This is a genomic window from Variovorax boronicumulans (genome assembly GCF_030812215.1).
In the GTDB taxonomy this organism is placed as follows: domain Bacteria; phylum Pseudomonadota; class Gammaproteobacteria; order Burkholderiales; family Burkholderiaceae_C; genus Variovorax; species Variovorax boronicumulans_C.
Window position 1 is genome coordinate 55,276 of record NZ_JAUSSG010000005.1, and the last position, 407,885, is coordinate 463,160.

The following is a 407,885-nucleotide window of genomic DNA, read 5'->3' on the forward strand; positions in this document are numbered from 1 at the left end:
GCCATGCACCTTCGAAATTGACCTCGCGCAGGTCCAGCCCCGAGAGGTCGGCACCGGTGAAGTCGATGCGCGCGAACATGCGGATGCCCGCCGGCACCGCGCGCGCCATTTCGCTGCGCAGCGTGGCGGCCTCGGCAGCGGGCATCGGATCGACCGGCGCCTGCATGTGGGCTGTGTCGAGATAGCCCTTGCGATGCGCGTCCTCCAGCGCATAGAGCTTGGGCAGCACCGGTGAGAGATCGATCGGCCGGGTGCCCGAGGCGGCGAGCGCGTGCATGTCCGCGAGATGCTTTTCCGCGCGGTAGACCGGCGGCCCGCGGTGCTGCAGCTTGGCGATGTTCATCTTCTCGGGCGGCACCGCGGCGATCTTCTCGAGCACGGCAACGGCGTCCTCGACGGCCGCCCACTGCTGCGCCTCGGCCAGCTTCATCTGCTTTTCCAGGTACGGCGGCAACGCGTCGCCAGTGGGCACCTTCTCCCGCGGCGGCATGCGGATGCCGAGCGCGTCGGGGTCCAGCCCCGCCTGCACGGCCTTCTGCCGCGCGATGGCGACGTCGGACTGCGCGCGGCGGTACTGGCCTTCGGCCTGCAGCCCCTCGATGGCGAAGGGCGCCTTCGCGGCCTCGACCTCGGGATCGACGGTGCTCACGCCCTCGGGCAGCAGGTCGTTGTCGACCAGCGCGTAGATCGCACCGGTCTTCGGATCGGCGCGCCTGGCAGCCGCATCGAGGTAGTGCCGGTCGGAGCGGGCCTCGCCCAGCCGCTCGACCGCACCCATCAGGCTCACCACGTCGGAGCCGTCGTCGGTGCTCACCTCCGCGAGGCCCTGGAAGATCGCGATGCAGCGCTCGGCATGGGGGAAGAACCACACGGTGGTCAGGCGCAGCGGTACTTCGCGGATCTTCGGTTCGGCGTCCGGCATCCGGTAGCCGACGAAGACCCGGGCCCGCATTCCGGGCAAGCGGCCTTCGACCAGCGGCTTGCCCGGGTGCATGTTGTCGAACGAGAAGGCCTCGTTGCCGGCGAGCGCACCGCTCATCCATTGGTCTGGCTGCGCGAGGTTGAAGCAGCGCCAGTCGGTATCGGGCGGGAAGCCGGGCGCATGCTGCTTGAGATAGTCGGCGTCGTAGGTGCCGCGGTACTGCGCGCGCTGCGGATGCATCAGGTCCAGAGCGCCGAAGCCGGCAGGCACGATGGCCTGGTCCGGACGCAACAGCCGGTCGTTCGGCAGTTCGATGTTGGGCAGCCAGGTGACACCGGACTTGGCGGCACGGCCCCGCCCCTGCGGATTCGCCGCGAAGTCGGCACCGCCGTAGGCGGCGGACCCATCGATCGGCATGGATTCGAAAGGTTGCGGCGCGCTCGGTCTGTCGCCGTCCCAGTAGCGGTCGCCGAACACGAGCAATGTCTTCTCGCGGTCGCCGAAACGTGCGCGCACCGCGCAGGCGGAAGGTCGATCCTTCGGCGGAAACGCCTTGCCGTGGACGAGGAATTCGGGCGTGAGCTTGGCAACGCCCTCGTCGATCAGCGGCTGCGCCATCTCTTGAGAAAGAAAGCGCCACATCGACTGCTCTGCCCAGAGGCAGCCGCGCTCGCCCTGGGCGAACGGCAGGTGCAGGTACGCGCTGACGTTGAGGCCGAAGCGCTTGCGGAACTCGATGGGCCTGGTCGACAGGCCCAGCGCCTGGGGTTTGAGGACTTGCATGTCGCGCTTGTGTCCTTGTTACCGGCCGCCGCCGGCACCGCCGCCGCCGGCACCGCCACCGCCACCGCCGCCACCGCCACCGCCGCCACCGCCACCGCCGCTACCGCCACCACCGCTGCCGGATGGCGGCGGCTGCCACGCCTGTGTCGGCTCGATTTCGTCCTCGGGCGGCGGCGGCGCAGCCGGTGTGTTGTCGGCGTTGCGCGACTGGTCCTTGGCGAGCGCGTCGGCGCCGATCGAGTCGCCACCGGAAGCCATCTCCAGGAGGACCTCGAGCCCCGTGCCGACCACGGGCACCGCCGCCATGATCCCCTGGTTGTGCCGCATGCGGGTCATGCCCTGCAGGGCGGACAGGCGCCCGGCCAGTCCGGGCAGTCCCGCCGCCTCGGCTTCCTTGGCCGCAATCTTCAACTGCTTCTCGGCCGCGGCGTACTGGTCGAACGTGGCACCGATGTCCACGAAGGCGCTGCCCGCACCGGCCACCGCACCCAGCGCGCCGCCCACCGCGGCCGCTCCCGCACCGGCACCGCCGGCGCCGGGCGTGAAGGTCTTGAGCACATGCGCTTCCACCGACTGGGGCGAGGCCTCGTATTCCATGGCGGCGACGCCGACGAGCTTCAGGGCCAGCGTGTTCTCGATCTGCACGCCGATGAAGTTGGACATGCTCAGCGCGAGGGCGCTCTCCACGCTCATGCCCATGAAGGTGGAGCGCGCGATGCCCAGGTTGGCCTCGCTGTTGATGCCGATATAGCCGCTGGAGTTCGGGCCGAGCACCGTGGTGTTGGAGCCGATCGAGGTCGCGTCGATGTTGCCCACGGCCATCATCTCGATGCCGGTGTTGCTCATCAGCTTGATCTTGTTTGCCATCAGGTGCAGCGGCCCGGTCGGCACGGTGATGTACTTGGAGCTTGCGCCCGTCACCAGCCAGTCGATGTGCGCGGCCTCGAAGCTCATCTTCGCCGCCTTGTAGGTGAGGTTGCCGCTCACCGAGATGGTCTGGTTGCCCGTCACGGTGCGGGTCTCTCCGGCGCGCGAGATGTCGCTGCGCGCGCCGATCACCTCGTGCGTGCTCGTGCCTTTCACCTTCAGCATGTCGTTGCTGTCGACGAAGGTGTCGCGGTTGCCCACCACCTGGTTGTTCTGCTTGCCCTTGACCGTGTTCTTCTGGTCGACCACCACCATGGTGGTCTCGTTGCGCGTCACCGTGCTCTTGCGGTCGCGGTCCACGTGCTGGGTCTGGTCGCGCTTGACGGTCACCGACTGGTCGCGGTCCACCGTCGTGGAGTCGTCGCGCTCCACGCTGCGGCTCATGTCCAGCTCGGCGTGGATGTTGATGTTCTCCTCGCCCTTCTTGTCCTCGAACATGATCTCGTTGTAGTTCGCGGGACCGCCGCCGGGCGTGGAGCGGGTCTTGAAGCCGCTCTGCGTGGGCGACTTGTACGGGATCGGCTGGTCGTCGTTGTAGACGCGGCCCATGATGATCGGCCGGTCGGGGTCGCCGTTCAAAAAGTCGACGATCACCTCCTGGCCGATCCGCGGAATGAAATACCCGCCCCAGCCCTTGCCGCCCCAGGGCTGCGACACGCGCACCCAGCAGGTCGACTTCTCGTTGCTCTCGTCGTAGCGGTCCCAGTGGAAGTGCACCTTCACGCGGCCGTGGTCGTCCACGTGCAGCTCGTCGCCGGCCGGGCCGACCACGATGGCCGTCTGCGGGCCGGGCATGGTCACGCGCGGCGTGAGGCGCGGCGGGCGGTAGGCGCGCTCCAGCGGAATCGCGGTGATGAGGAACGCGCTCGCGCCCGGCTGCGAGGTGTTGAGCATCGGCGTGCTGGCGATCAGGTCTTCCATCACCTGCAGCGTGTCGGCGTTCACCGCGTCGCCCTGCAGCACCTCGGCCAGGGCCGTGTGCACCTGCTGGGGCACCGCCGCGCTCGCGCTCACGCTTTCATAGCCGGGGTGGCTGGCCATGAAGGTGCAGGCCGCGATCACGTAGTCGCCGTTGCGCGTGCCGTCGGGATCGCCCTCGAACTTGAAGCTGCGCCCCGCCGTCACATCGGGCCAGGTGGTCAGCGCCCAGTGGCGGTCGCGGCGTGCATTGAGTTCGTCGCCGCGCAGCTTGGTGCGGTTGTCGGCGTCGTCGCCGGTGAAGTAGCCGCCCGGGAATTCGAACGCTTCGAAATCGGCCAGCTCGTGGTCATCCTTCACGTCGATGGTGGCGCCCAGCTTCTTCTTGATCGCCTTGAAGTCGCTGTCGCGCGAGGCCTGCTTGCCGGTGTCGAACTGGCGCGAACTCACCCAGCGCGAGATCTCGTTGTGCCGCGCCTCGGTCGCATCGCTGGGCATGTAGCGCAAGGTGCCTTCGACCGGCAGCTTCTCGTGCGCGAGATCGCTCGCGTCCGACAGGTGCATGGTGCCCGGCGCATCGTGCGCGTCGAACCAGTAGTAGATGCCCTCGTCCTCCAGAAGGCGCGAGAGGAACTGGTAGTCGTTCTCCTGGTGCTGCACGCAGTAGCGCCGCGGATTGTGCGTGCCGATCACGTTGCCGGCCTTGGTCTTCTTGAAGCGCTTGATCGGGCTGTCCTCGAACACCGCGTCGAGCACCTCGAGCACCTTCTTGTCCTGCAGGATGCGCGAGTTGGTGCGCTTGGTGAGCAGCCAGAACCACGAGCGCAGCGTGATGCGGTATTCGAAGTGCCTCCCCACATGCCCCGCGCGCACGAAACGCACCGCATGGCCCTGGCAGTGCCGCTCGTGCCTGGCGCCGTCCTTGTCCTGGAACTCGATGACCACGTCGAACGCGCGGCCCAGGATGTCCTTGGCATCGAGCGCCTTGTTCTTCGAGAGCACGGTGAGCTCGTAGGCCGAAGGCCGCGCCAGCGCCTCGTGACCCACGATGCGCCAGAACATCAGGTCGTTCTTGGCGGGTGAATCGGTCTCGATGCGGAACTCGTGGTCGGCCATGTCTTGGTCTCTTGCGTAAGTGCGGTGTCAGTCGTCGCGGCCAGTTCGCGGAACACCGCGGAACCGGCTTTGCCGGGCCGCTGGTGTTGCCCCCTGCAAGGGGGTTGGCGAAGCGACACGAAGTGCGCGAAGACTGGGGGTGTGCTTCATGTCAATCGAACGCGTAGGTGAAATCGGCGTCCTTCACGTCCAGCGCGACGCGGCGGATTTCTCCACCGGACGCCAGGCGTTGCAGGTACTCGACGGAAATCGTGGGCAGCACCGTGTTGGTCAGGATCGCGTCGATCACGCGGCCGCCCGACTCCGGGTCCTGGCAGCGCGCGACCACCTGGTCGACCACCGCGTCGCTGTATTCGAAAGGCACGCCGTGGTTGGTTTCCACGCGCTTCTTGATGCGTCCCAGCTGCAGCCGCACGATCTTCTTCATCATGTCCGGCGACAGCGGGTAATAGGGAATCGTCACGATGCGGCCCAGCAGCGCGGGCGGGAACACCTTCATGAGCGGTGCCTTCAGCGCATCGGCCAGCGCATTCGAATCGGGCAAGAGCTCGGGGTCGCGGCACATGCTCATCACGAGCTCGCTGCCGGCGTTGGTGGTGAGCAGGATGATCGTGTTCTTGAAATCGATCATGCGGCCCTCGCCGTCTTCCATCCAGCCCTTGTCGAACACCTGGAAGAAGATCTCGTGCACGTCGGGGTGGGCCTTCTCCACTTCGTCGAGCAGCACCACGCTGTACGGCCGGCGGCGCACCGCCTCGGTCAGGATGCCGCCCTCGCCATAGCCGACGTAGCCGGGCGGCGCGCCCTTGAGCGTGGAGACGGTGTGCGCCTCCTGGAACTCGCTCATGTTGATGGTGATGATGTTCTGCTCGCCGCCGTAGAGCGCTTCGGCCAGCGCCAACGCGGTCTCTGTCTTGCCGACGCCCGAGGTGCCGCAGAGCATGAAGACGCCGATGGGCTTTTGCGGGTTGTCCAGCCGCGCGCGCGAAGTCTGGATGCGGCGCGCGATCATCTCCAGGCCGTGCTTCTGGCCGATGACGCGCTGGTTGAGCGTGTCGGCGAGCTTGAGCACCGCCTCGACTTCGTTCTTGACCATGCGGCCGACCGGAATGCCGGTCCAGTCCGCGACCACCGAGGCCACGGCCTGCTCATCGACCGAAGGAAGGATGAGTGGCGACTCGCCCTGCACCGAATGGATCTTGGCCTGCAGCTCGTGCAGTTCGGCAAGCAGCGCAGCGCGGTCGTGCGCGGGGACTGCTGCTGCAGCGGTGGCTGGATCTGCCGGCGCGGCGGCGGCCGTTGCATCGGCGGCGGTTGCAGGCGCATCCACCGGCCTGTTCCCCGCGCGCAATTTGCTGCGCAGTTCCAGCAGCCGGTCGACCAGCCCCTTCTCTTCCTGCCAGCGCGCATTCAGCCCCTCGAGCTGCTGCTTCGATTCGACCAGCAGCGCCTCCACCTGCGCCGAGCGCTTGGTCACGTCGATGCCGATGGTGGCCTCGCGGCCGATGATTTCCTGCTCGACCGTGAGGCCTTCGATGCGGCGCATGCAGTCTTCCACCTCGGGCGGCGTCGCGTGCTGCGACACGGCCACGCGGGCGCATGCGGTGTCGAGCAGGCTCACCGCCTTGTCGGGCAACTGGCGCGCGGGAATGTAGCGGTGCGAGAGCTTGACCGCGGCCTCGATGGCCTCGTCGAGCAGCTGCACGCGGTGGTGCTTTTCCAGCACGCTGGCCACGCCGCGCAGCATCAATATCGCCTTCACCTCGTCGGGCTCGGGCACCTGCACGACCTGGAAGCGGCGGGTGAGCGCCGGGTCTTTCTCGATGTACTTCTTGTACTCGGCCCAGGTGGTCGCGCCGATGGTGCGCAGGTTGCCGCGTGCGAGCGCGGGCTTGAGCAGGTTGGCCGCATCGCCGGTGCCGGCCGCGCCGCCCGCGCCCACGAGCGTGTGGATCTCGTCGATGAACAAGATGATCGGCGTCGGCGAGCTCTGCACCTCGTCGATCACCTGGCGCAGCCGCTGCTCGAACTCGCCCTTCATGCTCGCACCGGCCTGCAACAGGCCGATGTCGAGCGTGAGCAGCTTCACGTCTTTCAGTTGCGGCGGCACGTCGCCGCGCGCGAGGCGCTGCGCAAAACCTTCCACCACCGCGGTCTTGCCAACGCCGGCCTCCCCGGTCAGCAGCGGATTGTTCTGGCGGCGGCGCATGAGGATGTCGACGATCTGGCGAATCTCTTCGTCGCGCCCGGTCACCGGGTCCATCTCTCCCTTCTTGGCTTTCTCCGTGAGGTCGACAGCAAATTTCTTGAGCGCATCGCCCTTGCCCATGGCGGCCGGCGCCATCGCGCCGGAGTCTTCGCCGGGGGCGCCGCTGCCCATGCCGGTGCCGTCCTGCGCGCGCATCTGCGATTCGGGCGAGGCGTCGCAGATCTTCGGAAAGTTGTCGGCCAGGTCCTCGACCTTGATCTTCTCGAACTGTTTCGAAAGACCGAAGAGCGGGTTGCGCAGGCTCTGCGTCTTCAGCATGCCCACCAGGATGTAGCCGGTGCGCACCTGCGCTTCGCCGAACTGCAGCGTGGCGTAGGTCCATGCACGCTCGATGGCGTTCTCGATGTGCGGCGAGAAGTCGCTGATCGCGGTAGCGCCGCGCGGCAGGCGGTCCAGTGCGGTCGTCATGTCCTTGGCGATCACCGACACATCGAGGCCGTAGTGCTGGATCACGCGGTGCAGGTCGGAGTCCTGCGCCTGCAGCAGCTGGGCGAACCAGTGCTCCAGCTCCACATACGGATTGCCCCGCATCTTACAGAACACCGTGGCGCCTTCGATGGCCTTGTAGGCCAGCGAGTTGAGCTTGCCGAAGAGGGCGGTGCGACTGATTTCACTCATGGAAGACTCCGTATCTGTTGAAGACGATTCACGCCGGGAAATTTGAATGACGGACGTTCGGCGATGGGTGGGCGAATTCAGGGCGGGGCCGCGAGCCTTGCGCTGGCCAGCCAGCCCTGCACGTTCCGCCCCGCCTCACGGCGCGGAACGATCGGCTCGATGCGAACGGCGCCGAAACCGGCGGCCGCAAGGCAGGCCTCGACGTGGGCTGCCGCATGGCGGTAGCGGCCGCTGCCCTCGATCCTGAAATCGTCCCGCCCCCCGTCCATGGCCTCGACCGTGAACACCACGCCGCCTTGCGGACGCAGCGCACGCGCGGCCGCCGCCAGCACCTCGTGCAGGTCGCCGAAGTAGCACAGCGTGTCGGCCGATGCCACCAGGTCGAAGCGGGCGGGCTGGGTGTTCAGGTAGTGGGTGAGCTCCGCCTTGTGCAGCACGTCGTAGCCGCCGCGCTGCTCCGCGCGCTGCAGCATGCCGACCGACAGGTCGCAGCCGGCCATGTGCGAGGCCCAGGGCCGCAGCAGCGGGGCGCACAGGCCGGTGCCGCAGCCGGCATCGACCACCGCCAGACGCGCGGCGGGCGGGCCATACATGTCCTGCACCGCGCGCGCCACGAGGTCGGGTGCGCGGTAGTGCAGCTTCTCCAGGCTCGCATCGAAGCTGCCGGCGTAGCTGTCGAACAAGGTCTCCACATAGCCGTCGCTGGCGCGCGCGGGCGCATGCCCCTCGCAGGCGGCCAGCAGATGCGCGACCACGGGGTTGCCCGGGTCTTCGGCCAGCCACTCCCGGTACATGCGGATGGCCTGTTCGTTCTCGCGGAGCAGCTCCAGCGCGCGAATCACCTTCGAGCGCGCGCTCAGATTGCGCGGCTGCAGCAGCACCGCACGGCTGTTGGCGATGACGCTCTCCTGGATGCGCCCCTGCTCCATCAACGCGATCGACAGGTTGTACCAGGCCTCGCTGGACGTCGACCGCAGTGCGATGGCACGGCGGCTGACGCGCTCGGCGGCCTGCCAGTGGCCCTTGCCGCATTCGAGCGCCGCGATGTTGCTCAGCGCGTCGGCGCCTTCGTCGCCCTTGGCAAAGGACACGCTGTTTTCATAGGCACGCATCGCATCGTCGACGCGGCCGGCCTCGACCAGCAGATTGCCCAGGTTGTTCCAGGCGCCGCCTTGCGCGGGTTGCAGCGTGAGCGAGCGCCCGATCAACGCGATGCTCTCGGCGTCGCGCCCCTGCGCATGGCGCAGCAAGCCCTGGTAGTGCAGCGCATCGGGGTCGCCGGGCGTGGCTTCCAGAATGCGGGCGAGCAGTTCGTCGGCCGCCTCCAGATTCCCCGCCTTCGTCAGGTCCGCCGCCTGCGCCAGCGCGGCCGCGCGCGCCGCCGTGTCTGCACGCCCGAGCGCCGTCGTCGTCATGCGGCAGCTCCTGCAGCGGTGCGGACGGTCATCGAGCTGTTGCCGATGCGCACGTCCGCCGCGTCCTTCGCACGCGTGCGCTGGCCGAGCCACGAGACCCAGCCCAGCCGCGGCGCATTGCCTTCCTTCTGTCCGAGGCGCGTGACCGGCACCTCGGCCTTCTCGAGCACCAGCTCGGCATCCCATTCGAGTTCGTCGCCCAGCAGTTGCTGCATCCAGCGCTGCAGCACCGGCCGCGCGGTGCCGATGGGCAGGAACATGCGGTACTGGTCGAGCGTAAGCGGCCCCATGTGCAGGCGCACGCGGTGCTGCCGGTCCCACGCGCGGGTGCCGAGCATCGCGCCCATGCCCATCGCGCGCGAGCTCTCGCCCTGCCCCAGCCGCGTGACTTCGTCCGCGGGCAGGCGCATCCAGTGGCCGACCCAGCGCTCCAGCGTCACCGGCACGCCGAAGTAGCTGCACAGCACCGACTCCACGCTCTCGGCGTTGTGCACACGCCGCGCGAGCCAGCCCGAGAAATGCAGGCGCGCATCGTCGTGCACCTCGTCGCGCCCGATGCGCCCCGGCGTGCCCATGCCGACGAACGCGCCGACCTGCAGCCTGAAGCGGTCTTCACCCGGCCGGTCGAGCGCCACCGCGGGCCGCGCCTGCGCCCATGCGCGGTAGAAGTGCAGCGAGAAGCGATGCAGGAAGCTGTCGAGAAACGCGAGCCAGGTCGGGTCGCCATGGTTCAGGCTGCGCTCGCGGATGAAGTCGCTCAGGTGAACCGGCAGCGGGCCGTTGGGGCCCACGTAGCTGAAGAAGTGCTGGCGCAGGCGCGGCGGCGAATGCGCGGTCGCGGGCTCGAAGCGGCTGAAGCTCGCGGGCGCGAACGACAGCGAAGGCTCCTGCCCCACGCGCACCGGCTCGGCACTCGGCAGCAATGCGCGGCCCCAGCGCGGCGAAGTCGCGGCAACGGACTCCAGCCGGCGCATCACCGCGAAGTAATCGAACGACCACGGCTGCGCCGACCATCCGCGCAGCGCGTTGTCGACACGCGTAGACACTGACTCCCCCGGGCTCGCCACTGCGTGGACTTCGCCTCCCCCCTCGCTCGCGAGGGGGCGCGCGCCTTCGGCCGGCCGGGCGGCGCGCTCTACAGAATCTGCCGGGTCCCGCACAGCGGCCTCCATCGCATGGTCTCGCCCTTGCCCGCCACGCGCAGCACGGTCTCGACGAAGTGATTGACCTCCACATGGCGCGCGAGAAAGCGCGACATCACGGCACCGAAGAGGAACACGCTGTGGCCGTGGAAGGCGTCCTTGTCGACCTCCAGCGTCACTTCGAGCCCGCGCCCGAAAGCGATCGGCCCCTTGAGCGGAAGGCGGCGTGCCACCGGCTTGCTCTTGACCGACAGCAGACCGCGCACCTGGCCCTGGCGCATCTCGTCGGCATGCGTTGCATAGAGCATCAGCGTCTCGCGCAAGGCGGCCGCGCCCTGCTCCGGCGTGCTGTCGGAAATCGAGAGGTAATTGAGCGCGAGGTGATCGACCACCCGCCAGCCCAGCCCCTGGCTCACCACCGGCGACACCGGCCGCGAGGGCCCGCGCACCATGCGCACGCGCTGCACCGGAAAGGAGTCGACGCAATCGAAGTCGTTGTCGCGGCCGAGCGGCATCAGGAGCGGCAGGTCGCGGTTGGTGCACATCGCGCTCACCGCCAGCTGCCGCAGCGTGGCCGCATACGGCGCCTGCTGCGGATCGACGATCTGCATGTAGACCTCGGAGCCGATGTGGCTGCTGCGGTGGCCTTCGGTGCGCTGCCTCACCGACAGCATGCGCGGCTCGCGCGTGGTCGTGAAGTAGGCGGGGTGGCTGTGCCGCGTGCCGTGGAAGGCCGAGTAGAACGGCCGGAACACCTGCTCCGCCGCCGACGCATCGGCACCGGGCGCGCCGTGGCCGATCACCTCGGTGACGGTGTGCACCTCGAAGTCCTGCGGCCGCGTGCGGTCGGGCACCAGGTGGAACTGGCTCACGCCTTCGGTCAGCGGCACGCGGTCGAGCCGCTTGTTGAAGAGGTTGACCACCGGCACGCAATGGAGCTGGATGTTCTCCGCGCTCACCAATTTTTCGAGCGCCGCATCGCCGCGCGAGAACAGCAGCACCAGCTCGATCTCGGCGACCGGCATCGTGGCGAGCAGCGCCTGCAGCCCCGCGATGCGCAGGAACTGGAAGCGCTGCGGAAACGCGAAGTACTCCTGCAGCAGCCGAAAGCCCGAGAAGCCCGTGGCCGTGACCGGCAGCAGTGCTTCATCGTCATCGAAGCCGACCGGCTGGATCGCGCTGGCCGGCAGGCTCTGCGCCGCACCCTGCAGTGCGCCCGTGGGCGACAACGGCCGCACCATCACGCCGATGGGCTGGCCGAGCGCGCACTCCTGCAGTTGCCACGCCACGTCTTCGGCGCCACCCAGGTGCAGCACCAGGTCGTCGAGCGCGATCTGGTTGAACTTGAGCCCCGCCGTCGCACGCAGCGCGATGCGCAGGCCGCCGCGGATGGCGCGCGATTGCGGGTGCGTGGCCAGCGGCAGGTCGGGCGCGTAGGTGAAGTACTGCGCGCGCTGCACCTCCATCGGCCAGATGCGCAGCGCGCTCGATGTGCGGAACTCGCAGTGCGTGTTCTGTCCCACGGCCTGGCGTGCGCGCAGGCCCGCGCCGCGCGGCAGCCTGGGGCCGGTCGCGAGGTTGGCGTCGTCGAGGTCGGGCGCAAAGGACACCACCGCCATCGCGGGCGTGGGTGCGAGGAAGTTCGGATAGACGATGTCCAGCAGGTGCCCCGTGAAGCGCGGGTACTCGGCATCGAGCTTGAGATTGACGCGCGCCGACAGGAACGCCGTGGCCTCGATCAGCCGCTCGACGTAGGGATCGGCGACCTCCTGGCCCTCGATGCCCAGCCGGTGCGCGATCTTCGGAAAGGCGCGCGCGAACTCCGAAGAGCTCTCGCGAAAGTAGCGCAGTTCCTGTTCATACAGGTTCAGCAGCCGAGGGTCCATGTCGGACTTACCTTGGGTTTTGCGCCATGTCCACGATCTCGATGCGTCCTTCTTCCAGGTCTACACGGCTTCGCATCAGGAACTCCAGAGGCACGGGCTGCGCCCACAGCATGCCGCGGATCTGCAGCCCGATGCTGTTGTGCGAGTCCAGTGCCGAGCCTTCCATGACGAGTTCCACTTCGAGAGTGCGGGACAAAATGCGCGGCTCGAACTGCAGGATTGCGTTCTTCAAAGCCTGTTCCATGCTGACACGCTGCACCGACGAGGTGAACTGGCCAGACAGCATAGGCAATCCGTAGTTGATGACCGAGCGCGCCGCATTCGGGTACTGCTTGTCGTCCATCGCAAGGCCGAAGCCGGTGGCGTTGAAGAGCCAGCTCAGGTCGCGCAGCACGGCCGCGCGCAGCGCCTGCTTGGTGAGCGTGCGCTTGTCGTCGCTCTCGCGCTTTTCGGTCGGCGCGTTGTCGACCAGGCGGTCGAGCAGCGAGGGCTGCAGGCGCTCCTGGGCGGTGAGCTCGGCCACGTCAGCCGCCGCTGTCGCTGGTGCCGTCTTCCGAAGCCGGCGGCGTGAAGAGGATCTCGCGCACGTCCATCAGCGCGTACTCGCCGGCATCGCTGCCGAGCACGCGCTGGCCGGTGCCGGCCCAGACCTCGGGGCGCAGTTCGCGCCACTCGGTCTTGCGCGCAAGGCGCAGTTCGCCGTCTTCGCTCTTTTCGGTGCCTTCGTAGCGCGTGGGAATGAGCGCGAGGGTCTCGCCGCCGTTCTCGAACTGCAGATGCGCAGGCATCCAGACGCAGTCGCGCAGGTCTTCGGGCGGATCGATCTTGATGTGCGCGAGCCGCGCATACGGAATCCAGTAGTACTTGCCGTTGACGAAGGCCTCGAGCACCGGGCCCAGGCGCATGTCGGCATCGGCCAGCCATTCGAACGGCACGCCGTCGATGGTGCCCGCGATGGCGGGCGCGCCGTCGAAGGCGCGCTGGCGAAGATCTTCGGCCAGTTCGGACTCGCCGCGCCCTTGCCGCAGCAGCGACTCGATGAGCAGCGCCAGCCATTCGTCGGGCTGGCCGAAGATCATGGGCGTGCGGGTGCCGGCGAACACCTCGGCGCGCAGGCCCTCGCAGCGCACGGCGTCGCCATACACCTGCTTCATGGGAACGGCGAGCGCATCGAGCTCGGCCGCGACGGTCAGCTGGTTGAGCGCGCGCTCCCACTGACCCAGCACGCAGAGCAACTGCGCCATGAACACGCGGTGCTTGCTGTCCGAGGGCTTGGCACGCACCTCGTCGCTCAGGGCCTTGAGCGCGGCCACCGGGTCGGCGGACTTCAGTAGTTCGGCGGAGGAGGTGGTCATGTCAGTTGCCCGTGAAGGTGCAGGTGCGCACAGCCCCGCGCGCGCCGGTCTTTTGCTGCGGTGCCGAGCGGATCTCCAGCTTCGTGTAGTCGAAGAAGATGATGTCGCAGGGCCGCTTGGGCGTGCCGCCGGTCACGATGGCGTGGCAGTTCACGCGCGCGCCTTCGAGCACGAACTCCAGGTGCGACTGCAGGTCCTTGGAGCTGTCGCCGCCGGCCTTGAAGACCGACACCGTCACCTTGAGGTCGGCGTCCTGGCTCTTGAGCAGGCTCGCGATGGAGGCCGTGGCCGCATCGCAGTCGCGGATGACGATGAAGGAGTAGTTGCGCAGCTTCCCCTTGCTGGAGCCGGGCGGGATGACCACGTCGGACTTGTACGAGTAGCCGCCGATGTCCATGCGCTGCTTGCCGTCTTCGTACGTGCGCACCGACTCGCCCTCGATCGGCGAGCCCTTGCTCTCGATCATCATCGAGAAGTCGTTGCCCGATTCGCCCGACAGGTAGTCGAGCAGGCGGAGCGCCTCGTCGGGGTCCAGTTTTCCATCGTAGGTCCAGCTCATGTCGATCTCCTGAGAAAAATTCGGTGGTGGTCGGTTGTCGTTCGTGGTCGTTACTTGGCGGCCGAAACCTCGCCCGCCCAATGAACCATCGCGGCGAAGGTCTGCCGCTCGCTCTCGGGTTGCAGCGCGCCGCGCACCCGCACTTCGGCCACTGCATCACCCGCGCCGGTGCCGAACAGGCGCGGCGCGCTGTAGGGCGCCGCGGGCGTGGCCAGCACCAGCAGCCGGCCGCCCTCGGCGTTGAACCAGGGCAGCTCGAAGCGCTTGGTGGCGGGCGCCTCGCGCGTGCCGCGCTTGAAGCGGTTGGTCTCGCCCGGGTCCTCGGGGTAGACCTGGCGCGCGCCGCCCTGCGGGTCGATGCCGACGATGACCAGGTCCACCGAGCGCGCGCTGGTGTTGCGCACATTGAGCACGGCGCGCTCGCCGCTGCGCAGCGGCAGGAGCTTCGCGTCGACCTGCTGCGCGGGGCCGCTGCGCACGAGCCGGTCGCCGCTCCAGACTTCGAACGCCGCGTCGAAGCCTTCGAACTGCGCGTCCCTCGCGATGGTGTAGAGCTGGTTGAGCCACTTGAGGCGGGCCAGCACTTCGAGGCGGCGGCGGGCCGCGGCCGCATCGGCCGGTGCCGCCTTCGCGCCGGCGCCGAGCATCGGCGAGAGCACTTCGAGCCGGCCGGCGGACCAGCGCACATCGGCGCCGTCCCCCTCGTTCACCGCGACGACGGAGGCGGGGTATTCGAGGCTGAGGCCGGGCGGCAAGCCCTGCTCCGCGCGCACGCGCAGCGCGACAGGGGCCGGTTCGCCGAGCGGCGTGATGTTCCAGAGCGCGGCGCCGGGCAGTTCGCGCAGCGCGGTCGGCACCGCCATGCGCGCCTTGTCGTTGAAGGCCTGCGCGAGCGTGCCTTCGGCGCTGCGCATGGTGCCGTCGTCCATCGTGGCCAGCACGCGCAGCGGCTGCTGCACCACCAGGCCATCGAGCTGGCCGGCCTGCAGCGTGAGCGTGTCGCCCGAGCGCTGCGCGCGCCAGACGGGGCGCGTCGTCACGGCCTGCGCGCGGTTGGCGAAGATCGGCGCGTCGAGGTTGCCCTCGGCGACCGGCGAGGGCAATTCCCGCGTCGGGAAGCGCTGCGCGAGTTCGTCGATCACCGGCGGATAGACGGCCAGCACGCCATCGAACAGGTCGCGCCAGGTGGCGGGCTTGCGCGAGAGCGCCTCCACCACCGCCCAGGTCAGGAGGCCCTGCGGACGCGCGTTGCGGTTCTTGCGCGGCAGGCGCAGCTCGGGCGTGATCTGGTGGCTCTCCGAGGCGAAGAGCGCGACGTAGCGGGCGCGCGGCACCGGGTCGGCGACGGTGGGGCGCGTCATGGCAACGCGCGCCGCGGGGCCGGGCGCGCCGATCAACTGTGCGGTGCGCAGGCCGCGCCAGCGCACCTCGTCGTCCGGCGGGCCTTCGGCGATGACCGATGCGGCGGTCGTGCTGCGGGTCATCGAGTTCGCCGAACAGGTGTCGAAGACGGAGGCGACGAACACGTTGCGCGCGAGAAAGGCCTGGATCCACGCGTCGAAATCGGCATCGCGCAGGTCGCCGGTCAGGGCGTTGTCGGCGCCGAGCGTGCCGCGCACGTCGCGCGCGAGGAAGTTCTCGGAAAGGCCGTCGGGCTCCTGGTAGCGCTTGTTGCTGTCGCGCAGCCGCGTGCCGTGGCCGGAGAAATAGAGCAGCACGAAATCGCCGCTCTTCGACTGCGCAAGCAGCCGGCCGAGGGCTTCGTGGATGGCTTGCGATTCGGGCAGCACGGAGCCACTCACGCCATCGGCGAGCACAGTGATGTCGGCGGGCGCGAAACCTTGCTTCAGGAGCGCGTCGCGCATGAGCATCACGTCGTTGCGCGGTGCCTGCAGCCACAGGGCCTGGGGCTGGTTGACGAGTTCGGAGACGCCGACGAGCAGCGCGCGTTGGGTGGCCCAGGCGGCGGCGCCGGATGCAAGGAGCACCAGCGCCAGCAGCAGCCGCAGGCAACGCGCTACACACGTCATGGCCGCTCCGAGGCCGGCCCGGCCGACTCGACCAGCGGCGAGGCCGCGAGCATCGACAGCCCGCCGACCGGATCGTCCACCCGCAGGCGCCAGACGCCGTTCGTGCCCGGCCCGCCGACCACTTCGGCCGACATCGTGCGCAGCAGCCGGTCGGCCTCGTCCACGCGCACGCCATCTTTCCAGCGCACGACCAGGTTCGCTTGCGCCGCGGCCGGCGCAGTGGGCACATTGCGAAAGCGCACCTCGTCCTCTTCCGACCCGCGCCCGCCGAGCAGCCCGACGTTCTGCACCACCACGCACAGCGCGAGCACCGCGAACGCGGGGCGCATCCATCCGTCGGCGCCGAACCAGCGGCGGATGCTGCCCCACCAGCCGCCCTCGGGCCGCTCTTGCGGACGGGCGCGCGGGGAAACAGGTGCGGCCGGCGCGGCGCCGGACGATGGCGTCAGCGCCGAGCCCAGTTGCAGCCCGACCGTGCGGTACAGCGCCTGGTAGTCGGCGCGCGGGTCCCGCACACCGAGCGGCGTGCCCGAGAGCACCGAGAACACGCCGCCCACGGTGCGCAGCGCGATGCGGCCGGGCTCCGGCGCGATGGGCAGCGCCTTCTGCGCGGCCCATTCGTCGTGTACCGCGCGGATCGCCGCGAGCCGCGTGGCCGAGACCTCGCCGAGCACGCGGGCGCACAGCTGGGGGCCGGGCTCGAGGGTCAGCACGTTCCAGGCTTGAATGAGGCCGAACGCCGGCTCGAAGGGTTCGTCGTCGGGTTCGAGCAGCACGTCGAAAGCAGAAGCCCAGTCAGCTTCGCCCGCGGCCATCCAGCCCTGCCAGAGGTCGCCGTGAATGCAGCGGTCCAGCAGCACGCCGAGCAACCGCCCTTCGTGCAGCACGCTCAAGAGGCGGCCCGGCGCCCAGCGTGCGGTAAAGCCGCGCTGGGCGACAGCCTCGCGGCGCCGGGCCAATTCGGTCAGAGGGAGCAGCAGGTCCTGCAGCGCGGGCGCTGCCGCGGGTGCGGCTTGCGGCGTGGCCGGGGGCGTGGTGCCCGGCATGGCCACCGTGGCCACGCCAGCGGCTGCTTCAGGCGCAGATGCATCGGGCACGGCGGCGCCGCCGGTTTCGAACGCGTTGCGGATCACGCTGAGGGGGGGCCAGAGTTCGGTGTTCATGGCGGTCTGTTCCTGAATGGCTATGTCTTCAGGCATAAGACGCTTCAGCACCGAGGATTTTGAAAACCTGCAGGATCGCCGCCATGTTTTCCGCCTCGATGGCGATGCCCAGGGTCTGCTGGATCCAGCCGCCCAGCCGGGTCTTGGCGTAGTCGGCGGTGAGCCCCTCGCGCTTGTGCACCAGGCCCAGGCGCCCCGCGCGGTAGTGGTACGAGGCGATGGCGTGGCGCGAGGCGATGCCCGAGAGCCCGCCTTCGGCCTCCTTGCCGAAGCCCTCGCACAAGAGGATGCGCTCTGGCTCGGGCAACTCGGCGATGAAGGCGCGCGCGGCCAGTTGCACCGCCTGTGCGCTCAACCCGTGTTCGGCGAGGCAGCCGTCCAGGTCGTCGCCGGCGCCGATCTCGTCTTCGAGCTGCGCCTCGGTGATCTGGTCGCCGATGGAGAGCTTGCGGCGGAAAGAACTCGCGCGCGTGCAGTCGATCAGGTAGCGACGGAAGTACGCGCAGAGCGCGAAGGCGGTCGACGGCGCGCTGTGGCTCGCGCGCTCGTCGGCCTCATCGGGATCGGCATCGAGCCGCAGCACCTTCACATAGATGAACTGCGCCACCAGCTCCTGCCGGCCTTCGCCCAGGATCTGCAGCTCGGGCGGATTGCAGGCCACGAGCGCATCGCCGACGATGCGGTACATGGTGCCCATGTCGTTCGAGGACAGCGTCTGCCTGCGCCGCCAGAGGCGGACAAGCTCCGTACTTTCCGCGGACGAGAGGGTTTCCTGCATGAAGGGACAAGCGTTAGGCCAAGGTCGAGGTCAGTCGTCCACGCACACGCCTTCGCTCGGCACCAGGCATTGCGGCAAGCCGGCCCCCACCGGGCCGCCGCGCGTGCGGATCGCGGACGACACCGCGGCCTGCGCCACGGCGAGGCCGCGCGGCAGAAGAATCCACAGCTGGCCGCGTTCCTTCATGCGGCGCGCGTTGGTTGCGGCGGCCTGGCCGTTGCCGAAGAAATAGTCGGCGCGCACCGCGCCGCGGATCGCGCCGCCGGTGTCCTGCGCGATGGTCAGGCGCTGCATCGGCGCGCCGCTGCCGGGCGTGCGGGTCGAGACGAACACCGGATAGCCGAGCGGCGTGCTGCGCGGATCGACCGCGATGGAGCGCCCCGCCGACAGCGGCACGCCGAAGGCGCCGACCGGTCCGCCCGCAGGCGAGGTCGATTCCTTGAAGAACACATAGCTCGGGTCCTTGATGCCCGACCCCGTGACCGCGCCGGCCGTGCGGCGCCCCGGCACCACGACCGCGCCGCTGGCGGTGGGCCGTGCGAGCGTGAAGCCGCGGGTGCGGATGACGCTGCTGTCGACGCCGCCGACATCGTCGTCGTCGCCATCGTCCAGCTGCAGTTCGATCGACGAGCCGCGCACCTTCACCGCGCTGCGCGGCTTGCCGTTGGCGGCCTGCGCGATGGTGGGGCGGAAGGGCTGGCCGTTCTGCTCGGCATACGCCACGCGGATGACATCGCCGTTGGCCAGCTTGATGCGGCCCGAGCCCTGGATCTGCATCTCGTAGAGCGCGGTGGCGCTGCTCACGAAGGCCAGCACCTTGGCATTCGGCGCGCCCTTGGTCTCGATCTCTTCACGCGTGTAGTACGGCAGGAGCTGCTTGCCCTCGATGCGCATGCGCACCTTGCGGTCGAGCGTGTCGCGGGTGATGGCCGAGAGGTCGAGCGCATAGAGGCCGGGCGCGCCCATGTCGCGCGTGCTCAGGCCCGTCTGCACGATCACGTTGCGGCCCTCGACCTTCGCGGCCACCGTGCCGTTGCCGGCCGGGAGCTTGCGCGCATCGGCGAACAGCATGTCTTCCGGCTGGCCGTACACGGGGTAGATGAAGGGCGCGCCGTAGGTGCGGCTGCCCGCGATCTCCGGCTCGAAGTAGCCGGTGACCACGCCATCGGGCTTGCGGTCGTCGTCGCGGATCTGATAGGCCGAGAACTCGCTCTCGAAGAAGCCGCGGATGGCGTTGCGGTTCTTGCCGTCGATCTTGCCGGCGCGGTCGCACACCTCTTTCCATTCGGCGCCGCGGCCGGTGAGCACCTTGCAGCTGCCGAGGAACGCGGGCCAGGTCTCGGAGAAATCGTCGCGCGACCAGCCCGGCATCGCATCGAAGCTCACCGCGGTGTAGGTGGCCAACTGGGTCGAGAAGGTGCGCGCCTGGCCTGCCACGCTGGCGCCGGTCGAGGCCGGGCGCGAACTGGTGGTCGACGACGTGTCGGTCGCGGCCGCCGTCGTGTCGGTGGTGGCGGCCGGCGGCGGATTGGCGCAGCCCGCCAGCGATGCCACGGCCGCAAAGGCGGCCCAGCGAAGCAGCGTGGAGGTGAAGCGTGGCGACTGTGAGGTATGCATGAAAGTCTCCTTGTCCGGAAAAAGCGGCCATCGAGCCGATGGGCCAACGTCTACAGACGATTACTTCTCGACGATTTTGAAATTCGCGACGCCATAGACGTCGTTGCATGGGGCGCCGGGCGCGCAGGTCGGCTTGCCCAGCAGCGGCGACGGGCCGGTGCCGCGCGTGGCCTCGAGCGCCGAGAGCACCGGCAGCGGAAATTGCGGAAACACGCCGTCGTTCTGCACGCCGGAAGCACTGAAGTCGCGCTCGTGTTCGCTGACGAGCACCGCGAACTGGTTGGTGCCGGCGGGCCCGCCCGCGTCCATCGGCCATGACGCGCGCGGCAGCGCGAGCGCGCTGTTGGCGGTGATCTTGTTGTACTTGTCCAGCAGGTTCGGGAACAAGAGGAACATCTCGCCGCCGCTGGAGAGCAGGAACACGTAGACGAAACCGTCTCGCTTGCTGCGCACCTCGAAGGCGAGCTTGTCCTTGCCGATGGCGACCTCCGCCTTCTTCGCGGAAGCCGTGACCTCGAAGCCGGGCGTGGCGCCGGCCGCAAGCGACTGCAGCGATTCGAGCGGCGTGCGCGGCGCCGCCGGTGGAGGCGGCGGTGGGGGTGGAGGCGGTGGCGGGGTCGGTGTCTGGGCGACCTTGGTGTCGATGGGCGGTGGCGGTGCTGTGGTGGTGACGTCCGTCTTGCCCGAACCCTCGCCGCGCCCCTGGTACCACCACCAGCCGCCGCCTGCGACGGCTGCGACCACGGCCACCGAAGCCAGTGCGGCGGCGGTCTTGCCCTTGCTGCTGCTGCCACCGCCGGTGCTGCCGGCACCCGGCGCCGGTGCCGGTGGCGGGGCCTTCTTGCCTGCGGCGATCACCGTGGCGGCATTCGCGTTGGAGCCGGTGTTGCCGTTGCCACCCGTGCGCGCGCCCGAAGGCGGCTGCGTGCGCGGCGTCGGCGCGATGCTGTGGCCGACTTCCAGGTCGAGCGCCGCGCGCAACTCGGCCATCGACTGCGGCCGCTGCTCGGGCCGCACGCCCAGGCCCGCATCGATCGCCTGCAGCAGCTTGAGGCTGTAGCGCTGGCGCAGGATGTCGTTGCCCGCGAGCGGCACATAACTGTCGGACAGGAGCCGCGCCACCGACGGCGGCGGCGCGCGGCCGCACACGGCCACGTGCATCACGGCCGCGAGCGCGTAGACGTCGGTCCACGCGCCCTGAGACATGTCGGGCATCTCGGCGTACTGCTCGATGGGCGCGTAGCCGGGCTTGAGGATGACGGTGATCGCCTGCGTCTTGTCGGTGATCACGCGGCGCGCGGCGCCGAAGTCGAGCACCACCGGTCGGCCGGAGCCTTCGAGCAGGATGATGTTGTCGGGCGCGATGTCGCGGTGGTAGCAGTTGGCGTTGTGCATCACGCCGAGTGCCTGGGTCACGCCGTCCATGATGCGGATGAGCCAGGCTTCGTCCACGCCTGCGGGGATGGCGACCAATGCCTCTCTCAGTGTGTCGCCCCGGTAGAAGGGCATCACCATGTACGTGGTGCCGCGCTCTTGCCAGAACCTGTAGACCTTCAGCAGCGAAGGGTGGTCGAACTGGGCGAGCAGGCGGGCTTCGTTGATGAAGCTGCGCATGCCGAGGTCGAAGGTTTCTCGGTGTCGCTCCGAGAGGGGAGCGACCGTGCCGTCGTGCTGTCTGGTCGACAAGGAGGTCGGCAGGTACTCCTTGATAGCGACTACGCGTTCGAGGGCGTGGTCCCAGGCTTCGTAGACGACGCCGAAGCCGCCCTGGCCTATGACTCTTGTGATTTCGAATTCTGCGAGGCGGCTGCCTACAGGAAGCAAGCCTGCCTCATGCGTTGCTGATGCGGGGCTTGTTACCGGGACGTTGGACAGGCTTGTCGTGCCGGATGTGATGACGGTTGTGGTTGTGTCGCCGCCTGTGGTTGGCTGCTGGGGCTGGCGAGGGACGACCCTTGTGCGGTCGTCTTCCGGCTGTGGGGTTGTTGGAGAGTCGGTCATCGACCTGCTCCTGCGGGTTGAACGCTTTTTTGGATTTGTTTTCCGAGGCCGGGTCTCGCCCCGGCAGGCGACCTACTTTTCTTTGCTTCGCCAAAGAAAGGTAGGCAAAAGAAAGGCGACCCCACTGTCTGCGACCCCTGCGCTTCGCTACGGGGCAACCTGCGGTGCTCGCGTTTCGCGGGGTCCGCAGAACTCGCTTCGCTCAAACAGCTGCGGCCCTGATCCGCGAAACGCTCCGCTCCTCGGCGCAGCCAGAGGGGGGTGGAGACAACACGCGCCATCGCTTCGCTCGGCCCGAAGGGCAGACACGCTGGGCGTGTCTGCCTTGAGTTGGTTGTTGGGTGCTGTTGGCAATTCCCGCGCCGAACGAAGCGACGACCGGGGGTGTCTTGAGCGCCAAGCGAAGTGAAGGCCCGTGCGCTGGCCGAGCGCAGCGATGGCGCGTTCGGTATCCACTCCCTTCTGGCTGCGCCGAGGAGCGCAGCGTTTCGCGGATCAGGGCTCGCAGCTGTTTGAGCGAAGCGAGTTCTGCGAGACCCCGCGAAACGCGAGCACCGCAGGTTGCCCGCAGCGAAGCGGAGGGACGCAGACAGCAGGGTCGCCTTTTCTTTGCTTACTTTCTTTTGGCGAAGCAAAAGAAAGTGAGTCGCCCGCCGGGGCGAGACCCGGCCTCGGGAAAGAAAAGAAAGCAAAGCCTTCATTCCCCACCCCCAAGAAACAACGCCTCGAACTGCGCATCACGAGGCAACCCGGTAGCCAACATCCGAACCCCACCTTCAACAGCAGGATCCCCAAGCCACAAAGAAGCCCCCGCCGCAGGCAGTTCCAACGACTCGACGCCAACAACAGCATCTCCAGCAGCAGCGGCAACGAACAGCCGCCCAAGAACGGCATCGAACCTCAACGCATCCAGATCCCCATCCAGCCCCTCAAGCGCAGCCTGAGTCCCCAACGCCCACCACTGCAGCGCGGCAACCAGCGCCTCCCCCTGAAGCGAATCCGAAACATCGCCAGCCAGTTCAACAGCCAGGGTGAACGGAAAGTACCGTCCAACGCCATCGACAGAAGGCATCAACACCCCGATCCACCCCCGCTCCCCCGCCACCTGCGGCCCGAGCGCAAAACACCAGATCGGCGCCTCGAGGTAGTAGGTGGTCCAGTCCGCATGCCGATCCCGCAGCCGCGCAAGACCCCGCTGCAGCCACTGATCCCACACCGTGCGAAACGACTCCGGCAACCGCCGATGCGCAAAGTCCCCCATCCCCGGCAACTTGCCAAACCACCCAGGCAGTTCTGTCGAGGCAAAGAGAGAAGAAGCAGAAGAAGAGGCAGCCAAGCTCACAACCCCTCCGGACAGGAAAACTCCCGCAGCTCGCGCAAGCGGATCGGATGCTGCACGCTGTTCGTCGTCACCTCGAAACGCGTCTTGCGCGCGCCGATCTGGAAGGTGATGAAAAACTTCTCCGGCGCATCACCGGCTTCGAGCTGCCCATCGTCCAGCGCACGGAACAGCGCCCACGGCCCATCGACCGCCGAGCCCGAGCTGCCGGTCGTCGACGGCGGGCTCACCTGGATGCGCACCTGGTTGCTGCCCTTGGGCCCCGGCCACTGCACCGCCATCGGCACCACGGGACCGTGCGCGTACTTCACGAGCTGGCCATCGACGTCGAGGATGAACTGGGTGATGCCCGCATCCATCTCCACCGGCTTGAAGTCCAGCCGCATCGAAGGCCCGCGGCCACCGGCGCGGAAGAAGATGTCCTTGATGCGCGCGGCACGTTCGAACTGCGCGAGCGCCTGCGTGGTGACCGCGCCGCGCTCGGCCACCGGCTTGTAGCGCCACGGGCGGGTGCTGGTGTCGACCAGTGCAGCGAGGCGCTTCTGGAAGAAATCGTCCATCAACCCACCGGCACCGAACATCTGGCCGAAGTCCTCGGGCAGCACGTCGCGCTTGCTGGTGGGCGAGAACGGGTAGCGGCCCGCAATCGCGCGCTGGCAGAACTCGGTCACGGGGCGCAGGTCCTGGCTCAGGTTGCCGCGCTCGGCCACCTGGGCTTGCGCAGCGCCGGACTGGCTCAGGTTCTCGACCATCGAGCGCACCGGCTCGGGCAGGCGGCCGGCATCGGCCTTGAGCTTGCCGGCCACGTCGCCGGGCGGCGGCGAGGTGCGGCCCTTCACGGCCGTGTCGACCGCGTTCAGGTACACATACACCTCGTTGAAGAGCTTCAGCGCATCGTCGATGGGTGCGGGCTGGCCGGGCGCAGCGGCGGTGACCAATCGGCGCAGCGGCTCGAAGCGGTCGTCCACGATGCTCTCGATGCGCTTGCCGCTCGCGACCGGCTTGTTGGGATCGCCGCCAAACAGATCTTCCAGGCCCTTGCGGGTGTTGGCGACGGTGGCGGTGGCCTTGCTCACCACGTCCTTGGGTTGATCCGCGGGGATCAGCGTGGTCTCCTTCACCACGGCGCGCAGGAAGTTCGCGAGCGGCGAACTCACGCCCGAGAGGATGCGCGCGGCCTCGATGTTCTTGTCCAGGCCCGTGGCACGAATCAGGCGCACGTCGGCGAGCAATGCTTCCCACTGCTTCACGTATTCGGCGAGATACAGGCGGCGCACACGATCGGTGAGCGCTCCCAACGCGGCCACGTCGCGCAGGCGGTCGGCGGCGCCCTTGTCCTGGCCGAGCACCCACGGGTCCTCGGCGGCGAGCAAACCGGTGAGCACCGTCACCTCGTTCTGGAAGCGCTTGTGATAGCCGTCGTAGGTGAACATGCCCGGCACGCCTTCGGTCAGCGGCTTGCCGCTGATGCGCTCGAACACGAGCGGTGCCGAGGGGCCGGCCGCCGTCGCCACGCTGAAGCCCGGAATGTCCTTGGTCGCGCGCTGGCGCTTCAGGCGGCTGAACACGCGCTGCTCCAGCGGATAGCTCGCGAGCACTGCGCGCACGCTGCGCACCAGGTTCTCGTCCATCTTGAGCGGCGAGCGCGGGGGGCCTTGGGCGATGAGCACGTCCAGCTGGTCTTCGAGTGCCAGGCGTTGCTCCTCGGGAATGCCGCGGTCGAGGCTGCGCGCCCAGTCGAGCGTGATCCAGGCCTTCAGCGCCTCGGCGTCGAAGTGCTCGGGCTGGTAGAGCATCAAATAGCTCTTGAGCGCTTCGTAGGTGTACTCGAGGTTGTCCTTCTGCGCGGTGCGCAGCTGGTCCTCGATGCGCTTGGCGATCTGCGGCAGGAACACGTCGTTGAGCGCGCGCTGGTGCGCAAGCCGCGCGGCGGCGTCCAGCTTGTCGCCCTGATAGAGGCCCAGCGTCATGCTCAACGGCTCGTCGCCCTGGCGGTTCTCGGGGGTCTTCCAGATGTCGCGTATGCCCTGCATCACGGGTGCGACCTCGACCAGGTTCTGCAGTTGCACCGGCAGGCTGGCCAAGGTCTTCTGCGCAGGCACGGCGCGCGCCTCGACCGACTTCAGGTAGTTCGTGTTCTGCCAGGTGCTGTAGCCCCAGCCCGCGATGAGGCCGATGGTCACCAGCGTCATTGCGGCCACGCCCGTCATGCGCAGCAGGTGGCGGCGGCGCTCCAGCTTCACGTCGGCGCCCGCGAGGCGCTGCTCGGGGAACACCACGTCGCGCAGCAGCGAAGTGAGGAAGTAGCTGCGCCCGCTCGACTTCTGCGGCGCGAGCATCGCGCGCTCGATGCCGAAGCTGCGCGACAGGCTGCCCATCACGCGGTCGATGGGGCTCCCCTCCTGCGTGCCGCTGGTGAAGTACACGCCCCGCACCCACGGCGGCTGCGCGAAGCGCGAGCCGGTGAACACCTGGTCGAGCAGGTCCGACAGCAGCGAGCCGATGGAACCGAACTGCGCGGGAAAGCCGAAGATCGCGGCGCGCCGCGCACCATCGGTCTCGCGCTGCATGCGCGGAATGAGGCCGTCGTTCACGCGGTTGTGCAGCAGCGCGAACTCGCGGTGGAAGGCGGTGGAGAGGCCCTTCTCCTCGGTCTGCACGTTCTCGTCGGCCGGCAGCGTGAAGCCGAAGACCTGCGCGCGCTGCTCCTTGCCGAGGTCGTCGAAGTAATCGGTGAAGCCGTAGAGCAAGTCGCTCTTGGTGACCAGCACGTACACCGGCAGGCGCGTGGTGAGCTTGCTGTCGAGTTCGAGCAGGCGCGCGCGGATCGATGCGGCGAGCTGCGTGCGCTGCTCGGGGCCCTGGCTCAGCAGGTCGGCCACGCTCACCGTGAGGAACACGCCGTTCAGCGGCCGACGCGGGCGCGCCTTCTTGAGCAGGCCGAGAAAGCCTTCCCACGCGTTCTTGTCTTCGGACTGGTGGCTGTCCTGCGTGGTGTAGCGGCCGGCGGTGTCGATGAGCACCGCCTCGTCGGTGAACCACCAGTCGCAGTTGCGCGTGCCGCCCACGCCGCGGATCGCGCCGGGGCCGAACTTCTCGGCGAGCGGGAACGAGAGGCCCGAGTTCACGAGCGCCGTCGTCTTGCCCGCACCCGGTGCGCCGATGAAGACGTACCACGGCAGGTCATACAGATAGCTGCCGCCGGAGATCGACATCCAGTCGCGCCAGCCGGGCTTCTTGCCCGCGGCGTGCAGGCGCATCTGCTTCAAGGTGGCGACGGCTTCGCTGAAGCGCGTGTCCAGGATCTTTTGCTCGCCGTTGGCCGGTGCGTCGGTCTTGACCGTCGGCGCTTTCATCAGGCCGTCGGTCAGGTGCTGGCTCGCACGGCGCGCGCGCCAGCGCCGCCACGCCATGCGCAGCACCACGATGAGCACGATGGCGCCGATCAGCAGCCAGCGCGCCATTTCGCTTTCGAGCGGCGCGAGCGCGCCGATCTTCACCAGCGGACCGATCCACCAGATCAACAGGCCGAGGACGATGAGCGCGAGCAGCGTCAGCAGCAGCGGGCTGAACAGGAAGCCGAAGATTTTCTTGATCATTTCGTCGCTCCTGGAACGGGAGCAGCCGGGGCCGGTGCCGGTGCGGCGGAAGCGACCCGCTCGGGCTCGGTCAGCAGCACGATGTCCACGCGCCGGTTGCGCGCCCGGTTGGCGGGCGTGTCGTTGGCGGCCACCGGTTCGGCGTCGGCCTTGCCGTCGGAGCGCATGCGCGCGGGGTCGACCAGCGTGGAGAGCGCGCCCTTCACCGCATCGGCCCGCGCGGCCGAGAGATGCCAGTTCGACGGATAGCGCAGCGACCGGATCGGCTGGTTGTCGGAATGTCCGGTGATGAGCACATCGCCCTTCACCTCGGCCAGCGCCTGCCCGATGCGGCGCAGCACCGGCAGCGACGCGGCCATCGGCTCGGCGCTGCCGGAGCCGAAGAAGGAATCGCCGCGCAGGCGCACGACGCTGCGGTCGGCCTCGTCGGTCACGGTCACGAGCCCTTGCTTCACTTCGGGTTCGAGGAAGCGCGCGAGGCGCGGCGTCTTCGCGGGCGGTGCCGGCGGCGCGATCTGGATGTTGGGCACGCGCAGGCCAGAGACGGCCGCGTACGTGGTGTCGGAGCGGTTGTTCAGCATGAGCCGCATGCCGACCCATGCGAGCGCGAGCAGGAACGCGAAGCCCGCCGCGAACACCCACAGCGGCAGCGATTCGCGCAGCCGCACCGTGCCCGCGCCCTGCCCGCGCCAGTGCGGCGAGAGTTCGGGTTCGACTGGCGGGCGGTCCTTGGCGATCAGGTCGGCCAGGCGCTGGCGCACCGAATCGAGTTGCGCGCGGCCGTTGTCGACCACGCGGTAGCGGCCTTCGAAGCCGAGCGCGAGCACGCTGTAGATGAGTTCGAGCAACTGGCGGTGCGTGGGCACGTCCTGCGCGAGCTTGGCGAGCAGCTGGAACACCTTTTCGCCGCCCCAGGTCTCGTTGTGGAACTGGACCAGCAGGCTCTGCTTGTTCCAGCCGGCCTGCACGCCCCAGGGCGTGTTGGCCACGGCCTCGTCGAGCGCGGTGCACAGCACGTAGCGCGCGGCAAGCACCGATTCGTTGCTCACGCCCGCGCGGCGCGCGCTGGCATCGAACTGGTTCACCGCATCGGCGGTGGAGGCGCGCAGCGCCGGCACGTTGGGCGGTTGCGCGAGGTTTCGCAGCTTGCCGATCAGCACCAAGAGCTTGCCCGCGGCGGAGACCAGCGGATTGAGCAGGCCGATCTCGCCGACCTCCACGGCCGGCGTCGGATCGGTGCCGCCGAAGAACGGCACGGGCGCCGCGGCCGGCGGCGTGCCGGCCGGCGTGCGCGGCTTGGGCTTGATGACCGTGCGCTCCGACTCGAAGGCGGCAAAGGGATCGGGAGGTGTGCTCATGATGGTGTTCCGTTTCCGTCAGCCGGTGCGGCTAGGAACGAATGGCCCAGAAGGCGAGATCGAGGCCCGGGAAGTCGCCGGCGATGTGCATCGCGATGCCGCCGGATTGCTCGAGCTGGCGCCACAGGTCGCTGTTGCGCGTTTCGAGTTCGAAGTAGTTGGCGCCTGTGTGGAACGGAATCTGGCGCGGCGCGACCGGCATCGGCGTGAGCGTGACGCCAGGCAGCGCGAGGTTCACGAGGTCGCGGATGCGCTCGACCGGGCCGATCTTCACCTGCGTGGGGAAACGCGCGCGCAGTGCCTCGCTCGGCATGTTGGCGTTCACCGCGAGCACGAAGGTCGCTTTGCGCTGCAGCTCCACATCGGTCACCACGGCCACGCGCACGCCGTGCTTGCGGTCGTGCAGGTCGATGCGGATGGCCGACTGCTCGAACACCATCGAGAGGCTGCGGCGCAGGTCGTCCATCACCGGGCGGAAACTCAGCGCGAGGTCGTCATGAATATAGGGACCGAAGCGCGCCACGCGGCGCGAATCGCGAAAGCTCGAGAGGTCGCCGGCGAGGCCGAGCGCGTGTTCGAAGAAGTGCTGCGGATGCAGCATCGCGCTCTTGGCCAGGTGCGCGAAGATGGCCTCGTTGCGATTGACCGCCTGCAGCAGCATGAAGTCGGCGATCTCGGCCACGCCGCCGGTGCCGCCCTGCGTCATGCGGCCGGCCAGCGCCTCGCCGCGCTGGCGCAGCAGGCCCAGCAGTTCGTCGAGCCAGGCGCGGATCACCGCATGGCCGGCCACGTCGAGCAGCGGCGGCAGCATCGCGCGATCGAGCTGCACCTGGTTGTCGGTGCGCCGCTCGACCACGCGAGCCACGCCCAGGGTGGTCCAGGCGTCGGTGGCTTCGCTGGCGCGCATGAGCCGCGTGTGGAGCTGGCCCAGCTGAAGCATGGCGGTGCGCTCGCCGGCGGTGTTGGAATCGGGCACTTCGGATTCGAGCACCCGGTGGCGCACCAGCTCTTCATAGTCTTCCGCGTCGGCCTCGCGCGCACCGGCGCGGCGCAGCGGCAGAGCGAGCACCACCGGCTCGTCGCGCATGGTGGAAGGAATGTCGATGGGTTCGGGCAGCGGATCGACCGCCGGCATGTCGAACACCGTGCCGTCGCCGAACACGCCGACCGCGCGCACCAGCGCGAGCTTGCCCAGCGTGAGCGCGGCCTGATCGATTTCGAGTTCGGCAAAGCCCCAGGCGTAGGGCGTGGTCGAACGCAAGAGCACATGCCTCGCATGGTCGGCATGACGCTCGCTCTGCTGCAGGTGCTGAGGCTGCAACAGCATCCCCTCGCTCCAGACCACTTTTGTTCGCCAACTCATCCGCACTCCGTCAACGGCAAGGGTTGCCTGAAAGAAACACGAAGTTTCCGGCGCGGAGGGCGGCGGGCAAATCCGCCTAATGGCCTAGATGGCGCGGTTTGGAGCTACGGCGAAGGGACTAGGGCCTGCCGATTGCGGATGGACTTCAGCGCCCGCCGGCGCGCAGGGTCTGAATCTGCTCGGCGTACGCCTTCTCGATGCGTTGCAGCCGCTGCGTGCGCGCCGCCTCGTTCACCCAGGAGGCCGCCATGGCGCGCTGCTTGCCGAGTTCGTACTCCAGCCGCGCCTCGGGCAGGAGCGCGCTGTCGTCGGCCGCGACGTAGCCGTAGGCGGCGCGCAGGCTCTTGAGCACTTCGCGCTCGGCGTCGGCGCGCGGGCCCTTGCCCTGCCCGTAGGTGATGAGGAAGTTCTGCAGCTTCGCCTGGAACTCGGGCGGGTAGTTGCGGCGCACCACCATCGGCGCGCCGGGCGGCGTCGTGGACTCCCAGATCACCTGAAGCCGTTCGGCCTCGACGGGGAACTGCTCGCGGAAGCGTTCGAAGTCGGTGGTGTTGTTGGTGGCCACATCGGCGTCGCCGTTGGCCACGGCGAGCGCGGTGGCCTGGTGGGTGCCGACGAACTCGCTGCGAAAGCGGGTTTCCATCTCGATGTTGTTCGGCAGGAACAACTGGCTCTGCGGCACGACGAAGCCGGTGACCGAACGGCTGTCGCCGCGCGCGAGGCGCCAGCGCTCTGGCTGGGCGAGCATGCCCTCCAGGGTGTTGAGCGGGCCGGCCTTGCGCGTGAGCAGCACCGCGCGGTGCTCGGGCATGCCGGGGCGGCGCGCGATCTGCGCCACGACCTTCATCCGGCGCTGCATCACGGCATCGAGCGCCATCTTGGCGGAGAGGAAGGCCATGTCGATCTCGTCGCGGCCGATGGCACGGTCCAACTCTTCGTACGACGGCACCGAGTACGCATTGACCGGGATGCCGAGGGAGCGGCTCATGTCGGCCATGAAGGGCGTCCACAGCGCGCGCGACTCGACGGTGCCGCCGAGCGGAAGCACGCCGAAGCGGATGGACTGGATGGGCTTCTCGTGCACGACCTGCGCCAGGGCGAGCGACGGCGGGAGCAGCGCGGTGGCTGCAATGAAGGCGGTTGCCAGCAGGTGCCTGAGTGCGGGAAGCATCACGCGCCGTGGCTTGGGGGATGCTGCTGTTCGGATCACATGCACAGGCCGGCCGTTGCGCGGATCGATCAAGGTGCCACGTCCCTGAGCACGCTGGACTGCTCGGCATAGCTGTTCTCGATGCGTTGCAGCCGGGCCTGCCGCGCGGCGTCGTTCACCCACTGGGCCGTCACGGCGTTCTGCCTGGCCAGCTGGTAGGCGAGCTTGGCCGCGGGTTGCAGCGAGCTGTTGTCGGCGGCCACGAAGCCGGCCAGGTCGTGCAGCGACTTGAGCACCAGGCGCTCGGCGTCGCCGCGCGGGCCCTTGCCGCGACCGTAGGCGATCAGGAATGCCTGCACGCGGCTGCGCAGCTCGGCGGGGTATTCGCGCCGCACCACGATCTGCGCATGCGGGATGAGCTCCGACTCCCACAGCACCTGCAGCCGCTCGGCCTCGGCCGGAAAACGCAGCTTGAAGCGTTCGAAATCGGCCGAGTTGTTGGTGGCCACGTCGGCCTCGCTGTTGGCCACGGCGAGCGCGTTGGTCTGGTGGGTGCCGACGATCTCGCTCAGGAAGCGCGTCTCCATCACGATGTGGTTCGGCAGGAAAAGCTGCAGCTGCGGCACGATGAAACCCGACACCGACTGCTTCTCGCCGCGCGCGAGACGCCAGCGGTCGGGCTGGTCGAGCAAGTTCCTGAGCGTGTTCAGGGGCGGCGTCTTGCGCGCCAGCAGCAGCGCGCGATAGCCGGGCAGGCCGTCGTGCCGCACGACCTGCGCCACCACCTTCATGCGGCGCTGGGTCACGGCGTCCAGCGCCATCTTTCCGGAGAGAAAGGCCATGTCGACCTCGTCGCGCTGGATCGCCTGCTCCAGCGCCTCGTACGAATTGACCGAGAGCACGCTCACCGGCCGGCCGATGGCGCGGCTCAGTTCGGCCAGCAGCGGGTCCCAGTCGCTGCGCGACTCGAAGGCGCCGCCCAGCGGCAGGATGCCGAAGCGCACGGGGGCCTTGTCCGGCAGCGTCGCCTGTGCCGCCGCGGCCATCGGCAGGCCGACAAGAAACGCCAGCGCCGCTGCCCGGAAAGCAGCGGGAACAGCAGCGAGATGACGGAGGGAAGCCAGCATTTTCAGGACCGAAAGGCGTAGGGCCGCTGCGGACCAGCGGGTCTAACATGGCAACGCGGACGCCATTAAATATCAAATACAAGTTAATTTCGTGATGTTTTTCCTGTCTTCCATGTTTGGCGCTGGGCTCCTAAGCTCGTCTGTCATGCACTCAAAGCCTCGATGAACTGGAACTTCCGCGTCCTGCGCAGGCTTGCCCGCCTCACCTTCGCCCAGCAGCTGATCCTGCTGGCGCTGGTGCCGGCGACCGCCGCCACGCTGACGGCCATCGCCGTGCTGACGCGCCAGCACCTGGGCAACCTCACCGAGCTGATGCGCGCCAATGCGCAGACAGTGGCGCTGCAGGTGGCCACGGTGGCGCAGGCGCCGCTCTCGCGCATGGACAAGCGCGCCCTGCAGCGCACGGCCCAGTCGGGCACCTTCCAGCCGCATGTGCAGCAGGTGCAGATCTGGACGGAAGACGGCGAGATCGTGGCCAATTCCGAAACCGTCGACCGCGCGCGCGGCGAGGGCCTGCAGGTGGTGGTGCCCATCGTGGCCGACGACGGCCGCCACAACGGCAAGGTGATGGTCGAGATCGGCCTTTCCGCGGTGCAGAGCGCCCGGCGCTCGGTATGGCTCAACGTGGCGGTGGTGCTGGCGATCAGCCTGGTGGGCGTCGGGCTGGCCGGCTGGTGGGCGGCGCGGCGCATCAGCGAGCCGATCCGCGCGCTCGGCAAGGCGGTCGACCGCCTGGGCGCGGGCGAAGACGCCAGCGTGGCGATCGAGGGCACCTCCGAGGTGCAGCACCTGCAGCTGGGCTTCAACCAGGCGGCGCGTGCGCTCGCCGAGAGCCGCCGGCTGCTGCAAAGCCGCATCAACGAGGCCACGGCCGAGCTGGCGCGCAAGAACGCGCTGCTCGAGGTGGCGAGCCAGGCCAAGACGCGCCTCCTGGCGGCCGCGAGCCACGACCTGCGCCAGCCGCTGCATGCGCTCACGCTTTTCTCGGACGGGCTGGCCAACGGCGAGACCGATCCGGTGAAGCTGCAGCGCATCGGCCACATCCGCGAATGCGTCGAGTCGCTGGACCGCCTTTTCTCGGAACTGCTCAATCTGTCGCAACTCGATGCGGGCGTCCTGCAGCCGCAGTGGGCCGACTTTCCGCTGGACCGCCTGTTCGACGAGATCAGCCGCAACTTCCGCCCGGTGGCCGAGCAGCAGGGCCTCAGGCTGGTGGCGCGCAAGACCGAGCTGTGGGTGCGGTGCGACTACGTGATGCTCTCGCGCATCCTGAACAACCTGGTGTCGAACTCGCTGCGCCACACGCTCGAAGGCGGCGTGCTCATCGGCGCGCGGCGCCGCGGCAAGGGCGTGCGCATCGACGTGGTCGACACCGGCGTGGGCATCGCGGCGCAGCACCAGACGCGGGTGTTCGAGGAGTTCTACCAGGTGGAGCCGGCCGGCCGCCAGTCGGCGCGCGGCGCGCGCGGCATGGGCCTGGGCCTGGCGACAGTGCAGCGGCTGACCGAGCTGCTGAACACGCGGGTAGAGCTCAGCTCGCGGCTGCACAAGGGCACCTGCGTGCGGGTGCTGGTGCGCTCGGCGCCGGCCGCGCTGCCGTCCCCCGCGCCGTCGCCGGTGGCCGCCGGCATCGAGGATTCGGAAGCGAGCCTTGCGAACCTGCGCATCCTGGTGATCGACGACGAGCGCACGATCCTCGAAGGGCTCTCCGTGGTGCTCGCCAACTGGGGCGCCGAGGTGCTGGTCGCGCAGACCCGCGCCGAGGTGCTGGCGCTGGCCGACGCCTGGGAGCAGCCGCCCGACGTGGTGGTGAGCGACCTCTTGCTGCAGGGCGGCGACAACGGGCTCGATGTGATCGCCGCGCTGGAGCGCCATCCGCGCGGCATCGGGCCCGGCACGGCGCGCCTGCTGGTTACCGGCGAGACCAAGCCGGATCGCCTGCGCGAAGTGGCGAGCGCCGGCATCACGGTGCTCTACAAGCCGGTCTCGCCGCGGGTGCTGCGCCAGTCGATCCACGCTCAGCGGGCCGCTGCGCTGCTGAATATCGATACATAGTCCATCGGACATAGACCGTGCGGCTGCCATCGTGTGCGGTTCGTCACGCTGGCACGGGGTCCCACGGACTGACATAGCCCCTCCGCCTTATCGCGCGAAGCAGAGCGCATCCTTACATTGGGTGATGCACCCTCGCTGCAAAAGCAGTTATATGTCCGTCGTCGCGAAACACCTCTCCCACCCCTTCTTCGGACGGCTGCGCGGCGCCGCGCGCGCGGCGCTGGCCTTCGGCCTGACCGCGGGCGTCGCGGTCGGCCTCCTCGGCCTGTCGATGACCAGCCGCGCGGCGGCGGCGCCCAGCCTCACCGTGCTGATGAGCGACGACAACCCGGCGCATTCGGAATTCGTGCAGCAGCTGCGTGCGGGCCAGGAGCCCGGCGGCCGCTTCGAGCTGGTGCGCCTCTCGCCGACCGGCGAGATGCCGCAGACCATCGAGACCGCCGGCGCCGATGCCGAGCCCCGCGCCAATGCGGGCGTTCGCACGCGCAGCATGCGGCCCTCGGCCGCCGACGCGAACCTCACCATGGCGGTGGGCGTCGCGGCCGCGCGCGCCGCCGTCGAACGCCCCGGACAGGAGCCGCTGGTGCTCGCGATGCTGAGCCGGCTCGACTACGAGGCCCTGAAGGCCGCGAGCCCGGCCTTGAAGCGCGGCGACCGCCGCGTGGGCGTGCTGCTGCGCGATCCGGCCATGGCCGACCAGCTCGCGCTCATCGGCGCGGTGCTGCCGCAGAAGCACCGCATCGGCGTGGTCGCCACGCCAGAGTCGGAGCCGCTGGTGCGCGAGTTGCAGCGCGCCGCGCAGGGCGCCAATCCGGCGTGGGATGTGCGCGTGGAATACGCGCCCGATGCCCGGTCGCTCGCCGCGGCGCTGCGCACCGTGGTGCCGGTGAGCGATGCATTGATGGTGCTGCCCGACCTGATCGGCGACAGCCAGGCGGCCACGCTGTCGGTGCTGCGCGCGGGGGCGGGAGCGGGCCTCGCGGTGTTCGGCGCCAGCGAAGGGCTGGTGCGCTCGGGCGGCCTCGCGGCGGCGGTCTCGACGCCGTCGCAGCTCGCGCAGCAGGCGCGCCTGCTCGGCCAGAAAGTGGCGAGCGCCGGCAACAACAACAGCCCGCTGGTGGAGGCCGCAACGCCCGCCACCGTGCGCGTCAACGCCACCGTGGCACGCGGACTCGGCCTGCGCCTGCCGGAGGAACGGGAACTGACCGACCGTCTCGCGGCCACGCGATGAACGCCGCGCCACCCCGCCAAGGTCCGGCGCCCGCCGGCGACGATGCGGTGCAGCCTCGTGCCGCGCCCGCGCTGGTCGTGCGCGGCAACCTGCAGGGCGACCTGTTCCGCCTGGGCGTGGTGCCGTGCGCGGCGGTGGCGCTCGCGCTCACCGGCTGGTTCACCCACAACCGGCTGCAGACGCTCGAAGCCCAGTTCGATGCCGAAGGCCAGGCCGTGGCGCGCCAGGTGGCGGCCATGTCCGACCTGAGCCTGTACGCGGGCGACGTGCCGGCGCTGCAGAACGTGGCCAACGCGGCGCTGCGCGGCGGGCAGGTGATGCGGGTGGAGATCAGCAACAGCGCGGGCGTCTACGTCACGGCCGGGCCCAAGACCGAATCGCTCGCGCAGCTGCGCATGTTCACCTCGCCGGTCACGCTGCGCGAGGCCTCGCGCGCCAGCGCCTTCGCGCCCGCGGGCTCCACTGCGGCGGGCGAAACGCCCATCGGCCTGGTGCAGACCTTCCGCGACACCACCGCCTATGCACGCGAGCGCAGCCGCTCGCTGATGGCGGGCATCGGCATCGCGCTGGTGGCGCTGCTGGCGGCGTGGGCTTCGGTGCGCCACATGGCGCGCACGGTGGCGCGGCCGCTCAGGCGGGTGTCGCGCACCGTGGCCGCGCTGGAGGCGGGCCACTTCGACATGCGCTGCGAAGTGGTCGAGGGCGGCACCCGCGGCACGCACGAGCTGGCCGTGCTCGCGCACGACATCGACCGCCTCGCCGAACGCCTGCAGCACAACCGCCAGGTGAGCGAGGAGCGGGTGCGCGAAGCCACCGCCGTCGCGCTGCAGCGCATGGCCGAGGCCGAGCAGGCGGCGCTTTCGCGCGCGCGTTTTCTCGCGGCCGCGAGCCACGACCTGCGCCAGCCGCTGCATGCGATGGGTCTCTTCATCGACGGCCTGCTGCCCAGCGCCACGCCGGCGCAGCGACCGGCCGTGCTGCGGCTGCAGGAGAGCACCGAGTTCATGGGCGTGCTGCTGGACGACCTGCTGGAGATTTCGCGGCTCGATGCGCAGGTGCTCACGCCTTCGATCACCCGCATCTCGCTGGCCGCCCTCTTCGACCAGCTCGATGCGCAACACGCCGCCGCCGCGATCGAGGCGCGCGTGCGGCTGCGCTGGAGCGACCGGGGCCTGGCGGTGCGCACCGACGCGGCGATGCTGCAGCGCATCGTCAACAACCTGGTGGCCAATGCGCTGCGCCATGCGCCCGAGGGCGGCACCGTGCTGGTGGCCGCGCGGCGCAGCGGCACCAGCGTGCGCATCGAGGTGCGAGACAACGGCGTGGGCATCGCGCCGATCCACCAGGGGCGGATCTTCGAGGAGTTCTACCAGGTGGCGAACACCGAGCGCGACCGGCGCCGCGGCTTCGGCCTGGGCCTGGCGATCTGCGCGCGCATCGCGACGCTGCTGGGCACCCGCATCACCGTGCGCTCGGCGCTGCAGGCCGGCAGCACCTTCGCCTTCACGCTGCCGGCCGCGCGCGCCGCCGACGTCGTGCTGCCCGAGCCCGCGCCGGTGACGCCCGCGCCGCTCGCGGGCCTGCGCTGCCTGGTGGTGGACGATGACCCCGCCATCCTCGACGGCAGCCGCGCGCTGCTGGAGCAATGGGGCTGCGAGGTCGAATGCGTGGCCACCGGCGCCGAGGCCATCGCGCGGCTGGGCACCGGCGACATCCATTTCGATGCGGTGCTGTGCGACCTGCAACTGGCCGGCGATGGCGACGGCGTGGACGTGATCGAAGCCGCCAAGCGCCTGCAGCCCGATGCGCTCGCGGTGCTGGTGTCGGGGGCGACCGGGCCCGAGGTGCTGCAGCGGCTGCGGCATGGCGGCGTGATGCTGCTGACCAAGCCGGTGCCACCGGCCAAGCTGCGCGCGCTGCTGACGACGCGGCGGCACGCGCACGTGGCCTGAGGTTCAGGCCGTTTCCGCGGTGCGCGAGAACTGCCGGCGATACACCGTCGGCGACACCTTGAATGCCGAGGTGAAGTGCTTGCGCAGCGACACCGCGGAGCCGAAGCCCGCGCCGGTGGCCACGCGCTCGACCGGATGGTCGGTGGTCTCCAGCAACCGCTGGGCCAGTGCGAGGCGCTGGTTCTGTATCCACTGCCCCACCGTCGTGCCCGTCGATTCGCGAAAGCGCCGCGTGAAGGTGCGGCGGCTCATCAACGCGCGGCGCGCGAGGTTGTCGAGCTCGTGCGGCACATCGAGATGCTTGCCCAGCCATTCGAGCAGCGGCGCGAGCCGGTCGCGCTCGGCCGTCGCGGGCACGGGCTGCTGGATGTACTGCGCCTGCCCGCCCTGCCGGTGCGGCGCCACCACCATGCGGCGCGCGGCGCGGTTCGCGGTCTCGGCGCCGTAGCGCACGCGCAGGAGGTGCAGGCAGCAGTCGATGCCGGCGGCCGTGCCGGCGGAGGTGAGCACGTCGCCATCGTCGACATACAGCACCTCGGGCTGCAGGCTCACCTTCGGGTACTGCTTGGCGAACGTGGCCGCGAGGTTCCAGTGCGTGGTGGCGGGCCGGCCATCGAGCAGCCCGGCCTCGGCCAGCACGAAGGCACCGAGGCAGAGGCCCACCACCGTGGCGCCGCGCCGGTGCGCGGCCTGCAGCGCGCGGATCAACGCAGGCGGCGCGGGCCGTCCGTCGTCGCGCCACGAGGGCACCACCACGATCTGCGCGCGGCGGATCGCCTCCAGTCCATGCGGCACCACGAGTTCGAAGCCCGCATTGGTCTGCAGCGGCCCCGGCTCCGGCGCGCACACGCGCATGCGAAAGCGCGGCGCGCCCGTCTCGGTGCGGTCTTCGCCGAACACCATGCAAGGCACGGACAGGTGAAAGGGGCTGATGCCGTCGAAGGCGACGACGGCGATGGTTTCGGTGGTGGGGCGGGCCATGGCCCGATCTTATCGATGATTGGCTATCGGGCCACTTTCGGCGAGAGGGCGAAAGGCGAAGAATCGAGCCCATCCCCACCACACAAGCCAAGAGAAGGAGCCAGACCATGAGCAACGCCACCGCCCCGCGCCGTGCCCTCGTCGTCATCGACGTGCAGAACGAATACTTCGAAGGCGGCGGCCTCCCGATCGAGTACCCGCCCATCCTGGACACGCTGCCCAACGTCACCAAGGCCATGGACGCCGCACACGCCGCCGGCATCCCGGTCGTCGTGGTGCGCCACCACGCCCCCAAGGGCGCGCCGGTGTTCCAGGCCGACACCCACAACGGCCAGCTGCACCCCGAGGTTGCGAACCGGCCGCGCGATCACCTGATCACCAAGACCTTCCCGAGCGTGTTCACCGGCACCGACTTCGCCGAGTGGCTCGCCCGCCACGAGATCGACACGCTGAGCGTGGCAGGCTACATGACGCAGAACTGCGACGCATCGACGGTGTTCGAGGCCATGCACCGCGGCCTGAACGTGGAGTTCCTCGCCGACGCGAGCGGCGCGCTGCCGTATGAAAATGCGGCGGGCAAGGTCACCGCGGAAGAGATCCACCGCGTCTTCAGCGTCGTGTTCCACAGCAACTTCGCGGCCGTGACGACGACCGCGGCGTGGATCGCCGCGATGCAGGAAGGCCAGGCCATCGCGAAGGACAACGTGGTCATGTCCAACCGCCGCGCACGCGGCGTCTGAAACGGGCGAGGCCGAGGGCAATCGGGGTAGGCGCATGCGCGGCGCGGGTGCTATGGTGGCCCCCGCAGCCGCCCGCACGACCCGTGCAGACCGCCCCGAGGACATCCCGCCATGCTCGATCTCTCTGCCCTGAAAGACATCCGGCCTTTCGTCGCGACCCCGAGCTACGGCGGCACGATGACCAGCCTCTACGTGCGCAGCCTCCTGGGCCTGGTCAACCTGGCGTGGATGCACGGGTTCCCGATGCAGACGCGCTTTCTGGATGGCGACAGCCTGATCACGCGGGCACGCAACCGCCTCGTCGCGGAGTTCATGGCCGACCCGCAATGGACGCACCTGTTCTGGATCGATGCAGACATCGGCTTCGAACCTGACGCGGCCCTCCGATTGCTGTGCGCGGGGCGCGACGTGGTGGCGGGCATCTATCCGCACAAGACCGACGGCTGGCCCGCCGGCGGGCTTCGCGAGCCGCTGCCGGCCGGCGCCACCCGCGAGGATTTCGAGGCACGGCATGCCAGCTTTCCAGCCCATGCGCTCGACACCCATCAGTCGGCAGACGCAGAGGGATTCATCGAGGTGCTGGATGCGCCCACGGGTTTCATGCTGATCGCGCGCAGCGTGTTCGAGCGCCTCGCCGCGGCCTATCCGCAGTTGCGCTACACACCCGAGCGCGCCGCCGACCCCGCGGTGCGCGACCTGCCGCACTACCGCTTCTTCGACGTGCTCGCCGAGCCCGACAACGGCGCCTACCTGGCGGAGGACTTCGCCTTCTGCCGCCGCTGGCAATCGATCGGCGGCCGGGTCTTCATCGATGCCCGCTCCAACCTGTCGCACCAGGGCACGCGCACCTACACCGGCCACTTCGGCCGCGCGCTGGCCGTGCGCGAAGGCCGGTGAGCACGGCGATGACGCCGGCCGCACGCACTGCCATGGACCTGCGGGACATCCTCGCGCCGCAGCGGCTGACCGAGGTGGTCGATGTGGGGGCCAACCCGATCGACGGCGACCCGCCCTATCTCGCGATGCTGCGGGCCGGGCTGTGCCGGGTCACGGGCTTCGATCCGCAGCCGCGGGCGCTGCACGAACTGACGCAGGCCCAGGGCCCGCTCGAGCGCTACCTGCCATGGGCGCTCGGTGACGGCGGCATGCACACGCTGCACATCTGCGCCGCGCCGGGCATGACCAGCCTGCTCGCGCCCGATGCGCGATCGCTCGCGCTCTTCGAGGCATTGCAGCCGCTGGCCGAGGTTCGCGAACAGGTCGCGGTGCAGACGCGGCGGCTCGACGACATCGCCGAAATCGCGCATCTCGATTTCCTGAAGATCGATGCACAGGGCAGCGAGCTCGCGGTGTTCCGCGCGGGCCGCGCCAGGCTGGCGCAGGCCGTGATGGTGCAGGCGGAGGTGTCCTTCGTCACCCTCTACAAGGACCAGCCGACCCAGGGCGAGATCGACCAGGAGCTGCGCAGCCAGGGCTTCGTGCCGCATTGCTTTGCCGCGGTGAAGCAGTGGCCGATCGCGCCGTGCGTGGTGGATGGCGATCCGCGCCGGCCCCTGCGCCAGTTGCTGGAAGCCGACCTCGTCTACATGCGCGACATCCGCCGCCCCGAAGCGATGGACGACGAGCAGCTGCGGCACTTGGCCCTGCTCGCGCATCACTGCCACGGCTCCTTCGATCTCGCGCTGCGCTGCCTGCTGCTGCTCGAAGAGCGCGGCGCGGTCGAGGGCGGCGCGCAGCAGCGCTACCTGCAGCTGCTTGCCGCGCGCGGCGCCTCTGCCTGAGCTTCTTCCCTGAGCGCCGCCGTCAGAAATCGGCGCAGCCGTTGCGCTTCTCGGTGTCCACGCAGCTCGAGAGGTTGGGGCGCGACCGCACGCGCGACCATTCGCGCGCCAGCACATCGCCGCCCTGCGATGCACGGTCGCCTTCGAGCGCGCCGGTCGCAAAGCAGATCGGCGGCGGGCCGATGTTGCGGTCGTAGAGCCAGGTGGAAGGCGGGTCGCGCAGCAGGTCGGGCTTGGGGAAGTCCGGCAACCGGAGCACGGGCGGGGGCGCCGTCGTGACCGTCAGGTCGCCCGGCCGCACATTGACCGCATAGCCCGCGGCGGAGGTGAAGCTGCCGTTGATCGCATAGACGCCCGGCGGGCTGGCCTGCGTCGCCGACGTGCCGGGCGTGCCGCTGAAGCTCGAATCCGTGTCGCCCAGGATCAGGCCGTCGACGCTGTACGTGAAGGGCGGATTGGCCTGTCCCTCGGGGCGGATCGCATTGCCGATCACCACCGTGGCCACGGGTTGCTGCGCATAGATGAAGTGGTTGTCGCCCGGCGACACCGTGACGGTGCACAACCCCAGGTACGCGCAGTGGTACAGGTTGGGCAGCGGGCCCGAGCCGAACAGGCCGCCGCGCGTCTCGCCGACCCAGGTGTCGGCCCACACGCGCCAGGGCGCGCCGGTGATCGTGTAGGCACCCAGGTTCTGGAAGCGCGAGGCCGCCACGAGATCGGTGCCGCTCGTGCTGCTGACGTTGGTGCCCAGCAGCAGGTCGCCGGACAGCGTGCGCACGAACACCGTGTCGGCCGCCATCGAGGTGGCCGACTGGAGTTGCGGCGCATTGCCCGCGGCATCGAAGCCCGTGACGGACACCGATCCCAACTGCACCGTGTCGACATCGACGTAGCGGAAGGCGCCGGCCGCGCCGCCGCCCACCGTGGCCGCACTGACGTTGTTCGGCGCCGTGTCCAGCAGCACGCTGCCGCCGGTGGAGCGCGCCATCAGCGTGCCCGCGGTGATGGGCGCGCCCGCGGCCTGCGTGATGTTGCCGGCGCTGAGCAGCCCGAGCTGCGTCGCCGTGATGGCGCCGCCCAGCTGGATGTTGCCGCCACCGCCGTTCTGCAGGGTCAGTGCGGATGGCAGGGCCAGCGGTCCCACGACATCGATGTTCGCGGCATGCGCGTTGCTCCCCGCCACGATGACGGGGGCCGTGAGCCGCCCGAACTCGGCGGCGGAAACCGCGAAGCCGGTGGCTGCCGTGCCGCCGAGGGTGATCGGCGTGGCCGTCTGGTCCACGCCGTTGCCCGCGGCATCGACACCGCCCGGCCGCAGGTTGATCACGTTGCCGGCGCTGACCTTGCCGTCGATCACCAGCGCATCGGTGCTGCCGTCGTTGCCGGCCCGCAGCACCGTGTTGCCGCCCGCGGACACGATGACGTCCGCAAGGACGGGCGGGACCGCGCCGCCCAGCGGCGCCTGCGGGCCGACCCGCACGCCCGCGCCGTTGCCGACCGACTGGCCGCTCAGCTCGATGTCGCCGGTGCCGGTGGTCACGACCTGCGCGCCCGTGGTCAATCGCACGCCGTCGCCCACGAGGTTGCCGCCGGCCTGACGCAGCCCGCGCACCGTGATGTCGCCGTCGATCGAGCGCAGCGCCGACTGGTCGATGATCACGCCGTGGCCCGGCGACGTGCCCGCGCTGGTGACGCTGTTGCCCACGCCCAGCACGGTGATGTTGCCCGTGGTGGTCGATATCTCGGTCTGCCGGTTCGCAATGCCGGTCGCGACGAAGCGCGACCCCAGGCGCACGCCCGACGCGGCGTCGGCCGTGCCGGTGATGTTCACGTTGCCGGTCGAGGTCGAGATGTGCACGCCATCGGTGCTGACGGCGGCGTCGCCGATGCCGGCCGGCCCGATGCTCCGGCCGACGATCGTGACCGATCCGCCCGCTCCCGCGTCGCTGCGGCCCACGCGGGTGTCGATCTCGTTGCCGTCCAGGTGCACGCTGACGCCCTGGTTGCTGGGGTTGGCCCAGCTGCCGTTCATCACGACGTTGCCGCCGTTGGTGTAGATGTCGCCGCTGTAGCTGATCTGCCCGCCGCCAGTGGCCGTGCCGCCGTTGTTGACGTCGGCGTTGAACACCACGTTGAGGGCACCGCCCCCGGTGGACTGGATCACCGTGCCCGCGTCGCCGCGCACGCTGCGATTGGCATCGAGCTGGAAGGTGACCGCACCCTTGTTGGTGCTGTAGTTGATGTTGACCGCCCCCTTCGCGTTCGACATGTGGATGTCGCCGAGCAAAGGAGAGCCGGTGCTGCCGGTGCCGATCGTCACGCTGGTGCCCGCGTTGAGCGCGGCATTGATGTCGCCGTCCTGGATGGTCGAGGTGGCGATCGGATCGAAGGGGTTGCCGGTCAGGGAGCCCGTGGCAACGCCACTCACGATATCGACGTCGAACGGATCGATCAGCCACGAGCCCACGCTGCCCACCGGCGCCGAGGCATCGACGCGAACGCCGGCCAGGTCGAACTGCGCGCCCGAGGTCTCGACGAAGCCGCCGTTGCCGCCCGCCGCGCCGCCGCGCGCCGAGAACGTTCCGTAGGCGCGCAGTGCGTCGCCCGCGACCACCTTCACGCTGCCCCCGTTGCCGGTGTTCGTGGCGCTCGCGTCCAGACTGGCGCTCGCGCCGATCGCGATGGCGCCGGTGGCCGCGATGTCGATGCTGCCGCCGCCGGTGGCGCCGCTGGCATCGAGGCGCGCGACGAGCTTGTCGCCTCCGCCGAAGTCGACGCCATCGACCACCACGTTGCGCCCGCGCACCGAGATGCTGCCGCCCTTGCCGGTGCTGCTCGCCACCGAGACAAGAGCGTCGGTGGGCGGTGCTGCATTGGCGGACGGCGCGGCATCGAGCGCCTGGAAGTCCGAAAACGAGTTCACGCGCAGCGAGACGTCGGTGCCCTGCGCATCGATGGCCACGGTGCCGCCGTCGGTCCGCAGCGCGTTGGGCTGCCCCGCGTCGGTGCTCACCTGCACACCCCAGGCCGAACTGCCGTCGGGTGTGATGACGATGCCGCCACCGGCGTCGAGGTTGGCGGTGAAGCCTGCGCCGCCCGCCTTGCCCGTGATGTCGATGCGCCGGCCGTCGCCGGCCGTGACGTTGCCGCCGATGAACACGCCGTTGGACCTGCCCGCGGAGCGCCCTTCCTCGGCGAAATCCGCGCTCTGGCGCATCGCGTCGAGGTTGCCGCCGGTGCCCGTGATGCGCACGTCGCCGCCCGCGGCGACGCTGGCATTGCTGCTGATGTCGACGCCGGTCTGGCTGAAGATGCTGGCCACCGGCATCTCTGCCGTCCAGTCGGTGCCGCGACCGGTGAGCGTCACGTCGCCGCCGGTCGAAGCGACGGTGCTGCCGTAGCCCACGTTGACGCCGTTCCCGCCGACGCCGCCCACGCCATCGACGCTCACCGTGCCGGTGCCGTCGGCCTTCACCGTGCTGAACCAGAGCGCGACGCCCTCGCTCGACGAGAAGCGCGGGTTGCCGCCGTCGTCCGTCGCCACCCACGCGCGCCCCTGACCGCGCAGGCTGACGATGCCGCCGGCGTTGGTGGCCAGCGTGCTTTCGCTCAAGTAGATGCCGGCGAGCCACTGCTCGTCGGAATGAGACGAGGAGCCGCCCACCGCGCGGCCGTTGAGCGCATCGCCCTGGCCGAAGAATCGGATGTTGCCGCCGTTGGCGTCGATGGTCGCGCCCACGAGGCGGATCGCGCCCGCATAGTCGGCCTCGAAGTTCGGATCGCCGCCGGTCACGGATATCTGCGCGGGGTCCGCCGCACGGGCCGCGATGGCGCCCGTCGAGTCGGCGTTGAAGTCCACGTTGAGCGCACCCTGCTTGGAGGTGATCGCGGAGCCGTTGTCCATGCGGATGCTGCCGGCGGAATCCACCCGCAGCGTGGAGGTGCCGCCTTCCTGCTTGACCACCTGCACGTTCTCGCCGAAGCGCACGCCGCGCTGGTCGCCGATGGCGCCGCTCGCGAGCGTGACGTCGGTGCCGCGGCCCAATGCGTTGCCGACGCTGCCTGCATCGACGGTCGCGCCTGCTGCGATGCTCGGATAGTCGGCCTGGTACGCCGGCACATCGGCGCTGTTGACCACCTCGAGGTTGCCCGTCGGCGTGTCGATGCGCCAGCTTCCGTTGCCGCCGCCGTTCGCGCCGCCGCCGGCATCCACGCGCGCATCGCCGATGCGCAGGCCGTCGGCCTTGGTGATGATGGTGCCGCCCTTGCCGCTGCCCGCGCCGCGCGCGCTCAGTTCGCCGAACACCTGTGCGTGCGATTCGCGCGCCGGTGCGGTGCTGCCGTCCGGCAGGACCTGGCCCTCGGCCGTGCCCACGTCGATGGTGCCGCCCGCGCCCTGTCCGGTCGCATTGGCGCGCAGCGCCGAGCCCGACGACAGCGCGACGTCGTAGCCCCGCACGGTCACCGTGCCGCCGCCGGCCTGCCCGCTGGCATCGACCACCGCCTGCTGGCCTTCGCTCGTGGCCTGCAGTTGCACCTGCCCCGCCGCGATGCGGATGCTGCCGCCGCGCTCGCCGGCCGCGGCACCCGTGGCATCGAGCGTGCCGCCGGTCATCGCGACCTGGTTGTCCTGCCCGCCGCCGAGGAAGATCTCGCCGTTGCGCGTGCCGATGGTGCGCGCGCGCACCGTGCCGGTCTGGTTGACCACCAGCTCGCCCACCGTGGTGGAGCTGCCGACGAGCGCCACGCGCCCGCCGTCGGCCTGGATCGTTCCGCTGTTGCCCACGCTCGCGCTGGTGGCCATGGCATCGGGCGCGATCACGAGGTTGGTGAGCCCGTCGCCCACGAGGTCCAGCGTGATCTTGCGGCCCGAGGCCAGCGCGACCGTGCCGCCGTCGGCCGTGATGGTGCCGGTGCTGCCGTTGCCCACTGCCGCGCCCATCAACACCACGGGCCCGCCGCCGGTGGCGGTGATGCTGCCGAGGTTGCGCACCGAGGCTGAGTTGGCATCGGCGCGCTCGAAGGTGAGCTTGGTGGCGCCGTCCATGAAGCTCTGGTTGGAGGTCGTCAGCGCCAGCGTGGAGGCGATGAGGCCGCCCACGTTCACCGTCGCGCCCTGGCTGAACATCACGCCATTGGGGTTGACCAGGATCACGCGCCCGTTGGCATTGAGCTGGCCCGCGATGGTCGAGAGTTCGTTGCCGGTGACACGGTTGAGCAGCACGCTGCTGGCGCTCGGCTGCACGATGTCGACGACGCCGCCTGCACCGATCGAGAAGGTCTGCCAGTTGGCGATGCCGCGTGCGAGCGGCTGGTTGATGCTCATCACGCTGCCGCTCTGCGTCATCGTGACGCCGCCGGCGATGGGGAGAAAGCCCGTGGGCAGCACCTGCGCGATGGCCGGCGAGAGGCCCGCGCACAGGAGCGAGATTGCCAGGGGCCGCAGTTGCAGGCCGCGATGGTGGCGGGGCCGTTGGCGGGAGGGATTGCGTTGCTTCATGGTCAGAACGCCTTGATGAGCTGCACGTAGAGGCGCGGATTGCGCCCACCGCCGTCGGTCTGCGCCGGCGGCGTGCCGGCACGCCAGGCGAGCGTGGCGTTGATCGAGAAATTGCCCGGCCGCGACCAGCTCACCCCGACGCCGTAGCCGCGCAGGCTGTGGCTGTTGGGGCCGTCGAAGACCGTGGGGTTGCGCACGATCTTTCCGCGTGCGGCGTCGTAGAACACGAAGGGCGTGAGCTCATCGTTGAACGACCAGCGCCACTCGACCGTGCCGATCACGCCCTGGTCGACCAGCAGTTCGCCCGAGGGGTACGCACGCACCGCGCGCGCGCCGCCGAGCGCGAGCTTTTCCGAACCGTCGAGGTTCTTGCTCGCCCATTGCCCGCCGACCGAGAGGTACAGCGAGTGGCGCGGCACGATGGCCTGCAGCCGCGAGAGCTGGAAGCTCAGCTTGGTGAAGCCGCCTTCGGTGCGGTGGCCGCCGAGGCTCTGGTCGGCCAGGCGGCTTTCCGGATCGCGGATCGTGAGGTTGCCGTGGTAGAGCGTGCCCGAGCTCGCCCAGTAGCCGCCACCCAGCACCTCGTCGCGGCGCTCCCAGGTCCAGCCCATGCTCAGGCCATGGATGCGCTTGCGCGAATTGGTGTTGGCGATGCCGACCTCGTCGGTCAGGTCCTTGATGTCGGCGCCCAGGCGCAGGAACAGGTTCTGCTGGCGCTGGCGGATCAGCGGGTAGTTGAGCGAGAAGTCCAGCACGTTGGCGCGGCCGCGCGCCTCGTAGTCGGCGAACTGGCCGCCCAGCTCGTAGTTCACGCGTGCCAGGCCCACCCCGGCGCGCAGGCCGCTGGTGCCGATGGGCGCCTCGTACGCGATGCGGCCGAACTGCAGGTCGTTGCTGTCGGACACCATCAGGCGCATGTCCAGGTTGTCGCCGATGCCGAAGGGGCTGAGCCAGCGCGCGGTGCCGCCGACACGGTAGCGCCCCGATTCCTTGGTGCCGTGGTTGTCGGCCTCGGCCGTGAAGGCCCAGCGCGGCGCGGCGGCCACTTCGACCGCGAGGTCGGTGGTGCCGGGCGACGTACCTTCCTGCAGGCCCGACGACACCTTGACGCCGGGCTGGTCCGAAAGCAGCAGCATCGAGCGCTCGTAGCTCTGCGCGCTGACCGCTTCGCCCGGTTGCAGCGGCGCGAGGAAGCCGCGCACGCGTGCCTCGCTGATCGGCGCATCGGGCGCCACCACCACATCGACCTTGCCCAGCCGCCCTTCGATCACGCTGATCTCGACGATGCCGTCGCGCACGGTCTGCACCGGCACGATGGCCTGCGCGAGGAAGTAGCCGCGCTCCTTGTAGCGCGCGGTGATCGCCTGCGCGAGCCCTTCGAGATCGCCCAGCGTGACATCGCGGCCGATGTAGGGCGTGGTGATCGACTGCAGCTCTTCGTTGGTCAGCGCCTTGACGCCGTTCAGGCGCAGGTCGTTGAGCTTGAACGTCGTGCCGGCGGGGCGCGGCGGTGCGGGCAGGCTTTGCGGCGCGACGGCACCTGTGGCTTGCGCGAGCGGACGGTCGCAGGTGCCGCACGGGTCCTTGGTGGGGAGCAGTTCGGTGGTGTCGCCCGCATCGTTGGCCGACGCGGCTTGCGATTCGGCTTGTGCCTGTTCTGCGGCGTGCGCGCGATCGGCCGCCATGAAAAGCATGGCCGATACCAGGGCGCCCGTGGCCCAGGCGACGGGACGCAGTGCATTACGCGGAACAAGGGCGATGGAGCGGTTGCTGTTCATGGCATTGCGCATGGTTCAGCTCCCTACCGTCAAGCGCCAGTTGCCGATCAGGTTGAACGGCGCCCAGAAGAAGGGATGAGACATCTTGGGGTCCTTCAGCACGGCGAGTTGTCCGGCCTGCATGGCTTTCTGCAGGTCGCGGCCCTTGGAGAGCTCGCCGTAGAGCGTGCCCATGAGCACCGCGGTCGCGTCGTCCGACACGGGCCACAGCGAGGCGATCAGGCTGGAGCTGCCGGCCGAGAGGAACGAGCGCGTGAAGCCCAGCACCTCGTCGCCCTGCGCGATGCGACCGAGCCCCGATTCGCAGGCCGACAGCGTGACCAGCGCGGTGCCGTCCATCGGCAGGCCGAGGATCTCGTGCGCTTCGAGAAAGTTCTGCTTGCCGCCTTCGTTGGCCAACAGGATGCGCGAGTACAGCGGATCGACCGCATCGGCCTCGGCGTGCGCGGCCACGTGCATCAGCGGCGAGCGCGCGGCCACGTCGCGGAACTGCGTCTTGGTGGCGGCCGCACCCATGAACACGGTGTTGCGCGGGAAGAGCTGCGCGAGCTGCTTCACCTCGGTCTCGGCGCCGGGCAGGTCGTACTTGTCCTCGATGCGTGGATTGCCGAACGCGGTGAGCGACGCGTTCACACGCGGCGTGCGCTGCGCGAGCTGCACCGCGATGCTCATCGACGGCGCGACCGACACCGGGTGCGTCTCGATGAGGTAGCGGCCGTCCAGCCGCAGCGCCTGGAACGGCAGGTAGTGCAGCGGGCCGTGCGGCACGATGACGAGGCGCTGCCCCGGCGCGAGGCCCAGCGGCCCGAGCAGCGCGGCGCCGAGCTTGTCGGCGTTGGTGATGGCGGTGCGGCGTCCACGCACGATGGAGTTGCGGAAGGTCTCGACCAGCTCGTTGAGCTCGTCGCGCTTCACGGCCACCGTCTTCTCCTGGATGGCACTCGGGCTCACCACCCACACCACCAGCCGGTCGGGCAGCGAATGGAACTGCACCACGCGCTCGTCGGCCGCCAGCGTGCGCTGCAGCGTGGCGAGGTCGACGGTGTTGGATGCCTGCTCGCTGACCTTCGCGCGGCCGCGCACCGCATCGAGCAGCGCACGCGAGCGGCTGTGCTCACTGACCTCGAAGGCGGCCCGCGCATCGCCCGCATCGCTGTAGACCGACACGCCGCGCTCGAACACCGATTGCAGGTCCGAGAACAGGCCCATCTTGAATTCTTCGCTGCGGAATCTGGCGCGCACCTTGTCCACGCCGCCCAGCGCCTGGCCCACGGCTTCGGCCGCGGCCTGCTTCTGGCCCAGCGCGATCTCGCTGCGCGCCACGCCGTCCCAGGCCCAGAGGCGGTAGTACTCGGTGTCGGCGCCGACCTGGCGCGCGGTGAGCGCGCGGTACATGTCGCGCGCCTCGGCCGGCTTGTTCTCGGCCAGCAAGAGGCGGGCGCGGGTGCGGTCGAGTTGCGCGGTGAGCGGTGCGTCCTTGGGCGGCGCCATGGTGCCGAGCACTTCGCGCGCCCGCACGGCATCGCCCGATTCGATGAGCGCGTTGACCAGCGAGGCCTGCACCAGCGGCGCATAGCGCGGCGAGCTGTTGGCGAGCGCCTCGTCGTAGCTGAGCACGGCGCCCGCGAAGTCGCCGCGGCGCGTGCGCACGTCGCCGATCACCTTCTGCACCGGGCCGACCACCAGCTTGGGATCGCGCGCCGGGTGCTTGAGCGCTTCGCGTGCGAACTCCTCGGCCTTTTCGAGCTGGCCCGAGTAGCTGTAGACGATGGCCAGGTCGCGATTGGCCATGGCCATGAGGTTGGGATCGCGCGTGGCGTTGGCCAGGTGCAGCGCCTTGCTCGCGGCACGGATGCTCTGGCGGAACTCACCGGCCTCCGCCAGCGCGACGGCCTGGCTGCAGTACTGGTAGCCCGAGAGCTTGACCGCGTCCTGCCCGTAGAGCACGGCGCCTTCGCTGGTGAGGGCCAGCAAGGTGTCGGTGTCTGCAAGCCGCGCTTGCTCCGCCTTGTTGGCCGCGGCTTCGGCGTTCGGTGCTTGCGGCTGTGCCGGCACCGAAGGACCGTAGCCCAGGAGAAGAATGCCGGCCAGGCCGAACGCCCATGCGATTCCCGCACGGCCACGTGCGGGGCGCTCCCATCCCCATCTTGAAAACCACGCCATTGGACCCCCGCACGCGGCCGGTGCACCTGCTGCTGGTGTTGCAACAGATGCTCGACGCCGCGGAAGTGCGCGCCGTTCAGGCCTCGTGGAGAAAGTCTAGGAGGGGGTACTCTCCGCGGCTATTCGCAATACGGTCTAGCGCAAAAGGACTAAGTCATGAAGGCGAAACAGGCCCGAGGACCGATTTCGCCGGTTCGCCGTGCGCTCAATTCACCGCGTGCGCGCCGAGGCCCGCGGAGGTGTCGATGGGAAAGCTGTCCCATTCCACCGACGGATCGAAGGCGAGGCCCGGGTTGCGGTCCCCGGCCTTGATGGTCGGCTTGCGGCGCAGCGTCTGGTTCAGCGTGCTGACGCCGCCGACGCCGGTCCATTCGGTGCCGGGGTCGGTGCCGACCTGGCCGAGGCGGTCGATGACCACGCCCGATTTTTCCAGCGTCAGCGCATCGTCGCCATTGAAGTTGATGACGCTGCTGTTGATGACCGTGCCCGGCGGCTTGAAGGCCGCCGTGGCGGCGTTGTTCGCGAGCACCAGCACGGCGCCGGCGGGCAGGGTGCCGGTCAGCGGCGCGAAGCTGCTCGGCGCGGCCGCGCCGTTGGAATACAGGTTCAGCGTGTAGAGGCTCAGGTCCACGGCCGCTGCGGTCGGGTTGTAGATCTCCAGCGCCTTGTTGGTCGCCGAACCTTCCACGTACTCGCTGAAGAAGAGATCCGGCGCGCCCGGTGGCGTGACCACCACCACGGTGCTCACGTTCACGCTGCCCGATTGCACGGCGATCTGGCCCGCGGAGTTGGTCAGCGTGACCACCACGTTGAAGGTGCCCGCGGCCGCGTAGGTGTGCGTGACCACGCCCGTGCCCGGCGCTGTCGTGGCAGCGGTGCCGTCGCCCCAGTCGACCGACAGCGAAGCCAGCGTGGCCGAGCCGCCCGGCGTGGCTTCCGAGATGTTCACGCTGTAGGTCTCGCCGACCTTCACCGCGGCCGGGATCGATGCGGTGACGATGGGTTGCGCTACGGCGGCATCGGCCGTGAGCGTGAGGCCGACCAGCACGGGGTCGTGGTCCGACGCGCGGAAGGGCGTGGGGGCGTAGCGGTCGTCGGTGGTGAAGTCGGTGTTGTAGTCCAGCGCCGTGGGCTCATCGGAATTGATGTGCCACACGCCCACGCCGGTGACCTGCGTCTTCAGCGAAGCCGAGGCGTAGGAGTGGTCCAGCGCGCCGGTCTCGCCGCCGAAGACATAGGTGTAGCGGTCGTTGGCGGGCATGCGCTTGAGCAGGCTCTCGTTGCCGGCAGCTTCCAGCTCCTTGGTCGGGTCTTCGAGCAGGTAGCTGTTGAAGTCGCCCATCATCAGCACGTCGTTCTCGGGCGTGCCCATGAGCTTGAGCTTGCCGACGAAGCTGTTGAGCGCCTTCGCCTGCTCGATGCGCGCGAGGTTGAAGCAACCCTGGCCCGCGTCGATGTCGCCCGTGGTGGGGCAGCTGCCCTTGCTCTTGAAATGGTTGACCACGAACCAGAAGCCGCCGTTGTTGCCCACCGTGCTGAACCGCTGCGCGAGCGGCGGCCGGCCGCTCGCGGCGGTGTAGTTCGCGAGGTCCGCGCCCGTCGGCAGCACGACGTTGCCCACGCGCTGCACCTTCGCGGGCTTGTAGAGGATGTCCACCTTGATGGCGTCGGTGCCGAACACGCCGCTGTGCACGGCGGCATAGGTGCCCGCGCCGACCTTGGCGTTGAGGGCGGCCAGCAGGTCGTTCGTTGCCACGTCGGTGTTCTGGATTTCCATCAACCCGACCACATCGGCATCGAGCCCCGCGATGGCGGCCACGATCTTGGCTTGCTGGCGCTGGAACTCGACAAGGTTGTTGGCGCCGCGGCAGTTGCCCGCGGCTGCGGGACCGGTGCCGAACGAACAGCCCTGGCCGGTCTGGCCCGAGGCCGTTTCTCCGTTCAGGAACGTGGTGAAGTAGTTCAGCACGTTGAAGCTCGCCACCTTGAGCGTGCCGCTCACCGCCGGTGCGGTGGGCTGGCGCGCATTGGTCTGCGCGAACACCGGCGCCACCGTCGGCTGGATGCGGTAGGCGCCGAAGTTGTGGCTCAGGATGCCGGTGACCTTCTGCGTCGTGTCGCCCATGCGCCGGGTGCCGTCGGTGCCGGGCGCGCTCATGTAGGGAATGGGATTCGGGTTCTGGGGCGAGGCGCCGTCGTCCAGCACGATGCGCGAGAGCAGGTTCTCTGCATGCGTGGCCGCCGCGTTGCCGTTGGTGGGGTTGAACTGCCGCCCGTTGAGCGACAGCACCATCTGGCCGTAGCGGCCCAGCTCGAAGAGTTCGGTCACGGCCAGCGGCTGCGCGATCTCGACCAGCATGCCTTCGTAGCGCTCCAGCGTTTGCTCGTTCGCCACCGGCAGCGTGATCTTCGTGGGCGCGATGACAACGCCGCTGCCGCAGACGCTGATGGCCAGCGGGTCGCCGCTGGTGCCCGCGATCTGCGTGATGGCATCGGGCTTGGCGCCGGCGCCCGCGGTCTGGCCGAACTCGGTCACCGCGCCCGAGACCTGGACGTAGTCGCCCACGGCCACGCGCGTGGCGTTGCCCGGCGCGTAGACGAAGATGCCTTCGGAGGTCGCGGGGTCGGCGTCGGGCACGAGTTGCTGCACGAAGAAGCCGTTGAGCTTCACGCTGGTGGTGCCGGTGTTCTGGAAGTCGCCGACGACCACGCCGCGCACGGTCACGGCCTGTGCCGCCATGGGGCTCAGGTCGCCCGTGCCCTGAATCGCCGAGATGGCCGTGAGCGGCGCATGGGCCGGCACGGCGGCGGCGCAGGTGGGCGGTGTGACCGGCGGATTCTCCGGCGGTGTTCCGGGGGGCGTTTCCGGCAGTGTGGTGGGTGGCGTCGTGGCCGGCGGCGCATTGCCCGAAGGCGGAGGGATCAGCGGGAACGAAGCGTCGCCATTGCCGCCGCCACCGCAGGCGGTCAGCACGAGGACCAGTGTCAGCGCCAGGAATTTGAGTTGCCGGATGGACCTCGATGCCGGATGCGTCATGTGGGAACTTTTTGAATGAAATAAGAAACCGCGGGCGAGCAGCGGCTGTTCTAAGTTTCTTGTGTGTCATCCCCGAGTAACCCCGATTGCACTTGGATGACTGCGCAAGCGCGGCCCTGTCGTGGGCAACCCGCACACAGCGCAGCACGACGCCGTCAACGCGCGCCGGCGCGAAGTTCAAGCATGGGAGTGGTGTGCGTGTGGTGAGTGGTGCGCGAGACGCGGCTCGCGCACGCCGGGCACGAGGAGCGCCCGGCGGATCGGCCTGGATGGCCTGTACTGCTTGCTAGGCAGGCACCGCGTCGATGTTCACGCGATCCCAGTGCCGATGCTTCGCGATCGCCGCGACGAAGTCCTGCGCGATCTGCAGCGCCGCCGTGCTGTCGCCCAGGTTGGTGACCGGCGTGGCGGCCACGACCACGCCCGCGGGCGCATCGCTGTCCGCGCCGATGCCCAGCGTCGAGAGCAGTTGCACGCCCTCGCCCACCGTGCAGATCGCCTTGCAGTGCTTGTAGGCCTCCAGCACGAAGTGCACCGCATCGCCGGTCGCCGACATCGCAGCCGCGCTGTCGGCGCCGGCCGGCACCAGCACCGCATCGAACATCACCGAGGGCGTGTTCGCGAACGTCATGTCCACATCGATCTGCCGCTTGGATGCACTGGCCACGGTGCCCAGGCGCGGGCCGACGATCTTGCATTGCGCGCCCGCCTGCTCGAGCGCGTCGCGGATCGGCTTGAGTGACGCCGAATCGACACCGTCCGCCACGAGGATCGCGATCTTGCGGGTGCGGATCGAACCGTCGCCGGTATCCGCCATGCTGAGCGCGGGCGACTCGTCGATGGGCAGCGCGATGCGATGGTCGCGAAAGCCCGAGCGGCCCGCCGCCGCCTTGGCATCGGGCTCGCCGATGCCCAGCGGTTCGGCCACGCGGCGCGCGAGCTTCTCGTCCACGTGCGCGAGGTTGTCGACCATGCGCTGGCGGATCGCCGGCACCTCCAGCTTGGAAAGCTCGAAGCGGAAGGCCGCGATGATGTGTTCCTTCTCGGCCGCGCTCTGGCTGTTGAAGAACAGGCGCGCCTGCGTGAAGTGGTCGTCGAACGAAGGGCTGCGGCGGCGCACCTTGGGCGCATCGATCTCTTCGGGGAACGACTGGAAGCCGTTGCTGCCGCCATCGACGCGGAACTCCGTGCCGCTGCCCAGCGTGTTGGGCTCGTAGGCCACCTGGCCGCGCGCGATGGTCTGGCGGTGCATGCCGTCGCGCTGGAAGTTGTGGAACGGGCACACGGCCTTGTTGATCGGTAGTTCGTGGAAGTTCGCTCCGCCCAGGCGCGAGATCTGCGTGTCGGTGTACGAGAACAAGCGCCCCTGCAGCAGCGGGTCGTTGCTGAAATCGATGCCGGGCACCACGTGGCCGGGGTGGAAAGCCACCTGTTCGGTCTCGGCAAAGAAGTTGTCGGGGTTGCGGTCGAGCACCAGCCTGCCGATGCGCTGCACGGGCACCATTTCCTCCGGAATCAGCTTGGTGGGGTCGAGCAGGTCGAAGCCCAGCGAGTGCTCCTTGTCGGCCGGGATGATCTGCACGCCCAGCTCCCATTCGGGGAAGTCGCCGTTCTCGATGGCTTCCCAGAGGTCGCGGCGGTGGAAGTCGGCGTCCTTGCCGGCGATCTTCTGTGCCTCGTCCCACACCAGGCCGTGGATGCCCAGCTTGGGCTTCCAGTGGAACTTCACGAAGTGGCTCTCGCCGTGGCTGTTGACGAAGCGGAAGGTGTGTACGCCAAAGCCTTCCATCATCCGGTAGCTGCGCGGAATGGCCCGGTCGCTCATCGCCCACATCAGCATGTGGGTGGTCTCGGGCATGAGCGAGGCGAAGTCCCAGAAGGTGTCGTGTGCGCTCGCGGCCTGCGGCATCGCGTGATGCGGCTCGGGCTTCACTGCGTGCACGAGGTCGGGAAACTTCATCGCGTCCTGGATGAAGAACACCGGGATGTTGTTGCCCACGAGGTCGTAGTTGCCTTCGCGGGTGTAGAACTTGACGGCGAAGCCGCGCACGTCGCGCACCGTATCGGCCGATCCGCGTTCGCCTGCCACCGTCGAGAAGCGCACGAAAACGGGCGTCTTCACATCCGGGTCCTGCAGAAAGTCCGCCGAGGTGAACTGCGACATCGACTTGTAGACCTGGAAATAGCCGTGCGCCGCCGAGCCCCGCGCATGCACCGCGCGCTCTGGAATGCGCTCGTGGTCGAAGTGCGTGATCTTCTCGCGCAGGATGAAGTCTTCCAGCAGCGTGGGTCCCCGCACCCCCGCCTTCAGCGAGTTGTGGTTGTCCGGAATCTGCAGCCCCTGGTTGGTGGTCAGGTGCGCGGGATGCTCGGTGGTGAAGCCATCGAGCTGCAACTGCTTGGTGTTGCGGCCATCACCGGACTTGGCGGTCTTGGCGGCATTGGCGCGGCGACCTGCGGCGGCCTTGTTCTGTGGCGTCATCGGGGACCTGGAATCTTTCATGGAGAGAAGGGAGAAAGGGAGGCGGTCAGCCCATTTCGTTGGGGTTGTCCATGAACATGTCGAGCACATTCACCACGGCGATCAGGCAGATGCAGCCTGCGACCGCGGCAACGGCCCAAACCAGGATCTCGTCGCCCAACGGACCGCCGAGCGCGCTGAACAGCGAAGAAAGCTCCATGATTTCCCTCCAAGGAATATCTGAATGAACAGGCTGTCGAGGTTAGGTTTCGACGCGACTGTTACCCGTAGTGGCGCCCCTCCCTCGCTTGTGGGAGAGCGTGCGCCCCGGCGGTAGGAGCGCGACTACAGCGCATTGCGGCGGACTACGACGCATCGCGGCATGTCGCCGGGCTGCCCGCGGCGCCCTGTCGCATAGCATGGGTCAAAGGCGGCACCGATCGTGCTTGTCTTGTCCTCTCCGACTCACTCAGGGAAGAAATCCAAATGCAGATCAGGATCGGCTACGACATCGAGCTGGGCGTCACCGCCCCCACCGCGCTGATCTACATGCTGCAGGTGCATCCATCGCGCGCCGGCGACATCCAGGGCAGCGAGCACATCACCATCAGCCCGCCGCTGGTCACCGACCATTACCGCGACAGCTTCGACAACCAGTGCGCGCGCGTGCACGTGCCCCCGGGGGTCACCAGCGTGCGGCTGCGCAACCACGCGACCGTGTTCGACACCGGCGCACCCGATCCGGTCGACCTGGGCGCCATCGAGCACGCGGCGGCCGACCTGCCGGTGGGCACATTGCCTTTCGTGCTGCCCAGCCGCTACTGCGAGGTCGACAGCGAGCTGCTGCAGTTCGCATGGGCCAACTTCGCGAACGTGGCACCGGGCTGGCGCCGCGTGCAGGCGATCTGCGACTTCGTGCACAGCCACCTGCGCTTCGACTACCAGAACGCCCGCGCCACGCGCACCGCGCTCGAGGGCTTTCGCGAAGGCACGGGCGTGTGCCGCGACTTCGCGCACCTGGCGGTCACGCTGTGCCGCTGCATGAACATTCCGGCGCGCTACGTGACCGGCTACCTGGGCGACATCGGCATTCCGCCGGTGCGCTATCCGATGGACTTCAGCGCGTGGTTCGAGGTGTACCTGGGCGACCGCTGGCACACCTTCGATGCGCGCCACAACACGCCGCGCATCGGCCGCATCGTGATGGCGCGCGGGCGCGACGCGGCGGACGTGCCGATCACGATGGTGTTCGGCGCGAACACGCTGGAGCGCTTCAATGTGACGACGGAGGAAGTGCTGCAGTAGCGCTCCCTCGCCGGTCGCTACGCCGGCTTGTAGTCGAGCATCTTCATCGCCGCGGCAATGCCCCTCCGGCTGCGCTCCATCGCCGCCCATGGCTTGTTGCCGATGGCGAATCGCTCGGCCACATTGGCGATGGTCCATTGCGCGGCACCTGTCAGCGCGGGCAACTCGTCCCACGCCACCGGCACCGACACGCCCAGCCCCGGGCGCGATCGCGCCGACCACGCGCTGACCGTCGTCGCGCCGAAGCCGTTGCGCAGGTAATCGACGAACACCTTTCCCACGCGGTTGCGCGGCCCGCTCTTGGCGACGAAGCGGTCCGGAATCGTCTGCGCCAGATGCACCACCACGGCCTGCGAAAACCCCTTGACCTCGTCCCAGCCGTACTGCCGTCGGATCGGCACCACCACGTGCATGCCCTTGCCGCCGCTGGTCTTGAGAAACGACGGCAGGCCCAGTTCGTCGAGCAGCGTGCGCACCAGCATCGTCGCCTCCTGGATCTGCGGCCAGGCCACGCCTTCGCCGGGGTCCAGGTCGAAGGTCATGCGGTCGGGCCGGTCGATGGCGCGCGAGGTGGCGTTCCAGGTATGCAGCTCGATGACGTTCATCTGCGCGGCGCCGACGAGCCCGGCCTTGCTGTCGATCTGCAGCAGCGGCTCGTGGCCCGGATCGAGCGCGGGGTCCAGCAGCTTGACGCCGGGTATCTCGCGGTTCTGGATGTGCTTCTGGAAGAACAGCTCGCCGCCCACGCCCTCGGGCGCGCGCACCAGCGACACCGGCCGCCCGCGCAGATGCGGCAGCATGAGCGTGCCCACCGCGTCGTAATAGGCGGCGAGTTCGCCCTTGGTGATGCCGCTCTTCGCATCGATCACGCGGTCGGCGTGGGAGATCTTCAGCGCCATGGGTTTTCTTGCTCCTTGCTTCTTCGCGTGCGGTGTGCCCGGTGTTGCTTCGGGAGGCGCCGCCCGTTCGCGCACGATGCCGCGCGCGGGCTTGTCGGCGCGCAGCCCCTGGAACACCGCCTGGCGCACGCGGTCTTCGCGCGTCCATTCGCCGAAGGAGACTTCGGCCACCAGCGTGGGCCTGACCCATTGCGCTTTCGCGTTCACGCCGTCAGGCACGGGCGTGAAGGGGCAGTCTTCGGTGGCAAGCTTGTCCAGCCGCGCCTTGATGTCGGCGAGACGATCCGCGTTGAAGCCGGTGCCCACGTTGCCGCAATAGCGCAGCCGCCCCTTGTCGTCGTGCACACCCAGCAGCAGCGCGCCGAACCCCGAGCGCGCGCCCTTGGGCGCGGTGTAGCCGCCGATCACGAATTCCTGGCGCTGCTGGTTCTTGAGCTTGATCCAGTCTGCCGAACGGCGCGACACATACGGCGAGCCCTTCCGCTTGCCGACGATGCCCTCGAAGCCGATGTGCGCGGACGACGCGAGCAGGTCGCGCGGCGATGCATCGAAGGCCTCGCTCAGGCGCAGCGGCGCCGGCGGCCGCTTGCCGAGCAGGCGGGCCAGTTGCGCGCGCCGCGCTTCGACCGGCTCGTCACGCAGGTCTTGGCCATCGAGAAAGGGCGCGTCGAACAGCCAGTAGACGATGGACGAGGTCGCGCCGCGGTCGAAGGCGTTCTGCAGCGCCTGGAAATCGGGCGCGCCGTTGTCGCCCTCGACGGTGATCTCGCCGTCGAGCCAGGCCGAATCGGTCGGCAGCTTGGCGAGGGCCTTGGCGAGCGCGGGCAGCTTGTCCGTCCAGTCGTGGCCGTTGCGGGTGAAGCAGCGCACCTTGCCCTTCTCGATGCGCGCGAGCAGGCGGTAGCCGTCGAACTTGAGTTCGTAGAGCCAGTCGTCGGGCGACGACGGAGGCGAAGCTGCAAGGGTCGCGAGCTGCGGTTCAAAGGTGGCGGGCAGCGTCGCCTTTTTCGGGGTCGCCTTCTTCGCGGCTTTCTTCTTCCCGGGCTTCTTCACCGCGGCCTTCCTGGCGGGCGCCACCTTCTTCGGCGGACTGTCCACTTCGTCCACGCCGCGGCCGGTCAGCACGCTCGCGGGCTGGTCTTCGAGCACGTCGTAATCGGCAAGATCGCGCGCCGCGTCGTCGCGCTCCTTGATGAGCAGCCACGGCTCGTGCTTCTCGTCGCCCTTGCCGTGCATGCGCACCAGCGTCCAGTGGCCTTTGAGTTTTTCGCCGCGGAGTTCGAACTTGAGCTTGCCGGCCGCGAGCGCCTTGCGCGCGTCGCCCTCTGTGCCCCCTTCCGGCAGCCAGTCGCCGCGGTCCCACACGATGACGGTGCCTGCGCCGTACTGCTTCGGCGGGATCGTGCCTTCGAAATCCGCATACGAGATCGGATGGTCCTCGACATGCACCGCCATGCGCTTGACCGTCGGATCGAGGCACGGCCCCTTCGGCACCGCCCAGCTCTTGAGCGTGCCGTCGAGTTCGAGCCGGAAGTCGTAGTGCAGGTGGCTCGCGTGGTGCTTCTGGACGACGAAGGAGAGCACGCCCTTGCCCGTAAGGCCGCCCTCCCTGGGCTCCGGCGTGCGCGAGAAATCGCGCTTGCCGTGGTAGCGGGAAAGCGCCTTGCGCGCGGTCGAGGCGGTGCGGGTCGCCATGGCGAAGGCGCCTCAGGCCGCGCGGCGATGGCGGGGGGTGGTCTTCGATGCTGTTTTCGAAGCGGCCTTTGCGGCGGGCTTGCGCTTCTTTGCAGCGGGCTTCGCGCGAGGCGCGGGCTCGTCGTCTTCTGCCTCGTCCTCGTCATTGGCCGCGGCCTTCGTCTTTCCGCCCTTGTTGCGCAGGCTGCGCTGCAGCAGTTCGGTGAGGTCGATGATCTTGGCGCCCTTGCCCTCGGTCGACTGGCCCTCTTCGGGCTCGGGCTGCGTCACCGTCTCGGTCTGGCCGGCCTTCACCTTGCGGTCGACCAGGCGCAGGATCTCGTCCTTGAACTCGTCCTTGAATTCCATCGGGTCCCAGTCGCCGCTCATGTCCTCGACGAGTTGCTTGGCCATCTTGAGCTCGCGCTCGGTGAGGCCCGCCTTCTTCGCGTCTTCGGACGGCAGCGGCAGGTCGTTCCACGGGCGGATGTCGGCGCCCCAGCGCAGCAGGTTCAGCACGAGGCCGGGGCCCACAGGCACCAGCACCGCCAGGTGCTGCTTGGTCTGGATCACCACGCGCGCCACGCCCACACGCTCGCTGCGCTGCAAGGTTTCGCGCAGCAGCGCATAGACCTTGGCGCCCTTGTTGATCGGCGCCACGTAGTAGGGCCGCTCCAGGTACACGAACGGAATGCCGTTCGCGGGCACGAAGGTCTCGATCTCGATGGTCTGCGTCGTCTTGGGGTAGGCGGCCGCGATTTCCTTGTCGCTGAGCACCACGTACTCGCCGTCTTCGTATTCCACGCCCTTGACGATGTTCTCGCGCGTGATTTCCCTGCCGGTCTTCTTGTTGATGCGCTTGTAGCCGACCGGGTCCATGCTGCGCTTGTCGAGCCAGTCGAAGTCAATGCCGTGGTCGGTGGTGGCCGAATAGAGCGCCACCGGAATGTGGACGAGGCCGAAACTGATGGCGCCCTTCCACAGGACGCGCGGCGCGGGGGCTTTTTTCGAGACGGGCATGGGCACACTCCTTCAGTTTCGGAATGTGTGCCGCGCCCCGGGCCGCGCGGTGTAGGAACGCGGCCTCAGGCCGTGCCGGTCGCCGGCCCGAGCATTCGCTCGCTCGGGTGCGCGAAGTAGAACCATTCGGTGCCCGGCAGCGCGAGCGCGTTGGGGAACACGATGAAGCCGTCGCCGGGCGCGGTCACCAGCGTGCCGTCGTGGCGCATGCCGACTGGCTCGCCGCGCTGCACCGCGTCGAAGGTGGCCCAGTCGCGCACGAAGCTGTCTTCTTCATGCAGGCGGTCGGTCACGCTGGCCAGGCGCAGCAGCTTGGGCTGTACCGATGCTGCAGGCAGCGCGGCCGGCAGCGGCGCCATGCCCAGCAGCGCGAGCGTGCGGCGGATGGCGCGCCACGCCACCTCGGGCGCCTCGGGGTCCTGGTGCTGGCCGCATTCGAGCGTGACGCCGTAGCCGCCGCAGCTGCGGATGTATTCGTTGGTGCCCCGGCCGAAGTCGAGCGCGGCCTCGTCGGCCGGTGCGCCGCCCGCGCGCTGCGCGAGGCCGGCGGCGTAGATGTCGAGCCAGCCTTCCACCACGATGGGCGTGCCGATGTGCAGCGCAAGCTGGCCCTCTTCATAGGAACGCGCAAAGGGCTCCAGCGTGCCGGTGTTGTCGCGCGGGCCGATCATCGCGAAGGCCTCGCCCTCGCTCTGGAAGGAATGCAGGTCGAGCAGCACCTCGTGGCGCGCGATGACGGGCGCGAGGCGGTTGGTGATGCGGGCTTCGTAGTCGACGGGCTCGTCGGTCGGGCGGAACAGGCGGTTGAGGTTGCGCTCGCCTTCGCGCTGCAGGCGCCGGCGCGCCAGCGGGTTGGCCACGGGCACCAGCGTCAGCTCGCCGCGCTGCAGCTGCAGCGTGCCGGCATCGAACTCGGCCAGGACGCGCTCGATGCCCGCGGTGCCGCAGGTCTCGTCGCCGTGCACGCCGCCGATCACGAGCAGGCGCGGACCGGGATGGAGCGAGGCGAAGGTGTGGATGCGCAGGCTGTCGGTCGCCACGCCGGCAAAAGGATCGGAAGACATGCGGGGGATTATTGCGGAGGCCCTTTCGTCGGCGCAAAGCCGCTATCTGTTTCATAGCACCCGAGCGGCCACCTACAGGGCCTGCCTTGCATGTCCTACCGCCGAGGCCGGCCTTGCGGGGCACGCTGCCAGGCAACGCCACGAAGGAGCCATCGCATGACCCGAGCCAAGACCAGCCAGAACCCGCCCACCGATCCGAAAGACCCGTCGAAGGACGCGGGCGGCGGCAAGACCAATGTCGAACAGGGCGGCGAATCGGCGCCGCGCCTGCCGCACGAGCACGACCAGTCGTCGGACAGCCAGCAGACCCCGGACGGCAAGCCCACCAGGGTGGGCCGCCAGGCGCATGACGACGTGGAACGCGGCGTGGTCGACACCGACCGCGGGCCGGAGGCCGACCGCGTCTACAACGACAAGGTCAGGCGCTGACGCCGGCTAGGTTCTTGCGCATCTCGCCGATCACCGCGCCGTAGTCCTTGGCATTGAAGATCGCGCTGCCGGCCACGAAGGTGTCGGCGCCGGCCGAGGCCACGCGCGCGATGTTGTCGGCCTTGATGCCGCCGTCCACTTCGAGGCGGATGTCGCGCCCGCTTTGCTCGATGCGCTTGCGCGCGAGTTCGATCTTGCGCAGGGCCGAGTCGATGAAGCTCTGGCCGCCGAAGCCGGGGTTCACGCTCATGATGAGGATGAGATCGATGTCGTCGATGGCCCAGTCCAGCGCCTCCAGGCCCAGCCCCGGGTTGAACACCAGCCCCGCCTTGCAGCCCGCGGCCTTGATGGCCTGGATGCTGCGGTGCACATGGGGCGATGCGTCGGGGTGGAAGCTGATGTAGTCGGCGCCCGCTTGCGCAAAAGAGGCCGCCAGGGCGTCGACCGGCTGGATCATCAGGTGCACGTCGACCGGCACCGGCGTGCCGTCGGCCTTCTTGGCGTAGGGCTTGAGCGCCTGGCAGATCATCGGGCCGAAGGTCAGGTTCGGCACGTAGTGGTTGTCCATCACGTCGAAATGGATCCAGTCGGCGCCGGCGGCGATCACGTCGGTCAGTTCCTGGCCGAGGTGGGCGAAGTCGGCCGAGAGGATGGAGGGGGCGATGCGGAACGGGGTGCTCATAACCCCGGATTCTCGCAGCGAGCGGAAGTCCGAGGAAAGGCCTCCGTTACCATCCGCCCCATGTCACACAGCCCCTTCAGCGTCCAGGTCGAGCCACGCTACCTGGCCGACCAGTCCTCCCCGAAGGACAACATCTACACCTTCTCCTACACGATCACCATCACCAACGTGGGCTCGGTGGGTGCGCAACTGATCGCGCGTCACTGGCTCATCAACGACGCTTCGGGCCATCCGCAGGAAGTGAAGGGCCTGGGCGTGATCGGCCAGCAGCCGCTGCTGGCGCCGGGCGAATCGTTCCGCTACACCAGCGGGTGCCGGCTGCAGGCGGCGAGCGGCACGATGCATGGCAGCTTCTTCGTGGTGACCGAGGAAGGCGAGCGTTTCGATGTGCCCGTGCCGATGTTCGTGCTCGAGGCCGACATCGGCGGTGCACCCGTATCCCGCGTGCTGCACTAGGCGCTCCCCCAGGCTTCGCGCACTTCGTGTCGCTTCTCCTTCCCCCTCGCCGGGGGCAACACCGGCGGCCCGGCGAAGCCGGTTCGGCGGTGTTCCTTGTATTGAATTGAACTCCTGACTCCCATGGCTGCCGCATCGCGCGACTTGCAGGGGCTGCTTGCCGGCCTCGACCCCACGGCCGATGTGGCGCAGCGCCACATCTGGCTCATCAATCTCTTCGACTGGCTGCGCGGCGACCGCGCATCGCCCCAGGCGGCGATCGGCCGCGTCTCCTTGCTGCTGGACGCCGTCGAGGCGCGGCCCGAGCTGCGCGAGCGCCTGCGCGCCTGGTGGCGCGTGTTCACGCAGTCGGTCGACCTGACCACGCTGCTGGCCGACTACGGCTTCGCGCCGCGCACCGCGTTCGTGAGCGAACTGAGCGAACGGCTGCGCCGCAAGATCCTGCCCGGCACGCCCGAGACCACCGATGCGTCGGACCTGTTCCGCATGGTGCTGCCCGGCGTGTTCGACGCCGGCTGGATCGCGCTGCTCGACGAAACCCAGCTCGCCCGCATCGGCGCGCTGCTGGCCGACGCGACGGTGGACGCCGGCGGCGCGCCGCGCTGGCGCCATACCGTGATGGATGCAGTCACCTACTGCGCCAGCCAGGTGGTGGCGGCCGGTTTCTCGCCCGAGCTGCGCCTGCGCATGAACCCGGAACACCACGAGGCGCGCTCCTTCCACGCGCTGATGGCCGACCTCGACGAACTGCGCGAGCAGATGTTCGAGCAGCCCGCGGGCGCAGAAAGCGAAGAAGCGCTGCAGGCCGCCTTCGTCGCCTTCCGTGACCGGCTCGATGCCTGCCGCGCCAGCGCTGCATCGGTCTACACGCACCTGGAAGACAACGGCATCTCGGTCGGCCTGGTGTTCCGGCTGCGCCAGTTGCGCGAGCGTGTGCTGCGCATCCGCGAGCTGCTCGACTGCCTGATGTCGCCCGTGCCCGCGCCCAGCGTGGCGCGGCTCATCGGCAAGCTGGTGCTGGCGGGCGGGGAGCGCAACAGCATCCGGGCACTGGTCGCCTCGAACTCGTCGATGCTCGCGGCCAAGGTGACCGAGCGCAGCGCCGAGACCGGCGAGCACTACATCACCCGCGACCGCACCAGCTACCTGCAGATGGTGAAAAAGGCTGCGGGCGGCGGCGCGCTCACGGCCGTGACGGTGCTGCTGAAATTCGGCATCTACGCGCTGGCACTGTCGGCCTTCTGGGCCGGCCTCGCCTCGGGCCTGATGTATGCGGCGAGCTTCGTCGCGATCCAGCTGCTGCACCTGACGCTCGCCACCAAGCAGCCCGCGATGACGGCACCGGCGCTCGCGGCGCGGCTGCGCGACATCAAGGCGGATGGAGCGGTGGACCACTTCGTCGACGAAGTGGCCAACCTCGTGCGCTCGCAGGTGGCGGCGGTGCTGGGCAACGTGCTGGTGGTGGTGCCGGCGATGGTCGCGCTCGCGCTCCTGGTGCAGTACGCGCTCGGGCGGCCGCTGCTGGATGCGGCGCATGCCGCAGCCACGCTGAATTCGCTCTCGCTCGCCGGGCCGACCGCGCTTTTCGCGGCAATCACCGGCATCCTGCTGTTTTCGGCCAGCATCGTCGCCGGATGGACAGAAAACGCCTTTGTCCTGCATCGCCTGGACTCCGCCATGCGTTACAACCCACGCATCGGTGCCTTTCTGGGTGCCGCCCGGGCTCGCCGCTGGGCCACCTTCATGCGCACACACATCTCAGGCTTCGCCTCCAACATCTCGCTGGGACTCATGCTCGGACTGCTGCCCGCGTTCGCGGGTTTCTTCGGGCTTGGGCTGGATGTGCGCCACGTGACACTCTCAGCCGGGCAGATTGCCGCGGCCGCGGCATCCACGGGGCTGTCGGTGCTGCAGCACCCCGCCCTCTGGTGGGCGGTGGCGGCGATCCCTGTGATCGGTGCGCTCAATGTGAGCGTGAGTTTCTATTTCGCATTCCGCCTCGCGCTGCGTGCGCACAGCGTGAGCCTCGGTGATCGCGCCCGCATTCGCAGCGCCATCTGGGCGCGCTGGCGCAGCCGGCCTGTGAGCTTCTTTCTACCTGCATGAATTTGACAAGCCTCCTCAACGATCTGCTGGGCTTCTGGTCCGAATGGGCCCGCCCTTCGGCCGGCCTGCCCATCGTGCTCTGGTCGCTGCTGCTGGCCGCGGCCGCCGCCTCCGGCCACCTGGTCCAACGCTATCTGGGGCTGCCCAAGGTGATCGGCTACTCGCTGGTGGGCGCGGTCGTCGGCTTTGCCGGCTTCGAGGGGGCGATCTGGCCGCTTCGCGGCATCAGCCTGTTCCTGCTCGAGCTGGGCGTGGCGGTGGTGCTGTTCGAAGCCGGCGGCCGGCTGCCGCTGCGCTGGTTCCGTCACAACCCGATGGTGCTGGTGCAGAGCTTGCTCGAAGCCACGCTGACGTATTTCGGCGTGTTCTGGACGCTGCAGCTGCTCGGCCTGCCCGACCCGGTAGCCAACCCGATCGCGTTGATGGCCATCATCGCCTCGCCCGCGGTGTTGAGCCGCGTGATCATCGACACCCGCGCCGCGGGGCCCGTCACCGAGCGCGCGATGACGCTGGCCACGCTCAACACCTTCTATGCGCTCGCGCTCGGCTACGCGCAGGCCGGCCTCATCGAGCGCGCGCCGCAGACCCTGCTGCAGAAGCTCTACCCGGTGGCGGTGGTGCTCGGCCTCTCGTTCGTGGTCGGCGCGATCATGGCGCTGGCCCTGCGCACCGCGCTGCGCGTGATGAGCCCGACGAGCGAGAACACCTCGATCCTGCTGCTCGCGCTCATCGCGGCCGGCGCGGCGCTCACCGCGCACGTCGGCGGCTCGGCGCCGCTGGCGGCGCTGATCGGCGGCGTGCTGCTGAAAACCCTCAACCCCAAGCCCTGGGCATGGCAACGGCAGCTCGGCACCGCGGCGTCGCTTCTCACCATGCTGATGTTCGTGCTGGTCTCCATCGTGGCGGCGCAGGCCGACTGGACATTGCCGGTGGCCAGCGTGGTGCTGGCCGTGATCGGCGTGCGCATGGTCGCCAAGATTTCCGGCGTGGCCATTGCCAACCCCGGCAGCGGCGCGAGCTGGAAGCAGGCCTTCTGGGTCGGCTGCGCGATGTCGCCGCTGTCGTCGATCGCCCTTCTGATCGCATCGAATTTCGCCACCGCGTCGCCACTGCTCGGCACCATGATCACGCAGGTCGCCCTGCCGTCGATCCTGCTGATGGAAGTGGTGGGCGCCGTGCTCGCCACCGTGGCCATCCATGCGGTCGGCGAGAGCTCGGTGCCCTGGGCGCCCCAGGCCTTCAGCACCACCGAGGACACGCAGCGATGAGCACCGCCCTCCAGACCCCCATCGATCCGGACAGTGACGACGTGCGCTCGGCACCGCTTGCGGCCGCCCCCGACAGCCGCGCGGTCAAACTCGAACCGTTCAACAAGTCCGAGGCGCTGTCGCTCGGCGTGGAGCTCGAGCTGCAGCTCGTGAACACCCACGACTACGACCTCGCGCCCTACGCCGAGGACATGCTGCGCCTGATGGCGCAGACGCCCCTGCCCGGCAGCGTGGTGCCCGAGATGACCTCGAGCATGATCGAGATCTCCACCGACATCTGCCACTCGGCGGCGGACGTGATCAAGCAGCTCTCGCCGATCCGCGAGGCGCTCATCAGGAACGCCGACAAGCTCAACATCGCGGTGGTCGGCGGCGGCACGCATGCGTTCCAGCAATGGCACGAGCGGCGCATCTACGACAAGCCGCGCTTTCGCGAACTGTCGGAGCTGTACGGCTACCTCTCCAAGCAGTTCACCATCTTCGGCCAGCATGTGCACATCGGCTGCCCCGATGCCGATGCAGCTCTGCTGATGCTGCACCGCATGTCGCGCTACATCCCGCACTTCATCGCGCTGTCGGCCTCGTCGCCATTCGTGCAGGGGCAGGACACGCAGTTCGACTCGGCGCGGCTGAATTCGGTGTTCGCGTTCCCGCTTTCGGGCCGCGCGCCGTTCACGCTGAGCTGGAAAGAGTTCGAGGCGTACTTCGAGCGCATGACCCGCACCGGCGTCGTGCGCAGCATGAAGGACTTCTATTGGGACATTCGCCCCAAGCCCGAATTCGGCACCATCGAGATCCGCGTGTTCGACACGCCCCTCACGGTGGAGCGCGCCGCCGCGCTCGCGGGCTATGTGCAATCGCTCGCCGCCTGGTTCCTGCAGGAGCAGCCTTTCGAGCCGACGGAGGACGACTACCTCGTCTACACCTACAACCGCTTCCAGGCCTGCCGCTTCGGGCTCGACGCGGTGTACGTCGATCCGGCCAGCGGCCAGCACATGCCGCTGCGCGACCACATCCTGATGACGATGACACAGCTCGAATGGCACAGCGAGGCGCTCAACGCCACGCAGGCGCTGGGCGAACTGCGCACCAGCGTGGAGGCCAACCGCAACGATGCGCGGTGGCTGCGGGAGAAGCAGGGGAAGGAGCGGTTGCTGGCGGAGGTGGTGCGGCAGGCGGCGTTGAGGTTCAGGGGCGCCGCCTGAGCACCCCTTATGCTCCACCCCCATGGGTGAATTCGACCTGATCACACGCTACTTCAAACGCCCCGCCAAGCGCTCCCCGCTGGGCGTCGGCGACGACTGCGCCTTGCTCGCACCCGCGCCGGGCATGCAGCTCGCCGTGTCCTCCGACATGCTGGTCGAGGGCCGGCACTTTCTCTCGACCGTCGAGCCGGCGCGCCTCGGCCACAAGGCGCTGGCGGTGAACCTCAGCGACCTCGCGGCCTGCGGCGCGAAGCCGCTGGCCTTCACGCTCGCGCTCGCATTGCCTGGCGTGGACGAGCACTGGCTCGAAGGCTTTTCGCGCGGCCTCTTCGCGCTTGCGGACGAACACGGCTGCGAACTCGTGGGCGGCGACACCACGCGCGGCCCGCTCAACATCTGCATCACGGTGTTCGGCGAAGTGCCCGCCGGCGCGGCGCTGCTGCGCTCGGGCGCGCGGGCCGGCGACGATATCTGGGTCAGCGGCACGCTGGGCGATGCGCGGCTGGCGCTCGAGGTGTTTCGCGGCACGATGGCATTGCCTGCCGATGTGTTCGCGCAAGCCCGCATGCGGATGGAACAACCCACGCCGCGCGTGGCGCTGGGGCAGGCCCTGCGCGGCATCGCATCGTCGGCAGTGGATGTGAGCGATGGCTTGGTCGGCGACCTGGGCCACATTCTCGGATCGAGCAACGTGGGCGCCACGCTCGATGCCGATGCGGCCGTGAGCACGGTGGTTGCGGCCGCCACGCCCGGCGTGGGCGTCGAGATGCTGCGCACCTGCGCGTTGTCAGGCGGCGACGACTACGAGTTGGTGTTCACCGCACAGCCCTCGGCGCGCGCGGCGGTCGAGCAAGCCGGCAAGAACAGCGCCACACGCTTGACGCGCATCGGCCGCATCGATGCCGAAGCAGGCCTGCGCATCGTCGACGCGAGCGGCGCGCCGGTGTCGCAGCGCTTCGGCTCGTTCGACCACTTCAACTGACCGACTGAGGCTTTTTCGTGAAACACCGCGGAACCGGCTTTGCCGGGCCGCTGGTGTTGCCCCCGGTAGGGGGTTGGAGAAGCGACACGAAGTGCGCGAAGCCTGGGGGCGAGCCTCATCCTCCGCGGACCACCGCCTGCATCTTGCGCTGCGCGGCGTTGATCGCCGCGGACTGGCCGTTCAAGTTCTGCAGCATCTTGTTGAGTTCCGCCTGCAGGGCCGGATCGGTCACCGTCACCGACGCGCCGGAGATCTGGATCTTCGACTTGTTCTGCTGCAGGAACTCGCCCACGGCCAGCGCGCCGTCGAAGGTGGTGTCGAGCGCGGGGAATACTTCCTTGAAGGTGGCGGCCGGCGTCGAGACGGTCTTCTCGTAAGCCTTGTCGTAGACCTGCTTCAGGTCGTCGGGCTGCTTGAGCTGCGCGCGTGCCGCATCGGCCTTGGCCAGTTGCTGGTCGAGCGCGGTGCGAAGACCCGCAAGCCCCTCCTTTGCCGCCTTGAGGTCGTCGCGGCGCGTTGCCAGGTCGCCGATGGAGCGCAGCGCGCCCTTGGCCATGACCTCGCCCATCGGCTGGCTCACCGACTTGTTCATGCCCTCGGTGAAGTCGGTGATCACCGCGTAGTGCTTGGCGTAGTCGCCGAAGGACGCCTTCTGCTCTTCGCTCGGAGACGGCACGCGGAGGCCCGGCTTGTCGAGCACGCGGGTCTGGAGGAATTCGATGAAGGCGGTGCGCTGCTCGGCCTCCTTGTTGCCGCAGGCCGCAAGCATGAGGCCGAAGGCCAGGACGAGCGACAGGGCGCCCATGCGTTGAATGAAAGCTTTCATGGGACGGGCCCTCCCCGATTTGTGTGGATCGAAAAATTATAGAGAGCGCTTGATGGCGTCGATCAGCGCGCGCGCCGCGACCGACAGCGAGTGGCCGCGCTTGGTGACCACCGAGATGTCGCGCGAGACACGCGGCGCGCTGAGCACCTTGATCACCAAGGACGGCTCGTTCGCATCGCGCGCGAAGGCCGAGGGCATGATCGATGCGCCCATGCCGCTGGCCGTCATCCAGAGTGCCGTGGAGAGAAAGGACACCTCGTTCACGACGTCCAGCGCCACGCCGGCGTCCGCGGCGGTGCCGTCGATGAGCGGGCGCACGCCGTAGCCGGGACGCACGGTGATGACGGGGTGGCCGGCCAGGTCGGTCCATCGCACCACGCGCGCCTTGGCCAGGGGATGGTCGTTCCGGCACACGAGCGCGAGGTGGTCGCGCATGAGCCGCTGCACCTCGACCTCGGCACCGGGCCGCTCGGGCGTGCCGATGCCGAAGTCCACATGCTCGCCGAGGATGCGCGAGATGAACTGGTCGGGCGCGCAGTCGTTGACCATCACGCGAACTTTCGGGTGCTCTTCGCTGAAGCTGCGGATCGCCGCAGGCAGCAGGAAGGTGGCGAGCGTGGGCGTGATGGCCAGGGAAACACGCCCGCGCTCGAGCGTGCTGAGCTCGCGAAACCCGGTCGAGAGCGAATCGATGTCGCGCAGGATGCGCTCGGCCATCGGCAGCATTTCGTTGGCCGCCGCGGTCGGCTTGAGCGAGCGCGTGGTGCGGTCGAACAGGCGCGTGCCCAGGCCCTCTTCGAGCTGGCGGATCAGCATGCTCACCGCGGACTGGGTCACGAAGAGCTTCTGCGCGGCCGCACTGAGCTTGCGCAGTTGGTGCACCGCGAGGAACGCACGCAGCTGGCGAATCGTCGGGCTGAACGTAGGACCGAAGTTTTCATTCATAAGGCGATCTGATATTTGATACGAAATTTCTGGATTTACGAATGAATTTCCGTATCGTTCAATGGCTCCAAACAAAGTAAAAAGAGAAATCAAGGAGTTCAAATGACAGCACCGATCGCCAGCAAGGCGCAGCGGCTTCGCAGGCAATTGCTGCTGGCCACGGCCTGTACCTTCTTCGGTGCCCCGTCCTTCGCGCAGGCGCCCGCCCCCGATTTCCCCTCTCATCCCATTCGCATGGTGGTGACTTTCCCGCCCGGCGGGAGCGCGGACGCGGTGGTGCGCATGCTGGTGCCGCGGCTCAACGAGAAGCTGGGCCAGCAGGTGGTGGTGGACAACCGGCCCGGCGCCGGTGGCAACGTCGGCCTCACGCTGGTGGCGAAGGCGCCGGCCGACGGCTACACGCTCGGGCTGGGCGCGGCGGGGGCGCTCACCGCCAATGTGAACTTGTATCCGCAGATGCCCTTCGACCCGGTGAAGGACTTCAAGCCGGTCGGCATGGTCGCTGCCACGCCGTTCGTGATCGTCGGGCATCCCTCGGTGGGCGCGCGCACGCTGCGCGAGCTGATCGCGCTGGCCAAGGCGAAGCCGGGCACGCTCTCGATGGGCCACGGCGGCAACGGCACCGCGATGCACCTGTCGACCGCGCTCTTCGCGCAGATGGCCGATGTGAAGCTGATCGAGGTGCCCTACCGCGGCTCCGGCCCGGCGGCGCTCGACGCGATGGCGGGCCAGGTGCAGCTCGCGCTGGTCGACCTGCCTGCCTCGCTGCAGCAGATCCGGGCCGGCAAGCTGATCGCCTTTGGCGTAACGAGCGCGCAGCGCGTGCCGATGCTGCCCGACGTGCCCACGGTGGCCGAAGCGGGCCTGCCGGGCTACAACTCGACCGGCTGGTTCGGCGTGGTGGCGCCGGCCGGCACGCCCGCGCCCATCGTGGCGCGGCTCAACGCCGAGATCAACGCCGCGCTCGGCGACGAACAGATCAAGGCCTCGATGCGCAACCTCGGCGCGGAGCCCGCACCGGCATCGACCGAGGCCTTCGAGGCCTACATCCGCAGCGAAACGAAGAAGTGGGCCAAGGTGATCCAGGTCGCCAACATCAAGCTCGACTGACAGAACAAGACAGACAGAGACAACAGGCAGGAAAGAACCATGAGCGACACCACACTCAAGGCCGACGTTCTCATCATCGGTGCAGGCCCCGTGGGCCTCACGCTGGCGATGGACCTCGCATCGCGTGGCATCTCGGTGATCATCTGCGAGACCCGCCGCTTCGCCGAACCGCCGAACGTGAAGTGCAACCACGTGGCCTCGCGCACCATGGAGCAGTTCCGGCGCCTGGGCGTGGCGCAGAAGCTGCGCGATGCCGGCCTGCCCGCCGACTACCCGAACGACGTGGTGTTCCGCACCACGGTGACGGGCACCGAGCTCACGCGCATTCCGATCCCTTGCCGGCGCGACCGCTACACCGAAACCGAGGGGCCCGACGCCTGGTGGCCCACGCCCGAGCCGCCGCACCGCATCAACCAGATCTACCTGGAGCCCATCCTCCTGAAGCACACGGCGGCGCTGCCGGGCGTGCAGTTGCTCAACCGCACGCAGTTCGCGGGCTTCACGCAGGACCGGGAAGGCGTGACCGCCATCGCCACCGAGATGGACAGCGGCGTCACGCGCAGCATCCGCTGCCGCTACATGGTCGGCTGCGACGGCGGCAGCTCGGCGGTGCGCAAGCAGATCGGCGCCAAGCTCGAGGGCACGGCAGTCATCCAGCGCGTGCAGTCCACCTTCATCCGCGCGCCGCAGCTGCGCGCCATGATTCCCGGCAAGCCGGCGTGGTCGTACTACGCGATGAACCCGCGCCGCTGCGGCACGATGTTCGCCATCGACGGACACGAGACCTGGCTGGTGCACAACCACCTCAATGCCGAGGAGCCCGAGTTCGATTCGGTCGACCGCGACCAGGCGCTGCGCGACATCCTGGGCGTGGGCCCCGACTTCCGGTACGAGATCATCAGCAAGGAAGACTGGATCGGCCGGCGTCTCGTGGCCAACCGTTTTCGCGACGGCCACGTGTTTCTCGCAGGCGACGCGGCGCACCTGTGGGTGCCGTACGCGGGCTACGGCATGAACGCGGGCATCGCCGATGCGCTGAACCTCTCGTGGCTGCTCGGTGCCTGCGTGCAGGGCTGGGGCGACGAGGCGATGCTGGACGCCTACGAGGCCGAGCGCCAGCCGATCACCGAGCAGGTCTCGAACTTCGCGATGGACCATGCACAGAAGATGATCCGCGCGCGCCGCGCCGTGCCGCAGAACATCGAGGCGCCCGGCGCCGAAGGCGATGCGCTGCGCGCCGACATCGGCAGCGAGGCCTATGCGCTCAACGTGCAGCAGTTCTGCTGCGCCGGACTGAACTTCGGCTACTTCTACACGGGCTCGCCGATCATCATCGCGGACGGCGAGCACACCGCGCCGCCCTACTCGATGGGCGACTTCACGCCCTCCACCGTGCCGGGTTGCCGCGCGCCGCACTTCTGGCTGGCCGACGGCCGCTCGCTGTACGACGCGTTCGGCCCCGGCTACACGCTGCTGCGCTTCGACCGCAGCGTGGATGTGCGCCCCCTGGAGCGCGCCGCGCAGACCTACAACATGCCGCTCACGGTGCTCGACATCGAGACCGAGGAAGTGCCCAAGGCCTACGCCCACCGCCTGGTGCTCTGCCGCGCGGACCAGCACGTCGCCTGGCGCGGTGCGCACCTGCCATTCGATGTGTACGACCTGGTGGCCATCCTGCGCGGCGATGCCAAGCGGGTGCGCGAGCGCAAGCGGGCGCTGGCGTGGGAAGGCGTCGTCGCCGCCGCCTGAGTTCGTTGCCCTCGCGGCTCACCAACCGCGCGGTGCGACCACCCGGTACGCCAGCAGTGCGGCCAGCGCGGGAGCGAGCGCGAAGCTCGCGAAGAGCCACACGGCCGCCGACTGCGCACCCACCACGCCACCCGGCAGCATGAGCCCCGCCGCATTGGCCACCAGCCCCGCCACCGCGGCGCCCACGGCCATGCCGTAGAGCTGGATCGTGGTGATCGAGGCGGAGGCCAGCCCCTCTTCTCCCTTGGGCGCCAGCGACAGCACCCGCGTCACGAGGTGCGGCCAACCAATGCCCACGCCCGCGCCCACGACGGCGAGCGCCACGGCAACCAGCACGGTCTCGAAGCCCGCGCCCAGATGCCCGGGGAACGGCAGCAGCAGCGCCAACGCCACGAGCCCCAGCGTGCAGGCCACGGGACCGGCGCGCAGCATGCGGTCGGCGCCCGCACCGGTGCGCCCCGACGACAGCAGCGAGCCCGCGCTCCAGCCGCCGGCCATGGCGGCCGTGAGGTAGCCCGCCGCGAGTGGCGAATGGCCATGGAGCAATTGCAGGAAGTACGGCACGAAGATCTCGGTGGTCGTGCCGATCAGCAGCAGCGCGACGCTCGCGTAGATGGCGCCCAGCGGCGCGCCCAACATGTACGCGCCGGTCGGCAGGAGCCGCACCGTGGCCTGGCGATCGACGCGCGTGGCGACGATGCCGATGCCCAGGCCGAGCACCACGCCCGCCGCCTGCAAGGCCAGGTCGGACAGGAGTCCGCCCGCCGCGATCACCAGCACCGAGGTGGCCAGCAAGCCGATCTGCGGGGCCGGAATGCGCGGCATGTTCGACGGCCTGGCGTGATGCACGCCGGCACCTGGCCGCAACTGCACCCCCACCAGCAACGCCTGCGCGGCGGCCACCGGCAGCAGGAACCAGAAAGCCCAGCGCCAGTGCCCCGATTGCGCGAACAGCCCGCCCACCGCCGGCCCGCACAGCGTGGCGACGCCCCACATGCCCGACACCAGCGCCACCGCGCGCGGCCACAGCCGCTGCGCGAACACCAGCTGGATCAACGCGTAGCTCAGCGCCGCGAGCATGCCGCCGCCCAGCCCCTGCACCGTGCGGCCGGCGAGCATCCAGTGCATCGCCGGCGCGAGCGCGCAGCCCATCGAGCCGGCGGTGAACACGGCCAGCGCGGCGAGGCACGCGCCGCGCGGGCCGAGCACCGCGAGCAGCCGCACCGACAGCGTCGCCCCGAGGATCGAGCCCACCACGAAGAGCGTGGTGCTCCATGCGTACCAGTCGAGCCCGCCGATCTCGCGCACCACCGAGGGCAGCACCGTGGTCACGATGTGGACGTTGACCGCATGCAGCGCGACGCCCCCGGTGAGCGCCAGCGCGCGCCAGCCGTTGCGGCCGGTGAAGAGCTCGCCCCATCCGGCCGTAGCCGGCGGCGAAATCAAGGAAGGATCGGCGGTGGAGGAAGAAGAAGCGGCAGGCGGCATGGCGAACCCGAAAGGCTGGAAAGGAGCCCGGATCCTAGGCGCCGACGGCCAATTAAACAAGCTATTGCTTTGATAAATAAAGCCAAGCCCTGAATCGCCCGACGCCCGGATGCGCGACACTTCGGGCCTGATGCAAGCCGCTTCTCCTTCTTCTTCCTCTCACGCCACCGCTTCCGGCGCCATGCCCCAACCCTCGATCCGCCGCCCCACCGTGCGCTTTCTGTTCGGGCACCCGGCGCACGCCATCGCGCTGGGCTTCGGCTCGGGGCTGCCGCGCTTCGCGCCCGGCACCGTGGGCACGCTCTGGGCCTGGGTCGCCTTCGCGGTGATGCAGCTGTGGTTCACGCCGGCCACCATCGGCTGGATCATCCTGGCGTCGCTTCCCATCGGCTGGTGGGCCTGCACGGTGACCGCGCGCGACATGAACCTTGCCGACCCCGGCGCCGTGGTGTGGGACGAGGTCGTCGCCTTCTGGATCGTGCTCTGGCTGGTCACGCCGGCCGGCCTTTTCGCGCAGGCCATCGCCTTCGGCCTGTTCCGCTTCTTCGACGCCGCCAAGCCCGGCCCCGTCGCCTGGGCCGATGCGCTGTTCAAGCAGCGCGATGCCACCCAGGTGCGCTGGTGGCGCGCAGGCTTCGGCATCATCCTCGACGACCTGGTGGCGGCCTTCTGCACGCTCCTGGTCATTGCACTCTGGCGCGCCTGGTGAACACCATGGATTCTTCTTTTCCTTCGACGTTGTCGTCGCCGCTCCCCGACCAGGACACGCCCGCGCTGGTCGCGGCGGTGGCCGAACGGCTGCTGCAAAAAGGCTGGATGCTCTCCACCGCCGAGAGCTGCACCGGCGGCCTGATCGCCGCGGCCTGCACCGAACTGGCGGGTTCGAGCGCATGGTTCGAGCGCGGCTTCATCACCTATTCCAACGCGGCGAAGACCGAGCTGCTGGGCGTCGATGCGGCGTTGATCGATGCCCACGGCGCGGTCAGCGAGCCGGTGGCGCGCGCCATGGCCTTGGGCGCCATCGCGCGCTCGGCCCCGTCGCGCGCTGCCATCGCGGTGACCGGCATTGCCGGCCCCACGGGCGGCACGCCCGAAAAGCCGGTCGGCACGGTGTGGTTCGGCTGGTGCGTTGACGGGCAGATCCGCACCGAGCGCCGCCGCTTCGACGGCGACCGCGCCACGGTGCGCGCGGCCACGGTGCACTACGCGCTCCAGACGCTGGTGACGCTGCTGGGCGAATAAGCCCGCAGCGCCCTCAAGTCATCATGAAATCGCCGATGGCCCGGCGCGGTGCCGCGGGCACCGGCGACATCGGGTAGCCGAGGCGGCACATCATCTGCAGCGTCGGGCTGCGCGCATTGCGCGGCGGCTCCGTACCCAGCAGCAGGTCGTGCGCCGCCGCGTGGTGCGGTGCCATCTCCGCGAATTCCTCGAGCGACTGGCTCATCGGGTGCAGGCCCACGCCCAGGTCGGTGGCGCGCAGCTGCTGGCGCACATAGGCGCGGCCTGCGGCGATCTGGTCGGTGCGGCTGTTGCCGCGCGTGCTGAGCCAGACAAAGCCCATGGCCGTGTTGGCCTGGTCCTCGAACACCTGGAGGGTCTGCTTGAACGACTCGCTGTCTTCCGGCGCGGGCACGTCGCGGTCGAACTGCCCCAGCGCGATCGCCAGGCGCAGCGCCGGGTCGTTGCGCGAGAAGCCGTCGCGGTGCTCCAGGATCTCCTGCGGCCCGACGCGCAGCATCCGCAGGTTCTCCAGGGCGGTGGCGGGCGTGGCGATCTCCACGCGCGCGGCCGCCGCGCAAAGCTTGCGCAGCACCCGCACGCGGGCCATGTCGACCGTGCCGTCGGCCTGCACCGTGCCGCCCGCGGGCGCGATGGCGGTGAGCCCCTGCAGCATGTCGGCAGACACCGGCCGGCCGGTGTCGAAGCGCTGCTTCGGCGTGCGGCGCCGCAGCACCTGCGCGAACAGCGGATCGGGCGCGCCGCCGCCCGACAGCCGCAGCCGCGCCACCGGCACGTGCGGCCAGTGCCGCGGCTCCAGGGGCAATTCCCCCTGCGGCCACAGCTGCACGCTGGCCAGGATGCCCTGCTGGGCCAGCGCCATCACCAGCAGTTCGATGAAGGCGCCATGGCCGATGAGGGCCTGTCGGCCGTAGGGATCGGTCTCGGGCAGCAGGCGCTCGCGGTCGCAATAGAGAACGATGGCGTCGGGCTCGCGCAGGTCCACCAGCCACGGCTGGCAGTTGTAGGCGGTGGGCGCGGTAACCGCATAGGCCACGGCGCGCCTGCGCACATCGGGCTCGTTGCCCGGCCCGTTCCATATCTCGAGTGCGGCAGCCGGGATGTCGGAGTGCAGCCACCAGGTTGCCAGAGCAACCGCGCCTGCAGCCACCACCACACCGCCTCCCAGCAGCCGGACAAAATTTCTTCGTTCGTCCATTGCCGCATTATCGAAAGTCGCCTTTCAATTCACAATGCGTCAACTTTTGATACCTGCTATGCGGAACTGAATACGTGGGCCTGGACAGCAACCTCGATTTCGACTGGCGACTGGTGCGCGCCTTCCTCGCCGCGTTGGATCACGGGAGCCTGCTGGCCGCCTCGCGCGCGCTGGGGTCGAGCCAGCCGACGCTGGGGCGGCACATCGCCGAGCTCGAAACCCAACTGGGCGTGGTGTTGTTCGAGCGCACCGGCAGGGGCCTGCGGCCGACGGCCATGGCCGCGCGCCTGGCCGAATCGGCGCGGGCCATGGAAAGCGGCGCGGTCTCGCTGTCGCGCAGTGTGTCGGGCGCCAACGCCACCACCGCGGGCACGGTGCGCATCTCGGCAAGCCAGGCCACGGCGCGCCAGATGCTGCCGGCGCTGCTGGTGCGCATGCGGCAGGAACTGCCGGAGATCCAGGTCGAGCTGGTGTCGACCAACGAGGTCAGCAACCTGCTGCGGCGCGAGGCCGACATCGCGATCCGCATGACGCAGCCCACCACCGCCACGGTGGTGGCGCGGCGCATCGGGCGCTTCGCGCTCGGCGCTTTCGCGCATGTCGATTACCTGCGCCGACGCGGCACGCCGCGCCAGACGGCCGAACTGCTGCGGCACGACGTGCTGGGCTACGACCGCATCGACACCATCGTGCGTATGTCTGCACAGCTCGGAACGCCGCTGCAGCGCGAGGACTTCTGCTTTCGCACCGACGACATGGGCGCCTACTGGGAGGCGCTGCGCCAGGGCATGGGCATCGGCTTCGTGAGCGAATCGCTCGCACGCACCGACAGCCAGGTGCAGCGCGTGCTGCCGCAACTGAAGATCCCGTCGCTGCCGGTGTGGCTCGCGGTGCACCGCGAGATCCGCACCGACCGGCGCATCCGCGCCGTCTATGATTTCCTCGCGCGCAACATCCCGGCGTCGATCTGACTTCTCCTGCGAATCCCCCCCAAAACTCCAAGAGGCCTCATGACAGCAGCCACCAATGCCCAGACCATCGAGCGCTTCTACAGCGCGTTCGCCAAGCTCGACGCCGCCACCATGGAGGCCTGCTACGCGCCCGATGCGGTGTTCGACGACGAGGCCTTTTCCCTGCGCGGGCGGCGCGAGGTGGGCGGCATGTGGCGCATGCTGGCCACCGCCACCAAGGCCAAGGGTGCGGACGTCTGGCGCATGACCTTTCGCGACGTGCAGGCCGACGACACCACGGGCAGCGCCCACTGGGACGCGCACTACCGCTTCAGCGCCACCGGCCGGCTGGTGGACAACAGCATCGACGCGCGCTTCACCTTCACGCCCGAGGGGCTGATCGCCACGCACCGCGACACCTTCCCGTTCTGGACCTGGTCGCGCCAGGCGCTCGGCACGCCGGGCCTTTTGCTAGGCTGGACGCCGATGCTGCGCAAGAAGGTGCGCGCCACAGCGGCCAGCAATCTTTCCAAATTTCTTTCGAGCCAACCCTCATGAGCAACAACGACATCGTTTTCACCTCCAACGAAGCAGCCCACCGCTACGAAGCCGCCATCGACGGCAAGCTCGCGGGCTACGCCGAATACAACTTGCTGACCGACGCGATCATGTTCACCCACACCGAGGTGCTGCCTGAATTCGAAGGCAAGGGCGTGGGCTCGGGCATTGCGAAGCACGTGCTCGGCGAGGCGCGCACGAAGGGGCTGCATGTGATTCCGGTGTGCCAGTTCATTGCGGGCTACATCCGCAAGCACCGCGAATACGCCGACCTCGTGCGGCCCGATATTCAGCGCGCCTTCAAGATCTGACGGCGACGGCCTTCGGCGCGGGCAGCCACGCGAAGGCCGCGATGCCGATCACCAGCAGCGTGGCGATGGTGGCCAGCACCGCCGTGAGCGGATCGCCGCCATGCGCCGCGGCAATGGACGCTGCAACGCCGGTGCCCCATTGCATCAGCGCGACGCCGAGGAACATCGCCATCGTGAAGACGGCCATCGCGCGGCCGGTGAGCGTGACCGGATAGGCCACGCGCACGTCGGCGTACTGCCATACGATGAAGCCCGAGAGCACGCCGATCAGCACCATGCCGAAGATGTCGAGCCACGCCGAATGCAGCACGGCGATGAGCGCGAAGAGCGCGGCGTAGACCAGCCCGCAGATCACGATCCAGCGGCGGCGCGATGCACCGTCGCGGTCGAGGCGTCCGAACAGCGGCGCACCGACCAGCGAGATCACCGACACCGCGAGCGCGACATTGCCGCTCTGCACCAGCGAGTAGCCGTGGCGCTCCATCATCAGCGGCCCGAGCCAGAGACCCCGCAGCGAGATGAAGGCGGCATACGTCACCGCGCCGAGCACCATGATGCCGAGCGTGTGCGGCATCGCGAACAGTGCGCCGAACTGGCGGATCGCCTCGGGAATCGACTCTTTCACCTGCGGCACGGCGGACGCGGGCTCGTGCACCCAGTACCAGATCGCGAGCCACGCGAGCGCAGCCGCGACGGCCAGCACGAGAAAACCCGCGCGCCACGAATACGCCTGCACCAGCCACGCGAGCGGCGTGCCGGTGGCCAGCATGCCGATGCCGCCGATGGCGAGCACCATGCCCGACACGGTGGCGAAGCGCGCCGCCGGAAAGTGCCGCGCGATGAAGACGGTGCACACCAGAAAGGCCGGCGCGCAGCCCACGCCGATCAGCGCCTGTCCCGCGACCAACACAAGGTAGCTGGACGACGCGGCCGAGAGCAGCGCGCCCGCGATGGCGATGGGAAAAGCCACGAGCACCGTGCGGCGCACACCGTGCAGGTCGATGCCGATGCCCATGAAGAGCTGCATCGCGCCGAAGGCGAAATGAAAAGCCCCCGAGAAGATTCCGAGGGCTTGGGCGGAGAGTTTGAAATCAGTCTGCAGCGGACTGGCCATGATCGCGCCGACTGTGCGAAAGGCCTGGCTCAGTGCGACCCCGGCGCAGAGTGCCAGGACCATGATCCAGGCGGTGCGGGGTGTCAGGGGTTCTGCTGCGGGGGTCATTGGGGGCGCTCTTGTCCCCCAGTCACTCACCGTGGCACTTCTTGTATTTTTTCCCGCTGCCGCAAGGGCACGGATCGTTGCGTCCCGGGGTCGCCTCCTTGCGGATCGTCTCGACCTTCGGTCCCAGGCTCTTCCAGAGCTGGCGCAGGTCGTACACCGCCCAGATGGCGGCGCCGAAGTCGTCCAGCCGCTGCTGGCTCACGCTGGGCGGCGCGTCGTCGCTGTACATCGAGAGCGTGGGCTTGGCGGTGTCGTCCTCGGTGAGCGCGACGATGTTGTCGAGTGCGTCGTCCAGCATCTGCGCGGCATCCTTGTCGCGCGGGGTGGCCCAGTCGTCGGGCCAGTTCTCGACCGCGTACATGAAGCCGAGCGCCCACACCTGCGCGAACGAGGGGATCTCCTCGCCGGCCACTTCGGCGCGCTCTTCCTCGGGCAGCGAGGCGATGGCGCCGCGGGTGTCGAGCACCTCGGGCTGCCAGCTGCGTTCGTCGTCCAGCGACTCGACGGGGGCGTCCAGGCCCTCTTCGATCTCGCGCCAGCGGCGCTTCCAGTTCCAGACGAACTCCATGTGCCGGGCCGGCACGAAGTTGTCGCCCAGCAGCACGGGCCAGTATTCGGTGGGCTCGATGGGCCGGCGGGTGCAGATCAGCGCGGCCATGAAGCCCTCGCAGAACTCCCACTGGGGGATTTCCTCGTCGTGCTCGCGCATGGCGTCGAGCGCGGTGTCCAGGGCATCGAAATCGTCGGGGCCGAGGGGTTCCTGGGCGGGCGCGGCGGGGGGCTGTGGGGTCTCGGGGGTAGGGGGGGAAGTCGTCATGGCAGGTTCGGGGCAGCCCTCTATGATGCAGCAGGCTCCCGGAGTCATCTATTTCTATGCCCACGATTATTCCGTTTCCGGCGCGCTACAGCGCCTTTGCCTTGTGTGTGGTCGGCCTGGTCGCCTGCCTGGCCTTCGTGCTGGTGTCGCCGCATCTGTGGCTCGCGTGGATCGGCTTGGCGGTGTTCGCGGTACTTTCAGGTACCGGCATCCACGACCTGCGGCAGGCGCGGCACGCGATCCTGCGCAACTACCCGGTCATCGGCCACCTGCGCTTTCTGCTGGAATTCATCCGGCCCGAGATGCGGCAGTACTTCATCGAAAGCGACTCCGAAGCAGCACCCTTCTCGCGCGCGCAGCGATCGCTGGTCTACCAGCGCGCCAAGGGTGATCCAGACAACCGGCCGTTCGGCACGCAACTGAACGTGACGATTGCGGGCTACGAGTGGATCAACCATTCGATGCAGCCCACCAAGCTCGCGAACCACGATTTCCGCATCGTGATCGGCGGCACGCCGCAGCCGGCCGATGCGAACCCGGCACAGGTCTGTACCCAGCCGTACAGCGCGAGCGTGTTCAACATCTCGGCCATGAGCTTCGGTGCGCTGTCGGCCAACGCGATCCTCGCGCTCAACCAGGGCGCCAAGATGGGCGGCTTCGCGCACGACACCGGCGAGGGCTCGATCTCGCAGCATCACCGGGTGCACGGCGGCGACCTGATCTGGGAAATCGGCTCGGGCTACTTCGGCTGCCGCAACGACGACGGCAGCTTCAACGCCGAGCGCTTCGCCGCCAACGCGCGCGACCCGCAGGTGAAGATGATCGAGATCAAGCTGAGCCAGGGCGCCAAGCCCGGCCACGGCGGCGTGCTTCCGGCCCCCAAGGTCACGCCCGAGATCGCCGCGGCGCGCGGCGTGCCGGTGGGCGTGGACTGCATCTCGCCCGCCTCGCACAGTGCGTTCTCCACGCCGACGGAGATGATGCATTTCATCGCGAAGCTGCGCGAGCTCTCGGGCGGCAAGCCGACGGGTTTCAAGTTCTGCCTCGGCCATCCATGGGAATGGTTCGGCATCGTCAAGGCGATGCAGGCGACGGGCATCACGCCCGACTTCATCGTGGTCGACGGTGCCGAGGGCGGCACGGGCGCGGCGCCGGTCGAATTCAGCGACCACGTGGGCGCACCGCTGCAAGAAGGTTTGCTGCTCGTGCACAACACGCTCATCGGCGTGAACCTGCGCCACCGCATCAAGATCGGCTGCGCGGCCAAGGTGATCACCGCCTTCGACGTGGCCCGCATGATGGCGCTGGGCGCCGACTGGTGCAACGCGGCACGCGGTTTCATGATGGCGCTGGGCTGCATCCAGGCGCAGAGCTGCCACACCGGCCACTGCCCCACGGGCGTGACCACGCAGGACCCGCTGCGCCAGCAGGCGCTGGTGGTGCCGACCAAGGCCGACCGGGTGCGCAACTTCCACCGCAGCACGCTGCATGCGCTGCAGGAACTGGTGCAGGCCGCGGGCCTCGACCACCCGCAGCAGATCACCGCGCACCACATCGTGCGCCGCATCTCCGACACCGAGGTGCGCCTGTTGAGCAACCTGGTGATGCAGGTGCAGCCGGGCGCACTGCTCGGCCCGCTCGACGCGCAGCACAATGTCTTTCGTACCTACTGGCCGCTGGCCAGTGCAGAGAGTTTCCAGCCCGTGACGCAGGGGCCTTATGGCTTCGCCCCGGGCTTTGCAATGGCCGCATGAGCGCAGCGCCGGGCCGCCCCAAGCAAGCTTGTACCGCAGCACGACGTGCGGAGGTACCGACCTGATGAATCCACTGAGACGAGGCGCTTCGACGCGCCTGCACAGCGCGAAAGGCGCGGCTTCGGCGCCGGCGCCGCTCGATGCGCTGCCCAACCCGCCGGCACCCGGCGACTACGCCGAGTTCCTGCGCATCACCCTGCCCAAGCAAGAGAAGAACGTCGCCAGCCATCGGCTCGGCAGCGAGCGCGTGTGGCTGAAGAAAGCCGGGCCGCGCCACGGCAAGTGGGGCTACCGCGTGATGGCGGCGGTCGCGCGCATGGTGCGGCTGGACATCATCAAGCCGGTGCCCAACCCGGGCGGCGAAGCCGCCATCGCCACCGAGGCGCGGCGCCTGAAGCAGCTTGCGGCTGCGGGCCTGCGCGTGCCCACGGTGCTCGCGCAGCAACCCGACGGCATCTTGATCTCCGACCTCGGCGAGAGCGGCCGTGCCACCGTCGTGCTGCAGGAGCGCCTGGACCAGGCCGCCGCAGCCGGCCCCGCCGCGCTGCTCGCCGTGTGGCGCGAAGGACTCGCGGCCATTGCAGCCGTGCACATGCGCGGCCAGCACCTGAGCCAGGCCTTCGACCGCAACCTCGTGCAGTGCCCCGACGGCGTGATCGGCTACATCGATTTCGAAGATGACCCCGCCGAGGTCATGACGCTGGCCGAATGCCAGGCGCGCGACTGGCTCAGCTACCTGCACTCGACGGCCATGATGCTCGAGGCCGCAGCGCCGCAGGCGGCGGGCCAGCACTGGCATGCCGCGCTCGCCACGGTGAACGAGGAAGTGCGCGAGCGCATCGCGAATGCGGCGCGCCGCATGAAGTGGGCGCGCAGGCTGCCCGCGAGCCGCCGCTGGGGGCGCGACACGCAGCGCGTGCGTGCGGTGGCGCGGCTGCTCGGGCGCTGGCACGACGCGGCGGCCTGACCCTTTCTTCGTCCTTCAGCTCAGGGCTTGACCGTCCACCGCAGCGCGGCCAACAGGTTGCTGTGGTCGTCGGTCCAGGTCGTCACACCCGCGGCATCGATGGCCTCGCCGCGCTCGCGGATCACAGGGTCATTCAGGAAGCGCTGGTCGCGCGTGAGCAGCACGTATTCCGACGAATGTTCGAGCGTGAGGTTGCCCGGCACGGGCTCGAAATGAACGCGCAGCGCCTGCATGCCCGCATCCTCGGCCAGGCGCTTGACCACCGGCGCGAGCAAGAGGTGCCGGTTGCTGATGTGGAAAGCGATCACGCCCGTGGGCAGCAGGTGCCTGCTGTAGAGCGCCAGCGCCTCGCGCGTCATCAGGTGCATCGGGATCGCATCGCCGGAGAAGGCATCGACCACGATCACATCGAAGCGCTGCGAACCCTGCGCATCGAGCTCCTGCTGCATCAAGAGGCGCGCATCGCCCTGCGCGACTTCGACCGTTGCGGGCGAATCGGCGAGGTAGGTGAAATGCGAGCGCGCCGCCGCCGTCACGCGCGGGTTGATCTCGTAGAAGCGCACCGTGTCGCCGGCGCGCCCGTAGGCCGCCAGCGTGCCCACGCCGAGGCCGATCACGCCCACGCGCTGTGTCTCGCTGCGGTTCGTGAGCAGCGCCAGGCCGGCGCCGGACTTCGGTCCGTAGTAGGTGCTCGGCAGGCGCCGCTGCACCGCGCCCTGCAGTTGCTCGCCATGCGAGATGACTCCGTGCATCAACCGGCGCGACGCGGTCAGCGCGCCCGGAATGCCGAACTGCTCCACGCGCAGCGCACCGTAGAAATTGCGCACGCGCAGCATCGTGCGGTTGTCGGCTTCGAGCACGCTGTACACCGAGAGCCAGACCACCGCCACCGAGGCCAGTGCGCCGGCAAGACCCGCGGCCGCCGGCCATGAGCGTGCACGCCACGCGGTGTAGCCCACCGCGAAGAGCGCCAGCGCGCTCACCGTCGCATACAGCACGTTGAGCGACACGGCCACCGCGTCCATTCGCAGGAACGCTGCAAAGCCCACCACGATGGCGAACGCGAACACCGCCCACACCCATTGCTGGCGCCCGCGCGTGAGCCACAGCACGATCAGCCCCGGCACCGCCAGGCTCATCGGCAGCTCCCAGTAGCCGTTGAAGAAGTGCGGCGCGACCACGCCCGCGAAGATGCCGCCCACCGCACCGCCCAGCGCCAGCAGCAGGTAGAAGCGCGTGAGGCGTTCGGGCCCGGGCCGCGCGCGTGCGAGTTCGCCGTTCGCGAACATGCAGATCGCGAAAAGGCCCGCGCAGTAGAGCCCGATGGCCGCGGCGATCGGCAGCGAACGCTGCGGCGTGTTCAGGTACCAGCCCATCACCGGCGTGAGCAGCAGCACCGCGGGCCAGAAGAGCCAGCGCCGATACCAGAAGTCGCTGTCGAAGCACAGCACGAAGCTCAGCAGGTACAGCGCGAGCGGCACGATCCACAGCATCGGCACCGAGGCGATGTCCTGCGTGATGAACGCCGACACCGCCAGCAGCGCGACCGTGCCGAGCGCAGCCAACACCAGCCACAGCAACTGGTCGGACCACGACAGCGGTGCCGGCGGCACAGCCGCCGTGGGTGCCGCCGCTTCGTCGCCCGTTCGCGCCCGTCGCATCGGCTGCGCCTTCCCCACGGCCATCACCGACACGATTGCCAGCACCGCGAACAACCCGAAGCCCACCGACCACGCGATGGCCTGCGCGCGCAGCGCGAACACCGGCTCCAGCACGAAGGGATACACGACGAGCGCCGCCAGCGCCGCGAGGTTCGACAGCGCAAAGAGCCGGTAGACCTTCGCCTGCCGCGGCGCATCGCCCGCATGCAGCCGCGCGACCCAGCTCTGCACCAGCGGCCCGGTGGTGCACACCGCGAGGTACGGCAGCCCGATGGTGGCTGCCAGCACCGCGAGCACGCCCGCCGAGGGGTCGCCCTGCCCGGTCGGCTTCCACGCCGCATCGGGAATCACCGGCAGCATCGCGCAGGCCGCGAGCAAGAGGAGCGCATGCACGATGGCCTGCGTGCGCAGCGGCCGGCGCGAGAGCCGGTCGGCATAGAAGTACCCGACGAGCAGCACGACCTGGAAGAACACCAGGCACAGCGTCCACACGGCCGCCGAGCCGCCGAACCACGGCAGGATCTGCCGCGCGATCAGCGGCTGCACCAGGAAGAGCAGGAATGCCGAAACGAAGATCGTCGATGCGCAGAGCGCCAATGCGCCCGCCCCGCGCGCAACTTGCACGCCCTGCGCGGCACCCGCGCCGTCCCCCTCGTGCACTGCTGCTTCTTGCATCAGGGCGCTTTGCCCGGGTTCGGCACCTTGTCCAACTGGCCCTTGACCGAGGCGTCCCAGATGGCCGGGCAGAAGGAGTTGCCGTCGCCCACCTTGTCGGCCAGCGCATCGACGCCGCTGGCCAGGAGCTGCGAGGCCCACTCGGTGCTGTTGTTGCGCACGAAGGCGAAGATGTTGGTCATGGCGTCCTGCGGTTTCTCCAGCACGTTGATGCCCAGATTGTTGCTCCATGCCGGGTCCCACTGCAGCTCGATGCTGCGGTCGCCCCGGGGGCCGAACGAATAGAACGGGTGCCAGAACATCGGCGACTCCATGCCCGCCACGCCCTCGGCCGACAACGGGATCTTGCCGTTGGCGATGTAGTAGGCGTCCAGCTGGTTGAGGCGGAAATCGGTGCCGGGTGCGGTGGCGCCGTCGGTGGACATGAGCTTGAACCACGCCTCGCCCACGAACTGGTAGCCCTTGAGCGCGGTGAGGATGATCTTGTTGGCCACCGGAATCCCGAGGCGGTAGCCGTAGTGCACGCGCAGGTGCAGCACGCTGGCCTCGCCCAGCGTCTTGTTCGACACGTTGCCGCGCAGCTCGGCATCGGGCGGCAGCGGATCGCCGATGCCCACGGTGGTGCTCATGGCCTTGGCCTTGAAGTCGTAGGGCAGCGGCTTCCGGTAACGCATGGTGTCGTTGGGAATCTGCATGATCCAGCGGTTCTGGCCGAAGTTCTCGATGAAGGCCCAGTCGATGAAGGTGGTCTGCGTCGGGTTCAGGTACTCGATGCAGGCCGACTGGATCAGGTCGGTGTTGGTGTCGATCCAGCCCTTGAACATGCCGCCCACGCTGGCCTCCCGCACGTTCAGCGGCATCATGCCCTTGACCAATCCTTGCCACACGCTTCCGCGCGTGAGTGCGTTGGTGGTGAGCTCCAGTGCCGCGCTGTTGAGCGTGGAGAGGCCCGGCACGGTCGAGTTGCCCATGCGAAAGATGAAGGGCAGCGGCATGCCGTTGTTGAGCGAGCCCGCGCGCGCGGCTTCGTGCGCGGCATATTCCAGCGTGAGGCGCGCGCGGTAGATGAGGCCGAACTGCACCACGCACATCACGAACAGGATCAGCACCGGCAGCGCGATCATGGTCTCGGTCATGGAGACGCCACGCTGCGGCCGCGCAAGGCGGCGATTGTGAAGAGAGGATCGCATTGCCTGGATCTCCTTGAGTGTGTTTACCAGCCCGACAACTTCAACCCCGGACGCAGCGCGAGCCGCCTCGCCTGGCCCGCCGCCAGTTCGAGCACGCTGGCCGCACCCAGGCACATGGCCATGCGCATCGGGCGCAGGCTCTCGACCACGCGCGCGATGCCGCCGTGCCGGTCGAGAAAGACGACGTCGATCGGATAGCGCATGCCCACCGTGTGCACCGAGCTGCAGCGCATGATCAGCAAACCCTCGCTTGCGGCCAGGCGCGGCCGCCCGAGCAGCCCGCGCGTGCGGTCCCACCCGCGCTCGGCCACGCGCACGGGACCGAAGGGCTGGGCCTGGGGGGAGCGGAGGGAGACGATGCGCATCGGTGGTGTCGCGGTTGCGGTGAGGTCAGTGGTTCTGCGTTTCGAGGAACTGCATCACCAGCGGGAAGAAGATGATGATGAAGGTCACCGGGAAGATGAAGATCACCAGCGGCCCGATCATCTTCACGGGCGCTTCCATCGCGAGCTTCTCGGCCATCTGGAAGCGCTCGGTGCGGCGCTGGTCCGAAATGGCCGAAAGCGTGTCGGCCAGGCTCGCGCCCAGCGACTCGGCCTGCGTGAGGTTCGACACCAGGCTCTTGATGTGCTTGTTGTCCAGGCGATCGGCCAGCGCGTTGAGCGCGTCCATGCGGCTTGCGCCGGTGCGCATCTCGCGCATCATCCGGTCGAACTCCTGGCCGAGCGCGCCGCCCGGTCCCTTCTGCACCGCCTGCGCGATGGCGCCGGTGAGGCTCAGGCCGGCCTGGCAGCACAGCGTGATCATGTCCAGGTAGCCGGGCAGCGTGCGCAGGATGTCCTTCTCGCGGCGCTTGCGGCGGTCGCGCATCCACATCACCGGGTAGAGCCATCCCGTCACGCAGGATGCGAGCGTGACCCAGACCTTGGTGCCGGCGGTGGCGTCGAGCAGGCCCGCGGTCCAGAGGCCGAGTGCGGCGACGATGAGCATCGACACGCACTGCACCGCGATGAACTCCTCGGCCTTGAGCACGAACTCCAGGCCCGCGAGCTGCAGCTGGCGCTTGCGCTTGACCAGCATCGAGGTCGGCGCGATCTCCGACACATGGAACTGCAGGATGTTCACCACCGGCCACACCAGCCGCAGCATGCGCGGCAGCGGGTCCATGTGCGTGCGCTCCGAAGGCCGGGCCTTGCGGATCAGCGAGATCATGTAGAGCAGCAGGATCACACCCGTGGTCGCGCACAGGAAGATGATGGCCAGGAGGATCAGCGAGCGCATGGCGGCGATTTCCTCAAATGTCGATCGCCACGATCTTGCGGATCATCGCGTAGCCCAGCATCAGCATGATGGCGATCACGGTCAGCACGACCCAGCCGATCGTCGTGGTGAACAGGAGCGACATGGTCGGCTGCATCAGGTAGAGCACGCCCATCAGCAACAGCGGAAAGAGCGTCATCACCAGGCCCTGGATGCGGCCCTGCGCCGTCAGCGCCTTGATGCGGCCTTCGAGAATGGCCTTCCTGCGCAGCGTCTCGGCCAGCACCTGCAGCGGCTCCGAGAGATTGCCGCCCACTTCCTTGGAGACGCGCAGCGCCACCACCACCAGCACGAAGTCGGGAATGCCCAGGCGCTGCGACATCTTCTGGATCGCATCGTCGAAGCTCACGCCCAGGCGCTGCTCCTTGAGCACCAGGCCGAACTCCTGGCCGAGCGGCCCGACCTGGTCGCGCACCAGCACCTGGATCGCGACCGAGAGCGCGCTGCCGGCGCGCAATGCGCTCGCAATGAAGAGCAGCGCATCGGGCAGCTCCGATTCGATCTGCTGGCGGCGCTTCTTGCGCTGCCATGCGAACCAACGCGCGGGCAACAGATACAGCACCACCGCCGCCACCACGCCACCGATGAGGTTGCCCGAGATGAGCCAGCCGATCGCGCCGCACAGCGCCACCAGGAACGCATGGCCCGAGGCGAAGGCCACCGCGTGCTGCGCCTGGAACTCCGACAGGTTCAGCGTGCGGCGGCCGCTCGCCTGCAGCTTGGACATCATCTTGCCGACCAGCTCCGGCGAGCGCTGCAAAAGCAGGTAGCCGCACAGCGTGATGAAGCCCATGCCGCAGAGCACGGAGGCCAGCAGGATCATTCCCTTCATGGCACGGTCTCCCCGAAGAGGTATTCCAGGTCGAGCTTCAGGCCGTGCTCCTGCAGGCGCGTGAAGAACTCGGGCACGGTGCCCGCGGCGGTGAAGTGGCCGATGGTCTTGAAGCTGTCGTCGACCCCGGTCTTGCGGAAGGCATACACGTCCTGCATCTGGATCATGCCGTCGGCAAAGCCGGTGATCTCGGTGATCTGCGTGACCTTGCGGCTGCCGCACGGAAAGCGCGTGAGCTGCACGATCAGGTCGACCGCCGAGGCGATCTGCTCGCGGATCGCCGCCACCGGGATGTTCATGCCCGCCATGGTCACCAGCACCTCCAGCCGCGACATCGCATCGCGCGGCGAGTTGCTGTGCAGCGTGGTGAGCGAGCCGTCGTGGCCGGTGTTCATGGCCTGCAGCATGTCCAGCGCCTCGCCGCCGCGGCACTCGCCCACCACGATGCGGTCGGGCCGCATCCGCAGCGAGTTGCGCACCAGGTCGCGAATCGCGATGGCGCCCTTGCCTTCGATGTTGGCCGGCCGCGATTCGAGCGACACCAGGTTGGGCTGCCCCAGCGAGAGTTCGGCCGCATCCTCGATGGTCACGATGCGCTCGTTGGGCGGGATGAAGTTCGACACCATGTTCAAGAGCGTCGTCTTGCCGGTGCCCGTGCCGCCCGAGACGATGATGTTGAGCTTCTCCTCCACCGCGATGCGCATGAACTCCACCATCTGCGCGGTGATGGAGCCGGTGCGGATCATCCCCTCGTGGCCCATGCGGTTCTTCGGAAATTTCCGGATCGTGACGCTGGGCCCGCGCAGCGCGAGCGGCGGAATGATCGCGTTCACGCGCGAGCCATCTTTCAGCCGCGCATCCACCATCGGCGAGCTCTCGTCGATGCGGCGGCCCAGCGGTGTCACGATGCGCTCGATGGCGCCGAGCACCGCGATGTTGCTGGTGAAGGCGACGTTGGTGCGCTCCAGCCGGCCGGCGCGCTCGATCCAGATCTCGTCGAAGCGGTTGACCATCACTTCGGTCACGCTCTCGTCCTTGAGCAGCACCTCGAGCGGGCCGAGGCCGATGGCTTCGTCCAGCAGCTGCTGGCTGAGCAGCGCGCGATCGATGTCGACCGGCAACTCGCGCGTGTCGCGGATGATCTCGGCGATCAGCGCGCGGATGTTGGAGCGCAGCTCCTCGTCCTTCATCTGCGCGGTGTCGATGCGGCGGTTGTCCAGTTGCTGCAGCAGCGTGCGGTGCAGCGAGCGGCGCCATTGCAGCAGCGGGTCCTCGATGGCGAGCGCCGCCTCGGCGTACTGCGCGGCCTCGGCCGCGTCTTGCGGATCGGCGCCCGCGGGCTTGAGCGCCGTGTCCAGCGACACCACCAGCGTGTGGCCGCCGATGATGATTTCCTCGCCGCCCTTCATCGGGCCGAAGCGCGTCACGCGGTTGCCGTCGACCCAGGTGCCGAAGAGGCTGCCCAGGTCCTGCACGAACACCTCCTCGTCGTGCAGCACGAACTGGGCGTGCAGCTTGGCGACGTTCCAGCCCGACAGCACGATGTGGTTGCCGGCGTCCTTGCCGACCTGGAGCTCCGCGACATCGATCGGGACCTCGCGCACGACCTGCTGCGGGGAATTGACGAAGACCTTGTGCATGGTGGCGCTATCTCAAGGGGCGACGGGCTGGCCGGGCGTGCCGGCCGGAATGCCGCCGATGTCCGCGGCCGCCGCCGGCGGGCGCGAGCCGTTGGGGTCCGACTTGTCCTCGGTCAACGTGCCGAAGTTGCTCCCCACGTCCTGCTCGAGCTGACGCGAGCGCTCGATGCGCTGCCGGCTGTCCGCCGGGCCGACCACGCGCGGCGTGATGAACACCACCACCTCCTGCTCCTTGTCGGTGTCGTTGTCGGCACGGAAGGCGCGGCCGATGATCGGCGTCTTGCGCAGGCCGGGCACGCCGTCGCTGGAGCGCGTCGATTCGCGGCTCAGGAGGCCCGACAGCACGATGGTCTCGCCGGCCTTCACGTTGAACTCGGTGTCGGTGCGCCGGATCAGCAGGCCCGGAATGCCCTGCACCGCCACGCTGCGGTCGATGCTGCTCACTTCGGTAAGGATGCTGCCCGACACGTTGCCCTCGCCATCGGCGATGGGCTTGATGTTCAGGCGCACGCCGTAGGGCTTGAATTCGACCGAGCCCGCCCCCTGCGTGCTGAGCGCAGGCAGCGGAATCTCGCCGCCGGCCAGGAACTTGGCCTCGCCGCCGCTGCGCGTGGAGAGGTTGGGCGAGGCGAGCAGAAAGGCGTTGCCGCGCTGCACCAGCAGGTTGATGCGCGAGGTGAGGCTCAGGCCGATGCCGAAGTAGGCCTCGGGCATGCGCCGGTTCTGCCCCAGCAGCGCCGTGCCCTGCGGCGTGGAGGTGTTGAAGGCCGAGCCCTCTGGCAGGATGCGGTAGCTGCCACTGGAGGCGATGTCCGAGAACAGGCCGAAGTTGAAGCCGTCGCCCGAGCTCTGCCAGCGCACGCCCAGGTCGTCCAGTGCGGTCTTGCTGAACTCGACGATGCGCACCTGGATGTCCACCATGCGGTCCACCCGGATGCGGTCGGCCGTGGCCAGCGATACCACCGCGGGCGCATAGAGCTGCGCCACCGTGTTCAGGCGCTCGACCGCGGCCGGATCGAGGCTGTTGCCGTCCATGATGATGCGCTCGCCGATGCGGCGGATGTTCACGCCCGAGATGCCGCGCGTGATCTCGCGCAATTCGTCGGCGATGCGTTCCAGGTCCACCACGTTCACCCGCACCTTGAGCTTGCGCACGGTGCCGTTCTTGTCCCAGACATGCAGCGTGCTGTCGCCCGCGTCCTGCGCGGTGATGAGCATGTTCGCGCCATCGAGCACGCGCGCCTCCAGCACCTTGCCGTTGCCGATGGCCACGCGCGAGACGCCCGGCATCTTGACCAGCGCCATCTGGCCGACATAGAGCGTGAGCAGATCGGGCAGGCGCTGCAGCACGGTGGCGCGCGCGGCGATGCGCTGCAGCTCGGCCTCGGTGATGGAGGCCTGCGAGGGCGGTGGCGCGGGCGGGCGGATGCCCGGCGAGCTTTCAGCGCGGGCCGCCGCCGGCGAGCCCGGCGACGAGAACGCCGGCGGCGCGGGTGCCACGGTGCCCAGGGGCACAGGCGATGCTGCCGGCGCGCCGGGGTACGGACCCTGCGCCTCGGCCTGGAAAACAAGACACAGCGCCGTCGCTGCCAAAGTGCATCGCTTGAGGTTCATCGAACTTTTCTGGAGATCAGTAAATCGGGCCCGCCCCGCGGGGCGACATTCAGGGCGATGGGGCTTCAGCGCGGCAGCGCGGCGCCGGTCGGCAATGCGGCACCCAGGCCGGGCGCAGGGGGTGCGCCGCGGTTGCCGGTGCCGCCGACGATGTATTCGACGCTCGGGCCCGAGGGTCCGCTGGCCACGGCCGTCGCATGCGAGCGCTGCGGCCTGAAGCCGGCCACGATGGCATCGAGGTCGACCGCATCGACGCCGCTGGTCATGGTGGCCCGGTCCTCGGGGTTGCGCAGCGTGGCGATGATCTTTCCGAGGCGCTGGGCCAGGATGAGCTTCTGCGCATCCTGCGGCTGGATCGCCACGGTCACGGTCGAGTAGCGCTGCTGCGCGTAGGGGTCGGTGTCGGCCGAGACGTCGGAGCGCTTCCTCATCGCGGCGAACTGCTCCGAGGTGATCTGGCCGGTGGCGCGCACCTCCACGTCCTGCAGGAGCGGGATCACCACCGAGGGATCGTTGGCCGCGGACTTCTCGACCATGTACATGAAGTCGATGCGGTCGCCGGCGCGCAGCATGCCCGAGATGGAGCTGATCTCGTCCACCGGAATGGTGATGGCGCGCACGCCCTGCTCGATCTCCTGCGCGAACACCTTGCGCGGCGCCGAGAAGAACGATGCGAGCAGCGGCTTGCCCGCGGCCACCGGCACCGAGAGCTGGCGGCCCGCGAACTGCGAGAAGGTCTCGGGCGTGATCGCGTCGTTGTGCACGTACTCGTTGGGCACCGAGCGCTTGGCCACCATGGTGGGCAGCACGGTGGTGCCGTCGCCCAGCGCACGGTTCGCCACGACCACGTCGCGGCGCTGGCTGTCGGCATCCTTCTCCAGGCTGGCGGCGATTTCGCGCTCGCTGGCCCGCAGGTAATACCAGCCCAGGCCCGCGGCCAGAAGGCCCAGCATCAGGGCACCGATCAGGGGGGACAGCCGTTTGACGCTTTGCTTGAACTTGAGGAGTCCCGGAGATGATTTCATGCCTGGCTACAAAGGATAGGAAAGGGTGTACGAGTAGGTCGACCAGGCATCGCGGAAGGCCTTGATGAGCAGCGCGACCACCGAGCGGTCGGCGCCCGGGAAGGTGGCGAACAGCATCACGGCCAGGATGCCGGCGACGATCACGTATTCGGTGATGACCTGGCCGCGCTGGGCGCGGCGGGCGAACGAAGAAGCAGGACGGCGGTGGCGCGGGCGCATGGCGGTCGCTCTCATTCCGGCGTGGTCTGGCTGGCGACGATGAAGTAGCCGTCGTCGCGCCTGGAGATGCTCACGGCCATCTCCTCGCTGTTGCGGCGGAACACCAGCGACGAGCGCGTGCCGCCTTCCAGGGTGCGGTCCTGCACCAGCGTCCAGCCCAGGCGGATCATCTGTTCGCGCAGGTAGAGCGCGTTGGTCTCCACGCTCACGTTGTTGGTGACGACGATGGTGCGATTGCGCTGGCCCTCGTCGAACGAGAGCGTGTCCGAGACCACCTGCGAGCCGGCCGGGCGCGGAAAGCCCTTGCCGATGCGCTCGGCGCGCTCGCGCAGCGCCTGCTCGCTCTTGACCTCGTCGTAGACCACCGCCGCCACGAGCCGGCCCGCCGTGCCCGAGGGAACCGCGCGCAGCTGCACCGTGACCTGGTAGAGGCCGAAGCGCGCGCCGAGCACGCGCATGGGGCCGAGGGTGGTCACGCCGTAGCCGGTCTTGTCGGAGAGCCACTTCTCGTAGAAGCGGGAAACCACCTCCAGCGAATCGGTGGACTCGATGCCGCGGATCTGCATGGGGATGGTGTTCTGCTCGATGTACTCGGCGATCCAGAAGGTCTTGGCGCCCGCGGGCGATGGAATCGCGGGCCAGTCGCGCTGCGGCGGCGCCGCAACCGCCGCTGCGCACAGGCAAAGCCATGCGGCGGCGAGGATCCATCGCAGAAACGGCGCGGCGAGCCTCATCAGGGCAGCGTGTTGACCACGGGGGTCGGCGGGAAGGCGCGGTAGTAGCGGAAGTGGTCCTTCACGCTGCCGCCGTTCGCCTCGCCGTCGCCGCCGGTCTCGCCGGTGGCGCCGGGCGGGATGCGCTCGAAGCGGTCCAGAGGCGTCTTCTCGAGCGCGTCGCCCGGCGTGAAGCCCATGGTGAGGTTGTTCATGTCGAAGGCCGGAAAGATCTGCTTGATCTGGTAGGCCGTCTGGTGCATGCCGCCGCGCAGCTGCTGGTAGAAGGGCGCGTCCAGCAGCTTCATCGGCACCAGGCCCTGGATCTTGGTTTCCTCGCGGTTCGTGCCGCCGGCGTTCCAGGCTTCGGTGAGCATGGTGACCTGCTCGCTCATGTCCAGCGCGGGAACGTCCTTGAACCGGGTGTAGGTCTGGCTCACCTTCACCTCGTGGCGCAGGTACCCGCTGCTCACCATCTGGAACTTGCCCAGCGGACCGGTGATCGCGTTGGAGCCGAGCGCGGCCTGCGCCACCCGGATGCCGTCGAACACCACGTCGCTGGCATTGAGCAGCGAAGGCAACGGCGCGGCCGTGCTCGATGCGGTGACCGCGGTGGTGCGCTGGTCGATGGCCGGCAGCATCGGCTCGAACTCCGCGATGTCGGCGGCGTGGATGGAGATGCCGGGCGCCGAGCGGTCGCGAAAGATGTGGCGGCGCAGGTCGCGCGTGACCTCCGCATCGGTCTTCTTGATGGCGCCCGATGCGCCCTTGGCTTCCGCGGCGGTGATGCCCTGCTCCTCCGGCATCCACACGGTGCGCTGCCAGGCCACCAGCTTGGCGGCGGCCACGGTCTGCATGCGCTTGGTGCCGTACTCGGCAATGGCCGGAATCGCGGCCAGCGTGACCGCAGCGAAGCTCACGATGAGCAGCGTCTCGACCATCGCGTGGCCGGTGCTCGCGTGTGTCGGGCGTCCGGGCAGGCGTCGATGCGGGCGGGTCATGCGCGGGCGTCCTTCATCAGTTGCCGTTGTCTTCGTCGGCCGAGCCGCCGACCGCCGCACCGCCCATGGCGATGGCACGCGCCCACAGGGACGGCTCCACGTTGTGCACGTGCCAGTAGGGGCTGAACAGGCTGCGGTGCTCGATGTAGCCGCCGGCGAAGCCCACGTTGTATTTGCCGATCGTCGAGGGATCGGCCACCGCGTTGTCGCGGCGCGCCCAGCGGTCCTGCGGCCGGCGGAAGTAGACCTGCGAGGTCGACAGCGCCTTGATCTCGCGACCCTGGAAGTTGTCGCGCAGGCCCGCCTTGCCGTCGGCCGCGGAGTTGCCGAAGCCGGCGACCTCGCCCGTGCGCACCTTGTCGCCGCCCTTCTGCACCACGAGCGTGAAGGCCGGGCCCTTGTCGGTGTTCTTGCCCCACTTGAGCGGGTTGGCACCGCTGAAGCCGTTTTCCTTGAGCCAGTTGTCCGACTCGTTGGCCACCATCGGCGGGTGGTCCTTGATCTCGGTGAAGCGGGGCATCGCCCAGTTCTTGGTGACCATGCCGATGTCGGTGCGCGGGCTGTAGTGCAGCTTGGCGTTGAACACCAGCACCGCCATCGGGGCCAGCAGCAGCTCGCCGTTGCGGTCGCGGGCGGCGCGCTCGAAGGATTCGCGCTCCATGTACGCGGTGTCGCCGACCTCGCCGTTCAGGCCGCCGTAGGTGCGCCCCTCGCGGGCGTAGCTGCGGAGGGTAAGGCGCTGGCCTTCCCAGCTTTTCATGTAGTTGGGGCCGCCCGCGGCGGCCGCGCCCGCGCCCAGGCCGAAGCGGCCGCGCACGATGTCGTCCCAGCCGCCGATGAGGTCGGTGTAGAGCACGCCGATGGGCAGCTTGATCTCGATCGAATCGGCCGACTGCCAGCGAATGCGCCCGGTCTCGTCGCCCACGATGCCTTCGGTCGCGACCAGTTCGGTGCCGCCCTTCCACTCGAGGAGCCCGCCCATCATGGCGCCGGTGATGCCGCCGAATCCCGGTGGCGCATTCGGACTGCTGGAGACCATGCCCTGCAGCGCGCCGGACATGCCCGAGGCGACCCAGCCGAGCACGTTGGGCAGGAAGCGGCGGTTCTTGGTCCAGTCGTCGCGCGTGGCCTGCGCGGCGTGCGCGAAGCGCAGCACCTCGTTGAACTCCTCGTCGTCGAAGCCGAGGCTGCCCGACTGGTGATAGGTCTTCAGGTAGGTCCCCACGTCGGCCACGAACTTGATGACGAAGATCGTGGTCTCGGCCGCCGGGACCGACGCATCGGGGTCGTTGGCGTTGACGACATCCTTCACCAGCTGCGGCAACTGCGCCGTCGTGCCCAGCAGCATCACGGCCTGGCTGGCCGAGATGCCCTGGTTGAACGCGCGAAGGATGTCGGCCCCGATCTGCAGCGGCTTGGCCGAAGGCTCGACGAAGCCGGCAATGCGGTCGGCCGTGCGCTGCAGCCTATGCGCACGCGGCACGTTGATGAGCGCCCATTGCAGCAAGAAGAGCGGGCCCACGAACGGGAGCCGGCTGCGCTCCAGGTTGCGTATGCCCTTCATGGCCTCGGCGACGACCAGGCCCTCCTGGATGTTGGCCGCGCTCGTGATGAGCATGGCCATCGAGGTCTGCACGCTCGCCAGCGTCGCGATGCTCGCCTCGTTGGCGGCCATCGCGCGGTTGGTGTAGGCCAGGTAGTTGAGGGTGCGCGCCGTGAGCACGTTGGCGCTGTAGGTGGCCGCGTCGGCCGTGTTCTGCAGCTTCATCTTCTCGCGCGCCGCGGTGGCGGTGTTGTAGACCACCAGCACACTCAGGAAGATGACCGGCAGCATCGCCACCAGGTACACGATCGCCTGGCCCGACTGGCGCCGCCGGCGCGCGGATGCGCCGGCAGGGGCCAGGGGGAGCGAAGTGGCGGCTGGAGGCATCACGCGATGTCGATCAGGCCGTCAGAGAAAGCCTTACTTCGTGGCCTCGGCACCGCCCTTGGTGTAGGTGCTCATGTTCATGTTGACCTGGGCATTGGTCGAAGCCTTGCCGGCGGCGGTCTGCGCGTTCGTGACTTCGGTGGCGCCCGACTGGCCGCCCACTTCCTTGGCCATGCCGGCAACCTGGTTGCGCATGGTCTGGCCGAAGAAGCTGAACACGGCGATCGCGGCAATGGCGATCAGGCCCAGGATCACGAGGTACTCGGTCATGCCTTGCCCGCGGATCTTGATCTTCGAGGCAAGTTGGCGGCTCAGCTGGGTCAGACGATGGATTTGCATGAGAGAAGTTCCTGAAAGGTGGCTGAAAGAACAGGCGGATCGTAGGGACGCATCCGTCGCGTGTTCGATACAGTTTTTGCGAATCCCGATACAAATTAACATTCGTAAAAAGATCGCAAAACGCTCGGAATCCTTTAGTTCTCCAAACTGCCCGCGCCTTCGAAACGCAGCTGGCTTTGCCTGCGAAATTCGGTCGGCGTCACACCTTTGATCTCGAGAAATCGGCGATTGAAATTCGAGACGTTATTGAAACCAACTTCGTAACAGATCGAGGTGACGTAGCGCTCGCTCTGCATCAGGAGAAGGCACGCCTTGTTCACCCGCACCTCGTTCACATAGCCCAGAAAACTGTGGCCGGTGGCACGCCGGAAGAGCCGGCTGAAGCGCCCTGCGTTCATGCCGAGCTCGGCCGCGATGTCGGCCGCGCTGATGTCCTTCGCGGGGTCGTTGGCGATGCGCGTGACCACGTCGTCGATGGCCTCGATGCCGTGGTCGCCATCGGTCTGCATGCCTGACAGGAGGCGGTAGTCGGTGCACATCGCCATGTCGGCGAGAAAGTCGCAGAACAGGCTGAAGCGCTTGAGGCCCCGCGCATCCTTCACGCGGTGCCAGTGCGCCTCGGCAGAAGCGGCCATGCCGAAGAACTCGATGCCGTAGCGCGCGCGCTCCAGCATGCGCACCGCCTCCTGCAGTTCGGGAATGCGCTCGGCCGCCTCGAAGATCGGATCGTGCAGGAACTGGATCACCAGGTCGCGCTGCGGCACGCCTTCGGGCGGCGCATCGAGCGAGATCCAGTTGTGCGGCAGCTTGGGGCCGCACAGCACGAGGTGGCCCGGTTCGAAGGCGCCGATCCAGTCGCCCACGAAGGCCTGGCCCGAGGTGGCGACGATCAGGTGCAGCTCGTACTCCTCATGGCAATGCCAGCGCGCGAGCGGTGTCGGAAAGCCGTGTTCGAGGCAGCGCACCAGCCCCACCTCGGTCGATGGCTCGTAGCCGAGCTCGGTCGAGCGGCTGCGCTCGACCTCCAGTTCGGGGAGCAGTTGACGCGGGGATCGTTGGCTGGAACTCGTCATGGCTTTGGGTTGGGCTGACAGGAGACAACACGCCTGCGATCCTGGGATTCGCGGGCGACGCGGCGATGAAACGGCATCTTCGGGGGCAAACAGGCCTGTGGCGCGCTGGCACGTCACGGTGAGCGCAGGGACCGGGTTCGCGGGGCGGAAGATATTGTTTGGGCCTTGCAATTGCCAGACCCTATGCGGACTACGAAGATTCGTATGCGCGCACGGCAAGCGGCGGATTCGCGCCGCCAGCATTGTCTAGACAACCGCTTTCCACGCTGGCGCGCCTGTGCAGCCATCGGCGAGGCCATCGATGGGAGATGCTTGTCTAGACGACCCCGCGCGGACCGGTTTCCAGCCCCTCAAGCCGGGACCAGCACCGTCGCCACGACCACGCCCTGCGCAGCCAAACGTTTGCGCATCGTCAGCACCGCCTGGTCCTTGCTGAAGAGCCGTGCGCGCTGCGCCACCGCGAGGTCGATGAAGACCTGGTCGTCGGGGTCCTTGCACACGCAGGGCGCGCGCGGCGGCTTGTCAGTCAAAAGGCTCACGCGCGCGTCGAAGGCCTCCAGCACGCTGGCCGCCGCCATCTCCCGCTGGGCCAGCCGCCGCGCAATCAGCGGATAGCCGAGCACCCGCGCGAGTTCGGTGCGCATCGGCGCGGTGGCGATCCAGCGCAGTGCGCCGGACGCGAGCGCCGCCGCGAGCGGCAGGCAATCGGGGTTGTCGAACACGAGCAGGTCGAGCGCGATGTTGGTGTCGATGACGACGAGGCCGGTTTCAGGAAGGGTCATGGCGGCGAAGAAAGGAGCGCCGATGTTGCACCATGTGCACCCCTGGTCAGCCGCGGGTCGGGCGCTACGCCCCACAATGCTGCGGCGCGCACCGCGCGTGCTTCCGGACACGCAGCCCTCCTTCCTCATGAAACGACTCCCGCTGTTCTGCCTCGCCCTGCTCGCCTGCGCGCTCGCGCAGGCCGAATGGCTGACCCTGAGCGGCACGCCCGGCGATGCGACCAGCAGCTATGTGCAGGTCGACCCGACCCGCATCGAGGTCGACGGCGCGCGCCGCGGCGTGACCCTGCGCATGAGCCTCGCGAAGGACTTCACCGGCAAGGACGGCTTCAAGCTGCGCTCCTTCGAGGCCCGCGCGAGCGTCGATTGCGAAGCGCGCACCGCCCGCTATGTGAGCGCCACCTACTACAGCCTGCCCAACTTCGTCGGAGAGCCCGTGGCGGTCAAGCAGTTCGAGGACGACGACATCCGCCCGATGACGCTGCCCGGCGCCCCGCCCGAGCTGGCCGCGCGCACGGTCAACGCAGCCTGCAACGTCGGCGGCGGCAAGCAGCCGGATGCCGCGCCGCGCTGAACGCGCCTACTTCCGCGCGGAGCCGGCGACCATGTCGAAGCGGAACAGGCGGCATTCGATAGGACCGTTCCACATGGGTACGCGGCGCGATTCCTTCAGGCGCATCTGCTTGGGCAGCTTCAGGTCCGGCGTGAGGACCCAGGCCGTCCACCCGGCATAGTTCTTCTTCCAGTGGGTGGCCAGTTGCGGGAAGAACTCGCTGCCATCGCCCTCTTCGGTCTGCGCGGATTCGCGCGCGCCTGCACGTCCCGAGCCTGCCACGCCACCGACTTCGATCCGCTCGCCATAGGGCGGATTGAGCATGACCACGCCGCCTTCGGCCGGCGGCATGCGCTGCAGCGCGTCGCCGCCGCGGAACTCGATGGCATCGGCCACGCCGGCGCGCTCCGCGTTGCGCTCGGCAAAGTCGACCATGCGGTGCGACACGTCCGAGCCGAAGATCGCGACGCTGCTCGATCTCACGGCCGCTTGCGCTTCCTTCTTGATCGCGTCCCACACGTGCGCCTGGAACGGCAGCAGCTTCTCGAAACCGAAGCGCCTGAGCGATCCGGCCGCGATGCCGCGCGCAATCTGCGCCGCCTCGATGGGGATGGTGCCGCTGCCGCAGCACGGGTCGTACAGCGGCGCATCGGCGACGTCGCCCGTCTCGGGGTTCCACCAGCCGCTGGCGGCCAGCATGGCGGCGGCCAGGGTTTCCTTCAGCGGGGCATCGCCCTTGTCCTGGCGCCAGCCGCGCTTGAAGAGCGGCTCGCCGGAGGTGTCGATGTAGAGCGTGCAGCTGTCGGTGGTGAGGTGCGCGAACACCCGGGTGTCGGGCCACTGGGTCTCGATGCTGGGGCGCACGCCGTTGGCCTTGGCGCGGAAGCGGTCGGCAATGGCGTCCTTGATGCGCAGGGTGGCGAAGTTCAGGCTCTGCAGCGGGCTGTGCTGGGCGGTGGTCTCGATCTTGAAGGTCTGCTTGGGCGTGAACCAGATCTCCCAGGCCACGCCGCTCGCGATGGCGTAGAGGTCGTTCTCGTTGCGGTAGGGCGCATGGGCCAGCTCCACAAGCACGCGCTGCGCAAGCCGGCTGTGCAGGTTGAGCTTCAGGGCGTCGCGCCAGTCGGCACGCACCCGCACGCCGCCACGCAGCGTGAGCAGGTCTTGCCCGACGCGGCCGGTCAGGGCATGCACCTCTTGAGCGAGGAATTCCTCGACGCCGGCGGCGCAAGGCAGGAAAAAGGAAAGATCGTTCACGGAAAGTTGGCCATCGGGAAGCCCGACTAGGGGACTCCATTGTCGCCGCGTCATGAACCTTCTCTATATAGTCGATTTGCCGATGACTCCCACCCCCGCTCCCACGGTTGCCCCGGCCGCCGACGCCAGCGACCGCTTCGCGATCCAGTGCGAGGTGCTGCGGCTCTCGATCCGGCCCATCGGCCCGGTGCTGCTGGTGCAATACCTGCTCAATTGCGGCGTGGCGGCGCTCTTCGCCTGGCAATACTCGCTCGCGCGCGCCCTGGTGTGGATCGCGCTCATCACCGGGGTGACGGTGATGCGCGGCTTCTTTCCCCAGCGCCTGCCCGAGCCCTTCACGCCCGAAAGCCTGCGCCACGCCCAGCGCGTGCACACGCTGCGCACCGCTGTCTGGGAACTGGCGCACGGGCTGGCCGGCGTGCTGCTCTTCAACCCCGGGCGACCCGACCAGCAACTGCTGCTCGGACTGATGCTGATGGGCATGACGCTGTCGTCGGCGTTTTCGGTGTCGTTCTACACGCCGGCCACGCAACTGGCGATCACGCTGCTGCTCGCGCCGGTGATCGTCACCGGCCTCACGCTCGGCGCGCCGACGATGATGGCCGTCTCGGTGATCGGCATCGGCCTCACCGCCATGATGTGGAAGCTGGTGGCCGAGCGCTCGCGCCAGCTCGAGGAGAACATCGGCCTGCGCCTGAACGAGCGCACGCTGCGCGAACAGGCGCTTGCGGGCCTGCGCGCCTCCGAGCAGGCGCAGGCCGAGCGCTTGCGCTTCTTCTCGGCCGCCAACCACGACCTGCGCCAGCCGGTGATGGCCATCGGCCTGCAGGCCGAGGTGCTGCGCCAGCAACTGGACACCGGCGCGGACGCCGGTGCGGTGCAGCACACCGTGGTCTCGCTCGCGCGGGCGCAGCAGGCGCTGGAAGGGCTCACCAACCAGCTGCTCGAAATCGGCCGCATCGAGGCCGCCGTCGATCCGCTGCGGCCCGTGGCAGTGGCGCTGGCACCGCTGCTGCAGGACCTGGCGCGCCAGGCCGGCGACGGCCGCGTGACCGTGCGCTGCCCGGCCGCCGCGGTGGCATGGACCGATGCGGTCTCCCTGCGCCGCGTGCTGGCCAACCTGGTCGACAACGCGGTCAAGTTCACGCCGCGCGGCCGCGTGCTGCTGGCGGTGCGGGCGCGCCGCCGGGGCGCCGGGCGGGCCTGGCGCGTCGAGGTGCGCGACAGCGGCATCGGCATCGCGGCGGACGCGCAGGAGCGGGTGTTCAACGACTTCGAGCAGATCGGCAACGTCGAGCGCAACCTGCAGCACGGGCACGGCCTGGGCCTCGCGATCGTGCGGCGGCTGGCGGCGCAGTTGGGCATCGAGGTCTCGCTGCGCTCCGCGCCGGGCCGGGGTTCCGTGTTCGGCTTCGAGCTGCCCGCGGCGCCGGGCTATGGCGCAGCGGCGTTGCAGCCGGCGCCCCCACCGCAGCCCGGCCCCGAGGCTGCACCCGCGCTGCGCCCCGGCCTTGCCGTGCTGGTGGTGGAAGACAACGCCGTGGTGGCCGACAGCCTTTTTGCGCTGCTGCGGCAGTGGGAGGTGGAACCGCGCGTCTACGCCAGTGCCGCCGAAGCGCTGGCGCTGGCCGACCTGCGCGCGCTCGATGCAGCGCTGTGCGACATCCGCCTGCCGGGCGCACTCGACGGCATCGCGCTGGCCGAGCGGCTGCAGGCGCAGAACCCCGCGCTCACCATCGCGCTGATTTCCGCCGACATCAACGAGGCCACCCAGCGCCTGGCCACCGAGCGCGGCTGGCATGCGCTGCGCAAGCCCGTGCAGCCGGAGGAGCTGCGCGGCGTGCTGCTGCGGGCCCGGCAGCGGCCTTGACGGCCCGAGCGGCAGGCCTGGCACGCCCCATGCAACACCGAAGGCCACGCCTTCCGGGATATGCTCCGCGCACAGGCCGCCCGCCCTGCCCCCGATGTCTGCCGAGACCCCTCTTCATCCCCTTGCCGCCGTCCCGCGCGGCCAGCGCTATGGCACCGTGGCCATCGCGCTGCACTGGCTGCTCGCGGCCATGATCGTCGGCTCGCTCGGCGTGGGGCTCTACATGACGGGGCTGCCGTTCTCGCCGCAGCGCATCAAGCTCTACAACTGGCACAAATGGGCCGGCGTCACGATCCTTCTGTTGTCGGCGGTGCGGCTCCTGTGGCGGCTTGCGCACCACCCGCCCGCGATGCCGGCGCAGATGCTGGCCGCCATGCCACGCTGGCAGATTGCGGGCTACCGGGCGAGCCACGCGGCGATGTACCTGCTGTTCTTCGCGGTGCCGCTGTTCGGCTGGGCCTACACCTCGGCGCTGGGCATTCCTGTCGTGTGGTTCGGCGTGCTGCCGCTGCCCGACTTCGTGCCGCTCGACAAGGACCTCGCCGAGGCCATACTCAAGCCGCTGCACAAGGGCAGCGCCTTCACGCTGGCAGCGGTTTCGCTGCTGCACGTGGCGGCGGCCCTCAAGCACCACTGGATCGACCGCGACGGTCTCTTGAAACGCATGTGGCCTGAACCTCGCCACCCACGCAACTGAAGGAACCTGCCGGATGACGCGCCTCTTTCTTCCGATCCTGCTGACCCTCGCCGCGGCAATGCCCGCCGCCGCCGAGCCGGGCGCGAGGCTGGTGGCCGACAAGAGCCAGATCGCCTTCGTCAGCAAGCAGATGGGCGTGCCGATGGAAGGCACCTTCAGGAAGTTCGATGCGCAGATCGCCTTCGACCCCAAGAAGCCCGAGGGCGGCAGCGTCGCGCTGCAGATAGCTACCGCCGGCGCCGGCTTCGGCGTGCCGATGAGCGATGCCGAGCTGCCCAAGGCGCCATGGTTCGACGCCGAGAAATTTCCCCAGGCCACGTTCCAGTCGAGCGCCATCAAGGCGCTGGGCGATGGCAGGTTCGAGGTGGCGGGCAAGCTCACCATCAAGGGCACGTCCAGGCAGATCACGGTGCCCTTCACGATCGCCCCGGCCGGCGGCAACTACGCGGTGGCCAGCGGGTATTTCACGATCCAGCGGCTGGACTACAAGGTGGGCGACGGCGAATGGACCGACACCTCGGTGGTCGGCAACGACGTGCAGGTGCGCTTCAAGCTCACGCTCGCAGGCCTCGGGCCGCTCTGATATTCACCTTTCCGATTGCACATCCCATGTCCCTCATTCCCACTGCCATGAAGAAGCTCGTCCTCGCCTCGGTGCTGTCGGCCACGGCGCTGCCGTTCGCCGCCATCGCGCAGGAATACACGGCCCCCGCCGTGGCCGCCAAGCCCGCGGGCGGCCCCGTGAAGAACGGCAACTACGTGATCGACCCCACGCACACCTTCGTGATGTACGAGATGGGCCACTACGGCACCACCACCAACCGCGGCCGCTTCAGCACCAAGGACGGCTCGGTGCAGATCGACGGCACGGGCACGAGCGGCAAGGTCGACATCACCATGGACATCGGCACCATCAACACCGGCGTCGACCTGCTCAACCGCCATGTGCAGAGCAAGGATTTCTTCAACGTCGCCGAATTCCCGACCGGCCGCTTCGTTGCCGACCGCATCGACTTCGCCGGCGACAAGGTGGTCGACGTGCCGGGCACCCTCACGCTCATGGGCCAGACCCGGCCGGTGACGCTGAAGGCCGTGCGCTTCAACTGCTACCTGAACCCGCTGATCAACCGCCAGGTGTGCGGCGGCGACTTCGAGACCACCGTGCAGCGCAGCGACTGGGGCATCAACTGGGGGCTGAACTTCGGCTTCGAGAACAAGGTGAAGCTGCTGGTGCAGGTGGAAGCGGTGAACGTGCAGCAATGACGGTGAAAGGAACCAGGACATGATGGACACCACACTCGCCCTGCTCGGCATCGCCGGCGCCATGACGGTGGGCGCCATGAGCCCCGGCCCGAGCTTCGTCATGGTCGCGCGCACGGCCGTGGCTTCGCGCAGCGATGGGCTCGCGGCGGCGCTGGGCATGGGCGCGGGCGGCCTCGTCTTCGCGATTGCCGCGCTGGCCGGGCTGCAGGCGGCGTTCCTCGCGGTGCCGGGGCTTTACCTCGCGATCAAGGGCTTCGGCGGCGCGTACCTGATCTACCTGGGCTTTCGCATCTGGCGCGGTGCGCGGCAGCCGCTGGCGATGACGCAGGATTCGGACGCTTCGCCGCGACAGCAAAGCCGCGGCAAGCGCACCTTCCTGCTCGGGCTCGCCACACAGGTCAGCAATCCGAAGACGGCCGTGGTGTACGCGAGCATCTTCGCGGCCTTCCTGCCGCGCGAGGTGCCGCTGGTGCTGGCGCTCGCGGTGCCGGCGGTGATCTTCTGCATCGAGACGGGGTGGTACGCGATCGTCGCGCTCGCCCTCTCCTCGGCCGCGCCGCGTTCGGCCTACCTGCGCTACAAGGCCTGGATCGATCGCGCGGCCGGCGGCGTGATGGGCCTGCTGGGCCTGCGGCTCGTGTGGTCGGCCGTGCGCGGCAACTGAAGCCCACCCGTTCGGGCTGAGCTTGCCGAAGCCTCGCGCAGCGCTTCGACACGCTCAGCGTGAACGGTTTTTCGAGTGCAGGTTGCCGGGGATCACAGCAAGCTCTCGGGCGTCAACGGCGCCAGCAGTTCGAGCATCGTGCGGTCCCAGAAACCGGAGTCGGGCTCTTCGGTCAACACCGTGGTCTTGCCCGCGTCTTCGCTGATCCACTCGATGTGCGATTCGCCGCTGCCTTCGACAAAGCGCAGCCGGTAGGCGCCCTGCTGCTTCAGCACATCGATGAGCTTGAGCGCCTGCTGCGCCATTTCGGCGCTGCGAATGAAGAGACCGATCTCGGTGTTGTGCGTCTCCGAGCGCGGATCGAAATTCATCGAGCCGACGAAGAGGATGCTGCGGTCGATCACCGCCGACTTCGCATGCAGCCGGCCCACCGAGGTGCCGAACAAGCCGAGCCGCACGCTGCGCCGCGTGCGGTTGGTGCTCAGCTCGTAGAGGTCGGCGCCGAGCTTGAGCATCTCGGGCCGATAGCGGCGGTAGGCGGTGTGCACCAGCGGCTCGTCGGTGGCGGCGAGCGAGTTGGTGACCACGCTGATCTTCACGTTGCGCCCGCGGATCTCCTTCATCACCTCGATCCCCGCGGCGCCCGGGATCAGGTAGGGCGAGACGATGGTCACTTCGCTGCGCGCGCGGCGCATCTGCTCGACGACGTTGTAGCGCACGCTGTCGACATCGAGCAGCGGCACGCCGCCGTACGACGCGGTCTTGCCGATCACGCGGTCGGGCGAATCGGCATACGCCTCGGCGAGGGTCCAGATCAGGCCGAGCTTGCCCGCGTTCAGGTCGTCGGCCATCGGGCTGTAGCCGAGCAGGTCGTTGGGCGCGGGCTTCGGCGGCGGGGGCGTGGTGTCGGGGCCGGTGGCGGCGTCGAAGCGCTTCTGCAATTCTTCGCGCGAGAGGTCGCTCGCGATGATCGACTGGACCGGCCGCACGTAGACGCTGTTCCAGTACTGGTCGAACAGCGCACCAAGGCGCGGGATCAGCGCGCCGGCAACGAAGGTGTCGAGGTCGATGAAGTTCTCGCCCGAAGTGCGCGTGAAGTACTGGTTGCCGATGTTGCGGCCGCCCGCCACCGCCATCGCGCCGTCGGCGATGAAGAGCTTGTTGTGCATGCGGCGGTTGACGCGGCTGAAGTCGAAGAGCGAGGCGGTGAAGCGCTTCAGGAGACTGCCGCGCCCGGCCGGGAACGGATTGAAAAGCCGCAGCTCGACGTTCGGCGTGGCGGCCAGGCCGAGCAGCAGTTCGTCTTCGCCGGACGTGTACAGGTCGTCCATCAGGAGGCGCACGCGCACGCCGCGCTGCGCCGCATCGCGCAGGGTACGCAGCAGGTAGCGGCCGGTCTCGTCGTTCTCGATCTGGTAGTACTGCACGTCGAGCGTGCGCTGGGCGCGGCGCGCGAGCTGGATGCGGGTGTCGAAGGCGAAGTCGCCGCCGGGCATCAGGCGGAAACCGCTCAGGTCGGGGTCGGGCTGCGAGGCCAGCGCGATCTTGCCAAGCGCGGTGTCGGCCGAGACGGCGATGGCCTTGGTGGGCGGGCGCGGCGGCTCGTCGGGCAAGGCGGCGCAACCCGCGAACAGCGATGCGGCCACGATGGCGAAGACCCAATGCCCACAGCGCGACAGCAGGCGACGGGTCATCGGCGGCTTTCTACAGGGCCTTGCGGAGGTTGGCAGGAGCGATGCGCAGCGCTTCGCGGTACTTGGCCACGGTGCGGCGCGCGCACTCGATGCCCTGCTCTTTCAGCATCTCGGAAATCTGGCTGTCCGACAGCGGTTTCTTGATGCTCTCGGAACTCACGAACTGCTTGATGAGCGCGCGCACCGCGGTGCTCGATGCGTTGCCGCCGGTCTCGGTGCCGAGTGCCGAGCCGAAGAAGTACTTGAGTTCGACCGTGCCGAACGGCGTGGCCATGTACTTGGCGGTGGTCACGCGCGAGATGGTCGATTCGTGCAGGCCCAGTTCGTCGGCGATCTCGCGCAGCACCAGCGGGCGCATCGCGAGCTCGCCGTGCACGAAGTAGCTCTTCTGCCGCTCGACGATGGCGTTGCTCACGCGCAGGATGGTGTCGAAGCGCTGCTGGATGTTCTTGATGAACCAGCGCGCCTCCTGCAGCCGCTGCGACAGCGCCTGGCTGCCTTCGCCCTTGTGCGACTTGAGTGCGCCGGCGTAGATGTCATGCACGCGCAGGCGCGGCATCACCTCGGGATTGAGCATGACCCGGAACTTCACGTTGGTGCCGCGGCCGGTCTTGGTGACGATCACATCGGGAATGACGATGTTGCGTTCGACGTCGACAAAGCGGCGGCCCGGCTTGGGTTCGAGCCGCGCAATGATCTGCAGCGCCGAGCGCACGAGTTCTTCGTTGGTGCGCGTGAGCGTGGCCAGGCGCTTGAAGTCGCGCCGCGCGAGCAGCTCCATCGGCTGCTTGCAGATCGCGATGGCGGTCTTGCGGATGAGTTCTTCGTCTTCGGTCTCGTCTTCGCTCGCGAGCGCGCGCAGCTGGATGCCCAGGCACTCGCCCAGGTCGCGCGCGCCGACACCGGCGGGCTCCAGGCTCTGCAGCAGGCCGAGCGCCACCTGGAAGTGGTGCACGAGCTCGTCGAACTGGTCGTTGTCGTCGCCCGCGAGGCCCGAGGCCAGTGCGGGAAGCGAGTCTTCGAGGTAGCCGTCGTCGTTGAGCGATTCGATGAGGAAGCGCAGCGCTGCGCTGTCGTTCTCGTTCAGGCGCAGGCTCAGCGCCTGGCGGTGCAGGAACGACTGCAGCGACTCCTGGCTGCGCGCGAGCTCGGTGGCGTCGGCGCGCTCGTCGTCGCCCAGGTTGTTCTGGCGCGCGGGCGCGTCGCTGCCCCACTCGCTGTCGTCGGGCGCCATGTCGACGGTGCCGTCGCCTTCCCAGTCGGGCTCGCGCTCGGCGATTTCGGCGGCGGGGCCGTCGGTGTCGGGGGTCGAGGTGGTTTCAGTCGCGGTCGTCGCGCTGCTGGTCGGGACCGGGGCGAAATCGCCTTCGCCTGTTTCGCCGCCGTCGTCGCGCGGCACCGGCGTGTCGACGGCATCGAGTCCGAATTCCTCGCGCGCCGCTTCTTCAGCGGTGCGCTCGAGGAACGGGTTCTCGTCCAGCATCTGCTCGACCTCCTGGCTCAGCTCGAGCGTGGAAAGCTGCAGCAGGCGAATCGACTGCTGCAGCTGTGGCGTGAGCGCCAGATGCTGCGAGACGCGAAGGGACAGCCCTTGCTTCATGAAGAACTCGACCCTCCCTTACATGCGGAAGTGTTCGCCCAGGTACACCCTGCGTACCTCGGCGTTGTCGACGATCTCCGAGGGTGTGCCTTGTGCCAGCACGTGCCCGTCGCTGATGATGAAAGCGTGATCGCAGATGCCCAGCGTTTCACGCACGTTGTGGTCGGTGATGAGCACGCCGATGCCACGCTCCTTCAGGAAACTGATGATCCGCTGGATCTCGATCACAGCGATCGGGTCGATGCCGGCGAAGGGCTCGTCCAGCAGGATGAAGCGAGGTTGCGTTGCCAGCGCGCGTGCAATTTCGACGCGGCGGCGTTCGCCGCCCGAGAGCGCCAGCGCAGGCGAATCGCGCAGGTGATCGACGCGCAGGTCGGTCAGCAATTCGGACAGGCGCTCCTCGATGTGCTTCTTGGACAGCGCCACCACCTTGCCGCTCTCGTTGGGTTCGCGCTGCAGCTCGAGCACGGCGCGCACGTTTTCCTCGACGGTGAGCTTGCGGAAGATCGACGCTTCCTGCGGCAGGTAGCTCAGGCCCATGCGCGCGCGGCGGTGGATCGGCATGTGGGCGATCGGCTCGCCGTCGATGGTGATCTCGCCCGCGTCGGCGCGCACGAGCCCGACGATCATGTAGAACGACGTGGTCTTGCCGGCGCCGTTGGGGCCGAGCAGTCCGACGACTTCGCCCTTCTGCACGTCGAGTGAGACGTCCTTCACGACGGTGCGGCTGCCATAGCTTTTCTGCAGGCCGCGCGCGACGAGGCGGCTGCCCGGGACGTTGTTGGCTTCCTGGATTCCGGCGGTTTCGATCACTTGCGCCCTTCTCCCTCTCCACTCAGCGTGGTGGTCGGGCGCAGGCCGGAGCCGGGCGCGGGGGTGGGAGCCGGCGGCGCGGGCTTCGCGCCGGCCGGGGCCGAGGCGCCGGGCTTGGGCGCAGTGGCGGCCTTGGGCGTGAGGATGGTCTTGACGCGGCCGGTGGGGGTCGATGCGTTCACTGCCGTGTTCGGCGGCACGGTCGAGCCGTTGACGGTGTAGGTGTCGTTGCTCTGGTCGTAGACGATCAGCGCGCCCTGGCTCTCGTCGTTCGGCGTGGCACCGAGCAAGCGGCGCATGGTGGCGTTGCGGATGAACTTGACGTTGTCGGCGCGGCTGTCGTACTCGATGACTTCGGATTCGCCCTCGATCCACTCGTCGGGCGCATTGCGCTTCTGCTTGTAATAGGCGCGCTTGCCGGGCGCCGCGGTGACCACGCCGTACTGGTAGCCCTCAGCATCCTGGCGCACATCCAGGCGCGCGCCGCGGATGATGATCGTGCCCTTCGTGACGAGCACGTTGCCGGTGAACACGCTGGTCTGCTTCAGGTCGTCGTAGCGCATGGCGTCCGACTCGATGTTCATCGGCTTGCTGCGGTCTGCGGTCTCTGCCAGGACGCCCGAGGCGAGGCCGGCCAGCAACAGCGCGCCGATGGCCAGGCGGCCGATGCGACGAACGAGGGGGGTGTTGTTTGGGTAGGAGGGCAATGTCATAGAGGCACGAAACTTGCTCCGAACCATTGTATGCGGCGCGGTAACACCTGTTATCAACGCCGATGAAAAAGGCCCGCCAAAGCGGGCCGGTGTTCCGTCAGGGAGACACCGCGAAACCGGCTCCGCCGGGCCGCGGGTGTTGCCCCAGTAAGGGGGGAGGCGCAGCGGACACGAAGCGCCGCGCAGCCCGGGGGTCAGCCCTTCTTCGCTTCGCCGACCAGGAAGTTGACGACCTGCAGCACGTTGGTCATGTTGCCGGCGGTTTCGCCATCCACATACCAGCGGCCGGCCACGGCCATCGCCGGCACGCCGGCCACCTTGTAGGCGTCGGTCATCTGCGAGGCGCGCTTGGCCTTGCTGGCCACGCCGAACGAGGTGAAGACTTCCTTGAACTTGGTGCCGTCGATGCCGTTGGCGGCAACCCAGGCAATGATGTTGGCATCGCCGTTCACGTTCTGGCGCTGCTTGTGGATCGCGTTGAAGACCTTCGGCTGGAATTCGTCGACCTTGCCCAACGCCTCGAGCGCGTAGTACAGGCGCTGCTTGGCTTCGACGTCGTTCCCCACGAAGGGCACCGGGATGCGGCGCAGGACCACGTCCTTCGGTGCCGTCTTGGCCCAGGCTTCGAGCGACGGCTCGAAGTCGTTGCAATGGGGGCAGTTGTACGAGAAGAACTCGACCACCTCGATCTTGCCGGCCGGTGCATCGACCGGCACGCGCTTGTCGAGCACGAGGTACTGGGAGCCGGCCTTGGGCACCTTGGCCTGAGCGTGGGCCGGATTGGCGGCCAGCGAAAGCAGCCCGAGCGAAGTGGCGGCCAGCGAAAAGTCACGACGTTTCATTGAAAGGGTTCTCCTGTTGGTACGGCAGACTGAGCCGGCGCGCCGCGAGGAGTTCCCTCGCACGGGGCGCGCCCGGGGCGCTGAATGGTGGCGGCAAATGCCGGGCGGCGAAGCTTAAGGGCTATTTATGGCAGCAGCAGCCACCGGTCAGCGCTGCACGCGGACCAGGGCCGATTCGAGGCCGCCGCCGTCGAGCCGCTCCTTGAGGCGGTCGGCGTCGTCCTTCTTGTTGAACGGACCGGCGCGCACGCGGTAGACGGTGCGGCCGGCCTGCTCGCGCTCGGTGACCCGGGCCTCGACGCCCATCAGCGACAGCTTGGCGCGCTGCGCCTCGGCGTCGTCGGTGGTGCGGAAGGCGCCGGCCTGCACGAAATACATGAACGGGTCGGCACCCGAGGATGCTGCGGCGGCGGTGTTGGCATTGCTGCTTGGCGCGGCGGACGCCACGGTCGTGCTGCCTGAGCCGGTACCCGCACGGGCACGGGCCAGGTCGCCCAGCGGATCGTTCGACGGCGGCAGCGCGTTGGCCTCGGCCGGCACGGGTGCCGCGCGCGTCGGCTTGGGCGCGACCACCACGGGCACCGGTGCGGTGGCCGGGGGCGGCGTGCCGGGCGCGACGGCGGTGGTGCTGGTAGCGGGTTCGCCGGTGATCGGGTTGACCGGACCGGCGGCGGCCGGCGGCGTCGGCCTGGCGGCACCGGCCTTGCCGGCCAGCGGTGCGTTGGGGTCCCAGTCGCGGTTCTTGCGGGCTTCGGCTTCGTCCTGCTCGGCGCCGCCCTTTTGCGTCTTGGTCACGAACGGGATCGGCACCTTGGTCACGTAGACCGCGATGCCCAGCGCCACGCCCAGGCCGATCACCAGCCCGATGATCAGGCCGATGACGATGTTGCCGCGTTGTCTGGTTGTCTTCTTCATGGTGAGGTTCACATCTTGCTCGGCGCACTGACGCCGAGAATCGCGAGGCCATTGTGCAGCACCTGCGCGGTTGCGGCGACCAGTGCCAGGCGGGCCAGCTTGACCTTTTCGTCGTCCACCAGGATGCGCTCGGCGTCGTAGTAGCTGTGGTAATTGGCGGCCAATTCGCGCAGGTAGAAAGTGACGTCGTGCGGGGCGAAATCCTTCGAGGCCGCGGTGAGCATGGCGGGGTACTTGGCCAGCAGCAGCATCAGCGCCTGCGCCGGAGGGCTCTCGAGCGGCGACAGGTCCACATCCTTGAGCGTGGCGGCATCGCCACCCCAGCCGGCCAACACCGAGCAGATGCGCGCATGCGCGTACTGCACGTAGTAGACCGGGTTGTCGTTGTTCTTCGTCACCGCGAGGTCGACGTCGAAGGTGTACTCGGTGTCGGGCTTGCGGCTCAGGAGGAAGAAGCGCACGGCGTCCGTGCTGGTCCATTCGATCAGGTCGCGCAGCGTGACGTAGCTGCCGGCGCGCTTGCTGATCTTGACCTCTTCGCCGCCCTTCATCACGCGCACCATGGTGTGCAGCACGTAGTCGGGATAGCCCTCGGGAATGCCTTCGCCCGCCGCCTGCAGCCCGGCGCGCACCCGCGCGATCGTGCCGTGGTGGTCGGTGCCCTGGATGTTCACGACCTTGTGAAAACCGCGCTCCCACTTGGCGATGTGATAGGCGACGTCGGGCACGAAGTACGTGTACGTGCCGTCCTTCTTCTTCATCACCCGGTCCTTGTCGTCGCCGTAGTCGGTCGACTTGAGCCAGAGCGCGCCGTCTTTCTCATAGGTCTTGCCGGCGGCCACGAGCTTGCCCACGGCGGCTTCGACGCGGCCGCTGGTGTACAGGCTCGACTCGAGGTAGTAGTTGTCGAAGCGCACGCGGAAGGCCTGCAGGTCCAGGTCCTGCTCGCGGCGCAGGTACGCCACGGCGAATTCGCGGATGGAATCGATGTCGTCGATGTCGCCGCTCGCGGTGTATTCGCGGTCGTCCGACTTGACGGTCTTCTTTGCCTTGAAGTCCTCGGCGATGTCGGCGATGTAGTCGCCGTTGTAGGCCGGAGCCTTTTCGCCGCTCGGCCACTCGGCGTCGCCGGGCTTGAAGCCGCGGGCGCGCAGTTGGGTGCTGTTGGCCAGCGTCTGGATCTGTACGCCGGCGTCGTTGTAATAGAACTCGCGCCAGACGCTGTCGCCCTGGGACGCGCGCAGGTTGCAGATGGCGTCGCCCAGCGCGGCCTGGCGGCCGTGGCCCACGTGCAGCGGGCCGGTCGGGTTGGCCGAGACGAACTCGACCAGCACCTTCTCGCCAGTGGCGGGCTGCTGGCCGAAAGTGTTACCTGCGGACAGCACCTCGCGCACGATCTGCTGCTTGGCAGCGGTCTTCAGGCGGATGTTGAGGAAGCCGGGGCCGGCGATCTCGATCGCTTCCACCCATTGGGAGAAAGCGGGGGTGGCGAGCAGCGCGGCGCTCAGTTGCTCGGCCAGTTCGCGCGGCTTCTTCCCGAGCGGTTTGGCCAGTTGCATGGCGGCGGTGCTGGCGAAATCGCCATGCGCGGCCACCTTGGGCGATTCGAACGCGGCTTTGGCGCCAGCGCCGGGGGAGAGGGATTCGAGCGTGTTCGCGAGCGCCGCGAGCAGCTCCTGTTTGACCAATAGCATCTGTGAATTTTACCGGGGGCAAACCCGGGCGCTGTTGACGATCGTCATCCGATCGTTGCCTCCGGCCGTTAGGATGGGCGGCCCCGGGGCGGGGCACCTGTCACAACTCAACCTTGCAAGGACATATCACCATGAAGAAGTTCCTTTCCCTGGTCGCCCTGGGCGCCTGCCTTTCCTTCGGCGCCGCACAGGCACAAGACAAGGCCCCCGCGCCCGCTGTCGCCCCGGCCGCCGCCGCGCCTGCTGCCGCAGCACCCGCCGCCGGCGCCACCTGCGACGCCAAGGCCATCGACAAGAACGGCAAGCCGCTGGCCGGCGCCGCCAAGGCCAGCTCCATCAAGAAGTGCGAGAAGGAAGCCAAGGCCGCCGCAGCACCCGCTTGCGCCGCCAAGGCCATCGACAAGAACGGCAAGCCGCTGGCCGGTGCCGCCAAGAACAGCTTCATCAAGAAGTGCGAGAAAGACGCCAAGGCCTGATGAGGTCCGCGTTGCGCTGACGAAGATCAGCGCCTGAAAGAAGAAAGAGCCCGCCCCGTGCGGGCTTTTTCATTACTTGCCGAAGCCGCGTGCGAGGAACACGGCGACCAGCGGAATCAGCGCGATCAGGTGGGCCTGCACCATCACCAGCTTGCGCGTCTTCTTGATGTCGTCTTCGGCCGGCAGCTTGCCGGTGGAACGCAGCGTCTTGCGCCAGCGGAAATAAGTGAGCGTCGGAAAGATCGACAGCACGCCCACGATGATGAAGAGTCCCAGCTTCACGTGCAGCAGCGGATTGGTCCAGTACCAGGCCGTGCCCTTCACGCCCCACCAGGTGCGCGCAATACCGGTGACAAGCACCGCGATGGCGGCGATGCCGTAGACCATGTCGACCTTGGCGAGCCGCTCGACGACCGCGGCGTTGAGCCACTGCACGCGGCAAAGAGCTGCTTCACTGGAAATGAACACGACCATCGTGAGGATGGCAAGCAAGTGCACGTAGGCGAGGATGGCTTCGAGGGTCATCGATGGCTTTCTTCCGGAACAGGTTGCAAATGCAAACAGATTGTGACGCCGCTCCCGCCGCTTCAGGCCGTTCGTCCCCAGAATTCCGGTTGTCCGTACTGCTCCTTGAGGAAATCAAGCCACAGGCGCACCCGCAGCGGCAGGTGCTTGGCGCCCGCGAACACCGCGTAGATGCCGTTGGGCGGCGCGGCGAATTCGTCGAGCACCGGCACCAGCAGCCCCGCGTCGATCTCGGCCTCGACTTCCCAGGTGCTGCGCCAGGCGATGCCGTGGCCCGCCAGGCACCAGTCGTGCAGCACCTGGCCGTCGGAACAATCGAGCGGGCCGCTCGGGCGCAGGTGGATCAGCTCTTCCACGCCGGCCTCGGCGGTGACGCGAAACGCCCAGCCGCGCGTCTGCGATGCATCGCTCGACAGCGCGAGGCAGGCAAAGCGCGACAGGTCGCCGGGATGCTTGGGCGTGCCGTGGCGACGCAGGAAATCGGGCGTCGCCACGCAGCGGCGGCGGTTGTCGGCCAGGCGCACGCTCACGAGCGAGGAGTCGGGCAGATCACCCACGCGTACCGCGCAATCGAAGCTCTCGCCGGTCACGTCGACCACGCGGTCGCTGAGGTTGAGCGAGATCGTCACCTCGGGATGCATTGCATGAAAGCGCGGCACCAGCGGCGCGACGTGCCGTCGCCCGAAGCCGGCCGGCGCCGTCACCCGCAGATGCCCGCTGGCCTTGACGCCACCGGCGCTCACGCTGGCCTCGGCGTTCTGGAATTCGGTGAGCAGGCGCTGGCAGTCTTCGAGAAACGCGCTGCCCTCGTGCGTGAGCGTGATGCGCCGCGTGGTACGCACCAGGAGCTTGACGCCCAGCCGCTCCTCCAGCGCATCGAGCCGGCGCCCCATGATCGCGGGCGCCACGCCCTCGGCCTTGGCCGCGGCGGTGAGGCTGCCGCGGGTCGCCACCGAGACGAAGGATTCGAGTTGCTTCAGGCGGTCCATGGGGCGGGAACTATATAGATAACGCCCGCGAGCCGGCCTCAGCCGCCGGAGGTCGCGCCAGCGGCCCGAAGCGCGGCGATTTCCGGTTCGCTGTAGCCCACCTCCCTCAGCAGCTCGTCGCCGTGCTCGCCGATGCGCGGCGGCTGCAGGCGGATGCCGGGGCGCTCGCCGCCCAGCGTGAAGGGCGCGAGCGGCACCTTGGCCATGTGCCCGTCGTTCATGCGCACGGGCGCCAGGCCGCCGGTGGCGTTCAGGTGCGGATCGTCGAACAGTTCCTCCGGCTTGGTGATCGGCGCGAAGGGCAGCTCGTTCTGCTCGAACACCGCGGCCAACTCGGCCGCGCTGCGGTCGGCCAGGTGCGAGCGCAGGATCGGCATCATCCAGTCGCGCGCGAGCACGCGGTCGTTGTTGGTCGCGAGGCGCGGGTCGGCCAGCATGTCTTCGAGGCCGAAGGCCTTGCAGAAGATCGCCCACTGCTTGTCGCTGACGGCCGCCAGGAAGATCTGCTCGCCGTCCTTCACGGTGAAGACGTCATACACCGCCCAGGCCGAGATGCGGCTGGGCATCGGGTCGGCGGCCTTGCCGGTGGCGGCGAACTGCATCATGTGCTGCGCGACCAGGAACACGTTGTTCTCGAACAGCGCGGCCTGCACCTCGCAGCCCTTGCCCGTTGCGTCGCGCTGGCGCAGCGCAGCCATCGCGCCGATGGCGCCGAACATCCCGCCCATGATGTCGTTCACGCTGGTGCCCGCGCGCAGCGGATCGCCCGAGCGCCCGGTCATGTAGGCGAGGCCGCCCATCATCTGCACCACTTCGTCGAGCGCGGTGCGGTGGTCGTAGGGACCGGGCAGGAAACCCTTGTGGCTCACGTAGATGAGGCGCGGGTTGAGCTTGCCGAGCGTTTCGTAGTCGAGCCCCAGCTTCTTCATCGTGCCGGGCTTGAAGTTCTCGCTCACGATGTCGGCGGTGGCGATCAGGCGCAGCGCGGCCTCCACCCCTTCGGGCTTCTTCAGGTCGAGCGCGATGCTTTTCTTGTTGCGGTTGAAGGTCGGAAAGAAGCCTGAGCCCGAGCCGAGCAGGCGGCGCGTGTTGTCGCCCTCGATGGGTTCGACCTTGATGACTTCGGCACCGAGGTCGGCCAGCAGCAGGCCGCAGGTCGGGCCCATGACCATGTGGGTGAATTCGACGACGCGAACGCCGGCGTAAGGAAGAGGATTGGCTTCAGACATGTGCGTTGTGTTCCTGGACGAAGCCCTTGGGCAAACCGGCTTCGGGCGTCATGCCATAGACCGGCTCGCCGGGCAGGCCGGCCATGAGCGGCGCGCGCGCCGCGATGAGTTTTTCGATGTCGATGCCAGTACGAACGCCCATGGCCTCGAACATGAAGACGAGGTCTTCGGTCACGGCGTTGCCCGAGGCACCGGGTGCGTAGGGGCAGCCGCCGAGACCGCCGAGCGAGGCGTCGAAGGTGCGCACGCCTTCGTCCCACGCCGCGAGGCAGTTCGCGATGCCGAGGCCGCGTGTGTTGTGCATGTGGGCCGCGCCGGCGTGCACGCCAATCTCGGCGCGCAGGCGCCTGAAGAGCCGCCGCACCTGCGCGGGATTGGCGTAGCCCACGGTGTCGGAGAGGCCCGCCTCTTCGGCGCCAGCCTCGATGCACTGCGCGGCGAGGCGGATCACGTCGTCTTCCGGCACCACCCCCTGCAGCGTGCAGCCGAAGGCGGTGGAGATGCCGGCTTCGAGCCTCACCTGCGGTGCGACCCCGCGGCGCAGGTCGGAGATGGCGCGCACCTCCTCGACCATTTCAGTCGGCGTCTTGCGCACGTTGGCGAGCGAATGCGCCACGCTCGCCGACACCGGCATCGTGAGCTTGTGCACGCCCGCTTCGAGCGCGGCCTCTGCGCCCTTGCGGTTGGGCACCAGCGCCATCACGGTGAGGCCGGGCAACGTGACGGCGTGGCGCACCACGTCGGCGGCATCGGCCATCTGCGGCAGCAGCTTCGCGGGAACGAAGGAAGCGACCTCGATCTCGCGCACGCCCGCGGCGTAGAGCGCGTCGATCCAGCGCAGCTTGTCGGCCGTGGGCATGGTGGCCTTGACCGATTGAAGGCCGTCGCGCGGGCCGACCTCGCTGATGAGGACGTCGGGGGGGTTCATCGACTTCGTCTCCTTGATCGATTCGTGGTGGATCGCTTGACTGTTCTATCAGACAGAACTAAATTCCGCTAAACAGAATTAGACCGTCGATCGACTTTTCCTGTCAAGTCACGCCCATGCCCCGCAAAGCCCAGACCGAATCGGTTTCCGACCTCAATGCCGCTCCCGGGGGAGCGGCCGCAGTCGATCGCGCGCTGAGCCTGCTGTCGGCGTTCCAGCCGGGGGACGAAGCGCTGTCGCTCGCGCAGTTCGCCGAGCGCACGCAGCTCTACAAGAGCACGGTGCTGCGGCTCCTGGCATCCCTCGAACACGCGCGGCTCGTCCGCCGGCAGGACGACGGGCGCTACGCGCTGGGCATGGAGATCGCGCGGCTGCACGGGCTCTACGCCGCGTCGCAGTCGCTCGACCGCATCGTGCTGCCGGTGCTGCGTGCCCTCGCAGCCGCCACGGGCGAGAGCGCGGCGTACCACGTGCGGCAGGACCAGGGCAAGAGCTGGGTGCGCCTGTGCCAGTTCCGCGTCGACTCATCGCATGTGGTGCGCGACCACGTGCGCGCGGGCGACTTGTTGCCCAACGACCGCGGCGCCGGTGCGCGCGTGCTGATCGCCTTCGGGCCCGAAGCCGAGCGGCCGCGCGGCGCGAAGGAGCGCATGCTCTGCGACGCGATCCGTGCGCAGGGTTTCTGCGCATTGGTAGGCGACCGCACCGCCGAGCTCGCGGGCATCTCGGCACCGGTGTTCCATGCGGACGGCCGCCTCGCGGCGGCAATCACGTTGACGATGCCGACGCACCGCTACGACGAGGGCTACATCGAGCCCGTTCGCGCGGCGGCGAAGGAGCTCAGCAGGCAGGTGTGACGGTCTTGCTCCTTCCCCTTCCGGGGGAAGGTTGGGATGGGGGCACGCGGCCATCGATGGTCCGCTGGTCCTTGATACGCCGCCTGCCCCCACCCCAGCCCTCCCCAGCGGAGGAGGGAGAAGTGCGGACTCAGCGCAGCGCGGCGAGCACGGCCTTGTTCTGCTCGGGCAGGCCGACGCTCACGCGCAGCCACTGCTGCAGGCCGTAGGGGCCAAGCAGCGAGACCTCGATGCCGGCGGCCAGGAGGCGCGCATGCACGGCCTGCGCATCGCCGACCTGGACCATGAGGAAGTTGCCGGACGAGGGGATGTGCGCGAGGCCCGACTCGGTGAAGCCCGCGGCGAGCTGCTCGCGTCCGGCGGTGTTGAGTTCGTAGGTGCGCGCGAGGAATTCCGTGTCGCCGAGCGCGGCCACCGCCGCCGCCTGGGCCGGCGTCGTCACGTTGAAACGCGGACGCTGCGCGTTCATGCGCGAAGTCAGCGGCGGCTGGGACACGCCGTAGCCGATGCGCATCCCCGCGAGGCCGAAGGCCTTGGAGAAGGTCCGCGCGACGATCAGGTTCGGCAGGCGCCGCACCCATTCGATGCTGTCGTAGCGCTGCGCAGGCGAGAGGTACTCGGTGTAGGCCTCGTCGAGCAACACCGTCACATGCGCGGGCACCGATTGCAGGAAGGCCAGCAGCGGCGCGGCATCGATGAAGGTGCCGGTCGGGTTGTTCGGGTTGGCGACGAAGACCAGCTTCGTGTCGCCGTCAATCGCGGCACGCATCGCGTCGAGGTCGTGGCCGAAATCTTGCGAGGGCACGACGGTGGCGCGCGCATGGGCGTGCGCCGTGGCCTGCGCATAGACGATGAAGCCGTACTGCGAATAGACGACGTTCTCGCCCGGCTGGAGGCTCACCTGCGCGGCGAGTTCGAGGATTTCGCTCGATCCGCTGCCGAGCGTGAGCCACTCGGGCGGCACATCGAGCCGGGCCGCCAGTGCATTCTTGAGCGCGGTGCCGTTGCTGTCGGGGTAGTTGCCCGCCCCTTCAAGGGCGGCGGCTGCGGCGCGGCGGGCCGACTCGGGCATGCCGAGCGGGTTTTCGTTGGAAGCCAGAAGGATCATTTCGGCGCGTGCTGGATTATTTAAGAAATTAAATATATCCCGCACCCACAGCGCCTCTATCAGTGCCTACCCTTTGAGCAAAAAGCAGTGCTGAACAGCCATTACCCTCATTTTTGTCATTGATAAATCCCGCTTTCGGCTCTTACTCCTTCGTAAAGTATCGAATAAAGTTGACCTACGTCATTGCGACACCCACGTCTTTCGATTCCGTATTCCGATCTCCAGGAGAGAAAAATGACCGCCCGCACCACCGCCCACGGACTCCAGGTCGCGACCGAGCTCCACCGCTTCATCGAGGAAAAAGTCGTGCCCGCCACCGGCGTGGCCAGCGACGTCTTCTGGAAGGGCTTCGACGCCATCGTGAGCGACCTCGCGCCGAAGAACATCGCACTGCTCGCCGAGCGCGACCGCCTGCAGAGCGAGCTCGACGCCTGGCACAAGAAGAACCCCGGCCCGATCGCCGACATGCCGGCCTACCGCGCCTTCCTCGAGAAGATCGGCTACCTGCTGCCGCAGCCCAAGGGCGCGAAGGCCACGACCGCGAACGTCGACTCCGAACTCGCGCTGCAAGCCGGCCCGCAACTCGTGGTACCGATCCTGAATGCGCGCTACGCGCTCAACGCCGCCAACGCGCGCTGGGGCTCGCTGTACGACGCGCTCTACGGCACCGATGCCATCCCTGAAACCGACGGCGCCGAAAAGGGCAAGGGCTACAACCCGGTGCGCGGCGCCAAGGTCATCGAATTCGCGCGCAACGTGCTCGACCAGGCCGCGCCGCTGGCCAACGGCTCGCACAAGAACGCGACCGGCTACAGCGTGAAGGACGGCAAGCTCGTCGTTGCGCTGCAGAGCAGCAGCACCGGCTTGGCCGACCCCGCGCAGTTCATCGGTTACCAGGGCGATGCCGCGGCGCCGTCGTCGGTGCTGCTCAAGCACAACGGCATTCACCTGGACATCCGCATCGACCGCAGCACCGCCATCGGCAAGAGCGACGCGGCCGGCGTGAGCGACCTGGTGCTCGAAGCCGCGCTCTCGACCATCCTCGACCTGGAAGACTCGGTGGCCGTGGTCGATGCGGCCGACAAGGTCGTCGCGTACTCGAACTGGCTCGGCATCGTCGAAGGCACGCTGACGGAAGAAGTCGCCAAGGGCGGCAAGACCTTCACGCGCGGCCTGAACGCCGACCGCGAATACACCGGCGCCGACGGCCAACCCGTGAAGCTGCACGGCCGCTCGCTGATGTTCCTGCGCAATGTGGGCCACCTGATGACCAACCCGGCCATCCTGTACGCAGGCGGCAAGGAGATTCCGGAAGGCATCCTCGATGCCGTGGTGACCACCACCATCGCCACCATCGACTTGAAGCGCAAGGGCAACTCGCGCACCGGCAGCATCTACATCGTCAAGCCCAAGATGCACGGCCCGGCCGAAGTGGCCTTCGCGAGCGAACTGTTCGGCCGCGTCGAGCAACTGCTGGGCCTGCCCGCCAACACCGTCAAGCTCGGCATCATGGACGAGGAGCGCCGCACCAGCGTGAACCTCAAGGCCTGCATCGCCGAGGCCGCCGCGCGCGTGGCCTTCATCAACACCGGCTTCCTCGATCGCACCGGCGACGAGATGCACACCGCCATGCAGGGCGGCCCGATGATCCGCAAGGGCGACATGAAGTCCAGCGCGTGGATCGGCGCCTATGAAAAGAACAACGTGCTGGTCGGCCTGTCGTGCGGCCTGCGCGGCAAGGCGCAGATCGGCAAGGGCATGTGGGCCATGCCCGACCTCATGGCCGCGATGCTCGAGCAGAAGATCGGCCACCCCAAGGCCGGCGCCAACACCGCCTGGGTGCCCTCGCCCACCGCCGCCACGCTGCACGCGCTGCACTACCACCAGGTGAGCGTGACCGCGGTGCAGCAGGAGCTGGAGAAGATCGACGCGGATGCCGAGCGCGACAACATCCTGAACGCACTGCTGCAGGTGCCGATCGCGGCCGAAGCCAAGTGGACCGCCGAAGAGCGCCAGCAGGAAATCGACAACAACGTGCAGGGCATCCTCGGCTACGTGGTGCGCTGGATCGACCAGGGCGTGGGCTGCTCCAAGGTGCCCGACATCCACAACGTGGGCCTCATGGAAGACCGCGCGACATTGCGCATCTCGAGCCAGCACATCGCCAACTGGCTGCTGCACGGCGTGGTGACCAAGGCGCAGGTCGACGAGACCTTCCAGCGCATGGCCAAGGTGGTCGACGAGCAGAACGCGGGCGACGCGCTCTACCAGCCGATGGCCGGCAACTTCACGACGTCGGCGGCCTACAAGGCGGCGCAGGACCTGGTGTTCAAGGGCATCGAACAGCCGAGCGGCTACACCGAGCCGCTGCTGCATGCATGGCGTTTGAAGGTCAAGGGCGAGGCTTGATCCGCACCTTCCCGGCACCGCGCCGGGCTTGAGCGAACGAACGGCGCCCTCGGGCGCCGTTCTGCATGGCGGGCGGCATGCCATTAGCATTCGTGCCGCTCCCTTCTTCTTTCAGCGTCCTTCCCTCCCCGATGAACACGAACGCGGCATCGCCGTCCCCGCCGCGCTGGTCGACCTCCGCGGCGGCCATGCTCGTGGCCCTCGCCAGTGCCTTCGCGCTGAGCCAGGCTTTCCGCACCGTCGGCGCCATGATGGCCACGCCGCTCAGCAGCCACTTCGGCCTCACGCCCCAGCAACTGGGCACATGGGCGGGCACCTTTCACTTCATGTTCGGGATCATGCAGCTCGCGATGGGCGTGTCGATCGACATGTTCGGCGTGCGGCGCACGGTGCTCACCGCGTTTCCGCTCGCCATCGCAGGCGCCGCGTTGTGCGCGGTGGCGTCGAGCTTTCACATGCTGCTGCTCGGGCAGGCGCTGATCGGCGTCGGCTGCGCGCCGGCGTTCCTCGCCTGCACGGTGTTCATCGCAAGGCACTTCGATGCCTCGCGCTTCACCGCGATGTCGGGGCTGGTGATGAGCCTCGCGGGCATGGGCATTCTCTTCACCGGCACGCCGCTCGCGCTGCTGATCGAGGCCGCGTCATGGCGCGCCGGCTACACGGTGCTGGCCGCGTTCGCGGTGCTGTCGTGGATCGTCATCTTCTGGCGCGTGCGCGAACCCGCGCGCGCGGTGGACCTTGCGATGCAGCCCGCACCGGCGGAGCGGCAATCGCTGCGCAAGGCCGTGCGCGAACTGCTGCCGCTGTTCGCGATGCCGCACACGCTCGGCCTGCTGTGCTTTGCCTGCGTGTCGTACGCGGCCTTCATCACGCTGCGCGGCCTGTGGCTCGGGCCGGTGCTGCACGAGCGGCACGGCCTCTCGCTCGTCGCCAGTGGCAACGTGGCACTGGTGATGACGGTCACCGGCATGATCAGCCCGGCGCTCTTCGGCCGCCTCGACCCGGGGCCCGCGCGACGCACCCGTTGGATGATGGGCTGCGCCTCGGCCGGCGCATTGATGTTCGGCGCGATGGCATTCACGCATTCGGCCGCGATCGACATCGGCCTGCCGATCGTCTACGGGCTCATCTCGGGCTACAGCGTGCTGCAGTACGCGTACACAAAGAACGGCTACCCGGCGGCAATGACAGGGCGCGCGATGGCGCTGATGAACATGGCGATGTTCCTCGGCGTGTCGCTCATGCAATGGACGACCGGCGTGGCCGCGTCGTGGGGCGTGGCGCATGGCATCGAGCCGTTCCGCGCGGTGTTCCTTACCGTGGCGGGGATGCTGGCTGCAGGCACGCTCGCGTTCGCGCTACTGCCGCGTGCGCCGGTGCCTGCACGCTCGCACTGAGCGCACGAGAGGCTACGGGCCCATCGCTCAGGCATCGTCGCCAAGACGCGCCCGCACTTCGCGCCGGCCCAGTTGCCGCTTGGTGGCTGCATAGACATCGTTGCGTCCGTAGAGGCCGCAGTGGGTGGGCATGCCGGGGGCGGGGCGCCGTGCGGCGCCGCTGCGGGTGACGAGGCAACGACGCAGCACGTCGTAGCACTTCTCCTCCGGCTGCGTCGCGCCAGCCCTTGCAGGAAACTTCGCCAGCGTGATCTCGAACCAGCATCCATCGACGCGGTGCCATTGCGTGCTCTCGTCGATCACGTGATAGACCGCGTAGGGCTTGTCGCCACTCTGCTCGGCCCAGTTGCCATACCGCGCCCGTTGCGCCGCACGCGCCTCGCGCAGCCGCCGGTTGGGCAGCAGGATGCCGGTGAGCGGGTGCACGAACAGCTCGACATGCGAGGCTTCCTCGAGCGGCGCGCGGCCACCGCGTCCCCACCAGGATGCGCTGACCCATACCTGGCCATCGCGCATCACCGCGTCGCGCACGACGAACTGGTCGATGTGCTCGAAGATGTGCGCCTGCACCGTGCTGCGGCGGTCGATGCCGCTGCAGAGTTCCGTATACACCTTGTCCCATGGCCGGTGCACCTGCTTGTGCAGCCAGCGCTTGAGCGGCGCGAGGTTCTCGTTGAGCCACTTCGGGCGGTCGTAGCCGCGCTTCATGCCCAGGTGCGAACCGCGCTCGCGGCTGTTGCGAAAGCCGCGCCCGTCGCCCTGCACGCCGCCGCCGCGGCGGGGCCGCTCGACGATGACCTTGTCCATGTCGTCACGCATCGTCGCCTCCGCGTCCCACGCTGCGCGCAGCCTTCTGCAACGCCACCTTCTGCGCACGCCGCTCCGCGCGGTGCGTGCGCAGGTGGCGCCCCGCGCCCTGGCTGGATTCGCGGCGCGCCATCGCGGCCACCACGGGATTGCGAGGTGCCGCATTCGGCACCGAAAAATAGAACCGGCCCAGGCGCTTCTCGTCGTCGCGGGCCTTTCGTTGAGCACTCATGTGCGCACACTCCAAAAAAAAAGGCCCCGGCGAATGGCTGCGCGGGGCCTTTGTCGACAAGGCCTCGGCGGATGCATGGATGCACATCCGGCCGGGGCGGTCGGTGTGCGGGTCAGGTGTTCAGGAAACGGTTCATTGAATTGGTTGGTCGCCCGGGAGGTAGCAAGTCGCCAGGCGCGGTGAAAAGAAACTGTCGCTGAAAAACGAAGGGGGGATTCTGTCGAGCCCCTGCGCGACGCGCAAGCACCGCCTGCGACGCTGTGGCGCAAAGCCGACGCAAGGCCGACGCGATATCGCGCGGTGAATCCAGTTGCATCCGCCCTTCGTATTGATCTCAAGCGCATCGCGCCTCCGAGCTGTTGGCGGTTTCCACAGAGAACCTCGACAACCCTTTCTTTCCAGGAGACTTCCATGAAAAAACTCGTGATCGCAGTCGGCGTTTCGGTCCTGCTCGGCGCTTGCGCGGGCGGCATGGGCATGAGCGGCAGCGGCGCGTCGAACCCGATGGTCGGCGGCGCCGCGATGTACCCGACCAAGGACATCGTCGACAACGCCGTGAATTCGAAGGACCACACGACGCTGGTGGCCGCCGTGAAGGCCGCGGATCTGGTCGGCACGCTCAAGAGCACGGGTCCGTTCACCGTGTTCGCACCGACCAACGCGGCCTTTGCCGGGCTGCCGGCCGGCACGGTCGACACGCTGCTCAAGCCCGAGAACAAGCCCACGCTGACCAAGGTGCTGACCTACCACGTGGTGCCCGGCAAGATGGATGGCCCCGCGCTCATGAGCGCGATCAACGCGGGTGGCGGCAAGGCCGTGCTGAAGACCGCGAGCGGCGGCACGCTCACGGCCACGATGAGCGGCAGCAATGTGCTGGTGACCGATGCCAAGGGCGGCACGGCGACGGTGACGATCGCCAACGTGTACCAGTCGAACGGCGTGATCCACGTCGTGAACAAGGTGCTGCTGCCGGGTTGATCGCCCTCCCCTCGATGCAGCGGCGGAGCTTCGTCAGGCGCGCTGCGCAGCCTCGGCTTCGTCGCGCAGCCACTGCGCGAAGTCCTGCGCGTCGCGGTTGCCCGCGGCGCGCCTGGACATCTCGATGAAATAGCCGCGATGCGATGCCGCGCCCTCGCCGAGCGGCGCCACGAGACGTCCGTCGCGCACCAGTTCGCGCAGCAACGGCAAGCGCCCGATCACCACGCCCTGCCCCGCCACCGCGGCGGCCACCGCATCGGCGTACTGCGAGAAGCGCAGCGTGCTCTTCATGCGCAAGTCTTCCAGCCCCATCACCTTGAGCCACGGCTCCCAGTCGGTGGTCGGGGCTTCGCTGTGATCCGGGTATTCGATAGTGAGCAGCGTGAGCCTGGAAAAGTCCGACAGCTCCCGCAGCGACGCGGCGACTTGCGGCGCGCACAGCGGGACCACCGACTCTTCGAACAGCGCCGGCCCGACACCGCGGGCGATGGGGGCGAAGCGCACCGCGAGGTCGAGGCGGCCCACGTCCAGGTCGAGCACGTCGAGCGTGGCCGACAGGCGCACGTCGACCTGCGGATGCGTGCCGGTGAAGCGCGCCAGTTTCGGAATGAGCCAGAGCGACGCGAAACCCGGCGTGCAGGTGATCGCCACCTGCCGCGGCGCGGCGCTGGCGCGCACGCGGGCCGTGGCATCGCGCAGCCGCTCCAGGCTGTCGGTGACGGCGCGCTGCAGCACGCCGCCGGCCTCGGTGAGCGCCAGCGCGCGGTGGCGGCGCTCGAACAGCAGCACGCCCAGGCTGGCTTCCAGCTGCTGGATCTGCCGGCTCACCGCCGACTGGGTGAGGTGCAGTTCGCCGGCCGCCAGCGTGAAGCTGAGCTGGCGCGCGGCGGCCTCGAAACTGCGCAGCAGATCCAGCGGCGGGAGTTCGCCGCTCGGCGTTTTTGAGGGCTTCGCATTCTCTGAAGGCATGCAACGAGTTCCGAATGACCGCGTGTAAGTGGGAGGCCAACTCACTATATTCATTCGTATCCCGAATGCAATGGAGCTTGCCATGAGCACCCACCCGACCACCTCTTCCCGCTTCCACATCACCCTGCCGACACGCACCGTCTTTGCCGTGCCCGATGGCGCGGGCGTGGGCATCGAATGCCGCAGCGGCACCGTCTGGATCACGCTCGACCGCGATCCGCGCGACATCGTGCTGGAGGCCGGCGAGCGGTTCGACGGCACCGAGCACCGGCGCATTCTGGTGTCGGCGCTGACCGCGTCGTGCATCACGGTGTCGGATGCGCAGCCCGCCGCGATGCCCCTCGCAAAGCCGGCCCGTGCATGGTCGCCTTGGCGACTTCGCCCCCACGGGTTGTCCCCGGCTTGACCGGCGTGCCATCGGCATCGACCCTCGATGCCATGGACTCCCAAGCACTGATCCTCTACGAGCTGGCCGACGGCATCGCCACGCTCACGCTGAACCTGCCGGCCAAGCTGAACCCCATCGCGCGCGACCTGCAGATCGAGTTGCGCGACACGCTGGAGCGCATCCGTGACGACCGCGCAGTGCGCGCCGTGATCCTCACGGGCGCGGGCAAGGCGTTCTGCGTCGGCGCCGACCTGAGCGCGATGGCGCCCGGCGAAGAAGGCAAGTCGCTCGGCACGCAGACGGCCGAGTGGATGCAGGCGCTGAGCAATCCGCTGATCGAGACGTTGCGCACGCTGCCTGTTCCTGTTGTCGCTGCGGTGAACGGTCCGGCGGCCGGTGCGGGCGTCGGCCTTGCGCTGGCGGCGGACGTGACCATCGCCGCGCGCAGTGCGTACTTCTACCTCCCCTTCCTGCCCAAGCTCGGCATCGTGCCGGACCTCGGATGCACCTGGGCCATTCCGCGGCGTGCCGGCAAGGCGCGCGCGATGGGCATGGCGCTGCTCGACGAGCGCCTGAGCGCAGGCCGCGCGGTGCAGTGGGGCCTGATCTGGGCCTGCGCCGACGACGAGCAACTGATGGACGATGCGCGTGCGATCGCGCAGCGCCTCGCACGCCTGCCCACGCACGCGGTGATCGAGGCACGCGAAGCCTTCGAGGCCTCCGAACGCCACACGCTGAAGGAACAGCTGCACTACGAAAGCGAACGCCAGCGCGAGCTGATCGATCGCCCCAGCTTCCGCGAGGGCGTGAGCGCCTTCCTGCAGAAGCGGCCGCCCGCGTTCGAGAGCCGCTGACATCCTGACACCCGGCCACTGGCGCCTGTCATGGGGCTGCGGGAGAATGCCCGCATGCCCATCCTCAACGCCTTCTACGCCCAGTCGGGCGGCGTCACTTCGGTCATCAATGCGTCGGCCTGCGGCGTGATCGAGACGGCACGAAAACACCCCGACCGCATCGGCAAGCTCTATGCCGGACGCAACGGCATCATCGGCGCGCTGACAGAGGAGTTGATCGACACGGGTGCTGAATCCGCCAAAGCCATCGCGGCGCTGCGCACCACGCCTTCGGGCGCCTTCGGCTCGTGCCGCTACAAGCTCAAGTCGCTCGAGAAGAACCGCCGCGAATACGAGCGGCTGATCGAGGTGTTCAAGGCGCACGGCATCGGCTATTTCTTCTACAACGGCGGCGGCGATTCGGCCGACACCTGCTTCAAGGTGAGCCAGCTGTCGCAATCGCTCGGCTATCCGCTGCAGGCGATCCACGTGCCCAAGACCATCGACAACGACCTGCCGCTGACCGACTGCTGCCCTGGCTTCGGCTCGGTCGCGAAGTACGTGGCGGTGTCCACGATCGAGGCCTCGTTCGACGTGCGCTCGATGGCCGCCACCTCGACCAAGGTGTTCGTGCTCGAGGTGATGGGGCGGCATGCGGGGTGGATCGCCGCGGCGGGCGGGCTTGCCGCGGACCAGGGCATTCCGGTGGTGGTGCTGTTCCCCGAGATCGAGTTCGACAAGCCGCGCTTTCTCGCGCGTGTCGATGAATTGGTGAAGCAGCACGGCTACTGCTCGGTCGTGGTGTCCGAGGGCTGCCATTACCCCGACGGCACCTTCCTCGCGGAGCAAGGCACGCGCGATGCGTTCGGGCATGCGCAACTCGGTGGCGCGGCGCCCGTGGTGGCGCAGATGATCAAGGACGCGCACGGCCACAAGTTCCACTGGGCCGTGGCCGACTACCTGCAACGCGCGGCGCGGCACATCGCCTCGGCCACCGACGTGAAGCAGGCCTACGAGCTGGGGCAGCGCGCGGTCGAGCTTGCGCTCGAAGGCCGCAACGCGGTGATGCCGACGATCGAGCGCACCTCCGACGCGCCCTATGCGTACACCCTCGGCAGCGCGCCGCTCGAATCGGTGGCCAATGTCGAGAAGCCGATGCCGCGCGATTTCATCTCGGACGACGGCTACGGCATCACCGAGAAATGCCGGCGCTACCTGTTGCCGCTGATCGAGGGCGAGGACTACCCCGTCTACCGCGACGGGCTGCCGGTCTACGTCACGCTGCAGAACCTCGCGGTGACGAAGAAGCTGCCGGCTTTCGAACTCGCATGACGACCACCCCTGCGGTCATCGACGCCTCGCGCTGCCCGCTGTGCGGCGAGTCGAACCGCTGCGCAATGGAAGTCGAACGCGAGACGGGCCAGGCGCAGCCGCCCTGCTGGTGCATGCAGGCCGACTTCAGCAAAGCGCCGCTTGCCGCGCTGCCGGAGTCGATGCGCGGCCTCGCCTGTATCTGCGCGCGCTGCGCCGCGGGGACACCGCCTCAGGACTGAACGCCGCCCTGGGATTGCGACTGCGACTGCGACTGCACCTGCTCGGGTGCAGTCTCGACGGACTCGGGCGCCGCCACATCGCTGGCCACCACCATCGTCGGCGCTGACCCGGCCCGCTGCTCGGTGATCACGCGGTGGATGAACTGCAGCTTGCCCACCGCCGCGCGCGGCAGCACGAAGGGGTAGTAGTCGGGCTGTCCCATGCTGCGCGACAGCTCGTTGAGCACGTTGGTCAGCAGCACCCAGCCGTTGATGAAATCGAGGAAGGTCGCGGCATCGGGATGGTCGGGCTGCCAGAGGTCGGCGGCGGTGAAGAGGTCGCTCGTCAGTTCGACGTTGGTCGCATCGACGCCGAAGCTCATCGCGGTGTCCGCGGTGTCGGCCATGTGCAGGTAGTGGGCCCAGGTCTCGGCCCAGTCTTCCCATGGGTGGGTGCTCGCGTAGCTGCTCACGAAGCGGTCGGCCCAGTCGGGTGGCGGGCCCTGCTCGTAGTGCGTCTGCAGCGCGGCAGCGTAGTCGGCGCGGTCGTCGCCGAAGAGCGCGCGGAAGTCGTCGATCCACGGCGTGGGCAGCACCAGCAGGTCCCAGTAGTAGTGGCCGATCTCGTGGCGGAAGTGGCCGAGCAGCGTGCGATAGGGCTCGCGCATCTCGGCGCGGATGCGTTCGCGCACCGCGTCTTCGGCCTCCTCGGCGTTGAGGGTGATCACGCCGTGCTCGTGACCGGTCATGACATGCGGACCGCCGGGCATGTTGCTGAGGAAGTCGAACGCGAGGCCGTGCACCGGATCGGCATGCCGGCTCACCACCGGCAGGCCGAGCGCGAGCAGTTGCGAAATGAGCCGGCGCTTTGCTTGTTCGAGCTTGCGCCAGAGCTCACCGTTGGTCTCCACCGAGAGATCGGGAATGGTGCGGGTGACGCTGCACGCGAGGCAGTAGCCGGGCGCGAGGCCCTGCGTGTCGGCGGGAATGGTCTCGCCTTCGCGCGGCACCGCCACCATCCAGCTGCAGGCGGCCGGCGTCATGAGGTTCGCGCAGCGGTGGTAGGTCTTGCCGTGCGGATCGCCGAACACGGTGAAGGTGTCGGGCAGCGCGCCCCCGCCTTCGGCCGGCGCCAGCGGCATCACGCCGAGGCGGTCGATCACGTAGCCGAGCGGCGTGTGGCAGGCCAGGCATTCGCTGTTGCGCAGGAAGACGGGACGGCCGCACTGGCAGCGGTAGGCGCGGCTGACGGTGGGCGCGGCGAGCTCGGTCGCGAGCGTGGGGGCGGCCTGTTCGTTGACGGGGTCGTTGATCGGGGAATCCATGGAGTGCTCTTCTTCTTGCGCATGACGCGGAGGGGACAGCCGCTGCATTGTGCGACCGCCTGCCACGGCCTTCGCCGAGCAAACACCGATATGCTTGTAGGACGACGGACCCCCGAGACATTCCGCCGCCCCATGACCTCCCCACCCCCGCCCGAAGCCGCGCCCACGCCGGCTCCGCCCTCCATGGGCACCCTGCGCGAACGCTATGGCGAGCGCTACCGCTGGTATCTGCTGCTGTCGGTGATGGTGGGGACGATGGCATCGATCATGTCGTCGACCATCGTCAACGTGGCCATCCCCGGCATGAGCCATCACTTCTCGCTCGGCCAGGAGCGTGCGCAATGGGTGAGCTCAGGCTTCATGGTGGCGATGACGGTCTCGATGCTCACCACGCCGTGGCTGCTGTCGCGCTACGGCTACCGGCGCACTTATGTCGGCACGATGGTGCTGCTGCTCGTGGGCGGCATCGTGGGCGGGCTGGCCAACAACTTCTCGCTGGTGCTGTTCGCGCGCGTGGCCGAAGGGCTCGCGGCGGGCGTGGTGCAGCCCATTCCGGCCATCATCATCCTGCGCGCCTTCGAGCCGCATGAGCAGGGACGCGCGAGCGGCATCTTCGGCATGGGCGTGGTGCTCGCGCCGGCCATCGGGCCGAGCATCGGCGGGGTGCTGGTCGACCTGTTCGGCTGGCGCTCGATCTTCTTCATGGTGGTGCCGTTCTGCCTCGCCTCGATCTGGCTGGCCTACAAGTTCGTGCCGAAGACAGCGCCGGGCGGCGTGGCCGCGGTGCGCGGCGGCGGGCTCGATGCGCGCGGCCTCGCGTTGGGCACGGTCGGCACGCTGTGCCTCTTGAACGGGCTGGTCGAGCTGCGCGGCGATTCGCCGCTGCAGGCCGCGCTGCTGCTGGCCGGTGCGCTGGTTTCTTTCGTTGCCTTCATCTGGTGGCAGCGCCGGCTCGCCGCCTCGGGCGGCACGCCGCTGATGAACCTCGCGCTCTTCCAGTACCGGCAGTTCGCGATGGGCAGCGTGGTCGCCTTCATCTACGGCACGGCACTGTTCGGCTCGACCTATCTGCTGCCGGTGTACATGCAGGTGGGGCTGAGCCTGTCGGCCTCGCACGTCGGCACCATTCTTCTGCCGGCCGGCATCGTGCTGGCCGTGACCATCGCGGGCGTGGGCCGGCTGGCCGACCGGCATCCGACCTGGGTGCTGGTGACCATCGGCCTCGCGCTGCTTGCTGCCTCGTTCGCGCTGATGATGGTGCTCAGGCTCGACAGCGCGCTGTGGCTCCTGGTGGCGTTCGCGATCATCGGGCGCATCGGGCTGGGGTTCATCCTGCCCTCGCTCAACCTGGGTTCGATGCGGCCGCTGGCCAAGCCGCTGATTCCGCAGGGCGCGAGCGCCATCAACTTCGTGCGCATGCTGGGCGGCGCGGCCGGCGTGAGCCTGTGCGCGATCGTGCTGGAGTGGCGTCTTGCCGCGCATGGCGATTCGCTGACGAACCCGGTGAGCAGCCCGGCGCGGCTGGCTGCCTTCGACGAGGTCTTTGCCATGTTGGCGGGGCTGTGCGCATTGGCCATCTGCGCGGCGTGGCAACTGCGCGAGGGTCCGAAGCAGCCAGACGGGACAGCACGCAACACGGGGTAAACACCGGCGGACCTGGAAGGCGCTTTCGCTTTCAATTGTTATCAGTTGTATCTGATAACGAAACGGTTCCATGCATCGCAGAAATTTCATTGCCGCCTCGGCTGCGGCAGCGGCCGGACTCGGCCCTCTTTCCTTTCCGGCCCATGCCGCCGAGAGCGGCGTCACCGACAGCGAGATCGTCCTCGGCCACACCGGCATCCTGAGCGGCCCGCTCGGCGTGCCGGTCAAGGTGGTGATGGCCGGCGCCGGGCTGGCCTTCGATGCGGTCAATGCGCAGGGCGGGCTGTCGGGTCGCAAGATCCGGGTCGTGTCGCTCGACGACGAGCTCAAGCCCGAGAAGGCCCTCGCCAACTACGAGAAGCTGCTGGCCGAGCACCGTGTCTTCGCGTTCTTCGGCTGCGTGGGCTCGGGCACCACCGCCGCGGGCGCCAAGGTGGTCAACCAGAGCGGCGCACCGACGGTGGGCGGCTATGCGGTGTCGGATTCGGCCCGCGAGAAGATGGGCGGCGCCGGCTACTTCGTGCGCGCCACCTTCGCGCGCGAGGCCCAGGCGCTGGTGCAGCACCTGACGACGATCGGTGTCTCGCGGATCGCGGTGGCGTACCTGGACAACCCCGGCGGCGCGGAAGTGGCCAAGCTGGTCGAAGCCGCGCTGGACACGCTCAAGCTGAAGCCTGAGGCGGCGGTGGCGGTCAAGGGCGACGGCACGACCAACGAGGCGTCCGGCAAGGCGCTGGCCGACAGCAAGGCGCAGGCCGTGGTCATGTACCTGGGCGGCGGCATCGGCGGCGAGGTGATGAAAGCCGCCTGGGCCGCTGGCGGGCGCCAGATGTTCTACGGCATGTCGATCGTGCCGGGCGACGTCACCGCCAGGCTCGTGGGCGACAAGACCAGCGGGTTGGCCATCTCGCAGATCGTGCCGTACCCCTGGAGCGAGGTCGACGCCACCGCGCGCGAATTCCGCCAGCTGGCCGAGCGCGCCAAGGTGGACCTGGGCTACCTGAGCTACGAGGGTTATGTGAACGCGCTCGTGATGATCGAAGGCCTGCGCCGCACCGGCCGCGACCTGACGCGCGCGAAGCTGCACACGGCGCTGAAGGCGATGAAGCTGCGCATCGGCGGCATGGAGATCGACTTCACCGGCGCGAGCAACACGGGCTCGCGCTTCATCGAGATGGTGCGCGTGACGAAGGAAGGCAAGTTCATCCGCTAGCTGCAACAACAGCCGCACGGTCGGGTAAGCGGCGCGGCGGGCGAAGGCCGGCGGGAATCGCGGTCTAATCGCCCCTATGTGTCAATTGCTAGGGATGAACTGCAACACGCCGACCGACGTGACCTTCAGCTTCACGGGGTTCGCGCAGCGCGGTGGTCGCACCGACCACCACGCCGACGGCTGGGGCATCGCGTTCTTCGAGGACCGGGGCCTGCGCCATTTCGTCGATCACCAGCCGGCCTGTGAATCGCCGGTGGCGGAGCTGATCAGGCGCTACCCGATCCAGAGCCGCAACGTCATCGCACACATCCGCAAGGCCACGCAGGGCGAGGTCAACCTGCAGAACTGCCACCCGTTCGTGCGCGAGCTGTGGGGGCGCTACTGGGTGTTCGCCCACAACGGCGACCTGAAGGACTTTCGGCCGCGCCTGCATGGCAACTTCCATCCCGTGGGCAACACCGACAGCGAGCACGCCTTCTGCTGGCTGATGCAGGAGCTGGCGAAGTCGCATGCGGGCGTGCCGAGCATCGAAGAGCTGACGCTCACCCTGCGTGAACTGGCGCCGCAGCTCGCGAACCACGGCACCTTCAACTTCATGCTGTCGAACGGGCAGGCGCTGTGGGCGCATGCGTCGACCAACCTCTGGTACGTGGAGCGGCGGCATCCGTTCGTGACGGCGCAGCTGTCCGACGAAGACCTGGAGATCGACTTCGCCCAGCACACCACGCCGACCGACCGCGTGGCCGTGGTGGTGACCACGCCACTCACGACGAACGAAACCTGGACACAGTTCGCACCGGGCGAACTGCATGTGTTCGTGGACGGGCAGCGCTCGGTCGGCTGAGGTTTCAACGAAACCTTTTGACTGACACTTTTTTGCAACAGCGCAAGAAAGTATCGATGGCGGGCATTCTCGGGAGAATAATAACGGTTCTCATTTGCACCCCATCGGACCGTTCATGCCCGCAGCCTTCTCCCTTCGCCTTCGCCCGACCGTGGCGGCCTCGCTCCTTGCCCTCCACGCTCTAGGCGCCATGGCGCAGACCCCGGCTGCAGAGCCCGCCGCATCGAGCGGCACGCTGGCCACCGTCAACGTCGAGGCCAGCGCCGACGCCTCCGCCGAAGGCCTGACCAAGCCCTACGCCGGCGGCCAGGTGGCACGCGGCGGGCGGGTCGGCATCCTGGGCAACCAGGACATGATGAGCACGCCGTTCTCGAGCACCAACTACACCAACGAACTGATCCAGGACCAGCAGGCCAAGAGCGTCGCCGACGTGCTGCTCAACGATCCGTCGGTGCGCCAGGCGCGCGGCTTCGGCAACTTCCAGGAGCTCTACGTGGTGCGCGGCTTCCCCGTGTACTCCGACGACGTGGCGTACAACGGTCTCTACGGCATGCTGCCGCGCCAGTACATCGCCTCCGAATTCTTCGAGCGCGTGGAAGTGTTCCGCGGTGCCAACTCTTTCCTGAACGGTGCCGCGCCCGGCGGCAGCGGCATCGGCGGCGCGATCAACCTGCTGCCCAAGCGCGCGCCCAACGAGCCGCTCACCCGCGTCGGCTTCGGCGTGCAGAGCGGCGGCCAGGGCTTCGTGAACCTCGACCTGGCACGCCGCTTCGGCCCCGACGACAGCCTGGGCGTTCGCGTGAACGCCGTGCGCCGCGAAGGCGGCACGGGCGTGTTCAAAGAGAGCCAGCAGCTGAGCGCCTTCGGCGTCGGCCTCGACTGGCACAGCCGCAACGTGCGCCTGTCGGCCGACTTCGGCTACCAGGACTACGACCTGAAGGACGGCCGCCCGAGCCTCACGCCCTCCTCGAGCCTGCCGATCCCGCGCGTGCCCGACGCCAAGTCCAACTTCGCCCAGTCCTGGACCTATTCGAAGGAAAAGGACAAGTTCGCCACCTTCCGCGGCGAAGTCGACATCACCGACAACATCACGGCCTGGGCCGCCGGCGGCGTGCGTCGCAGCGACGAAGACAACGTGCTGTCGAACCCGGCCCTCGTCAATTCGTTTGGCAACACAAGCAACACGCGCTTCAGCAACACCCGCAAGGACCGCATCGGCACCGCCGAGATCGGCGTGCGCGGCAACTTCACCACCGGGCCCGTGAAGCACACCGTGGTGGCCTCGGCCACCACTTACAGCAACGACCGCGACAACGCCTACGCGATCTCTTCGGGCAGCGTGCGCAACAACATCTATGCGCCCTTCTTTTCGCCCTATCCTGTCGCCAACGGCACCGGCGGCTTCGTGGGCAACCGGCTGGAAGACCCGCGCCTGACCGACAAGATCGACACCTCGAGCGTCGCTGTCGCCGACACCATGTCCTTCATGGAAGACCGCCTGCTGGTCACGCTCGGCGCGCGCCGCCAGACCATCAAGCAGACCAGCTTCGCCTACAACACGCTCAAGGAAACCAGCGCCTACGACAAGAGCAAGACCACGCCGGTGGCGGGTGTCGTGTTCAAGATCACGCCGACCGTGTCGGCCTATGCCAACTACATCGAAGCCCTCGTCCAGGGCAAGGTGGCCCCCGCCACGGCGAACAATCGCCCGGTCGCCAATGGCGGCGAAGTCTTCGCGCCCTACCAGGCCAAGCAGAAGGAAATCGGCATCAAGTACGACGGGGGCTCGCTGGGCGCGAGCGCGGCGTTCTTCACGATCGACCAGCCCGTCTACCAATACGCGGACCAGTCCGCGGGCCAGGTCTACGGCCTGTACGGCAAGCAGCGCAACCAGGGCCTCGAGTTCTCGGTGTTCGGCGAGCCCATGAAGGGCCTGCGCATCCTCGGCGGCCTGACGCTGCTCGATGCCAAGCAGAAGAACACCCAAGGCGGCGCCACCGACGGCCTCACCGCCATCGGCGTGGCCAAGCAGCAGGCCAACCTCGGCGCCGAGTGGGATGTGCCGGGTGTGCGCAACCTGTCGCTGAATGCGCGCCTGCTGTACACCTCCAAGCAGTACGCCAACGCCACCAACACCCAGCAGATCCCGGGCTGGACCCGCTTCGACCTCGGCGCGCGCTACCTGGTGGACCTGGGCAACGGCCGTGCGCTCACGCTGCGCGCGCGCATCGACAACCTTTTCAACAAGTCGTACTGGGCTTCGGTGGGCGGCACGCAGGGCTCCAACTACCTGGTGATGGGCGCACCGCGCACCTTCGCGGTGAGCGGCACCATCGACTTCTGATGGGCGCCTTCGCGACCGCCATCCACCGTTGGGCGGGCCTGGCGGTCGCGCTGTTCCTCAGCGTCTCGGGCCTGACCGGTGCCGTCATCTCGTGGGACCACGAGATCGACGGCTGGCTCAACCGCAAGCTCCACGACACGCCAAGCCGCGGTCCCTTCAAGGACCCGTTCGAGCTGGCCGCCGCGGTCGAGGCACACGACCCGCGCGCACGGGTTCAGGCAGGACGCAGGGTTTTCTCCAGCGCGTCGATGAACATCTTCGGCACGTCGAAGCCGGTCTGTTCGGTGATTTCCTGAAAGCAGGTCGGGCTGGTCACGTTGATCTCGGTGACCGAGTCGCCGATCACGTCGAGCCCGATCAACAGCAGCCCGCGCGGCGCGAGCACCTTGCCGATCGCCTCGGCGATCTCGCGGTTGCGCGCGGTCAGCGGCTGCGCCACGCCCTTGCCGCCCGCCGCCAGGTTGCCGCGCACCTCGGTGCCCTGCGGAATGCGCGCCAGCACGAAGGGCGCCGGCTCGCCCGCGATGATCAGGATGCGCTTGTCGCCCTGCACGACCTCGGGCACGAAGCGCTGCACCATGATCGTCTCGGTGCCGTCCTTGTTGAGCGTCTCGACGATGGAACCCAGGTTCAGCGCGTCCTGCTTCACGCGGAAGATGCCCATGCCGCCCATGCCGTCGAGCGGCTTGAGGATGATGTCGCCGTGCTCCGCATGGAAGTCGCGCACGGCCTGCGCGCTGCGGGTAACCAGCGTGGGCGTCACGAACTGCGGAAACTCCATGATCGCGAGCTTCTCGGGGTGATCGCGCAGCGCGCGCGGCGAATTGACCACCTGCGCGCCCTCGCGCTCGGCCTGCTGCAAGAGGTGCGTCGAATAGATGTACTCGGCGTCGAAGGGCGGGTCCTTGCGCATCAGCACCGCGTCGAAGTCCTTGAGCGCCTTCGATTCGGTGATGTCGACCGTGTACCAATCCTTGGCGTCGCCCGTCAGCGTGATCTGCTGCACCGTCGCGGTGACCAGCCCGCCCGACTTCCACTGGATGTCCTGCGGCAGGCACGCCGCGATGCGATGGCCGCGCCGCTGGGCCTCGCGCATCATCGAGAAGGTGGTGTCCTTGTAGATCTTGAAGTGATCGAGCGGGTCGGCGACGAAGAGGATGTTTTTCACGAGACGTTCTTTCCGGCGCCGGATGCGGCGGCCACGTTGGTTTCTGGGGCGATGTTGCCGGAAGCGGCCATCTCCTTGCCGACAGGGGCTTTTTGCTTCCACCCCACCTGCTGCACGGCCAACGCCACCGCCCCGGCCACCACGCCCCAGAAGGCCGAGCCGATGCCCGCCAGCGTGACGCCCGAGAGCGTGACCAGGAAGGTGATCAGCGCCGCCTCGCGGTGCGATTCGTCGCGCACCGCGGCCGCGAGCCCGCCGCCGATGGTGCCCAGCAGGGCAAGGCCCGCGATGGCCGCGACCAGCTCCTTCGGAAATGCAGTGAGCAGCCCCGTGACCGCCGCGCCGAAGAGCCCGATCACCACGTAGATCGCGCCGCAGCTCACGGTCGCGGTGTAGCGCCGCGCCGGGTCTTCATGGGCTTCGCGGCCCATGCACATGGCGGCCGTGATGGCGCTCAGGTTCAGCGCGAAGGCGCCGAAGGGCGCGAGCACCAGCGTCGCGATGCCGCTGATGGTGATGAGCTTGCTCACCGGCAGGTCGCTGTAGCCGCTCGCGCGGATCGCCGCCACGCCGGGGAGGTTCTGCGAAGCCATCGTCACGACGAAGAGCGGCAGCGCCAGGCTCACGACGGCCTGCCAGCTGAAGACCGGCATCGTGAACACCGGCCAGGTGAGCGAAAAATGCACCGACGACCACGCCAGCTCGCCGCGCGCCGCCACGAAGACGATGGCCACGAGCAGCGTGAGCGGCACCGCGTAGCGCGGCAGCATCCGCTTGGCGATGAGATAGGTGACGAGCATCAGCAGCACCAGCGGCAGGGCGGTCTGCGCCGCGACGAAAGCCGAAATGCCGAAGCGCGCCAGCACGCCGGCCAGCAGCGCCGAGGCGATGGCCATCGGAATTTTGTTCATCACGCGCTCGAACCAGCCGGTGGCACCGGCCAGCACGATCAGCACCGCGCAGACGATGAAGGCGCCCACCGCCTCGCCCATGCTGTAGCCCACGCCCGCGACCGCCAGCACCGCGGCGCCCGGCGTGCTCCAGGCAATCATCACCGGCTTCTTCCACCAGAGCGACGGCAGCACCGAGGCCAGCCCCATGCCGATGCCCAGCGCCCACATCCACGAGGCTGCCATTTCGGGCGTGGCGCCGAAAGCCTGCGCGGCCTGGAACACGATGGCCACGGAACTCGTGAAACCCACGAGCACGGCGACGAAACCCGCGGTGAAAGCCGAAAGGCTCAGGTCCTTGAAAAATGACATCGGGCGATTGTGCCGGGAGCCCAAGCGCCCCGTTGGGGCCCGTTCGGCACAGGAATTGCGGAGATTTCGGGCCACGCACCGCCGTGGCCCAACGATGGAGACCCCCATGAACACTTCAGCCCCACTCGACCCCGCCGCGGTCGTCGACGAATTCCTCCGGCTCGTGATGATCCCCGACCCGCAATCGGCCTCGCGCTTCACCGCGCCCGACATCCGCATCCGCTTCACCGGCAACCGCGCGATGCACGCGCCCGGCGACACCTCGGCCTTCAATGCCAAGCGCTACGCCTGGGTCAAGAAGAAGATCGAGCGCACCGAAACGGTGGCCGGCGGCACGCCCGAAGCGACCGTGGTCTACAGCCTGGGCACGCTCTACGGCGCCTGGCCCGACGGCACAGCCTTCGAAGGCAACCGGTACGTCGACCGCTATGTGGTGAGCCACGGCCTCATCGTGCAGATGGACGTGTGGAACGACAGCGCCGAGTGGCTGCTGGTGCGCGCCGGCCTCGCGGTGCTGTGAGGCGAGGCGCATGACGACACGCTGGCCCGACCTGCTGCCCTCGCACGATCGCTTCGACTACCGGCCGATCACGCGGCGCCCCGACTACGCTTGGCCGAACGGCGCGCGGCTGGCGGTGTACCTCGGTTTCAACATCGAGCACTTCGCCTTCGGCGACGGCCTGGGCGCCTGCATCGGCCCGGCCTCGCCGCAGCCCGATGTGCTGAACCATGGTTGGCGCGAGTACGGCAACCGCGTGGGCGCGTGGCGCTGTCTCGAACTGTTCGATGCGCTGGCGCTGCCGACCGGCGCGCTCATCAACACCGCGCTCTACGACCACTGCCCGGAGCTGGTCGAGGCTTGCGTGGCGCGCGGCGACGAACTGATCGGGCACGGCCACAGCAATGCGGAACGCCAGGGTGCGTTCGACGAAGAACACGAGCGCGCCTTGCTCTTGCGCTGCCGCGAACGCATGCTGCGCGAAAGCGGAAAGGCGCCCGCAGGCTGGCTGTCGCCGTGGATCTCGGAGAGTGCCGTCACGCCCGACCTGTTGGGCGAAACCGGCTACGGCTACACGCTCAACTGGTGCCACGACGACCAGCCGGTGCGCATGCGCACACGCAATGACGGCTCGATCTGGTCGGTGCCGTATCCGCAGGAGCTCAACGACATCCCGATGATCGTGGGCCGCCTGATGGACGCAAAGGATTTCAGCGCGATGGTGGTCGACAACTTCGAGGAGATGCGGGAGCAGTCGCGTGCGCAACCGTTGGTGATGGGGCTGGCGCTGCATCCGTACATCGTGGGCCAGCCGTACCGGCTGCGGCACCTGCGCACGGCGCTCGCGCACTTGGCACGTGCGCGGGACCGGGGGGAGATCTGGTTCACGACGCCCGGGGCGATCGCGGCGCACATGACGCAGCTTGCGGCGGAGCGGGCCGGAGACTTCGATTGAGTGAATGAAGGAGCCATCGCTCCTTCATCCGCTTCAGATCTCGATCTTCGACCCCAGCTCCACCACCGCGTTGTTCGGCAGCCCCAGGAACGCCGCCGCCCCGCTCGCGTTGTGGTGCATCTGCGCGAACAGCTTCTCGCGCCAGGGCGCCATGCCGCTGCCCAGCGTGGGGATCACTACGTCGCGCGAGAGGAAGTAGCTCGTCGCCATCGGCTCCAGCTGGCAGCCGCGCAGGCGCGCATGCTCCAGCGCGCGCGGCAGGTCGATGTCGTTCTTGAAGCCGTAGTGCACGATGACCTGCCAGCAGTGATGGCCCAGCGCCTCGATCTCGATGCGCTTGTCCATCGGGATCCAGGGCACCTCGTGGTTGCGCACGGTGACGAACATGTTCTGCTCGTGCAGCACCTTGTTGTGCTTCAAGTTGTGCAAGAGCGCGTTGGGCACGACGCCCGGCTCGGCGGTGAGGAACACGGCCGTGCCGTCCACCCGCGCCGGCGGGCTCACGAACACGGAATCAAGAAAAGACTTGAGGTCGATCGCATCCGCGTGCTGTGCCTCGCCCATCAGGCGACGGCCTTCCTTCCAGGTGATCATCAGCGTGAACACGAAGCCGCCGATCAACAGCGGGAACCAGCCGCCCTCGAACAGCTTGAGCAGGTTTGAGGCGAAGAACAGGAAGTCGACCACGAAGAAGACCGCGGTCGATGCGATGCACAGTGCCAGCGGCAGCTTCCACGCATAGCGGATCACGAAGAAGGTCAGGATCGTGGTGATCAGCATGTCGGTGGTCACCGCGATGCCGTAGGCCGCGGCCAGGCTGCTCGAGGTGCGGAACATCACCACCGCCAGCACGATGGCCACGAACAGGCCCCAGTTGACCAGCGGAATGTAGATCTGCCCCGCAGTGCGCACGCTGGTGTGCTCGATGTTCAGGCGCGGCAGGTAGCCCAGCTGGATCACCTGGCGCGTCACGCTGAACGCGCCGGTGATGAGCGCCTGCGAGGCGATCACCGTCGACAGCGTCGCCAGCAGCACCAGCGGAATCAGCGCCCACTCGGGCGCCATCATGAAGAAGGGGTTCTTCACCGCCTCGGGGTTCTCCAGCAGCAGCGCGCCCTGGCCGAGGTAGTTGAGCGTGAGTGCCGGCATGACGACCGAGAACCAAGCGATGCGGATCGGCTTCTTGCCGAAATGCCCCAGGTCGGCATACAGCGCTTCGGCGCCGGTCACGCACAGCACCATCGCGCCCAGCAGGATGAAGCTGGTGCCCGGGTTGTCCCAGATGAACTTCAGCGCGTACCAGGGGTTGAGCGCCTTCACGATTTCGGGGTGGTGCAGGATCTGCCACACGCCCAGCACCGCGATGGCCGCGAACCACGCCAGCGTGATCGGGCCGAAGAACTTGCCGATGCCCGCGGTGCCGCGCTTTTGCACGGCGAAGAGGCAGAACAGCACGACCAGGGTGATCGGGATCACGTAGTGCTTGAAGTGCGGCGACACCACCTCCAGGCCCTCGACCGCCGACAGCACCGAGATGGCCGGCGTGATGACGCCGTCGCCATAGAAAAGCGAGGTGCCGAAGATGCCGATGACCAGAAGCACATGGCGAAGGCGCGGCCTGTCGGCCACCGCGCGGGACGCCAGCGCGAGCATGGCGACGAGGCCGCCCTCGCCTTCGTTGTCGGCGCGCAGCACCAGCACCACGTACTTGATCGAGACGATGACGGTGAGGGTCCAGAAGAACATCGACAGGATGCCGTAGACGTTCTGGACGGTGAACGGCACATGGCCGTGGCCGAACACTTCCTTGACGGCATACAGCACGCTGGTGCCGATGTCGCCATAGACGACGCCGATGGCGCCGACGATCAGGCCGGCAGAGATTGTTTTGGGAGCTGACACGAAGTCGATGAGGAAAAGGGCTGGCCGTGATGGATCGACGCGTCAGACACGCGGGGGTGTCGTGGCGGCAGAACACTCGGGTTCCACCACGCGTCACCCCTCCCGCCCTTTTGATTCCGTTGCTGTGGGGCCGCTATTTTGCCGTTGCCCGCTGACGCCGCAACCCGGCGGCGGCAATCATTCGTAGATTTCGGCGTCCGGGTCGGTCGCTTCCATCTCGTAGCTGGCCGCGACCATGGCCAGGCGGCCGACCACGCCATACATATAGAAACGGTTCGGCGCGCTCGCTCCGGGCTTGGCACCAGGCTGGGGCATGTGCGTGCTTTCCGAGAAAGCCAGCGGCACGAAGCTCGCGCCCGGGAGCTTCAGGTTCTCGTCGGCCGCCTGCTCGGCGTGCACCCGGTAGAAGCCGCCGACCACGTAGCGGTCCATCATGTAGACGACCGGCTCGGCCACGCCGTTGTGCACGCGCTCGTTGGTCAGCACGCCCTCCTGGACGATCAGTTCGGTGGGTTCGCGCAGGTCGCGCCCGGCGGAAGTCTTGGCCGCCGAGGAGGTGCTGGTGCGCGACTTGCCGATCAGCGCCTCGACTTCCTTGGCATCGCGCACCGTCACCACGCCCGGGCTGCCGCTGCCGCTGTGGCCGCCCTTGACGACCACGAACGGCTTTTCGTTGATGCCGTATTCCTTGTACTTGCGGCGCACCTTGGTGAGCACCGCGTCGACATGGCTGGTCAGCACATCGATGCCGCGGCCCTCGGCGATGTCGACGCCTTCGGCGCGCGCGTAGATCGGGTTGATGAGCCAGGGGTCGATGCCCAGCAGCTTGCCCAGGCGCTTGGACAGCTCTTCATAGCTGTGCAGGTGGTTGCTCTTGCGGCGCACCGACCAGCCTGCGTGCAATGGTGGCAGCAGGTATTGCTCGTGCAAATCCTCGAGGATGCCCGGCGTTCCTGCAGAAAGCTCGTTGTTGAGCAAAATTGTGCAGGGATCGAAGTTCTTCAGCCCCAGCCGTCGCTTGCTGCGCACCACCGGCTCGAGGGTCACGGTCTCGCCGTTGGGCAGTTCGACCTTCTTGGGCGACTTGATGGCCGGATCGACCGAGCCAACCCGCACATTCAGCCCCGCCATGTGGAAGATGCGCACGAGTTGCGCGATGTTGGCAAGATAAAAGGTGTTTTTGGAGTGGTTTTCCGGAATGACGAGCAGATTGCGCGCTTCCGGACAGATCTTCTCGATAGCCGCCTGCGCGGCCTGCACCGCCAGCGGCAGCATTTCCTTGGTGAGGTTGTTCCAGCCACCCGGAAAGAGATTGGTGTCGACCGGCGCGAGCTTGAAGCCCGCATTGCGGATATCGACGGAGCTGTAGAACGGCGGCGTGTGCTCCATCCATTCGAGGCGGAACCAGCGCTCGATGGCGGGCATCGAGTCGAGCACCCGCTGTTCCAGTTCGTTGATCGGGCCGGTCAGGGCGGTGACGAGATGCGGAACCATGCGGCGGCCTTCTTCGATTTTTACTTAGAGGTGGAGCGGAACAGTAGGAATTGGGGATGTCCGCCCCAATGACAAGACCGGCAACCCCGCGCAGGCAGCTTCGGCATTCATCACGTGCGCACTTCGCCCTGCCCGAGCACCACGTACTTGAGCGAGGTCAGCCCTTCGATGCCAACCGGCCCACGGGCGTGGAACTTGTCGGTGCTGATGCCGATTTCGGCGCCCAGGCCGAACTCGAAACCGTCCGCGAAGCGGGTGCTCGCATTGACCATGACACTGGCCGAATCGACCTCGCGAAGAAATCGCTGCGCGTGCACGTGGTCGCGCGTGACGATGGCGTCGGTGTGGTGGCTCGAATAGCGGTTGATGTGCGCAATGGCCTCATCGACGCCGGCCACGACCTTGATGCTGATCACGGCGGCGAGGTATTCCTCGGACCAGTCGGATTCGAGCGCATCGATCACCTTGGCAGCCGGATCGAGCGCCGCCTCGTCCGAACGCAGGATGCGGGCGGCGGCCGGGTCGCAACGCATTTCCACGCCCTTGGCCGCGAAGATGGCGGCGATCTGGGGCAGGAAGTCTTCCGCGACCACCTCCGACACCAGCAGGCCTTCGGCGGCATTGCAGGGGCTGTACTTCTGGGTCTTGGCGTTGTCCACGATGCGCAGCGCCATGGCGAACTCTGCCGTGTCGTCCACGTAGACGTGGCAGTTGCCGTCCAGGTGCTTGATGACCGGCACCTTGGCGTCGCGGCTGATGCGCTCGATCAGGCCCTTGCCGCCGCGCGGAATGATCACGTCCACGAACTCGGGCATAGCGATGAGCTGGCCCACGGCCTCGCGGTCGGTGGTCTGCACCAACTGCACCGCCTCGACCGGCAGGCCCGCTTCGGCCAGCGCCTCGGACACCAGCAGCGCCAGCGCCTTGTTCGATTCGATCGCTTCCGAGCCGCCGCGCAGGATGGCCGCGTTGCCGCTCTTGATCGCCAGGCTCGCGGCCTCGATGGTCACGTTGGGGCGGCTCTCGTAGATCATGCCGAACACGCCGATCGGCACCCGCATCTGGCCCACGCGGATGCCGCTGGGCTGCTGCTTCATGCCGATGATCTCGCCGATCACGTCGGCCATGCCGGCGAGCTGTTCGCAACCCAGGGCCACGGTCTCGATGACTTTCGGGGTGAGCTTGAGCCGGTCGACCATCGGGGCCGAGAGGCCGGCGGCCGTGGCGCGTTCCAGGTCTTTCTGATTGGCGACCGCCAGCGCCGGGCCGGCTTCGCGCAGGCGCCGGGCGAGCGCCTTCAATGCTATGTTTTTAGTAGCTGCATCCGCACGGGCCATGAGGAAAGCAGCGGTCTTTGCCTGCAGCCCGAGGGCCTGCATGTGCTCGCTGACGTTGAACGCATTCATGTCGGCATTTTCCCACGCAGACCTGTGACCCGGCTTACACGGGCCTTTTGGTGCCTGGAGCCATCCAATCAGGCGCGGCGCGCTGCCGCCGGCGCACTGCTGCACGCACGGCACAGCATCAGCGCCAGCCGTTGCAGGGCCTGCCAGCCGCTGGCGGGCCAATCGGGTTGCTTGAGGCCCTTGCAGATGCCGTCCACCAGGTGGGCCGCGCGCAGCAGGCGCGCCAGCATGCGGTCGTCCAGCCGCGGCAGCACGCGCTCGAAGGCGCGCTCGCGCGGACCCCAGATGCGATTCTCGCGCAGCGCCATCGGCAGCGGACGGCCGGCGGCCATGGCATCTTTCACGCGCTTCAACGCGCGGATGTCCTCGGCGATCGTGTAGTGCACCAGCACCTCGGCCTCGCCCTCGGCCTGCAGGCCGTCGAGCATGCGCGCCACGCGCTGCGGATTGCCCGCGAGCACCGCTTCGGAAAGCTTGAACACGTCGTAGCGCGCCACGTTGTTGACCGCGCCTTCGACCTGCTCCCAGCTCAGTTCACCCGCCGGATGCAGCAGCGCGAGCTTCTGGATTTCCTGGTGCGCCGCGAGCAGGTTGCCTTCGACCCGGTCGGCAAAGAACTGCAGCGTGCGCTGGCCTTCGTCGCCCGGCATCACGCGCTGGCCCTGCTGCCCGAGGCGCTGCGCGATCCACTGCGGCAACACATTGCGCTCGATCGGATCGACCTGGATGCTCACGCCGTTGTTCTCCAGCGCCGAGAACCAGGCGCCGGTGCGCGTGGCCTTGTCCAGACGCGGCAGCATCACCAGCGTGAGCGTGCTGTCGTTGCCCGGCGCGGACTCGGCCAGTTGCTGCAACGCCGTGCTGCCGTCCTTGCCGGGCTTGCCCGAGGGGATGCGGATCTCGACGATCTGCTTGTCGGCAAAGAGCGAGAGCGAGCCCCCCGCCGCCAGCACCGCGCTCCAGTCGAAGTGCGCGCCGGCCACGGTGTACGAACTGCGCTCGGTGTAGCCCTGCTCGCGCGCGGCGGCGCGGATGGCGTCGGCTGCCTCCTGTGCGAGCAGCGGCTCGTCGCCATGGATCGTGTAGAGCGGCTTGAGCCCCTTCTGCAGGTGGCCCCCGAGTTGGGCGCTGGCAAGTTGCATGAAAAGAAATCGCTGCGGCGCGGGCGCCTAGAGTTCCTTGACGGCGGCGAGGCGGCGCATCAGCTGCTGTGCGATGTCGCTCTGCATGTCGCGGAACAGCAGTTCGGCTTCGCCTTCCTTGGCGAGCGCGTTGGTTTCATTGAAGCTCAGGTCCCGCGTCTGCGACACCTCCGAAGCCGAGAGCAGTTCCTTGCCGCCGGGCGTCTTCAGGCTGAAGCGCACGCGCAGGCGCAGTTGCAGCTCGCGCAGCGCGCCGGCCGAATTGGTCGAGATCACGAAACGGTCGCGGTCTTCGCCCAGCACCACCAGCACCGCATCGGCGGTCTTGGCGTCTTCCTTGGGCACCAGCGTCACCGTGCCGGCCGCGCGCAGGTCGCGCCGGATCTGGTTGATCAGCGCGGAATTGCCCTCCACCGACAGCGTCTTGAACGCGAAGACCGGCGCCTTGCGCAGCTCGAAGCCGCAGCCGGCCAGGCCCACGCTGGCGCCCACGGCCGTCAAACCGAGGAGAAAGCCGCGGCGCGGCAACGAGGCATTGCGTTTGTTCATGCTTCTATCGTTCAAAGGACCACGTTGACCAGACGGCCGGGAACCACGATCACGCGCTTGGGCGGCGCGCCCTCGGCGAAGGCGACGAAATCGTCGCAGGCGAGCGCGAGCTTCTCGATCTCGTCCTTGGAGGCGCCAGCCGGCACCAGCAGCTTGCCGCGCAGCTTGCCGTTGACCTGCAGCATGAGTTCGATCTCGTCCTGCACCAGCGCCTCGACGTCGACCGTCGGCCAGGCTGCGTCGAGCAGGCCGCCCAGGTCCTTGTCGTAGCCGAGCTCTGTCCAGAGCTGCTGGGCGATGTGCGGGGTCGCGGGGTACAGGCAGCGCAGCAGGATGCCCAGGCCCTCGCGCACCGCGGCCGCATCGCCCGCGCTGCCGTCGGGCTTGAAGCCTTCGAGCGCGTTCAGCAGCTTCATCGCGCCCGACACCACCGTGTTGTATTGCATGCGCTGGTAGTCGTAGTCGACCTGGCGCAGCACCGTGTGCACCTCGCGGCGCAGCGCCTGGGCGGCCTTGCCGAAGGTCTGTGCGCCCGCCTTGGCCGGCGCCACGTCCGCCTGCGCCACGCCGAAGTTCCACACCCGGCGCAGGAACCGGTAGCTGCCTTCGACAGCCGCGTCGTTCCACTCGAGCGTGGCTTCGGGCGGCGCGGTGAACATGGTGTACAGGCGCGCGGTGTCGGCACCGTACTTCTCGATGAGGTCTTGCGGATCGACGCCGTTGCGCTCGCTCTTGCCCATCTTGCCGACGCCGCCGTACTCGACCTTCGTGCCGTCGGCCAGCGTGCCGCCGGTGATGCGGCCCTGCGCGTCGAGCACCGCCGTGACTTCGAGCGGCGGGAAGTAGTCCTTGCCGCCCTTCTCGTTGCGCCTGTAGAAGATGTGGTTGAGCACCATGCCCTGCGTGAGCAGCTTGGCGAAAGGCTCGTCGGCCTTCACGAGGCCCAGGTCGCGCATCACCTTGGTCCAGAAGCGCGCGTACAGCAGGTGAAGAATCGCGTGCTCGATGCCGCCGATGTACTGGTCCATCGGCATCCAGTAGTCCGCGCCCTCGGCGACCATGGCCTGGTCGTTCTTCGGATCGCAGTAGCGCATGAAGTACCACGACGAATCGACGAAGGTGTCCATGGTGTCGGTCTCGCGCCGCGCGGGCTTGCCGCACACCGGGCACACCACGCCGGCATGGAAGCCTTCGTGCTTGTTCAGCGGGTTGCCCGAGCCGTCGGGCACGCAGTCGGTCGGCAGCACCACGGGCAGGTCCTTCTCGGGGACCGGCACCGCGCCGTGTTCTTCGCAATGGATGATCGGGATCGGCGTGCCCCAGTAGCGCTGGCGGCTCACGCCCCAGTCGCGCAGGCGCCAGGTGGTCTGCAACTCGCCCAGGCCCTTCTGGCCCAGTGCATGCGCCACGGCGGCCACGGCCTCCTTGTACGACATGCCGCTGAAGTTGTCGGAGTTGATGGTCACGCCGCGCTGCTTGTCGGCGTACCAGTCCTGCCACTTGTGATAGTCGAAGTGCGGCTCGTCATCGACCAGCACCACCTGGATGATCTCGATGCCGTACTTGTTGGCGAAGGCGAAGTCACGCTCGTCGTGCGCGGGCACGCCCATCACGGCGCCGTCGCCGTAGCCGATGAGCACGTAGTTGCCGACCCACACCGGCACCTGCTCCTCGGTGATCGGGTGCTTCACCGTGAGGCCCGTGGGCACGCCCTTTTTCTCCTGCGTGGCGAGTTCGGCCTCGGTGGTGCCGCCGCTCTTGCACTCCTCGATGAAGGCCGCGACCTTGGGGTCGAGCGTGGCGGCTTGCGCGGCCAGCGGATGCTCGGGCGCCACGGCGCAGAAGGTCACGCCCATGATCGTGTCGGCGCGCGTGGTGAACACGTACATGCGGCCGTCCTGGATCAGCTTGCCGCTGGCGTCCTGGATGTCATGGGTGAAGGCGAAGCGCACGCCCTCGCTCTTGCCGATCCAGTTCTCCTGCATCAGCTTCACCCGCTCGGGCCAGCCCGGCAGCTTGTGCTGGGTGTGCTCGAGCAGTTCCTCGGCGTAGTCGCTGATCTTCAGGTAGTAGCCCGGGATCTCGCGGCGCTCGACCGTGGCGCCGGTGCGCCAGCCCTTGCCGTCGATCACCTGCTCGTTGGCCAGCACGGTCTGGTCGACCGGGTCCCAGTTCACGACCTGGGTCTTGCGGTAGGCAATGCCCTTCTCGAGCATCTTCAGGAACAGCCACTGGTTCCACTTGTAGTAGCTCGGATCGCAGGTGGCGATCTCGCGGCTCCAGTCGATCGCCAGGCCCATGGCCTGGAGCTGGCCGCGCATGTAGTCGATGTTCTCGTAGGTCCACTTGGCCGGCGGCACGCCGTTCTTGAGCGCAGCGTTCTCGGCCGGCAGGCCGAAGGCGTCCCAGCCCATGGGCATCAGCACGTTGTAGCCGCTCATGCGCAGGTAGCGCGTGAGCATGTCGTTGATCGTGTAGTTGCGCACGTGGCCCATGTGCAGCTTGCCGCTGGGGTACGGCAGCATCGAGCAGGCGTAGTACTTCTTGCGGCTCGCGTCCTCGGTGACGCGGTAGGCATCGGCGGCGCTCCATTGCGCCTGGGCAGCGGACTCGACGTCGCTGGGTTTGTAGCTGGGGTTCATGGCGGTTCGGCAAGAGCCCGGCGCGGGCTGGCCGGGGAGGACGGATTATCGCGCCCGGGCGATGCCCTCCGCGCGGCAGACCCTAGACTTGGGGCACGCAACCTGCATGTTGCCTGGGTAACGTCTGCTTTCGTACTGCCTGAACGCCATGAAACTGCTCTGGAAACCCCTGGCCCTGGGCCTCGCCGCCTGTCTCGCCACCCTGCCCTCGTGGGCGCAGCAGGCCAACGACAAGCCCCTGCGCATCGTCGTCCCCTTCGCCCCCGGCGGCGCGCAGGACGTGATCGCCCGCTACCTGGGCGCCAAGCTCACCGACAAGCTCGGCACCCCGGTGATCATCGACAACAAGGCCGGTGCCGGCGGCATCGTCGCCGCCGATGCGGTGGCCAAGGCGACCGACGGGGCCACCGTGCTGCTGGCCACCGGCGGCGCCGTCACCATCGCGCCGCACCTGCAGGCCAAGCTCCCCTACGACCCGGTGCACGAACTGGTGCCCGTGGCCCTGGTCGCCGACACGCCGATGACACTGTCCGTGCGCGCCGAGAGCCCCTACAAGACCATCGCCGACGTGCTGCGCGACGCCAAGGCGCGGCCCGGCCAGGTCACCTACGCCTCGACCGGCAACGGCACGGTGTCGCACCTCACGGGCGCGCTGCTGGCGCAGGCGAGCGGCGTGAGCCTGCTGCACGTGCCCTACCGCGGCGCAGCGCCGGCGCTGACCGACCTGCTGGGCGGTCAGGTGGCGACGATCGTTACCAGCGTCGCCTCGATCGAGCCCATGGTCGCGAGCGGCAAGGCGCGCGTGCTCGGCACCTTCTCGCGTGCGGCACTGCCCAGCATGGGCACGGCGCCCACCGTCGGCGAAGCCACGGGCCTCGCGGGCATGGAGGTGCCGGTGTGGGTCGGCGTGATGGCGCCCGCGCGCATGCCGGCCGGGGGCATCGACAAGCTCTCCGCCGCGCTGGTCGAGGTGTGCAACCTGCCGGAGACCAAGCAGCGCTTCGCCCAGCTGGGCGCGGTCAACACCTGCGGCAATGCGGCGGCGCTCGGCAAGGTGGTGACAGAGGACAGCCAACGCTGGGCCAAGGTGATCAAGCAAGGCGGTATCAAGGTTGACTAGCTTGGCTCTCCCCCAGTCTTCGCGCACTTCGTGTCGCTTCGCCAACCCCCTCACCGGGGGCAACACCAGTGGCCCGGCAAAGCCGGTTCCACGGTGTTCACCGACGGAGTCGGCACAGTGACAGCGGCCGATGGGCTGCGCCGCGTCGGCATCGCGGGCACCGGCGCCATCGCGCTGGCCAGCGCCGCATGGCTGCGCCAGGCGGGCCACGGCGTCACCCTCTGGTCGCCGGGTGGCCAGGGCGCCGAGGCCTTGCGCACGCAGCCGCTGGAAGCCGGCGGCGTGCAGCCCTGCCGCGTGACGGTCGGGGTCGCCGACGATGCCGCGCAGCTCTGCCACTCGGCGGACGTGCTGCTGCTCGCGCTCCCGGTCAACGGCCACAGGCGCGTGATGGATGCGCTGCTGCCCTTCCTGCGCGACGGGCAGACAGTGATCGTCAGCTCGATGGCCTCGCTGTCGTCGCTCTATCTTCATGAGAGCGCTCGACGCGCCGGCAAGCAGGTGACGGTCGCGAGCTTCGGCACGACCGTGCTGACCGCGCGCCGCGAATCGGGCACCCAGGTCAAGGTGATGACGCGGCGCAAGGCGGTCGGCGTCTCGGCGCTTCCCGGCGCGAACGTCGCGAAGGCCGTCGCCCTCTGCACCGCGCTGTTCGGAGACGGCTTCTTCCCGCAGGACAGCGTGCTCGCCAGCGCCCTGGCCAACGTCAACCCGCAGTCCCACGGCCCGCTCGCGGTCTTCAACTGGACCCGCATCGAGCGCGCCGAGAACTGGCCGCAGTACCACTGCATGACGCCCGGCGTGTCGCGCGCGATCGAGGCGCTGGACCTGGAGCGGCGCGCCGTGGCGCAGGCCTTCGGCATCGCGCTCGGCCCCATCGAGGAACACTTCGCGCGCTCCTTCGGCACCGCGTCGGCGCGGCTCGAAGACATCGCGGCCGAACTGCACGCCAAGCGCGGCGGCCCACCGGGGCCGGTGCGCACCGACACCCGCTACGTGACCGAGGACATGCCCTACGGCCTGGCCTTCGTGGAGGCGCTGGGGCAGATCGCCGGTGTGCCCACGCCTGCGACGCGGACCATCGTGGACGCGGCCTCGCTGGTCAACGGCATCGACTTCCGCGCGCAGAACGACCTGCTGGCGCCGCTGGGCCTCAGCAACGAAACCGTCGAAGGCCTGCTCGCGCGCCTATGACCCGTCCGCGGGAAAGACCGGCTCGCCCAGGTTGAGCATCAGCCGGTTGGCCCAGGCGAACAGGGCCACCGAATGAACCAGGTCGAGGATTTCCAGTTCCCCGAGCCCGACCTCTTTCAACGCCCGGACATCCTCGGCCGAGACCTTGTCCGGCTCGGCGCCGAGCTTGATCGAGAACGCGACGATGGCTTTCTCGCGCGGCGAGGTGCCCGCCGAAGCCGGCTCCTCGAACACCTGCGCGATCACGTCGTTGCGCTTGGCCAGTTGCTCGAAACGCTGCGCATGCACCGACGCGCAGTACACACAGCCGTTGACGCGCGATTCCACCGTGGCGCCCAGTTCGCGCTCGGCGCGCGGCATGCCGCCCGGCGCGAACATGATCGCGTTGAAGGCGATGGAGCGCTGCAGCAATATCTCGGGCTGGTGCGCGAGCACCAGGAAGTAGGGCGAGGTGCGCGCCTGCGGGCTCATCTCGTCCAGCGCCGCCAACTGGGCCGGCGTGGCGGTGTCGACATTCACCGTGTCCAGCCACGGTTTCCACTTGAGCACCTCGTTGGTGAAGCCCTGGATGCGGATCGGAGCCGTCATGCCGAAACCTCCGCTGCAGCCAGCGCCTTGAGGCCCGCGACGACACGGATCTGGTAGGAGAGAAAAGCGATCAGCTGGCTCAACGCCACGAGCGCGGGCGTCGACAACCCGTGCGCCGCCAGCGCCTCGATGGCAGCGCGGTCCCCTTCGATCGGGCGCTCGATGAGCTTGCCCGCGAAGGCCAGCATCGCGCGCAGCCGCGCATCGGCGAGCGAGGCGATGTCGCCGCGCTCCACCGCATCGGCCACCGCGGCGTCGGCGTTCTCGGCCGCCAGTTCCTCGCGGTAGTGCGCGGCGAGGTTCGGCGCCTTCGAGACGCGGCAGGCATGCAGCGCGACCAGCAGGCGCTCGGTGCGGGACAGCCCCTCGACCGCGTGCGAGAACATCGCGTCATGGCTGCTCTGGGTGGCGGCCACGACCTTGTCGCGCTGCCGGCGCAGCGCCCAGGTCGCTTGGTTCGGAGAAAGGGGCACCGTGTCATCGACCACGTCGATGGCCGGCAGCACGATGGACGGATTCGTCATGCGGGTCCTTGAAGAGGAAAAGGGGTTCGTTCAGGTGCGTTCACCGGGCGGCGGCGCGGGCACCCACTCGTCGCCGAACAGCTCGGGCTCGCTGTAGGCCTCGAGGTTCGCGAAGTGATGGTCGAAATCCTCGCGATAGAACAGGCTCGCGATGCCGCTCGCGAGGCGCTTGGCACCGTCGCTGATCGCGGGAATGTCGCCCGACACCGTGCCATGCGACAGGGCAGCCGGGTAGCAGAAGCAATGGATGCGTTCGAGCCCCGGACATTCGCCCGCCACACGCTCCTGGAATTCGAAGACCGGCCCGAGGTCGGGCGAATCGGCCAGCTCCTGGTCTTCGTCGCCGGGCGGGGGCACGAAGCGGTCTCCCCACGTCCGGATGTGGGAGGCGATGCCGTCGAATTCGGGGCGGTTCGGCCAATCGACCTTGAAGCCGGTCGAGACGATCAGGAAGTCGAATTCGAAATCGCCCTTGGGGGTCGTCACACGCATCGCATCGCCCTCGGGCGCGACCGACAGGATCGGGCAGCCGAAGTTGAAGAACGCATTCGGAAAAGCCGACACCCGCAGCGTGCTGCCGTGCGGTGGCGGCACGTTCGCGACGTTGATGTAGTGGCGGATGCGCCACTTGCGTTCGTCCGACAGGTCGAAGTGCCCCTGCGTGAGGCCCGGCACGCCGGCGCCCTTGCCCTTGTTGACGCGCGGCAGGTCGGGGCGGCGGATCAAAAGTTCGACGCTGTGCGCGCCCGCCTCCAGCGCGGTGGCCGCGCTGTCCATCGCCGACGAGCCCGCGCCGACCACGCCGACGCGCAGGCCCGCGAGCTGCCCGTAGTCCATGTCGTCGGACGAATGCGCCCACTGCGAACGCGGCAGCGCATTCACGAACGCCGGAACCGCCGGGCCGCCTAGACCGTCGCGGCCCGTGGCCAGCACGACGCGGCGCGCCAGCACGCTGTGGGCACCGGCCGGCGTGCGCAGGTCGAGCCGCACTGCCGTGCCATCGGGCAGCGGGTGGATGCCGGTGACCACGGTGTCGTTGCGCACGTCCACGTTCATCACGCGGCGGTACCAGCAGAGGTAGTCCATCCACTGCAGGCGCGGGATCTTGTCCATCGCCGCCCATGCTTCGCGCCCGAACTGCGCTTCGAACCAGGCACGGAAGGTGAGCGACGGCAGGCCCAGCGCGGGGCCGGTGAGTTCCTTGGGCGAGCGCAGCGTCTCCATGCGCGCGGTGGTGGCCCAGGGGCCTTCCTTGCCCGCAGGGGACCGGTCGAAGACCACGGCGCGGATGCCCTGCTGCGCGAGCGCCACCGAGGCCGCGAGCCCCGCCTGCCCGCCGCCGATGACGGCCACGTCGAGCATCGCCTCGCCCTCCTTCTGCCGCACGGGCATCCATTGGCGGCCGGGGAAGCCGAGGTAGTCGAGGTCCTGGGCGAGCCGCGCCTCGAGCGCGGCGAGGGATGAAACGGAATCTGATGTCATTTAAGCAAGCCGGAAACAGCGCCCAGTGTAGAAAGCTTCTCCGCCTGTCGAATCGCGCCCGGTCGCCGGCAAACGCGTATGACTGGCCCGGATTTCGCATGCCACAATGATTTCAGACCACAGGGGCAGGCATGGGCAGCAGCAACAGCGAATGGTGGCGCGGCGCGGTGATCTACCAGATCTACCCGCGCAGCTTCATGGACAGCAATGGCGATGGCATCGGCGACCTGCCCGGCATCACGGCCCGGCTCGACCATGTGGCCAGCCTCGGAGTCGATGCGGTCTGGGTCTCGCCCTTCTTCCGCTCGCCGATGAAGGACTTCGGCTACGACGTGTCCGACTACCGCGCGGTCGATCCGCTCTTCGGCACGCTCGCCGACTTCGACGCGATGCTCGCGCGCATGCATGCGCTGGGGCTCAAGCTCATCATCGACCAGGTGCTCTCGCACACCTCCGACCAGCACGCCTGGTTCGCCGAAAGCCGCAGCTCGCGCGACAACCCCAAGGCCGACTGGTATGTCTGGGCCGACCCCAGGCCCGACGGCACGCCGCCCACCAACTGGCTCTCGGTCTTCGGCGGCTCGGCCTGGCAGTGGGATTCGCGCCGCAGGCAGTACTACCTGCACAGCTTTCTCACCGAACAGCCGGACCTCAATTTCCACTGCACCGAAGTGCAGGACGCGCTGCTCGGCGAGGTGCGCTTCTGGTGCGAGCGCGGCGTGGACGGCTTCCGCTTCGACGCCTGCAACCACCAGTTCCACGACGCCCTGCTGCGCGACAACCCTCCGGCTTCGCTCGCGTCGATCGACGAGGTCAGCACGGTGCGCGCCGACAACCCCTATGCGATGCAGCAGCACCTGTACGACAAGAGCCAGCAGGAGAACCTGGTGTTCCTCGAACGCCTGCGCCAGTTGCTCGACGGCTATGGCGCGGTCGCGCTGGGCGAGGTCGGCGACGAGAACGCGCCGCCCGTCATGGCGCAGTACACCGAACTCGGCAAGCGCCTGCACCTGGCCTACAGCTTCAGCCTGCTGACCGCGGACCACAGCGCCAGGCACCTGCGCCACCAGGTGGAGGCACTCGACCAGGCGCTGGCGCCCACCGGCGGCTGGGGCTGCTGGGCGGTGTCGAACCACGACGTGCCGCGCGTCTCCACGCGCTGGAGCGACGGCAAGGCGCCCGACACGCGGCGCGACCGGCTCTGGCTCACCTTGCTGCTCGCGTTGCGCGGCAGCGCCAGCATCTACCAGGGCGAGGAGCTCGGCCTGCCCGAAGCCGAGGTGCCCTTCGAGCTGTTGCAAGACCCCTACGGCCGCACCTTCTGGCCCGAGTTCAAGGGCCGCGACGGCTGCCGCACGCCGATTCCGTGGCAAGCAGATGCGCCGCACGGCGGCTTCACCACCGGCACGCCGTGGCTGCCCGTGTACGGCGCGCACCTGCCGCTGGCCGTCGACAACCAGGCCGACGACACGGGCTCGATGCTGGCCTTCAGCCGTGCGCTGCTGCACTGGCGCCGCACGCAGCCGCTGCTGCGCACCGGCGGCATCGTGTTCTTCGATGCGCCCGAGCCCGTGCTGTGGTTCGAGCGGCGCGACGGCAACCGATCGCTGCAGGCGATCTTCAACATGGGGAGCGAGCCCTTGTCGATCCCGCTGCGCGAGGCGCTGGTGCCGCTGCAAGGCCATCCGCTCGCTGCGACCGCCAGCGTGCAGGGCCATGGCGAAAGGCGCATGCTGGCACTGGCGCCCTACGGCGTCTTTTTCGGAACACCCGCCAACGAAGAAGGACACAGCTGACCGCTATGCCACCGAAGTCCCTGCCTGCCTCCGAAGTCCGCGCGCTGATGCGCGCCGAACACGGCGATCCTTTTGCCGTGCTCGGACCGCACGAAACGCGCGAGGGGCTGGAAGTGCGCGCACTGATGCCCGGCGCCCAAAGCGTGGCGGTGATGCATTCGCGCACCGGCTGGCCGCTCGCGATGCTCACGCGGCAGGAGGGCTCCGACCTGTTCAGCGGACTGGTGCCGGCGGCGGAAGCGCGCCTGGGCTATTCGTTCCAGGTCGATTGGGGCTCGCACACCTCGCGACTCGAAGATCCCTACCGCTTTGCATTCGTGCTCGGCGAAACCGACGTGTGGCTGCTGGCCGAGGGCACGCACCTGCGGCCCTGGGAGCGGCTGGGTGCGCACCTGCGCGAGATCGATGGCGTGAAGGGCGTGGCCTTCGTGGTCTGGGCGCCGAACGCGCGACGGGTCTCGGTGGTCGGCGACTTCAACAACTGGGACGGCCGGCGCCACATGATGCGGCTGCGCCGCGAATGCGGCGTGTGGGAAATCTTCGCGCCGCACGTGGCGACCGGCGACAGCTACGCGTTCGAGATTCTTTCCGCGCAGGGCGAGGTGCTGCGCAAGGCCGATCCGTTCGCGTTCTCTTCGCGGCTGCGGCCCGACACCGCCTGCGTGGTGGCGCCGCTGCCGGCCGCGGTGAAGATGCCCGAAGGCCGCGCCAAGGCCAATGAACGCCACGCGCCGATCAGCATTTATGAAGTGCACCTGGGCTCGTGGCGCCGCAAGAACAATGGCCACGAGTGGCTCGACTACCGCGAGCTGGCCGACACGCTCGTGCCCTACGCGCGCGACATGGGCTTCACGCACATCGAGCTGTTGCCGATCAGCGAGCACCCCTTCGACGGCTCGTGGGGTTACCAGCCGATCGGGCTTTATGCGCCGACCTCGCGCTTCGGAACACCCGGCGACTTTCGCCATTTCGTGGAGGCTGCACATGCGGCCGGGCTGGGGGTGATTCTTGACTGGGTGCCCGCGCACTTTCCGACCGATGCGCACGGCCTGGGCAACTTCGACGGCACTGCGCTGTACGAGTACGCCGATCCGCGCGAAGGTTTCCACAACGACTGGCAGACGCTGATCTTCAACTTCGCGCGCACGGAGGTGCGCAACTACCTGGTCGGCAATGCGCTGTATTGGCTGGAACGCTACGGCGTCGACGGCCTGCGCGTGGATGCGGTGGCGTCGATGCTGTACCGCGACTACAGCCGCAAGGCCGGCGAGTGGGTGCCGAATGCGCAGGGCGGACGCGAGAACCTGGAGGCCATCGATTTCCTTCGCCGCATGAACCGTGTGGTGGGCATCGAGCGGCCCGGCGCGGTGACGCTGGCCGAGGAGTCGACGAGCTTTCCGGGCGTGACGCGGCCGCCGGAAAACGGCGGGCTGGGCTTTCACTACAAGTGGAACATGGGCTGGATGAACGACACGCTCGCCTATGCGGGCACCGACCCGGTCTACCGCAAGCACCACCACCAGCAGATCACCTTCGGGCTGATGTACGCGCACACCGAGAACTTCGTGCTGCCGCTCTCGCACGATGAAGTGGTGCATGGCAAGGGCTCGATGATCGGACGGATGCCCGGGGACGAGTGGCAGAAGTTCGCGGGGCTGCGCAACCTGTACGGCTATCTCTGGGGGTATCCGGGGAAGAAGTTGTTGTTCATGGGAGGCGAGTTCGCTCAGGTCGCCGAGTGGAATGCGGATCGCAGCCTGGACTGGCACCTGCTGGAGCATGCCCCGCACCAGGGAGTGCGGCGGCTGGTGCGCGATTTGAACAACGTGTACCGGCACTTTCCTGCGTTGCATGAGCTGGACAACGACGGCGGCGGGTTCGAGTGGATCGTGCATGACGATGCGGATCAGTCGGTGTTTGCGTTTGTTCGCCGGGCGCGGGACGGGGCGTTCGTTGTCGTCGTCTGCAACTTCACGCCGTTGCCTCGGCATGCGTATCGGCTGGGGGTTCCTGTTGCGGGGGCTTACCGGGAGATCATCAATACGGATGGGGCTGTGTATGGGGGGAGTGGTGTAGGGAACGGGATCGTCGAGAGTTCGCCGGGTGCCTGGCATGGGAAGGCGGATTCTGTTTCTGTCAGCGTGCCGCCGCTTGCTACTGTGATGTGGGTGTTGGTTTGATGAGTCTGAGGTTGTTTTTCTTTCGGAGGCCGGGTCTCGCCCCGGCGGGCGAGCTACTTTCTTTTGCTTCGCCAAAAGAAAGTAGCCAAAGAAAAGGCGACCCTGCTGTCTGCGTCCCTTCGCTTCGCTACGGGCAACCTGCGGTGCTCACGTTTCGCGGGGTCTCGCCCAAACTCGCTTCGCTCAAACAAGGGCGAGCCCTGATCCGCGAAACGCTCCGCTCCTCGGCGCATACAGAAGGGCTTGGAGACCAGCCACGCCATCGCTGCGCTCGGCGTTCAAGACATTGCGGGCCATCGCTTTGCTCGGCCCGGAACGGCACAACCAACGGCATCCACCAGCCATCACAACCAATTCAAGGCGGACACGCGGAGCGTGTCCGCCCTTCGCGCCGAGCGAAGCAATGGCCCGTTTGGCTCCCCCTCCCCTCTGGCTGCGCCGAGGAGCGCAGCGTTTCGCGGATCAGGGCTCGCAGCTGTTTGAGCGAAGCGAGTTCTGCGAGACCCCGCGAAACGCGAGCACCGCAGGTTGCCCGCAGCGAAGCGGAGGGTCGCAGACAGTGGGGTCGCCTTTCTTTTGCCTACCTTTCTTTGGCGAAGCAAAGAAAAGTAGGTCGCCTGCCGGGGCGAGACCCGGCCTCGGGGAAAAAACCAATCCAGGGGCAACAAGAATGCTGAGCCCAGGCACGCCGTCCCCCTTGGGAGCAACCCTTTCCCCCCAAGGCGTCAACTTCGCCTTAGCAGCCCCCACCGCAGAGTCCGTAGAGCTCTGTCTTTTCGACGCCACCGGCCAGAACGAACAGCAACGCCTCCGCCTACCAGCGTGTACAGATGGCGTCTGGCACGGCCTGCTTCCAGCCGGCCGCGAAGGCCTGGTCTACGGCTACCGCGTCCACGGCCCGTGGGCGCCACATGACGGGCAACGCTTCAATCCCGCCAAGCTGCTGCTCGATCCGTATGCACGCGAAATCGTCGGCCGCTACGACGGCAGCGACCTCTTCCTCGGACACAACCCGGCAGATCCCAACCAACGCGATGGCCGCGACAACAGCCCCGTCGCGCTCAAGGGCCGCGTGACAGCAGCCACTGGCACGACGACGCCCGGCCATGCACGCATCGCCCCCACCGACCGCGTCCTCTACGAACTGCACGTCCGCGGCCAGACCCAGTTGCACCCCGGCGTCCCCGCAGCCTTGCGCGGCACCTACGCCGGCCTCGCCGAGCCCGCCGTGCTCGACCACCTGCAGCGCCTGGGCGTCACCACGCTCAGCCTGATGCCCGTGCAGCACCGCGCCGACGAGCAGCGCCTGCTGGCCATGGGCCTTTCCAACTACTGGGGCTACAACACCATCGGCTGGTTCGCCCCCGAGCCGCGCTACTGGAGCGGCCGCCCCGGCACCACGCCCGCGAGCGAATTCCGCGCGATGGCCGACGCGGTGCATGCGCGCGGCATGGAACTGGTGATCGACGTGGTCTACAACCACAGCGCCGAGAGCGACGAGGTCGGCCCGACGCTCTCGCTGCGCGGCATCGACAACGCCCTGTACTACCACTTGCGCGAAGACGACCGCGCGCTCTACGAGAACTGGACCGGCACCGGCAACTGCCTGAACCTCGGCGAGCCTCGCGTGCTGCAACTCGTGATGGACAGCCTGCGCTTCTGGGCTTGCGAGATGGGCGTCGACGGCTTTCGCTTCGACCTCGCACCGGTGCTGGGACGCGATGCGGCCACAGGGTTCGACCCGCGCGCGCCCTTCTTCGCCGCCATCGCGCAAGACCCGGTGCTCTCGCGCACGCTGCTGATCGCCGAGCCATGGGACATCGGCCCCGGCGGCTACCGGCTCGGCGAGTTCCCGCCCGGCTGGCTCGAATGGAACGACCGCTATCGCGACACGCAGCGCGGCTTCTGGCTGCGGCAAGGGCGCGACGGCGCAGCCGGCCTCGGCGATTTCGCGCACCGCTTCACCGCATCGAGCACGCAGTTCGCCCACCGCGGCCGCGCGCCGACGGCGAGCGTCAACTTCATCACCGCGCACGACGGCTTCACGCTGCGCGACCTCGTGAGCTACGAAGAGCGCCACAACCTCGCGAACGGCGAGAACAACCGCGACGGCCACGCGCACAACCTGAGCAACAACTGCGGCATCGAAGGCCCGAGCGACGACATTGGCGTCCTGGAGAAACGCAGCCGCCTGCAGCGCGCGTTGCTCGCGGTGCTGCTGCTCTCCCAAGGCACGCCGATGCTGCTGGCCGGCGACGAGCTGGGCCACAGCCAGCAAGGCAACAACAACGCCTACTGCCAGGACAACGAGACCACCTGGCTCGCATGGATCGGCGCGTCCGACCCCTCCGGCGACATGGCGCGCACGAGCGATTTCGTCGCGCGCCTCGCAGCCTTGCGCCGCGAAGCGCCGGTGCTGCGCAGCACGCGCTGGTGGCCGGCCGATCCGCCCGAGGGCGCACCGGCGATCCGCTGGCTGCGCCCCGACGGCCAACCGATGACGCAGGACGACTGGCAGGCGGGCACGGCCCTTGCAATCCTCTTCGACAACCACAACGGCGCGGCGAGGGAGGACGCGGGCGCATGGCTGGTGCTGGTCAATGCCGGCGCACAGGCGGTGAATTTCACGCTGCCCCCGGGCAACTGGCGGCACTGTCTCTCGACCGATCCCGGGCATGGCCGCGACGCATCGCCACAGGCGCTCGGCAATGCGGTGGAAGTACCTTTTTCGAGCATCCGGATTGCAAGAACGTAGAAGCCATGCGCGCGGCGCAGTGCTAGCCTAGCTACAGAAACTCTGACGACGCATTCCAACGAACGAACGGAGACACAGGATGGACAACCAGCTCAGCACGCCCCCCTCGCAGGAACCCCTGCAGGCCCATCAACTGGTTCGCCGCACCATCGCCCTGGTGCTGGCCGGCGGCCGCGGCTCCCGCCTCAAGCAGCTGACCGACCGGCGCGCCAAGCCGGCCGTGTACTTCGGCGGCAAGTTCCGCATCATCGATTTCGCCTTGTCGAACTGCCTCAATTCCGGCATCCGGCGCATGGCGGTGGTCACGCAGTACAAGTCGCACTCGCTCATGCGCCACCTGCAGCGCGGCTGGAGCTTCCTGCGGGCCGAGCTCAACGAGATGGTCGACGTGCTGCCCGCGCAGCAGCGCGTGGGCGACGAGCACTGGTACCGCGGCACGGCCGATGCGGTGTTCCAGAACCTGGACATCATCCAGACCCGCTCGACCAAGCACGACTACGTGGTGGTGCTGGCCGGCGACCACATCTACAAGATGGACTACTCGATCATGGTGAAGGACCATGCCGAGCGCGGCCTGGGCTGCACGGTCGGCTGCATCGAAGTGCCGCGCATGGAGGCCACGGCGTTCGGCGTGATGGCCATCGACGACGGCCGCCAGATCACCGCCTTTCTCGAGAAGCCGGCCGATCCGCCCGCCATGCCCGGCCACCCCGACGTGGCGCTGGCCAGCATGGGCATCTACGTGTTCGACTCCGCCTACCTCTACCAACTGCTCGAGGAAGACGCCGCCAACCCCGATTCGAGCCACGATTTCGGCAAGGACATCATTCCGCGCGCCGTGGCGCAGGGCCGGGCGCTGGCGCATCCCTTCGGCATGTCCTGCGTCACGCGGGCCTCGCGCGGACCCGACGCCAAGGCCTACTGGCGCGACGTGGGCACGATTGATGCATTCTGGGCAGCCAACCTCGACCTGGCCTCGATCACCCCCGAGCTCGACATCTATGACACCGACTGGCCCATCTGGACCTACCAGCGGCAACTGCCCCCGGCCAAGTTCGTGCTCGACCGCCACGGCCACCACGGCATGACGGTCAACACCATCGTCTCGGGCGGCTGCATCGTCTCGGGCTCCAAGGTGAGCAGCTCGGTGCTGTTCTCGGGCGTGCGCATCCATTCGTTCTGCGAGATCAACGAGGCCGTGCTGCTGCCCGATGTCGAGGTGGGCCGCGGCGCCCGGCTCAGCAAGGTGGTGATCGACCGCGGCTGCGTGATTCCCGACGACATGGTGATCGGAGAGGATGCCGCCGCCGATGCAGCCCGCTTCGAGCGCACCGAGGCCGGCGTGGTGCTCGTCACCCGCGAAATGCTGAAAAGGCTGGCCGCCTGAGGCCGCGATCGCGAACGATGCGAATCCTCCAGGTCAGCGCCGAACTCTTTCCCCTCCTCAAGACCGGCGGCCTGGCGGATGTCGCCGGCGCCCTGCCCCTCGCGCTCATGGCCGCGGGGCAGGACACGCGGGTGCTGCTGCCGGGCTTTCCGGCCATCGTGGCCGGCGTGCGCGACCTGGTGCCGGTGGCCGAACTCACCGCACCCTGGGGCAGCGAGCGCTTCGCGCTGCGCGCGGGGCACATCGCCATCGACGGCGCGCCGCCGATACCCGCCTACGTGATCGATGCGCCGGCGCTCTACGACCGACCCGGCAATCCCTACGAAGACGCGACGCGCCAGCCCTACGGCGACAACCACCGGCGCTTCGCGCTGCTCGGCTGGGCGGCGGCGCGGCTCGCCCAAGGGCTGGACCCGGCGTGGCGGCCCGAGGTCGTGCATGCGCACGACTGGCACGCGGGCCTGGCGCCGGCTTACCTGCACTTCGCGCGCGAAGCCGGGTCGACGCGCGCCGGCAGCGTGTTCACCGTGCACAACCTCGCCTACCAGGGCATTTCCGCACCCTGGAACTTCGCCGACCTCGGCCTGCCGGCGCCTGCCTTCCACATGAACGGGCTCGAATACCACGGACAGGTGTCGTTCATGAAGGCCGGCCTGTACTTCGCCGACCGGCTCACCACCGTAAGCCCGACCTACGCGCGCGAAATCCAGACACCCGAGCAGGGCTGCGGCCTCGACGGCCTGCTGCGCCAGCGCAGCGGTGTGCTCACCGGCATCCTCAACGCGGTGGACGACAAGGTCTGGAGCCCGGCCGCCGACACGGCGCTGGTGCAGGGCTATCACACGCCCGAAGGCCGCCACATGGCCGGCAAGGCGCGCTGCAAGGCGGTGCTGCAACATCAGCTCGGATTGGCCGAGCGGCCCGATGCGCCGCTGTTCATCCTGGTGAGCCGGCTCACCGAACAGAAGGGCCTGCACCTCGTGCTCGGCGGCATCGATGCGCTGCTTGCGCAGGGCGGCCAGCTCGCGCTGCTGGGCAGCGGCGAGGCATGGCTCGAAGAGGCTTTTCGCCAGCGCGCGGCGGCAGCGCCGCAATCGGTCAGCGTCACCATCGGCTACAACGAAACGCTCGCGCACCAGCTCTTCGGCGCCGGCGACGTGACGCTGGTGCCTTCGCTCTTCGAGCCCTGCGGCCTCACGCAGATGTACGGCCTGAAATACGGCAGCCTGCCGCTGGTGCGCCGCGTGGGCGGGCTGGCCGACACGGTGGTCGACAGCACGCTGGAAGACATGGCGAGCGGCGAGGCCACCGGCTTCGTGTTCGACCGCTTCGACGCAGCCGACTACGAACGCGCGCTGCGCCGTGCCTTCGCCCTCTACGAGCGTGCGCCCGACTGGCGCCGCGTGCGCGGCAACGCCATGCGGCGTCCGGCCGATTGGGCCACCGCCGCCGCGCAATACATCGACGTCTACCACCAGGCATCGGGCGCCGCCTGATCCACGCGTGGCCGACACAACACCAATCACCTCGAGAACGCCCACCATGACGATCAAAGACTTCGCCTACGACCACCCCGACCGCGACGTCGCGGCCTTCAAGCGCGCCGTGGCCAACAAGCTGATCTACGCGGTCGGCAAGGACCCGGTCGCCGCCAGCCAGGACGACTGGCTCAACGCCACCTCGCAGGCCGTGCGCGACCAGCTGGTCGAGCGCTGGATGATGACCACGCGCGCCAACTACGCGCAGGACTTGAAGCGCGTCTACTACCTCTCGATGGAGTTCCTCATCGGGCGCACCTTCACCAACGCGCTGCTCGCGGTCGACCTCTACGACACGGTGCGGGAAGCCCTGGCCGACTTCGGCGTGGACATGGCGGCGCTCGCCGAGCGCGAGCCCGACGCAGCGCTCGGCAACGGCGGCCTGGGGCGGCTCGCAGCCTGCTTCCTCGATTCGATGGCCACGCTCGGCGTGCCCGGCATGGGCTATGGCATCCGCTACGAATACGGCATGTTCCGCCAGCGCATCGTCGACGGCCAGCAGGTGGAAACGCCCGACTACTGGCTCACGCGCGGCAACCCGTGGGAGTTCCAGCGGCCCGAGGTGAACTACCGCGTGCGCTTCGGCGGCCATGTGCAAAAACGCGAAGGCACCAACGCACCCTATGGCGCGGCCGACTGGGTCGACACGCACGACGTGCTGGCCGTGGCCTACGACACCATCATCCCGGGCTACGGCACCCAGGCCACCAACACGCTCAGGCTGTGGTCGGCGCGGGCCACCGAGGAAATCGACCTCTCGGCCTTCAACCGCGGCAACTACATGGGCGCGGTGGAAAGCAAGAACCAGTCGGAGAACGTTTCGCGCGTGCTCTACCCCGACGACTCCACGCCCTCGGGCCGCGAGTTGCGTCTGCACCAGGAGTATTTTTTCTGCAGCGCGAGCGTGCAGGACCTGCTGCGCCGGTACCTGCGCAACCACAAGACCTTCGAGCAGCTCTCCGAGAAGGTCAGCATCCACCTGAACGACACGCACCCGGTGCTTGCGGTGCCCGAGCTCATGCGCCTCCTGCTCGACGAGCATGGCCTCGCCTGGGACGAGGCCTGGGCGCACACGCAGAAGGTGTTCAGCTACACCAACCACACGCTGATGCACGAGGCGCTGGAGACCTGGCCGGTGGAAATGCTGGGGCGCATATTGCCGCGGCACCTGCAGATCATCTACGACATGAACGCGAAGTTCCTCGCCACCGTGACGCAGAAGGTCGGCAACGACGTGGAGCTGATGCGCCGGCTTTCGCTGGTGGACGAAGCGGGCGAGCGGCGCGTGCGCATGGCGTATGTTGCGGTGCTCGCGAGCCACTCGATCAACGGCGTGTCGGGGCTGCATTCGGAGCTGATGAAGCAGTCGATCTTTGCGGACTTCGACAAGATCTTTCCGGAGCGCTTCAACAACAAGACCAACGGCGTCACGCCGCGCCGCTGGCTGGCGCAGGCCAACCCGCCGCTGGCCGGGCTGCTCGACCAGCGCATCGGCAAGGGCTGGCGGCGCGACCTGTCGCAGCTCGAAGCGCTCAAGCCCATGGCCGCGCAGCCCGCGTTCGTGCGCGCGTTCCGCCATGCCAAGCGCGAGAACAAGCTGCGGCTGGCCAACTGGGTCGGAGAGCACCTGAAGATCGACCTGGACACCGATGCGATGTTCGACGTGCAGGTCAAGCGCATCCACGAATACAAGCGGCAGCTGCTCAACGTGCTGCACGTGGTGACGCGCTATCACCGCATCCTCGACGCGCAGGCGGCCGGCACGCCCATCGACATCGTGCCGCGCGTGGTGGTGTTCGCGGGCAAGGCGGCTTCGGCGTACGCGATGGCCAAGCTGGTGATCCGTCTCATCAACGACGTGGCGAGCACCATCAACGCCGATGCACGCGTGGGCAAGCTGCTGAAGGTGGTGTTCCTGCCGAACTACAGCGTGAGCCTGGCCGAGATCATCATGCCGGCGGCCGACCTGTCGGAGCAGATCTCCACCGCGGGCACGGAGGCCTCGGGCACGGGCAACATGAAGTTCGCGCTCAACGGCGCGCTCACCATCGGCACGCTCGATGGCGCCAACGTGGAGATGCGCGAGAACGTGGGGCCGGAGAACATCTTCATCTTCGGCAACACGACGCCGGAGGTGGCGGACATCCGGGCACGCGGGTACCAGCCGCGCGAGATCTACGAGGAGAACGCGGAGCTCAAGCGCGTGCTCGATGCGATCCGCGACGGTGCGTTCTCGCCGGGCGAGCCGTCGCGCTACCAGGGCATCTACGACGCGCTGGTGAACTGGGGCGACCACTACCTGCTGCTGGCCGACTACGCGAGCTATGTCGAAAAGCAGGCCGAGGTCGATGCGCTCTACCGCGATTCGGACGCGTGGACGCGGATGGCGATTCTCAATGTGGCGGGAATGGGGGCGTTTTCATCGGACCGGACGATTGCGCAGTACGCGCACGAGATCTGGCACACCAAGCCGGTGGTGCTGGGCTGAGGCCGCTGAATCAGCGCGGCTTTTCGGACGCCGCTTCGGCCTCGGTGACGAAGCCGATGCGGCTCAGCCCGGCCTTGTTCGCAATGCCCATGAGCGCCACCACCTTGCCGTAGGGCACGGTCTGGTCGGCGCGCAATTGCACCTCGGTGTCCTTGCTGTCCGCGGCGGCCTTCTCGAGCTGGGCGGCCAGTTCTTCGTCGGTCACGGGCTTGTCGTTCAGGAAGACCTTGCCCGATGCATCGACCGCGAGGCTCACGAACTTGGGCGTGTCGTTGGGCTGGCCGGCATCGGTCTGCGGCAGATCGAGCTTGATCGAGCTGGCCATCAGCGGCGCCGTGATGATGAAGATCACCAGCAGCACCAGCATCACGTCGACCAGCGGCGTGACGTTGATGTCCGAGAGCGGCCGCTGTCCGCCGGCGCCCGTCGCTCGCCCGCCGCCTGCGGCGCTGCTGCCGAGCGAAGTGCGTCCGAAGGCCATGGGTGCGGTGCTCCCTGCCTAGACGGGCATCGGCCGCGCCGGCGGCGGCGCGGCGGGTGCCGGCGCGTCGCCGAAGCTGCCGAGCAGGTCGTGCGCGAAGCCTTCGAGCTCGGCTTCGACGCGGCCGATGACGCGACCGAACACGTTGTAGGCCAGCACGGCCGGAATGGCGACCGCGAGACCGAAGGCGGTCATGACGAGCGCTTCGCCGACGGGGCCGGCCACCTTGTCGATGGTGAAGCCGCCGGTCTGGCCCGCGATGCCCGTCAGCGCGCCGTAGATGCCCCAGACCGTGCCCAGCAGGCCGACGAAGGGCGCCGTGGCGCCGACCGTGGCAAGAAGAATCTGCCCGGCCTGCAGACGCCGCAATGCACCGTGCAAGGCATCGCGCAGCACGCGCGTGAGGCGCTGGTTGCGGTCGCCCGTGGCGCCCAGCGTGCCATTGACGTTGACGGCCGCTGCATTCTTGATTGCAACGACCGCGGGCAGGACGAGCGTGGCCCGGTCGAATGCCTTGAGCTTCTGTTCGGCATCGGCGAGCGTGGCCGACTGCCAGAACGCCGCGATGCTGCGCAGCACGTCGCGCGTGCCGCCGCGCAGGAGCCACGCCTTCCAGAGGATCACGACCCAGCTCGCGATCGACATCGCCAGCAGCAGCGCCGCGACCGAACGGCTGACGCCGTCGCCGTGGGTCAGCAGTTCAAGGACGCTCATCGGGGGTCCTTAGCGCAGGCCCAGCACGTCGTACATGTCGAACAGGCCGGACTTCTGCCCGGCCAGGAAGCGCACCGCACGCAGCGCGCCCTGTGCGTAGGTCACGCGGCTCGAAGACTTGTGCGTGATCTCGATGCGCTCGCCGATGCCGGCGAACAGCACGGTGTGGTCGCCCACGATGTCGCCGCCGCGGATGGCAGAGAAACCGATGGTCGACGGGTCGCGCTCGCCCGTGATGCCTTCGCGGGCGTAGACGGCGCAGTCCTTCAGGTCGCGGCCCAGCGCGTCGGCGATGACCTCGCCCATCTTGAGCGCGGTGCCCGAGGGCGCGTCGACCTTGTGGCGGTGGTGGGCTTCGATGATCTCGATGTCGTAGCCGGTCGACATCGCCTTGGCGGCCATCTCGAGCAGCTTGAAGGTGACGTTGACGCCCACGCTCATGTTGGGGGCCAGCATGATGGCCACGTCTTTCGCGATCTCGGCGATCTCGGCCTTCTGCGCGTCGCTGAAACCGGTGGTGCCGATGACGGCCTGTACGCCGAGTTCGCGGCAAACCGCCAGGTGCGCGAGCGTGCCTTCGGGGCGGGTGAAGTCGATGAGCACCTGCGCATCTTTCAGGCCCGCGCGCAGGTCCGCCACGATGGGCACGCCGCTCGTGAAGCCGAGGAAGGCGGCTGCGTCGGCGCCGATGGCCTCGCTGCCGGCGATGTCGAGGGCGCCGGCCAGGCGGCAGTCGGGCGCGTTGCGCACGGCCTCGATCAGCATGTGGCCCATGCGGCCCGAAGCGCCAGCAATGGCGATGCGGCGCGGCGCGGAGGTGGCGGAGGGAGAGGAAGAGGTAGGTTGAGTCACGCGGATTCAGTCATCGGAATGGCCCGCAGGCCACTTGGAACCATGGGGGACCGGACGGACGCCGCCTGACTCGGCGGGCGCCGCCCGCTCCTGCTGCGCTCAGCGCGCGGCTTCGAGCGGGGGGTAGGCCGCCGGCAGCGGAGGCACGGTCGTCGCCGAGGCGGCGGCATCGGCTTTCGGGTCCTTGGCCGGCGCGAATTTCTTGAGTTCGTCTTCCGTGGCCTCGAGCGGAGGCACCTTGCCGGTTTTCTTGCGGGTGTCGAGCGTGGCGACGAATTCTTCTTCGCTGGGCATCTCGTCGCCCTGGAAGCGATCCATCAGCTCGCCGTTGAAGAACACGGTCAGGCGGCGCTCCTGGGGCTCGACGCCCTGACGGCGGATGGTGAACACGTAATCCCAGCGATTGGCGTGGAACACGTCGTTCAGCAGCGAAGTACCAAGGATTTCACGCACCTGCTGGCGCGACATGCCGGGCTTGAGCGCCGCGACCTGCTCCTTCGACACGAAATTGCCCTGGACCACTTCGACCTTGTAGGGTGTGACCGCGGCCAGCGCGCCACGCGTGCGATCGCTGAAACCGCTGCAGGCACCGAGGCAGAGCGTCGCGGCGACGGCAGCAGCCAGCAGCCAGGAACGGCGTTGGAAAATGGCAGGCATGGGAGGAAAAGGGGGTAGCGATATGATCGGCCATTGTAGCGGCTGGCCTTTTCAGGACCTGACCGCGGCACAGGGCGCAGGAACCATCATGGCCAATATCGACGAACTCAAGAACACCGGCCTCAAGGCCACCTTGCCACGCCTGAAGATTCTGGAAATCTTCCAGACGGGCAGCCAGCGGCACATGACGGCGGAAGACGTGTTTCGCGTCCTGCTCAACGAACATTCCGACATCGGCCTTGCCACCGTTTACCGCGTGCTCACGCAGTTCGAGCAGGCCGGCATCCTGGAGCGCAGCCACTTCGAGAGCGGCAAGGCGGTCTACGAACTCAACGAAGGCACGCACCACGACCACCTGATCTGCACCTCGTGCGGCAAGGTCGAGGAGTTCTACGACGCCGAGATCGAGCGCCGCCAGCAAATGATCGCCAAGGACAAGGGCTGGATCCTGCAGGACCACGCCATGTCGCTCTACGGCCTTTGCGGCGATTGCGTGAAGAAGCGCTAGAACAGGTCTTCGCGCACTTCGTGTCGCTTCGCCCCCCTTCAGGGAGCGGCGCCAGCGGCCCGGCAAAACGGGGTCAATCCTGGCCGTTTTCCATCGCCTTGTGGTGGCGCGCCACGAAATCCGCATAGGTGTCGATGCCTCGCAGTTGCAGGATCGAATTGCGCACCGCCGCCTCGACCAGCACGGCGATGTTGCGCCCCGCCACCACCTGGATGATGACCTTGCGCACCGGAATGCCCAGCACGTCCTGCGTGAGCGGCGCCGAGGGCATGCGTTCGTAGTCTCGCTCGAAGCTGTCGCGGCGCACCAGGTGCACGATGAGCTTCAGGCGCATCTTCCGGCGCACCGCCGTCTCGCCGAAGATCGCGCGGATGTCCAGCAGGCCGATGCCGCGCACTTCCAGCAGGTTCAGCAGCAGGTCGGGGCAACGACCCTCGATGGTGTTCTGGTTGATGCGGTAGAGATCGACCGCATCGTCGGCCACCAGGCCGTTGCCGCGTGAAATCAGCTCGAGGCCCAGCTCGCTTTTTCCGAGGCCGGACTCGCCCGTGATCATCACGCCCATGCCCAGGATGTCCATGAACACGCCGTGCATCGAGGTGCGCTCGGCGAAGTGCTTGGACAGGTAGGCGCGCAGCAGATCGATCACGAAGGCCGACGATTCGCGCGTGGCAAAGAGCGGCAACTGGGCACGCTCGCAGATCGACAGCAACTCGTCGGGCGCCGCCTGTCCATCCGCCAGCACCAGCATCGGCGGCTCCAGCGTGACGATGCGGGCGATGCGTCGGGCGCAGTCGTCGGGGCTGCCGCGCGTCAGGTAGGCCACCTCGCGGGCGCCGAGGATCTGTACGCGGTACGGGTGGATGTAATTGAGGTAACCGACCAGGTCGGCAGCCGACTGGGCGCGGCTGATGACCTCGGGATCGAACTGGCGCTCCGAAGCGCCGAGCCCCGCGAGCCATTCCCAGCGGAGCGACCCGCGGAACTCCTCGAACATGGCATCGGCGCTGATGACGGTCGGCTTCATGCGTTCAGAAGGCGGCGCTCGGCGCCGGCATTGGATGGATGAGTGACGGGGGAGGTGTCGCGCAGCTTAGCAGCAGCCGCGCACGCCGACGCATGCGCTCAGGCGACTTGGGTCGACTGCCAGCCGGCGATCAGGCCGTGCAGGGCGGCCGCATCGGTACTGGACTTGATCTGCTCGCGCAGGCCGGCGTCGCTCAGCAGCTCGGCGATTTCGGAGAGGATTTCGAGGTGCTTCTGCGTGGCCGCTTCTGGCACCAGCAGGAAGATCAAGAGGGCGACGGGCTGCTCGTCAGGAGCGTCGAAACCGATGGGATTTGCCAGCTGGAACACGGCGGCCATCGGTGCCTTGAGGCCCTTGATGCGTCCATGCGGAATGGCAACGCCGTGGCCGAGACCGGTGGAGCCGAGGCGCTCGCGCGCAAAGAGGCTGTCGGTGATGAGGGCGCGTCCCAGGCCATGAAGGCTTTCGAACAGAAGGCCAGCTTCTTCGAAAGCACGTTTCTTGCTGGTAGCGTCAACGCTCACAAGCACTTGGGCGGGCGGCAGGATGGACGCGAGGCGATTCATGGTGGGAGCAGAGCGGGGGCGATTATGCACCCGGTTGGTAAAAACCCCCAGTGCCCCTATCTACTTTCTGTTTACATGTTGCCCGGAGGCCTCGCTGCCCCAGGCAGAAACCAGCAGAACCCCCCAAAGTCCGACGGCGGTGGTCGGAAAAGCAAAAGGCCGCCCGAAGGCGGCCTGTGGTGCGAGCGGGCCCAAGAAGGACCTGCTCCTGACTCACATCAGGCGCTTGGGCGCCGCGTGATGGTGGTCCTGCAGGCGGTCCTTGTGGCGGACCACCTGGCGATCGAGCTTGTCGACCAGTTCATCGACCGCAGCGTAGAGATCAGCGTGGCTCGACTCCGCGAACATGTCATTGCCCTTGACGTGAATGTTGCACTCCGCCCTTTGGCGGCGTTCCTTTTCCTTCTGCTTTTCCACCGTGAGGATCACCTTCACATCGACCACCTGGTCGAAATGCCGTGTGATCCGGTCCAGCTTGCTCGTGACGTAGGTGCGCAAGGCAGGGGTGACGTCGAGGTGATGACCGCTGATCGTCAAATTCATGAATGACCTCCTGAGAATTGACGGTTGGGGAAATGACCCCGCTCCAGGATGGAGCGTGGCCGGCGAAACAGGTGTGGTGCGGGGAAAGGGAGGGAAGAAGAGGAAGAAAGAGGGGTCGGTCGATTCACTATGCCCAAGCTGTCACGGTATTGCAATACCTGGGTTCTCCGGGTGGCGGGACCGCCCGGCGCCTGCTTCAATCCGCTATTGAATCCATAGCTGCCCGCGCATGTTGGCCCGCCTTCGTGGCGCTTTGCTCGCAAGTGTTAACGCGCTTTTCGCCCGGTGACCCTGCCGGGCGAAGGGCCAGCCGTTCAGCGCCAGGCCGCGCGCATGCGGTTGCGCAGGTCGATCACCGCGGCGGGCGGAGGCACCGCAGGCGGCTGTACCGGCGGCGGTGGCCAGGTCTGCTGCTCGAAGCCCGCGAGATCCGATTCCGTGATGAAGCGTGTGCGGTTCGCATAGAGATGCCGGTCGCCCCGCACCGCCTGCTGCGTGATGTAGAAGCGCTGCGGCACCAGGAGGTGCAGGTGGTCGCGGGCCCGCGTCATCGCGACGTAGAGCAGGCGCCGTTCTTCCTCGAGTTCATGCGCGCTCTGCGCCACGTCGGCCGGCAGGCAACCGTCGACCACGTTGAGCACATGCACCGAGTTCCACTCCTGCCCCTTGGCCGAATGGATGGTGGACAGGATCAGGTAGTCCTCGTCGAGCAGCGGTGGCCCCGGGCGATCGCTCGTGGCTTCGGGCGGGTCGAGCGTGAGTTCGGTCAGGAAGCGCTCGCGCGAGCCATAGCCCGCAGCGAGGCGCACCAGTTGCTCCACGTCCTGTCGGCGCACGCCAGAGGTGTCGTCATAGAGGCGCTCCAGGTGCGGCAAATACCAATCCATCGCCAGCTCGACATCGGCCGGCCACGCCAGCGACGGCGCGCGCAACGCGGCATACGCCTCGGCAAAGCCCGCCCACTGCTCGCTCGCCGCGGACGGCGGCACGAAGTCGCGCACGGCCGCGGCCGGGTCGGCCGCCTGGTCCATCGCATCGAGCAACCGCGTGCCGGTGACAGGCCCGATGCCGGGGATCAGCTGCGTGACACGAAACCCCGCCATGCGCCCGCGCGGGTTCTCGGCAAAGCGCAGCACCGCGAGCAGGTCCTTCACATGCGAGGCTTCAAGAAACTTGAGGCCGCCGAACTTCACGAACGGGATGTTGCGGCGCGCCAGCTCCAGTTCGAGCGCCGCGCTGTGCGACGAGGTGCGAAACAGCACCGCCTGCGACTTGAGCGCGAGTCCGCCCTCGCGGTGCGCAAGCACCTTGTCGGCCACCCAGCGCGCCTGCCCCGCCTCGTCGGGCACCAGCACCAGTTGCGGTTTGCCGGCGGAGGGTTTGTCGGTCCAGAGCGTCTTGGCGTGGCGCTCTGCCGCCTGCGCGATCACGCGATTCGATACGTCCAGGATCGGCTGCGTCGAGCGGTAGTTGCGCTCCAGCGTGACGACCCGCGCGGCCTGGCTGAACTGCGAAGGAAAGTCGAGGATGTTGCGCACCGTCGCACCGCGGAACGAGTAGATCGATTGCGCATCGTCCCCCACCACCGTGACGCCGCGCCCGTCGGGTTTCATCGCCAGGAGAATCGAGGCCTGCAGCAGGTTGGTGTCCTGGTACTCGTCGACCAGCACATGGTCGAAGCGAGAGCCCACGGCCTCGGCCAGCGCTGGCTCCGCGACCATCTCGGCCCAATAGAGCAGCAGGTCGTCGTAGTCGAGCACGTTCTGCTGCTGCTTGGCTTCGACGTAGGCGCCGAACAGCGTCTTGAGCTCGGCCTCCCATTCGTCGCACCACGGGAAGGCGTCCTTCAGCACCTCGGCCACCGAAGCACGCGTGTTCACGCAGCGTGAATAGATCGAGAGGCAGGTGCCCTTGCGCGGGAAGCGGTTCACCGTCGAGGACAGGCCCAGCTCGTGGCGGACCAACCCCATCAGGTCTTCGGCATCGCCGCGGTCGTGGATGGTGAAGTTCTCGTCGAGCCCGATCTGCCCGGCGTATTCGCGCAGCAAACGCGCCCCGATGCCGTGGAAGGTGCCGGCCCACGGCAGCGCGGGCGGGCGTTCCGACTTGAGGCCGAGCACCCGCGCCAGCACCTGGCCCGCACGACGCTCCATTTCCTGCGCCGCGCGGCGCGAGAACGTCAGCAGCAGCAACCGCTGCGGATCGACCCCGTCCGCGATCAGGTGCGCCACGCGATGCGCCAGCGTACTGGTCTTGCCGGAGCCGGCACCGGCGATCACCAGCAGCGGGCGGTGATCGTCGGCCACCGCAGCGCCGACGCCGTGCTCGACCGCCGCGCGCTGGTCGTCGTTGAGCGTGGCCAACGCCGCGGCCAGGCGCTCGGACTGGGTCTTTGGCGCGGCGGAAATAACGGGGGACGCAGCGGTCTGCATGAGGCGCGACTTTACTGTATGTCCGTCCAGTTCGGTCAGGTTGCCGCCCTGTGGCCGGTGACATAATCGCGCCTCGCTGCAACCGGAGACTCCCCCATGGAAACCGCCCCGTCTCGGCAGCTTTCAACTCCCTTCTGACGCGTCTCGCGCCGGGCCCGGGAATTGAAAGCGCCCCTCCCTCGCCCACCGTTTCAGTCATCCCCGGGAGTGAGCCCATGCTCAACATCTTTACGCTCGCCAACGGCCGCCTCGTCCAGGAAGAGATCGAGGCGCTCGAAGAGCTCTCCAAGTTCCAGCCGATCTGGGTCGACCTCGAATCGCCCACGCTCGAGGAAAAGCGCTGGATCAAGCAGTACTACGGCCTCTCGATTCCCGAAGACGCGATGGACGAGGACATCGAGGAATCCGCCCGCTTCTACGAGGAAGACAACGGCGAGCTGCACATCCGCTCCGACTTCCTGATCGACGACGACGAAGACCCGCGCACGGTACGCGTGGCCTTCATCCTCAACCAGCACAACACGGACCTGCGCAGCCGCGGCGTGCTGTTCTCGATCCACGATGAAGACGTGCCCGTGTTCCGCCTCCTGCGCATGCGCGCCCGCCGCGCGCCGGGGCTGATCGAAGACGCCAAGGAAGTGATGCTCAAGCTCTTCGACGCCGACGCCGAATACTCGGCCGACACGCTGGAGAACATCTACGACGAGCTCGAAGTGGCCGGCAAGAAGGTGCTCTCGGGCAACGTCAGCGACGAGCTGGCCGGCGAAGTGCTCGGCGCGATCGCGCGGCAGGAAGACTTGAACGGCCGCATCCGCCGCAACGTGATGGACACGCGCCGCGCGGTCAGCTTCATGATGCGCAGCAAGATGCTCAACGCCGAGCAGTTCGAAGAGGCGCGGCAGATCCTGCGCGACATCGAGTCGCTGGACAACCACACGGCCTTCCTCTTCGACAAGATCAACTTCCTGATGGATGCGACTGTCGGCTTCATCAACATCAACCAGAACAAGACCATCAAGATCTTCTCGGTGGCCAGCGTCGCGCTGCTGCCGCCCACGCTGATCGCGAGCATCTACGGCATGAACTTCAAGTTCATGCCCGAGCTCGACTGGGCCATGGGCTATCCGTACGCCATCGTGCTGATGGCGGCCAGCGCGCTGGTGCCGATGTGGTACTTCCGCCGGCGCGGTTGGCTCAAGTAGCAGCCGGTTGCCCGGCGAGCCACGCGCCGATCAGCGCGAGGCTGTAGCGGCTCGCGACCTCGGCGACGAAGCGCGCGAAGTCGCCATGGGCCTCGTCGTCGGCGCGGTCTGAAATCGTCCGCATCGCCGCGAAAGGCACGCCGTAGTCGTGGCACACCTGCGCCACCGAGGCGCCTTCCATTTCCACGGCAAGTGCGTCGGGCAGGCTGCGGCGCAGCGCCTGGCTCTCGGCAGCGGTCGAGACGAAACGGTCGCCGCTCACCAACAGGCCGCGATGCACCTTCGGCGAACGAAGGCCGAACTCATCGACCGCCGCCTGCCCCACCAGCGCCACGGGATCGCGCAGCGTTTCTTCGGCCACGGTCGCCAGCGCATCGCTGATCGCCGCGTCGGTCGTGAAGCGCGAAATGCCCATCAAGGGCACTTCGTATTTGGGAAAGAGCGGCGACGCATCCATGTCGTGCTGAAGCAGCGCGGTCGCCACGACCACATCGCCGACATTCACACCCGGCGCGAGCCCGCCCGCGACGCCGCTGAAGACGATCGCTCGCACGCCGAACCGCTCCAGCAGCACCGCAGCCGTCACCGCCGCGGCGACCTTGCCGATGCGCGACAGCACCGCGACCACGGGCTGCCCATGCAGATGGCCGACCCAGAAGTCGCGCCCGGCGATGCGCACGCGCTGCTCGTCGGGCATCAGCGCGAGGAGCGCCTTCAGCTCCTCGTGCATCGCTGCGACGATGGCGATGGGCGCAGCCACCGTTTACTTGATGTCCACGCCGTAGAAGGTGTGGCGGCCGAACGGGCTCAGCTTGAAGTCGATCACTTCCTTGCGCACCGGCTTCAACTGCACCGCGTGCGCGATGGTGAACCAAGGCGCCTGCTCCTTGAAGATGACTTGCGCCTTCTTGTAGAGCGCATCGCGGTCGGCCTGCTTCACCGTGCTCTTGGCCTTCACCACGAGGTCTTCGTACGGCTGGTAGCAGAACTTCGAGATGTTGCTGCCGCTCGCCGACTTGGCCGAGGCGCAGCCCAGCAGCGTGTACATGAAGTTGTCCGGGTCGCCGTTGTCGCCGGTCCAGCCCAGCATGCCCATCTGGTGCTCGCCGGCCTGCAGGCGCTTGCGGTACTCGCCCCATTCGAAGCTCTTGATCTCGGCCTTGACGTTGATCTTGGCGAGGTCGGCCTGCATCAGCTCGGCGATGCGCTTGGCATTCGGGTTGTACGGGCGCTGCACCGGCATGGCCCACAGGTCGGTGCTGAAGCCATCGGGGAAGCCGGCCTGCGCCAGCAGTTTCTTGGCGGCTTCGGGGTCGTACGGATCGTCCTTGATCGCGTCGTTGTAGGACCACATGGTCGGCGGAATCGGGTTCTTCGCGGCAACGCCGGTCGTGAGGTACACGCCGTCGATGATGGCCTTCTTGTTGATTGCCATGTTGATGGCCTTGCGCACGCGCACATCGTCGAAGGGCTTCTTCGTCGTGTTGTACGAGAGGTAGCCGACGTTCAGGCCCGGCTGCTCCAACACCTGCACGTTCGGGTCCTTGCGGATCGCGTCGAGATCGGCCGGGTTCGGGTAGGGCATGACATGGCACTCGCCCTTCTGCAGCTTGGCCCAGCGCACCGACGCATCGGGCGTGATCGCAAACACGAGGTCGTCGATCTTCGCCTTGCCGCCCCAGTACTGCGGGAAGGCCTTGAAGCGGATGATCGCGTCCTTCTGGTACTGCACGAGATAGAAGGGGCCGGTGCCGATCGGGTCCTGGTCGACCTTCTCGGGCGTGCCGGCCTTCAGCATGGCAATGGCGTATTCCTTCGACTGGATGCCCGCGTACTGCATCGCCAGGTTGGCAAGGAACGGTGCCTCGGCCTGGTTGAGCGTGATCTTCACCGTGTAGTCGTCGATGCGGTCCACCGACTTCAGGAGCTTGGGCATGCCCATGTCGTTGAAGTACGAGTGGTTCTGGCTCGTCACCTTGAAGAACGGATCGCTCTCCTTCCACTGGCGCTCGAGCATGAAGATGAAGTCGTCGGCGTTGAAGTCGCGCGTGGGCTTGAAGCTCTTGCTCGTGGTGTGCCACTTCACGCCCTTACGCAGGTGAAATGTGTAGACCGTGCCGTCGGGCGAGATGTCCCATTTTTCGGCAAGGCCCGGCGTGACCTTGGTGCCGCCGCGCTCGAACTCGACGATGGTGTTGTAGACCTGGGTGGTCACGTCGAACGACGTGCCTGTGGTGTTCATGCCCGGATAGAAATTCTCCGGGCTTCCTTCGGAGCAATACACCAGCGTCTTGGCTGACACAGCGCCCGCGGCCAGGGTAAGGGCCGCAAGCGCTGTCGGTGCCAGGAGCGCCAGCATTCGTGAGCGGCGCGAAACGGAGGATTGGGTCTTCATAGGGACTCCTTCAGACACGGTTGAGAAAAAACGAGACTTGCTCAGAGGCTGAGAGGTAATTCGGCGTGACCGAGCAGCCCCCGCACATGGCCCCAATCAAGGCGCAAAGCGCAGCCATAGCTCGGGCTATGGCGAGCATTTGCAACGCAGAGGGGGGCCATTTGCGGGGGATGAGCGGTCATGTCGGATTGCCTGTCAGCCTCTCAGGGATTCGTCGCCATCGGAACGGCGAGCACGGGGACATCGGCGCGCGCGGGCGGCGCGCCATCGAGGAACTTCTCTGCGTAGTGGCAGGCCACGAGCCGCTCGTCCAGCGCGCGCAGCAAGGGGCGCTCTTCGCGGCAGCGCTGCTGCACGTGCTGGCAGCGCGTGTTGAAGACGCAGCCCGTGGGCGGATTGAGCGGCGACGGCAGCTCGCCCTTGAGGACGATGCGCTGGGTGCTGAGCCCCGGCGTCGAGGCCAGCAAGGCCTGCGTATACGGATGCAGCGGCCGCGCGAAGATGCGCCCCTTCGGGCCCTGCTCCACCGCGTGGCCGAGATACATCACGAGCACGTCGTGCGCGATGTGGCGCACCACGCCGAGGTCGTGCGAGATGAAGAGGTATGCGAGACCCAGCTCGGCCTGCAGGTCGGCCAGGAGGTTCAGCACCTGCGCCTGGATCGACACGTCGAGCGCCGACACCGGCTCATCGGCCACCAGGAGGCGCGGCGACAGCATGAGCGCGCGCGCGATCGCGATGCGCTGGCGCTGGCCGCCCGAGAACATGTGCGGATAGCGGTTCGCATACTCGGGGCGCAGGCCGACGCGCGCGAGCATTTCGCGCGCCTTCGCGGCACGCTCCGACTTGCCCAGCGTGGTGTTGATCGCGAGCGGGTCTTCGAGCACGGCCGAGATCTTCTTGCGCGGATTGAGCGAGCCGTAGGGGTTCTGGAACACCAGCTGCACGGCCTGGCGCAGCTCGCGCTTGCGCTCGGCCGGCGGGTTCACCGCATCGGCGCCCACGAGCGTGAGTTGCCCGGCGGTCGGCTTCTCGATCAATGCGACCATGCGCGCGAGCGTGGACTTGCCGCAGCCCGATTCGCCCACCACCGCCAGCGTGCGACCACGCTCAAGGCGGAACGAGATGTCGCCCACCGCACGCAGGTGCGCCGGCGCGCGGAACAGCCCACGCCGCACGTCGTAGGTGCGCTGCAGATTGGTGGCCTCGACAACGACGTCGCCGGGTGCGCCTTTGTCGTTGTTCATTGCAGTGCCTCCGCCGCGGTCACCTGCTGCGGCCGGTCCTGCTCGATCGCCACGATGCGGCCCGGTTCGCCGAGCGGATAGTGGCAGCGCACCTCGGCGCCCTGCCACTCGCGCAACGCAGGCCGCACGTTGCAGGCGCGCGTGGTGACGTAGCTGCAGCGCGGCGCGAACAGGCAGCCCGAGGGCCGGTCGTGCACGCCGGGCACCACGCCGCTGATGGTCGCGAGCCGCCCTTCGGGCGCGGCGCGCTCGGGCAATGCCGCGAGCAAGGCCTCGGTGTAGGGATGCTGCGGCGATGCGAAGAGCCGGTCGACGCGCTGGTGCTCCATCACCTGCCCCGCGTACATCACGGCGATGCGCTGCGCCATCTCGCTCACCACGCCCATGTTGTGCGTGATGAGCACCAGCGCCATGCCGCGCTCCTTCTGCAGGTCGCGCAGCAGGTCGAGGATCTGTGCCTGGATGGTCACGTCGAGCGCCGTGGTCGGCTCGTCGGCGATCAGGAGGCGCGGGTTGCAGGCAATGGCCATCGCGATCATCACGCGCTGGTTCATGCCGCCGGAAAGCTGGTGCGGATAGCTGCCCAGCCGCGACGATGCGGCGGGAATGCCGACCTGCTCCAGCAACTCGGTCGCGCGTTTCTTCGCGGTGCGCTTGTCGAGGTTCAGGTGCAGCTGCAGCGTCTCCATCAACTGGAAGCCGATGGTGAAGCAAGGGTTGAGGCTGGTGGTCGGCTCCTGGAAGATCATCGCGACCTCCTTGCCGACCAGCGAACGTCGCGCCTTGTCGGAGATGCCGAGCAGGTCCTTGCCCGCGAAGCGCATGTGGTCCGCGCGCACGCGGCCCGGGAAGCCGACAAGGCCCATGAGCGCCATCATCGTGACGCTCTTGCCCGAGCCCGATTCGCCGACGATGCCGAGCACCTCGCCTTCTTCGAGCGTGAGGCTCACGCCGTCGACCGCATGCAGCACGCCGCCCTGCGTAGGGAATTCGACGTGCAAGTCCTTGATGTCCAGCAAAGGCATCTTTCTCTCTCCTTTGCGTTGATTCAGCGCTTGAGCTTCGGGTCGAGCGCATCGCGCAGACCGTCGCCCAGCAGGTTGAAAGCCAGCACCGCCGCGAGGATCGCCAGACCCGGGAAGGTCACGACCCACCAGGCGCGCAGCACGAACTCGCGCGCATCGGCCAGCATCGTTCCCCACTCGGGCGATGGCGGCTGCGCGCCGAGGCCGAGGAAGCCGAGTGCCGCCGCATCGAGGATGGCGGTGGAAATGCCCAGCGAGGCCTGCACGATCAGCGGCGCCGCGCAGTTGGGCAGCACCTCGCGGAACATGAGGCGCAGCGTGCCGGCGCCGCTCACGCGCGCCGCAGTCACGTAATCGCGCGAGACCTCGGCGATGACGGCCGCGCGCGTGATGCGCACATAGTGCGGCAGCACCACGATGGCCACCGCGAGCATCGCGTTGATGAGGCCCGGGCCGAGGATCGCGACGATCACGATGGCGAGCAGCAGGCTCGGCAGCGTGAGCACGATGTCCATGAGCCGCATGATCGCGATCTCGAGCACGCCGCGGAAAAAGCCCGCGATGAGGCCGAGCACCACGCCTGCCACCACCGACAGCGCCACCACTGCGACGCCGATCGACAGCGAGAGCCGCGCGCCGTACATGAGGCGCGAAAGAATGTCGCGCCCGATGGCATCGGTGCCCAGCAGGTAGCTCATCGAGCCGCCCTGTTGCCAGGCCGGTGGCTGCAGGAAGACGGCGCTGTTGGTTTCGTTGGGCGCGTGCGGTGCGATCCACGGCGCGAACAGCGCCACAAGCAAGAGCACGACGATGGTGGCGAGCCCGATGACCGCGCCGCGGTTCGCTGAGAAGGCGGTCCAGAACTCGCGCCAGGGGCCGGGCGGCGCGGTGCTCGCACCGGTCGTCGGAATGGAGGGGGTCGAAGTCGTGTTCATCAGCGTCGAATGCGGGGATTGATGACGCCGTAAGCCACGTCGACCAGAAGATTGACCAGCATCACGATGCCGCCGAGCAGCAGCATGCCGCCCTGCAGCACCGGGTAGTCGCGCCGGCCGATGGCTTCGATGAGCCACTTGCCGACGCCGGGCCAGGAAAAAATCGTCTCGGTGAGGATCGCGCCGGTGAAGAGCACGCCCACCTGCAGCCCGATCACCGTCACGACCGGAATCAGCGCGTTGCGCAACGCATGCAGGCCCACCACGCGAAAGCGCGAAAGGCCCTTGGCGCGCGCGGTGCGGATGTAGTCCTCGCCGAGCACTTCGAGCATGGCCGAGCGCGTCATGCGCGCAATCACCGCGAGGGGCACGGTGCCCAGCACGATGGCCGGAAGAATCAGGTGGTGCAGCGCCGACCAGAAGGCATCGGTGTCGCCGGCGCGCAGCGAGTCGATCAACAGGAAGCCGGTTTCGGGCTCGATGAAATACTGCACCGCGATGCGCCCGGAAACGGGTGTCCACCCGAGCTGCACCGAGAAGAACAGGATCAGCAGCAGCCCCCACCAGAAGATCGGCATCGAGTAGCCGGTGAGCGATGTGGCCATCACGCCGTGGTCGAAGATGGAATTGCGCCGCACCGCCGCGAGGATGCCGGCGGGCAGGCCCAGCAGCAGCGCGAAAAGGATCGCGCACACGCCGAGCTCGACGGTGGCGGGGAAGAGCGCGAGGAACTCGCTCATCACCTTGTCCTGCGTGATGATCGACTTGCCGAGATCGCCATGCAGCACGCGGCCGATGTAGATGCCGTACTGCACGAGGATCGGCTTGTCGAAACCGTAGGCGGTGCGCAGTTCGGCATGGCGCGCGGGATCGATCCCGCGCTCGCCGGCCATGGTTTCAATGGGGTCGCCCGGCACGAGCCGGATGAGGAAGAAGGCCAGCAGCGTCATGCCGATGAAGGTCGGCACCAGCAGGCTCACGCGGGTCAATATGAATCTGAACATCGACCCGCGAATATGCAAGATCGATGCCGTGGCCCTACCCGGGCCGAACCCTTACTTCTTGGCGTCGCGCAGCTCGCGGCGAAGGATTTTTCCGACCGGCGTCTTGGGCAGGTCCGTACGAAACTCTACGATTCGCGGCTGCTTGTAACCCGTAAGGTTTGCTCTGCAGTATTCGCGCACCTGCGCCTCGGTAAGCGACTCGTCTTTCTTCACGATTACGAGCTTCACGGCCTCGCCGGTCTTGTCGTCGGCCACGCCGACCGCCGCGCATTCGAGCACGCCCGGAATCTGTGCAACGACGTCCTCGATCTCGTTCGGGTACACGTTGAAGCCCGACACCAGGATCATGTCCTTCTTGCGATCGACGACCTTGAAGTAGCCGCGCTCGTCGACCACGCCGATGTCGCCGCTCTTGAAGTAGCCGTCGGGCGTCATGACCTTGGCGGTCTCGTCGGGGCGCTGCCAGTAGCCCGCCATCACCTGCGGGCCCTTGATGGCGATTTCGCCGGGCTGGCCCGTCGGCACTTCGTTGCCGTCGTCGTCCAGGAGCTTGAGCCAGGTGCCCGGCAGCGGCAGGCCGATGGTGCCGGTGTAGGCCTTGCTGTTGGTGGGGTTGCAGGTGGTCGAAGGCGAAGTCTCCGACAGGCCATAGCCCTCGCAGATCGGGCAGCCGGTTTTCTCGAGCCAGAGCTTCGCGACCGCGGCCTGCACCGCCGTGCCACCGCCCACCGAGACCTTGAGGTTCTTCCAGTTGACGGTGTTGAAGTCGGGGTGGTTCGCCAGGCCGTTGAAGAGCGTGTTGACGGCGGGGAAGCTGTGAATCGTGTGCTTGGACAATTCCTTCAGCACGCCCGCGAGGTCGCGCGGGTTCGGAATCAGGATCAGCTTGCCGCCCGTGCGCATGCTCAGCATCATGCCGACCGTGAACGCGAAGATGTGATACAGCGGCAGCGCGCACACGCTGGTGGGCTGCTCGTTGGCCGGTATCAGTGCCATCGCGGGCTCGTTCCAGGCCTCGGACTGCAGCACGTTGGCGATCACGTTGCGATGCAGAAGCACCGCACCCTTCGACACGCCGGTGGTGCCGCCGGTGTACTGCAGCACGGCCACGTCGTCGGAGCCGATGGGCGGGGCCTGCAACGTGCGGCTCGCGCCCTTGTCGAGCGCATCGTTGAAACGCACGGCGCCCGGCAGGCTGAAGTGCGGCACCATCTTCTTGACGTTGCGCACCACGTAGTTGACCAGCGCGCCCTTGAGGAAACCGAGGCGGTCGCCCATCGAGGTGAGCACGATGTGCTTGACCGGCGTGGCCGCGATGCATTGCTGCAGCGTGGTGCCGAAGTTCTCCATGATGACGATGGCCTTGGCGCCCGAATCCTTGAGCTGGTGCTCGAGTTCGCGCGGCGTGTAGAGCGGGTTCACGTTCACCAGGATGAGGCCGGCGCGAAGGATGGCGGCCACCGCAATCGGGTACTGCGGGCAGTTGGGCATCATCGCGGCCACGCGGTCGCCCTTGACGAGGCCCAGGCCCTGCAGGTAGGCGGCGAACGCCTTGCTCTGCCTGTCGGTCTCCGCGTAGCTCACATCCTTGCCCATGAAGCTGTAGGCGGTGCGGTCGGCGTACTTGGTGAAGCTCTCTTCCATGAGCCCGACCAGCGATGAATAGTGCGAAGCGTCGATGTCGGCGGGCACGCCTTGCGGGTAGCTGCTGAGCCAGGGGCGGTCGGTCATGGATGTGTCTCCTCCAGGTCTTGGAACTGCGGGTAATTGAAACGAAAACGGCGCTCGAATGGCGCCGCGATGATCTGGCCCGCATTGCAGCGAGCCCGGATCGCCGGCCTATTCGATGGCCTTGCCCATATCTTCCACTACTTTCTTCGCATCCCCAAAAACCATCATGGTTTTGTCCATGTAGAAGAGCTCGTTGTCCAGGCCTGCGTAGCCCGCGGCCATGGAGCGCTTGTTCACGATGACCGTCTTGGCCTTGTAGGCTTCCAGGATCGGCATGCCGTAGATCGGGCTGCCCTTGGTGTGCGCGGCAGGGTTCACCACGTCGTTGGCGCCCAGGATGATCGCCACGTCGGCCTGGCCGAACTCGCCGTTGATGTCTTCCATCTCGAACACCTGGTCGTAGGGCACCTCGGCCTCGGCGAGCAGCACGTTCATGTGGCCGGGCATGCGGCCCGCCACCGGGTGAATGGCGTACTTGACGGTGATGCCCTTCTCGGTGAGCTTGGCGGCGAGCTCCTTCACCGCATGCTGCGCGCGTGCGACGGCCAGGCCGTAGCCCGGCACGATCACCACGGTCTCGGCATTGCCGAGCACGAAGGCCGCGTCGTCGGCGCTGCCGGTCTTCACCGGGCGCTGCTCCTTGGCCGCGCCGCTGTCCGTGGACGCCTCGCCGCCGAAGCCGCCCAGGATCACGTTGAAGAACGAGCGGTTCATCGCCTTGCACATGATGTACGAGAGGATGGCGCCCGAAGAGCCCACCAGCGAACCGGCCACGATCAGCATCGCGTTGTTCAGGCTGAAGCCGATGCCTGCGGCCGCCCAGCCCGAGTAGCTGTTGAGCATCGACACCACCACCGGCATGTCGGCCCCGCCGATCGGGATGATGATGAGCACGCCCATCACGAAGGCCAGCGCCAGCATCGCGAAGAATGCGGGCCAGCTTTCGGTGAAGACGAACACCAGGCCCAGGCCGACCGTGGCCAGGCCCAGCACGAGGTTCAGCATGTGCTGGCCCGAGAACTGCACCGGCGCGCCCTGGAACAGACGGAACTTGTACTTGCCCGAGAGCTTGCCGAAGGCGATGACCGAGCCGCTGAAGGTGATGGCGCCGATGGCCGCACCCAGGAACAGTTCGAGCCGGTTGCCCGCGGGAATGGCGTAGCGCACGAAGCCGTCGAGAACGACCGCGCCGTCCGGCGTCTGCGCGCCGATGAGCGCGGCCACGGGCGCGGCGGTGATGCCGAAGGCCCAGGGCTCGGCCACGGCGGCCACGCCGATGAAGACCGCGGCCAGGCCGATCATGCTGTGCATGAAGGCGACCAGTTCGGGCATCTTGGTCATCTCGACCTTGTTGGCCATGAAGGCCCCCAGGCCGCCGCCGATCACCACGGCCGCCAGCACCCATGCGAGGCCGGTGCCGAAGTCGACGTTGAGCGAACGCGCCTGTCCATGGATCAGCGCGATGGTCGTGAGCACGGCGATCGCCATGCCGGTCATGCCGAAGATGTTGCCGCGGATCGAGGTGGTGGGATGCGACAGCCCCTTCAGGGCCTGGATGAAGCAGACGCTGGCAACGAGGTACAGCAGCGTGACGAGGTTCATGCTCACTTGGAGGCTCCTTCTTCGGCCTTGGGAGCGCTCTTCTTGTCCTTCTTCTTGAACATCTCGAGCATCCGCCGCGTGACGAGGAAGCCGCCGAAGACGTTCACCGCGGCGAGCGCCACGGCCAGCACGCCCATGGTCTTGCCCAGCGGCGTGGTGGTGAGCGCGGCAGCCAGCATGGCGCCCACGATCACGATCGCCGAGATCGCGTTGGTCACGGCCATCAGCGGCGTGTGCAGCGCGGGGGTGACGGTCCAGACCACGTGGTAGCCCACGTAGATGGCCAGCACGAAGATGATCAGGTTGATGACTGTGTGGGAAACGGGATCCATGGGCTCTTCTCCTCGCGTGTTCGCTTACTTCTTCGTGACCTGGCCGTCCTGCGTGACGCGGCAGGCGGCGACGATGTCGTCTTCGAGGTCGATCTTGAGCGCACCTTCCTTCGTGACGATGAGCTTGAGGAAGTCGAGCACGTTGCGCGCATAGAGCGCCGATGCGTCGGCTGCCACGAGCGCCGCGAGGTTGGTCTCGCCGACGATGGTCACGCCGTGCTTCACGACCGTCTTGTCGGCTTCCGACAGCGGGCAGTTGCCGCCGACGCCGCCCGGGCCCTTGCCGGCTGCGATGTCCACGATCACCGAGCCGGGCTTCATGGACTTGACCATGTCCTCGGTGATGAGCGTCGGCGCGGCGCGGCCGGGAATGAGCGCGGTGCTGATGACGATGTCGGCCAGCGCCACGCGCTTGGCGACCTCGACCTGTTGGCGTGCGAGCCAGCTCGGGGGCATCGGCTTGGCGTAGCCGCCGACGCCGACGGCGGCTTCCTTCTCTTCATCGGTGTCGTAGGAGACCTCGATGAATTTGCCGCCCAGCGATTCGATCTGCTCCTTGACGCTCGGGCGAACGTCGGAGGCTTCGATGACGGCACCCAGCCGCTTGGCCGTGGCGATCGCCTGCAGTCCCGCCACGCCGACCCCCAGGATGACGACGCGTGCGGCTTTCACAGTGCCGGCCGCAGTCATGAGCATCGGGAAGAAGCGCTGGTAGCGGTCGGCCGCGATCATCACGGCCTTGTAGCCGGCGATGTTGGCTTGCGAGGAGAGCACGTCCATGCTCTGGGCGCGGGTGGTGCGCGGCGCGGCTTCGAGGGCGAAGCCGGTGACGCCGGCCGACGCCAGGCGCTGCAGGCCCGCGGCGTCGAACGGATTGAGCATGCCGATGACGACGGCGCCGGACTTCATCAGCGAAGCCTCGGCATCGCTGGGCGTGCGCACCTTGAGCACCATGTCGGCTGACAACGCGCCCGCCTGGTCGGTGATTTCCGCGCCGGCGGTCTGGTAAGCCGCATCGGTGACGCTGGCTGCAACGCCGGCCCCCGACTGAACACGAACGATGTGCCCGGAAGCGACCATTTTCTTCACCGTTTCGGGTGTGACGGCCACTCGGGTTTCGCCAGCCGCGGTTTCGGCAGGCACGCCTATCAGCATAGAGATCTCCTCAGGGGAAGGGGCAGCACGGAATGCGGGCAGAGCTTACAGCAAGATTACAGATGCTCGTGTCGCAAGAATGTCGCAACGAATTTGCCTGCCAAGCCCCATGCATGCTATCGATATAGCTATTCAATTTATAGCAACTTCGGGTATTTGCGGGTCAGAGCCGGCAGTCTCGCCCGAAGCCCCGGCCGGCGTCTTGACCCCGATCAAGAACCCACGGATCAATACCAATGCGTAAACGCCGAGTGAGCGAATAACAGCATTTGTATTTAACTGTAGTCAACTATGTTTAGCTTGAGCTCGAAAAACGCAATTTGCGTGCATTAGTTGCAATCTCTATTTTTTACGTCAGACGCAGATAGATACACTTCCTGTCAATCGTCCGCTCACTGAGGCTGGCGAAGGGAGGAAAAGGGGATGGAATGCGAATTGCCGTACTGGACAACGGGGCGGAACAGCTCAAGTTGATCAACCACACCATGGCGGGACTCGGGCACGAGTCCCACATGTACACCGAAGGAAGAACGCTGCTGCAGTCCTTGCGCAGGCAGACCTTCGACTTGTTGATCCTCGATTGGAGTCTTCCGGATATCAAGGGGCTCGATGTGGTGAAGGCCATCCGGCACGAACTCAAGAGCCGGTTGCCCATACTTTTCGTGACCGACAGGCGCGATGAAGCCGACATGGTCGAGGCCCTCAACAGCGGCGCCGACGACTTCATGGCCAAGCCCATCCGGGCAGGCGAACTCGAAGCCCGCGTCACCGCACTGCTGCGCCGGTCCTACCCCGCGAAGCACGAGTCCGAACTGGTTTTCGGCCCATACCACTTCTATCCGCCTTCGCGCATGCTGAAGGTCCGGGGCAAGCTGGTCGAACTGAAGAACCGCGAGTACGAGCTGGCGCTCTTCCTGTTCCAGAACCTCGGTCGGCTGCTCTCGCGTGAGCACCTGCACGAGGCGGTGTGGGGGCTGGGCGTCGAGGCGCTCTCGCGCTCGCTAGATACCCACGTGTCGCGCCTGCGAACCAAGCTCGATCTTCGCCCCGCGAACGGCTTCCTGCTGCTGGCCATCTATGGGCTGGGCTACCGGCTTGAAACGATCGAAGCGAACACCCTGCCCCCGCGATGACACCCGGCGCAGCGTGGCGCCAACCCGACAGGCGGGGAATCTCCGCCCGGCTACAGTCTCCAACTGCACTCCCGCAACAAGGAAAGAGACGATGAACCGCATGACCCGGCTGCTGGTCTCCGCCGCACTGCTCTGGAGCAGCTTCACCGGCCTGGCGGCCGCGCAGGACATCGTGGAGCCCAGCGACATGGTGCGCGGCGGCATGCAGGCGATCCAGATGATCGACCAGGGCAAGGCCGGCGAACTGTGGGACGGCGCCACGCCGGCCACCCGCAAGCGCGTGACCCGCGCCGATTTCACCGGCCAGGTCGCCAAGAGCCGCGCCTCGCTCGGCGCGCCCCAGCAGCGCACCTGGGTGGCGGTCAACCGCCAGGTCGTGGCCGATGCCGACGCGGACACCGCCGGCCAGTACGTCAGCGTCGAATACGAGACCCGCTTCGCCAACAAGTCCGACGGCACCCTGCGCGAACTCGTGAGCTTTCACCTCGACCGCGACCGCACCTGGCGCTTCAGCGGCTACGTGCTGCGCTAGCCAGGCATGGCCGCGCGCTGGAAGCCCAACGTCACCGTCGCCGCGGTGATCGAGCAGGACGGCCGCTTCCTGCTGGTCGAGGAGCAGACCCCCGACGGCCTCATGCTCAACACGCCCGCCGGCCATCTCGATCCGGGCGAATCGCCGGCCGAAGGGTGCATCCGCGAAACGCTCGAGGAAACCGCCCATCGTTTCACTCCCACGGCGCTCGTCGGCATCTACATGGCGCGCTCGCGCCCGAAGGCCGAGCGGGGAGAAGACGTGACCTACATGCGCTTCGCTTTCGCCGGCGTGCTCGGCGCGAAAGAAGAAGGCCGCGCGCTAGACGAAGGCATCGTGCGCACGCTGTGGATGACGCCCGACGAAATCCGCGCCAGCGTGGCGCGGCATCGCAGCCCGTTGCTGCTGCAGTGCGTCGAAGACTACCTGGCCGGCCAGCGCCACCCGCTCGCACTGGTCCACATCGACGAATCGGTGCGGACCCCGCCGCCGGTCAAACGATGACGCCGCCCCCGAGGCAGCGCTCGCCGTCATAGAGCACGGCCGACTGTCCCGGCGTCACAGCCCATTGCGGCGCGCCGAAGCGCAGGCTGAAAGCGCCATTCGCACCATCGGACAGCTCGCATCCCGCATCGGCTTGCCGATAGCGCGCCTTCGAACCATAACTGCCCGGCGCCGGCGCCTCGCCTGACACCCAGCTCGCATCGTCCGCGTTCAGCGCCGACGACAGCAGCCACGGATGGTCGTGCCCCTGCACCACCCACAGCGTGTTCTTCTCGACATCCTTGCGCGCCACGAACCACGGCGAATGGTCGCCCGAGCCGCGCTGCGCGCCCTTCTCCTTGACGCCGCCGATGCCCAGCCCCTGCCGCTGCCCCAGCGTGTAGAAGCTCAGGCCCTGGTGCTCGCCGAGCTTGCGGCCGCGGTCGTCCTTGATCGGCCCCGGCTCCTTGGAGATGTAGCGGTTCAGGAAGTCGCGGAACGGCCGCTCGCCGATGAAGCAGATGCCGGTCGAGTCCTTCTTCTTCGCGTTGGGCAGGCCGATTTCCTCGGCGATGCGGCGCACCTCGGTCTTGTGCAGCTCGCCGACCGGGAACAGCGTCTTGGACAGCTGCGCCTGGTTCAGGCGGTGCAGGAAATAGCTCTGGTCCTTGGAGGGGTCGAGCCCCTTGAGCAGTTCGTGCCGGCCGGTGGCCTCGTTCAGTCGCACCCGCGCATAGTGGCCGGTTGCGATCTTTTCGGCGCCCAGGCGCATCGCGTGGTCGAGAAAAGCCTTGAACTTGATCTCGGCGTTGCACAGCACGTCGGGGTTCGGCGTGCGACCCGCCTTGTATTCGCGCAGGAACTCGGCGAATACGCGGTCCTTGTAGTCGGCGGCAAAGTTGACGTGCTCGATCTCGATGCCCAGCACGTCGGCCACGCTGGCGGCGTCGATGAAGTCGATGTTCGACGAGCAGTACTCGCTGTCGTCGTCGTCTTCCCAGTTCTTCATGAAGATGCCGACCACCTCGTGCCCCTGCTGTTTGAGCAGGTGCGCGGTGACGGCGGAGTCCACTCCGCCGCTCAGTCCGACCACGATCCGTTGCTTTGCCATAAGCCCGCCATTGTCCCAGCCCTGGGGTAGCGGCTTCCGGCGTGGGGGAAATGTGCCCTGGCGCCCTTAGCGGATGCCCGCCAGCAGCTCGTAGGAGCGCAGCCGCGCCGCATGGTCGAACACCTGCGACGTGATCATCAATTCATCGGCCCCGGTGCGGGCGACGAAAGCCTCGACGCCCTTGCGCACCGTCTCGACCGAGCCGACCGCCGAGCACGACAGCACCGAGTCGAGCAGCGCGTTTTCCGCGGGTCCGATCTTCTGGCGGTAGTTCTCCACCGGCGGCGGCAAGCGGCCGGGGCGGCCGCTGCGCAGGTTGACGAAAGCCTGTTGCCACGAGGTGGCGCGGAACTCGGCCTCCTCGTCGGTGTCGGCCACGAACACGTTGAAGCCCAGCATCACGTACGGCTTCTTCAGTTGTGCCGACGGCTTGAAGGTCTCGCGGTAGATCTGGATGGCCTGCATGATCTGCTGCGGCGCGAAGTGCGAGGCAAACGCATAAGGCAGGCCCAGGTGCGCCGCGAGTTGCGCGCCGAAGGTGCTGGAGCCGAGGATCCACACCGGCACCTCGAGCCCCGCGCCGGGCACGGCCCGCACCGGCTGCTGCGGCGTCTTGGACATGAAATCCATCAGCTCGACCACGTCCTGCGGGAACTGGTCGGCATCCGATTCGAGATTGCGCCGCAGCGCGCGCGCTGTGCGCTGGTCCGACCCGGGTGCCCGCCCCAGGCCCAGGTCGACGCGCCCCGGATACAGCGACTCCAGCGTGCCGAACTGCTCGGCGATGACGAGCGGCGAGTGGTTCGGCAGCATCACGCCGCCGGCGCCGATGCGAATGGACGAGGTGCCCGCCCCGATGTACGACAGCAGCACCGCCGTGGCCGCGCTCGCGATACCCGGCATGCCGTGGTGCTCCGCGAGCCAGTAGCGCGTGTAGCCGAGCTTTTCGCCGTGCTGCGCCAGCGAGAGCGAGTTGCGGAACGACTGCGCGGCGTCGCTGCCCTCGGTGATGGGGGAGAGGTCGAGGATCGAGAACGGAATCATGGGCGCCATCATGGCGCGATCCGTCCAACGCCGCCGCCGCAGGGGCTATTCGGTTTGATATAGCGTGGTCACGCTCGCGAAGTCGCGGCCGTTCTGCTCCACGTTCACCTGGAACGGCACGCTCTCGCCCGGCGCGATGGCCGGCAGGTTGTCGACCAGCTTGAAGCCGGTGAGCTGCCCGTTGCGGTCGCGCAGGCTCACCCACAGCCGCACCTTGCCGACGATGGCGTTGCCCGGGTTCTTCACGCTGCCGGTGACCTCCACGCTCTTGTAGGTGAAGCGCTGGCTGAAGTTGAGCAGCACGCTGCCCAGTTCGGCCTTGGTGCCCGTCACCTTCACTTCGAGCGGTTTGCGCGGTCCCGGCAACGCGGCGCGGCGCATCGGCTTCCATTCGATGCGGGTCGAGGTGAAACGCTCCATGTCCTCCGGCTCCAGGAAGATCGGAAAGCGCTCGCCCGGATAGAGGTACGCCAGTCCCGTGATGTTCGTCGTGCCATGCGCCTTGCTCCCGCTGAAGCGCGAGATCACGCCGCCCGGCGCGAGCACGATCGCATCGGTGCTGCGGTTCACCAGCTCGCCCAGAAAGAGCCGCTGCTGAATGTTGTTGCGCCCATCGACCAACGGCAGCAGCTCGAGGTCCTTCGGATCGAAGCGCTCGCTGCCCTCGGCCAGCAGGTCCTCGGTGCCCAGGCGCAGGTCGGGGTTGAAGTTTTCCGGCCCGGCTGCGGTGCGAATTACCCGGTCGGCGTTGAGCACCGGCGTGCGCGAGCCCGAGGCATCGACGATGTTGTAGCCGATGCGGTAGTCCCAGGCTGCGATCGCCGCCCCGCGGCCGAAGCGGGCGACGCTCACGTCCACCGAGGTCTGCGCACCGGGCTTGAGTTCAGTTGCCTGCGCATAGCCATGGCCGAAGCCGATCACCTGCCCCGCGTCGTCGTACAGCGTGGCCAGCACATCGATGCCGCCGACGATGGCCGCGTCCTTGCGCGTGTTGTCGATGCGGCCCACCAGCCGCACGCGCTCGCCCTGCTGCACCAGCCGCACGCGCGAGAAAGTCATGCGCGGCCCCTCGACCGCGGTGTAGGGCTCGGCGAGCTTCTGCACCTGCAGCTCCTGCCGCGTGACATTCTTTCCGTTCGGCATGTCGATCAAGGTGGGCGCGCTCTCGCCCGGCTCCAGCACGAAGATCGGCAGCGTCTCGGTGCGCTCGTCGACCTTGCTGTCGCCGTCGTAGTAGGTCGCACGGATGCCCGCGCGCGACAGCGGCTTGCCGGTTTCGTTGCGCGCCACCACCAACAGCTTGGGTTGTGCCGAACTGCCGCTGCCCACCAGCACCTGCCGCGGCTCGCCCAGCTTCAGGCCGTCCACCGGGATGGTGCGGTCGACAAACGCGGCCACCGCGGGCTGCGCACCGTCGGGCTGGCGCGACGCGATCAGCAGCTCGGCGATGCGCGCCACCAGCACCACGGCCAGGACGGCGGCAATGCCGATGCCGACCTTGCGCAGCATCAGCTTCTGCCGCAACGCCTCCTCGGCCGCGAGCCGCCGGCCCGCCTCGTTCTTGACCTGGTCCAGCACGCGCTCGAGCCGGTCGGAGACCTTGTCCTCCACCAGCGTGACCGAGCCGCAGTGATCGCAGGTGTATTCGTTCAGGCCGGTGCGCCTGAGCACGCTGCTGCCGCATTCGCCGCACTTGAGCGTCTGGAGATCGATGGTCATGAATCGCCTTCGTCGTTCTTGTTGTCGTCGTCCGCGTTGCAGGCATCCTTCAATGCCGCACGCAGGCCCTCCACATCGCCCGCCGCCACTTCACGCACGCCGGGCAGTCCGGCAAGGCCGCAGGCGTCCGATGCCACCACCGGCACGCCGGCCGCCAGGGCGCGCAGCAGTGCGCGCGGCGCGTGCTCGATGTGCGCGGGCAGCACGACCACGCGGGCGCCGTTCGATCCGTCGCCTCGCCAATGCATGTGCTCGACGCTGCCGATGCCGCGCCAGAGCTGCGCATCGTCCGAGGGCGATCCGAGCACGCGCAGGCGGCACGGCCAGCCTTGCAGTGCCGCGGCCAGCTCGCGTGCACCCTTTCGCGCAAGCGCGCTCGCGGCGAACACGATCAGCGGTGGCGCATCGCCCGCAGGATCGACGGCATCGATGCCGCGAGCAGCAGGCAGCACCCAGTCGAGCCGCAACAATGCCGCCCGCGGCGCCATCGCGGCCAGATGCGCCGCAACTTCGGCATGCGGCGTGACCACCGCTGCCACCCGCGCCAACGCCGCGGCCTCCGCCTGCACGAGCGCGGCATCCGCACGAAAGTCGCGCAGCGTGGCGTCGTCGGGCCAGCGCTGTGCGGCTGCATCGAGCCGGCGCTCGATTTCCGCCATCGGCAAGGCGCCGGCCAGCAGCGTGACACGGCGGCCGTCGAGCGCGCCGAGTTGCTGCAGATGCGGCAACAGCGCCTGGTCGATCACCAGTTGGGTGTGCTCGGGCTTCAGGCGCGCGGCGAAGGCGAGCGCGAGCCAGCGTTGGCCGTCGATCAGGCTGCCCTGCCGCCGGCCCGCATGGCGCGCCCAGAGTCGCAGCCACACGGTGCGGCGCAGGCTGGTCCACCACGGCGATCGGACGGATGCAGCGCCGTTCGCGACCGCTTCCCGGTGCCAGCCGGTGGCCGGCCCGGCATGCCGGAACGCGAGCCGTAGCGGCACCGGATGCATGCGGTCGGCCTCGGTGTGGTGTGCGGCGAGATAGCGCGCGAACTCAGGCGTCCATGCATCGAGCAGGACGGCCGTGCGCCCTTGCTGCGCCACGGCAGGGAGCGGGCGGTGCCGGAAGCAGGCCGTCTGGTCGCAGCTGAGGCAACCACGCGCCAGCGGCAGCAATGGCAGCGCAGCGATGGCGCCCTCTTCGCTCGCCAATCGCGATGCCGGTGGCGCCATCGGCACCGCCGGCATCGCGATTGGCGAACGCGCGCGGATGCGCAGCACCAGCTCGTCGGAGGTCAACTCGACCTCGAGCCGCCAAGCGTGCTTCGCCCGCACCTTCAGATCGACGTAGTTCCAGAACACGGTCGCATCCACGGCATCGCCCGCCGCATCGGCGGCCTGCTCGATGCGCGCGGTGTGCCCGTGGCGCTCCACCAGTTCGAGCCCGGCGCGGGCTGCCACGGTGGCGAGCGCATTCGAGAGTTGGCAGAGGCCCCCGGCCAGCGTCGGCACCACGCAGCCGCCGCGCAGTTCGCGACCCTGCACGAAGCCGCGCGAAGCGCTCGGCCGGCCCAGCTGTCGCCAGAAACTCAGCACCTCGCCGGCGGGCACCTCGATGGCATCGAAGGCGCGGCGCGCCACGCGCAGGTTCTGCACCTTGCCGGCCACCAGGGGAAATTCGTCCGCGCGTCCGTCGGACCACAGCGGCGTTCGGTACTGGGCGAGCACAGGCGCATCGGCCAGTGCCTGCGTGTCGCATGTGGTGCCCTGCCAGCGCCGCGCCGAAGGACGCAGCGCCTCGCGCAGCGCGTGGGCGCTGGCCAGCAACCGGGAGCGCAGCCAGAAATCGATGGCGTCGATGCGGCGCGGCGGCTGCCAGGCCCGCACGCTCACACCGACGGGCCTCGCTTGCGCCATTGGCCGAGGTCGGCCTCGATGCGCTCGTTGATGTTGCCGCTCCAGTGCGCCTGGAAGCCGGCCGCGCGCAGCAGTTCGACGATGCGGTGGCCGATCACCACGGTGTTGGCCTCGCGCTGCTCGATCTCGGGAATCATCCCGCCGCTGAACGCCAGGTGCAGCCGGCCGGTGCGCACCGCCGTGTCCAGGTCCTGCGAGTGATAGAAGCAGCAGCCCCGGATGCCCGAGGCCAGCCGCCCCGCCGCGCGCCAGTGCTCGCGCACATCGTCGTGGCCGTCGGAGAGTGTGTTGCCGGCGCGGTGCAGGGCAATGACCTTTTCGCTGCGCAGTTGGGCGAACACCGCTTCGAGCCGGTCGTACTCGGTCTCCGCCGGCCACTCGGCCTCGGCTGCGTGCTTGGCGGCACAGATACTCGCCGCTTCGGCCTTGACCCAGGCCCTGTCTTCGCTCGTGAGCTCGTCGGGGTCCAGATACTCGTCGGTGATCATCCACTCGACATCGGAATCGGGATAGAAGCCGCACCACACGAGATCGTGAATGCGTCCGCGCGTATCTTCAGGGTCGAGAGTTAGAGCCATGCGTGTTGGGTTGTCGCGTCACGGGCGACGGGTCATGCTTTCATTTTTCCTGGCGGAAACGTCGTCCTATTTTCGCGTGTCCGCACCACAGTGGCGCAGTAATGCGAAAGCATGAGGTCGGAAGGCCATCTCTTCCGCGCCGCCATCATGATTGATGCGCTGCGGCAAGGCAATGCGCCTTTTGGCCCAGTCATCGCCCACCGCACGGCCAGACGGCGTGAACTTTCGGCCGAGGGGCGCACCGGCATGGGGCCACCTGGGAACGCCGGCTTCATGGCTATGCTCGTCGCCTCTTCCATGGCCCGCCTTCATCCGTCCGTCGCACTGATCGCCCACCTGTCCGGACGCGCGCCGGGGGACGGGTACGCCTCGCCCGACGGTCGCTACCAGGCGGTGGAGGCCGGCGGCGACACGCTGATCGTCGACCTGCACGAGCGGCGGATGCACCGGGCGCCCGGCGTGTACCCGCGCGGCTTCGAGGAGGCGACGCCCGATGGCGCGACAGGCACCACGCTGCGGGTGGAAGGCGAGGAAACCGCCACCGCCTACCTGCCGGCCTGGACGGATCTCCAATGGATTGCGCTGGAGAACACGGCGGACGATTTCTGGGCGCCATGGCCCGATCCACGATCTGCCGGCCTGTCACCGGTCGATGAAACGCTGGCAACCGAATGGACCTCCGATGCGCCGCAAGCCACGGAACGCGTGCGCAGGTCCATCGGCGACTGGGTGTCCTGGTTCGTCGCGCTCGCCGTGCTGGCCTTTTTCGCGGTCTTCGGCGTCAGGGCGATGACCTGGGCGCTGGCCGGCGGTTGGAAATGGCTCTGGATGGTCGTCGGCCTGCCGGTGTTTGCGATGTTCTCGGTGCTGACGGTGGTCTTTGTCGCCACGACCCTGCGCCAGCGGCGCCGTGTGCGCGTGGCCTTGAGCGGCATGTCGCTGGAGCGCGGAGAAGGCTTTCGGGTCGGCGAGCCACTCGACATGCGTCTGCTGGCGACCGTGCCCGAAGCGCATGACGGCGAACGCACGGTGGCGCCGGAGCGCATTGCCGTGCGGCTGATGCGGCGGTCGGTCCGCAACGAAGCCGACGGACGTTGGACCGTGGTGGACGAATGCTGCGACGAGGCGGTTGCCGTGCGTGATGAGACGACGCGCGTCGGCCGGGTGCTCTATGCGTGCGAGCTTTGCGCGCGCCCCGCGTCCGGCGACGCATCGGCGCAGTGGTTCGTCACGCTGCACGAAGCGGTCGCGCCGGACAGCGCGCCCTTCGTCGTCGCCGGCCTGCGGCCGCTGGCCGCGCGCTGACCCAGGTGTCCGAAACGAGACCACAAGAAAAAGCCGGCCCCTGCTTTCGCAGGGCCGGCTTCGACAAGCGCTGGTGCTCCTGATGGATTACAGCGGCAGTGCGTCGCCACGAGCGGCAGCGCGGGCTGCGGCGCGAACGGCGTTGCGGTCCACGGTGCTGGCGACCAGCGGGGCCACGCCAGCCGATGCGCCTTCGGCGTACGGGTCAGCGCTGTGTGCGGCGGCAACAGCTTCCGAACGGACGGCAGCGCGGCTGGTCGAGGAGACGAACACTTGCGCAGGGCCTGCATTGGCGCCGGTGGCGTACGGGTTGGCGCTGTGCGCGGCAACCACGGCCTGGCTGGCGACGTCGGCGCGGGAAGCGGCCGAGGTCAGCTGGTGCACGCCGTCATAGCTTTCAGCGTGGGCGGCACCGGCAACAGCCATCAGGGCAACAGCAACGGCGGAGAGGATCTTCGAGGCGGTCATTTGGATTTCCTTCAATTCAGTTCAGTTTTTGCTTTGGATGATTTCGAACCGGTCTTGGGTGGGTCACCGTCCCTCCGGGGGCGGCCACCTCGCTCGGGGCCCTGTTCACCCAGATCGGCTTGGGGGCCGGTCTGTGGATGTATTGTGCGGCGCCATCTACGTAAAAACCCTTAGCAAAAGGAACCGCGGCGTTCACAGAACGGAAACAATCAATGCTCAAAGGTCAGGGAACCCGGGCTGGCTTAGAGTGCGGGCATGGAAACGACGCCCCTGCCGCCTCTTGCCTGCTGGGGCACGCCGGACACGGTCTTCGGTCTGCTGGAAGGCGCCTGGGACCTGGACCGCCTCATCGAGGGCAAGGCCACGATGCTCGGAACCGCCCGATTCACGCGGCTCGATGGCGGCTCGCTGAAATACCGTGAAGAAGGCCGGATTCATCTGCCCGACGGACAGTCGTTCGACGGACACCGCGAGTACGTCTTCGAGGGCATCGCCGATGGCTTCTCGGTGTACTTTGCCGAGACGCCGTTGCGGCTCTTCCACGAAATCGCCATCGTGCGCGAAGGCGACGAACTCGTCGGCTCGGCAGGCCACCTCTGCGTTGCCGACCAATACGACAGCGTCTACCGGTTCCGCGCGGATGGCTCGTTCGTCATCGAGCACCTGGTGAAGGGCCCGCGCAAGGACTACCTCTCGCGCACCGTGTTCAAGCGGCGCGGGTCGTAGCCCCGGTCAATCGCGGTCGAGCCGCCAGCTCGGCATGCCGCGCATCACCGTCTGCACGAGCATCGCGCAAATGCCGCACTTGATGAGGTCGCCGGGAATGAACACCAGCATCGCCAGCGCCGCCTGCGCGAGCGACATGTGGGCGATCAGCGAGAGCCCGACGATGCCGAAGGCATAGACCACGACGATCCCGCCGACCACCGACGACAGGAACGCCGCCGCCAGCAGCCCCTTGCCGGTCGCGCCCGCCATGCGGCGCATCAGGAGGCCGCAGGCAAAAGCGCCGAACATCCAGCCGAACAGGAAGCCGCCGGCCGGCGCGACGAACACCGCCAGCCCCCCCCGCCCACCCGGCAGCAGCGGCAGTCCGAGCGCCACCGCGAGCAAAAAGAGCGCGATGGCGAAGAACCCGCGCCGCGGCCCCAGCAGGCAGCCGGCCAGCATCACGCCCAGCGATTGCAGCGTGATCGGCACGCCGAACGGCAGGTCGACCTTGGGGATCAGGCCGAACACCGCCATCAGCGCGGCGAACAGCGCGATGTACGAGAGCGAGCGGGACGAGGTGATGGAGGAGCCGGTGGTGGTCATGGCAGTCGCGATCCAGGAGAGGGGTAATTGGAATTCTGCGCCGCGCAGGCAGGCTAGCGCCCCAGCCGCGCAGCCAGCGCATCGGCCACGCGCTCGGCAGTCTGCAACGTGCGGATGGTCAGCGGCGCCAAGAGGCGCAGTCCGCCGCCGTGCCCTGCGCGGGCGCGATAGGCATCGTCCAGGCGCTGCCACTGCACATAGAAGTTCTCGGCAAAACGCAGCATCAGCCCGATGCCCAAGGCGATCCGCTCGGTCGGCACGCCAAAACGCTGCAGCGGTCGCATCACGGCTTCGAGCACGGCCAGCAAGTCTTCGAAGCGCGTGGTGAGTGTCAGCATCAGCGCAAGCACGGCCGCGCTCGCGAGCCGCAGCGCGCTCGCCACGCCGAGCGCAGTCGTACCAAGGAACCAGTGAAAGCCGACGATCAGCGCGCAGCCGATCGCGATGCCCACCAGCATCCGCACGCGCAGCCACGCCGTGCGGCCGAGCGACGCGAAGAGCAGCAGCACCACGATGCAGGCGATGCCCAGGTGAACCGGCCGCTCGACCAGCACCAGCAGCGTGCCGCACACAGAAAGCACCGCGAGCTTGACCCACGCCGGCAGCGCATGCATCCAGGTCGGATGCGACGAGTAGAGGCTACGCACGGCCGGCACCCCGCTCGGCCGCGGCGCGCTGTCTCACGTTCTCGGCATAGGCCTCGCACACCTCGTGGCCCGGCCCGTCGGCGCGCACCTGGCCCTGTTCAAGCCACAGCACGCGCTCGAAGTCGTACACATGTTCCAGCAGGTGCGTGGAGACGACGATCTGCTGGCTGGTGGCTTCTTCGAGCTGCGTCGCGAGCCGCGCCTGGCTCAGGAGGTCGAGGCTCGCGAAGGGCTCGTCGAGCAGCAGCGTGGCGGGCCGGCCGATCTGCAGCGCGAGCAGGCACACCTGCTGGCGCTGCCCCTGGCTGAGTTCGCCGATGGCGCGCCCGGCCCATGCCGCGAGTCCGCGTTCGGCCAGGAATTCGCGTGCCCGCTCGCGCGCCGCCTGCCGCGTTTCACCGCGCGCGGTGAGGCTGAATGCGAGCTCCTCGGCCACGGTGGGAAAGATGATCTGATCGTCGGGGTTCTGGAACATCAGCCCCACGTGCTGCGAAAGCTGGCGGCGGTCGGCCTGCGTGCCCCGCGTGTCGCAGCCGTGCACCACGACACGTCCCTGCTGCGGCTGGTCGAGCCCGCTGATGAGGCGGAACAGGCTGCTCTTGCCCGCGCCGTTGTCACCGACGAGCCCGATGCGCGCTTCGTCGAGGCTGAGCGTCAGCCCGTCGAAAACGCGCTGTTCGCCCCGAACCAGCGTGACCGATTCGAGGCGGATGCTGTACGGGACAAGGGGGTCGATAGGGGTCGGCTGCGGCAAGGGGTCGCCACTGTACCCCAAGCCTTCCCGCGCCCGTTCTCAGGCTGCGCCGGAGAAAAGCGCGTTGACCTCGCCTGCGGACAGCATCCCGGCGCCCATCGCGCGAAAGCCGGCGTCGCTGCCGTCGAAGGCCTCGGCGGCGATGCGGCCGAGCAGTCCGAGCGCCGCCTGCAGGGGACCGCAGCCGAGGCTGATGCGGCGCACGCCTGCGCCTGCAAGCACCGCGACCGGCGGCGCCTGGGTGTGACCGGCGTAGACGTTCACCGGCAAAGGCACCGCGGCGGCGAGACCTGCGATTTCATCGAGCTTCGACATGCCCGGCACGAAGATGCCGTCGGCGCCGGCCGATGCGTAGCGCCGGGCGCGCCGCAGCGTGTCTTCGTAGCGGGCGGCGGGGTCGTCGTTGGCGACGAAATAGGTGTCGGTGCGTGCGTTGATGAAAAAGCGCGCATCGAGCCGGCGCAGCGCCTCGATGCGCTCGCACAGGATCTCCGGCGGTGCAAGCGCCCGCGTGCCGGGCAGCGTGCCGTCTTCGATGTTGATGCCGACAACGCCCATGTCGATGAGCGCACGCACCACCTCGCACACAGCCTCGGTGCTGTCGCCGAAGCCACGTTCGATGTCGACGGTGACCGGCACGCCGGTCACGCGGCAGATCCGCGCGGTGGCGGCGAGCAGCTCGTCGACGGGCACCCGCTCGCCGTCCGGGTAGCCGAGCGCCCAGGCGATGCCCGCGCTGGTGGTGGCGATGGCCTTGGCCCCGGCGCGCTCGACGAGCCGCGCGCTGACCGCGTCCCACGCATTCACGAGCACCAGCGGATCGGGCCCGGCGTGCAGCCGGTGGAAGGTTTCCGTTTGCTGTCGTCTTGTTTCGATGGAGGGCATGGTGTGTCGTCTGTATCGATGGATGGGGGATATGGGAACGCGCCGAGCGTAGCGGCGCCCCGCTCCCCGAAACTTGGAGAAAACTGCGGCCCGGCGCGCTGCGGCTACAGTAGCTGCCCCGAATCGAAGGAACATCCGCCATGGGCGCACAGTGGAAAGCAAAGCACAAGGACCTGGCCGCCAATGCCAAGGGCCGCCTCTTCGGAAAGCTGGCCAAGGAAATCATGATGGCTGCGCGCAATGGCCCCGACCCGGCCTCCAACGCGCGCCTGCGGCTGGTGGTGGAGCAGGCCCGCAAGGTCTCGATGCCCAAGGACACGCTGGACCGCGCCATCAAGAAGGGCGCGGGCCTCACGGGCGAGGCGGTGCATTTCGAGCATGTGATCTACGAGGGCTTCGCGCCGCACCGCGTGCCGGTGATGGTCGAGTGCCTGACCGACAACGTGAACCGCACCGCCCCTGAAATGCGCGTGCTGTTCCGCAAGGGACAACTGGGCACCTCGGGCTCGGTGTCATGGGATTTCGACCACGTCGGCATGATCGAAGCGGAGCCCGCCAACGCCACGGCCGACGCCGAGGTGGCCGCCATCGAAGCCGGCGCGCAGGACTTCGAGCCAGCCGGCGAAAGCAACGCCACCGTGTTCCTGACCGACCCGACCGACCTCGACCTCGTGAGCCGCGCGCTGCCGGCGCAGGGCTTCACCGTGCTGTCGGCCAAGCTCGGCTACAAGCCGAAGAACCCGGTCGATCCGGCGAGCCTGAGCGCCGAGGCCCTGGAGGAAGTCGAAGTCTTCCTCGCGGCCATCGACGCGAACGACGACGTGCAGAACGTGTACGTGGGCCTGGCGGGCTGAGGCCCTGCGCGGCCGTTGAGGGAATTGCAAGTGACGAGTCCCGAGGCGCCGACCACCCGGACCCTCGCCGGCCGGTGCCTGTGCGGCGCCGTCCACTACGCGGTGGCCGACGAATTCACCTACGCCCTGAACTGCCACTGCGCGGACTGCCGGCGCGCGACGGGCTCGGCCTTCAAGCCCTTTGCCGGCATCGAGCGACACAAGCTGGCGCTCACGCAAGGCAGCGACCAGATCCTGACCCACGGCGAGGCAAACGCCGGCGACATCCACTGCGGCAAGTGCGGCTCGTTCCTCTATTCGGTGGTGCGCGAGGGCATGTTCGTGCACGTGACCCTGGGCACGCTGGTCGACGATCCGTCGATCCGGCCGAGCGCGCACATCTTCGTCGGCTCGAAGGCGCCTTGGTTCACCATCAACGACGACCTGCCGCAGCACCAGGGACACGTGGGCGCCGACTGATGAGCAGTCGTCAGGCAGACCGCTAGACCTTCCGCGGCTTGCGCTGCAGCGGCAGCCACAACGTGAACAGCGTGCCCGTCGGCCCAGAGCGCCAGCTGACGCCCCCGCCGATGGCTTGCGCGCGGCGCAGCTGGTTCTGCATGCCGCGCCCGCCGGCCTCGGCCATGGCCTTGTCCACGTCGAAGCCCTGGCCGTTGTCCTGGATGGTCACGCGCACGCCTTCGGCCTCGGGCGCCGTGCCCACGCGGATCTCGGTGGCGCGCGTGTGGCGCAGGATGTTGGCGATGCTCTCCTGCACGATGCGCAGGATGTGCAGCGCGCTCGTCGGGTCGAGCCAGTCGAGCGGCGGGAGCTCCTGCACCTCCCAGCGCAACGCGACGCCGGAGCCCTCGAGCCGGGGGCCCAGGCGATAGCGCAGCGTGGCCAGCAGGAGCAGCAGGTCTTCCTCGAGCGGCTCCATCGAATCGATGGTGAGCTTCAGGTCGTCCAGGCAGCTCTTGAGGATGTGCGAGACCTTCTCGTCGCTGAGGCGCCCGTTCTCCACCGAGCGGATCGCGCTGATGAGCGACGAGCCCAGGCCGTCGTGCATGTCCTGCATCAGGCGCTGGCGCTCGTCGCTGATGGTCTGGCGCTTCTCCACCTCGCGCAGCCGGCGGTGGCTCTGTTCGAGCTCGGCCTCGCGCGCCTGCAGGCGCTCGGCCAGGCCGGCGTTGACCAGCTCCACTTCGGCGATGGCGTTGACGTAGCGCCGGTACATCAGCGTGCCGAAGACGGCGAAGGTCACGGCGTTGGTATAGGACCCCAGGTACCAACCCTCGGGGCTTGCGAAGTTGTTCTGCAGCAGCCAGTCGGACAGGCCCAGCAGCACGCATACGCCGATGCCGACGGCCACCAGCCGGCCCTCGTTCGAGCGGCGCCAGGCGCTGATGCCGCCCACCAGCGCGACGGCACCGCCCATGAAGGCCGCGCCGATGTAGATGAGCGGCGTGACCTGCGGGGTGTTCGTCAAGATGCCGAGGCCCGGCAGCGTCAGCACGCCGATCAGCGCGGTCCAGCCGACCACGCCGTACGTCAGCCACTTGAGCCGGCGGCCGTGCAACTGGCGCAGCGCGAAGTGCACCACCGCGACCAGCCAGAACAGCGAGTTGACCGTCAGCCAGGCGAACCAGTCGTTGGCCACCGGCAGGCTCACGTAGAAATGCAGGCCCCGCAGGAACGACGTGGTCGCGAGGTTGAAGAAAAGCAGGTAGCCGGTTTCGTGCCGACGCCTGAACCACACGAACAGCGCGAACAGGCCCACGGCCATGAAGGCCGCGCCGAGCATGGCGGGCAGGTCCTGCTGGAACCACAGGCGCTTGTTGTAGCGGTCCCTCAGCGAATCGACCGGGCCCAGCCACAACGAGGACACCGCCACCTGCGCATTGCGCGTGTGCTCCAGGCGGATGAGGATTTCCTTCAACGGCACCGCATCGGGCGTCTTCTCGATCACCACCCACAGCGGTGTGCGGGTGCTGTTCCACAGCGGTCCGTTTTCCTGCGCGCGATGGACCAGCCGGCCGTCGGCATACACCGCGATGGTGCCGTCGGTCTTGATGCGCACGCCGTACAGCGCGAGCGGTCCCGTGGTGACGGGCAGGTCGTGCACGGCCACACGCAGCCAGGTGGTGCGGGTCGCGCTGGCGATGAAGCGGCCGTCGGCCTGGCGCAGCAGCGCGATGGGCAGGGACAGGGGCAGCTCGATGGGCTGCCAGGTGTCGGGCAGGGCCCGGCTGTCCATGACGATCGAGGGTTCACGGAAGCCCGGCGCTTCTGTGACCTGCCAGTCGGCATGGGTGATCTGGGTCGCCCGCACGCCCGGTGCGGCGGAGGAGCCGCCGAAGAAGACGATCATGACCGCCAGGAGGGCGAGCGAAGCAGCGAGCACCACGTTCGCCCAGAGGGGCGCGGCGCGGTATTTCGAGAGGCCTTCGACGAACCAGGCACGCAACTGGGGCACCACGGGAGAGCTCATCGGGGCGCGGGCTGCGGGATGGGGTTCAAGGCGTTGCCGGGGACGAGGATCTCCCGGGCAAGACGCATGACCGAAGCAGCAATGAGGGAGCCTCGGTCATGCAGGAGAGGACGTCAGGTCAGAACGGAATGTCGTCATCCATATCGTCGAAGCCCGACGACGACTTGGCCGGTGCCTGGCGCGGTGCAGCCGAGGGGGCCCGGGGTGCCGCAGCCGGAGCGCGGGGGGCATAGCCACCACCGCCGCCGCCACCATTGCCGCCTTGCGAGTAGCCACCGCCACCGCCGCCTTGCGAATACCCGCCGTCATCTTCAGGACCGGCCGACGGGCCGCCCTGGCCCTGGCGGCTGCCCAGCATCTGCATCTGGTCGGCGCGGATTTCGGTGGTGTATTTCTCGATGCCGTCCTTGTCGGTCCACTTGCGCGTGCGCAGCGAGCCTTCGACATACACCTGCGAGCCCTTGCGCAGGTACTGGCCGGCGATTTCGGCCAGGCGGCCATTGAAGACGATGCGGTGCCACTCGGTGGCTTCGCGCATTTCGCCGCTTTGCTTGTCTTTCCAGCGATCGGTGGTGGCCACTGTGACGTTCGCGACCTGGTCGCCGCTCGGGAAGGTACGCATTTCGGGGTCGCGCCCCAGATTGCCGACGACGATGACTTTATTGACCGATGCCATATGCACTGCCCCTGATAAGTAGATGAAGGAGGAGGAAAAAGAACCGGAGATTGTGCCCCAAGGCAGCCGGTCGGAGCCCGCGCCATCGCGCCCGAATGCCAGAATGGACCGCACCGATGAACCGAGAACCTGACTTTTTCGAGCATCTGCGCGCCGAGCTGCGCAGCGGCCGCGTCTGGCTCGACCGGGCCATCGTGCTGGGCTACGCCATTGCGGCCGGGCTCTTCGTGGTGGGCTTCACCTTCGCGAGCGACTGGGTCTTCGGCCGGTTCCACTCCTTCTATCGCACCTGGCCCTGGGCCGTGCTGCTGACGACGCCGCTCATCACCGCGGGCATCGTCTGGGCCACGCTGCGGTTCTTTCCCGGCGCGGGCGGCTCGGGCATTCCGCAGATCAAGGCGGCGCTGCACCCGGCGCTGCCCGAAGAGCGGCGCTTCGTCTTCGCGTCGCTCCGGCTCACAGTCGCCAAGATCGGCCTGGGCGTGGCCGGCTTCGCGGCGGGCCTGTCGATCGGACGCGAGGGGCCTTCGGTGCAGGTCGCGGCTGGCGTGATGCAGCACGCGCGGCGCTGGCTCTCGCCCCACACGACCATCGACGGGCGCGCACTGCTGGTGGCCGGCGGGGCGGCCGGCATCGCGGCGGCCTTCAACGCGCCGCTCGCGGGCGTGGTGTTCGCCATCGAAGAGCTGTCGGGGCGGCTGGAGGCGCGCTCCAGCGGGCTGATCATCACGGCCATCGTGCTGGCGGGCCTGGTGGCGGTGTCGGCCTTCGGCAATACCAGCTACTTCGGCGTGATCCGCGTGCCGCGCCTGGGCTGGGATGCGCTCGGGCCCGGCCTGCTGGTCACCCTTTTGAGCGGCGCGGCCGGCGGGCTGTTCGCGCGGCTCCTGACCGCTTCGCTGACCGGGACACCCGGGCGTTTCAACCGCTGGCGGGCACGCTTTCCGGTGCGCTTCGCGGCCTGCGGCGGGCTGGCGGTGGCGGTCATCGGGCTGGCGACGGGCGGCGTCACCTTCGGCGCGGGTTCGGAGGCGGTCAAGCAGATGCTGCAGGGCCACGACGAGCTCACGCCGCTCTACACGGTGCTGAAATTCGTCGCCACCTGGCTCACAGCCTGGTGCGGGGTGCCGGGCGGCATCTTCGCGCCGTCGCTGTCGATCGGCGCGGGCATCGGCGACGCGGTGGCCCGGCTGGCCAGCAGCGACCTGGGCCCGGCACTCATCGCCATGGGCATGGCGGGCTTCCTGGCCGCGGTGACGCAGGCGCCGCTCACCGCCTTCATCATCGTGATGGAAATGGTCGACGGCCACTCGATGGTGCTGAGCCTCATGGCCGCGGCCATGCTGGCCAGCCTGGTCTCGCGGATGATCAGCCGGCCGCTGTACGACACGCTGGCCGAGTACGTGGTGGGCAAGGCGATCGGCAGCGCGGAACCGGTGCATCCGCCGCCGGAAGCTCCCACGCCCGAACCGCCGGAACCCGCGCGCTCGCCATGAAATCGCGGGCGGTCTATCATGTCCGGTTGCCCTCGGACGATCGCCCCCTTGAATTCCAAAGCCACTGAAGAACTCGCCGCCCAAGAGGAAAGCGCACGCGACGCACAACGCGAACGCGACACCTACCTCGGCGCGGTGCTGGCGCAGCAGCGCATCAGCATCCGCGGTGCGCGCACCCACAACCTGAAGAACGTCGATCTCGACATCCCGCGCAACAAGCTGGTGGTGATCACCGGCCTGTCGGGCTCGGGCAAGTCGAGCCTGGCGTTCGACACGCTGTATGCCGAAGGCCAGCGGCGCTATGTCGAAAGCCTGTCGGCGTACGCGCGGCAGTTCCTGCAGCTGATGGACAAGCCCGACGTTGACGTGATCGAGGGCCTCTCGCCCGCGATCAGCATCGAGCAGAAGGCCACCAGCCACAACCCCCGCTCCACCGTGGGCACGGTGACGGAGATCCACGACTACCTGCGCCTGCTCTACGCCCGCGCCGGCACGCCCTACTGCCCCGACCACCACCTGCCGCTGCAGGCGCAGACGGTCTCGCAGATGGTCGATGCGACGCTGGCCATTCCCGACGAGCCGCGCCTGATGATCCTCGCGCCCGTGGCGCGCGAGAAGAAAGGCGAATTCCTCGAGCTCTTCGCCGAGATGCAGGCCGCGGGCTACGTGCGCTTTCGGGTCGACGGCCAGACCTACGAATACAACGACCTCCCCAAGCTCAAGAAAACCGAGAAGCACGACATCGACGTGGTCATCGACCGCCTGCGCGCGCGCCCCGACATGCAGCAGCGCCTGGCCGAAAGCTTCGAGGCCGCCCTGCGCCTGGCCGAAGGCCGCGCGATCGCGCTCGAACTCGGCGCCGAGGGCGCGCCCGACAAGGAGCACCTGTTCAACGCCAAGTTCGCCTGCCCGGTCTGCCACTACTCGCTGTCGGAGCTGGAGCCGCGCCTCTTCTCGTTCAACTCGCCCGTGGGCGCCTGCCCGAGCTGCGACGGCCTCGGCCACCGCGAGGTGTTCGATCCGGCGCGCGTCGTCGCCTTCCCGTCGCTCTCGATCGCCAGCGGCGCCATCAAGGGCTGGGACCGCCGCAACGGCTATTACTTCAGCATGATCGAGAGCATCGCGAAGCACTACAAGTTCGACGTCGAGGCGCCCTTCGAATCGCTGCCCGCCTCGGTGCAGCAGGTGCTGCTGCACGGCTCGGCCGCTGAAGAGATCAAGTTCAACTACACCATGGAGTCGGGCAACTTCGCGGGCAAGAAGCTCACGAAGAAACATCCCTTCGAGGGAATCATCCCGAACATGACGCGGCGCTACCGCGAGACCGATTCGGTGATGGTGCGCGAAGACCTCGCGCGTTTTCGGAACCTGCAGCCGTGCCCCGACTGCGGCGGCTCGCGCCTTCGTCGTGAGGCGCGCAACGTGTTCCTGGTCGATGAATCGGCGCGCCCGGCGGATGGCGGCGAGCCGCCGCGCATGGCGATCTTCGAGCTGAGCCACCTCACGCTGCGCGATTCGCTCGCCTGGTTCCAGACGCTCAAGCTGCGCGGCGCCAAGGCCGACATCGCCGACAAGGTGGTTCGCGAGATCGGCCTGCGCCTGAAATTCCTCAACGACGTGGGCCTGAACTACCTGAGCCTGGACCGCAGCGCCGAGACACTCTCGGGCGGCGAGGCGCAGCGCATTCGCCTCGCGTCGCAGATCGGCTCGGGCCTCACGGGCGTGATGTACGTGCTCGACGAGCCCAGCATCGGCCTGCACCAGCGCGACAACGACCGGCTCATCGGCACGCTGAAGCACCTGCGCGACATCGGCAACAGCGTGATCGTGGTCGAGCACGACGAGGACATGATCCACGCCGCCGACCATGTCATCGACATGGGCCCTGGCGCCGGCGTGCACGGCGGGCGCGTGATGGCGCAGGGCACCTACGCCGAGGTGTCGGCCAACCCCGATTCGCTCACCGGCCAGTACCTCTCGGGCACGAAGAAGATCGAGGTGCCCAAGCACCGCACCGCGTGGCTGCCGGCCGTGAAGAAGCCGGCCTTCAACGAAGGCAAGAAGCCCTCGCGCTTTCCGCAGAGCCCCGCGGCCGAACGGCGTGCCGCGCGCGAAGCGGCCCACATCGCTTCGCAGACCGACCTGCAGGAAATCCGCGTCGTCGGCGCCACCGGCAACAACCTGAAGAACGTGAGCGTCGCCTTCCCCGTCGGCCTGCTGACCTGCGTGACCGGCGTCTCGGGCTCCGGCAAATCGACGCTGGTGAACGACACGCTCTACACCGCCGTGGCCCGCACGCTCTACCGAGCGCACGAGGAACCGGCGGCGCACGAGTCGGTCGAGGGCATCGAGTACTTCGACAAGGTCATCAACGTCGACCAGTCGCCCATCGGCCGCACGCCGCGCAGCAACCCGGCCACCTACACCGGCCTCTTCACGCCGATCCGCGAGCTGATGGCCGAGACCAACACCGCACGCGAGCGCGGCTACGGCCCGGGCCGCTTCAGCTTCAACGTGGCGGGCGGCCGTTGCGAGGCCTGCCAGGGCGACGGCGTGGTGAAGGTCGAGATGCACTTCCTGCCCGACGTGTACGTGCCCTGCGAGGTGTGCCACGGCCAGCGCTACAACCGCGAGACGCTCGAGGTCCAGTACAAGGGCAAGAACATCGCGCAGATCCTGGAGATGACGGTCGAGACCGCGCACGAGTTCCTGAAGGCCGTGCCGACCATCGAGCGCAAGCTGCGCACGCTGCTGGACGTGGGCCTCAGCTACATCAAGCTCGGGCAGTCGGCCACCACGCTCTCGGGCGGAGAGGCGCAGCGCGTGAAGCTCGCGCTGGAGCTGAGCAAGCGCGACACCGGCCGCACGCTCTACATCCTGGACGAGCCGACGACCGGCCTGCACTTCGCCGACATCGAGCTGCTGCTGAAGGTGCTGCACCAGCTGCGCGACGCGGGCAACACCATCGTTGTGATCGAGCACAACCTCGACGTCATCAAGACGGCCGACTGGCTCATCGACATGGGCCCCGAAGGCGGTGCCGGCGGTGGCACGGTAGTGGGTGAAGGCACGCCGGAAGACATCGCGGCGAACGAGGCAAGCCACACGGGGCGCTATCTCAAGCGTTTGCTGTAAGCCTCGCGATGCCTTCCTTCACCCCGCGCCAGTTCGTCCTGCTCGTCCTCCTGACCCTCGCATGGGGCTTCAACTGGCCGGTGATGAAGCTCGGCGTGGCCGACTACCCACCGCTCGCCTTCCGCGCGATCTCGATCTGGCTGGGCCTGCCGGTGCTGGGCCTTGCACTCGTGTGGATGAAGGTGCCGTTCCGTGTGCCGCGCAGCGCCTGGCCCGAGCTGGTGTGGCTGGGCGCGACCAACATGTTCGTCTGGCACGCCTGCATCATCCTCGCGGTGAAGGCGCTGTCGGGCGGGCGCGCGGCGATCCTGGGTTACACGATGCCGGTGTTCTCGGCGGTCATCGGTGCGCTGCTGTTCGCCGCGGTGCTCACACGGCGTGCGTGGCTCGGCGTAGGCGCTTGCGCCATCGGCGTGGGACTGTTGCTGTGGCACGAACTCACCGACCTCGCGGGGCGCCCCGGCTATGTGGCCCTGGCGCTGGTGGCCGCGGCGACATGGGCGCTGGGCACGCAGCTGCTGCGCCACACGCGCATCGGACTGCCGACGCTCACGCTCTCGTTCTGGATGACGGCGATGACGGCCCTCGTGATGACGGTGCTCTCGCTCCTCTTCGAGCGCGACCAATGGCACTGGCCCGGCCACGTGACCTGGGGGTCGATCCTCTACAACGCGGTGCTGATCTTCGGCTTCGCGCATGCCGCGTGGTTCTACCTCGCACGGGGCCTGCCGCCGATTGCCTCGACCCTGAGCGTGATGTTCATCCCCGTGCTCGGCGTGTTCAGCGGCGCGGTATGGCTCGGCGAGGTCGTCCATTGGCAGGACTGGGTCGCCGTGGCGCTGATGATGGTGGCGATCGCCTCTGTGCTCTGGCCCTCGCGCAGCAACGCCGCCAGGGCCTGACCGAGAAGAAGCTCGGTCAGGTCGTCGTCTGCACGTGCAGGCGGCTCGTCTTGCAACGGTGCAGCGCGCGATAGTGCTCCAGCGGCCGACCGTTCGCGCCGTAGGCAATCGACTCGATGCGCAGGAGCGGCTCGGGGTGCGGCAGGTCGAGCAGTTCGCAGGTCGCGGCATCGGGCAGCACCGCGTCGATCCAGCGCTCGGCGCGCACCAGGCGCAGGCCGTATTGGCGGCGCAGCACGTCGTAGAGCGACCGGTCGTCCAGCCGTGTGCGATGCAGCCCCGGCGTGAGGTCCGCGGGCACCACCGTCTCGACCAGCAGGCGCAGCTCGCCATCGACACTGCGCAGGCGCTTGAGCGCAACAACCTGCGCATCGGGCTCGGTGAGCCCGAGCGATGCGGCCTCCTGCTCGGTGGGCGCGCGCAATTCCTGCGTGAGGATCTGCGTGCGCACCGAGCGGCCCTTGCGTTCCATTTCGTCGGAAAAGCCCAGCACCGTCGAGACGAAGTCCTCGTCGCGCTCGCGTGCCGAGACAAAAGCGCCGCGGCCCTTGATCTTGTAGATGAGGTTGTTGCGCACCAGGTCGGCCAGGGCTTCGCGCACCACGATGCGCGAGATGCCGAACTGGTCGCCCAGCTCGGCTTCGGACGGCAGCTTGGCGCCGATGGGCAGCACGCCCTGCAGGATCTGCAGGCGGATCGCATCGCGGAACTGGGCCCACAGCGGGGACTCGGAGTTGCGGTCGAGCACGGTCGACAGGGTGTCGTTGGGACTGTTCACTTTTAGGACTGGCCGAGGGCGGAGCTGGCCATCAATGATGCATCGAAAGAAGGCGCCACGTCGGGCGCCACGGCCTGCAGGCGCACGTTGTGATGCTCGCGCAAGGCGGTGGTGCAGGTGCGCAGCTCCTTGTGCGCGCGCGCCGCGTCCCAACCCAGCGCGTCGGCCGCGATGCCCGCGATTTCAGCGAGCGCGGCATCGGTGACGAGGCCGCGAATGGCCAGCAGCGTTCGGCGGATCACGAGGTCGTCCAGGTGCACCACGCCGGTTTCCAGGCACAGGTACGAGAGTTCGGCGGCGGAGTAGTCGGGCGCATGTTGCAGCGGCACGTCACCCGAGGCGGCGAGGCGCTGCGCGAGCGGCAGCGCCTTCGAGCCGTAGCGCGCGAGCAGCGTCAGCGCACGCGCCCGGCCCATGCCCGAGGCCGTCATCTTCTCGATGAAGCGCTCGGTCGCGGCCGCATCGGCCGGCAGGTCCGCACCGCCGCCGATGGGCAGCAGCTCGGTCGATGCCGTGCGAGAGCGCCCCAGCAGCTGCAGCACTTCGGTGGTCGCCTCCTCGGCGAGCGAGCGGAAGGTGGTCCACTTGCCGCCGACGAGGCCGACGATGGGAATGTCGCGCGTCGCGCTCGGCGGATCGACCACCACCGAGTGGTCGCGCGAGATCTGGCCCGGCTTGTCGGCATCGGAGCGCGCGAGCGGCCGCACGCCGACATAGGTGTAGACCACGTTGTCGCGACCGAAGGCCATGTTGGGGAACACCTCGCGCAGCACGTCGATGAGGTAGTCGACCTCGGCGGGCTCGGTGACGATCTGGTCCGGGTCTTCGACCGGGATGTCGGTGGAGCCCACGAGCACGCGGTCGAGGAACGGATAGACGATGCACACGCGCCCGTCCACGGCCTCGAAATACGCCATGCGGCCGTCGAGCGCATCGCGCAGCGCGGGATGGTCGAGCACGAGGTGCGAGCCCTTGGTGCCCATCACGCGCGGACCGGCGCCACCAAGCACGGCCGCGCTGCGGTCGAGCCATGCGCCGGTGGCGTTCACCACGGTGTCGGCGGTCACGCGCACCAATGCGCCGGTGAGTTCGTCGCGCAGCGTGAGGATGTTGCCCGCGCAGCCCATCACGCGGCAGTAGTTGGCGGCGGCCGAGCGCGGCTGGTCGCGGCAGGCATCGCCGATGAGTTCGAGGATGAGCCATTCGGGATGGCTGATCCACGCATCGAAGAAGGTCGCGGTCCAGCGGATCGCCGCGCGGAAGAGGCTGCGGTCGTTAGTCGGCACGCGACTGATGCGATGTCCCGGCATCACGCGCTGGCGACGGCCGAGGATGTCGTAGAGCCGCAGTCCCAATGCCACCGCCAGGAGGCCGCGCGTGCGCTGCGGCGGCGTGCGGCCGAAGAACTTGAGCGCGCTGCTCATGAGCCCGCCGAAGAAGTTCGCGAGCGGCACCACCGTCTTGAGCGGGCGCACCAGGTGCGGCGCGTTGCGCAGCAGCAGGTTGCGCTCGCGCGTGGCCTCGGCCACCAGCGAGAAGCTGCCGTTCTCCAGGTAGCGCAGGCCGCCGTGGATCATGCGCGAGGGCGCGCTGCTGGCGCCGGCGCCGAAGTCGCCCTTGTCGACGATGAGGCAATCGACGCGCTGCAGCGACAGGTCACGGAACACGCCGACGCCGTTGATGCCGGCGCCGACGATCACAGTGGAGAAATGACGATCCGCCAAGGAGGCGGGACGCACGAAAGGAAGTTGCCATGCGCTCATGGAGAAACCTCCGCACTGCGCGCTGCGGTGCGAGCGTCTTCGGGCGGCCGTGCGGCGCTCTGCGCACCGCCCGCGATGTGGGTGAAAACAGGTGACATGCTGTCGATCAGTTCGTTGAAATCGGCGTTGAAATCCGCATGGGCGCGTGCGTCCCTTGCATCGGGTTCGATGAGGTCGCACGGCGCGAGCAGCGCGCTGCCCTCGGCCGCGTCGTCCAGGCCCTGCGACATGGCCGCATAGAGCGCGGCGCCGCGCGCACCGGTCTCGTCGTCGGCGCAGCGCTCGACCGGGCGGCCCAGGAACGAGGCGAGCAGGCGCACGAGGCGCGCATCGCTCGCACCGCCGCCCAGCACGGTCGAGGCGGAAACGGCGAGGCCGCCCGCTGCGAGGCGCGCCGTCTGGCGCACATGCAGCGCCGCCACGGCATCGACCACGGCGCGTGCCATGTCGGCGCGGGTGTGATGGCTCTTCAAACCCACGAAGCCCGCCGTCACGCCACCGCCGCCGTTGATGAAAGGTGCGAAGCGCAGGCCGTTCGCACCGAGCGGCACGGTCATCGCGAGGTCGACCACCGCGCGTGCATCGGGCAGCGCGAGCACGCCCGCGAGCCACGCGATGTTGGCCATCGAGGACGGGCTGTTCTCCATGTAGAGCCGCTCGTGCGTGCGGCCGAAATTCACGATGGAGGCGACTGCGGGCTTGGGTTCCATGACCGGGCCGATGACGGCGTTCACGCACCACGTGCCGAACACCTGCACCGCGCGGCCGCGGCCTTCGGCGCAGATGGCGGTCATCGAGGCCAGGAGGTCGATGGCGCCCATCGCGACCGGAATGCCGGCAGGCAGGCCGCACAGCGCAGCCTCGGAGGCGCGCAGCTTGCCGAGCACCGTGCCGCTCGGCAGGATCGGGCCGAAGTTGTGTGCGCCCAGGTCCGTGAGGCCCGAGGCCTCGAAGGCGATCTGCGACCAGCCACCGGTGGCAAGCGACACCAGCCCGGCGGTGCTCGCATCGCTCGCGTCGGTGGCGATCTCGCCGGTGAGCAGGTAGCCGAGGTAGTCCTTGGCGAAGAGCAGGCGGCGCAACTCGCCGCGCTGCACGGCATCGGCACCCAGCAGCTCGGCGGCGATCACCGTCGGCTGGCCTGGCCAGGGACCGCAGCCCACGTCTTCGAAGAGCTGCGCGCCCTGGCTTTTGGCCAGCGTCCGCGCGCGGGCATCGGCCCGCTGGTCGGTGGAGGCGACGGCACGGCCGCCGACCAGTTCGTTGTTCGCATCGAGCGCGTAGAGGCCGGCGCCGTGGCCGGTGCAGGCCATGGCGCGGACTTCTGCGGCGCGCGGACCGAGCTGGTGGGCCACGTCGCGCAGCACATGGGTGAGCGCGGCGCGAATGGCGGCGGCGCCGACTTCGCAACCGCCGCCGGCGAGCCGGTCGTGCGGCAAAGGCATGCGGGACAGGGCAACGGCGCGGCCGCTTCCGGCTTCGAGGGCGAGCGCCTTCAGGCTGCTCGAGCCCATGTCCACGCCGATCAGTATGTTTGGCATCATGTCATAACAGCTTCGGCGGAAAAAAAGCCCATCGCCAGTAGCGTTTCCCCTAGTACTCGGGGCAATCGGGCCGGGATTACATTCTAGCCTGTCATAACAACTGATGTGACACTGAGGTCCCGAAGACCTGCTCGAAAAGAGAGGTCGCAAGCTCTGCCAGTCAACGTGAGGAGACAAAGAATGAGGCGTAATTTCCTGAAGTCCGCAGCCGCCGCCGGTATCGGCCTGGCCGGTGCGAGCGCATTCGCGCAACAGCAAGCAGCTGCCCCCGCTGCAGGCACAGGCCTGCGCGGCAATGCCAGCGACGTCTACGTGATGAACGTGATGGTCTCCGGCGTGGAGTACTGGTTCCCGGTCTACGAAATGATGAAGCAGCTCGGCCGCACGCTGGGCGTTCGCACTCGCTACACCGGCACGCCCGAGTACGACGTGAACAAGCAGCTCGCGTCGTTCGAGCAGGAACTGGCGCGCAAGCCCGCGGGCATCCTGCTGCATCCGATGAACCCCGATCCGTTCATCGAGCCGATCAACCGCGCCGCGGCGATGGGCATCCCGGTCGTCACCTTCGCGGCCGATTCGCCGAACTCCAAGCGCACCTCGTTCGTCACCTCCGACAACGACCGCGAAGGCACCCAGGCCGCCGACGCGATTGCCGCATCGCTCAACGGCAAGGGCGAATACGCCGTGCTGGAGAACCCGGGCCAGGACAACCACGACCGCCGCATCGCCGCCTTCGTGAACCGCATGAAGACCAAGCACACGGGCATGAAGCTGGTCGGCCGCGCCGCCAGCAACCAGGACCCGAACAAGGCCTACCAGGCGGTGCTGAGCCTTGCGCAAGCCAACCCGAACCTGGGCGCGCTCTTCATGCCCGAGGCCAACTCGGCGCTCGGCGCGGCGCAGGCCAAGGTCGAGACCAAGAAGAACATCAAGGTGATGTGCTGCGACGTGAACGCCAAGATCCTGGACATGATCAAGTCGGGCGACGTGTTCGGCGCCATCAACCCGAACCAGGGCATGCAGGGCTACATGGGCATGATGATGTTGTTCCTGGCGAAGAACCCCTCGCTCATCGACCCGATGAACGACGCCAAGCGCAACGGCACGAACCCGATGTCGGTGCCCTTCCTGGACAACGGCCTCGCGGTGGTCAGCAAGGCCAACGCCGACGACTTCTACTGGGACAAGTACCTCGCCCGCCGCGGCACCAAGGGAATCGGCGAATGAGCGCAGCGCATAGCGCGGAGGTTGCCGAATGAGCGCTGTGGGTTCTTCTGCATTGCTCGAACTGCGTGGCATCAGCAAGCGCTTCGGCGCTTCGCGCGCGCTCTCGGGCGTGGACTTCTCGCTGCAAGCGGGCGAGATCCACGCCCTGTGCGGCGAGAACGGCGCGGGGAAGTCGACGTTGATGAACATCATCGACGGCATCCACCGCCCCGACGAGGGCGAGATCCTGCTGAACGGCCAGAAGGTCGTGATCGACGGCCCGGCGCACGCGATGCGCCTGGGCATCGGCCTGGTGCACCAGGAGATTGCGCTGTGCGCCGACGCGACCGTCGCCGAGAACATCTTCATGCCCGAGATCAACGCCGGCAAGGCGGCGTGGATGAACTACGCCAGCTTCAACGAACGCGCGGCCAAGGTGCTGCGCCGGCTGGGGCAGGACATCGACCCCGCCACGCCGGTTGGCGACCTCAGCATCTCCAGCCAGCAGCTGGTGGAGATCGCCAAGGCACTCACGCTCGACTGCAAGGTGCTGATCCTCGATGAGCCCACGGCCGCGCTGACCGACAACGAGTCGGCGGCGCTGTTCCGCGTGCTGCACGACCTGAAGGCGCAGGGCATCGGCATCATCTACATCAGCCATCGCATGGCCGAGATCTTCACGCACTGCGACCGTGTCACCGTGCTGCGCGACGGGCGCAATGTGCACTGCGGACCGCTGGCCGGGTCGACGCCCGATGAGCTGGTGCGCCGCATGGTCGGACGCGACCTCGGCAACTACTACCCGCCCAAGCAGGCCGCGTCCTCGACCTCGGAATCCTCCGGCCCCGTGCTCGAAGTGAACGACATCGCCGACGGCGAACGCGTGCACGGTGTCTCCTTTGCACTGAAGCGCGGCGAGATCCTCGGCATCGCGGGCCTCATGGGCGCCGGCCGCAGCGAACTCGCCGAAACCATCTGCGGCCTGCGCGTCGCCAAGCGCGGCACCGTGCGCCTCGCCGGCAAGGCGCTGACCATCCGCAAGTACAGCGACGCGCTGCGCGCAGGCATCGCCTACCTCAGCGAAGACCGCAAGGCCGCCGGCGTGTTCCTCGACCTGCCGATCGCGCAGAACGTGTCGTCGATGGCGCTCGGCCGCGTGAGCTCGGCCTGGGGCCTCTTGCAGCGCTCGGCCGAGCACAAGCTCGCGAAGACGCTGGGCGCCAAGCTGAACCTGAAGTCCGACGGCGTCGCCATCGAGGTTTCCAGCCTCTCGGGCGGCAACCAGCAGAAGGTGGCCATCGCCAAGCTGCTGGCCACCAACCCGTCGGTGCTGCTGATGGACGAGCCCACGCGCGGTGTCGACGTGGGCGCGAAGTCGGAGATCCACCACATCCTGCGCGAGCTCGCGAACCAGGGCGTGGGCGTGATCGTGATCTCTTCGGAGCTGCCCGAAATCATCGGGCTGTGCGACCGGGCCCTGGTGATCCGCGACGGCCAGGTCGCGGGCGAACTGGAATCGAACGAAATGACGGAAGAGGCGCTGCTCCGGCTGGCTTCCGGACTCTGCGAACAGGAAATAGCATGAACTACCCGGCACAACTCGATGCGGGCCTTCCCCCACGGCAATCTGGACAGTCAGGAGGCGATCCCGTGAAGCCCGCCAACAAACTCACGAGCATGCGAGAAGCAGGGCTGCTCCTGATCATCGCGGCGCTGTGCATCGCGATGAGCTTCGCATCGCCCTACTTCCTCACCTGGGACAACGTGCGCGCGATGCTGTTGTCCTTCTCCATCGAAGGCATCGTGGTGGTGGGCATGACGATCCTTTTGATCGTCGGCGGCATCGACCTCTCGGTGGGCTCGGTGGTGTGCTTCGCGATGGTGGTGACGGGCAAGCTCTTCCTGATGGGCGTGGACCCCTGGCTCGCGAGCCTGGTGGCCATCGGCATGTGCGGACTCATCGGCGCGATGATCGGCGGCTGCGTCACGCGCATCGGCCTCAATCACTTCATCGCCTCGCTGGCCTTCATGGTGATCGTGCGGGGCCTGTGCCTCGCGCTCACGCAGGGCACGCCGCAGTCGCTGTTCTCGCTGCCGGCGGAGTTCAAGTTCATCGGCCAGGGCACGCTCTTCGGTGTGCCGGCGGTCATCCTGATCTTCCTGGCGATTGTGGTGGTGAGCGACTTCGTGCTGCGCCGCTCGACGCTCCTGCGCCGCGTGTTCTACACGGGCAGCAACGAGAAGGCGGCGCTCTATTCGGGCATTCGCGTGGGCCGCGTGAAGTTCTGGGTCACAGTGCTGTGCTCGGCTTCGGCGGGCCTGGCCGGCGTGATCTACACCGCGCGCTTCGGCGCCGCCACGCCGACCTTCGGCATGGGCATGGAATTGAACGTGATCGCCGCAGCGGTGATCGGCGGCGCCAGCCTCAAGGGCGGCTCGGGCACGGTGCTGGGCGCGGTGCTCGGCCTGGCCCTGCTCTCGGTGGTGACCAGCTCGCTGATCCTGCTGGACGTATCGCCTTACTGGCAGGACGTGATCAAGGGGCTGATCCTGCTCGCGGCCGTGACCATCGACCACATCATGAACACGAGAAAGAAAACGCGATGAGCGCACTGCAGATGAAGAAGACCACGCTGGGCCCGTCGGGCATCGAATGCTCGGCCATCGGCCTGGGCACCTGGGCCATGGGCGGCTGGATGTGGGGCGGCGGGGACAACGCGGCCGCCGTCATCGCGATCCAGGCCTCGCTCGACGCGGGCGTGAACCTGATCGACACGGCGCCGGCCTACGGCCTCGGCCGCTCCGAAAGCATCGTCGGCACCGCGCTCAAGGGGCGCCGGCAAGAGGCGGTGATCGCCACCAAGTGCGGCCTCGTCTGGCACACACAACAAGGTACGCACTTCTTCGAAGAAGACGGCCATCCGGTGTACCGCTTCCTCGGGCGCGACTCGATCTTCCATGAGTGCGAAGAGAGCCTCAAGCGCCTGCAGACCGACTACATCGACCTCTACATCACGCACTGGCAGGACAGCACCACGCCCGTGGCCGAGACCATGGACGCGCTGCTCGACCTGAAGAAGCAGGGAAAGATCCGCGCCATCGGCGTGAGCAACGTGAGCCCCGAGACGCTCGCCGAATACCTGCGCTACGGCCCGGTCGATGCGGCGCAGGAGCGCTACAGCCTGATCGACCGCGAGATCGAGACGACGCTCGCGCCCTTGTGCAGCGAGCACAACGTCGCGGTGCTCGGCTACTCGTCGCTGGCGCTCGGCCTGCTCGCCGGCCCGATCGACCCCGAGCGCGAGTTCAAGGGCGACGACCAGCGCGCCACCAACCCGCGCTTCAGCGCCGCCAACCGCGCGACGCTCAAGGCCTTCTTCGAAGAACTCGAGCCACTGCGCGCCAAGCTCGGTTGCTCGTTCGGCCAGATGATGATCGCGTGGACCGTCGCGCGCGGCACGGTGGCCGTTGCGCTCTGCGGCGCGCGCGTGCGCCAGCAGGCCATCGAGAACGCCGGTGCCGGCGCGGTCGAGCTGGGCGATGAAGCCCTTCGATTGATCGACGCTGCGGCGAAGCGCCACCTCTCCGCGCTCGCCTGATACCGACCCTCTTCATTTCCGACCCCAACAAGGAGTTCTTTCCCATGTCGAAAGACAAGACAGCACGGCTCAACCGCTTGCTCACCAACGGCCGCTGCCTGGACATCGCCCTCGACCACGGCGTGTGCAACGAGCCCTCGTTCCTCGACGGCCTGGAGGACATGCCCCAGGTCATCGACAAGCTCGTGGCCGCGAAGCCCGATGCGCTCCAGCTCAACTACGGCCAGTCCGACCTGCTGCAGGACCGCCCCGGCCGCGACAAGCCGGCGCTGGTGATGCGCATCGACATGGGCAACCCCTACAACGCCACGCTGCACCGCGTGATGTGGGCCCAGCTGCAGAACGAGCACGACCCGGTGCTGCCCGCCGTGCAGCGCGACGCGGCCTGCGTTGTCGTGAACCTGTTCATGCTGCCGAACGAACCCGACCTGTTCCGCCAGTGCGTGCAGAACATCGCGCGCGTGCGCGCCGACTGCGACCGCTACGGCATGCCGCTGATGATCGAGCCGCTGGTGATGCAGTCGCCCACGCCCGGCAGCCGCTACCAGGTCGACGGCGATGCCGAGAAAATCGTGACGCTGGTGCGCCTGGCGCGCGAGATGGGCGCCGACATCGTCAAGGCCGACCCGACCAGCGATCCGAAGGATTTCCACCGCGTGGTGCAGGCCGCGCGCTGCCCGGTGCTCGTGCGCGGCGGCGGACGCGAGGAACTGCAGCAGGTGTTCGCGCGTTCGCGCACGCTGCTGGACCAGGGCGCGGTCGGCATGGTGTACGGGCGCAACGTCTATCAGCACGCGAATCCGTCGGCGGTGGTCAGTGCACTGATGGCCATGATCCACCGCGATGCCAGCGCCGAGGCGGCCTGGGACATCTACGAATCGGGCGGCACGAAGTAACGCTGCCGTCAGGGAGAGGGTTTTACGGCAGGCGATTCGCATCGCCTGCCGGGGTGCGTCCTGCGCGCGCACTTTGCAAGTCGAGCCAGAGAAGAAACGAGTCAGTGGGTCCCCCTGCGAACTTCTAACAACTTGGAGGCAACGATGAAGATCCGGTATTACGTGATGGCATTGATGGTGCCGTTCGTCACACTGCTGACGCACGCGGCAATCACCGGGGTCAGTCCGATGACGACCCTCAGCAACATGGCCACGGCGGTCTCCGAAGCCGTGGCCGACCCGCTCCCGCTGCAGGGACCGGGCCTGGGCAACCTCACCTACACCTCGGCGGAACTGTTCAAGCCGGTGTCGATGATCACCAGCCCCAACCACCCGCTCGATCCGGCGCACAGCAGCGCCTACGAATCGCGCGAGGTGCCCGCCACCTACCCGGGCCGCAAGGACTACGGGATGAACGCGGGCATCATGGTCAACGGCTACTTCCTCACTTCCTTCGCGCCGGACAGCGGCCTCGGCCCGGGCGGCTTCCTGCTGTACGACGTGTCGAACCCGCGCCAGATCAAGCTCGTCAAGAAGATCTACGAGCCCGATGACGCCACAGGTGGTCGCACCAAGGAGTTCCGCGAGACACACTCCTTCGGCACCGCGAAGATCGGCGGCAAGACCTACGTGGTACTGCCCAGCATCAACGGTGTCGAGTTCTGGGACTTCACCGACATCAACGACATCAAGCAGGTGAAGAAGCTGGCGCTGCCCGGCGTCAACGCCGGCGACTACGAGAACGTGGCCTGGCAGCTCTGGTGGCAGGCCCCCTACCTGTACGTGGCGTCGGCGGGCCGGGGCATGTTCATCGTCGATGCGAGGGACCCCGCGAATGCCGTGGTCGCCAACCGCGGCGCGGGCAAGCCCAATCCGGTGCCCACCGGCGAACTCGGCGGTTTCCGACTCGGCCCGATCTTCACGATGGGCAACCACATGGTGCTGACCGCCATGGAAAGCAACGGCGGTTTCGCGAGCCTGGACATCTCCGACCCGCTCAATCCCAAGGTGCTCGATTCCATCGTGGGCACCACGCCGTTCTATTACGCGACCTGCTTCGACGGCCGGAACCTGCACGTCTCCACGCGCAACAGCGGCGCGAAGATGTACAGCTACGACCTCAGCGACCGATCGCGCTTCGTGGCCGAGGACAACCGGCTGGTCATCGACGAACAGCTGTACTGCGCCACGCAGGACAACTACGTCATTCAAGGCGCGCAGACGCGCATCCACAAGGTGGATGTGAGCAATCCGCTCAACCACGTGGAGGTGGGCCGCGGCAGCATCCTGCGCGAGGACGACCCGAACTTCTCGCATTCGGACAACGGCCAGGTCGCGATGTTCGGCAACCTGGTCTTCGTGGGCAACGACCACGGCTCGGGCAGCGGCTTCGTCGTGCACTCGGTGGACCCCGACATCACCAAGCCTGAAGTCAAGCAGGTCTCGCCCGCCAACGGGGCGAAGCAGCAGGCGCTGACCTCCCGCATCGGCCTGGGCATGACGGACAACATCCGCCCCGAGAGCGTGAATTCCAACACCTTCATCGTGCGCCCGGTGGGTGGCAACACGCTGGCGGGCACCTACAGCGTGCAGCTGGGCATCGTCAACTTCCACCCCGAGCAGCCGCTGCAACCGGGCACGAGCTATGAGGTGTTCCTGCCGGCCAACGGCCTGAAGGACTATGCGGGCAACGCCATCGGCGCGGACTACCGCTCGACCTTCAACACCGGCAACGCGACCGACATCAACCTGATGCACTACTGGACGCTGGCGGGCAACCTCTCCGACCAGATCGCCAACAACAACGGCACGCCCGCCACCGGCGATGCGTTCGAGAGCATCGGCCTGAACTTCGCGAACCGCACCGCCGGTGTGCCGCTGAAGAACGATTCCGTGGCCACCGTGCTGGGCGGCACCGCATCGCTGAGCTTCTACATGAAGACGACGCAGGCGGGCGGCCCCAATTCGTGGACCGCGCCGGGCATCTTCGGGCGCGACCAGTCGGGCGGCGCGGACGACGTGTTCTGGGGCTGGCTCGACAGCAACGGGCGCATCAAGCTCTCGGTCGGCAACGACGGCGGCACCACTTCCACCGCGGCGGTGAACGACGGCAACTGGCACCACGTGGTGCTGACGCGCGACGCGGCCTCGGGTGCGCAGGCGGTGTACGTCGACGGCGTGAAGACCACTTCGGCGGGCCTCACAGGGACCAAGGGCCTCGCGAACAAGTTCAACGTGCTGGGTCAAATCCAGGGCAACACCGCGATGTTCAAGGGCACGCTCGCGGAGGTGCGCGTCTACGGCCGCGTGCTGTCCGACACCGAGGTGAACACGCTGCGCGGGCAGGCCATCATCGGCGACCCCGGCATCGGCGGCGGACCGAAGCTCGTCAACGGCCAGCTGGTGTTCAACCCCGGCACGCTCGGCAGCAGCGGCGCGCAGTTCCGCTGGAACTTCGGCGACGGCACGCAGACCGCTTACTCGAACCAGCCGAACTACACCTACACCTACACGCGCCCCGGCCACTTCACGGTCACGCTGACGGTGAAGGATGCGAACGGCCGCGAGACCTTCTACACCTACAACCTCACCGTGATCGTCCCGACCACGGCGCGGCCGCCCACGCACACCACCAACATCGCGGGCGACGCGAACTCGGTGTACTCGGTCAACCCCGACAGCGGCACGGTCGCCGCCATCAACTCCGAGACGCTGGCCAAGCGCTGGGAAGTGCGCGTGGGCGAAGAACCGAAGACGCTGGCGGTCGGTCCCGACGGCCGCATCTGGGTCACGGTGCAGGGCGAGGACAAGCTGGTGGCGCTCAACGCGGCCGACGGCAGCGTCTCGGCCACCGTGCCGCTCGCCTACGGCAGCGGCCCCTACGGCGTGACCTTCACGCCCGACGGCGCCAAGGGCCTCCTGACGCTGGAGAGCAAGTCGGTGCTGATGAGCTTCGATCCGAGCAACGGCAGCACCACCGGCGCGGTCGCGCTGGAAGGCAACCTGCGCGGCATTGCCGTCAACTCCGATGCGCAGGTGGCCTACGTCACGCGCTTCAAGTCCAAGATGACCGGCGGCCAGCTGCACAAGGTGAACCTGCAGAGCATGAGCGCGATGACCACCATCGCGCTGCCGGTGGACACCACCACGGTCGACACCGAGAGCCGTGCGCGCGGCGTCGCCAACTACCTGAGCCAGGTGATCATCTCGCCGGACGGCATGCGGGCGGTGCTGCCTTCGAAGAAGGACAACATCGTGCGCGGCAAGTTCAGGGACGGCAACAACCTGGTGCACGACCAGACGGTGCGTTCCATCCTCTCGCAGGTCAACCTGCAGACGGCCGCGGAAGTGTTCGCCGAGCAGATCGACTTCGACGACCGGGCACCGGCACGCGCCGCGCTGTTCTCGCCGTCGGGCGACTACCTGTTCGTCGCGCAAATGGAAGGCAACCGCGTGGCCATCGTCGATCCGTACAGCCGCTCGGTGCGCGGCGAGATCAACGCCAGCAGCGCGCCGCACGGCCTGTACCTGGACGCGGCGAGAAAGCGGTTGTTCGTCAACAACTTCCTCGCGCGCTCGGTGTCGGTGCACGACGTGGCTTCGGTGCTGGCCTCGGAGACGGCGGCGCCGGTCTTCCTGCAGAACGTCTCGACGGTCGCGCAGGAGCCGATGTCGCCCGCGGCACTGCGCGGCAAGCAGGTGTTCTACAACGCATCCGACCGGCGCATGAGCAAGGACAACTACATCTCCTGCGCAAGCTGCCATGCGGATGCCGGCGACGACGGGATGGTGTGGGACTTCACGCAGCGCGGAGAAGGCCTGCGCCGCACCATCAGCCTCATGGGCAAGCGAGGCCTGGGCCACGGCAAGCTGCACTGGACGGCCAACTTCGACGAGGTGCAGGACTTCGAGAACGACATCCGCAACGAATTCGGGGGCACGGGCTTCCTGAGCAACGCGGACTTCGCGGCCACCTCCGACCCGCTGGGTGCGCCCAAGGCCGGCAAGAACGCGCAGCTGGACGATCTCGCGGCCTACCTGACCTCGCTGAACAAGTACATGCGCAGCCCGGCGCGCAACGCCGACGGCAGCCTCAGCGTCGACGCGGCGCGGGGCCAGGCGCTGTTCGCCTCGGCGCAGTGCGTGACCTGCCACACCGGCGCCACCTTCCGCGACGGACAGCGGCACGACGTGGGCACCATCCAGCTCTCGTCGGGCAAGGGCATGAACCAGCCGCTGGCGGGTGTGGGCTTCGACACGCCGACGCTGCTGGGCAGCTGGAACACCGCGGCCTTCTTCCACAACGGCCAGGCCGCCACGTTGCAGGACGTGCTCGCCAGCGGCCACGGCAACGCCAGCAGCCTGCCGCCCGCCGACGTGGTGGCGATTCGCGAGTACGTGCGGTCGCAGGACAGCGACCCGACGCCGACGATCACCCGCATCCGTTCGAACCTCAGCAACCTGTGCGTGAACATCAAGGGCGTGTCGACCGCCAGCGGCGCGACGGCGGTGCAGTGGCCGTGCGGCAATGCGAACAACGAGCGGTTCACGGTAACGAGCCTCACCGGCGGCTACCTGCAGTTCAAGGCCGAGCACAGCGGCCTGTGCCTGGCGCAGAGCGGCACCGCGACGACGAACGCGGCGGTGGTGCAGCTGGCCTGCTCGGCCGGCGACACGACGCAGTGGAGCCTCGTGGGCGGCGCGATCAAGAACCGCGCCTCGGGTTCTTGCCTCGACGTGCCGAACAGCTCGACCACGCAGGACACCGCGCTGATCACCTGGACCTGCAACGGCGGCACCAACCAGAGCTGGACCCAGTTGCCCTGACCGTTTGACGCTCCCCTGAAAGCCGGCCGCTTCCCGCGGCCGGCTTTTTTTCGCCCTGGGCATGACCTCCCACGTCATGGACCGTGCGCACCCGTTGCGGGAAAGTACGTCCATCGATCAACCAACCACCAGGAGAAAACACAATGACCGGCTTCAACATCCTTCCCCTCGCAGTCGCCCTGCTGATCGGCATCGCAGCGCTCGGCTCTTGCCTGGGCATCGGACTGGTCGGCCAGAAGTTCCTAGAGAGCACCGCACGCCAGCCCGAGATGGTCGACGTGCTGCAGACCAAGTTCTTCCTGATCGCGGGCGTGACGGACGGCGCCTTCATCATCGCCACCGGCATCGGCCTCTGGTTTGCGACGGCCAACCCCTTCGGCTGAATGCGGCTCAGGAGCCCCGGAAACGGGGCCTCCGCACCAGGAAGTGACACGATTCACTGGCACCATTCGTGCTAGCACCGTTGACACTAAATCGTTTACGGCTAAAGTATTTAGCCATCAACGGTTCGATGTTGCCGGTGCTGCATGACGCGGTGCCGGTGCGTCGTTTCATCCTTCCCCTCTCGGAGAATCCATGAGCCACCTGTCCCCGAAGTCGCCCGCGCTGCCGCGCACCCTGCTCTCGCTGCTGCTCTGCGGCGCAGCCCTTGGTACTGCAGCGTCGGCCATGGCCGCCCCCGTGAAGGTGGGCTTGGCCCTCGACATCTCGGGGCCTTTCGCGGCATTGGGTGCCGAGGCGCGCGACGGCTTCGCGCTCGGCATCAAGCAACTGAACGGCAAGCTCGGCGGGCAGGACGTCGAATTCGTGCAGGCCGACATGGCCGGCAGCCCCGACCAGGCCAAGCAGCTGGTCGACCGCATGATCCAGCGCGACAAGATCGACATCTTCAGCGGCCCCATCGGCTCCAACGTGGCGCTGGCCGTGGGCCCCACGCTCTTCAACGCCAAGGTGCCGTACCTCTCGGCCAACGCCGGCCCGAGCCAGTTCGCGGGCGCGCAGTGCAATGCGTATTTCTTCGGCACCGCCTACCAGAACGACCAGTTCCATGAAGCCGCCGGCAAGTTCGCACAAGACCGCGGCTTCAAGAAGACCGTGCTCATCGCCCCCAACTACCCCGCCGGCAAGGATGCGCTGGGCGGCTTCAAGCGCCAGTTCAAGGGCCAGGTGGCCGACGAGCTCTACACCAAGCTCGGCCAGATCGACTACGCCGCCGAGCTCGCGCAGTTGCGCGCGGCCAAGCCCGACTCGATCTACTTCTTCCTGCCCGGTGCGATGGGCATCAACTTCATCAAGCAGTTCGTGGGTGCGGGTTTGTCGAAGGACATCACGCTCGTGACCAGCGGCTTCTCGGCCGATGAAGACGTGATCGGTGCCGTCGGAGAGCCGATGCTCGGCCTCTTCAACACCTCGCACTGGGCGCACGACCTGGACAACCCCGCCAACAAGGCGTTCGTGGCCGCGTTCCGCAAGGAATACAACGGCCGCTACCCGTCGGTGTATGCAGCGCAGGCTTATGACGCGATCCTCGCGATGGACGCGGCCGTGAAGCAATCGGGCGGCAACGCGCAGAACCGCGAAGCCGTTGTCGCCGCGCTGAAGAAGGCCAACTACGCCTCCACGCGCGGCGCCTTCAAGTACGCGAACAACCACTACCCCATCGAGAACTTCTACCTGCGCGTGATCGGCAAGGATGCCCAGGGCAAGGTCACGAACAAGCTGATCAACACTGTCTTGACCAACTACGGCGACAGCTACGCCGACAAGTGCCCGCTCAAGTAACTCGCCCCCAGGCGGAACAAAGCTCGCCCCCAGGCTGCGCGCACTTCGTGTCGCTTCTCCTTCCCCCTACCGGGGGCAACACCTGAGGCCCGGCAAAGCCGGTTCCTCGGTGTTTCTCGAATGAAACCACGGGCAACGCTCTTCATCCTATGAGTGGAATTCTTGTTCTCGAGCAGCTGCTCAACGGCCTGGGCTACGGCCTGATGCTGTTCCTGCTGGCCGCGGGCCTCACGCTGGTGTTCGGCATCATGGACGTGCTGAACCTCGCGCACGGTTCGCTGTTCATGTCGGGCGCCTACGTGGCGGCCGAGGCCCACACGCGCACCGGCTCGTTCACCGCCGCCATCGTGATCGCGGTGGCGGTCACCGTGGTGGTGGCATTGCTGCTCGAAGTGCTGCTGATGCGCCGCCTCTACACACGCGACCATCTCGCGCAGGTGCTCGCCACCTTCGGCGTGATCCTGGTGGCCGACGACATCGTGACGATGGCCTGGGGCCCATCGCCCGTGATGGCGCCAACGCCCGCCGCACTCTCGGGCCCGGTGAACCTGATGGACGGCCTGCCCTACCCGGCCTACCGTCTCGTGATCCTCATCGGCGGGCTGCTGGTGGCGCTCGCGCTGTACCTCCTGGTGAACCACACGCGCATCGGCATGCGAGTGCGCGCGGGCGCGTCCGACCGGCCGATGGCCGAGCTGATGGGCGTGCGCGTGGGCCGCATCTTCAACGGCGTGTTCCTGCTCGGTGCGGCGCTCGCCGCGCTGGCCGGCGCGCTGATGGGGCCGATCGTCGCGGTGCAGGTCGGCATGGGCGAGGCCATCCTGATTCCGGCGCTCGTGGTGCTGGTGATCGGCGGCATCGGCTCGGTGCGCGGCGCCTTCGTGGCAGCCCTCCTCGTGGGCGTGGTCGACACCATCGGCCGCGCGTTCGTGCCGATGCTGCTGCGCGCCACGCTGCCGCCCGCCACCGCGGCCGACCTCGGCCCGCTCTTCGCCGAAGTCGCGATGTACGCGCTGATGGTGGTGGTCCTGATCTTCCGGCCCTCGGGGCTGTTCTCGGCACGCGCATGAAGACGTCCTCACGCTATCTCGGCCTCGGGCTGGTCTTTGTGCTGCTCGCGGCGTTTCCGCTGGTCGCGCCGCTCTTCGGGCTCGACTTCTACATCGGCTTCGTGCGCCGGGTGCTCATCGTGGCGCTGGCCGCGGCGAGCCTCAACTTCATCCTCGGCTTCGGCGGCATGGTGGCGCTCGGGCATGCGGGCTTCATCGGCATGGGCGCGTACACGGTGGTCGCGCTCAGCGATGCGGGCGTGATGTCGGCATGGGTGATGTGGCCGCTGGCCGCGCTCGTGGCCGGCATCGTTGCCGCGCTGATCGGCACGGTGGCGCTGCGCACGCGCGGCGTGTACTTCATCATGACCACGCTGGCCTTCGCGCAGATGCTGTACTTCGTGGTGGTGTCGCTGCGCCGCTATGGCGGCGACGACGGCTACACGCTCATGAGCCGGCCCACGCTGCTGCCCGGGCTCGACCTGGGCAACGAATCGAACTTCTACTGGGTCGTGCTGGTCATCGTGGCGCTCGCGCTTTGGTGGCTGCACCGCGCGACGCAATCGCGCTTCGGCCATGCGCTCATGGGCATCCGCGACAACGAGACGCGCATGCGGGCGCTGGGCTATCCGGTGTTCCGGCTGCAGTTGGTGGCGTTCGCGATTGCCGGCGCCATCGCCGGACTGGCGGGTGCGCTTCTTGCAGGCGGCAACGGTTTCGTCAGCCCCGCGACGATGCACTGGACGCAATCGGCCACGCTGCTGGTGATGGTGGTGATCGGCGGCCTCGGCCGCAGCTGGGGCGGGCCCGTGGGCGCCATCGTCTGGCTGCTGCTCGAAGAGTTCCTGAAGCAGCACACCGAGCACTGGCACATGCCGCTGGGCCTGCTCCTGATCGCCGTCGCGTTGTGGGCACCCAAGGGACTGGCCGCACTCGCGCGCCGCCGCCGCGCAGCGTCACTCACCAAGGCAACACCATGAGCCTTTTCAGAATCGAAGGATTGGTCAAGCGCTTCGGCGGCCTGCTGGCGACCGACCATGTGAGCCTCACCGTCGAACGCGGCGAGGTGCATGCACTGATCGGCCCCAACGGCGCAGGCAAGACCACGCTGGTGAACCTGATCACGGGCCTCCTCAAGGCCGACGCGGGCCGCATCCTGCTCGACGAAATCGACATCACCAAGCTGCGCGACCACCAGCGCGTGGCGGCCGGCATGTCGCGCTGCTTCCAGGTGACGCGCGTGTTCGCCAAGGAAACCGTGCACGACAACCTGATGCTCGCGGCGCAGGCCCATGCAGGCAGCAGCCTGCGCTTCATGGCGCCGCGCGCGACGGAGCGCGACCTGGTGCAACGCGCCGTTGCGCTGGCCGACCGCGTGGGCCTGGGCAGCGAGCGCGACCGCATCGCGGGCACGCTCCCGCACGGTGCGCAGCGCGCGCTCGACGTGGCGCTGGCGCTTGCGGCCGACCCCAAGCTGCTGCTGCTCGACGAACCGATGGCCGGCATGGGCCCGGACGAATCGGCGCGCATGGTGGAGCTGATCGAATCGCTGCGTGAATCGATGGCCATCCTCCTGATCGAGCACGACATGGATGCGGTGTTCCGCCTGGCCAACCGGCTCACCGTGCTGGTGCAGGGCCGCGTGCTGATGAGCGGCACGGCCGACGAAGTGCGCGGGCATCCCGACGTGCAGGCGGTGTACCTGGGCACTGAAGCAGAAGGACACGCATGAGCGCCGCGACAACAACCCGGACCTTGTTCGAAGCGAAGTCCATCGAGGCCGGCTACGGCGCGAGCCAGGTGCTGTTCGGCATCGATCTCACGATCGGCGCGGGCGAAGTGCTCGCGCTGCTGGGCCGCAACGGCATGGGCAAGAGCACGCTCTTGAAGGTGCTGACCGGCACGCTCTCGCCGATGCGCGGCGACGTGCAGTTCAGCGGCACCGCCATCGGCGGCCACAAGCCAGATGCGATTGCACGGCGCGGCGTAGCCATCGTGCCCGAGGGCCGGCATGTGTTCCCGAACCTCAGCGTGGATGAACATCTGCGCGCCTTCGCACGGCCGCGCCCGGGCAGCGCGCCGCGCTGGACGGTCGAGGCGCTCTACGGCCTGTTCCCGCGCCTGGCGGAACGCAAGGCCAACGCGGGCAACCAGCTCTCGGGCGGCGAGCAGCAGATGCTGGCGATCGCGCGTGCGCTTTCGACGCACCCGCGCCTGTTGATCCTCGACGAAGCCACCGAAGGCCTCGCACCGGTGATCCGCGAGGAGATCTGGCACTGCATCGCCACGCTCAAGTCGGAAGGCGAAGCGATCCTGGTGGTCGACAAGTACGTGCAGCGCCTGCTGCCGCTGGCCGACCGGCATGTGATCCTCGAACGCGGGCGCGTGGTGTGGCAGGGCGACTCGGCCGCGCTCGACGCCGACCGCTCGCTCTGGACGCGCTACCTGGGCGTGTAGCCCGCCGCCTTCAGTCCCGCGGACGGCACGCGAGGAAGCCGGCCCACCTCACCTCGCTGCGGCCGATCCACTGCGTGTCCCATTGCAGGCGCAGGCCCGCCGCTGCGAGCGCTTCGGCGAACCGGTCCTTCGCCCAGTACACGGTCTGGTAGTCGCCGTTCGTCTCGCCTTCGCCGATGCGCATGCCCGCGAGGAAAACCCCGCCGGGCTCGAGCGCGTCGAACACCTTGTACAGGACCGGTGCGACCTGCTCGCGATCGACATGGATCAGCACCGCCATCGCGAGGATCGCGCTGTAGGGTCCACCCAATGCATCCGTCACGACGTTGAGCAGTTCGCCCTTCTTGCCGCGCTCGGCCTGCAGGTCGAGAAAGGCCTGTGCCGCATCGGTGCGCCTGACGACCCCGCCCAATGACTCGATGAAGTCGGCGTCCTGCCCCGAACCCGAGCCGATCTCGAGCACGGTACCACCGAGGGGCACGAACTCCATCATGCGGCGCAGCGCGTCCACGATCTCGGGCGGCCGGTGGCCCGCCACGATCGCGTTGTATTCGCGCGCGGATTCTTCATAGGACTGGATGGTGCGATCCATGCTCTTCAACACCGAGGCGGGAATTTCCATGGGAGTCTTTCCGGTCCATCGGACATCCGACGAAACCGGAAAGGCTAGGACCAAGCGACCAGCCGGCTCATGGGAAAACCACCTAAGACCCTTGCACTACACCGGGCACGCGATGCACCGGCCGCAACGTGCGCAAGGCCAGCACCAGCACGACCGCCGTGCAGCAGGCGATGCCCGCGACCATCGGCAACGGCCTGCCGTCGGCGAACGGCGCGACCAGTGCCACCATCACCGCGCCGCCCGCGAAGTTCATCGTGCCGATCAGCGCCGACGCGGTGCCCGCGAGCGACGCATGCCCTTCCATCGCGAGCACGAAGGTCGCAGGCACGACCAGGCCGTTGAGGCCGAAGCCGATCATCAAGAGCAGCACCAGCACCCCGAGCCGGTCCACGCCCGCGAGCGTCAGCACCAACAGCAAGCCGACGGCGACGGCTTGCGCCACGACCGCCAGGCGCAGCACGCGCCGGATGCCGAAGCGTGCCACCAGCCAGCCGTTGATCTGCGACAGCGCGAGCAGCGACACCGCGTTGAGCGCGAACAGCACGGCATAGAGGCGCGGAGACACGCCGAAGTGCGTGCTCATCACGAAGGGCGAATTGGCCACGTAGACGAAGAAGCCCGACACGGTGAGCGATGCCATGAAGGCCAGCGCCATGAAGTGGCGATCGCGCAACAGCACGCCGTAGCCAGCCATGGCGCTCTGGAAGTTGCTCGACAGGCGCGCCGCCGCGGGCCGCGTCTCGGGCAGGAAGCCCATGAGCATCGCGAGGCCCGCGAGCCCCAACGCGGCCACCATGCCGAACACCGCGCGCCAGCCCACAGTCTCGGCCACGAGGCTGCCGGCCAACGGCGCGAGGATCGGCGACAGGCTGTAGACCATGAGCAGCAGCGACATCATCCGCGCCGCCTCGGGTCCGGTGTACAGGTCTCGCACCACGGCGCGCGGCGTGACCATGCAGGCACAGGCGCCGAGCCCCTGTACGAAGCGCAGCGCGATCAGCACGCCGACGTTCGGCGCGAACGCGCAACCGATGCTCGCGAGCATGAACAGCACGAGCCCCGCGACCATCGGCCGGCGGCGCCCGAACATGTCCGACAACGGGCCCGCCACCAGTTGGCCGGCGCCGACCGCGATGAAGAAGGCCATCAGGCTCGCCTGCATCGCATGCGGATCGGCGCCCAGCGCGTGCCCGATGGCGGGCAGCGCGGGCAGGTACATGTCGATGGCGAAGGGGCCGATCGTGGTGAGCAGGCCCAGCACGATGGCGTGGCGGGCAACTTGAGCGTTCGAAGAAGACATGCCCCCATCCTCGCGCTTCGGTCTGAATGATTGAATAATCATCAGGCCTTATTTCCTATTCATCCGTACAGAATCATGGACCCCTTGTCCGATGTGCTCTCGATGCTCACCGTGAGCAGCACGCTCTCGTCGCGCTTCGAGGCGCGCGGCCGCTGGGCCTTCCGTTATTCGCAGTACGCCTCGCACATCAAGCTGGGCTGCGTGCTGGAGGGCCGCTTCCGGCTGGACGTCGATGGCGCGGCCGCACCGGTCGTGGTGGAAGCGGGCGACTTCTTCCTGCTCACCAATGGCCTGCCCTTCTCGGCATCGAGCGATCCGCCAGGGCCGCTTCAGGACGGCACGCAACTCAACCGCGACCACCGCGGGCCGGACGGCGTGCTGCGCTACGACGGCCAGGGCGCCGAGGATGGCCCGCTGGCCGTGATGGCCAGCGGCCGCTTCGCACTCGCCGGCGAAGCCAGCGAACTGCTGCTGCGGCACCTGCCGCCGCTCATCCACCTGCGCGCCAGCGACCCCGGCGCACGGCCGCTCGTGGGCCTGCTCGACCTCATGGGCTGGGAGACGGCCGAACTGCGGCCGGGCTCGTCGATCGCGCGCACCAACCTCGCGGCGCTCGTGCTGGTGCAGGCGCTGCGCGTGCATCTTGCGAATGCGCCGCAGCCCGAAGGGTGGCTGGGCGCGATGGCCGATGCGCGCATCGGCGCGGCGCTGTCGCAGATGCATGCCGACATCGCGCGGCCATGGACGGTCGAGCGCCTGGCGCAGTCCGCGCGCATGTCGCGCACGGCCTTCGCGGTGCGCTTCAAGGCGCTGACGGGTTCGACGCCGCTCGAATACCTCGGCGGCTGGCGCATGACGGTGGCGCGCAATGCGCTGCGGCACAGCGACGACGGCATCGCGCGCATCGCCGAGCGCGTGGGCTACCAGTCCGAGACGGCGTTCAGCGCGGCCTTCAAGCGCGAGACCGGCGAGAGCCCGGGGCGCTTTCGCACGCAGGCGCGGGCCGCAGGCCTCGCGATGACGGCCTGACTGTTCATTCAGATGCTGCGTCGAGCCGCAGGATCAGGCCGCGGCTCGCCTGGTTGAGCCCGATCACCTCCACCACGCTGCCGTGCTTGCGCACCCGCTCGACCACCTTGGTCAGCACGGCCACAGCGGCGACGTCCCAGAAATGTGCCCGCGCCACGTCGATGTGCACGGGCGCGCCATCGATCTCGCGCACGTCGAAAGCATCCTCCAGCATGTCGGCCGAGGCAAAGAACAACTGGCCCGTGATGCGGTAGATGCGCAGGTGGCGCACCGGCGTGCACAGCGACCCAGTCGAAGGTCGATGCCGACACCATCACCACGATCGCGGCCCGCCCGATGCCTTCACACCGAGCGCGTGATGCCGCCGTCCACGCGCAGGTTCTGTCCGGTGATGTAGCCCGCGCCTTCGGACGCGAGGAAGCCGATGGTGGCCGCGATCTCGCTGCTCTTCCCGTAGCGGCCCATCGGGATGCGCTCGCGGAACACTTCCTTCTCGGGCAGGCTGTCGATGAAGCCGGGCAGCACGTTGTTCATGCGCACGTTGTGTGCGGCGTATTGGTCGGCGAAGAGCTTGGTGAAGGCCGCGAGGCCGGCGCGGAACACGCCGGAAGTCGGGAAGACGGGGTCGGGCTCGAACGCCGCGAAGGTGGAGATGTTGATGATCGTGCCGCCGCCCTGCTTCACCATCAGCGGCGCCACGAGGCGGCTGGGGCGCACGGCGCTCAGCAGGTAGACGTCCATGCCGCGGTGCCAGTCTTCGTCGGATATCTCGAGGATCGGTGCGCGAGGGCCGTGGCCTGCGCTGTTGACCAGCACGTCGACGCGGCCCCATGTGTCCACCACCTTGTCGACCAGGCGCTTGATGTCGTCATTCGACTGGTTGGAGCCGGTCACGCCGATGCCGCCGAGCTCCTGGGCCAGCGCTTCGCCCTTGCCCGATGAGGAGAGGATGGCGACGCGGAAACCGTCGTCCGCCAGCTTGCGCGCTGCTGCGGCGCCCATGCCGCTGCCACCTGCGGTGACGATGGCTACTTTTTTCTGTGCTTCAGACATGCGGGAGTCCTTGGTTGGAGTTCATGCGAGGTGTGCATTTTTAGCCAAGGATTCGGGGCGCGTGCACAGGCCACCGGGTACTCCCCTCCGCGAATGTCCCCGGCCTGCGGCCTCCTCCTTGATTTCGCTGCGGGGAGCACCCGATGCCCTGCGCACTTGGACACGCTGCTGGTGTATCGCTGATCAACAGCCGCTCTGAAAGCGCTCGCGCCGCCCTGAACGGACTCAGGCGATCGGCGGCAGCGTCGCCTGCATCGACGCGCGCTGGTTGAACACCTCGAACCACTTCGCGGTGTTCGGCGCCTCGGCACGCCAGTCGACCGACGGAAACCGGAAGTCCATGTAACCCAGTGCGCAGCCGAAAGCGATGGTCCCGATATCGACGCGGTCGCCGAACGACGGTGCCGCCGTTTCGAGCCATTCGAGACCGGTACGCACCTTGGCGAGCTGGCCGTCGGTCCAGTCGCTCCAGCGCAAGGCTTCGGGGCGAAGCATGGTTTCGTAGCGGGCGAGCAGCGCGGCGGCGGTCATGCCGTCGGCCAGCGCGAGTTCGGTGAGGCGGGCCCAGCGCTGCGAGCCATTGGCGGGGAACAGTCCGCCCGAATGCGTGGCATCGAGGTATTCGCAGATCACGCGGCTGTCGAACAGCACCTGCCCGTCGTCGCAGATGAAGGTCGGCACCTGGCCGAGCGGGTTCTTTGGAATGATCGTGGCATCGCGCTTCACCGGGCCGGCCGCGCTGGGCAGCTTCTCGATGCGCTCGGCAATGCCGAGTTCGTGCGCGACAACCATGCACTTGCGCACGAATGGCGAAGCGGGCGAGTGGAAGATCTTCATTCGACGTGTCCTTGGATTGCGGGTCTCTCTCAGCGCACGATGCGCAGCATGCCCTCTTGCGCGGTCGAGGCCACGAGCCGCCCGTCGCGCGTGAACAGGCTGCCGCGGCAAAGGCCGCGTGCACCGCTCGCGCTGGGCGAGTCGAGCACGTAGAGCAGCCAGTCGTCCATGCGGAAATCGCGGTGGAACCACATCGCGTGGTCCAGGCTCGCGGGGCGCACCTGGCCGCTCATGAAGCTCAGGCCGTGCGGCAGCATCGCGGCGCGCAACAGGCCATGGTCGGAGGCGTAGGCGAGCAGCGCGCGGTGCACGACCGGATCGTCGGGCAGCGGCGCGATGGCGCGCATCCAGATCGCACTTTCCGAGGGCCGCACGATGGGCGTGAGCAGGTCGTCGGCTTCGACGCGGCGGTATTCGATGCCGTGCGGCTCCAGGCCCTTGATGCGCCAGCGCTCGGGCAGGCGGTCGCCCAGGGCGAGGCGCTGGTCGAGTTCGCTCGCCAGGCCTTCGGGGCCTTCGACGGCGGGCATCGCGAGCTGGTGCTCGACACCGTCGTCCACCGTCTGGAACGACGCCGACATCTCGAAGATGATCCGCTCCCCCTGGCGCGCCACCACGTGGCGGGTGGTGAAGCTGCGGCCATCGCGCACGCGGTCGACGCTGTACTCGATGGGCGCATGCTCGCCCGGCAGCAGGAAGTAGGCGTGCATCGAATGCACCGGCCGGTCGGCACCGACCGTGAGGCTCGCGGCGGCGAGCGACTGGCCGAGCACCTGGCCGCCGAAGACGGCCGGGGTGCCGATGTCTTCGCTCTGGGCTCGAAAACGGTCGCCGCCGAGCGGTTCGAGCTGCATGAGGGCGACGAGTTCGTCGACGAGGCGGGCGGCGGTGGCGGGATCGGTGGTCATCGGCAAAGTGCGGTCGGTGCAGGAAAAAAGCAGCCTTCGACCATAGCAAAGGACGGGCCGGCGCGCTGTCGCGGCCCGGTCAGCGGGGCACTGCTATTTGTAGAAGCAGATGTCCATGAAGCGCGCGCGGCAGCGGTAGTCGGTGCCGCCCTGCACGATGAACATGGGCGCGCCGCCCACCAGCAGCTTGCCGTCGTCGTCATAGATCAGCGGTGACGGGGCGGGTTGGGCCGCGGGGCCGGTGGCGGTTTCCTGCTCGACGTACTTGATGAGGAACGAACGGGAGAAGTCGAGCGTGTCGGCCGGCTTGAGCGGCGCGGCCGCATAGCGGGTGCCGTAGACGGTGCCGAAGTAACGCAGCGCCGGGCCGGTGCGGTCGCCGTATTTCATGTCGGTCTTGGCAAAACCGGTCTGGGCGAGGAAGGTGCGGTCTTCGGGCGTCAGGTCGGCATCGAAGGCGAGCAGCGTGTACGACCCTTCGAAGCTGTTGTTGCGCGCCACCTTGAGTTCGCCGTTGAGGCTGGGCGTGATCTTGGTGCGTCCGCTCCAGCGCAGCAGCGCGGCCACGGACGGGTCGCCGTCGAACACGTAGTGGTATTTCTCCGCGGCAATGACGACCTTGCGGCCGTCCTTGGCGGCGAAGAAGCTCACCACCTCGTCCTTGCCGTGGACGGGTTCGCCTTCGGGGGTGCTTGCGCAGCCCCATTGCATGAGGCCGAGCGCGGCACAGGAAAGGGCGAGGAAGAGACGACGCGCAGGGGTCGAAAACGAAAGGAGGGGCACTTTTCGTCCGGGGTTGGAGTTCATCAAGCCCCGGACTCTAGCGCCATCCCCACGTTCAGGGGATTCAGCGGTCGATGTCCGCGCCGTCGGCGACGAGCTTCTTCTGCAGCGCCGGCACATCGACATCCGCGAAATTCGCGCTGCCCAGCGATGCCGCCGCCGTGCCCGCCGCCTGCCCCATCACGAAACAGCCGCCGCTCGCGCGCGCGGCCGACTGGCCTTCGTGCGTCATCGCGGCGCAGCGGCCGGCCACCAGCAGGTTGTCGACCTGGCGCGGCACCAGCATGCGCCAGGGCAACTGGTTGTAGGTGCGGTTGTCGTCGCGCGGAAAGGCCCATTCGATGCGGCCATCGGCGTGCATCTCCATCGGCCAGGCGTTGATGCCGATGCTGTCGTCGAACCGCGCCGACGAGAGGATGTCCTCGCCCGCGAGCGCATACAGGCCCTCGATGCGGCGCGTCTCGCGGATGCCGACCTGCGGCGCGATCTCCACGATGGCCGAGTGCGCGAAGCCCGGCACCTCGGCCTTCATGAACCTGAAGTACTCGGCGATCTGGCGGCGGCCTTCGAGCTCACCTTCGGTGAGTTCCCGTGCATCGACGCCGTTCATCGCGCGGCCGGCCGCGTTGCGGATCTGCGTGACGTTGGCGCGCCATTCGCGCGGGTCGATGTTGGGCCGCAGGATCGCGCCCTCGCGCGGAAACCTGTAGGTCCCCGGCTTCTGCTGCTGCACCCTGGCCATCAGGTCGTTGATGGCCTTGAACTCGCCCACGGCCTCGAGCGCCGGTGGCGCATCGACCTGGCCGACGCGGAACATCGTGGTCGGAAAGAGGCCGCTGCCGTGCCCATCGCCCACTTCGAAGGGCACGCCTGCGAAGGCCGCCACGTCGGCGTCGCCGCTCGCGTCGATGAAGGCGTTGGCGCGGATCGCCTGGCGGCCCGACTTGGTCTCGACCACGAGTGCCGCGATGCGGTCGCCGTCGCGGACGACCGCCGCCGCCCACGCATGGAACAACAGGTTCACACCCGCATCGAGCAGCAACTGGTCGGCCGCGATCTTGTAGGCCGAGGTGTCATAAGAGCGCACGCGGATGCGGCCCTGCATGCCGTCCTGCGGCTTGTTCAGGCCGCCGAGCGCGCCGATGCGGTCGAGCAGGTCGTCGGCCACGCCGCGCACGAGCAACGTCATCTCGCCGTTGCGCTTGCCATAGAGGCCCGCGAAGTTGGTCACGCCGCCCGCGGTGCCCATGCCGCCCAGGAAGCCGTAGCGCTCCACCAGCAGGGTGTTGGCGCCGTGGCGCGCGGCGCTCACGGCGGCGGCGATGCCGGCGGGACCGCCGCCGACCACCACCACGTCGTATTCGCCGAAGACCGGCAGCTCGCGCGCCGGTTCGGTCAGGGTCTTCTTCTGCTGGACTGTCATTACTGGAGCTTGATGCCGCGCGTGGAGATGATCTTGGTCATGATCGCCGCCTCATCGGTGACGCGGCTGCGCATGCCGTCCGGCGAGGTGCCCACGGCCTGCCAGCCCTGCTCGAAGAGCTTGCGGCGGACCTCCGGGTCCTTCATGACGATCTCGAGTTCGCGGCCGATGCGCGCCTGGGCGGTCTTCGAGAGATTGGCCGGGCCGAGCAACGCCACCCACACCTCGAGGCTGAAGTCCTTCACGCCGGCTTCGGACAGCGGCGGGATCTCGGGCACCAGCGCGCTGCGGCCACCGGTGAGGCCCACGGCCTTGAGCTTGCCGGCCCTGATCTGCGGCATGGCCACGCCCGGCGGGATGAGGCCCATCTGCACCTGGTCGCCCAGCATGGCGGTGATGACCTGCGGGTTGCCCTGGTAGGGCACGTGCTCGGGCTTGAAGCCGGCGACGCGGCTCTTGAGCAGTTCCATGCCCAGGTGGCCGACCGAGCCGATGCCCACCGAGCCGTAGTTCCACTTGTCGCCGGCCTTGCGCGCGGCGTCGAAGAAGGCGGTGCCCGTGGGCAGGTTGTTCTGCGCCACCAGCACGAGCGGCGCGGTCGCGATCAGCGAGAGGTAGGTGAAGTCCTTGACCGGGTCATAGGGCAGCTTCGGATACAGCATCTTCGACGAGGTGAGGTTGCCGTTGATGACGATGCCCAGCGTGTGGTCGTCGGTGGCCTTGGCCACCTGGTCGGCCGCGATGTTGCCCGAGGCGCCGGCCTTGTTGTCCACCACGATCGGCTGGCCCAGCGCCTTGCCCAGCGGCTCGGCGATGGTGCGCGCCGCGATGTCGGGGGTGGAGCCGCCCGGAAAGCCCACCAGCAAACGGATGGGCTTGGTCGGCCAGGCGCTGTTCTGTGCACTCGCAGCGAGCGGCAGCATGGTGGCGGCTGCCAGGCCGCAAGCGATCAAAAGGGCTCTCTTTTTGGCGTGCATGGCGAAAAGAAGTGAAAAAGTTAACAAAAACCGAAGAAAGCCAGCTTAACTGCCGAGGGGAACGCGGAGCAAGGAACGCGCTCCCCTATTCGAGGCTGATGTTGCCCCTGCGCACCAATTCGCCGTACACCTTCGACTTGGCCTCGGCGTTGCGCTGGATCTCCTCGGGCGACCACGCCAGCGGCTCGAAGGCGAAGGTGTCGAAGCGGGCGCGAATCTCGGGATCGGCGATGACCTTGGCCACATCGGCGTTGATCTTTGCCTTCACCGCCGCCGGCACGCCCTTGGGCGCGAGCAGCGAGACGAAGGAGTTGACTTCGAGCGAAGCGGGTCCGCCCGCCTCCGCCATCGTCGGCACGTCGGGCATCTGCGGAATGCGCTTGGGCGCGGCAACGGCGATGTAGCGCAGCTTGCCGGCCTTGTAGATGCCCTGGCTCGACGGAATGCTCGCGAAGGCCCATGGCACCTCGCCCGTGCCGACGTTGGAATAGAGCTGCGACACCTCGCGGTACGGCGCGTGCCGCATGCGGATGCCGGTGAGCGCTTCCAGTTGCTGCGCGCCCAGGTGGCCCGGGCTGCCGACGCCCCACGAGCCGTAGACGACGCCCTCGGGCTCGGCCTTGGCGGCGGCGATCAGGTCGCCCATGGTCTTCCACTTCGAATCGGTGCCCACCGCCACGAAGAACGGCGTGCGGAACAGCGAGGCCACCGGGTCGAAGTGCTGCAGCGTCACGAAGTTCTTCGACTTGTACAGGTGCGGCAGCGCGGCGACGTGTTCGCTGTCCAGCTGCAGCAGCGTGTAGCCGTCGGGCGCGGCGCGGCGCGCCTGGTCGATGGCGATGAAGCCGCCGCCACCGGGCTTGTTGTCGATCACCACGCGCTGGTTCCACAGGCGCGAGAGCTTGTCGGACACGAGGCGCAGCACCGCGTCGGGACCGCTGCCGGCGGCGAAGGGCGTGACCAGGGTCACGGGCTTGTTCGGGAAGTCGCCGGCCTGTGCCCAGGCGCCGGTGACGGCGGCCAGGGCGAGCGTGCCCGTCAGCAATGTGCGCGAGAAATTCATGGTGCTTGTCTCCTGGGCCTGTGGCCTCGTATAGGGATGATGGAAGAAACGCGTTTCAATGCAAGGAAAGCTCGGGCGTCGCGGGCTGCAGGGAGGCCGGCGCATCGTCCAGGCAGTGCTCGGGCCGCCACGCATAGAGCCACTCGACGGCATCGTAGAAGCGCTCCGGCGTGCGCCCCACCCAGAGGCTGTTTCGCACCAACCGCTCGACGCCCTTCGCGTGATAGAGCCGCCCCATCTCGCGCACCGACAGCACCACGCGCGCCGTGCGGGCGACGCGTGCGGCTTCGTACAGCTTGAACGCGGCGGTCGTGTCGAAGTCGCAGGCCTTCACCGCGGCGCCCAGCGTCACCGCGTCTTCGAGCGCCATGCAGGCACCCTGCGCGAGGTACTGCATCATGGGATGCGCCGCATCGCCCAGCAGCGTGGCGGGGCCTTCGCTCCAGCGGGCGACCGGGTCGCGGTCGGCGGTGCTCCAGCGGCGCCACGAGGTGGGCCGGTCGAGCAACTGGCGCGGGCGCGCATGCACGCCCTCGAAGTACGAGAGCACTTCGTCCTTGCTGCCGTCGGTGACGCCCCACTCTTCTTCTTCGCGGCTGTGGAAGGTGACGACCAGGTTGTATTGCTCGCCGTGGCGCAGCGGGTAGTGCACCAGGTGGCAGTTGGGGCCGGCCCAGACGACGGGCGCGTTCCAGCGCAGGTCCGCCGGCATGTCGGAAGCGGGCACGACCGCGCGGTACACGACATGGCCAGAGACCCGCGGTGCATCGCCGATGAGCTTCGCGCGCACCACCGACTTCACGCCGTCGCAGCCCACGATGGCGTCGGCCCGAAAGCGCCGACCATCGCGCGTGACCGCAGTGACGCCATGCGCGCCGGTGTCGATCGATTCGACCTGCGCCGAGGTGTGGAAGCGGATCAGCGGATGCTGCTTCACCGCTTCATGAATCGCGCCATGCAGGTCGGCGCGATGGCTCACCGCATACGGATTCTTGAAGCGCGCGCGGAAGGCTTCGCCGACCGGCACCGAGGCCACCTCGCCGCAATCGACCGCATCCATCATCACGAGCCGGTCGGTGAAGACCGAGCCCCGGCGCACCGCCTCGCCCACGCCCAACGCGTCGAGCGCGGCGAAGGCGTTGGGGCCGAGCTGCAGGCCCGCGCCGATCTCGCCGATGGCTGCGCTCTGTTCGAGCAGGTCGATGGAAACGCCCAGGCGCGCGAGCGCGAGCGCCGCGGCCATGCCGCCGATGCCGCCGCCGACGAGCAGCACGGTGGGCGGGTTCTTCGTGAGGGATGTGCTCATCGCGGGGGGCCTTTGTCTGCGCTTCGGGCGATCAGTCGATGCGAACGGTGAGCGACGGCAGCCGTTCGATGCTCACCTTGATCGTCTGCCCCGCCTTCACCGCACCCACGCCTTCGGGTGTGCCGGTGAAGATCAGGTCGCCGGGCTGCAGCGTGAAGAGCGTCGAGAGATTGGCGATCACCTCGTTCACCGACCAGATCAGGTGCGTGATGTCGCTGTTCTGGCGCACTTCGCCATCGACCGTGAGCGTGATCGCGCCCGCGTTGATCTCGCCCACGTCGGCCAGCGTGCGCAGTGGCGCGATGGGTGCCGAGAAATCGAAGGCCTTGCCGATTTCCCAGGGGCGGCCCTGCTCGCGCATCTTCATCTGAAGGTCGCGGCGCGTCATGTCCAGGCCCACCGCGTAGCTGTGGATGTGGCCCGAAGCCTGGTCGACCGGAATGTCCTTGCCGCCCTTGCCGATGGCGACCACGAGTTCGGCTTCGTAGTGGTAGTTGCTCGTGAGCGGGGGGTACGGAATGGAGCCGACCTGGCCTTCGGCGACGGGCACCACCGAGGCGTCGTCGTTGGGCTTGCAGAAGAAGAACGGCGGTTCGCGGTCGGGATCGAAGCCCATCTCGCGGGCATGCGCCGCGTAGTTGCGGCCGACGCAGTAGACGCGGCGCACGGGGAACAGCTTGTCGGAATCGACGATGGGCAGGCCGACGATGGAAGGGGGGGTGAAAACGAAGGACATGGATGGCTCCTGCCGCACGGTGCGGCACACGGTCAAACGATGAAAAGAAAAAAGAAGTCGGCCGCCGTTCAGGCGTCTTCGAGGAAGGCTTCGCGCAGGATGCCCATGGCCTGCTGCACGGGACGGTCGGAGAAGCTGAAGAGCACCACGTCGGCGACGGGTGACAGCAGCCGCAGCGGCGACCACGACGGCACGACGAAGGTGTCGCGCGGGCCGAACTCGAAGCGCCGGCCGGCGATCTCGGCGATGCCGTGGCCTTCGACCACGCTGTACACCGTGCCATCGGTCGCGCGGTGCGTCTTGCCCGCAAAGCCCTTGGGCAACAGCTGCAGGTTCGTCGAGATGGTCGGCATCGGCGAGCCGCCCGTCAGCGGGTTGATATAGCGCAGCTTGTGGCCCAGCCACGCATCGGGCGCTTCCTGCTTCTGCAACTGCGCGAGCGCCTCGCGGCTGCGCGCATAGGGGTAGTTGAAGATCGGCGACGTGGCCGACACATGGTCGTGCCGCACCGGCACCATGTTGTGGCCGAAGCGCGCGAGGCTGTGGCCCTCCGGGCGCGCAACGTGCTGCACCTTGGCATCGTCGTTCTCGGCAAAGCCTGCGTCGAAAAAGCGCAGCATCGGGATGTCGAGCCCGTCGAGCCACACCACCGGTTCGCTCACGCCTTCGATGCCTTCGTTGCCATGGTCGTGCCAGGCCCACGAGGGTGTGATGATGAAGTCGCCCGGGTACATGGTGGTGCGCTCGCCGCCCACCGTGGTGTAGGCGCCCTTGCCGTCGACGATGAAGCGCAGCGCCGACTGCACATGGCGGTGCGAAGGCGCCACCTCGCCCGGCATGATGAGCTGCAGCCCCGCGTAGATCGACTGCGTGATCGACGAATTGCCGGGCAGCGCCGGGTTCTCCAGCACCAGCACGCGGCGCACGGCCTCCTCGGCGGTGATGAGCTCGGCCGACTCCATCAGCAGCGGGCGGATCTCGTCGTAGCGCCACAAGGCGGGCACGCACGGCGTCTGCGGCTCGCGCGGCACCAGCGCGTGCAGCGATTCCCACAGCGGGGTGAGGTTCAGCGGGCGGATGCGGGCGTAGTAGTCGCTGCGTTCGGCGGCGTTGGCCGGGGCGCTTTTCGCAGGACTCTGGGAAGCGGGGTTCATGCGTGGGTGTCTCCGTTGCGGCATTGTTGAGCCACCCCACTATTTCCTCAAGACCAACAGCCAATACACGGAATTCGAAATTCCGATAATGGTGCCTTTCTCCCTATACGGAGCGCGCCGGAAAAACACCATGTCCAAGCTCGATCTCGAATGGCTCGCCGTGTTCGACGAGGTCTACAAGACCGGCAACGTCTCCAGGGCGGCCGAGCGGCTGGGCATGGCGCAGGCCGCGGCCAGCACCGCGCTCAACAAGCTGCGCGCGCACTTCGACGATCGCCTCTTCACCCGCACCGCACAGGGCATGCAGCCCACGCCGCACGCCGAGCGTATCTATCCGAACCTGCGCGAGGCGCTGGCGCAACTGGCGCAGGCGCAAGGCAACCGCAGCAGTTTCGAGCCCGCCGGGGCGCAGCGGCGCTTTCGCATCTGCATGACCGACATCAGCGAGGTGGTGCTGCTGCCCGGCCTGCTCGACCACCTGAGGCACGTGGCGCCGGGCGTGCACATCGAGACCGAGATCATCTCCACCAACAGCGGCCGACGGCTTCAGGACGGCGAGGTCGATCTCGCCGTAGGCTTCATGCCGCAACTGGACGCGGGCTTCTACCAGCAGACGCTTTTCATGCAGAACTTCGTCTGCCTCGCGGCGCAGAACCATCCGCGCATCGGTGCCAGGCTCACGCGCAAGCGCTTTGAGGCGGAGGCGCATGCGGTGGTGTCCACGTCGGGCACGGGGCATGCCATCGTCGACACGACCATCGCGCGGCTCGGGTTGAAACGCGACGTGGTGGTGCGGCTGTCGAGCTTCCTGAGCGTGGCGCGGATCGTGGCGCACACCGAGCTGCTCGTGGTGGTGCCGCGCATCCTGGGCAAGGTGCTGGCCACGCAGGAGCCGGTGAAGCTCTTGGAGCTGCCCTTCGCGCTGCCGGACTACGCGGTCAAGCAGCACTGGCACGAGCGCTTCCATGCCGACCCGGGCAACGCCTGGCTGCGGCGCACGCTGGCGCAACTCTTCAGCGGCAGCTGAACGTGCACGCCGGCACGATGGGCGGCATCCGGAAGCGGGCGCCCGCTCGCATAATCGCGGCTCCCCACCCACAGCCACTTCCATAAGGCGCCCCATGTCCTCGATCACCCTGCGTTTTCTGGCCGAGCCCAGCACCGTCAACTTCGGCGGCAAAGTCCACGGCGGCACGGTCATGAAGTGGATCGACGAGGCCGGCTACGCCTGCGCGACCAGCTGGGCCAAGCGCTACTGCGTCACCGCCTTCATCGGCAGCATCCGCTTCCACCGGCCGATCATGATCGGCGACCTCGTCGAGGTCGAAGCCCGCCTCGCCTACACCGGCACCACCAGCATGAACATCTCGGTCGAGGTGCGCAGCGGCGACATGAAGGGCGGCATGATGGAAAAGACCACCGAGTGCCTGATCGTCTTCGTCTCGGTCGATTCGCACGGCCGGCCGCTCCCGGTGGAGGCCTTCGTGCCCGGCACACCCGGCGAAATGGCGCTGGCGGAACGGGCGAAGGCGCACCTGGACGCCAGCCGCGCAGCCGGCGCAACACCTTGAACCTCCCCCAGGCTTCGCGCACTTCGTGTCGCTTCTCCTTCCCCCTCGCCGGGGGCAACACCAGAGGCCCGGCAAAGCCGGTTCCCCGGTGTTCCACGAAGGGACCGCGCCCATAGACGCCAAGCTCTAACGGGAGCGATGCCCAGCAGCTAGAGTCAGGCGATTGTTTTCAAAGGAACACTTCGCATGGCGACTCAAGACGACGACAGCAACAGCGGCAAATCTTCCGACCGCATCAAGGATTCCGCCCAGCAGATCTGGCTGGCCGGCCTCGGCGCCTTCGCCAAGATGCAGCAGGAAGGCAGCAAGGCCTTCGAGGCGCTGGTCAAGGACGGCGCCGGCATGCAGAAGAAGACCCAGGCGGCCGCCGAAGAAACCCTCGCCCAGGCCCAGCAGCGCATGGCCGGCTTCGCCAGCGAATTCGGCACCAAGGCCGCCGGCCAGTGGGGCAAGCTGGAGAACATCTTCGAAGAGCGCGTGGCGCGCGCCCTCGAAAAACTCGGTGCCCCTTCGGCCGCCGACATGGCCGCGCTGCAGGCACGCGTCGAGGCCCTCGAAGCGCAGTTGAAGGGCAGTGCGAAGGCGGCCGCAACCACCCGCAAGACCACCGCGCGCAAGACCGCGGCAACCGCCCCCGCAGCGAAGAAGACGCTGCGCCGCACCAAGGCCGGCTGACCCCGACCGAATTGCGGCGCTGCACAAAAATCAGCGCCGCAAAACATGTCCCGCACCGTTCATGGTGCAGTGCACATACGCTAGAGTGTTCCCAAGACCAAGAGACACACCGGGGGCACCGACATGGCAAAGAAGGCGCCACGCCGCACAGCGCAACGCATCCTCGAAGCCGCATTGGACCTGTTCAACCGCTTCGGGGAACCGAACGTCTCGACCACGCTGATCGCGGGCGAGCTCAACATCAGCCCCGGCAATCTCTACTACCACTACCCCGCCAAGGAAGAGCTGATCAACAAGCTCTACCAGGGCTACGAAGCCGAGCTCAACGAGCTGCTGCATGCGAGCGAAGGCGTGCACGACGTGGAGGATGCGTGGTTCTTCATGCACACGCTGTTCGAGCTGATCTGGCGCTACCGCTTCCTCTACCGCGACCTGAACGACCTGCTGAGCAAGAACCGGCACCTGGAGACGCAGTTCCAGCTGGTGCTCAAGAACAAGGCCCGCGCCATCCGCCAGCTGATCGCCGGCCTCGGCCGCGCCGGCCACCTGGACATCGATGCGCACGAGATCGATCCGCTGGCCCAGAGCATGGTCGTGGTGCTGACCTACTGGCTGAGCTACGAATACGTGCGCAACCCGCGCGAGGCGCTCGAACCCGCGCATGCGCAGGGCGCGCTGATGCGCGGCGGCCACCACACCCTGCATCTGCTCGCGCCTTACCTCGGGCGCGAACAACGGCGGCATCTGCTGACGCTCAGCAATGCCTACAACGGCGAAGATGCCACGCCCCACGTGGTTCCCACTGTCGACATGGCGGCCTAGACAACCATGCCCCATCCCGATTTCAAACCGCTCTCGCTGATGTCCGCCAGCCCGGTCGCCGCGAACGCGGAACCCTGGACGCCCCTTCCCTACGCCGACGTGCCGCGCTTCGATGCGCGCAGCGTGCTGCCGCACTGGCCGCGCCTGCACGCCGGCCACCACCTGCCGCCGCCCGACGCCGGCACGCCGCTGGCCGAGGGCTGGGCGCTGTATCACAGCGGCGAATTCGAACGCGCCGCCGCCATCGGCCTCCTGCACGGCTCCGAGGGCCTGGTGCTGGCCAACCAGGCCACGGCCATCTACGCCAACTACCTGGAGCCGCGCGAGGCGACCCGGCTCGCGATGTTCCGCCAGGTGATCGAGCGCGCAGGTGCGCAGGCCGCCGCCGAGCCCGACAACTGCCAGGCGCTCTACTGGCAGGCCTATGCGCTGGGCCGCTACAGCCAGGGCATCAGCGTGGCGCGCGCGCTGGCGCAGGGCCTGGGCACCAAGCTCAAGGGCGCGCTGGAACGTGTGATCGAGCTGCAGCCGGCACACGCCGACGCGCACCTCGCGCTGGCCGCGTTCCATGCCGAGGTGATCGACAAGGTGGGCGCGCTGGTCGGCCGCATGACCTACGGCGTGCGCGCCGAGGCCTCCGTGGAGCTGTTCGAACGCGGGCTCGAACTGCACCCGCACTCGCCCGCCGGAATGATGGAATACGCCCGCGCCCTCTTGATGCTGCACGGCGACTCGCGCATGGCCGAGGCCACCCGGCTCTACGAAAAGGCCGCGGCGATGACACCGGCCGATGCGCGGGAGCGGCTGGACGTGGAGCTGGCGCGGGCAGGCCTGTCGGACTGAGCGGCCCGCATCGCATCAGCGCCTGCGGCGCGCGAGCCCGACCTGCTCCAGGAACACCCGCACCCGCGGCTGCCACACCTCGGGATAGCGCGAGAACAGCGCATGCCCGTCCTCGCCGTACGACGGAAACTGCATGAACTCGCCCTTGCCGCCCGCATCCGTGAAGGCCTTGAACCATTCCTTCGGATAGGTGGGCCCGAAGTACTGATCGTTCTCGGTGTAGATCCACAGCGTGGGCATGTGCGCCGTCTTGCCGTACTGGCCGAACAGCCGCTCCAGCGCCTCTGGCGAGCACGGGCGCTGCGGCTGGGTCTTCGGATTGCCACCGCCGCCGCCCGCGAAGTTGATGGCGGCCACCACGCCCGCCGGGTTCTGCGCCGCCGCCGCGATGGCGATGGTTCCGCCGAACGACTGGCCGACGATGACGGCACGCGCCGGATCGACATCGGGCCTCGCGCGCATCGCCTGGAGCACCCGCAGCGTCTGCGCCAGCCCCGCTTCGTAGGCCGGTGCGTAGCGCCTGGCGCCGCACTGGCCGCTCGCTTCCACGTCTTCGCCGCCGGTCACGCCGTAGCCGATGCGGGTCGGCACCGCGACCACGAAACCCTGTGCCACGAAGAAGCGCGATGCCACCGAATAGCGCGCGCGCCCCATGGCCGCGCGCTCCGCGGCCTCTGCCGCCCGGCCGTGGTTGAGGACGATCAGCGGGGCGGGCACGGGGTTCGCGTCGTCCGAGAAGACCGTCACCCGGATGGACTGTTCGACGCGCTTGCCGTAGATGTCGCTGACCTGCACCGGCACGTCGAGCTGCTCCTCGCGCAAGGCGCCGTGGGCGGTCGTCGCGGCCAGCAGCAGGAACTGCAGCAGCGCGGCACGCCAGAGTGCGGATGTCTTCTTCATGAATGTCCCTCGCGCTCGCGGTTATTAAGATTGCCGCTTCGACTCATCTTCTTCCCACCGCCATGTCCGACCTCAACGCCCAATTCGAAACCGCCCAGGCCAACTCCAAGCTCCTGGCCGAGCGCCCCGACAACCCGACGCTGTTGAAGATCTACGGCCTCTTCAAGCAGGCCACCGAAGGCGACAACACCGCCAAGAAGCCCAGTTTCAGCGACATCGTCGCGCGTGCCAAGTGGGACGCCTGGACCGCCCAGAAGGGTGCGAGCAGCGACGAGGCCAAGCAGAAGTACATCGACCTGATCGAGTCCCTGCGCGCAGGCTAGGCGCTCCCAATCCAGGCTTCGCGCACTTCGTGTCGCTGCGCCGCCCTTCCGGGGGCAGCACCTGCGGCCCGGCAAAACCGGTTCCGTGGTGTTTCACGAAGGGGAACCGACAATCCCGCGCGCACGCAACGCGGCGATCTGCTCGGCGCTCAGGCCGATTTCCTTCAGCACCGCATCCGTGTCCGCGCCCAGCGCCGGCGCGTTGTGCCGATGGCTGGCCGGCGTGAGCGACAGCTTGGGCACGAAGCCGGGCACCGCGAGCGCGCTGCCGTCGGGCATCCGCACCTGCTGCAGCATGCCGCGCGCGGCGTAGTGCGGGTCGGCCGCGATGTCGGCGATGGTGTAGATGCGGCCCGCCGGCACCTGCGCCGCATCGAGCGCGGCGAGCACTTCGTCCACGGTGCGCGCTGCGGCCCAGTCGCCGATGGCGGCATCGAGCATTTCCACCTGGGCCACGCGGCCCGCGTTGCCCACCAGCGCCGGGTCGGCGGCCAGGTCCGGACGGCCGATGCATGCCATCAGCCGGCGGAAGATGCTGTCGCCATTGCCCGCGACGATCGCGTAGCCGCCGTCGGCGCAGCGGTATGCATTGGTCGGCGCAATGCCGGGCAGCGCGCTGCCGGCCGCCTCTCGCACCGCACCGAATTCGCCGTACTCGGGCAGCAGGCTTTCCATGCAGTTGAAGACCGCCTCGTAGAGCGCCACGTCGATCACCTGCCCCCTGCCCTTCGGGTATTCGGCGCTCACCGTCGCGTGGCGATGCTGCATCGCCATCAGCACGCCGATCACGCCGTGCAGCGAGGCCAGCGTGTCGCCGATCGACACGCCCACGCGCACCGGCACGCGGCCCGGCTCGCCCGTGAGGTGGCGCAGCCCGCCCATTGCCTCGGCCACCACGCCGAAGCCGGGGCGGTCGCGGTAGGGGCCGGTCTGGCCGTAGCCGCTGATGCGCAGCATCACGAGGCCGGGATTGGCGGCCAGAAGCTCGTCGGGGCCGAGGCCCCAGCCTTCCATCGCGCCCGGGCGGAAGTTCTCGATCAGCACGTCGGCCTCGGCCGCGAGCTGCCGCACGATGGCCTGCGCCTCGGGCTCGCGCAGGTCGAGCGCCAGCGAGCGCTTGTTGCGCGACTGCACCTGCCACCAGACCGAAGTGCCGTCCTTCAGCAGCCGCCAGGTGCGCAGCGGATCGCCCGCGCCGGGAGGCTCGATCTTCACCACGTCGGCGCCGAAATCGGCCAGCGTGCGTGCGGCGAAAGGCCCGGCGATCAGTTGACCGAGCTCGACGACCTTGAGGCCGGCCAGCGGGCCCGCGGCGGCCGGCGTGGCCGAGAAAGAAGAGGTTTTCGTCATGGCGCCAGAGTGTGCCGCGTCGCGGCAAGCGCCCTCCGGGGCGGGAAAACACCTATGAATTCTTGACATCGCATCTCCAGCACTTTCTGCACCGCAGCAATCGCCCGCCCGCTGCCCCTCTCCCCCGAGGAGAACGGTGCTTGCTGCACCGCAATGCGCTGGTCAACCCGCTTGCACGAAGGTCAAAAAAGTATCAATTTCAAGCTGCATCTCTGGTTGTTGGCGTCCTGGGCGATTCGTACAGTCCGCCCCACGTTGTCGTGTGTCGATCGCAGGGCAAACAGAGAGACAAGAAAGAAAGAAAAGGAGACCCCGATGCAACCCGATCTGGAAATCGTCGAAGTCCGCAGCGATGAATCGTTCACCGCCTGGGCGCACGGCTATCCGTACCGCACGGTGCGCTGGCACTTCCATCCCGAGTACGAGATCCAGCTGATCGTGGAGACCAGGGGCGTCTACTTCGTGGGCGACCACGTCGGCCACTTCGAGCCCGGCAACCTCGTGCTGATGGGGCCCGACCTGCCGCACAACTGGATCAGCGACGTGCCCGCGGGCCAGAGCGTCGAGCGGCGCGGCATCGTGATCCAGTTTCCGGCCGAACTCATGACCAACATGAGCGCCGCCTTCCCCGAGTTCCAGCGCATCCAGCCGCTCCTGGCCGAATCGGGCTCGGGGCTGCTGTTCTCCGCCGAGACGGCCGTCGCGGCCAAGCCGATCATGGAATCGCTGCTGGAGGCGCGGGGCCTGCGCCGCGTGATCCTGCTGCTCTCGCTGCTCGAACTGCTGGTCGACAGCCACGACCGCCAGCGACTCGCGAGCCCCGCGTTCAAGCCCGACCCCAAGGCCTTCATGTCGCACGCCATCAACAACGTGCTCGCGCACATCTCGGCCAACCTCGGCGACGAATTGCGCGAGCCCATGCTGGCCGAACTGGTGGGCCAGAGCCCGAGCGCGTTCTCGCGCTCCTTCCGCAAGCACACGGGCCAGTCGTTCGTGCGCTATGTGAACCGGCTGCGCATCAGCCGTGCCTGCGAGCTGCTCACCAACAGCGAGAAGCCGGTGCTCGACGTCTGCATGGACGTGGGCTTCAACAACGTGTCGAACTTCAACCGGCAGTTCCTCCTGCACAAGCGCATGCCGCCGACCAAGTTCCGCAACTTCCATCGCATGCAGGCCGCGGCCTCGCGTGCCGCCAGCGCGCCGTAGCCGGCGTTCGTTTTCCTGTTCCCGCGTCGTTACCGGCGCGGCGCTCCGGGCGCCGCGTGGGGCACGCCTTTGCCTGCGTTTTTTGTCAGTCAGCCCACAACCCCAAGGAGACCGCAACCATGAAGAACCTTCTCAAAGCCACCGCCCTCACCGCCGCCCTCGCCTGCGGCTCAACCGCCGCACAGGCGCAGGCGCCCAAGCAGCCGCTGCGCCTCGGCATGACCTTCCAGGAGCTGAACAACCCCTACTTCGTGACGATGAAGCAGGCGCTGGAAGAAGCCGCAGCCAGCATCGGCGCCACCGTGGTCACCACCGACGCGCGGCACGACGTGGCCAAGCAGATCGGCGACGTGGAAGACATGATCCAGAAGAAGGTCGACATCCTGCTGCTGAACCCGACCGACTCCACCGGCGTGCAGTCGGCGGTGCGCTCGGCCAAGAAGGCGGGCCTCGTCGTGGTGGCGGTCGATGCGAATGCGCAAGGCCCGGTCGACTCCTTCGTCGGCTCCAAGAACACCGATGCAGGGCGCCTGGCCTGCGAATACCTCGCCAAGAGCATCGGCGAAAAGGGCGACGTGGCGATCCTCGACGGCATCCCGGTCGTGCCGATCCTGGAGCGCGTGAAGGGCTGCCGCGAAGCGCTCGCCAAGTACCCCGGCATCAAGGTCGTGAGCACGCAGAACGGCAAGCAGGAGCGCGCCACCGCGCTCACCGTGACCGAGAACATCCTGCAGGCCAACAAGAACCTCAAGGGCATCTTCAGCGTGAACGACGGCGGCTCGATGGGCGCGCTCGCGGCCATCGATGCGAGCGGCAAGGACGTGAAGCTCACCAGCGTGGACGGCGCGCCCGAAGCCATCAAGGCGATGCAGAAGCCGGGCTCCAAGTTCATCGCCACCACCGCGCAGTACCCGCGCGACCAGATCCGCCTGGCCATCGGCATCGCGCTCGCCAAGAAGTGGGGCGCCAACGTGCCGGCTGCCGTGCCGGTGGACGTGAAGCTCATCGACGCCGAAGGCGCGAAGACCTTCACCTGGTAAGCGGCGCATCGGATCAGCCATGACCTGTGCAGAAGGCGAAGAAATGCTCCGGCTGGAAGGCGTGTCCAAGCGCTTTCCGGGCGTGAAGGCGCTCTCGGGCATCGACCTCTCGATCCGCAAGGGCGAGGTGCACGCGCTGCTCGGCGAGAACGGCGCGGGCAAGTCGACGCTGATGAAGATCCTCGGCGGCATCTACCAGGCCGACGAGGGCCGCATCTTCATCGAAGGCAGCGAGCGCCAGTTCGCGGGCTACAACGACGCGATTGCGGCGGGCATCGGCATCATCTTCCAGGAGTTCAGCCTCATCCCCTACCTGAACGCGGTGGAGAACATCTTTCTCGGCCGCTACCTGAAGAACCGCTTCGGGCTGATGGACAAGACGGCGATGAAGCGCTCGGCCGCGCAGCTCTTCGACGAGCTGGGCGTGCAGATCGACCTCGATGTGCCGATCTGCCGGCTCTCGGTCGCGCAGCAGCAGTTCGTGGAAATCGGCAAGGCGCTGTCGCTGAAGGCGCGCCTGCTGGTGCTCGACGAGCCGACCGCCACGCTCACGCCGAACGAGGCCGGGCACCTCTTCAAGATCATGCGGGAGCTGCGCGCCAAGGGCGTGGCGATGATCTTCATCTCGCACCACCTGGACGAGATCTTCGAGGTGTGCGACCGCATCAGCGTGCTGCGCGACGGCGCCAACGCGGGGCATGCGGACGTGGGCGCAACGGATGTGGATGCGCTGGTCCAGATGATGGTCGGCCGCAGGATCGAGCACAACTTTCCGCCCAAGCCCGTGCCTGCGCCGCGCGGGCGCAAGGTGCTCGAAGTGCCCGAGATCCAGCTCGCCAGGGGCGGGCCGGTCAACCGCTTCGACCTGCACGAAGGCGAGATCCTCGGCTTCGCGGGACTCGTGGGCTCGGGCCGCACCGAACTCGCGCTCGGGATGATGGGCGCCGACCGCGTGCACCGCAAGACGGTGCTGCGCAACGGCAAGCCCGTGCGCCTGAACGACCCGACCGAAGCGCTCGCGAACGGCATCGGCCTCCTGCCCGAGAGCCGCAAGGTGGAGGGGCTGATCACCGACTTCACGATCCGCTTCAACATCTCGATGAACAACCTGGGCAGGCACCGAAGCGCCGGGCTCGTGAGCCAGCGGTCGGAAAAGCAGTCGGCCGGCGAGCTCGCCAGGCGCGTCGGCGTGAAGGCGCCCAGCATCGAGACGCGCGTGGCCACGCTCTCGGGCGGCAACCAGCAGAAGGTGGTGATCGCGCGCTGGCTCGGGCATGCGAGCGAGGTGCTGATCTTCGACGAGCCCACGCGCGGCATCGACGTGGGCGCCAAGGCCGAGATCTACAGCCTGATGCGCGAACTCACGCGCCAGGGAAAAGCCATCGTGATGATCTCGAGCGAGCTGCCCGAGATCGTCGGCATGTGCGACCGCGTCGCCGTGTTCTCGGGCGGGTCCATCGTGGCCACGCTGGAGGGCGACTCCATCAACTCGGGCGACATCATGCGCCACGCAACCACAGGAGGTTCGCAATGAATGCCACCGCCAGCCATCCCGCGCCGCCGGTTCCTTCCGGCGGATTCTTCACCCAGCTGCGCCGTTCCACGGCCTTTCTCCCGCTGGTGGGGCTGGTCGCGATCTCGGTCTTCATGATCGTCGCGACCGACAACTTTCTCTCGTGGGGCAACCTGCAGAACATCGCGCTGCAGTCGTCGATCAACGCGATCATCGCGGTGGGCATGACGGCGGCGATCCTCACCGGCGGCATCGACCTGTCGGTGGGCGCGGTGGTGGCGCTGTCGGGCACGCTGGCCTCGGGAATGATGGTGCAGTTCGGGCTGCCGCCGATGCTTGCCGTGCCGCTCGGGCTTGCGGTGGGCGTGGTGATCGGCCTCTTCAACGGCTACTGCGTCGCGTACCTGCGCATGCCGCCGATCATCGTGACGCTGGCCACCATGGGCATCGCGCGCGGCATTGCGCTGATCTACACCGGGGGCTATCCGATCGACGGGCTGCCGGAGTCGTTTGCCTTCCTCGGCGGCGGCGTGCTCGCTGGCATCAAGGTGCCGATCCTCATCATGCTGGCGACGTACCTCGTGGCGTACGTGCTGCTGAACATGGCGCCGTTCGGGCGGTATGTGTATGCCATCGGCGGCAACGAGGAAGCGACGCGCCTGTCCGGCGTTCGCGTGTCTCGCTACAAGCTGCTCGTCTATGCGTTGAGCGGTCTTACGGCAGCCATTGCCGGCATCGTGCAGGCGGCGCGCGTCACCAGCGGGCAACCCGGTGTCGGCGTGGGCTTCGAGCTCGATGCCATCGCGGCGGTGGTGATGGGCGGCACGTCCATCGCAGGCGGCCGTGGCGCCATCGTCGGCACGCTGGTCGGAGCGCTCTTGCTCGGCGTGCTGAACAACGGTCTCAACATGATCGGCGTGTCGCCGTACCTGCAATTGATCATCAAGGGCGGCATCGTCCTCCTTGCGATCTTCATCAGCCGAGAAGCAAAGAGATGAGCTCGCCCCCAGGCTCCGCGCACTGCGTGTCGCTTCTCCTTCCCCCTACCGGGGGCAACACCTGCGGCCCGGCAAAGCCGGTTCCGCGGTGTTCCACGAACAACCCCAACCCCTCAGAGAAAAGAGAACCATGAGCTACCAGAAACTCCAGCCCGGCGCATCGGGCGCCATCGGCGAACTTGCCGCCATGCAGGCCGTCGTGTGCCACGGCCCGAAGGACTACCGGCTCGAAACCGTCGCGATGCCCACCATCGGCCGCAACGAACTGCTGATCTCCATCGCCGCCTGCGGCATCTGCGCCTCCGACTGCAAGTGCCACTCGGGCGCGAAGATGTTCTGGGGCGGCGACGGCCAGCCCTCGTGGGTCAAGGCGCCGGTCATCCCGGGCCATGAATTCTTCGGCTATGTCGAGGCGCTCGGCGAAGGCGCGGCCGAGCACTTCGGCGTGGAGAAAGGCGACCGCGTGATCGCCGAGCAGATCGTGCCCTGCGGCAAGTGCCGCTTCTGCACTTCCGGCAAGTACTGGATGTGCGAGGTGCACAACATCTTCGGCTTCCAGCGCATCGTGGCCGATGGCGGCATGGCCGACTACATGCGGCTGCCGCCCACGTCGCGCGTGCACAAGATTCCCGACGGCATCTCGCTGGAAGACGCGGCCATCATCGAGCCGCTCTCGTGCGCGATCCACACGGTGAACCGCGGCGACATCCAGCTCGATGACGTGGTGGTGATCGCCGGTGCCGGCCCGCTCGGCCTGATGATGGTGCAGGCCGCGGCACTGAAGACACCCAAGAAGCTGATCGTGATCGACCTCGTGCCCGAGCGCCTCGCGCTCGCGAAAGAGTTCGGCGCCGACGTGACGATCAACCCCAAGACCGAGAACGCCGACGCCATCGTCAAGGGTCTGACCGAAGGCTACGGCTGCGACGTGTACATCGAGACCACCGGCGCGCCCATCGGCGTGACGCAGGGCCTGGAGATGATCCGCAAGCTCGGCCGCTTCGTCGAGTTCAGCGTGTTCGGTTCGGAGACGAGCGCCGACTGGTCGATCATCGGCGACCGCAAGGAACTCGACGTGCGCGGCGCGCACCTGGGGCCGTACTGCTACCCGATTGCCATCGACCTGCTGGCGCGCGGGCTCGTCACCTCGAAAGGCATCGTGACGCACGACTTTCCGCTCACCGAATGGGAGCGCGCGTTTGCGCTGGCAAACTCGCTGGATTCCATCAAGGTGCTGCTCAAGCCGCAGCCCCGATCCTGAGAGACAGCAACCATGAAATACGTGATCGGCGTCGACATCGGCACGCAAAGCACCAAGTGCCTGCTGGTCGGCATCGACGGCAAGGTGCATGCGCAGGCGAGCGCGGCCTACCAGCCCGAAACGCCGAAGCCGCTGTGGGCGCAACAGGACTCTGCCGTGTGGTTCGACGCGGTGTGCGAGAGCGTACGGGCCTGCGTGGCGAAGAGCGGCATCGCCGCTTCGGACATCGCCGCGATGTGCGTGAGCAGCCTCTACGGCGGCGCGGGCATCCCGGTCGACGAGGCCATGCAGCCGCTGCACCCGTGCCTCATCTGGATGGACCGGCGCGCCACCGCCGAGGTCGATGCAGTGAACGCGACGGTCGATGTGGCGCGGCTGCAGGCCATCACCGGCAACGGCGTGGACAGCTACTACGGCTACACCAAGATGCTGTGGGTGCGCGAGCACCTGCCCGAGGTGTGGGCGAAGACGCGCTACTTCTTGCCGCCCAACAGCTACATCAACTGGCGGCTGACCGGCGAGCTCGCGGTCGACCACAGCTCGGCCGGCAACATCGGCGGCGTGTACGACGCGGCGCGGCGCGCGTGGTCGGATGAAGCGCTCGGCATGCTGGGCATTCCGGCGCGCATGATGCCGCCGCGCCTGGTCGAATCCAGCGACGTGGTCGGTGGGTTGCGCGCCGAATGGGCCACGAAGCTCGGCCTCGCCGAAGGCATGCCGCTGATGGCCGGCGGCGTCGACGCGGCGGTGGCCACCTTCTGCGCGGGCGTCACCGGCAGCGGCGACCATGTCGCGATGATCGGCACCAGCATGTGCTGGGGCTTCGTGAGCCCGACGGTCGATGCGCGCCACAAGCTCATCACGATGCCGCACGTCTACCGCGGCGCGGACCGCAGCTATGTGTTCGGTGGCGCGATCACCGCGGGCGCGGCCGTCACCTGGTTCCGCGAAGCCTTCTGCCAGGCCGAGGTCGCCGAGGCCGCGCGCACCGGCGAGGACGCGCACGCGTTGATCGAGCGCAAGGCCGTCGACGTGCCGCCCGGCGCGGAGGGCCTGGTCTTCCTGCCGTACCTCATGGGCGAGCGCAGCCCGATCTGGGATGCGCAGGCCAAAGGTGCGTTCATCGGCCTCTCGCTCGCGCACAGCCGCGCGCACCTCTATCGCGCAGTGCTCGAAGGCGTGAGCTTCGCGCTGCAGCACAACATCGAAGCGGGCCGACAAAGCGGGCAGCCGCTGGACGACCGCCTGATCGTGGTCGGCGGTGCGGCGCATTCGGACCTGTGGATGCAGATCGTGGCGGACATCACGGGCTACCCGGTGTTCACCATCGAGGAAGAGGTCGAGGCTGCACTTGGTGCGGCGATGCTCGCGGCGCTCGGCGCAGGGCTTGTCGATGCGACGACGGCCGAGCGCGGCTGGGTCACGCTGGTGGAACGCGCGCGGCCGGAGCCCGCGGCGCAAGCGGTCTATCGCGATCGCTTCGATATCTACAAATCTCTCTACCCCGCGTTGCGCGATGCGATGCACCGGCTGACATGACGATCTCCTTCGACTTCTCCGGCCGGCGCGCACTCGTGACCGGCGCAAGCAGCGGCATCGGCCGCGCGGTGGCGGTGCGGCTTGCGCAATCGGGCGCGTCGGTGACGGCCGTGGGCCGCAACGCGGCGGCGCTCGATGCGCTGCACGCAGAGGCCGGCTGCACGCCACTGGTCATCGACGTGGGCGACGCGGCGGCGTTGGAACGCGCGCTCGCAACGTTGCCGGCCTTCGACCTCGTGGTGAACTGCGCCGGCATCGCATTGCTCGAATCCGCGCTCGACCTGCAGGCCGAAAGCTTCGACGCCGTGATGGCAGTCAACGCACGCGCCGCGGCATTGGTCGCCTCGCGCTGCGGCAAGGCGATGATCGCGGCCGGCGTGCGCGGCAGCATCGTCAACGTGTCGAGCCAGGCCGCGCTGGTCGCGCTCGATGCGCACCTTTGCTATTGCGCTTCGAAGGCGGCGATGGACGCGATCACGCGCTCGCTGTGCCTCGAATTCGGGCCGCACGGCATCCGCGTGAACAGCGTGAATCCAACGGTCACGCTCACGCCGATGGCCGCAGAGGCCTGGGCCGATCCGGCGAAGAGCGCGGCGGTCCTGAGGAACATTCCGATGGGAAGGTTTGCAGAGGTCGAGGAGGTGGTGGCGCCGGTCCTCTTCCTGCTCTCGGGTGGCGCGTCGATGGTCAGCGGCGTGGCGCTGCCGGTCGACGGGGGCTACACGATCGTCTGAGCCGGTTCGGACGTTCAGGCGAAACGAGTGCCGCCGTTCGGCGCATCGAGCAGCTCATCGAGGTTGCGCGAGATCTTCTGTTCGATCTGCTCGCTGAAACTGCTGAACAGGAAACCCAGCGTGGCTTCGAGCTTGAAGGTGCTTGCCGTGACTTCGACCGTACCGTCGATGCCGGGCCGGCTGAACTGGGCGACGTCGCAGGTCTTGCCCTCGGTGTAGGTGCACTCCAGGCCGTAGTCCTCTTCGACCTGCTGCACCCATTGGCGCGCAACTTCGCGGGCGCCGGCGATGCCCAGCGTGTGGTTTCTCTCGATATGGATGTCAGGCACCGTGATCTCCGTTGTCGTTGTTGTCGCTGGAATGGGTCTGCAGGATGCCCGTGGCGGCCTGCAGGGCACTCCGGCGTTCTTCCGTGGTCGGCAGCGCGGCAATGCGCCGGACCTCAGTGTAGAAGCGCGGCCAGTCGCGGCCTTCGCGGTCGAACAGCGCCTCGAACGCCGGCACCAGGTCGTCGTACGCACCCTGGGCGCCGAAGGCCGCGTTGTTCGCGCGCGCCACCCAGCCGTCGTAGGCGTTCTGGCGAGGGCCCTGCCAGCCCTTCTTCAGCTCGGCATAGCGCGCGCGGAAGTCGGCCATCGCGGCCTTCTTCATCGCCTCGACGGCGGGCCAGTCCTTGGCCTTGGCCTCGGGTGACTCATACACCTGCGTGAGCGCGCGGCGCGTGTTGAGCGCGAGCGCGCGGAATTCCTGGCGCTGGCCGTCGAACTGCGCGTACTCGCGCCTCGCCGCCTCGCCGGCTTCGCGCTGCAACCACATGCCGCCGCCGATGCGCTCGACCGCCGTGGCGTAGGACTCGTTGAACACTGTGTCGCCCGGCACGTACAGCACCTGGTGCGCGAGCTCGTGGAACACGAGGCGCGCGAGTTCGCCCTCGGGGTAGCCGATGAAGGTGGAGAGCAGCGGATCGCCGCCGGCCCAGTTCATCCAGCCGAGCGTCGAATACGCGGGCACCGGGTACACGGCCACTTCGAGGTCGAGCGCGCGCTGCGCCTCGGCTTCGGCCTTGGCCGCGTCCTCGCTGTAGTAGCCGCGGTAGCCCACGCAGCCAGCCACCGGGAAGCACCAGCTCTTGAGCGTGAGCGAATACGGCGGCGCGGCCACCACGTTCCACACGGCGGCGGGTCGGTGCAGGTCGGCATACGACTTGTAGCTCGCGTTGTCGGGCAGGCCGAGTTCGGCCGAGGCGAAGCGGCGGATGCGCTGGGTGAGTTCGAGCTTGGCCTTCAGCGGCGCCGAGGTGGCCGGGTCCGCGAGCCATTCGGGCACAGGCTTGGCGGCCCGCATGATGCCGATGTGGCCGCTGGCGGATTGCCAGTAGTAGCCGAGGTCGGCGCAACCCGTGAGGAACAGGGCGCCGGCCAGCGTCAATGCGGACAGCCCCCTCACGCGCGTTCGACCTGCACCAGGCAATCGTAGAAGGTCGGGCCGCGGCCGATGTCCGTCAGCCGCTGGCTCGTGAGCTGGTTGACGTTGGTGCCGTCGCTACCGAACTTGCGCCACCAGATGCCCATGCCGTGCACCACGCCCTGGCGCGCGCGGCGCGAGACCTCGGCGCGGCAGCGGTGCTCGCCGCGCTGGTTGAACACGCGCACCATCGCGCCGTCTTCGATGCCGCGCGCGGCGGCGTCGGCCTCGTGGATTTCGAGCAGCGGCTCGACCTCGATGGCGCGCAGGCTCGTCACGTTGACGAAGGTGGAGTTGAGGAAATTGCGTGCGGGCGGCGAGATCATCGCGAGCGGAAACTCGGTCGAGCTGCCGGCCGGCTCCCAGTTGGGCACGTGGTCCGGAAGGCCGTCCATGCCCATGGCCTGAAGGCGCGCGCTGAAGAATTCGCAGCGGCCCGAAGGCGTGGGGAACCTGCCTTCGGCAAAAGGCGCCTCGGGCAGCTTCACGGTGGTGAAGCCCTGGGTCAGCATCTGTGCGTAGTCGATGGCGTTCTCGGCGAACGCGGTGCGGCACAGCGCTTCGTCGTCGTCCGAGAAACAGGGCTCGTCGAAGCCCATGCGGCGCGCCAGCTCGCGGAACACCCAGGCGTTGCTGCGGGCCTCGCCGCGCGGCGCGACCGCGGGGCGGTTCAGCAGCACGTCGGTGTGGCCGTAGCTGCAGTGGATGTCCCAGTGTTCCAGCTGCGTGGTGGCGGGCAGGAGGTAGTCGGCGTAGTCGGCGGTGTCGGTGCGGAACTGCTCCAGCACCACGGTGAAGAGGTCTTCGCGCGCGAAGCCCGCGACCACCTTGGCCGAATCGGGCGCCACCGCGACGGGGTTGCTGTTGTAGACCACGATGGCTTTCACCGGCTTGGCTTCGTCGAGCAGCGCGTCGCCGATGGTGCTCATGTTGATGGTGCGCGGGCGGCGGCCCGCGAGCAGATCGGGGCGCTGCAACGCGGCGCGGTCAACCGGGAAATGGCCCGAGCTGCTCAGCAGCAGCCCGCCCGCCCGGTCGCGCCATGCGCCCACCAGCGCCGGCAGGCAGGCGACCGCGCGGGCCGCGTTGCCGCCGCCGCGCACGCGCTGCATGCCGTAGTTCAGGCGAATGGCCGCGGGCTTCGTCGTGCCGTAGGCCTCGGCCAGCGCCACGATCTGCGCTTCGGGAATGCCGCAGACCTCGGCCGCGCGCGAAGGCGGCCATTGCAGCGCGCGCTCGCGCAGCTGTTCCCAGCCCAGCGTGTGGTTGGCGATGTAGTCGTGGTCGAGCCAGTCGTGCACGATCAGCTCGTGCATCAGCGCCAGGGCCAGTGCGGCGTCGGTGCCGGGCAGGAGCGCGATGTGCTCGTCGCACTTGTCGGCTGTTTCGGTCTTGCGCGGGTCGATGCACACCAGCCGTGCGCCGGCGCGCTTGGCGGCCTGGGCGTGGCGCCAGAAATGCAGGTTGCTGGCGATGGAATTGCTGCCCCAGATGAGGATGAGCTTGGCCTCGGCGAAGAACTCGATCCGCATGCCGACCTTGCCGCCCAGCGTGTGGACCATCGCCTCGCCGCCGGCCATCGAGCAGATCGTGCGGTCCAGCAGCGACGCGCCCAGCTTGTGGAAGAACCGCCGGTCCATCGATTCGCCCTGCACCAGGCCCATGGTGCCCGCATAAGAGTAGGGGAGAATTGTTTCCGGATCGGACCGCAATGACCGAAGATGCGCGGCGATGCCGTCCAGCGCGGTGTCCCACGAAACCGGCTCGAACTGGCCGCTGCCCTTGGGGCCGACGCGCTTCATGGGCTGCACCAGCCGCTCGGCATGGTCGTTGCGTTCGATGTAGCGGGACACCTTGGTGCACAGAACGCCGCCGGTGTGCGGGTGGGCGGCATTGCCCTGCAGCTTCACGGCCACGCCGTCGCGGACGGTGGTGACGAGCGCGCAGGTGTCGGGGCAATCGTGGGGGCAGGCGCCCAGCACGGTGGTAGTGAGAGCGGGGGAAGTCGTTGTTGCTTCCAGGGAGTCTGGTGCGTGGGGCATCGGACAAGTCTAATTTGAGTGCGAGAAAAACGCGCAGCGGGCGCAGAGGGAGTTTTTCACCATGGTGAATCGCAGGCATTTTTCTTTGGCCGTCGGCGCCGCCGCCACGCTGGGCGGCGTCCGCATCGCGCAGGCGCAGGCGGAAGCGCCCCTCGTGCTGGGCCAGTCCGCGCCATTCACCGGGCCGGCAGCGCAGCTGGGCATCCAGTTCCACCAGGGCGCCAAGGTGTTCCTGGACCAGTACAACGCCCAGCCCGGCCGCCGCAACGTGGTGATCAAGAACCTGGACGACGGCTACGAGCCCGACCGCTGCGCCGCCAACACCCAGAAGCTGATCGAGGAGGACGTGTTCGCCCTTTTCGGCTACATCGGCACGCCGACCAGCCTGGCCGCGCTGCCGCTGGCGGTGAAGGAGAAGGTGCCGTTCATCGCGCCGTTCACCGGCGCGATGTCGCTGCGGGAGCCCTTCCACAAGAACGTGTTCCACCTGCGCGCCTCGTACAACGACGAGACGGCGCTGATGGTCAAGCAGCTCACCCACCTGGGGCTGAAGAAGATCGCGGTCTTCTACCAGAACGATGCCTACGGCAAGGCCGGACTCGACGGGGTGACGCTGGCGCTGTCGCAGATGGACCTGAAACCGATCGCCATGGCCACGGTGGAGCGCAACTCGGCCGACGTGGCGCAGGCGGTGAAGGCCATCGTGGGCGCGCGGCCCGATGCGGTGGTGCAGGTGGGCGCGTACAAGGCCTGCGCGGCCTTCATCCGCGAGGCGCGCAAGGCGAGCTATGGCGGCACCTTCATCAACCTGTCGTTCGTCGGCACGCAGGCGCTGGCGGACGAACTCGGCAAGGAAGCCGCGGGCGTGATGGTGACGCAGGTGGTGCCCTCGCCCTACAACCCGGCCAATGCGATCACGCGCGAATTCGTCGAAGCGGTGCGCAAGGCGGGCGGCGGGGCCAGTGCGAACTTCTCAAGCATGGAGGGCTACCTGGCCGCGAAGGTACTGACCGAGGGGCTGCGCAAGGCTTCGGGCAAGGTCACGCGAGACAGCCTCGTCGGAGGGCTGGAGAGCATCGACCGGCAGCAGTTCGGCGGGTTCGAGGTGTCGTTCTCGGCGAAGAACCACGTGGGGTCGAAGTTCGTCGAGTTGTCGATGCTGACCGGCGACGGGCGGGTTCGGACCTAGTGTGCTGTCCCGCAAATAACTGCGCATGAAATCGCACCGTTCACACCAGGGCGGGTGCGCGGGCCGAAGGACATTCACATTCGCGGAGGGGCGTACCCGGCGGCCTGTGCCCAACCCCGAACGCCAACCTCACCTCAACCCACCCACATAGCGAGGCGGCGGCGTAGGTGGATTCCCATCGGGCTGCCGCGCCGCCAGCCGCGCAGCCCGCGCCAGCGGCTCCATCGCCTGCTCGAGCCGCGTCGCGAGCTGGTCGAGTTCCTCGTCCTTGGTTTCCGCCGCGTGCGCCCGCGTCATGCGCACGATCTCGGCGGCGTACTCGGCATTGGTGGCCATCCATTCGGTGTCGGTCACGCGCCCGTGCTTTCGCCGCAGTGCCACGTGAAGACGGGCTGCAAGCGCGATGCGTTCGCTTTCGGACATGGATGGCATGGTGTCTCCCTCGGGTGGTCAGGCTCCCAGGTGTTCACGGTGCTGAGCAAGATCGAGGCCCAGCTGTTCGCTTTCGGGATCGACGCGCAATCCGACCAGCACATGCACCAGGAACAGCACGATCGCCGTTCCCACCGCGCTGTAGATCGCCACGCTGCCGACGGCGATGGCCTGCGTCAGTACATTGCCGGCCGCGCCCGAGATGCGTGCGTCGGCGAACACGCCCGTGAGCAGCGCGCCCACGATGCCGCCAATGCCATGCACGCCGAACACGTCGAGCGAATCGTCCGCGCCCAGCATGTGCTTCAAGCCCGTGGCACCCCAGTAGCAGGCCAGGCCCGCGATGGCGCCGATGGCCAGCGCCGAGAGCGGCGTGACAAAGCCGGCAGCCGGTGTGATCGCCACCAGCCCGGCCACGAGGCCCGAGCAGAGCCCCAGCAGCGAAGGGCTGCGCCGCACGATCCACTCGCCGATCATCCAGCTCATCGCACCGGCCGCCGCCGCGATGTGGGTGACCAGCATCGCCAGGCCCGCGCGCCCGTCGGCCGCGACCGCCGAGCCCGCATTGAAGCCGAACCAGCCGACCCAGAGGAGGCCGGCGCCCATCATCGTCATCGCCAGGCTGTAGGGCTCGAAGGCCTCGCGCCCGTAGCCCTTGCGCGGGCCGAGCGCATAGGCGCACACCAGCCCCGCGATGCCCGCGTTGACGTGCACCACCGAGCCGCCCGCGAAATCGAGCGCGCCCATCTGCGCGAGCCAGCCGCCCGGCTCCCACACCCAGTGCGCGACGGGCGCATAGACCAGCACGCTCCACAGCAGCGCGAACCACAGCACCGCCGAGAAGCGCATCCGCTCGACGAACGCGCCCAGCACCAGCGCGGTGGTGATGATCGCGAAGGTGAGCTGGAACATCGCATAGACCGACTCGGGCACGTTGGGCGCGACGTGGCTCACCGCGATCTGCCCGGCCTCCTTGAGGTACTCGAAGCCCGAGAACCAGAAGCGCCCGGTGCCGCCGAGCCAGGGCCAGCCCGCAGTGAAGGCCAGCGAGTAGCCGAAGGTGAACCAGGTCAGCGACACCGCCGCGGCGATCGCCACGACGGCCGCCATGGTGGCCAGCACGTTCTTGCGCCGCACCATGCCGGCGTAGAAGAGCGCGATGCCGGGCAGCGTCATCAGCAGCACCAGCGCGGTCGACGTCATCATCCAGGCGGTGTCGGCCGCGTTGATGGAGGCTTGCGGAACCAGGGCCATGGCGGTGCGCTTCTTCGAGTTGTCAGGTGTGGCGCTACGTGCACGAGTCGTGCCACATCGTTAACTACCGGAAACACTTTGGTTTGCGAACCGGCCGTTCGCAGTAAGGCAAAGCGGGTAATTCCCAATGCACTGGTGCGGTGCAGCACATAAAGTCTGCGCACTCGCGAACGGGCCCTGCTCGTGCTGCCGAGGGTCCGAGGAGACAATTTCCCCCTTCAAAAAGAAAAATCCTTCAAGGCTCCGTACGAGATGCCACTTCGAACTTGAAAGGCGCCGCTGGTCGGCGCCTTTTTTATTGCCCGCGCGGCAGGCGTCGGGCAGATCCTTTTCTCCGGTTTGGCCTTAAGCAGCAAACCTTTATAGCTATCTTTTCAGTAGCACCTGGAAGAGGCTCTCTCGTCGCCGAAATGTCCCCTGCGAGGGGCGACCCGGTGCCTGCGGGATTTGCCGATTCGAGGCGGATTGATCCTGGATCGGCGCTGCTTGGGGCCCTTCCGAGCGCACCACCGACGACGTCGCCGGGCACCAACAAGAGCGCGTCGATATGGGGCACGGCCGCCGACGTGGCGTCCTGAAATGAGAAAAGCCCCTGCGCTTTCGTGCAGGGGCTTGCCCAGGAACGGCGAGGCGGGCCTATTCCTCGACAAAAGCCTCTTCGCGCTTGGCCTTGATCGACGGCAGCAGCACGATGCACAGCAGCGCCGCCGCAGCCACCAGCAACCCGGCAGACAGCGGCCGCGTGACGAACACACTCCACGCACCGCGCGACAGCAGCAGCGCGCGCCGCAGGTTCTCTTCCATCATCGGCCCGAGGATGAAGCCCAAGAGCAGCGGGGCCGGCTCGGTCTTGAGCTTCAGGAACAAATAGCCGATGAAGCCGAAGATCGCGACCATCCACACGTCGAAGGTGTTGTTGTTGGTCGAGTACACGCCGATGGCGCAGAACAGCACGATGGCGGGGAACAGGAACTTGTAGGGCACCGTCAAGAGCTTGATCCACATGCCGATCAGCGGCAGGTTCAGCACGATGAGCATCGCGTTGCCGATCCACATCGAGGCGATCAGGCCCCAGAAGAGCTCGGGGTTGCTGGTCATCACCTGCGGGCCGGGCTGGATGTTGTGGATCGTCATCGCGCCCACCATCAGCGCCATCACCGCGTTGGGCGGAATGCCCAGCGTCAGCAGCGGAATGAAGGAGGTCTGCGCACCGGCGTTGTTGGCCGACTCGGGCGATGCCACGCCGCGGATGTTGCCCTTGCCGAAGGGCACTTCGCCGGGGCGCATCTTGATCTTCTTCTCCAGTGCATAGGCCGCGAAAGCCGCCAGCAGCGCGCCGCCGCCGGGCAAGATGCCCAGCGCTGAGCCCAGGGCTGTGCCGCGCAGCACCGCGGGCGTCATGCGCTTGAAGTCGTCCTTGGTGGGCCACAGGCCCTTGACCTTGTGCGTGAAGACTTCGCGCTCGTCGTCGGGCTGCGAGAGGTTGCCGATGATTTCGCCGTAGCCGAACACGCCCATGGCGATCACCACGAAGCCGATACCGTCGGTGAGCTCGGGAATGTCGAAGCTGAAGCGGGCCACGCCCGAGTTCACGTCGGTACCCACGATGCCGAGCAGGAGGCCCAGCACGATCATTGCCACCGCCTTCAGGAGCGAGCCCGAGGCCAGCACCACGGCGCCGATCAGGCCCAGCGTCATCAACGAGAAGTATTCGGCCGGGCCGAACTTGAAGGCCAGCTCGGTCAGCGGCGGCGCGAAGGCGGCCAGGATGAGCGTGCCGACGCAGCCAGCGAAGAACGAGCCCAGGCCCGCGGCCGCGAGTGCGGGGCCTGCGCGGCCCTGCCTGGCCATCTGGTAGCCGTCGATGCAGGTGACCACCGAGGACGATTCCCCGGGCAGGTTCACCAGAATGGCGGTGGTCGAGCCGCCGTACTGCGCGCCGTAGTAAATGCCAGCCAGCATGATCAGTGCCGAGACGGGCGGCAGCGCATACGTGGCGGGCAGCAGCATCGCGATGGTGGCGACCGGGCCGATGCCCGGCAGCACGCCGATCAGCGTGCCCAGGATGCAGCCCAGGAGGCAATACAGCAGGTTCGTGAAGGTGAAGGCAACGCCGAAACCGATGGAAAGGTTGTGGATCAGGTCCATGGTGTGTGCTCCTCAGCCCGAAATGAAAGTGGGCCAGACCTGGATCTGCAGCTTGAGCGCCCAGATGAAGGCCACGTAGCTGCCGGCCGCCAGGATGGTGGAGAGCACGAGCACGTCGCGCAGCTTGAAGTGCTCGCCGGCCATGCTGGAGATGATCGTGAGCGCGTAGATCGCGATGATCATTCCCATCGCCGGCAGGCCGATGCTCGGCAGGCCGCCCAGGAGGACGCCGAACGCGAGGTTGGCGCCGAGCACGAAGGCCAGCGGCTTCCAGGCCCATTTGCCGATCTTGTCGCCGTCGGTGGTCTCCACCACCATGGCCTGGAACATGATGACCACCCCGAGGATGGCCAGCAGGATGCCCAGCATGAGCGGGAAATAGCCAGGGCCCATGCGGGCGCCGTTGCCGACGGTGTAGGTGGTGGCGCCTATCGCGAACGCGCCCCCCACGGTGGTGAACATGACCCCTGAAAAGAAGTCCGCCTGACTCTTGATCTTCATTGCCTCGACCCTCTGTTTTGGAGAGGTGAGGGTCGTCGTCCGCGGCTGACCGTTGGCTGACCGCTCCGGTAAGGACAAATGCTTAGGCCAGGATCAGGGTTCTCCCCGGAGCGACGTTTTCGGCCCGTGAAGCCGGGTCCTCGGTGCCCCTGGAAAAAGAGAAGCGGGGTGGTCCGGAAACGAAAAAAGCTCCCGAAGGAGCTTTTCATTCATTCAGAGAGCCGAGGCTCTCGCGAGCGTGGGTAAGGGCTTAGTAGCCTCCGCGACCACCGCCGCCGCCACCACCGTAACCGCCGCCGCCACCGCCGCTACGGCCACCGCCGCCGCCGCCGTAACCGCCGCCACCACCACCGTAGCCGCCACCACCAGCGCCGCCGCCGTAGCCGCCACCACCGCCGGTGCGGGGGGGACGTGCTTCCATCGGACGGGCTTCGTTCACCGTCAGGGCGCGGCCCTGGAGCGAATGGCCGTTCATGGCTTCAATGGCTGCGAGTGCTTCGGCATCCGAACCCATTTCGACGAAGCCGAAGCCCTTCGAACGGCCGGTGTCACGTTCCATCATGACCTTGGCGCTGACGATCGAGCCGAACTCGCCGAAAGCCTGTTCCAGGTCGTTGTCACGCACGGAGTAGGCGAGGTTGCCTACGTAGAGTTTCTTGCCCATGGAGGGACTCCTAATTCAAACCAACAAAACAAAGCGATGGAGTCCCAGAATCACAACAAACAAGTGCGCTGTGGCGCGAAACTGACCGATCACCGAATTACGTGCACGGGAGCAAAGCTCACAGACACGTGGGGCGAATTATCCCGGTCCTTTGCAAAAAAGCGTGGGAAATCGTGTGTTATTGAGAAACATCCCGGCGCGACGGGCGGTTTCGCAACGGTTTGAGCAGCTCCGACAGGCCGTTGTGGTCTATTTCATGCATCAAATGGAGCAGCCGGCCAATTTCTCCCGAGGGAAAACCCTCGCGGGCGAACCAGGTCAGGTAATTTCCGGGCAAATCGGCGATCAGCGTGCCCTTGTGTTTGCCAAAAGGCATTTCGAGGGTCACCAGGCGCTGCAGGTCTTCGGGTTTCATGGGTGGGTTCCTCAGCCTCCGGCGCGCTTGACGGTGTGGCCCTGCTTCACGAGCGCGGCGATCACCAGTTCGCGGTGATCGCCCTGGATCTCGATGGTGCCGTCCTTCACCGTGCCGCCCGAGCCGCAGGCCGTTTTCAGCTGCTTGCCCGCCGCCGCGAGCGCCGCGGCGTCCAGCGCGAGGCCCTTGATGACCGTCACGCCCTTCCCTTTGCGGCCCTTGGTCTCGTGCGATACACGCACAATGCCGTCAGTGGCCGGCGCGCGCGCCTTCTCGAGTTCCTTGCAGCGGCATTGCGCCATCGGCGCACGGCAATCGGGACACATGCGGCCGCCCGCCTCGGTGGAATACACCAGGGTGCTGGCCTGATTGCTTTTTGTCGTCGCCATTCGATCCATCTCTTCTCTCTGTCTGCTCACATGCCATTCGACTCACTGGGCCTGGCCCCCGCGCTCGTGCAGGCTGCCGCCGAAAGCGGCTATGCCGCGCCGACAGCCATCCAGGCCGCGGCCATCCCCGCGATTTTGCAGGGCCGCGACGTGCGGGGCTCGGCGCAGACCGGCTCCGGCAAGACAGCCGCATTTTCCCTGCCGCTGCTGCAGCGCCTGGCCGCCGAACCCGCACTGTCGCCGCGCCGCGTGCGCGCACTGGTGCTCGTGCCCACGCGCGAGCTCGCGGCGCAGGTCGGTGAGACGATGCGCAGCCTCGCGCAGCACCTGCCCGAGCGCTTGAAAATCGCCATCGCCTTCGGCGGCGTCTCGATCAACCCGCAGATGATGAGCCTGCGCGGCGGCGCCGATATCGTCGTCGCCACGCCCGGCCGGCTGCTCGATCTGGTCGAGCACAACGCGCTCAAGCTGGGCGCGGTCTCGATGCTGGTGCTCGACGAGGCCGACCGCCTGTTCGACCTCGGCTTTGCCGAAGAGCTCGGCCGCATCCTCGCGCTGCTGCCGGCGCAACGGCAGAACCTGCTCTTCTCCGCCACCTTCCCGCCGGCCATCCAGTCGCTGGCCGATGGCATGCTGCGCGACCCCGCGGTCATCGACGTGCAGGGCGAGCCGGGCACCGAGCCGAACATCGTGCAGCGCGTGATCGAGGTCGATACGAACCGCCGCACGCAGCTTCTGCGCCATCTGCTGAAAGAGAACGAGTGGGAGCGCGTGCTGGTGTTCGTCGCCACGCAGCACTCGGCACAGATCGTGGCCGAGAAGCTCTACAAGAACGGCGTGTACGCGGTGCCCTTCCATGGCGACATCGCGCAGGGCACGCGCACCGGCATCCTTGCGCAGTTCAAGGAGAGCCGCTGGGACGTGGTGATCGCCACCGACCTCGCGGCGCGCGGCATCGACATCGCGCAGCTCCCCGTGGTCATCAACTACGACCTGCCGCGCTCGCCCACCGACTACATCCACCGCATCGGCCGCACGGGCCGCGCGGGCGAAAGCGGCCTGGCGATCAGCTTCGTGAGCGCATCGACCGAGGCGCACTTCCGTCTGATCGAAAAGCGCCAGGGCCTGAGCCTGCCGCGCGAGCGCATCGAAGGGTTCGAGCCGACCGAGGTGGCCGTGCCGCTGGTCGACGCGTCGGGCACCGGCGGCATCAAGGGCAAGCGGCCGAGCAAGAAGGACAAGCTGCGTGCGGCGGCGCAGGCCGCGCAGCAAGGCGAATCCGAAAAGAACGACTGACCGCGCCGGTCACTCCGTCGCGTAATCGACCTGGTGCCGCGCGATCCGCAGGTCGCCCAACTCCTCGCGCACACGCAGATGCGCAGGATGCGTCGCATAGCCGTCGAGCGATGCCTGGCTGTCGAACTCGCTGTAGAGCACCACGTCGCAGGCGTAGGCTATGCGGCTCGAATCGACACCTACCTCGATGTGCAGCAGTCCGGGAATCTGGCCGCGCAGCGATTCGAACTTGCGCTTGAGCAACTGCGTGGCCTTCGCCTTCTCTTCCGACGAATCGCCGCGCAGGTCCCACATCACGATGTGCTTGAACATGGATGGTGCTCGCCCGCTCATTCGGTGGAATCGAGCTTGTCGAGGAGGTGGAAAACAAAGATCACGCGGGCTCCTGCCGGATGCAGATGAAGGGGCGCCGGAACGACGGCCCCGGTGTGCGGTCGATGGTAAGCAGGCCCCGCGCGAAAGGCCATGCCTCGCGCACCTCGCCGATGAAGAACAGTTTTCCGTTGGCGGAAAGGCGAGGCTCTACAGCCAACCGAGCTGCCGCGCGGCCAGCTCCTTCATGATTTCCTCGGCACCGCCGCCGATCATCATCACCTTGACCTCGCGGTAGATGCGCTCGCTCACCGTGCCGCGCATGAAGCCCATGCCGCCGAGGATCTGCACCGCCTGGTCGGCGCAGAACTGCATGGTCTGCGTTGCGTGGTTCTTGAGCATGCAGACCTGCGCGACCCACTCGGGCGCGTTGAAGCGGCCGGCCGCTTCGTGCGCGTCGCCTTCGGCGGACACGGCTTCGAGCCACGCCTCGGTGGAGGCGATGCGCATCTGCATGTCCACCAGCTTGTGGCGCACCGCCTGGTGCTCGATGAGCGCGGCGCCGAAGGTCTTGCGTTCGCGCGACCAAGCCAGCGCCTCGTCGAGGCAGGCCTGTGCGAAGCCGAGCGCGCCGGCTGCGAGGCCGACGCGCTCGCCGTTGAAGTTGCTCATGATGATGCGAAAACCCGCACCTTCGTCCCCGAGCAGATAGCGCGCCGGCACGCGCACGTTGTCGAAGTGCAGCGTCGCGGTGTCGGAGCACAGCCAGCCCATCTTCGCGAGGCGTATGCGCGTGAGGCCGGCCGAACTGCCGGGCACGAGCAGCATCGAGACGCCGCCCGCGCCGCGCCCTTCGCCGGTGCGCACGGCTACGGTGATCCAGTCGGCGCGCATGCCCGAGGTGATGAAGGTCTTCTCGCCGTTCAGCACGTAGTGGTCGCCGTCGCGTTTTGCTGTCGTACGCAGCGCCGCCACATCGGAGCCACCGCCGGGCTCGGTGATCGCGAGCGCCGCGATCTTCTCGCCGCGCAGCACCGCGGGCACGACCTCGTTGCGGACCTCGTCGCTCGCATGCAGCACCACCGGCGGCAGGCCGATGTTGTGGGAGAACAGGCTCGCGAGCACGCCGCCGCTCTTGCCGTGGCGCGCGAGTGCGATCCATGCGGGGAGCTTGAGCGAATACGAGGCCGGCGTGCCGCCCAGTGCCTCGGGATAGCCAAGGCCCAGCAGACCGAGTTCGGCGGCGCGCGCATAGAGCGCGCGCGGAAATTCGCCCGTGTCGTCCCACGCCTGCACGTTCGGCGCGATCTCGCTCTCGGCGAAGCGCTGCACCGTGTCGGCGAGCGCTGCGCGGTCAGCTTGAAGTTCTGCGTCCACGAGAGGTCGCTTTCCTCAGCCGCGCGGCGGCCGCTTGGCGATGCCCATCGTCTTCGCGAGGATGCCCAGCATCACTTCGTCCGCGCCACCGCCGATCGAACCGAGCCGCCCGTCGCGGTACAGCCGCGAGACGCGGTTTTCCAGCGTGAAGCCCATGCCGCCCCAGAACTGCAGGCAGGTGTCCGACACCTGCCGCGTGAGCCGCCCGGTCTTGAGCTTGGCCATCGAGGCGAGTTCGAGCACGTTCTCGCCCTGCACATGCAGGTCGCAGGCGCGATACGTGAGGGCGCGCAGCGCCTCCACCTCGGTCTTCAGTTCAGCCAGCTTGAACTGCACCCACTGCTGGTCGGCCAGCGTGCCGCCGAACATGTGGCGCTGCTGCGCCCATTCGATGGTCTGCGCGATGCAGTCTTCCATCGGTTCGAGCGAGCTCGCGGCCGCCCACAGGCGTTCTTCCTGGAACTGCTGCATCTGGTAGACGAAGCCTTGGCCCTCCTCGCCGATGCGATAGCGCTGCGGCACGCGCACGTTGTCGAAGTAGATGAGCCCGGTGTCGCTCGAATTCATGCCGATCTTGCGGATCTTCTTGGCCTTCTCGATGCCGGGGCTGTCCATCGGCACCATCACCAGCGACTTGTTGCGGTGCACGGGGCCGTCGCTGGTGTTGACCAGCATGCACATCCAGTCGGCCTGCAGGCTGTTGGTGATCCACATCTTCTGGCCGCTGATGAGGTAGTCGTCGCCGTCCTTTCGCGCATGGCTCTTGAGGCCCGCGACGTCGCTGCCCGCGCCGGGCTCGCTCACGCCGATGCAGCCGACCATGTCGCCCGCGATGGCGGGCGCGAGGAATTCGCGGCGCAACGCGTCGCTGCCGAAGCGCGCGAGCGCGGGCGTGCACATGTCGGTCTGCACGCCGATGGCCATGGGCACGCCGCCGCAGCTGATGTGGCCGAGCGCTTCTGCCATTGCCATCGCGTACGAGTAGTCGAGGCCACCACCGCCAAAGGCCTCGGGCTTGTTCAGGCCCAGGAGGCCGAGGTTGCCGAGCTTCTTGAAGACCTCGTGCGCGGGGAAGATCTCGGCCTCCTCCCATTCGTCGACGTGCGGGTTGATCTCGTCGTCGATGAAGCGGCGCAGCGTCTTCTGGATTTCGAGGTGTTCGTGGGTGTACTGCATGTCGCTTGTCTCCGGTCGATCAGTCGTTCGTTTCTTTGTCCTGGAACACGCGCGGCGTCTGCGCGAGATGGAAGCCGTCGAACGGCCGCACCGCAGAACGCTGCCGCGCCGCCGCATCCGGCAGCGCCATCGGCCAGCCCATGCGCACCTGCGGCCGCGCCCCGTCCACGCGCAGCACGCTGCCGCTGATGAAGCTCGCCGCGGGGCTCAGCAGGAAGGCGATGGCGGCAGAAGTCTCGGCCTCGTTGCCGAAGCGGCCCGCGGGCACGGTCTTGCGCATGGCGCGCAGCATGTCACCAGCCTCGGGCGGGTAGTGATCCATGCCGCTCGATGCGATATAGCCCGGCGCGACGGCGTTCACGCGCACGCCGCTCGCGGCCCATTCGAGCGCGGCCGTCTCGGTGAAGCTCACCATGCCGGCGCGCGCGGCGCCGCTGTGGCCCATGTTGGGCATCGAGCCCCACATGTCGGCGACGATGTTGACGATGGCACCGCCGTTGGCTTGCATGCTCTGCACGAAGCATTCGCGCGCGACGAGGAAGCCGCCGGTGAGGTTGGTGTGGATCACCGCCTCCCAGCCCTTGGCCGTGATGGCGGCGAGCGGCGTGATGTATTGGCCGCCCGCGTTGTTGACGAGCCCGTCGATGCGGCCGTGTGCGGCGACGATGGCGGCAACCGCTGCGCGCACGGCCTCTTCCTGGCGGATGTCGAAGGCCTGGGTGCTCGCCTTGCCGCCGGCATCGGCGATCTCGGCCTGCACCTTCTGCAGCTTCTCGGTGTTGCGGCCGACGAGCACGACCTGCGCGCCGAGCGATGCGAGCTCGTGCGCCGTGCAGCGGCCAATGCCCGAGCCGCCGCCGGTGACGACGATCACCTGGCCGGCGAACAGGCCGGGCGAGAACACGGAACGGTAGCGGGAGGAGGCGTTCATGCGAATGGCTTTCTGGTATTCGGAAGGAGTGCGGCGTGCCGCGTCACGCGTCGGCGATCTCCGCCACCACATGGCGCGCGGCCACCTGTGCGCCCACGGCCACATGCAGCGCGGCGACGCGTCCGGCGCGTGGTGCGCAGTGCACGTGTTCCATCTTCATCGCTTCGAGCGTGACGAGCGGCTGGCCTGCGGCGACCGTGTCACCTTCGGCGGCCAGCAGCGCGATGACGCGGCCGTTCATCGACGCGCGCAGCAGCCCGTCGCCGTTTGCGGCACCGGCGCGGGGCACGGCCACATGCGTGAGATTCTGAAGTTCGAAGGCCTGGCCGTAAAAATGAAACCACAGGTGGGCAACGGACTCGCGCACCGAGACGGCCCGTTCGGAAACACCGTTGCACGAGAAGCGCACCACGCCGCCATCGGACAGCGAAAGCAGTGCGATGCGCTCGGGCGAAGTTGCATCGATTGCGACATCGAAACGACCTCCGCCCTGCGGCGTCACGCGGGCCGCATGCACCTTGCCGTTGAGCGAGAAGCGCAGCGCGTTGGGCAGCATGTGCGCGAGCGCCGAAGGCCAGCCGCGTTCGCCGAGTTGGAGCAGCAGTGCGGCCAGCAGCGCGGCGCGGCCTTCCGTGGCGGCGTCGGGCGCAAGCAGCGCATCGGCGTGCTCGGCGATGAACGCCGTCGTCGCCGCGCCATCTGCAAACACCGGGTGCGACAGCGCACGTTGCAGAAACTGCTGGTTGGTCGCGATGCCGAGCGCCACGGTGTCCTGCAGGCCCGCGATGAGACGTTGCCTGGCTTCGTCGCGGGTGCGGCCGTGCGACACCAGCTTGGCGATCATCGAGTCGTAGAAAGCCGGCACTTCGGCACCATCGCGCAGCGCGTGTTCGGTGCGCAAAGCCGGCGCAGGCCGCCACGCAGCGAGCGTGCCGCTCTGCGGCATGAAGCCCTGCCGCGGGTCTTCGGCACACAGGCGCACTTCGATCGCATGGCCGCGCATCTGCACGTCCTGCTGCGTGAGCGGCAGCGGTTCCCCGGCCGCAACGCGCAACTGCAACTCGACCAGGTCGAGCCCCGTCACCGCCTCGGTCACCGGGTGCTCCACCTGCAGCCGCGTGTTCATTTCCATGAACCAGTACTGGCCCTCGGCATCGAGCAGGAATTCGAGCGTGCCCGCGCCTTCGTACGCAATGGCCTTCGCTGCGGCAACGGCCGTCGCGCCCATGCGTTCGCGCAATTCGACAGACACGGCCGGCGACGGCGATTCCTCGATCACTTTCTGATGCCGCCGCTGCACCGAGCAGTCGCGCTCGCCGAGGTGGATGGCGTTGCCGTGCCGGTCGGCAAACACCTGGATCTCGATGTGGCGCGGCGCGACGATGGCGCGCTCCAGGATCACGGTCACATCGCCGAAGGCGTTGAGCGCTTCCGATTGCGCGCTCTGCAGCAGTTCGTCAAAGGCAGCGGCCGATGGCACCAGCCGCATGCCGCGCCCGCCGCCGCCGGCGGTCGCCTTGACCATCACGGGCCAGCCGATGCGCGCGGCTTCGGCGGCGAGCGTGGTGGGGCTCTGGTCGTCGCCCTGGTAGCCGGGAATGCACGGCACGCCCGCCGCCTGCATCAAGCGCTTCGCACCGGCCTTGTCGCCCATCGCGCGAATGGCTTCGGGCGAGGGGCCGATGAAGACGAGGCCCGCATCGCGGCAGGCCTGTGCGAAATCGGCGTTCTCCGCGAGAAAGCCGTAGCCGGGATGCACGGCCTGCGCGCCGCTCGCACGCGCGGCGTCGATGATCGCGGCGATGCGGAGGTAGCTCCGTGCAGGCAGCGATTCGCCGATCCACACGGACTGGTCGGCCTGCCGAACGTGTTCCGCATCGGCATCGGCGCTCGAATACACGGCGACAGTGCGATAGCCCATGGCGCGCGCGGTGCGCATCACGCGGACCGCGATTTCGCCGCGGTTGGCGATGAGGATCTTGCCGAATGCGCTCATGGCCGCGCCACCGAGAACTGCATCGCCTGCGGCACGCGCGCGTCGGCATCGCGGCACACGGACAGCACTTCGGCCAGCACCGCGCGCGTGTCGCGCGGATCGATCACGCCATCGTCCAGCAGCAGCGCACTGGTGGTGAACACGCTCATCTGCCGGTCGAAGCGCTCCACGATCTGCTGCTGCATCGCGTCGATCTTCGCGGTGTCGACCGCACCCTTGCGTGCCATGCCGGCCTCCATGACGATGGCCATCGTCTTGGCCGCCTGCTCGCCGCCCATCACCGCGGTGCGCGCATTCGGCCACGAGAAGCAGAAGCGCGGCGCGAAGCCGCGGCCGCACATGCCGTAGTTGCCCGCACCGTACGAGGCGCCGCAATGCAGCGTGATCTGCGGCACGGTCGCGTTGGTCACGGCCTGGATCATCTTGGCGCCGTGCTTGATGATGCCGGCCTCCTCGTGCGCGCGGCCCACCATGTAGCCGGTGATGTTCTGCAGGTAGACGATGGGCGTGCGCGACTGGCAGCAGGCCTGGATGAAGTGCGTGGCCTTGGTCGCGCCGTCGGAATCGATGGGGCCGTTGTTGGTGACGATGCCCACCGCATGGCCTTCGAGCCGGATGTGGCCGCAGACGGTGGCGCTGCCGTAGTGCTCGCTGAATTCGAGGAACTCGGAGCCGTCGGCGATGCGCGCGACGACCTCGCGCATGTCCACCGGCCGGCGTCCGTCGCTGGGCATGATGCCCAGCAGGTCTTCGGCGTCGTAGTGCGGCGGTGTGAACTTGCGCGGGGCTTCGTCGCGGGCCCAGTCGATGCCGCCGAGGATCGAGCGCGCGATGCGGATGGCGTCGCGGTCGTCTTCGGCGAGGTAGTCGCCCAAGCCCGAGATGTGGGTGTGCATCACGGCGCCGCCCAGCTCTTCCTCGGTCGCGATCTCGCCGGTGGCGGCTTTCAGCAAGGGCGGCCCGGCGAGAAAGGCGCGCGTGCGGTCGCGCACCATCACGATGTAGTCCGACAGGCCCGTCTGGTAGGCGCCGCCCGCGGTCGAGGAGCCGTGCGTCACCGTCACCACCGGCAGCCCCGCAGCCGAGAGCCGCGCGAGGTTGCGAAAGATGCTGCCGCCGCGCACGAAGTCCTGCACGCGGTACTGCATGAGGTTGGCGCCGGCGCTTTCGACCAGCTGCACGTAGGGGAGCTTGTTCTCCAGCGCGATCTCCTGCACGCGCAGCTGCTTGTCCAGGCCCATGGGCTGCAGCGCGCCGGCGTCGATGCCGGAATCGGAGGCGCTCACCATGCAGCGCACGCCGGCGACCTGGCCGATGCCGGAGATCAGGCCGCCGCCGGGCACGCTCTTCGAGAGATCGGGGTTGTCATGCCCAAGGCCTGCGAGCGAGGCCAGCGGAAGAAAGGGCGCGCCGGTGTCCAGCAGCAGCGCGATGCGCTCGCGCGGCAACAGCTGGCCGCGCTTGGCAAAGCGTTCGGCCGAGGCGCCCGAGGCGGCTGCGGCGCGGGCCTCGTGTGCGCGCACCTGCTCCAGCAGCGCGAGCATGCCGGCGCGGTTGGCCTGGAAGGTGTCGCTGGCCGATGACAGCCGGGATTCGATGACGGGCATGGGGTCTGTGCAGATCGCTGGTTTTCGCTCTGCACAGACTTTAGGGACCGGGCCTTCCGCCCGCTTGCGCCAACTAGCTGGTGCGGGCGCGCCGCGGTGCGGTGGGCGCATCCAGGCTGCTGCCGGTGACCACCCAGAAGATGAAGATCAACACCGCGCCGGCCGTGCCGAACACCGACAGGCCCATGTAGCTGCCGCCGATGGCGAGCGCGTCGGCTGGCGCCGCGGCGGTGCAGATCATGCTGGCGGCGCTCATGCCCACGTAGTGCATGGTGCAGACCGCGACGCCCATCACCGCGGCGGCCGCGATCTGGTGGCTCAGCTTGCGCAGGTTGAAGGCCAGCCACAGGGCGGCCGCGGCGGCGGTGATGGCGATCACCACCGACAGCGCGACCGTGCCCATGTCGAATTCCATCGAGGCGCGCATGTTCATCGCGAACATGCCCATGTAGTGCATCACGCACACGCCGATCCCGGCCAGGAGGCTGCCGGCGAGCCAGCCGGCCTTGCTGAATTTGCGCCGGCCGCCGGCGAGATACAGGGCAATGCCCGAGATCAGGATGGCCGCCACCAGCGACACCACCGTGAGCGGCATGTTGTACGAGATGGCCACCGGCAGCCGGTAGGCCAGCATGCCGATGAAGTGCATCGACCAGATGCCGATGCCGCCCAGCGCCACCGCGGCGCAGGCCACGACGGCGAGGTTGGGTTTGCCGTCCGCACCGACCATGCGGCCCGCGCAGATCAACGCCACCAGCGATCCCGCGAACGAGATGAGGAACGAAAGCGCCACCAACCCCAGCGAGTACTCGGGCGACAGCAACTGGCCTACAACGAGGGGAGTCATGCGTTTTTTCCTTTCAGAGAAACGCCTTCAGGCCCCGGAAACCGGATGTGATCGGGCACCCAAACGGCATCCCGGCCAGTTTGTAATATTTGTTTTTAAAAGTAAATCGGAATCTGTACTTATCGTTACCCTACCTTACAGCGCGGATTCGATATATCGCATTGTTGCGGTCGGCGCTCACGTAGACGGTGCCGTCGGCACCGACGGCCACGCCCGTCACCACGTAGGGCGGCGGCAGCCCGGGGCCGGGCGCGAGGCCGATCGGCAGGCTTTCGGCGATGGTCCGGCGGCTGCCGTTGGCCGGGTCGATTTCCACCAGCCGCCTCGCCGCGCTCTCGGCCACGATGAAGGTGCCCCACGGCGTCTGCGCCACGCCCTCGGGCAGCGCGAGGCCGTCGACGATGGTGCGCAGCGGCGCGCTGGCATCGAGCGGAATGCGCAGCAGCTTGCCGGCGGCCTCGGTGACGTAGAGCGCGCCGTCCTTGCCCAGGACCATCTGCACCGGGCCGTTCAGCCCGCTGGCAAGCACTGACTTCTCTGCAAACTTCGGCCCGCTGGCGCGCGTGATGCTGCCGGTGGCGAGCTCGATGTAGATCACGCTGCCGTCGGGCATGGGCAACGCATCGAAGGGTGCCTTCAGGCCATGGATGGTTTCGACGGTCTTGAGCGTCTGGCGGTCGACCAACTGGACCGTGCCGGTGAACCAAGAGGTCAGCGCGAAGCGCGTGGGCGAGAGGCCGACCGCAAACGGATAGTCGAGCTCCGGCTCGCGCTGCATGCGGAACACGTCGCGCACTTCGCCGGTGCGCACGTCCACCTGGCGGAAGCCGAAGACGTCGGCCACCCAGAGGTCGTTGCCGTCGATCTTGAGGCCCGCGGGCACCGCCACCTTGCCGCTGGTGAGGGTGCGCAGGTCGCCCGTGGCGGGGTTGAAGGCCTGCACCTCGTTGTTGGCCATGTTCGACACGTAGATCGTGCCGTCCGGCGCGATGACGAGGTTGTCGAGCGAGGGCCGCAGTTGCTTGGCGACGGTCTTGCTGCCGGTGGCCAGTTCCACCCGCACCAGCTCGCCGCTGCGCGCATCGACCACCCAGAGGTTGCCCTTGCCGTCCAGATTGGCCGCGGCCGGGATCTTGAAGCCGTCCGCGATCACGGTCATGTTGCCGTTGGCCGGATCGATCTTCACGACCTGGCCCTTGAACCACAGCGGCCCGTAGAGCATGCCGTCGGGCCCGACCTCGAAACCGTTGAAGCCGCCCATGTCCTTCTTGATGAGCCGCGGCGGCTTCTGGCCGGTGCGGTCGATTTCCCACAGCGCATCGCCCAGGAACACCTGCGAGGCGTAGAGCTTGCCGCTCTTGCGGTCGAAGTCCAGCGAGTTGAGGCCGGGCAGGTCCTTGGCGAGCACGCGCATCGGTGCGGTGTCGCCCTCGCGGTAGCGCAGCATGCCCATGAGGTAGTTGGTCCAGGCCAGCTCGCCCTGCGGACCGACCGCGATGTCGTCGGCCTGACCTTCGGGCGCATCGATCAGCACCTTGGCCGCGCCGGTGGTGCGGTCGACTTCCCACAGCGTGTTGCCGAGCACCGAACCCGCGAGCAGCCGGCCCTTGGCATCGATGGCCAGCCCGTGCACGCCCGAGAACGACGACGGCGGCACCAGCGCCTCGGGCGCGGCCCACGAGGCGGGCCGGGTGGTGAGCGGCGCAGTTGGCGGCGCGGGTATCTGCGAGGGCGTGGGCACGGGTGCCCGCGCAGGCGGTGCGACCGTGCTGCAGGCACCCAGCAAGGCGAGCGTGGCGATCAGCGCGGCAGCGCGGAACGGGTGACGGGGCATGTCTTCTTCTCCTTCTTGTGGACGCGCGCGCAGTCTAGAAGGAGGAAGGGGATGCGGCGCAGTCCCGCCCGGGACATGCGGACTTTCGTCCGCTGCGGATTACCCGCAGCGTGCGGTTTTCTCACCCGCGCAGCAACTGCGTGACGGCGTGGATCAGCAAGCCCACCAGCCCGCCCACCAGCGTGCCGTTGATGCGGATGAACTGCAGGTCGCGCCCGATGTGGCGTTCGAGCTCCACCGTCATCTCCTCGGCATTCCACTCGCCGACCCGCTCCTCGATGTAGCGGCGGATGTCCTCGCGATAGCGCTCGATGGCCAGCGGCGCGGCGGCCTCGATCTGCTCGTTGACCCAGTGGCGGATGGCCTCGTCGGCCTGCAGCCGCGTGCCCAGGGCGCCGGCCATCGACGCGATGCGCTGGCGGATCGTCGAGTCGCTGCGGCGCAGGTCGTCGTCCAGCCATGCCAGCAGTTCGCCCCAGAGCCCGTGCAGATAGTCGCCCAGGGCCGGGTGCGCCATCAGTTCGGCGCGGATCTGCTCGCCGCGCTGCTGGAACTCGGGGTCGAGCTTCAGGCGCACCACGAAGTCGTCGACGAATTCGTCGAAGCGCTTGCGCATCGGGTGGTCGGGCTCGGCGGCCAGTTCGCCGATGGTGTGCGCCACGGCCGCCACGATCTTGCGCGTGGCGAGCTTGGCCGCGACCTGGTCCAGGCCCACGTAGCGCAGCGTCTTGATTTCGCGCGCGATGGCTTCGGTGATGTGCGCCTGCACCTCCTCGCCTTCGAGCAGCCCCGCCACCTGCCGCAGCACGTCGTCGAGCAGCGCCTGGTGGCGACCGCCCGCGGTGAGCGCATCGAGCGCCTGGCCGGTGAGGCGCGAGAGGTCGATCTTCTCGAGGCCCGCTGCGGCGGCGCGCCCCATGAAGTCGCGCACCCGCTCGTCGTCGAAGGCGGTGAGCCCGTAGCGCGTGGCGGCCACGCCCCATTCGCCCAGCTTCTCGCCGCTCGCGGGCCGCGCGAGCCAGTCGGCGATGCGGCTGGCGGTGTCGAACTCGCGCAGCTTGGCGAGCACCTGCGCGGTGCTCAGGAAGTTGTTGCAGATGAAGCCCGCGAGCTTGGCGCCGATGCGGTCCTTGTTGCTCGGGATGATCGCGGTGTGCGGAATCGGCAGGCCCAGCGGATGGCGGAACAGCGCCACCACCGCGAACCAGTCGGCAATCGCGCCGACCATCGCGGCCTCGGCGAAGGCGGCCACGTAGCCCCAGGCCGGATGCTGCGCATACAGCGCACTGGCTAACGCGTAGAGCAGCGCCGCCGCGCACAGCAGGCCGAGCGCGACGCGCTTCATGCGCCGCAGCGCGTCGCTGCCGTCGGCTTCAGCCAATGGTGTGGGAAGTTGCGAGGCGCTCCATGAACAGCTCGCAGCGCGCGAGTTGTTCGAGGCTCACGAACTCGTCGGGCTGGTGCGCCTGCTCGATGCTGCCCGGACCGCACACCACCGTGGGGATGCCGGCGTTCTTGAACAGGCCCGCTTCGGTGCCGAAGGCCACCAAGGTGGTGCGGTCCTCGCCTGCCAGGCGCTGCGCGAGCAACGTGACCGGATCGTTCGCCGCGCCGAGAAAGCTCGGAATCTCGCAGATCGTCTCGAACTTGAAGCCCGCATCGGGCGCCACCTTCTTCATCGCCGGCTCCAGGCCCGCGGCATAGGCCAGCACGTCGGACTGCATGCGCTTGGCATCGGCGGTGGGCAGGTCGCGGAATTCATAGCGGAACTCGGCATCGCGCGGCACCACGTTGTCGGCGATGCCGCCGTGGAACTGGCCCACGCTCGCGGTGCTGAAGGGCACGTCGAAGCCCTCGTAGCGCGGCTCGCTGCGCTCGAAATCCTCGGCCATGTCGCGCACCTTGCCGATCACGCGCGCGGCCATCTCGATGGCATTGACCGACTTGGGCGTGAGCGACGAATGCGCCTCCTTGCCGCGCACGCAGCACTTGTAGCGGTACACGCCCTTGTGGGCGATGGCCGGCACCATGCTGGTGGGTTCGCCCACGATGCAGGCGAGCGGCTTGATGCCGGCATCGCGCATGTCGGCGATGAGCTCCTTCACGCCGAAGCAGCCGATTTCTTCCTCGTAGCTGAAGGCGAAGTGCACCGCGAAGGGGGAGTCGCTTTCGAGGAAGCGCTTGGCATTGGCGAGAGCGATCGCAATGAAGCTCTTCATGTCGGCCGAGCCGCGGCCATAGAGGCGCTCGTTCATCACCGTCGCGGAGAGCGGGTCCACGCTCCAGGCCTGCCCGTCCCAGGGCACCGTGTCGGTGTGCCCCGAAATGATCACCCCGGCCGGCTTGCCCTCGCCCAGCGTGGCAAAGAGGTTCGCCTTGGTGCGCTCGGCGTTGTAGGTGATGCGGCTCTTCACGCCGAGGGCGGCGAGGTGGCTCTGCGCGAGGTCGATCAGCTGCAGGTTGCTGTTCTCGCTGACGGTGTTCATGCGCACCAGCGACTGGGCCAGTGCGAGGCTTTGGGGGGAAAGCGTGTGGGGCATGCAACAGATTGTCCAAGAAGTCGATGCCCCGCGCCTGAGGTTGTCCCGACTGTCATCGGGAGCGGGTACCCTGCGCCTTTTTTGGATGGAGAAAAAAACATGCGCACCCTTCAGATCGCACTGACCGCCACCGCAGCCCTGTGCATTGCGGCCTGCAGCGGCACCGGCCCCTCGGGCCCCGCCAAGCTCTTGACCCTCGACGGCAACCCGCCGCTGGTCATCGCCCACCGCGGCGCCTCGGGCTACCTGCCGGAACAGACGCTGGAGGCTTACACGAAGGCCATCGAACTGGGCGCCGACGTGATCGAGATGGACCTGGTCTCCACCAAGGACGGCGTGCTCATCGCCCGCCACGACCCCAACCTGGCCATCAGCACCGACGTGGCCAAGCACCCCCGTTTCGCCTCGCGCAAGAAGACCATCAAGGTCGACGGCGAAACCCAGACCGGCTGGTTCAGCAACGACTTCACGCTGGCCGAGATCAAGACGCTGGGCGGCATCTCCACCGATGCCGAGCGCCCGCAGGAATTCAACGGCAAGTTCAAGGTCGTGACCTTCCAGGAGATCATCGATTTCGCCAAGGCCAAGTCGAAGGAAACCGGTCGCACCATCGCGATCTATCCCGAGACCAAGAACCCGACCTACTTCCGCGACCTGGGCCTGCCGATGGAAGACAAGGTCGTCGCCGCCATCACCGCGGCCGGCTGGAACAGCAAGACCGCGCCGATCTACGTGCAGTCGTTCGAGCCGGGCAGCCTCAAGTACATGAAGGCCAAGGGCCTGAACACCAAGCTCATCCAGCTGATCGACGGCGACGGCATCGACATGAAGACCGGCGCCATGACCTATGCCGTTCCGGTCGACCGCCCCTACGAGTGGACCAAGGCCGGCGACACGCGCAACTTCGACGTGATGGTCACGCCCGCGGGCCTGGCCGAGATCAAGACCTATGCCGACGGCATCGGCCCCTGGAAGCGCTACATCGTGACCATCAAGGGCAGCATCGGTGCCGACGGCAAGCCGCTGGACGTGAACAAGGACGGCAAGATCAACGACGCCGACGCCACCTCGGTCTCGCCCACCACGCTGATCGCCGACGCCCACAAGGCGGGCCTCTTCGTGCACCCCTTCACCTTCCGCAACGAGTCGCGCCGCCTGGCGGCCGACTACAACAAGGACGGCAAGAACGAGTACGCGATTTATTACAAGCTGGGCGTGGACGGCGTTTTCACCGACTTCACCGACACCGCGATCGCCGCGCGCACCGAGTACCTCAAGAGCATGGGCCGCTGAGCTGTTTGGCTCTTTTCGAGGGACACCGCGGAACCGGCTTCGCCGGGCCGCAGGTGTCGCCCCCGGCGAGGGGGTTGGCGAAGCGACACGAAGTGCGCGCAGCCTGGGAAAGTGCGTAATTACCCGGCACGGTCTTTGCGGAGCAGGATGCAAAGCCTAGACTGTGCCCTATGAAACTCATCGATTCGCTCGTCACGCAGGCGGCCGGCATCGCCGCCGTCCGACGTGACCTCCACGCCCACCCCGAACTCTGCTTCCAGGAAGTCCGCACCGCCGATGTGGTGGCAGGCAAGCTCACCGAATGGGGCATTCCCATCCATCGGGGCCTTGGAACCACCGGCGTCGTCGGCATCGTCAAGAACGGCACCAGCAACCGCGCCGTCGGTCTTCGCGCCGACATGGACGCCCTGCCCGTCACCGAGCTCAACACCTTCGCCCACGCCAGCAAGCACCACGGCAAGATGCACGCCTGCGGCCATGACGGCCACACCGCGATGCTGCTCGCAGCCGCCCAGCACCTGGCCAAGAACCGCAATTTCGACGGCACCGTCTACCTGATCTTCCAGCCGGCCGAAGAGGGCGGCGGCGGCGCCCGCGAAATGATCAAGGAAGGGCTCTTCGAGCAGTTCCCCATGGATGCCGTCTTCGGCATGCACAACTGGCCCGGCATGAAGGCCGGCCAGTTCGCCGTGAGCCCCGGCCCGGTGATGGCGTCGGGCAACAAGTTCCACGTCAACGTGATCGGCAAGGGCGGCCATGCCGCGCTGCCGCAGACCGGCATCGACCCGGTGCCGATCGCCTGCGAGATCGTGCAGGCCTTCCAGACCATCCTCACCCGCAAGATGAAGCCGACCGATTCGGCCGTGATCTCGGTCACCACCATCCATGCGGGCGAAACCAACAACGTGATTCCCGACAACTGCGAGCTCTCGGGCACGGTGCGCACCTTCTCGATCGAGGTGCTCGACATGATCGAGGCCAAGATGCGGCAGATCGCCGAGCACATCTGCGCGGCGCACGACGCGACCTGCGATTTCCGCTTCGAGCGCTACTACCCGCCCACCATCAACACCGAGGCCGAGGCCCACTTCGCGCGCGACGTGATGGCCGGCATCGTCGGCCCCGAGAACGTGCTCAAGCAGGAGGCCGCCATGACCTCCGAGGACTTCGCCTTCATGCTGCAGGCCAAGCCCGGCGCCTATGCCTTCATCGGCAACGGCGACGGCACACACCGCGACATGCACCACGGCGAAGGCCCCTGCACGCTGCACAACGCGAGCTACGACTTCAACGACGACCTGATCCCGCTGGGCGCCACCTGCTGGGTGCAGATCGCCGAGCAGTTCCTGAACAAGCCCGGCGGCAACGTTTCATGATCGGCATCGGCGAGGCCTTTTCGCCGCGCTATGCCCAGGCGCGCCAGAAGTTCCTGCAAGGCTGCGTGAGCGCCGGCCTCACCGTCGAGCCGCATGCGCACCCGCTCAAGGGCCGCGACGGCGAAGACTTGTCGATGGACGTGGCGCTCGATGGCGACGCGAACGCCGAGCGCCTGCTGATCGTCACGAGCGCATGCCACGGCGTCGAGGGCCATTGCGGCAGCGGCGTGCAGGTGTTCGCGCTGCACGATGCCGAGTGGCGCGACAAGGCCAAGGCACAGGGCGTGGCGGTGCTCTACGTGCACGCGCTCAACCCGCACGGCTTTTCGTACGGCCGGCGCGTGACGCACGAGAACGTCGACCTGAATCGCAACTTCATCGATTTCTCGCAGCCGGTGCCGGTCAACGAGCCTTACGCCAAGCTGCATCCGCTGCTGCTGCCCGATACCTGGCCGCCCACGCCCGAGAACCAGGCCGCCGTCGAGAAGTGGATCGAGAAGCACGGCACCACCGCTTACCAGGCGGCCGTCACCAGCGGCCAGTACCAGTTCGAAGACGGCCTTTTCTTCGGCGGCAAGGCGCCCACCTGGAGCAACAAGACCATTCGCAGCGTGTTGCGCCGCCATGCGGGCAATGCCAGGCGCATCGGCTGGATCGACCTGCACACGGGACTTGGCCCCAACGGCCTCGGCGAGCGCATCTATGCGGGCAAGGACGACAAGGCCGCCTACGCCCGCGCCAACGCCTGGTGGGGCACGCCCGCGGCGCCCGTCACTTCGATCTACGACGGCTCATCGACTTCGGCGCTGCTGCGCGGGCTGATGTGGGACGCCATCTACGAGGAGTGCCCGAAGGCCGAATACACCGGCATCGCGCTCGAATACGGCACGCTGCCCATCCTGGAAGTGACTGGCGCACTGCGTGCGGACCACTGGCTGCACAAGCACCCGGATGCGCCGGCCGACCTGGCCGACAGCATCCGTGCGCGGATGGTCGAGGCGTTCTATACCGACACCGACGCGTGGCGCGGGCAGATCGTCAGCCAGGCGCGGCAGGCGATGTTCCAGGCGGTGGATGGGCTGAGCGGCTGATCGTTCAGGGCAGCACTCCCGCCGCCAACGCGGCCTTCCGGATCGACTGCAGCGTGCTGACTGGCGTGATCGCCTCGGGGTCCAGCAGGCAATGCAGGATCGCCGGCTTGCCGCTCGCGCGTGCACGTGCGAGTGCGGGGCCGAACTCTTCCGTCGTGGTCACGCGTTCGCCGTGGCCGCCGAACACCTCGGCATAGCCGCGGAAGTCGGGGTTCTTCAACTGCGTGGCGCTGATGCGGCCGGGGTAGTGCTTTTCCTGGTGCATGCGGATCGTGCCGTACATGCCGTTGTCCAGCAGCACCACGAGGATCGGCAGGCCGTACTGCACGGCGGTGGCGAACTCCTGGCCGTGCATCAGAAAATCGCCGTCGCCCGCGAACACGACCACCTCGCGCCCAGGCCACAGGCGCTTGGCGCCGACGCCCGCCGGCAGGCCGTAGCCCATCGAACCGCTGGTCGGCGCGAGCTGGCTTGCGAACGCGCGGAACGGCCAGAAGCGGTGCACCCAGGTCGCGAAGTTGCCTGCGCCGTTGCAGAAGATGGTGTCGGCCGGCAGCACCTCGCGCAGGTGCTGCATGACCTCGCCCATCTGCAGCGGACCGGGAATGCGGATCGGCGCCGGATCGCTCCAGCGCAGGAACTCTTCGCGCGCGATCTTCGTCTCGGCCTGCCACACGGGGGGTGATGCCGGACGCAGCGTGAACACCGCTTCGGCGAAAGCCTGCGGCGTGGCGTGGATGCCCTGCGTCGGGCGGTAGAGCTTGCCGAGCTCGTCGGCGTCGGCGTGCACATGCACCAGCGCCTGCTTCGGCTGCGGGATCGCGAACAGCTCATAGCCTTGCGACGGCACTTCCGACAGACGCCCACCGACCAGCAGCACCAGGTCCGCATTGCGGATGCGTTCCAGCATGCGCGGATTCGCGCCGAGTCCCAGGTCGCCCGCGTAGCAGGGATGCTCGGCGGACATCAGCATCTGGCGGCGGAACGAGCAGTACACAGGCAGCGCATGCGCCTCGGCAAACTTCGCGAACTGCTGCGTCGCGGCTTCGGACCAGCGGCTGCCGCCGAGGATGACGACGGGCCGCTGCGCCTGCGACAGGCGCTGCTGCAGCTCGGCCAACTGCGCCGGGCCGGGATAAGTTTCGGTCACCGCATACGGCAGCGCATCGGCCACCACAGCGGCTTCGGTCAGCATGTCTTCGGGCAGCGCGATCACCACCGGACCGGGCCGGCCCGAGGTCGCGACATGGAAGGCGCGCGACACGAGCTCGGGCACGCGCGCCGGGTCGTCGATCTGCACGACCCACTTGGCCATCGTGCCGAAGACCGCACCGTAGTCCAGTTCCTGGAAGGCTTCGCGGCCGAGCGCGTCGCGCGCGACCTGGCCGACGAACAGCAGGAGCGGCGTCGAATCCTGGTGCGCGATGTGCACGCCCGCCGCCGCGTTGGTGGCACCAGGGCCGCGCGTGACGAAGCAGATGCCCGGCCTGCCGGTGAGCTTGCCCTGCGCCTCGGCCATCATCGTCGCGCCGCCTTCCTGCCGGCACACCGTCACGTCGATCGATGCGTCGTGCAGCGCGTCGAGCACGGCCAGGAAGCTTTCGCCGGGCACGCAGAAGAGCTGCTTGACGCCGTGGGTGATGAGCTGGTCGACCAGGATCTGGCCGCCGGTGCGGGAGGAAGTCATGAGGGTTCCAGTGGAATGAAGATGTTCAGGAGAGCGCGGCGCAGGCGGCGGCGATGCGCGCGCACGCCTCTTCGAGCTGCGCCATCGACGTCGCATACGAGATGCGGAAATACGGTGCGAGTCCGAACACGCTGCCGGGCACCACCGCCACGTCGAAGTCCTGCAGCAGGTAGCGGCAGAAGTCGCTGTCGGTCTGCAGCAGCGCGCCGGCGGCGGTGCGCTTGCCGAGCGCGCCCGCGCAACTTGCGAATGTGTAGAAGGCGCCTTCGGGCACGCGGCAATGCAGGCCTTGCGTGCGGTTGAGCGCGGCCACGACGAAGTCGCGGCGCTGTTGAAACGACGCGCAGCGCTCGGCCACGATGCCCTGCGGCCCGGTGAGCGCCTCGATCGCCGCGGCCTGGCTCACCGACGACGGGCACGAGGTCGACTGGCTTTGCACCACGGCCATCGCCGCGATCAACGGGCGCGGTCCCGCGCCGTAGCCGACGCGCCAGCCGGTCATTGCATAGGCCTTCGACACGCCGTTCACCGTCAACGTGCGTTCGCGCAGCCGCGGCTCCACGGCCACCGGCGTTGCGAATGCAAGGCCGTCGTAGAGGATGTGTTCGTAGATGTCGTCCGCCAGCACCCAGACACCCGGGTGGTCGAGCAGCACATCGGTGATCGGCTTCAGTTGCGCAGCGCTGTAGGCCGCGCCGCTCGGGTTCGACGGCGAGTTGAGAAACAGCCAACGCGTGCGCGGCGTGATGGCCGCCTGCAACTGCGCCGCCGTCAGGCGAAAGCCGTTCTCCTCGCCGCACGCCACCGACACCGGCACGCCGCCACAGATTTGCACGATGTCCGCGTACGAAGTCCAGTACGGCGCGGGCAGGATCACTTCGTCGCCCGGGTTCAGGCTCGCCATCAGCGCATTGAAGATCACCTGCTTGGCGCCCGCGCTCACGCTGATCTCGTCGAGTGCGAAGTCCAGCGCGTTGTCGCGCTTGAACTTCAACTGCACAGCCGCCTTCATCGCCGGGCTGCCGTCGAGCACCGTGTAGCGCGTGTCGCCGCGCGCAATCGCCTGCGAGGCGGCATGCCGGATGTTCTCGGGCGTGTCGAAATCGGGCTCGCCCGCGCCCAGCACGATCACCGGGCGGCCGGCGCGCTTGAGCGCCTGCGCGTGGTCGGTGATGCGCAGGATCTCCGAGACGTTGATGGCGCGCACACGTTGCGCCGGCGAGAACACGGCTGCGTCTGTCACTTCGCGTAGGCTTCCAATGGCTTGTCGTTGGGTTCGAGCAAGAGCTGCTTGAGCGCGGGGCTCATCGGCAGGTTGAGGCTGGTGTTCTTCGGTGGAATCGCGGCCACGAACCACTTGGTGTAGATCTTCTCGAGCTCACCGCTCTTCATGAGCTTGCGCAGCGACTCGTCCACCGCCGCCTTGAAGGCCGGGTCGTCCTTGCGGAACAGCAGCGCGATCGGCTCCGAGCCCAGCGCCTCGCCGGTGATGCGGTAGGCCGTCGGGTTCTTCGAGTTCGCGATGATCCCGGCGAGCAGGTTGTCGTCGAGCACGAAGGCATCTGCGCGGCCCGACTCCATGAGGAGGAAGCTCTCCAGGTGGTCCTTGCCGAGCATCGTGTTGTACGAGACGTTCTGCGCGCGCTCGCGCTTGCGCAGCAGCTGCACGGCGGTGGTGCCGGTGGAGGCCGACACGTTGCGGCCCGCGAGCTGGTCGAGCGTGGTGATGCCCGAGTCAACCTTGGTCGCCATGCGCACCTCGCTCACATACGTGGTGAGTGCGAAGGCCACCTGCTGCTGGCGCGCGGTGTTGTTGGTGGTGGGGCCGCAGCCGATGTCCAGCGTGCCGTTCTGCACCAGCGGAATGGTGTTCTGCGCGGTCACGGCCATGTATTCGAGCCTGGCGTTGGGCGTGATGTCCTTCAGCACGCGCTCGCAGAGCTCGACGTGGTAGCCCACGTACTTCTCGCCCGCGCCCAGCATGTAGGCCATCGGCGGCGAGGCTTCGCGCACGCCGAGCACGACCTTGCCGCTCGCCTTGATCTTGTCGAGCGTGCCGCCCGCAGGCGCGGCCTGCTGCGCGGTGGCGCTGCCGAAGGCGAGCGCGAGCAGCGTGGCAGTGGCGAGGGTCTTCAGTTGCATCTTCATCATCTCTCTGTCTCCTGGTGGTTTTTCTTGGGTACGCGCGGCCGCCTCCTTGCCGCTGCAGCGAAGTGCTGCGCGGCAGGAACAACGGGCCGGGGTCGATCAGTCGCCGATGTCGAAGGTCACGCCTTGCGCCAGAGGCAATGCCGTCGAGTAGTTGATGGTGTTGGTCGCACGGCGCATGTACGCCTTCCAGCTGTCGGAGCCCGCTTCACGCCCGCCGCCGGTTTCCTTCTCGCCGCCGAAGGCGCCGCCGATCTCGGCACCGCTCGGGCCGATGTTGACGTTGGCGATGCCGCAGTCCGACCCCGCGCTGGACATGAAGCGCTCGGCCTCGCGCACGTTGAGCGTGAAGATCGACGACGACAGGCCCGCGCCCACCGCGTTGTGCCATTCGATGGCTTCGTCCAGCGTGCTGTAGCGCACCACGTAGAGGATGGGCGCGAAGGTCTCGCGCAGCACCGGGCCGTCGTGCGACTTCAGTTCCACCAGCGCGGGCCGCACGTAGTAGGCGTCCTGCGTGCCGATGCCATCCACGCGGCTGCCGCCATGCACCTTCGCGCCGATCTCGCGGCTTTCGCTCAGGGCCTTCTGCATGCCCTCGAAGGCCGCGCGGTCGATCAGCGGACCGACCAGCGTGCCGGCCTCGCGCGGATCGCCCACCTGCACATTGCCGTAGACCTTCGCGAGCTTGGGCACGAGCTGGTCGTACACGCTGTCGTGCACGAACAGGCGCCGCAGCGTCGTGCAGCGCTGGCCGGCCGTGCCCATGGCTGCGAAGGCGATGCCACGCAGCGTGAGATCGAGGTCGGCCGAGGGCGTGACGATGGCGGCGTTGTTGCCGCCGAGTTCGAGAATCGCGCGAGCGAAGCGCGCGGCCAGCTTGGGCCCGACCTGCCGACCCATCGCCGTGGAGCCGGTCGCCGAGAGGATCGGCACGCGATGGTCGTCCACCAGCACTTCGCCGATGTCGCGCTGGCCCAGCAAGAGACCCAGCAGGCCTTCGGGCGCGTCGCCGAAACGGGCGATGGCGCGTTCGGCGATGGCGTGCACGGCCAGTGCGGTGAGCGGTGTTTTCTCGGACGGCTTCCACACCACCGAGTCGCCGCACACGAGCGCGAGTGCCGCATTCCACGACCACACGGCCACGGGGAAGTTGAAGGCCGAGATCACGCCGCAGACGCCCAGCGGATGCCAGGTTTCCATCATCCGGTGCTCGGCGCGCTCGGTGGCCAGCGTGAGGCCGTAGAGCTGGCGCGAGAGGCCGACCGCGAAGTCGCAGATGTCGATCATTTCCTGCACCTCGCCCGCGCCTTCGGACGGGATCTTGCCGGCCTCCAGCGTGACGAGGCGTCCGAGGTCGCGCTTGGCGGCGCGCAGCTCTTCGCCCAGGAGACGCACCAGCTCGCCGCGCCGCGGCGCCGGCACATTGCGCCAGGCCTTGAAGGCCTCGTGCGCCCGGCCGATCGCGCCGGTGGCTTCCACGGCCGTGGTCTGCGGCACCTCTGCGATCACCTCGCCGCTGACCGGCGAGCGCACCGTCAGCTCGCCGCCGGTGTAGGCGGCGCGGGGCACGCCCAGGCGCTGCAGCAATTGTTCGACTTCGGTGGGGACAGAAAGGGTGGCTTGGGCTTCAGACATGGGCGCGCTCCGGGAAGGAGGGAGAAGAAAGACAACAGGAGGCCGGGGAAATGCGGCCAATATCTGCGAATCCCGCGCGCTTGCCTAGTGAAAAAAAGGAAGGACTTGATGCGTTTGCGGAATGAACTCGGCGCCTGCTCCCCGCGCGACGCGGTGCGCGCCTACGCGCAACCCGCCGCCCCGCGCCCAAGATTCGCGCGATGAAAGTCATCCACGCCCTCTACGCCGCGATCCACGCACTGATGGCACTCGCGTTCGCGGTCGCCTCGCTCGTGCTGGTCGTGATCGCGGCGCGTGCGGGCTGGGGCGCCGTGATGCAGGGCCTGGACCTTCCGGCGGCCGAGGCGATCATCGAAGCGGTGGGCCTGCTCGCAGCCGGCGTCGTGGCGCTGCAGATCTCGCAGACCGTGCTCGAAGAAGAGGTGGTGCGCGACGCGCACATCGGCGCACCCACGCGCGTGCGCCGGTTCCTCTCGCGCTTCATGGTGGTGATCGTGGTGGCCGTCGCGGTCGAAGGGTTGGTCGCGACCTTCAAGGCGCGCGAAGCGCCCGAGTTGATGCTGCACGCCGCCGCCATGCTCGGTGCCGTGGGCCTGCTGATGGCAGGCTGGGGCCTCTTCATCCGCCTGAACCGCTACGCCGAGGAGCTGGAGCCCGAGGCCATGGCAGAGGCCAAGAGCGAAGACCGCAAGCTGAAGTGATCAGTCCGGGCCGGGCGCCTCGGGCAGCGAGATCTTCTGCCCGCCCGGCGAGCCCGCCAGGCTCTGCGCCGGCCGCCTGAGCGTCGCATCGAAGGGATTGATCTTCGGTCCGATGGCGGCGGCTTCCCGCTTGAGCAACTCCACCACCGTCGGCATGCGGTCCGCATTGAGCCGGTCGGCAATCGTGCCGACGCTCAGCGCGGCCACCGCGCGCCCTTCACGGTCGAGGATGGGCACCGCCACGCCCGCCATGCCTTCGAGCAGCCCGGTGTTGCGGCCTGCGTAGCCGGCCTGCCGCACGCGCTCGATTTCGGTGCGCAGATAGACCTCGTCGTACACGCCGTACTCGCGCACCCGCGAGAGATTGAAGCGGATCACCTCTTCGCGCTCCGCCTCCGGCAGGAACGCGAGGATCGCCAGCGCGCCCTGCCCCACGCCCAGTGCGATGCGCCCGCCGATGTCGCCGGTGAACGAGCGGATGGGAAACGGCCCCTCGCTGCGGTCCAGGCAGATGGCGTCGAAGCCGCTGCGCGCCAACAGGAAGATGCTGTCGCCCAGGCTCGCGCACAGCCGCAGCAGTACCGGCCGGCAAATCGAGCGCAGGTCGCCGGGGTTGCCCGCGCTCGCCGCGAGCGCAAAGAAATCGATGCCGAGGCGATAGAGCTTGGTGCGCTCGTCCTGCTCGACCATGCCCTCGGCCATGAGCGCCTGCAGCAAACGGTGCGTGGTGGCTTGCGTGAGGCCCACGGAACGTGCGATCTGGGTCACGCGACCGCCCTCGGCCTGCACCGCGCCGAGCGCGCGGATCACCGAAAAGACGCGCGGCACGCCGCCGCTGGACGCGGGCGACGCCGAGGCCGCCTCCGAAGTGCTTTCCATACCTTGCTCCCGTGGAATTCTTTGGGTCGATTTTGTCGATGATATTCCAATGAATGGAATAAATCGCAGAAAGATTCTGATTAGTGGAATACCCGAGGCGTTCTGGCGCAATCGTTGCAATAGAGTGAATCGAAAGTACCCAGCAGTCCATGGCCTGCACCAAGGTGTCGCACGCCATCTTTCCTGCCCCCACGAAAGGCGTTTCCATGTCATTCCTACGGCTTACCGACGTGACCAAGTTCTACGGCAGCACCCGCGCGGTGTCGGCGATGAACCTCAGCGTCGAAAAGGGCGAGTTCGTGTCGCTGCTCGGCCCCTCGGGCTGCGGCAAGACCACGACGCTGCAGATGATTGCGGGCTTCGAGGCGGTCTCCAGCGGCCGCATCGAACTCGCGGGCAAGGACATCACGAATGCCAAGGCCAACACGCGCGGCCTGGGCATCGTGTTCCAGAGCTACGCGCTCTTTCCGCACATGACGGTGGCCGACAACGTGAGCTTCGGCCTGGAGATGCGCAAGATGCCGAAGGCCGAGCGCGCCGACCGCGTGAAGCAGGCACTGGCGCTGGTGCATCTGGAGATGCACGCCACGCGTTATCCGCGCGAACTCTCGGGCGGCCAGCGGCAGCGCGTGGCGCTCGCCCGCGCGCTGGTGATCGAGCCGCCGGTGCTGCTGCTCGACGAACCGCTCTCCAACCTGGACGCCAAGCTGCGCGAGGAGATGCAGTTCGAGCTGCGCCAGATCCAGCGCAAGGTCGGCACCACCACGGTGATGGTCACGCACGACCAGAGCGAGGCCATGTCGATCAGCGACCGCGTGGTGGTCATGGAAGGCGGCTGCGCCACGCAGATCGATCATCCGCACCGCGTGTACGAGCATCCGAGCACGCGCTTCATCTCCACCTTCGTGGGCAAGGCCAACCTGCTGAACGGGCGCGTGACGGCCTGCGGCACCGGCAGCTGCAAGGTCGAGGTCGGCCCGCTCGCGGTGCAGGTCGATGACGACGGTTTCAAGACCGGCGCCGCGGTGCTCATGAGCGTGCGGCCCGAAAAGCTCCAGCTCGTCATGGCCGGCCGCGGCCGGCTCGACGGCACGGTGCAGGAACGCTTCTTCCTCGGCAGCCAGTGGCTCTACCGCGTGAACACGCCCGCCGGTGACCTGATGGTGTTGAGCCCCAACGACGGCCGCGAGGCGCTGGACGAAGGCAACGCCGTGGGCATCGACTGGCCCGCGCACTGCACGCGGCTGCTGCCGGCCGAGGAGGCGGTCGCGGCATGAGCGGCATCCGAAACAAGGCCGCGCCATGGTGGCTGTCGGGCCCCGCCCTGCTTCTCTTCACCGCGCTGCTGCTGGTGCCGCTGCTGCTCACCGCGGTGCTGTCGTTCAACGTGTACGACCCAGCCACCGGGCCGAAGGCGGGCGAGTTCACGCTGGAACACTACGCGCACGTGTTCACCGACTCGTACTACCACGGCATCTTCTGGCGCACCTTCTGGATCTCGGCGCTGGTCACCTTGATCTGCGTGGTCATCGGCGCGCCCGAGGCCTATGTGCTCAGCCGCATGCGCAACCCGTGGCGCTCGATCCTGTTGCTGGTGGTGCTCGCGCCGCTGCTGGTGTCGGTGGTGGTGCGCGCCTTCGGCTGGAGCATGCTGCTCGGCCCCGAGGGCGCGGTCAATTCGCTGCTGGGCCTCGTGGGCATCGGGCCGGTGAAGATGCTCTACACCGAGATCGCGGTGATCGTCGCGCTGGTGCACGTGATGCTGCCGTTCATGGTGATCCCGGTATGGACCTCGCTGCAGAAGCTGGACCCGGGTGTCGAGAACGCGGCGCTCTCGCTCAAGGCCTCGCCGTTCACCACGCTGCGGCGCATCGTGCTGCCGCAGGTGATGCCGGGCATTCTTTCCGGCAGCCTGATCGTGTTCGGCCTGGCCGCGAGTTCGTTCGCGATTCCCGGGCTGCTCGGCGGGCGTCGACTGAAGATGGTCGCGACGGTCGTCTACGACGAGTACCTGAGCGAGCTCAATTGGCCGCTCGGTGCCGCCATCGCACTCACGCTGCTCGCCGCGAACCTCATCGTGATGCTGAGCTACAACCGCCTCGTCGAAGGCCGCTACAAGAAAGCGCTGGGCTGAAATGACCCCCACGCTCCATCACTTCGTGTATTCGCTGCCCCCCGAGGGGGCGCAGGCCTCCCTTGGGGCGGCCCGGCGGGAGGCCTCGGCATGAGCAAGAACGGCCCCTTCGCCCTCGCGTTCAACGCGCTCGTCATCACCTTCATGCTGGCGCCGCTGCTGGTGGTGTGCATCGTCGCGTTCACGCCCGAGAACACGCTGACTATTCCGACCACCAGCTTCTCGCTGCGCTGGTTCGCCGCGGTGTTCGCGCACCCGGACTTCATGCAGTCGTTCTGGAACAGCCTGTGGCTCGCGCTGGCCTCGGCCACCATCGCCACGCTGCTGGCGGTGCCGGCGGGCATGGCGATCACGCGCTACGAGTTTCCGGGGCGCGATTTCTTGAATGGCCTCTTTCTCTCGCCGCTGATCATTCCGCACCTGGTGCTGGGCGTGGCGCTCTTGCGCCTGTTCGCGCTGGTGGGTGGCACGGGCAGCTTCGGCTGGCTGGTGATGGCGCATGCGCTCATCGTCACGCCCTACACGCTGCGCCTGGTGGTGGCGGCGCTCGTGGGCTTCGACCGCAGCGCCGAGCAGGCCGCGCTTTCGCTGGGCGCGAGCCAGGCGACGGTGTTCCGGCGCATCACGCTGCCGATGATCCTGCCGGGCGTGACCGGTGGCTGGATGCTCGCTTTCATCAACAGCTTCGACGAAGTGACGATGTCGATCTTCGTGACCTCGCCGAGCACGGTGACGCTGCCGGTGCGCATGTACATGTATGCGACCGAGTCGATCGATCCGCTGATGGCCGCGGTGTCGGCGCTGATGGTGGCGGTGACCGCGGTGGCGATGGTGATCCTCGACCGGCTCTACGGGCTGGACCGCGTGCTGGTGGGGCGCAAGTAGATGGCATCGAACGCAACAAACCACGCATTGCTGCATCGCGTGGCCGAGACCGGCCGTGTCGCCGTGCCCTTCACGCTCGACGGTGAGCCCGCTTCTGCATTGGCCGGCGACACGGTGCTCACCGCCGTACTCACGCAAGGCAGCCAACTCCGCCGCAACGAATTCAGCGACATGCCGCGCGCCGGCTTCTGCATGATGGGCGCCTGCCAGGACTGCTGGATCGCCACCGCCGAAGGCGAGCGCCTGCGTGCCTGCTCGACCTTCATCGCGCCGGGGATGGAACTGGTCACCGGACGGAGCGGCGCATGACGACGAATGCCGAGCTTCAACCCGTGATCGTCGGCGCCGGGCCGGCCGGTGTGCGCGCGGCAGAGGCGCTGGTTGCACATGGACTGCGCCCCGTCGTGATCGACGAGTCCTCGCGTGCCGGCGGACAGATCTACCGCCGGCCACCCGCCAACTTCATCCAGCGCACCGCGGCCACGCTCTACGGCTTCGAGGCCTCGCGTGCGAACGCGGTGCACGAAGCTTTCGACGCGCTGCGCGATCGCATCGACTACCGCCCCGACAGCCTGGTGTGGAATGCACAGGCCGGCGTGCTCGACGTGCTGCACAACCCGACACGCACCACCACGCGCGTGCCCCATGGCGCACTGATCGTCGCAACCGGCGCGACCGACCGCGTGCTGCCCGTGCCTGGGTGGACCTTGCCTGGCGTCTACACGCTCGGCGGCGCGCAGGTCGCGCTCAAGTTCCAGGGCTGCGCCATCGGCGAGCGCGTGGTGTTCATGGGCACGGGGCCGTTGCTGTATCTCGTGGCGTATCAATACGCGAAGGCCGGCGCGAAGGTTGCGGCCGTGCTGGACACCGCGCGGCTCACCGACCAGATCGCCGCGACGCCCGCGATGCTGCGCCAGCCCGCCGTGTTCGCGAAGGGCGTGTACTTCGTCGCATGGCTGCGCGCGCATGGCGTGCCGCTGCACAGCGGCGTGCGGCCGCTGCGCGTGACCGGCGACGACGAGGCGCGGCGTGTCACCGGCATTGCGTGGCACGACGGCCGCGAGGAGCGCGCGCTCGACTGCGACGCCGTCGGCTTTGGCTACGCACTGCGCTCCGAAACCCAGCTCGCCGATCTGCTCGGCTGCCGTTTCGAATTCGCTTCGATGCACCGCGCCCACCTGCCGGTGCGCGACGCGGCGGGCCGCGCCAGCGTCGAAGGCGTCTACCTCGCGGGCGATGGCGCCGGCATCATGGGCGCCGATGCGGCCGAGTGGGCGGGCGAGCGCGCCGCGCTCGCGCTGCTGGCGGACCGTGGCGTGGCCATCGACACCGCGCGCGCCGAAGCGCTCGAACGCAAGCTCGAAGGACTGACGGGTTTCCGCCGTGGACTGGAGCGCGCCTTTCCGCTGCCGCAGGACTGGGCCGCGAACGCGCCCGACGACCTCGTCATCTGCCGCTGCGAGAACGTCACCGCCGGCACGCTGCGCCAGACCGTTGTCGTCAACGGCGCCGACGAGATGAACCGCCTGAAGGCGCTGTCTCGCGTCGGCATGGGCCGCTGCCAGGGCCGCATGTGCGGCGTGGCCGCGGCAGAAATCCTCGCGCATGCGACGGGCCAGCCGCTGCAGCAGGTGGGCCGGCTGCGCGGGCAGGCGCCGATCAAGCCGATCCCGATCCATCTCGCCGTGCGCGCGGCCAGCGAAGGAGCGAGCGCATGAGTTCGCTCCGAACCCTGCGCACCGACGTGGCCATCGTCGGCGGCGGCATCGTCGGCTCGTCGGCTGCGCTCGCGCTGCGGCAGATGGGCATCGGCGTCGCGCTGCTGGAGCGCGACCTCTGCGGCTCGCGCTCCAGCGGCGTCAACTTCGGCGGCGTGCGGCGCCAGGGGCGGCCGCTGAGCCAATTGCCGCTCGCGCAACGCGCCCACCAGATCTGGGGGCGCCTGCCCTCGCTGCTCGGCACCGACGGCGAGTATCTGCGCTCGGGCCATTTCAAGATCGCGCGCAGCGAATCCGACATGGCCTCGCTCGAGCGCTACCGCGCGCAGAGCCTGGACTTCGACCTCGGGCTCGAACTGATCTCCGCCGCCCGCCTGCGCGAACGCTGCCCGTGGCTCGGCCCGCGTGCGGTCGGCGGCTCGCTGTGCGTGGAAGACGGCCAGGCCAACCCGCGTCTGGTGTCGCCCGCCTTCGCGCTCGCGGCGCAGCGCGCGGGCGCGCAGATCTTCGAGCGCCACAAGGTCGACGAAGTGGCGCACGACGGCGCGATGTTCATGCTGCGCTCGGGCAATGCGCTCGAAGTGCATGCGCCGATGCTGCTCAACTGCGCGGGCGCATGGGCCGGCCCCCTCGCCGCCCAGTTCGGCGAGGCGGTGCCGCTGCGCGCGAGCCACCCGGTGATGGCGGTGACCGAGCCGCTGCCGCACTTCATGGTCTGGAGCCTCGGTGTCGAGGGCGGCGGCATCTACGGCCGGCAGGTGGCGCGCGGCAACCTGGTGCTCGGTGGCGGCCGTGGGTATGCGCTCGATGCCGACCGCGCCCGCGTCGACCGCGACGCCATCGCCACGCTCGCGCTGCAGGCCATCGAGCTGCTGCCCGCGCTGCGCCATGCGCACTTCATCCGCACCTGGAGCGGCACCGAGGGCAACATGCCCGACCGCCAGCCGGTGCTCGGCCCGAGCCGCACCACGCCCGGGCTGTTCCATGGCTTCGGCTTCTCGGGCGCGGGCTTCCAGATCGGCCCGGCCGCCGGCGAGGTGCTGGCCGAGCTGGTGCGCGATGGCCGCAGCAGCACGCCGATCGATGCGTTCGCGGTCGACCGCGCCTTCCCTGAGGAAGAAGGGGAAGCCGCGGATGAAGAGCAGACCCACTCCCCTCTCACTTCCGTCCCCACCCTCTCCTGAAAGGCAACCACCATGTCCCGTATCCAGAAGACTTTTTCCCTTCGCCGGACCCTGCTCGGGGCAGCGGCGGTTTCGCTGCTCGCGGCCGGCGGCGCGGCGAGCGCGCAGACCAAGACGCTCTACATCGGCATGAACGGCGGCACCATGGAGAAGGCGTACACGCAGTACGTGTTCCCGGCCTTCGAGAAGCTCTACGGCGCGAAGGTGGTGGTGGTGCCGGGCACCTCGTCCGACATCCTCGCGAAGGCGCAGGCCAACAAGGACAAGCCGCAGATGCACGTGATGTTCCTGGACGACGGGATCATGGTGCGCGCCATCGGCATGGGCCTGTGCCAGAAGCAGAAGCCCAACCCGTCGCTGGCCGAGATCTACCCCGCCGCACGCTTCAAGGACGACATGGCCAGCGGCGTGAGCCTGGGCATGACGGGTCTCGCCTACAACGCCAAGATGTTCAAGGAAAAGGGCTGGGCCGCACCCACCTCGTGGATGGACCTGGCCGATCCGAAGTTCAAGGGCAAGGTGGTGTTCCAGTCGATGTCGTCCTCGTCGTTCGGGCTGCACGGCTTTTTGATGTTCAACCGCATCCAGGGTGGCAACGACAAGAACGTGGAGCCCGGCTTCAAGGCCTGGCCCACCACCGTCGGCCCTAACGTGCTCGAGTACATCCCGAGCTCGGCCAAGCTCTCGGAGATGGTGCAGACGGGCGAGGCCGCGATCTTCCCGCTCACGCCCACGGCCGTGGCTGCGCTCAAGGCCAAGGGCATTCCGGTGGAGTACGCGCCGCCCAAGGAAGGCGCGGTGGTGCTGATGGTGGGCCAGTGCGTGATCGCCAACAACAGCGAGCCCGAGCTGTCGCAGAAGCTCGCCGAGTTTTTGCTGAGTCCGCTCGCGCAGGCCAACGTGCTTCAGTACGGCGCACAGATCCCGACCAACCCGAAGGCGCCGGCCGTGGGCGAAGGCGCGACGCAGGTGGCGGACATCAACAAGTGGATGAAGACCGCGATCACCATCGACTGGGAGAGCATCAACGCGAACCGGCCGGCGTGGAATTCGCGCTGGAACAAGACGATCGAGAAGTAGGCGCCGGCCTCAAGCCGCGCGGTTGGCTTCAACGATCCAGCCCGCGGCCTTCTCCGCCATCATCAGCGTGGGGCTGTTCGTGTTGCCGCTCGTGATGGTCGGCATCGCGCCCGCATCGACCACGCGCAGGCCCTGGATGCCGCGCACGCGCAGCTTTGCATCGAGCACCGCCATCGGGTCGCTGTCGGCACCCATCTTCGTGGTGCCGACCGGGTGGAAGATGGTGGTCGCGATGTCGCCGGCCAGGCGCGCGAGGTCTTCGTCGGTCTGGTACTGCACGCCGGGCTTCCACTCCTGGGGCTTGTACTTGGCGAGCGCGGGCTGCGCGGCGATGCGGCGCGTCACGCGCAGCGAATCGGCCGCCACCTTGCGGTCTTCGTCGGTGCTCAGGTAGTTGGGCGCGATGGCGGGCGCATCTTCGAAGCGCTTGCTCTTGATGCGCACCGAGCCCCGGCTGGTCGGGTTGAGGTTGCACACGCTCGCGGTGAAGGCCGGAAAGCTGTGCAGCGGATCGCCGAAGGCATCGAGCGACAGCGGCTGCACATGGTATTCGAGGTTCGGCCACTCGTAGGCGTCGGAGCTGCGCGTGAAGGCGCCCAGCTGCGACGGCGCCATGCTCATCGGGCCGCTGCGCTTCATCAGGTATTCGAGGCCGATCTTCGCCTTGCCGACCATCGACGACGCCAGCACGTTGAGCGTGGGCGCGCCGTCGATCTTGTAGACCGCGCGGATCTGCAGATGGTCCTGCAGGTTGGCGCCGACGCCGGGTGCATCGAGCACCACGTCGATGCCGTGCTGCTGCAGCAACGCGGCCGGGCCGACGCCCGAGAGCTGCAGGATCTGCGGCGAGCCGATGGCGCCCGCAGAGAGGATCACCTCGCGCTCGGCATGCGCGGTGCTCATCTCGCTGCCGTTCCACACTTCGGCGCCGGTGCAGCGCTTCGTGCCGTCGGCCTGCGTCTCGAACAGGAGGCGCGAGACCTGTGCGCCGGTCCACAACTCGAAGTTGGGCCGGCCGTAGCAGGTGGGCCGCAGGAACGCCTTGGCCGTGTTCCAGCGCCAGCCGTTCTTCTGGTTGACCTGGAAGTAGCCCACGCCCTCGTTGCTGCCGCGGTTGAAGTCGGTGGTGTGCGGCACGCCGGCCTGCACCGCGGCTTCAGCGAACGCATCGAGGATGTCCCAGCGCAGGCGCTGCTTCTCCACGCGCCACTCGCCGCCTGCGCCGTGCATCTCGTCGGCGCCGAGGTAGAAGTCCTCGTGCTTCTTGAAGGCCGGCAGCACGTTCTGCCAGCGCCAGCCGTCGTCGCCGGTGAGGTCGGCCCACTGGTCGTAGTCGCGCGACTGGCCGCGCATGTAGATCATTCCGTTGATGCTGGAGCACCCGCCCAGCGTCTTGCCGCGCGGATAGCGCAGCGTGCGGCCGTTGAGGCCCGCGTCGGGCTCGGTGTTGTAGAGCCAGTCGGTGCGCGGGTTGCCGATGCAGTAGAGGTAACCGACCGGAATGTGGATCCAGTGGTAGTCGTCCTTGCGGCCGGCCTCGATGAGCAGCACGCGCTTGGTCTTGTCGGCGCTCAGGCGGTTGGCGATGAGCGAGCCTGCCGTGCCGGCGCCGATGATGATGTAGTCGAAGGTGGTGTCGCTCAACGGTGTCTCCAATCTGGTTGTTCTTTTCTCGGGCGCGCAATGTCTCCCCGCACATGCGTCTTGCCAGCGCTCCCGCGGAACCGGGTCCGCCGGGCCGCCGGAAGCGCCCCCTCGAGGGAGGATGCGAGCGACACGAAGTGCGCGAGAGTCGGGGGTGGGCTTACTTTGCCGTGGGCATGACGAACTCGGCGCCCTTGCCGATGCTCTCGGGCCAGCGCTGCATGATCGACTTCTGCTTCGTATAGAAGCGCACGCCCTCTTCGCCGTACGCGTGCATGTCGCCGAACAGGCTCTTCTTCCAGCCGCCGAAGCCGTGCCAGGCCATCGGCACCGGAATCGGCACGTTGATGCCCACCATGCCCACCTGGATGCGCCGGCTGAACTCGCGCGCCACGTTGCCGTCGCGGGTGAAGCAGCTCACGCCGTTGCCGAACTCGTGGGCGTTGATGAGGTCCACCGCGTCCTTGAAGTTCTCCACGCGCACGCAGCTGAGCACCGGGCCGAAGATTTCTTCCTTGTAGATGCGCATCTCGGGCGTGACGTGGTCGAAGAGGGTGCCGCCCATCCAGAAACCATCGCCGCAGCCTTCGCCGGCCTTGTTGCCGTCGAACACGCGGCCATCGACCAGCAGCTTCGCGCCTTCCTTCTCGCCTTGCGCGATGTAGCCGGTGATGCGCTCGTGCGCCGCGCGCGTGACGATCGGGCCCATCTCGGCCGCGAGGTTGGTGCCGTTGAGCACCTTGAGCGTCTTCGTGCGCTCGATGAGCTTGGGGATCACCTTGTCCGCCACGTCGCCCACCAGCACCGCGACGCTGATCGCCATGCAGCGCTCGCCGGCCGAGCCGTAGCCCGCGCCGATCAGTGCATCCACCGTCTGGTCGATGTCCGCATCGGGCATGACCACCATGTGGTTCTTCGCACCGCCCAGGGCCTGCACGCGCTTGCCGTGGCGGGCGCCGGTTTCGTAGATGTAGTTGGCGATCGGCGTAGAGCCGACGAAGCTGATGGCCTTGACGTCGGGGTGCTCGATCAGCGCATCGACCGCCGCCTTGTCGCCCTGCACGACGTTGAACACGCCATCGGGCAGGCCCGCTTCCTTGAACAGCTCGGCGATGCGCAGCGACGGGCTCGGATCGGTCGGGCTGGGCTTGAGCACGAAGGTGTTGCCCGCGGCAATGGCCACCGGGAACATCCACATCGGCACCATCACCGGGAAGTTGAAGGGCGTGATGCCGGCGACCACGCCCAGGGGCTGGCGCAGCGTCCAGTTGTCGATGCCGGTGCTCACCTGGTCGGTGAAGTCGCCCTTGAGGAGTTGCGGGATGCCGCAGGCGAATTCGACGATGTCGATGCCGCGCGAGACCTCGCCCTGCGCGTCGGTGAAGACCTTGCCGTGCTCGGCGGTGATGAGGTGGGCGAGCTCGTCCTTGTGCTCGTTGAGCAGCTGCAGGAACTTGAACATCACGCGCGCCCGGCGGATCGGCGGCGTGTCGGCCCAGGCGGGGAACGCGGCTTGGGCGGCGGCCACGGCGGCCGAGACCTGCGCCGCGTCGGCGAGGCCGACCTTGCCGGTGACGGCCCCCGTGGCGGGATTCGTCACATCCTGCGTGCGGCCCGAGGTGTTGGCGGCGGGCAGGCCGGCGATGTGGTGGTCGATATTTCTGATATTCATGGACATGATGGGTCTCCTTGGGGGCAATTTGGCCTGTTCCTCGAAGGAAAGGCCAATGAATTCGACGCCACGGGCTTATAAATCGGACTTATATGACTACCGCCGCCATGGACCTCCAGATTTTGCGCGCCTTCGTTCTCGCAGCGAAGGAGGGCAACGTCTCCCGCGCCGCCGAACGGCTGCACCTCACGCAGCCGGCGGTGAGCCTGCAGCTCAAGCGCTTTGCCGAGGAAACCGGGCTCGTGCTCTTCACGCGCACGCCGCACGGGCTCGCGCTCACGGCCGACGGCGCGGCGATGCTGCCGCAGGCCGAGCGGGTGCTGGCCGCCGTCGGCGACCTGCAGCAGGCGGCGCGCAAGCTCCAGGGCACGGTGCGCGGGGCGCTGCGCATCGGCACCATCCTCGACCCCGAGTTCACGCGCCTGGGCGTGTTCCTGCGCGAGCTGGTCGAGGCCGCGCCGCAGATCGAGACCGAACTGCGCCACGGCATGAGCGGCAGCGTGCTGGCGCAGCTGCTGCGCGGCGACCTGGACGTGGGCTTTCACCTCGACCCGGGCGAAGACGGCCAGACAACGACAACACCGGCGCTGTCGGTCCGCACCCTCACCCGCTTCACCTACCGCGTGGTCGCGCCCGCCGGCTGGGGCCCGCAGGTGCAGGGTCGCGACTGGAAGGCGCTGGCCGCCCTGCCCTGGCTCGCGACGCCGCCCGAGTCGGCGCACCACCGGCTGCTGGAGCGCGTGTTCGCGCCGCTCGGCCTTTCGCCGCGGCGGGTGGCGATGGTGGACCAGGAGGCATCGATGCTCGACCTGCTGAAGTCGGGCATTGGCCTGAGCCTCGTGCGCGACTCGATCGCGATCCGCGAATGCCAGGCCCACGGCCTCGCGATGGCCGACCGGGTGCAGCTCGATTGCGCGCTGCGTTTTGTCTCGCTCGCATCGCGGCGCGACGAGCCGGTGATCGCCAGCGCCTGGGATGCGCTGGCCAAGGCCTGGAACTGAAGAAAAGCTGAAAAAACGGCGCGCCGCCCTACGCCAATGAGGGGTCTGGAGCACATGGGCGCAGGATGCACCCGGTTACGATGCGCGCGTCCCCCAAACCCGGTTATTTGTTTACTTTCTGCTCATCCGTCCCATGCCTTCCGCCACCCCGACTGCCGACGCCCAAGCCGCCGACAGCGCGTTGCCGCGTGTGGCGCAGCGGGAGCAGGAAGGCCGCCAATGGACGGTCGCCACCGGCCGCTGGACCGCGCTGGGCATGTCGTCGGTCCCGGCGTGGCAAGCCTTGTCGAAAAGCCTGGCGGCGGCACCTCCCGCGGACGACCGCGCCTGGGACCTGCGCCCCATCGTGCAGCTCGACCACATCGGCGCGCAGCTGCTGTGGGAGCACTGGCGCCACGAATGGCCCGCCACGCTGGAGATGGAGGCGCAGCACAAGGCGGTGCTCGACCAGGTGGCGCAATACACCGTCGCCACGCCGGATGAACCGCCCAGGACGCTGGCCGACCGCATCCGCACCTTCTCGCACAACGGGCCGCGCGCGATGTACGTCATGCGCGACTTCGTCGGCCTCATCGGCCAGCTCGCGCTCGATGTCGGCAGGCTGATCCGCGCACCGCACCGCGCGCCGTGGCGCGATTTCTCGGGGCATCTCTATCAGTTCGGCGCGACGGCGCTGCACATCACGGCGCTGGTCGGCCTCCTGATCGGCGTGGTGCTGGCCTACCTGATCTCGCAGCAGCTTCGCAACTACGGCGCCGAAGCCTTCGTGGTGAACATCCTCGGGCTCTCGCTGGTGCGCGAGCTCGGGCCGGTGCTGGCCGCGGTGCTGATCGCCGGGCGATCGGGCTCGGCCATCACCGCGCAGATCGGCGTGATGCGGGTGACCGAGGAGCTCGATGCGATGCGCGTCATGGGCATCCCGCACGGCTTTCGCCTGGTGATGCCGCGCGTGCTGGCGCTGGCGATCGCGATGCCGCTCATCAGCCTCTGGACCTCGATGGCGGCGCTGCTGGGCGGCATGCTCGCGGCCGACGCGGCACTCGATATTTCGCCGGCCTACTTTCTTTCTGCGCTGCCGCGCGCGGTGCCGATCGCGAACCTCTGGCTCGCGATGGCCAAGTCGGCGGTGTTCGGCATCCTGATCGCGTTGATCGGCTGCTACTTCGGCATGAAGGTCAAGCCCAACACCGAGAGCCTCGGGCGCGGCACGACGTCGTCGGTGGTGACATCGATCACCGCGGTGATCCTGGTCGACGCGCTGTTCGCGGTGCTTTTCAAAGGCATCGGATTCCGGGGATGAATACCGCCGTGAACAACAACAGCAACGACGCCACCGTGGTCGACATCCGCAAGCTCTGGACGGTGTTCAAGAGCGCCGATGGCGAGCAGGTGGTGCATCGCGATCTCGACATGCACATCGACCGCGGCGAGGTGCTCTCGCTGGTGGGCGGCTCGGGCACCGGCAAGACGGTGCTGCTGCGCCAGATCCTCGGGCTGGAAAAGCCGACGCAGGGCGTGGTCGAGGTGCTGGGCCAGGAGCCGGGCGAACTCAGCGCCTCGGGCGCGGCCAACGTGGGCATGCTGTTCCAGCACGGCGCGCTGTTCTCTGCCTTCAGCGTGCTGGAGAACATCGCCTTTCCACTGCGCGAACTGAAGCTGCTGCCCGACGAGCTGATCCGCCACGCGGCGCTCGTGAAGCTGCAGATGGTGGGGCTGGAGCCGCAGCACGCGAACAAGAGCCCGTCGGACCTGTCGGGCGGCATGATCAAGCGCGTGGCGCTGGCGCGCGCGCTCATCATGGATCCGCCGCTGCTGCTGCTGGACGAACCCACCGCGGGCCTGGACCCCGAGGCGTCCGACAGCTTCTGCAATTTGCTGCGCGGCCTGCACCGCGAGCTGGGCCTGACGGTGGTGATGGTCACGCACGACCTGGACACGCTGTTCGACCTGAGCACCCGCATCGCGGTGCTGGCCGACCAGAAAGTCATCGTCAGCGGCACGGCGCGCGAGGTCATTGCCTACCCGCATCCGTTCATCCACGAATACTTTCTAGGAGGGCGCGGCCAGCGCGCCCTGGAGGCGCTGCATGACAAGCCAGCCACAGAACAACACGCGCCGCGGCCCGAAGCCGCGCGCGCCGAAAGGTAGGTAGCCACCATGGAAAACAAGGCCCATGCCCTCGCCGCCGGCGCCTTCGTGCTCAGCCTCCTGGCCGTGCTCGTCGGGCTGGTGATCTGGTTCACGCGCGACAACACCGTGCGCAACGTCTACGAGCTTTCCACCCGCGATGCGGTCAGCGGCCTGCAGCCGCAGGCGATGGTGCGCTACCGCGGCATCGCGGTCGGCAAGGTGGCCTCGATCGACTTCGATCCGAAGGTGAAGGGCAACGTGCGCGTACGCATCACCGTCGACCAGCGCGTGCCCCTCACCACCTCCAGCTTTGCCACGCTGAGCTACCAGGGCGTGACGGGCCTGGCCTTCATCGCGCTGGACGACAAGGGCGAATCGCAGGTCGCGCTCAAGCCCAACAACGACGACCCGCCGCGCATTCCGCTCAAGCCCTCGATGCTCGCGCAGCTGCAGGACCGCGGCGAGGCCATCATCAACCAGGTCGAGGAAGTGACGAAACGTGCCAACCAGCTGCTGAGCGACCCGAACCAGAAGCGCGCGGCCGATGCGCTGGAGAACATCGCCGCGGCCTCGGCCAGCGCCAACACGCTGCTCAAGACGCTGGACACCACGGTGAAGACCGGCCTGAACCCGACGCTGGCCGCCATGCCCGACACGCTGGGCACGGTGAAGAAGGCCGCCAGCGACGTCTCGCGCGTGGCCAACAACTTCAACACCACCGTGGGTCGGCTCAACGCGCCCGACGGCCCGGTCGAGCGCCTGAGCGACGGCACCAAGGCGCTGGCGCAGGCGGTCGACTCGTTCAACGCGGCCACGCTGCCGCGCGTGAACCGCGTGGCCGACGACACCTCGCACGCGGTGCGCCGGCTGGGCCGCGCGGCGGACAGCATCAACGACAACCCGCAATCGCTGCTGTTCGGCAACGGCGGTGCCGCGGCGGGGCCGGGCGAGCCGGGTTTCTCCGCGCCGGCCGCGCGCCCTTGATCGAAGGTGACGAGCATGAAGACAACCACCCCAACGCTTTCAATGGCGCTCGCCGGCATCGGCCTTGCGGCGCTGGTCGCCGGCTGCGGCGCGCTGCCCGACAAGCCCGCGCGCGCGACGCTCTACGACTTCGGCCCCGGGCTCGCCGCCACGGCGCCGGCCGCCGCGCCCACTGCCGCGCTGCCGACCCTGGCGCTCGCCGAGTTCGAGAGCAACACACGGCTGGACGGCACGCAGATCCTCTACCGCCTGGGCTATGCGGACGCCAACGAGCTGCGCCCCTACGGCCAGTCGCGCTGGAGCCTGCCGCCCGCGCAGTTACTGCGCCAGCGGCTGCGCGACAGCCTCGCGGAGCACCGCATGGTGCTCGGCCCGGAAGAGAGCGCGACCATCGCCCGCACCAAGGGCGAGGTGCCCGACACGCTGCGCATCTCGCTGGACGAGTTCAGCCACTACTTCGATTCGCCCGCGAGCAGCGTGGGCCTCGTGCGCCTGCGCGCCACGCTGATCCGCGGCACCACGGGCGGCGACCGCGTGCTGGGCCAGCGGATGTTCACGGTGCGCCGCCCCGCGCCCAGCGCCGATGCGCCGGGCGGCGTGAAGGCGCTCGCGGCCGCCAGCGACGCGGCCGTGGCCGAGGTCACGCAGTGGATGGATGCACTGCAGCGCCAGCCGCGGCAGTAAGCTGTAGCCCGATTCGCAGCAACTTCCAACACCGAGGAGACCCGCCCCATGAACGCAACACGCATCGTCGGCATCCTGCTGGTCGTGGCAGGCATCGCGGGGCTGGGCCTCGGCGGCTTCAGCTTCACCAAGGAAACCCATCAGGCCAAGCTCGGGCCGCTGGAGTTCTCGGTGAAGGAAAAGCAGACCGTCAACTTCCCGGCCTGGGCCAGCGTGGCCGCCATCGTGGTGGGTGGCGCGCTGGTGCTGCTGGGCGGCAAAAAGAGTTGAGAAAGTGTGAATAAACCTACTGCGCGATCCGATCTCGCACCTGCGGTCCTCACCGTGCAGCGTACGGTTCCGGTCCGCGATGCAAGCTCGAACCGCTCGCTACGGTTTCTTCGCACCTTCTGAGCGCCCCCGCGTGCTGCGGGATTGACGGGTCAGGGGGAGAGGTCGCGGCGGGCTGCTGAAAGCTGCCGCCGGCCGACGTCAGCGGGGGCGAAGCCAGCCGCCATGCAATCCGTCACGGTGCCGGCGGTGCAATGGTGGCCGGAACATTTCTCCTCGTTCTTGCGCCGCGAAGGCCTTCGCACAATGCGCCCTCCTTCATTTCTGGCGCACTTCCATGAGCTCTCTTCAGATCATCCAGGACCACGACAAATGGCGCAAAGGCACCGGCGGCGCGCCCGCGGGGCTGGCGGGCGAAAGCGACGGCAATGTCTACGTCGGCCTCGATCTCGGCCTGATCACCTTCACGTCCAGCACCTTCAACGGCAGCCGCTTCGGCTCCACCAGCTTCATGGACGCCGTCTGGACTGCGTGCCGCTTCACCGGCTGCTCGTTCAGCCGGTGCGACATGCAGCGGATCAGGATCAGCGGCTGTTCATTCACGGGCTGCACCTTCGCGGCGTCGCAACTGCGGGCCAGCACTTTCAACGACTGCACGTTCAGTCACTGCAACCTGATCTCGCTGAATCTCGATGCGAGCCACTGGTCGCAGGTCAAGCTGCTGGATTGCCGGGGCCAGCAGGTGAGCGCCGCCGACCTGGTCGGCGAGCAGGTCGACTTCACGGGAAGCCGGTTCGAGGACATGCAGTTCACCAACGCGCGCATCAACTGAGCGAAAAGAAAAATCAGAGGGCGCGGGCCTGGCCGTTCAGCCCCGCCAGCAAACGCGGCAACAGGTCTTCGGAAGTCCCGCGCAACACCACCGCCGCCGAATCGTCCAGATGCGGCAGCGGCTCCAGGTTCAGCGTGATGAGCCGGCTGCCGCGCGCCATCGCAAGCTCGGGCAGTTCGGCCGCCGGATAGACGATGGTCGTGCTGCCGACCACCATGAAGAGGTCCGATTCCTGCGCCGCCACCTGCGCCTCGAGCAGCACGCCGGGGTTGAGCATCTCGCCGAACATCACCACGTCGGGCCGCGCATGCGAGCCGCAGCGCAGGCACCGGTGAAAGGGCCACGGGCCGCTGCGGTTGCCGCAGTGGTCGCAGCGCCAGCGGCGCAGCGACCCATGGAGCTCGAGCACGTCGAGCCCGCCCGCCTGGGTGAGCAAGCCGTCGACGTTCTGCGTGACCAGCCGCGTCGCCGGTCGCAGCCGCTGCAACTGCGCGAGCGCCCGGTGGCCCGGATTGGGCGCGGCCGATTCGACGACCGACATGCGCTGGCCCCAGAATTTCGTGAAGCCCGAGGGGTCGCGCTTCAGGTCTTCGGCGTGGGAGAACTGCAAGGCGTTCTGGCTTTTCCAGAGCCCGTCCGCATCGCGGTAGGTCGGGATGCCCGAGGCGCGGGAGAGGCCGGCGCCCGAGAAGACGACGATGCGCCGGGCGCCCTGCAGCAGCGCGACGGCGGATTCGAGTTGAGAAGAAGAAGAAGAAGAAGAAGTGGCGTCGGTTGCGGCGGATCGCGTCATCGCTCTGTTTTTCGGGTATCGGAAGGCCCCGCGGCGGGTGCGCCCAGCCGCTGGGACACGGCGCCCGCGCAGGCCTTGAGTGCGCGCGAGAGCTCGCCGTCCCACGCGGTGTCGAAGATGCCGGCCGGGCCGATGGCGGTCACGGCAAGCACGATGGCGCCGGTGTGGTCGAACACCGGCGCGGCCATGGCGCTCACGCCCTCGATCACCTCGCCGTCGGAGCGGCTGATGCCATGCGCGCGCACCTCCTTCAGCTGGCGCTCGAAGTCGCTCCACGAGGGCAGCGGCTGCACCGGCGGCATGCCGGCGGGTGTGGCGGCCTCGGCGGCTGCGCCCTTGCGCGGCTTCTGGCGCTGGCGCTCTTCCTCGAGCAGTTGCCGCACCGCGTCGGCATCGAGGTAGGCCGCGAAGATGCGGCCAGAGGCCGTGTTGGTCAGCGAGAACACCGTGCCGTGCCGCATGTTCACGTGCACCGGCGACGGCGATTCGGCCGTGCGGACGATGGTCGCGCCGCGCGCGCCCCACACCGCCAGCGCCACCGTGTGGCCGATCCGCTGCGCCAGCGGGCTGAGCAACGGGGTGGCGATGTGCACCGGGTCGGCCTGCTGCAGGCTGATGAGCCCCAGTTGCAAGGCCAGCGGACCGAGCAGATAGTGGCCGCTCGCACGGTCCTGCTCGATGAGCCCGAGCCGCCCGAAGCTCACCATGTAGGGGTGGGCCTTGGCGGGTGTCATGTCGGCTTCGCGCGCCAGGTCTTTCAGCGCCATCGGCCGGCCGTGGTGCACCAGCGCACGCAGCAGCTGGCCGCCGACCTCGATGCTCTGGATGCCGCGTTGGGCGGCGCGGTCGGTGTCAGGGGTATCGGGAGTGTCGCTGGAGTCCTTGGTCACCTGGATCGCGGGGCCAGCCGCTCGTTCGTTCATGAAGAAGGGATTAGACATTACCTGATCCGGGGCTTACACTGCGAAAATTCGTTATCCGCGAATTCGTTTGCCCTAAACGAATTTTCACAACCCTTTCCAACCCCACACAGACCGGAGACAAGACGATGAGCCAAGCCAAGAAGTTCGCCAGCCAGGCCGACATGGAAGAGAAGAAGATCACCTTCAGCCAGATCTCCGAGCACGCCTGGGCCTACACCGCCGAGGGCGACCCGAACACCGGCATCGTGATCGGCGACGACTGCGTGCTGGTTGCCGACACCCAGGCCACCCCCGCCATGGCCGCCGACGTGGTGCGCCGCATCCGCGAGGTGACCGACAAGCCCATCAAGTACGTGGTGCTCACCCACTACCACGCGGTGCGCGTGCTGGGCGCGGCGGGCTACGGCGCCCAGCACATCCTGGCCAGCCAGGACACGCGCGACCTGATCGTGGAGCGCGGCGAGGCCGACAAGGCCAGCGAAATCGGCCGCTTCCCGCGCCTCTTCCAGAACGTGGAAACCGTGCCCCCGGGCCTGACCTGGCCCACCATGACCTTCACCGGCAAGATGACGCTGTGGCTCGGCAAGCTCGAGGTGCAGCTGATCCAGCTGGGCCGCGGCCACACCAAGGGCGACACGGTCGTCTGGCTGCCAGAGGAGCGCACGCTGCTGTCGGGCGACCTGGTCGAATTCGGCGCCACGCCATACGCCGGCGACGCCTATTTCCAGGACTGGCCGCAGACGCTGGACAACATCGCCGCCCTGAAGCCCGCCGCGCTGGTGCCGGGCCGCGGCGCCGCGCTCACCACGCCGGCCGAGGTGGCCGAGGGGCTCACGGGCACGCGCAACTTCATCTCCGACGTGTATGCCAGCGTGCAGGAAGGCGTGAAGGCCGGCCGCGACCTGAACACGGTCTACAAGGACACCTACGCCAAGCTAAAGCCCAAGTACAGCCAGTGGGTGATCTTCGACCACTGCATGCCGTTCGATGTGAGCCGGGCGTACGACGAAGCCTCGGGCCATGCCGACCCGCGCGTGTGGACGGCCGAGCGCGACATCGAGATGTGGAAGGCGCTCGAAGGCTGATGCATTTGCTTCCTTCGCCGGCCATCCGGCGAAGGAAAGACAAAGACACGGAGACAACACGTGATCGACTATCAAAGTCTGCGCTTCGACTACCGCCGCCACGCCGATCAGGACGCATCGACACCCGCCCATCACCCCGTGGTGATCGTCGGCGCCGGCCCGGTCGGCCTCACGCTCGCCATCGACCTCGCGCTGCGCCAGGTTCCTGTGGTGCTGCTGGACAACGACAACACCCTCTCCAGCGGCTCGCGCGCGATCTGCTTTGCCAAGCGCTCGCTCGAAGTGTTCGACCGCCTGGGCTGCGGCGACCGCATGGTCGACAAGGGCGTGTCGTGGAGCGTGGGCAAGGTGTTCTTCCACGACGAGCAGGTCTACCGCTTCGACCTGCTGCCCGAGCCCGGCCACGAGCGGCCCGCCTTCATCAACCTGCAGCAGTACTACGTCGAGGGCTACCTCGTGGAGCGCGCGGCGGCGCTGCCGCTCATCGACCTGCGCTGGAACAACAAGGTGACGGGTATCGAGCCGCGCGACGACGGCGCGATGCTCACGGTCGAAACGCCCGAGGGCAACTATCAATTGGCGGCCGGCTACGTCGCCGCTTGCGACGGCTCGCGCTCCAACCTGCGCCAGTTGCTCGGCCAGGAGGCCAAGGGCCGCACCTTCCGCGACCGCTTCCTGATCGCCGACATCACGATGGACGCGCCGCTCCCCACCGAGCGCCGCTTCTGGTTCGACCCCTCGTTCCACCCGGGCCAGAGCGTGCTGCTGCACAAGCAGGCCGATGGCATGTGGCGCGTCGATTTCCAGCTCGGCTGGGACGCCGACCCGGTGGAAGAACGCAAGCCCGAGAACATCACGCCGCGCGTGCGCGCGCTGCTCGACAGCATCGGCTTTGCGGAGGTGCAGTTCCAGATCGGCTGGGCCAGCGTCTACACCTTCGCCTGCCAGCGCATGGAGCGCTTTCGCCACGGCCGCGTGCTGTTCGCGGGCGACTCGGCGCACGGCGTGTCGCCCTTCGGCGCGCGCGGTGCCAACTCGGGCGTTCAGGACGCGGACAACCTCGCGTGGAAACTCGCCGCGGTGCTGAAGGGCGATGCGCCCGATGCGCTGCTCGACAGCTATGCAAGAGAGCGCGAATACGCGGCCGACGAGAACATCCGCCACTCCACGCGCGCGACCGACTTCATCACGCCAAAGAGCGATGTGAGCCGCCTGTTCCGCGATGCGGTACTGGAACTGACGAAACGCCACGCCTTCGCGCGCACGCTGGTCAACAGCGGGCGGCTCTCGGTGCCGGCGGTGCTGCGCGACTCCCCGCTCAACACGGCCGATGCCGACGCGTTCAAGGGCGCGATGGTGCCGGGCGCCGCCGCCACCGACGCGCCGACCGTGCGGGCCGATGGCAGTGCGGGCTGGCTGCTGCGCGAATGCCATGGACAGCAGTTCACCGCACTGGTGTTCGGCGAAGGCGGGGCCGCCGAGCGCAGCGTGGAAGCGCTCAAAGGCGGCGACCGGCCGCTGCACATCGTGCGCGTGCAAGGCACAACGCCCGCAGGCGAACTCGCCACCCAGCGCTACGACGCGCAACCCGGTACCGTCTACCTGCTGCGCCCCGACCAGCACGTGTGCGCACGCTGGCGGCAGCCCACGGCGGCGAACATCCGTGCAGCCATCGACCGCGCACTGGCAAAGGCATGAAGATGCAGCAACTGAACACCACGCCGAACCTCGAAGCCCCCGACGACTTCTACGAAGCGCTCATCGAGGCGCACCAGGGGCTTTCCACCGAAGAGAGCCACGCCTTCAACGCGCGCCTCGTGCTCGTGCTGGCCAACCACATCGGCTCGCTCGCCGTGCTGCGCGAGGCCTTCGAGGCCGCGCGCGGCGGCTAGGCGGGTCCACGCACTCCAACCTCATCTCATCGCGATTTTCGAAAGAGAACACCATGACCCAAGCTTCCGCCAACGACGAGCGGCGCTACCTCGGCGGCTTCGGCAACGAATACGCCTCCGAGGCCGTTCCCGGCGCCCTGCCTCAGGGTCGCAACAACCCGCAGCGCGGGCCGTTCGACCTCTACACCGAACTGCTCTCGGGCACCGCCTTCACCGCACCGCGCCATGAGAACCGCCGCACCTGGCTCTATCGCCGGCAGCCTTCGGTGGTGTCGGGACGCTACCAGCCGTATGCCCAGCCGCACTGGACGACCGGCGGCGACCGCGAGATCGCGCTGCCGCCCGAGCCGATGCGCTGGCATCCGATGCCGCTGGACGGCGCGGCCGAAGCCGACTTCATCGACGGCATGCACACGGTGGCCGCCAATGGCGATGCCGAATCGCAGGTCGGCATCGGCTCGCTCATGTACCTCGCGGGCCGCTCGATGGAAAAGCGCGCCTTCGTCAACGCCGATGGCGAGATGCTGGTCGTGCCGCAGCAGGGCCGCCTCGTCATCACGACCGAACTCGGCGTGCTCGATGTGAAACCGGGAGAAATCGCGGTGCTGCCGCGCGGCATGGTCTTCAAGGTGGCGCTGCCCGACGGTCTCTCGCGCGGCTACGTCTGCGAGAACTACGGCGCGCATTTCCGCCTGCCCGAGCTCGGCCCGATCGGCTCGAACGGCCTGGCCAATGCGCGCGATTTCCAGGCCCCCGTGGCGGCCTTCGAGGAAGACGGCGGCGCCTACGAGCTCGTCAAGAAATTCGCCGGCCGCTTCTGGAAGGCGCCGACCAAGCAATCGCCCTTCAACGTGGTCGCCTGGCACGGCAACCTCGCGCCGGTGAAGTACGACACCGCGCATTTCATGGTGATCGGCTCGATCAGCTTCGACCATCCCGATCCGTCGATCTTCACCGTGCTGACCTCGCCCAGCGACACGCCCGGCACCGCGAACTGCGACTTCGTGATCTTCCCGCCGCGCTGGATGGTGATGGAGAACACCTTCCGCCCACCCTGGTTCCACCGCAACCTCATGAGCGAGTTCATGGGCCTGGTGCTGGGCGAGTACGACGCCAAGCCCGGCGGCTTCAAGCCCGGCGGCGCGAGCCTGCACAACTGTATGGTGCCGCACGGCCCGGACGAGGAAGCCTTCGACAAGGCGACGCACGCCGACCTCAAGCCGCACAAGCTGGACAACACGCTGGCCTTCATGTTCGAGAGCCGCTACCGCTTCATTCCAACGAACTTCGCGCTCAACAGCCCGGCGCTCGACACCGACTACGCCGACTGCTGGGCGGGGCTGAAGGACCAGTTCAAGCCATGATGAAGAACGCCTCCTTCACTCTCGCGCGCCGCGCGGCGGCCATCGCCCTGCTCGCCGCGCCCTTGTTCGCGCATGCCGCGGACTTTCCTTCCAAGCCGATCCGCTTCATCGTGCCCTACACGCCCGGCGGCACCACCGACCTCGTGGCGCGCACCGTGGGCCAGAAGGTGTCGGAAAAGCTCGGCCAGCCGGTGCTCATCGACAACCGCGGCGGCGCGGGCGGCAACATCGGCATGGACGCCGTGGCCAAAGCGGCGCCCGATGGCTACACCATCGGCTTCGGCGCGATCTCGACCAATGCGCTGAATCCGCACATCTACAAATCGATGGCCTTCGATCCGCGCAAGGACTTCACGGCCATCAGCCTACTGGGCACCTCGACCATCGTGCTCGAAGTGCCGGCGGCCTCGCCGATCAAGTCGGTGCCCGACCTGATCGCCGCCGCGAAGAAGAACCCGGGCCTGCCCTACGCCACCGCGGGCGCCGGCACGTCGATGAACCTCGCGGGCGTGATGTTCGCGCAGATGACCGGCTCCGAGCTCGTGCACGTGGCCTACAAGGGCAGCGGCCCGGCCATCACCGACATGCTGGGCAACAACATCGGCGTGATGTTCGACAACCTGCCCGCGTCGCTGCCGCACATCCAGGCCGGCAAGCTGCGCGCACTGGCAGTCGCCGGGCCGGCGCGCTCGCCGTCGCTGCCCGACGTGCCGACGATGGCCGAGGCGGGCCTCAAGGGCTATGCGCTCGATCCGTGGTTCGGCGTGTACGGGCCGGCGAACCTTCCGGCGCCCATCGTGAAGGCGCTGAACGAAGCATTCGTCGAAGCGCTCGCGATGCCCGAGGTGAAGGCCAGGCTGCAGCAGGCCGGCTTCTCGCCGCGCGGCTCGACCGCGCAGGAGCTGGCCACGCTCACGCAGACCGAATACCAGCGCCTGGGCGATGTCGCCAAGAAGGCCGGCATGACCGCAGACTGAAGCACCTCACCACCGTTCACGCTGAGCCCCACCACCGTTCACGCTGAGCTTGTCGAAGCGCCGCGCAAGACTTCGACAAGCTCAGTCCGAACGGTCCCGGATTCCTCTCCCACCCAATTCAAGGACACCCATGACCATCGCACTGAACGCCACCCATGACCCGAAGCTGCGCAGCTGGGTCGCCTCGGCCAACGAAGCCGGCACCGACTTCCCGATCCAGAACCTGCCGTTCGGCCGCTTCCGCACGGCGGGCAGCAGCGAGGCCTTTCGCATCGGCGTCGCCATCGGCGACCAGGTGCTCGACCTGAGGGCTGCGGGCCTCGTCGACACCGACGACATGAACGCACTGATGGGTGCGAGCGTGAAGGACCGCCAGGCCCTGCGCGCCGCGATCTCCACAGGCCTCGCCGAAGGCAGCGACAAGCAGGCCGCATGGTCGAAGGCACTGCTCGCGCAGGCCAAGGCGGAGATGACCGTGCCCTGCCGCATCGGCGACTACACCGACTTCTACACGGGCATTCACCACGCCACCACCATCGGCAAGCTGTTCCGTCCCGACCAGCCGCTGATGCCCAACTACAAGTGGGTGCCGATCGGCTACCACGGCCGCGCCTCGTCGATCCGCGTGAGCGGCCAGACCTTCAAGCGCCCGCAAGGCCAGACCAAAGCGCCCGACGCAGAAACGCCGAGCTTCGGTCCTTCGAAGCGGCTCGACTACGAACTGGAGCTGGGCTTCTTTGTGGGCCGCGGCAATGCGCTGGGCGAGCCCATCGCCATCGCCGACGCCGAAGACCACCTGTTCGGCGTGACCTTGCTCAACGACTGGTCGGCGCGCGACGTGCAGGCCTGGGAATACCAGCCGCTCGGCCCCTTCCTCTCGAAGAGCTTCGCGAGCACGCTGTCGCCGTGGATCGTGACGATGGAGGCGCTCGCGCCATTCCGCGCGAAGTTCGAGCGGCCCGCGGGCGACCCGCAGCCGCTGCCGTACCTCGATGCGCCATCGAACCGCGACAGCGGCGCGCTGGACATCACGCTCGAAGTGCTGCTGCAGACCGCGAAGATGCGCGCCGAAGGTGTCGCACCCGCCCGCCTCACGCGTGGCAACACCATCGAGGCCGCCTACTGGACCGCCGCGCAGCTCATCACCCACCACACGGTGAACGGCTGCAACCTGCAGCCGGGCGACCTGCTGGGTTCAGGCACGCTCTCCGGCCCGAAGGCCGACGAGGCCGGCTCGCTGATCGAACTCACGCTGGGCGGCAAGCAGCCGATCACGCTGCCGAACGGCGAGAAGCGCACCTTCCTGGAAGACGGCGACACGCTGGTCATTCGCGGCTGGTGCGAGCGCGCGGGGGCTGTGCGTATCGGTCTGGGCGAAGTCAGCGGCACCGTGGAAGCCGCCGCGAAGTAGGCAACCTCAGGGGGCCGGTGCGGTCGTGCTGGCGGCCACCGGCCACGCCACTTCGCTCGCCACGCGCGGCTTGCCCATCGGCGCGGCGGCCTTGCCGATCTTGATGGCCGCCATGTCCGCTTCGCTCGGATACTGGTTCATCAGCCAGTAGTCGAACACCCGGCGCGCAATGGGTGCCGCGGCGCCGGCGCCCCAGCCTGCGTTCTCCACGATCACCGCGACGGCGATCTTCGGGTCGTTCACCGGCGCGAAGGCCATGAAGAGGGCGTGATCGCGCTGGTGTTCCTCGAGCGCGCGAGCGTTGTACTTGGTGTTCTGCGCCTGCGTCACGGCCTGCGCCGTGCCCGTCTTGCCGGCCGCCTGGTAGCCCGCGCCCGCGAACACGCTGCGCGCGGTGCCGCTGGTGACCACGCTGGTGAGGCCCTCGCGCACCACCGCGACGTTGGCCGCGGTGAAGCCCAGGTTCTCCGCCGGCGGCTGCGGCAGCGGCACCACCTGCCCGCTCACCGTGTTGCGCGTGGCCAGCACGAGGTGCGGCTTGTGCTTGATGCCGCCGTCGGCCACGATGGCCGTGGCCTGTGCGAGCTGCAGCATGGTGAAGGCGTTGTAGCCCTGGCCGATGCCCAGCGAGATGGTCTCGCCCGCATACCACTTCTTCGCCTCGGGCCGCTTGTAGGCATTGCGCTTCCACTCGGTGCTGGGCAGCACGCCGCGCACCTCGCCGCCCAGGTCGATGCCTGTGATCTGGCCGAAGCCCAGCGGCTTCATGAAGTCGTGGATCATGTCCACGCCCATCTCGTTGGCCAGCGAGTAGTAATAGATATTGCTCGACAGCTGGATCGAACGCCGCATGTCGACGCCGCCCAGGTTGCCTTCGGGGCTGCCGAAGCGGTGGCCGCCGAAGTTGAAGTAGCCCGGGTCGTTCACCACCACGCTCGCGCCGCGCTTGCCGGTCTGCAGCGCCGCCAGCGCCATGAAGGGCTTGTAGGTGGAGCCGGGCGGGTAGGTGCCGCGGAGCGCGCGGTTCAGGAGCGGCTTGTCGAGCGATTCGCTCAGCTCTTTCCAGCTCTCGGTGTCGATGCCTTCGACGAAGAGGTTGGGATCGAAGGTCGGCTTGCTCACGAAGGCCAGCACCTCGCCGGTCTTGGGATCGATGGCCACCAACGCGCCGCGGCGCTCGCCGAACATGTCTTCCACCAGCTTCTGCAGCTTGATGTCGAGCGACAGCATCACGGTGTTGCCGGGCGTGGCCGGGTGGCTCGCGAGCCGGCGGATGGCGCGCCCGCCCGCGGAGGTTTCCATCTGCTCCACGCCGGTCTGGCCGTGCAGCGTCTTCTCGTAGCTCTGCTCGATGCCCAGCTTGCCGATGTAGTCGGTGCCCTTGTAGTTGGCCTGCTCTTCTTCTTCCCAGTCTTCCATCGCGGTCTTCTCGCGCTGGTTGATGCGGCCGATGTAGCCGAGCACGTGCGAGCCGGTCTCGCCGTTCGGGTAGTTGCGGAACAGCCGTGCCTTGATCTCCACGCCCGGGAAGCGGTAGCGCTGCGCTGCGAAGCGCGCCACTTCTTCGTCGCTCAGGCGGGTGCGGATCGGGATGGAGTCGAAGCTGCGCGAGTCCTCGCGCAGGCGCTTGAAGCGGCGGCGGTCGCGGGGCGAGACCTCGAGCACCTGCGTGAGGTTGTCGATGGTCTCCTCGACATCGCCCACCTTCGAAGGCGTGATCTCCAGCGTGTAGGCCGAGTAGTTGGAGGCCAGCACGATGCCGTTGCGATCGAGGATCAGGCCCCGGTTGGGTACCACCGGCACGATGGCCGTGCGGTTGCTCTCGGCCTGCTCGGCCAGGTCTTCATGCCGTACGACCTGCAGGTACACCAGCCGCGCGCCCAGCAGGCCGAACCCGAAAAGCACCGCCAGGCCGATCACGATCACGCGGCGCTTGAAGCGCGCGAGGTCGGCGGCGACGTTGCGGATTTCGGTCATGGCGATGGGAGCTTAGGCGCGTGCTAGTGCAAGTCAAGTGCAGTGGCAGATGCGGGAGGGCCGCCGCCGGGCCGCCCCAAGGCGAGCCGCGCCTCCCCCTTGGGGGGTGGAGTTACACGCAGCGAAGCGAAGTGAAAAGCCGGAGGGCACCATGACTAGAGGGGGCGGTTCTCGTCGGGTTCCGGGGTGCGGCGTTGAGGGGCGAGCAAAAGCGCCGTGGCCAGGGGCCAGAGCGCGGCCTCGATGGCCGGCGAGATCAGCACCGACCAGCCCGGGAACACCCCGCCGCCGATCATCCGCGTGATGACCTCGATCAGCTGCGACAGCGCAAAGAGCGGCAGCACCTGCAGCGCCTGCGACAGCACCGGATACCAGAGGAGCCGGCGGTGGATCGTGATCGCGAAGAAGCCCAGCGTCGTGTAGGACAGCGCATGCTGGCCGAGCATGGAGGCCTGGTGCACGTCCATGCAGAGGCCGAACACGAAGGCCGCGCCGATGCCCACGCGCGAGGGCTGGTGCACGCCCCAGAACACGATCACCAGCGCCAGCAGGTCGGGCATCCAGGCGGCGCGGCCGATGGGGATCATGTTGACCAGCAGCGCCACGATGAGGCTGGTCCACATGAAGAGCGGGCTGACGGGCAGCAGGAGCTGCTGCTGGCCGGGACGCTTGATCATCGGCCACCCCCTGCGGATGCGGCAGGTTTTTTCTCGTTCTTGCCGGCGCCGGGCTTGCCCTCGGCGCGCTTGCGCTGCGTGGTCGTCGGCGCGGCGGGTGGCGGCGCGGTCGGGGCACCGGTCGGCTCGAGCACCAGCACGTAGCGCGCGGCGGTCACGCTGGCGAGCGGGACACAGTAGATGCGGGCGAAGGCCGAGTCGGCGCGGCGTTCGATGCGCTCGATCTTCGCGACCGGCAGGCCGGCCGGGTAGATACCGTCGACGCCGCTGGTGGAAAGCAGGTCGCCCTCCTGCAGGTCGGCGTTGGCGGCCATGAAGCGCAGCTCCAGGCCCCCGCCGTGCGCCGAGGCGTCGCCGAAGGCCACGCTGCGCACGCCCGTGCGGGTGTTCTGCACAGGAATCGCAAGGTCGCGGTCGATGACCAGCGTGACTTCGCTCGTGAACGGCAGCACCTGCGTGACCTGGCCGAGCACGCCGTGCGTGTCGATCACCGGCGAGCCGGCCGCCACGCCCTGGGCGAGGCCCTGGTCGATGACGATCTTGCGGGTGTAGGGGTCGGCCGCGTCGTACAGCACCTCGGCCGCGCGGCCCGGCGTGGTGGTGGTCTGGCGCAGCTCGAGCAGTTCGCGCAGGCGCGCGTTGTCCTGCGCCAGCGTGTCGGCCTGGCTCGCGCGCTGGGCCTGCATCATCAGCGCCTTGCGGGCGTCGGCCTCGTTGCGCTGGGCGGTCTGCAGGTCTTCGAGGTAGCGGCCGCCGCCCATCACGATCTGTACCGGCTTGAGCGCCACCCATTGCACCGGGTAGAGCACCGCGCCGAGCGTCGCGCGGATCGGCTGCACGATATGAAAGCGTGCATCGGCCACCATGAGAAACAGGGAGAGCGCGCCGAAGAAGATCAGCTTGCTGAGTGCCGACTGTCCCTGGTTGAACAGGGGTGGCGCTGTGCGATCGAGCGTGCCCAGAGGCATGAATTCAGACCCGGCGGTGGTGCGGAATCAAATAACAAAAAGCCGGCCTATGCAAGCAGAGGCCGGCCGATGATGGCTTTCGCCTTTTACTCGCTCGTGAAGATGCTGCCCAGACGGTCCATGCGTTCCAGCGCGATACCGCAGCCGCGCACCACGCAGGTCAGCGGGTCTTCGGCCACGAGCACCGGGAGGCCCGTTTCCTCGGCCAGCAGGCGGTCGAGGTCGCGCAGGAGGGCGCCGCCGCCGGTGAGCATCATGCCGCGCTCGGCGATGTCCGCGCCCAGTTCGGGCGGCGTCTGCTCCAGCGCGTTCTTCACGGCCGAGACGATGTTGTTGAGCGGATCGGTCAGGGCTTCCAGCACTTCGTTGCTGCTGATGGTGAAGCTGCGCGGCACGCCCTCGGAGAGGTTGCGGCCCTTGACTTCCATTTCCTTGACTTCGGAGCCCGGGAAGGCCGAGCCGATGTTCTTCTTGATGACTTCGGCCGTCGGCTCGCCGATCAGCATGCCGTAATTGCGGCGGATGTAATTGATGATGGCTTCGTCGAAGCGGTCGCCGCCCACGCGGACCGAGCCCTTGTAGACCATGCCGCCCAGCGAGATGACGCCCACTTCGGTGGTGCCGCCGCCGATATCCACCACCATCGAGCCCGAGGCTTCGCTGACGGGGAGACCGGCGCCGATGGCCGCGGCCATGGGTTCTTCGATGAGGTAGACCGACGTGGCGCCGGCGGCTTCGGCCGCGTCCTTGATGGCGCGGCGCTCGACCTGGGTCGAGCCGCAGGGCACGCAGATGATGATGCGCGGGCTCGGCGTGAGCAGCGTGCGCGGGTGCACCATCTTGATGAACTGCTTGATCATCTGCTCGGTGATCACGAAGTCGGCGATGACGCCGTCCTTCATCGGGCGGATCGCCTCGATGTTGCCGGGCACCTTGCCCAGCATGGCCTTGGCTTCGCGGCCGACGGCCTGGATCACCTTCTTGCCGTGGGGGCCGCCTTCGTGGCGGATGGCGACGACCGAGGGCTCATCCAGAACGATGCCCTTGTTGCGGGCGAATATCAGGGTGTTGGCGGTGCCGAGGTCGATCGCAAGGTCGGTGGAAAAGTACCGACGGAAAGCTCCAAACATGTGCGGAATCCTCTGAGCACGGCCTGCGCATCGGCAGGTCGTCGCTCTATTTTTGGGTCGTTTGACGGGGTGAATTGATCGTTTTTGGCGCAAAAGCCGGCGCGTTCGCGGGGGTTGCGGCAAAGGCGGGATAATACCTGAATCCCCTCTGATTCCCGTGTTAGCACCCTCTTCGGCGTGCGATTACCTTCGGTTTTTTGACCGGTCCGACCCATGTCCCTTGACGCTTCAGATATTGCACGCATCGCCTCCCTGGCGCGGCTGCAGCTTGCCTCCGACGAAAGCGAGCGCATGCTCAGCCAGATCAATGGCTTTTTTGACTTAGTCGAACGTATGCGTTCGGTCGACACCGCCGGCATCGAGCCCCTGGCCCATCCGGTGGCCGCGATCGAGGACATCACGCTGCGCCTGCGCGACGACGTGGTGAGCGAACCCAACAACCGCGAAGCCAACCAGAAGAGCGCGCCTGCCGTCGAAGCAGGCCTCTTCCTCGTGCCCAAGGTGATCGAATAATGAGCGGCGAACAACAACTGCACCAGATGGGCGTGGTCGCCCTGGCCAAAGCGCTGGCCGAACGCAAGGTCTCGGCCGTCGAGGCCTCGCAGGCCTTCCTCGGCCGCATGAAGGCCCACGAATCGCTCGGCACCTTTGTCGACGTCAATGAAGAAGTCACGCTGGCCCAGGCCCGCAAGGCCGATGCGCTGATCGCCGCCGCGAAAGGGGGGGTGAAGGCCCCGGCGCTGGCCGGCGTGCCGATCGCGCACAAGGACATCTTCGTCACCACCGATTTCGCCACCACCGCCGGCTCGAAGATGCTCGCGGGCTACCGCTCGCCCTTCGATGCGACCGTGGTGCGCCGCCTGGCCGAGGCCGGCGCGGTCACGCTCGGCAAGCTGAGCTGCGACGAATTCGCGATGGGCTCGGCCAACGAGAACGTCGCCGTGCCCGCGGTGGGCCACGACAAGGCCGTGCCGGTGCAGAACCCCTGGAACCGCGAGCGCATTCCGGGCGGTTCCTCGGGCGCCAGCGCGGCGGCCGTTGCCGCACGCCTGGCCCCCGCCGCCACCGGCACCGACACCGGCGGTTCGATCCGCCAGCCCGCGTCGTTCTGCGGCGTGACCGGCATCAAGCCGACCTACGGCCGCGCCTCGCGCTACGGCATGGTGGCCTTCGCATCGAGCCTCGATCAGGCCGGCCCGATGGCCCGCTCGGCCGAAGACTGCGCGCTGCTGCTGTCGGCCTTCTGCGGGCCCGATCTCGACCGCGACTCGACCTCCATCGACAAGCCCGCCGAAGACTTCGGCCGCTCGCTGAACGACTCGCTCGAGGGCCTGCGCATCGGCGTGCCGAAGGAGTTCTTCGGCGAAGGCGTGGCGCCGGGCGTGCGCGCGGCCATCGATGCAGCACTCGCGCAGTACGAGAAGCTGGGCGCCAGGCGCGTCGAGGTGTCGCTGCCGCGCACCGAGTTGTCGATTCCCGTGTACTACATCCTCGCCGCGGCCGAGGCGTCGAGCAACCTGAGCCGCTTCGACGGCGTGAAGTTCGGGCATCGCGCCAAGCAGTACAAGGACCTGTCCGACATGTACGAGAAGACGCGCGCCGAGGGCTTCGGCGACGAAGTCAAGCGCCGCATCATGATCGGCACCTACGTGCTCTCGCACGGCTACTACGACGCGTACTACCTGCAGGCGCAGAAGGTGCGCCGCATGATCGCCGACGACTTCCAGCAGGCGTTGAAGCAATGCGACGTGATCGCGGGCCCCGCCGCGCCGACCACCGCATGGAAGATCGGCGAACACGGCGACGACCCCGTGGCCGACTACCTCGCCGACATCTTCACGCTACCCGCATCGCTGGCCGGCCTCCCCGGCATGAGCGTGCCCGCGGGCTTCGACGGCGGCATGCCCGTCGGCCTGCAGCTGATCGGCAACTACTTCGGCGAAGCGAAGCTGCTGAACGCAGCGCACCGCTTCCAACAAGCCACCGACTGGCACACGCGCACGCCGGAGGGCTTTTGAGATGAGCGAGACCGTGAACACCTTCGAAGCACAACAACAAGGCCGCCCGACCGGCCCGCTGGTGCGCGGCTATGAAGTCATCATCGGCTTCGAGACGCACGCGCAGCTGTCGACCGCAAGCAAGATCTTCAGCCGCGCCTCCACCGCCTTCGGCGCCGAGCCGAACACGCAGGCCTGCGCGGTGGACCTCGCATTGCCCGGCACGCTGCCGGTGATGAACAAGGGCGCGGTCGAACGCGCCATCAAGCTGGGCCTTGCGCTCGGCTCGCACGTCGCGCCGCGCAGCGTTTTCGCGCGCAAGAACTACTTCTATCCCGACCTGCCCAAGGGTTACCAGATCAGCCAGTTCGAGATTCCGGTCGTGCAGGGCGGCTCGGTCTCGTTCTTCCTCGGCGAAGAGAAAAAGACCGTGCGCCTCGTGCGCGCCCACCTCGAGGAAGACGCGGGCAAATCGCTGCACGAAGACTTCATCGGCCAGAGCGGCATCGACCTGAACCGCGCCGGTACGCCGCTGCTGGAAATCGTGACCGAGCCCGACATGCGCTCCACCGCGGAGGCCGTGGCCTATGCGAAGGAGCTGCACAAGATCGTCACGTGGATCGGCATCTGCGACGGCAACATGCAGGAAGGCAGCTTCCGCTGCGACGCCAACGTGTCGGTGCGCAAGCCCGGCGACAAACTCGGCACGCGGCGCGAGATCAAGAACCTGAACAGCTTCAAGTTCATGCAGCAGGCGATCGACTACGAGATCCGCTGGCAGATCGAGGAGATCGAAGACGGCCGCCAGATCGAGCAGGCCACCGTGCTGTTCAACCCCGACACCGGCGAGACGCGGGCGATGCGCGCCAAGGAAGACTCGGCCGACTACCGCTACTTCCCCGATCCGGACCTGCCGCCGCTGGTGATTGCCGCCGACTGGATCGAGCGCGTGCGCAGCGAAATGCCCGAACTGCCGCGCGCGATGGCCGAGCGCTATGTGCGCGACCACGGACTGTCGGAATACGACGCGGCGCAGCTCACGCAGAGCCTCGCGCTCGCGCACTACTTCGATGACGCGGTGAAGGCCGGCGCCACGCCGAAGCTCGCGAGCAACTGGATCACCGGCGAGATGGCGCGCCGCCTGAACGCACAGGAGATCGGCATCGAGGCGGCACCGGTCAGCGCGCTGCAACTCGGCCAGCTGATCAAGCGCATCGCCGACGGCACGCTGCCGAACAACGCGGCGCGCCAGGTGTTCGACGCGCTCTGGACCGGCGAAGGCAGCGACGTCGACGCGATCATCGAAGCCAAGGACCTGAAGCCGATGGCCGACACCGGCGCGCTCGACGCGATCCTCGACGAGGTCATCGCCAAGAATGCGAAGAACGTCGAGGAATACCGTGGCGGCAAGGAGAAGGCGCTGAACGGCCTCGTGGGTCAGGTGATGAAGGCCAGCGGCGGCAAGGCCAACCCTGCGCAAGTCACCGAGCTGCTGAAAGCCAAGCTGGGCTGATCGATCAGCGAGTCCCGGGGCCATCGCGGCCTCGGCGCATTCAGCGCGGCGCCGCTGCTCCGGCAGTTGCACCGCTCGGGGCAGGTCCCCACAGCGGCTTCAGCCGCGTGCGCTCTTCATCGAAGCGCGCATTCACCCGCTTCTTCTCTTCTTCCTGCTCGGCAATGAAGCGGTTCTGCACCGCCACGCTCTGCGTGTTGTCCTCGAGTTTGCGGCGCATCGCACCCGGCGCCTTGCTCACGTCCTTCTTGTAGAACTCGAGCTCCTCGTCGATCTTCTTGCGGTCTTCGCCCAGCTCGGCGATGCGCTTCTGCGCCGCCTGGATCACCGCATCGACCTGCGACAGCGCCTCGTTGCGCTCGCGGTCGTGCGAGGCGGCGCTGGGGTAGCGCACCAGCAGCGCACGCTCGCGGCGGCGTTCGTCGGTCGCCTTGGCCGCCTGCACGGCGGCTTCGCGGGCGCGGTCTTCGCGCTCGGCCATCTCGCGTGCCGAATACGTGGGTTCGATCTTGCGGCGCGTGAGGCCGCTCGGGCTCAGCTCGCGTTGTTCGCGGTCGCTGCAGGCCGGGATCGGACGGTCCGCCGTGAGCGTGCGGCCCTGCGCATCGGTGCAGGTGTAGATGCTGGCGGCAGGGGCGTCCTTGCCTTGCGCATGCGCAACGCCGACGGAAGAAAAGGCCACCAGGAAAAACGATGCCATCGCCAGCAGGCGGTGGGGCTTGCCGTGATTGCGTGTGCGCATCGCTGTCCGATCCTCAATGGGCGCCGTAGCGCGTGCGGTAGGCCAGCACGCGTTCGCGGTGCGCGCCCAGGTCGGCAGCGGCATCGCCCGAGAGGTAGCTCAGCAGGTCGTCCAGCGTGGCAATGGCGACCACCGAAAGGCCGAGCTGGTTGCGCACGTACTGCACGGCACTGTGGTCCACGTCGACGCCGTTCTCGGTGGCTTTTTCCTGCCGGTCGAGCGCAATGGCCACGGCATGCGGCGTGGCGCCGGCGGCCTCGATCGCGGCGATCGATTCGCGCACCGCAGTGCCGGCGGACATCACGTCATCGACGATCAGCACGCGGCCCTTGAGCGGCGCGCCCACCAGGTTGCCGCCTTCGCCGTGCGCCTTGGCTTCCTTGCGGTTGTAGGCAAAGGGGTAGTTGCGGCCACGCCGGGCCAGTTCGGCGGCCACCGTGGCGCCCAGCGGGATGCCCTTGTAGGCGGGGCCGAAGATCATGTCGAATTCGAGGCCGCTCTCGATCAGCCGGTCTGCATAGAATCCCGCGAGCCGTGCGATCTTGGCGCCGTCGTCGAAGAGCCCCGAATTGAAGAAATAGGGGCTCATCCGGCCGGCCTTGGTCTTGAACTCGCCGAAGCGAAGCACGCCGGCATCGCGCGCGAACTGGACGAAGTCCTGCGCCACCGCGCTGCTTTTCTCACCATCTACAGCCATCGGGAAATTCCTTGTGTTCAAACTGACCAGTCTCAATCTCAATGGCCTGCGTTCGGCGGCCACCAAGGGCGTCGCCGATTGGGTGGCCGAACTTGCGCCGGATTGTATTTGCATGCAGGAGATCCGGGTCCAGGCGAGCGACATCGAAGGCCGCTTCGAGGAGATGGCGGGCCTGAAGGGCCACTTCCACTTCGCCGAGAAGAAGGGCTACGCCGGCACCGCGATCTACACCCGGCACGCACCGAGCGAGGTCATCGTGGGCTGGGGCGATGCCGAGTTCGATGCCGAAGGCCGCTACCTCGAGCTGCGCTTCGACACGCCCACGCGCAAGTTCTCCGTCATCAGCTGCTACTTCCCGAGCGGCAGTTCGGGCGAGGAGCGGCAGCAGGCCAAGTTCCGCTTCCTGAAGGGCTTCTTTCCTTACCTCATCGCGCTCAAGAAAGAGCGCGAGTTCATCCTTTGCGGCGACATCAACATCGCCCACAAGGAGATCGACCTGAAGAACTGGCGCGGCAACCAGAAGAACAGCGGCTTCCTGCCCGAGGAGCGCGCCTGGATGACGAAGCTGCTGGACGCCGGCGCCGAGGGCGCGGGCCTGGTGGACGTCTACCGCATGCTCAAACCCGATACCACCGGCGAGGCCTACACCTGGTGGAGCAACCGCGGCCAGGCCTACGCGAACAATGTGGGGTGGCGGCTCGACTACCACCTGGCCACGCCGAAGACCGCCGCGCTCGCGCGCACCGAACAGATCTTCAAGACCATCAAGTTCAGCGACCACGCGCCGATCACGGTGGACTACGACTTCACGCTCTGATCCGACCGTTCAGCGCGAGAGCGCGGGCAGTGCCTTCTCCAGCGTCGCAACGAAAGCCTGCATCGCCTCGGTCTCGTGCGCGCCGCGCTTGGCGATGCGATAGAAGTCCAGCCCCACCTTCGGCTTGACCAGCACATCGGTGCGCACGCGATGGCGGCGGCAGGCCGCGAGCGCGAAGGTCGGCATCACGGCCGTGCCAAAGCCCGCCTCGACCATCGAGATCAGCGTGCCGAAGAAATTGAAAGTCGGCCGCTGCGCATCGGCGCGGCCGATGGTGGCCATCAGGTGCTGGTCGATCACTTTCTGGATCGGGTTGCCCGGTGGGAGGCCGATGAGTTCGGCGGTGCGCAGCGCGGACCACGGCGCGGTGCCTACGGCCGGCGTCGGATCGATCTCCTCTGAAGAAGCCGTCACGCGCATCAGGTGAAAGCGCCCGACCGGCGTGCGCGCCAGGCCCGACGCGGCCTTGAAGAAGAAGCCGAGGCCCACATCCGCATCGCCGGCCGTGACCATCGCCTCCACATCGCGCAGATCGGCATCGAAGAGGCGCACGCTCACTTGCGGATGCGCCTCGCGAAACGTGTTGAATACCTGCGGCAGCAGGTGCGAGGACACCAGCGGCGTGGCCGCGATGCGCAGGGTCTGGCGCGCCTCGTCGCCCTCGGCGCCCAGTTGCGCGGCCACATCGTCGAGGTCGGTGACGAGCCGCTCCACCACCGGCAGCAGCCGCCGGCCCGAGGGCGTGAGGGCCACCACCCGCGTGGTGCGATCGAAGAGCCGGCAACCCAGTTGCTTTTCCATCTCGCGGATCAGGATGCTGAGCCCCGCTTGCGTGATGTGCGCCTGCTCGGCCGCGCGCGTGAAGTTGCCCAGCCGTGCCACATGCAGGAAGGCGCGCATCTGGCGAGTCGATAGGTTCATAAGGATTCATGATAAATCCATAGCACATCTAAATTTCACAAATAGCAAACTTCCGTTCCCAATACGACAGGAGACAAAAACGGAGCTCTTTCGAGAGAGTCATGAACGACAAGCAAGTGATCATCCTGGGCGCCGGCATCGGCGGCCTCACCCTCGCGCTGAGCCTGCACCAGGCCGGCATCGCATGCCGCGTGTACGAGGCCGTGCCCGAACTCAAGCCGCTGGGCGTGGGCGTGAACCTGTTGCCACATGCGGTGCGCGAGTTGACCGAGCTCGGCCTCTTGCCGCAACTGGACGCGGTGGGCGTGCGCACGAAGGAGTCGATCTTCTTCACCGAGCACGGCCAGCTGATCTTTCAGGAGGCCGCTGGCGAGCATGCGGGCTACGACTGGCCGCAGTTCTCGATCCACCGCGGTGATCTGCAGACGGTGCTGCTCGAGGAAACGCTCAAGCGCCTCGGCGCGGACAGCGTGGTCTGCAACCATCGCTGCACCGGCGTGACGCAGGACGCGGAGGGCGTCACCGTGCACTTCGCCGACGCGCCGGATGTGCGAGGGGCCGTAGCCATCGGCTGCGACGGCATCCACTCCGCGCTGCGCAAGCAGCTCTATCCGAACGAAGGCGCTCCGCGCTACTCGGGCGTGAACATGTGGCGCGGCACCACGCGATGGAAGCCCTTTCTCTCGGGCGCGAGCATGGTGCGCGCGGGTTGGCTCGCGGTCGGCAAGATGGTGATCTATCCGATCCGCAACGACATCGACGCCGACGGGCATCAGCTCGTGAACTGGGTCGCCGAGATCCATGCGCCGCAACCCGCGATGCGCGACTGGAGCCGCGCCGGCCGGCTCGAGGACTTTCTCCCCGCCTTCGCCGACTGGCACTTCGACTGGCTCGACGTGCCTGCGCTGATCCGCGCCTCGGACACCATCCTCGAGTACCCGATGGTCGACCAGGACCCGCTGCCGCGCTGGACGCACGGCCGCCTCACGCTGCTGGGCGACGCCGCACATCCGATGGTGCCGCGCGGCTCCAACGGCGCGGGGCAGGCGATCATCGATGCGCGCTTCCTCGCAGGCGCGCTCAAGGACCTGGGCGTCGGCACCGCGGCGCTCGAAGACTACGACCGCGTGCGCGTGAAGGCCACCACCAACGTGGTGCTGACCAACCGCAGCAACCCGCCCGACGCGATCCTGCGCGAAGTGTTCGAGCGCTCGGGCGGCAAGCGCTTCGGGCAGATCGAGGATGTGGTGAGCCACGCCGAGCTGCAGGCCATCTCGGACAACTACAAGCGCGTAGCCGGCTACGACCCGGTGGCGTTGAAGGCCCGCGCCTCTTACCTCTGAGCGCCGGCACTTCCTTCACAGAACAAGACGGAGACATAACCCATGCGCTACATCGCCAAGCCCCTTGCAAAGACCCTCGCCGCCCTGCTCGTTGCAGCCAGCGCAGCAGCAGCCCACGCCTGGCCCGACCAGCCGATCACGCTCGTCGTGCCCTACACGCCGGGAACCGGCATCGACCTCGTCGCGCGCCAGCTCTCGGCCCGCCTGCCGGCGCTGCTGGGCCAGCCCGTGATCGTGGAAAACCTCGCGGGCGCGAGCGGCAACATCGGCAGCGAGAAAGTCGCGCGCGCCAAGCCCGACGGCTACACGCTGATGGTGCAGGTCAACACGCTGGTGATGAACCGCAGCCTCTACAAGTCGCTGAGCTACGACCCGGTCGCCGACTTCACGCCGGTGTCGCTCACTTCGTGGGGCACGCTGCTGCTGGTGACCAACCCGAACGTGCAGAAGGCGACGTCGGTCGCGCAGATGGTGAGCGCGGCCAAGGCCGAGCCCGCCAAACTGACCTACGCCACGCCGGGCGTGGGCACGCCGCATCACCTGTCGATGGCGCTCCTGATGCAGGGCACCGGCACCGATCTGCTGCATGTGCCCTACAAGGGCACGGCCGGCGCGGTGACCGACCTGCTCGGCGGGCGCATCGACTACATGTTCCTGCCGGTGCACGTGGCGCTGCAGCACATTCAGATCGGCAAGCTCAGGGCCATCGCCACCGGCAGCAGCAAGCGGCTGCCGCAGTTGCCCGACGTGCCGACGCTCGCCGAGGCCGGCGTGACCGCCGACAACGTGGACATGTGGTACGGCGTGCTCGCCCCCAAGGGCACGCCGCCTGAGGTGGTAGTGCGGCTCAACAAGGAGATCGCGGCGGTGCTGAAGCAACCCGAGGTGGCCAAGTCCTTCGAGTCGCAGGGCATGGTGCCGGCCAGCTCGACGCCGGCGGAATTCGGGGTGCTGGTGAAGAAGGACGCGGACCGCTGGGCGACGGTGGTCAAGCGGGGGAACATCACCGCGGACTGAGTTCCTTCAGCGCGGCGCCGTCTTCCCCGCGTGCCGCGCCAGATGCACCTGGTGCAACGTGATCTTGCGCACCTCTGCCTGGCTGGTCTCGATGTGCGCGCGCAGCAGCATCGCGGCCTGATCGCCCCGGTTCGCACGGATCGCCTTCAGGATCTTCGCGTGCTCGTCGTAGGTCGCTTCGATGCGCGGCTGCTGCGTGAAGTCGAGCCGGCGGATGATGCGGATGCGGTCGGTCACGTCGCTGTGCACGCGCGCCATCTCGGCGTTGCCTGCGGCGGCCACGAGCGCGCAGTGAAAGGCTTCGTCCCACTGCGCGACCTGCGCCGTGTCGGTGCTGCGCTCAGCCACCGGCACGAGCCAGATGCCGGCCAGCGTGTCGAGCAGGCTGCGGTCGACGCGGTGGTCGGCCTCGCAGATGCGATGCACCGCGGTGGTCTCCAGCACCATGCGCAAATCGTAGAGCTGCTCGAACTGGTCGAAGTCGAAGGGCAGCACGCGCCAGCCGCTGCGGAACAGCACCTCGACAAAACCCTCCTGCTGCAACCGGAACAGCGCCTGCCGCACCGGCGTGCGCGACACCCCCAGCCGGTCGCTGATCTCGTTCTCGGTGAAGCGGTCGCCGGGCACGAGGATGAACTCGGCCACGTCGCGCTTGAGCTGCGCATAAACCTCGTCGGCGCGTGTACGAAAAACGGCCGTATCGGCTGCGGGCGTGGGCGCGGGGGAAGCGGAGCGGGGTCGGACGGTAGACACGTGGGGGATGGTAGTCGCTGGCGCCGGCTTCATGTCGCGTTGTTCAGCGCGGCGAGCAACGCCGCGCTCGGCGCGGTCCAGCCGACGATGGCGCCCTGCGCGCGGATCATGTCGAGCGTCGCCGCCTTGAAGGCCGGGAAGTAGCTCTCGGTGCAGTCTTCGAGCAGCAGGCTGTCGTAGCCGCGGTCGTTGGCTTCGCGCATGCTGGTCTGCACGCAGACCTCGGTGGTGACGCCGCCGAACAGCAGGTGCGTGATGCCGCGCTGCTGCAGCAGTTCATGCAGGCTGGTGGCGTGGAACATGCCCTTGCCGGGCTTGTCGATGACGATCTCGCCGTCGACCGGTGCGAGCGCATCGATGATCTGGTTGCCGGGCTCGCCGGCCACGAGGATGCGGCCCATCGGGCCTTCGTCGCCGATGCGCAGGGTGGGGTTGCCGCGGTTGCGCTTGGCGGGTGGGCAGTCGGAAAGGTCAGGGCTGTGCGCCTCTCTCGTGTGGACCACGAGTCCTCCCGCGTTTCGCCACGCTTGCAGCGCCGCCTTCGTGGCCGGGACGATGGCCTCCAGCAGCGACACGTCGTTGCCCAGCGTTTCCCCGAAGCCGCCGGGCTCGATGAAGTCCCGCTGCATGTCGATGAGCACCAGCGCCGTGCGCGCCAGCGCGAACTCGTAGGCGAAGGGGTTGGCTTCTTCTATGCGCATGCTTGCTCCGGCTCGTGATGTCCACCGCCCATGTGCGCGCCGATCACGTGTCTCTCCGCATCGGCCGCCGAGGTCTCGAACACGATCCGCCCTTCGCTCATCACGACGATGCGGTCCGCCAGTTCGAGGAGCTCATCGAGGTCTTCGCTGATCAACAGCACCGCACCGCCCTTCTCGCGCACCTGCACGATGCGTTCGTGGATCTCGGCGACAGCGGCGAAATCGAGCCCGAACACGGGGTTCGCCGCAATCAGCACGTTGATGTCGCCGGCCAGTTCACGCGCCAGCACCGCGCGCTGCACGTTGCCGCCCGAGAGGCTGCGGATCGGTGCGCCCTCGCCCTGCGTCTTGACGCCGTATTCGGCGATCCACTCGCGCGCGCGGTTGCGCCAGAACGGGAAGTTCAGCACACCGCTGCGCGACAGGGGCGGCCTGTCGAAATCGCGCAGCGCCATGTTCTCGGCCACGCTGAGGTCGCCCACGCACGCGTTGCGCAGCGGCTCTTCGGGAAGGCTTCGGACCTTGAGGCTGCGGTTCTCTGCACGGCGTGCTTTGTAGGGCTGGCCCATCACGCTCACGCGGCCGGCCAGCCGCGGGCGCTGCCCGACCAAGGCCTCGACCAGTTCGCGCTGTCCATTGCCGGAGACGCCCGCCACGCCGAGGATCTCGCCGGCGCGCACGGACAGGCTCAGGTCGTGCAGCGCGAGCGTGCCGCGGTCGCCCTGCGCCTTGAGGCCTTCGACCTTCAGTGCGACGGGCGCCGCATCGGCCACGGGCTTCCTGACGGCGGGCGACGAAGCCGGTGCGGAAATCGGCGCATCTTCGCCGCCCATCATGGCCTGCGCCAACTGCGCCGGGCTCGTTTCCGCGACGCGGCAGTGGTGCACCGCCTTGCCCCTGCGCAGAACCGTCACGCTGTCCGCATACGCCATCACCTCGCGAAACTTGTGCGTGATGATGAGCACAGTGCACAGGCCGCTACGCGCGAACTCCCGCACATGGCCCAGCACCTCGTCGGCCTCTTGCGGCGTGAGCACCGAGGTGGGCTCGTCGAGGATCAGCAAGCGCGGCTTCAGGTAGAGCTGCTTCAACAGTTCGAGCTTCTGCTTCTCGCCCGCCGCAAGTTCCGACGGCCGCACATCGAGGTCGAGGCTGAAGGGCGTGGTCGCGAGAAACGCTTTCAGCTCCGCGCGCTTGGTCTTCCAGTCGATCAACGCGGGCGTCTTGCCGCCGGCCAGCAGCAGGTTCTCGGCCACCGTCATGCCCGGCGCCAGCGTGAAGTGCTGGTAGACCATGCCGATGCCCAGCGCGCGCGCGACGATGGGGTTGGCGATGTCCTGCTCGCGCCCGTCGATCAGGATGCTGCCCTCCTCCGCGCGCTGGAAGCCGGCCACGCACTTCACCAGCGTGCTCTTGCCGGCGCCGTTCTCGCCGAGCAGCGCATGCACCGTGCCGGGCTCGACGCGCATCGTCACGCGGTCCATCGCGGTGAAGGCGCCGAAGCGTTTGGTCAGCTCGTAGGTGTCGAGCGCGAGTGCGCCGCTGCCCGCGGGCAGCGCACCGATGGCGTGGGGAACGGCGCTCATTGGAGTACCTCCGTGCTTCGCACTGCGGTGCGAGCTTGCTTGGGGCGGCCCGGCGCGGCGCTCATGCGTGCCTGCATCAGCCCAGCGCGGCCAGCAGTTGTTGCGAGGTGGTGTGCGCGCCGAACACGCCGCCTTGCATCGTGATCATCTTCAGCGCGGCGAGATGGTTGCCGTGGTCGGTGGCGGCCGTGCAGTCCGACAGCAGCAAGCACTCGAAGCCCCGGTCGTTCGCATCGCGCATCGTGGTGTGCACGCACACGTCGGTGGTGATGCCCGCGAGGATCAGGTTCTCGATACCGCGCGTGCGCAGGATCAATTCCAGGTCGGTGGCATAGAACGAGCCCTTGCCGGGCTTGTCGATCACCACCTCGCCGGGCAGCGGCGCAAGCTCGGGAATGAGCTCCCAGCCCGGCTCGCCGCGCACGAGGATGCGCCCGCAGGGGCCGTCGTCGCCGATGCCCACGCCATTGGCGCCGATCTGCCGCGAGCGCCAGCGCTTGTTGGCGGGCAGGTCCGCAAGGTCGGGCCGATGGCCTTCGCGCGTATGGATGATGTGAAAGCCGAGCGGCCGCAGCGCCGCAAGCGTGCGCGCGATCGGCTGGATCGGCGCCTGCACCAGCGAGAGGTCGTAGCCCATCACATCGACATAGCCGCCCTTGCCGCAGAAGTCGGTCTGCATGTCGATCACGATCAGCGCGGTGTTCTCGGGGCGCAGGTCGCCGTTGTAGGGCCAGGCGTAGGGCTCGGCGGCTACGTGGCGTTCGGCGGTGGTTGCGGTTGTGGTCATGGCGATGCTCATCCTTGGTAGTTGCGTTCCGGCGGCGCGAAGCCGCAGGAGGTGCCGTCGGTCACCTTCACGTCGGCGCTCCAGGGCAACTTGTAGGTGCCGGCGGCCATGTCGTGCATGTAGGTGTAGGGGCAGTCCTGCGCGCCGCCCCTCACCGCGACATAACCGCGGTGGTAGAGCTGGTAGATGTTGTTCTCGACACCCCATCCGGTGCGCGCCTCGCGCACGAGGTCGGGCCGCAGTTCGGCGGTGATGATCTCGTCGACGCGCCCGCCGCCCTCGACCAGCACCGTGCCGTCGAAGTTGCAGAACATGCCCTCGCCCATCGAATCGAAGCTGCCGTCGCTGCCGCACAGGCACACGCTCGCGGTGTAGGCGAGGTTGCAGAAGGCATTCGACTGGTTGGTGATCTTCCACGCATGGCGGATCGGCGCGGTGTAGCCCGCCGTGCGCAGGATGATGTCGGCGCCCTTGTACGCAGCCTCGCGCGCCATCTCGGGGAACATGCCGTCGTGGCAGATGATGAGCGAGAGCCTGCTGCCGTTCGGCCCATCGCACACCGGAATGCCGAGGTTGCCGGGCTCCCACGGCTCGACTGGCACCCACGGGTGCAGCTTGCGGTAGTAGAGCTTGATCTCGCCTTGGTCGTCGATGATCAGCCCGCTGTTGTAGGGGTTGCCGCCGGGGTTGGCTTCCATGATCGAGAAGCAGCCCCAGATGCGGTGTTCGATGCACGCACGCTTGAAGGCCGCGACCTCGGGGCCATCGAGCGTGCACATGATCTCCGGGTTCGTGTCCATCGAGAGGCCGTGCAGCGCGTACTCCGGGAACACCACGAGGTCCATCGTCGACTGGTTGCGGCGCGCCTTGCCCACCATGTCGCAGATGCGCTGCGCCTGTGCTGCGAGGTCGGCCGGCGTCTTCACGTTCGGCAGCTGCAGTTGCACCAGCCCTACGACGACGCCGTGCGCCGATTTGTTGAGGCCACCCAGTCCGCTCATGGTGTTCAGTTCCTTGTCGATGAAAGTTCGCCCGGGCTGCCGATGGCGGCGCTGCCCGGCTTGCAGGTGAGCACCAGGATCACCAGCGTGAGCACGTAGGGCACGGTGTTGAAGAGGTGGTAGCCCCAGCCGATGCCGATGGACTGCAGCGCGGGCCCGATGGCGCCCGCACCGCCGAAGAGAAAGGCCGCGCCCACGCAGCGCAGCGGACTCCAGCGCGCGAAGATCACGAGCGCGACGGCGATGAGGCCCTGGCCGCTGGAGATGCCTTCGTTCCAGCTGCCGGGATAGAACAGCGTGAGCGACGCGCCGCCGAGCCCGGCGATGAAGCCGCCGGCCGTCGTCGCAGCGATGCGCAGGCCCGAGACCGAGTAGCCGAGCGCGCGCGTGGCCTGCGCCGAGTCGCCCGCCATGCGCACCAGCAGGCCTGCGCGCGTGCGCGCGAAGCCCCACCAGAGCAGCACCGCGAGCGCGATGCCGATGGGCACGAGCGCATTGAGCTGCAGCGCGGAGCGCACCACCGTGTTGTCGCTCCAGAAGCCCAGCGGTATCGCGGGAATCTGCGGCGCCTGCGGCTGGATCAGCGGCTTGCCCAGATAGAACGCGAGCCCCGTGCCCAGCAACATCAATGCGATGCCCGTCGCCACGTCGTTCACACGGTCGAGCGAGCACAGGAGGCCGTGCAGCAGCGCGAGCACCGCGCCCGCCATCGCGCCGATCAGCACGCCGAGCCAGGCCGAGTCGGTGAGATACGCACCGCCGAAGGCTGCCATCGCCGACAGCACCAGCACGCCTTCGAGCCCGAGGTTGATGCGGCCCGATTTCTCGGTGAGGCATTCGCCCAGGCTCACGAAAAGAAAAGGCGCTCCCACGCGCAACGCACCACCGACGATGCCGGCCACGAGCGCGATCCATTGATCAGCGGTCATTGGTGCACCCTTGGCGCTGCGCGCCTTCCCGCCAAGCGGGAGCGAGCTTGCTTGGGGCGGCCCGGCGCCGCGCTCATGCCGGACTCCCCGAAGCGCGGAACAGCCGCGCGCGCAGCGCCTTCCAGTCGACCATGCGCAAGCCCTCGCTTGCAAGGATCAGCACGAACGCGATGCCCTGCAGCACCAGCACCGACGCATCGGGCAGTCCGAGCCGTCGCTGCAACAGGCTGCCCGCCGCACCGAAGCCGCCGAACAGGATCGCCACCGGCACGATGGCCACCGGGTTGTGCCGCGCGATGAACGACACGAGGATGCCCGCGTAGCCATATCCCGCGATCAGCGAGGCGTTGGCATTGGTGTGCACCGCCGCCACCTCGACCGCGCCCGCGAGGCCCGCGCACGCGCCGCCCAGTGCGCAGCTGCCGAGAATGAGTCGCGTGGCCGGCAGGCCCACGAGCTGCGCGGTGCGCGGATTGCCGCCAACCACGCGCACCGAGAAGCCCGAGGCGGTCGCGCGCAGCCACCAGCCGAGCCCGAGGCAAGCCACGACGCCGAGCACCAGGCCCCAATGCACGTCCGAGCCGCCGATGCCGCCGATCAGCAGCCCGTCGTTCAGCGCATAAGTCGATGGTTTGTTCAGGCTCGCCGGATCGCGCAGCGGCCCTTCGACCAGGTGCTTGAAGATGCCGATGGCGATGTAGGCCAGCAGCAGGCTGCTGATGGTTTCGTTGATGCCTCGGTACTGCCGCAGCCAGCCCGCGAGCACGATCCACAACGCACCGGCGAGCGCACCCGCGATGCAGACGATCGCCGTGCCCACGGCATTGCCGGGCAGCGGCACCGCATGCGCAAGCGCCGCGCAGGCCAGACCGCCCAGCACCAATGCGCCTTCGCCACCGATGACGATCAGCCCCGCGCGCGCCGGTAGCGCCACGCATAGCGCGGTGAGCATCAGCGGTGCCGCGCGCTGCAGCGTGTTCTGCCACGAGAACCAGTCGCCGAACGCGCCCTTGAAGAGCGTCGCCCAGACCTCCACCGGATCGACGCCGGCAAAGGCAACGAGCACGCCGAACAGCAGCAGTGCCGCCGCGATGGCGAACACCGGCAGGGCGAATTCCTTGAGCGTGCTGCGCATGGGCAAAGACATGGGCATGAACTCGGAACTCAGACCTGGCCGATGACGCCTTCGACGAGGTAGTTCATCTTTTCCAGCTCCAGGTCCGTCTGCTTCAGCACCTTGCCGGCCGGCACCACGACCGCACCCTTGTTGTCCTTGATGCCGTCCTTGAAGATGTCGAAGGTGCCCGCGATCATCCTGGCCTTGATGTCGTCGGCCTGCTTCTTCGCGGCGTCCGTCACCATCGGGCCGTAGGCGGACATCTTCACGTAGCCTTCCTTCAAACCGCCGCGCAGGAAGTTGGGATGCGGCTTGCCGGTTTGCGCGGCTTCGATGGCGGTCTTGTAGGCGGTGAGCCAGTTCCACTCGGCGCCAGTGAGGTAGGCGTTCGGCGCAAGCTTCGCCTGGCTCGCGTGGTAGCCGCAGACCATCTTGCCGCGCTTGGCTGCCGTCTCGACCACCACCTTGGGGCCGTCCACATGCATGGTGAACACGTCGCAGCCCTGGTCGGCCAGGCTGTTGGTGGCCTCGGCCTCCTTCACGGCCATCGACCAGTCGCCGGTGAAGATCACGCTGCAGGTGATGTTCGGCTTGACCGAGCGCGCACCGAGTGTGAAGGCGTTGATGTTGCGCAGCACCTGCGGAATCGGCTTGGCGGCGACGAAGGCGATCTTGTTGCTCTTGGTCATGTGCGCCGCGATCACGCCGTTCAGGAACTGGCACTCGTCGATGTAGCCGAAGAAGCTGCCCGCGTTCTTCGGATGCTTGCCTTCGGTCCAGAGACCGCCGCAATGCGAGAAGCGCACGTCGGGGTACTTGGGCGCCACCGCGAGGATGTGCGGATCGAAGTAGCCGAAGGAGGTGGGAAAGAGCAACTTCGCGCCGTCCTGCGAAATCATGCCGGCCATGGTCTTCTGCACGGCGGCGGTCTCGGGCACGTTCTCTTCCTCGACCACCTTCACGCCGGGCAGCTTCTTGATTTCGGCGGCCGCCATGGCGTGCGCCTGGTTGTAGCCGTAGTCGTCGCGCGCGCCGACGTAGATCACGCCGACGGTCAGCGGCTTGGCCTGCGCGCGGGCCAGGGCGCTCCAGCCTCCGAGGGTGCCGGCGGCGCCGAGTGCGGCCAGGGACTTGAGGGAATCGCGGCGATTGAATTGGCTTGTCATGGCGTTCTTTCGAGGAGTTGAAGGAGGTGCAAAAAATGTGCCGTGCGTTCTGCGGTTCTGTGCGGTCAGGCCGACAGGCTCACGTGCGCGGCCGCCACGCGCCAGCCGTCGTCGGTGCGTATCCACGTCTGGCTCTGCCGGCCGATCACGCGGCTGCCTTCGCGCCGGAACTCGACATTCGCCGTCGCGAAGTCGCGGCCGTAGGTGGTGATGACGGTGCGCAACAGTTCGCGCGGCGGGCTCTGCACCGGCAGCGAAGCGCGAAAGGCGCGGATGTCGGCATGGCCGTAATGGTTCTCGGAGAAGCCATAGCGCAGCGTGTGCGGGCTGTTCCAGAACAGCTCGTCGAGCACAGCGCGCTGGTTGGTCACGAGCGCTTCTTCGTAGCGCGCGAACACGGCGCTGACTTCGGCGTGCACCTCGGGGAGGTTGATCTCCAGCGTCATCGGCGCACCTCGCGTTGGAAGATGTCGAGGCTGAGTTTCTTCGTCGCGACGAAGCTCTCGGTGCTCAGCGTCTCGACGGTGCGCGGGCGTGCATCGCCGTAGCGCAGGATCTCGGCCACCTTGGTGGGGCGCTTGGTCAGCAGCAGCACTTCGTCGGCGAGGTACACGGCCTCTTCGAGGTCGTGCGACACCAGCAGCATGGTGGTGCCGGTCTGCATGAACACCTCCTGCAGCTTCTCGCGGATGAAGAGCGTCATCTCGAAGTCGAGCGCCGAGAAGGGTTCGTCGAGGAACAGCACCTCCGGGTTGGGCGCGAGGGCCCGCATGATCGATGCGGTCTGCTGCTGTCCACCCGACAGTTCGTAGGGAAAGCGCTTCAGGTCGAACTTCACGTCGAACGAAGCGACCAGCTCTTCCATGCGCCGGTCCACTTCCGCCTTGCTGCGCCCTTCGAGCTTCAGCGGGTAGGCGATGTTGTCGATGGTGCGCATCCACGGGAACATCGCCTCGCGGTAGTTCTGGAACACGTAGCCGATCTTGGTGTCCTTGCGCTGCTTGCCGTCGAACAGGATCTCGCCCGTATCGATGGGGATGAGGCCCGCGATCATGTTGATGAGCGTGGACTTGCCGCAGCCGTTGGGCCCGAACACCGAGACGATCCTGTGCTTGGGAATGTCGAGGTCGAAGTTCTCGTACAGCGGCCAGCCCGCGAAGTACTTGGTGAGACCCCGGATGGTGATGTGCGTGCCCGAGGGGCCGGGCTTGAAGACCGGCTTGGGCACATCGGCGTAGACCGGGCCGTTGATGACGACGTCCTGCGTGACTTTCATCGTCCGCTCCAGTGCACGATGCGGCGCTCGGCGACGAGGAAAAGAATGTTGAGCGCGTAGCCCAGGGCACCGGCCGCCAGGATCGCCGCGTACATGCTCTTCACGTTGAGCACCTGCTGCGCATCGATGATGCGGTGGCCGAGTCCGACGTCGGAGCCGATGAACATCTCGGCCACGATGACGATCACCAGCGCCATCGACACCGCCGAGCGCAGGCCGACGAAGCTGGGCTGCAGGCTTTCCCAGATCAGCACGTCCTTGAAGACCTGCCAGCGCGAGGCGCCCATGACCTTCGCCGCCATCACGCGCTGCTTGCGCGCGTTGATGACGCCGTAGGCGCTGTTGAACACCACGATGAGCAGCGCGCCGAAGGCCGCGATGGCGATCTTGTTGACGTCGCTCACGCCGAAGATCAGGAGAAACAGCGGAATGAGCGCGGACGAGGGCGTCGAGCGGAAGAAGTCGATCAGGAACTCGACGCTGCGGTATGCCTTCTCGTTGCTGCCGAGCAGCACGCCCAGCGGCACGCCGACCACCGCCGCGATGAGAAAAGCCTGCAGCGTGCGCCACACGGTCATCGCGAAGTCAGTGAGCAGCGGTCCGCCCGCAAGCCCCGTGATCAGCGCGGCGATGGTGTCGGCCGGCGTGGGCAGCAGGATGGGCTTGATGAAGCCCAGGCGCACCACCAGGTCCCATGCGATGAACAGCACCACGGGGCCGATGAAGGGCAGCAGGCGGCCGCGCAGCGGGGGCTTCGGCGCGATGGCGCCGAGGCTGGCCGGCGGTGTCCACGGCGCGGCCGTGGTCGTGCTTGCATCGGCCATGGTCATGCCTTGTAGAGGAGGCCGTCCACGAGCACCTTCTTCTCGAAGATGCCTTTCTCGGTGAACAGGTCGTAGAACTTCTGGAAGTACGTGACGTCGCTCGGCTTGAACTCGTTGTAGAGCATGTACGAGGCGAGCGGCACCTCGGCCGTGAGCTTGCCTTCGATGGCGGTGTAGCCCTTCATGTGCTGGCGCGCATCGTCGGGCTTGGTGCGCACCAACTCGACGCCGCGCGCGTAAGCGGCGATGTACTTCTTCGCGATCTCGGGGTTCTTCTTGATGAACTCGGTGGTGAGGCTGGCCGCGCCGCCGTGCCACGGCGCCATCGGGTCGCCGAGGATGTACTTGGCGACCACGCCGGCCTCGATCACCCGCGTGGTGCCGTTCATGCGGCCGACGGTGCCGGTCGGCTCCAGCGTGTAGCAGGCATCGACCTGGCCCGCGACGAGTGCGGCCACGTGCTGGCCGATGGGGAGTTCGCTCACCACCGCACCCTTGGCGCCGGCGCGCTCCAGCATGGTCTTGCAGAGCGTGACGTTCTGGATGCCGGGTCCCGAAGCCACCTTCTTGCCGGCCAGCTCGGCCACGGTTTTGACCGGGCTGTCCTTGGGGACGATGAACTCGTCGAGCACGAACTTCGCGTTGCTCGGGTTGGTGCAGAAGATCTTGAAGAAGCCCGGCTGCGCGATCTCGCCGATGGCGAGGTTGGCCGAGCCGACGCCATTGGCGCTGCCATCGCAGCGGCCCGCGAGCATGCCCTCCATCACCTGCTGCGCGCCGGCGAACTTGAGCGGCTCCACGTCCAGCCCCGCTTCCTTGAAGTAGCCGCGGTCCACCGCCGCGAAGAACGGCAGGCCGGCGGCCACGGGCCAGAAGCCGATGCGCAGCTTGGGCGCGGCCTGTGCGCGCACGATGGTGGGCGCGGCCAGCACGGCCAGGCCTGCGGCACCGGCTTGCAGCAACTGCCGGCGCGATGCGGAAGATTTTTCAAGGATGCTCATCGGGACTCCTGGATCAGTCGATCAGTTGGTAATGGCAGTGGCGCGGCTCGCGACGTAGGCACGCCAGCCGCCGTGATGGGTCACGTCCTGTGCGTCGGTCAGCGCGTGGCCTTCGCAGATGAAGCCGTTGACCCAGCTGCCGTCGGCCAGCTCGACGCTGCCGAGGCCGAGCGGCGGCGGGATCAGCGCGAGGAAGCTGCCGACCTGCGCGATGGGCATGGCCCAGACCTCCAGCGCGATGGCCCCGCCATCTCCCGCGCTGCGCTGCAGGCCGGGCTTGGGCGGCGTGGTGCCGGGCAGCGCGAAGAGCCGGTAAGTCGGCGACGTGGTCGTGGTGCGCAGCAGCGTGGCGCCGCGCTCGGTGAGCTGGCCGTTGAGCGGCATGCCCGACAGGTGCGCGCCGACGACGGCGATGGCGAGCGTCTGCGGTGCCGGGGCCATGAGGCCCGGCACCGGGCGCGGCGCGGGCAGCGGCAGGCCGGTCGCACCCTGCGGGAGGCCGCTCGCGTGGTGATAGCGCTGGCCGAGGTCGGCCAGCGCGAGGTCGCTTCCGCTCGGGCCGATCAGCGTGATGCCGAACGGCAGGCCGTCCGCGCGCAGGCTGCTCGGCACCGAGAGCGCCGCGTAGTCGAGCAGGTTGACGAAGTTGGTGTACGCGCCGAGGTTGCGGTTGAGCACGACCGGATCGGCGCGCATTTGCGCTCGCGTGTAGTGCGTGGGCGCGGTAGGCACCAGAAGCACGTCGATGTCGCGCCACATCGGCTCGACCTGTTGCGCGATGGCGCGCAGCCGGGTCTGCGCGTCGAACACGTCGGCGGCTGAATAGCCTTTTCCGCTCGCGAGGATGCTGCGCACAGGCTCGATCACCTCGTCGGCATGCGCGTCGAAGAACTCGCGCACCGCCGCGTAGCGTTCGGCGACGAGTGCGCTTTCATAGAGCAGCGCGGCGGCTTCGGCGAGCGGCGCGTACGGAATGGCGACGGCCGTGCCGCCCAGTGCCACGAGCCTGGCCTGCGCATCGCGGAAGGCTTCTTCGGCTGCGGTGTCGCCGAAGAAGTCCAACGCGTCGGGCACGCCGAAGTTGAAGCGAGCGGGCAGCGGCTTGCGATGCATCGCGATGTCGCGCGAGTACGGGTCGCGCGGGTCGTGGCCGGAGGCGGCCAGCATCACGTCGACGGCCAGCGCCACGGTGCGCGCGAAGATCGAAACGCAGTCCGCGCTCTGCGCTGCGGGCACCACGCCGAAGGCGCTGAGCAGCCCGCGCGAAGGCTTGAGGCCGACGATGTTGTTGAGCCCGGCGGGTACGCGGCCGGAGCCGGCGGTGTCGGTGCCGAGGGCGAAGTCGACCTCGCCCGCGGCCACCACATACGCCGAACCGGAGCTGGAGCCACCGCAGACGTAGCGCGCATCGAATGCGTTGGGCACTTCGCCATAGGGCGAGCGCGTGCCGTTCAGGCCGCAGGCGAACTGGTCGAGGTTGGTCTTGCCGGTCAGGGATGCACCGGCTTCGAGCAATCGCTGCACCACGGCCGCATGCGCCGTGGGCCGGCGGTCGAAGGCCGGGCAAGCGGCAGTGGTGGGCACGCCGGCCACGTCGATGTTGTCCTTGACCGCGAAGCGCAGCCCGGCGAGTGGCAGGGTCACGCCGGGGGTGTCGGCGGTTTCGGCACCGGCCACAGGTACCGCGAATTTCGCGATCCAGGCAGCGGTGGTCAGCGGGTCGTATTCATGCACCATCATCAGGCATCCAAACTTGTGTACAAGTCGAGATGCAAGCAATGTGCCAGCCGGAACGAGCCTGCGACTAAGACTGGGTGTTTGCTCCCTCTCCCCTCGGGGAGAGGGTTGGGGTGAGGGCAAGGTGCTGCCGATGAAGCGCGGCTCTCAGGTGAAGGCCGCCGCCCTCACCCCTACCCTCTCCCTCTGGGAGAGGGGGTCATATATCAACTCCGCTTGGCGTTGCGGTAGAGGCTCTCCACCTTCGGGATGTTCGCTTCGAGCTTCGCGATGCGGTCCGTGCCGCTCGGATGGGTCGACAGGAAACTCAGCCCGCCCTGATTCTTCGAGGCGGTCGCCATCTTGTTCCACAGCGACACCGAGGCCTTCGGGTCATAGCCTGCGCGCGCCGCGAGTTCGAGCCCCACGAGGTCGGCCTCTGTCTCGTCGCTGCGGCTGAACTTGAGCGTGATGAGTTGCGTGCCGGCCCTTGCCGCGAGGTCCCCCACCTGGCCAAGGCCAAGCAGCTGCGCACCGATCGACAGCGCCGCGCCGGTGCCGGCGCTCTTGGCCATGCGGGCGCGGGCGTGTTCGCGCAGCGCGTGGGCCATCTCGTGGCCCATCACCATCGCGACCTCGTCGTCGGTGAGCTTGAGCTGTTCGAGGATGCCGGTGAAGAAGGCAATCTTGCCGCCGGGCATGCAGAAGGCGTTGATCTGCTTGCTGCCGATCAGGTTGACCTCCCACTTCCATTCGCGCGCGCGGGTGTTCCAGGGCGTGGCGAAGGGAATGAGCCGCTGCGCGATGGCGCGCAGCCGCTGCAGTTGCGCGTTGTTGTCGCCGGCGAGCGCGTTCTTGGCGCGGGCCTGCGCGAGCAGCTGGCCGTACTGCTGGACGCCGGCCGCCTCGATCTTGTCCGCGGGCACGAGGTTGCGCGCCACCGAGGCGTTGCCGACGTTGACCTGCGAGAGCGCCGGGCGGCTCATCGCCACGCCGGCCGCGATCAACAGGAAGGCCCTGCGCAACTGCCACGGCGAGGCAGGAGAGGTGAGGGAAATGGGGCGTTCGCAGCGTGTGCACATGGGGCGGATCATAGGAACAAATGAAGACAAACAGGCGGGTCGATTCCCGCGGCGGCTCATGGACAATCCGGGGCTCATGTCCGCTCCGCCGCTCGAAACCCCCGCCCCCCCCAAACCATCCTGGCGCGACACGCTGAAGGTCTACCTCGAGCCGGCCACGCTGCGCATGCTGGCGCTGGGCTTCTCGGCCGGACTGCCGCTGCTGCTGGTGCTGGGCACGCTGAGTTTCCGCCTGCGCGAAGCCGGCATCGACCGCACCACGATCGGCTACCTGAGCTGGGTGGGCCTGGCCTATGGCTTCAAGTGGGTCTGGGCGCCGCTGGTCGACCGGATGCCGCTGCCGCCGCTGACCACGCTGCTCGGCCGGCGCCGCGGCTGGCTGCTGCTGGCGCAGGGCCTGGTGATCGTGGGGCTGGTCGGCATGGCGATGAACGATCCGCGCCACGGCCTCGCCCCACTGGTCTGGTGCGCGTTGCTGGTGGCCTTCGGCTCGGCCACGCAGGACATCGCGCTGGACGCCTTCCGCATCGAATCGGCGGAGACGCGGAAGCAGGCCGCGCTCGCCGCCGCGTATCAGACCGGCTACCGGCTCGCGATGATCTGGGCCGGCGCCGGCGTGCTGTGGGTCGCAGCCTGGGCCGAGGTGGTGCCCGCCGTCGCCGCGGCCGGCGCGGCGGCCTACCAGAACGGCGCCTGGAAAACGGCCTACCTTGTGATGGCCGCCTCGATGGGCGTCGGCGTGCTCACGGTGCTGCTGTCGCCCGAGCCCGTGCGGTTGGTGCTTCCGAAGGCGAAGAACGCGGCCGAGTGGCTGCAGAGCGTGCTGATCGACCCCTTCGCCGACTTCATCCGCCGCTACAGGTGGCAGGCCGCGCTGATCCTCGCGCTGATCGCCATCTACCGCATCAGCGACGTGGTGATGGGCATCATGGCCAATCCGTTCTACGTGGACATGGGCTTCACCAAGGACGAGGTGGCCACGGTCAGCAAGATCTACGGCGTGGTCATGACGCTGGCCGGCGCCTTCGTGGGCGGCGTGCTCTCGATGCGCCTGGGCGTGATGCGCGTGCTGATGCTGGGCGCGGTACTCAGCGCCGCGAGCAACCTGCTGTTCGCCTGGCTGGCCTCGCGCGGGCACGACCTCACGGCGCTCATCGCGGTGGTCTCGGCCGACAACCTGGCCGGCGGCATCGCCTCGGCCGCCTTCATCGCCTACCTGTCGAGCCTGACCAACATCAGCTACTCGGCCACGCAGTACGCCCTGTTCAGCTCGCTGATGCTGCTGCTGCCCAAGTTCATCGCCGGCTACTCGGGCGCCTTCGTCGACGCCTACGGCTACAGCCAGTTCTTCACCGCCACCGCGCTGCTGGGCGTGCCCGTGCTGCTGCTGGTCGCGCTGGCCTCGCGGCTGACGACGACCACAAGCGCCGCCGACCGTCAATAGGGCCGTGGCCCTAGGCTGCACTTATGGGAAACCGCCGACGCGGGCCCGGGCGCTCTGCTGGTAGGCTGCGTGACATTCATTGCGTGAGAATTACGCCTGTCGTCTCACCGACGTTCTTCCGCTTGTCGCAGCCCCAAGAATCATCGTGCTCTCCCGTATTTCCCCTCTACAGATCAGCGCCTACACGGCAACCTCGGCCGTCGGCGTCGGCAAGGCGCCGCTGGCCGAAGCGCTCGAAAACTCGCGCAGCGGCCTGCGTGCCAACGATTTCGGCGATGCGCCGCTGCCCACATGGATCGGCCGCGTCGACGGACTCGAAGACGTCCGCCTGCCCGAGCCGCTGGCCTCGTGGGACTGCCGCAACAACCGGCTCGCCTGGCTGGGCCTGCAGGCCGATGGCTTTCTCGAAGCGGTGGCCGCCGCGCGCGAGAAGTACGGCGCCTCGCGCGTCGCACTGATCCTTGGCACCTCGACCGCCAGCATCGGCGAGACCGAGCTGGCCTACACCCAGCTCGACGGAAACGGCATGTTCCCGCCGGACCAGCGCCGCGCCGCGGTGCACACGCCCCATTCGCTTGCGATGTTCGTGCAGCAGGTGCTGGGCCTGGAAGGGCCGAGCGAGACGATCTCGACCGCCTGCTCGTCGAGCGCCAAGGTGTTCGCCTCGGCCGAACGGCTGATCCGCCTGGGCCTGGCCGACGCGGCGGTCGTGGGCGGGGTGGACACGCTCTGCGGCAGCGTGCTGTTCGGCTTCAACTCGCTGGAACTGGTGTCGACGGAGCCCTGCCGTCCGTTCGATGCCGGCCGCAATGGCATCAGCCTGGGCGAAGCGGCGGGCTTCGCGCTGGTCGAGCGGGTGCAAGGCGGGGCCGATGCGTCGGCGCTGCACCTCCTGGGCTACGGCGAGGCGAGCGATGCGCACCACATGTCGACCCCGCATCCCGAGGGCCTGGGCGCCGAGCGCGCGCTCGACGAGGCACTGGCGCGCGCCGGCCTTCCGCCCGAGGCGATCGACTACATCAACATGCACGGTACCGCGAGCCAGAAGAACGACGAGGTCGAAGGCGCCCTGGTGGCGCGCCGCTTCCCTGCCTCCACGCACGCGAGTTCGACCAAGGGCTTCATGGGCCACACGTTGGGCGCGGCGGGCATCGTCGAGGCGGTGATCAGCCTGCTGGCCATCGAGCGCGGCCTGAAGCCGGGCACGGTGGGCACCCGCACGATCGACGAAGGCTTCGGCCCGCAGATCCGCCTCGCGCCCGCGCACGGCGAGGTGCGCTACGCACTCTCCAACTCCTTCGGTTTCGGCGGCAACAACTGCTCGCTCGTGTTCGGCAAGGCGGCCGCCGCATGAGCACGACAGCCACGCCCCCGATGCCCCCCACCCTCTACATCGAAGGCCCGGCCTTCTGGACGCCCACCCTCCCCGGCTGGGACGCCGCGCGCGCGGCCTTCCGCGGCGAAGGCGCGCTGGCCGATCCGCCCGCCAAGCGGCCGTCGCCGCAGGTGCTGGCCCCGGCCGAGCGCCGCCGCGCGCCCGACACCGTGGCGCTGGCGCTCGAAGTGGCTGCCGCAGCCATGGCGGCCTCGGGCCGCAACGCGGCCGACGTGCCCTGCGTGTTCGCCTCGGCGCACGGCGACCTGTCGATCAACGACTACATGTGCGGCACGCTCGCGAGCGATCCGAAGATGCTCTCGCCCACCAAGTTCCACAACTCGGTGCACAACGCGGCCGTGGGGTACTGGACCATCGGGACGGGCTGCATGGCGGCGAGCAATGCCGTGTCGGCGTACGAATACAGCTTTGCCTCCGGCCTGCTCGAAGCGGCCGTGCAATGCGCGGCCGACCAGGAGCCGGTGCTGCTGGTGGGCTACGACACGCCCACCGTCGGCGCCCTGACATCGGTGACCGACAGCCGCGGCCTGCTCGCGGTGGCCATGGTGATCGCGCCCGTGCGCACCGAGCGCAGCGTGGCCGCGCTGCAGTGGTCGCTGGCCAGCCACGACGCGGCGGCAACCTACACGCCGCTGCGATCGGAAGCAGCAAAGTCGCTGGTGTCCATCAATCCGATGGCGCAGGCGCTCGGCCTGTTCGAATCGCTGGCGCATGTCGAAGGCGGCGACGAACCGGCGCTCCGCCTGCAACTCTCGCCCACCCTGTCACTCAGGCTGCAGTTGCGGCCTCCTCCAAAGGACTGACACCATGACCGACACTGCGCTGGATTCGTTTGACGCAGTGATCATGGGAGGCGGTCTCGCCGGCCTCACGCTGGCAATCCAGCTGAAGCAGCGCTTCGGCGACCTGAAGGTGCTGGTGCTGGAGCGCCGCACGCATCCGGTGCCGCTCGCGGCGCACAAGGTGGGCGAATCGTCGGTCGAAATCGGGGCGCACTACTTCGACACGGTGCTCGGGCTCAAGGCCCACATGGACGAAGCGCAGCTGCGCAAGTTCGGCTTCCGCTTCTTCTTCAGCGAAGGCCGCAGCGACATCGACAACGTCACCGAGATCGGCGCGAGCCGCTACCTGGCGGTGCCCAGCTACCAGATCGACCGGGGCATCTTCGAGAACTTCCTGGCCGAAGAGGCCGCGCGGCACGGTGTGCGCTTCGTCGACAGCGCGCTGGTTCGGCGCATCGACCTGGCCCAGAACCCCGCGGCGCCCCACCGCGTCGAATGGACGCGCGGCGAAGAATCCCACGCCACACAGGCGCGCTGGCTCATCGACGCCTGCGGCCGCGCCGGCATGCTCAAGCGCAAGCTCGGCCTTGCCGAGCCCAACGCGCACGACGTCAATGCGGTGTGGTTCCGCATCGGCGAGCGCATTGCCGTCGACGACTGGAGCGACAGCGCCGACTGGCGCGAACGCTGCAACCCGCAGGCGCGCTGGCTCTCGACCAACCACTTCGTGGGCGCCGGCTACTGGGCCTGGCTGATTCCGCTGGCCTCGGGCTCGCATTCGGTGGGCATCGTGGCCGACCCGGCGCTGCATCCGCTGGACACCATCGACACCTTCGAGAAGGCGATGGCATGGTTCGCCACCTACCAGCCGCGCCTGTACGAGGCGCTGGACGGCAAGCGCCACCTGCTGCAGGACTTTGCGTTCCTCAGGCACTTCTCGCATGGCTGCAAGCAGGTGTTCTCGGGCGAACGCTGGGCGATGACGGGCGAGGCGGGGCTTTTTCTCGACCCCTTCTATTCGCCCGGCAGCGACTTCATCGCGATCGCCAACACCTACATCACCGACCTCGTCGCGCAGGACCGCGCCGGCCGGCCGCTGGAAGCCCGGGCCCAGCTCTACGACCAGCTCTACCACTCGTTCTACGAGAGCACGCTCGCGCTCTACCAGGACCAGTACCCGCTCTTCGGCGACCCGGAGGTGCTGCCGGTGAAGGTGATCTGGGACTACGCGTACTACTGGGGCGTGCTCGCGCAGATCTTCTTCCAGCGGCGCCTGACCGACCTGCCGGCGCTTGGAAGCCTGAAGGACGAACTGCAGCACTGCCAGCGCCTGAATGTCGCGGTGCAGCGGCTGATGCGCGACTGGTCGGCCTCGAGCGACAGGCGCAATCCGGCCGTGATGCTCGACCAGGCTGCGATGCCGTGGTTCGCCGAGCTCAACCGGAGCCTGAAAGACACGCTCGACGATGCCGGGTTCAAGGCCCGCATCCGGGCTTCCACGGCCATGCTGCGGCAGCTGGCTGGCGAAATACTCGGGCGGGCGCGCACTGCCGATCCGGACGTGGACGCCGGCGCCCTGCTGGCGCTTCTCGAAGAAAACCGCGGAAAAACACCCGCGACGGCAGCCCGCGACGCTATGCTTTTCGCAGCACCTCCGGTTGACACCCACGCCTGAGGTTTACCCAACTTTACGGAGCGTTCAAGCCCGCTTGCTCCCTGTGGACGACCATGAAGCGCATGAGCACCCCCCAACTCCTGATGATCGAAGATGACGCCCGCCTGGCGCAGATGGTGGGCGAGTACCTGACGCAGTCGGGTTTCGCCTTCAACCACGCCGGTGACGGCGCGAGCGGCCTCGAACAGCTGCAGCAGCACGCCCCCGACCTCGTGATCCTCGACCTGATGCTGCCCGACACCGACGGGCTCGAAGTCTGCCGCCGCATCCGCGCGCTGCCCGGCCCGATCTCCAAGGTGTCGGTGCTGATGCTGACCGCCAAGGGCGATCCGATGGACCGCATCATCGGCCTGGAAATCGGCGCCGACGACTACCTGCCCAAGCCCTTCGAGCCGCGCGAGCTTCTGGCGCGCATCCGCGCCGTGCTGCGCCGGCGCAGCGAGAACGCCACCGAGAGCGAAGCCTCCACCGTGATGCGCTTCGGCACGCTGGAGATCGACCGCAACGCGCGCACCGTGTCGGTGGCCGGCGCGCTGGCGGACCTCACCTCCTACCAGTTCGACCTCTTGGTCGCGATGGCCGAGCGCGCGGGCCGCGTGCTCACGCGCGACCAGATCATGGAAGCCGTGCGCGGCCGCGAGCTGGAGGCGTTCGACCGCTCGATCGACGTGCACATGGGCCGCATCCGCGCCGCGATAGAAGTCGACGCCAAGAACCCCAAGCGCATCCTCACAGTGCGCGGCGTAGGCTACGTCTTCGCCAAGCAGCAAGACTGAAAAGATGTTCGCCCCCCGGCTTTTCACTCGCTTCGCTCCGTGTCATTCGCCACCCCCCGAGGGGGAGGCGCGGCTCGCCTTGGGGCGGCCCGGCGGCGGCCGCATCGAGCCATGCTGAAAAAACTGTACTCCCGCCACCTCTACGTCCGCATCTGGCTCGCGGTGGTGGGCGGCGTGGTCATCCTCACGCTGATGGCCAACTGGATCGTGCGCGAGGCGGCAGAGGCCGAGCGCGAGCGCCTGGCTCCCGTGCCGCGCAACGTGGTCGTGCTCGATGCGCAGGACCGGACGATCGGCTCGGGCACCGCGCTGCGCGTGCCGGGCCAGGGACTGGAGTTCGACGTGACGCTGAGCGACGGCAAGGCCATCACGCTGCGCGTGGCGCCGCGCGAGCGCCCCACCGGCACCGGCGGCTTCGCGCCGTGGCGCACGCCGTTCGGGCTGGGCTGGATGATCGCGCTGGTGGGCGTGGCAGTGGCATTGGGCGTCTACCCCATCGTGCGGCGCATCACGCAACGGCTGGAATCGCTGCAGCGCGGCGTGCAGCGATGGGGCGAGGGCGATCTCTCGGTGCGCGTGACCGAAGAAGGGCAGGACGAAGTGGCTGATCTCTCCAAACGATTCAACGCGTCGGCCGAACGCATCGAGCAGCTGGTGCGCTCGCACAAGTCGCTGCTGGCCAACGCATCGCACGAGCTGCGCTCGCCGCTCACCCGCATCCGCATGGGGCTGGAGCTGATGGGCGAGCACCCGAGCCAGAAAGCACGCGAGGAAATCTCGCGCAACATCGGCGAGCTCGACCAGTTGATCGACGAGATCCTGCTGGCCAGCCGCCTGGATGCGAGCGAGGCCGACATGGGCACCATCGAGGCCGTCGACCTGACGGGCCTGGCCGCCGAGGAGTGCTCCCAAGTGAACGCCGAGCTCGACCTCGCCGAGGGCACCGACAACGCGGCGCTCACCGTGCCCGGCGTGTCGCGCTTGCTGCGCCGCGCGATCCGCAACCTGCTGGAAAACGCCCGCCGCTACGGCGCCGGCAGCATCAGCGTGGAACTGGGCAGCGCCAACGGCTTTGCCACCGTGCGCGTGAACGACCGCGGCCCCGGCGTACCGCCCGCCCTGCGCGAACGCATCTTCGAGCCCTTCTACCGCCTGCCCGGGGCCAGCGAGCGCAATGGCGGCGTCGGCCTGGGGCTGGCACTGGTGAAGTCGATTGCCGAGCGACACGGCGGCACCGTGCGCTGCGAGGACGCGCCCGAAGGCGGGGCCAGCTTCGTGATCCGCCTGCCGGTCGCAGCTCCCGCGCACTGACAACCGATCCCATTCGCGGGACGCCGCGGAACCGGCTTCGCCGGGCCGCAGGCGTCGCCCGGCGAGGGGGAAGGAGAAGCGACACGAAGTGCGCGAAGCCTGGGGGAGTGCCAAGCCAGTCAGGTTGGGCGCTGCAGGCCCCACCTAAAATCCCGCACCTATGCAGAGATCGCACATCGTTCGGCCCGCGGCCATGTTCTGGGGGCTGGTGGTGTTCATGCCGGTCGGCGTCACCTACCTTTCCGCGCTGCTGTTGCTCGCCACCATGGGCCTCGCCGGCGGATACGCCGAACGCTTCGCGCGCCTGCGCGCCAACCCGCTGTGGTGGCCGGTGGTCGCTTACCTGGCCTGGACTCTTCTCGTGCTCGCCTTCGGGCCGCACTACCCGGAAACCGGCTCCAACCTCTTCCATGGCCTGCGCATCGGCCTCACGATCCTGATGGCGATGGCGCTCACGCGCGAGGAAGCGATCTGGGCGCTGCGCGGCTTTCTGCTGATCGCGGCACTGAACATCGTGCTGATCGTTCTCCACTATGCCATCGGCTTTCCGATCTGGTCGCCGCTGCGCGCGGTGGTGATGGAGGTGGGCAACAAATCGATCAGCAACGCGCTGCTGTTCAGCGTGGTGGCCTCGACGGCCGCCGTGTGGGGCATCGCGCAGATCGCTGCTCACAAGCCGCTGCGCGCCATTCCGGCCTTCGTGCTGATGCTTGGGCTGGGCTTCGTGGTCGCGCTGCCGCTGACCTCGCGCACCTCGGTGCTCGCGCTGCTGCTGGTGATTCCGGTGGTGTGCATCCACCAGTGGCGCAACCACCTGAAGATGCTGGTGAGTGCGCTGGTGCTGGGCACCGTGGTGCTCGGAGCCGGGCTCTACCAGCTGCCGCAGCTGCAGCAGAAGGTCGAGACCGGCGTGCAGGAAATCGAGGAGGCGCAGGCCGGTGCCGTCTTCAAGGGCAGCTGGGTCATCCGCTACTACATGTACCGCGACACGGGCCGCATGATCGCCGACCGGCCGCTCACCGGCTGGGGCATCGGCGGCTGGACCAGCCAGTGGCACAAGCGCGGACCGGCGATGTTCGCGGACTCGAACATGCCGCACAACGACTTTCTCTGGGTGGGTTCGCAGGGCGGCCTGCCCGCGCTGCTGAGCCTGCTGGTGATCATGGTGGCCGCCGTGTGGCAGGCGTGGAAACGCCCCGATATTGCGGGCCGCTTTGCCTTGGCCGCAACGCTGATCGCGCTGATCGCATCGAGCGTGAACTCGGCCATGCGCGATGCGCAGATCGGGCTTGCGCTGCTCTGGATCGCGATGGTGTACCTGAGGCTCGCGCAGGAAAAGAACGACCCCGCGCCGTGGCGCGACCTGTGGCCGGGCCGGCGCATCGAGCCTTCGCCCTCGCCTGCTGCCCCGGCGAACTGATTCAGTTGTTCTTGTTGCGCCGGACCTCGGCCGCCGCATGCTGCTTGCCGGCAAAGCCGACGAAGAACCAGATCACCAGCGTGTGCAGCACGCCGACGAAAAGCAGCACCAGCAAAGCCGGTCCCAGCGACAGGCGCGCCGCGCCGGCGAACAGTACGACCGCCACCGTCAAGGCCGCCTGCATCGCCATGTCGATGGCGAGCATGCCCAGGATGGCGCGCTTCTTCTCCTCGGATGTGAAGTAGCGGCCGTTCTTCTTGGCGAAGTCCATGCACACCCACGTCACCGTGCCGAGCAAGGCGGCCACGTTGCCGCCCGTGCTCGAACTGGCACCCGCCAGGCTCAGCGCGACGCCGACGACGACCAGCAGCACCACGTAGGCTGCGGCAAAGCGCCACAGCAGGCCGCGAAGCGTCACCTCAGGTCAGGCAGGCCGACTCAGTGGCGCGCCGAGACGGCTTCGCCGGCCTTCAGCCGGTACACCGTGCCGCAGTACGGGCACTTGGCTTCGCCGGTGCGCGCCACGTCCAGGTAGACCTTGGGGTGGCTGTTCCAGAGCTTCATGTCGGCCTTGGGGCTGGGGCAGAACACGCCGCCCTGGTGGTTGAGCTCCTTGGCCAGGAGTTCGACGACTGCATTGGTAGACATGGTTTCTCAGACTTTGGTGAGCCAGTGGGCGTACTTGGGATTCTTGCCGTTCACGATGTCGAAGAAGGCAGACTGGATCTTCTCGGTGACCGGGCCGCGCGAGCCGCCGTCGCCACGGTTGCCGATCTCGATGCGGTCGAGTTCGCGGATGGGTGTCACTTCGGCGGCGGTGCCGGTGAAGAAGGCTTCATCGGAGACGTAGACCTCATCGCGCGTGATGCGCTTTTGCACGAGTTCGATGCCGAGGTCCTTGCAGATGTGCAGGATCGTGTTGCGGGTGATGCCGTTGAGCGCGCCGGCCGACAGGTCGGGCGTGTAGACCACGCCGCCCTTGACCACGAAGATGTTCTCGCCCGCGCCTTCGGAGACGAAACCGCTCGCGTCGAGCAGCAGCGCTTCGTCGTAGCCGTCGTCCAGCGCTTCCATGTTGGCCAGGATCGAGTTCGTGTAGTTGCTCACCGACTTGGCCTGCGTCATCGTGATGTTGACGTGGTGGCGGGTGTAGCTGGAGGTCTTCACGCGGATGCCGCGGCGCATGCCTTCTTCGCCGAGGTAGGCGCCCCAGGACCAGGCCGCGACCATGGCGTGGATCTTGTTGCCCTTGGGGCTCACGCCGAGCTTTTCGGAGCCGATCCAGATGAGGGGGCGCAGGTAGCAGCTTTCGAGCTTGTTCTCGCGCACGACCTGCTTCTGGGCTTCGTTCAGTTGCTCCTGCGAGAACGGGATCTTCATGCGCAGGATCTTGGCGCTGTTGAACAGGCGCTCGGTGTGCTCGGCCAGGCGGAAGATCGCCGTGCTGCCGTCCGCCGTCTTGTAGGCGCGCACGCCCTCGAAGGCGCCGCAGCCGTAGTGCAGCGTGTGGCTCAGCACGTGGATCTTGGCGTCGCGCCAGTCCACGAGTTCGCCGTCCATCCAGATCTTGCCGTCACGGTCGTCCAGCGAGGGGGGGATCGAGCTCATTTCCTGATTCCTTTGGGGAGCGGTGTGGGGGTGCGACAGGGGCCGTCGCAAAAGCTTTCGATTTTACGGTGGCGGCCGGAACGGGGTGCCCGACAATGCCTGGTTGTCCAAACCAGTGGAAAAAAGGGTTTCCGTGTCCGTATTCAAGAACGTCATCGTCTATCGCATCGAACCTGCCTGGTCCCAATCACTGGCCGAGGCAGAAGAGGGGCTGGGCAAGCACCGCTTCGAGCCCTGCGGCCCCTCGCAGGAAAAGTCCGCCGGCTGGGCCGAGCCCCGCGGCGAGGCCAACGGCCCGCTGGTCGAATCCATCGACGGCCAGTGGCTCGTCGAATACATGATCGAGAGCAAGCAGGTCCCCGGCTCCGTGGTGCGCCGCAAGCTCGACGAACGCTGCGCGCAGATCGAGGCCACCACCGGCCGCAAGCCCGGCAAGAAGGAAAAGAAGGAGCTCAAGGAAGACATCACCCTGGAGCTGCTGCCGATGGCCTTCACCCGCAGCGCGCGCGTAGCGGTGTGGATCGACAAGGCCGAGAACCGCCTCGTGATCAACAGCGGCAACGCCTCGCGCGCCGACGAAGTGGTCACCAGCCTGGTGAAGTCGCTCGACGGCTTTGCGGTGTCGCTGATCAACACGCAGATCGAGCCGGCCGCCGCCATGGCCAACTGGCTGCTGACCCAGGAGCCGCCGGCCGGCTTCACCATCGACCGCGAGTGCGAGCTCAAGGCCTCGGACGATTCGAAGGCCGTGGTGCGCTACGCCAAGCACCCGCTGGACATCGAGGAAGTGCAAAAGCACATCACCGACGGCAAGCGGCCCACGCGTCTTGCGCTCACCTGGGACGACCGCGTGTCGTTCGAGCTCACGCACGGCATGCTGATCCGCAAGATCGTGTTCCTCGAAGGCACGGGCGACGGCGCGGCGGGCGGCAAGAAGGAAGACAACTACGACGCCGACGTGGCGATCGCCACCGGCGAACTCGGCCAGCTGGTGCCGGCGTTGCTCGATGCGTTGGGTGGCGAGGCAGCGTTCGGCGCGGCACCGGCGGACGAAGCACCGAAGCCCGCCGCCAAGGCAGCAGCGCCCGCCACCACGACCCCGGCTGATGCCGCCGAGGAAGAAGACGCGCCGTTTTAAGTCAAGGCGCTCCGAAGACTTGAAGAAACCGTAGCGAGCAGCCCGAGCTTGCGTCGAGGACCGGAACCGTACTCGCGTACGGTGAGGACCGCAGATGCGAGATCGGGTTGCGCAGTAGGTTCATTCATGTCTTCACCAGGTAGGTCTGCGCCAGGCGCACCCAGCAGGCAGCGCCCAAAGGCAGCACCTGGTCGTTGAAGTCGTAGCCGGGGTTGTGCACCATGCAGCCGCCGAACTGGCCCTCCCCGTTGCCGAGCAGCAGGTAGCAGCCCGGCAACTCGGCGAGCATCCAGGCGAAGTCCTCGCTGCCCGCAAAGCCCTTCGGCGCTTCGGTGAGCACCTGCTCCGCGCCGACGAGCTCGGCGCAGACCTGCTCTATCAGCCGGCACTCGGCCGCGGTGTTGACCACCGGCGGTACGAGCTGGCGGTAATCGATCTCGGCCTCCACGCCATGGGCCTGCGCCGTGAGGTTCACGATCTCGCGGATGCGCGCTTCCACCACTGCGCGCGTCTCGGGCCGTGCCGCCCGCACGTTCAGGCCGAGCGCCACCGATTGCGGAATCACGTTGTGCGTCGCACCGCCGCGGATGAAGCCGACCGACACGACGGCCGTGTCGCCCGGCGTCACGTTGCGCGCCACCACGGTCTGCAGGGCCGTGACCACCGCGGCGGCGGCGGGCACGGGATCGCGCGAGAGATGCGGCATGGCGCCATGTCCGCCGACGCCCTTGATCGTGACGTCGGCCACGTCCGAAGACAGCGTGACCGGCCCCTCGATCACCAGAAAGCTGCCGACCGGCACGCCCGGCGCGTTGTGCAGCGCGTAGACGGCATCGCAGGGAAAGCGCTCGAAGAGGCCGTCCTCGATCATTGCGCGCGCGCCGCAGAGGTTCTCTTCGTCGGGCTGGAAGATCAGGTTCAGCGTGCCGTCGAAATCGCGGCGCTTCGCGAGCGCCTTGGCGGCCGCGAGCAGGATGGCCGTGTGGCCGTCGTGGCCGCAGGCATGCATGCGGCCATGGGTCTTGCTCGCATACGGCAGGCCCGTCGCCTCGACGATGGGCAGCGCGTCCATGTCGGCGCGGATGCCCAGCCGCCGCGTGCCGCTGCCCACCTTGAGCTGGGCCACGATGCCGGTCTTGCCGATGCCCGTGTGCACCTGGTAGCCCCATTCGCGCAGCAGGTTGGCGACCAGCTCGCCGGTTGCATTCACCTCGAAGCCGAGCTCGGGGTTGGCGTGGATCTGGCGGCGGATGTCGACGAAAGCCTGGGTGTCGACATCGGCCTGCGGCAGCAAGCGGGACAGGAGGCGGGTGGTCTGGGGACTGAGTTCGCGGGTCATGGATGGCGCTGTCTGTTGTTCTTCGATGTTGCGGGGGGGGAAATCTCAGTCGGCCCTGCGTACACGCAGGCTCACGACCGCACAGATGCTCAACACGCCGCAGGCCATCATGTAGAAGGCCGGCGACATCGGGTTGCCGGTCGTGGCGAGCAGCCAGGTCACGATGAATTGGGAGGAGCCGCCGAACACCGTCACGCCGACGCTGTAGACCACCGAGATGCCGCTCGCGCGCACCCCGATCGGCAGCATCTCCAGCAGCATCAGGAACAGGGGCGTGGTGCCGAGGTTCACGATCGCCGTCAGCAGCACCGACAGGCACAGCACCAGCGGCACGCTCGGGTAGTGGTTGATGAGCCAGAACGCCGGATACACCGCCAGCACGCCGAGCACCAGCGAGCCGATCACCAGCGGCTTGCGGTTCGGCAGCCTGTCGGCCAGCCGCCCCGCCAAGAGCGCCACCGCGAACATCGTGATGCCGGTGGCGCAGCCCGACAGCAGCGACAGCGACGGCGGCATGTGCAGCACGCGAATCATGTAGGTCGGCATGAAGAACACGACCAGGTACATGGCGGCCGTGCCCGCCGTGGTGGCGAAGATGCCCTTGAGCACCGTGCCGCCGTGCTCGCGCAGCAGCCGGCCCATGGGGCTGGATTCGTGGCGGCTGGCCTGGTGCGTTTCCTCCAGGTTGGCGCGGATGTAGAGGCCCACCGGCGCGATCAGCAGGCCGAACAGGAAGGGCAGGCGCCAGCCCCAGCTCTCGAGCGAGGCCTGCGGCAGCGCGGCATACAGCGCGGCACCGGTGAGCGCACCCAGCACCGCCGCCACGCCCTGGCTCGCGAGCTGCCAGCTCACGCGAAAGCCGCGGCCCCGGATGCCGCCCGATTCCATCAGCATCGAGGTGGCGGCGCCCACCTCGCCGCCGAGCGAAAAGCCCTGCAAGAGGCGCCCCGCCAGGATCATCAGCGAGCCGAACACGCCGGCCGAGGCGTAAGTGGGCGCGAGCGCGATGCACAGCGTGCCGGCCACCATGAGGCCGATGGTGAGCGTCAATGCGGCCTTGCGCCCGTTGCGGTCGGCGTAGTTGCCGATGATCACGCCGCCCAGCGGCCGCATCACGAAGCCGATGCCGAAGGTGGCCACGGCCAGCAGCAGCGAACCGTACGGGCTGTCCGAGGGGAAGAACAGCTTGCCGATCAGGAGCGCGAAGAAGCTGTAGACGGTGAAGTCGTACATCTCCAGCGCATTGCCCAGCGAGCAGGCGGCGATCAGGCGGAACTGGCTCTGCTTGCCCTCGACCTGCACGGTCTCGGCAGGGGAAGACGGCGCAGCGGCCGCCGGGGGAACGCCCCCCATCTGGCTTGCGGGCAAAGCGGCTTCACTCATCGAATCGACTCCACGAACAGGACAGCCGCGGAGTATTCAGGCAAAGCGCGCCAGCGCAGAATCACATATTTTCATGCTGATAACCAAATGGAATCCCCACGGGATTCCCCCGGGATCAAGGAGGCACGATGAAGCTGCAACAACTGCGCGTTCTCCTGGCGGTCGCCCAGAACGGAAGCATCCATGAGGCCGCGCGCAGCCTGCACATCACACAGCCGGCGCTGTCCAAGACGATTGCCGAACTGGAACGCGAACTCGGCGTGACGCTGATGCTGCGCACCACGCGCGGCGTGAACCTCACGGCTTATGGCACGGCGCTGGTCAAGCGCGCGAGCCTGGTCGAGCAGGAGCTGCGGCACGCGCTCGAGGACATCGAGGCGATTCGCGGGCACGACGAGGCGCAGCTCAACATCGGCTTCACCGCCGTGGCCTCGGGCGGGCCGCTGCCCAATACGATGGCATCGTTCAGGCAGCGCTTTCCCAACGTGGCGCTGCGCGCCTACGAGCAGCGGCCGCAGCAGCTCTTCGAAGGGCTGCGCGAAGGCCGGCTCGACCTGGCGCTGGTCTCGACCTGCAACGGTCCGGGCACCAACGTCTTTCAGTGGGAGCCGTTGTTCTCGCTGTCGATGCACGTGGCGGTGCGCACCGGCCATCCGCTGCGGCGGGTGCGCAAGCTGCGCACGTTGCTGGAGGCCGACTGGCTGGTGCTGGACCCCATCGACGAGCCCGGCAGTCCGCTGGTGTCGACGATGCGCGTGAACGGGCTGGAGATGCCCAAACGCATGGTGCAGAGCGCGTCGAACCTGCTGGGCCTGCAGCTGGCCACGCAGACCGACCTCGTCAGCATGTGGTCGGACACCGTGTTCCACGACGCTGGCGCGGTGCGGATGCAGCCCGGCCTGCTGGAGCGCCTGCCGATCACCGACGAGGTGCCGGACTTCGATGTCTACCTGGTCTACCGCTCGGCCGACCTCATGACCCACATGTGCGCGGAGTTCGCCAAGGAAGTGCGTCACCACGCGAAGGTGAATCCGCTGTGGCGCCGGCCGCGCCGCAAGGCCGGCGCGGATTCGGATTAGCTGGTCGGTGTTTCTTCTTCGGGAGCGGCTTCGGGGCGGGTCATTTCCCAGCTCTGCAGCTTGCCGCCGTTGAACACCGCATCGACGTACGAGCCACCTGTGTCGGTCCAGCGATAGAGCTCGGGCTGCGTGTCCGCGGGGGAGCGCAGCTCGCCGAGCGCACGTGTCATGGCGATGACGTGCATCAGGGTCACGCCCTGCTTGAGCTTGGCATTGAGCATCACCGCGCTGGCGACATAGCCCACCGGGCGGTCGGCCGCCCGCTTGAGCACCTGCATCGCGCGGTTGAAGTGCAGCAGCAGGAACATCACGATCACGCCGCCAGCCAGTGCGACGCCGGCCCAGCCGTAGCTGCGCCAGGCCAGGCCGAGAAGAACGATGCCGCCTACGGGCACCAGCAATTTCTGGAAATTCATGGCGCGCATTGTCGCCGCCCCGTTGTTGGCGCCTTGCCAGGTCATTCGAAAGTTCGCATCTGGATCGAGGGCGCCATTCGCTGTATCGACCGTGGCTACCACCGGGGGCGAAAAACGGTACTCACCTCGAAATGCACATGCCAAGGTGGCGCGAGACGGCACATTTCACCGCACGGGCATCAACCCGGGCCACAGAAAAGCGTATGACCATTCCGCGTTCCGTCACCTTCGTTCGTCTCACTCTCGCCGCCACGCTCACAGCCACCGTCCTCAGCGGTTGCTACGTGGTGCCCATCGCACAACCCGCACCCGCGGCGCCGCCTTCGCAGGCCTATGCCGTTGCACCGGGACCGATCGCGCAGAGCTTCAGTGCACGCCTGTATCCGTCGAACGCCGAAGCGGCGCGCTACGGAACCGTGGCAGGCACGGTGACCAACGACATGAACGGCCGCGGCCATTTCAACGCACAGATTGGCGGTGAACAGTTTCAGGGAGAGGCGACCCGGGTTGCCGGCTCGCGAAGTGCCGGCGTGGCAAACGCCAGCGGCAATCGCGGCGGCAACCTGAGTTGCCAGTACACGATGAACTCGGCCACGTTGGGCAGCGGCCAATGCGTGCTCAACAGCGGGCCGGCGTTCACGATGCACATCGGGGGATAGGGAGGGTGGCCCGGCGCGTCACTGACGCGCCGGGCATTTTTTCGACAAGAATCAATCGAGGCGGCGGACCACGTCCATCGCCTCTTCGATGCGTTCGACGGGGTGGATGGTCAAGCCTTCGATCTCCTTTGAGCCCTTGCGCGGTGCGTTGGCCTTCGGCACCACCGCGATGCTGAAGCCCAGCTTGGCGGCTTCGCGCAAACGCTCTTGACCGCGCGGCGCCGGGCGCACCTCACCGGCCAGGCCCACTTCACCGAACGCGATGAACCCCTTGGGCAGCGGCTTGCCGCGCAGGCTCGAGGTGATGGCCAGCATCACGGCCAGGTCGGCCGCGGGTTCGCTGATGCGCACGCCGCCCACCGCGTTGACGAACACGTCCTGGTCCATGCAGGCTACGCCCGCATGGCGGTGCAGCACCGCGAGCAGCATCGCGAGGCGGTCACGGTCCAGGCCCACCGACAAGCGCCGCGGGCTTGGCCCGCCGTTGTCGACCAGCGCCTGGATTTCCACCAGCATCGGCCGCGTGCCTTCCAGCGTGACCAGCACCACACTGCCGGGCACCGGCTCGGCGTGCTGGCTCAGGAAGATCGCACTCGGATTCGCCACGCCCTTCAAGCCCCGCTCGGTCATCGCGAACACGCCGATCTCGTTCACGGCGCCGAAGCGATTCTTGATGGCACGCACGAGACGAAAGCTCGAATGCGTATCGCCTTCGAAATACAGCACCGTGTCGACCATGTGCTCCAGCACGCGCGGGCCCGCAAGCGCGCCCTCTTTGGTGACATGGCCCACCAGCACCACCGCCGTGCCGCTGGTCTTGGCAAAGCGCGTGAGGTGGGCCGCGCATTCGCGCACCTGCGCCACCGAACCGGGGGCCGAGGTGAGCTGGTCGGAGTACACCGTCTGAATGGAGTCGATCACTGCGATCGCAGGTCGCGTGGCATCGAGCGTAGCGATGATCTTCTCGAGCTGGATCTCGGCGAGCACCTGCACCTGCGAATGGTCGAGTCCGAGCCGGCGCGAGCGCAGCGCCACTTGCGCACCGCTTTCCTCGCCTGTCACATAGAGCGCGTTCTGCCCGGCACGCTGGAGCGCATCGACCGCCTGCAGAAGCAGCGTGGATTTACCGATACCCGGGTCCCCGCCGATGAGCGTCACGCCGCCCGAGACGATGCCGCCGCCCAGCACGCGGTCGAGCTCGTCGATGCCGGTGGGCGTGCGTGCGATGTCGGTCGCCTCGATCTCCGAGAGCGTGGCCAGTTCGGAGACGCCCGCCAGCGGCGAGAACTGCGTGCCGAAGCGGTTGTTGGCCGGGGCGTTGCTGCCGGCCACCTGTTCGATCAATGTGTTCCAGGCGCCGCAGCTCGGGCATTTGCCGAGCCACTTGGGGCTGGTGCCGCCGCATTCACTGCAGACGAAAAGAGATTTGTCCTTGGCCATTCGGCGAGTTTAGGTGTCCGCACAAACCCTGATGGCCGGTGGCTTGGAAAGAAATCGCCAATCATTTAACATGTTAACTAATTTGATGAGGCACCGCGCTTGAGCACCACCTTCACCCACCGCAATTTGCCGCGCCTGCTGCTGCAGGCCCGCGAAGCCGTGATGGCCCACACGCGGCCCAGCCTGCGCGAGCACGCACTGTCCGACCAGCAATGGCGCGTGCTGCGCGTGCTCGGCGAACACGGCGCGGTCGACACCGGCCGCGTCGCGCGCGAGGCCTTCATCCTCGGGCCGAGCCTCACCGGCGTGCTCGCGCGCATGGAGCGCGACAACCTCATCACCCGCGCCCGCGATCCGGCCGACCAGCGCCGCACCGTGGTCGAGGCCACGCCACACGGCATGAAGCTGGTCAAGCGGCTGGGCACCAGCATCGAGGCGCACTACGACTGGATGGAGAAGTCGCTCGGCAAGGCCAAGCTCACGCAGCTCTACGGGCTGCTCGACGAGCTGATCGCCCTGGAGCAGCCCTCATGAGCACCGCGCATTTCCTTCCCACCGGCACCGTCTACGGCACGCTGCTGAACTTCCGTGCCGAGGTTGAAGCGCTCGCGCCGCAGATGACCGAGCCGCCCTACAAGGCGCCACCCAAGGCACCGGTGCTCTACGTGAAGACCGCCAACACCTGGAGCCCCCACGGCAGCGCCATCGCGGTGCCTTCATCGATTCCCGAAGTGGAAATCGGCGCGAGCATCGGCATGGTGATCGGCGCCGAGGGCGATGTCGAAGGCTTCGTGCTGATGAACGACCTGTCGATTCCGCACGCGAGCTTCTTCCGCCCGCCGGTGAAGTTCAAGTGCGTCGACGGTTTCCTCGGCATCGGCCCGGTGCTGCGCGATGCGCAGGAGGTGGCCGACCCTGCGAGCTTCCGCGTCGAAGTGCGCATCAACGGCGCGCTCAAGCAAGCGATCGATTTTTCGCAGCTCGTGCGTCCGGCACAGCAGTTGCTCGCCGACGTCGGCGATTTCATGACGCTCGCGCATGGCGACGTGCTGATGCTGGGCTGTGATGCGGGCCGTCCGTTGGCACGTGCGGGCGACCGCATCGATATCTCCGCGACCGGCTTCGAGACATTGACCCACACGCTGGTGCAGGAGACCGCCGCATGAAGCACGCACGCGTCATCCACGAAGGCCGCGAACACAGCGGCACCGCCCACGAATTAAACGGCCAGCCAGACGCCGCCGTGCGACTCGAAGACGGCCGCATCGTCCCGCAGGAACAGCTGACCTGGCTGCCCCCACTGGCGCCCACCGCGCGGCCGCGCACCATCCTCGCGCTCGGCCTCAACTACGCCGACCATGCGAAGGAGCTCGAATTCAAGGCGCCCGAAGAACCGCTGGTGTTCGTCAAGGGCCAGAGCACGCTGATCGGCCACCGCCAGCACACGCACCGCCCGGCCGGCGTGCAGTTCATGCACTACGAATGCGAGCTCGCCATCGTCGTCGGCAAGACCGCGAAGAACGTCCAGCGCGACGACGCCTACGACTTCATCGGCGGCTACACGGTCGCCAACGACTATGCGATCCGCGACTACCTGGAGAACTGGTACCGCCCGAACCTGCGCGTGAAGAACCGCGACACCTGCACGCCGCTGGGCCCCTGGTTCGTCGATGCGACCGACGTTCCCGACCCGATGGCGCTCGCGCTGCGCACCACCGTCAACGGCATCGTCACGCAGCAAGGTAACACGCGCGACATGATCTTCGATGCGCCCTTCCTCATCGAGTACTTCAGCCGCTTCATGACGCTGTCGCCGGGCGACCTGATCCTCACGGGCACGCCCGACGGCGTGGTCGACTGCAAGCCGGGCGACGTGATCGTCACCGAGATCGAGCACATCGGCGCGCTGGTCAACACCATCGACGCGGCCTGATTTCCTTCCTGTCACACATACATAAAACCAGCGGAGACAAACGCAATGAATGCCAGCAAGAAAACACGCGCCCTCGCCACCGCCCTCGTGGCATTGACCGCCTCGATGCTCGCGCTCGATGCGCCGGCGCAGTCGACGGCCTACCCCGCCAAGCCCGTGCGCTGGGTGGTCGGCTACCCGGCCGGCGGCGGCACCGACTTTCTCGCGCGCACGGTCGGCGCACAGGTGTCGCAGCAACTGGGCCAGCCGGTGCTCGTCGACAACAAACCCGGCGCCGGCGCGATCATCGCGTCGGAGAACGTCGCGCGCTCGCCGGGCGATGGCTACACCGTGTTCTCCGCCGACAACGGCGTGCTGGTCTACAACCCCGCGCTCTACAAGAAGCTGCCCTACGACGCCGAGAAAGACTTCGCACTCGTCGGCATGATGGGCCGCTCGCCGCTGGTCATCACCGCCGCACCGAATGCCGGCGTGGCCGATGCGAAGGCGCTCATCGCCGCGCTGAAGGCCTCGCCCGGCAAGTTCAGCATCGCGACACCGGGCACCGGCAGCCCGCACCACCTGGCGATGGAGCTGTTCCAGCGCGAGGCCGGCGTGTCGATGCTGCATGTGCCCTACAAGGGCGGCGCACCCGCGCTGCAGGACCTCATGGGCGGACAGGTGCCGCTGATGATGCTCGACCTGCCCAGCGGCGTGAGCGCGGTGAAGGCCGGCAAGGTGGTGCCGCTGCTGGCGATGTCGGCCGAGCGCATCCCGCAACTGCCCAACGTGCCCACTGCAAAGGAACTGGGCTACGCCAACGTCGAGGCCTACACCTGGCAAGGCCTGGTGACGCCCGTGGCCACGCCGAAGGAAGTGCAGGCCAGGCTCGGCACCGAGCTGCAGAAAGCCATGGGCGACGCCGGCGTGAAGCAGAAGCTCTATGACGCCGGCTGGGAAGCACGCCCCGCCGACGCCAGCGAAATGACGCGCTACACCGACGCGGAGCGCAAGAAATGGCACGCCTTGATCAAGGCACGCGACATCAAGCTCGATTGAAGAACCGGACACCCTCCATGCAACAGATCAATCACCTCATCGGCGGCAAGTCCGTCACGGGCAAGGACTACTTCGAAACCGTCAACCCCGCCACGCAGGAGGTGCTGGCCGAGGTCGCCTCGGGCGGCGAAGCCGAGGTGAACGCCGCCGTCGCCGCCGCCAAGGAAGCCTTTCCGAAGTGGGCCGGCCTGCCCGCGCCCGAGCGCGCGAAGCTTATCCGCAAGCTTGGCGACCTGATCGCCGCGCACGTGCCCGAGATCGCACAGACCGAGACCAACGACTGCGGCCAGGTCATCGCGCAAACCGGCAAGCAGTTGGTGCCGCGCGCGGCCGACAACTTCTATTACTTCGCCGAGATGTGCACGCGCGTGGACGGCCACACCTACCCCACGCCCACGCACCTGAACTACACGCTGTTCCACCCGGTGGGCGTGTGCGCACTCATCAGCCCGTGGAACGTGCCGTTCATGACGGCCACCTGGAAGGTCGCGCCGTGCCTCGCGTTCGGCAACACCGCCGTGCTGAAGATGAGCGAGCTCTCGCCGCTCACTGCCGCGCGCCTGGGTGAACTCGCGCTCGAAGCCGGCATTCCGCCCGGCGTGCTGAACCTCGTGCACGGCTACGGCAAGGAAGCCGGCGAGCCGCTGGTGGCGCACCCCGACGTGCGCGCGATTTCTTTCACCGGCTCCACCGCCACCGGCAACCGCATCGTGAAGAGCGCGGGCCTCAAGAAGTTCAGCATGGAACTGGGCGGCAAGAGCCCGTTCGTGATCTTCGACGACGCCGACCTCGACCGTGCGCTCGACGCGGCCGTCTTCATGATCTTCAGCAACAACGGCGAGCGCTGCACGGCGGGCTCGCGCATCCTGGTGCAGCAGTCGATCTATGCGGACTTCGCGGCGAAGTTCGCCGAGCGCGCCAAGCGCATCACCGTGGGCGATCCACTCGACGAGAAGACCATCGTCGGCCCGATGATTTCGCAGGCGCACCTGGCCAAGGTGCGCAGCTACATCGAGCTCGGTCCGAAAGAAGGCGCGACGCTGCTGTGCGGCGGCCTCGATGCGCCGAGCAACCTGCCGGACCGCGTGAAGAAAGGCAACTACGTCGTGCCCACCGTCTTCGCCGATGTCGACAACCGCATGAAGATCGCGCAGGACGAGATCTTCGGCCCGGTCGCGTGCCTGATCCCGTTCAAGGACGAGGCCGACGCGATCCGCCTCGCCAACGACATCCAATACGGCCTCAGCAGCTACGTGTGGACCGAGAACATCGGCAAGGCCCACCGCGTCGCCGCGGCCGTGGAAGCCGGCATGTGCTTCGTCAACAGCCAGAACGTGCGAGACCTGCGCCAGCCCTTCGGCGGCACCAAGGCCTCGGGCACCGGCCGCGAAGGCGGCACCTGGAGCTACGAGGTGTTCTGCGAGCCGAAGAACGTGGCGGTGTCGCTGGGCTCGCACCACATCCCGCACTGGGGCGTGGCGTGAACGCACGCCGACGCGCGCTGCTGCAGGGCGTTGCCGCACTGGCGGCCGTGCCGTCGCTGGCACACGCCCGCGGCGACTGGCCCAACAAGCCGGTGCGCATCGTCGTGCCCTTCACGCCCGGCGGCACCACCGACTTCGTCGCGCGGCTCGTGGCGGTCGAACTCGGCAAGACGCTGGAGCAGGCCGTGATCGTCGAGAACAAGCCCGGCGCGGGCACGGTGATCGGCGTCGATGCGGTCGCCAAGTCGGCGCCCGATGGCTACACATTCGTCAGCGTGGCGAACAGCTTCACCGCCAACCAGACGCTGGTGCGCAAGCTCCCCTACGACACGCAGAAAGACCTGCGCCCGGTCGCGCTCATGGGCATGTCGGAGCACGTGCTCGCCACGCATCCCTCGAGCGGCCTGAAGACGCTGGCCGACCTGCGCAACCAGGCGAAGGCGAAGCCCGGCACGCTGAGCTTCGCCTCCTTCGGCAACGGCACCTCGGCCCACCTGTCGGGCGAAATGCTCAAGCTGCAGATGGGCCTGGACATCGTGCATGTGCCCTACAAAGGCCAGGGCCCCGCGCTCACCGACCTGCTCGGCGGACAGGTGACCATGATGTTCGGCAACTGGCCCGAGTTCCGCGGCCACATCCAGAGCGGCAAGCTGGTCGCGCTCGGCATGGCGACCGCACAGCGTTCGCAGTACGCGCCCGCCATACCCACACTCGCAGAACAGGGTGTGGCCATCGAGTCCAATTCGTGGAATGGACTGCTGGCACCCGCCGGCACGCCCGATGCCATCGTGCTGCGCATGAACGACGAGGTGAACCGCGCGCTCGCGGGCCCTGCCGTGGCCGACGCCTTCCGCAAGGGCGGCATCGCGTCGCTGTCGGGCACGCCCGAGCGTTTTGCTGCTTTCATCCGGAGCGAGATCTCGAAGTACGGCGACGTGATCCGCAAGGCCAACATCCAGATCGAGGGCTGAAGAACGATGAGCCTCTATGCGATGCAGAAATTCCTCTTCGCGCTGAACCGCGAAGCCGAGGTGCAGCGCCGATACGCGGAAGGCGGCGAGGTGCGTACCGCGCTGCTCGCCGACTACGACCTCGACGATGAAGAGCGCGAGGCCATCGACGCCGGCGACATCGGCAAGCTCTACGTGCTCGGCTGCAACGGCCAGTTGCTGATGCACTTCGCGCCGCTGCTGGGCATTGCATGGGCAGACTACCTCGAAGCGATGCGCGAGGGCGTGCGCAAGTACGGCCCGGTCCGCGCGGGCATCTATGCAATGACAACCGGAACCGACGAGAAAGTGGCAGGCGTATGAGTCTCGTATTCGCAGGCGTGTGCAGCCACGCCCCCGGCATCACCGGCCGCGCGCACCTCGCCGACCCGGCGGTGAAGGACGAGTTCCACGCGCAGTTCCATCGCTTCGGCGAGGCGATGCGCGCGACGAAACCCGACGCGGTGATCGTCATTGCCGCCGAGCACTTCGCCAACTTCTTCATGAACAACATGCCGGCCTACGCCATCGGCATGGCCGACAGCTACGAGGGCCCCATCGAAGACCCGAAGTGGCTCGGCATCGAGAAGACCAGGGTGCCCGGCGACGCCGCGCTCTCGCAGCGCCTGATCCGCGAGGTGATGCAGACGGTGGACGTGGCCTATGCGGAAGAATGGAAGTTCGACCACGGCATCATGGTGCCGCTGCACTTCCTCACGCCGCGGTTCGACACCAAGGTGATCCCCGTGAACATCAACTGCCAGGGCCCGCCGCTCACGCCGCTGCATCGCGCGTGGGCCTTCGGCGAGGCATTGCGCCGCGCCTGCGACAAGGCGCCCGAGCGCATCGCGCTGGTGGGCACGGGCGGCATCTCGCACTGGCCGGCCACGCCCGATTCGGGCAAGGTCAATGCCGAATGGGACGCCGAGTTCATGCGCCGCTGGTGCGCCAACGACCGCGAGGCGCTGCTCTCGCAGGACGACTACAGCGACGAGGCCACCTACCGCGAAGCCGGCCAGGGCGGCTTCGAGATCCGCACATTCCTCAGCGTGGCCGCGGCCGCGCGCGGCAAGGGCGAGATCTTCCATATGAAGGCCATCCCGATCTTCGCGGTGACCTGCACGGCCGCCGTCATGTCGGTGGCATGAACGAAAGAGCAGCGACATGCCGCACCTGGTGATCCTCTACACCCCCAACATCGAAGCCGAGACCGACATGTCGGCCCTGTGCCGCACGCTCGCCGACACGATGCTCAAGCAACGTGACGAGGCGGACAAGCCGGTGTTCCCCATCGGCGGCACGCGTGTGCTGGCCTACCCCGCCGCGCACCATGCGGTGGCCGACGGCAAGGCCGACTACGCCTTCGTGTACCTCAACATCCGCATGGCCGCAGGACGGTCGGAGGCGGTGAAGAAGAAGGCCGGCGACGAGCTGCTGGCCGATGTGCGCGCGCATTTCGCGCCGATCTTCGACCAGCGCCACATCGGCATCACGCTGCAGATCGACGAAAGCCCGGGACAGGTGTACGACGGCAAGCACAGCAACCTGCACCCTCTGTTCAACAAGCCATAAGAAGAAGCGAGCCGCCATGCTGTCCCAAGCCACCATCGCCCAACTGGCCGCCGAGTTGCACGAAAGCGAGAAGTCGCGCGTGCAGGTCGAGCACTTCTCGAAACGCTTTCCCGGGATGACCGTCGAAGACGGCTACGCCATCTCGCGCGAATGGGTGAAAAAGAAGATCGCCGAAGGCCGCACGGTGAAGGGCCACAAGATCGGCCTCACCTCGCGCGCGATGCAGCAGTCCAGCCAGATCGACGAGCCCGACTACGGCACGCTCTTGGACGACATGTTCTTCGAGCAGGGCGGCGACATTCCCTTCACGCGCTTCATCGCGCCGCGCATCGAGGTGGAACTGGCCTTCATCCTCGGCAGGAAACTGCAGGGTCCGAACGTGACCATCTTCGACGTGCTGGCCGCCACCGACTACGTGGTGCCCGCCATCGAGATCATCGATGCACGCATCGAGCAGTTCGACCGCCACACCAAGGCGCCGCGCAAGGTGTTCGACACCATCTCCGACAACGCGGCCAACGCCGGCATCGTGATGGGCGGGCGTCCGGTCAAGCCCGATGCGGTCGATTTGCGCTGGGTGAGCGCCCTCCTCTACAAGAACGGCGTGATCGAGGAAACGGGCGTGGCCGCGGGCGTGCTCAACCATCCCGCCACCGGCGTGGCATGGCTCGCGAACAAGCTCGCGCCGTGGGACGAGCACCTCGAAGCCGGCGAGGTGGTGCTCGCCGGCTCGTTCACGCGCCCGACCACCGCGCTCCCGGGCGACACCTTCCATGCCGACTACGGCCCCCTTGGCGCCATCTCGTTCCGCCTGATATGAAGCTCGCCCCCAGGCTTTGCGCACTTCGTGTCGCATCTCCCACCCCCTACCGGGGGCAACACCAGCGGCCCGGCAAAGCCGGTTCCGCGGTGCTCCACGAATGAAAACATCACCCTTCGATCTGTTGGACTGAACAATGCACACCCCCATCAACACCTTCAAGCAGGCCATGCAGGCCGGCGAGCAAAAGATCGGCCTCTGGGTCGGCCTGGCGGACAGCTACGTCGCCGAGATCCTCGCGGGCTGCGGCTACGACTGGCTGCTGGTCGACGGCGAGCACGCGCCCAACGACGTGCGCTCGGTGCTCGGGCAATTGCAGGGCATCTCCAGCGCGTGGTCGGCGCAGCCCGAGTCGGAGCGCTCGCATCCGGTGGTGCGCATTCCGACCGGCGACACCACGCTGATCAAGCAGTACCTGGACATCGGCGCGCAGACGCTGCTGGTGCCGATGGTCGATACCGCCGAGCAGGCCGCGCGCATGGTGCAGGGCATGCGCTATCCGCCCGAAGGCATTCGCGGCATGGGCAGCGCGCTCGCACGCGCGTCACGCTGGCAGGCCTACCCGCAGTACCTGCATGAAGCCAATGCGCAGACCTGCCTCTTGGTGCAGGCCGAGACGGTCGAGGCGATGAAGAACCTCGACGCCATCGCGGCGACACCGGGCGTGGATGGCGTGTTCATCGGGCCGGCGGATTTGTCGGCATCGATGGGTTTCGTGGGCCAGCCCAACCATCCCGAGGTACAGGCGGTGATCGCCGACGCCATCGCGCGCATCCTGAAGGCCGGCAAGGCGCCGGGCATTCTCTCGACCACCGAGGAGCAGGCACGCAAGTGGCTCGCGGCAGGCGCGCGCTTCGTGGCCGTGGGCGTGGACACCATGGTGCTCACGGCTGCGGCCAAACAATTGCTCGCGAAGTACAGGAACTCGGCGAAGACCGACGCTGTCAATAGCTATTGATTTTTCAACCAAGGGAGTTAACCAATGCAACGCATCACCTGGACGGCCATCGCCGCATCCACCACCCTGTTCCTCGCAGCCTGTGCCCCCATGGGCGGGGCCAAGCAAAGCACCACCTCACAACAGGAAGCCAACCGCCAGACCGTTCTGGCCTTCTACGAAAAGGGCCTGAACCAGAAGGACGCCGACGCAGCCCTTCAGTACGTGGGCAACCGCTACGTGCAGCACAACCCCGTGGCGGCCGACGGCCCGGAGGGCTTTCGCAAGTTCGTCGCCTTCCTGCGCGAGAAATTTCCGAAGTCGCACAGCGCCATCAAGCGCAGTTTTGTCGAAGGCGACTACGTGATCCTGCATGTGCACGCGGTACGCGAGCCGGGTACGCGCGGCACCGCGATCATCGACATCTTCAAGCTGGAGAACGGGAAGATCGTCGAGCACTGGGACGTGGCGCAACCGGTTCCGGAGACCGCCGCCAACAACAACGGAATGTTCTGAGGACGAACTCTCCGGGTGAAGAAATCGTGTCGCGGCTTTCAAAACGTGAGGTAAACGCGGGGGTCCCACCCCATGCCTTACTGGAAAAATACGCGCTCCCGAACCACCACCACCCGGAGAGAGACCCATCATGAGCTTCACACGCCGCCAGATCCTTCAGACCACCGGCGCCTCGGCGCTGCTTGCAAGCATCGGCCATCAGGCCTACGCGCAGGCCGGCATCGAGACCGCGACCATCGTCACCGGCTTCGCGGCCGGCGGCACCTCGGACACCATCTGCCGCCGCCTAGCGCAGAAGCTCAGCCCCGAATACGCCAAGGCGGCAGTGGTCGAGAACCGCACCGGCGCGGGCGGCCAGATCGCGGTCACCTACGTGAAGGGCCGGCCGGCCGACGGCGTCACCATCCTGCAGACGCCGACCTCGATCCTCACGATCTATCCGCACATCTACAAGAAGCTGCCGTACGACCCGATGGTGGACCTCACCCCGGTCAGCATCGGCTGCATCTTCGACTTCGGCTTTGCCGTCGGCCCGTCGGTGCCGGCCAGCGTGAAGAGCGTGCCCGAGTTCCTCGCCTGGGCCAAGGCCAACCCGGCCGGCGCCAACTTCGGCTCGCCGGCCGCGGGCTCCACGCCGCACTTCATCGGCGCGCTGCTGGGCAAGAAGGGCGACGTCGAACTCAAGCACGCCGCCTACCGCGGCACGCAGCCGGCGATGCTCGACCTGCTGGGCGGCAACATCTCGGCGGTGTCGGGCCCCATCGGCGACATCACCCAGCACCTGCCCTCGGGCAAGGTGCGCATCCTGGGCGTCTCGGGTGCCAAGCGCAGCCGCTTCGCGCCCGAGGTGCCGACCTTCGGCGAGCAGGGCATCAAGGACATGGCGCACAGCGAATGGTTCGCCTTCTTCCTGCCGGCCAAGGCATCGCCAGAACTGGTGACGCGCCTGAACACCGCGATGAAGAACGCGCTCGCGCAAAAGGACGTGATCGACGGCCTGGGCACCTTCGGGCTGGAGGCCATGTCTTCCACACCCGCGGAGCTGACCGAGCTGCTGAAGAAAGACACCGCCAAGTGGGCGCCGATCGTGAAAGAAGTCGGCTTCACCGCGGAGGGTTAACCGACTGAAGGAACTGCAATGACCACCCCACTCGCCACCACGACCTCGACGCCCTCGGCGCTGGTCCATCCATCGATCCACCCCGACGAGCGCGCCGCACGCGAAGAGCTCGCGGCCTGCTACCGCGTCTTCGCGATGCTCGGCTGGGTCGAGATGATCTACAACCACATCACGGTGCGCTTGCCCGACAGCGTGACCGGTGGCGAGAAGCAGTTCCTCATCAACCCCTTCGGCCTGCACTACAGCGAGGTGACGGCCAGCAACCTCGTGAAGATCGACCTGCACGGCAGGGTGCTCGACGGGTCCTCGTACCCGGTGAACCCCGCCGGCTTCACGGTGCACGCGGCCATCCACGACGGCCTGCCCGGCGCGCACTGCGTGATGCACACCCACACCACGGCCGGCGTGGCCGTGGCCTGCCTGCAGGGCGGCCTGCAGCAGACCAATTTCTATACCGCCCAGCTGCACGGCATGGTGGCGTACCACGACTTCGAGGGCATCACGATCCACGCGGACGAAGGCCCGCGCCTTCTGCAGAGCATCGGCAACCGCAACGCGGTGATCCTGCGCAACCACGGCCTCCTGGCCTGGGGGCAGACGCTGCCGCAGACCTTCGCGATCCTGTGGACGCTGCAACGCGCCTGCGAGATCCAGATGGCGACCTTCTCGATGGGCGTGGCCATTCCGGTGAGCGAGGAGATCGCGCAGCGCTGCACGCGCGATGCGCTGCAGTTCAGCCCCGCGCACGGCGCCGGGCAGGACGTGTTCAATGCGCTGGTGCGGCAGGTCGACCGCATCGATCCGGGCTACAGAAACTGAGGCGAACTCTCCCATGAAGATTTGTATTTACGGCGCCGGCGCGATCGGCGGCTGGATCGGTGCCGGCCTTGCACAGGCCAGCGAACGCCTCAACGTGGTCGCGCGCGGCGCGACGCTCGAAACCCTGCAGCAAGATGGCCTTTCGCTGATGCGCGGCGACGTGCGCACACGCGTGCCGGTCAACGCGGTGGCCGACCCCGAGATGCTCGGCGTGCAGGACCTGGTGGTCATCGCCGTGAAGGCGCCTGCGCTGGCGGCCGTGGCCGACCGCATCGGGCCGCTGATCGGGCCCGACACCATCGTGCTGGTCGCAATGAACGGCGTGCCGTGGTGGTTTCTGGAAGGCGGCTTCGGCGGCGAAATTACCGGCCACCGGCTGGCCGCGGTGGACCCCGACGGCGCCATCGCCAGGGCCATTCCGGCCCGCAACGTGATCGGCTGCGTGGTGCATGCGAGCTGCTCGCTCGACGGACCGGGCGTGGTGCGGCATCACTTCGGCAACGGACTGATCGTGGGCGAGCCTTCGGGCGAAGCCACGCCGCGCGTGCAGAAGCTGGTCGAGCTCCTGAACCGTGCGGGCATCGACACCACGCTGTCGCCGCAGATCCAGAAGGACGTGTGGTTCAAGCTCTGGGGCAACATGACGGTGAACCCGATCAGTGCGCTGACCGGCGCCACCACCGACCTCATCATGGGCGACGACGATGTACGCAGCTTCATCTCGGCCGTGATGCTCGAGGCCAAGGAGATCGGGCGCCGCATCGGCATCGAGATCACGCAGAGCCCCGAAGACCGGCACGAGGTGACCAAGAAGCTCGGCGCGTTCAAGACCTCGATGCTGCAGGACGTGGAAGCCGGTCGGTCGGTGGAGCTCGATGCGCTGGTGACGGTGGTGCGCGAGCTGGGTGTGTTGACGGGCGTGGCCACGCCGTTCACCGATGCGCTGCTGGGGCTGGCGCGGTTGAGGACGCGGCAGCTCGGGTTGTACTGAGCACCGCTCTGCTTACAAGAACTTCTCGGGCGTGGCGGCCCGCGTCTCGGTGCAGCTCGCCATCGTCACTCACCACCCTGCCGCCACTACCAGCAACCCGCCGGCAACGAAAACGGGAAGCTAGTGCTTCTTCAGCAAGACCCGCACCGCCTCGGGGAGGGAATTGACCTCTGGCATGAAGCGGTCGAGCACGGCCCCGAGGATCACGGCGGAGAGCACCGCGCCGAGCAGCGGCTTCCAGGTCAGCCGCACCGCAGCCATCAACCAGCCTTCGCGCGCCACGCGCACCGCGGCGCGAGCCGAGACATACGAGAACGCCACCTCGACGGCCACGGCCAGCAGCGCGTCCCAGCTGAAGTACAGCAGCGCGAGATAGCCGGCGCCGAACAGCACGGCCACGCAGATCGCGAAGATGGCCAGCACCGGCACCACAATGATTGCACCTTCGTCCGCACCGCCCGCCACATCGAGCACACCACCGGCCACGTCGGACAGCACGCTGCCACCATCGGCGGCGTCGGCCACGTCGGCAACCCTCAGATGATCGGACGAGCTTCCCCCGCTGAAGTCCATATCGGGCACATCGGCATCGACATCGACGCTGCGCCCCTCGACCAGTCGCTTCGCCCACCAGCGCAGCACCAGCAGGTAGCCCAGATACCCCACGCCCAGCGTGAGGAAGTAGCGAATCGCGAGCGAGTCCACGTGCAGCAGGTGCATCTGCAGCGCCGACACGCCCCACATGAGGAGGAGCGTGAATGTGCCGATCAGGATGCCGTGCGTGCGCAGGCTGTAGTTGCGGTGCAGGTCGCGCTCGACCTGCGTTTCCCAAAGGCGCACCGAGCGCCAGTTGGAAAGAACCTTCATTCGTCGATGAGAGCAGCGAACGGCACGCGTTGGGCCACGGCGCACATGAGCTCGTAGCCGACGGTGCCCGCCGCCTGTGCGACCTCGTCGATGGGCAGCACCGCATCGGTGACCGTCGAGCGGCCCCACAGCGTGACCTCGGCGCCGAACTTCGCATCAGGCACGGGCGTGAGGTCGACGGTGATCATGTCCATGCTCACGCGGCCCACCATGCGGGTGCGAACGCCGTTCACCAGCACCGGCGTGCCGGTGTTGCAGTGGCGCGGGTAGCCATCGGCGTAGCCGACCGCTGCCACACCGATGGTGAGCGGCCCTTCGGCCGTGAAGTTGGAGCCATAGCCGATGGTGTCGCCGGCCTTGAGCGTCTGCACCGAGAGCAGTTGCGTCGACAGCGTCATCGTTGGCTGCAGTTGCCAGTGCGCCGCGTTGTTCAACGGGAAGTCGGGGGCGCTGCCGTACAGCACGATGCCGGGGCGCACCCAGTCGCCGCGCGTCTGGTCGGCGTGACGCAGGGTAGCCGCGCTGTTGGCAATGGAGCGTTCGCCCGGCAGGTCGCGCGTCGCGCGCTCGAAGGCTTCGAGCTGGTGCGCGATGCCGCGGGGGCCGTCGGCATCGCTGAAGTGCGTCATCAGCGATATCTCGTCGACCTGCGTCAGTGCATTGAGCCGCGTCCAGGCCGAACCGAAGCGCTCCGGCGTGAAACCCAGGCGGTTCATGCCCGAGTTCATTTTCAGGAAAACACGCTGCGGCTTGAGGGTCTTGTGCGCTGCGAGCATGTCGATCTGCTCGTCGCAGTGCACGGTGTGCCAGAGGTCCAGGCGCGAACACAGTTCGAGGTCGCGCGCGTCGAACACGCCTTCCAGCAGCAGCACAGGGCCGCGCCAGCCCAGGGCGCGCACGCGCTCGGCCTCGGCCAGATCGAGCAGCGCAAACCCGTCGGCACCGCGCAGGCCCTCATAGACCCGCTCGATGCCATGGCCATAGGCGTTGGCCTTGACCACGGCCCAGACACGGGCGTCGAGGGCCGCGCGGCGGACCCTGTCGAGGTTGTTGCGCAGGGCGGCGGTATGGACGGTGGCAAGAATGGGGCGCGGCATGGGGGGCTTTGGGCAGGCTGCAGGCGGACTGGGGCTAAGTTCAGACCACGTTTTAGCATTTCCGGGAATGGGGTCGAATACGGAAGGGATGCCCATTTCCACGTCGTACCCCCATGCTATAACCGCCCATTCGCTCCGGACGCGACACTTTTTCACTACCGCCAGCAGACCCCTCTGGCCAGCCAGCCCATCGATGAAGCGCGGTTTCTACACGATCATGTCGGCCCAGTTCTTTTCGTCGCTGGCCGACCAAGCGCTTTTCGTTGTTGCCGTCGATCTCATGCGAAGTTCGGGCGCCCCCGAATGGCAACGCGCGGCCCTGGTGCCGATCTTCGCGGTCTTCTACGTGGTGCTCGCACCGCTGGTGGGCGCGTTTGCAGATGCGCTGCCCAAGGGCAAGGTGATGTTCATCAGCAACGCGATCAAGGTGGTCGGCTGCCTGATGATGCTGTTCGGCTCGCACCCCCTGTTGTCGTATTCGATCGTGGGCCTGGGTGCGGCGGCCTACTCGCCGGCCAAGTACGGCATCCTGACCGAACTGCTGCCCGCCTCCCAGCTGGTCAAGGCCAACGGCTGGATCGAGGGGTTGACCATCGCCTCCATCCTGCTGGGCATCGTGCTCGGCGGCACGCTGGTGGGCCATGCGGTCTCCAGCCAGTTGCTGGCCTTCGACTTCCCGTTGATCGACACCGGCATCGACTCGCCGGCCGAGGCCGCGATCTCGGTGCTGATCCTCGTGTACATACTGGCGGCCTGGTTCAACACACGCATTCCGCACACTGGCGTCGAGATGCGCCCGCTGCGCTCCAACCCCGAGCACGGCCTCGCGCGCAACATCGCTGCGCTGCTGCCCGACTTCTGGCATTGCAATGCACGCCTGTGGCGCGACCGCCTCGGCCAGATCTCGCTGGCCACCACCACGCTCTTCTGGGGCGCGGGCGGCAACCTCAAGTACATCGTGCTCGCGTGGGCATCGCTCGCGCTGGGCTACAACACGACGCAGGCCTCGGCGCTCACCGGCGTGGTGACCATCGGCACGGCCGTGGGCGCCATCGTGGCCTCGATGCGCATGCGGCTGGACATGGCCACCCGCGTGATCCCGATGGGCATCGCGATGGGGCTGATGGTCATCTGCATGAACTTCATCGGCAACGTGTGGCTGGCGGTGCCGTTCCTCATCATCCTGGGCGGCCTGGGCGGCTTCCTCGTGGTGCCGATGAATGCGCTGCTGCAGCATCGTGGCCACAACCTGATGGGCGCGGGCCGCTCGATCGCAGTGCAGAACTTCAACGAGCAGGCCTGCATTCTCTTGCTGGGCGGCTTCTACAGCGTCTGCACGGGGCTGGGTCTCTCGGCCTACGGCGCAATCAGTGCCTTCGGCCTCGTGGTGGCGGGCTGCATGTGGCTCATCAAGCGCTGGCACGAGAACAACCTCAAGAAGTACCCGGAAGAAGTCGAGCACCTGCTTGCGATCGCCCGCAGCGACAAACACCACTGACCTTGCGCGACTGCGTTGGTGAGACGGCCGGCGCGCCGAGTGCCGAAGCCCCTTTTCTCCCAACGCCCCCATGCCCGCCCTCGCGCTGATCTTCAACGCCTTCGTCTGGGGGCTGTCGTGGTTTCCCTTCCGGCACATCGAAGGCCACGGCCTGCATCCGGTGTGGACCACCTGCCTCATCTACCTGGCCATCACGATCGTGATGGGCATCGTGCGCCGTCACGCATGGAAGGGCTTGGCCGCCTACCCGATGCTCGCGGTGCTGGGCCTTGCGGCGGGCTTCACCAACGTGGGTTTCAACTGGGCGGTGACGCAGGGCGACGTGGTGCGCGTGGTGCTGCTGTTCTACCTGATGCCGCTGTGGAGCGTGCTGCTCGGCTGGCTGCTGCTGGGCGAACGGCCCACGGGCGGCGCGCTCGCGCGCGTAGCGCTGGCGCTCACCGGGGTGGTCGTGGTGCTCAAGACGCCGGGCACCGACTGGCCGGTGCCGTCGAGCCTGCCTGACTGGCTGGGCCTCGCGGCCGGCTTCGGCTTCGCGGTGACCAACATCGTGCTGCGCCACCTGCGGCACGCGCCGGGCGAATCGCGTGCGCTCGCGATGTTCTGCGGCTGCACGTTCGTGGCGGGCATCGCGGCGCTCGGCGGTAGTGCGCTTGGCGCCATCGCTTCGCCGCTGCAGGCCTCGCCGGGCTGGTTCGGCTGGGCCGTCCTGCTGGGCACGGGTTTCGTGATCGCCAACGTGTGTCTTCAATACGGCGCGGCACGGCTGGCGGCCAGCGCGACCTCGGTGATCATGCTGTCGGAGGTGCTGTTCGCCAGCGTTTCGTCGGTCGCGCTCGGCGCGTCCACGATGGACCTGCGCATCCTCACGGGCGGCGCGCTGATCGTGCTGGGCGCCGTCTGGGCCGCGTTTGCACGAACACCGGCTCGGGGCGATGATCGCGCCTCTGCGTCCACCTGAGGAACACCCCCATGACCAGCGTCTACGACTTCGAGGCCAACCAGATCGACGGCAAGCCGGTGAAGCTTTCCGCCTTCAAAGGCAAGGTGCTGCTGATCGTCAATACCGCGAGCAAATGCGGCTTCACGCCGCAGTTCGCCGGGCTCGAAGCGCTGCACGAGAAGTACGCCGACCAGGGCCTCACCGTGCTGGGCTTTCCCTCGAACCAGTTCGGCTCGCAGGACCCGGGCACCAACGAGGAAATCGGCGCCTTCTGCACCAAGAACTACGGCGTGAGTTTTCCGATGATGGAGAAGATCGACGTCAACGGCAGCAATGCCGCGCCGCTCTACCAGTGGCTCACCAAGGAAAAGCCCGGCCTCCTGGGCTCGACGGCCATCAAGTGGAACTTCACCAAGTTCCTCATCGGGCGCGACGGCACGGTGCTCAAGCGCTATGCGCCGCTCGACACGCCCGCCTCGCTCACACGCGACGTCGAGGCGGCGCTCGCAGCGGGCTGAACACTCTTTTCAGAAGCGAAAGCTGGCGGTCTTCGCACCGCCGCCCACCGTCACCGTCTGGCTCTTGGCCTGCCCGCCGGGCGTGGTGACGTCGATGGTGTAGCGCCCGTCGGGAATGTCGATCAGGCATACCGGCCCGCCGGCGCGAAAGGCCATGGCGGCGGCCGAGTTGGCGTCGCCCCCCTTGATCGTGACGTCCACGCTGGCCATGTAGGCGCCGTCGGCGCGTGCGAACAGCAGCGAGAGCGGATGCTCCTTCATGGCCGCGCGCATGGCATTCGATTCGTCGGAGCCGATGCCGCCGCAGACGTAGCGCGTCGGGCCGGCGCCTTGCCACGCAGGCATGGCGGACTGGGCTTGCGCCGCCACGGCACCGGCCAGGCAGGCGCAGGCCAGCAGAACGCGTCGCAGCGGAAGTTGGGTAACGTGGAACATGGCACAGGCTCCTTGCAGATTCGGTGCCGCCATGATGCGCCGCAGCCGCTCGCCGCGCGAGTCGGACCGGACGCTGCCCTGCTGTGCGATCAGGCCCTACCCTTTGCGCCCGCCAGCCAGCGCGGCGTCCAGCAGCTCTACCCAGTGCCGCACCGGCGTTTCCCCGCTGCCGCTTTGCAGGTGCGTGATGCAACCGATGTTGGCCGAGGCGATGGTGGTGGGCCGCAGCTGCTTCAGGTGCCCCAGCTTGCGGTCGCGCAGCGGGTAGGCCAGCTCGGGTTGCAACACCGAATACGTGCCTGCCGAGCCGCAGCACAGGTGCGATTCGTTCATGGCCACGCGCACGTCGAAGCCGAGCGCGCGCAGGTGGGTCTCGACGCCGCCGCGCAGCTTCTGGCCATGCTGCAGCGTGCATGGCGGGTGGTAGGCGACCACACCCTCGGGCGCGCGCACGCGGGCCTTCAGCACGGGCACGAGATCGGGCAGCAGCTCGCTCAGGTCGCGCGTCAGCTCGCCGATGCGCGCCGCTTTCGCCGCGTAGGCCGCATCGTGCTGCAGGATGTGGCCGTACTCGCGCACGGTGACGCCGCAGCCCGACGCGTTCATCACGATGGCTTCGACCTCGTTGCGTTCGACCTGCGGCCACCACGCATCGATGTTGGCGCGCATCTGCGCCTTGCCGCCCTCCTGGTCGTTGAGGTGGAACTTCACCGCGCCGCAGCAGCCGGCTTCCTTCGCGATCACCACCTGGATGCCCGCCGCATCGAGCACGCGCGCGGTGGCGCTGTTGATGTTGGGCATCATCGACGGCTGCACGCAGCCCGCGAGCATCAGCACCTTGCGCGCATGCGTGGCGGTGGGCCAGGCGCCCGCTTCCTGCTTCCCGGGCACCTTGGCCTTGAGCACATCGGGCAAGAGGCCGCGCACCGACTGTCCGAGCTTCATCGCGGGGCCGAAGAGCGGCGACGGCAAGCCTTCCTTCAGCAGCCAGCGCGTGGCCGATTCCATTGCGGGGCGCGGCACCTTCTCGTCGACGATCTTGCGGCCGATGTCCACGAGCTTGCCGTACTGCACGCCGCTCGGGCAGGTGCTCTCGCAGTTGCGGCAGGTGAGGCACCGGTCCAGGTGCAACTGCGTGCTGCGCGTCGGCGCCTTGCCTTCGAGCACCTGCTTGATGAGGTAGATGCGGCCGCGCGGACCGTCGAGCTCGTCGCCCAGCAGCTGGTAGGTCGGGCAGGTGGCGGTGCAGAAGCCGCAGTGCACGCATTTGCGCAGGATGGCTTCGGCTTCACGGCCGTCGTCGGTGTCGCGGAATTCGGGGGCAAGTTCGGTTTGCATCGCGGGGTGTCGTCTCTTTTTTATGCGTCTGCGAGAAGCCGGCCGCGGTTGAAGATGCGGTGCGGATCGAACTCCTGCATCAGCGCGCGGTGGATGCGGGCAATCGGGGCGCTCAGCGCGTCGAAGCGGGGGATTGCCGAGGAGGCCGGCGCCCTGAACAACGTGGCGTGTCCGCCCGCCGCACGCGCGATCTCGCGGATGCGTGCGGCTTGATCCGGCGGCGCCTTGTACCAGCGCTGTGCGCCATGCCACTCGATCAACGGCGCGTTGCCGTCGATGGCGAGCACCGGCGCGGTCTGCGGCACCGACAGGCGCCAGAGTGCATCCGTTCCGTCGGAGCCGTCGAACCACGGCAACTGTTGATCGCGCAGCGCCTGCCAGTCGGCAGCGGCGCGTGCGTTGTCCTTGCGCTCGCCGCCCAGATGCGTGCATGCCGCTTCCACGGCCGCAACTGCGCCGCGCAGCCGCAGGTAAAGCGCGCCGGCTCCGCCGTATTCGAACCAGCAGCTCGCATTCAGGGGCAGCGGCCGGCCGCCCCATTCGTTGAGCAAGCGCAGCGCATCGGCCTGGCTGCAGGCGAACTCCAGCGTGGCCTCGGCGGGCGCGACGGGCAGCACCTTGAGGCTCACCTCGGCGATCACGCCCAGCGTGCCGAGCGAGCCGGCGAGCACACGCGAGACGTCATAGCCCGCGACGTTCTTCATCACCTGCCCGCCGAAGCGGAGGACATCGCCCCGGCCGTTGACGAGCGTGGCGCCGAGCACGTAGTCGCGCACCGCGCCCACGCTCGCGCGTGCGGGGCCGCTCAAGCCAGCGGCGACCATGCCGCCCACCGTGCCGGCAGGGCCGAAGTGCGGCGGCTCGAAGGGCAGGCACTGTCCCTTCTCGGCCAGCACGGCTTCAAGTTCGGCAAGCGGCGTGCCGGTGCGCGCTGTGACGACCAGTTCGCTCGGCTCGTAGCTCGTGATGCCCGTCAATGAGGTGGTGTCGAGGAAATCGCCGTGCAGCGCCTCGCCGTAGAAATCCTTGGTGCCGCCGCCGCGAATGCAAAGCGGCGTGGCGTCGGTGCCTGCGGCGCGGATGCGCTCGACGATCTGGTGGAGAGCTGAATCCATGGTCCGTTTTTGTTGTTGTCGTCGTTCTCAGAAGCGCGGCAGGTCGGGATGCGGCAACTGACCGCCGCGCACCACCTGCTTACCGTACTCGGCGCAGCGCTGCAGCGTTGGAATCACCTTGCCGGGATTCAGCAGCCCGGCCGGATCGAACGCGCGCTTCACGCCGAACATCTGCTCGTTCTCGCTGGCGGTGAACTGCACGCACATGCTGTTGAGCTTCTCCACGCCCACGCCATGCTCGCCCGACACCGTGCCGCCCATCGCAACGCTGGTCTCCAGGATGTCGGCGCCGAAGAGCTCGCAGCGGTGCAGCTCGTCGGGGTCGTTCGCATCGAACAGCACCAGCGGATGCAGGTTGCCGTCGCCCGCGTGGAACACGTTGCAGCAGCGCAGGTTGTACTTCTTCTCCATCTCCTGGATCGCGAGCAGGATGTCCGCGAGGCGCTTGCGCGGGATGGTCGAATCCAGGCACATGTAGTCGGGGCTGATGCGGCCCGACGCCGGAAAGGCGTTCTTGCGGCCGCTCCAGAATTTCATGCGCTCGTCTTCGTTGTTGCTCACCGCGATGGCGGTGGCGCCGCAACCGCGCAGCACGGCGGTCATGCGGCCGATTTCTTCTTCGACTTCCTCGGGCGTGCCGTCGGATTCGCACAGCAGGATCGCCGCGGCTTCGAGGTCGTAGCCCGCGCGCACGAAGTCCTCGACGGCGGCGGTCATGGGCTTGTCCATCATCTCCAGGCCCGCGGGAATGATGCCGGCCGCGATCACCGCCGCGACCGCATCACCCGCTTTGCGCACGTCGTCGAAGCTGGCCATGATGCAGCGCGCGAGCTGCGGCTTGGGCACGAGCTTGACGGTGACCTCGGTGGTCACGGCCAGCATGCCTTCGCTGCCGATGACCAGCGCGAGCAGGTCGAGCCCCGGCGCATCGAGCGCTTCGCCGCCGAATTCGATGGCATCGCCTTCGGCAGTGAAGCCGCGCACGCGCAGTACGTTGTGCAGCGTAAGGCCGTACTTCAGGCAATGCACGCCGCCCGAGTTCTCGGCCACGTTGCCGCCGATGGTGCAAGCGATCTGGCTCGACGGATCGGGCGCGTAGTAGAGGTTGAACGGCGCAGCCGCCTCGCTGATCGCGAGGTTGCGCACACCGCACTGCACGACGGCTGTGCGACTCACCGGATCGATCTTCAGGATGCGGTTGAACTTGGCCAGCGAGAGCGTCACGCCCAGCGCGTGGGGCATCGCACCGCCCGAAAGCCCGGTGCCCGCGCCGCGCGCCACCACGGGAACACCCAGTTGGTGGCAGGTCTTGAGCACGGCGGCGACCTGCGCCTCGGTCTCGGGCAGGGCCACGACGAGCGGCCGCTGCCGGTAGGCGGTGAGGCCGTCGCACTCGTAGGGCGTGGTGTCCTCGGCGTGCCAGATGAGGGAATGCGCGGGCAGGTGCGCTTGCAGCGCGCGCACCACCTGCGACTGGCGCTCCGTTTTCTGTAGCGAGTCTTGCTGGACGGCGGTGAGCGGCGCGTTCATGCGGCGGGGCCTCTTGTCTTTTCTGGCGGATGTCTCGGGGGTACCGCACTCTACGGAAATGCGGCGGCGTCGGGTTGAAGCTTTTTTGCGCCGCGCTTGAAAGAACTTTGCCGGCAGGCCCGGCCGCCCGCTCAGCGCAGGCTTTGCGCGAGCCAGTCGACGAACGCCGCGCATTCCCAGCGCTCGAGCGTGCCGGGCTGCCAGCAGATGGTGTGCCGGTGCGGCGACGGCACCGCCAGGTCGGAAAGCGCCACGAGCCGCCCCGATTCGAACCACGCGGCGCCCATCTTCTGGCGCACCAGCGCCACGCCGAAGCCACTCGCGGCCGCGTCGTAGACCAGCCCCAGGTCGTTGAACTGGGAGCCGACGTGCGGCTCGGGCTGGTCGATGCCGCAGTGCGCGAACCAGGTGCCCCAGGGTTCGAGCGGGCTGCGGATGAGTCGCGCGCTCGCGATCTCGGCCGTGGTGCGGAAGCCATCGAACGGGCCGAACTCGTTGAGGTAGCTGGGGCTGCAGGCGGGCACCACTTCTTCCTCGAGCAGCAGGCGATGTTCGCAGTCGGCATACGCGCCGGTGCCGTAGCGCACTTCGAGGTCGGCCTGCTCGGCGGTCACATCGAGCAGCGGGATCGACACCTGCAGCACGAGTTCGATGTCCGGGTAGATGTTACGGAACAGCTCGAGCCGGGGCATCAGGAACTGGCGGCTGAAGGTCGGCGTGACGGCAATGCGCAGGCGCGTGGCACGCGGTGCCGCGTTGGCGAGAGGCGTGGCCTGCAATGCCGCGAGGCCGGTACGCACGTTCGCGAGGTAGGCGGCGCCGTCGGCCGTCAGGCTGAAATCGCTGCGGCCGAAGAGCTTGAAGCCTACGTGCGCTTCGAGTTGGCGAATACGGTGGCTGACTGCGCTGGGAGTGACGCACAGTTCGTCGGCTGCGCGGCCTGCGTGGCGCAATCTGGCCACGGCTTCAAAGGTCAGCAGGCACTGGATCGGAGGGATGTGCTGGAGGGCCATGGTCTTACGCTCCAGGCTCTTGTTCAGGGCGAGTGCGCAGGCCACCGGGTACTCCCCTCCGCGAATGCCCCACTTCAGTCCTCGAAGAAGTTGACGGGCAACCCCGGCGTATCGACACGCATCGAGATCACAGTGCCCGATGCCGGAAGCCGTTCGATCTCCGCAGCGGGCCGCCCCTTGCGGCCACTGGTGACGAACAACGTCTTCAAGTCGTCGCCTCCAAAGCAAGGCATGGTCGGGCATTGAACGGGCACGGACACCGAGGCCACGATCTCGCCCGACGGCGCGAAGCGCAGCAGCTGCGCACCTTCGAACATCGCGACCCAGTAGTGGCCCTCCGCATCGACCGTCGCGCCATCGGGCCGGCCTTCGTAGCGAACGGGCGAATCGGGTGTCCAGCCTTCGGGCTTGGCGTCGAACTGGTGGAACACGCGGGCGTGCGAGAGCGCGTTGGCTTCGGCGTCCCAGTCCCATGCGCAGACCACATGCGCGGCGGTGTCGGCCCAGTAGAGGGTGCGTGCGTCGGGAGAAAACGCGAGGCCGTTGGCGGTGGTGGACTCGTTGGCCATCTGCGTGAGCGTGGGGGCGATGTCGGTGCCGGGGCGCGCATCGAAGCAGTAGAGCGCGGCATTGGCGCGGTCTTTCGCCTCGTTGAGCGAGCCGCCCCAGAAGCGGCCGAGCGGATCGCATTTGCCATCGTTGAAGCGCATGGTGCGCACGTCGTGCTCGACGCGCGCCATCGCGACCAGCTCGCCACCCCATTCGCGCGCGCGATAAATGCCGTCGCGCAGCGCGATCACGAGGCCGCCGCTTCGGGCGGGCGCCATGCAGCCGGGTTCGGTGGGGAGCGCCCATCGCTCGACGGTGGCGGATGGCGTTCCGATGTCGCCGCGCGTTCGCAGCACGGCGCGGCCCGGAATGTCGAGCCAGTAGAGGGCGCGTTCTTCAGGGTGCCAGAACGGCGATTCGCCGAGCGCGCAGAGGCTGTCTTCGATGGAGGTCCACATGGTGTGGCGATTGTGCCCCTGGCCATGGCGGCGACGGGCAAAAAAAAGCCCGCTGGCGCCGGAGCGCTCGCGGGCTGAACATCCAAAGGAGACCTCGCTTGAAAAACTCGTTACGAAGAATTGTTCTTGTGAAGGAAAAGGATGGTGGTCATCCGGCTGGGGAACCCGGAAGAGCTCCCCAGTAGGGAATCAACGGTTGTATGCAGTCTCGCCGTGCGAGGAGATGTCGAGGCCTTCGCGCTCTTCTTCTTCCGACACACGCAGGCCGATGGTGAGGTCGGCGATCTTGAAGGCGATGAACGCCACCACGCCCGACCACACGATGGTCAGCAGCACGCCCTTGAGCTGGATCCAGACCTGGGCACCGATGCCGTTGGACACGACGCTGGCCGTGACCCAGTCGCCCACGAGGCCGGGGCCGCCCAGTGCCTGGGTGTTGAACACGCCGGTGAGCAGCGCACCGACGATACCGCCGACACCGTGCACGCCGAACACGTCGAGCGAGTCGTCCGCGCCGAGCAGCTTCTTGAGGCCGTTGACGCCCCAGAGGCAGGCGAAGCCGGCGACGAAGCCGATCACGATGGCGCCCATCAGGCCGACGTTGCCGGCGGCCGGGGTGATGGCCACGAGGCCTGCAACAGCGCCCGAGGCGGCACCCAGCATCGAAGCCTTGCCGCGCATCAGCGCTTCACCGATGCACCATGCGAGCACGGCGGCGGCGGTGGCCGAGAAGGTGTTCATGAAGGCGAGCACGGCGCTGGTGCCGGCTTCCAGGGCCGAACCCGCGTTGAAACCGAACCAGCCGACCCACAGCAGCGAGGCGCCGACCATGGTGAGCGTGAGCGAGTGCGGCGTGAAGGCTTCCTTGCCGTAACCGACGCGCTTGCCGATCAGGAAGGCGCCCACGAGGCCGGCGACGGCTGCGTTGATGTGCACCACGGTGCCGCCTGCGAAGTCGAGCGCGCCCCACTGCCAGATCAGGCCGGCCTTGGCGTTGTTGGCGTCCACCACGTTGGCGGCGGTGTAGGCGTCCGGGCCCATCCAGAACCAGACCATGTGGGCCAGCGGCGCATAGCTGAAGGTGAACCAGATCACCATGAACAGCAGCACGGCCGAGAACTTGGCACGTTCGGCGAAGGCACCCACGATCAGGCAGCAGGTGATGCCGGCGAACGTGGCCTGGAAAGCGGCGAACAGCAGCTCGGGGATATAGACGCCCTTGCTGAAGGTCGCGCCGGCGGCGAACACGCCGGTGGCCGGATCGAAGATCCCCTTCATGAAGAGCCGGTCGAATCCGCCGATGAAGGCATTGCCCTCGGTGAACGCGAGGCTGTAGCCGTAAATGAGCCACAGCACCACGATCAGCGAGAACGTGACCATCACCTGCATCAGCACCGACAGCATGTTCTTGCTGCGCACGAGGCCGCCGTAGAACAGGGCCAGGCCGGGGATGGTCATCATGATCACGAGCAGCGTGGACAGCATCATCCAGCTGGTGTCGCCCTTGTTGAAGGACGGCGCGGGTGCGGCAGCAGGCGCTGCCTCGGCCGCGGCGGGAGCTGCTGCTGCGGCGGCAGGCGCTGCAGCAGCGGGAGCGGCCGCGGGTGCTGCGGCAGCCGGCGCGGATGCGGCGGGCGCTTCAGCAGGCGCGGCGGGCGTCTGTGCGAAGCCGGACGTGCCGGCGGCGAGAACGCTCAGGCCGAGCGCAAGAGAGACAAGCAGTTTTTTCATAATCGTTGTTCTTTCGGGCCAGACTCGATCAGAGGGCTTCTCGGCCCGTTTCGCCGGTGCGGATGCGTACGACCTGCTCGAGGTTGTAGACAAAGATCTTTCCGTCGCCGATCTTGCCGGTGCGCGCTGCACCTTCGACGGCTTCGATCACGCGATCGACCAGGTCGTCGGAGACGGCCGCCTCGATCTTGACCTTGGGCAGGAAGTCGACCACGTACTCCGCGCCGCGGTAGAGCTCGGTGTGGCCCTTCTGGCGGCCGAAGCCCTTCACCTCGGTGACGGTGATCCCCTGCACGCCGATCGCCGAGAGTGCTTCGCGCACTTCGTCGAGCTTGAACGGTTTGATGATGGCTGTGACCAGCTTCATGTGAACTTCTCCTTTGGATGGAAATGGAATGGTGCGGCAGCTTGGGCCGCACCTCGTTGTTTTTATTTAGAGCGTCTTCGTCAGCGTGAGGATGAAGCGCGCCTTGTTCGGCGAGTAGTACGTGGTGCCGAAGGTGCCGAAGTCGGGGATCTCGATGCCCGGGTACGCGACGACCTGGTAGTTCGCCTTCTTGTTGGCGCCCTGCACGGAGCCCGTGAGCGTCAGGCCACCGCCGAAGTCGTAGGTGGCGCCGATGTTGTAGTCGACATAGCTCTTGTAGCCAAGGCTGCGGATGTCGCTGGACATGTTGGTGAAGCCAACGGCGGCCTTCAGCGTGACCTTGGGCACGATTTCCTTGCTGTATGCGAGGTTCAGGTAGCCGGTGTTGCGGCCCTTCAGGCCCGAGCCGAGCTTGTTGCCGGCGTAGCCGAAGTAGTCCTTGGACACCGTGTGCGAGTACTTGGCGGTGAACGAGCCGAAGGTTTCGTTGGCGTAGGTGGCGCCCAGGTAGAGCTCGGTGGTGTTGCCCACGGAGTTGCCCGGGTAGATGTAGGTGAGCGCACCGACGTCCAGGTCGACCGGGCCGGCCTTGAACTTGTAGCCGCCGTACAGGTCGGTCTCGATGCTGTTGCCCTTGAGCCAGTTGACGCTCGAGTTCCAGTTGCCCACGTAGAAGCCGCTGTCGCCGAAGGCGTAGTCGAAGCCGCCCTGGATGGCGGGCTTCAGGCTGCGGGTCTTGGCGTAGTCGTTGCGGCCCAGCATGTCCTGGTCCTGGCCGCGGAACTTGTAGTTGGTGGTCAGCGAGACGTTTCCGGTCAGCGACGGGGCCGGGGCGGGCGCCGGATCCGCCGGAGCTGTCTGCGCCAGGGCGGCGCCCGACGTGGTCAATGCAGTGGCCAGAACGATCAGCGCCTGGACGGCGGAACGGTGCGTCATCGGGAAACTCCTCGCAAGTAAGTAAGTGTTGTGGGACCTGACACCCTCAAAGCAGGGAGCGTGCCAAAGTGCACGAATACCTTCATCCCGCAGGGCGCGAGTGGCTGCCGATGAGCGCCAATTCGTTACAAGCGTTGTTTCGATCGGTTGCAGGCACCAGCGTGCCGCGCGGCCGTGGGTCAACAAAAGATGGACGCACCATCTTGGGGAGGGGGAGAAAAATGAGTCTGTCTTTGGTGCAAAGCCGTGCTTTGCTTGGGCTGGAAGCGGCCGATGTCACGGTCGAGGTGCATCTGGCGAACGGTTTGCCCAGTTTCACGCTCGTCGGGCTGGCGGAAACCGAGGTGAAGGAATCGCGCGATCGCGTGCGCTCGGCCATCCAGAACGCGGGGCTGGAGTTTCCGAACAATAAAAAGATCGTGGTGAGCCTGGCACCGGCCGACTTGCCGAAGGATTCCGGCCGCTTCGATCTGCCGATCGCGCTGGGCATCCTCGCGGCGAGCGAACAGATCCAGGGCGCACGGCTGGCCGGGCACGAGTTCGCGGGGGAGCTGTCGCTGTCGGGCGAGTTGCGGCCAATACGCGGCGCGCTCGCCATGGCGCTGGCGCTGCACACGCGCGGCGTGGCGACGAAGCTGGTGCTGCCGATGGACAGCGCGCAAGAAGCCGCGCTGGTGCCCGGCGGCGAGGTGTACGGCGCGAAGCACCTGCTCGATGTGGTGCGGCAGTTCATGCCCGAGGACGACAAGGCCGCAGCCCCCGAACCGCCCGACGATGGTTGGGCGCGGATTCACGTCACGCCCGGCATCGCCGTGTCACCCTACGCCGACCTGGCCGAGGTCAAGGGCCACGTCGGCGCCAAGCGCGCGCTCGAGATCGCTGCGGCTGGCGGCCACAGCTTGCTGATGGTGGGTGAGCCGGGCTCGGGCAAGTCGATGCTCGCGCAGCGCTTTGCCGGCCTGCTGCCGGCGATGAGCATCGACGAAGCGCTGGAAAGCGCCGCCGTCGCGAGCCTGGGCGGGCGCTTCGCGACGGAGCGGTGGATGTGCAGGCCGACGTCGGCGCCGCATCACACCTCCAGCGCGGTGGCGCTGGTGGGTGGCGGCTCGCCGCCGCGGCCGGGCGAGATTTCAAGAGCGCATCACGGCGTGCTGTTTCTCGACGAATTTCCCGAGTTCGCGCGCTCCGCCCTGGAGGCGCTGCGCGAGCCGCTGGAGACCGGCACCATCACGATCGTTCGCGCTGCGCGTCGTGCGGAATTTCCCGCGCGCTTCCAATTGATCGCGGCGATGAACCCCTGCCCTTGCGGTTATCTCGGCTCGTCGCTGAAGTCCTGCCGCTGCACGCCGGACCAGGTCTCGCGCTACCAGGGCAAGCTCAGCGGGCCGCTGCTGGACCGCATCGACCTGCACATCGAAGTACCCGCCGTATCGGCGCAGCAGCTGCTCGACTCGCCGCCGGGCGAATCGACCGAGAGCATCCGCAGCCGCGTGGTGGCGGCGCGCGAGCGCGCCATGCAGCGCCAGGGCCACGCCAACCAGAACCTGCAGGGCAGCGCCATCGACACGCATGCAGCGCTGGACGCCACAGCCCTCAAGTTCATCTACAACGCGGCGGCCAAGCTCGGCTGGTCGGCGCGCAGCACGCACCGAGCGCTGAAAGTGGCGCGCACGATTGCGGACCTGGCTTCGTCGGAGACGGTGCAGGTCGTGCATGTGGCGGAGGCGGTGCAGTACCGCAGGGGGTTGCACGGGGTTGCGTGAGGTGCTGCGCCGCCGATCGACGGTCTTTGCCGGCATTTCCTTTTTCCCTGGTGTTGGATCCGCCGATTTCACGGGTTTGTTAGAGATTCTTCGTGACTTATTTCGCGAATCAGAAACGCTGAGGCATTTTTCTGCTGTCAGGCCCTAAACGATCCGAGATTTCCCCGGATGTATTGATCAGCGGACTGCAGTACCCGTGCCAGGTGAGATTGCATGTCCATGAAACGACACATTCAGGGATGAATTCATGGTTGCAATCGTCAGCGGTAACAGTCTGGGCCTGAGCCTGGGTTCCTTGGCCACACTGGGCCAGCGAGGCTTGATAGGGACGGCGGGCCAGGGCCGCAACGGCGAGCAGTCCTTCGTCAACATCGCCAACGGCAACCTCGTGCTGCAGGACCGCGACGATGTGCTCATTGGCCGCGGGCTCGACGTCAATGCAGTGCGCACCTACAACAGCCAGGGCCTGCTCACCGACGACAACGGCGACAACTGGAACGTGGGCGCTTTCGGCCAGAAGGTGGTCCTGACTTCTGGCTCCGTGGGTATCGCCGGCAGCACCCTGACGCGCACCGACCGCGACGGTGCCCAGGCCGTCTACACCTGGGACGCCGCCAAGAACCGCTACGTCAGCCCCGCCGGCTCCGGCGCCTTCGACACCATTGCCTACGACAGCGGTGCCTCGCAGTTCATCTGGACCGATGGCGACACCGGCCGCATCGAGCGCTACCAGTCCAACGGTACGGGCCGCCTGGTTTCCGCCACCGACACCGACGGCAACACCGTCAGCTACGCCTACAACACCAACGGCACCGTGAAGTCGGTCACCGATGCCAACGGCGACATCAGCTACTACGACTACAGCGGTACGAATCTCACCCAGATCCGTACCGTCTCGGGCGGTGTCACGACCACCACGGTCCACTACGCCTACGACACCAGCAACCGCCTGTTCAAGGTCACCGTCGATCTCTCGCCCGGCGACAACACAGTGGCGGACAACAACGTCTACGTCACGACGTACACCTACGACGGCGCGAGCAAGCGCGTGGCCAGCGTCACGCAGAGCGACGGCACGAAGCTCGGCTTCACATACGTGCAGTCGGGTGGCGTCTACAAGGTTGACTCCGTCACCGATGCCCTTGGTGCGGTCACCCGTTTCGCCTACGACACAGCCCAGAACACCACGACCGTCACCGATCCGCTCGGTGCCCAGTCGGTCTACCTGTACGACGCCCAAGGCCAGCTGACCCAGGTGCGCAGCGGCGTCACGGCAACCAACACCAGCGGCCTGAGCCAGATCAGCTACGCCTACGATGCGACGGGCAACGTCACCCTCGTCACCGATGGCGAAGGCCACAAGGTCACGCTGCAGTACGACGACCACGGCAACTTGACCCGGGAGGTCGACTCGGCCGGCGACACCCGCGTGCGCACGTACAACGGCGCCAACCAGTTGCTGACCGACACGATCTATGCCGATGCGGCCGTGGTCGATCGCGCCGTCTTCAACAGGGACGCCGCGCTGCCCGAGACCACGCGCTACGTCTATGCCGCAGGCAACCCCAACCAGCTGCGCTTTGCGATCACGCCGCAGGGCAACGTCACCGAGTACCGCTACGACAGCTACGGCCAGCGCACCAGCACCATCAAGTACGCTGGCGCTGCCTACAACACAGCGGCTCTGGCTCTCACCGATGTGCCCACCGAGGCACAGCTGAGCAGTTGGGCCACCGTCCAGGACCGCACGCGCACCGAGCTCTCCGAACTGGTCTACGACGCGCGCGGCCAGTTGAGCAGCAGCACGACCTACGCATCGACGGCAGCCAACGGCAGCGGCGTGGCCGGCACCGCGGCCACCACCCAGTACATCTACGACCCGCGCGGGTTGCTGCTGCAGAAGATCGAGCCGGCCACGACGGCAGGCGGAACCACGGCTGTCACAACCTACACCTACGACGGCCTGGGCCGTGTGCTCAGCGTCAGTGCGCCGTCACTGGATGGCGGCGCCACGTCCAACACCACGACCACCAGCTACGACGACGCCAACGGCAAGACCAGCGTGACCGTGGCCAGTGGGCTCGTCACCGTCTCGGCCTATGACAAGGCCGGGCGCCTCGTCAGCGTGACCCAGCAAAGTGCCGGCACCGGCGTGTTGGGCACCACCACCTACGCCTACGACAAGGACGGCAACCTGCTGATGACGCAAGACCCGACGGGTGTGCGCAAGTGGATGCTGTACGACGAGGCGGATCGCAAGGTCGCCGAAATCGATGCGACCGGGGCTGTGATCGAGTATGTGTACAACGCCAATGGGCAATTGCGCGAGACCGTTGCCTATGCGACGCGGATCGGCACAGCGGCTCTGGTGGATGGGGCTGGCAAGCCGACCACGGCATGGAGCGCAACGAACACGACGACCAGTCTAGACGCGCTGCGGCCGGCGAACACGCCGCAGGACCAGAAGGTCTGGCGCTTCTACGACACGGCCAACCGGCTCACATGGCAAGTGGATGCGTTGGGGTATGTGACGCAGACGACGTATGACGGGGCGTCGCGCATCCTCAACGTGACGCAGTTGGCCAATCCGATTGATGTGAGCTTGCTGGGCAACGGGGCGAACATCGAGTTGCTGGTGAATCCCGCCACTGTGGGTGGCATCACGCTGGGCGTGGACAACGCAAATCCGGCGCCGTTGGGTTCGCAGGTCACGCTGACGGCCACGATCGAGGGAGTGAACCCCGGTGGCATGGTGACCTTTTTCAGTGGCGAGACAGTTGTTGGCAGCGCGATGGTGGTCAATGGCAAGGCCACGCTGGTCACCAACGAATTGCCGATAGGTGTGAACAACATTCGGGCGGCCTATTCGGGCGACGTGAACAGACCGGTCAGCCTTTCGACTGCGGCGCAGAAAACCATCACCAAGGCGATCACGAGCGCAGTATTGAGTTTTTCGTCGGCCGCCCCCATCCAAGGCGAGGCCGTCACGCTGTCGGCGACGCTGAGCACACTGCGGGCGCCCATGTTGACCACGGCTGCGGGTGAGGTGAAGTTCTACAACGGAAGCGACTTGCTCGGCACCGCAACGCTGATCAACGGTGTTGCCAGCATCGCGCTGAGTTCGCTGCCGGCGGGCAACCTACGCATCCGCGTGGAATATGCCGGGGACGCGCTCCATGCAAGCATTTTGTCGGAGCAAATTTTCGCCGTCGCGCCGAAGCCTGTTCTAACAACGACATCCATTGCGCTAGGTGTGTCAGCGTCCAGCCTTGAGCAAGGCACTCCAGTGACATTGACAGCAGATGTTGCTGGCGCAGCGCCCAGTGGACAGGTCGACTTCTTTGCCGACTCGGTGTTCCTTGGAACCGCCAAGGCAGTCAATGGTCGTGCGACTCTTGTGACGAGCTATCTCCCCATCGGGACAAAGGTTGTACTCAGCGCAGCCTACGCAGGCGACACAAAGAACAAGGCGAGCTTCGTTGCGGAAGGAGCGGCCGTTCGAGTTGCCAGCGGCTCGAACAGCATCACGCCCCCCTCGCAGTCCCAAACCGTCACATTCACGCCCTATTTCGGCTCCAACATCACAGGGGCCAAAGAGCCGCTGCTGGTTTATGTCTATATCCCGTCCAAGGGCACAGGATCCGGAACATACAGTTTTTTTGACGGACAAACGCTGATTGCCAGCTTCCGCGAGCAAGGAGGGTGGCTCCCATACTCGCTCCCTGGTTTCGACGCAGGATCGCATGCGCTCAAGGTCGTGTACTCGGGCGATGCGGACAGCGCAGCCGCTGTCGGCACACTCGACATCACCATCGGGAGAGAGAAGAGCATCATTGAGGTCACGTCTTCAAGGGCTGCGGTTGTTGCCGATGGCGCAGTTACTTTCTCGGTCAAAGTCGTTTCGGCCCAAGCAGGCCGACCGGCCAGCGGTACGGCCACTTTCTACAGCAATGGGCAAGCCATCGGTACGACCGACGTGGTTAATGGCCTGGCCTCGCTCACAGCCAACAACTTGTCCTTGGGAACACTGTCGATCACCGCAAGTTACTCAGGGGATGACAGTCACGAGCCGGTCTTGTCGAACAGCCTGACACAACGGGTGGTGGGATCGCCGTCTCCGAATTCAATTGGCGTCCAGTCGTCACCCGCGACATTGGAGTACGGAGCACCAGCGTCACTCACGGCGATACCTACAGGCCAAGGCAGGCCGGAGGGCGGCTCAGTCGACTTCTACGATGGCGCGACGCTACTGGGCACTGCATCGCTAGTGAACGGCAAGGCCATCTTGACCGTGAGCAATCTCGAAGTCGGCGTGCGAACAATCAAGGCCGTGTACTCGGGTGATGCGAACAACGCCACTTCGCAGATCACTGTCAACGTCACGATTGCGAGAGCATCGTCGACGCTGACGAATCTGACACCACCCTCGCTCTTCAAGGATAGCGCTCTATCGGTACGCGTCGAGGGTAAGAGCCCCGCGGGCCTGGTGAGCTTCTATAGCGGCACGCGCCTCCTGGGCACTGCTCAAGTGGGTACCGATGGTGTGGCAACCCTGTCAGGTGTGTCACTGCCCCCGGGGACGCACACTTTCAGCGCCGCCTATGCGGGGGATGCGCGCAACACCGACAGCAGTGTCAGCTTCGGCCAGGTGGTCGAGGGCCATCCTCTCACCACGATCTACGCCAACCTAGACCTGCAGCAGGATCGCATCACCTCGCATTTCTACAACCGCGACGGTCAACTCCAGGCCACGCTGGATGCCGAGTACGGCCTTGTCGAGCAGGTTTACGACGCTGCGGGACGCGTGGTTATAACGATCGGACACGCTCATGCCGATCGCTTGATAAATTACTACAGCAAGCTCACTAGCGCAGGCAATCGCATGGAGGCGATAGCCATCGCCCGCGCCAGCTACAACCTGCAAGGCCTACGCCCCGGCGACCTCTGGCAAACGGCTCTGACTTACAACTACTATGACGACCAGGGCCGTCTGGTGGGCCAAGTGGATGCGGAAGGCTACTTAACGGAAACCGCCTACGACATCCGGGGCAACGTGGTACAGACCATTCGCTATGCGGGGAAGGCATGGGGAGCGGTCGCAGAGACGTCTACGCTGGATGAGCTTCGTCCAAGCCTGAACAAGCTTCAGGATCGGCGTGTCACCCAGACATGGAGCGCCGCCAATCAGCTCCTGAGCCGCACGGACGCGGAAGGCACGGTTACCAGGTTCGCATATGACAGTGTCGGCAGGCTCGTGCAGACCACCACCGCTGCTGGCACGTCGGACGAACGCGTCACCCGCTCGCTTTACGATATCCAGGGCCGCCTCATCGGCGAGCTCGACGGCCGGGGCAGCGGTGCGGTGGCATTGAGCGATCCCTTCGCCCTGTGGGCTGCTAACGGCCTGACGCATACCTACGATGCCGCTGGCAGGCGCGCAGGCACCACCGACGCGAATGGTCACCGCACGCTGTTCTTCTACGATGCCATTGGCCGCCTTCGCTATACCGTCAATGCGCTGGGCGAAGTTACCGAGAGCCGCTACAGCGCGATGGGTCAGTTGACCGAGCAGGTCATCTACGGAACCCCGATCAACGTCGAAATCCTGGGCACCACTGCGCCCGGCGGACTGGACACCGGCGCAGTGGCGGACCTGCTCGGTCTCGTGGCCAACACAACCAAGGACACCCACGTCCTGAATGGTTACAACGCCACAGGCACCAAGGCCAGCACAACAGATGCGTTAGGCAGCACCACCAGCTATTCATACAACGCCTTCCGCGAGGCCATCGCCAGCAGCTACACGCTAAAGAACGGCTATGTCGTCACCGATACGGCCACTTTCGACCGCCGCGGCCTGAAGATCCAGACGGTACAGGACACCGGTACGTTGCGCATTACCCAGCGCAAGACCTATGACGCTTTCGGTCGCGTCGTCGAAAGCGATGACGGCAACGGCAACCACACCGAGAACACCTACGACAGGCTGGGTCGTCTCCTCACGATCCTCGATCCTACGAGGCGCATCACCAGCGAGACTCAGTACGACGCCTTCGACAGAGTCTTGCGTCAGAAGGATGCCAATGGCGCATGGGAATCCAGAAACGCCAACAGTAGCAACGTGGGCTGGACGTATTTCAGCTATGACTTGGCCAAGCGCAGCACCACCGTTCACACGACAGGGCTGGCCGTCACGACCGTACGCAATCGCCAGGGCCTGACCCAAAGCGTGGCAGATGGGCGCGGCAATGTCACTACCTACACTTACGACAAGAGCGGCAATCTCATCGGAACCGACGCGCCACTGGGCGCCAACACCAGTGCCACCTACGACAAGACCGGGCTCAAACTCAGCAGCACCGATGCCAACGGCGTCAGGACCGACTACACCTATGACGCGGCCAATCGGCTGCTCACGCGCACGCTTGACCCCACCACCAGCACGAGTGCAGGCCTGAACCTTGTCACGACCTACGCCTATGACGCCAAAGGCCAGACCGTCAGCGTCACCGATCCTCGCGGGATAGTCACCGCCACCGAATTCGACCTTGCCGGACAGACCCTGCGCCAAGTGGTCGATCCCTCGGGCCTGCGCCTCACGACCAGCTACACCCACGACACCACGGGCAAGGTGCTCACGGTCACGGACCCGAGCGGCAATATCACCCAGTACACCTACGACGGTGCAGGTCGGCGCATCAAGGAGGTGGTGGACCCGTCCTCTCAGACGCATGCTGGCCTGAACCTTACGCGCCGCTACGAGTACGACGCGGTCGGCAACGTCACGCGCTCCGTCGATGCCAACGGAAACGCCACGCGCTACGCCTACGACGCCAACAGCCGTCTGGTCTACACGCTCGACCCACTAGGCAACCTGACATATCAGGAGTTCGATTTCGCCGGCCATGTGTTGCGGCGCACTGCTTACGCTGTACCTATCGCGACGACTGGCCTCTCCAACACTCTCAGGATTTCGGACGTACAAGCCCGTGTGGTCGCGACACCCGGCTCGGACGTTGTCGAGAATCGCCGCTATGACGGCCTGGGTCGGTTGGCGCAGACGATCGATGGCACAGGGGCTGTCGTTCGCTACACCTACGACAACGCTGACAACCTCGTCGAGACGCGCACCTTCGCGAATCGCGTCGATCCGACGAGCCTGAGCCTCATCCAGGGGCCCTGGCCAGTTTTCGACGACACCCGCGACGAACGAGTGCGTACTGTGTACGACACACTCAACCGCGCCGTTTGGAAGGTCGACGGCGCAGGCAACGTACGGCGCAATATCTACGACGCGAAGGGCAATGTCGTCGAAGTCCTGGCCTATGCAAACGCCTTGACCGGTGCGGCGTTCAACTCATGGGACGGCCAGTCCGCTCCCGCCGTCATGGCCGACGCGGCCCGCGATCAAAGCATTCGCACCGTCTATGACACTGCCAATCGCGCCGTCTGGAATGTCGATACCTTAGGCGCTGTCACCCAGTACGCCTACGATGCCCACGGCAATGTCGTCGCAAAGCGCAGCTACAGCACGCCACTGACAACTGCCGCGCTCGCCGCCTGGGATGGCCGCACGGCTCTTGCACCGGTGGCCGACGACGCGCATGACCAGCGCGTGCGCAATGTCTACGACGCGGCCAATCGCCTGGTCTGGAGCGTGGACGGCATCGGTGCTGTCAGCAAGACAGCGTACGACGCCAACGGCAACGTCACGCGTCGCAGCCAGTACGCCACCCCCATTGCCGAGGCGGCCGATCCAGCGAGCGTGACCGACAGCGATGCCGACCGCGTCACCGACTTCCTCTACGACGCGGGCAATCGCCTGCGCTACCAACTGCGCTGGACCGACACATCCGAGCTGATGTCCGGCGCGGGTTGGATGCGAGAGGTCACCTCTTACGACTACGACGGCGTCGGCCGCCTTGTGCGCCAGACCGCGCACGCATGGCCGCTGCTGAGCTATGTCGGCAACGACATCGACTCCGTCTTCGGCAACCTGAGCGTGGCACCTGGCATCGACCAGGCGAAGTACATGGTCTACGACGCTGCCGGACGATTGAGCTGGAGCGTCGATGGCACGGGTGCCGTCACGCGCAACAGCTACGACGGTACCGGCCGCGTGGTGCGCACTGTTCAGTACGCCCAGACGGTCGATGTCCTCGGTTTCCGCGACGGCGTCATCAACGGCTATGCGATCCCGCAACTGACCGACAGTGCTTTGCAGGGGCTCCTGCGCCCTGATGTCTCGGTCGACCGCATCACTGCGTTCGCCCACGATGGCGCGGGCCGTCGCACCTTCACGGTCGATGCCCTGGGCAGCGTCACCCGGGCTGCCCACGACGCCTTCGGCAACGTCACGCAGCAAGTCGGCTACGACACCCGCATCGCCCCGCCCTCGGCAGCGAGCGTCTACACCGACGCCGATCTGCAGACGCGCACGAACGCAACCGCCAACGCAGGCACCGACCGCGTCCAACGCTTTGCCTACGACCAGGCCAACCGCCAGGTCTTCGCCGTCGATGCGCAGGGCGGCACGACCGAATCCATCTACGACGGCCTCGGCCAGGAAGTGCAAACCCGGCGGTATGCACGGGCAATCGACGTCGCAGGCTTGAGCACCACCGCCAGCGCGGCCGACATTCGCGCGCGCACGGCGGTCGACACCGTCAACGACCGCGTCACCCTGCAGGTCTTCAATGGCGGCGGGCAGAAGATCTATGGCGTCGATCCCATGGGCTTCGTCAGCAAGACCGACTACGACGGCCTGGGGCAGGTGCGCGGCACCACGCAATATGCGCTGTCCATTCCGACGAACACCGCCAACACGGCCAAGGCCATCGCCGACGCCATCGTCACTTCACCCGACGACCGCAGCAAGAGCTTCCAGCGCGACGCCGTCGGACGCGTGCTCTCCACCGTCGATGCCATGGGCTTCACCGAGTCGTGGTCCTACGACGCCCTTGGCAACAAGACCAGTTTCACCAACGCCAAGCATGCCGTGTGGACCTATGGGTACGACCTCCAGGGCCGACTGGTGCGCGAGGTGTCTCCGCAGGTCGAGCTCACGGCCGTCACCCCCGGGGGCAATGGCCGGCTCCAGGTCAATGCTGGGGCTAGCGGCGCAGGCAATGTCGTCACCGTGCTGGCCTACGACAGCTTCGGCAACCTGCGCAGCCGCACCGAAGGGGCGGGACGCCCCGAGCAGCGCACCACCACGTACGAATACGACCAGGTCGGGCGCCAGGTCAAGGCCATCTTTCCGCCGGTGGGCGTGTACGGCGGCGAATCTGCCGCGGCACTGGCGGCCAACGGCGCCAACGGTTCGGCCACCCGGGTGGAGTCGGTGCAGAGCCTCTTCACCGAGACCACCTACAACGCCCTGGGCAATGCTGTCGCCAACCGTGACATCGGCGGCAACTACAGCTACAAGACCTACGACAACCTGGGCCGGGTGGCCCATGAGATCGACGCGCTGGGCCACGTCACCGGCTACGAGCGCAACACCTTCGGCGATGTGAAAACGCTGACCCGCTTTGCGGCCGGCACCACCCTGGCCGCCAGCGCGGCAGGCAATCCCACACAGGCGCCCAGCCGGGACCAGGTGGAGGCCACGGTGAGCGCCCTGCGCTCCGACGGTGCGAACCGCACGCTGCGCACCGACTACGACCGCCTGGGACGCGCCATCCAGGTGACCGAGGCGGAGACCGCCGGTTACGACGCCACGCTAACGACAACCCAGAACTTCAACGCCGGCAAGACCACGCGCAACACCTACGACAGCTTCGGCCAGCTCGTGCAGGTGGCCAAGCTCAAGGACGCCACCGCCGGAACCTGGGCCCTGACCACCCACTTCTACGACCGGCGCGGCCAGCAGACCAATAGCATCGACGCGGGAGGCTATGTCACCACGCAGGGCTTCGATGCGGGCGGCAACGTGGCCTCTCGCACGGAATACGCAAACAAGCTGGACACCTGGGCGGGCCTTACGACGATGGCAGGCTGGACGGGGGCAACCAACGCCGGCGCAGCCGGAACAGCGCCTCGGCCTGCGGCGAACGCAAGGGACGACCGGACCACAACCACCACGTACGACCGCAACAACCGCAAGACGAGCGAGACGCGGGTCAACGTGGAGTACAGCGCTGCTTCGACCGCCAGCGCAACGCGCGGCAATCTCACGACCGTCTATGAATACGACGCCGTGGGCAACCTGACGGTCACCACCGATGCCCTGGGAGGGCGCACCGTCAGCTACTACGACGCACTCGGACGCGTGACGGCCGTGGCCGAGCCCACGCGCGCGGGCAGCGACGGCGTGAGCCCGCTCACGCCGCTGACGGTGTTCCGCCGCGATGCACACGGCAACGTGGTGCTCAAGACCGAGTACATCAATGGCGCGGATGCCAATGGGGCGGCGCTGAACCCGAATCCGTTCCCGGCTACCACCCTGGTACCGAATCCGGAGGTGGCATCGGTCGAGGGAATGTTCATCCTTGGCAATCCCGCGGCGCCGGTCTGGGGCAAGGAGGGATCGCTCGGATACATCTCCAGCGTTCCTTTCGAGGGCAGCAAGCCGCTGTACCGAGGCATCAACAAGCCCTTCGCCAAGCACTACTTCACCACCGACGAAGCGGAATGGAATGCCTGGCTTTCCATCCCGGGGTTCGAGGCCGAGCCGGTGGTTGGATACGTCGCGGGCACGCCGCAACCCGGGACCACGAAGCTGTACAAGCTGCGGCTCGTCGATGCCACCTTCGTGGACATCGTCCTCACCACAAACCCGGCCGAGGTGGAGGCCTTGGTCAGCGGCAGCCTCGGGCGAACCTATACCCTGGACAACGAAGAAATCTATGTCGGCACCGGACCGGCGGGGTCCTTCGACGCCAAGCTGACTCGCTACTTCACCGCCTACAACCCGCTGCCGGCCTTTGTGGGCCTTGATCACCTGTACCTGACAGAGACGATACGCGTCGCTACAGACCCGCAGAGAGACGTCGATCTCCTGGCCAACACCGACCGCACCAGCTTCACCCAATACGACGCGCTGGGCCACAAGGTGCAGACCACCGACGCCATGGGCGTCAACCACTACAGCTCCTACAACAGCCAAGGCCTCGTGGCCAAGGACTGGCAAGGCGTCAGCGGCAACGACGGTGCCACACGCACCCTGTTCCGCGCCTATGCCTACGATGCACTCGGCCAGCAGACCCACGTCTACGACCCCGGCAACGCCACCGACAACGCGGACGCCACCCAGGGTGGGGCTCGCGGCATCTACACGACCAACCCCAAAGCCACCGTCACGCCCGCGCCGTCCCCCGGCAGTATTTCGGGAGGCGACCTTCCGGGGCGTCCGGTCGACAACGGCAAGCTTGCGCTGCAACTGGCCAACGTCGTGAACGCGCAGGGTGGCGCCGTGCGGGTCCAGTTCGACTACGTCATGCATCCCACCTCGTCCCCAGGCGACGAGAACACACCGGCGGCCGTCATCCCCGGCCGCGCAGGCACCTTCGCGCAGGACTTCCAGTCGGCCGCCACCGCAGCACAGGGCGTGACGCTGTCGCCCGAGGAGCCCATGGCCAGTGTCTCGGCCGTCCGGATCTTCCAGGAACAAGGCCCAGGCAACTGGGTGCTGCTGTGGCAAGGCGCACCAGCACAGGCGGATGGCCAGACCAACGCCAGCCCGGCCGCAGGCGCCTCCGGCGCCCCGGTCGACACCGCCATGGCTTACAACGCCTTCGGCGAACTGGTGGCCAAGAGCGTCAACGGCCAGGCCGGCGAATACTTCGACTACAACAACGCCGGCCAGCTCTGGCGCACCAACGCCGGCGACGGTGTGGACAAGGTGGCGCTGTACGACCTCCTGGGCAACCAGAGCGCCGACATCCGCAGCGCGGGCAAGGCCCGCGGCGACCTCAACCTGCGCGCCTACGGCACCGCGGCCGAAGTGCGCGACCTGGTCGACGTACGGCGCACCAACACCAGCTACGACCTGCTGGGCCGCGTCACGCAACAGGCCCTGGCCGAACGCTGGACCGACAGCCAGGGCGGGGTCACCGCGCAAACCGGCAAGCTGGGCATTGCCGTCGTCGACGGCAGCGGGAACAACCGTGTTGCGCTGAGCTGGCCCGGCGTCCTCGAAGGCCTGGGCGGCGGGGACGTGCAGGTCACGCTGCACTACACCCGGCGCGATGCCAATGGAGCCGAGACCGGCGCCACAAGTCGCAGCGTCACCGTCGGCGCGCTGGAAGCAGCCAACGGCTACACCATGGTCTGGGCCGATGCCAGCGGTGCCGAGCCCAGCGGAGTGGCACGCGTGACCCACGTCACCGTGCAAAAGCGCGACCTCCTGGGCGATTGGCAGACCGTGGTCAACCAGGATGGCGCGGGCAACGCCGGGCGCAGCGTGCGCATCGACGCGCCCGGCACACCCGCCGGGCCGCCGCCCGGTGCGCAGATCAACCTGCAGTGGCGCGTTGCCGGCAGCCCTGGCGACAGCGGCTGGGTGGGCGCGCCGCTGGCCAATTTTGGCGACAGCCTGCGCTTCGATGCCTCCGCATTGGGCGAAGGCAGCTACGAGTACCGCGTGTTCACCGCGCTCATGAACCAGCCGGCGACGGTCACGGCCAGCGGCGTGCTCTCGGTCACACCGCCGGTGCTCAGCAGCTTCAGCGCCAACGGCAACGTCAACGCGCCGGCACAGACCTTCGACTGGCAAAGCCCGGGCGGCGGCGACACCCAGGTCATTCGCTTGCGCCAGGTGGGCACCGCCACCTGGTATGAGCAAGCCATCAGCCAGAACGGCGGCACCAGCAGCATCAGCCTGGCCAACCTGCCCGGCGACGCCACCTACGAGTACGAGCTGCTGTGGAGCCACGCGGGCGATGTCGGCCCCTATGCGCATGCCACCGGGCAGATCTACAAGAAGGCGGCGGTCGCCGGAACGCCGGACATCCCCGGTACGCCCGAGCGGACAGTGAGCCTGCCTCACATTGACGGCGTGACGGTAGAGAAGCGAGAGGAGTCCATTTGGACCGACGAGAACGGCAATGACCGCACCCGCACCGTGTGGGTCGTGCGCCTGCCGCCGCCCCCCCTGGGCCTGGTCAGCCGCGTGGGCATGCGCGTCAACGGCGACGGCCTTCCGCTGCTGCTCATGCAGCAACGCCAATGGCCGCCATCGCGCCCGGACGGCTACGACGAGTTCGTCGTCACGGACTCGAGCATCCTGTTGCGGGGCCTGGTGTACGAGTTCGTCTACACCTACTCCCCCATTCACAATGCCGAGGCCACGCAGCACACCTCCGGCAAGTTGACCTACTTCCCCGACGGCAGCGTGCAGTTCGAGGACACCACGCCGCCCATGCAGGTCATTCCTGCTACGCCCGGCATTCCAGGCACTCCGGGCACGCCGGCCCAGTACGCCTACACCGGCACGACGCCCGAGAGCCCCTACGCCATCAGCCAGGATCGCTGGCTGGGCGGCCCGCAGTTGCACATCGGCCAGGCGCTCAACGGCAGCGGAGCCGGCTACGTGCGCCCTGTGGTCACGCAGAACACCGACCGATGGGGCAACGTGGTCTCCATCACCGACCCGCGCTCCAGCGCCTGGAAGACCACCTACCGCTACAACGCCAACAACCAGCTGGTGCAGCAGGTGCAGACCGACTCGGACGGCAACGCGGGCGCCGACGCAAACGGCAACGTTGTCAACGCCAACGCACCCGTCACGCAGATCTACTTCGACGCCCTCGGGCGCCAGGTGGCCGTGCGCGACGCCAGGGACAACGTCAACGTCCAGGTGTGGGATGCAGGCGGCAAGCTCGTGCAGGAGCGCCACGCCGACGGCGGTGTGATCGACCACCGCTTCAACGCCTTCGGCAACGAGGTCGCGACCGTCGATGCAAGGCGCAAAACCACCACCTCGACCTACGACAAGCTCGACCGCCTGGTGCGCACCGTACGCCCGGCGGTGGGCGTATACACCTCTGGGTTCGGGCTCGGTGGCGTGGTGGCCACGGACCTTGGCACGCGCAACCTGCAGGAAACCCAGCGCTGGGACCAGGCCGGGCGCAAGCTGAGCCAGACCAACGCCAACAACGAGACCGTCAAGTACGCCTACGACCTGCGCGGCAACCTGGTGAGCACCACGCAGCTGCGCGCCGAGGGCAGCGCCACCCCCGAGCGGCTGGCCACCATTGCCGCCTACGACGCGCGCAACCACAAGATCATTGAGGTGGACGCCAACGGCAGCGACACCACCTGGCGCTACGACTACTTCGGACAACTGCAGGCACGTACCGACCTGGGCAAGACCGGCTACGGCTACAGCTACGACAACGCGCGCCAGCTGTCCCAGATCTCCGGCGGCCAGGGCCAGACGATGCACTACGACGCGGCCGGCCAGCTGGTGCGCATCGACGACACCAGAGTCGGCACGACCAGCACCTACGCCTACGACCTGGGCGGCCGCCGCCTGCGCGAGACCACCATCCACAACGGCGCGGTCTATCAGGACAACGCCATCGCCTACGACGCGCTGGGGCGCATGCGCTGGGTGGCCGATACACGCGCCTACGTCAGCATCGACTACGACAAGGCGGGCAATCGCACCCGGGTCACGACCAAGGCGCGCGATGTCGGCGTGCAGGCCAACTCCGACACCGCCTACACCTACGACGCGATGAACCGCCAGCTCACCGCCGGCAGCCACACCTTCGCCTATGACGCCAACGGCAACCGCACGAGCGACACCGACAGCGCCGCTGGCGGCATCAACGAGAGCTACGACTACGACGCGCTGAACCGCCTCACGCGGACCTCACGCAGCGACGGAACCTTCGAGGCACGCGCCTACGACGCGGCCAGCCGCGTGGTGCAGACGGCCGAGGAGGGGTCGATCAAGTCCGACGACTACGACGACAACGGGCGCCTGGTTGCCTCCACGCAGCTCAAGGGCACGGCCTCGGCACTCTCGGGCAGCAACACCACCATCTACTTCTACGACGCGGCGGGCAACGCGGTGAACTCGCTGTACGTGGACTCGGGCTCGAACGCCAGCAGCCACACGCACACCACTTATGTGGCGGGGCCGCAGGGCTATCAGCAAAAGACCAGCACCACCGTCAATGCGCGCGGCGCCATCCAGATCGATGGCAGCACCGGCAACACGACGGGCCAGGTGCTCAACGGAGCGGCCAGCACCACCGGCAGCGTGACCCACCACTACGACGCCAACGGCAACAAGCACCTGATCGTCAACGACTTCGAG

Annotated in this window: 347 protein-coding genes and 1 pseudogene (1 of these 348 running past the window's edge); 152 read left to right on the plus strand and 196 right to left on the minus strand. The window is 67.8% G+C overall.

Annotated features, from left to right (window positions below; genetic code table 11):
• From J2W23_RS14905 to phnD (J2W23_RS15000), 20 genes are all read right to left on the minus strand, one after another.
• A protein-coding gene (locus J2W23_RS14905; RefSeq protein ID WP_307649276.1) for a DUF2169 family type VI secretion system accessory protein crosses the window boundary here: on the minus strand, window positions 1-1,705 show its 5' portion. 887 nt of this gene lie to the left of the window's left edge; only the first 1,705 of its 2,592 coding nucleotides appear in the window; the start codon lies at window positions 1,703-1,705; its stop codon lies beyond the left edge, outside the window.
• An 18-nt stretch (window positions 1,706-1,723) separates the two neighbouring features.
• The gene (locus J2W23_RS14910; protein ID WP_307649277.1) at window positions 1,724-4,666 is read right to left on the minus strand and encodes a type VI secretion system Vgr family protein; all 2,943 of its coding nucleotides are present in this window, start codon (window positions 4,664-4,666) and stop codon (window positions 1,724-1,726) included.
• A 151-nt stretch (window positions 4,667-4,817) separates the two neighbouring features.
• A complete protein-coding gene (tssH, locus tag J2W23_RS14915; RefSeq protein ID WP_307649278.1) occupies window positions 4,818-7,553 on the minus strand; it encodes a type VI secretion system ATPase TssH in 2,736 nt (911 codons plus the stop codon).
• Window positions 7,554-7,630: 77 nt separating this feature from the next.
• Complete coding sequence (locus tag J2W23_RS14920; RefSeq protein ID WP_176660891.1) at window positions 7,631-8,968, minus strand: methyltransferase domain-containing protein; 1,338 nt, start codon at window positions 8,966-8,968, stop codon at window positions 7,631-7,633.
• Window positions 8,965-10,014 (minus strand): type VI secretion system baseplate subunit TssG, encoded by a 1,050-nt coding sequence (gene tssG / locus J2W23_RS14925; RefSeq protein ID WP_307649279.1) that lies wholly within the window; start codon window positions 10,012-10,014, stop codon window positions 8,965-8,967. Before tssG ends, J2W23_RS14920 begins: the two co-directional genes overlap by 4 nt.
• 89 nt (window positions 10,015-10,103) lie before the next feature.
• On the minus strand, window positions 10,104-11,996 hold the full coding sequence (gene tssF, locus J2W23_RS14930; protein ID WP_176660889.1) for a type VI secretion system baseplate subunit TssF: 1,893 nt from the start codon (window positions 11,994-11,996) through the stop codon (window positions 10,104-10,106).
• Between the two features lie 7 nt (window positions 11,997-12,003).
• Window positions 12,004-12,519, minus strand: coding sequence for a type VI secretion system baseplate subunit TssE (tssE, locus tag J2W23_RS14935; RefSeq protein WP_176660888.1), 516 nt, complete (start codon window positions 12,517-12,519; stop codon window positions 12,004-12,006).
• Window position 12,520: 1 nt separating this feature from the next.
• Window positions 12,521-13,351 carry a type VI secretion system accessory protein TagJ gene (locus J2W23_RS14940; protein ID WP_307649280.1) on the minus strand — a complete coding sequence of 277 codons (831 nt, stop codon included), beginning with the start codon at window positions 13,349-13,351 and terminating at the stop codon, window positions 12,521-12,523.
• 1 nt (window position 13,352) lies between these two features.
• On the minus strand, window positions 13,353-13,910 hold the full coding sequence (locus J2W23_RS14945; protein WP_176660886.1) for a hypothetical protein: 558 nt from the start codon (window positions 13,908-13,910) through the stop codon (window positions 13,353-13,355).
• A gap of 50 nt (window positions 13,911-13,960) precedes the next feature.
• The gene (locus tag J2W23_RS14950) at window positions 13,961-15,940 is read right to left on the minus strand and encodes a caspase family protein (RefSeq protein ID WP_307649281.1); all 1,980 of its coding nucleotides are present in this window, start codon (window positions 15,938-15,940) and stop codon (window positions 13,961-13,963) included.
• Window positions 15,937-17,103: a hypothetical protein gene (locus J2W23_RS14955; RefSeq protein ID WP_307649282.1), complete on the minus strand. Its 1,167-nt coding sequence runs from the start codon at window positions 17,101-17,103 to the stop codon at window positions 15,937-15,939. The genes J2W23_RS14950 and J2W23_RS14955 overlap by 4 nt, the downstream gene beginning before the upstream one ends.
• A gap of 28 nt (window positions 17,104-17,131) precedes the next feature.
• The gene (locus J2W23_RS14960; protein WP_306881858.1) at window positions 17,132-17,881 is read right to left on the minus strand and encodes a hypothetical protein; all 750 of its coding nucleotides are present in this window, start codon (window positions 17,879-17,881) and stop codon (window positions 17,132-17,134) included.
• 30 nt (window positions 17,882-17,911) lie between these two features.
• Window positions 17,912-19,498, minus strand: coding sequence for a murein transglycosylase A (mltA, locus tag J2W23_RS14965; RefSeq protein WP_307649283.1), 1,587 nt, complete (start codon window positions 19,496-19,498; stop codon window positions 17,912-17,914).
• 60 nt (window positions 19,499-19,558) lie between these two features.
• The gene (locus tag J2W23_RS14970; RefSeq protein ID WP_307649284.1) at window positions 19,559-21,499 is read right to left on the minus strand and encodes a serine/threonine-protein kinase; all 1,941 of its coding nucleotides are present in this window, start codon (window positions 21,497-21,499) and stop codon (window positions 19,559-19,561) included.
• 697 nt (window positions 21,500-22,196) lie between these two features.
• The gene (gene tagF / locus J2W23_RS14975) at window positions 22,197-22,841 is read right to left on the minus strand and encodes a type VI secretion system-associated protein TagF (RefSeq protein ID WP_176660881.1); all 645 of its coding nucleotides are present in this window, start codon (window positions 22,839-22,841) and stop codon (window positions 22,197-22,199) included.
• Window positions 22,838-26,437: a type VI secretion system membrane subunit TssM gene (gene tssM / locus J2W23_RS14980; protein ID WP_307649285.1), complete on the minus strand. Its 3,600-nt coding sequence runs from the start codon at window positions 26,435-26,437 to the stop codon at window positions 22,838-22,840. The genes tagF and tssM overlap by 4 nt, the downstream gene beginning before the upstream one ends.
• Window positions 26,434-27,795, minus strand: a complete 1,362-nt coding sequence (locus J2W23_RS14985; protein ID WP_307649286.1) for a DotU family type VI secretion system protein — start codon at window positions 27,793-27,795, stop codon at window positions 26,434-26,436. The genes tssM and J2W23_RS14985 overlap by 4 nt, the downstream gene beginning before the upstream one ends.
• A gap of 31 nt (window positions 27,796-27,826) precedes the next feature.
• Window positions 27,827-29,158, minus strand: a complete 1,332-nt coding sequence (gene tssK, locus J2W23_RS14990; protein ID WP_176660878.1) for a type VI secretion system baseplate subunit TssK — start codon at window positions 29,156-29,158, stop codon at window positions 27,827-27,829.
• Window positions 29,159-29,303: 145 nt separating this feature from the next.
• The gene (gene phnD / locus J2W23_RS14995; protein WP_307649502.1) at window positions 29,304-30,329 is read right to left on the minus strand and encodes a phosphate/phosphite/phosphonate ABC transporter substrate-binding protein; all 1,026 of its coding nucleotides are present in this window, start codon (window positions 30,327-30,329) and stop codon (window positions 29,304-29,306) included.
• A gap of 68 nt (window positions 30,330-30,397) precedes the next feature.
• On the minus strand, window positions 30,398-31,435 hold the full coding sequence (gene phnD / locus J2W23_RS15000) for a phosphate/phosphite/phosphonate ABC transporter substrate-binding protein (RefSeq protein WP_307649287.1): 1,038 nt from the start codon (window positions 31,433-31,435) through the stop codon (window positions 30,398-30,400).
• A 162-nt stretch (window positions 31,436-31,597) separates the two neighbouring features.
• Here phnD (J2W23_RS15000) and J2W23_RS15005 point away from each other — a divergent pair, with 162 nt between their 5' ends.
• The 3 genes from J2W23_RS15005 to J2W23_RS15015 all read left to right on the plus strand — a co-directional run bounded on the left by J2W23_RS15005 (window position 31,598) and on the right by J2W23_RS15015 (window position 36,673).
• Complete coding sequence (locus J2W23_RS15005; RefSeq protein ID WP_307649288.1) at window positions 31,598-33,490, plus strand: ATP-binding response regulator; 1,893 nt, start codon at window positions 31,598-31,600, stop codon at window positions 33,488-33,490.
• Between the two features lie 151 nt (window positions 33,491-33,641).
• Window positions 33,642-34,721 (plus strand): ABC transporter substrate binding protein, encoded by a 1,080-nt coding sequence (locus J2W23_RS15010; protein ID WP_307649289.1) that lies wholly within the window; start codon window positions 33,642-33,644, stop codon window positions 34,719-34,721.
• The gene (locus tag J2W23_RS15015; RefSeq protein ID WP_307649290.1) at window positions 34,718-36,673 is read left to right on the plus strand and encodes a hybrid sensor histidine kinase/response regulator; all 1,956 of its coding nucleotides are present in this window, start codon (window positions 34,718-34,720) and stop codon (window positions 36,671-36,673) included. The genes J2W23_RS15010 and J2W23_RS15015 overlap by 4 nt, the downstream gene beginning before the upstream one ends.
• A gap of 3 nt (window positions 36,674-36,676) precedes the next feature.
• On the opposite strand, the gene J2W23_RS15020 is transcribed toward J2W23_RS15015, so the two are convergent.
• Window positions 36,677-37,654 carry a GlxA family transcriptional regulator gene (locus J2W23_RS15020; RefSeq protein WP_307649291.1) on the minus strand — a complete coding sequence of 326 codons (978 nt, stop codon included), beginning with the start codon at window positions 37,652-37,654 and terminating at the stop codon, window positions 36,677-36,679.
• 107 nt (window positions 37,655-37,761) lie between these two features.
• Here J2W23_RS15020 and J2W23_RS15025 point away from each other — a divergent pair, with 107 nt between their 5' ends.
• The 3 genes from J2W23_RS15025 (at window position 37,762) to J2W23_RS15035 (ending at window position 40,175) form a co-directional block, all read left to right on the plus strand.
• Window positions 37,762-38,394 (plus strand): cysteine hydrolase family protein, encoded by a 633-nt coding sequence (locus tag J2W23_RS15025; protein WP_307649292.1) that lies wholly within the window; start codon window positions 37,762-37,764, stop codon window positions 38,392-38,394.
• A gap of 111 nt (window positions 38,395-38,505) precedes the next feature.
• Window positions 38,506-39,291, plus strand: coding sequence for a hypothetical protein (locus J2W23_RS15030; protein ID WP_307649293.1), 786 nt, complete (start codon window positions 38,506-38,508; stop codon window positions 39,289-39,291).
• A gap of 32 nt (window positions 39,292-39,323) precedes the next feature.
• Window positions 39,324-40,175, plus strand: a complete 852-nt coding sequence (locus J2W23_RS15035) for an FkbM family methyltransferase (protein WP_307649294.1) — start codon at window positions 39,324-39,326, stop codon at window positions 40,173-40,175.
• Window positions 40,176-40,197: 22 nt separating this feature from the next.
• Here the strand turns inward: J2W23_RS15035 and J2W23_RS15040 are convergent, their stop codons facing one another.
• From J2W23_RS15040 to J2W23_RS15065, 6 genes are all read right to left on the minus strand, one after another.
• The gene (locus J2W23_RS15040; protein WP_307649295.1) at window positions 40,198-45,675 is read right to left on the minus strand and encodes a two-partner secretion domain-containing protein; all 5,478 of its coding nucleotides are present in this window, start codon (window positions 45,673-45,675) and stop codon (window positions 40,198-40,200) included.
• A 2-nt stretch (window positions 45,676-45,677) separates the two neighbouring features.
• Complete coding sequence (locus J2W23_RS15045) at window positions 45,678-47,465, minus strand: ShlB/FhaC/HecB family hemolysin secretion/activation protein (protein WP_307649296.1); 1,788 nt, start codon at window positions 47,463-47,465, stop codon at window positions 45,678-45,680.
• 3 nt (window positions 47,466-47,468) lie between these two features.
• Window positions 47,469-49,616, minus strand: a complete 2,148-nt coding sequence (locus tag J2W23_RS15050) for a CHAT domain-containing protein (RefSeq protein ID WP_307649297.1) — start codon at window positions 49,614-49,616, stop codon at window positions 47,469-47,471.
• Between the two features lie 205 nt (window positions 49,617-49,821).
• Window positions 49,822-52,653: an ExeM/NucH family extracellular endonuclease gene (locus J2W23_RS15055; protein WP_307649298.1), complete on the minus strand. Its 2,832-nt coding sequence runs from the start codon at window positions 52,651-52,653 to the stop codon at window positions 49,822-49,824.
• A gap of 286 nt (window positions 52,654-52,939) precedes the next feature.
• A complete protein-coding gene (gene katE / locus J2W23_RS15060) occupies window positions 52,940-55,135 on the minus strand; it encodes a catalase HPII (RefSeq protein ID WP_176660955.1) in 2,196 nt (731 codons plus the stop codon).
• Window positions 55,136-55,181: 46 nt separating this feature from the next.
• Window positions 55,182-55,334 carry a hypothetical protein gene (locus tag J2W23_RS15065; protein ID WP_307649299.1) on the minus strand — a complete coding sequence of 51 codons (153 nt, stop codon included), beginning with the start codon at window positions 55,332-55,334 and terminating at the stop codon, window positions 55,182-55,184.
• A 266-nt stretch (window positions 55,335-55,600) separates the two neighbouring features.
• Here J2W23_RS15065 and J2W23_RS15070 point away from each other — a divergent pair, with 266 nt between their 5' ends.
• Window positions 55,601-56,419 carry a transglutaminase-like domain-containing protein gene (locus J2W23_RS15070; RefSeq protein WP_307649300.1) on the plus strand — a complete coding sequence of 273 codons (819 nt, stop codon included), beginning with the start codon at window positions 55,601-55,603 and terminating at the stop codon, window positions 56,417-56,419.
• A gap of 17 nt (window positions 56,420-56,436) precedes the next feature.
• Here the strand turns inward: J2W23_RS15070 and ligD are convergent, their stop codons facing one another.
• The 3 genes from ligD to J2W23_RS15085 form a co-directional block, all read right to left on the minus strand.
• Complete coding sequence (gene ligD / locus J2W23_RS15075; protein WP_307649301.1) at window positions 56,437-59,013, minus strand: DNA ligase D; 2,577 nt, start codon at window positions 59,011-59,013, stop codon at window positions 56,437-56,439.
• A gap of 12 nt (window positions 59,014-59,025) precedes the next feature.
• Window positions 59,026-60,012, minus strand: a complete 987-nt coding sequence (gene ku / locus J2W23_RS15080; protein ID WP_307649302.1) for a non-homologous end joining protein Ku — start codon at window positions 60,010-60,012, stop codon at window positions 59,026-59,028.
• A gap of 65 nt (window positions 60,013-60,077) precedes the next feature.
• Window positions 60,078-61,076 carry a succinylglutamate desuccinylase/aspartoacylase domain-containing protein gene (locus J2W23_RS15085; RefSeq protein ID WP_307649303.1) on the minus strand — a complete coding sequence of 333 codons (999 nt, stop codon included), beginning with the start codon at window positions 61,074-61,076 and terminating at the stop codon, window positions 60,078-60,080.
• A gap of 156 nt (window positions 61,077-61,232) precedes the next feature.
• Between J2W23_RS15085 and J2W23_RS15090 the strand changes: the two genes are divergently transcribed.
• On the plus strand, window positions 61,233-61,505 hold the full coding sequence (locus J2W23_RS15090) for a hypothetical protein (protein WP_307649304.1): 273 nt from the start codon (window positions 61,233-61,235) through the stop codon (window positions 61,503-61,505).
• Here the strand turns inward: J2W23_RS15090 and rpe are convergent.
• Window positions 61,495-62,187: a ribulose-phosphate 3-epimerase gene (gene rpe, locus J2W23_RS15095; protein ID WP_307649305.1), complete on the minus strand. Its 693-nt coding sequence runs from the start codon at window positions 62,185-62,187 to the stop codon at window positions 61,495-61,497. The two genes, J2W23_RS15090 and rpe, sit on opposite strands and share 11 nt — an antisense overlap.
• Before the next feature lie 60 nt (window positions 62,188-62,247).
• Between rpe and apaG the strand changes: the two genes are divergently transcribed.
• From apaG to thiL, 5 genes are all read left to right on the plus strand, one after another.
• Window positions 62,248-62,643, plus strand: coding sequence for a Co2+/Mg2+ efflux protein ApaG (gene apaG / locus J2W23_RS15100; protein WP_176660858.1), 396 nt, complete (start codon window positions 62,248-62,250; stop codon window positions 62,641-62,643).
• A gap of 123 nt (window positions 62,644-62,766) precedes the next feature.
• Window positions 62,767-64,749, plus strand: coding sequence for a site-specific recombinase (locus tag J2W23_RS15105; protein ID WP_307649306.1), 1,983 nt, complete (start codon window positions 62,767-62,769; stop codon window positions 64,747-64,749).
• Window positions 64,746-66,017, plus strand: a complete 1,272-nt coding sequence (locus tag J2W23_RS15110) for a cation:proton antiporter (protein WP_176660856.1) — start codon at window positions 64,746-64,748, stop codon at window positions 66,015-66,017. The genes J2W23_RS15105 and J2W23_RS15110 overlap by 4 nt, the downstream gene beginning before the upstream one ends.
• Window positions 66,014-67,222, plus strand: a complete 1,209-nt coding sequence (locus J2W23_RS15115; RefSeq protein WP_307649307.1) for a YbdK family carboxylate-amine ligase — start codon at window positions 66,014-66,016, stop codon at window positions 67,220-67,222. The genes J2W23_RS15110 and J2W23_RS15115 overlap by 4 nt, the downstream gene beginning before the upstream one ends.
• Before the next feature lie 22 nt (window positions 67,223-67,244).
• Window positions 67,245-68,204, plus strand: a complete 960-nt coding sequence (gene thiL / locus J2W23_RS15120; protein ID WP_307649308.1) for a thiamine-phosphate kinase — start codon at window positions 67,245-67,247, stop codon at window positions 68,202-68,204.
• Between the two features lie 115 nt (window positions 68,205-68,319).
• Here thiL and J2W23_RS15125 read toward each other — a convergent pair whose 3' ends face one another.
• Window positions 68,320-69,030: a DUF3053 domain-containing protein gene (locus tag J2W23_RS15125; RefSeq protein ID WP_307649309.1), complete on the minus strand. Its 711-nt coding sequence runs from the start codon at window positions 69,028-69,030 to the stop codon at window positions 68,320-68,322.
• A 36-nt stretch (window positions 69,031-69,066) separates the two neighbouring features.
• Complete coding sequence (locus tag J2W23_RS15130; RefSeq protein WP_307649310.1) at window positions 69,067-69,975, minus strand: LysR family transcriptional regulator; 909 nt, start codon at window positions 69,973-69,975, stop codon at window positions 69,067-69,069.
• 102 nt (window positions 69,976-70,077) lie between these two features.
• On the opposite strand from J2W23_RS15130, the gene J2W23_RS15135 reads away from it, so the two are divergent.
• Together J2W23_RS15135 and J2W23_RS15140 are read left to right on the plus strand one after the other, a co-directional pair.
• Window positions 70,078-71,085 carry a Bug family tripartite tricarboxylate transporter substrate binding protein gene (locus J2W23_RS15135; protein ID WP_307649311.1) on the plus strand — a complete coding sequence of 336 codons (1,008 nt, stop codon included), beginning with the start codon at window positions 70,078-70,080 and terminating at the stop codon, window positions 71,083-71,085.
• A gap of 39 nt (window positions 71,086-71,124) precedes the next feature.
• Entirely contained in the window at window positions 71,125-72,834 is a 1,710-nt protein-coding gene (locus tag J2W23_RS15140; protein WP_307649312.1) for an FAD-dependent oxidoreductase, read from the plus strand.
• Window positions 72,835-72,852: 18 nt separating this feature from the next.
• On the opposite strand, the gene J2W23_RS15145 is transcribed toward J2W23_RS15140, so the two are convergent.
• Window positions 72,853-74,322 (minus strand): MFS transporter, encoded by a 1,470-nt coding sequence (locus J2W23_RS15145; protein WP_307649313.1) that lies wholly within the window; start codon window positions 74,320-74,322, stop codon window positions 72,853-72,855.
• Window positions 74,323-74,503: 181 nt separating this feature from the next.
• Between J2W23_RS15145 and J2W23_RS15150 the strand changes: the two genes are divergently transcribed.
• Window positions 74,504-75,031: a phosphatidylglycerophosphatase A family protein gene (locus J2W23_RS15150; RefSeq protein WP_307649314.1), complete on the plus strand. Its 528-nt coding sequence runs from the start codon at window positions 74,504-74,506 to the stop codon at window positions 75,029-75,031.
• Window positions 75,032-75,036: 5 nt separating this feature from the next.
• Window positions 75,037-75,564, plus strand: a complete 528-nt coding sequence (locus J2W23_RS15155; protein WP_307649315.1) for a CinA family protein — start codon at window positions 75,037-75,039, stop codon at window positions 75,562-75,564.
• A gap of 13 nt (window positions 75,565-75,577) precedes the next feature.
• On the opposite strand, the gene J2W23_RS15160 is transcribed toward J2W23_RS15155, so the two are convergent.
• A complete protein-coding gene (locus J2W23_RS15160) occupies window positions 75,578-76,762 on the minus strand; it encodes an Acg family FMN-binding oxidoreductase (protein WP_307649316.1) in 1,185 nt (394 codons plus the stop codon).
• Window positions 76,763-76,836: 74 nt separating this feature from the next.
• Between J2W23_RS15160 and J2W23_RS15165 the strand changes: the two genes are divergently transcribed.
• From J2W23_RS15165 to J2W23_RS15175, 3 genes are read left to right on the plus strand one after another with little or no spacing between them, the layout of a single operon-like run.
• Window positions 76,837-77,733: a LysR family transcriptional regulator gene (locus tag J2W23_RS15165; RefSeq protein WP_176660844.1), complete on the plus strand. Its 897-nt coding sequence runs from the start codon at window positions 76,837-76,839 to the stop codon at window positions 77,731-77,733.
• Window positions 77,734-77,772: 39 nt separating this feature from the next.
• Entirely contained in the window at window positions 77,773-78,270 is a 498-nt protein-coding gene (locus tag J2W23_RS15170; protein WP_307649317.1) for a nuclear transport factor 2 family protein, read from the plus strand.
• Window positions 78,267-78,581 carry a GNAT family N-acetyltransferase gene (locus J2W23_RS15175; RefSeq protein ID WP_013538979.1) on the plus strand — a complete coding sequence of 105 codons (315 nt, stop codon included), beginning with the start codon at window positions 78,267-78,269 and terminating at the stop codon, window positions 78,579-78,581. Before J2W23_RS15170 ends, J2W23_RS15175 begins: the two co-directional genes overlap by 4 nt.
• Here J2W23_RS15175 and J2W23_RS15180 read toward each other — a convergent pair.
• Together J2W23_RS15180 and J2W23_RS15185 are read right to left on the minus strand one after the other, a co-directional pair.
• Window positions 78,571-79,803 (minus strand): MFS transporter, encoded by a 1,233-nt coding sequence (locus J2W23_RS15180; protein WP_307649318.1) that lies wholly within the window; start codon window positions 79,801-79,803, stop codon window positions 78,571-78,573. The genes J2W23_RS15175 and J2W23_RS15180 overlap by 11 nt on opposite strands.
• A 22-nt stretch (window positions 79,804-79,825) precedes the next feature.
• A complete protein-coding gene (locus J2W23_RS15185; protein ID WP_307649319.1) occupies window positions 79,826-80,620 on the minus strand; it encodes a UPF0149 family protein in 795 nt (264 codons plus the stop codon).
• Window positions 80,621-80,676: 56 nt separating this feature from the next.
• Here J2W23_RS15185 and J2W23_RS15190 point away from each other — a divergent pair, with 56 nt between their 5' ends.
• Both J2W23_RS15190 and J2W23_RS15195 read left to right on the plus strand, forming a co-directional pair.
• Window positions 80,677-82,374: an FMN-binding glutamate synthase family protein gene (locus J2W23_RS15190; protein WP_176660840.1), complete on the plus strand. Its 1,698-nt coding sequence runs from the start codon at window positions 80,677-80,679 to the stop codon at window positions 82,372-82,374.
• Window positions 82,375-82,438: 64 nt separating this feature from the next.
• On the plus strand, window positions 82,439-83,341 hold the full coding sequence (locus J2W23_RS15195; RefSeq protein ID WP_307649320.1) for a hypothetical protein: 903 nt from the start codon (window positions 82,439-82,441) through the stop codon (window positions 83,339-83,341).
• Between the two features lie 20 nt (window positions 83,342-83,361).
• Here J2W23_RS15195 and J2W23_RS15200 read toward each other — a convergent pair whose 3' ends face one another.
• The 15 genes from J2W23_RS15200 to J2W23_RS15270 form a co-directional block, all read right to left on the minus strand.
• A complete protein-coding gene (locus J2W23_RS15200; RefSeq protein WP_307649321.1) occupies window positions 83,362-85,677 on the minus strand; it encodes a spermidine synthase in 2,316 nt (771 codons plus the stop codon).
• Window positions 85,677-86,813: a TadE family protein gene (locus tag J2W23_RS15205; protein ID WP_307649322.1), complete on the minus strand. Its 1,137-nt coding sequence runs from the start codon at window positions 86,811-86,813 to the stop codon at window positions 85,677-85,679. The genes J2W23_RS15200 and J2W23_RS15205 overlap by 1 nt, the downstream gene beginning before the upstream one ends.
• A 77-nt stretch (window positions 86,814-86,890) precedes the next feature.
• Entirely contained in the window at window positions 86,891-87,232 is a 342-nt protein-coding gene (locus tag J2W23_RS15210; RefSeq protein WP_176660836.1) for a DUF192 domain-containing protein, read from the minus strand.
• Between the two features lie 25 nt (window positions 87,233-87,257).
• Window positions 87,258-88,148, minus strand: a complete 891-nt coding sequence (locus tag J2W23_RS15215; protein ID WP_176660835.1) for a type II secretion system F family protein — start codon at window positions 88,146-88,148, stop codon at window positions 87,258-87,260.
• A gap of 13 nt (window positions 88,149-88,161) precedes the next feature.
• Window positions 88,162-89,019, minus strand: a complete 858-nt coding sequence (locus tag J2W23_RS15220) for a type II secretion system F family protein (RefSeq protein ID WP_080898132.1) — start codon at window positions 89,017-89,019, stop codon at window positions 88,162-88,164.
• Window positions 89,016-90,659, minus strand: a complete 1,644-nt coding sequence (locus tag J2W23_RS15225; protein WP_176660834.1) for an ATPase, T2SS/T4P/T4SS family — start codon at window positions 90,657-90,659, stop codon at window positions 89,016-89,018. Before J2W23_RS15225 ends, J2W23_RS15220 begins: the two co-directional genes overlap by 4 nt.
• Before the next feature lie 12 nt (window positions 90,660-90,671).
• Entirely contained in the window at window positions 90,672-92,273 is a 1,602-nt protein-coding gene (locus J2W23_RS15230; protein ID WP_307649323.1) for a type II and III secretion system protein family protein, read from the minus strand.
• A 65-nt stretch (window positions 92,274-92,338) separates the two neighbouring features.
• Window positions 92,339-93,298 carry a Flp pilus assembly protein CpaB gene (gene cpaB / locus J2W23_RS15235; RefSeq protein WP_176660832.1) on the minus strand — a complete coding sequence of 320 codons (960 nt, stop codon included), beginning with the start codon at window positions 93,296-93,298 and terminating at the stop codon, window positions 92,339-92,341.
• 6 nt (window positions 93,299-93,304) lie between these two features.
• Window positions 93,305-93,517 carry a hypothetical protein gene (locus J2W23_RS15240; RefSeq protein ID WP_176660831.1) on the minus strand — a complete coding sequence of 71 codons (213 nt, stop codon included), beginning with the start codon at window positions 93,515-93,517 and terminating at the stop codon, window positions 93,305-93,307.
• An 11-nt stretch (window positions 93,518-93,528) separates the two neighbouring features.
• Window positions 93,529-94,251, minus strand: coding sequence for a hypothetical protein (locus J2W23_RS15245; RefSeq protein WP_176660830.1), 723 nt, complete (start codon window positions 94,249-94,251; stop codon window positions 93,529-93,531).
• Entirely contained in the window at window positions 94,251-95,231 is a 981-nt protein-coding gene (locus tag J2W23_RS15250) for a hypothetical protein (protein WP_176660829.1), read from the minus strand. Before J2W23_RS15250 ends, J2W23_RS15245 begins: the two co-directional genes overlap by 1 nt.
• A gap of 16 nt (window positions 95,232-95,247) precedes the next feature.
• Window positions 95,248-97,161, minus strand: a complete 1,914-nt coding sequence (locus J2W23_RS15255) for a TadE/TadG family type IV pilus assembly protein (protein ID WP_307649324.1) — start codon at window positions 97,159-97,161, stop codon at window positions 95,248-95,250.
• A 33-nt stretch (window positions 97,162-97,194) separates the two neighbouring features.
• The gene (locus tag J2W23_RS15260; protein WP_013538963.1) at window positions 97,195-97,500 is read right to left on the minus strand and encodes a Flp family type IVb pilin; all 306 of its coding nucleotides are present in this window, start codon (window positions 97,498-97,500) and stop codon (window positions 97,195-97,197) included.
• A 134-nt stretch (window positions 97,501-97,634) separates the two neighbouring features.
• Window positions 97,635-98,573 carry an AraC family transcriptional regulator gene (locus J2W23_RS15265; RefSeq protein WP_307649325.1) on the minus strand — a complete coding sequence of 313 codons (939 nt, stop codon included), beginning with the start codon at window positions 98,571-98,573 and terminating at the stop codon, window positions 97,635-97,637.
• 350 nt (window positions 98,574-98,923) lie between these two features.
• Entirely contained in the window at window positions 98,924-99,355 is a 432-nt protein-coding gene (locus tag J2W23_RS15270; RefSeq protein WP_176660826.1) for a putative toxin-antitoxin system toxin component, PIN family, read from the minus strand.
• 127 nt (window positions 99,356-99,482) lie between these two features.
• On the opposite strand from J2W23_RS15270, the gene J2W23_RS15275 reads away from it, so the two are divergent.
• Window positions 99,483-99,929, plus strand: a complete 447-nt coding sequence (locus J2W23_RS15275; protein ID WP_307649326.1) for a surface-adhesin E family protein — start codon at window positions 99,483-99,485, stop codon at window positions 99,927-99,929.
• A 6-nt stretch (window positions 99,930-99,935) separates the two neighbouring features.
• On the opposite strand, the gene J2W23_RS15280 is transcribed toward J2W23_RS15275, so the two are convergent.
• A complete protein-coding gene (locus tag J2W23_RS15280; RefSeq protein ID WP_176660824.1) occupies window positions 99,936-101,165 on the minus strand; it encodes a THUMP domain-containing class I SAM-dependent RNA methyltransferase in 1,230 nt (409 codons plus the stop codon).
• 82 nt (window positions 101,166-101,247) lie between these two features.
• On the opposite strand from J2W23_RS15280, the gene J2W23_RS15285 reads away from it, so the two are divergent.
• The 5 genes from J2W23_RS15285 to J2W23_RS15305 all read left to right on the plus strand — a co-directional run bounded on the left by J2W23_RS15285 (window position 101,248) and on the right by J2W23_RS15305 (window position 105,659).
• A complete protein-coding gene (locus J2W23_RS15285; protein WP_307649327.1) occupies window positions 101,248-103,035 on the plus strand; it encodes an ATP-binding response regulator in 1,788 nt (595 codons plus the stop codon).
• 94 nt (window positions 103,036-103,129) lie between these two features.
• On the plus strand, window positions 103,130-103,732 hold the full coding sequence (locus tag J2W23_RS15290) for a cytochrome b (RefSeq protein WP_307649328.1): 603 nt from the start codon (window positions 103,130-103,132) through the stop codon (window positions 103,730-103,732).
• Between the two features lie 13 nt (window positions 103,733-103,745).
• Window positions 103,746-104,315, plus strand: coding sequence for a YceI family protein (locus tag J2W23_RS15295; protein ID WP_176660821.1), 570 nt, complete (start codon window positions 103,746-103,748; stop codon window positions 104,313-104,315).
• Window positions 104,316-104,362: 47 nt separating this feature from the next.
• On the plus strand, window positions 104,363-104,995 hold the full coding sequence (locus tag J2W23_RS15300; protein ID WP_307649329.1) for a YceI family protein: 633 nt from the start codon (window positions 104,363-104,365) through the stop codon (window positions 104,993-104,995).
• Between the two features lie 19 nt (window positions 104,996-105,014).
• Window positions 105,015-105,659, plus strand: coding sequence for a LysE family translocator (locus J2W23_RS15305; RefSeq protein ID WP_307649330.1), 645 nt, complete (start codon window positions 105,015-105,017; stop codon window positions 105,657-105,659).
• A 92-nt stretch (window positions 105,660-105,751) separates the two neighbouring features.
• Here J2W23_RS15305 and J2W23_RS15310 read toward each other — a convergent pair whose 3' ends face one another.
• From J2W23_RS15310 to argS, 7 genes are all read right to left on the minus strand, one after another.
• Window positions 105,752-107,353 carry a phospholipase D family protein gene (locus J2W23_RS15310; RefSeq protein WP_307649331.1) on the minus strand — a complete coding sequence of 534 codons (1,602 nt, stop codon included), beginning with the start codon at window positions 107,351-107,353 and terminating at the stop codon, window positions 105,752-105,754.
• A 10-nt stretch (window positions 107,354-107,363) separates the two neighbouring features.
• A complete protein-coding gene (rpoN, locus tag J2W23_RS15315) occupies window positions 107,364-108,953 on the minus strand; it encodes an RNA polymerase factor sigma-54 (protein ID WP_307649332.1) in 1,590 nt (529 codons plus the stop codon).
• An 18-nt stretch (window positions 108,954-108,971) separates the two neighbouring features.
• Window positions 108,972-109,766 carry an LPS export ABC transporter ATP-binding protein gene (gene lptB, locus J2W23_RS15320; RefSeq protein WP_176660816.1) on the minus strand — a complete coding sequence of 265 codons (795 nt, stop codon included), beginning with the start codon at window positions 109,764-109,766 and terminating at the stop codon, window positions 108,972-108,974.
• Window positions 109,763-110,479: a lipopolysaccharide transport periplasmic protein LptA gene (gene lptA, locus J2W23_RS15325; protein WP_307649333.1), complete on the minus strand. Its 717-nt coding sequence runs from the start codon at window positions 110,477-110,479 to the stop codon at window positions 109,763-109,765. The genes lptB and lptA overlap by 4 nt, the downstream gene beginning before the upstream one ends.
• 194 nt (window positions 110,480-110,673) lie before the next feature.
• Entirely contained in the window at window positions 110,674-111,321 is a 648-nt protein-coding gene (locus tag J2W23_RS15330; RefSeq protein WP_307649334.1) for a thiol:disulfide interchange protein DsbA/DsbL, read from the minus strand.
• Window positions 111,322-111,468: 147 nt separating this feature from the next.
• Window positions 111,469-112,236 (minus strand): SPOR domain-containing protein, encoded by a 768-nt coding sequence (locus J2W23_RS15335; RefSeq protein WP_307649335.1) that lies wholly within the window; start codon window positions 112,234-112,236, stop codon window positions 111,469-111,471.
• Between the two features lie 8 nt (window positions 112,237-112,244).
• A complete protein-coding gene (argS, locus tag J2W23_RS15340) occupies window positions 112,245-113,930 on the minus strand; it encodes an arginine--tRNA ligase (protein ID WP_176660812.1) in 1,686 nt (561 codons plus the stop codon).
• A 131-nt stretch (window positions 113,931-114,061) separates the two neighbouring features.
• On the opposite strand from argS, the gene J2W23_RS15345 reads away from it, so the two are divergent.
• A complete protein-coding gene (locus tag J2W23_RS15345) occupies window positions 114,062-114,406 on the plus strand; it encodes a hypothetical protein (RefSeq protein WP_176660811.1) in 345 nt (114 codons plus the stop codon).
• A 72-nt stretch (window positions 114,407-114,478) separates the two neighbouring features.
• Here the strand turns inward: J2W23_RS15345 and J2W23_RS15350 are convergent, their stop codons facing one another.
• From J2W23_RS15350 to J2W23_RS15365, 4 genes are all read right to left on the minus strand, one after another.
• Window positions 114,479-114,931, minus strand: coding sequence for a DUF2214 family protein (locus J2W23_RS15350; RefSeq protein ID WP_176660810.1), 453 nt, complete (start codon window positions 114,929-114,931; stop codon window positions 114,479-114,481).
• Window positions 114,932-114,993: 62 nt separating this feature from the next.
• Window positions 114,994-115,920 carry a LysR family transcriptional regulator gene (locus J2W23_RS15355; protein ID WP_176660809.1) on the minus strand — a complete coding sequence of 309 codons (927 nt, stop codon included), beginning with the start codon at window positions 115,918-115,920 and terminating at the stop codon, window positions 114,994-114,996.
• Between the two features lie 38 nt (window positions 115,921-115,958).
• Window positions 115,959-117,149, minus strand: a complete 1,191-nt coding sequence (locus J2W23_RS15360; protein ID WP_176660808.1) for a CaiB/BaiF CoA transferase family protein — start codon at window positions 117,147-117,149, stop codon at window positions 115,959-115,961.
• Window positions 117,142-118,077: a hydroxymethylglutaryl-CoA lyase gene (locus J2W23_RS15365; protein ID WP_307649336.1), complete on the minus strand. Its 936-nt coding sequence runs from the start codon at window positions 118,075-118,077 to the stop codon at window positions 117,142-117,144. Before J2W23_RS15365 ends, J2W23_RS15360 begins: the two co-directional genes overlap by 8 nt.
• A 116-nt stretch (window positions 118,078-118,193) precedes the next feature.
• Here J2W23_RS15365 and J2W23_RS15370 point away from each other — a divergent pair, with 116 nt between their 5' ends.
• Window positions 118,194-118,934, plus strand: a complete 741-nt coding sequence (locus tag J2W23_RS15370) for an IclR family transcriptional regulator (protein WP_307649337.1) — start codon at window positions 118,194-118,196, stop codon at window positions 118,932-118,934.
• Between the two features lie 130 nt (window positions 118,935-119,064).
• Here the strand turns inward: J2W23_RS15370 and hisC are convergent, their stop codons facing one another.
• A complete protein-coding gene (gene hisC, locus J2W23_RS15375; RefSeq protein ID WP_307649338.1) occupies window positions 119,065-120,042 on the minus strand; it encodes a histidinol-phosphate transaminase in 978 nt (325 codons plus the stop codon).
• Window positions 120,043-120,276: 234 nt separating this feature from the next.
• Between hisC and J2W23_RS15380 the strand changes: the two genes are divergently transcribed.
• A complete protein-coding gene (locus J2W23_RS15380; RefSeq protein ID WP_307649339.1) occupies window positions 120,277-122,451 on the plus strand; it encodes a malate synthase G in 2,175 nt (724 codons plus the stop codon).
• 131 nt (window positions 122,452-122,582) lie between these two features.
• A complete protein-coding gene (locus J2W23_RS15385; RefSeq protein WP_307649340.1) occupies window positions 122,583-123,848 on the plus strand; it encodes an MFS transporter in 1,266 nt (421 codons plus the stop codon).
• Window positions 123,849-123,875: 27 nt separating this feature from the next.
• On the opposite strand, the gene J2W23_RS15390 is transcribed toward J2W23_RS15385, so the two are convergent.
• A complete protein-coding gene (locus tag J2W23_RS15390; RefSeq protein ID WP_307649341.1) occupies window positions 123,876-124,667 on the minus strand; it encodes a hypothetical protein in 792 nt (263 codons plus the stop codon).
• On the minus strand, window positions 124,660-124,887 hold the full coding sequence (locus tag J2W23_RS15395) for a hypothetical protein (RefSeq protein WP_307649342.1): 228 nt from the start codon (window positions 124,885-124,887) through the stop codon (window positions 124,660-124,662). The genes J2W23_RS15390 and J2W23_RS15395 overlap by 8 nt, the downstream gene beginning before the upstream one ends.
• 471 nt (window positions 124,888-125,358) lie before the next feature.
• On the opposite strand from J2W23_RS15395, the gene J2W23_RS15400 reads away from it, so the two are divergent.
• Window positions 125,359-125,865: a fasciclin domain-containing protein gene (locus J2W23_RS15400; protein WP_373423945.1), complete on the plus strand. Its 507-nt coding sequence runs from the start codon at window positions 125,359-125,361 to the stop codon at window positions 125,863-125,865.
• 33 nt (window positions 125,866-125,898) lie between these two features.
• On the opposite strand, the gene J2W23_RS15405 is transcribed toward J2W23_RS15400, so the two are convergent.
• A complete protein-coding gene (locus J2W23_RS15405) occupies window positions 125,899-126,834 on the minus strand; it encodes a LysR substrate-binding domain-containing protein (RefSeq protein WP_307649343.1) in 936 nt (311 codons plus the stop codon).
• A gap of 82 nt (window positions 126,835-126,916) precedes the next feature.
• On the opposite strand from J2W23_RS15405, the gene J2W23_RS15410 reads away from it, so the two are divergent.
• Genes J2W23_RS15410 through J2W23_RS15425 form a run of 4 tightly spaced genes read left to right on the plus strand, consistent with a single transcriptional unit; the run spans window position 126,917 to window position 129,608 of the window.
• Entirely contained in the window at window positions 126,917-127,240 is a 324-nt protein-coding gene (locus J2W23_RS15410; RefSeq protein ID WP_307649344.1) for a DUF2917 domain-containing protein, read from the plus strand.
• A gap of 32 nt (window positions 127,241-127,272) precedes the next feature.
• Window positions 127,273-128,076: an enoyl-CoA hydratase-related protein gene (locus tag J2W23_RS15415; RefSeq protein ID WP_307649345.1), complete on the plus strand. Its 804-nt coding sequence runs from the start codon at window positions 127,273-127,275 to the stop codon at window positions 128,074-128,076.
• Between the two features lie 54 nt (window positions 128,077-128,130).
• A complete protein-coding gene (locus J2W23_RS15420; protein WP_307649346.1) occupies window positions 128,131-129,387 on the plus strand; it encodes a 6-phosphofructokinase in 1,257 nt (418 codons plus the stop codon).
• Window positions 129,384-129,608 (plus strand): cysteine-rich CWC family protein, encoded by a 225-nt coding sequence (locus J2W23_RS15425; RefSeq protein ID WP_307649347.1) that lies wholly within the window; start codon window positions 129,384-129,386, stop codon window positions 129,606-129,608. Before J2W23_RS15420 ends, J2W23_RS15425 begins: the two co-directional genes overlap by 4 nt.
• On the opposite strand, the gene J2W23_RS15430 is transcribed toward J2W23_RS15425, so the two are convergent.
• Window positions 129,599-130,912 carry a zinc-binding metallopeptidase family protein gene (locus J2W23_RS15430; protein WP_307649348.1) on the minus strand — a complete coding sequence of 438 codons (1,314 nt, stop codon included), beginning with the start codon at window positions 130,910-130,912 and terminating at the stop codon, window positions 129,599-129,601. The two genes, J2W23_RS15425 and J2W23_RS15430, sit on opposite strands and share 10 nt — an antisense overlap.
• Before the next feature lie 132 nt (window positions 130,913-131,044).
• Here J2W23_RS15430 and J2W23_RS15435 point away from each other — a divergent pair, with 132 nt between their 5' ends.
• The 5 genes and pseudogenes from J2W23_RS15435 to J2W23_RS15455 all read left to right on the plus strand — a co-directional run.
• Window positions 131,045-132,556 (plus strand): DHA2 family efflux MFS transporter permease subunit, encoded by a 1,512-nt coding sequence (locus tag J2W23_RS15435; RefSeq protein WP_307649349.1) that lies wholly within the window; start codon window positions 131,045-131,047, stop codon window positions 132,554-132,556.
• Window positions 132,557-132,626: 70 nt separating this feature from the next.
• A complete protein-coding gene (locus J2W23_RS15440; RefSeq protein ID WP_307649350.1) occupies window positions 132,627-133,769 on the plus strand; it encodes an ABC transporter substrate-binding protein in 1,143 nt (380 codons plus the stop codon).
• 76 nt (window positions 133,770-133,845) lie between these two features.
• Window positions 133,846-134,613, plus strand: coding sequence for a class II glutamine amidotransferase (locus J2W23_RS15445; protein WP_307649351.1), 768 nt, complete (start codon window positions 133,846-133,848; stop codon window positions 134,611-134,613).
• Window positions 134,614-134,728: 115 nt separating this feature from the next.
• Window positions 134,729-136,957, plus strand: coding sequence for a TonB-dependent receptor (locus J2W23_RS15450; protein WP_373423938.1), 2,229 nt, complete (start codon window positions 134,729-134,731; stop codon window positions 136,955-136,957).
• Window positions 136,957-137,172 (plus strand): annotated as a pseudogene (locus tag J2W23_RS15455) (PepSY domain-containing protein); the annotation flags it as partial. The gene J2W23_RS15450 and the pseudogene J2W23_RS15455, both read left to right, overlap by 1 nt.
• Here the strand turns inward: J2W23_RS15455 and gshB are convergent.
• Window positions 137,172-138,125, minus strand: a complete 954-nt coding sequence (gshB, locus tag J2W23_RS15460) for a glutathione synthase (RefSeq protein WP_307649353.1) — start codon at window positions 138,123-138,125, stop codon at window positions 137,172-137,174. The pseudogene J2W23_RS15455 and the gene gshB sit on opposite strands and share 1 nt — an antisense overlap.
• The gene (locus J2W23_RS15465) at window positions 138,122-139,387 is read right to left on the minus strand and encodes a benzoate/H(+) symporter BenE family transporter (protein WP_307649354.1); all 1,266 of its coding nucleotides are present in this window, start codon (window positions 139,385-139,387) and stop codon (window positions 138,122-138,124) included. The genes gshB and J2W23_RS15465 overlap by 4 nt, the downstream gene beginning before the upstream one ends.
• Before the next feature lie 106 nt (window positions 139,388-139,493).
• Here J2W23_RS15465 and J2W23_RS15470 point away from each other — a divergent pair, with 106 nt between their 5' ends.
• Both J2W23_RS15470 and J2W23_RS15475 read left to right on the plus strand, forming a co-directional pair.
• Window positions 139,494-139,907: a nuclear transport factor 2 family protein gene (locus J2W23_RS15470; RefSeq protein ID WP_241027139.1), complete on the plus strand. Its 414-nt coding sequence runs from the start codon at window positions 139,494-139,496 to the stop codon at window positions 139,905-139,907.
• Between the two features lie 10 nt (window positions 139,908-139,917).
• Window positions 139,918-140,841: a polysaccharide deacetylase family protein gene (locus J2W23_RS15475; RefSeq protein ID WP_307649355.1), complete on the plus strand. Its 924-nt coding sequence runs from the start codon at window positions 139,918-139,920 to the stop codon at window positions 140,839-140,841.
• Between the two features lie 33 nt (window positions 140,842-140,874).
• On the opposite strand, the gene J2W23_RS15480 is transcribed toward J2W23_RS15475, so the two are convergent.
• From J2W23_RS15480 to leuS, 6 genes are all read right to left on the minus strand, one after another.
• Entirely contained in the window at window positions 140,875-142,743 is a 1,869-nt protein-coding gene (locus J2W23_RS15480; RefSeq protein ID WP_176660785.1) for a potassium transporter Kup, read from the minus strand.
• A gap of 177 nt (window positions 142,744-142,920) precedes the next feature.
• A complete protein-coding gene (gene gshA / locus J2W23_RS15485; protein WP_176660784.1) occupies window positions 142,921-144,237 on the minus strand; it encodes a glutamate--cysteine ligase in 1,317 nt (438 codons plus the stop codon).
• A 110-nt stretch (window positions 144,238-144,347) separates the two neighbouring features.
• Window positions 144,348-145,643 carry a glutamate-5-semialdehyde dehydrogenase gene (locus tag J2W23_RS15490; RefSeq protein WP_307649356.1) on the minus strand — a complete coding sequence of 432 codons (1,296 nt, stop codon included), beginning with the start codon at window positions 145,641-145,643 and terminating at the stop codon, window positions 144,348-144,350.
• Window positions 145,644-145,711: 68 nt separating this feature from the next.
• On the minus strand, window positions 145,712-146,785 hold the full coding sequence (gene holA, locus J2W23_RS15495) for a DNA polymerase III subunit delta (protein WP_176660782.1): 1,074 nt from the start codon (window positions 146,783-146,785) through the stop codon (window positions 145,712-145,714).
• Between the two features lie 27 nt (window positions 146,786-146,812).
• Window positions 146,813-147,334 (minus strand): LPS-assembly lipoprotein LptE, encoded by a 522-nt coding sequence (locus J2W23_RS15500; RefSeq protein WP_176660781.1) that lies wholly within the window; start codon window positions 147,332-147,334, stop codon window positions 146,813-146,815.
• Between the two features lie 11 nt (window positions 147,335-147,345).
• Window positions 147,346-149,976: a leucine--tRNA ligase gene (gene leuS / locus J2W23_RS15505; RefSeq protein WP_307649357.1), complete on the minus strand. Its 2,631-nt coding sequence runs from the start codon at window positions 149,974-149,976 to the stop codon at window positions 147,346-147,348.
• A gap of 148 nt (window positions 149,977-150,124) precedes the next feature.
• On the opposite strand from leuS, the gene J2W23_RS15510 reads away from it, so the two are divergent.
• Window positions 150,125-151,096, plus strand: coding sequence for a Bug family tripartite tricarboxylate transporter substrate binding protein (locus tag J2W23_RS15510; protein ID WP_307649358.1), 972 nt, complete (start codon window positions 150,125-150,127; stop codon window positions 151,094-151,096).
• 117 nt (window positions 151,097-151,213) lie between these two features.
• Window positions 151,214-152,290 carry an NAD/NADP-dependent octopine/nopaline dehydrogenase family protein gene (locus tag J2W23_RS15515; protein ID WP_307649359.1) on the plus strand — a complete coding sequence of 359 codons (1,077 nt, stop codon included), beginning with the start codon at window positions 151,214-151,216 and terminating at the stop codon, window positions 152,288-152,290.
• On the opposite strand, the gene J2W23_RS15520 is transcribed toward J2W23_RS15515, so the two are convergent.
• Genes J2W23_RS15520 through J2W23_RS15530 form a run of 3 tightly spaced genes read right to left on the minus strand, consistent with a single transcriptional unit; the run spans window position 152,285 to window position 154,884 of the window.
• Window positions 152,285-152,878, minus strand: coding sequence for a peroxidase-related enzyme (locus tag J2W23_RS15520; RefSeq protein WP_307649360.1), 594 nt, complete (start codon window positions 152,876-152,878; stop codon window positions 152,285-152,287). The genes J2W23_RS15515 and J2W23_RS15520 overlap by 6 nt on opposite strands.
• Entirely contained in the window at window positions 152,875-153,402 is a 528-nt protein-coding gene (locus tag J2W23_RS15525; protein WP_307649361.1) for a CMD domain-containing protein, read from the minus strand. Before J2W23_RS15525 ends, J2W23_RS15520 begins: the two co-directional genes overlap by 4 nt.
• A gap of 30 nt (window positions 153,403-153,432) precedes the next feature.
• On the minus strand, window positions 153,433-154,884 hold the full coding sequence (locus J2W23_RS15530; RefSeq protein WP_307649362.1) for an NAD(P)-binding domain-containing protein: 1,452 nt from the start codon (window positions 154,882-154,884) through the stop codon (window positions 153,433-153,435).
• 131 nt (window positions 154,885-155,015) lie between these two features.
• Here J2W23_RS15530 and J2W23_RS15535 point away from each other — a divergent pair, with 131 nt between their 5' ends.
• The 6 genes from J2W23_RS15535 (at window position 155,016) to J2W23_RS15560 (ending at window position 167,028) form a co-directional block, all read left to right on the plus strand.
• Window positions 155,016-156,680 carry an alpha-amylase family glycosyl hydrolase gene (locus J2W23_RS15535; RefSeq protein WP_307649363.1) on the plus strand — a complete coding sequence of 555 codons (1,665 nt, stop codon included), beginning with the start codon at window positions 155,016-155,018 and terminating at the stop codon, window positions 156,678-156,680.
• Window positions 156,681-156,685: 5 nt separating this feature from the next.
• Window positions 156,686-158,860, plus strand: a complete 2,175-nt coding sequence (glgB, locus tag J2W23_RS15540) for a 1,4-alpha-glucan branching protein GlgB (protein ID WP_307649364.1) — start codon at window positions 156,686-156,688, stop codon at window positions 158,858-158,860.
• A 670-nt stretch (window positions 158,861-159,530) separates the two neighbouring features.
• Window positions 159,531-161,615, plus strand: a complete 2,085-nt coding sequence (gene glgX / locus J2W23_RS15545) for a glycogen debranching protein GlgX (protein ID WP_307649365.1) — start codon at window positions 159,531-159,533, stop codon at window positions 161,613-161,615.
• A gap of 79 nt (window positions 161,616-161,694) precedes the next feature.
• Window positions 161,695-163,002 carry a glucose-1-phosphate adenylyltransferase gene (gene glgC / locus J2W23_RS15550; protein WP_307649366.1) on the plus strand — a complete coding sequence of 436 codons (1,308 nt, stop codon included), beginning with the start codon at window positions 161,695-161,697 and terminating at the stop codon, window positions 163,000-163,002.
• A gap of 17 nt (window positions 163,003-163,019) precedes the next feature.
• Complete coding sequence (gene glgA, locus J2W23_RS15555; protein ID WP_307649367.1) at window positions 163,020-164,498, plus strand: glycogen synthase GlgA; 1,479 nt, start codon at window positions 163,020-163,022, stop codon at window positions 164,496-164,498.
• 46 nt (window positions 164,499-164,544) lie between these two features.
• Complete coding sequence (locus J2W23_RS15560) at window positions 164,545-167,028, plus strand: glycogen/starch/alpha-glucan phosphorylase (protein ID WP_307649368.1); 2,484 nt, start codon at window positions 164,545-164,547, stop codon at window positions 167,026-167,028.
• A 10-nt stretch (window positions 167,029-167,038) separates the two neighbouring features.
• On the opposite strand, the gene J2W23_RS15565 is transcribed toward J2W23_RS15560, so the two are convergent.
• The 4 genes from J2W23_RS15565 to J2W23_RS15580 all read right to left on the minus strand — a co-directional run bounded on the left by J2W23_RS15565 (window position 167,039) and on the right by J2W23_RS15580 (window position 169,732).
• A complete protein-coding gene (locus J2W23_RS15565; protein ID WP_307649369.1) occupies window positions 167,039-167,509 on the minus strand; it encodes an ExbD/TolR family protein in 471 nt (156 codons plus the stop codon).
• Between the two features lie 18 nt (window positions 167,510-167,527).
• Window positions 167,528-168,223: a MotA/TolQ/ExbB proton channel family protein gene (locus J2W23_RS15570; protein WP_307649370.1), complete on the minus strand. Its 696-nt coding sequence runs from the start codon at window positions 168,221-168,223 to the stop codon at window positions 167,528-167,530.
• A 9-nt stretch (window positions 168,224-168,232) separates the two neighbouring features.
• Window positions 168,233-169,075, minus strand: a complete 843-nt coding sequence (gene dapB, locus J2W23_RS15575; RefSeq protein ID WP_373423939.1) for a 4-hydroxy-tetrahydrodipicolinate reductase — start codon at window positions 169,073-169,075, stop codon at window positions 168,233-168,235.
• Window positions 169,076-169,174: 99 nt separating this feature from the next.
• Entirely contained in the window at window positions 169,175-169,732 is a 558-nt protein-coding gene (locus tag J2W23_RS15580; RefSeq protein WP_176660765.1) for an outer membrane protein assembly factor BamE, read from the minus strand.
• Window positions 169,733-169,820: 88 nt separating this feature from the next.
• On the opposite strand from J2W23_RS15580, the gene fur reads away from it, so the two are divergent.
• Window positions 169,821-170,240 carry a ferric iron uptake transcriptional regulator gene (gene fur, locus J2W23_RS15585; RefSeq protein WP_056584276.1) on the plus strand — a complete coding sequence of 140 codons (420 nt, stop codon included), beginning with the start codon at window positions 169,821-169,823 and terminating at the stop codon, window positions 170,238-170,240.
• 73 nt (window positions 170,241-170,313) lie between these two features.
• Here the strand turns inward: fur and hprK are convergent, their stop codons facing one another.
• From hprK to J2W23_RS15605, 4 genes are all read right to left on the minus strand, one after another.
• Window positions 170,314-171,267 (minus strand): HPr(Ser) kinase/phosphatase, encoded by a 954-nt coding sequence (hprK, locus tag J2W23_RS15590; RefSeq protein WP_176660764.1) that lies wholly within the window; start codon window positions 171,265-171,267, stop codon window positions 170,314-170,316.
• Between the two features lie 98 nt (window positions 171,268-171,365).
• On the minus strand, window positions 171,366-171,833 hold the full coding sequence (locus tag J2W23_RS15595) for a PTS sugar transporter subunit IIA (protein ID WP_042581318.1): 468 nt from the start codon (window positions 171,831-171,833) through the stop codon (window positions 171,366-171,368).
• Window positions 171,834-172,046: 213 nt separating this feature from the next.
• Window positions 172,047-172,376, minus strand: a complete 330-nt coding sequence (gene hpf / locus J2W23_RS15600) for a ribosome hibernation-promoting factor, HPF/YfiA family (protein ID WP_081270768.1) — start codon at window positions 172,374-172,376, stop codon at window positions 172,047-172,049.
• A 314-nt stretch (window positions 172,377-172,690) separates the two neighbouring features.
• Window positions 172,691-174,808, minus strand: a complete 2,118-nt coding sequence (locus J2W23_RS15605; protein ID WP_307649371.1) for an ATP-dependent helicase — start codon at window positions 174,806-174,808, stop codon at window positions 172,691-172,693.
• A gap of 215 nt (window positions 174,809-175,023) precedes the next feature.
• Between J2W23_RS15605 and corA the strand changes: the two genes are divergently transcribed.
• Complete coding sequence (gene corA, locus J2W23_RS15610; protein WP_093053979.1) at window positions 175,024-176,010, plus strand: magnesium/cobalt transporter CorA; 987 nt, start codon at window positions 175,024-175,026, stop codon at window positions 176,008-176,010.
• On the opposite strand, the gene J2W23_RS15615 is transcribed toward corA, so the two are convergent.
• The 10 genes from J2W23_RS15615 to J2W23_RS15660 form a co-directional block, all read right to left on the minus strand.
• Complete coding sequence (locus J2W23_RS15615) at window positions 176,003-176,770, minus strand: 5'-methylthioadenosine/adenosylhomocysteine nucleosidase (protein WP_307649372.1); 768 nt, start codon at window positions 176,768-176,770, stop codon at window positions 176,003-176,005. The two genes, corA and J2W23_RS15615, sit on opposite strands and share 8 nt — an antisense overlap.
• Window positions 176,771-176,773: 3 nt before the next feature.
• The gene (locus J2W23_RS15620) at window positions 176,774-178,405 is read right to left on the minus strand and encodes an ABC transporter substrate-binding protein (RefSeq protein ID WP_307649373.1); all 1,632 of its coding nucleotides are present in this window, start codon (window positions 178,403-178,405) and stop codon (window positions 176,774-176,776) included.
• 203 nt (window positions 178,406-178,608) lie between these two features.
• Window positions 178,609-179,652 carry a peptide ABC transporter ATP-binding protein gene (locus tag J2W23_RS15625; protein WP_307649374.1) on the minus strand — a complete coding sequence of 348 codons (1,044 nt, stop codon included), beginning with the start codon at window positions 179,650-179,652 and terminating at the stop codon, window positions 178,609-178,611.
• Complete coding sequence (locus J2W23_RS15630; RefSeq protein ID WP_307649375.1) at window positions 179,649-180,677, minus strand: ABC transporter ATP-binding protein; 1,029 nt, start codon at window positions 180,675-180,677, stop codon at window positions 179,649-179,651. Before J2W23_RS15630 ends, J2W23_RS15625 begins: the two co-directional genes overlap by 4 nt.
• A 23-nt stretch (window positions 180,678-180,700) precedes the next feature.
• Window positions 180,701-181,612 (minus strand): ABC transporter permease subunit, encoded by a 912-nt coding sequence (locus J2W23_RS15635; RefSeq protein WP_176660759.1) that lies wholly within the window; start codon window positions 181,610-181,612, stop codon window positions 180,701-180,703.
• Window positions 181,612-182,616, minus strand: a complete 1,005-nt coding sequence (locus J2W23_RS15640; RefSeq protein ID WP_176660758.1) for an ABC transporter permease subunit — start codon at window positions 182,614-182,616, stop codon at window positions 181,612-181,614. Before J2W23_RS15640 ends, J2W23_RS15635 begins: the two co-directional genes overlap by 1 nt.
• 51 nt (window positions 182,617-182,667) lie before the next feature.
• A complete protein-coding gene (locus J2W23_RS15645; RefSeq protein WP_176660757.1) occupies window positions 182,668-184,347 on the minus strand; it encodes a long-chain-fatty-acid--CoA ligase in 1,680 nt (559 codons plus the stop codon).
• A 108-nt stretch (window positions 184,348-184,455) separates the two neighbouring features.
• Window positions 184,456-185,955: an NAD(P)(+) transhydrogenase (Re/Si-specific) subunit beta gene (locus J2W23_RS15650; RefSeq protein WP_307649376.1), complete on the minus strand. Its 1,500-nt coding sequence runs from the start codon at window positions 185,953-185,955 to the stop codon at window positions 184,456-184,458.
• Window positions 185,952-186,281 (minus strand): NAD(P) transhydrogenase subunit alpha, encoded by a 330-nt coding sequence (locus J2W23_RS15655; RefSeq protein WP_176660755.1) that lies wholly within the window; start codon window positions 186,279-186,281, stop codon window positions 185,952-185,954. The genes J2W23_RS15650 and J2W23_RS15655 overlap by 4 nt, the downstream gene beginning before the upstream one ends.
• A 24-nt stretch (window positions 186,282-186,305) precedes the next feature.
• Window positions 186,306-187,436 (minus strand): Re/Si-specific NAD(P)(+) transhydrogenase subunit alpha, encoded by a 1,131-nt coding sequence (locus tag J2W23_RS15660; RefSeq protein WP_307649377.1) that lies wholly within the window; start codon window positions 187,434-187,436, stop codon window positions 186,306-186,308.
• Window positions 187,437-187,864: 428 nt separating this feature from the next.
• Here J2W23_RS15660 and J2W23_RS15665 point away from each other — a divergent pair, with 428 nt between their 5' ends.
• The 3 genes from J2W23_RS15665 (at window position 187,865) to J2W23_RS15675 (ending at window position 189,605) form a co-directional block, all read left to right on the plus strand.
• Window positions 187,865-188,569, plus strand: a complete 705-nt coding sequence (locus tag J2W23_RS15665; protein WP_176660753.1) for a response regulator transcription factor — start codon at window positions 187,865-187,867, stop codon at window positions 188,567-188,569.
• Window positions 188,570-188,660: 91 nt separating this feature from the next.
• Window positions 188,661-189,101, plus strand: a complete 441-nt coding sequence (locus J2W23_RS15670; RefSeq protein WP_176660752.1) for a DUF4019 domain-containing protein — start codon at window positions 188,661-188,663, stop codon at window positions 189,099-189,101.
• Window positions 189,102-189,107: 6 nt separating this feature from the next.
• Complete coding sequence (locus J2W23_RS15675; protein ID WP_307649378.1) at window positions 189,108-189,605, plus strand: NUDIX hydrolase; 498 nt, start codon at window positions 189,108-189,110, stop codon at window positions 189,603-189,605.
• Here J2W23_RS15675 and mnmA read toward each other — a convergent pair.
• The 5 genes from mnmA to J2W23_RS15700 all read right to left on the minus strand — a co-directional run bounded on the left by mnmA (window position 189,595) and on the right by J2W23_RS15700 (window position 195,931).
• A complete protein-coding gene (gene mnmA / locus J2W23_RS15680) occupies window positions 189,595-190,695 on the minus strand; it encodes a tRNA 2-thiouridine(34) synthase MnmA (RefSeq protein WP_176660750.1) in 1,101 nt (366 codons plus the stop codon). The genes J2W23_RS15675 and mnmA overlap by 11 nt on opposite strands.
• A 66-nt stretch (window positions 190,696-190,761) precedes the next feature.
• Window positions 190,762-191,739 (minus strand): LLM class flavin-dependent oxidoreductase, encoded by a 978-nt coding sequence (locus tag J2W23_RS15685; RefSeq protein WP_307649504.1) that lies wholly within the window; start codon window positions 191,737-191,739, stop codon window positions 190,762-190,764.
• A 45-nt stretch (window positions 191,740-191,784) separates the two neighbouring features.
• Entirely contained in the window at window positions 191,785-193,458 is a 1,674-nt protein-coding gene (locus J2W23_RS15690; RefSeq protein ID WP_176660749.1) for an FxLYD domain-containing protein, read from the minus strand.
• Entirely contained in the window at window positions 193,455-195,353 is a 1,899-nt protein-coding gene (locus J2W23_RS15695; RefSeq protein WP_307649379.1) for a VanW family protein, read from the minus strand. The genes J2W23_RS15690 and J2W23_RS15695 overlap by 4 nt, the downstream gene beginning before the upstream one ends.
• Window positions 195,326-195,931 (minus strand): DUF6891 domain-containing protein, encoded by a 606-nt coding sequence (locus J2W23_RS15700; RefSeq protein ID WP_307649380.1) that lies wholly within the window; start codon window positions 195,929-195,931, stop codon window positions 195,326-195,328. Before J2W23_RS15700 ends, J2W23_RS15695 begins: the two co-directional genes overlap by 28 nt.
• 111 nt (window positions 195,932-196,042) lie before the next feature.
• On the opposite strand from J2W23_RS15700, the gene J2W23_RS15705 reads away from it, so the two are divergent.
• Entirely contained in the window at window positions 196,043-197,236 is a 1,194-nt protein-coding gene (locus J2W23_RS15705) for a hypothetical protein (protein WP_307649381.1), read from the plus strand.
• Window positions 197,237-197,323: 87 nt separating this feature from the next.
• Here J2W23_RS15705 and J2W23_RS15710 read toward each other — a convergent pair whose 3' ends face one another.
• Complete coding sequence (locus tag J2W23_RS15710) at window positions 197,324-197,704, minus strand: hypothetical protein (protein WP_013538875.1); 381 nt, start codon at window positions 197,702-197,704, stop codon at window positions 197,324-197,326.
• 255 nt (window positions 197,705-197,959) lie between these two features.
• Between J2W23_RS15710 and J2W23_RS15715 the strand changes: the two genes are divergently transcribed.
• On the plus strand, window positions 197,960-198,430 hold the full coding sequence (locus tag J2W23_RS15715) for a DUF6314 family protein (RefSeq protein WP_307649382.1): 471 nt from the start codon (window positions 197,960-197,962) through the stop codon (window positions 198,428-198,430).
• Between the two features lie 6 nt (window positions 198,431-198,436).
• Here J2W23_RS15715 and J2W23_RS15720 read toward each other — a convergent pair whose 3' ends face one another.
• From J2W23_RS15720 to J2W23_RS15735, 4 genes are read right to left on the minus strand one after another with little or no spacing between them, the layout of a single operon-like run.
• The gene (locus J2W23_RS15720; protein WP_307649383.1) at window positions 198,437-199,018 is read right to left on the minus strand and encodes a biotin transporter BioY; all 582 of its coding nucleotides are present in this window, start codon (window positions 199,016-199,018) and stop codon (window positions 198,437-198,439) included.
• A 53-nt stretch (window positions 199,019-199,071) separates the two neighbouring features.
• Complete coding sequence (locus J2W23_RS15725) at window positions 199,072-199,665, minus strand: energy-coupling factor transporter transmembrane component T family protein (protein WP_307649384.1); 594 nt, start codon at window positions 199,663-199,665, stop codon at window positions 199,072-199,074.
• The gene (locus tag J2W23_RS15730) at window positions 199,658-200,419 is read right to left on the minus strand and encodes an energy-coupling factor ABC transporter ATP-binding protein (RefSeq protein WP_176660743.1); all 762 of its coding nucleotides are present in this window, start codon (window positions 200,417-200,419) and stop codon (window positions 199,658-199,660) included. The genes J2W23_RS15725 and J2W23_RS15730 overlap by 8 nt, the downstream gene beginning before the upstream one ends.
• A 39-nt stretch (window positions 200,420-200,458) precedes the next feature.
• Window positions 200,459-201,304 carry an isocitrate lyase/PEP mutase family protein gene (locus J2W23_RS15735; protein WP_307649385.1) on the minus strand — a complete coding sequence of 282 codons (846 nt, stop codon included), beginning with the start codon at window positions 201,302-201,304 and terminating at the stop codon, window positions 200,459-200,461.
• A 140-nt stretch (window positions 201,305-201,444) separates the two neighbouring features.
• Between J2W23_RS15735 and J2W23_RS15740 the strand changes: the two genes are divergently transcribed.
• The gene (locus tag J2W23_RS15740) at window positions 201,445-202,158 is read left to right on the plus strand and encodes a YebC/PmpR family DNA-binding transcriptional regulator (RefSeq protein ID WP_176660741.1); all 714 of its coding nucleotides are present in this window, start codon (window positions 201,445-201,447) and stop codon (window positions 202,156-202,158) included.
• Between the two features lie 30 nt (window positions 202,159-202,188).
• Window positions 202,189-202,617: a GFA family protein gene (locus J2W23_RS15745; protein WP_176660740.1), complete on the plus strand. Its 429-nt coding sequence runs from the start codon at window positions 202,189-202,191 to the stop codon at window positions 202,615-202,617.
• A 22-nt stretch (window positions 202,618-202,639) separates the two neighbouring features.
• Here J2W23_RS15745 and J2W23_RS15750 read toward each other — a convergent pair whose 3' ends face one another.
• Together J2W23_RS15750 and ssb are read right to left on the minus strand one after the other, a co-directional pair.
• Window positions 202,640-204,628 (minus strand): sensor histidine kinase, encoded by a 1,989-nt coding sequence (locus J2W23_RS15750; protein WP_307649386.1) that lies wholly within the window; start codon window positions 204,626-204,628, stop codon window positions 202,640-202,642.
• A gap of 118 nt (window positions 204,629-204,746) precedes the next feature.
• Complete coding sequence (gene ssb, locus J2W23_RS15755; RefSeq protein WP_307649387.1) at window positions 204,747-205,304, minus strand: single-stranded DNA-binding protein; 558 nt, start codon at window positions 205,302-205,304, stop codon at window positions 204,747-204,749.
• 116 nt (window positions 205,305-205,420) lie between these two features.
• Here ssb and J2W23_RS15760 point away from each other — a divergent pair, with 116 nt between their 5' ends.
• From J2W23_RS15760 to J2W23_RS15770, 3 genes are read left to right on the plus strand one after another with little or no spacing between them, the layout of a single operon-like run.
• Window positions 205,421-206,800, plus strand: a complete 1,380-nt coding sequence (locus tag J2W23_RS15760; RefSeq protein ID WP_307649388.1) for a chloride channel protein — start codon at window positions 205,421-205,423, stop codon at window positions 206,798-206,800.
• An 18-nt stretch (window positions 206,801-206,818) separates the two neighbouring features.
• A complete protein-coding gene (uvrA, locus tag J2W23_RS15765) occupies window positions 206,819-209,935 on the plus strand; it encodes an excinuclease ABC subunit UvrA (protein WP_307649389.1) in 3,117 nt (1,038 codons plus the stop codon).
• Window positions 209,936-209,943: 8 nt separating this feature from the next.
• Window positions 209,944-210,837, plus strand: a complete 894-nt coding sequence (locus tag J2W23_RS15770) for a DMT family transporter (protein ID WP_307649390.1) — start codon at window positions 209,944-209,946, stop codon at window positions 210,835-210,837.
• Window positions 210,838-210,853: 16 nt separating this feature from the next.
• Here J2W23_RS15770 and J2W23_RS15775 read toward each other — a convergent pair whose 3' ends face one another.
• From J2W23_RS15775 to J2W23_RS15785, 3 genes are read right to left on the minus strand one after another with little or no spacing between them, the layout of a single operon-like run.
• Window positions 210,854-211,615, minus strand: coding sequence for a GntR family transcriptional regulator (locus J2W23_RS15775; RefSeq protein ID WP_176660734.1), 762 nt, complete (start codon window positions 211,613-211,615; stop codon window positions 210,854-210,856).
• A 2-nt stretch (window positions 211,616-211,617) separates the two neighbouring features.
• A complete protein-coding gene (locus tag J2W23_RS15780) occupies window positions 211,618-213,378 on the minus strand; it encodes a glycerol-3-phosphate dehydrogenase/oxidase (protein ID WP_307649391.1) in 1,761 nt (586 codons plus the stop codon).
• Window positions 213,375-214,922: an FGGY family carbohydrate kinase gene (locus J2W23_RS15785; RefSeq protein WP_307649392.1), complete on the minus strand. Its 1,548-nt coding sequence runs from the start codon at window positions 214,920-214,922 to the stop codon at window positions 213,375-213,377. The genes J2W23_RS15780 and J2W23_RS15785 overlap by 4 nt, the downstream gene beginning before the upstream one ends.
• Window positions 214,923-215,102: 180 nt before the next feature.
• On the opposite strand from J2W23_RS15785, the gene J2W23_RS15790 reads away from it, so the two are divergent.
• The 12 genes from J2W23_RS15790 (at window position 215,103) to J2W23_RS15845 (ending at window position 230,777) form a co-directional block, all read left to right on the plus strand.
• Window positions 215,103-216,149, plus strand: coding sequence for a substrate-binding domain-containing protein (locus J2W23_RS15790; RefSeq protein WP_176660731.1), 1,047 nt, complete (start codon window positions 215,103-215,105; stop codon window positions 216,147-216,149).
• Between the two features lie 28 nt (window positions 216,150-216,177).
• Window positions 216,178-217,713: a sugar ABC transporter ATP-binding protein gene (locus J2W23_RS15795; RefSeq protein ID WP_307649393.1), complete on the plus strand. Its 1,536-nt coding sequence runs from the start codon at window positions 216,178-216,180 to the stop codon at window positions 217,711-217,713.
• Window positions 217,710-218,735: an ABC transporter permease gene (locus J2W23_RS15800; RefSeq protein ID WP_176660729.1), complete on the plus strand. Its 1,026-nt coding sequence runs from the start codon at window positions 217,710-217,712 to the stop codon at window positions 218,733-218,735. The genes J2W23_RS15795 and J2W23_RS15800 overlap by 4 nt, the downstream gene beginning before the upstream one ends.
• Window positions 218,736-218,746: 11 nt before the next feature.
• Window positions 218,747-219,727 carry an aldo/keto reductase gene (locus J2W23_RS15805; protein ID WP_307649505.1) on the plus strand — a complete coding sequence of 327 codons (981 nt, stop codon included), beginning with the start codon at window positions 218,747-218,749 and terminating at the stop codon, window positions 219,725-219,727.
• A 44-nt stretch (window positions 219,728-219,771) separates the two neighbouring features.
• Window positions 219,772-220,623: a class I fructose-bisphosphate aldolase gene (locus tag J2W23_RS15810; RefSeq protein ID WP_307649394.1), complete on the plus strand. Its 852-nt coding sequence runs from the start codon at window positions 219,772-219,774 to the stop codon at window positions 220,621-220,623.
• Window positions 220,624-220,767: 144 nt separating this feature from the next.
• Entirely contained in the window at window positions 220,768-225,489 is a 4,722-nt protein-coding gene (locus tag J2W23_RS15815) for an RICIN domain-containing protein (RefSeq protein WP_307649395.1), read from the plus strand.
• Window positions 225,490-225,632: 143 nt separating this feature from the next.
• Window positions 225,633-225,872, plus strand: coding sequence for a F0F1 ATP synthase subunit C (gene atpE / locus J2W23_RS15820; protein WP_013538854.1), 240 nt, complete (start codon window positions 225,633-225,635; stop codon window positions 225,870-225,872).
• Window positions 225,873-226,065: 193 nt separating this feature from the next.
• Window positions 226,066-227,271: an ABC transporter substrate-binding protein gene (locus J2W23_RS15825; RefSeq protein ID WP_257864290.1), complete on the plus strand. Its 1,206-nt coding sequence runs from the start codon at window positions 226,066-226,068 to the stop codon at window positions 227,269-227,271.
• A 149-nt stretch (window positions 227,272-227,420) separates the two neighbouring features.
• Window positions 227,421-228,341, plus strand: coding sequence for a branched-chain amino acid ABC transporter permease (locus tag J2W23_RS15830; protein ID WP_176660725.1), 921 nt, complete (start codon window positions 227,421-227,423; stop codon window positions 228,339-228,341).
• Complete coding sequence (locus J2W23_RS15835) at window positions 228,338-229,300, plus strand: branched-chain amino acid ABC transporter permease (RefSeq protein ID WP_307649396.1); 963 nt, start codon at window positions 228,338-228,340, stop codon at window positions 229,298-229,300. Before J2W23_RS15830 ends, J2W23_RS15835 begins: the two co-directional genes overlap by 4 nt.
• Window positions 229,297-230,052: an ABC transporter ATP-binding protein gene (locus J2W23_RS15840; RefSeq protein ID WP_176660723.1), complete on the plus strand. Its 756-nt coding sequence runs from the start codon at window positions 229,297-229,299 to the stop codon at window positions 230,050-230,052. The genes J2W23_RS15835 and J2W23_RS15840 overlap by 4 nt, the downstream gene beginning before the upstream one ends.
• Window positions 230,053-230,075: 23 nt before the next feature.
• The gene (locus tag J2W23_RS15845) at window positions 230,076-230,777 is read left to right on the plus strand and encodes an ABC transporter ATP-binding protein (protein ID WP_373423946.1); all 702 of its coding nucleotides are present in this window, start codon (window positions 230,076-230,078) and stop codon (window positions 230,775-230,777) included.
• Window positions 230,778-230,787: 10 nt separating this feature from the next.
• On the opposite strand, the gene J2W23_RS15850 is transcribed toward J2W23_RS15845, so the two are convergent.
• The gene (locus tag J2W23_RS15850; protein ID WP_307649398.1) at window positions 230,788-231,399 is read right to left on the minus strand and encodes a methyltransferase domain-containing protein; all 612 of its coding nucleotides are present in this window, start codon (window positions 231,397-231,399) and stop codon (window positions 230,788-230,790) included.
• A gap of 82 nt (window positions 231,400-231,481) precedes the next feature.
• On the minus strand, window positions 231,482-232,699 hold the full coding sequence (locus J2W23_RS15855; RefSeq protein WP_176660720.1) for a multidrug effflux MFS transporter: 1,218 nt from the start codon (window positions 232,697-232,699) through the stop codon (window positions 231,482-231,484).
• 75 nt (window positions 232,700-232,774) lie between these two features.
• On the opposite strand from J2W23_RS15855, the gene J2W23_RS15860 reads away from it, so the two are divergent.
• The gene (locus J2W23_RS15860) at window positions 232,775-233,728 is read left to right on the plus strand and encodes an AraC family transcriptional regulator (RefSeq protein WP_307649399.1); all 954 of its coding nucleotides are present in this window, start codon (window positions 232,775-232,777) and stop codon (window positions 233,726-233,728) included.
• A 4-nt stretch (window positions 233,729-233,732) separates the two neighbouring features.
• Here J2W23_RS15860 and J2W23_RS15865 read toward each other — a convergent pair whose 3' ends face one another.
• From J2W23_RS15865 to gtdA, 11 genes are all read right to left on the minus strand, one after another.
• The gene (locus tag J2W23_RS15865) at window positions 233,733-233,999 is read right to left on the minus strand and encodes a sodium-independent anion transporter (protein WP_307649400.1); all 267 of its coding nucleotides are present in this window, start codon (window positions 233,997-233,999) and stop codon (window positions 233,733-233,735) included.
• A 71-nt stretch (window positions 234,000-234,070) separates the two neighbouring features.
• On the minus strand, window positions 234,071-234,781 hold the full coding sequence (locus J2W23_RS15870) for an SDR family oxidoreductase (RefSeq protein WP_307649401.1): 711 nt from the start codon (window positions 234,779-234,781) through the stop codon (window positions 234,071-234,073).
• 225 nt (window positions 234,782-235,006) lie between these two features.
• The gene (locus J2W23_RS15875) at window positions 235,007-235,618 is read right to left on the minus strand and encodes a glutathione S-transferase (protein WP_307649402.1); all 612 of its coding nucleotides are present in this window, start codon (window positions 235,616-235,618) and stop codon (window positions 235,007-235,009) included.
• Window positions 235,619-235,647: 29 nt separating this feature from the next.
• A complete protein-coding gene (locus J2W23_RS15880; RefSeq protein ID WP_176660716.1) occupies window positions 235,648-236,526 on the minus strand; it encodes an acyl-CoA thioesterase in 879 nt (292 codons plus the stop codon).
• 93 nt (window positions 236,527-236,619) lie between these two features.
• Window positions 236,620-237,237, minus strand: a complete 618-nt coding sequence (locus tag J2W23_RS15885; RefSeq protein WP_176660715.1) for a hypothetical protein — start codon at window positions 237,235-237,237, stop codon at window positions 236,620-236,622.
• A gap of 136 nt (window positions 237,238-237,373) precedes the next feature.
• Complete coding sequence (locus J2W23_RS15890; protein ID WP_307649403.1) at window positions 237,374-238,732, minus strand: FAD-dependent oxidoreductase; 1,359 nt, start codon at window positions 238,730-238,732, stop codon at window positions 237,374-237,376.
• Window positions 238,732-239,709 (minus strand): Bug family tripartite tricarboxylate transporter substrate binding protein, encoded by a 978-nt coding sequence (locus J2W23_RS15895; RefSeq protein WP_307649404.1) that lies wholly within the window; start codon window positions 239,707-239,709, stop codon window positions 238,732-238,734. The genes J2W23_RS15890 and J2W23_RS15895 overlap by 1 nt, the downstream gene beginning before the upstream one ends.
• 85 nt (window positions 239,710-239,794) lie before the next feature.
• Window positions 239,795-240,772 carry a Bug family tripartite tricarboxylate transporter substrate binding protein gene (locus J2W23_RS15900; RefSeq protein WP_176660712.1) on the minus strand — a complete coding sequence of 326 codons (978 nt, stop codon included), beginning with the start codon at window positions 240,770-240,772 and terminating at the stop codon, window positions 239,795-239,797.
• A gap of 55 nt (window positions 240,773-240,827) precedes the next feature.
• Entirely contained in the window at window positions 240,828-242,078 is a 1,251-nt protein-coding gene (locus J2W23_RS15905; protein WP_307649405.1) for a 3-hydroxybenzoate 6-monooxygenase, read from the minus strand.
• Between the two features lie 31 nt (window positions 242,079-242,109).
• Complete coding sequence (locus J2W23_RS15910; protein ID WP_176660710.1) at window positions 242,110-242,814, minus strand: fumarylacetoacetate hydrolase family protein; 705 nt, start codon at window positions 242,812-242,814, stop codon at window positions 242,110-242,112.
• 68 nt (window positions 242,815-242,882) lie between these two features.
• The gene (gtdA, locus tag J2W23_RS15915) at window positions 242,883-243,968 is read right to left on the minus strand and encodes a gentisate 1,2-dioxygenase (protein ID WP_307649406.1); all 1,086 of its coding nucleotides are present in this window, start codon (window positions 243,966-243,968) and stop codon (window positions 242,883-242,885) included.
• 130 nt (window positions 243,969-244,098) lie between these two features.
• Here gtdA and J2W23_RS15920 point away from each other — a divergent pair, with 130 nt between their 5' ends.
• From J2W23_RS15920 to J2W23_RS15940, 5 genes are all read left to right on the plus strand, one after another.
• The gene (locus J2W23_RS15920; protein WP_176660708.1) at window positions 244,099-244,995 is read left to right on the plus strand and encodes a LysR family transcriptional regulator; all 897 of its coding nucleotides are present in this window, start codon (window positions 244,099-244,101) and stop codon (window positions 244,993-244,995) included.
• Window positions 244,996-245,089: 94 nt separating this feature from the next.
• On the plus strand, window positions 245,090-245,539 hold the full coding sequence (locus J2W23_RS15925) for an acyl-CoA thioesterase (protein WP_042580045.1): 450 nt from the start codon (window positions 245,090-245,092) through the stop codon (window positions 245,537-245,539).
• Window positions 245,540-245,725: 186 nt separating this feature from the next.
• Window positions 245,726-246,214, plus strand: a complete 489-nt coding sequence (locus J2W23_RS15930) for a phasin family protein (protein WP_307649407.1) — start codon at window positions 245,726-245,728, stop codon at window positions 246,212-246,214.
• 123 nt (window positions 246,215-246,337) lie between these two features.
• Window positions 246,338-247,036 (plus strand): TetR/AcrR family transcriptional regulator, encoded by a 699-nt coding sequence (locus J2W23_RS15935; protein ID WP_176660706.1) that lies wholly within the window; start codon window positions 246,338-246,340, stop codon window positions 247,034-247,036.
• A gap of 6 nt (window positions 247,037-247,042) precedes the next feature.
• On the plus strand, window positions 247,043-247,879 hold the full coding sequence (locus tag J2W23_RS15940; protein WP_176660705.1) for a hypothetical protein: 837 nt from the start codon (window positions 247,043-247,045) through the stop codon (window positions 247,877-247,879).
• 15 nt (window positions 247,880-247,894) lie between these two features.
• Here J2W23_RS15940 and J2W23_RS15945 read toward each other — a convergent pair whose 3' ends face one another.
• Window positions 247,895-248,779 carry a dienelactone hydrolase family protein gene (locus tag J2W23_RS15945; RefSeq protein ID WP_307649408.1) on the minus strand — a complete coding sequence of 295 codons (885 nt, stop codon included), beginning with the start codon at window positions 248,777-248,779 and terminating at the stop codon, window positions 247,895-247,897.
• A 62-nt stretch (window positions 248,780-248,841) separates the two neighbouring features.
• Between J2W23_RS15945 and J2W23_RS15950 the strand changes: the two genes are divergently transcribed.
• Window positions 248,842-249,102 (plus strand): acyl-CoA-binding protein, encoded by a 261-nt coding sequence (locus tag J2W23_RS15950; protein WP_176660703.1) that lies wholly within the window; start codon window positions 248,842-248,844, stop codon window positions 249,100-249,102.
• A 93-nt stretch (window positions 249,103-249,195) separates the two neighbouring features.
• Here the strand turns inward: J2W23_RS15950 and J2W23_RS15955 are convergent, their stop codons facing one another.
• The gene (locus J2W23_RS15955; protein WP_307649409.1) at window positions 249,196-250,452 is read right to left on the minus strand and encodes a CaiB/BaiF CoA transferase family protein; all 1,257 of its coding nucleotides are present in this window, start codon (window positions 250,450-250,452) and stop codon (window positions 249,196-249,198) included.
• 315 nt (window positions 250,453-250,767) lie between these two features.
• Between J2W23_RS15955 and J2W23_RS15960 the strand changes: the two genes are divergently transcribed.
• The 7 genes from J2W23_RS15960 to J2W23_RS15990 all read left to right on the plus strand — a co-directional run bounded on the left by J2W23_RS15960 (window position 250,768) and on the right by J2W23_RS15990 (window position 258,743).
• The gene (locus J2W23_RS15960; protein WP_307649410.1) at window positions 250,768-251,658 is read left to right on the plus strand and encodes an AraC family transcriptional regulator; all 891 of its coding nucleotides are present in this window, start codon (window positions 250,768-250,770) and stop codon (window positions 251,656-251,658) included.
• Window positions 251,659-251,777: 119 nt separating this feature from the next.
• Entirely contained in the window at window positions 251,778-252,698 is a 921-nt protein-coding gene (locus J2W23_RS15965) for an ABC transporter substrate-binding protein (protein WP_307649411.1), read from the plus strand.
• Window positions 252,699-252,717: 19 nt separating this feature from the next.
• Entirely contained in the window at window positions 252,718-254,232 is a 1,515-nt protein-coding gene (locus J2W23_RS15970) for a sugar ABC transporter ATP-binding protein (protein ID WP_307649412.1), read from the plus strand.
• Window positions 254,229-255,209 carry an ABC transporter permease gene (locus J2W23_RS15975; protein ID WP_176660698.1) on the plus strand — a complete coding sequence of 327 codons (981 nt, stop codon included), beginning with the start codon at window positions 254,229-254,231 and terminating at the stop codon, window positions 255,207-255,209. The genes J2W23_RS15970 and J2W23_RS15975 overlap by 4 nt, the downstream gene beginning before the upstream one ends.
• Before the next feature lie 130 nt (window positions 255,210-255,339).
• On the plus strand, window positions 255,340-256,470 hold the full coding sequence (locus tag J2W23_RS15980; RefSeq protein ID WP_307649413.1) for an alcohol dehydrogenase catalytic domain-containing protein: 1,131 nt from the start codon (window positions 255,340-255,342) through the stop codon (window positions 256,468-256,470).
• 12 nt (window positions 256,471-256,482) lie between these two features.
• Window positions 256,483-258,009, plus strand: a complete 1,527-nt coding sequence (locus J2W23_RS15985) for an FGGY-family carbohydrate kinase (protein ID WP_307649414.1) — start codon at window positions 256,483-256,485, stop codon at window positions 258,007-258,009.
• Window positions 258,006-258,743: an SDR family oxidoreductase gene (locus J2W23_RS15990; RefSeq protein WP_307649415.1), complete on the plus strand. Its 738-nt coding sequence runs from the start codon at window positions 258,006-258,008 to the stop codon at window positions 258,741-258,743. The genes J2W23_RS15985 and J2W23_RS15990 overlap by 4 nt, the downstream gene beginning before the upstream one ends.
• Window positions 258,744-258,757: 14 nt before the next feature.
• On the opposite strand, the gene J2W23_RS15995 is transcribed toward J2W23_RS15990, so the two are convergent.
• Genes J2W23_RS15995 through J2W23_RS16005 form a run of 3 tightly spaced genes read right to left on the minus strand, consistent with a single transcriptional unit; the run spans window position 258,758 to window position 262,249 of the window.
• Complete coding sequence (locus tag J2W23_RS15995; protein ID WP_307649416.1) at window positions 258,758-259,072, minus strand: polyhydroxyalkanoic acid system family protein; 315 nt, start codon at window positions 259,070-259,072, stop codon at window positions 258,758-258,760.
• Window positions 259,065-260,189: an aminopeptidase gene (locus J2W23_RS16000; RefSeq protein WP_307649417.1), complete on the minus strand. Its 1,125-nt coding sequence runs from the start codon at window positions 260,187-260,189 to the stop codon at window positions 259,065-259,067. The genes J2W23_RS15995 and J2W23_RS16000 overlap by 8 nt, the downstream gene beginning before the upstream one ends.
• Complete coding sequence (locus J2W23_RS16005; RefSeq protein WP_307649418.1) at window positions 260,186-262,249, minus strand: molybdopterin-containing oxidoreductase family protein; 2,064 nt, start codon at window positions 262,247-262,249, stop codon at window positions 260,186-260,188. The genes J2W23_RS16000 and J2W23_RS16005 overlap by 4 nt, the downstream gene beginning before the upstream one ends.
• A gap of 61 nt (window positions 262,250-262,310) precedes the next feature.
• Between J2W23_RS16005 and J2W23_RS16010 the strand changes: the two genes are divergently transcribed.
• Complete coding sequence (locus J2W23_RS16010; protein ID WP_176660691.1) at window positions 262,311-263,438, plus strand: ABC transporter substrate-binding protein; 1,128 nt, start codon at window positions 262,311-262,313, stop codon at window positions 263,436-263,438.
• A gap of 129 nt (window positions 263,439-263,567) precedes the next feature.
• Here J2W23_RS16010 and J2W23_RS16015 read toward each other — a convergent pair whose 3' ends face one another.
• The 7 genes from J2W23_RS16015 to J2W23_RS16045 all read right to left on the minus strand — a co-directional run bounded on the left by J2W23_RS16015 (window position 263,568) and on the right by J2W23_RS16045 (window position 269,241).
• Entirely contained in the window at window positions 263,568-263,870 is a 303-nt protein-coding gene (locus tag J2W23_RS16015; protein ID WP_176660690.1) for a hypothetical protein, read from the minus strand.
• 18 nt (window positions 263,871-263,888) lie between these two features.
• Complete coding sequence (locus J2W23_RS16020; RefSeq protein WP_307649419.1) at window positions 263,889-265,124, minus strand: ammonium transporter; 1,236 nt, start codon at window positions 265,122-265,124, stop codon at window positions 263,889-263,891.
• 636 nt (window positions 265,125-265,760) lie between these two features.
• Window positions 265,761-267,272, minus strand: a complete 1,512-nt coding sequence (locus J2W23_RS16025; protein ID WP_176660688.1) for a tripartite tricarboxylate transporter permease — start codon at window positions 267,270-267,272, stop codon at window positions 265,761-265,763.
• Between the two features lie 12 nt (window positions 267,273-267,284).
• Window positions 267,285-267,773, minus strand: a complete 489-nt coding sequence (locus J2W23_RS16030) for a tripartite tricarboxylate transporter TctB family protein (protein ID WP_307649420.1) — start codon at window positions 267,771-267,773, stop codon at window positions 267,285-267,287.
• Window positions 267,774-268,023: 250 nt separating this feature from the next.
• Window positions 268,024-268,437: an RNA recognition motif domain-containing protein gene (locus J2W23_RS16035; protein WP_307649421.1), complete on the minus strand. Its 414-nt coding sequence runs from the start codon at window positions 268,435-268,437 to the stop codon at window positions 268,024-268,026.
• Between the two features lie 178 nt (window positions 268,438-268,615).
• Entirely contained in the window at window positions 268,616-268,852 is a 237-nt protein-coding gene (locus tag J2W23_RS16040) for a DUF3820 family protein (RefSeq protein WP_042580460.1), read from the minus strand.
• Window positions 268,853-268,863: 11 nt separating this feature from the next.
• Complete coding sequence (locus J2W23_RS16045) at window positions 268,864-269,241, minus strand: translation initiation factor Sui1 (RefSeq protein ID WP_176660685.1); 378 nt, start codon at window positions 269,239-269,241, stop codon at window positions 268,864-268,866.
• Between the two features lie 30 nt (window positions 269,242-269,271).
• Between J2W23_RS16045 and J2W23_RS16050 the strand changes: the two genes are divergently transcribed.
• On the plus strand, window positions 269,272-270,537 hold the full coding sequence (locus tag J2W23_RS16050) for a DEAD/DEAH box helicase (RefSeq protein ID WP_307649422.1): 1,266 nt from the start codon (window positions 269,272-269,274) through the stop codon (window positions 270,535-270,537).
• Window positions 270,538-270,546: 9 nt separating this feature from the next.
• On the opposite strand, the gene J2W23_RS16055 is transcribed toward J2W23_RS16050, so the two are convergent.
• The 10 genes from J2W23_RS16055 to argE all read right to left on the minus strand — a co-directional run bounded on the left by J2W23_RS16055 (window position 270,547) and on the right by argE (window position 283,157).
• A complete protein-coding gene (locus J2W23_RS16055) occupies window positions 270,547-270,849 on the minus strand; it encodes a Dabb family protein (protein WP_176660683.1) in 303 nt (100 codons plus the stop codon).
• 210 nt (window positions 270,850-271,059) lie between these two features.
• Window positions 271,060-272,226, minus strand: coding sequence for an acyl-CoA dehydrogenase family protein (locus J2W23_RS16060; RefSeq protein ID WP_307649423.1), 1,167 nt, complete (start codon window positions 272,224-272,226; stop codon window positions 271,060-271,062).
• Window positions 272,227-272,241: 15 nt separating this feature from the next.
• Window positions 272,242-273,402, minus strand: a complete 1,161-nt coding sequence (locus tag J2W23_RS16065; RefSeq protein ID WP_307649424.1) for an acyl-CoA dehydrogenase family protein — start codon at window positions 273,400-273,402, stop codon at window positions 272,242-272,244.
• 19 nt (window positions 273,403-273,421) lie between these two features.
• Window positions 273,422-274,333, minus strand: a complete 912-nt coding sequence (locus J2W23_RS16070; RefSeq protein ID WP_307649425.1) for an SDR family oxidoreductase — start codon at window positions 274,331-274,333, stop codon at window positions 273,422-273,424.
• A 43-nt stretch (window positions 274,334-274,376) separates the two neighbouring features.
• Window positions 274,377-276,329 (minus strand): acetyl/propionyl/methylcrotonyl-CoA carboxylase subunit alpha, encoded by a 1,953-nt coding sequence (locus J2W23_RS16075; RefSeq protein WP_307649426.1) that lies wholly within the window; start codon window positions 276,327-276,329, stop codon window positions 274,377-274,379.
• Window positions 276,326-277,936 carry an acyl-CoA carboxylase subunit beta gene (locus tag J2W23_RS16080; RefSeq protein ID WP_307649427.1) on the minus strand — a complete coding sequence of 537 codons (1,611 nt, stop codon included), beginning with the start codon at window positions 277,934-277,936 and terminating at the stop codon, window positions 276,326-276,328. Before J2W23_RS16080 ends, J2W23_RS16075 begins: the two co-directional genes overlap by 4 nt.
• A 73-nt stretch (window positions 277,937-278,009) precedes the next feature.
• Window positions 278,010-278,783, minus strand: a complete 774-nt coding sequence (locus J2W23_RS16085; protein WP_176660677.1) for an MHYT domain-containing protein — start codon at window positions 278,781-278,783, stop codon at window positions 278,010-278,012.
• Between the two features lie 130 nt (window positions 278,784-278,913).
• Entirely contained in the window at window positions 278,914-280,617 is a 1,704-nt protein-coding gene (locus J2W23_RS16090) for a hypothetical protein (protein ID WP_307649428.1), read from the minus strand.
• A 121-nt stretch (window positions 280,618-280,738) separates the two neighbouring features.
• Window positions 280,739-281,998 (minus strand): DUF445 domain-containing protein, encoded by a 1,260-nt coding sequence (locus J2W23_RS16095; protein WP_307649429.1) that lies wholly within the window; start codon window positions 281,996-281,998, stop codon window positions 280,739-280,741.
• Window positions 281,991-283,157, minus strand: a complete 1,167-nt coding sequence (gene argE, locus J2W23_RS16100; protein WP_176660675.1) for an acetylornithine deacetylase — start codon at window positions 283,155-283,157, stop codon at window positions 281,991-281,993. The genes J2W23_RS16095 and argE overlap by 8 nt, the downstream gene beginning before the upstream one ends.
• Before the next feature lie 99 nt (window positions 283,158-283,256).
• Between argE and J2W23_RS16105 the strand changes: the two genes are divergently transcribed.
• From J2W23_RS16105 to J2W23_RS16115, 3 genes are all read left to right on the plus strand, one after another.
• Window positions 283,257-284,450, plus strand: coding sequence for a glycerophosphodiester phosphodiesterase (locus J2W23_RS16105; protein WP_307649430.1), 1,194 nt, complete (start codon window positions 283,257-283,259; stop codon window positions 284,448-284,450).
• A 170-nt stretch (window positions 284,451-284,620) separates the two neighbouring features.
• On the plus strand, window positions 284,621-285,826 hold the full coding sequence (locus tag J2W23_RS16110; protein WP_176660673.1) for a M20 aminoacylase family protein: 1,206 nt from the start codon (window positions 284,621-284,623) through the stop codon (window positions 285,824-285,826).
• Entirely contained in the window at window positions 285,823-286,917 is a 1,095-nt protein-coding gene (locus tag J2W23_RS16115; protein ID WP_307649431.1) for a M14 family metallopeptidase, read from the plus strand. Before J2W23_RS16110 ends, J2W23_RS16115 begins: the two co-directional genes overlap by 4 nt.
• 4 nt (window positions 286,918-286,921) lie before the next feature.
• On the opposite strand, the gene J2W23_RS16120 is transcribed toward J2W23_RS16115, so the two are convergent.
• The 4 genes from J2W23_RS16120 to amaB form a co-directional block, all read right to left on the minus strand.
• Window positions 286,922-288,604 carry a thiamine pyrophosphate-binding protein gene (locus tag J2W23_RS16120; protein ID WP_307649432.1) on the minus strand — a complete coding sequence of 561 codons (1,683 nt, stop codon included), beginning with the start codon at window positions 288,602-288,604 and terminating at the stop codon, window positions 286,922-286,924.
• A gap of 25 nt (window positions 288,605-288,629) precedes the next feature.
• Window positions 288,630-289,847 (minus strand): pyridoxal phosphate-dependent aminotransferase, encoded by a 1,218-nt coding sequence (locus J2W23_RS16125; protein ID WP_307649433.1) that lies wholly within the window; start codon window positions 289,845-289,847, stop codon window positions 288,630-288,632.
• Window positions 289,844-290,752, minus strand: a complete 909-nt coding sequence (locus J2W23_RS16130) for an amino acid ABC transporter substrate-binding protein (RefSeq protein ID WP_307649506.1) — start codon at window positions 290,750-290,752, stop codon at window positions 289,844-289,846. The genes J2W23_RS16125 and J2W23_RS16130 overlap by 4 nt, the downstream gene beginning before the upstream one ends.
• A 99-nt stretch (window positions 290,753-290,851) precedes the next feature.
• Entirely contained in the window at window positions 290,852-292,390 is a 1,539-nt protein-coding gene (gene amaB / locus J2W23_RS16135) for an L-piperidine-6-carboxylate dehydrogenase (RefSeq protein ID WP_176660669.1), read from the minus strand.
• A 200-nt stretch (window positions 292,391-292,590) separates the two neighbouring features.
• On the opposite strand from amaB, the gene J2W23_RS16140 reads away from it, so the two are divergent.
• Window positions 292,591-293,091 carry a hypothetical protein gene (locus tag J2W23_RS16140; protein ID WP_176660668.1) on the plus strand — a complete coding sequence of 167 codons (501 nt, stop codon included), beginning with the start codon at window positions 292,591-292,593 and terminating at the stop codon, window positions 293,089-293,091.
• Here J2W23_RS16140 and J2W23_RS16145 read toward each other — a convergent pair whose 3' ends face one another.
• Entirely contained in the window at window positions 293,092-293,970 is an 879-nt protein-coding gene (locus J2W23_RS16145) for an IclR family transcriptional regulator (RefSeq protein WP_176660667.1), read from the minus strand. It abuts the gene before it with no gap.
• A 206-nt stretch (window positions 293,971-294,176) separates the two neighbouring features.
• Between J2W23_RS16145 and J2W23_RS16150 the strand changes: the two genes are divergently transcribed.
• The 7 genes from J2W23_RS16150 (at window position 294,177) to J2W23_RS16180 (ending at window position 300,971) form a co-directional block, all read left to right on the plus strand.
• Window positions 294,177-295,247: an ABC transporter ATP-binding protein gene (locus J2W23_RS16150; protein WP_307649434.1), complete on the plus strand. Its 1,071-nt coding sequence runs from the start codon at window positions 294,177-294,179 to the stop codon at window positions 295,245-295,247.
• A complete protein-coding gene (locus J2W23_RS16155) occupies window positions 295,244-296,104 on the plus strand; it encodes an ABC transporter permease (RefSeq protein ID WP_176660665.1) in 861 nt (286 codons plus the stop codon). Before J2W23_RS16150 ends, J2W23_RS16155 begins: the two co-directional genes overlap by 4 nt.
• 90 nt (window positions 296,105-296,194) lie before the next feature.
• Window positions 296,195-296,989 carry an ABC transporter permease gene (locus tag J2W23_RS16160; RefSeq protein WP_307649435.1) on the plus strand — a complete coding sequence of 265 codons (795 nt, stop codon included), beginning with the start codon at window positions 296,195-296,197 and terminating at the stop codon, window positions 296,987-296,989.
• Complete coding sequence (locus tag J2W23_RS16165) at window positions 296,990-297,298, plus strand: (2Fe-2S)-binding protein (protein ID WP_307649436.1); 309 nt, start codon at window positions 296,990-296,992, stop codon at window positions 297,296-297,298.
• On the plus strand, window positions 297,295-298,707 hold the full coding sequence (locus tag J2W23_RS16170; RefSeq protein WP_307649437.1) for an FAD-dependent oxidoreductase: 1,413 nt from the start codon (window positions 297,295-297,297) through the stop codon (window positions 298,705-298,707). Before J2W23_RS16165 ends, J2W23_RS16170 begins: the two co-directional genes overlap by 4 nt.
• On the plus strand, window positions 298,704-299,891 hold the full coding sequence (locus J2W23_RS16175; RefSeq protein WP_307649438.1) for an NAD(P)/FAD-dependent oxidoreductase: 1,188 nt from the start codon (window positions 298,704-298,706) through the stop codon (window positions 299,889-299,891). The genes J2W23_RS16170 and J2W23_RS16175 overlap by 4 nt, the downstream gene beginning before the upstream one ends.
• A 12-nt stretch (window positions 299,892-299,903) precedes the next feature.
• Window positions 299,904-300,971, plus strand: a complete 1,068-nt coding sequence (locus J2W23_RS16180) for an ABC transporter substrate-binding protein (RefSeq protein WP_307649439.1) — start codon at window positions 299,904-299,906, stop codon at window positions 300,969-300,971.
• Window positions 300,972-300,980: 9 nt separating this feature from the next.
• On the opposite strand, the gene J2W23_RS16185 is transcribed toward J2W23_RS16180, so the two are convergent.
• Both J2W23_RS16185 and J2W23_RS16190 read right to left on the minus strand, forming a co-directional pair.
• Window positions 300,981-302,615: a GMC family oxidoreductase gene (locus tag J2W23_RS16185; protein ID WP_176660659.1), complete on the minus strand. Its 1,635-nt coding sequence runs from the start codon at window positions 302,613-302,615 to the stop codon at window positions 300,981-300,983.
• 160 nt (window positions 302,616-302,775) lie between these two features.
• Window positions 302,776-304,293 carry a CoA-acylating methylmalonate-semialdehyde dehydrogenase gene (locus J2W23_RS16190; protein WP_373423940.1) on the minus strand — a complete coding sequence of 506 codons (1,518 nt, stop codon included), beginning with the start codon at window positions 304,291-304,293 and terminating at the stop codon, window positions 302,776-302,778.
• An 86-nt stretch (window positions 304,294-304,379) separates the two neighbouring features.
• Between J2W23_RS16190 and J2W23_RS16195 the strand changes: the two genes are divergently transcribed.
• The 7 genes from J2W23_RS16195 (at window position 304,380) to J2W23_RS16225 (ending at window position 310,188) form a co-directional block, all read left to right on the plus strand.
• On the plus strand, window positions 304,380-305,288 hold the full coding sequence (locus tag J2W23_RS16195) for a LysR family transcriptional regulator (protein ID WP_373423941.1): 909 nt from the start codon (window positions 304,380-304,382) through the stop codon (window positions 305,286-305,288).
• Window positions 305,289-305,421: 133 nt separating this feature from the next.
• Window positions 305,422-306,588: an MlaE family ABC transporter permease gene (locus J2W23_RS16200; protein ID WP_307649442.1), complete on the plus strand. Its 1,167-nt coding sequence runs from the start codon at window positions 305,422-305,424 to the stop codon at window positions 306,586-306,588.
• A complete protein-coding gene (locus J2W23_RS16205) occupies window positions 306,585-307,436 on the plus strand; it encodes an ABC transporter ATP-binding protein (protein ID WP_307649443.1) in 852 nt (283 codons plus the stop codon). The genes J2W23_RS16200 and J2W23_RS16205 overlap by 4 nt, the downstream gene beginning before the upstream one ends.
• 9 nt (window positions 307,437-307,445) lie before the next feature.
• Window positions 307,446-308,402: an MlaD family protein gene (locus J2W23_RS16210; protein ID WP_307649444.1), complete on the plus strand. Its 957-nt coding sequence runs from the start codon at window positions 307,446-307,448 to the stop codon at window positions 308,400-308,402.
• 15 nt (window positions 308,403-308,417) lie between these two features.
• Entirely contained in the window at window positions 308,418-309,086 is a 669-nt protein-coding gene (locus J2W23_RS16215) for an ABC-type transport auxiliary lipoprotein family protein (protein ID WP_307649445.1), read from the plus strand.
• Between the two features lie 48 nt (window positions 309,087-309,134).
• On the plus strand, window positions 309,135-309,356 hold the full coding sequence (locus J2W23_RS16220; protein ID WP_307649446.1) for a hypothetical protein: 222 nt from the start codon (window positions 309,135-309,137) through the stop codon (window positions 309,354-309,356).
• A gap of 337 nt (window positions 309,357-309,693) precedes the next feature.
• The gene (locus J2W23_RS16225; RefSeq protein ID WP_176660652.1) at window positions 309,694-310,188 is read left to right on the plus strand and encodes a pentapeptide repeat-containing protein; all 495 of its coding nucleotides are present in this window, start codon (window positions 309,694-309,696) and stop codon (window positions 310,186-310,188) included.
• Between the two features lie 13 nt (window positions 310,189-310,201).
• Here the strand turns inward: J2W23_RS16225 and J2W23_RS16230 are convergent, their stop codons facing one another.
• Window positions 310,202-310,981, minus strand: coding sequence for an SIR2 family NAD-dependent protein deacylase (locus J2W23_RS16230; RefSeq protein ID WP_307649447.1), 780 nt, complete (start codon window positions 310,979-310,981; stop codon window positions 310,202-310,204).
• Window positions 310,978-311,922 (minus strand): IclR family transcriptional regulator, encoded by a 945-nt coding sequence (locus J2W23_RS16235; RefSeq protein ID WP_307649448.1) that lies wholly within the window; start codon window positions 311,920-311,922, stop codon window positions 310,978-310,980. The genes J2W23_RS16230 and J2W23_RS16235 overlap by 4 nt, the downstream gene beginning before the upstream one ends.
• A gap of 107 nt (window positions 311,923-312,029) precedes the next feature.
• Here J2W23_RS16235 and J2W23_RS16240 point away from each other — a divergent pair, with 107 nt between their 5' ends.
• The 6 genes from J2W23_RS16240 to fahA all read left to right on the plus strand — a co-directional run bounded on the left by J2W23_RS16240 (window position 312,030) and on the right by fahA (window position 318,633).
• Window positions 312,030-312,989, plus strand: a complete 960-nt coding sequence (locus tag J2W23_RS16240; RefSeq protein ID WP_307649449.1) for an MBL fold metallo-hydrolase — start codon at window positions 312,030-312,032, stop codon at window positions 312,987-312,989.
• Window positions 312,990-313,049: 60 nt separating this feature from the next.
• Entirely contained in the window at window positions 313,050-314,687 is a 1,638-nt protein-coding gene (locus J2W23_RS16245; protein ID WP_307649450.1) for an FAD-dependent oxidoreductase, read from the plus strand.
• A 2-nt stretch (window positions 314,688-314,689) separates the two neighbouring features.
• The gene (locus J2W23_RS16250; protein WP_176660648.1) at window positions 314,690-314,881 is read left to right on the plus strand and encodes a DUF2783 domain-containing protein; all 192 of its coding nucleotides are present in this window, start codon (window positions 314,690-314,692) and stop codon (window positions 314,879-314,881) included.
• Between the two features lie 53 nt (window positions 314,882-314,934).
• Entirely contained in the window at window positions 314,935-316,245 is a 1,311-nt protein-coding gene (gene hmgA, locus J2W23_RS16255; RefSeq protein ID WP_307649452.1) for a homogentisate 1,2-dioxygenase, read from the plus strand.
• The gene (locus J2W23_RS16260) at window positions 316,245-317,222 is read left to right on the plus strand and encodes a Bug family tripartite tricarboxylate transporter substrate binding protein (protein WP_307649507.1); all 978 of its coding nucleotides are present in this window, start codon (window positions 316,245-316,247) and stop codon (window positions 317,220-317,222) included. Before hmgA ends, J2W23_RS16260 begins: the two co-directional genes overlap by 1 nt.
• Window positions 317,223-317,352: 130 nt before the next feature.
• Complete coding sequence (fahA, locus tag J2W23_RS16265; RefSeq protein WP_307649453.1) at window positions 317,353-318,633, plus strand: fumarylacetoacetase; 1,281 nt, start codon at window positions 317,353-317,355, stop codon at window positions 318,631-318,633.
• Between the two features lie 6 nt (window positions 318,634-318,639).
• Here fahA and mrdA read toward each other — a convergent pair whose 3' ends face one another.
• From mrdA to J2W23_RS16285, 4 genes are all read right to left on the minus strand, one after another.
• Window positions 318,640-320,610 carry a penicillin-binding protein 2 gene (gene mrdA, locus J2W23_RS16270; protein WP_307649454.1) on the minus strand — a complete coding sequence of 657 codons (1,971 nt, stop codon included), beginning with the start codon at window positions 320,608-320,610 and terminating at the stop codon, window positions 318,640-318,642.
• A gap of 155 nt (window positions 320,611-320,765) precedes the next feature.
• A complete protein-coding gene (gene mreD, locus J2W23_RS16275) occupies window positions 320,766-321,287 on the minus strand; it encodes a rod shape-determining protein MreD (protein ID WP_307649455.1) in 522 nt (173 codons plus the stop codon).
• Window positions 321,284-322,255, minus strand: coding sequence for a rod shape-determining protein MreC (gene mreC, locus J2W23_RS16280; protein ID WP_176660643.1), 972 nt, complete (start codon window positions 322,253-322,255; stop codon window positions 321,284-321,286). The genes mreD and mreC overlap by 4 nt, the downstream gene beginning before the upstream one ends.
• A gap of 86 nt (window positions 322,256-322,341) precedes the next feature.
• Complete coding sequence (locus J2W23_RS16285; protein WP_007833435.1) at window positions 322,342-323,385, minus strand: rod shape-determining protein; 1,044 nt, start codon at window positions 323,383-323,385, stop codon at window positions 322,342-322,344.
• Between the two features lie 213 nt (window positions 323,386-323,598).
• Here J2W23_RS16285 and gatC point away from each other — a divergent pair, with 213 nt between their 5' ends.
• The 3 genes from gatC to gatB are packed head-to-tail and all read left to right on the plus strand — an operon-like array spanning window position 323,599 to window position 326,895.
• The gene (gene gatC, locus J2W23_RS16290) at window positions 323,599-323,898 is read left to right on the plus strand and encodes an Asp-tRNA(Asn)/Glu-tRNA(Gln) amidotransferase subunit GatC (RefSeq protein WP_176660642.1); all 300 of its coding nucleotides are present in this window, start codon (window positions 323,599-323,601) and stop codon (window positions 323,896-323,898) included.
• The gene (gene gatA, locus J2W23_RS16295; protein WP_307649456.1) at window positions 323,898-325,403 is read left to right on the plus strand and encodes an Asp-tRNA(Asn)/Glu-tRNA(Gln) amidotransferase subunit GatA; all 1,506 of its coding nucleotides are present in this window, start codon (window positions 323,898-323,900) and stop codon (window positions 325,401-325,403) included. The genes gatC and gatA overlap by 1 nt, the downstream gene beginning before the upstream one ends.
• Before the next feature lies 1 nt (window position 325,404).
• A complete protein-coding gene (gene gatB, locus J2W23_RS16300) occupies window positions 325,405-326,895 on the plus strand; it encodes an Asp-tRNA(Asn)/Glu-tRNA(Gln) amidotransferase subunit GatB (protein ID WP_307649457.1) in 1,491 nt (496 codons plus the stop codon).
• 40 nt (window positions 326,896-326,935) lie between these two features.
• Here the strand turns inward: gatB and J2W23_RS16305 are convergent, their stop codons facing one another.
• Both J2W23_RS16305 and pyrE read right to left on the minus strand, forming a co-directional pair.
• Window positions 326,936-327,637, minus strand: a complete 702-nt coding sequence (locus J2W23_RS16305) for a DUF4124 domain-containing protein (protein ID WP_307649458.1) — start codon at window positions 327,635-327,637, stop codon at window positions 326,936-326,938.
• A 13-nt stretch (window positions 327,638-327,650) separates the two neighbouring features.
• Entirely contained in the window at window positions 327,651-328,334 is a 684-nt protein-coding gene (pyrE, locus tag J2W23_RS16310) for an orotate phosphoribosyltransferase (protein ID WP_176660638.1), read from the minus strand.
• 13 nt (window positions 328,335-328,347) lie between these two features.
• Between pyrE and J2W23_RS16315 the strand changes: the two genes are divergently transcribed.
• A complete protein-coding gene (locus J2W23_RS16315; protein WP_307649459.1) occupies window positions 328,348-329,151 on the plus strand; it encodes an exodeoxyribonuclease III in 804 nt (267 codons plus the stop codon).
• A 9-nt stretch (window positions 329,152-329,160) separates the two neighbouring features.
• On the opposite strand, the gene J2W23_RS16320 is transcribed toward J2W23_RS16315, so the two are convergent.
• Window positions 329,161-330,072 (minus strand): LysR family transcriptional regulator, encoded by a 912-nt coding sequence (locus tag J2W23_RS16320; protein ID WP_307649460.1) that lies wholly within the window; start codon window positions 330,070-330,072, stop codon window positions 329,161-329,163.
• Window positions 330,073-330,173: 101 nt separating this feature from the next.
• Here J2W23_RS16320 and J2W23_RS16325 point away from each other — a divergent pair, with 101 nt between their 5' ends.
• Both J2W23_RS16325 and J2W23_RS16330 read left to right on the plus strand, forming a co-directional pair.
• Complete coding sequence (locus J2W23_RS16325) at window positions 330,174-331,415, plus strand: flavin-dependent oxidoreductase (RefSeq protein WP_307649461.1); 1,242 nt, start codon at window positions 330,174-330,176, stop codon at window positions 331,413-331,415.
• A gap of 42 nt (window positions 331,416-331,457) precedes the next feature.
• On the plus strand, window positions 331,458-332,432 hold the full coding sequence (locus J2W23_RS16330) for a tripartite tricarboxylate transporter substrate binding protein (protein WP_307649462.1): 975 nt from the start codon (window positions 331,458-331,460) through the stop codon (window positions 332,430-332,432).
• Window positions 332,433-332,438: 6 nt separating this feature from the next.
• On the opposite strand, the gene J2W23_RS16335 is transcribed toward J2W23_RS16330, so the two are convergent.
• The 14 genes from J2W23_RS16335 to J2W23_RS16400 form a co-directional block, all read right to left on the minus strand.
• The gene (locus tag J2W23_RS16335) at window positions 332,439-333,185 is read right to left on the minus strand and encodes a GntR family transcriptional regulator (RefSeq protein WP_307649463.1); all 747 of its coding nucleotides are present in this window, start codon (window positions 333,183-333,185) and stop codon (window positions 332,439-332,441) included.
• Between the two features lie 29 nt (window positions 333,186-333,214).
• On the minus strand, window positions 333,215-333,886 hold the full coding sequence (locus J2W23_RS16340; protein ID WP_307649464.1) for a cysteine hydrolase family protein: 672 nt from the start codon (window positions 333,884-333,886) through the stop codon (window positions 333,215-333,217).
• The gene (locus J2W23_RS16345) at window positions 333,877-335,472 is read right to left on the minus strand and encodes an ABC transporter ATP-binding protein (protein ID WP_307649465.1); all 1,596 of its coding nucleotides are present in this window, start codon (window positions 335,470-335,472) and stop codon (window positions 333,877-333,879) included. The genes J2W23_RS16340 and J2W23_RS16345 overlap by 10 nt, the downstream gene beginning before the upstream one ends.
• 76 nt (window positions 335,473-335,548) lie before the next feature.
• Window positions 335,549-336,259, minus strand: coding sequence for a biuret amidohydrolase (gene biuH / locus J2W23_RS16350; RefSeq protein WP_307649466.1), 711 nt, complete (start codon window positions 336,257-336,259; stop codon window positions 335,549-335,551).
• An 8-nt stretch (window positions 336,260-336,267) separates the two neighbouring features.
• Complete coding sequence (locus J2W23_RS16355) at window positions 336,268-337,260, minus strand: formamidase (RefSeq protein ID WP_307649467.1); 993 nt, start codon at window positions 337,258-337,260, stop codon at window positions 336,268-336,270.
• 5 nt (window positions 337,261-337,265) lie between these two features.
• Window positions 337,266-338,189: an ABC transporter permease gene (locus J2W23_RS16360; RefSeq protein ID WP_307644631.1), complete on the minus strand. Its 924-nt coding sequence runs from the start codon at window positions 338,187-338,189 to the stop codon at window positions 337,266-337,268.
• 73 nt (window positions 338,190-338,262) lie between these two features.
• The gene (locus J2W23_RS16365; RefSeq protein ID WP_307649508.1) at window positions 338,263-339,324 is read right to left on the minus strand and encodes an ABC transporter permease; all 1,062 of its coding nucleotides are present in this window, start codon (window positions 339,322-339,324) and stop codon (window positions 338,263-338,265) included.
• Between the two features lie 29 nt (window positions 339,325-339,353).
• Window positions 339,354-340,472, minus strand: a complete 1,119-nt coding sequence (locus tag J2W23_RS16370; RefSeq protein ID WP_307649468.1) for a BMP family ABC transporter substrate-binding protein — start codon at window positions 340,470-340,472, stop codon at window positions 339,354-339,356.
• 65 nt (window positions 340,473-340,537) lie between these two features.
• Window positions 340,538-340,918 (minus strand): oxalurate catabolism protein HpxZ, encoded by a 381-nt coding sequence (gene hpxZ / locus J2W23_RS16375; RefSeq protein WP_307649469.1) that lies wholly within the window; start codon window positions 340,916-340,918, stop codon window positions 340,538-340,540.
• A complete protein-coding gene (locus tag J2W23_RS16380; RefSeq protein ID WP_307649470.1) occupies window positions 340,915-341,748 on the minus strand; it encodes an ABC transporter ATP-binding protein in 834 nt (277 codons plus the stop codon). Before J2W23_RS16380 ends, hpxZ begins: the two co-directional genes overlap by 4 nt.
• On the minus strand, window positions 341,745-342,572 hold the full coding sequence (locus tag J2W23_RS16385; RefSeq protein ID WP_176660624.1) for an ABC transporter permease: 828 nt from the start codon (window positions 342,570-342,572) through the stop codon (window positions 341,745-341,747). Before J2W23_RS16385 ends, J2W23_RS16380 begins: the two co-directional genes overlap by 4 nt.
• A 2-nt stretch (window positions 342,573-342,574) precedes the next feature.
• The gene (locus J2W23_RS16390; protein ID WP_307649471.1) at window positions 342,575-343,573 is read right to left on the minus strand and encodes an ABC transporter substrate-binding protein; all 999 of its coding nucleotides are present in this window, start codon (window positions 343,571-343,573) and stop codon (window positions 342,575-342,577) included.
• 21 nt (window positions 343,574-343,594) lie between these two features.
• A complete protein-coding gene (atzF, locus tag J2W23_RS16395) occupies window positions 343,595-345,313 on the minus strand; it encodes an allophanate hydrolase (protein ID WP_307649472.1) in 1,719 nt (572 codons plus the stop codon).
• 203 nt (window positions 345,314-345,516) lie between these two features.
• The gene (locus tag J2W23_RS16400) at window positions 345,517-346,371 is read right to left on the minus strand and encodes a M48 family metallopeptidase (protein ID WP_307649473.1); all 855 of its coding nucleotides are present in this window, start codon (window positions 346,369-346,371) and stop codon (window positions 345,517-345,519) included.
• A gap of 58 nt (window positions 346,372-346,429) precedes the next feature.
• Here J2W23_RS16400 and J2W23_RS16405 point away from each other — a divergent pair, with 58 nt between their 5' ends.
• The 7 genes from J2W23_RS16405 (at window position 346,430) to J2W23_RS16435 (ending at window position 355,175) form a co-directional block, all read left to right on the plus strand.
• Entirely contained in the window at window positions 346,430-347,815 is a 1,386-nt protein-coding gene (locus J2W23_RS16405) for an AmpG family muropeptide MFS transporter (protein WP_307649474.1), read from the plus strand.
• A 145-nt stretch (window positions 347,816-347,960) separates the two neighbouring features.
• Window positions 347,961-349,169 (plus strand): beta-ketoacyl-[acyl-carrier-protein] synthase family protein, encoded by a 1,209-nt coding sequence (locus tag J2W23_RS16410; RefSeq protein ID WP_307649475.1) that lies wholly within the window; start codon window positions 347,961-347,963, stop codon window positions 349,167-349,169.
• Entirely contained in the window at window positions 349,166-350,014 is an 849-nt protein-coding gene (locus tag J2W23_RS16415; RefSeq protein ID WP_176660618.1) for a beta-ketoacyl synthase chain length factor, read from the plus strand. The genes J2W23_RS16410 and J2W23_RS16415 overlap by 4 nt, the downstream gene beginning before the upstream one ends.
• A gap of 4 nt (window positions 350,015-350,018) precedes the next feature.
• Window positions 350,019-351,668, plus strand: a complete 1,650-nt coding sequence (locus J2W23_RS16420) for an NAD(P)/FAD-dependent oxidoreductase (RefSeq protein WP_307649476.1) — start codon at window positions 350,019-350,021, stop codon at window positions 351,666-351,668.
• A 53-nt stretch (window positions 351,669-351,721) separates the two neighbouring features.
• Window positions 351,722-352,444, plus strand: a complete 723-nt coding sequence (locus J2W23_RS16425) for a response regulator transcription factor (protein WP_013538733.1) — start codon at window positions 351,722-351,724, stop codon at window positions 352,442-352,444.
• Window positions 352,445-352,555: 111 nt separating this feature from the next.
• Window positions 352,556-353,755 (plus strand): ATP-binding protein, encoded by a 1,200-nt coding sequence (locus J2W23_RS16430; protein WP_176660616.1) that lies wholly within the window; start codon window positions 352,556-352,558, stop codon window positions 353,753-353,755.
• A gap of 160 nt (window positions 353,756-353,915) precedes the next feature.
• On the plus strand, window positions 353,916-355,175 hold the full coding sequence (locus J2W23_RS16435; RefSeq protein ID WP_307649477.1) for an O-antigen ligase family protein: 1,260 nt from the start codon (window positions 353,916-353,918) through the stop codon (window positions 355,173-355,175).
• A 1-nt stretch (window position 355,176) separates the two neighbouring features.
• On the opposite strand, the gene J2W23_RS16440 is transcribed toward J2W23_RS16435, so the two are convergent.
• From J2W23_RS16440 to J2W23_RS16450, 3 genes are read right to left on the minus strand one after another with little or no spacing between them, the layout of a single operon-like run.
• Complete coding sequence (locus J2W23_RS16440) at window positions 355,177-355,593, minus strand: ABZJ_00895 family protein (RefSeq protein WP_307649478.1); 417 nt, start codon at window positions 355,591-355,593, stop codon at window positions 355,177-355,179.
• A gap of 20 nt (window positions 355,594-355,613) precedes the next feature.
• On the minus strand, window positions 355,614-355,823 hold the full coding sequence (locus J2W23_RS16445; protein WP_013538728.1) for a zinc-finger domain-containing protein: 210 nt from the start codon (window positions 355,821-355,823) through the stop codon (window positions 355,614-355,616).
• A gap of 6 nt (window positions 355,824-355,829) precedes the next feature.
• Window positions 355,830-356,783 carry a branched-chain amino acid transaminase gene (locus tag J2W23_RS16450; RefSeq protein WP_176660613.1) on the minus strand — a complete coding sequence of 318 codons (954 nt, stop codon included), beginning with the start codon at window positions 356,781-356,783 and terminating at the stop codon, window positions 355,830-355,832.
• 133 nt (window positions 356,784-356,916) lie between these two features.
• Here J2W23_RS16450 and J2W23_RS16455 point away from each other — a divergent pair, with 133 nt between their 5' ends.
• Window positions 356,917-357,921 carry a recombination-associated protein RdgC gene (locus tag J2W23_RS16455; protein ID WP_176660612.1) on the plus strand — a complete coding sequence of 335 codons (1,005 nt, stop codon included), beginning with the start codon at window positions 356,917-356,919 and terminating at the stop codon, window positions 357,919-357,921.
• Between the two features lie 124 nt (window positions 357,922-358,045).
• Here J2W23_RS16455 and J2W23_RS16460 read toward each other — a convergent pair whose 3' ends face one another.
• Window positions 358,046-359,260, minus strand: coding sequence for a M20 aminoacylase family protein (locus J2W23_RS16460; protein WP_307649479.1), 1,215 nt, complete (start codon window positions 359,258-359,260; stop codon window positions 358,046-358,048).
• 45 nt (window positions 359,261-359,305) lie between these two features.
• Complete coding sequence (locus tag J2W23_RS16465) at window positions 359,306-360,643, minus strand: MFS transporter (RefSeq protein WP_307649480.1); 1,338 nt, start codon at window positions 360,641-360,643, stop codon at window positions 359,306-359,308.
• Between the two features lie 128 nt (window positions 360,644-360,771).
• Between J2W23_RS16465 and J2W23_RS16470 the strand changes: the two genes are divergently transcribed.
• A complete protein-coding gene (locus tag J2W23_RS16470) occupies window positions 360,772-361,722 on the plus strand; it encodes a LysR family transcriptional regulator (RefSeq protein WP_176660609.1) in 951 nt (316 codons plus the stop codon).
• On the opposite strand, the gene J2W23_RS16475 is transcribed toward J2W23_RS16470, so the two are convergent.
• Window positions 361,719-362,147 carry a glycerate kinase gene (locus J2W23_RS16475; protein ID WP_176660943.1) on the minus strand — a complete coding sequence of 143 codons (429 nt, stop codon included), beginning with the start codon at window positions 362,145-362,147 and terminating at the stop codon, window positions 361,719-361,721. The genes J2W23_RS16470 and J2W23_RS16475 overlap by 4 nt on opposite strands.
• Before the next feature lie 194 nt (window positions 362,148-362,341).
• Between J2W23_RS16475 and J2W23_RS16480 the strand changes: the two genes are divergently transcribed.
• Window positions 362,342-362,797 (plus strand): hypothetical protein, encoded by a 456-nt coding sequence (locus tag J2W23_RS16480; RefSeq protein WP_176660608.1) that lies wholly within the window; start codon window positions 362,342-362,344, stop codon window positions 362,795-362,797.
• A gap of 51 nt (window positions 362,798-362,848) precedes the next feature.
• Here J2W23_RS16480 and radA read toward each other — a convergent pair whose 3' ends face one another.
• Window positions 362,849-364,237, minus strand: a complete 1,389-nt coding sequence (radA, locus tag J2W23_RS16485) for a DNA repair protein RadA (protein WP_093440937.1) — start codon at window positions 364,235-364,237, stop codon at window positions 362,849-362,851.
• A gap of 99 nt (window positions 364,238-364,336) precedes the next feature.
• On the opposite strand from radA, the gene hpaR reads away from it, so the two are divergent.
• The 15 genes from hpaR (at window position 364,337) to J2W23_RS16560 (ending at window position 376,456) form a co-directional block, all read left to right on the plus strand.
• Window positions 364,337-364,771, plus strand: a complete 435-nt coding sequence (hpaR, locus tag J2W23_RS16490; RefSeq protein WP_013538719.1) for a homoprotocatechuate degradation operon regulator HpaR — start codon at window positions 364,337-364,339, stop codon at window positions 364,769-364,771.
• A complete protein-coding gene (locus J2W23_RS16495) occupies window positions 364,768-365,403 on the plus strand; it encodes a fumarylacetoacetate hydrolase family protein (RefSeq protein WP_307649481.1) in 636 nt (211 codons plus the stop codon). The genes hpaR and J2W23_RS16495 overlap by 4 nt, the downstream gene beginning before the upstream one ends.
• Window positions 365,400-366,170 carry a fumarylacetoacetate hydrolase family protein gene (locus J2W23_RS16500; RefSeq protein ID WP_307649482.1) on the plus strand — a complete coding sequence of 257 codons (771 nt, stop codon included), beginning with the start codon at window positions 365,400-365,402 and terminating at the stop codon, window positions 366,168-366,170. Before J2W23_RS16495 ends, J2W23_RS16500 begins: the two co-directional genes overlap by 4 nt.
• 45 nt (window positions 366,171-366,215) lie before the next feature.
• On the plus strand, window positions 366,216-367,208 hold the full coding sequence (locus J2W23_RS16505; protein WP_307649483.1) for a Bug family tripartite tricarboxylate transporter substrate binding protein: 993 nt from the start codon (window positions 366,216-366,218) through the stop codon (window positions 367,206-367,208).
• A gap of 17 nt (window positions 367,209-367,225) precedes the next feature.
• Complete coding sequence (gene hpaE / locus J2W23_RS16510) at window positions 367,226-368,692, plus strand: 5-carboxymethyl-2-hydroxymuconate semialdehyde dehydrogenase (protein ID WP_307649484.1); 1,467 nt, start codon at window positions 367,226-367,228, stop codon at window positions 368,690-368,692.
• Window positions 368,689-369,663 carry a tripartite tricarboxylate transporter substrate binding protein gene (locus J2W23_RS16515; RefSeq protein ID WP_307649485.1) on the plus strand — a complete coding sequence of 325 codons (975 nt, stop codon included), beginning with the start codon at window positions 368,689-368,691 and terminating at the stop codon, window positions 369,661-369,663. The genes hpaE and J2W23_RS16515 overlap by 4 nt, the downstream gene beginning before the upstream one ends.
• Window positions 369,664-369,669: 6 nt before the next feature.
• On the plus strand, window positions 369,670-370,005 hold the full coding sequence (locus J2W23_RS16520) for an aromatic ring-opening dioxygenase subunit LigA (protein ID WP_307649486.1): 336 nt from the start codon (window positions 369,670-369,672) through the stop codon (window positions 370,003-370,005).
• A complete protein-coding gene (locus J2W23_RS16525) occupies window positions 370,002-370,829 on the plus strand; it encodes an extradiol ring-cleavage dioxygenase (RefSeq protein ID WP_307649487.1) in 828 nt (275 codons plus the stop codon). The genes J2W23_RS16520 and J2W23_RS16525 overlap by 4 nt, the downstream gene beginning before the upstream one ends.
• A gap of 16 nt (window positions 370,830-370,845) precedes the next feature.
• The gene (locus J2W23_RS16530) at window positions 370,846-371,253 is read left to right on the plus strand and encodes a 5-carboxymethyl-2-hydroxymuconate Delta-isomerase (protein ID WP_307649488.1); all 408 of its coding nucleotides are present in this window, start codon (window positions 370,846-370,848) and stop codon (window positions 371,251-371,253) included.
• A gap of 16 nt (window positions 371,254-371,269) precedes the next feature.
• Window positions 371,270-372,073: a 2-oxo-hept-4-ene-1,7-dioate hydratase gene (gene hpaH / locus J2W23_RS16535; protein WP_307649489.1), complete on the plus strand. Its 804-nt coding sequence runs from the start codon at window positions 371,270-371,272 to the stop codon at window positions 372,071-372,073.
• Window positions 372,074-372,209: 136 nt separating this feature from the next.
• Window positions 372,210-373,031, plus strand: a complete 822-nt coding sequence (gene hpaI, locus J2W23_RS16540; protein ID WP_176660598.1) for a 4-hydroxy-2-oxoheptanedioate aldolase — start codon at window positions 372,210-372,212, stop codon at window positions 373,029-373,031.
• A gap of 24 nt (window positions 373,032-373,055) precedes the next feature.
• Window positions 373,056-373,526 carry a nuclear transport factor 2 family protein gene (locus J2W23_RS16545; protein WP_373423943.1) on the plus strand — a complete coding sequence of 157 codons (471 nt, stop codon included), beginning with the start codon at window positions 373,056-373,058 and terminating at the stop codon, window positions 373,524-373,526.
• Between the two features lie 130 nt (window positions 373,527-373,656).
• The gene (locus tag J2W23_RS16550; protein WP_307649490.1) at window positions 373,657-374,646 is read left to right on the plus strand and encodes a Bug family tripartite tricarboxylate transporter substrate binding protein; all 990 of its coding nucleotides are present in this window, start codon (window positions 373,657-373,659) and stop codon (window positions 374,644-374,646) included.
• Window positions 374,647-374,664: 18 nt separating this feature from the next.
• A complete protein-coding gene (locus J2W23_RS16555; RefSeq protein WP_307649491.1) occupies window positions 374,665-375,465 on the plus strand; it encodes a class II aldolase/adducin family protein in 801 nt (266 codons plus the stop codon).
• 13 nt (window positions 375,466-375,478) lie between these two features.
• Entirely contained in the window at window positions 375,479-376,456 is a 978-nt protein-coding gene (locus J2W23_RS16560) for a 2-dehydropantoate 2-reductase (RefSeq protein ID WP_307649492.1), read from the plus strand.
• A gap of 120 nt (window positions 376,457-376,576) precedes the next feature.
• On the opposite strand, the gene J2W23_RS16565 is transcribed toward J2W23_RS16560, so the two are convergent.
• Window positions 376,577-377,323, minus strand: a complete 747-nt coding sequence (locus J2W23_RS16565; protein ID WP_307649493.1) for a hypothetical protein — start codon at window positions 377,321-377,323, stop codon at window positions 376,577-376,579.
• Entirely contained in the window at window positions 377,320-378,420 is a 1,101-nt protein-coding gene (alr, locus tag J2W23_RS16570; protein ID WP_307649494.1) for an alanine racemase, read from the minus strand. Before alr ends, J2W23_RS16565 begins: the two co-directional genes overlap by 4 nt.
• 193 nt (window positions 378,421-378,613) lie before the next feature.
• On the opposite strand from alr, the gene lplT reads away from it, so the two are divergent.
• The 3 genes from lplT (at window position 378,614) to J2W23_RS16585 (ending at window position 381,379) form a co-directional block, all read left to right on the plus strand.
• Entirely contained in the window at window positions 378,614-379,918 is a 1,305-nt protein-coding gene (gene lplT / locus J2W23_RS16575) for a lysophospholipid transporter LplT (RefSeq protein ID WP_176660591.1), read from the plus strand.
• A 70-nt stretch (window positions 379,919-379,988) separates the two neighbouring features.
• Window positions 379,989-380,879 carry a DMT family transporter gene (locus J2W23_RS16580; RefSeq protein WP_307649495.1) on the plus strand — a complete coding sequence of 297 codons (891 nt, stop codon included), beginning with the start codon at window positions 379,989-379,991 and terminating at the stop codon, window positions 380,877-380,879.
• Window positions 380,880-380,890: 11 nt separating this feature from the next.
• Complete coding sequence (locus tag J2W23_RS16585; RefSeq protein ID WP_176660589.1) at window positions 380,891-381,379, plus strand: glutathione peroxidase; 489 nt, start codon at window positions 380,891-380,893, stop codon at window positions 381,377-381,379.
• Between the two features lie 9 nt (window positions 381,380-381,388).
• Here J2W23_RS16585 and J2W23_RS16590 read toward each other — a convergent pair whose 3' ends face one another.
• From J2W23_RS16590 to J2W23_RS16630, 9 genes are all read right to left on the minus strand, one after another.
• Complete coding sequence (locus J2W23_RS16590) at window positions 381,389-381,814, minus strand: carboxypeptidase regulatory-like domain-containing protein (protein WP_176660588.1); 426 nt, start codon at window positions 381,812-381,814, stop codon at window positions 381,389-381,391.
• A gap of 96 nt (window positions 381,815-381,910) precedes the next feature.
• Complete coding sequence (glcF, locus tag J2W23_RS16595) at window positions 381,911-383,152, minus strand: glycolate oxidase subunit GlcF (RefSeq protein ID WP_307649496.1); 1,242 nt, start codon at window positions 383,150-383,152, stop codon at window positions 381,911-381,913.
• 20 nt (window positions 383,153-383,172) lie between these two features.
• Window positions 383,173-384,267 carry a glycolate oxidase subunit GlcE gene (gene glcE, locus J2W23_RS16600; protein ID WP_307649497.1) on the minus strand — a complete coding sequence of 365 codons (1,095 nt, stop codon included), beginning with the start codon at window positions 384,265-384,267 and terminating at the stop codon, window positions 383,173-383,175.
• A gap of 27 nt (window positions 384,268-384,294) precedes the next feature.
• A complete protein-coding gene (locus J2W23_RS16605) occupies window positions 384,295-385,797 on the minus strand; it encodes an FAD-linked oxidase C-terminal domain-containing protein (RefSeq protein WP_307649498.1) in 1,503 nt (500 codons plus the stop codon).
• Between the two features lie 131 nt (window positions 385,798-385,928).
• A complete protein-coding gene (locus tag J2W23_RS16610) occupies window positions 385,929-386,810 on the minus strand; it encodes a LysR substrate-binding domain-containing protein (RefSeq protein WP_307649499.1) in 882 nt (293 codons plus the stop codon).
• A gap of 74 nt (window positions 386,811-386,884) precedes the next feature.
• Window positions 386,885-387,817: an SMP-30/gluconolactonase/LRE family protein gene (locus tag J2W23_RS16615; RefSeq protein ID WP_176660583.1), complete on the minus strand. Its 933-nt coding sequence runs from the start codon at window positions 387,815-387,817 to the stop codon at window positions 386,885-386,887.
• 189 nt (window positions 387,818-388,006) lie between these two features.
• Window positions 388,007-389,548 carry an ammonium transporter gene (locus tag J2W23_RS16620; RefSeq protein WP_176660582.1) on the minus strand — a complete coding sequence of 514 codons (1,542 nt, stop codon included), beginning with the start codon at window positions 389,546-389,548 and terminating at the stop codon, window positions 388,007-388,009.
• A 28-nt stretch (window positions 389,549-389,576) separates the two neighbouring features.
• Window positions 389,577-389,915, minus strand: coding sequence for a P-II family nitrogen regulator (glnK, locus tag J2W23_RS16625; protein ID WP_007833403.1), 339 nt, complete (start codon window positions 389,913-389,915; stop codon window positions 389,577-389,579).
• 66 nt (window positions 389,916-389,981) lie between these two features.
• A complete protein-coding gene (locus J2W23_RS16630; RefSeq protein ID WP_307649500.1) occupies window positions 389,982-390,851 on the minus strand; it encodes a TorF family putative porin in 870 nt (289 codons plus the stop codon).
• Window positions 390,852-391,072: 221 nt separating this feature from the next.
• Between J2W23_RS16630 and J2W23_RS16635 the strand changes: the two genes are divergently transcribed.
• Window positions 391,073-392,614: a YifB family Mg chelatase-like AAA ATPase gene (locus J2W23_RS16635; protein WP_176660580.1), complete on the plus strand. Its 1,542-nt coding sequence runs from the start codon at window positions 391,073-391,075 to the stop codon at window positions 392,612-392,614.
• Window positions 392,615-392,933: 319 nt separating this feature from the next.
• The coding region (locus tag J2W23_RS16640) for an Ig-like domain repeat protein (RefSeq protein ID WP_307649501.1) at window positions 392,934-407,885 on the plus strand (14,952 nt) is incomplete at its 3' end.

Excerpts from the sequence above, each read along its gene's own strand:
- J2W23_RS14910 (WP_307649277.1), bottom strand. The coding sequence starts at position 4,666 with ATGGCCGACCACGAGTTCCGCATCGAGACCGATTCACCCGCCAAGAAC.
- tssH (WP_307649278.1), bottom strand. The coding sequence starts at position 7,553 with ATGAGTGAAATCAGTCGCACCGCCCTCTTCGGCAAGCTCAACTCGCTG.
- J2W23_RS14920 (WP_176660891.1), bottom strand. The coding sequence starts at position 8,968 with ATGACGACGACGGCGCTCGGGCGTGCAGACACGGCGGCGCGCGCGGCC.
- tssF (WP_176660889.1), bottom strand. The coding sequence starts at position 11,996 with ATGGACCCTCGGCTGCTGAACCTGTATGAACAGGAACTGCGCTACTTT.
- J2W23_RS14940 (WP_307649280.1), bottom strand. The coding sequence starts at position 13,351 with ATGACCACCTCCTCCGCCGAACTACTGAAGTCCGCCGACCCGGTGGCC.
- J2W23_RS14945 (WP_176660886.1), bottom strand. The coding sequence starts at position 13,910 with ATGAGCTGGACCTACGATGGAAAACTGGACCCCGACGAGGCGCTCCGC.
- J2W23_RS14950 (WP_307649281.1), bottom strand. The coding sequence starts at position 15,940 with ATGACGTGTGTAGCGCGTTGCCTGCGGCTGCTGCTGGCGCTGGTGCTC.
- J2W23_RS14955 (WP_307649282.1), bottom strand. The coding sequence starts at position 17,103 with ATGAACACCGAACTCTGGCCCCCCCTCAGCGTGATCCGCAACGCGTTC.
- J2W23_RS14960 (WP_306881858.1), bottom strand. The coding sequence starts at position 17,881 with ATGCAGGAAACCCTCTCGTCCGCGGAAAGTACGGAGCTTGTCCGCCTC.
- mltA (WP_307649283.1), bottom strand. The coding sequence starts at position 19,498 with ATGCATACCTCACAGTCGCCACGCTTCACCTCCACGCTGCTTCGCTGG.
- J2W23_RS14970 (WP_307649284.1), bottom strand. The coding sequence starts at position 21,499 with ATGACCGACTCTCCAACAACCCCACAGCCGGAAGACGACCGCACAAGG.
- tssM (WP_307649285.1), bottom strand. The coding sequence starts at position 26,437 with ATGATCAAGAAAATCTTCGGCTTCCTGTTCAGCCCGCTGCTGCTGACG.
- J2W23_RS14985 (WP_307649286.1), bottom strand. The coding sequence starts at position 27,795 with ATGAGCACACCTCCCGATCCCTTTGCCGCCTTCGAGTCGGAGCGCACG.
- tssK (WP_176660878.1), bottom strand. The coding sequence starts at position 29,158 with ATGAGTTGGCGAACAAAAGTGGTCTGGAGCGAGGGGATGCTGTTGCAG.
- phnD (WP_307649502.1), bottom strand. The coding sequence starts at position 30,329 with ATGCTTCCCGCACTCAGGCACCTGCTGGCAACCGCCTTCATTGCAGCC.
- phnD (WP_307649287.1), bottom strand. The coding sequence starts at position 31,435 with ATGCTGGCTTCCCTCCGTCATCTCGCTGCTGTTCCCGCTGCTTTCCGG.
- J2W23_RS15005 (WP_307649288.1), top strand. The coding sequence starts at position 31,598 with ATGAACTGGAACTTCCGCGTCCTGCGCAGGCTTGCCCGCCTCACCTTC.
- J2W23_RS15010 (WP_307649289.1), top strand. The coding sequence starts at position 33,642 with ATGTCCGTCGTCGCGAAACACCTCTCCCACCCCTTCTTCGGACGGCTG.
- J2W23_RS15015 (WP_307649290.1), top strand. The coding sequence starts at position 34,718 with ATGAACGCCGCGCCACCCCGCCAAGGTCCGGCGCCCGCCGGCGACGAT.
- J2W23_RS15020 (WP_307649291.1), bottom strand. The coding sequence starts at position 37,654 with ATGGCCCGCCCCACCACCGAAACCATCGCCGTCGTCGCCTTCGACGGC.
- J2W23_RS15025 (WP_307649292.1), top strand. The coding sequence starts at position 37,762 with ATGAGCAACGCCACCGCCCCGCGCCGTGCCCTCGTCGTCATCGACGTG.
- J2W23_RS15030 (WP_307649293.1), top strand. The coding sequence starts at position 38,506 with ATGCTCGATCTCTCTGCCCTGAAAGACATCCGGCCTTTCGTCGCGACC.
- J2W23_RS15035 (WP_307649294.1), top strand. The coding sequence starts at position 39,324 with ATGGACCTGCGGGACATCCTCGCGCCGCAGCGGCTGACCGAGGTGGTC.
- J2W23_RS15040 (WP_307649295.1), bottom strand. The coding sequence starts at position 45,675 with ATGAAGCAACGCAATCCCTCCCGCCAACGGCCCCGCCACCATCGCGGC.
- J2W23_RS15045 (WP_307649296.1), bottom strand. The coding sequence starts at position 47,465 with ATGCGCAATGCCATGAACAGCAACCGCTCCATCGCCCTTGTTCCGCGT.
- J2W23_RS15050 (WP_307649297.1), bottom strand. The coding sequence starts at position 49,616 with ATGGCGTGGTTTTCAAGATGGGGATGGGAGCGCCCCGCACGTGGCCGT.
- J2W23_RS15055 (WP_307649298.1), bottom strand. The coding sequence starts at position 52,653 with ATGACGCATCCGGCATCGAGGTCCATCCGGCAACTCAAATTCCTGGCG.
- katE (WP_176660955.1), bottom strand. The coding sequence starts at position 55,135 with ATGACGCCACAGAACAAGGCCGCCGCAGGTCGCCGCGCCAATGCCGCC.
- J2W23_RS15065 (WP_307649299.1), bottom strand. The coding sequence starts at position 55,334 with ATGGAGCTTTCTTCGCTGTTCAGCGCGCTCGGCGGTCCGTTGGGCGAC.
- J2W23_RS15070 (WP_307649300.1), top strand. The coding sequence starts at position 55,601 with ATGCAGATCAGGATCGGCTACGACATCGAGCTGGGCGTCACCGCCCCC.
- ligD (WP_307649301.1), bottom strand. The coding sequence starts at position 59,013 with ATGGCGACCCGCACCGCCTCGACCGCGCGCAAGGCGCTTTCCCGCTAC.
- ku (WP_307649302.1), bottom strand. The coding sequence starts at position 60,012 with ATGCCCGTCTCGAAAAAAGCCCCCGCGCCGCGCGTCCTGTGGAAGGGC.
- J2W23_RS15085 (WP_307649303.1), bottom strand. The coding sequence starts at position 61,076 with ATGTCTTCCGATCCTTTTGCCGGCGTGGCGACCGACAGCCTGCGCATC.
- J2W23_RS15090 (WP_307649304.1), top strand. The coding sequence starts at position 61,233 with ATGACCCGAGCCAAGACCAGCCAGAACCCGCCCACCGATCCGAAAGAC.
- rpe (WP_307649305.1), bottom strand. The coding sequence starts at position 62,187 with ATGAGCACCCCGTTCCGCATCGCCCCCTCCATCCTCTCGGCCGACTTC.
- apaG (WP_176660858.1), top strand. The coding sequence starts at position 62,248 with ATGTCACACAGCCCCTTCAGCGTCCAGGTCGAGCCACGCTACCTGGCC.
- J2W23_RS15105 (WP_307649306.1), top strand. The coding sequence starts at position 62,767 with ATGGCTGCCGCATCGCGCGACTTGCAGGGGCTGCTTGCCGGCCTCGAC.
- J2W23_RS15110 (WP_176660856.1), top strand. The coding sequence starts at position 64,746 with ATGAATTTGACAAGCCTCCTCAACGATCTGCTGGGCTTCTGGTCCGAA.
- J2W23_RS15115 (WP_307649307.1), top strand. The coding sequence starts at position 66,014 with ATGAGCACCGCCCTCCAGACCCCCATCGATCCGGACAGTGACGACGTG.
- thiL (WP_307649308.1), top strand. The coding sequence starts at position 67,245 with ATGGGTGAATTCGACCTGATCACACGCTACTTCAAACGCCCCGCCAAG.
- J2W23_RS15125 (WP_307649309.1), bottom strand. The coding sequence starts at position 69,030 with ATGAAAGCTTTCATTCAACGCATGGGCGCCCTGTCGCTCGTCCTGGCC.
- J2W23_RS15130 (WP_307649310.1), bottom strand. The coding sequence starts at position 69,975 with ATGAATGAAAACTTCGGTCCTACGTTCAGCCCGACGATTCGCCAGCTG.
- J2W23_RS15135 (WP_307649311.1), top strand. The coding sequence starts at position 70,078 with ATGACAGCACCGATCGCCAGCAAGGCGCAGCGGCTTCGCAGGCAATTG.
- J2W23_RS15140 (WP_307649312.1), top strand. The coding sequence starts at position 71,125 with ATGAGCGACACCACACTCAAGGCCGACGTTCTCATCATCGGTGCAGGC.
- J2W23_RS15145 (WP_307649313.1), bottom strand. The coding sequence starts at position 74,322 with ATGCCGCCTGCCGCTTCTTCTTCCTCCACCGCCGATCCTTCCTTGATT.
- J2W23_RS15150 (WP_307649314.1), top strand. The coding sequence starts at position 74,504 with ATGCCCCAACCCTCGATCCGCCGCCCCACCGTGCGCTTTCTGTTCGGG.
- J2W23_RS15155 (WP_307649315.1), top strand. The coding sequence starts at position 75,037 with ATGGATTCTTCTTTTCCTTCGACGTTGTCGTCGCCGCTCCCCGACCAG.
- J2W23_RS15160 (WP_307649316.1), bottom strand. The coding sequence starts at position 76,762 with ATGGACGAACGAAGAAATTTTGTCCGGCTGCTGGGAGGCGGTGTGGTG.
- J2W23_RS15170 (WP_307649317.1), top strand. The coding sequence starts at position 77,773 with ATGACAGCAGCCACCAATGCCCAGACCATCGAGCGCTTCTACAGCGCG.
- J2W23_RS15175 (WP_013538979.1), top strand. The coding sequence starts at position 78,267 with ATGAGCAACAACGACATCGTTTTCACCTCCAACGAAGCAGCCCACCGC.
- J2W23_RS15180 (WP_307649318.1), bottom strand. The coding sequence starts at position 79,803 with ATGACCCCCGCAGCAGAACCCCTGACACCCCGCACCGCCTGGATCATG.
- J2W23_RS15185 (WP_307649319.1), bottom strand. The coding sequence starts at position 80,620 with ATGACGACTTCCCCCCCTACCCCCGAGACCCCACAGCCCCCCGCCGCG.
- J2W23_RS15190 (WP_176660840.1), top strand. The coding sequence starts at position 80,677 with ATGCCCACGATTATTCCGTTTCCGGCGCGCTACAGCGCCTTTGCCTTG.
- J2W23_RS15195 (WP_307649320.1), top strand. The coding sequence starts at position 82,439 with ATGAATCCACTGAGACGAGGCGCTTCGACGCGCCTGCACAGCGCGAAA.
- J2W23_RS15200 (WP_307649321.1), bottom strand. The coding sequence starts at position 85,677 with ATGCAAGAAGCAGCAGTGCACGAGGGGGACGGCGCGGGTGCCGCGCAG.
- J2W23_RS15205 (WP_307649322.1), bottom strand. The coding sequence starts at position 86,813 with ATGACCGAGACCATGATCGCGCTGCCGGTGCTGATCCTGTTCGTGATG.
- J2W23_RS15210 (WP_176660836.1), bottom strand. The coding sequence starts at position 87,232 with ATGCGCATCGTCTCCCTCCGCTCCCCCCAGGCCCAGCCCTTCGGTCCC.
- J2W23_RS15215 (WP_176660835.1), bottom strand. The coding sequence starts at position 88,148 with ATGCGCTCGCTGATCCTCCTGGCCATCATCTTCCTGTGCGCGACCACG.
- J2W23_RS15220 (WP_080898132.1), bottom strand. The coding sequence starts at position 89,019 with ATGAAGGGAATGATCCTGCTGGCCTCCGTGCTCTGCGGCATGGGCTTC.
- J2W23_RS15225 (WP_176660834.1), bottom strand. The coding sequence starts at position 90,659 with ATGCACAAGGTCTTCGTCAATTCCCCGCAGCAGGTCGTGCGCGAGGTC.
- J2W23_RS15230 (WP_307649323.1), bottom strand. The coding sequence starts at position 92,273 with ATGAACCTCAAGCGATGCACTTTGGCAGCGACGGCGCTGTGTCTTGTT.
- cpaB (WP_176660832.1), bottom strand. The coding sequence starts at position 93,298 with ATGAAATCATCTCCGGGACTCCTCAAGTTCAAGCAAAGCGTCAAACGG.
- J2W23_RS15240 (WP_176660831.1), bottom strand. The coding sequence starts at position 93,517 with ATGCGCCCGCGCCACCGCCGTCCTGCTTCTTCGTTCGCCCGCCGCGCC.
- J2W23_RS15245 (WP_176660830.1), bottom strand. The coding sequence starts at position 94,251 with ATGAGGCTCGCCGCGCCGTTTCTGCGATGGATCCTCGCCGCCGCATGG.
- J2W23_RS15250 (WP_176660829.1), bottom strand. The coding sequence starts at position 95,231 with ATGACCCGCCCGCATCGACGCCTGCCCGGACGCCCGACACACGCGAGC.
- J2W23_RS15255 (WP_307649324.1), bottom strand. The coding sequence starts at position 97,161 with ATGCCTCCAGCCGCCACTTCGCTCCCCCTGGCCCCTGCCGGCGCATCC.
- J2W23_RS15260 (WP_013538963.1), bottom strand. The coding sequence starts at position 97,500 with ATGCAAATCCATCGTCTGACCCAGCTGAGCCGCCAACTTGCCTCGAAG.
- J2W23_RS15265 (WP_307649325.1), bottom strand. The coding sequence starts at position 98,573 with ATGACGAGTTCCAGCCAACGATCCCCGCGTCAACTGCTCCCCGAACTG.
- J2W23_RS15270 (WP_176660826.1), bottom strand. The coding sequence starts at position 99,355 with ATGACCCTTCCTGAAACCGGCCTCGTCGTCATCGACACCAACATCGCG.
- J2W23_RS15275 (WP_307649326.1), top strand. The coding sequence starts at position 99,483 with ATGAAACGACTCCCGCTGTTCTGCCTCGCCCTGCTCGCCTGCGCGCTC.
- J2W23_RS15285 (WP_307649327.1), top strand. The coding sequence starts at position 101,248 with ATGACTCCCACCCCCGCTCCCACGGTTGCCCCGGCCGCCGACGCCAGC.
- J2W23_RS15290 (WP_307649328.1), top strand. The coding sequence starts at position 103,130 with ATGTCTGCCGAGACCCCTCTTCATCCCCTTGCCGCCGTCCCGCGCGGC.
- J2W23_RS15295 (WP_176660821.1), top strand. The coding sequence starts at position 103,746 with ATGACGCGCCTCTTTCTTCCGATCCTGCTGACCCTCGCCGCGGCAATG.
- J2W23_RS15300 (WP_307649329.1), top strand. The coding sequence starts at position 104,363 with ATGAAGAAGCTCGTCCTCGCCTCGGTGCTGTCGGCCACGGCGCTGCCG.
- J2W23_RS15305 (WP_307649330.1), top strand. The coding sequence starts at position 105,015 with ATGATGGACACCACACTCGCCCTGCTCGGCATCGCCGGCGCCATGACG.
- J2W23_RS15310 (WP_307649331.1), bottom strand. The coding sequence starts at position 107,353 with ATGACCCGTCGCCTGCTGTCGCGCTGTGGGCATTGGGTCTTCGCCATC.
- rpoN (WP_307649332.1), bottom strand. The coding sequence starts at position 108,953 with ATGAAGCAAGGGCTGTCCCTTCGCGTCTCGCAGCATCTGGCGCTCACG.
- lptA (WP_307649333.1), bottom strand. The coding sequence starts at position 110,479 with ATGACATTGCCCTCCTACCCAAACAACACCCCCCTCGTTCGTCGCATC.
- J2W23_RS15330 (WP_307649334.1), bottom strand. The coding sequence starts at position 111,321 with ATGAAACGTCGTGACTTTTCGCTGGCCGCCACTTCGCTCGGGCTGCTT.
- J2W23_RS15335 (WP_307649335.1), bottom strand. The coding sequence starts at position 112,236 with ATGAAGAAGACAACCAGACAACGCGGCAACATCGTCATCGGCCTGATC.
- argS (WP_176660812.1), bottom strand. The coding sequence starts at position 113,930 with ATGCTATTGGTCAAACAGGAGCTGCTCGCGGCGCTCGCGAACACGCTC.
- J2W23_RS15345 (WP_176660811.1), top strand. The coding sequence starts at position 114,062 with ATGAAGAAGTTCCTTTCCCTGGTCGCCCTGGGCGCCTGCCTTTCCTTC.
- J2W23_RS15350 (WP_176660810.1), bottom strand. The coding sequence starts at position 114,931 with ATGACCCTCGAAGCCATCCTCGCCTACGTGCACTTGCTTGCCATCCTC.
- J2W23_RS15355 (WP_176660809.1), bottom strand. The coding sequence starts at position 115,920 with ATGGACCGCCTGAAGCAACTCGAATCCTTCGTCTCGGTGGCGACCCGC.
- J2W23_RS15360 (WP_176660808.1), bottom strand. The coding sequence starts at position 117,149 with ATGTCTGAAGCCAATCCTCTTCCTTACGCCGGCGTTCGCGTCGTCGAA.
- J2W23_RS15365 (WP_307649336.1), bottom strand. The coding sequence starts at position 118,077 with ATGAACCCCCCCGACGTCCTCATCAGCGAGGTCGGCCCGCGCGACGGC.
- J2W23_RS15370 (WP_307649337.1), top strand. The coding sequence starts at position 118,194 with ATGCCCCGCAAAGCCCAGACCGAATCGGTTTCCGACCTCAATGCCGCT.
- hisC (WP_307649338.1), bottom strand. The coding sequence starts at position 120,042 with ATGATCCTTCTGGCTTCCAACGAAAACCCGCTCGGCATGCCCGAGTCG.
- J2W23_RS15380 (WP_307649339.1), top strand. The coding sequence starts at position 120,277 with ATGACCGCCCGCACCACCGCCCACGGACTCCAGGTCGCGACCGAGCTC.
- J2W23_RS15385 (WP_307649340.1), top strand. The coding sequence starts at position 122,583 with ATGAACACGAACGCGGCATCGCCGTCCCCGCCGCGCTGGTCGACCTCC.
- J2W23_RS15390 (WP_307649341.1), bottom strand. The coding sequence starts at position 124,667 with ATGCGTGACGACATGGACAAGGTCATCGTCGAGCGGCCCCGCCGCGGC.
- J2W23_RS15395 (WP_307649342.1), bottom strand. The coding sequence starts at position 124,887 with ATGAGTGCTCAACGAAAGGCCCGCGACGACGAGAAGCGCCTGGGCCGG.
- J2W23_RS15400 (WP_373423945.1), top strand. The coding sequence starts at position 125,359 with ATGGGCATGAGCGGCAGCGGCGCGTCGAACCCGATGGTCGGCGGCGCC.
- J2W23_RS15405 (WP_307649343.1), bottom strand. The coding sequence starts at position 126,834 with ATGCCTTCAGAGAATGCGAAGCCCTCAAAAACGCCGAGCGGCGAACTC.
- J2W23_RS15410 (WP_307649344.1), top strand. The coding sequence starts at position 126,917 with ATGAGCACCCACCCGACCACCTCTTCCCGCTTCCACATCACCCTGCCG.
- J2W23_RS15415 (WP_307649345.1), top strand. The coding sequence starts at position 127,273 with ATGGACTCCCAAGCACTGATCCTCTACGAGCTGGCCGACGGCATCGCC.
- J2W23_RS15420 (WP_307649346.1), top strand. The coding sequence starts at position 128,131 with ATGCCCATCCTCAACGCCTTCTACGCCCAGTCGGGCGGCGTCACTTCG.
- J2W23_RS15425 (WP_307649347.1), top strand. The coding sequence starts at position 129,384 with ATGACGACCACCCCTGCGGTCATCGACGCCTCGCGCTGCCCGCTGTGC.
- J2W23_RS15430 (WP_307649348.1), bottom strand. The coding sequence starts at position 130,912 with ATGGATTCCCCGATCAACGACCCCGTCAACGAACAGGCCGCCCCCACG.
- J2W23_RS15435 (WP_307649349.1), top strand. The coding sequence starts at position 131,045 with ATGACCTCCCCACCCCCGCCCGAAGCCGCGCCCACGCCGGCTCCGCCC.
- J2W23_RS15440 (WP_307649350.1), top strand. The coding sequence starts at position 132,627 with ATGCATCGCAGAAATTTCATTGCCGCCTCGGCTGCGGCAGCGGCCGGA.
- J2W23_RS15445 (WP_307649351.1), top strand. The coding sequence starts at position 133,846 with ATGTGTCAATTGCTAGGGATGAACTGCAACACGCCGACCGACGTGACC.
- J2W23_RS15450 (WP_373423938.1), top strand. The coding sequence starts at position 134,729 with ATGCCCGCAGCCTTCTCCCTTCGCCTTCGCCCGACCGTGGCGGCCTCG.
- J2W23_RS15465 (WP_307649354.1), bottom strand. The coding sequence starts at position 139,387 with ATGTCATTTTTCAAGGACCTGAGCCTTTCGGCTTTCACCGCGGGTTTC.
- J2W23_RS15470 (WP_241027139.1), top strand. The coding sequence starts at position 139,494 with ATGAACACTTCAGCCCCACTCGACCCCGCCGCGGTCGTCGACGAATTC.
- J2W23_RS15475 (WP_307649355.1), top strand. The coding sequence starts at position 139,918 with ATGACGACACGCTGGCCCGACCTGCTGCCCTCGCACGATCGCTTCGAC.
- gshA (WP_176660784.1), bottom strand. The coding sequence starts at position 144,237 with ATGGTTCCGCATCTCGTCACCGCCCTGACCGGCCCGATCAACGAACTG.
- J2W23_RS15490 (WP_307649356.1), bottom strand. The coding sequence starts at position 145,643 with ATGAATGCGTTCAACGTCAGCGAGCACATGCAGGCCCTCGGGCTGCAG.
- holA (WP_176660782.1), bottom strand. The coding sequence starts at position 146,785 with ATGCAACTTGCCAGCGCCCAACTCGGGGGCCACCTGCAGAAGGGGCTC.
- J2W23_RS15500 (WP_176660781.1), bottom strand. The coding sequence starts at position 147,334 with ATGAACAAACGCAATGCCTCGTTGCCGCGCCGCGGCTTTCTCCTCGGT.
- leuS (WP_307649357.1), bottom strand. The coding sequence starts at position 149,976 with ATGAACCCCAGCTACAAACCCAGCGACGTCGAGTCCGCTGCCCAGGCG.
- J2W23_RS15510 (WP_307649358.1), top strand. The coding sequence starts at position 150,125 with ATGAAACTGCTCTGGAAACCCCTGGCCCTGGGCCTCGCCGCCTGTCTC.
- J2W23_RS15520 (WP_307649360.1), bottom strand. The coding sequence starts at position 152,878 with ATGACGGCTCCGATCCGCATCCAGGGCTTCACCAACGAGGTGCTCAAG.
- J2W23_RS15525 (WP_307649361.1), bottom strand. The coding sequence starts at position 153,402 with ATGACGAATCCGTCCATCGTGCTGCCGGCCATCGACGTGGTCGATGAC.
- J2W23_RS15530 (WP_307649362.1), bottom strand. The coding sequence starts at position 154,884 with ATGACATCAGATTCCGTTTCATCCCTCGCCGCGCTCGAGGCGCGGCTC.
- J2W23_RS15535 (WP_307649363.1), top strand. The coding sequence starts at position 155,016 with ATGGGCAGCAGCAACAGCGAATGGTGGCGCGGCGCGGTGATCTACCAG.
- glgB (WP_307649364.1), top strand. The coding sequence starts at position 156,686 with ATGCCACCGAAGTCCCTGCCTGCCTCCGAAGTCCGCGCGCTGATGCGC.
- glgX (WP_307649365.1), top strand. The coding sequence starts at position 159,531 with ATGCTGAGCCCAGGCACGCCGTCCCCCTTGGGAGCAACCCTTTCCCCC.
- glgC (WP_307649366.1), top strand. The coding sequence starts at position 161,695 with ATGGACAACCAGCTCAGCACGCCCCCCTCGCAGGAACCCCTGCAGGCC.
- glgA (WP_307649367.1), top strand. The coding sequence starts at position 163,020 with ATGCGAATCCTCCAGGTCAGCGCCGAACTCTTTCCCCTCCTCAAGACC.
- J2W23_RS15560 (WP_307649368.1), top strand. The coding sequence starts at position 164,545 with ATGACGATCAAAGACTTCGCCTACGACCACCCCGACCGCGACGTCGCG.
- J2W23_RS15565 (WP_307649369.1), bottom strand. The coding sequence starts at position 167,509 with ATGGCCTTCGGACGCACTTCGCTCGGCAGCAGCGCCGCAGGCGGCGGG.
- J2W23_RS15570 (WP_307649370.1), bottom strand. The coding sequence starts at position 168,223 with ATGAGCGTCCTTGAACTGCTGACCCACGGCGACGGCGTCAGCCGTTCG.
- J2W23_RS15580 (WP_176660765.1), bottom strand. The coding sequence starts at position 169,732 with ATGCCTGCCATTTTCCAACGCCGTTCCTGGCTGCTGGCTGCTGCCGTC.
- fur (WP_056584276.1), top strand. The coding sequence starts at position 169,821 with ATGGCCAATATCGACGAACTCAAGAACACCGGCCTCAAGGCCACCTTG.
- hprK (WP_176660764.1), bottom strand. The coding sequence starts at position 171,267 with ATGAAGCCGACCGTCATCAGCGCCGATGCCATGTTCGAGGAGTTCCGC.
- J2W23_RS15595 (WP_042581318.1), bottom strand. The coding sequence starts at position 171,833 with ATGAATCGCCTCGCGTCCATCCTGCCGCCCGCCCAAGTGCTTGTGAGC.
- hpf (WP_081270768.1), bottom strand. The coding sequence starts at position 172,376 with ATGAATTTGACGATCAGCGGTCATCACCTCGACGTCACCCCTGCCTTG.
- J2W23_RS15605 (WP_307649371.1), bottom strand. The coding sequence starts at position 174,808 with ATGCAGACCGCTGCGTCCCCCGTTATTTCCGCCGCGCCAAAGACCCAG.
- corA (WP_093053979.1), top strand. The coding sequence starts at position 175,024 with ATGCTCAACATCTTTACGCTCGCCAACGGCCGCCTCGTCCAGGAAGAG.
- J2W23_RS15620 (WP_307649373.1), bottom strand. The coding sequence starts at position 178,405 with ATGAAGACCCAATCCTCCGTTTCGCGCCGCTCACGAATGCTGGCGCTC.
- J2W23_RS15625 (WP_307649374.1), bottom strand. The coding sequence starts at position 179,652 with ATGAACAACGACAAAGGCGCACCCGGCGACGTCGTTGTCGAGGCCACC.
- J2W23_RS15630 (WP_307649375.1), bottom strand. The coding sequence starts at position 180,677 with ATGCCTTTGCTGGACATCAAGGACTTGCACGTCGAATTCCCTACGCAG.
- J2W23_RS15635 (WP_176660759.1), bottom strand. The coding sequence starts at position 181,612 with ATGAACACGACTTCGACCCCCTCCATTCCGACGACCGGTGCGAGCACC.
- J2W23_RS15640 (WP_176660758.1), bottom strand. The coding sequence starts at position 182,616 with ATGTTCAGATTCATATTGACCCGCGTGAGCCTGCTGGTGCCGACCTTC.
- J2W23_RS15645 (WP_176660757.1), bottom strand. The coding sequence starts at position 184,347 with ATGACCGACCGCCCCTGGCTCAGCAGCTACCCGCAAGGCGTGCCCGCC.
- J2W23_RS15655 (WP_176660755.1), bottom strand. The coding sequence starts at position 186,281 with ATGGATCCCGTTTCCCACACAGTCATCAACCTGATCATCTTCGTGCTG.
- J2W23_RS15660 (WP_307649377.1), bottom strand. The coding sequence starts at position 187,436 with ATGCTGATAGGCGTGCCTGCCGAAACCGCGGCTGGCGAAACCCGAGTG.
- J2W23_RS15665 (WP_176660753.1), top strand. The coding sequence starts at position 187,865 with ATGCGAATTGCCGTACTGGACAACGGGGCGGAACAGCTCAAGTTGATC.
- J2W23_RS15670 (WP_176660752.1), top strand. The coding sequence starts at position 188,661 with ATGAACCGCATGACCCGGCTGCTGGTCTCCGCCGCACTGCTCTGGAGC.
- J2W23_RS15675 (WP_307649378.1), top strand. The coding sequence starts at position 189,108 with ATGGCCGCGCGCTGGAAGCCCAACGTCACCGTCGCCGCGGTGATCGAG.
- mnmA (WP_176660750.1), bottom strand. The coding sequence starts at position 190,695 with ATGGCAAAGCAACGGATCGTGGTCGGACTGAGCGGCGGAGTGGACTCC.
- J2W23_RS15685 (WP_307649504.1), bottom strand. The coding sequence starts at position 191,739 with ATGATTCCGTTCTCGATCCTCGACCTCTCCCCCATCACCGAGGGCAGC.
- J2W23_RS15690 (WP_176660749.1), bottom strand. The coding sequence starts at position 193,458 with ATGACCATCGATCTCCAGACGCTCAAGTGCGGCGAATGCGGCAGCAGC.
- J2W23_RS15695 (WP_307649379.1), bottom strand. The coding sequence starts at position 195,353 with ATGGCGCAAGCGAGGCCCGTCGGTGTGAGCGTGCGGGCCTGGCAGCCG.
- J2W23_RS15700 (WP_307649380.1), bottom strand. The coding sequence starts at position 195,931 with ATGGCTCTAACTCTCGACCCTGAAGATACGCGCGGACGCATTCACGAT.
- J2W23_RS15705 (WP_307649381.1), top strand. The coding sequence starts at position 196,043 with ATGAGGTCGGAAGGCCATCTCTTCCGCGCCGCCATCATGATTGATGCG.
- J2W23_RS15710 (WP_013538875.1), bottom strand. The coding sequence starts at position 197,704 with ATGACCGCCTCGAAGATCCTCTCCGCCGTTGCTGTTGCCCTGATGGCT.
- J2W23_RS15715 (WP_307649382.1), top strand. The coding sequence starts at position 197,960 with ATGGAAACGACGCCCCTGCCGCCTCTTGCCTGCTGGGGCACGCCGGAC.
- J2W23_RS15720 (WP_307649383.1), bottom strand. The coding sequence starts at position 199,018 with ATGACCACCACCGGCTCCTCCATCACCTCGTCCCGCTCGCTCTCGTAC.
- J2W23_RS15735 (WP_307649385.1), bottom strand. The coding sequence starts at position 201,304 with ATGCCCTCCATCGAAACAAGACGACAGCAAACGGAAACCTTCCACCGG.
- J2W23_RS15740 (WP_176660741.1), top strand. The coding sequence starts at position 201,445 with ATGGGCGCACAGTGGAAAGCAAAGCACAAGGACCTGGCCGCCAATGCC.
- J2W23_RS15750 (WP_307649386.1), bottom strand. The coding sequence starts at position 204,628 with ATGAGCTCTCCCGTGGTGCCCCAGTTGCGTGCCTGGTTCGTCGAAGGC.
- ssb (WP_307649387.1), bottom strand. The coding sequence starts at position 205,304 with ATGGCATCGGTCAATAAAGTCATCGTCGTCGGCAATCTGGGGCGCGAC.
- J2W23_RS15760 (WP_307649388.1), top strand. The coding sequence starts at position 205,421 with ATGAACCGAGAACCTGACTTTTTCGAGCATCTGCGCGCCGAGCTGCGC.
- uvrA (WP_307649389.1), top strand. The coding sequence starts at position 206,819 with ATGTCCGGTTGCCCTCGGACGATCGCCCCCTTGAATTCCAAAGCCACT.
- J2W23_RS15770 (WP_307649390.1), top strand. The coding sequence starts at position 209,944 with ATGCCTTCCTTCACCCCGCGCCAGTTCGTCCTGCTCGTCCTCCTGACC.
- J2W23_RS15780 (WP_307649391.1), bottom strand. The coding sequence starts at position 213,378 with ATGAGCGCATGGCAACTTCCTTTCGTGCGTCCCGCCTCCTTGGCGGAT.
- J2W23_RS15785 (WP_307649392.1), bottom strand. The coding sequence starts at position 214,922 with ATGATGCCAAACATACTGATCGGCGTGGACATGGGCTCGAGCAGCCTG.
- J2W23_RS15790 (WP_176660731.1), top strand. The coding sequence starts at position 215,103 with ATGAGGCGTAATTTCCTGAAGTCCGCAGCCGCCGCCGGTATCGGCCTG.
- J2W23_RS15795 (WP_307649393.1), top strand. The coding sequence starts at position 216,178 with ATGAGCGCTGTGGGTTCTTCTGCATTGCTCGAACTGCGTGGCATCAGC.
- J2W23_RS15800 (WP_176660729.1), top strand. The coding sequence starts at position 217,710 with ATGAACTACCCGGCACAACTCGATGCGGGCCTTCCCCCACGGCAATCT.
- J2W23_RS15805 (WP_307649505.1), top strand. The coding sequence starts at position 218,747 with ATGAAGAAGACCACGCTGGGCCCGTCGGGCATCGAATGCTCGGCCATC.
- J2W23_RS15810 (WP_307649394.1), top strand. The coding sequence starts at position 219,772 with ATGTCGAAAGACAAGACAGCACGGCTCAACCGCTTGCTCACCAACGGC.
- J2W23_RS15815 (WP_307649395.1), top strand. The coding sequence starts at position 220,768 with ATGAAGATCCGGTATTACGTGATGGCATTGATGGTGCCGTTCGTCACA.
- atpE (WP_013538854.1), top strand. The coding sequence starts at position 225,633 with ATGACCGGCTTCAACATCCTTCCCCTCGCAGTCGCCCTGCTGATCGGC.
- J2W23_RS15825 (WP_257864290.1), top strand. The coding sequence starts at position 226,066 with ATGAGCCACCTGTCCCCGAAGTCGCCCGCGCTGCCGCGCACCCTGCTC.
- J2W23_RS15830 (WP_176660725.1), top strand. The coding sequence starts at position 227,421 with ATGAGTGGAATTCTTGTTCTCGAGCAGCTGCTCAACGGCCTGGGCTAC.
- J2W23_RS15835 (WP_307649396.1), top strand. The coding sequence starts at position 228,338 with ATGAAGACGTCCTCACGCTATCTCGGCCTCGGGCTGGTCTTTGTGCTG.
- J2W23_RS15840 (WP_176660723.1), top strand. The coding sequence starts at position 229,297 with ATGAGCCTTTTCAGAATCGAAGGATTGGTCAAGCGCTTCGGCGGCCTG.
- J2W23_RS15850 (WP_307649398.1), bottom strand. The coding sequence starts at position 231,399 with ATGGAAATTCCCGCCTCGGTGTTGAAGAGCATGGATCGCACCATCCAG.
- J2W23_RS15855 (WP_176660720.1), bottom strand. The coding sequence starts at position 232,699 with ATGTCTTCTTCGAACGCTCAAGTTGCCCGCCACGCCATCGTGCTGGGC.
- J2W23_RS15860 (WP_307649399.1), top strand. The coding sequence starts at position 232,775 with ATGGACCCCTTGTCCGATGTGCTCTCGATGCTCACCGTGAGCAGCACG.
- J2W23_RS15870 (WP_307649401.1), bottom strand. The coding sequence starts at position 234,781 with ATGTCTGAAGCACAGAAAAAAGTAGCCATCGTCACCGCAGGTGGCAGC.
- J2W23_RS15875 (WP_307649402.1), bottom strand. The coding sequence starts at position 235,618 with ATGAAGATCTTCCACTCGCCCGCTTCGCCATTCGTGCGCAAGTGCATG.
- J2W23_RS15880 (WP_176660716.1), bottom strand. The coding sequence starts at position 236,526 with ATGACCACCGATCCCGCCACCGCCGCCCGCCTCGTCGACGAACTCGTC.
- J2W23_RS15885 (WP_176660715.1), bottom strand. The coding sequence starts at position 237,237 with ATGCAATGGGGCTGCGCAAGCACCCCCGAAGGCGAACCCGTCCACGGC.
- J2W23_RS15890 (WP_307649403.1), bottom strand. The coding sequence starts at position 238,732 with ATGACAGTCCAGCAGAAGAAGACCCTGACCGAACCGGCGCGCGAGCTG.
- J2W23_RS15895 (WP_307649404.1), bottom strand. The coding sequence starts at position 239,709 with ATGCACGCCAAAAAGAGAGCCCTTTTGATCGCTTGCGGCCTGGCAGCC.
- J2W23_RS15900 (WP_176660712.1), bottom strand. The coding sequence starts at position 240,772 with ATGAATTTCTCGCGCACATTGCTGACGGGCACGCTCGCCCTGGCCGCC.
- J2W23_RS15905 (WP_307649405.1), bottom strand. The coding sequence starts at position 242,078 with ATGAGCACATCCCTCACGAAGAACCCGCCCACCGTGCTGCTCGTCGGC.
- J2W23_RS15910 (WP_176660710.1), bottom strand. The coding sequence starts at position 242,814 with ATGTCCTTCGTTTTCACCCCCCCTTCCATCGTCGGCCTGCCCATCGTC.
- gtdA (WP_307649406.1), bottom strand. The coding sequence starts at position 243,968 with ATGAACCCCGCTTCCCAGAGTCCTGCGAAAAGCGCCCCGGCCAACGCC.
- J2W23_RS15920 (WP_176660708.1), top strand. The coding sequence starts at position 244,099 with ATGTCCAAGCTCGATCTCGAATGGCTCGCCGTGTTCGACGAGGTCTAC.
- J2W23_RS15925 (WP_042580045.1), top strand. The coding sequence starts at position 245,090 with ATGTCCTCGATCACCCTGCGTTTTCTGGCCGAGCCCAGCACCGTCAAC.
- J2W23_RS15930 (WP_307649407.1), top strand. The coding sequence starts at position 245,726 with ATGGCGACTCAAGACGACGACAGCAACAGCGGCAAATCTTCCGACCGC.
- J2W23_RS15935 (WP_176660706.1), top strand. The coding sequence starts at position 246,338 with ATGGCAAAGAAGGCGCCACGCCGCACAGCGCAACGCATCCTCGAAGCC.
- J2W23_RS15940 (WP_176660705.1), top strand. The coding sequence starts at position 247,043 with ATGCCCCATCCCGATTTCAAACCGCTCTCGCTGATGTCCGCCAGCCCG.
- J2W23_RS15945 (WP_307649408.1), bottom strand. The coding sequence starts at position 248,779 with ATGAAGAAGACATCCGCACTCTGGCGTGCCGCGCTGCTGCAGTTCCTG.
- J2W23_RS15950 (WP_176660703.1), top strand. The coding sequence starts at position 248,842 with ATGTCCGACCTCAACGCCCAATTCGAAACCGCCCAGGCCAACTCCAAG.
- J2W23_RS15955 (WP_307649409.1), bottom strand. The coding sequence starts at position 250,452 with ATGACGAAAACCTCTTCTTTCTCGGCCACGCCGGCCGCCGCGGGCCCG.
- J2W23_RS15960 (WP_307649410.1), top strand. The coding sequence starts at position 250,768 with ATGCAACCCGATCTGGAAATCGTCGAAGTCCGCAGCGATGAATCGTTC.
- J2W23_RS15965 (WP_307649411.1), top strand. The coding sequence starts at position 251,778 with ATGAAGAACCTTCTCAAAGCCACCGCCCTCACCGCCGCCCTCGCCTGC.
- J2W23_RS15970 (WP_307649412.1), top strand. The coding sequence starts at position 252,718 with ATGACCTGTGCAGAAGGCGAAGAAATGCTCCGGCTGGAAGGCGTGTCC.
- J2W23_RS15975 (WP_176660698.1), top strand. The coding sequence starts at position 254,229 with ATGAATGCCACCGCCAGCCATCCCGCGCCGCCGGTTCCTTCCGGCGGA.
- J2W23_RS15980 (WP_307649413.1), top strand. The coding sequence starts at position 255,340 with ATGAGCTACCAGAAACTCCAGCCCGGCGCATCGGGCGCCATCGGCGAA.
- J2W23_RS15985 (WP_307649414.1), top strand. The coding sequence starts at position 256,483 with ATGAAATACGTGATCGGCGTCGACATCGGCACGCAAAGCACCAAGTGC.
- J2W23_RS15990 (WP_307649415.1), top strand. The coding sequence starts at position 258,006 with ATGACGATCTCCTTCGACTTCTCCGGCCGGCGCGCACTCGTGACCGGC.
- J2W23_RS16005 (WP_307649418.1), bottom strand. The coding sequence starts at position 262,249 with ATGCCCCACGCACCAGACTCCCTGGAAGCAACAACGACTTCCCCCGCT.
- J2W23_RS16010 (WP_176660691.1), top strand. The coding sequence starts at position 262,311 with ATGGTGAATCGCAGGCATTTTTCTTTGGCCGTCGGCGCCGCCGCCACG.
- J2W23_RS16015 (WP_176660690.1), bottom strand. The coding sequence starts at position 263,870 with ATGCCATCCATGTCCGAAAGCGAACGCATCGCGCTTGCAGCCCGTCTT.
- J2W23_RS16020 (WP_307649419.1), bottom strand. The coding sequence starts at position 265,124 with ATGGCCCTGGTTCCGCAAGCCTCCATCAACGCGGCCGACACCGCCTGG.
- J2W23_RS16025 (WP_176660688.1), bottom strand. The coding sequence starts at position 267,272 with ATGGACCTGATCCACAACCTTTCCATCGGTTTCGGCGTTGCCTTCACC.
- J2W23_RS16030 (WP_307649420.1), bottom strand. The coding sequence starts at position 267,773 with ATGAAGATCAAGAGTCAGGCGGACTTCTTTTCAGGGGTCATGTTCACC.
- J2W23_RS16035 (WP_307649421.1), bottom strand. The coding sequence starts at position 268,437 with ATGGGCAAGAAACTCTACGTAGGCAACCTCGCCTACTCCGTGCGTGAC.
- J2W23_RS16040 (WP_042580460.1), bottom strand. The coding sequence starts at position 268,852 with ATGAAACCCGAAGACCTGCAGCGCCTGGTGACCCTCGAAATGCCTTTT.
- J2W23_RS16045 (WP_176660685.1), bottom strand. The coding sequence starts at position 269,241 with ATGGCGACGACAAAAAGCAATCAGGCCAGCACCCTGGTGTATTCCACC.
- J2W23_RS16050 (WP_307649422.1), top strand. The coding sequence starts at position 269,272 with ATGCCATTCGACTCACTGGGCCTGGCCCCCGCGCTCGTGCAGGCTGCC.
- J2W23_RS16055 (WP_176660683.1), bottom strand. The coding sequence starts at position 270,849 with ATGTTCAAGCACATCGTGATGTGGGACCTGCGCGGCGATTCGTCGGAA.
- J2W23_RS16065 (WP_307649424.1), bottom strand. The coding sequence starts at position 273,402 with ATGCAGTACACCCACGAACACCTCGAAATCCAGAAGACGCTGCGCCGC.
- J2W23_RS16070 (WP_307649425.1), bottom strand. The coding sequence starts at position 274,333 with ATGAACGCCTCCTCCCGCTACCGTTCCGTGTTCTCGCCCGGCCTGTTC.
- J2W23_RS16075 (WP_307649426.1), bottom strand. The coding sequence starts at position 276,329 with ATGAGCGCATTCGGCAAGATCCTCATCGCCAACCGCGGCGAAATCGCG.
- J2W23_RS16080 (WP_307649427.1), bottom strand. The coding sequence starts at position 277,936 with ATGCCCGTCATCGAATCCCGGCTGTCATCGGCCAGCGACACCTTCCAG.
- J2W23_RS16085 (WP_176660677.1), bottom strand. The coding sequence starts at position 278,783 with ATGACTCCCCTCGTTGTAGGCCAGTTGCTGTCGCCCGAGTACTCGCTG.
- J2W23_RS16090 (WP_307649428.1), bottom strand. The coding sequence starts at position 280,617 with ATGCCCCGTCACCCGTTCCGCGCTGCCGCGCTGATCGCCACGCTCGCC.
- argE (WP_176660675.1), bottom strand. The coding sequence starts at position 283,157 with ATGCCCCACACGCTTTCCCCCCAAAGCCTCGCACTGGCCCAGTCGCTG.
- J2W23_RS16105 (WP_307649430.1), top strand. The coding sequence starts at position 283,257 with ATGCGCACCCTTCAGATCGCACTGACCGCCACCGCAGCCCTGTGCATT.
- J2W23_RS16110 (WP_176660673.1), top strand. The coding sequence starts at position 284,621 with ATGAAACTCATCGATTCGCTCGTCACGCAGGCGGCCGGCATCGCCGCC.
- J2W23_RS16115 (WP_307649431.1), top strand. The coding sequence starts at position 285,823 with ATGATCGGCATCGGCGAGGCCTTTTCGCCGCGCTATGCCCAGGCGCGC.
- J2W23_RS16120 (WP_307649432.1), bottom strand. The coding sequence starts at position 288,604 with ATGACTTCCTCCCGCACCGGCGGCCAGATCCTGGTCGACCAGCTCATC.
- J2W23_RS16130 (WP_307649506.1), bottom strand. The coding sequence starts at position 290,752 with ATGAAGATGCAACTGAAGACCCTCGCCACTGCCACGCTGCTCGCGCTC.
- amaB (WP_176660669.1), bottom strand. The coding sequence starts at position 292,390 with ATGTCTGAAGCCCAAGCCACCCTTTCTGTCCCCACCGAAGTCGAACAA.
- J2W23_RS16140 (WP_176660668.1), top strand. The coding sequence starts at position 292,591 with ATGAAAGTCATCCACGCCCTCTACGCCGCGATCCACGCACTGATGGCA.
- J2W23_RS16145 (WP_176660667.1), bottom strand. The coding sequence starts at position 293,970 with ATGGAAAGCACTTCGGAGGCGGCCTCGGCGTCGCCCGCGTCCAGCGGC.
- J2W23_RS16150 (WP_307649434.1), top strand. The coding sequence starts at position 294,177 with ATGTCATTCCTACGGCTTACCGACGTGACCAAGTTCTACGGCAGCACC.
- J2W23_RS16155 (WP_176660665.1), top strand. The coding sequence starts at position 295,244 with ATGAGCGGCATCCGAAACAAGGCCGCGCCATGGTGGCTGTCGGGCCCC.
- J2W23_RS16160 (WP_307649435.1), top strand. The coding sequence starts at position 296,195 with ATGAGCAAGAACGGCCCCTTCGCCCTCGCGTTCAACGCGCTCGTCATC.
- J2W23_RS16165 (WP_307649436.1), top strand. The coding sequence starts at position 296,990 with ATGGCATCGAACGCAACAAACCACGCATTGCTGCATCGCGTGGCCGAG.
- J2W23_RS16170 (WP_307649437.1), top strand. The coding sequence starts at position 297,295 with ATGACGACGAATGCCGAGCTTCAACCCGTGATCGTCGGCGCCGGGCCG.
- J2W23_RS16175 (WP_307649438.1), top strand. The coding sequence starts at position 298,704 with ATGAGTTCGCTCCGAACCCTGCGCACCGACGTGGCCATCGTCGGCGGC.
- J2W23_RS16180 (WP_307649439.1), top strand. The coding sequence starts at position 299,904 with ATGTCCCGTATCCAGAAGACTTTTTCCCTTCGCCGGACCCTGCTCGGG.
- J2W23_RS16190 (WP_373423940.1), bottom strand. The coding sequence starts at position 304,293 with ATGTCCATGAATATCAGAAATATCGACCACCACATCGCCGGCCTGCCC.
- J2W23_RS16195 (WP_373423941.1), top strand. The coding sequence starts at position 304,380 with ATGACTACCGCCGCCATGGACCTCCAGATTTTGCGCGCCTTCGTTCTC.
- J2W23_RS16200 (WP_307649442.1), top strand. The coding sequence starts at position 305,422 with ATGCCTTCCGCCACCCCGACTGCCGACGCCCAAGCCGCCGACAGCGCG.
- J2W23_RS16205 (WP_307649443.1), top strand. The coding sequence starts at position 306,585 with ATGAATACCGCCGTGAACAACAACAGCAACGACGCCACCGTGGTCGAC.
- J2W23_RS16210 (WP_307649444.1), top strand. The coding sequence starts at position 307,446 with ATGGAAAACAAGGCCCATGCCCTCGCCGCCGGCGCCTTCGTGCTCAGC.
- J2W23_RS16215 (WP_307649445.1), top strand. The coding sequence starts at position 308,418 with ATGAAGACAACCACCCCAACGCTTTCAATGGCGCTCGCCGGCATCGGC.
- J2W23_RS16220 (WP_307649446.1), top strand. The coding sequence starts at position 309,135 with ATGAACGCAACACGCATCGTCGGCATCCTGCTGGTCGTGGCAGGCATC.
- J2W23_RS16225 (WP_176660652.1), top strand. The coding sequence starts at position 309,694 with ATGAGCTCTCTTCAGATCATCCAGGACCACGACAAATGGCGCAAAGGC.
- J2W23_RS16230 (WP_307649447.1), bottom strand. The coding sequence starts at position 310,981 with ATGACGCGATCCGCCGCAACCGACGCCACTTCTTCTTCTTCTTCTTCT.
- J2W23_RS16235 (WP_307649448.1), bottom strand. The coding sequence starts at position 311,922 with ATGTCTAATCCCTTCTTCATGAACGAACGAGCGGCTGGCCCCGCGATC.
- J2W23_RS16240 (WP_307649449.1), top strand. The coding sequence starts at position 312,030 with ATGAGCCAAGCCAAGAAGTTCGCCAGCCAGGCCGACATGGAAGAGAAG.
- J2W23_RS16250 (WP_176660648.1), top strand. The coding sequence starts at position 314,690 with ATGCAGCAACTGAACACCACGCCGAACCTCGAAGCCCCCGACGACTTC.
- hmgA (WP_307649452.1), top strand. The coding sequence starts at position 314,935 with ATGACCCAAGCTTCCGCCAACGACGAGCGGCGCTACCTCGGCGGCTTC.
- J2W23_RS16260 (WP_307649507.1), top strand. The coding sequence starts at position 316,245 with ATGAAGAACGCCTCCTTCACTCTCGCGCGCCGCGCGGCGGCCATCGCC.
- fahA (WP_307649453.1), top strand. The coding sequence starts at position 317,353 with ATGACCATCGCACTGAACGCCACCCATGACCCGAAGCTGCGCAGCTGG.
- mrdA (WP_307649454.1), bottom strand. The coding sequence starts at position 320,610 with ATGACCGAAATCCGCAACGTCGCCGCCGACCTCGCGCGCTTCAAGCGC.
- mreD (WP_307649455.1), bottom strand. The coding sequence starts at position 321,287 with ATGATCAAGCGTCCCGGCCAGCAGCAGCTCCTGCTGCCCGTCAGCCCG.
- mreC (WP_176660643.1), bottom strand. The coding sequence starts at position 322,255 with ATGCCTCTGGGCACGCTCGATCGCACAGCGCCACCCCTGTTCAACCAG.
- J2W23_RS16285 (WP_007833435.1), bottom strand. The coding sequence starts at position 323,385 with ATGTTTGGAGCTTTCCGTCGGTACTTTTCCACCGACCTTGCGATCGAC.
- gatC (WP_176660642.1), top strand. The coding sequence starts at position 323,599 with ATGTCCCTTGACGCTTCAGATATTGCACGCATCGCCTCCCTGGCGCGG.
- gatA (WP_307649456.1), top strand. The coding sequence starts at position 323,898 with ATGAGCGGCGAACAACAACTGCACCAGATGGGCGTGGTCGCCCTGGCC.
- gatB (WP_307649457.1), top strand. The coding sequence starts at position 325,405 with ATGAGCGAGACCGTGAACACCTTCGAAGCACAACAACAAGGCCGCCCG.
- J2W23_RS16305 (WP_307649458.1), bottom strand. The coding sequence starts at position 327,637 with ATGCGCACACGCAATCACGGCAAGCCCCACCGCCTGCTGGCGATGGCA.
- pyrE (WP_176660638.1), bottom strand. The coding sequence starts at position 328,334 with ATGGCTGTAGATGGTGAGAAAAGCAGCGCGGTGGCGCAGGACTTCGTC.
- J2W23_RS16320 (WP_307649460.1), bottom strand. The coding sequence starts at position 330,072 with ATGAACCTATCGACTCGCCAGATGCGCGCCTTCCTGCATGTGGCACGG.
- J2W23_RS16325 (WP_307649461.1), top strand. The coding sequence starts at position 330,174 with ATGAACGACAAGCAAGTGATCATCCTGGGCGCCGGCATCGGCGGCCTC.
- J2W23_RS16330 (WP_307649462.1), top strand. The coding sequence starts at position 331,458 with ATGCGCTACATCGCCAAGCCCCTTGCAAAGACCCTCGCCGCCCTGCTC.
- J2W23_RS16340 (WP_307649464.1), bottom strand. The coding sequence starts at position 333,886 with ATGCGCATAGAAGAAGCCAACCCCTTCGCCTACGAGTTCGCGCTGGCG.
- J2W23_RS16345 (WP_307649465.1), bottom strand. The coding sequence starts at position 335,472 with ATGAGCGCCGTTCCCCACGCCATCGGTGCGCTGCCCGCGGGCAGCGGC.
- biuH (WP_307649466.1), bottom strand. The coding sequence starts at position 336,259 with ATGACCACAACCGCAACCACCGCCGAACGCCACGTAGCCGCCGAGCCC.
- J2W23_RS16355 (WP_307649467.1), bottom strand. The coding sequence starts at position 337,260 with ATGAGCGGACTGGGTGGCCTCAACAAATCGGCGCACGGCGTCGTCGTA.
- J2W23_RS16360 (WP_307644631.1), bottom strand. The coding sequence starts at position 338,189 with ATGACCGCTGATCAATGGATCGCGCTCGTGGCCGGCATCGTCGGTGGT.
- J2W23_RS16365 (WP_307649508.1), bottom strand. The coding sequence starts at position 339,324 with ATGCGCAGCACGCTCAAGGAATTCGCCCTGCCGGTGTTCGCCATCGCG.
- J2W23_RS16370 (WP_307649468.1), bottom strand. The coding sequence starts at position 340,472 with ATGACAAGCCAATTCAATCGCCGCGATTCCCTCAAGTCCCTGGCCGCA.
- hpxZ (WP_307649469.1), bottom strand. The coding sequence starts at position 340,918 with ATGACGCTGGAGATCAACCTCCCCGAGGTGCACGCCGAAGTCAGCGCC.
- J2W23_RS16380 (WP_307649470.1), bottom strand. The coding sequence starts at position 341,748 with ATGAAAGTCACGCAGGACGTCGTCATCAACGGCCCGGTCTACGCCGAT.
- J2W23_RS16385 (WP_176660624.1), bottom strand. The coding sequence starts at position 342,572 with ATGGCCGATGCAAGCACGACCACGGCCGCGCCGTGGACACCGCCGGCC.
- J2W23_RS16390 (WP_307649471.1), bottom strand. The coding sequence starts at position 343,573 with ATGAGCATCCTTGAAAAATCTTCCGCATCGCGCCGGCAGTTGCTGCAA.
- atzF (WP_307649472.1), bottom strand. The coding sequence starts at position 345,313 with ATGATGGTGCATGAATACGACCCGCTGACCACCGCTGCCTGGATCGCG.
- J2W23_RS16400 (WP_307649473.1), bottom strand. The coding sequence starts at position 346,371 with ATGTGCACACGCTGCGAACGCCCCATTTCCCTCACCTCTCCTGCCTCG.
- J2W23_RS16405 (WP_307649474.1), top strand. The coding sequence starts at position 346,430 with ATGGACAATCCGGGGCTCATGTCCGCTCCGCCGCTCGAAACCCCCGCC.
- J2W23_RS16415 (WP_176660618.1), top strand. The coding sequence starts at position 349,166 with ATGAGCACGACAGCCACGCCCCCGATGCCCCCCACCCTCTACATCGAA.
- J2W23_RS16420 (WP_307649476.1), top strand. The coding sequence starts at position 350,019 with ATGACCGACACTGCGCTGGATTCGTTTGACGCAGTGATCATGGGAGGC.
- J2W23_RS16425 (WP_013538733.1), top strand. The coding sequence starts at position 351,722 with ATGAAGCGCATGAGCACCCCCCAACTCCTGATGATCGAAGATGACGCC.
- J2W23_RS16430 (WP_176660616.1), top strand. The coding sequence starts at position 352,556 with ATGCTGAAAAAACTGTACTCCCGCCACCTCTACGTCCGCATCTGGCTC.
- J2W23_RS16435 (WP_307649477.1), top strand. The coding sequence starts at position 353,916 with ATGCAGAGATCGCACATCGTTCGGCCCGCGGCCATGTTCTGGGGGCTG.
- J2W23_RS16445 (WP_013538728.1), bottom strand. The coding sequence starts at position 355,823 with ATGTCTACCAATGCAGTCGTCGAACTCCTGGCCAAGGAGCTCAACCAC.
- J2W23_RS16450 (WP_176660613.1), bottom strand. The coding sequence starts at position 356,783 with ATGAGCTCGATCCCCCCCTCGCTGGACGACCGTGACGGCAAGATCTGG.
- J2W23_RS16460 (WP_307649479.1), bottom strand. The coding sequence starts at position 359,260 with ATGACCCGCGAACTCAGTCCCCAGACCACCCGCCTCCTGTCCCGCTTG.
- J2W23_RS16465 (WP_307649480.1), bottom strand. The coding sequence starts at position 360,643 with ATGAGTGAAGCCGCTTTGCCCGCAAGCCAGATGGGGGGCGTTCCCCCG.
- J2W23_RS16470 (WP_176660609.1), top strand. The coding sequence starts at position 360,772 with ATGAAGCTGCAACAACTGCGCGTTCTCCTGGCGGTCGCCCAGAACGGA.
- J2W23_RS16475 (WP_176660943.1), bottom strand. The coding sequence starts at position 362,147 with ATGCGCGCCATGAATTTCCAGAAATTGCTGGTGCCCGTAGGCGGCATC.
- J2W23_RS16480 (WP_176660608.1), top strand. The coding sequence starts at position 362,342 with ATGACCATTCCGCGTTCCGTCACCTTCGTTCGTCTCACTCTCGCCGCC.
- radA (WP_093440937.1), bottom strand. The coding sequence starts at position 364,237 with ATGGCCAAGGACAAATCTCTTTTCGTCTGCAGTGAATGCGGCGGCACC.
- J2W23_RS16495 (WP_307649481.1), top strand. The coding sequence starts at position 364,768 with ATGAGCACCGCGCATTTCCTTCCCACCGGCACCGTCTACGGCACGCTG.
- J2W23_RS16500 (WP_307649482.1), top strand. The coding sequence starts at position 365,400 with ATGAAGCACGCACGCGTCATCCACGAAGGCCGCGAACACAGCGGCACC.
- J2W23_RS16505 (WP_307649483.1), top strand. The coding sequence starts at position 366,216 with ATGAATGCCAGCAAGAAAACACGCGCCCTCGCCACCGCCCTCGTGGCA.
- hpaE (WP_307649484.1), top strand. The coding sequence starts at position 367,226 with ATGCAACAGATCAATCACCTCATCGGCGGCAAGTCCGTCACGGGCAAG.
- J2W23_RS16520 (WP_307649486.1), top strand. The coding sequence starts at position 369,670 with ATGAGCCTCTATGCGATGCAGAAATTCCTCTTCGCGCTGAACCGCGAA.
- J2W23_RS16525 (WP_307649487.1), top strand. The coding sequence starts at position 370,002 with ATGAGTCTCGTATTCGCAGGCGTGTGCAGCCACGCCCCCGGCATCACC.
- J2W23_RS16530 (WP_307649488.1), top strand. The coding sequence starts at position 370,846 with ATGCCGCACCTGGTGATCCTCTACACCCCCAACATCGAAGCCGAGACC.
- hpaH (WP_307649489.1), top strand. The coding sequence starts at position 371,270 with ATGCTGTCCCAAGCCACCATCGCCCAACTGGCCGCCGAGTTGCACGAA.
- hpaI (WP_176660598.1), top strand. The coding sequence starts at position 372,210 with ATGCACACCCCCATCAACACCTTCAAGCAGGCCATGCAGGCCGGCGAG.
- J2W23_RS16545 (WP_373423943.1), top strand. The coding sequence starts at position 373,056 with ATGCAACGCATCACCTGGACGGCCATCGCCGCATCCACCACCCTGTTC.
- J2W23_RS16550 (WP_307649490.1), top strand. The coding sequence starts at position 373,657 with ATGAGCTTCACACGCCGCCAGATCCTTCAGACCACCGGCGCCTCGGCG.
- J2W23_RS16555 (WP_307649491.1), top strand. The coding sequence starts at position 374,665 with ATGACCACCCCACTCGCCACCACGACCTCGACGCCCTCGGCGCTGGTC.
- J2W23_RS16560 (WP_307649492.1), top strand. The coding sequence starts at position 375,479 with ATGAAGATTTGTATTTACGGCGCCGGCGCGATCGGCGGCTGGATCGGT.
- J2W23_RS16565 (WP_307649493.1), bottom strand. The coding sequence starts at position 377,323 with ATGAAGGTTCTTTCCAACTGGCGCTCGGTGCGCCTTTGGGAAACGCAG.
- alr (WP_307649494.1), bottom strand. The coding sequence starts at position 378,420 with ATGCCGCGCCCCATTCTTGCCACCGTCCATACCGCCGCCCTGCGCAAC.
- lplT (WP_176660591.1), top strand. The coding sequence starts at position 378,614 with ATGAAGCGCGGTTTCTACACGATCATGTCGGCCCAGTTCTTTTCGTCG.
- J2W23_RS16580 (WP_307649495.1), top strand. The coding sequence starts at position 379,989 with ATGCCCGCCCTCGCGCTGATCTTCAACGCCTTCGTCTGGGGGCTGTCG.
- J2W23_RS16585 (WP_176660589.1), top strand. The coding sequence starts at position 380,891 with ATGACCAGCGTCTACGACTTCGAGGCCAACCAGATCGACGGCAAGCCG.
- J2W23_RS16590 (WP_176660588.1), bottom strand. The coding sequence starts at position 381,814 with ATGTTCCACGTTACCCAACTTCCGCTGCGACGCGTTCTGCTGGCCTGC.
- glcF (WP_307649496.1), bottom strand. The coding sequence starts at position 383,152 with ATGCAAACCGAACTTGCCCCCGAATTCCGCGACACCGACGACGGCCGT.
- glcE (WP_307649497.1), bottom strand. The coding sequence starts at position 384,267 with ATGGATTCAGCTCTCCACCAGATCGTCGAGCGCATCCGCGCCGCAGGC.
- J2W23_RS16605 (WP_307649498.1), bottom strand. The coding sequence starts at position 385,797 with ATGAACGCGCCGCTCACCGCCGTCCAGCAAGACTCGCTACAGAAAACG.
- J2W23_RS16610 (WP_307649499.1), bottom strand. The coding sequence starts at position 386,810 with ATGGCCCTCCAGCACATCCCTCCGATCCAGTGCCTGCTGACCTTTGAA.
- J2W23_RS16615 (WP_176660583.1), bottom strand. The coding sequence starts at position 387,817 with ATGTGGACCTCCATCGAAGACAGCCTCTGCGCGCTCGGCGAATCGCCG.
- J2W23_RS16620 (WP_176660582.1), bottom strand. The coding sequence starts at position 389,548 with ATGAAAAAACTGCTTGTCTCTCTTGCGCTCGGCCTGAGCGTTCTCGCC.
- glnK (WP_007833403.1), bottom strand. The coding sequence starts at position 389,915 with ATGAAGCTGGTCACAGCCATCATCAAACCGTTCAAGCTCGACGAAGTG.
- J2W23_RS16630 (WP_307649500.1), bottom strand. The coding sequence starts at position 390,851 with ATGACGCACCGTTCCGCCGTCCAGGCGCTGATCGTTCTGGCCACTGCA.
- J2W23_RS16635 (WP_176660580.1), top strand. The coding sequence starts at position 391,073 with ATGAGTCTGTCTTTGGTGCAAAGCCGTGCTTTGCTTGGGCTGGAAGCG.